This window comes from Metabacillus rhizosphaerae, assembly GCF_037201795.1.
Lineage (GTDB): Bacteria > Bacillota > Bacilli > Bacillales > Bacillaceae > Metabacillus > Metabacillus rhizosphaerae.
In genome coordinates this window covers 1,512,501-1,973,873 of record NZ_CP147403.1, presented here as the reverse complement: position 1 = coordinate 1,973,873, position 461,373 = coordinate 1,512,501, and the positions used below count along the sequence as shown (strand labels likewise).

Genomic DNA, 461,373 nt, shown 5'->3' with positions numbered 1-461,373 from the left:
GCGTTTATGCTCTCGAGCGAATACCCCATATCAAAAGCCATTTGCTTTTTAGTAATTTGATAAATTCCTATTTGCGTAGTATTTGAATTTGTTAACAGGTAAAGAAAGAAGTATTTATCCTCTGGTGTCATTTCTTCGACCACTTTCGGATCATCCCAAAACTCTGTATGAACCATCCTGAATTTAGCCATTGCTTTACCTCCTTTCACATATTGCCTTCATGCCCTCAATCTTTACAAACTCTAGATGAGGGAAGTAATTCTTTATATAGCCTTCAACGTACTCTTTGAATAGCTTCCCTCGATCATGGTACCCATCGGTCATCCAAAGAAATTCAAAAGGAATATCAACTTCATAATTAACTTGGGACATAAACAACCTTCCCTGTGAGTTTCATAATTTCTTTTTTGAATAGATCCGCATTGCTGTTTGAATCACTTAGATGGAGCAACCAGATCTCTTGAACCTTCGATAAGTCATTTTCCTTAAGAAAATCTTTAACGTTTTCTAAGCTAAAATGAGACTTTATCAGACGCTTTTTCATCACTGGTGGAACTTTGCCATTCATAATGTTTTCATTAAGGATTTCTAAGGAGTAGTTACACTCCACTAAAAGGTGTGTAAGACCTTTGAATTTGTACCGAATGTAATAAGTATCTGTAGCGAATAAAAGCTTCTCTCCGGCTTGATTTGCTAGTAAAAACCCTAATGGTTCAGATACATCGTGTTGAACATCAAACGGTAATATGGTCCATGTACCGACCTGAAACTGTTGTTTAGCTTTAACCTTTTTAATACGATGATGTTGTACATTTATTGCTCCAGCTGTACCTGCTGACATGTAGCAATCAATTCCGGCCTTCATAACATCCTTAATGGCTTTGCAGTGATCACCATGCTCATGTGTAACTAAACATGCTGAAACCTCTGATATTTGAAAATCTAGACCTTTTTGAATCTCTCTATAGTTGATACCGCATTCCAGAAGAAGGGGCGTATGGCCGTCTGTAACGCGGTAACAATTCCCCTTCGAACTAGAAGCTAATGCTGTGACCTCAATCAAAACCCTGGTCCATTCTCAAAGTCCATTGCACTCTGTTTTTCGGTTATTGGAGGCTGTTCAGAGCGTTTCTCTTCAACCTTTTCTTCAACCTCACTGTATTCAATATCAATGATTTCAGAGTTAGCATTCTCTTCAATTTGTTGCTGTGCCTCGGCTTCAGGAGTGACATCAACTCGCTCATTGTCGTACTCATTTTCAGTTGATTTATTGATTGCTTCTACAAGTAGATCACTGTCATCACTTGTATTAATAAAAGCTTTAGCAGCACGATTGATAACTGTACGCTTAGCCATTTCTTGGGGGAACTTATTTTGTACATTCTTTGTTTTCGCTTGACTCCATGATGTATCAATTTCTTTTCTAGTCATGACTGTCAGTATTTCTTCATCATCATTGGTTCTGACTACTGCATAAGCTCCTAAAATGTCGTTATCACGATTCAAGAAGTTTGTTTCGTGTTTAATCAACTTTTCACGGCCACCATCAATTTCATAATCAAATACATCACCATCAAAAATAACGTTTGCCCAAATGTCCTTTACATTGGTTAATCGCTTAAGGACTGCCTGTGTACCAAAATAAGAACGATTCAGCTGTAACTGATTCCCATAAACAATGAAGTAACATTGTGTCTTAGCTGGACTTAAACCCTGAACAACCATATCAAGTAATGTGTTAGCAATAGACTCTCTTGTACAAACTTCAAGTGCGGGTTTTCCGTTACGATCTTTAACCTCTTGAAGCTTAAAAAATGCACTTTTTAGTGAATTGCTTGCATTGTAGTTAGAAGGAAGTTGCAAGCCTTCATCTTGCAACCTTCCTAAATTTCTATTTACGTCATCTGTTATATCTTTTTGGATAATTGCGACTTGTTTATTACTCATTGGATTTCCCCCTATTCAATATTGAATTTCTTTACTGCTTTTCTAAATGAATATTTTTCGCCGGTTAAACGTTCGTACCAAACCCTATTACTCCAATAAACTTCTGGAAGTAAACCCTCTCGATTGTCTTTTGATGTATCCCACGCTGTTAAATTCCTTGCGATTACTTCAGCTAATTCAGTTAGGTTTTGTTTCATTATTGGTGCTTGTGCAATAAGTTCTCTGTCATCATCACTTGAAATACTTTCAGCTATGACACTGCCGCCGTAATATTCGATAACACCTTGTGGCGTATTCTTAGTAGGGTCGGTAATAACTGCATCGGTAATATTACTTAATCTCCATTTACCAGGTGAATGTGCCATCAGATAGCCTCCTTATTCAATTGTCCTGGGTATTCCACTCTTAGCTTCTTATCAGCCTCAGAAACAATTAAACTAATAACCTGTGAATCAATATCTATTAAAGATGTAACAGCTTCACTGTTATCTACAAAGATTGGAGCTGACACCTTGTAATGCTCTGAAAGGGTGTTAATAATATCTAGACCAACATTGATACGTGCTGCATTGTTTAACCCACCAGAGTAAGGAACACCATTGAATGTTGTTTCGCATATCTCTTCAAGCCCACCATTGATATTCGTTTTAAATAGATTGAATCGAGCATATTTGAATTTAGAATTAATTTTTTCCTCGAGCAGATTCACCTTAGTGCGTATAAATTCTTCTGTAAGGAAAAGCTGTTGTTCGATCTCTTCAAATTCCTTAGCAAGTTCTTTCTCTTGCTCTTCCAGTTCCTTTACTCGATTTACGACCATTTGAACTTGTGCAAATTTCGCTTTATCTTGCTCTAGCTTTGCAATTTCTGATTTAATTCCGTTGATCGATTGCTTTACTGTTTCAGCTGCAGAGAATGATGATTGCTTTAATTCATCAATAGCTTGCTTAATAGTTTCAATTTGCTTCTGTTTAGTCTGGTAATCCACTGATTGACTAATATCTGTTGTAGATGCTTTCATAGCTTCAAGTTCAGAAGAAATTGAATGTAACTCAGCTTCTTTATCAGTGATTTCTTTATCACGTATTTCTAGAGCAACCTCATTGGTTTTAATTTCAGCATTTATTTTTTCTAACTCATCCTTCAACTGCTTTCCTTGAAGGTTGATATTTTCAAGTTTTTGACTCTTTTCTAAGTTAAAACGATTGATAGATTCTTGAATCTGTTCTTCAGGTAAGTCTTGTCCACATGTAGGGCATGAAGTTTGATGTTGCTCAAATGTTTCGGCATTAACTACGCTCCATTTTTGTCTAAGCTCTATAATTTGAGATCCTTTTGTATTGGACATACTATGGAGCGATTCAATTTCACGAAGATTAAGTTGTCTATTATGTCTCATGGACTCTAACTGATTCTTTACTTCATAAAAATGCTTTTGCTTTTCAGCTGTCTTGCTGTAATTCGCTTGTTGGTGCTCATTCTTCAAATCAAGCAATTCCATTTCAGATTCACGTAATTGCTTTTGTTTCTCAGTAACTTCTGAACCGTTTTGAATACGAAGCAATTCTTGCTCTTTGTCATTCGCTTGATTTTTAAGGAATGTAATCTCATCATGAATTTCCTGTTCATTTAGTTCTGAAATGTCTGGTATTGTTCGTTGAACCTCATCGATTCTGATAGGGATACGATCAAGCTCTTTATTGATCTCTGCACGTTTAGCAGCAATTACTTTTCGATGATCTTCAATACTTCGATTACCTAAGATATTAGGAAGCTTAGACAACTTTTGATTACTAGCAATTACCTCTGCATCCGTAATGTCACCACAGATTTCTAAAAGGATTTCACGACGTTTTTGCCAATGTAATTGTTCATTGAAAAAGGATGGTGAGGTTAACAGTTTGAAAATATCTTCGTTTACTAGATCAGCTACACGTTCAACAAATTCCTTTTTCTTTGCTGGTACACCATCAATTGCATAATCTGTTGTATGACCACTAAACTCTGCTTGTGCAGCTCCACGTTTCTTTGTCCATTTCTCAGTAAACACTTTGCGTAATGACAGTTGCTTGCCATCGATAAGGAAAACTCCCTCAACCTCATGTTCTAAACCTTTTAAGTTTTTACCGTTACTAAGCGTTTTGATCTGAAAGTCTTTTCTATTTTGGCTGTCCTTATCAAATAAGAGCCAAATGAAAGCATCGAATAATGTAGTTTTACCAGTAGCGTTATCACCGTACACTTTTACGTTTTCAGCTTGTAAATCTAGCGAAAATTCACGAACACCTTTGAAGTTTTTAAGATTAAGACTCAATAATTTAATTTGTTGCATGCACTTTACCCCCGTTTTGAACATTTTTTAATGAAACGAACAGATTGAATTGCTCTTTAGATTTGAATTGAAACACTGGCATCCCACTAGGTTTGATAGTGATTTGTCCCCCGACTAGCGATAAACGACGTTGATCAGCTTCATTGAAAGGTACTTCAATCATTTTTCCTTCAACCTCCATTTGATTTTTTGAAGGGAATCCACTAAAATAAATGTAAGTTTTCTATTTATGGATCCCTTTAAAGCCCACTCTACCCAGTGGGCTTTTTTGATGCTTATTCGCATCATTCAGCCTTAGCAGGGAAACGAAAAGGGGGTTAAACGCCTCCGTTGCTAAGACTCAATGACGAGAACAAGAGTTCTTGCCATCACTCGAAATGAGTGGTAAAATATGATTATTCAAACATTAATTTTGGCAGTGGGCTTCGGAAGAGCTTGCTGCTATTTTTTTTGTTCATTTCTTTCTCTTGCCCCTAACATGAATCCAAACATCAAAGCTACTAAAACAAGTACTGACATTGCATAAAACAAAGTCGTATCATTAATCATTGCTTCAAAAACCTCCTTTGAATTAGCTTCACCTTATGTTGGGACCACATTTTCATCCATGAAATTCCGTACTCTTTGCAAAGAACAGCAACATAATGTGTTAAAGCTGTGATTGCATCAATACATTCTTGAATGGACTTTTCAATTACCTTAATTTCCATTTGTTCAATAGCCTTAGGGTTAACAGTTAATTTTTTACTTGCCTCCGTAATTGCTTCTAATGCCTCTGTCAATTCTTCTTTTGTTTTTAATGAGACACTCGTTCTATGTAGATCGACAGCCTCACCGTTCAACTTTGCAATCCCCCAATTTGTATATTCATGTGCTGCTTCAATTGCTGGGAAAGGGTTATTATGTTTTTCTGCATAGTATTTAGTTAACTCAGGTTGCACCTGGTACCGACCGTTTTCTTGTTGGGATATTGATTCCCTTGATCCGTAATATCCATCAAACGTTAACTCTAATTGAGTACTACCAACTTCTTCTCTTGCTAATTTAACCTCTTGTGCAGCTCTACCAATTTTCATATTTCCGCACCTCCCTTCTACCATTGAGATAGGAATAATTTGCTAATCTAGTAATAGGAGTTAAGAAACCTTTCTTGGTATCCAGTTTTCTATGTAGCGAAGGGCTGATTGTAATTCCTTTCGCTTAACATCTTTGTAACTTGCAACACCAAATCGATCTTTGATTTCACGATATAGTTCTTTAAATAGCTTTGGTCTTACATCTGGATCGATACAGACTTCATATACTTTGGCTGCCACACCCTTTTGAAGTCTTCGTTGTTCGCCATGATCAAGGGTAATTTGTTCTTCAACTTTGTTATCAATTTGTGTTACAAGCTTTCTAATTTCGTGTTGTTCTTCCTTAATTGCTTGTGTATCTTCTACTAGATCAGCTGTTGTGCGAAGAACAGTTACCAACGCCTGGTCTTTAGATAAAGGAACAACATTTTCTTTAACTGTGTAATAATCATCAACTAGTTTTTCATAAGCGTCCCATGCTTGATCTGTGTTAAGTGATTTTGCGTGTAACCAAGCACCTTTTTCAGTCCATAAGTACATTTTGCTTACTCTTTCGACTGATACGGAATTTCCGTAATGGTCACCGAATGCTTTAACTTCATCACCTTGTAATAAGAAGAAATGTTTCCCGACACTATAACGCTCTTTGTTAGCATTAAAATTTTCAGAAATACGACGATTTGTTGTTCCGTATGCATCAGCTAATTGATTAGAAGTCAAAACTCTCTGACCATTTGATTGAATTGGTTGTAAATGATTCATTAGATAGCCTCCTGAATGATTTTTGATTCTTGATCTTTGATCCATGCATCGATCGTTTCTACACTGAACAAAATGCGACGACGGACTCTGAAGTGAGGAATTTGTTTTTCTCTTACCATGTTGTAGATCGTATCTGGATGCACCCCAAGATAATCGGCAACACCTTGAACGGTAAGTTTTTTGTTAGGCATATTGCACCTCCTTATGCTGTATTTTTCTCACCGCACAATTCGTGCGGATTAGGATTAAAAAAAATATCCTGAACTGTTTTTTTATAGAATTCTGCGATACGAACTTTGATTTCGTCACGAGGAATTCTTTGACCATTTTCATACATTTGTAAAGCACTTACACTAATTCCAATTGCTTTAGCAACCTTTTCACGAGGGCTATCTCCTCTTAATTTTACAAGTGCTTTACCTATTAGCTGTCTATCCAAATTTGACACCACCTTCCGCACATTTCGTGTTGCTTAATCATATAATAAACCACACATTTCGTGTTGTCAACACATTTCGTGCGAAAATATTCCTTTTAACACATTTCGTGTTATTATCTAATTAGGTGATAATAATGACCACTTACGGTGATCGATTAAGAAGACTTAGAAAAAATAAAGGGATCCATTCACAAAAAGAATTCGGTAAATTGTTTGGTCTCAGTGAAAGTACAATTAGTATGTATGAACGATCTGAGCGTAGACCTGACTATGAGACTTTGCAAAAGTTCTCTGAATTCTTTGAGGTATCGATTGATTACATAATTACAGGAAATGAATTAGATAATTCCAGTAATGAAATGTGGAAAGAAATTCTCGATCCTAAAACACAGATATTCTTCAAAGATTTGAAGGATGCTCCAGAAGAAAAAATCGAAGAGTTAATTCGATTTTGGGAGTTTATTAAAAATAGAGATAAATAAAATAAACATTAGGGCCAAGTGGCCTTTTCTTTATAAGTCTAAATCGAACATACATTCTTATTTAGGGGGCAATTATGAAATACAATAGCAATTTATTAGAAGATTGGATTAAAGATTTCTATTGCAAGATTGATATTTACCATCCTCATCAATTAGATCTATCTGAGATTGGAGCTCGCTTAGGGTTATATATTCACTTCGAAAGGTTTTCGAGTCGAATTTATAATGGGGAAATCATTATTGATTCTAGGCTGTCACCACAAGAACAATGGGAAGACTTTGGACATGAGCTTTGCCATTTATTACGGCATTACGGGAATCAAACATATATGACTATGCCTTTTTTAGACTACCAAGAAACACAAGCAGAAAACTTTGCCTTACATTTCTGTGTACCAACATTTATGTTATTTAAAAACCAGGTTGCTAATTATGTAAATGTACAAGATGGCATACCATTTGTAACTGAAAAATTTAATGTTACTGAGAAGTTCGCAAAGAAACGTCTTATCCATTTCAGAAATCAGATTCAGCAATCTAAAACAGACCAAGAGTTTAGAAAGCATATGAATTTACTATATCCAAAGTCTAGTCCTGATAATTGGTCTAACGAAACTAAATTATTATTGGACAAGCTTAATAAACAAATAAAAGTAAAAGAATTGCAAGGAGTATGAGAATTATGCCAAAACAACGTGTTTATTACGACTATGTAGATGGAAACCTAGTGCCTTTTTGGTACGTACTAACTTTTAGACCAAATGAGATACCTTGGGAAGATGAGACATATTATTTTGAAGTTATTTCCCCATTCGAATACTTTGATCGTGATGATTTTGACGATTCCGTTCTTAGTACATCTATCTATATAGAAGACTTATTAACTAATAATCTACAAGAAAGTAATTTAGGTTTGAATCTCGATCAAATTAAAGAAAGAATTTTAAGACATGGCGTTGAACCTTGGGAAGTTAGACAACTTATTATTCAGTTGCCTGATATTGAAGAAGTACTAAAGTTATTACCTAATGAAAGAAAAGCGTCTTTTATCCTAACATAAGGAGTGTTAATCATGGCGTACTATCAAAAACGTGGTAAAAATTCTTTTCTATTAACTGTTAATACTGGGTACGACTCACAGAATAAAAGGATACGTAAAACAAGAACCATTAAAATAGAAGATGAGTCGCTATTAAAAACAACCAAAAAATTACGTGATTATTTGAATCAAGAATTACACAAATTCAAAATGGAAGTCGAAGCTGGTGAATACATCTCTCCAGAAAAGATGCTATTGAAAAACTTCATCATAGATTGGGAAAATAAATATGCAAAAAAAGAACTATCAGAAACTACATTAGCTAACTACCTTTCCCACATAAAAAATCACATTTTACCTTCACTTGGTCATTTGCAGATCGATAAAATTAAACCAGTTCACATAATTGATTTCCTAGATCAGATGAAAAGAGTGGATGATCCTGACACTCCACTCTCCATGAGAACTAAACAAGATTCATATTTAACTATAAGGAATATTTTCGAACGTGCAGTTGAATGGCAGATCATTAAAAATAATCCAGTTAAAAATGTTAAAAAGCCGAAAGTTTCAACAGAACGAGATGTACATGTAAATGTGTATGATGAATTAGAAGTTGAATCATTATTTTTAGCAGCTCGAGATGAGCAAATTCATTGGCGTATTTTTTTAACATTAGCGCTAGCTGCTGGTTTAAGAAGAAGTGAAAACTTGGGCTTAGAGTGGCCGAAGGTAGATTTAGATAAAGGTACAATTGAAATTACCCAAGTTATTGTTAAAGGTACACATGGTTCTCTTATTAAAGGTCCAAAATCGAAGAATTCTAAAAGGCTAGTATCTTTACCCGCATCTGTCGTTGAGGAACTAAGATTATTTAAGTTGCATTGGAATAAAGAGAAAATACAAATGGGTGACGATTGGATTGAGCATGAACATAAATGGCTGTTTTGCAATGAAGATGGTACCCACTTTTATCCAACAACTCCTACTACATGGTGGAGACGATTTACAAAACGTGCAGGAGTTCGGTTTATTCGCCTTCATGATCTCCGCCATACTTCCGCAACACTATTAATTAATCAGGGTGTTCATGCAAAAATTATATCTGATAGACTAGGGCATTCTGATATTCGAATCACGATGAACACATACGGCCACGCTCTTCAAAAGGCTGATCAAGAAGCTGCTAATAAATTAAATGATATATTCACTAAAAAAGCTTAATTAAACTTAAATTGAACGGTTGTTGGCGATTTGTTGGCTCAATTGACCAACAACTTTCCGAATTCATCATACCTTAACCATAGACCATCAGATCGAAGCCTTGATACAACTGCATTTAATCAAGAACGTCAGTTCCCTTCCTACCTAGTCATTTGCACTGGCAGCGTAGAGGTCAGGAGTTCGATCCCCCTATGCTCCATCCTATATAAAATCCGGAAAAAACCTTGATATATCAAGGTTTTTTTCTCTTCTCCTGCGTCCTCAACGGGCATCGAAATTTATGCTTAACTTCCGTTTGGTCACAGTATTCATTTTATAATTACATCTAACGCGGGCTTCTTCTTCTTGCATTGTTGGAAGAACATGCGAATAAGTGTCGAGTGTTACTTTTAGGTTACTGTGACCTAATCGTTCTGATATGATCTTGACATTTATTCCTATCGACAATAACAAAGTTGTATGAGTATGCCATAAATCGTGGAAGCGGATTTGTAATAAGCCATAAAAAATAAAGGGTGATACATATTAGTCATGTATAATATGTATCACCCTTTTCTTTCCTGTTCCACAATAACGCCCAGATTGTGGAAGATCATTATTTAAGATAACCACCTTTTACTTTAATAAGAAATCTTCTTTTTATAGGAAGGTAGTTAGTGAACTGAAATTCTATCTTTTTAAACAAGAATAGGCTACCTCACCTTTAGTGAAATAACCTACTTTACTCTATTTTCCACCTGTAAATGAAATTCCTTTAATAAAATACTTATTGAAGAAGGCATAGATTAATAGTACAGGTAATGTAAAGATCATAGAAGCTGCCATGATATAGTTCCAATAACTAATATATTGACCTTTGAAAGTATTTAATCCAAGTGGCAATGTAAATAGATTTGGATCCGATAGAACAATTAATGGACGCATAAAATCATTCCATATTCCCATAAAAACAAAGATCGTTTGTGCCGCTAAGGCCGGACGAGCTAATGGTAAAACAACCTTGAAGAAGATACCAAATCGATTTAGACCGTCAATCAAAGCTGCCTCCTCCAATTCTTTAGGGAAGTTAATAAAGAATTGGCGCATCATAAAAATAAACGTTGCATTAATCATAGACGGAGCAATCATTCCTTGGTAGGAATTTAACCAGCCAAGCTCTTTTAAAATCAAATAGTTTGGTATCATCGTTACCTGTGCTGGAATCATCAACACAGCTAAAATGATGACAAACAATGCATTTTTACCAGGAAAACTTAATCTAGCAAGAGCATATCCCGCCATTGAATTAAAAATTAAATTTAAAGCTGTCGCAACTGATGCGATAAACACACTGTTAAATAACCATCTAGGAAACAGTTCTTGTTCTATAAATATCGTTTTATAGTTGTCGAAGGTAAAATCCTTTGGGATAAAATTCATCGAACCACTTACTATCTCTTCAAGTGTTTTAAAAGAAGAAGAAAGTGCCCATAAAAATGGGATGAGCGTGATAATCGCATAGCCTACTAGAATCACATATAATATGTTTCTTCCAACACTTCTTTTTTTCATGCTGCTCACTCCTTAGTAGAGGGATTCCTCTTTTGAAAATTTTCGTTGTAATAAGGTTGCAACTAGGATCACCAATGCAAGTGCAAATGCTAATGCTGCAGCATATCCCATTGTGCCAAAGTTTTTAAATGCGTATTGATAAATCAGTAAAACAACCGTTAATGTTGAGTTGTTTGGTCCACCAGATCCACCTGAGAAAATATAGGATTGATCGAATAATTGGAATGTCCCGATAATCCCCATGATCACAACAAATGAAGTAACTGGGCGTAAATTTGGAACGGTAATATACCAAAATTTCTTAATTGGGCCTGCTCCATCTAGTTCTGCAGCTTCATAAAGTGAATCAGGAACATCCTGAAGAGCCGCTAAGTAAATAACCATAAAGAATGGTGCTGTTGACCAAATGTTCATAATCATGATGGCATTTAACGCAACTGCTGGATCTCCCATCCAGTTATAGGTTGGTAGTCCTATCATACTAAGAAGATTGTTAATTAAACCATTTTGGTTATACATCCACATAAAGATTAATGTTAATACAGCTGAGGATGTAAGCGTCGGAAGGAAGTAAACAATTCTAAAAAGCTTCTCTCCCTTTAATCCTGCATTTAATGTTGCAGCAAGAATAAGTGCTAGGATCGTTTGACATGGAACAACAATCACAACATATTTAAATGTATTCCATAAAGCAATTTTCGCCCTCGTGTCATCTAGTATTTTTGCAAAGTTTTCAAAGGCAACAAATTTATAGCTCGTTCCTCCTAATAATTGAACATCATTAAATGATAAGAAGATCGCATATAAAATAGGGCCAATAACAAATAGTAACAGGACGAATAGAGCAGGTGACATGAATAAATAGCCTTGTCCTGCATCTCTTAATCTTGCTGGTGAATACTTTCTTTTCATGTGTTTCATCTCCCTTATAAGAGCCCTCTCTTTTAGTTTATATAACTCTTTCTATCGATGTTAGATTCAAACATCGATAGAAAGAGTTGTATACCTTAAAAGGAAAGAGGAAGGAAGCTGCCCCTTCCTTTTGGTTACTTATTATTGTGCTTCAATTTCTTTATTCGCTTGATCTTGCGCTTCCTTCAAAGCTTCATCTAGTGGACGATCGCCAAGGTAGGCACTAACAAACTGGTTATTAAAGTTTGTAAAAATAACAGGTAGGTTTTTACCATCAGACCAAACGGTTGCATATCGAGCACCATTTACAAGTGACGCACGAAGCTCATCTTTATCATAACCAAGCTCAACTGCTACTGATTGTCTAGAAGGTAACTCAAATCCTTTTGAAGTCCAAGTCTTCATACCTTCTTTTCCAGTTAGATAAGAGATAAGCTCCCAAGCTGCTTCTTTCTTTTCAGATGCTGAATTCATGACGTAGCCTACAGTAAATGCCATCGTGCCTTGTTTACCATCAATCGTTGGTACTTCTGCTGTTCCGAACTCAATATCAGGGAATGTACTTTGTAAGTATGGAATAGCCCAGTTTCCTTCAATGACCATTGCAGCTTTTCCTTGTCCGAACATTTCACCAGTCCAACCTGCACCTACTTCATTAGGTTGTGCTGCAGTTTTGTCTACTAAGTGTTGATCCACATATGGTTGTAAACCTGCTACAACATCTTCACTTGCAAAGTTTGCATTACCATCTTTTACAATGTCTCCGCCTTTAGATTCTGCAATAAACTGTAGGCGTGCTAGTTCTGGATTTTGACCAAATCCAAAGACTTGATTACCTTGTGTTAATTTTTTCGATACGTCTAAAAGCTCATCCCAAGTTTTTGGAACCTCTACATTAGCATCTGCAAGCATTTTTTTGTTATAGAAAAGTGCTAGAGTTGAATAGCCCTTAGGAAAACCATAAGTCTTTCCATCTATTTGGAAGGCTTCAATTAATGGCTTTTCAAAATCCTCTATGTCGAATCCCTCTGTCACATAGCTATCTAAAGGTTCAACAACTCCTGTTTCAATTAAACCTGGTGCTTCAAAGGCATCAAGATAGAATACATCTGGACCTTCGCCACCAATTAATCTTGTTTTAATTACATCCATATATTGATCTGCGATTACTTCATGCTTTACCTTAATATTAGGATGACTTGTTTCAAAATCTTGAAGGACTTGTTTGAGAAGTTCACTTTCTTCTGGTGAGGACCCCCAACCTGCAAGAGTAATTTCAACTGGTTGATCTGAGTTTGTTGCATCTCCACTTGCACTGTTATCACCATTGCTACAGCCAGCTAAAACGTTTCCAATCAAGAAAGATACAGTACCTAATGTTGCTAACCATTTTTTCATTTTCATGTTTGTTCCCCCTATAAAGGACAATCAATTTTATTTTCATTTCCAAAGGGGATTCACCCCTTTGGTTTAATTAATAGATAAGTTCAAAGCCTGTTGTATTCTCTAATACCTTTACTTCAATGCTTTCTTGATTTCGTTGAAGTGATATCGATAGTTGACCATTTCCAATCGTCATTCCTTCAACAGCCAAAGAGTTCATATCATCTAATAGGGTCGGATTTAGTTTAATTTCCTTTTTAAGACTATCAGGGAATAACCCTAATAATGTTTGAATAAAGACAATTGGTGTTCCAGCCGCCCAAGCTTGTGGGGAGCAAGCAACTGGATATTTCACAGCCTTTCCAAGCTCTTTACTATAACCACAGAATAGTTCAGGCAATCGATTGTATTCGAAGTGAGCTGCGGCATTTATTAAACCAGTCATAACTTTTTTTGCTTCTTCCTGCTGACCAAGTTTACCCATTCCTAGTAAAATCATGCTATTGTCATGAGGCCAGATACTTCCGTCATGATAGCTCATTGGATTATAGCCAGCTTCACCTTCACCCATTGTTCTGATTCCATAGCCTGAAAACATTTTCTCGGAAAGAAGCATGTTTGCTACTGCCTTATTTCTTTCCTCAGAAAGCATTCCCGAGAATAAAACATGACCAGGATTTGAGGTGATTGTTCCAACTTGTTGCTTGTTTTCATCAAGAGCAATGGCATAGAAGTTAACGTCATCCATCCAAAATTCAGCATCAAACTTTTCTTTAAGCTTGCTTGCTTGTTGACGTAGCTGAACAGCTAACTTTTGTTTTCCAATTTGGTCATAAATCTCAGCTATTCCTATTTTTGCTTGATACACGTAGCCTTGTACCTCAGCTAATGCAATCGGTGTTTTCGCGTAGTCTCCGTTGCGGTGAACAATTGAGTCACCTGAATCTTTCCAGCCTTGATTAGCAATTCCCTTACTTGATTCTTGATGATATTCAACAAACAAATCGCCATCACGGTCACCGTATTGATCGATCCATGCCAAGGCATCAGCAATATTTGATTCAACTTCCTTCACAATTTCTAAATCACCAGTCCACTTCACATACTCACAAACTAAAATAAGGAATAATGGTGTAGCGTCTATCGTTCCATAGTAAGGTGTGAAAGGAATTTGATTTGTATTGGCTAGCTCACCAAAACGAATTTCATGCATGATTTTTCCTGGTTGTTCATCACGCCAAGAATCTTGGTTTTTTCCTTGCTTGCTTGCCATCGTTAAAATTGTCCCTTTAGCAACCTCTGGATTCAGCGATAGCATTTGTAAAGCAGCTATTAAACTATCACGACCAAATGGAACGCCAAACCAAGGTAAGCCCGCTACAGGAAACTTGCCATAACCAAGATCAGTTAAAAGAACTCGTAAGTCACCAATCCCTCGGTCCACAAGACGTTTAAGAGCTTCATGATCAGTTTTCACCTTAGGAATGTTCGCTTCCCATTCTTGATATGATTTTTTTAACTGGTATAGAGCCTGTTCCGGTTCAATGATCTGGTTATGGTTTGTGTCACCTACTTGTGGTTGAACCATAAAAGTGACGGATTCTCCACACCCATGATCGAGGTTAAAATCAAAGGTTATGTCACCTGTTTCGGTTACCTGATTCGCTTCCTTATTCCAATCAATTCTTGTGCGTCTATTAATTTGATCAGCACCTTCATAATGATAAGTTAATGAGTTCCCATCAACAGTCTGCCCTGTACGCTTTCCAACCTCTCCATTTTGAAAGCCACGAACAATAAACATATCTTTAAAATCAACATCCACATGAATGCTTAGTTTAAACTCGACAGGCTTAGGGTAGTAATTTTTCACCTTAACCGTTTCGTATAGCACGTCTCCGTAAATAAAACGTGTACGTTCAATCTCTACTGATTCACGCCATAAAATGAGTTGGCAATCTTTCTCCATATGTGGGTTTGTTAATAAAATCTTAGCCATATAGTTTTCATCAGCATCTGATGACAATAGAATAGGTTCCTCCCCATTAATACGAAGGTCCAATTTGCTTAGAAAGCGCGTATCCTTCGTATAGAGCCCTAAACCATACGAATGATTTTCAGGGATATTTCCTTTGTCATCTGTTAGTAAAAATAAATCATTTTCTTTTATTACTCGGTAATCCATTCTGTTTCCACATCCAATCTAATCACATGTATTGACGTTATTATGTCGTCCTAATTCCTACGTCACCCGTTTGCCAAAACGTTTCGGTTTTTATCCGCAAAAAAAAGTCATTATTTTGTTTTATTCCTTTACTTTAACGTTTTATTTTTTTGTCAAAATTAAAAAATAAATCAACTTTCTATTAATCTAACTTAAACGTTTTGGATTTTACCTAAAAACCACCCATCACTTGTGGTTTTTAGCAGTAGATTCCCTTACAACTAGCTTCGTACCCAATGTAATCACATGCGGCTCAAGTGTTCCTTCTAACATCTTTATTAAAAGATTTGCCGCTTGGTAGCCTAGTTGGAAAATATTTTGAGAAATCGTTGTCAAAGGTGGGTTTGAGTATCCTGCAAGTAAGATGTCATCATATCCTACTACAGACAAATCCTCTGGAACCTTTCTGCCTAATTCTTTTGCACCTTCAAGAATTCCCAATGCCATTAAATCACTTGCTGAAAAGATAGCCGTTATTTCCGGATACTTTTCCAATAACTTAATAGCCTGTAACTTCCCTTCCTCTTCTTCAAACCTTCCATTAACAACCCATTCTTTTTTATATGAGATGCCGGCCTCCTGCAAAGCTTCCCTGTATCCTTCGAATCTCATATTACTGACAAAAGCCTTACTATGACCATTGACCATCGCAATATTTCTATGACCCAATTCTATTAGATGGTTAACAGCTTTCTTAGCACCTAATTTGTTGTCTGTTGTTACGTGTCCAACATTCTCACTTTGAATCGGATAATCGATTAAAACACATGGAATATCACTATTTACAACCTCTTGTAAATAAGGATCATCGGTTTTAATTCCTTGGATAATGGCTCCATCTACTCTACGCTCTCGACAAAGCTGCGTATAAGTTTTCTCTCGCTGCTTTGTTGAATTTGTATTAAATAAAACGAGATCATAATCCAATTCTGAAGCACATTCATTAATGCCTGAAAGGACAGAAAAGGTAATTTGGTCTTTTGCACTTTCCCTGTTTAACCCTGATACGAGCAATCCAATTGTTTTGGATTTATTCATCACAAGACCTCTTGCTAGCGTATTAGGGCTGTAGTTTAGCTCTTTAGCTAAATTCATAATTTTTAGTCTTGTTTTTTCGCTAACATCTGAGTATCCATTTAACGCCCTAGATACTGTCGTAACGGATACACCAGCTGCTTTAGCAATATCTTTTATTGTGGTCATGTCACCCAGCTCCCAAAACGTTTCGGATCACTTATGTTTCAATCATAATGTATCTCGAAATCGTTTGCAAGTATTTTCTTTTTCAAATTTTATTGTTATAAAATTGGCAATGACTACTTTCTTTCTAGAAAAATTGAAAGGGTAAGCTATCTTCTACAATGGCCCTTTTAATGAACAAGCAGGGAAGGAGAGCATCGTGTTCTCGACATTAATTAAAATTTTTTATATACCTCTGCATAAGCCACTTTTAATCGGTCCCTAAGTTGTTTGTTATCATCTTCTAATTTCTTAATCTTCCGTTTCAGTGATTCAATAAGAGTCGAGCCCCCTATGCTCCATTTCAGTAAAGCAAGGTGGATGATATTGATACTTCCATTTCTTCTAGGTTTTCTCCATTTACTCCACCCTGTGCAGTTAGAAATATATATACTACCTAGTTACAATCCAGATTAATTTTTTCAATAAATAGTTCATTACACCTACATTTTTTTACATTATATCTAGCATTCAACTACCTACTAAATAAAAAACCCCCACTCCTCAAGAGTCAGCAGACCCGAAGAGTGGAGACTTCTATTTAAGAATTTTCTAATGCATCAGAGATTTTCCCTAAAAAAAACCCATCGAGTTCGTTTAGTTTTCCTCTCCAGAGTATATCTCCTTTAGAAGGTGTTGGATTGCTGTCACCACAATATACTTTAGCGTTTTTTAAGTGAATAAAATGGACTTCAGAATCGTCGATTGCTTCTGTTGCCTGTGCAAGTTTCTCACTTATTTTTTGAGCCACTTCGCTTCCTTCTGCAAATGTTTCACTTAAAGTTTCAAAGTATTCTTTGGCAGAGACTAGAGTTCCTGTCACGATTGCTCCATTTACATTTAGTGAAATATCCAGTGAGAAATCGTGCTGATTTGCAGCTTGTACGAAAAACTCGATAATTCTGTCTTTTGTTTTGCTGTGTTCATTTGTCATATTCACTTCTCCTTTCTTTAAGAAGATGTGTCATCATTACTTGAAAGGGTTGTGTCGTTCTTCTCCTCTTCATTTTTAGGTGTTTGTTTCGATTGGTTCTTTTCTTGACTTTGATTTTTTGTATCATCTTCGTTACTGCTATTCTCATTTCCTTCTACTTGATCTTCTGTTGATTCATTTTCCTTATTCTTGGAGTTACCTTGATTCTTTTCTTCCTCTTCATCATGCTCAGATCTCTCCTTTTTATCGTTTTGCTGTTCACCATCTTTTGGATTTGTAAGTAATTCCTCTAAATTTTCTAGCCGCTCATTCAATCTATCATTTTCCTTCTTCAATTCTTCATATTTACTCTTCGTTAACTCTTCATCCTGTGAACTTGTTTTATTCTCTGAGGTTTCCTTTTGATCGGAAGTCTTTTCATTTGACTCATTGTCCTTTTTAAATAAACCTTTGGCAGAATTTTTGAGTGAACCTGCTGCTTGCATTGATTTTTCTTTTGCAGATTGACCTAAGTCCGTTCCTTTGCTCTTTAATTTATCATAGTCAATTTTATCCATCAGCTTTTTCCCATTTTCCGGTGTTGCTAAATAGCCAACTGTTGCACCAATTAGGCCTCCTGCGATTGATCGCTTCATTGAATTGCCATTGGAATTGGTTTGATTATCAGCTTCATGATTGCTTTGGTTTTTGCTTTGATTCGGTTGATTCATTTTCTTTTGTTTGATTCGTTTTATTTTCTACCATTTTTGTTTCAGCCATTTTAAATACCCTCCATTTAAATTAAGAATTGGATTCTAGTTTTTTTTCAAGAGATTCCAATCTCTCGTATAATCGTTTGTTTTCTTCTTTTAGTGCATTTGCTTGATGGTTGACAGCTTTTGAGCTTAGGTATGGATCTGTTTCCCACCAATCCATGCCGATCTCTTTTGCTTTATCAACCGAAGCGACAATAAGCCGTATTTTAATGGTTAATAATTCGATATCCGCTATTCCTACGGTAATATCGCCTGCAATCACGACACCTTTATCAAGAATTTTCTCTAATACATCCACAATTGTATTGGATTGCATAGAAGGTTGAACTGTCATTTTGCCTAGTCCTCCTTAAGCGTTCTATTACAATAAGCTTCCTAAAGGACCGAGATCAATATTTAAATCCTGAGTATCAAGGTTAAAAATTTCTTTTAGTTCTTCCATTTTTTCTTCCAGATTCATTAAAGCTTCACCTAGGTTTTCAATTTGTTCATCAGTCAAAGTACCTCCTTCAACACGTCTTATGGCATGTTTTTCGACAATTTGCCTTAGCAATTCAATGACAGTTAATACGAGCTGTGCTAACCCATGCTCCACATTGTCAGGATCCCAGTGAATTCTCCCATTTGTTGGGCTGCCCGGTTGCATTGATTAATTCCTCCCTTTGCTGATCAAAGTGACTAGATGATATGGTGTCTCGGTTTTCATGTTGAGCTTGAACAAGGCTTTCCACTGATGAGATTAACACCCGTAAATCTAAATAAACGAGATCTACTCCTGCTATGGAAATGACTAAATCAGCCTTTATGGCAACACCTTTATCAAGAATCACATCCAAAATATCAATTAACGCAATTTCTTTGTCTTCAATTGATTCTCTTATCGACATGATTTCCCTCACCTATGAAACTTGAAAAATGGTAGGCCGGCCATGGACCTGATGCCTCAAATCGCCATCCCAATCCAAGCATTTTATCTTCATATTGTTTAATCTGTTTTAAAAACGGCTCTACACTCTTTTCAGAAACAAGGTATACGCCATTCCATGTCATATTCTCCCTTCTTCCTGTCACATCTTTGTTCCAATTGCGTTTTACATTCCCTTGAATAACAAAGTGTTTTAGTTGGTGATGAATGGATTCACTGACACGATGCTTTTCTTTTTCAAGCTCAGAATCGATTAACTTATCAATCTTTTTTAATTCGAAAAACTGCCTTCCTTTAGGTAATCCGCTAACCTCTGCTTTTTTTGCTTCAATGACCGGATTTTTCTCACTAACATGTTTCTTTAATTGCGAATCCTCGCAAAAAATTTTGAGATTCCATTCCTCATTACCTGAAAGAGCCTTGAATGTTACAGCTATTCTTTCTCTGGTCGATTGAATAGCCTCTATTAACCGCTCTTGGTTTTGATAGATGGTACAAAATTTCATCGGAACAATCGTATAAAGTTTTGCTAGATTGATCACTGTTTCATGATGATGAAAGGCTTTTTCTTGCAGCCACTCCATATCCTGGTTTATTTTGTCCTGTATAATCTCTTCTGAATACTGCTTTGAATTTAGGAGACTAACGATTGCCGTGATATCCTGGATAACAATGGTGAAAAGCTCTGTCTGACCATCAAATCCTTTCATAGAAGGAAAAGATTGATTTTCTGCTTCTTTTGTTGGCACCAGACCATATAAATAGATAAAATCTGCCACTTTTTCAACCTCCTTTTCGCTTCGTCATCTCCTGCCATTGCTCCATTTCCAAACGTTTTGCCATTTCATAGCGAAGAAGAAGGTCTTCCTCTTGCTTTTTATAGGCTGCTTCAGGAATTTCACCAAGCTCATACATCATTTGTAATTGAATCAGCTTTTGTTGAATGGTTGGGAGATCATAGAGTTGCTTGTCGGCCTCTTCTTTCACCTTTTCTCCGATTTTTATCACTAGGTTAATCGGAGCTGAGACGATTTTGTGAAGCATCAGGCTTCTTCCACTTTTAATTTGATATTGACAAAATTGTAAGCTGGCCATGGTCCGCTGTAAGCAAAGTCTACCTTGTCTTCCCATTTGTCATGTAATTTATTGACATGACAATCAAACTCTTCTTCCTTGTTCCGATCAATTAAAAATGCGGCATTTAGCAGCATCTTCTCTCCGATCGGATCATTTGCTTTAGCAGCTACAGAGGAATCCTTTAGAGAATGAAACACTTCCTGTTTTAGTTTATTTTGCAATGATTGAATCATTTTCTGGGCGGCTCCACCCAACTGAATCCTTTCATAATAACTAGCTGCTTCAGATTTATCACGTACTGTTTCAGCAAGCTTTCCAATCTGTTCATCATCATGAAATTGGGATTCAAGCCACTCCTTTTTTCCCGTTACCTTTAAACCAACTTCCATTTTTCCCTTAATTTCAGGAAAGAGCTTTTTAAATTGCGGATATAAGTTTTCCAGCAGGACTTCCACATCCTCTTTAGACTGAAAGACATTTCCAAAACTAACAGGTATTACTGTGTCATTTTGCTTCATAATCCGAGATAGAACTTTTTGATGCATCATGACATTTTCTTTATTTGGGTGAAAGATTTTCATTGGAACTTCAGCTGCAACAATTGCCGCGTCTTGGAACGTAATGAGAAATAATTCACGCTTTTCCCCTTCAAGTTCGATCTCGCCAAACTCGTCATTTTTTCCTTTTTGGATTCCACAAAAAATATAAATCCCCTTATATTCTTGTTCCATTCTTTATCCCCCTTTACTCCTCTTTAACCTGCATATTTCGACATGCTTTTAAGATGGTTTCTTCTGCTGTTTGAACTGATTTTATTGAGTCTACATATTGACTGATTTGATGTCCTAAGATATCCATACATAATCGTTGAAATTCTGGGTTTTCTCCATTGATCGGAATCTCTGACTCTGCAGCTATTTTTGCAATCATAAGAGATGCTCTCAAGCTAGGTCCAGAATTCTCGTTACACTGTGAACGCAGATCAGATACAAGCGTTGTGATCGCTTTTGCTTCACTCTTTTTCACATTTCCATTGTTTGCTATAACCTCTGCCTCTCGTTCGATATCCTTGTAATCTACAAATATCGTAATCAAGCGGTCTAACAATGCATCCTGAGTTTTGTAAACACCTGCATATTCTTCTGGATTGCTTGTAAAGATGACGGCAAAATCAGGATGAACGCGTACAAATGGTTCTGTTAATTTTGTGCCGTACAATGGTAGAATTCTCTCTTCTAAAATTGATAAAAAGATGTTATTTGTTGTTGGCTGTGACCGTGTAAACTCATCATAAATGAGTGTATAGCCATTTTTGACTGCTTCTAATAAGCGGCCGTCTTGCCACGTTTCTGTTACACGTTCATCCTTTTTATAGACAGATCGAACATAATGATCGACTACTTTTTTACTTGAATAACCGGTAAAGTCACCAATGAGATCTTTATTGTTTAATTCATGATTTCCGTGAATAAGCATGATCGGCTTCTTTCTTTTTTTGGCTAAGGCAAGTGCTAAAGAGGTTTTTCCCGCCCCGGATGGCCCTGTAAAATGAATCGGATATCCAGCTTTTACATACCGTAATGAGCGTGAAAGTAAATCTTTTGTTGTTTCGTCTTGAACGTATGATCGGTAATCCTTTTTGAGATTCTCAATTAATACCGTCATTTCTTTCCCTCCTGCCCCTTTTAGCCTATGCCTCTTGATTCATTGCACTTCGATAACGAATGCTTCGCCTTTTAAATGTTGTTACTTCTTTTTCTTGGTTGAGGTATACGTCATATACACCAACCATTTCATCCTTTGCATATTTTTTCATATATTCCTTTTCCTCTATGACTTCAACTGTTAGCTTCCATCCATCTTGTTCACTTACTTCCACGGAGGTAATTTTATGAACTGGAGCCACATGTTCATTAAAGAAGTCGGAAACATTCTTCATAATTGTTTTTATTTCCATTATGACCTCCTGTACGGACATTCAGATCATCTAAATACTGAATCGCGATTGTTGCTCATTTTGTCGATCTGGAAGTCCGTTTTCTTCTACTTGATCTGTTAGTAAACCAACAGCCTCTGCATATCGAAGCCATGTATCCACGCTCGCGATAACCACTCTTGCCTCAACGGTTAAAATCTCAATCCCTACGACAGAAACGCGGGCAAATGCGTCAATGACGATCCCTTTATCCAATATGCGGTCAATTACCTCTGCAAGACTCGAACTATCAGCTGTTTTTTGAACGGCCATTTGTCATTCTCCTTTCAAGATTTGCTTAAGAGCTTCGCGTTTTTATATCCTTCATCGATTTCATATGTTTAGCTCTTTTGAGTTCAGTTACATGCTTGATTTGTCTGACTCCTTTTATATCTGTAGCACCCTTGACGTTTTTACTGTCTTCATTTTCAGAAACGTTCTTTTGAAGTTCCTCTCCTGCATTGACAACGTTTCTGATTTTATCTTTAGCGGTGAATAACGTATCCTGAACTTTTTCTTTCGCCTGTTCTGCCTTATCATGAACCTTTTTAGCATTTTTATTTTTGGTTTCACTCAATTTATCCGCAGCATGATCAACCTTGTCATGAAAAGCCCCAACAACCTTTTCTTTTACAGTTTCCTTTACCTTGTCTTTAATTGGTTCAGGTGTATGCTCCCACACTTTTTCCGTGGCTTTGCTGACGGCTTTTTTTACTGGCTTATCCATTGTAAGAACCTTCACTTCCTTCTAGCAGCTAGGGACTCACTGTTTTTTTGTTTCGACCAGATTACTTAACAGATGTTCAATCCTATCCAGTCGATCATTTAACTGTTTATTTTCTTCTTTGATTTCTTCATACTTTGAATGAGATTCTTCCTCAACTTTTTCAGTTTCAGTGAATTTCTTTTTGGTTGAGGGCCGTAATGTGCCTTCATATTTGTTTATATATCCTGAGGCAACTTTTCTCATACTTGTTAATGCCTGCTCTGTCAGGATCTCTTGAACAGTCTTTCGAAATTCTTGTCCAACCTCTCTCATGACTTCTGATTGCTGAACAGTTTTTATGACTTTCTTACTCATTTCCGGATTTGAAAGGTAACCAACTCCTGCTCCGACAACACTACCTAGAATGACCAGATTCATTGACTGGTTTTTATCATTATTTTCTTTCGTGTAATTCCTTTCTTCAGTTTGTTTTTCTTGCTCATTTACTTCCATATAATCAATCCTTTTTTCTTTTCGATTTTTGGCTCTTACCCGTTCATTTCAGTTCCAGGCGCTTTTTTGGCGGGCATGAGAGCCTCCTTGCACTGTAACTTACGGGCTCTCATTGACTCGCTTTTCTAAGGGGCAGTCTCACGCCTTCTCCTCCAAAATAACAACTAGCCTAACCCTCAATGAACTTGAACTGAGCCAATTTTTATTTGGTTTAGTAGGACTATACCTTCCATTCACGAAGTTAAACCAAGGCATTCGATGCAACACTCAAAAATTACCATCATTATCCTGTATTATTTCTTAATCTTACAGATTTGAAATATTATAACGAGGCAGGATCCCATACTTCATGATCGTTTGATGGTTTCTTTTCTTCTAAATGGATATTAATTTACAAAATGATTACAAAATGAAAAAAGCATCTTTGATCAGTATCAAAGACGCTTAAATAGGTTCTTGAATTTTTTTCATTTTTTCTATAAGATCCAATACAGCAATATGATAGAACCTGCTAAATCCTCTCTCTCCAAAATATTCCAAGATAAAATCGTAAATATCACCGTTTATACGTATAGCCCCATTTTTCTGTTCTACATCATTCATGAATTTATCTATTTTTTCTTCTAATTCATTTATTAGTCATAAACCTAAGTACCCAATGATTTAAATATTCCCTACAAAAGATCATCTATTGTCTTTTTCAAATTCTCATATGTACATAGTTGAGTTATTCTTTTTAGCGAAGATAAAGATATTGTTTTTTGATAAGGAAAATGTTGATCTAGTTCTTTAGTAAGTACAACATAAAATTCCCATTGCTTCATATCTAGTGGATCAATTAGGTCTACATCTTTCTCTTTTAATAAGCAAAAGACGTATATTTCGGCATGTCTTTTCGCACCAGGACTGTATTTATTCGTTTCATAATCGTATTCTTTTTTTTGACCTATACCGAAGCTAATATTAGAAAATGTACCACTATGCCAAGACTGAATATACGCAGCTGATTTCACTTCAATTTTTATGTCATTATAAATTAAATCAAATGCGTCCCATTCAACACGAGATTGACTTAAACTACCAAGAGCAGTTCCAACTAAAAATTCAGCAAAGATCCCTCTTAAATTATTGGTCAGTATGTTTAAAAATCCCCATTGCCAAAAATTCTGCATGATCATGTCTGTACCTATTATTTGAGTTTCTGGGTTAAGTGGATTATTACTATTCAATTTATAACCACCTCCTAAACTATATTTTAGTGAAACTACACAGTACCCCTCATACATTTTTAGCTTCCCACTTTATTTTTCACTTAAACCAAAAGCCCTTTCTCATTAAATATAGAAAGGGCTTTTTTTCGTGTATAAATTCATTTTCTTATTCAACAAAAGCCACCGGTTACTTTAAGTATATTCTTCACAAATCTAAATTTATTTGATATGTTCGCTTTTACCGATTAGCAATTGTGGCTTGCTGGGTGAGCATAATAATAAACACGACTAGAAATATCCTTGTCTAAAAATTAACAATCACCATGTTTTTTTAGATGCAGTGGAGGTGAGACGAGCCATCCTTTTTCTTTATTTAAACGAAGCACTTTTGCTCCAAGGGCTGCCTTTTGATTATGAAATTGACCATACATCATGGCAACGTCTTCCCTGATGGATTTACCGATTACTTGGCTGCAAGTTACTAATCCAGCAGCTATATCAGCAGAAAGTGTAGCTGCAATTGCTGGATCTGGAATTCTTGCACCTACTGGAATATCCTCCAAACATGCATCTGGAGGCTCTGGAGCAGCAGGTGGTAAACCGACACCGTTTTCTTTTAATAGCTCTTCAACCTGTTTTTTTTCTTGCTGGCAAGTTTCAATTGCTTCTACTAATAACTTCTTTAAATCTTCATCACCTGCCTTATATAATTTGAAACTAGTCACCGTTCACTCTTCTTAATTTTTCATTGCCCTTTTTTAAAGCAAACCGAAATTTCTCGCCTTTCTCTATTTGTGTAACCTGAGAATCGTGAACAGTAATTTGTACTGTACCGAACTCTATATTTTCTAATAAATTGATAATTTTATCGATTACCTCTTGATCTATTTTATTTTTTGAAGACAACTTGATCCTCTCCCTTCATTAAACTAACCCGATTTAACAAAAATTTGCCTATTCCATTGGTGATTAAGGTCCTTCAAGTTTTCGAATTTTAGGTGTAATTAATTGTGAGTTCACAAAACCAAGTATTACTATAGGATTTCACCGTTTTTTTATTTATCATATTATGTATCTCTTGTTTATTCAATCACTTTTTTGGAAATATTTTTTAAAAATTTTTATAAATATTCTCACCCCTTAGCTATTGAACTTTATTAGAGTGACGACACTTCAAATATTTTAGAGTGTCGTCACGTCATTTAAATTGTTTATTCTTCTTTTATTTCTCTAAGTGCCTGATCTACAAATTTATTTTCAATTATTTTAGAAGTCTTAAGCTGCTTTTCAATGCCCCCAACGGAATATAAGAAGTCGGCTTGTTCTTGATGTGCTTTAGCAAATTCTTCTGTTGTTGAGGATAAAATAGCTTCAGAATTGTCTAAAACGGATTGAATAATTTTGACTTCTACCTTTTGAGTTTCCGAAATCTCTTTTGATACTTCTTCGATATTTTCATCAAAGTGCTGACGTACCTGTTCATATATTTTTAAAAATTGGACAGTTAAATCTGGATGTTCTTCCGTAAACTTCGTTCTAGCAATAAGAAAGCTTGGGGCATTAATATTCAGGTCTTCTCCTGTTACTAATACTTTTGCCCCCGTCTGAAACACCGCTGTAGTTGCATAAGGCTCCCATATTGACCAGGCGTCAATTGAACCATTATCTAATGCTGGTCGTGCTTCGTCAGGCTGGAGTTGAATGATCTCAATATCATGATCTGATAAGCTAGCTCTATCTAGTGCCATGTATAAGAAATTGTAAGCACTACTGCCTTTGGCTACACCAATTTTCTTATCTTTTAAGTCTGCTAATTTCTTAATGGCGCTTCCTTTTGGTACGATTATGGAATTGCCCTTTTTCCCATCACTTGTAACTGCAATTGCCTTAAAGTCAACATTTCCTGATTGCCCCGCAATAACCGGTGTACCTCCGACTACTCCAAAATCAATTCTACCCGAAGCTAATGCTTCGAAATGAGGCGGCCCACTTGTAAACTCATTCCACTTTATCTTCACTCCTACTTTTTCAAACGCTTTTTCAAAGTATTTCTTTTCTCTTGCATATGGTAAAATACCTGTTTTCCCTTGAACCCCAATATTCATCACAATCTCTTTTGTGGATGCTTCTGATAAAGACTCTTTATTTGAAGGACTTGAACAAGCACTTAGTAATAGTAAAAATATAAATAATGTAAAAACATAAATAAGCTTTATTTTTTTAGGCATATGTTAAACTCTCCCTTACATATTAGATTTTTCATATAAGATTAGTCGGATTTAAGATCAAAGAACTCGTTAATCAATCAATTGGAGACTACCCTTGAAAATTGTCCTGCCATTTTAATAGTCTTCTTTCAAAAACTCTTACTAATGAATCAGATAATTTCCCAAATACTGCAAAAATGATAATCCCTACAAAAACAACAGATGTATTAGAAAATTGTCTCGCATCCATGATGAGATACCCCACCCCTTGACTTGATCCCATTAATTCTGCCGCGACCAACGCTAACCAAGCAACACCTAACGATAATCTTAGCCCTAAAAGGATGTTTGGTAGTGCAGCTGGTAAAATCAATAAAGTAATTTGCTTCCACCTATTAAACTCTAATACTTTTGCTACTGCAAACAATTTAGAGTCGACACCGCGAATTCCGAGAAACGTATTTACATATAAGGGGAAAAATGCACCCTTTGCAATTAATAATATTTTGGATACCTCTCCAAATCCAAACCATAAAATAAACAATGGTATAACCGCCAAAGTAGGAATGGTTCTGAACATTTGTAAGGTCGGATCTACGGTTTGTTCAATATTCTGACTAAAACCTACAGCCAATCCAACTAATAGCCCCAGAGTTCCTCCTAATAAAAAGCCACCTATAGCCCTTAATAAGCTTATTTGAAAATGTCCGATTAATTCACCAGTTAATGCTAAATCAATAAATGTAGTGAAAATCACACTTGGTCTTGGTAGTAGTGTATCGGAAATAAGCCCCAATATCCCTGTAAGCTCCCAAAGGACTACGATGAATATTGGCAAAATAAATCCCTTTAATATAATACTTGTATGCTTTAACTCCCTTTTGCTTTTAACAATTTTTTTCTTTGAAGGCTTTAATTTATCTAAAGAAATAGTTGATTGATTATTCACCTTTGTCCCTCCTTTAAATTCCTGCACCATTAATTAATTCTAACTCTTCGACTTTTTCAAATTCTCCTAACACAAGATGACGGAACTCTTGAAACGCTTTTGTTGCTTTATTTCGTGGAAATGGTAAATCAATAGAGACAACTTTTTGTATAGTTCCAGGCCTCGCACTCATAATAATGATTTTATTCCCTAAATAAACCGCTTCATCAATGTCATGTGTGACAAATATCATTGACGTCTTCTCCTCCTGCCAAATATCTAGCAAGGCTTCCTGCATATGAGAACGAGTAAATGCATCTAAAGCGCCAAAGGGTTCATCTAAAAGGAGGATCTTTGGTCTTCTAAGTAATGCTCTAGCTATCGCTACTCGTTGAGCCATTCCTCCAGAAAGTTCTTTTGGATATGCTTTTTCAAACCCTTCTAACCTTACAAGCTTAATTAATTTATCTACTTTCTCTCTAACTTCAATATTATTTAGTGATAAATTTCCTGCTATATTCCTTTCAACTGAAAGCCAAGGAAACAATCGAGGCTCTTGAAAAATAAATCCCTGATTGATACTGGATCCAATCACCTTTACTCCATCCAACTTGATATCACCTGAATATTCTATATCTAATCCAGCTATCGCTTTTAATAATGTACTTTTCCCACAGCCACTAGGACCTATAATGGTTATAAATTCAGCTTTATCAACATTTAAGTTAATATCATTAAGTACATGCGTTTTTTCCTTACCTTTTTCAAACGATTTATTTAGATCATTAATTTCTAGTAATGTCATTTTAGAACTCCTTTCTATCTATTAGTTTTTTATACATTCAACTTTTGAAATTGATTAACTGGTCGTGATAGATCAAGGTGATCTCTTAAAGTATGACCTGTGTATTCTTCTCGAAATAGTCCACGGTTCTGTAATTCAGGGATGACCAAGTCCACGAAATCATCCAATCCACCAGGCATATATGGGGGCATAATATTGAATCCATCTGCAGCACCATTTTCAAACCACTCCTGCATTTGGTCTGCAATTTGTAGTGGCGTTCCTTTTATTTCTCTATGTCCTCTCGCACCTGCAACACGTTGATATAGCTGACGTATTGTCAAGTTTTCTCGATCTCCTAAATCCTTGATTAACTGGAACCTCGTTTTAGCTCCGTTTATGTCCTTGATATCTGGTAACTCTGGAAGAGGCTCATCTACTGGATACTCTGATAGATCATAGCTTATAAGGGAAGACAGCAGTCCAACTCCTACTTGTTCGGGAATTAATTCTACTAATTGTTGTTTCTTTTCATTTGCTTCTTTTTCTGTTCTTCCTATCACAGGGAATACACCTGGCATGATTTTCAATGATTCTTCTGTTCGTCCAAATTTCTTTAATCGCCCCTTTACATCTCGATAAAACGACTGTGCCTCACTGATTGTTTGCCATGCTGTAAAGATAACTTCAGCTGTCTTTGCTGCAAGTTCTTTCCCTGATTCTGAAGAGCCAGCCTGAATGATGACAGGGTGACCTTGGATCGGTCTTGCCATATTCAATGGTCCCTTAACTGAAAACCAATTACCTTTATGATTTAAGTGATGCACTTGATTTGGATCTGCAAATCTCCCTGATTTTTTATTTACCAGCAAAGCATGATCTTCCCAGCTATCCCAAAGCTTTTTGACAACTTCAACAAACTCCTCCGCTCGCTCATATCTAGCACTATGTTCTAGGTGATGGTCCTTACTAAAATTTAACGCCTCTGCTTCACTTGAAGATGTCACAACATTCCAAGCTGAACGTCCCCGACTTAGATGATCAATTGTCGCAAACTTTCTTGCAAGATGAAAAGGTTCATTATAAGTAGTTGAAGCAGTAGATGCTAATCCAATATGTGTTGTTACTACTGATAGTGCAGAGAGCAGGGTTAGAGGATCAGGTCTTACATTTACAGTTTGTTCAATTCCGATACCATCATGATCATGAACTGCATATCCATCTGCAAAAAAGATCATATCAAATTTGCCACGCTCCGCTGTTTGTGCCAATTTTCTATATAAATCAAACGTTAGTATCTCATCTATATGACTTTCAGGATGTCTCCAAGAAGCTACATGATGACCTGGAATCATAAAGAACGCTCCTAATTTCATTTGACGGTTTTTGTTATTCATTTCATCGTCTCCCTTGCTATATTTTTTTATAGATTGATCAAACAACAAAAAAAGCAACCTCTTCAATAGTGAAATAGTTGCTCCAGTTATCTGGTCACAATATTAAATAGAATGTGAATTATTAACTTTTATAAATTCCTTTAGTTTCATCGTCAGTCCACCATGGCCGAATTTCATAAATTTTTGAGAATCTGGGACAAAATTGTCTTCTTTCACAAATTCCAGAAAAGCTAATATATAGATTCTTCGATATGCAACATTTATCACTCCGTACTCATAAAACCAGTTGTCAATCGTATTAAATACCCCTCTATTGATGTGAAATTTTTGATGACATTTACTATAAAAACCTAGATCAGGAAGATTTAAATACTCATTTTCTAGTAAAGTGTATTTGTTTTTATGCTGTGATAAGTCCAATAAGTTCAAAACTTTTCTTTGCATATTTGATATCCTCCTGAAAAAATGTGCCTCGAAAATAGTTAGATCTTAGGATTTTCAATCAACATTACCCTTTTTCTTTCATTTTGATATTCAGTTTCAATTTCTGATAATGTTAATTCATAGAGGTGATGTTCTTCTTTTTTGTATACACCTAAATCTAAGAGCTTTTGAATTAGTTTTTCTTTCCTTTTAGATACCGCTTCACGCAACTGGGTCATTCATTTACCCTCCCTTAATTTGATAATGGAAGAGACACTCAAAAAATGATTGCTGAAAGTTTTAATAAACTAGTACAAATCACAAGGTAACCAGTTGGATTTATTACAAGTAATCATTTGGCTAAGAAAAAAGATATCAATTTCTTAAGATTTCTTTATGCTCCTAATAAACAAATCAAGAGCATTCTTTAATCTTTGTTGCGCTTCTTCATGTATTCTGAATTGGTTATTTTCAATACGGTCGATATGCTTATCAATTGTATACACTCCATTGACAATATGATTTGCTCCTAATGCGGATAAAACTGGATTAAGAGCATACTCAATTGTTAACAAATGCCCAAATGAACCTCCTATAACAAGCGGTAAAATTACCTTATCTTCCAAGCCCTTCTGAGGTAATAAATCAAGATACGTTTTCAATATCCCTGAGAAGGATGCTTTATACACAGGTGTTAAAACAAGAAGTCCGGATGAATTCTTTACAATCTCATTAGCATCAGCGATTGCCTCACTATCAAACTTAGCTGTGATTAAATCTTCTGATGGTAAGGAGTGAATTTTGATGATTTCAAAGGATACACTTTCTTCATTAAGTACTTTACTTGCATAATTTAAAATGCCAGTAAGACGAGAATGATCATTAGGAACCCCCATAATAATTGCCACTTTAGCCATAGCCTTTATCTCCCTATTATGAATATTTTTATTTATAATTAATATTGATGCTTTCGGATTCCCGATCAGCAATACATTTATAAAAATGGCTCCCAGATTAAGTTATCAAAATAACTTAATTCAGGAGCCTCTAGTTTTCTAGTCAGCTTATGAATTTAATTCTGCTTGGTTAATATTCTTATGGTTTCTGATTTTAGCTATCGTATAAAAAATCGCAACAATCCAGATGATTGCAATTGCTATATAGACATATGGATAAACAGTTGTATTCTCTATCCATGTATTTACTAATGTTCTCGCATTTATGAGTATAATAAATCCACCAACAAGTACACCCATTAACTGCGCATGGATTTTTTGAACTAACCATGCTGCGATTGGGGCTGCAATTATTCCTCCAACCATTAATGCACCAACCCAGAACCAATTTACTTCTTCCCACCCTAGAGAAATAAGGAATCCCAGTGTAGCTGAAACTGCGATAGCAAATTCACTGGTGTCAACAGTACCAACAACTTTACGAGGACTCATGCCTTTTCGGGATAATAATACTGGTGTAGCGATTGGGCCCCAACCTCCACCACCAGTTGCATCTGCAAAACCTGCTATTAACCCTAAAGGAATCGATTGTTTTCGACTTAGTGCAATTCCTTTCTTCTCCTCAGTTGGACGAAATATAAATAAAAACCTTATTAAAACATACGCTCCTAAAATAAGTAGAAATAAAGATATATAGGGTTTAGCTAAATCTCCTGGTAAATGACTAAGAAATGTCGCTCCTAAAAATGCACCAATTGAACCAGGAATGATCAGACGATAAACGGTTTGTTTATCAACATTTCCAAATTTAATGTGTGAGGCACCAGAAGCAGCAGTGGTAACAACTTCCGCTAAGTGTACAGAAGCAGAAGCAACTGCAGGGGCAATACCGAAAGCTAATAAAAGGGAAGTAGATGTTACCCCGTAAGCCATTCCTAAAGCGCCGTCAATCAGTTGTGCAAGTAATCCAATAAAAGCAAAAATAATTAATTTCTTCATAATAACACCTCTTTTTAGTTGAAAATGTAATAAAAAAAAGGCATAACCCTCTTAAGTAAAGGGTTATGCCTTCGGTGTACCGATCGGCTTTATTTATTTCATTTTCTAATTAATCAGATTATAATTCACATTATTCCTACCTGTCAACTAGTAATTAAAAATAATTTTGTGTACAAAAATCTTCTCGAAAATACAAATAAATGGCTACCCACTCTACTGAAGTACAAATTTTTCCTCTCATAGTCCATATTTTGAGATATTTCTCTTTTTATGACAAAAACATAGAATAAATCTAATTTTATATCTCATCATACTTTTCGGTGAATGAACACACTTCAAATCACCCATTTAATTTCCCTCGAATTTACAAATAAATAGACTCATTCTCCTGTTTTTTTAAATCTTCTAACATCTTTACAATCTATTAACTCTCCCTTTACATTCATTGTTTATATTTGAATTTGTATTTTAAAAAAGGAGGAATTATAGTGAAAATCAATCTTAAAAGCAAGAAAATACCACTTATTGCAACCACTTTGTTGGCGGCTGTAGCTATTACATCACATAGCCTACCAATGAATGTGTTTAAGGACGAGGTTGTTGCAGCCAATGAAGTTGAGAAAAAGGTCATTCCAAATGATCGTAGTTGGATTGCTGGGGATCATCATGTACATAGTGAATGGAGCGTAGGCTGGGACAATTCGACGAATCCACCGACTCCTATTCGTGGTGGGGATGCTATTTATCCAATTGTGAAAAATGCACAAATGGCTGATAAGTTTGGTTTGGATTGGATGGTTTCTACTGATCATGGTGGACCTAACCATTCTAAGGTGAATTTAGAACAGGCGTATCCAGAGGTGTTAAAAGCACGTGAAGAAGTGCCGGGGATTAATCTTTTCTATGGAATGGAGTTTGATACACCTGCCGCTGACCATAGTTCACTTATTATTCCAAAAACAGATGACGAGTCACAGAACCTTTACAATATTGAAAGTCAGTTTGCTAAGCGTGAGGCTTCGGGGCGTGATAATGAAGAAACGATGATTGAAGCCTTGAAATATATGAGAAGTTTTACGGTACCACCAGTATTGTTTGCTAACCATCCTTCTCGTTCAGCTTCAGGAGAAAGTGTATGGGGACAGGATACTCCAGAGGAATTTCGTAATTGGAATGATACAGCACCAACAGTATCAGTTGGGATGGAAGGCTCTCCGGGTCATCAGGCTGGAACTTTAAATTCAGATGGAACACTTGATCCTAATGGAGATCGTGGTGGATACGGAAATTATCCTACTATGGGTGGGTATGACCAGATGACTGCTGAAGTAGGCGGCCTATGGGATTCGATGTTAGGTGAAGGAAGACATTGGTGGGTTACTTCATCCTCTGATTCACATGTTCATTACACAGAAGGAGGCAGTGACTTCTGGCCTGGCGAATATTCAAAAACATATGTTCATGCTGCAAATGAGCATGGTGACATTTTAGATGGATTACGTAATGGCCGAATCTTTGTAACGACCGGGGATTTAATTAATCAACTAGATGTGACAGCACAGGCAGTTGGTAAGTCACCAGCACATGCACAATCGAATGGAAATCGAGCAACTATTGGGGAAACCTTAGAGGTACCAGGCAATAAAACACGTGATGTTAATGTTACTGTCCGCTTCAAGGATCCTAATACAGATAATAACAATGGTGATAATCCGAAAGTTAATCGTGTTGATTTTATTATGGGAGAAGTAAATGGACAAGTTGAAGATCGTTCAACTGATACAAATCCTACTACTAAAGTCATTGCTCGTTTTGATGAAAAAAGCTGGGAAAAAGATGGTGAATTTATAACAATAACTTATACCATTAAAAATGTTGAAAAAGATAGTTATATCCGTGTTCGTGGTACTAATACAGATGAGCTTGAGCCTGAAAAGGATTCAAAAGGTGAAGATCCTTGGGCTGACCTCTGGTTCTACTCTAACCCAATCTTTATCAATGTAAAGTAACTATTTTGTACGAGGAGTGTGATTTAACTCCTCGTATTTTCCTATTACTTTCGAAAAGGAGCTTATAAGTGAAACATAAACTACTTGTACTTATTCTAATAATTATTGCAGTAACTACTTCAGTAACAAACAACGTTGAAGCCCATAGTATGAATAGTGAAGGATTTTCAACGATTCGTGTTCAAGAAGATCATATTACATATGAGCTTCTGCTTGACCAGGAGGAATTTATCCATGCAACTGGCGTTCAGATTGATGCAGAACCGAATGAAATAACAGAAGAAAACAACAAAATTCTGCAATCATATTTTGATGAAAATTTGGAGCTGTATTCAAATGGGGTCCTGGCCAAAGGAAAAATTGACACAATTAAACCGATTCAATTAGAAGAGCGGCCATTTGTATCCATTACCATATCATTCCCTGTCGAGCATACGCCAGAGAGCTTGAATGTGGATTACAATGTTTTTTTTGAAACAGATCCAAGTCATGCAAATGTTGCAAAGATCGAAATAGATGGAAACGAGGAAGAGTTTGTTTTTACATATGAAGTCAGAGAGCTGAATACAGGGGAAATGAATTTTCTCACTAGTGCCAAGCAGTTTCTCGTTCTCGGAATCGAACATATTTTTACAGGCTATGACCATATTTTATTTGCGATCAGTTTATTAATTGGAGCAAAAACATTCCGCCAAATCATTACGTTAATTACTACTTTTACAATCGCTCACAGTATAACTTTGGTTTTAGCAACGATTGGGCTTGTCCAATTACCTGGTAGACTCGTGGAATCCGTGATCGCGTTAAGCATCATTTATGTGGCCCTACATAATATTACCCAGCCAAATTCTAAGCAGAGCCCGTGGCTTGTCCTTATTTTTGGTTTGGTCCATGGCTTTGGTTTTGCAGGTATTTTATCAGAAATGAATTTATCACAAGGTAACTTTGCTACCTCGATCCTGTTTTTTAACTTAGGGATTGAATTGGGGCAAGTTATTATTTTATCCTTGATTTACCCTGTTATCCTGTTTATTCAAAAAAAGCAGTATTATAAATGGTTTGCCCCTAGTGTTTCGACAGCAATCCTCTTGTTTGGATTAGTTTGGTTTTTCCAACGAGCATTTTAACTATCACAATGAATATTCCGAATAGAAAAATAGCGGGCAAATAAAATAACCGCAGTGCATCAACTACGGTTATCTATCCAATGTCGATTGAATTGTACGTAATTAGAAGGAACCATGTTTTTCACTCGAAAGTAATCCACCCATCTCACCAAATGCTGGGTAGATTACTTTTTAACTTTCTCGATTAAAAGGACCATTAACGTTACTAATGCTATCATAAACATTGCTGTATTCATGTCCATCAGTTGCACCTACCTTATAAGAGGCTAAGACCACCTGTCATGTTATGCAATTGCCTTGATTTCATAGCAGTAAAGTGACCCTACCTTATTCGAAACCACTTCCGTTGGTAGTTAGTTATGATATAGGATATTGAAAGAGGTGCATGTCTTATGACCTTTTTTTAAACATTTTTAATAAAAGTTGAAAATTTTTAACTTCGTTGCAAAAAAAAGGGATGCCTTAAGCATCATGAGTTTTTTCTCTGAAAAGTATCTCGTTGAGAGGTGGATAATCTAGGGCATGCCAAATTCTAAGGAAGAATTCGATAGATGGTTGTGATTTGTTATTCATATAAATCGATAAATTACTTTTATCAATGCCTGTTATTTCTGCAAGTTCCTTTTGAGTCATCTTCTGTTCCTTCATAATTTTCTTAATGTTATTTTTAATTAATCCTTCATGATCATCAATAAGTGGTTCAACATTTTGCTTTGGGGTATTTCCTAGTTGTTTGGCTGCTTCATTTAAAATGGGAAGGAATTCAGGAAGGGATTCATATAATTTTCTTGTTATTTCTTTAGGTTTATGTGCATCAATGTTGTCTAGCATTGAATCGATAAAATACATCGTTGCTCCCTTAATAAAGTCTTCCGGGGTGTATTCTACATCGATTTTATCCATTTTCGCTTCCACATTAGCATATGTAGTATAGGACTTTATCTTTTCAAAATTATCCTTTTTAAAGCCTACTTTAACAAAAACATACTCATCATTTTCTGATGTATCTTCTGGTTCAGATGTGTCATTGCCGCCAAATCCCACATACACAACTTTAGAATGATCAGAATTATTTTTTTTACTCATGTATATCGCCTCCTATACGTGGACAAGTTATGATTAATAAGTTAAGTGAGGTGCTAAAATTGACAAAAGATGAAAGAAAAGATGTAACAAGAGATGTTGGCGGCACTGGAAAGCGTTCGTAAGCTTAGTTTTCCCCTTCCAAACATGCGACGAATGTCAATAAATTTCATAATGGGTGAAAAATACTTATAGGTAAAAACATAATTTCACATTATAAAAGCGGCTCAATTTTTAGTCGCTTTTATTATATGTAAGTTTCTTGGTTCTTATTATCCACAATTGAAAAATTTCAACTTCAGGTTTAAAAAATACATTTTTTCAATTAGAGTATACTGACTCCACCTGACTTAGTTACAACTACAAATAATAATTATAGAATTATTCCTCAATTTCACCTGCTAATCTTGTTCTTCTATCTAAATTACCTAATTCTAAAAAAGAAAAAGAAAAGGATATAACTTAAATTTGTCGAACTTGACTACTATCATTTATTTATTGTTAGTGAAAGGATGGTCAATTTGTCAGCGAATTACTGTTTGAAATGTGGTGCTCCTTTAGAAACACGTAATATAGATGGAACAGACAGAAGAGCTTGCCCAAGCTGTGATTATGTATTTTGGGGTGATTATAGCATTGGTGTTGGAGCAATCGTAGTTAAAGATGGCAAAATTCTATTAGTAAAACGAGCTCATAATCCAGGAAAAGGCTATTGGACAAATCCAGGCGGCTATATTGAACAATGGGAATCAATTGAAGAAACGATTATCCGTGAAGTGGAGGAAGAGTCAGGAATTAAAGCAAAGGTACAAAGTATCGTCGCGATTCGAGATCTCCCAAATCGGGTTCATAATTTATATGTTGCTTTTGCGATGGATTACATAAGTGGTACCCCAAGACCAGATGGTTTAGAATCCGATGATGCAGGTTTTTATAGTTTGGAAGAAATTGAATCAATGAATGTAGCAGGCTTTACAAAATGGCTTATTCAAATAGCATTTCACGGGAAGACAGAGGGATTATTAAAGGATAATGATCCCTTAGTTACCCTGAAGGACCATGTGCTCTTTCGAATTAACTAATATATTACCCTTTTCTGAAAGAAAGAGTTGACTTAGACTTTTGAGCCAACTCTTTTTGTTATACAGCTTTCGTATTTTTTCCTTTATCTTGTCTAACAATACTATTAAATAAAACTTAATTATTAATTATACTAAGTTCCACTAAATATAGCCTTCCTCAAAGAACTTATAGATAAAAATAATATATCTCTTGTTAATTCAATTGTATCTTTAGCCCACAACCTTAATTTATTAGTAGTTGCAGAAGGGATTGAAACCGAAAATCAACATCAAGTGTTAGATCAAACTGGCTGTGATATTGGACAAGGCTACTTTTTTAGCAAACCATTAATGGGTACTCAGTTACAACGAGCTTTTTTAGATATAAATGAAAGAAATGAAAATTGAGACCTACCCTTCTTTACTGGAACCGTTCATACCACATGTTTATTTTTACATTGGTATATTGCTGCTGGAAAATATGTTCAATATCCCTTTGGTTACCTAAACCAAAGGGATATTCTAGTTTAACTTCTTATTCCTTTCATCCTATTAGCTCTCCCAAAAACTCATCTTCTACGTTTCATCTAATTTTCACTTTTCTTCATTTCTGATTTTTATGATTCATGGAAAAAATATGTAATTTACAAGAATCTAGCACAATGAAATCGGATGAACAGATAATTCAAAATATAAAAGATCAATTTGATAAAGTTATATTCCACTGAATAATAACAAACCAAAGCCATCTTACTAAAGACGGCTTTGGTTTGTTCAAATTATTCATTTAAAAATACTGTCGATATCATGTATTTCTTGATCAGTTAAATGAACATTAAGTGTTTTCAAATTATCTAGAACTTGCTCCGCTCGCTTTGCACCTGGAATCACCACATCAATTGAATCGCGTGTTAAATACCATGCGAGAACAACATGAGCAACTTCAGCCTCTTTTGAATTTGCAATTTTGCGGATAAGCTCCACCTTTTCTAGGTTTTTAGCAAATTCCTCACCTTTTAAGTGAGGCATATCAGCACGCAAATCGTTAAACGTCATGGCTTTATTATATTTACCAGCTAGCAGCCCAGAAGCTAATGGAAAGAATGGAATAAATGAGATATTATTTGCGCTTGTATATGGTAGGAAGTCTTGCTCTGCTTCTCGTTGGATTAGGTTATAATTTCCTTGTAAAACATCAACATAGCCATCTTTATTCGCTTCTTTTAGCTGGTCAATTGAAAAATTGGATACACCGATTGCTCTAATTTTCCCTTCATCCTTCAGTTGCTTTAACGCCCCAACAGCTTCATCCTTTGGTGTAGATTCGTCTGGGAAATGAATATAAAATAAATCTATGTAATCTGTTTGCAGTCTTTTTAAACTATCTTCTACCGATTGTTTTAAAAAAGCAGGAGAGTTATCAAGTAAGACATCATCTCCTACAAGTTTGTGTGCTCCTTTTGTTGCAATAATCAGTTCACTACGTTTTCCTGATTCTTTTATTACTTCACCTACTAGCTCCTCTGAGCGTCCAGGCCCATAAATGAAGGCAGTATCTAAAAAATTCACCCCATTGTTAAGCGCTGATCGAACCAAATCTTTTCCAACTTCTTCGTTTAAGTTCGGATATAGATTATGTCCACCAACAGCATTTGTTCCAAGGCCAATCGGATTGACATATAGATCTGTTTTTCCAATTTGTATTTGCTTAGTCATGTTTTCTTTTCATCCCCTCTCAATTTTTACCGCCTACATAATTATACTTGGGTAGAACTAGAATTTCTAATCCTGCGTTTCTTTCTAGTTACCAATCGAAACGATTAATAACAAAGGCTGTTTTCGCAAACTTTGTTGCTTTTAAAATAGTATTGGGGTTGGTTGATTGGCGCTCCAGGATGCTCGCTTTCCGTGGGGCGGGCGATGAGCCTCCTCAGCGCGAAGCGCCTGCGGGGTCTCATCTGTCCCGTTACTCCCACAGGAGTCTCGCATATCCGTTCCAATCACCCTAATCAGTTTTGTTCAAAAACAACAATCTTTTAGAAAAGAGCCATAACAAAAAAACAAACTCAAGTGTGTTACTACTTAAGTTTGGGCTTGTTGTATATATACAATAAAGTAAAGATGTAAGAGAGTAATTTCAAGGACTAAGCGAATTTCCATAGCAAAAAAAAGACCCTACCGAAATCTCTCGATAAGATCTAATAACCTATTAATTCCCATTAAAATATGGTTCTTCACGTTCCAATACGACCTCAGCAGTGATTGGAAGATGATCGGAAGCAAAGGTTTCAATCACTTCTGTATGTACTGTTTCAATGTCGTCTGATGTAAAAATATAATCAATTCTCTTTGAAGGATTTTCTACAGGATACGTGTTGGCATCAGTTTGTTCAAAAAAAACATCATGATAAATAGAATACATTGGTTTCATTTCGCTACTTTCCGGAGTAGCGTTTAAATCACCTACAATTACTTTTGGTCCATTTGAATGGTTAGCTATTTCGATAATTTCCTTGATTTGAATCTCTCGTTCTGCAGATGTTAATGCTAGGTGCGTGTTATAGAAATGCACGTGATTTCCTTTTACATTAACGGTTACATCTAACAGACCACGCTGTTCAGTATTACCAATTTTCGATAGGTAATGATTTTCCGACTTTATGATCGGATATTTGCTTAAAATCGCTGTTCCATATTGACGACGGTGATCTCCATCTGATAAAGGTTCATGGTCAAGGTTTGCTGCATATGTGTAAAACATACCAAGACGTTTTGCAAGCCATTTTGCCTGATCTTGAAAATCGCTACGGTCAGACCAATGATTATCCACCTCTTGTAAGCCAATAATATGTGCATTTGAATCCTCAATAATTGCCGCTATTCGTTCTAAGTCTAAAACACCGTCTACTCCTTCGGCATGATGAATGTTATAAGACATCACCTTTAAGTTATCAGATTGACCACGTTCTAAATTGATTTCCTGAGCAAACGTTTTATTTCCCAAATCTGTAAGATACATAATCAAACATGCAATTGAAAAGATGAATAATCCTCTTCGGATACTTCCTTTTTTATTAATTTTCTTCCTATTAACCATTACAATAACCTCCTCCAATTATAGTAGTTCTATATAGGAGGATAGCAAATGAATGAGTAGTCTCTATTACTTTAATGTAAAAAGAGAGTTTAAGTTATGTTACATAATTGTTAACTCAACCCCTTTATCCTATGTATTTATTCCCACACTAAATGAACATTCACATCATAATTCAATCAAGCACAATCTGATGGGTCTGATCAATTTTTCTCTTTACATATTTGAACGTCAGTTTACAGGATCAAAACTTCACCTTTAGACTAATTAGATAATTAGACTAATAAGAGTTATAATAAAGGAATCAGTTAAACTTGTTCTAAGGATGGTGACTTATTTGAAAAATCGTGACAAGAGGCAAAAACGTAAACGAGACATGATTAAGGACTATTTGAAAAATAAATTAAAGAATTTATTACCTAAGCCTAATAAAAACCCTGCATCAAACCATAAACAAAACTAATGTGTTCTATTCCTTCACTTTAAATTGTATGTTACGTTTTTCACTTGATAAATCGTGCAAATAATTTCTTCTTTAATTTTAGTTGAATTTTACCAAATTAAAATATTCGTTTATATTCCATCAATCTGCTTACTCTTCAAATTGTTTACAAGATAAATATTAATATTTAAAAATACATGTTTCAGTTCCACTTTTTCCTTAATGCCATATGCTTATAAATAAGGAGTGGAATCGTATGACAAATGAACCGTTTGATATCGAAACGCTTAAACTTATTAGTAATAAACTTGATTATATTTACTCAATTGCCAAATCTAATTACAAAGATAACCCAGAATTAATGGACACGATTGAAAATCTAGCAAAAGCAGCAAACATGTTCGCAAATATTAAAATTCAAGAATTAAAAGGTCATGTAGTAACATCCCACCCTCAAGGATTTATCCTGTTAAAGCTAGCAAATTCATACTCTAGGATGAAGGATTATGAGAAAAAGAAGGAGACTGACTTTCCTGCTTGGGAGCTTTGATGCTCGTTTTTCATAACGCAATACTTACAACAGTGGGATTTTTCTACCCGTTAAGAATGGATAAAAGATTGTTTACGAAGAGATCAAGGGTACATAAACCCTTGATCTTTTTTTGTCACTCATCTGGACACCCCCCTTTTAAATGACCGGAACGAACAACTTTTGTTTCTAAATATTTTTCATTAAACTCAGATTTATCTCCCCATAACTGAACCCTGCCTGCGACATTGGCACCTGACTTCTGAAGGGCTTCTAATTTTCTTGGGTTGTTTGTGATTAGCGTTACTGGATTTGATCGCAATGTTTTTAACACTTGAATGGCATCATCATAGTTCCGTGCATCATCGACAAATCCAAGCTCCAAATTTGCTTCTACTGTATCCAAACCTTGTTCTTGCAGCACATATGCCATGGCTTTACTAAATAATCCGATACCTCTGCCTTCGTGATTTGCTAAATAAAATAATGCGCCTGAACCGTGATCAGCAATCATTTTCATTGCTTGTTTTAATTGAAACCCACAATCACAGCGTTTACTGCCAAATATATCGCCAGTATGGCAAATGCTGTGCATTCGGATAAGGGCGTCGTTGGAAGCTTTAAAATCGCCATACACCAACACACTTGATTGCTGCATTTCCGCTAAATTAGAAGAGGCTAATGTTTCAATGATACTTTCTGTATTATAAGTGCCATCATTACAAAAATGCCCCGCCATATTCTCACAACGCAACCAGCAATACCATTGGAATATCGTTGTTTCTCCATTCAAGTTAACGGGTAACTTAATAGGCCCGACTAAATAAATGGATTTCTCACCACTTTTTATGACATTAATTTTATCCTCTAATAGTGATGCCACTTTTTCATTACCCATGTATTTTTCCTCCTGATATTTTTCGTTTTGACTTTTTAATATATAACCTAATTATTTTTTTTGAACACATTTTACTGTTTTATGGTTATTGTATCCAATTTATAATGTTGTGAATCTAAGCAATACAACGGAGTTATTTAAGCACTAGGGAAAACCAGTTTAAACACTATTAATAAGGAAGAATAAAGCAAAAATAATATTTAGTACTATTTTCTATTTGCTTTTCCAAAATTTATCTGTTAATCTAAAGAAGAATTATTTTTGTTCGGTCTGTAAGGATAGAATAAGTGTTTAAACTTTTCGCCTTTGATATCTAATTGAGCAACTATAGTAATAAAACGTGGATTAAATCCACACAGGAGGAAACAAACATGCAACAAGGTACAGTAAAATGGTTTAACGCAGAAAAAGGTTTCGGTTTCATCGAAGTTGAAGGTGGAGACGATGTATTCGTACATTTCTCAGCTATCCAAGGCGAAGGATTTAAATCATTAGATGAAGGCCAAAAAGTTACATTTGACACAGAACAAGGTCAACGTGGACTTCAAGCTACTAACGTAAACAAAGCGTAATTTCGGGAAGGACTCTATTATAGGGTCCTTTTTTATTTTACGTAAAAAAATAAAAAAGCATAAAAAACCCCCACTTATCAATAAGTGAGGGTAGACAACATGCTACAAGTGTTAAATGGTTAGGTACAGCATAACACACTAATCCAATAATACCTAAATAAATTTATAAATATTTCAAATTCTCCCACTTTTGCATCATAGCACGGTTACTTTTTATTCATCTAGTTCCAGGGAGATGTGAAAGGATACATTCCCTCTCTGCGCATGATATAAGTAAGTGCAACCTGCACCTGGACCCTTAAAGTCTCCTCAGTCACTTTTAGTACTTCGGTCAAACTGACCCACTAACTCGAACAAAACAAATATTGAACATTTTCATCCCACTTATATCAGATTCTTGAATTGTACCTCTTAAAGTAAACTCTAATTAAAAAACATTTACAATATGCTATATTATTAAGATGGTTTGAGTTTTTCTTTATTGAACCAAAGGATAGTTAAAGAAAAGTATTTTAAGAGAAAAATTTTCAAGGTCTATAATCCATGGAGGAAATGTATGAACTTAAGAGAAAAAGCAATTAAACTTTCAACCCTCTATCAACAAAACCAAAAAGTAAAAGGTATTTTATTGGCTGGCTCTGTTTCAAGAGAGTGGCAGGACAATCATTCTGACATTGAACTTCATATTCTTTGGTCAGAACCACCTAGTGATTCAGAAAGATTATTCCCAATAAAATTAGTAAATGGACGAGTTATTGATTTTTTTCCATACGAAGATGAAGAATGGTCTGAAACTTATCTTACAGAGGATAATATTAAATTAGAAATTAGCAACTTTTTAGTTGAAACAATAGAAACATACATACAAGACGTAGTGAATAAGTAGGATTTGGACTACGATAAACAATGTATTTTATCCTCGATTACTTATGGAAGAAGTTTATATGGACATGATCTTTTAAACAAGTTAAAAAAGGATATAGAAATATATCCTTCAAAGCTCGCAGAAAAAATGATACTTAGTAATTTAGATTTAGGTAATAGATGGAACAATCGAAACGCACTTTTAGATCGGAATGATTGGTTAATGTTATACGAAGTTATTTGTTCTATACAAAAAAAACTTTTGGCTACATTACTTGGATTAAACAAAATGTATATCCATCACCCTGCATTTAAATGGATGCATCATATTATTGACTTTATGGATATTAAGCCTGATAACTTAGATAATCGACTATCTCAGATTTTGCTAGGTGAGGTAAATGATGGTATTTCAGAACTTGAATTACTTATTGAAGAAGTACAATGTCTAGTTACTCAGCATTATCCTCACATCAATATTGAACAATATAAACAAAAAGCAAATTTTGTACGACCTAAGAATTAATTTTCAACATTCTGATTTATCCTAAGTTATTTAGTAACTTATTATTTAAAACAAAACGATTAATAGAATGCCCACCAAAAGCTAAAATTGAATGTACTTTGTCCGATGGGCAAGAGCTTCCATATTGCGAGTGAATTAACGTTCTCTTTACACCTGGCCATACGCCAGGTCATATAAGTCTTTATTTAAGGCTCTTTTCTAAAAGATTGTTGTTTTTGAACAAAACTGATTAGGTTGATTGGAACGGATATGCGAGACTCCTGTGGGAGTAGCGGGACAGGTTAGACCAAGCAGGCCCTTTTCGCGCTGAGGAGGCTCATCGCCCGCCCCACGGAAAGCGAGCATCCTGGAGCACCAATCAACCAACCCAATACTATTTTAAAAGCAACAAAGTTTGCGAAAACAGTATTAATCTTTCGGTTTTTTCTATTCTAAAATGGTCGTTTAAAATAGTACCCTTCCTTCTATATATCTAAGATATTTTTATTCTTAATTCTTAATATCAGCAAGTTTTATCACTCTCTTTTTCAAAAATAGCCCCCGTAATGTTTGAAAATTAACGAGAATTGTTCCTACAATGATCGTTAAGGCTCCTATTCCTGTTAGCCATGAAAAATATTCATGATATAAGACAACTCCCAGTACAACAGCAATTAATGGTGAGATATACAGCCAGGTTGATGGAAAAACTGGGTTTGTCTGTGAAACAAGCCAATAATAAAGACTGTGGCCTACCATTGAACCGACAATAATTAAATAAAACAGTGAGCCGATAGAGGCTGGACTGAAAACTGTAGCTAGTTGAATGTTCTCTGTACAAAAGGATAATAAAATTAATAGAATCCCACCATGCATCATTTGCGCTGCATTCAGGGCAATTGGTGATGTAGTTTCAAATTTTTTGATGACATGTTTTGTATAAATTGATCCTGATGCGTAAAAGATTTCACCAATAATAATTGCGAAGCAACCAATCAGCCAGAATGGGCTAATCTCAATTGAGAAACTTGGAAAGATTAATAACATGACACCTATGACACCGATCACACAACCGATGAATGATGTCCTATTTGCTCTTTGCTTTAATACGATTGTCTGAATGATGATAATTATCATTGGACCTGTTGCCGATAAGACAGCTGCAATTCCTGATGTTACATATTGTTCTGCCCAGTATAATGTGGCAAACGTCCCAAAGGTTAAGCCAATTCCTGTCAAAAACATTTCTTTTCGAAATAATAATCTTATTGTCGTTTTTTTTCGCCAAATCATAAAGCTAAATAACAACAACCCAGCAATTAAAAAACGTAATCCAGCTGATAAAAATGGGGGCACGCCTGCATCTACACCAATTTTTATTGCTAAAAATGTTGTACCAAAAATCAGACACATGAGAATGTAATGAATGATGACCATCTAAACTCCTCCTTTTTCCCATCATAATCGATAGTTACTAGAACAGATTGGAATAAGTAGAACAGATTAGTCAGGATCGTGGTACAATTGTTTTGAATAGGGGGAGTCGATATGAGTAAAGCGATTCAAAATGAAGGTTATCTTTTTAAACAAGTATATGATTATGTCATGCACCGAATTGAACGTAAAGAATGGAATGAGCATGACAAGCTTCCCTCTGTCCGTCAATTAGCAGCTGATATGAATGTCCATCGATTAACCGTATTAAAGGCTTATAAATTGCTGAAGCAAGATGGAAAGGTTTATGTAAAGGATAAATCAGGCTATTACGTACAAACAAGTATGAAGGAAAACAATGATTTTGAAAACATTCAATATGTTTCCGCTAATGTACAAAAAAAGCATTTATCTGACATCCATCAAGTACCAGTCTCCTATCATTTTTCACAAGCGTTAATTGATCCAAATCTATTGCCTAATCACTATTTTTCAGATTACGTAAAAAAAGTGTTTGATCTTTATCCAAAGGTACTTGCCACATACTCAACTGTGCAGGGTGATGAAGAGCTACGAGAATCTCTTACTCATTATTTTATCAACCAATATAAAACACACCTTCATGCAGATGATCTGTTAATCACTTCTGGTTCACAACAAGCGATTCATTTACTCTCTCAAGCTTTCATTAAGCCAAGAGACACCGTTTTATTTGAACGACCTAGCTATAGTGCTGCCATTGATATTTTCAGAGCACAAGGTGCTAATATAATAACTGTAGATATTCACCCAGATGGGTATGACTTAGAGCAGGTTGAATCCTATATGAAACGATATAAACCACGCCTCTTTTATCTCAATCCTACATTTCATAACCCAACCGGGTATACAGTGCCAGCCGATCAACGCAAAAAATTAGTAGAATTGGCAGAACAGTATCGCTGTCTATTAATTGAGGATGATGCTTATCATGATATCTATTTTAAAGAGACCCCTCCCCCTCCGATTTATACATATGATACGGTTGGAACAGTTATTTATATCCGCAGCTTTTGCAAATATATCTCACCTGGCTTGAGAATTGCGACTGTAATTTGTCATTCGTCCGTAATGAAATCACTACTATCGATGAAATCGTTAGCTGATAATGGTTCACCACTTCTTAATCAAAAGATTTTTCTTCATTACTTTTCATCACTAAGAATGCAGCAACACTTGGAGAAACTTCGGATCGCTCTACAGATTCGAAAGGAAATCATGGAAGAGGAACTAGCAGCAACGAATTGGCAATGGACCAGTCCCCATGGTGGGCTGAATTTATGGATAAAGCTACCTGATCACTTCTCATCTGAATTATTATTAACGAAAAGTATTCAGCAATCCATTTCCTTTGTCCCAGGCCAGCTTTGTGATCCATTAAACCAATTATCATCTTGGATTCGTTTAAGTTATTCCTATGTGAATGAAAAGCAATTAAGAGAAGGGGTAAGACGGTTTGTGGATATTGCTGGGTGCCTGTCACCACCCGAATCGTGCTGATATTTGTCGAAAATAAAAAACAACCCTATACTCAATGAACGAGTACCGGGCTGTAGGTATCTGTTTAAGACCATTACTTTATAATGTAGAAATGTACTATTGCAACTAAAATAAGTCAGCGGCCTATCTAGCCTATCTAAAGAAAGTTTTTTACACTAGTTTCTTTTCCTTTATTATAGGTATATTGGTAAATAGGCCTCCCAATTGTTCCATAATGAACTTGTACAAAAATGGCGTCTATATCGCTCAAAAATTTTAGATACTTTCTTACCGATACCCTTGAGATCCCAACACGACCAGCAATATCTTCCGTTGAAAAAGGAGACTGTCCTAAACTTTGAACTGTGTCCCATATCACTTGTAATGTACTTTTTGTTAATCCTTTTGGCAGCTCTTCTGCTATTACCTTTGATTCCTTGTAGAGGATTTGCCGATCTAACTCCTTCTGGCTTAATACCTGCTGTTTTTTCATAAACATGAATTTCTCTCGATAGGCTGATAATGCTTCTTTAAATCGGTCATATTCAAAGGGTTTAATTAAGTAGTCAACCGCCCCATACCGCAGAGCTGTTTGAATCCTATCCCTATCTGAAGCTGCAGTAATAAAAATAATATCAACCTTCATCCCTGTTTCTCGAATATGGAGTAACAACTCTATCCCTGATTTCCCAGGCATAAAGATATCTAGTAAAAGTAAATCGACCGTTTGTTTCTCTAATATTTGTAATGCAGTATTTGTAGAAGAAACAACAGAAACTAATTGAAAGCCTCCTACTTGTTCTAGGTAGCGTTTGTTAAACTCTGCAACCATCGGATCGTCCTCAACAATGAGTACACTAATCATTCTAAAATCACCTGCAATCGTATGGTATATAAACAACAAATCTCGTTCCTTGAGATAGCTTTGAGGAAATTTCAATTTCTCCACCAAGTTTTTCTAAGCTTTGGTTAACTAAAAATAGACCTAGTCCCCTGTCTTCCCCCTTAGTAGAAAATCCTCTTTCAAACATATGATTTAATGTTTCCTTCTCGATCCCGACTCCGGTATCTTTAACATCTATTGTTAAAATATCATCACCATAGTCGAAATGCACTTCTATTTGCCTTCGTGAACAGGTAGATACTGATTCGAGAGCATTGTCAATTAAATTCCCTAATATTGTAATCAACTCGTGAGATATGTGAGAATGAAGTGGCTCTGGCACCTGACGATCACTTGATATATGTAATTTTGCACCAGCTTCACGTGCATAGCTTAATTTTCCAATTAGAAATCCAGCTAATACAGGATCTTTGATATCTCTGGTTATTGCACCGATTTCATTGTTTCGATGACTGACTAACTCTTTTATATAATTTGTCATTTGGTCATAATACCCCATATGTGACATTCCCAGAATTACATGCAGTTTATTCATAAATTCATGGGATTGTGCCCTGAGCGCCTCTGCATACAAACGTACACCAGTTAATTGTTCAGCTAGTTGTTGAATTTCTGTTTTATCTCGAAATGTCGAAACAGCTCCTACTATTTTATCATTCAAAAAGACTGGTACACGGTTTACAACCAAAGTAATACCATTTAAAACCAACTCTTCGTTTGGCTCTGTTTTCCCAGTTACCATTATCTGACCTAGTTTTGAGTTGGATAGATATTCTTCCATTTTCATTCCTCGTGGTTCTTGTGTTAATCCAGCCTTTTGAAATAAACGTAAAGCCGCTTTGTTTACCAGCGTAATCCTGGAATCTTGGTCAACAGCAATAATTCCTTCCCTTACTGATTGCAAGATCGCATCTCTCTCTTGAAGCAACTTAGCTATAGTAGAAGGCTCTAGTCCAAAGAGAATTTTCTTAATATACCTTGCCATGAATACAGCCCCAAAAATACCTGCTACTATTCCTAATAATGTTCCTACATAGATATTTTTACGGCCTTGACTTACTGCTTTTTCTACGTCATTTAAAGAAATTCCTACAGCTACTACACCTATCTGCTTACCAGTACGATCAAAAATCGGTGTTAGGGAACGAAGCGATGTTCCTAATGTGCCTTTTGATACAGCCACATGTTCACTACCGTTTAAAGCAATCTCTTTCCCCTCCCCGATAAACTGTTTACCAATCTTTTTGGGATTGGGATGCGATTTCCGAGTACCGTTCATATCCATCACGACAACAAATTGAACATCTGTAAGACTGCGGGTTTCTTCCGCAAACTCTTGAATAGAGACCTCCTGCTTTTGTTTACCTAAAGCTTCTGTTACAAGTTGTGAATGTGCTACAATACGTGCCACATTTGTTGCTTTTTCTTCCTGATCCTTTTCTATGCTCGTAGCTATCGTTCTAGTTATTAGTAAATCCGTTACGAGCAAAGAAAGAACTACGACACCACAAACCAAAACTGTAATGGTCGCTTGCAGGCTCCATTTCTTTCTTTTCATTATTTCTGCCTCCAATTTCACTGGAAACCCGTGATTTTATCATTATAGTATTCCATTATTAGATCTTCCACATGCTAGTACTACTTTTTACGATGCAATCATTTTATATTTTCCACTCATATATATTATCACCTTTGCTTTTTAGCCCCACCTTATACTCTCCAGCAAAAAATAAGCTTGATAAGGTTTAGGGGTATTAACAGACAAGAGAAAACCCCTTGTTGGTCTAGACAAGGGGTTTGAGTTGATTAATTGTAAGAATTATAAGCAATCTCATCCAAAAACAGGTTGTTTTTCTCCTGCTGATGCTAATAAGTGTTCTTTCATTTCATCTACGTTGACTATCTTTTGAGAAACACCAGTTTCCATTGCAGCAGATGCTACAGCAGATGCTACATAAGCAGCTACTCTGCGGTCAAATGGATCTGGAATCACATAATCCGCATGAAGATCTTCTGTTGAAATTAATCCTGCAATTGCATAAACTGCAGCAAGTTTCATTTCTTCATTTATTTCTTTCGCATGAACGTTTAAAGCACCACGGAAAATACCAGGGAAAGCGAGCACATTATTGACCTGGTTTGGGAAATCTGAGCGACCTGTCCCTACTACGAGTGCTCCAGCTTCTTTTGCCTCATTCGGCATGATCTCTGGTACCGGATTAGCCATGGCAAAGATAATCGGATTCTGTTTCATTGAACGAACCATTTCTTTATTAACGGCACCTGCAGCTGATACCCCAACAAAAACATCAGCTCCAACAAGTGCATCTGCTAATGTCCCTTGCTTTTGTTCGTTGTTTGTAATATTCGCCATTTCTTCTTTAAATTTATTCATTCCTACTGGACGACCTTTATAAATGATACCCTTTGTATCACATAAAATAACATCTTTTACACCCATACGAAGCAACAGTTTGACAATTGCCACCCCTGCTGCACCAGCACCGTTAGCCACTACACGAATATCCTCTATTTTTTTGTTCGCAAGTTTTAGAGCATTGATTAGCCCTGCTGCAGTCACAATGGCTGTTCCGTGTTGGTCATCATGAAAAATCGGAATCTCGCATTCTTTTCGCAAACGATCTTCAATTTCAAAGCATTGTGGTGCAGCGATATCTTCTAAGTTTACCCCACCAAAAGTAGGTTCTAATAATTTGACAACCTCCACAATCTTATCAGAATCAGTCGTATTTAAGCAGATAGGGAATGCATCCACACCAGCAAATGATTTAAATAATAGTGCCTTCCCTTCCATAACAGGCATGGCTGCTTTAGGACCAATATTTCCAAGACCAAGTACAGCTGTTCCGTTTGAAACAACGGCAACGAGATTTCCCTTCATTGTGTAATCATATACTTTGCTTTCATCCTCGTGAATGTCCAGGCAAGGCTCTGCTACACCTGGGGAATAAGCAAGACTCAAATCATTCGCGTCGCGTACTGGAACCTTAGAATAGACACCTAATTTCCCTTGGTTTTCCTTATGCATCTTTAATGCTTCATAACGTAAAGTTGACATATTTCGTATCTCTCCATTAGTTGAATTTTTCTAATATCTTGTTGAAAGTAAGAAAACCTTTGACTGTATTAGTAGCTCTTGTTTCTTTCTGCTTCTCTCAATTATGTTTGAAGAACTTCTCTTACTCTTTTCGCATGTTTATACTAGTCTTTAACTTAATAATTTCAATAACAGTGTTGCTAATATAACTGTTGAAGCACCGCCAAGTCTTGTTGCGACTTGTGCAAACGGCATTAATGACATACGGTTGGAAGCTGATAAAATGGCTACATCACCTGTTCCGCCTAGTCCGCTGTGACAGCCTGTTACAATTGCCGAATCGACAGGAAACATATTCATCATTTTCCCAACTATATAGCCCGTCCCCACCATGGCAATAACAACGACAGAACAAATGACAACATAGGCCGGCGTTACAATTTTCACCACATCTTCTAACGGGATATAGAGGATCCCTAAACCAACCATAAGTGGCCATGTTAAGCTTGTTGAAACAAATTTATATAAATGATAGGCTCCTTGCTCCATTTTTGCAGGCATTACTTTCAGACATTTGACTAATGTGGCAGCAACAATCATAAGTACTGGACCAGGTATACCTAAGAATTTATGTGCGAGACTACCAAAGATGAAGAAACTACAGGCAATTAATAATCCGGCACCCATTAGCGAGAAATCGACCGGTTTATTAATATTGGTTTCCTGTGAAATCCCATCGCCACCTTTTGATTTCACTAGAACACCATTTCCAGTTAGTTCAGGTCTTTTCTCCCCTAAACGTTTCATTAATCCTGCACAAATAATCGCAACAGTATTTCCAATGACAGCAGCAGGGATCATTTGGGATACAAAACTTTCAGCAGATTCACCTAAAATTTGTGAGTATGCTAGTGAAAGCGGTAAGATTCCCTCTCCGATACCACCGCCAATAATCGGTACAACAATATAGAAAAATGTATGTTTCATGTCATACCCAAATAATAATCCAACTAAAACTCCTGCTACTACTGCAGCAAGCGTTCCTAATACGAGTGGAATAAACATACGCGTAAACCCTTGTACTAATACTTTTCGGCTCATTCCGAGTATACTTCCTGCAACTAAACAAGATATATACAGATAAAGAAAATTAGATGTTTTCATCAATGTTGTGACCGCTTCCATTGAAGCTGGATTAATCAAATTATAAAATACCATAATAGACGGAATTAAGAGTGCTAGTATCGCAGGACCGCCAATATCCTTCAATATAGGAATTTTTAACCCGATATCCCCAAGTAAAATTCCCATAACCATGATGACAGCAAAACCGCCAATCATATCAGGTGGAAGCTGATTATATACAGATGCACCATAAATAATAAGTGCCAATGCTACATATAGAGGTAAAGGAATAACTCCTACCTTCAATTCTTTAAGTTTAGATAAAAAGCTTTGTTTTTCATCTTTATCGTCCATATAATAAAGCGTTTGCAGTTTCTTTGCTGGTTCCATGTATTGCCCCTCCTTTTCTTATAATCTTAATATTATTAATTTTCAGTATAACTTGATAGATTTTGTAACTTTTAATACTATTTTTGTAATTAAAAAAAGTGAATTTTGGTGCCTGTCACCACCCGAAATTTGTCGAATACAAACAAAAAAACAGACATGCACTCAATAGATGAGTACCTGACTGTTTGATTTTATCTTATACCATTACTTTACATATATCATTAGTAAACTCAACTGGATCAATGATTGGTAAACCTTCGATTAGAAGTGCTTGGTTGTACAATAGGTTTGTATATAAGTTTAGCTTGTCTTTATCTTTTTCATAGGCATCTTGTAATGATTGGAATACCTCATGATTTACATTGATTTCAAGTATTTTATCTGCCTTTACATTTTGATTATCAGGCATTGCACTTAGAATTTTTTCCATTTCAATGGTTACTTCACCATCTGTTGATAAACATACAGGGTGCGTTTTTAATCGTTTTGATACTCTAACATCCTTCACTTTGTCAGATAGGATGTTTTTCATGTAGTCAAAGAGTTCTTTGTTTTCGCTTTGTTCAGCTTCTGTATCATTTTGATTTTCATCCACGTCAATCCCTAGATCACCACTTGATACAGATTTGAATTCTTTCTCTTTATAAGTCATGATCATTTTAATCGCAAACTCGTCGATGTCCTCAGTGAAGTATAACATTTCATAGCCTTTTTCAGTTACGATCTCTGTTTGTGGAAGCTTTTCGATTCTTTCAATCGATTCTCCAGAAGCATAGTAAATATATTTTTGATCTTCAGGCATTCTTGATACATATTCATCTAAAGTGACAAGCTTCTTTTCTTTAGATGAGGAGAACATTAATAAGTCCTGTAAAACATCTTTATTGCTTCCGAAGTCACTATAAACGCCATATTTTAGCTGTCTGTCAAAGGATTTATAAAATTCTTCATATTTTTCTCGTTCATTCTTTAATAGGCTTTGCAATTCATTTTTGATTTTTTTGTTAATGTTTTTGGCGATTAATTTTAATTGGCGATCATGTTGAAGCATTTCTCTGGAAATATTAAGAGATAAATCTTCAGAATCAACCATTCCCTTAACAAAACTGAAGTAGTCAGGAAGGAGGTCTGCGCATTTGTTCATGATCAATACACCATTGGAATATAGCTCTAATCCCTTTTCATATTCTTTTGAATAATAGTCATATGGCATTTTCTCTGGAATATATAAAATTGCATTATATCTTATAGTACCATCGACACTGATGTGAATATGTTTGATCGGCTTGTCGAAGCCATAATGTTTTTCTGTATAAAACTTCTCGTAATCTTCTGCTGTAAGCTCATTTTTATTTTTTCTCCAAATTGGAACCATGCTATTTATTGTTTGTTCTTCTTTATAATCTTCTAACTCATTTTCGCTATCTTCCTTTGGTCTTTGTCCAGTAACATCCATTTTAATTGGGTAGCGAATGAAGTCAGAGTATTTTTTGATGATTGCTTTTAAGCGATACTCTTCTAAGAATTCATCATAGCTTTCATCTTCTGTATTTTCTTTGATTTTCAGCATGATCTCTGTACCAACGGAAGCTTTTTCTTGTGGCACTATCGTGTATCCATCTGCACCTTGAGATTCCCACTTATAAGCTTCATCACTGCCTAATGCCTTACTAGTAACAGTTACAACGTCAGCTACCATAAAAGCTGCATAAAATCCTACCCCGAATTGACCAATAATATCATGACCATCTTTTAATTCATTTTCATTTTTGAATGCTAAAGAACCACTTTTTGCAATAATTCCAAGGTTATTTTCAAGATCTTCTTTCGTCATTCCAATCCCAGTATCTGTGATTGTCAAGGTTCTATTTTCTTTGTCAGCAGACACTTTTATGTAATAACTATCTTGGTCAAAACTTAAAGCGTCATCAGTCAATGCTTTGTAATAGATTTTGTCAATTGCATCACTTGCATTCGAAATTAACTCTCTTAAAAAAACCTCACGCTGAGAATAAATTGAGTTAATCATCATTTCTAATAATCTTTTGGATTCGGCTTTGAATTGTTTTTTAGCCATTATTACCTCTCCTTTCGAATAAACACTACGTGAATATTATAACGTAGTAATAGATTCTATAAGCTAGATTTCTCAAATAATTAGCACTCTATTTAACTGAGTGCTAGTATATATTTTTTAATATCATATCCGCAATTTCGTGTCAACATATCATAAGGATTTTCCCAATAAAATAAACGCTAACCTTATATAAGGTTAGCGTTGGAATACACTTTTTCTTCATATCAATTATCTCCCATAGATGTGCTTCTATATTCAACAATCCTAAACATAAATTATATGGAGGCTTTTACTTTAGTTCATCATCTGTTTTACGATCTCTTTATTGCGCTTTTTAAAGATTTCATTATGAGAAGAAACCATCCCGTTTTTAGTAGCGTCCGGTTGGATATATTGCTTAGCTTTATTTACAGCGTTGGCTGCATCTTGAAAAGCACCAGCGATTAAATGTAATTTTCCATCGTGCTTAAGAATATCACCCGCAGCGTAAATTCCATCAATAGAAGATTCGCTCGTAGCATTACCTGAAATATAATAATTTTCCGATAATTCAACATTCACTTCACTATTTTCTAGTAATGTCGAATCACGTTCATAGCCATGATTTATTATTACTTCATCAATTGGCAAATATGATACCTCTTTTGTTTCATGATTTGTCAGTTCAACACGTTCAATGTCATTATGGTTTGCACAAGCAATTAGTTTTGTTATCGAGGTGTTAAAAAAACAAGTAGCTGAACTGTTCATTAGTTGTGTTACTTGAGCTTCATGGCCTGCAAAGGTATCTTTCCGATATGTAACATAAACTTTTTTTGCAATAGTCTCTAATTCATTAGCCCAATCAATTGCAGAATTCCCTCCACCAGAAATGATGACTGTTTTATCTTTGAAACGTTTTAAAGACTTCACAGTGTAATTTAAATTAGATACTTCAAATCTTTCTGCACCTTCTATTGCTAGCTTCTGAGGATTTAATATCCCACCGCCAACTGCAACTATAACTGTTTTCGAATAATGCTTTTGACCGGAGCTGCCTTGTAAGACAAAAATACCTGCTTCATTTCGTGAGATTGATTCTATTTTTTCATTTAACACCACTGTTGGATTAAATGTTAATCCCTGCTCAACAAGCTGTTCAATTAATTTAGCTCCTAAAATTGGTGTTTGCCCTCCAACATCCCAAATCATTTTTTCCGGATACACATGAATTTTCCCACCTAATTGAGGTTGATATTCAATTAGCTTTGTTTTCATTTCTCTAAGTCCACTATAAAAAGTTGAATATAGCCCGGCCGGACCGCCTCCAATTACTGTCACATCAAATAATTCTTGCATCATTTCCGTTCACTCCTTCATAACCAAACATTATTGATTATCATTCTCATTTAACTATACGATGATTCTCTGCAATTTACAATCAAAATAATCATTGACATCAGAAAAAGATAGAATTATAGTTAGGAAAGAGTTGAAGTTGATAATCATTATCATTTATTTCCTTATTCTAAATATTTAACCAAATGGAGGTAGAAAATGGTTCGCCTATATACAGATAAAGTAACGATCGGCTATGGTGAACGCTTAATTGTCAAGGATCTCAGTGTTCAAATCCCAGATAAACAGATTACCACTATAATTGGACCTAATGGCTGTGGGAAATCCACCCTGTTAAAAGCAATTACTCGCATTATCTCACAGCAATCTGGTGCAGTCGTATTAGATGGAATGAATATATCTAAAGAAAATACGAAAGTTCTCGCTAAAAAAATGGCAATTCTTCCACAAACACCTGAGAGTGCAAGTGGTTTAACAGTTGGTGAGCTCGTTTCTTATGGTCGCTTCCCCTATCAAAAGGGCTTCGGACGCTTAACGAAAAAAGATTATGAAGTGATTGACTGGGCTCTAGACGTTACAGGTACAACAGACTTTAAATTCCGACCAGTAGATTCATTGTCAGGAGGCCAACGACAACGAGTTTGGATAGCAATGGCGCTAGCACAAGAGACAGACATCATCTTTCTAGATGAACCTACAACGTATTTAGATATGGCACATCAACTAGAGGTTTTAGAACTATTGCAAAAGCTTAATGCTGAACAGGAACGGACGATTGTTATGGTTCTTCATGATTTAAACCAAGCTGCTCGTTTTGCTGACTACATCATTGCTTTAAAAGACGGACATATTGTAAAGGCTGGAAATTGCGAAGAAGTTATTACCCATGATGTACTAAAAGAAGTTTTTCATATTGATGCTGAAATTGGAAGAGATCCTCGAACAAACAAACCAATGTGCATCACTTACAATTTATTAAAAGGAGAATGTCAACATGAAGAAACGATTGATTCCATTTATTCTGCTGTTAGTGTTAATTATTAGTGCTTGTGGGAACAAGACAACAGAAGAAGAAAATAATAGTTCAGCGCCGAAAGAGAAAGAGAAAGAAACAATTACATACCAATCTGAAACTGGTCCAGTTGAAGTACCAGCTGACCCTAAGCGGGTAGTTTTATTATCAGGTTTCACTGGTAATGTGATTGATTTAGGAGTAAATGTTGTTGGTGTTGATGTTTGGTCTAAGACGAACCCAACTTTTGAAGAAGAATTAAAAGATGTAGAAGAAGTATCAGATGAAAGCTTAGAAAAAATTATAGAATTAGAGCCAGATTTAATCATTGGATTATCAAATATTAAAAATATTGATAAATTAAGTGAAATTGCTCCTACTGTAACCTATACATGGGGCAAATTAGATTATTTAACACAGCACGAAGAAATCGGTAAGCTCTTGAACAAAGAAAAGGAAGCAAAAGAATGGGTTGAGGACTTCAAAAGCCGTGCCCAAGCAGCAGGTGAAGAGATTCGAGCAAAAATAGGCGAAGATGCAACCGTATCTGTTATCGAAAGTTTTGATAAGCAGCTTTACGTATTCGGTGATAACTGGGCACGTGGAACAGAAATATTGTATCAAGCAATGAACTTGAAAATGCCGGAAAAAGTAAAGGAAATGGCCTTGGAATCTGGTTACTATGCATTATCGGCAGAAGTACTTCCTGAGTATGCTGGAGACTATGTAATTTTCAGTAAATACTCGGACGCTGATAATTCATTCCAAGAAACCGAAACGTACAAGAATATTCCAGCCGTTAAAAACAATCGAGTATTTGAAATGAGCGGGAATGGAGCCTCCTTTAGTGATCCAGTCACACTGGAAAAGCAACTCGAATTTTTCAAAAAATCATTTCTAGCTAACTAATACAACCTGGAGGGATTCTTTTTTTAAGAATTCCTCTTCACCTATTCTATGAAAGAAAAGATGAGATACTAATGCAAAAAAAAAATCAACGATCGATCCTTTTTGTATATAAACTGATTATTGGCCTACTTCTATTTATTGGTATGTTTTTTGTTGCCTGTGTTTTCGGAGCTGCAGATATTACTGTCAGGGATGTATGGTTAGCGCTTACTTCTAATGCTACTGGAGAAAAAATTTCGATTATCCGAGAAATTCGTTTACCACGTGAGATTGCTGCAATTTTTGTTGGTGCTGCCCTTGCTGTTTCCGGAGCTATTATGCAAGGAATGACGAGAAACCCACTTGCTGATCCAGGTTTACTTGGACTAACCGCTGGTGCAAATGCGGCATTGGCAATTGCTATAGCTTTTATCCCATCAGCGAATTACTTCGGTATTATGGTTGCTTGTTTTATTGGTGCTGCTGTAGGAGCCACTATGGTTTTCGGGATTGGTGCAATGAAAAAGGGCGGATTTTCACCACTCCGGATTGTATTAGCTGGCTCTGCTGTTTCTGCATTCCTTTTTGCAATCTCAGAAGGCATTGGTATTTACTTTAAACTCTCAAAAGATGTATCTATGTGGACAGCAGGAGGTATGATCGGAACCTCATGGAGTCAGCTTCAATTAATTGTTCCATTTATTTTGATTGGTATACTTATTTCTCTTTTCCTCTCAAGACAGCTTACAATACTTAGTTTAAATGAAGAAGTTGCGATTGGATTAGGCCAAAAGACAACAACAATAAAAATAATTCTATTTATTGTTAATATTATACTTGCTGGTGCTGCTGTAGCACTTGTAGGGAATATGGCATTTATCGGTTTAATGGTTCCTCATATGGTTAGGGCAATTGTTGGAACAGATTACCGGTTTATTATACCTATGTCAGTCATTTTTGGAGCTACTTTTATGCTTTTGGCCGATACACTTGGTCGTACAATCAATTCTCCTTATGAGACACCAGTAGCTGCCATTGTTTCGGTGATGGGTTTACCTTTCTTCCTGATTATTGTCCGTAAAGGAGGTAAACTATTCTCATGATTCAACCAGCACTAATAAAAAAACAACGTATCATTCTATGTGTTCTCCTAGTTCTTATTATGTTGACAATTGTCATTGGGACAGGAATTGGCTACTCCTCTTTAACATATGACAGACTAATTCCAACCCTTCTTGGTCAAGGTACTTTTAAAGAAGAATTTGTTTTATTCTCGATTCGATTACCTCGAATTTTTATTACGTTATTAGCTGGAATGGCATTAGCCTTATCTGGCGCTATTTTACAAGGAATAACACGAAATGATTTAGCTGACCCTGGAATTATTGGTATTAACTCAGGAGCAGGTGTTGCAATTGCCATTTACTTTTTGTTCTTCCCAATAGATGTGGGTTCATTTGTTTACTTGCTACCACTTGTTGCCTTTGTCGGGGCAATACTTACGGCATGCTTGATCTATTTATTTTCATATACCCGAAATGAAGGTCTTCAACCAGTAAAATTAGTATTAATTGGGGTTGGGTTTTCACTGGCGCTCTCGGGAATGATGATTGTCCTAATATCATCTGCTGAGCGTACAAAAGTAGATTTTATCGCAAAATGGTTAGCAGGGAATATCTGGGGTACTGATTGGCCATTTATTTGGGCAATTCTACCATGGCTAGTTATTCTAATTCCATTTACCTTATACAAAGCAAATCGTTTAAACCTCCTGGGTCTAAGTGAGCCTGTATCAATTGGTGTTGGTGTTTCAATTGAAAAAGAACGCATTATATTACTTTTTACTGCTGTTGCTCTCGCAGCTTCTGCCGTGTCTGTCACTGGAGGAATAGCCTTTATCGGACTTATTGCTCCACATATTGCAAAAGCATTAGTCGGACCAAGAAATCAACTATTTATCCCTATTGCCATTTTAATTGGCGGCTTACTCTTATTATTTGCGGACACTGTTGGACGAAATTTAGTTGACCCGGATGGTATTCCTGCAGGTATTATGGTCGCATTAATTGGTGCACCGTATTTTATTTATTTGTTATTGAAAAATAGCAAATAACGGTGATAAGACCTACTACGTATAACCCCATGAGATGGAAGTTATTTCATCTCATGGGGTTTATTTATTTCCTCGTTTTTATGAAGAGAGAGCATGGAACAAACTTGTCATGGTCATTCTGTCTTCCTACCTATTCAGCTCTAGTCAAACACAATCTCAATTCCTTTTTCACTAGATTCATAAATTCCACATAAGATCTTCATCATCTCTACCCCGTCTTCCACTGGACTCAAAGTCTCCGTTTCATCGAGACAGGTTAATACAAAGTGATCTATTTCATTTTGAAATCCTTGAACGAAGTCAAATGTCAATGAATCTACTTGCGGAGTAGCATTTAAGATAGTATTGTGCTTTTCAGTAATGATTGATAATTCAGGTTCAACCTCTACTCCCCCTTTTTCTCCAAATAGTTTGACTGTAATTTCATCCTTCTTAGCATGAAGGGTGAAGCTGACATCGACCATTAAGGAAGCACCATTTTCAAACCGAATCAAGGCATTCGCTAAATCCTCAACGGTGTTTTTTTCTGGATCATAATCTGCAGCTTTATAGAATGATAGATTTTTAATATTAGATCGATTCCCTAGCTTAAAATATGTATTACCGGTAATCGACTTCACTTTTGGTTTGCCCATTAAATACCAGCATATATCAATGACATGTACACCAATATCAATTAATGGCCCCCCACCGGATCTTTCCTTATCTGAAAACCAGCCTCCTGGATTACCTAATCTTCTTAAACATGAAGCTTTCGCATAATAAATATCACCTAGTTCATCTGCATCAATAAACTCTTTTAATAGCTTTGTATTTGAAGCATATCTTCTAACAAAGCCAACTTGTAGAACTTTTCCAGTTTGTTTTACCGTTTCTTCGATATTTTTTGCCTCTTCAACAGAGGTACATAATGGCTTTTCTACGAGAACATGTTTACCTGCCTTTAAGGCTGCAATGGTAATTTCTGCGTGAGAGTTGTTCCATGTACATATACTCACTGCATCAATTGTTTCATCTGCTAATAATGAATGGTAATCATCATAATATTTAGCAGCACCATATTTAGTAGCCTTCTCCTCTGCTCTCTTTATATTCATGTCACAAACTGCATATAACTCAACTCTTTCATTCTTTTCATATGATTGTAAATGCATATCCGAGATCGAACCAGCACCTATTACCCCTATTTTTAGTTTGCTCATTTCCATACTCCCCCTTCTATTAAACTTGTTCCCAAATACGACGAACATTGTCTAAGCTGATTTTTGAAGCCTGCTTACAATTTTCCATACCTTCAAATTCAATTGAGATATAGCCATCATAATTTGATTGCTTAATCACTTTAATTACTTCATACATATCAATATCCCCATGGCCAACAATTGAGCCTCTTAAGTAATTTCCTGTAGCTGTTTGAAACCAACCTTCCCCTGGATTATACTTAGTAGGTCGGTAATAGAAATCTTTTATATGAACCATTGAAGCATCAGAAATATTTTTCTTAACTGCCTTAATCGGATTTTCATCAACACATAGAAAATTACCGGTATCTAATGTTGTTTTAAAATTTGCCTTATTTACATGATGAAGCAGGGCTTGAACACGGTCACTTGCTTGAATAAAATACCCATGGTTTTCAACACTTGTTGTTATTCCATATGTTGCTGCATAATCTGCTATTCTTTTACAGGCATCTGTAAGTATAGGTAAATCTTTTTCAAATTGTTGAATAGAAGTTTCTCCGATTGGTCTCCAAGCCACATCATGACGCATAAGCTTTACCCCTAAACGATTGGCGATATCTACTTGTTTAAAAACTCTTTCTACTTCTTGTTCAAATTGCTCTTCATCAGACGTGATGAAGTCTGCACCTATTGCATAATTAGAAATCTCTATCCCAACATTTTCTGCCTTTTGCCGAATAGCATCTGTTAAATCTGGATTATCGTCTAATGAGAAACCCATTGGGACAATTTCGATATGTTCCCCGCCTTGTTCTGCTACCCATTCAATTGCTTCAAGAATATCTATTTCACCAGACTTTAGAGCTGAATACAAACTGTATGAACTTAGTCCTAGTTTCATATTTTTTCCTCCAAATAAGTTTTTGGGTTTTCTCACTGCTTTTCCTAAACTATTTTTCAACAATTAGGAAGGAGCATTGGATAATTAACAATGAAGAAGTAACTTAATCAACAGAGGAGATTCATTCACTCCTCTGTTGGAAACAGAATCTTAACTTATTGATTTGCGGACCACTTTTCAGCACGTGATTGTAAATCATCCAAATATGATTGAATATCAGGAGCATCTCCATTATGTGCCTTACTAATAAAACCATTAATAGCAGGAACTATTTCACTTCCGAAAAACGGATTTGCTTCATCAAGTAACGTTGATTTCGAAATTTGAGCGATTTCCATTGCCGTTTTCATATATTTATCCTCTTCTTCTACAAAACTAGCATCCACAAGGGTTGGAGTATTTTTAAAATTAACATAGTTCCATTCTTGTGTGATAGGTCCAGTTAGAAATTTCAAAACCTCCCATGATGCTTCTTCATTTTTAGCATCTTTTGCCATCACAAAAGGATCTACCGCAACCCAGCCCTCGCCATTTGGGCCAAGATTTAGTGTTGATTCATATCGTTCAAGCAATTCCTTATTTCCAGATGCCTTAACTTCTCCCATCGTACTTGCACCTGAAGCATCAAGATGAATGGCAATATTGTTTTTCTCTAATCCAAAGTTTTCATTTCCTTGTGTATTTAAAATACCCGGTGGAGCATATTTCACTGCCTCTTCTAACCATCCAAATATTTTGCCCATTTCTGGTGAATTTAGCTTCCATTTAATATTTTTTAAATCATTTAGGGTACCTTCTCCTCCTGAAGCTCCAAAAGCATGGCTTAAAGCTACAAAGGATGAGGCATTTAATGCTTTTCCATCCCACCAAATACCGTAGTTTTGTTCACCAGTTTTTGGATTTTTCCCAGTCATCGCCTTTGCCTTTTCTAAGACTTCTTCAGGTGATGGATTTTCTGATAAGTAGTCAACTCCCCATTCATCGAAAAGCTGTTTATCATACATAATAATTCGTCTTCCTAAGATTGCTGGAATCCCAAAATGAACACTCTTATCATAGGATTTTGTACTATAGGAATTTTCCCATACACCTTCTAAATAGATGCTAGGGTCAAAGGTAGAATCATTTTCCATCAAATCATCTAAACCTCTCAATAATCCTTGTTGTTGCCATTGGGAAGCAAATGCCCCACCAGTATAAAGAACATCAACATCGCCTGATTTTAACATTGCCGTTTGTTTTGCTTGTGCATTTTCCCACGGAACTTGATATACTTCTAATTTAATATTTGGATATCTCGGTTCAAATTCTTTTTTAATAAATTCATTTAATCCCATATTTTCAACACCGGTAATAGGATCAATTCCACTCTCTAACTGCCAACCTGCGAGAGAAACACGAACTGTACCTTCAACTTCGGAAACAACTTCCACATCACTTATTTCATCCTCATTACTAGCTGTAGAAGAACAAGCAGCTGTGATTAACATAATTAAGGCTATAAAAACAAGATAAATTTTTTTGATCATCGTACATTCCCCCAAGAATGGATTGATAAAATAATAGTCTTGTTTATTCTAAGATGATCATGTCAATTGCAATTCAATCTTCACCTCCTTAAATTAATAGCAGATTATTGTTTTATTCCCGACAAAGCTATGCTTTCAACTATAAAACGTTGCAGGAATAGGTATAGAACAATAACTGGGATAAGACTTACTGTAGTTGCAGCCATTATTACTGAAGGTAAAGGTAAATCTTTGTTGTAAGAAAACATCGCTAATCCCAATTGAATTGTGTATTTATCAGGTGTTTTCAAGGCTAATAACGGCCAAAGCAAATCATTCCAAACAGCTAAAAACTGTAAGATAATCATTGTGGCTAGTATTGGTATGCATAGAGGTAAATATATCTTTATAAATACGGTGAATTCGCTTGCCCCATCAATGATTGCCGCTTCTCGTAAACTTCCTGGTAGTTGATCAATAAATGATTTTGCTAAAAAAGTTCCAAATGCATAATTCAAAGCTGGTAAAAAGAAAGCCCAATACGTGTCTAAAAGCTTAAATTCGGCAAACATGAGATATTGTGGAATCATTGTCATTTCAAAGGGGATCATCATTGTACTTAGTGCTAATAAAAGGACAATATTAGCTCCTTTAAATTTCAACTTTGAAATCGCGTAACCTGATAATAAAGCTGACGTAAGACTGAACAGTATTACTCCTACTGAGACGATTAGAGAGTTTATCATATATTTAAGCATCGGTATATTTGTAAAAGCCATTTGATACGTTCTAATAGAAAACTCTTCCGGCCAAAATCTTGGTGGAAATGGGATTTTAAGCCTAGCTGCCCAATCAAAGCTTGTGAAAACCATCCAAATGAAAGGAATAATCATAACCAACGAACCTATAAGTAAAACAGAAGTTAATATCCAATCTGATATCACTTTTGAACGATTTAAAGACCGTTTATTCATAGGCACATTACCTTTCGTAGACATCGCCTTCATCATATCCCCCCTTAATCAAAATTACTTTTTCTATTCGTAAACTGTAAAACAATCGTTAGAACAAGAATAAAGAAAAATAATATATAGGAAGCGGCAGTGGCTATTCCCATCTGTGATGATAGAAATCCATTTCGATAGATATATAGAACAGCTGTCATTAATGAGCCTGCAGGGTTTCCTGCGGTTCCTCCTATTAACCAAACATCTGTAAAGCGTTTCATGGCATTGATTGTCCCGATTATCACCATAAAAATAATAATTGGCTTTAAATAAGGAACGGTTATATAAAACCATTTTTTCAACCAGTTAGCGCCATCGACTTCAGCAGCTTCATATAAATCCTTTGGGACACTTGTTAAAGCAGCGATAAATATAATAGTGTTATAACCGAGCATTCCCCAAAGTGTCATAATAACGATACTGAACCTTGCGTATTTTGGATCGGTAAACCAACCAATTGGCTCAATTCCGACTATACCAAAAACATAGTTTAATAATCCTTCACTTCCTGGATTAAATAGAAAAGAGAAAAGAATGCTTGTAGCTACCAAAGAAACGACATTCGGTAAAAAGTAAACTCCTTTAAAGAAATTCCTCCACTTTAACCAACTGATATTGTGGATTAAACTTGCTAAAATAAATGATAAGGAAACACCTAAGATTACAGATAAAATCCCCATATAAAAAGTGTTATAGATGGATTGCCAAAACAAGGAGTCTGTTAAAACATATTGATAATTGCTTAACCCTGCCCATTCTCCAATAAAGGATTGTGAGGATTTTTTAAAACTTAGGATTAAAGCACCAATCATTGGATAAATTGAAAATACAACAATTCCTATTAGTAAGGGAGCTGAAAATAAATATCCTGTTAGATCACGGCGAGTAAAAAGTTTCTTTCGCCTAACAACTGTATGCGTAGGAGTCCCTACCGAAGTATTTAGTTCAGTCGACATAACCTCACTCCTTTAAAAAAATAAAAAACATATTTATGATGTGAATAATACTTAGCTGTAGTTTTGCCTTAACCACAGCTAAGTATTGTAATTCAAATTAAAAGGAGCAATTTATATTCTATTTAATGAAATCACTTTTTTTAGTTCGTCAGATTCATAGGCTGCCTTCACAACTTCTAATGTTCTTAATCCGTCCTCTCCAGTAATAGATGGGCTCCCTTTTTTCCTTATACATTGAAGAAAGTCATCTATGAGCCCCTTATCCATGTCATCAGCCCATGATAAGTGCTGGACTTTTCCTTCTGAATCATTGTAGTAGGTCGAATGCTGTTTAAATGCATCTACTGATAAAGTACCTTTCGTACCTACAAACTCTAAGAGGACGTCACCCCAAGTTGGAAATGTTTTAGGCCGTGACCAGCTTGGATCTATTGATACAATGACACCTGATTCAAGTTCTAATGTGACAATTCCACAATCCTCTACATCAATCGAATAGAATCTCGTATCAAGCTCTGCATAAACATTTTTTACTTCATCATTAAGTATCCAACGAATGAGATCCATGACATGAACAATATGATCTGTTGCGGCACCACCGCCTGATAACTCTTTTTCGATGAACCAGCCACCAGGCATTTGTCCATGATTCGTACCATTAATGGCAACAACTTCCCCAATTGCCCCAGAGCAGATTAACTCTCGTACTCTTTGAATCGTTGGCGCAAATCTTACTGGATATGCAACCTGTAAAATAACACCAAACTCTTCGCAAACATTAATCATTTCCTTCGCATCTTCTACTTCTGTTGCGATCGGTTTTTCACATAGAATATGTTTTCCTGCACGGGCTGCAGCAATCACATGTTCTTTATGCTTTTTATTTTCTGAACACACAACAACTGCCTGAAGATCTAATTCTAGTAATCTATCCAAATTCTCTACATATTGACAGTTGAATGTTTTCGCCATTTTTAATCCTCGCTCTTCATCCTCATCCCATATGGCAGTTATTTCAACTTCAGGGTCAGCTAGTAGATGCTTTGCATAGCTAAATGCATGCATATGGGCAAAGCTAATCATTCCGATCTTCATTTAAAACACCTCCTTCTTTGTTAGCAAAGAAACGGGCTGCCCACTGTTAACTGATTCAATCGCTGCTACCGCAATCTCTACTGCTTTCATCGCATCTTCAGCAGAAATGATCGGTTTTTCATCATTTTCTAGACATTTCGTAAAGTGTTCCAGTTGTAATTGTAGCGGTGAATTCGTTCCTATATTTTTTGGTAAAGCAACTCCACCGCTATTCTGTTCTTCTTCGTTCTTTATTTTCAGTTTTATAGGATAACTTTCCCGATCGCTATGTGTAAGCATCCCTTTATTTCCTGCAATTTCAAAAGCAGACTCAAATGTTTCCTTTGCCCAAGACAATTCAATATGGACAATTGTTCCGCTTAGCATCCGTAATGTTACTAACGCATACTCAATTGAATTTCCATTTTCGCCCTTCCTTTTTACCTGTTTAGCCATTACCCTTTCTACTTCACCAAATGTCCAGCGTACCCAATCAAATTCGTGGATCCCAAGGTCTAAAATAACCCCTCCACTTTTCACTTCATCCTGATACCAAGAATCTCTTCCTAGTGGATATGGACCACCTCTTGATAATCGAACAACACCAGGTTCACCGATTACACCACTCTTCACCTGATCATGTGCATGTTTATATTCTGGTAAAAAACGAAGTGTGTGGCCTACAAATAGTTGAACACCATACGTATGACAGATTTCAAGAATTGCTCTACATTCATCTAGGTTTAATGCCAAAGGCTTCTCACAAATAATATGCTTGCCATGTTGAGCAGCCTTTGTTACAAACTCCTTATGCAAATAGGTTGGTAAACAAATATCGATGACATCAATATCTGTATTCAGTAGTTCTTCATATTCCGTATATGTGTTACTTCTATACTTTTCTGCTAATTGATCAACTAAACTCTTATCTCGCCCCAAGATACCGGAAATAGTAACCGCTTTCATATTAAACCATGCGTCTAGATGGAGTTTTCCCATTGTACCTGTACCAACTACACCGATTTTCATTTTTCTTTACACCTCTCTCTTCATTCAGCTAGCACTCTATGATTATTTTACAAAGTGATTTTATCTTCAGTTAATGAGGACAGCTTAATAGGCAATCCCATTTCACTCGATTTGTTTGATGCCAACGTGACAGCAAGAGTTTTTACCCCATCTTCATAATTAGATAAGAGAAGGCCAGGATCTCCTTTCATTACTGCCTCAATAAACACACGATCTTGTTCTTGATAAAAATCCACTTTTGATTTATAGGTAATCGTAGAATCCTTTTCAACAATTGATAAGTCTGCTCCATCAATAAGTATGCGAAAATCCTTACCTAAAATCTCAACACCTGATCGATGGTCAAACTGTATCATTGAAGAATCAAGATGGCCCACTGCACCAGATTCAAATGTAACATTTACGGAAGTGACATCAGGAATATCCATATTTGGTATGTCCGATAGAACTTGCAAGCTCATATTCGCATATACATTGTCAATTTCTCCAGCTAAATAGCGCATTAAATCTAATGTATGTGTTGATTGTTCAACAAGTTGTCCGCCTGACTTATTCATCTCGCGGTACCAAGGAGTTGGAACAAATGATGTTATATAATGTCCTCTTACCATCGCGATTGACTTATCCTTTAAATACTCTTTCGCCTTAGCAACTGTATCTAAATAGCGCAAGCAGTAGCCTACTCCACAAATAACACCAGAGTCTTTAATAATTTTTGCTTTCTTTTGTACAGTTTCTATATCGAGGCCTAAGGGTTTTTCAACTAGGAGATGAATTCCTCGCTTAACGATTTTTTCTTCGATATCGCCGTGTGCAAATGGTGGAACACAGACAAATACAGCATCTAATGTTTCCTTTTCTAGCATTTCATCCATATCTGTATAAGCAGAAGCATTGTATTGCAATCCCTTTTTCTTTGCGCTTTCCTCAGCTATGTCACATACAGCAACAATTTCGGCATGACTATTTTTTGAAACATTTTCCAAATGAACTCCAGCAATACCTCCTACACCTACGAACCCTACTTTTACTTTACTCATCATTTCATCTCCCTTTAGTTTTTCACTTTAGATTGACTTGCTAGTATGACTTCCATATGCCGAGCTGTATCAATTGGTAGTTGTTTTGGTCCGATTGCATATGGACTGAGCTCAGCAGTAATGACATCGTCATAACCGATCTCTTCCAACGCTTCCACTACTGCAGACCAATTAACATCACCAGCTAATAGGGGGACAAAACCAGTAATATTCCCTACCTTTGTGCTAAAATCTTTCACATGAACTTTGCTTATTCGTTTCCCAAGGATTCGAATCCATTGTTCTGGATATCCAAACTGTAGGACATTTCCAACATCAAAATAAGCTTTTGCATATTCTGAATTTAGTTCATCTATATATCGCGCCATTTCGAGGGGTGACAATAAAAATTTATTCCAGACATTTTCGATTCCAATTGCCACTTGACGCTTTTCTGCTTCATCGAGAACTTTTTTTAGTTCTTCTTGGCTTCTTTTATAACAATCATCATAGGATACATCTTGTGTGACAGAACCAGGAACAACCAGTACCGTATCGATCCCCATTACACTTGCCAATTCAATTTGCTTCAGGATGATTTTTCTGCCCTGTTCTCTTACATTCTCGTTAGCGGAAGATAATTGGTTTTGCCATAATAATCCCGTAGATAAGCTTCTTAGTTGTAACCCATAAGACAGGGCAAGCTTTACAATTGCATCTGCTTCACCAGGTGTTGTGTCCATCGTTAAACCAATTCCGCCAGAATCATATAGATTCAATTCGATTGCATCAAAACCTGCTTCTTTACTATACTCAAACACTTCCTCCAAAGATGTCCCTTCAGGGTAGCACCATTGATTTATTCCTTTTAACATCGTAACCATCCTCTCATTCTTTAAAAGAGCTAAGTCTGTTAACCTAATATACTTGATTAAGAGAAAAGTGAAATTTATCCTGCAATAATACAGAGGCGGCTCCTATCATTTCTAGTTCATCTCCTAATGAAGGAGCATGAATCTCCAAATCCTCTGACAAAGCCTCCATTACATTTTCTAATACAGATGTTCTTAATTTTGCTAAATAAATTGGATTATTTGCTACGACCTCACCTCCTATAATGATTACTTCTGGATTAAATAAATGCACCAAGTTAACAATACTTGCAGATAAATAAGATACTGTCTCTTCAGCTAGTTTCATGGCTAACTCATCATGTTCTTGAAGTGCTTCACTGAAGATAGCAGGTGTAATCTCAGTCATTTTTCCATTTACTTTCTCTAACATCCCTGAAGACTTACCGGTAGAAAGTGAAGAAAGAATCCTTGAAAAGATTGCTGGCCAACTAACATAGGTTTCAAGGCAGCCAATATTTCCACATTCACAGCGGAATCCTCCACGGTCAATACTTGTATGGCCAAATTCCCCTGCACCTCCGCTATGTCCCCTATAAATCGATCCATTTACTAATAAACCTGCGCCAACTCCATCACCTTGGGTGATATATATCATGTTTTGATTCAAGTTATATAAACCAAAGTTTTTTTCTGCGAGAAGATAAGCGTTTGTATCATTATCAAGATACGACTTCTTATTAAACCTTTGCTCTAATAAATCTTTTAATGGAACATTTTTCAGCTTAAGTTCTGCGTTATATCGGATAACACCCTTAGAAGAATTTACGATCCCCTGGGTAATCACAGAAATACCAATGCAAAGATCCTTATTTATTGAGCTATTAAGGAACGTTTCAATCAAATCTAGTAAATAATTAATTACATCATCACCTGAATAAACATTTGTTGAGTGAATTTCCTTTCGTTTCACTTTGGCCTCTAGGTTCATTTCGGCAATTGTGATGAAGGAATTACGGATAGAAATAGCTATTAAAAATTTAGAATCGGGTGAAAACCTGACAAGGATTGGTTTTCTTCCCCCACTAGAATGACCAATTCCATCTTCATAAACCAAGCCTTCTTGAATTAATTCAGATACAGCTGATGTTACTGTTGTTGGGCTCAATTTATTTAACTTCGCAATATCGGATCTTGAAATTGGTCCTTGCAGCCTAATCGTATCTAATATGATTGAGCGGTTTAATTCTTGGATTAACTTTAAGTCCCCAGTTCTTTTCATTAACTTAGTTGCACCCCTTAGTGTAATATTCTTAGTTTTTCCAATGGTTTTATTAAGTATTTAGCTACTCTTATTAAGGGGAATTCTATTCACGATAATAACTCGTTTCTAAATGCATTTTCAAACAAGGAAAACCCTTTTATAATGTTTTAATTAAAAATCATAGTTTGGATTGTAGGATTCGTTGTTGGTTAGATGATAAATCAAGGAAGTAAAAGATAAGAGATTCGATATTAATTATTATTAGACCTATTAAAAATGAAAGCTATACTGTTATGAGAGGTTTTCTAATTCGCTACCTTATGATAGCGGTTACAATTTACTTTTATAAATTTATTTCTGCTATAAGATCTTCTTGACTGGATTTAAACTTCGTTTTTTGGTTAGGATTTGAGAGACATATATAATTTCAGGGAAATAGAGAAAGAATAATTGAGCGAGAGATCATGAGGTGATGTTACTTACTTTTTCCAATGACTTTATTAAGTCTATAAATTTATATTAACAGATACTTACATAATTTCAATATCAAAACCAACGTTTTCCATCGTGAAATTCCGACAAAAAACCTACTTTACATCTATCTTCTATGCTTCTCAAGAATCCTTTGCTAGGGTTTTATCGCACTTAAAAAGTGCAGACCCTTCGGCTGCACTCATCCATCCTTATCTTATTTAAAATATAATTCTATAGCCTACTAACCTCTTTTTTATTAATGATACAATTAGCAAAATCTATCCCTAATTCCTTGATTCCCTCAACAACCAACTCAGCAATTTTCTTCGCTCCATACTGACTAAAATGAGTATCATCAGGAGGTGTATCCTGGTTTTCTTGTTCATACCAAGCAAATAGTGCCTTCGTTTCTTCTATCCCTAATCCTTCATAAAAGTCCTTTGACTTTTTCCATAAATCTATTAATGGTACCTTTAAGTCAGCAGCTACCTGTCTCATCGCATCTGGATAGTCACCTAGAGTATCGATTAGATTTCCTTGTTCATCAAAGCTTCTCCGATTTACTGGAGTTATTAAAATTGGGATAGCACCTTTTTCACGAGCTCCATTAATATAGTGTGCCAAATATTCTTGATAGCTAGTGTAAGGTTCTGTTCCTCTTGTTTTATCTTCTACTTTTTGATCATTATGACCAAATTGAATGAATAAGAATTCGTCTTCATTGATTTTGTCTAGTATTTTTTGTAATCGTCCTTCATCTATAAAGCTTTTTGTACTGCGTCCACCCATTGCTTCATTTATGATAAAGACTTCATCTGTAAAAAATTGAGGTATTTGCTGACCCCAGCCTTGCTTTATTCCTTGCTCTGGTGAAACGTCTTCCACTGTTGAATCTCCAGCTAAATAAATACGAAATTGTTTTTCTTCTTCTACTAAAGAAGGCCAATCCTTTTCTTTACCTAAAACATTTTCAATTGCATATTGTTTTACTTCTTCCTCAGTTAGCACCTTTGCCCATTTTACTCGTTTTTCCATGCTTCCACCTGGACCCCGGCTGTTATATTCTGCATAGCAGGTTGTATTCTCAGCATGCTGTTTCTCCCAATTATGCCAGCCTTCTTCTTTGATGTGCTCACCCATCCAGCAATTTATGAATGCTGTTTTTGCATAATCTCTCCACGGTCTTCCTAAATAGACAGTATTAGCTGCAGCATTGCTAGTTAACCGGCAATCAATAAAGACATAGCCGAATTTTTCATCAATTGGAGTAGAGGCTGCAGTAATATAGCCATTAATGTCACTGGATTTATCTAAGCTGAAAATCTCACAGTGATCGAAAACAGCAGTTGCAGAACCGAAGATAAAATCAACATCACCTTCTATGTAGCAGTTCCTAAAATAACTTCTCCCCACTCTTCTTTCTAGACCATCTCTAGGTCCACCAAAACGATTACCTTCAATTGGCTTTGGTGGAAGTGGGCCTGTAAATAATGTATCCTGGCTACCTAAGAACGAACAATGATCAAATTCCATCTTATCCCCATCGACATAGACAGCAACGGCTTGACCTACTACTGTTCCACAGCCCGCGTGATTTTCAAAGGTGATGTTTTTTGCAAGAAACTGATCTCCTGTTAATAGAATGCTATAAGAAGAAAAAGTACCCATTTCCCCCCCATTTGAAAACGGTTTTTTCGCATAATCACCAAATGTAATTTTGACTTTTGCTTTATCTGTTCCTACTAAAGAAATGAGAGGTTTATTGATTTCTAATTTTTCTTTATAAATGCCTTCTTTTATCTGGATGATTACTTTTTCGTTATTATTATCAGGTATTGTGTTAATTGCCTCTTGAATAGTTGTGAACTGTCCACTTCCATCTTGCGCAACGATCATTTCTACATCACCCTAAACATTTTTTTGAAGAAACGAACAAATTTCTGCTCGCATTCCTGCCGTTTCGATATGACCACATTGATAACGGACCATTTTCCAATTCTCTGACTTTCCTTCTTGTTTATACTTTTGACTCAACGCTTCATCAATAATGGCTAATCCTGCAAATGGTGTAAGTCTATCATCATTCCCAACAACACTTAAATGTGGTCGTGGGGCAATTAACTCTTGAATTTCTGATGTACGAAAATATTTTAATAGACTTGGAACATATGAGTAAAACCCATGGTGATCAAGCCCTCGATTTTTCACCAATGTTTCTGCATCAACTTGAGCAGCAATATCAACGCATACCTTTATACGCACATCTAGTGCAGATAGCCACCATGCCATTAATCCTCCCATTGACATTCCTAATGTTGCTATTCTGGAAGAATCAACATCGTCTCTTGTCATTAAGTAATCAACTGCACGCATGTTGTCGTAGATCATCATTCCCCACATGACTTGACCTTTCCAAAGCATTTCTTTGAAAATTTCACTTTCTGCCTTTCCTCTACGCTCACCAAATCCCCACATATCAATACATAGGACACCATACCCCATACCTGTTAGTTCTTCTGCAAAAGATGGTTCTTGAAGATAATCACTACTTTGGATAAGTTCTGTTTTACCTAATTGATAATTTCCACCGTGTGAATGATTAAACAACACAACTGGCATCTTCTCATTACTCTTTTTAGGACGAGCAAAATATGCTGGTACTAAATCAATTCCATTTAGATCCAATAGTAATACTTCAAGTAAAAATGTTCCTTTATCTAAGTCTCTTATTTTTTTTACAGATACAGTGTCGGTTTTTTCGGGTAAGTCACCCAGTAACGAGAAAAGTTTTTTACGTTGTGATCCTTTTGATATCATCTTGTATTCTCCATTTCAAAGCACATTTTGATCAGTGATTTGTAAGTCACTCTGATATTGTTACATTATTTAATACAACCATTGCATCCTCTGATCTAGGATTTTTTGATTTACAATCACTTATCTCAATATCCTTTCCATTCTCTATGTAAAATGCAGGACCTTCATGGTTACTTACCGTGACTCGGTTAAAACTAACGCCTGTAACGTTGCCGCAATAGAAACCTCGTTGTTTCATTGGTTCTAGCTCAGACATCATTGCTGGCATACCTGGTTCTGCATCATCAGCCATAGCTACTGTCACATTATCAAACGTAACATCCTCCACATACATCTCTGCTAGACCATATAAGAATCCAGCTGCTGCACTTACTTCCCTTGCAGTAATATTTGCAAAATGAATTCTTCTGAAGATAGGTGTTTCCTCTGTTATTGGATAAGGAGCTTTATCCCATACATATTTATCTTTTCCGCGTGGACCACAAAAGTAATATAAGTTAGCAATAAATGGACAAATAACTCCCTTCATAACGATATTGCTTACGCGAATATCTTCGACTACTCCACCTCGTCCACGTCGCGATTTTAAGCGGATCCCACGATCTGTCCCTTCAAACACACAGTTACTTACCGTTACATTGCGAATATCTCCGCTCATTTCACTGCCTAAAACGACACCGCCGTGTCCATGGATCATTGTACAATTTGTAATTGTAATATTTTCACAAGGAATACGTTTTGACGTGTCCTCTGTTCCTGCTTTAATGGCGATACAATCATCACCAACATCTATATGACAATCTGAAATACGAACATTTCGACATGATTCTGGGTCAATCCCATCTGTATTTGGAGAATGACTTGGATTTAAAATTGAGATATTATGAATGCTTACATCCTCACAACAGATTGGGTTTACCGTCCAGCTTGGTGAATTAACCATTTTTACTCCAGCTATTCCTACATGTTTACAAGTGTCAAAGCTTACTAGCTTAGGTCTTGGATATTTGTTTTCCTGCTTTCGGAAAAGATCCCACCAAAATTGACCATTTCCATCTAATGTACCATAGCCTGTTACGGAGATATTTTCACTATTTTCTGCATAAATACAGGAAGCATATACGTCTCTTGTAACACCTTCCCAGCGAGAATGAACGACAGGGTATTCACTAATATTGTTACTGAATAATAGAGTTGCCCCTGCTTCTAAATATAAATTCACATTACTTTTTAATATAATTGCACCAGTAAGGAAGCGACCTGCTGGAACATAAACTGTACCTCCACCCGCTTGGACACATGCTTCAATTGCCTGGGCAATAGCTTTTGTATTTACTGTTTCTCCATTACCGATTGCTCCGAATTGCTTAATATCATACATACTAGAAGTGATTGTAGATACCATATGATTCACCCTTTCTAATTTTAGTCGTTTTCCATTTCAGCTGTTGCTAGAATAAAGGCTCCAATCCCTTTTAAATCATTTGTGATGATCGGCTCACTAATATAATATTCAAACGTGCCATCCCTCTTATCGGGACCGCCTAGCCCGGCAACTTGACATGTTTTATTCAGGTTTACTAATCCTTCATTTGTAACGCTTACAAATTCAGTGATGATTCCCTTGTATACTCTCTCTGCCTCTTTGCCCCACTCTTTGCTTAAGAAACCTTGTTTTACTCCTTTGGCAATTGCGTATAAAATCATACAAGAGGCAGAGGCTTCAAGGTAATTCCCTTTTCTGTCACCTTTGTCTAAGACCTGATTCCAAACCCCAGTTTCCTCATCTTGAACATCTTTTAATGCTTGTAAAACTTCTACAAGTAAAGTTACTAATGTATCGCGGTCTTTATGCGATTCTGGAAGGAATCCAAGAGTATCCACTAATCCCATAACAAACCATCCCATCGATCTTCCCCAGAAATTCTTGGAATGTCCTGTTTCTGGATTACACCATGGTTGTACTTTCTTCTCATCAAAAGCATGATAAAGAAGCCCAGTTTCGTGATCTTTTGTGTTTTTTGCACATAATATAAATTGTTTGGTAATGTCATCAAATTCTTCTTCTTTTCCAAACTCTTTCACATATTCAGCATAGAAAGGTGCACCCATAAATAATCCATCAAGCCAGATTTGAGAAGGATATACTTTTTTATGCCAGAATACACCTTCAGATGTGCGTGGATGTGAACGTAATTGATTTCTTAAAAGATCGATTGCCTTTTTATATTTCATTTCTCCTGTTTCTTTATATAAAGTAAGCAGGACTTTCCCATTGTTTATATGGTCAATATTAAATAGATTAATGTCGTATTCACGAATGTTCCCTTCGTCATCAACGAAAGCATCCATATTTTTCTTCATGTAATTAAAATACCTGTGATCACCTGTTGCTCTCCAAACAAGCTCAGTTCCTTTTAACACAACACCATAATCATAAGACCACTTATCATTTTGAATTCCTTCCGATAATAGTGGTTTTCTAACCATGACTGAATCAATCATTCTTTGCGACCAATTAAGCGTTTTTGTTTCCATATTCTATCACCCTTTCTCGCGTTTATTTTGCAGTGTAAGTAAAACAATCAAAGTCAGCGTGTTTTTTCGTACCTTGCAGATCTTGAACACATATCCCAACAAAGTTTCCTGTGAACCCGTTTCCTTCATCGGAAAGGTGGGCTATACTAATTGGCGTTTCGATTTCTGCCCAATCATCATTATCACAGGCGTATGAGAACTGTACTGTTTCATCCTTAATTTTTGCCTTTAACTTACATACTTCTGTTCCACTAATTGAAATACACATATTCACATGCTCATACTCACCCCATACACTTCTCATGATATTGAGACATTTTCCCTTTTCTTCATCGTGTGAAATATAGAAGTATACGTAATTATCTGTGTTGTAATAAAGAACTAGACCTGCCATTTGTAAAAAGGTTTCGGGCTCAAATTCAATTGTTGTCTCTACATCACATTCAAAGTGCTGTTGTCTTCTTGCTATTAAGTGTTGATCGTGCAAAGAATGCAAAGATTCTCCACCCTTGATACGTAAGTGCCCCTTACGTTCTGATAATGAACACCACGATTCGTTTGGTGCAATGCGAAGTGTATTCCATGTTTTATGTAGCGTTTCACAGTTAAAATCATCATGTTCATTTTCATCTGACTGGAACGGATGTAGAGGCAGCTTTGGAGCTTTCACTTCCACTTGTGCTTCGTGACCTCCACATTCTAGTCGAAGCCAGCCATCCGCTGTCCATTCAACACGCTGAAGAGCGGTTTCACGGCCAAGGATCGAATACTTTCCATTCACAGGACGACTGCATAGGTGAGCCATAAACCACTCATCTGATTGGGTACAAACAAGACTGCCATGACCGGCCTTTTGTAAGGTCAAGTTTTCGTCATGTGCTGAAGTTAACATCGGATTTTGTGGATCTACTTCATATGGTCCTGTTATGTCTTTTGCTCTTGCGACAGTGACTGCATGGGTTTTACCTGTTCCCCCCTCTGCTGTTATCAAGTAATAGTAGCCATTTTGTTTATAAATATGAGGGGCTTCTGTTTTTCTTAGCTCTGTTCCATCAAAAATTTTATAGATTGGTCCAATTAGCCGTTTCTTATCTGTGGAGTATTCCTGCATAACAATACCTGAAGATTTATTTCTCCCTTCTATTCGATAATCCCAATGAACATTTAAAAACCATTTTCGTCCATCTTCATCATGAAATAGTGATGGATCAAAATTCCCACTGTTTAAGAAGGTTGGTTCCGACCATGGCCCCATAATATCAGTTGCTGTTATGAGGTAATTATGTGCGTCTTTAAATGGATATTTACTTCTTTTCACATCTGTATATACGAGATAAAAAATTCCTTCATAGTAACTGATAGCAGGCGCCCAAACACTACAAGAATCTGGGTTTCCTGCAAAGTTAGTATGATCTGTTAAGATATTCGTTATATATTGCCAATTTTGTAAATCCTTTGAATGATAGACCGGGACTCCTGGATACCATTCAAAGGTTGAGGTAACGATATAGTAATCATCGTTCGCACGTACTATACAAGGGTCTGGGTTAAATCCGGTTAGGATTGGGTTTTTAATGTAAGAACTAATTTCCATGAATAAGCTCCTTTTGGTTTAATAAATCTTTACTTTAAGAAAAAGCCCTTCCTTCTTAATTCTTAGGAGATAAGATGTAAAAAGAAAGGACTTCCTATTAATCTATTACTTACTTATTTCTGAGACTTCTTGTAAGCTTCTTCATATTCTTTTGCCATATCATCTCCACCAGATTTTCTCCACTTTTCAACTTCTGCATCGAAGGCTTTTTCATCAATTTCTCCCATAATATATTTGAATGTCGCATCAATAATAATCTTTTCTAACTCTGTTCCCCTTTCGTTTGCGGTTGCAGAGTCAAGCGGGACAGTTGGATTGAGTACAGCAAATTCTGCATTCTCTTTTATTAATTCATTTGCTAATTGTTTGGAAGGATCTGCATCAATTAAATTATGTGTAATTTCACTTGGTCTTGAACTTGAAAATGGTTGTGTATCCTTCTGCCATAATGCATTGTCTAATACAGTAAATGCTCCATTTTCATCTAATTCATAATGTGTACCTTCAATTCCACCTGTCATAAGCATGAACACTTCTTTATCAATTAGGTCATTAATAAATTGAAGGAGACGTTTTAATTCTTCCTCATTTTTCACTTCAGATTTAGGGAATGCCATTAATCCACCTACACCACTATTTTCTGACCAAATATGGTGTTCACCATCAGGACCAGCGATTTTGTTAACTGGAATGAGTTCCATTTCATCCTGGATGCCCTCAGCCATAACTTTTAAGTTTTTAATATCGACCATCCCTGTATAGATACCAGTTTTCCCTTGAGCAAACTTTTGTTGTTGGTCTGTTTTAGCAGTAACAGCAAAATCTTTCGCTATATAGCCATTTTCGAATAATTTTCTAGAATAATTCATTGTATCCTTGTATGCTTGTGTTTCAAATTCAGGAATAAACTTTCCTAAATTATCTACAGCCCATCCGTTTGGAGTGCCAAAATATGAACTTAATGTTTTAAAGCTGCCGTATCGTAATTCACTTCTGTCGCCAAATCCTGTTGTATCATCTTTTCCATTGCCATCTGGATCATCTTGCGTAAATGCTTTGGCAACCTCATACAATTCAAGATGTTGTTGATCTAGTCTTTAATCCTAAAATCTCCTTGCGAAGGATAAGACCTGATCTAGCCAAGTCCTTTTGAAATGGAACTCCGTATAATTTGCCATCAATTGACGCAGCTGTACGGATATCTTCAGAGATTAACTTTAAATTATCGTAATCATCTAAGTACTCACTTACATCCCAAAACATCCCCGATTTTAAAGATTGTCTAACAGAGGAATTCGTAAGCATCGTCAGTGAAACAATGTCTGACAATTCGCCTGAAGCAAGTGCTGCTGTGATTCTTTCATCCTTCGAAGCATCTGGAACCCAATTAAAATTGATGGTAGAGTTTGTTGCTTCCTCAATCTTTTTAAGGACAACATCTGTAGGTGGTGACGCAGTATGTAAGATTGCTGTCCAATTCACATCCACATGTGATTCCGGATCGAATTTTGTAGTTTCTCCACTTGCTTTTTCGCTATCACTAGAACATGCTGCAAGTAGAAGTTGTGAGGCAACTAACACATTAACTGCTAATACTTTTGCAAATTTCTTTTTCATACCTATTCCATCCCCTTTTATTAGTTTATATTAGTAATCTACTTTAATATGAAATTGAAGCAATTGTTAATTTATCACCTCCTTATTTGGACTCTAACCTACTCTTCCCTTCTTGAACTCCTGCCTGCAATTCAATTCTCGTAAACACTTGATTGGTTAGCCACATAATAATGTAGCACCCAATACTTATACCAAAGAACGTTAACACTCCTGGGTACATGAAGAGAATAAAATAAACTAAAGCTAATACAATCAATAACAGCAATGTGTATTGTAAATAGGAAATTCCAAATACAACAGAGCACTTCACTTTGAGCACAATGCTCTTCCAATCATAATGAGCAATGATCGGGAAAATATAACAAAGTGAAACAATATAAGCAAAACTTACGACAAAAAGTAAAGCCCGTAAGAAGAAAGACTGAACGTATAAAAGATCAATATATAGAATCCAGCCAACTATTATATAAAAAACACCGATAACTGCTCCTTCTTTAAAACCTTTACGATACGTATCCCAGAATGTTGGAAAGATCGGAATATCTGTATTACCTCTAATCCATTGCCTCAGCACAGTAAACATGGCTAACGTAGCAGGACCTATTCCTACTAAAACCAAGCCTAACAGAGTGAAAACAACCCATAACAGATTGATATAAACAAGCTGTAAAATTCGTATACACATATCATTCAAACGTTCAGCCATTTTCCCCATTTCAGTCAGCCTCCTCTCACCACTTTTGATAACGCTAACAATTTAGCCATTAATACAAGCCATCCTCACCAAACTTCTTCGCTAACTTATTCGCACCTATAACTAGGACTAATCCAACCAAACCTTTAAATAATCCTACTGCAGTACTATAACTCAATTGTCCATTTTTAAGCCCTGCTGTATACACATACGTATCAAAAATTTCTACTGCTTCACGATTCAAAGAATTTAATAGAAGATAAACATGTTCAAAACCTAAGTCTAAGGTTTGACCAATTTTTAAGATTAACAGGATAATGATTACTGGACGGATTGCTGGTAATGTCACATGCCAGATTTGACGTAGGCGATTAGCACCATCCATTTTTGCAGCTTCATATAATTGTGGATCTACTGCTGTGACTGCTGCTAAATATATGATTGTTGACCAACCCATTTCCTTCCATATAATTTGAAGAATATAAATTCCACGAGTCCAGGCACCATCTGTTAGAAAATTGATCTTTTCTCCCCCAGCTTTTGCAATCAACTCATTAATTACACCGCCATCTACTGTTAAGAAAACATAAGAAATCGATACAATGATTACCCATGACATGAAATGTGGAATGTAGATGACTGTTTGTACAGTACTTTTAAACATTTTCACCCTTACTTCATTTAACATCAAAGCAAGAATAATTGGAATTGGGAAAAAGATAAAAAGATTTAACGCAAATAAAAATAGTGTGTTTGTTAATAACATAAAAAAGGTTGGTTCTGTAAACAATCTGATAAAATGTTTAAACCCTGCCCATGGACTCCCTAGTATTCCTAAAAAAGGTTGATAATCTTGAAACGCAATGATTAGACCTCCCATTGGAATATACTTAAAAATAATAAAATACAAGAGACCTGGTAATATCATTAAATATAAATATTTGTTCCTGCCAATACTTGCGATGTTTTTCCTTCTAGTCTGTTGTTTAATTGTTTTCTTATCGAGAACTGGCGGAACTCCATGCTGATCTTTAATTGGAATAATGGAATCTCTCACAACGAATGCCTCCTTCAATTTTTCTTTCACGAATGTTTTGTACTTCTTAAAGGTAAGATATGTGCTAGCATTACGTCTACAATCATTCTGTAAGAATCCCCTTTAACTACTGATGGAAAACGCTTACTTTGCGTAGCCTGATGTAATGATTACTTTTATCTATTCATGATTATTGCATTAGCAACCTGTTGTATTGATAACGCTTTCTCCTTAATTTGATCTACATTGCTGAGATCATAGTTCATGTAGAAATGATTATAGACGTACCTTGTTTTTCATTGATATATTGATGTCATAAGGCTGTACCAATATAAAACATTAATATTACATGGAGGGATCATTCAGATGTATGAAAAATCATTAGGTAATCGCATTTTTAACTTCTTCAACTATACGATCTTACTACTCATTGCTTTAGCTTGTTTCATCCCATTTGTAAACGTCATTGCCAGTTCATTCGCAACAACACAAGAGGTAGTCGAAAAAACATTTATTCTGTTTCCAACGACCTTTACATTAGAGGCATATGAATATATTTTTTCTACACCAACTATCTTTAAAAGCTTTGCTGTTTCAATTGGGATTACAGGTGTTGGGACACTAGTAAGTATGATTTTAACTGCGTTCATGGCTTATTCCTTATCTAGAAGGTATTTATATGGTAGAAAAGCAATCAACTTTGTTATTGTATTTACAATGCTCTTTAGCGGCGGGATGATTCCGACATACTTAGTGGTAAGAAATATGGGTTTAATTGATTCTTACTGGGCGTTAATTCTTCCTGTTGCGATTAATGCATTTAACTTAATTATTATGAGAAACTTTTTCCAAGCCATTCCTGATAGCTTAGAAGAATCAGCAAAGGTAGATGGATACAATGATATCTTGATATTTTTTAAGATTATTCTTCCGTTATCACTTCCTTCTATTGCAACAATTTCATTATTTTACGCAGTTTCGTACTGGAATGAGTATATGAATGCTATTCTTTATCTTAATGATTCAGGTAAATGGCCAATCCAAGTATTACTACGCCAGATCGTTATCGTATCAAGTGGTATGCAGGCAGATGCTACTTCAGTTGATGTCGTCCCTCCTGCACAGACAATTAAAATGGCCGTTATCGCTGTTGCAACAGTACCGATGCTAATTGTATATCCATTCCTGCAGAAATACTTTGTAAAGGGTGCTTTTGTCGGCTCTGTGAAAGCGTAGTCATAAACTAATACGAATTACTTATGAGTTTTAAAGATAAAAAAGGTTGAGTAGGAAACCAAATCAGGTATCCTACTCAACCTTTTTCTATTAGACAGAGAATGACTCATCACGATGTAGATCCCGGTATTTCCCAGGAGTCGTACCTTCAATTTTACGGAAGTAGCGTATAAAGTTCTGTGAATTTTTATATTGTAGCTTTTCGGATATTTCTCTCACTGACATATTTGTTTCCTTTAGCCATATTTTTGCCATATCATAGCGATAAAGGGCGAGATATTCACTAAATGATTGTTTAAATTCCTTTTTAAAAATACTACTTAAATAATTTTTATTGTAATGAAGGCGAGATGCAATGATTTCAAGAGATATTTCGGTATCATATTCATTTTGTATAATGTGTATGATTTTTTCAGATATTGATTTATTTTGTGAGTCTGTTCGTTCAGAAATGGCATCAATCATTGGATATACGATTTTGTTTTTTACAAACATCTCGATTTCTTCAGACGTCTTCATCTCCGAAATAGCATTGTACAATGTTTTATGATCTTCGATAATTAATGTATCCATCCCCATTACCTGCATTAAACTAATTAAGTCATTTAAAAACCGCATAATATTAACTTCTAGCTCATGTGGATTTGTATTATTTTTAAACAAATCAGCAAGTAATTGATGCAATGACTCCTTAGCTTTCTTGCTTTCCCCCAACTTTATGGCATCAAACAATTGATTCTCCAATATTTTAGGAAAGTACGTTTTTATTTGATTATTATTAAAAATAGTTGAAACACTTTCATAAAAAATGATCGATTCTTTTCCGACCTTTAGACGGAATTTTAACGATTCAATACCTTGTGCAAGAGCTTGTTTACTCTCAGTCAGTTTTTCAAAAGGGCTACTTACCCCAATGCTAATCGATAAATTAAAAATTTCCTTAACCGTCCTCTGAATTTTTTCTGCGTATTGATTTATGATTAAAACATGATGATCGCAATCTTTATTCTCGCATATAAAAATCGTTGCTTGCGTTTTTGAATCAATAACTGTTGGAGTAAGTTGCTCATCTTCACGAATAATTTCTGATACAATCTGGTTAATGGAAAACAAAAGCACATCCTTATCTTTCCTAGTGTAGTCACTATTTTCTAAACTATCGAATTGAATTGCTAATACATATAAGTAACTCCATTTATCAGGATAGTCAAAATCCCTTAATTCTTCTTGAATTTCTGTTTCGCTCATACGTCCGTGAAAAAGATTTAACATAAATAATGTCTTTAATTGTTCATGTTGATTTGTGACAACGTGTTCAAGTGATTGATTTTTATCGAGCACTTCTCGAATTGACTTGCCAATTAATTCAAATTCATCCTTATAACCGTTCTTTTGGATTTTCGGAATGAATTTTTGTAGATCTCTAATTGGTTTAGAAAAATATTCCGAACTTACATAGGCAATAATGACAGTTACCGTTAACATAAAGATACTCATTAAAATCGTACCAATTATAGTAGGCTTCATTGCCTGGGAAAACTCTGAATCTTTTATTTTTGAGAGATAAATCCAGCCATTATATCCTGACTTTGAGTAAGCTACTTTATATTTATTTTCTCCGTTAGTATCTACATTCAGTACACCTGTCTGGTTGTGATTACCGTTAATTAAGCTCGCTATTGTTTTTTCATTAATCGCCTTTTCCTCACTCGAATTACTTTGATAAAGCAATGTTCCATCTTGACTATAAATAAAGATTGGACTTGATTCAGATTGTTTATAAATAAGATTTGTTAATGATTTCAGTGGAATGTTAATTATGAGAACACCATTTTTATTTGTTTGATAAAAAGGAGTTTGTTTAACTAGCTGAATCTCACTATTCGAATCATCCGCTTTTAACCATGTAGATGAATGAGGTAAGGACAAGTATTTAGAAGTGATTTGTTCTTTTTGTGTTTCAGTTAATTGTTGTAACCCATGTTTACTAATCTTCCAGTTTCCCTTTAAACTTACTAAATCAACTGTCGTTTGGCTCGGACCAAAGGAAGAGATATAGTTTAATTGTTTATCAATTGTTTGGTATGTATCAAAATTCTTCGCTGTTAATGGCTGGCTAATATAGCTTTTAAAAGGAGTATCATGAACATAGGAATTAAACGTATAATCTAACGCCTGTAATTTTTGTTCGAGTGTATTCATCGTTTGCACAACATTTTCTTGTTTTTCTAAAGTGATCTTCTCTTCAAATGAATCCTTTGTGAAGAAATAGGCAAAGCCATTAAATAGTATCATTACAAGGGTTCCTACTAAGACAAAAGGTAAAAAGATACGATAAAAATATTTTGGCTTTTGTTTCATTGATATACAACACCTCCCACCCGCTCGTAAAAACGCTTACATATTTTACTATTATAAGACTCTAGTAAATTTCATGTCAACAAGTGCTTTTCTAAAACGTTAACAATTTACTCCCATGTTTCCTTTCCTTATTTTTTTCTCTTAGAATAAAATATCCACCGGATAGAAAAAATACCACTAATGTAATAAGTATCTTAATTGAATAACAACATAACTCCTACAATCCTTAGAATCTAAATAGCTGAAACTTACTCATTCCATTAAAAAACCGTAGAAATGAGTATAATGTTACGAAATGATTATTCTCTTTTTTCGATTGTGACAAGGTTGCAGTAATATTATTCTTAATAACGTGCAAGTTTAAGAAAAAGGAAAAGAGCCCATAAGGACTCTTTTCAAGTAAAATACAATTATAAAAACAAGAGGTGTCTAATGATCGAAGTGGAGCAAAGTATCAATAATCTTATACCAAAACTTCAAGTCTTTCCTTTACTTGTTCTTCTGTCAAACCATGTTCTACAATATATCTGTTTCTTGGATGAACTCTACATTCATCACTACACGCACGTAAATATTTATGTTCATTTTCTTCTGAACACAGAATTTGTTTATTGCATTCGGGATTAGCACAATTAACATAGCGTTCACAAGGTTCGTTTGTGAAATGATCTTTCCCTACAACTACAGGTGCTACTCGATTAACCGGGACCTTGATTCTTTCGTCAAACACATAGCATTGACCATCCCAAAGCTCACCTTGAACCTCTGGATCTTTCCCGTAAGTTACAATGCCACCATGTAATTGTGCTACATCTTCAAATCCTTCCTTACGTAACCACCCGGAGAATTTTTCACAGCGAACTCCACCAGTACAATACGTAAGAATTTTTTTACCTTCTAATTGTTCACGATTCTCACGTATCCAATCAGGTAGTTCTTTAAATGTATTAATATCAGGCATAATCGCATTGCGGAAATGTCCTAACTCATATTCATAATCATTTCTTGCATCAATGACAACAGTGTCTTCCTGCTGCATCGCTTCATAGAATTCTTTTGGACTATAATATTTACCAGTTAACTCTAGGGGATTTACATCATCCTCTAATCGTAATGTAACGAGTTCTGGTCTATGACGTACATGCATTTTTTTGAATGCATGATCATCTTCTTCATCTATTTTATATACCATATCTTTAAAGCGCGGATCCTCTTTCATATGGGCCATATATTGATCTGTTTGCTCAACTGTTCCAGATACAGTACCATTAATTCCTTCATGTGCAATTAAAACTCTACCTTTTAATCCAATGCTTTTACAAAATTCTAAATGTTGTGCAGTGTATTCTTCAGGGTTATCAATTGTTACATAATGGTAATACAGTAAAACTCGATATTGTTTCGTTTCCATTTATCATTCACCTACTATATTTATATTTGCAAGATATAAACGTATTGAGATGTTTACTTGCTTTATATTATCTTTTCATACAAAAGTATAAAAAGGAACAATTAATTAAAACAAACTTTGAATAGAATTGCAACTTTTTTACACTGGTTTTTTCATCCATCACGTATAGAAAACTGTGTTGCAATACAGGTTACATTTCATATTAAATCCTATTTCACGGAATTAATCTATTAAAAAAAGAAAAAAACACGGTGAAATTAACCTCTCACCGTGTTTTAGGTTATATAGAATATAGTATAAATTGAATTACGAAAAACCTTCATCACGGTCAAACCACGTAGTTACCTCGGAAAAGTGCTTCCTTTTCCCCTGGATTTCCTTCATATTTGGATAGCCAATATAAATGAAACCTACCATCTCTGATTCAGTAGAAAGTCCGAATAACTGTTTTATTTCATTTGAATAACAGACATTTCCAGTACGCCAGATTGCACCTAAACCAAGAGCATGTGTGGCAAGTAGCATATTTTGAATGGCGGCATTCACAGCAGCATATTCTTCTTTAACTAATACTTTTTTATTAATTGTTGGTTCAACAGCTACTGCAATGATTACAGGGGCTCTAAGTGGCTTTTGTTCCTCTCGTTCTAATCTTTTTCTACTCTCTTCGCTTTTTGGATCTTCCAATGTTTTTTTAGCAATTGACGAAAGAGTTTTTCCTAGTCTATTCCTTGCATCACCTGTTAAAACAAAATATCTCCACGGCTCTGTACGATAATGAGCAGGCGCCCATGTACCAGCATCAAGTATTTTATTGATAAGTTCGGTTGGAACAGGATCAGGTTTCACAACACCTATACTTCTTCTAGATTTTATCGCTGTAAGTACATCCATGCTTATCACACTCCTAATTTACTTACTCAAGTTAATCATATGATTCAACCTCCATGGTATTCTATAAGACAGCAAAAGGATAGGAAAGCGATAAATCGCCCCTATCCTCTCTTTTTTATAAAGGCTGTTTTCGCAAACTTTGTTGCTTTTAAAATAGTATTGGGTTGGTTGATTGCAGCGAGAGGATGCTCGCTTTCCGTGGGGCGGGCGATGAGCCTCCCTCTAGAAATGTTGGTATATCAACGCTTAAAACTGTTTTAATAGATAGAAAAAAAATTTTCACTTACTGATTTTCACTACAGATTATCATCAATTTCCAAAAGTTCAAAATATTGTTATTCTGAGGTTACGCTTCGCTAGAGTTAATTGGAAATGATTAACTCTAAGTGCTTATATGATGCACTTCGGATCTCTGCGAATCTTATGATGACGTACCCTCCCATGTCTCTTGGCGTCTAACGCGTACATTCCTTCGTTCGGTCTATTCATAAGGCAGAGGCTGGCTATGCTCCTCAAGGGACTCTTAGTCTAATGGCTCATTTCGTGCCAACTTCTCCGTGTCATCCTATTGTCTAGATTACAAACTAGGAAGTTGCTTAGGCTGCCTCTTTGAGGCAATGGAGATCTGTTAACATATGATTTACATTAAAGTGCACTCGTTTTGTACACAAAGCGTGTAGAATTTTTAGTAATTTCCCGCATAAAACAACCATGGCTTCTTTCTTCTTTAATGGATTGACAGTACGAGTCGTGTAGTAATGGTACAAAGATTTAAACGCTATGTTGTGTTGAATTATAGGGAGGATGACTCTAAATAATATAGCCCGTAACTTCCTCCTACCTCTTTTGGAAATTTTCTTTTGACCTTTGTGTTGGCCAGAAGAGTTTTCTCTAAGCGTGAGCCCCGCTAATTTAATTAATTGGCGTGGGTGCTGATATTGCCTAAGAGAACCTATCTCAGAGAGTAGTTCAACAACAGTATTTTCGCCTAAACCAGGAATAGATAAAATATACTCATAGTCTGTCAATTGTTGAGCGAGGTCATTTAACCTTGATGATAAGACCTCCAGTTGGTTTGAAAGAGCTTTGTACTGAGAAAGTAATGTATCCATTTCAAATCGGGCCATTTCTAGCCCCTCAGTTAAACCAATGGACTGACCGGCTATTGATTTTAGCTTTTGTATTTTAGAAACGGAAAGACACTTTATTCCTTCAACCCTTTTGTAAAGTGCGATAAGTTCTTCATCATTTTTCCCATCAAAATCGATTGGCAAAGGTGTCACCTCGAGAACAGCGCATGCGTTTTTACCGAAGCTTTTGAATACATGATGGAACTCAGGGAAATAAAGATCTGTCCACCGAATCATTCGATTCTTAAGTGATGCGAGGTCTTCCTGCATTTTAGTCCGAAAACTCGCCCCATTACGAAGTTCGGCTTCTGTCCCTTCTAAAATTCGTGTATAGTTGAACCGGCCATCGCGGATTAAAGAAGCGATAACGCGAGCGTCCTTTTGATCATTCTTAGTTTGAAGGTTATCATCTAATTCCTTCGTTCTATTCACATGCATAGGGTTAACCATGACAAATTGAATATTATTTTCGACTAAATAAGCAGCTAAGTTCATCCAATAATGCCCTGTGGGCTCAAAGCCGACTAAGACATCTGTCTTTTCATGTGATTCTAGTAGAGAATGAATCATATTGTGTAGTTGCTCAAACCCATCAAGGGATTGCATGAACGGAAACGGTTTTTGCAAAATTCGTCCACGATCATCGATAGCGCATGCGTAATGTTTTTTCTTCGCAATGTCTATTCCAATAACAAGTGTTTTTTCAGATACTTGATTAATTTTGGTATTCATATTACTATTCATCATATGGTCCTCCTGTATGGTGATGAGTCAATTTAGTCGTTGATACTCAAGCATCATACAAGAGGACTTTTTGTTTTGCAAGAAGCCTTAAGGATATTAAACAGGAATGCTCCTCAGCGCGAAGCGCCTGCGGGGTCTCATCTGTCCCGCTACTCCCACAGGAGTCTCGCACCTTCCGCACCAATCAACCTAATCAGTTTTGTTCAAAAACAACAATCTTTTAGAAAAGAGCCTTTATAAATGTAGTTAAACTAGTTATAAATGTTCTATTTAGTGCCTTCCGTGTAGGGAAAGTGTGATTAATCCTTAGGGTGATGAGGATCGTTCCACTTTTCTTAAAGTTATTTTGTGGATGTCAAAGGATGATTCTCAGATGGGGTGACTGAACCCGATGCTAAATTTAGTATTCCATTTCCTTGAAAGCGTCTACTATATTCCAGGGAATCGGTTTTTTTAATAAGCTGGGCATAAATCTCAGCCTCTGTTAGTGGACGCTCAAATTCTTTTTCAGCTTGTTCAATAATGAGAACTGCTGCTGCAGAAACATGTGGTGTTGCCATCGATGTTCCTGATAATACAGCAAATTCGTTGTTTAAATAGGTTGAAAGGATTTCTTCTCCTGGGGCAACGAGATCGATTACTTTATTTGTATTACTAAACTCTGATATTTCCTTCTGTAGATTGACTGATCCAACTTGTACAACTTCTGGATATGCACCAGGATATGCAAATTCATCTGTCTCGTTTTTCCCATCGCCTTCATTACCTGCAGCACAAACGACAAGAATATTTTCATCGATCGCTTCTTGAATTGCCTTATGAAGCTCAGAGCTATCTTCACTACCTCCTAATGACATAGAGATAACTCGTACTCGTTCACCATCTGGTCCAATCCACTTTGTTGCATAGCGGACACCTTCTGTGACCCATTTTGTCTCTCCATATCCTTGACCTGCTAACACTTTCAAGACGAGAACCTTTGCTTTTGGTGCAACGCCGATTACACCTTCTTCATTCTCTTCTGCACAAATTGTTCCACATACATGTGTGCCATGACCGTTATAATCCTCAAAATTCTTAGGATCTCCGTTATCATCTGTTGTAAAATTGTAACCATCAATAATTTGATTTCTAAGTTCAGAATGGGTGGAATCACAGCCTGTATCAAGTACAGCAATGACCATTCCTTCACCAGAATACCCTTGCTTCCATGCGGAAGGTGCATTAATGAGTTCAACACCTGGTGGAATAACCTTTGTGTCTTTTAATACTGTTTGAATGGTATAAGGGATCAGACCTACTTTACTCATTGTGATTCCTCCTCCAAAAAAGTATAAGGCGACATAATTCCACTTATCCCTTAGTACCAATAATAAAATTTTGCATTTTTTTAATTTTTTACTCATTTTTTGTTAAGTTTTGTATTATAATTTATTCGTAAGCACTTTGTATTGACGTTTCCTCTATGGGAAGCGTCTTTTCTTTTTTGTTTTTCTTTTTAAGTCATCGATATTTTTTAACCCAAGTGTGATGGAAGAGAAAAGCGTGGCAGCAGCAACTAACAATTTGATGAGAAGCTCTAACCACTCCAACACAATTACCACCTCCTTTTTACAAAAATAGCCCTACACAGTAATCAGATGACTGGTAAGGCTAGTTTAATTTATGAAGCACAAAAATCCTTTGGGTACTATAAGGATAATTATGGAATATATGTCATTACCATTGTAACATGTCCTATTCACTCCGGCATTAATATTATGAATTTTCCTACAATACTACTGTAAAATATGTTCTCATTGATTCGTGAAGCCATACTTAATCCCTAGGCAAGCTTTCCTTAGTCGGTAAATGGGGGGAGAAATGTAATAGGTATTGAATAATCTGAAGAAAACGCGAACAGTATTTAGTCTCGTAAAAAACTGTTTTAATTTTGGAAATTATGATCCTATATCGAGTTAACCTTTACCTGATTGAAAGCTTGGATATTGTGTCATACCGCCATCCGCAAATAGCGTCATTCCTGTTACATAACTAGCTTCTGATGAGGCAAGCCATGCAACACATGCGGCAATCTCTTCAGGTTTGCCTATGTATCCCATTGGTATTAAATCAAGTACAGCCTTTTTAGCCTCAGGGTCAGTAAACTTTTCAGCATTTATTGGTGTATCAATTGCACCAGGCGCAATATTATTTACTCGTATTCCATTTGGGGCATATTCAAGAGCAAGTGTTTCAGTTAATAGTTTAATGCCACCCTTACTTGCTGCATAGTGAGCAAAGTGAGGCCATGGAATTTCCTGATGCACTGAAGACATATTGATTACGGTTCCTTTAATTTTATGATCCAACATATATTTAATTGCTTCGCGGCTCCCTAAAAAACAACCTGTCAAGTTAGTAGAAATAACTTTATTCCAGCTTTCAAGGGAAAGCTCTTCTGTGGGGATTTCCGCTTGTATTCCTGCGTTATTAACCATAATATCTAAAGTTCCATATGTATCTATTGCAAAATCAATAATTTTTTTCACATCGTGTTCTTGAGAAACATCACCTTGAATTTTAGAAGCTTCTCCACCTTTGGCTTTAATCTCTTCAATCATTATTTCCGGTTTATCTTCTTCCGTTAAATAATTAACAACCACTTTTATACCTTCTTTTGCAAACCGCTGTGCGATTGCCTTTCCCAACCCTGATGATGCCCCTGTCACAACTGCTACTTTATTTTTCAAATCTGGATACATTGAGATCTCCTCCTATTGTTTTGAACTAAATTAGCCATCGTGAATAATCCTTTTCTTATAAAAAATTTGTGGAGAGATTACTCCGTCCTACCTCTAATTGAATATCTACTTCTCATTTTAAGTAGAGATAAAATCATATGCTTTTTGTATAACCTAAAATAACTCCACCTGCGATAATCAGAACACAGCCTATAACAACAAAAATGATTTGCTTTTTAGTTTTCTTTTCCCCTAACAGAAAAATTCCACCTAAAGTAGAGATGATGATCCCTGTTTGGGAGAGTGAAAAACTTGTGGCTACACCAGCTCTAGGAATGGATAATAATAATCCTAGATTTCCAGCTGCCCACAAACACCCTGTCACAATGTTTTTCAGTGCATATTTATTAAAAGGCTTATGTCTTGTGGTTAATACAGACGCACCAATCACCATCCCTAGCGCTTGAGGTAAAATTGCTGACCATCCGTCAATTTCAAAATAACGAATAATAATGACGTATCCTATATAACCTAGTGATGAAATAAATAAGATAAACAATCCTTTTTTTAAGCTTTTTCCCGCATTCTTATCCTCTTTTTGTCCAGTTGATGTAAAAACAACACCTATTATTATCAGGATAATTGAAATAGAACCAAGAATAACGGTCAGTTTCGTTTCCCATTCCCGAAACAGGAGAACTCCAAAAAGCGTAGTGCCCACTAATTGCATACCTGTTGAAATCGGCACCGTCTTTGAAACTCCAATAAATTTAACACTTGCCAATTGATTTAATTGTCCAATTGTCCAGAATATACCTGAAACAAGTCCAATCGACCAAACAATCGGTGATAATTCTGGGTCCGCATAGAAAAACATAGCGATTGCAAATAACAAAGAACCAATTGTAATTCCTAATGTCTGACTATATGCATTTCCCCCTAATTTCACACTAACAAGGACTAAACTTCCCCATGTTAAAGCTGGTATTAAAGCCAGTAGTATACCAATCATGATGAATTCCTTTCTATATGCAATGGTTGTTTTCAATTTATACTTTTAATGTGTACAGAATGATGCCAAATAACACAATTTATCAATTATTTTACTAACATTGCCCTATATTAAATAAAGTTAAACTTTTCAACTAATAAAATTAACCATTGATAAATAACCTTTTTCTGAAAACAAAGTGTTTTCTAAAGGGGAGTTACCCCCATAAAAAAGAAGACTTTTATCAATAGTTTATTAGATACATAAAACGAATCTCTATACATAAGAATTATTTAATTTAATCGCTACTTAGGAGGGGTAAAGTTGGAGTCTGTAGTTAAGGATGCTTTACTGGAATGGAAAGAAGAGATGCTAGCACAAAAAATAGAAATCGATGAAGAATACGAAAGGATCAAATGTGATCTTCAACTTTATTCATATAAATCTGGCATAACCAAGCAAGTCATTCAATCTACAATCAATGACGAAATAATTAATAGTATTAAAACAACTTATCAAATTCCTTTTGTAGAAAAATATGAAGAGCTTAAACAGTACATAAAGGAATTAGATGAAAAAAGAAAAGTATATCAAATGTTTGTTGATAAAATCGAGAAAGTTAGTGAGACTGGCGAAAATGATTCTTAAGTATGAGATAGTCGGTGTACGTATTCGTGCACTCGGCTATCTCATTTTTTGATTCTTCTCGGGAAAATTGTTACTATTATTACAAATAATTTCCAAAGATTAGAGGCGACATACTATGTATAAAGGAATAAAAACGCTTATGCTTTTGTTGTTCGTTACAGGATGTTCTTTTGGGGATAAAACACAAAATAGTAATGACTCTGAAAAACAAGTGAAACTAGAGGCTGAAGAAACCATTGCTTCTTCAGTAGAAGTTTTAGCAACCAACTTACACATACCTTGGACAATTACAAAAAAAGATGGAACATTTTTCATAAGTCAGCGCGAGGGGAAAATAATTGAAACTAACCTTGAAACAGGACTAATAAAAAAGGAAGAATTATCGGTTACAAAAGATATTCTCCATGAGGGTGAAGGAGGCTTGCTTGGTTTAGTGCTTGCTCCTGATTTTGAATCCTCTGGACAGGCCATTGCCTATTATACATATAAAGAGGATCTGGTAACTAAAAATCGAGTGATTGCTCTTCAACAAGATGGAGAAAAGTGGACGGAAACAAAGGTCTTATTAGAAGGGATTCCGGGTGGTAGAATTCATAATGGGGGCAGAATGAGAATTGGACCAGATGGAATGCTTTATGTTACAACTGGAGATTCTGGGAATCCAGATTTGTCACAAGACAAAAAAAGTCTAGCAGGAAAAATCCTACGTATGAATCTAGATGGGACCATACCTAATGACAACCCTTTTGAAAATTCCTATGTTTATTCATACGGTCACCGAAATCCCCAAGGGTTAGCATGGGATGATGAAGGAATTCTATATAGTACTGAGCATGGACAGAGCGCACATGATGAAATCAATCTTATAAAGCCAGGACAAAACTATGGCTGGCCTGTTATACAAGGAGACGAAGAAGAACCTGGTATGGAAAAACCTATTTATCACACTGGCGAAAACACGTGGGCACCTTCAGGAATTGGCTATCATAATGGGAAGCTCTACATTGCTACACTGCGGGATTCAAAAATTCGAAGCTTTGATATATTAACAAAATCTGTGAATATCTTGCATGAAAATAGTGGTCGAATGCGTGATGTTTATATTGAACAATCACAATTATATACGATAACAAATAATCGAGATGGAAGAGGTACTCCGAAGAAAGATGATGATAAATTATTAAAGATCGGCCTTTAATAGTAAGTAACTGTTCTAATTTTGATTACTTTCTTGAAAGGTAAATCTTCTTATCTTATCTCATACAAGCGATATAAAAGGATGAACTGTAATTTTAGTTCATCCTTTTATGATTAAGAAAGTATAGGTATTTTATACTTAGATCGTAATTGGACTTAATAAGACATCTACTAAACGGTCCATTCCTAATTTAATTTTTTCAGGTGTGGAATGACTAAAGTTTAAGCGGAATGTATTGTACTTTGGTTTATCAACATAGAAAGGTGCTCCAGGAACAAAGGCAACACCTTTTTCTACCGCACTCTTAAGCAAAGTTGGTGTATTAAGATGCTCCTGTCCTTCAACCCACAAGAACATTCCACCCTTTGGCTCTTTCCAAGTAAACACCCCTGGCTCTAACTTATTTAAATAGTCTCTCATGATTGTCATTCGATGATAATATTCACTTCTCAAATGTTGAATATGTCCTTCAAGATTAAAGTCACGCAACAAAAAATAAAGTGCCTGTTGATCAATCGAACTTGAATGCAGATCAGCCATCTGCTTTGCCTGTGTCATCATTTTTATGATTGGTGAAGGCCCTGTTACCCAGCCTGTTCGTAATGCTGGAACAACTGACTTTGAGAAAGTGCTCGTATACACTACATGGCTTTGTCCGTGATCAAATGATGCGACAGTTGGATATTCTTCCTCGTCATGAAATTTAATATCACCATAAGGATCGTCTTCTAAGACCAGTACATCATATTTATAGCAAAGCTCTAAAAGTTGTTGGCGACGTTCAATACTCCAAGCCTTACCTTCTGGATTTGAGAAAGTAGGGATAATATAAATGAATTTTGGCTGATAAGTCTTAACTTTTGCTTCTAAATCCGCAAACTCCATTCCGTGTTCGTCACTGTTGACCGCAACTACATTCGCCCCGTAGGATCTAAAAACCTGTATAGCTGATAAATAAGTAGGATCTTCCGTTAATACAACATCACCAGTCGAGAGAATGACTCTTGAAAATAAATCAATTGCTTGTTGTGAACCTGTTGTAATTAGCATGTTTTCAAGAGGTGTTACCACCCCTTTTCCTTCCATTTTAGTTTTTATCGCTTCTCTTAATGGCTTATATCCTTCGGTTAGACCATATTGTAAAGACGATTTTCCTGATGAAAAGACTTTTTCATAGGCTATTTGAACTTCCCTCAAAGGAAATGATTCTTCAGAAGGTAATCCTCCTGCAAATGAAATAACATTACCTTGTTGAATAACAGCAAGAATATCTCTAACAGCAGATGATTTAAAGTTTTTTGTTTGTTCTGCAAATGAGTAATTCATAAAAAGTCCCTTCCTTTTTGTGAGTTGTAAAATTAAAAATATTCAAATAATTACTCTCGTACTGATGGGAGCTATCTTGTAAAAACAGTACCCATTTCGTATGTTATAATAATATTTCTATATCATATAACACACAATACCTACCTTTCAAGCCTTTAAACAAAATATTCAGAAAATGACTCTCGATAAAATATGTTATAATATATTTAACACATCAATATAACATACATTTTTAGGAGTCTTCTATGGATAAAAACTTTCTATCTAATCAAATTGGTCAGCGATTACGTTTTTACCGTCAGCAACGCCAATTATCTTTGGATGATCTTGCAGAACTAACTGGTGTAAGTAAACCAATGCTCGGACAAATTGAACGTGGAAGTTCTAATCCAACCGTTGCAATCCTATGGAAAATAGCTGCTGGGTTACAGATACCGTTTGCTTCCTTTCTTATAAGAGATCCCTCTATAAAGATTATTAAGAAAGATGAACAACCATTCTTTAAAGAAGATAACGATTTATTTGAAACATATAATACGTTTGCTTCTCCTGGAATTCCATTAGAAATTTTTCGAATTCGATTATTGCCGGGATGTATGCATCACTCCGCCCCTTCAGGGATAGGAGTACTAAAATCGTTAACCGTCCATTCCGGCATTTTGTCCATCAAAATTGGGGAAGATAGTGCTATTACTTTAAATAAAGGTGACACGATGTCCTTCTCTTCTGATGTTTATCAGGTATATCAAAATCATACTGAAGATGTAAGTGAAATAAACATGGCTATTTATTATTCCAGCCCACATATCCAGTCTGGACCAGATATAAAATAAAGTGAGACTTCATTCCATATGGTCTTACTACCCGTTTAAGTATGAATTAAAATACTTTGTTTGAAAGGATGTTACTATTGGAACTCAATGTAGAAACGATCTACTATCTAGAAAATCCTGAGGCAGGCATCATTAAATTCGCGACTGGTTCACAACTGAAATACGGAGATATCGTAAAAGAGGTTTTTGGGGTTGCAGATATAAATGATTTATTAATGATGATTGAATATAATAAATCATTTCAAGATAGTGTTTGTAAGGCTAAGGGTATTAGAGAAGATGAGATAACGTTGGAAATGATTTTTCGTGTTGCTTCTAATCAAGATCTAGTGCAGCTGAAAGATTAAGTCATAGTGAGAAAAATGTTACGGAAAATAACTGCCATCACCCAACTATTTATTTTTTAAACATAAAGATCTTGTAGTTTGGAATCCAATATAAGGGGGTGGCTTTTTGTGTCATTTATTAAAATTTGCAGATCTTGTAAAGGAAAAGGACATATTCGTGATCATTTCTTCTCTATTATTAAAAAGAAGTGTCCTAATTGTAATGGTATAGGAAAAGTTCATGTAGGCTGGGATAAAGATCACGAGGAATTAAAAAATTCAAATGAATTGAATAAGAATAATTAAAATATGACCAAAAATATTTTAAAATTATGGTAGGGATCTATAACTCCTTAAATAAAGTATTTCTAATTCTTTCACCTTCTAAATTGCCATCAAAAAGAAATCATTTGATTGTACCTCATATTAAGCATTGACATATACCATTCATTATATGATCTTTTACATCAAACAAATATTCTTAAAACTGATAGAACAAAAAAGCAGCATCTGCTGCTTTTTTGTTCGTTGAAATATATTAATTTCTAGGATCAACATAATCAGGATAATCTGTAATAATCGCATCAACATCCATTTCTAAAAGGAAATCTGCCGCTTCTTGGCTTCGGACTGTCCAAGATGAAATTTTCATTCCAATTGAGTGGACTTGATCTACTAAATCTTTTGTTACAATACCATAGCTAGGGTTAAAGTAATCTGCATACGTTGAGAACTCTTGTAATGCTTCTGGTGTTGTGTGTAATTTTGATGATGTAAGAACTCCGATTGGAACTTTTGGAAGTAATTCATTCATGATTTTCATAGATTCAAAGTTAAATGATTGGATAATAATTTTTTCATTTTGCGGCACATCTAGGTTTCTAGCTGTTAATTCCTGGGCAATACTTTCTTCAATGCCTGGATAAAGCTCTGGTGCTTTTAGTTCGATTAAAATCCCAACCTTACCATGATAACGATCAAGGATTTCAGCAAAGGTTGGTATTTTTTCTCCCTTAAATTGTTCACCTTTCCAGCTTCCTGCATCAAGGCTCCTAAGTTCAGTAAACGTTAAATCTCCAACTTTCCCAGTTCCGTCTGTTGTTCTGTTAACGCTTGTATCATGAATAATTACTAATTCTCCATCCTTGCTTCTTTGAACATCGATTTCGATGTAATCCGCTTTCATCTCGACTGCTTTATCAAACGCAGCTATTGTGTTTTCTGGTGCATATCCTGCTGCACCACGATGAGCTACAATATCAACCTTCCTTAGATCACCTATTGATTCTGCTGCAAATGTTTGATGCAGTGGACTAAATAGCAAGGTGAATGCAACACCTGCTCCTATTAATAATTTTTTGTTCATTTTAAGTCATCTCCTAACTAAAATATGAGTACTGAATTTATTTTAGATAAGAAATGTTTACCTAATATGTATTTATGATTACAACTAAATATTGATTGTGTGAAGAAAAATAGGCTAAATTTCTTAAATCTATTTACAACCCTACTACTTAAAATTACTTGAATACAATAATCTTCTCTATTTCTAGTGTGAATAATGATTTCTAAGCCCGAAGCAGACTCAGTGTTAGAAATCGCAATTAGTACGAAAGTCGGGTTATGTTTTTAAATTTAAGTCTTATCATCCTAATAATAAAGGCTTCATTTCTACTTTCTACTATAACTATTTAATCAGTTCTCCCTTAGTCCATTCCATACATATGACTAAATACCGTTTCACCAAATCTATCACATGTTTAAAAGTAGTATATTAAGAAAGGATAAAATTTCATTTAATGGATACCATAGTTAAAAATTAACAAAAATTGGCACTACTGGTCGTTTATGGTCAAGTTTGTAACCTTTCTATTACATAACTGTAACAACGTAAAGGAACTGTTAACTGCTTGACCTTTAATAGACTGTTTTTCATGTTAAGATAGGACTCATTGATTAGCACAAAGCAAGCTAACAAGGAGGAAATAACATGAAAAAAGGCATTTTATCAATCATAACAGCTACAGCTTTATCAGTAGGCTTCGCAGCGAACGCGTCTGCAGCAGTAGTTACGGTAGAAGAAGGCGACACTCTTTGGGATCTAGCCGATCAAAAAGATTTGTCAGTTGAAGATATAAAAGAATGGAATGACTTATCAGGTGATATCATTCATCCTGAAGATAAATTAAAGCTTCAAGAGCACTATGAAATTGTAGAAGGCGATTCTCTTTGGGATATTGCTAAAGAAAATAACGTTTCTATTAATGAGTTAAAAGAGTTGAATGATATTGACTCTCATATTATCCACCCCGGTGACGAGCTGATCATTGAAGATGTGAACTCCGAGGAAGTAGAACAAACAAAAGCTACACCAAAACAAAAAGTAGCGTCAAAAGTTGAAATTGATTCAAAAGAATCAACCGAACCTTCTGTTGAAGAAACGTTAACAGTAACGGCAACAGCTTATACAGCAAACTGTGAAGGTTGTTCTGGTACAACGAAAACAGGTATTGACTTAATAGCAAATCCAGATAAAAAGGTAATTGCTGTTGATCCAGATGTAATCCCATTAGGTTCTAAAGTGCATGTAGAAGGCTATGGTGAAGCCATTGCTGGGGATATTGGTGGGGCAATAACTGGTAACAGAATTGATGTATTTATTCCATCAGAATCAAAAGCAAAAAAATGGGGAAGACAAGAAGTTGAAGTTAAAATTTTAGATTAAATTTGACAAAACCCTTAGTTGCTTTTTTAGGAACTAAGGGTTCACTATTTAAATCCAAGCCTCAAAATTCTTTCGAAGAAAAAGGCAAGAAAAATTTCACGCCGCGCTTATTAAAAGGTAAAACCTTCATATCGGCAACTAAATGACTACAATATCCGATCAAACATGCAAGAAAGATCCCCTCGATTGAAAAAGCTTGTTCTAAATAATGTGCAATGAAGGCAAAATAACCAATTCCTAATAGTGAGTGAGTATAGCTTCGGTGTGGAACAAAAGAAGCGATAATGATATAGACCCCAAGTAAGATTAACCAGAGTTCTTGTAATGAAACCCCTCCTGCGAGCACTCCAAGACCGGTAATTGTCAGCATATGCCGTTGCTTTATAAAGGATGAAATAACAATAATGGCGACTCCTGCACCAATCCCCATCCATTGCTCTGTACCAGTTCCTTCAAGTAAAATGTAGATGATCATCAAAATACCAATTAATTGTGCAACCGATCGAATTAATGTGTGTGATAACGTAATTTTGTTGCTTAATTTCCCATCAATATCAATGTCTGGAATCAATCCTGATACTCCACCCATTCCTACTAGTAATAATGTTGTAGTTGGATCAGCATGAACTGTCTGGGAAACGATAAAACCGACTCCAGCCCCAATTGTTGCATGTGCAGTTCCGTTCAATTTCTCCACCTATTTCTATGTAATTTAGACTCAAAAGTCTAGTATACATGAAAATTAGTGGGAAATCGGACGTGTTTTTTTAATTTTTTTAACTTTTTGCTCTTTAAACTTGGTTGGTGATTTCCGCTGCAGGCGTTAAGCTCCAATAAACAAAGTGCCAAAACAAAGTAATTCTCCTACTATATATGATTTTCCCAATTACTCTGTCCTTAAAACCGTATTAATAGTATTATAAATTATTATCTTAATGAAAGAGGTAGATATCATGCTTTCTTTTACTGAAAGAGCAATCACCATCATCAAAAACATTCCAACAGGAAAAGTCATGACATATGGACAAATTGCAAGATTGGCAGGAAGTCCAAGAGGGGCACGGCAAGTTGTACGAATCCTTCATTCAATGAGCGCTAAACATCAACTTCCATGGCATCGAGTTATTAATGCAAAAGGAGAAATTGGTTTTAGAGATAATGATTCTTTTATTACTCAAAAACAATTTCTAGAGGATGAAGGAATTATTTTAAAGAATGATAATACGATTGATTTAAAAATATATCAATTTTATCCTGTTGATGTAGATGATACTTTGTTATAGTCTATAAAAAAAAAGAAAAAGCCCTCAGGTGAGGACTCGTTCATATACCTATTCATCTTTATTATTATTGTCACCCATATCTTCCACATCTTCAATTGGATCTTCAGGGTCAGGATCCGCATCATTTTCGTCATCTTTGTTCATCGTATCATTTTCATCTACACCAGGTACGTTTTCTTCACCTTCGATTATATCGTTAGCGTCATTGTTTGCACCATTTTCCTCAACACCGGTGTCATCTTCTGGAGGTGCTGGATCCGGATCCGCATTGTTACAGCCTACTGACACCATCGCAGCTAATAAAATACTTGTCATCATGAGATACCATTTTTTATTCATGGTCATTCCCCTTTCCTAATTAATATAAATCTTTGCTTATCATCCCCTGTATGGAAACTTTTATGCAGGACAAAATAAAAAACTTCTAACTGTAGTCAGAAGTTCTCAAAAGGTTCAGTTGTTTATTTATTTTTCTCCCATTCGGCATACAAGCCAGTTCCATTACACAAATGGCAGTCAATTGTATTTCCTGTATAAGGACTTGTTATTGTAGAAAAACCATGCCCACGGCATACAGGACACTTTCCCTGTTCTTTCATTTTAGCAATGTGTTTCTCCTTATAAGCATGATACCAGTCAGTAAAAAACTTAACAATTTTCACCTGCATCACCCTGTTGTATTTTTCCTACAGTATATTCAAATGCAGAGGACAAGGTGATAACTTGATTGTCTAAATTTATTTATAACATTATGGTTATTAGCAAAGATAAAGGGAAACGTTAAGTAAGAGGTTTTAATTTTTAAATCAACCAGAATCACGTCGCAATAAATCTGATTATGCAAAACTCTTTTGATAAACTACTTATTTTTTAATTATTGGAATCCAAACTTCCGCGCGATAATCCTCTGAATTTGGATCACCTTCAGAATAACTTTCAAATTCAGGTCCATTGGCATGCTCATATCCAGTAGAAGGAAACCATTCAGAATATATATTTTTCCAGACCTGTTGTATAGTATCTGGCATTGGCCCTATGGATTCAAAAACTGCCCATGTCGCTGCAGGAATTTTTCTTAGTTCCCAATCAGGTGAAAAGTGTTCTGTTGTTTTCTCAGCGCCAATAAAATAAGTAAATTCATTTTCTTGATGATTAAAGTCTAAACAAACCCCCAATAAACCTAAATCACCAGCTTGCTTTGCAAGAGCTTCTGAAAATCCATTTTGATTAGATTCTTTCCAAAGTAATGGGATTTTCTTGTTATTTTCACCATTTTCCATTGAAACTCTAAAACCCTTTCCAATAATAACAAATGCTTCCTCTTGAATTATTTTATAATTCATTTCCTCATCTCCTTTTATTTGAATTTGAAAGAATAAGATTTTAATATCTTCCCATTTATCATCTTAACACTAGTGAAAGAAACGAATGATAACCCAAACTATCTATATCTATTAAAAAAGTTTCGACAAATTTATTAAGAATCATGTTAATTTCTACAAGATTATCTAAAATAAAAACGTCGAAACGTAGTTATTCCCTCCCATTTGTCGAGACTGATCTAAATTAGGCGTAATATTTTGATTATTATAATACTTGAATTTTGTTATGATAAAACCTGTTGATTAGGACAACTTAGAGGAGGATTTCAATGGAAGAGTTCGTTTATTCAGTAAACCATGATGAGGAACATAAACAAGTTCCTATCGATGAGGAAGAGTTAGAATACTTTTATAAGTTGTGGGAAGAAGATCGCTTATAAAAGCTTAATATAAAATCAAGAAACTTTTTTCAGGAGGGACAATCTTTGAAGAAACAATGTATTGCAATGCTATTAGCTGGTGGAAGAGGAACAAGATTAAAAGACTTAACAGAAAACTTAGCAAAACCTGCCGTTCCCTTTGGCGGGAAATACCGAATCATTGATTTTACATTAAGCAATTGCAGAAATTCTGGCATCGATACAGTTGGAGTATTAACCCAGTATCACCCACATGTTCTTCAAAGTTATATTGGAGATGGAAAGGAATGGGACTTAAGCAAAAGAGAAGGTGGTTTAAGTGTACTCCCTCCGTACCAATGTGAAAATGGGGAGCGCTGGTATGAAGGCACTGCACATGCTATTTATCAAAATAAACATATCATCGAACAATATGACCCTGAACATGTACTCGTTATTTCTGGTGATCATATTTATAAAATGGATTACACCAAAATGCTTCAACAGCATGTGAAGTCTAAAGCAGATGCCACCATTTCGGTCATCGAAGTTCCGTGGAATGAAGCAAGTAGATTTGGAATCATGAAAACGGACGAAAATACAGGTCAAATCATAGATTTTGCTGAAAAACCAAAAAATCCTACCTCAAATTTAGCTTCCATGGGAATCTACATTTTTAATTGGAAGACATTAAAATATTATTTAGAACAAGAAGAACACAATCAATTCTCCACGAAAGATTTCGGGAAAGACATAATCCCTGCTATGCTTCAAAATAATCTTAAACTATTTGCCTATGAATTTAATGGCTACTGGAAAGATGTTGGAACAATCGATAGTTTTTGGGAAGCAAATATGGATTTACTTAAAAAGGAAACTAATATTCTTCTTAATGAAAAAGATTGGAAGGTATACACGGTTGAACAAACCCATCCTCCACAGTATCTTGATGTAGATGCAAGAGTGACACAGTCGCTTATCAGTGAGGGCTGCGAAATTTATGGATCTGTTGAAAATTCCGTACTTTTTAGTGGCGTAAAAGTAGGAAAAGGAGCAATTATTAAGGATTCTGTCATTTTACCGAATGCAGTAATAGGAGATAATGTACATATCGAAAAAGCCGTGGTTGGATCAGGAGTCTTGGTAGAAGACGATGTTGACCTTACCTCCAATGGCATTACTCTAGTTGGTGAAAATATTCATAAACAACAAAATAAGCGTGTTTTATCAAGTGTTATTTAATACATATTATATAAAAAATACCTATTCCCCACTCCGTCAAACTGGGTAATAGGTATTTTTTATTATTGATTCTCCGTGCTGTAAAAAGCACTTTACAGGTGGCAAGTACAACAGATGAACAACATAAACTGACAGAAGAGACATTTAAAGTAGTCAATTATTTAAGTAATCTAACGAGCGAATTAGATAAAGTGATAAATAGATTAAAAGAATAGATGCAACAAAAGCGCAAGAGCCCCATAATTTTCCGTCGTTATTTGTTAAAAAAACAATATTCTTCACCTTTCTTCATACAATCTGATGATAGATGTAGATAAATTTTGTCTGCTACATGCAGGAAAAAGCGATCCTCACCGTAAAATATTAAAGAGGACAAAATATTAGTCTATCAAATTAAGGAAAGGTGGTAGTTGTTGTTGAGAGACGATATAACCTTACAACAAATCGCTGAAGGTCTTCCGAAGTCCGTTTTAAATGCATCCGATAAAGACTTGGAAGGATTTCAAAAAATTATAGAAGAAACAATTAAATTACGCGAAGGACATAGAAATTTACAAAAGATGATTAAAAGTTATTCTACTTCTGGAATCCAGCGTTCTTAATTTGTGGAAATGATTAACAGTAGTGTGTTCTTTTATTGGGAATCTTAATTATTTATCAATGTTTCAGGTAGGTCTTTGCTAATACTTCTTAGACAAGAGGAATTAAAAAAAGACCTACCCAAAGGCAAGTCGTAATAATTCACAATATAAATAAAAATATCAGCCTACATATTCAATGTATTACCACCAATTCCATTTATCCCAGCTATCACCTTTATTATTAGCCATGCGTAATCATGTTTATGATCTTTATCTTCCTTGCCACAGTACCAATCTCTCCAAATATCGATAGACTCAATACAACGATTCTCATGTTTTAGACAGCCATCCCAATTCCCCAAGTCTTGATCATCCCGATCTTCTTTCCAATCGTCCCACTGGTTTTGGCCATAACTCTTAACCCATTCATAATCAAACCAATCATTTCCATTCGAACTCTTATTTCCCCAATACTCCGCTCCATTGTCTTCGGAAAAAATAAAATCAAAAACAGTTTGAAAGAAATTTTGGTTTGAATATGTACTACCAGATGTTGCAAATGTAGAAGCTGGAATGGACAATGCACAAATAAGTAAACAACTAAACAAAAAACGTTTAACTATTCTCAAAGTTTCACCTCCTTCCATGCAATCATTTGGTTTTAGTGTTTTAGAACTATTCAAAATCCGTTCTTATTATAGTATAATACGCACCGTTATTAAGAAAATATGGTAATTCAATCATATTTTATGACTTTTTTCATGTTAATTTTTAGTAGAATTTTACCTATTTAGAATAATTCCGATATTGTCTTTTGTTTCAAGGTCTAAAGACATACAATACTACTGTTCAAGTCACAAAACGTAAAAAAACCAGCACGATAATACTTCGGACTGGTAGTCATTTTTAAAGAAAAAGGAAAGTTAATTTCCTTATTTCATTAGCTATTCACTTCTGTATTTAAGCTTGGCTTTCCTAATCCTAAGCTTTCAAACACTATTCCAAGCTTATCTTCACCTTGAGTGAAGGTTGTTTTTTTGATCCTTTTATTAATTTTATAGAGGCAAACCCAAAGTCTTTATATAAAGAATTTTGAGTTATCCTCCTCTACATTAATAGTTTTTTACTCTCTTTAATATTTATATTTTTGGATCACACTTTGCAATTCATCTGCCATAGTTGAGAGTGATTTGGCAGAGTACGTTATTTCTTCCATTGAAGCTAATTGTTCCTCAGTCGATGCTGCTACTTCCTCAGATGTTGCGGCATTGCTTTTTGCAACATCCGCTATTTCATTTGCTGTTGCTGCTACTTCTTGTACTCCTGCAGACATTTGTTGAGCGGTTGCTGATACAGATTCCATCTGAGGGGTTATTTCTTTCATACTTAATAATATTTCTTGGAACTTTTTTATGGCTTCATCTGAAACCGTTAAACCATCCTTAACATCATCTGTTACTTTAGACATTTTGTTTACAGCATTTTTAGTGTCTTGCTGAATCGCATGGATGAGTTGAACGATTTGTTGGGCGGAAACATGTGATTGCTCTGCTAGCTTTCTGACTTCATCCGCCACTACCGCAAAGCCTTTACCTGCTTCACCAGCTCTTGCCGCTTCAATCGCAGCATTTAATGCTAATAAGTTTGTTTGATCTGATATACCAGTAATCACTTCTACTATTGAACTGATTTCTTTAGACCGATCTGAAAGGGATTGAATCATTTCATTAGATTCTTTGACTGAATGAAAAATAGAGTTCATTTGGTCAACCGTTTTCTTAACAGATTTTCCTCCTTCTTCGGCTTTAAAGATCGTTTCTTTTGAAAGATCTGTTACATTCAAAGAGTTCTGAGCAATTATGTTTGCGCCCTGTGAGATTTCTTCAAGTGAATCAACATTTTTATCTATACCATAGGTTTGTTTTTCAGCACTACCAGCTACTTCTTGAATGGCAGTTGCAACTTGCTGTGTAGCAATACCTGTCTGTTCTGCACTAGCCGTAAGTTGCTCTGCAGCTGATGCAACCTGTACCGAATTATCTTCTACCGTTTTTAATAATGTACGAAGGCTAGACTGCATATCACTAAATGACTGTCCTAAATCACCAATCTCGTCTTTTGAGGTAATTTTGATATTTTCAGTTAGATCACCTTCACTTATTTTTTTTGCTTTTTTCTGCAAATCTTTTAATCTGTTTGTTATGGATAACACAATAACTACTACTATTGCAGCACCAACAATGACCGATATCGCGATAATAAGCATTGTTGTATTTAATATTGGCTTTGCTGTATCATTTACCTCATTGGAAAACATTGTTCCTGCTACTTTCCAGCCTGTGAGTTCATTTGTGAGGAAGTACATTTCTTTTGCCAATCCGTTTAATTTATATTGAAATTGTCCTGACGGTTCTGTGTAGAGATTATTATAAAATGTTTCTTTTGCCTGTGAACCGGTTTCCGCTATTGGACTTACAATAAAGTTTTTTTGTGCATCTAAAAGGATCGCATATCCTTCATTCCCAATTCTAACTTCTTCAGTTGTTGCTTTTAAATTTTTTATATTTAAGTCAATACCTATTACACCAGAACCATCATTTAATGTTCTAGTTATTGTTACTACCATATCACCCGAATCTACATCAATGTATGGACTAGTAACGATACTTTCTCCCTTTTTCTGTTCTGCTTCTTGATACCATGGTCGTTCTCTAGGATCAAAATCACTCGGTAACTCTATTTTAGGATACGTGATCATAAGTCCATCAGTTGTCCCGACGTAAATTGTCTGAACCTCTGGATGTAAATCGATGTATTGTTTTAATTTTGATATTACCTCTGAGTTTTCACTACCTTTGTCATAGAGTTGGGCACTAATTTCTTCTGAGAAAAAATCTGTATCGTGTATTTTAGGTGCAATCGTGTTATTAATATTCGAGTTTAGTAGCTTAACATTATCTTCAGCACCATCTAATAGTTCTTCTTTTAGCTGTTCTTTCGCACTATTATATGCTAAGAGACCCACTACTAAGGTTGGAACAATTAGCATAACTGCAAATGTTATATATAATTTTGCTTTCAAATTAAATTTTGTCCCTGATAACCGATATTGTTGTTTATTCACTTTTTTTACCTCTCTTTTTTGTATTTAGCATTAGATGTCCTATATGAATATATATCGGCATTTTTCTATATATTTTAACTATTTATTATTTCTCCATAATTTTCACTAAAAAAACGCCCATTTTTTTTATCTCCATGCATGTACCATTCAAAACAAGCTCCTTGTTCATAAGATGTATTATCACTTAATAAAGGTGGTGAACTATATGGGCTACAATGGAGGTAACAGTTTCGCTTTAATTGTTGTTTTGTTTATCCTATTAATTATTGTTGGTGCATCATTTTACAACTAATTAATCCTTGTAATATCCTCTTTTAACCCCCTTCTATTATTTACACTATCCACTCACTACTAGGAAGCGAGAATCTTCTCTCGCTTCTTTTTCAAGAACAAAAGCGCAAGCGCCTTGACCAGCCCCTCTAGGGGCTAGGCGCTTCAAGAATTTTATAATTTCCAAAACAATAAAAAATAGGAACCTATTTAAAGATTCCTAAAATTAATCATCAGTGATTTTTTTTAAGGACGAACATCATAATCGTAATCATACTAAATGCAATGAAAGCTAAAAATGGGATCGTGATAAATCCTAATGCATTTATATGCTCGCCTGAGCAAGGGATACCACTTGTACACATCTCAAACTTTTGCAGTACTGGGATTTTTTGCAAAGAATAATGGTAGGCTGAAATGAGCATTCCTACAATTGATATCGGCAATACATATTTATACACTTTACGATCCCCATAATAAAAAGCAATTCCTAGTAAAAGTGTTAGTGGATACATAAGAATCCGCTGATACCAGCAGAGAGTACATGGCGTATAATGTAAAAATTCACTAAAATACAGACTTCCTAATGTCGCAATGAGAGAAGTAATCCATGTGACTAGCAATGCTTTATTCATCGAGTAATTACTCCCCTTTTGCTGCGTTTTCAACCATTTCTTTGAAATCTTCATAGCTATTACCTTCAAATTTTTTACCGTTCACAAAAAGAGTTGGCGTTCCAGTTATTTCTAATTTGCTAGCTTCTTTCATATCATGATCCCAAGCTGACTCGGACTCTTTATTATGAAATGTTTTCACTACTTTTTGCGCTTCCTCTTCAGAAACAATTTCCTTTAGCGCATCTTCAAGAAATTCTTCTGTAAAAATATCCATTCTTTCATATTTTAAATCGTTAGGCTGTTTGTTAAATAGAAGTTCATGAAACTCCCAAAAGGTTTCATTCCCTAGCTCCTTATAAACAGCCTCTCCGAATTTCGCCGAACGAATTGAATCAACGTTAATAAACGAGTAATTCATAAAATAAAATCTAACCTTCCCAGTATTAATAAAATCCTTTTGAATTTGAGGAAGAAATGACTCATTAAAATTCTTACAAATTGGGCATTTGTAATCACCGAACTCAACAATTTGAACGGGTGCTGATTCCTCACCAAGAAACGGTTGTTTATTGTAATCAATTGCCTCAACTTTTGATGTTGTATTTGATAAAAAAAGTAAACCTCCCATACAGATCGCAAGTAAACCTACGATCCAGAAAATGATCTTTGGAGATTGTCTTTTTGTTTGTTTTTTACTATTCTTTCCTTTCGACATGTGGACACCTTCTTTTATATTGTTCGTTCTAATTAGCTTAGGCCGCTTCTTTATTTGCTAGCTTTGCATCAAGAGATAGAGGTGACTTCCAATTTAGAAAGAGGAAGAGAGCAATCACTGCAAATGCTAAATCTAATTCATAGCCTGCACCTTGACCATTCCCCATAAATCCAGCAGATAATTTCACTTTTACTGTTGCTGCAATCATGATGACAAAAAGCAGCGCAGATATATAGCGAGTGCCTAAACCTATAATTAACATTAGCCCTCCAAGTAACTCAATCCCAGCAACTATGTACGCCATAAATCCCGGTATACCAATGCTATCAAACCAACCTGCTGTATTCCCAATCCCACCTTGAAACTTTGCTAAACCATGAATGACAAATGATAGACCTAAAAAAACACGTAGAATAAATGTACCAACCTCAAAAGACTTCATTTTATTTTTCTCCCTTCATATTTTAATAGAAACAACATCTAAAACACTACACCACGTAGTGTAAGTGTGTAAAAAAATATGCTGTTGCTTATTTCATATATATACACTACACATTGTAGTGTATATATACATATTGGTCAAGACATAACACTTTATTATCAAGTAAACCACTAAGCTAAACACTCAAACAATAACCATTAAAACCATTAAGAGCAAGATCATGTTAATCGAGATAAAAACCGATTTTGTCTGTAACTTTACAGGGATTGACGACTCTGGCTCAATTAATTGTTTTATTCGAAAGTCTACAGTTCCATCTGCAAATGGGACAAGTACAGATGTTACGTTCCCTTTTAGTCGTGTTTTTACAAGTTTAAGAAGTGCACTACCAAGTCCCAGTTCTGAACCCATTAGATTAACCGCATATTCATCAGCAGCAAGTTCTATCATAATTTTATAATTTTGATACGCCCATTTCGTCAGTGGAATATACCACATAACCTCAGAAATCATTTGGAGAACAAATACTTTGAGTGGATCAAAGTACCTTTGATGAGCGGATTCATGATAAATAACTGCTTCTAGCTCTGCATGATCTAACATCTCAATAAGTTCTGTAGAAAGAACAATGGTTGGTTTAAAAAACCCAAAGGTAAACGCAATATGCTCATGACAATTTATTACATGAATATCCATATGCTTACGATAGTATTTTTTATTTATTTGTTCAGTCAACTGACTATTTTTTAGTAATGCAATTTTTCTCTTAACTCTATTTATATCAATTACTTGAAGGACTACTTTTTTACAAAGAATGAAACAGGTATAGGCAATAAAAGTATTTACACCTAATAAAACAGAATGATAGACAACTGTATTTCCCCTAAATAAGCTTATACAAAGTTGAAAGATATTTAGATTGATCATTGTTCCTAACAAATGATTAAGTACATACATCCCCATTTGAACAAACAGCAAAATCGCAAAGAAAAGACCTAGACCTAAAACGACTAGTGATTTGTATCTCCACATTATTTACTTTTTCCTTTTTTTAATTGATCAATTTTTTGTTCTAGTCGATCGAGTAAACTTTGATCAACTTCTTTCAAAGAATCGAGCATATGATTGACAACTAGTCCGCCAAATTCATCTAGCAGATTTTCTGTTAGCTTTTTTGATTGCTCTTCAATGAATTCATCCTTCGTTTTTACAGGTTTAAAAAGCGATGATCTACCTTCTGCTCTTTTTTCTAGTATTTTCTTTTCAACTAGCCGATTCATCACGGTCATAACTGTATTAAAATTCGTCGCTTTTTCTTTTTCAAGCTGCTGTTGAACCTCTTTTATACTCTTTTCAGAGCCTTCCCAAAGAATGTCCATGATTTTTGCTTCTAAAGGACCAAAGAACCGATTTAATCCAACTTCATCATAGCGAAAATTGTTTATGTTCATTTTCATCACCTTCCATTACATATTGTAGTGTAAGGAGTTTTTTTTATCAATAAAACTACCAATAAAAAAACCTAAATTATAAATCCCTTCGTTATCCTACTTCATATAATTGAGAATTTTCATGAAATCAAACTTTTTGAGAATATAGCTAAGAAAAAAACAAAAATGCACCTGATAAATTGTTATCTGATGCATTGTGATAGTAAATAAATTTTATATGTATATATGTTTTTTAGCTTTGTATATGTCGTCTTAACGAATAAATAGTTGATTTTATTTTACACAATGAATGACTTATTATTTGATGCTATTTCTAAAATTATCGTAGTCAGTTTTAATATACTGAAATAATTTTGTGTTGCCGCCATGATCTGGATGAGTAAGTTTCAGTAATTCTTTATATGCTGATAACACTTCATTACTGCTCGCCTTTTTTGATAGACCGAATTTTTGCAAAAGATCATATTGGACAGTATTGTAAAGTTTGTTATTTTCGCTATTTTCACCTGTAAGCCTTTCTTCTTTTAATTTTATTAGTTCTTCTCGTAATTGAATATTTTCTTTTAATAAATCCATTGTTTCATTATGTAATTTTCTTTTTTCATTCTTTAATTGGATTATTTCGTTAGTTAACATATCTCTTTGGTGGGATAATACTTTTGTTGCTGTTTTATGTAGTTCTTCTACCCCTTCTATATATACATCTTTTTCTTTTATTTTTAATTTTAAATAGCGGATGATCTCATCTTTGTCTTTATCTTGATTAGTTCTTTCCTTAACTAGCGCTGAAGCTGCATTGTCAAAAACCGAAAAGGCTTCCGTATTCCTACTCCCTGTTCCATCATATTTAACCTTGCCTTCATTTAACCAACGTCTTACTGTTTGAATGCTTCTACTATCCGATAATCCTGCTTCCTTTAACATGTAAAATGCTTGATCTGTGTTCACAATGTTCCCTCCCTTCTGTTCTTTTCTATTACATTACTTTGTTTTATATAGACACTTATTATATATATAAGCTACCTTGATTCTTTTTCTGTTCCGATTCTCAAAAATGAGTATTTATTCATAAGGAAATCATGTTGATTTCCTTATGAATAAAAGTTGCCACTTGTATATTTTTATCGATATTTTGTCATTCAAGAGTAATACTTAGTAGATTTCGAATGATAGAGTCTAAGAGAATGATAAACAGTGAAAAAGTAAGCTAAATCAATAATTCAAGTTGGATTATTAGTTCTTTTTCCCTCGATTAAGCGACTTTATAAGGCTAATTAATCAAAAATGAGAAATTTATTGCTTTTCATTTAAAAACCATCCACAATTTGGTATACATAAAGAGTAGGTCAGTTAAAATTTCAAATTCGGGAGGTAAACATGACTAAAACACCGTTACAAGTCAAATTGGTTCCTTATACGATTAATTCAATTGTCGAAAACACAAATGAAACTCCAGAGGGTGTTCGTTTAATACAAGCACCTATGATTTGGGAGAAAAGCAGCCATGGTGAAAACATTGTTATTGCAGTTATTGATACTGGTGTTGACAAGAATCATCCAGATCTAAAGGATCAAATTATCGGCGGAAGAAATTTTACAACTGATCATCATTCAAATCCAACTATTTTTAAAGATAATAATGGTCATGGTACACACGTAACAGGTACCATTGCTGCTAGTTTAAATAATAAAGGTGTTGTAGGGGTTGCACCAAAAGCAAAAATTTTAAGTTTAAAAGTTTTGACAGGAGAAGGCTCTGGAGATTATGAATGGATCATAAATGCTATTAACTATGCTGTTGACTGGCGTGGTCCACAAAACCAAAGAGTTCGTGTCATTTCAATGTCACTTGGTGGTCCACATGATGTTCCAGAGCTTCATAAAGCCATACAAAATGCGGTTAATCATAATATATCAGTCGTTGTTGCAGCAGGAAATGAAGGTGATGATAGAGAAGATACGTTTGAGTATTCTTATCCAGGTAGTTATAACGAAGTCATTCAAGTAGGTGCTGTGAGCAATGATTTAAACCTTGCACCGTTTACAAATACAAATGCAGAAGTAGATCTTGTCGCTCCTGGTGTTGAAATCGTATCAACATATCTAGATAATCAATATGCGTCACTATCTGGAACCTCAATGGCAACTCCACACGTAGCAGGTGCATTAGCTTTACTTATTAACTTAAGTGAAAAAGAGTTTGGTAGACCTCTTATTGAAACTGAAATCTATGCACAGCTAGTCAGAAGAACTTTACCTCTAGGAAATCGTAAAAGCTCTGAAGGTAACGGTTTTCTCTTACTCGACTTAGTAGACAAAGTACGTGAGATTATCAATGTTGCAAGAATTAATCTTATTGAAACAAAAAATTAATAGTTTGGTAGTAAAATTGAGTAAGACTAGAAACTCAACTTTTATTATCCACTGAGAATAATCTAGTACCTGTGGATGCCATTAAACTTAACGGATAGTGATTAGAATATCATTGTCCGTTTTGTTTACTGAAAGCCTGACTGTCAAACACCTGTTTAATCAAATCACTAAGTGCAAGAAAGTTTCCATACCAGAAGGAGGAAGCATTTTGAATAATCGAGAGAGATTGGACGCTAGTGAAAACGTAGAATTAAAAAGAGCTTTAATTGAATTGGAGCAGAATAAAAAAAGAATTGTAAATGAAAACGAATATTACGAAGAAGAAAAGGATCAAACTTTAATCAATAGCTATTACCAAGAGATAAATTTTGTTGGAGCGGACAAGCAGGAACTGTTCAAGCAACTAAATCTATTAGTAACTAATACACATCTTAATCAGCTATCTTACAATGTAACAACAAGAAATTATCTTTATACTTGGGTAGACCTCCAATTAAATGGAAAATTAAAAAGCATCTATTCAGGAGGGGATAAGGAACCTGAACAAGTCATGAAAGAGGATTTCGAAGCAGACTTGAAAAGAAAAGAAGCATATCAAATTTTATTATCAAATGATTTAAAGGATCTGATGAAAGTCAAAGAGACGATTGCGTCAATTGAAAGTGATAATATGTATAATTGTGAACATGTTGTGCCTCAATCATGGTTTGAAAAGGAAAATCCGATGAGAGGAGATTTGCATCATCTTTTTACTTGTGAAATAAAATGTAATTCATCAAGATCCAATTTTCCTTACCATGATTTCAAAGACTATTCCCCGAAAATGAAAATAGAAGAAATCAGAGCAAATTGCGGTAAATACGAAGATAATAAGTTCGAACCTGAAAGAGGCAAAGGTGAGGTCGCTCGAGCAACATTGTATTTTTTATTAAGATATCCGGGTGAAGTCAGCCAATATAGTAATGAAGACATTAATTTGCTTATAAAGTGGCATAATGAATTTCACGTCTCAATTTATGAAAAACATCGCAATATGGCTATTTACTCTATTCAAAAAAATAGAAATCCCCTGATTGATTTTCCTCAGTATGTTGAAAGTATTGATTTTTCATTAGGATTAGGAAAAAATTATTCAACTAACCAGAAATAATATGATTATGTACATGTCCTATTATAAATAAAGGTTATTTTCGCAAACTTTGTTGCTTTTAAAATAGTATTGGGTTGGTTGATTGGCGCTCCAGGATGCTCGCTTTCCGTGGGGCGGGCGATGAGCCTCCTCAGCGCGAAGCGCCTGCGGGGTCTCATCTGTCCCGCTATTCCCACAGGAGTCTCGCACCTTCCGCACCAATCACCCTAATCAGTTTTGTTGAAAAACAACAATCTTTTAGAAAAGAGCCTAAATAAAAGACGGTCAAACCTCACGAAACACATGAGGTTGACCGTCTTTTTCTAGTTTAGTTTGATCCAGCTTTTAATAATACTGCTTCCTCTTGCTTATTTGCAGCTGCTTTCTTTTGAGCATATTTAGCAGTTAAAATAACACCTGCAACTACTAAAATTTCAAAACCATATTTCACAAAGCCATTTTCAAAAAATCCGCTTAAGAAATGTTCTCCTACGATCATTTTTGATGCTGTCCAAGCTAATACGGCTGCACCCAATGTAACAATAATTGGGTATCTATCAATCCATTTTAGGATAAGTGTACTACCCCACATTACAACTGGAACAGAAATTAATAATCCAAGTACAACTAGAAGCATATTCCCATGAGAAGCACCTGCAACAGCTAAAACATTATCAAGACCCATTAATGCGTCAGCGATAATAACTGTACGAATTGCTGCCCAAAAGTTATCTCCAGCTTTCACATCACCGTGATCATTGTCATCTACTAACAATTTGTAAGCAATAATGACTAATAGAAGTCCACCAACTAAATGAAGACCAGGGATTTCTAATAACCAAACAACCGCTAAAGTTGCTACGATTCGAATTGCAATTGCTCCTACAGAGCCCCATAAAATAACCTTCTTTTGTTGGTGTTTTGGCAGATTTCTTGCCGCAAGACCAATCAAAATGGCATTATCTCCAGCTAAAACTAAATCAATCACTATAATAGACAAAAGTGCAGTGAGAAATTCCATTTCCATTTGTGTACCTCCTATAAAAATTATATTTTACTACTTTCAAATTCTAATAAATTCAAAAATAGTTATTCACCACAAAAATAAAGAGACCTTTGCCAAAGTGGCAAAGGTCTCGCTAAGCACAATAATATGCCAACAAAGCCGATGAACAAGGTTCATGTAATGACGACTTTGTTTCAGGATAATCCTGACGCTACTCCCCTTTACGGTGGAAGTTTCTTATGGTTCGTTCTTTTATTTAATTTCATTATACTGTAATAAATGGGCTTCTGTCTATATTTTTTCTTATTCTATACTTTAACATCCATAAAATTATCTTTCTTTTGCTTAATACCAGCGATGATACTAAGAGTTATTACAATAAAAGAAAGAACAATTAAAGTACCTGAGATCGGCCTTGATAAGATCGCTAAAAGATTGCCATCAATCAGCGAACTAAGCATGGACGTTTATTATCAAACTTCCAGCCCGGAATTAAATACTGCATCACAAGTGAGTCATCACGTACACCTAACTTTTTATCTTTATAAAGTTTATTTGCCTTCTCAATTTGATTCATGTCAATTTCGATTCCTAAACCCGGCTTTTCAGGGACAGCTACCTTGCCGTTAACAATTTTTAACGGATCTCTCGTTAATCGTTGCCCATCTTGCCAGATCCAATGTGTATCAATCGCTGTTATTTTACCAGGTGCTGCTGCTGCAACATGGGTAAACATTGCTAATGATATATCAAAGTGATTATTCGAATGAGATCCCCATGTTAATCCCCAATCATTGCACATTTGTGCCACTCGTACTGATCCCTGCATTGTCCAAAAGTGTGGATCTGCTAGTGGAATATCAACCGAATTTAGTTGGATCGAATGGCCCATCTCACGCCAGTCTGTGGCAATCATATTAGTAGCGGTCGGTAGTCCTGTTGCTCTTCTGAATTCAGCCATCACTTCACGAGCTGAATAGCCATTTTCTGCTCCACATGGATCTTCAGCGTAAGCTAATATATGCTGTTTATTCGAACAAAGTCTAATTGCTTCCTCCAAAGACCATGCTCCATTTGGGTCTAACGTAATCCTAGCATTCGGAAATCTTTCAGCTAACGCAGTGACTGCTTCTATCTCTTCTTCTCCACGAAGAACGCCACCCTTTAATTTATAATCGTTAAATCCATAACGTTCATATGCTGCTTCAGCAAGTCGGACAATTGCTTCTGGGGTAAGTGCTGCTTCGTGACGTAGGCGAAGCCAATCATCTACAGCATCATAATCACTTAAATATGGTTGATCTGTTAAATTCCTATCTCCAATATAAAATAGATACCCTAGCATTTCGACTGTTTCTCTTTGTTGTCCTTCTCCAAGCAATGCAGCAACAGGTACACCTAGGAATTTACCAACTAAATCTAATAATGCAGCTTCTATCGCGGTTACTGCATGAATTGTGATGCGAAGATCAAATGTTTGCAGCCCCCGTCCAGCAGTGTCACGGTTAGCAAATTTCCTTCTTATATTGTTTAAAATATTGTTGTATTTACCGATAGACTCCCCGATAACCAATGACTTTGCATCTTCTAATGTTTGGCGAATTTTCTCTCCACCCGGTACCTCACCAACTCCTGTATTTCCTGCATTGTCTTTTAAAATAACCACATTACGAGTAAAAAAGGGGCTGTGAGCACCACTTAGATTAAGTAACATACTGTCATGACCAGCAACAGGAATAACAAGCATTTCAGTAATGACAGGAGTGCTAGAAGAGATGTAATCATTTATCTTTTGATTTTTCAGTTGTTGATTCATCGTAACACCGCCTTGTTTTAGTAAAAAATATAATTACAATTTTAATAGATCGAGGAGAGAAACTTCTACCCTCCTCATAAACCATTACTTTACAAAAACAGTTTTAATAGCTGTGAAAAATTCCTTCGCGGCTTCTCCCCACCAATATTACCACTTGATGAAGCAACCCACTGACAATTAATATAATTTAAATATGTGTTTACCTTTGTTTCTACTGCCATTATAATCCTCCTACTCTATCAAAAATCCAATATATAAAACGCTTACAATTACTAGGCTTAATGACTTACTTCCTTATTATCCACAGGATATTTATCAAAGGCTGATCTAATTATTTGCTCTAATGCCTTGTAATGCTCTTTCTCAACTTGACTGATTGGTGGTCTAACTGTATTTCCTACAGGGAGCCCTACAATTTCCATACCTGCTTTGATAAGAGATACAGCATAACCTTTTCTTGATTTACGAATACGATTAATTGGTAATAGGACATCAACATACAAATCTCTTACCAATTGATAATTACCTTCTAGTAATGATTTAAAATACAACCGAGAAATATGTGGGATATAGTTTGAAATCGCTGATGAATACGTGTTATAGCCTAAAGGAACATAGCTTGGCATTGTAATTTCCGCAAATGGCATTCCATTGATCCATTCTAAGCGATCTCCAATTGTTTGCGTTTGTTCTACAGTTAATTCCATATTTCCATGTCCTTCTTTAAACCCGACAACTTGAGGAAATTCTATTAATCTTTGAAGTGTTTCTACTTGTAAAATAGCTGTATCTCGTTGATAAACAATAGCATTTAAATCACTACTCTCAAGGATGGCCTTATAATAATTAAAAATGCCCTCTTGTTCACCTTCTATTAAGTATGGGGGAAGAATTAAGTATCCATCAGCACCTAAATCTTCAGATAGTTTTACTTGCTCTATAGCTTGAGAAATATTCCCACCAACTCCTGTATAGACTGGGACCTTGCCAGATACCACAGAGAGAGCTACTTCTATCATTGTCTGATATTCACCTTTATCTAATGCGTGAAATTCTCCAGATCCGCAAGCAATAAAAATAGATGATAGTTCTTCGTCTATCAGGAATTGCACATTTCTTTCAAGCGCCTTTTCATCTAGCTTCCCGCTATTATTAAAGGGTGCAACTGGAAATCCTAAAATACCTGTTGGAGCTTTTCTCTCAATCGTCATCATTGAAACCTACCTTTCACCTAATAAATATATTTTAAGATGATGAATCATCTTGAAATCTACATGTCGTTTAAATTCATAAGAACTTTCTTTCTAACATAATCTAGGTGGCGATACATGGCTGTTGATGATTGAATAGGATCACGTTTTTTTAATGCCTCATAAATATCAATGTGCTGCTGGATTGTTGCTTTTGAATCCCTATGGCGATTGGGTATTTGCTCTAGGGTACGATCATACAGATTTAACAATGGAGTAATAACACCTTCTAACAAAGGATTACTTGCACTGTGTGCAATAATCTTATGGAACTCTTTATCAATTTCTGTATAATCACTTGTTGCAGAAGACATTGCATCAATTGTTTGCTTTAATTGATCAAGTTCCTTATCTGTTATTTTTTCTGCTGCTAATGTAACAAATCCCAACTCAAGTGATAGTCTAGTTTCAATTATTGAAGGTAAATTACCAGCAGAAAGCGCTAACATCATTGAGAATGGTTTACTGCCGATCTTTTCTGAGAAGAATGTACCATGACGAGTTTTACGGTTAACGATCCCCATTGATTCTAATGAAGTTAATGCTTCACGAATAACCGATCTACTTACGTCAAACATTTCCATAAGCTCTAATTCAGAGGGCAAACGATCACCGGATTTTAATTGACCGCTTAATAATAAATCGATAATTTCATCTAAGACTTGTTTAGAAAGTGTTTTGCGATTGACTGATTTAATTTCCACGTTATCACTTCTTTCATCCTATATACTCAGTACAGGCAGATAATCCTTTTGTTCATTTGTCATACAATTCATTTAACTTGTTTTAATTGTATGACAAATGAAATTAACTGTCAATTCTAAAAAGTGAAAAAATAGTTACTAACCCACAACTTTCATTTTTTGCTAACTATTAAAATATAAGTGTACTTTTAGCCAAGAAAAAACCCCCTTTCTTTGAAAAAGGGTCATAAAACTTTTTAACGTCTTCTATTCCTTGGCGTCTTAATTCCTGTCGATTCTGATCAAGACAGCCTTAGCTTTTCTTAATTACTTGCAACTGGCAATTGCAGTGAAAAAATTGTCTGCTCCCCATTACTTTTCTTCAAATACATATCTCCGCCTTGAGCCTTTGCTAGAAGTAAACTAAACGGCAATCCCAAACCTAGTCCTCTTTCAACATGTTTTTTATTCTCACCACGATAAAACCGTTCAAAAATAAATGGTTGTTCTTGTTCTATGATTCCATAGCCATTGTCCTTTACGTCCATAGTAATAAATTGCCCATCCCGGAAAAGTTCTACAGAAATTTCCCCATGCTCTCTTCCTTTAACTGCGTGAAGACTATTGTTTAATAAGTTCACTAGTATTTGTTGGAGCCTAACATGGTCAGCTATTGCGAAAAGTTGATCCTCATGAGTAGTAAATTTAAGGTTTATATGTTCAACTTGCGGCTGGTAAACGATTTCCCATTGATAGATTATTTCTTTTACTACTCGGCATATATCCATTTTTTCTGGATTGACTTTAATCGATCCTGCACTAAAACTATTAAAGTCCAATAAGTCTTCAACCATTTTCTGTAATTTATTTGATTCATTTAATGACATCTGTAAAAATTGTTGTTTCTTATCATCTGATACAACATTATCTTTTACTGCTTGAATCAATGCACTTACAGATGTAATGGGTGTTTTTAATTCATGTGTTACACCAGCTAATAATTCAGACCTTAACGCTTCAAGCTGCTTCAGTCGATTTGTCATTTCCTTAAAAGAGATTACAAGCTGATGCAGTTCCTTTTCTTGTACATCCTCATTTAGTTCAATCTCATAATTCCCTCTCATTAGCTCCCCAGCAGCATTTGCCACTTCTTCAACTGGCCTAGCTAATTTTCTTGATAAAGAATAGATGACAAACCAGCCTAATACAGCTAACCCGATAAGGAGTAAAGCTAATAACTGATATTCCTCTGTATTTATATTTGTTAAATCTGCAATGGGTTGAATGATAATAACTGCCCCAATGATCTCTTCATCATAAACAATTGGTGAAAGAACAGCATAAGCCGTGCTGTATTGGTTTGAAGAGATTTTTTCAACGGTTAATTCCTCAGGTATTTCCATTAACTCAACTAGATCCTTATGTTGGTCTTCTTTTGCTTTTTCAGGTCCTAGACCTCTTGAACCGGGTGACAGGAGATTGCCATCTATTGTTTTAATATAGAAATGTAATGGCTCGCGATTATTAAGAAATTTCTCTCGATCCTCTAAAATAAATGGAAGTTTCGGACTTACCATAATATTTCCTGTATCATCTACTGCTCGATCTGAAAGCTCTTGAGCAACTAATTTAGTTAATTCTAGTTTACTCTCGATCGTGTTATGTCTAATCCAAAGAATCGATACAACCGCGATAATGATGAGTCCAATCACAAGTGTAACTAAATAACGTCTTGTCCAATAATATAATAATGGAGTTTTCGACTTATTTCTATTTAACATAGAATTGGTAACCCAAGCCTCGAAGCGTTTTAATCTCTCCATCTGATGTATCCCACCCACTTAATAATTTGCGTATCCGTTTAATTGCAAGATCTACCGCCCGATCACTTCCTTCATAATCATAGCCCCATACACTTTCGATTAGATGCTCTCTTGTGAATGTTTGGTTTGGATGCTCTGCTAAAAAAAGAAATAAAGATAGATCTCTTGGAGTAAATTGGATTTCAACTCCATTTAGGAAAACCTGATGTGCAAGAAAATTAATTTTTAGTGGCCCATATAATTTTACTTTATCTGCTTCTTCAAGCTGTGGTGATCTTCTTAAAACGGCACTTACTCTGGCAAGTACCTCTTCAGCGATAAATGGTTTTGTGATGTAATCATCTGCACCACCGTCAAAACCTTGTAATTTTTGATTCATATCTGACAATGCCGTAATCATGATCACTGGACAAGAGCTTTTCTCGCGAATTTTTTCTAATACCCCCCAGCCATCGAGTTGTGGCATCATAACATCTAATAAGATAAGCGCGGGCTTTACTTCCTCAGCCTTTTGTAATGCTTCAATACCATTGTAGGCATAATGCACAACATATCTGTCTTTCTCTAGATATGCACCAAGCACCATTGAAATCGCAATTTCATCTTCTACAACTAAAATTGTTTTCATAGTCATTTATCCTTTTTCCTTTAGATTATACTGAACTTTTCACAAAACTCCTATCGGTTATCACCACAAGGTGTGATCGAGCATTCATTTAGAAATTATTAAACAGTAAGAGAATTTACATCCCTTTACCTATTATAGAAAAAAGGAGTTTGACAACCTAGCATGTCAAACTCCAATCAAAGGAAGCTATTAATGTCTTAATGCCGCTAATGGACTTAAGCTTGCTGCTTTGTTTGCTGGGAAAATTCCAAAGGCAACTCCAATGATAATTGAGAAACTCACGGCAACTCCAACAGCTAGCCAAGAGATTGATACGGCCATGTCTAAAGCTTGAGCAAGCACTTCTGCACTACCAATGCCGATTAGGACACCTAATAATCCACCGAGACTACTTAAAACTGTTGCCTCAATTAAAAATTGTGTTAATATATCCTTCTTTTTCGCACCAATAGCTTTACGAATTCCGATTTCTCTCGTTCTTTCAGTTACAGATACTAGCATAATATTCATAATTCCAATTCCACCGACAATAAGTGAAATACTAGCAATCCCCGCGAGTAATAATGTCATTGTATCTGTAACAGATGTTAAAGCATCTGCGACATCTGATTGATTGCGAACATTGTAGCTTGTTTCATCCCCACTAAATTGGTTGTAAAGGAAACGTTCAATTTTTGCCATTCCAAGTTCTACAGTATCTTCAGAAGTCATCTTTACAGCAACTGAGTTAATAACTGTTTGGCCTAAAAAACGTTGTGCTGTTGTAAAAGGGATAAGCACCATGTCATCGACAGAGCCTTGTAATTCTTCACCTTGTTCCGCAAGGACTCCAACTACTTTATACGTTGTCCCATCTATTTTGACATTATTTCCAACGGGACTCGTAAAACCAAATAACTCTGTTGCCACATTGGAACCTAACAAGGCTATTTTGTTACGATTTTCTTGATCGATCTCTAAAATAAATCGCCCTGAACTAACCGTCGTATCTTGGACATTTTCATAGGTTGGTGTTACCCCGCTAATTGAAACACTATCCATACTTGTTGTACCGTTTTTAACTGTACCGGTTCCAGAAACAGTTGGTGATACTGCTTCTACCTCAGAATATTCCTCAAATGCCATTACTTCGTCATAATCTACGACTTCTTCACTTGTTGAGTTTCCTTGAATATTGACAGATACCATTGTCGTACCTAATGATGAAACATCTTCCGATACAGATTGCGAGGCCCCCTGTCCTAGTGATACCAGAGCGATTACAGCTGAAACTCCTATGATAATTCCGAGCATTGTTAAAAAAGCTCTAAGTTTATTCGTAACGATATTCTTATATGCGATTTTTATAGCTTGACCTAATTTCAATGGACCAACGCCTCCCTTCGCTCAGAAATTTTCCCATCTTGAATCCGAATGACACGTTTTGCTTGTTTGGCAATTTCTAAATCATGTGTAATTAAAATGATCGTGTGCCCTTGGTTGTTTAAATCTTTTATTAGATTCATAACTTCTATTCCTGTTTTACTATCTAATGCTCCTGTGGGTTCATCAGCAAGCAAGATCGGGGGATTTCCAGCAAGTGCGCGGGCAATCGCCACACGCTGCTGCTGTCCTCCAGATAATTCAGTTGGCCGGTGTCCAGCACGATCAGCCAAACCAACCTTTTCTAATGCACTCATAGCAACTTCTTTTCGACTATTACCATTTAAACCTCGGTAAATAAGCGGAAGTTCAACATTTTCATAGGCGGATTGCTTCGGTAATAGATTAAACGATTGAAAGATAAACCCGATTTTCTGATTCCGTACATCTGCTAATTGCCTTTGCTTAAGTGAAAAAACATTTTTCCCGTCTAGGTGGTATTCGCCTGAGTCAGGAACATCGAGGCAGCCTATCATGTTCATGAGTGTCGATTTACCAGAACCTGATGGACCGATAATCGCGATGAAATCCCCTTTATTGACAGAAAAAGTAACATCATCTAACGCTTTTACCGTTTCACCGCCAAGTGTATAATACTTGCTTACATTTCGGATTTCGACTATTCGTTGTTCTTCAATCATTGATTGTTGCCTCCTCTATTACCGCCGCCTTGTCCCATGCCGCCTTGAGGCATATCACCACCAGGAAAGCCTTTCATCATATTCATATCTTGCATACCACTTTCAGAATCATCACTTGATTGAAGTGTTGGCAGAACAACTTCTTCCCCTTCACTTAATCCACTAATAATTTCAGCCACTTCTTCATTTTTCAGACCAACCTCAACTGTTTTTTGAGTTGCTTGTGTTTGAGTACTTGCTTCTTCACTCGTACTAGAATCAGAACTTGATTGTACTTGTTCCTTTGTTTGTTCTGTTGTACTTACTACTTCAGATGACTGTACACGCACATAATATTGATCATCTTGTGTTTGAACAGCTTCAATTGGAACAGTTAAGACATTTGTTTTACGTTCTGTTGTAATCACTGCCTCTGCTGTCATTCCAACTTTAATACCAGTTGGTTTATTGATTTTTACATTTACTGCATATTGTGCAACACTGCTGCTTTCTGATTCATTAGCTTCTTTCGACACGCTTGTAACTGTCCCAGTGAACTCTGAGTCCGTAAGTGCACTAACATCGATTTGTGCGGTTTGTCCCACTTTCACCTTAGCGATATCTAGTTCATCCACGTTTACAACCATTTGTAGATTGCTATAATCAGTTACTTCTATCATTTCCGTACCCATCGAAAGTGTATCTTCTGCTTCCACATTTAACGTCGTGATTTCTCCAGAGAATGGAGCTTCAATTGGATCTAGATCATCATCTTCAAACGTGATTAAGTCATCACCCTCTTCAACTGTATCACCAACTGTAACTAATACCTCTTCAACAACAGCGTTATTTTCTTCTGCCGTGATGATCTCTTCATTTATTGTTGAAATACTTCCAGTACCACTAACTTTCACCTCAACATTTCCTAATTCAGCCACTGCAGTTTGTGTTTCCGTCACAGGTACACTTGCTGCTTCTTTTTTACTATTGAAAATTCCATATGCTGTTGCCCCGCCACCAATTACTAATACAACCACTACGATGCTTATTATCCATTTTTTCATTATTTTCTTCCTTCCTTTTTTTAAAATATGTTAGTAGATTATTGATCTTATTAAACCTTCTATTAACGTGCCTCCTTCTATTATTAGTAGTATTTATTTGTTTGTTAGTAACTTATGTTGTTTACAGTTACTAGAATAAGCTTGGAATGTGTCAGGCAAATGTCAGGATAATATTTATTTGTTATTGATTTTATGAGGCATATAAATAGCTTTTTTTCGAAGTTATGAAACGTATATAATATAGAAGAAACTGATATTTGAAATAAAAAAAGACCCCGAATCGTCGGAGTCATACCTTTATATATATGGTAATTATTTCAGCAGATCTTCACGAATAGGTGTAAAGGTATCGAGGAGGGTTGATTCTTCTAGTGCAGTGACACCATGTTTTGCATTACTTGGGATATAAATGGTTTCTCCTTCGGAAATAATTGTTTCTTTCCCGGCAATCCGAAAGGCGATTTTCCCTTTTATACAATAACTCATTTGTTCATGAAGATGGCTATGCTCATAGCCTTCTGCACCTTTCTCAAATTGTACCTCCATCATCATTAAGCCAGTCCCTGGTTGGAAAACCTTACGCCTCACACCAGGCTCGGCATATTCCCATTGTCCAATTTTACTCATATGTAGAACCACTCCAATTTGTTCTATTTTCTGTATGATCGTGTCACTTTTCTCTTAAAAATGATTTAACTTTTCCATCTCCATGCATGCAAGAATAAACGCTCCAGCACCATGTAAATCATTTTCACTGCGTTCACGATTCACATAATAATCATAAACTCCAATTGATGTTCCAATACAAATATCTTTAATCACGACTGAATCACTTGTTTCTTCAATTTTATTCTCTACTAGACCTTTGAATCCCAGGCTTGCGACCTCTGCATAATCTGGACCTACATACTTGTTTGTAACAGCTTTCGCAATAGTATAAATAAATAAACTCGAAGCTGATGATTCAAGCCAATTACCCTCCATACCCCCTTTATCAACAACTTGATACCATAGTCCTGTTTGTTCATCCTGATATTTTGTTAGACCTGCAACTAAATCTTGAATGACCCCAATCCATTCTAATCGTTTCGGATGACCCTCTGGTAATAGATCAATCATGTCGATAACAGCTAAACCATACCATCCTAATGCTCTTCCCCATATTTCCGGAGCAGCATATGTCGCATGATTTACCCATTGCATTTCACCTTTTTCATCCCAGCCATGAAAATACAATCCTGTCTTCGTATCCCTCGTATGCTTTCTCATTAGCTCTTCCTGGTGAATCACCATGTTAATTAACTCAGGTTCAGCAAATTCCTTTGCATATTGCAATGCAAATGGTCCGCCCATATATAAACCATCCAACCACATTTGATATGGATATTTATCTTTATGCCAGAAGCCTCCTTCACTTGTTTTATTTAATGTATGGTATAAGCTTCTAAGCTTTTTAGCAGCTATTTTATATTTTTCATTGCCTGTTTCTTTATAAAGTGAGAACAAAAGTAAACCAGCTTGAATGGAATCTAATTCATCTCTTCTAAAATAGAAATTCCCATTTTCATCAACTAAATGATCCACATATTGTTTATAGTACTGGTAATATTTTTCATTTTTTGTTTTTGTCCAGATATTCATCATTCCGCATAAAAAAACCCCCTGATGATAGTGCCATCTACTTGCTGGTGGTAGTTGTTCTGGAGTGTATGTTTTCATTATCGTATCAGTTAATTTTTCTGCCCAGTAAAGAGGTGTTTTCACTTTAATATTTTCTTTCATTTTTATGTCTCCCTTCTCTTCACCAATGTGATGGGTTTAACATATCTAAAAATTGGTGTGACATCTATAATCATCAGGAAGATATAAGAACTTTAACTCAAATAAGTGATGTAATGAATATGATATAACATAATGATTATACCTAGTATCCTAATCTTCATATATAATCAGATTTATATTATGAAAGATTAATAAAAACAATCTGAGTATATAGGAGGTTATAGCATGACATATTTATTATGGCCAGAAGGTGCACCATTTTTAAAGGCAGAGGAACAGGAATACTCCCCGACAATTACTCCCTACTTAGTTAATCGCGAAAACAAGCATGGTGCAATTATTATTTGTCCAGGTGGTGGCTATCAACATCGTGCCAATCATGAAGGAGAACCTGTTGCAAAATGGCTAAATGATCTTGGCATATCTGCTTTTGTGTTAAACTATCGCGTCTCACCCTTTAGACATCCTGTTCCATTGCTAGATGCCAAGCGTGCAATTCGCTATGTGCGTCACTATGCAGAAGAATGGAATCTTGATAAACAAAAAATTGGAATACTAGGTTTTTCAGCAGGTGGACACCTAGCAGCAACTGTTTCTACCAATAATAGTGAAGAGAACACTGAAACAAGTGATACAATAGACCAAGAAAGCTGCCGACCTGATTTAGCGATCCTTTGTTATCCAGTTATCTCATTTACTCAGCATTTTCATGAAGGCTCAATGACTAACTTATTAGGAGAAAATTCGACTGAACAGCTACGTGCTTTCTTGTCTAATGAACAAAATGTTTCGACTTCTACACCGCCTACATTTTTATGGCATACAGCTGATGATGCAGCGGTTCCTGTTGAAAACAGTCTTCTTTATGCACAAGCTTTAAGTAAATCTAAGATTCCTTATGAGCTGCATATCTTCCCTAATGGACGTCACGGCTTAGGACTTGCTGAGGATGATTTAATTGTTGGGAAATGGACTGACTTATGTCAAAGCTGGCTCTCTAAGCAAGGCTTATAGAAAACTGACCATAACCTTAGCTTTTGGCTAAGGTTATGGCTTCTTACGAGCTATATAAAGGTTAGAGCAGAATATATGGGTAATATCCTATTCATTAAAGTACAGCTTAAAAAAGTCTAACGATTCTTTTAATGGAACAATGGGGATTCCTACCATTTTGTAAAGCTGCTGACGAATCAATGTTGTTTGTGTGCTAGCATTCATATCACCCTCATATAACCCCTTGCTTAAAACAACAGGCTCAGGCATATCTGGATATACCTCTCCTGCTTTTATTTGAGCTACATTTGGAGCTGGTGGTGATGTTTCAATTTCCCGAGAAAACCCACCGTCTGGCCGTTTTAATTTCCTCATATTTTTAATCGTAATATCAATAATTTCCTTTAATTCACCATGTGGAATTTGTAGATTTGCATAAGAAAGAAGATCAATAGGATTACGAATATAACACATATCCCCAGCCTCTTCAGTACGCAAACAGTGCAAAATACTTTGATAGATTCGATCAGTTTTTGGCATTGGAATTTGAAAACTGCTATAAAAGGTATGGAGCTTAAATGTACCTGATATTCTTACATATAAGCTGCCTTCTCCCCATAAGCCCGTTTTTGGATCTTGAATACTTTCTAGGAAACTTACTGCTTCCTTTAAAAATGGCATTCTTTCATTTTCTTCCATTTGCCCAATGTATACACATGAGGTTGCTAGCAAATCACAACCTCTCCAACTATTTCGTAAATCAATGCTTTTCCATTTTCCCAAGTAGGTTTCGGGTGATTTTATATAATCAGGTGCTGCCATTGCCTCCACAGGAAGTGCATAAAGTGGCTCACTTCCTAAATATTGAAGTGCACTCGTACAATAATTAAGTGCTCTGTGCACCATCACTTCATCTTTTTTCATCGCCGGATGATCATCGAAAAAATAACCTGTAGCCGGATCCTGTTTCCGCTTGAAAAAACTGATCATTGCTAGTTTCATTTTTTCTGGCATGTCCTTAAGCAAATTATTTCGAATGATTATATTCAAGGCTTGTGCAGTCGATTCAATATCTGGAGCAAATTGTCTATTGGTAGATGAACTCCTAGCATAGTAAAATCCTCCTGACGTTGGATCATACTGACCTGCTAACCAGTGAAAAAAGTCTCTGTATACATCTTCCAATTTATCCACGTGGTCTACCAATTCTTTTTTCTTTCTGTCCATCCCTGTACTCCTTACATTGCTTATCATTTTTTAGGATTCCAGCCTTTTAGCACATTTTCAATTGTATACAATTTTGCCTCTTCATCCGTCAGCTGCGGACGAGATGGATTAGCTCCTGGTCCTTCATTTTGATATTCATAAAATCGTGCATCCTTAGCACTGAAGCCAGACATATCTGTCCATCCTGCCTCATGGATATGAGCCCCTAATTCAGAATTTTTAAATACAACACTAGCAATTGCACTTGGATCACCACCAGGATGCCATGGCCTTCCTAAGTACACAGTTCCATCTGCTGCTTCACTTTTCAATCGACTATTTAAAAAGAGGTAGCCATATGGTTCATTAATATTAGTGCTTGCAGCTGTAATATATCCATTATTTGTCGTGGACCCTCTATCGACAGAAATGATATCACAGTCATCAAATACCGCTCTTCCACCTCCGAAAATAAAGTCAACATCTCCTTCAATATAACACTGACTAAAATATTGAGTTCCTGCGTTTACATAAAGGGTATCCTGATTCCCGATAAAGCGAACATTATGAAATGACATTCTATCACCTCGAGTATATACGGCAACAGCTTGGGATCCCCCTTCTACTAAGCTTTCGTCAAAGGAATTTTCCATTGTTAAATTTTTTGCGACAAAATCACTAGCATAAAGGTACACACTTGCACTTCCACTTGTTCCATAAGTACCACCTTCTGGTTTCGGTTTTTTCGCATAGTTATCATACGTTAAAATTGTTTTTTCAGCACTTTCTCCGATTAATGTGATAAATGGTTTATTTGCAGGTATTTTCACCACTTCTTTATACACACCATTGTGAATGAAAATCTCAACAGGCTCTGTATTATTTGCTGGGACTGCATCAATTGCTTCTTGAACTGTTTGATAGTCTCCACTACCATCCATTGCAACAACTAGCTTGCTAGAAATAGCGCGTAATTCTTCTGTAGCATCTTCCACTCTCTTTAATTCTCCTTTAACCAGTTTTCTACCAAACTGATCCACTTCATCATTTTGTAAAACTTCAACAAATACATGATTCTCAAAATATCCGGTTGTTTTCGCAATTTCTAACAGCTGTTTTGCATAGCTGCCTCCCCATGAATAGCCATCACGGCGTTCCTGCTCAATTTCCTGGATTGTATGTTTGATCACACCATCTCTACCAGAGAAAATTGGTTTATTTGTTCCTATCTCATAAAATCTATACCAAGTAACAGCTTGCTGATCCTCAACAAAATACACACCATTCGGATCTCCGCTTACGTAGCGAATTCCTTCTAACTTCACATCATCAAACCATTGAAGCGCACCATTGACAGCTCTTTGAATAGCTGGCGTTTGATTAGGACGTGACATTAGAAATTTAACAATCCCAACAGATTCACTTCCTGAAATGGATGGATGCTCATATGCACGAGCGTGCTGTGGTTCATATGTAACAGGATCATGTTGAGCACACCATGCTGTTAGCTTTCCATCAACCTCAATTTGTGATTTTAGGATATAATCAATCCCTTTATCAACTGCCATTTCTAACTTCTCATCATATTGATCATTTATCAGACTTTTATCGAACGGATATGCCTCATTTCTCAAATCATCAAAAAGCTCTAAGACATTAATCATCGCATTATCATTAAATGTAACAAAATTCGAATAATACACTGAATCTTCTGGCGACTCACCACGCATTGGGTATACCTGTGGCCACCCACCACTGTCATACTGCATGGTTAACAGAAAATCAATTCCCTTTAGTACACTTTCCTTCAGTTTTTCGTCCTTTGTTTCACGATAAACTTCAGAAATAAACCGAATTTGGTTAATTGTTGCATTATTATCAATGGTACCTAATTCTTCTCCATTTGGTCCAAATTGTTTAGACCGTTTCTCCTGACCATCCCAAGGACGGCTGTACTCATTTTCCATACTTTTCGTCCAACCACCATGATCCATTTGCCATGAAACTAAATTGTCTGCTTGTTTTTTCAGCTCTTCTATATCTCCAGAGAATTTATTTTCTTCTTTCCTAACTAGTTTCCCTTCTTGTAATGATTCTTGTAATTCATAAATTATAACTGTATCACCAAATTTATTTTCTCCTACCGCAGCTCGAGTTGGATACATATTTTGTAAAGACGGATTCAATCCTTTAAAGCTACCGGTTGCAGCCTTTACTGCAAATGATTTCACATCAAAATCATCAAATCGGCCGTTTACCATCACAGCCACTAAATTAGATGCAACAGCTTGGGCACTTACGACATGAACTTGCTTTGATTGATGATCTACAGAAGTTGCTATTTTTCCAAAAATGATCTCTGCTTCTTCGAATGTTAAGCGGTCATTCTTGCCAAATCCCGGTTTACTAGTCATATAACCATTTGAAACAACCGCACCCACTGCAGCTTCTCCATTCCCTTGGGAATCCTGTTTACCTTTTCCTGGTTGTAAGTCTAATACTTCAACAATGATTTTTGCTGCATCTCTACGGGTAATGCCTTCATTTGGATGGATATTACCATCTTGATCTGCAGATACATATCCCTCTTGTTTAGCAGTTTTTACAACATAACTCCACCACTTGTCTTTAGGCACTTCCCAAACATTTTGCTCAGGATCAATATTTTTATAGATATCCTGAGGATAGTAGCCCAAGATTTTATTGATATTAGCAAAAAACTCAACTCTGGTTATCTCTTTATCTTTATTTACGTTGTTGGATGAGACGATTCCTTCTGTTTTTAGTTTCTTTATGGTGACTCCCTCAACCAATTCTTCCATAGATACTTCTTCTACTTCTACAGGTTGTGGTCCATCAGTGTTTGAATCAGATTCTGAATTATGAATGCGTAAATGGTCAATATTTGCTCCTCCGCTTGCTCCTTTACCTGTCGCAACGATCACATTTTCTCCTGCTTGAAGGGTAGCCTTTGTAATAACCGTTTTCCAAGTTGTCCATTCACCCGTCGAATCAAATGCAAGCTCAGCTTCAACAACTTGGTCATTTACCTTTATCTCCGCTGGTCGATTTTCTGCTGCACCATTTGCATAACGAAATTCAAGTGTGTATTCCCCAGTTACCGGAACATCTGAAGCAGTCCAAGTAATCGTTCCACCAGGAGCATTTGGTTTATAATCAACAAAACCTGTTCCGGTGTATCCTGGATGCTGAGAATCAATGATTGCATCAGTGATAACTGCATCTTCTGCTTCATAAATAGAAGCATATTCTTGAACAACCTCTTCCGCGTAAGCCCTTTCATTTTGAAAAACACTAAATCCTGGTGTCATAGCTAGCAAAAACATGATCGTAACGAGTAGACCTTTTCGGAAACCTCTCCATCTCTTTCTCAATAGCCTTCATCCCTTCCATTGATATTTTCTTGCAAGTATGATTATATACTCGGAATAATAATAATAAATATAATCAATTTCTTCAGGATAAGGATAAGGTCCTATAAAATACTAATAAAGGATGCTAGTGAGTATATAAGTTAAAAATGATTATGAACTTTTAACTAGTTCTAAAAGCACTAAATCAAGGTATCTATTATTAATCTGTCTATTTCTATACAAGCATATATTGTTATATTTTCTTTTTAAAAGCGTATGATTATAGTTAATAAGTAAACTATCTGTTAGGGGTGAATTCCTTTTGTGTGTAAAGATGTGCAATCTAACAGCAAATCTAAATAAATTAACCTATTCCCTTTTGTTAGCTGGCTATAAAACTTGTCCTCCAGAATGGCGTAGACAAGGGACACAGCCTAAGCATCATTCTCTGTGGTTTGTCACAAAAGGAAAAGGAGAAGTAATTTTAAACGGTAAAAAACATAAGTTATGTCCTGGTAAACTTGTAGTTTTCACACCTGAGATGGTTTGTGATAAAAAGACTTCTAGAAATCATCCTCTAGAATTTTATTTTGTTCGTTTTTCATATGCAATGGCATTTGAGGAAAAAGAAACGTGGCATTTTAAACAATCTAGGGATGTTTCATTTCCTCTTCATGGTGTCTATACAATTAATAATAACTCAGCAATCGTTGTACTATTAGAACAGCTCAATGCTTTATCAAAAAGACGAGGAGAAACGGTTTCTTTTCAGCAGAAGGTTCTATTTCAAGAACTTTTACTAACCATCATCCAAGACTTCCGCTCCCAAATGATTACCGGTGATAGTAAAAAAGCAATTGAAGGAACGATCGAATATATGGTTGATCACTACAATCATCCAATAACCTTGTCTGACTTAGCAAATATAGCAGGGTTAAGTGTAAGTCACTACTCAAGACTATTCAAAAAATATATTGGATTAAGTCCGATTGATTACTTAACACATCTACGAATTGATCGCGCTAAAGAACTGCTCGTCCTTTCTGATGTACGTATCAAAGAGGTTAGCCAAAATGTTGGGTATATCGATGAACTTTATTTCAGTAGAATATTTAAGAGAATTGTCGGTGTATCCCCTTCACAATTCTGTGATGATCAAAAATTAGTACCGGATTCAAACTAAGTTTGAAAGCGTTTTATATACATAAATTAAATTATATACGGCATTAATTTTTCTATCTAAAAGCGAATTAAAAATGAGCCAAAAGAACGGAACAATATTTTTGCTTACTATTATAAGCGTAAAATATTGTTCCGTTCCCGTTTTAAAACATCTATACTTTCAGTTTTGTTCGTTGTGATTTGCTCTTATTTTGACTTCTGCATAATTGATAGTAAGCCTGCTTCTTCCTCAATAACTCCTGATGATTTCCCATTTCTATCACTTTACCTTTCTTTAAGACAATTATCTTATCTGCATGCTGGATTGTTGAAAGACGATGAGCAATGATAATCGTGGTTCGATTTTTAGAAATGGCTTTCAATGTTTGTTGAACAACTGCTTCAGTTTCTGTATCAATATTAGCTGTTGCTTCATCAAGAATTAATACGTCAGGGTCTGCGATGATTGCTCTTAGAAATGAGAGCAATTGATTTTGCCCAGTTGACAATACAGTACCTTGCTCACCAAGCATTGTTTCATATTGTTGCGGTAATGAACGAAAAAAGGTATCAATATTAACTGATTTCGCAACTTTAATAATTTCCTCGTTACTTATATTCAGATTGTTAAGGCGAATATTATCAAAAACGTTTCCAGAAAACACAAAGCCGTCCTGCTGAATAATGCCGATATGCCTTCTGAGCTCTGATATTTGTACCTCTTTAATATTTACATTATCAAGAGTAATCCGTCCCTTTTGGATATCGTAGAATCTGTTAATAAGCTGAATAATCGAGCTTTTTCCAGCACCTGTTTCTCCAACAATACCAATCGTTTCACCTGGTTTTATAGTAAAATCGATGTCATTCAGTACCCATTCCTCATCTTTATAAGCAAACGAGACATGCTGAAACTCAATTTTACCGCGGACTTTATTTTCAAACTTTTTAGGATTACTTGGATTTACGATTGTTGGTTTCGTATCCAAGGTTTCAAATATTCTTTCAGCTGAGGCAAGAGCAGCTTGAATCTGGTTAAACTGATCAGCCAATCCTCTTAATGGCTCAAAAAATTGCCTTACGTAATGGGTAAAAGCATAGACAACTCCAAACGTAATCGCACCTTCCAATACATTACTTCCACCATACCAAACGAGCAAGGCCAGTGAAATATTCCCGAAAAGACCAATAGAAGGGTTGAAAATAGAGTTGAGTATAGTTTGACGCATTCCTGCACGGTAATGCTGTTTATTAAGTTCATTAAATCTCTCCAATTGTTTTTCTTCACGTGCAAAAAGTTGAATGACAGTCATTCCTGAGAGATTTTCGGCAAGAAAGGAATTAAGTCTAGAAAGAATAAGCCGAAAATACCTTTGAGCTTTTCTCATAACCGTCTTAAAATAAAATGTCGTAAGTGTTACAGCTGGAATCATAATCAAACTTATAAGTGTTAATTTTAAACTCATGTGTAGCATAATGATAACAATCCCAATCAGGATAAGCACTTCTTTTACTAGATTTACAATAACTTGAGAGTATAATTGATTAAGTGCCTCTACATCATGAGTGATCCTTGTTACTAATCTCCCAATCGGATTTTTATCATAAAACGCAATCGGCATTTTTGAAAGGTGGTTAAATATTGTTTGTCTTATATCATAAATAATCGATTGCCCAGTAAATTGGAGTATATTATGTTGATGGTACATGAATATGGATGATCCGATAATTAATAAGAAATATAAGATCCCTAATAAAATCAGCCCTTCGTAATCATTGTTTCTAAAACGATCAACATCTTTTGAACTTAATTGTGTAACAGGATACATCTTTCCATCAATTCTAATTTCATTTGCCGACTTTTCTAGCTGATAGTTTTCTGAGCCCGAGAGACCTACATTCCACCCGTGAACAAGGTAATGGACGTTCTTAATAGAAACAATTGCAGCTTTTTGAGTATCACTTACTAGCTCATCTGTAGGTAGGGGATCCTTGATTCGAAAATAGACCTCTTTTTGAAACGATGCAGATCTCTCATAGGTAAGCTTTTGTTGTTCCAATTCCTTTTCTAGTTCATTCCCTCTAGATTCTTCAACTGAGATCATTGGTGAGTAGATTCCGTTTATATACGAATCGATTGCTACCTTAATTATGTACGGTTGTGCTAACGTTGCGATGACAATTAAACCTGTTAGTAAAATGGATAATAGTATCCGCCTCCAATATGGTTTGGCGAAGGAAAGCATTTTGTGCAATAACTGGCTATCACTTAGATTCACACTTTTTTTATCTACTTGGTTACGTATATTAACCCCTCCTCTTTTTAATCCGAACCGTTCTTTCACTATAGGACGAGGGAATTGAATCCTCTAATGTAAACTCATTGGATTGTTGCACGAACATTTTTTTATATGTTCCATTTCTTTCAAGAAGAGATTCGTGTGTACCTTGTTCCACGATCTTTCCCTCGTCTAACACAATAATTTGATCTGCCTTACGTATTGTCGAGATACGATGACTAATAATGACTGATGTTCTCCCTTTCATTTCTGTTTGTAATGTTTTTAGAATCAGCTCTTCTGTTTTTGCATCAACAGCGCTAAGACTATCGTCAAAAATCATAATTGGCGATTTTTTTATCATTGCACGGGCAATACTTACACGCTGTCGTTGTCCCCCTGATAATGAAAGCCCTCTCTCACCTAAAGGTGTATCAAACCCTTCAGGAAAATCGATGATATCTTCATAAACATGTGCTTGTTTTGCTGCTTTATAAATATCCTTGTCTTGATAAATAGATGGATCAAATGCAATATTTTCTTTGATGGTTGAAGAAAATAAAAAGTTCGTTTGTGGTACATATCCTATTGAGGTTCGAAGTGTTTTTAATGGGAGATCATGAATATCATAATTGTCTATAAAGATCGATTTTTTAGGGGGATTGTATACACGCAAAAGTAAATTTACAAGTGTAGATTTCCCACTACCAATCTTCCCTACAATTCCTATGCTAGTTCCCTTTTTGATGGTTAGATTAATATTTCGTAAAGCATATCCCTTACTATTTTTATATTGAAAAGATAAATTCTGGATCCTAATATCCCCTTCAAATTTGTTCAAGCGAAAAATTCCTTCTTCATCTTTGATATCTGGAGTGGTTGCAAGAACATCGCTAAGTCTCATATCTGCTGCTTTTCCCTGCTGAAATAGGTTAATAACTTTACCTAAGTTTTCAATTGGTGCGACTAAAAAAGATAAATACGTATTAAATGCAACAAACTCACCGAGCGTTATTGTCCCTTTCATAACTAAAATAGAACCAAACACGACAGAGAGTAAATAACTAAGACCAACTATTCCTTGACTAAGTGAGGTAAATAGTGAGTTGGAACGAATTAATCGTTTATTTGCTTTAACATTTTCAACGTTTTCTTTTGTAAACTTTTTCATTTCTTCCTGTTCTTGTACATAGGTCTTAATAATTCTAATTCCTGTGCAAAATTCTTGTACTCTACTTGTCAGTGTTCCAATTGCTTCTTGAACCTTGCTGGAATGCATCCGGATATTGGTTCGGAATCGATACGCTAAGTAGGTTAAACCAGGTAGAGGGATCAAAACAAGTAAGGTTAAATACAAGTCAATGGTTCCCGCCATCATGGAAATAGTGATCGAGATTAAGACCATTGCCTCAACTGTTTGGAATACACCTTGCATGCCAATTTGCCGAAGAATGTTCACATCATTGACAGCATGTGCCATTAAATTTCCAATTCGCTCTTGTTGATAGTAATCAGCCGGCAATGTCTCCCAATGTGAGAACAATTTTGTACGTAAATCTCTTTCAAGCATTCGTGATAAACGAAAAATATAGATGCGACCTGATGAACGAAATAAGAAAATTCCAATACCCAAGACAATAAACCAAACTGCCAAGTTCCAGAGATCTGAGACTTGAATGGATAAATGCTGAATGCCATCAGTAAAATCTTCTAATAATAGCGGGACTCCTAATTGGAGGACAAGTGAGATCGTTAATAACCCTGATCCTAGTAAATAACCCCATTTATGCTGAAAAAGATGCTGATGAAATATTGGCCGTGTTTTCAAAAAACCCCTCCTTCTTCCTTAATGAGTAGTGTTAGATTACAGCACCCACCCTCAATAAACAATGGATTTCCCTATCATGTTATATGGATTATTTTGCTTAGTACAAAAGCGCAAGCGTTCGATGTTGACTTAGCGTATAAGGAGTGTGAAATTCATTAGGCGCTGGATGTCAAAGCACTTATCCACAGTACACAGGTTTCTTAGACAATAAAAAAAGCAACCCTCTATGTGTTAAAGGGCGCCATTTGTAAGGAGTATCCTATTCTATTCTCAATCAGGCTATAATAAATCCATGGCATTTTTCTTCGATACAAAACCTAATTCTTGCCTAGCATTTTCTGTTGACCAAGGTTTTCCTGGATTGTCAGAAACACCGTAGTATGAACCATACTCAACCATCGATTGTAGCGCTAAATCAAAGAGCTGTACTGTATCTTGATGAGTTAATAAAGTATGTTGTAATCGTTTCTTTTCTCTCACTGCCATATGCTCGTCTTCCTGAACACTCCCAATTCGTAAATTTATGACCGAAAGATTATGACCTTTTTCTCTTGCTAAAATATGTCCAATATTTTCCGATGCTAGCTTTAACACGCCGTAAAGCCCTCGTTGAAACGGATAATCACTCGTTGTGATTTCTCTACCTAAGGAAGAGATACCATCTTTTTCATAATAATCTGTTGTATGATTGCTGCTCGCATATACAACCTTTGGGATTCCTAGTGTAATCGCTGCATGTAGTATATAGAAGGAGGAAGTAAAGTGGATATCCGTCATTTTTTGAAACTGATCGATATTTTTCAAGTCATTCTCTGTTTTGATCGTAAGTAAATTTATTAAAGCATGTGAATCTTTAGGAATGTTTTTTAATAACTGTTCAAAATTTGTTGCATCTATCTGTTTGTAGTTCTCAGTTTGAGCGGGGATGTTTTTATCAAGAACGAAAAATTCGTATTTTTCACTTAGTCCCTTCATTAATATACTGCCAATTGTTCCGGCTCCACCTATGATAGTTACTTTCTTCTTCATTATGCTCCTCCATTATGTAAGGATAATGTATAGACTACTTCTTTTTGCTTTACTTCATACATGAATTCTAGACAAAATATGCAAAGTAAAAACCCCTCTGATTGAAAAATCTCGTAATCAGAAGGGTTTTTTACTAGCTATATTTGTCTAAAAAATATCAACTATTACTTTTTATGCACTGTATCGTTCTTGTTCAATTTGTTTTAATGATTTTCCTCGTGTTTCAGGTGCCATGACATAGCCAATGACTGCTGCGATTAAAAGGAACCCAATCATGATTAGCCCTGAAAGTTTAAATCCTAGAAGTGTAATCATAGTTGGTACGATCAATGAAATCAGACCAACAGCTACACGAGCAATACAGAATAAGAAGCCTTGTGCTTTAGCACGATATTTTGTATGAAATAACTCACTAGCCCAAAGACCATAAAATGCTTGTGCACCAAAACCAGCTGCAATTCCCCAAAAGATAACAAAGATAAATAATTCTGTTAATCCCATATTACCTAATGATAGGACAGCCCAAGCAATGATTCCCATTACAGCACCGACAGTATATAATACTTTTCTACTTACCTTATCTCCTAGTTTAATAAAGACAAAGTATGTTGAAGCAACTGTTAACACCCATAAAAATGCTTGTAACAAATTTGCTTGTGCAGAAGAAAGTCCACCGACTGTTTCATAAATATATGGCATGAAATAGCCCATTACCCCAGCTACTAGATTCCAGAACACATAAATTCCTAACAATAAAGTGATTGCACGGCGATTTGCTTTTATTGTAAAAAGTTCCTTTATAGGATTCTCCGTTTTTTGCCCTGATGCCTTTAACTTTGCTTCTTTTTGTTTTTCTTCTTCCCAAATTGTCGATTCACTAATTTGTTGTTGTAAAATCCATGTTACTAAAGCGATTACAAACAATTGTGCAAAGATAATTCTACTGCCTAGTAGACCTAATGGAGCTAATGCTACAGATAGTAATAATGAAACAGCTGGACCTATTGACCAAGCTAATTGTCCATATCCTACGCGCGCAGCCCGCTCGTTATCTGGTGCCTCTTCTGCGATATACGTCCATGCTGCAGGAATGGCAGCACCTACTGCGATACCTGTAATAATATATCCGATTAATAACATTGGAAAATTAAATGAAAACACGATCAATAGTACACCAAGCATATAAACTAATAGATCATATTTATAAATTAATTTACGTCCATACTTATCAACTAAGATTCCACCGATTAATGCTCCTACTGCTGCACCAAATCCATTTGCACTTAATGCACCTAACAAGCCTAGTTTAAAATCATCTAAATTTAAATATTCCATCCATAGTGTTAATCCACCAGCACCTGCAACGATCGAACCGGCTTCTAAATAGTTCGACATCGCAACAGTGATAGTAGACTTCATTCCTTTTTTTCCAGCCATTTGCTAAAACTCCCTTCCAAGCAAAATCAATGTCTATGCTAAGTAAAATACGTTCGTTAATTCTTTCGTTACCGGACTATTATCTGGGTTTGTTTCCATCAATGGTTCCATATAAGCCCACCACTTTTTGCAAATATCAGTTTCAGCCATTTTTCCCCATCTTTCTTCGTCCTCTATCTCTAAATACGCAAATAACTGTCCTGTTTCCTTATCTAAGAAGATTGAATAATTGTGCACCCCATGTGCTTTTAATTCCTTTTCCATCTCTGGCCAAAGTTCATCATGGCGACGCTTGTATTCGTCAAACTGATCTTTATAAACAAACATAATGCTAGATTTTCTAATCAACTTTGTTCCCCCCTATCAAATTTTCATTTTATAGCGCAAATTAGTATTAAACGATTAGGAATACCCTTACATTTATTGTAAGCGATTGCTGATTGCGCTTTCTAATTGGGTTACTCTTACTATATAAAACTTCTATTATCGATGGTAGGAGACAAAACTAAGGTATGGGGGAGGATATTAAGAAGTTTGAAAAGGGTTACATAGTAATACTTAAATGTTCAAACTATGTTTATCTTCGATTTTGGATATTTATCAACGATTTTCGGAATTTATCTTCGATTTTCAGAATTTATCTTCGATTTTACAAATTTATCTTCGATTTTACAAAATTATCGAAGATTCGACAATTTCTCACACAAAAAAAAGCTTGCGGCACTCCACAAGCTTTTTTACGATGACTTAAAATGAAGTTCACGATACTGGGATGGTGATTGTCCATACCACTGCTTAAAAAGACGGCTAAAATATTTTGTATCTTGATAACCAAGCTGTGTTGAAATATCATATATCTTCAAATCAGTTGTTCCTAATAGGTCCTTTGCTTTTTCGAGACGACATTTGGTCACATAATCTAAAATCGTCTCACCCGTTTGCGCTTTAAAAAAGTTACTAAAATACGTTGGACTCATAAAAACATGTTCGGCGATTTTTTTTATCGTTATGTTTTCCCCAAGATTTTGATGAATCCATTCTTTTGCACGTTGAATGGGGTCTGACGAGGTCTGCTTCTTTCTACTCTCTAGCTTCTCCTTCTGCTGCAATACCCAATGTTTAATACTATCTTTAAGCTGATGAAAATTTGCTGCACGTTTTGTTAACTGAAGAACCTCTGGTAATAGATCTGGTGTTTCTTTAAATATATCGAACTCCATCCATCTATTTACAATCTGAAGGCATAAATAATGGACTGCTTCCTCTATTAATGTTGGTGATTTTAATGTCTCTAGTTCTTGAAAAAATACTTGTAATGCTTTGACAGTCTCAGCTTCACTTTTTCCTTCTGATGCAGAAATAATTTGTTGCACATGTTTATAAATAGAAGTCGTAACATTTTTTGATTGTTGATCAGTAAGATTTTTAAGTAGATCAATCCGAAAAACTTTATTTCCACCATGGATGATTCGGTACTGTTTTAGTGACAGAAGCTGATCCTTTATACTCGTTAATAAAGTTAAGTCTTCAAACATATCTCCTAATGAAATCGAAACAGTATAAGGAGTCGACCGTTGGATCAAATCTTTACAGTCGTAAATGCATTGAATCGTTTTTTTATCAAAATTAGAATCATAGCTTTCCTTATTAAAAAGCAATAACCAATAATGAAGCTTTCCACTTCTCCACCACCAATACATGATATCTGAATCTCCACATTCATTTTCAACGTGCTGTTGAAAAAGAGCTTCAATTTCACGTTCCCAGTTTTCAGTAGCATCTAGTTCTTTGGCTGAAATGACAAGTTGATCAACGCTTATATAGACTAATTTATATGTTCCTTTAGGAAACTGCTGGGTCCAATCGATAAGTGATAAATCCAATTCATCATTCCAGGTTACTTCACTTAATAATTGAATTTGTTTGGCATATTCTAATTTGGAAGCCTTTTCTTTTACTTCAGTCCAATCGTGTTCTTCTGCCCACTTTTGATAAATTTTGTTTTTGACTTCTTCCATTTGTTCAATAAATTGCTTTTTGTCGACAGGCTTGAGAAGATAATTTACAGCTCCTTCACGCATCGCAGTCTGTAAATAGGAAAAGTCATCATACCCGCTAACAATGATGGACGTAAATGAATTCGTTTTTTTTAATTGGTTAACTAGCTTTAATCCATCCATTTCAGGCATTTGCACATCTGTAATAAGAAGATCAAATGTGATCGACTCATTTGTAATGGCGTCAAAGGCCTCTTGTCCATCTGAATACATACCAATGATCTGCCACTCGTCACCACAGGATTGAACTAGCCGTTCCATTCTACGACGAATTCTGTTTTCATCGTCTACAATAATTGTTTTAATCGAAGACATTATTCATCACCATTTCCTACTTGTTTTTTTGAAAGCTGTGGAATTCTGATCATCACCTCTGTACCTTTATCTACCGCACTGTTAATGGTCAATCCATATTGATCACCAAACATCATCACGATTCGTGCATGAACATTTATGATCCCAAATCCTGAATCTCGATTAATCATTGGGTCCTTTTGTAAAAGCTCATTCAAATTCTTCAGCTCTTCTTCATTAATACCGGGACCATTATCTCTAACAATCATAATAATATGAGGATCTTTTATTTCGCCTTTTTTATGGATAAAACCGATTTCTATCTTTAGTGCTTTTCTTTTCTGCATACCATATTTAACCGAGTTTTCAACAATTGGCTGCAAAATAAATTTTGGAGTAAAATATACATCATGCTCATAATCCTTTTGAATGTTGAATGAAATCCTCTCTTCAAATCGAAACTTTTGCAAGGTTAAATAATCTTCAATATGAAGAACCTCTAGTGAGATCGGAACAATTTTATCTTTATTGCTCAATGAAAAGCGCAGCATTCTGCCTAAAATCGCCACCATATCAACGACTAGCTCTGATTCCCCATCCTCTATTGATGCACCGATTGTTTCTAATGTGTTGTACATAAAATGAGGATTGATTTGTGATTGTAATGCATATAATTCTGCTTCCTTTTGTCGTATTTCAATATGATCATTCTTTTTAATTAAGTCTCTAATTTTACTTATCATTGACTGAAAGCTTGAAGCTAGTACGCCAACCTCATCTTTTGAATCAATCGGGATCTTCACATAAAGATTGCCATTTTCAACATCCTTCATAATCCTACCTAGTAAATTAATTGGTTTTGTTACACTCCAGGCAACAATAATAGAAATCAAGGTTGTAATAACAACGAGGATAAGGAAAATTATGATTGCCACCGTTTTTACGACATCTGTTCCCTCTGTTAAGTAGGTAATTGGAATACTATGAACAAGAACCCATTGTTGTTTTGCAGATTGATTAATGCTAATTAATGTTCGATCTTTCTCAATTGTTGTACGAAAGCTTCCATTTAATATTGGATAGTCATCTATTTCTTCAAAATATGTACCAATTTTCTTCTGAAGTGGATGATAGATGATTTGTCCTTGGTCATCCATTACCCACATCGTTGCTCTTTCTTCTTCATCTAGATCTTGAAGAATCTCTTCAATAAACGTTAACTTAACCGCTAAAAACAACGTACCGAGATTTTCCCGGTTATCAAGGTCAACTATCTCTTTTACTACTAGCATATAAGATGGATCTCCCTCAAACGTCAAGTTGACTTCATTTGGAAGTAAGATCTTAGTGTCTCCCCCTAAATCGTGGGCCTCTCCATACGGTAAAAGGGTATTGTTAAAATCAAATCCTTCATAGGCTACTCTAGTACTTATAAATGAACCATTAGTAGATAATAAAAATGCACCTAAAATGTTCGTGTTATTACTCCCAAGGTATGTCCGAGAAAGAAAGCTTTCTACAGTGAATTGATCTTGAAGCATTGACGATTGATCCTTATATGGATTTGCTCGTAAAACAGCCATCACATCACTAGAGTTGTAAATTAAATTTGGTAAATTCCCTATTTCATTGATTTCATTTTCAATGTTTTTATTTGCCTGATTTAACAGCCTAGGAACATATTCTCCTACCTGTTCTTCGATTGCCTTTGTATTTTGATAGTAGGTGATATAGCCCAATACAGCCATTGGAATGACAGTGAGAAGAATGTAGGTAATGATTAATTTTGTTTTTAGCTGGAAGTTCTTTAATCTTAACGCTTCCATTAATTTAGAAATCATACTGATCAATATTCTCCTTCGTAAAATCAATGGGTTGTCCCATTATGACTGTGTCTTCTTTTACTCTAACATTCCCTATATTTGAAATATATTGGTTATCACTAATCTCTTGCCCATCTAGCAGTTCCTTTGCAATACTAACTGTTAAATAACCAAGTTTTTTAGGGCTCCATAGTGTGACAACCTGTGCAGAGCCATCTTTTATATATTCCCTCATTAGATTAGGCGTTGATAACCCTACCACTGTAATCTCACCCGATTTGTTAATATCTTTCACAGCTTGAGCAGCTGCTGGTGGACCAACAGATGAACTTCCAATAATCCCATTAATTTCCGGATGCTTATTTAATAGCTTCTTTGAAGCGCTATAAGCCTTTTTAGGATCATCATCTGTTTCTACAATATCAACAAGCTTCATATTTGGATAATATTCCTTTTGCTGAACTTTCATCCAATTAATCCACTCATTCAAATTCGCTGCATCGCTAGAGCCAGTTATGATTGCAAAACTTCCCTTTTCATTCACTCTTGATGATAATGTATCCATGATATGACGCCCGACTATTTCTGGATCTACCATATTTATGAACAGCTCTCGAAAGTGAGAATTTGTATCTGAGTCCCAAGTAATCACTCTTATTCCCTGTTTTCTAGCTTCTTTTAAAACAGATCCTAGCTTCTTAGGATCATTGGCAGAAATAGCTATTAAATCTACCTTTTGCTCAATATACCCTTTAATGATCGCTTCTTGTTGCTCCCAATCGGCAATTAATGAGCCCGAGTAAAGAACGTTTATTCCTAAATCCCTTCCAGCTTCTTTGACCCCTGTTTCAACTGCATTGAAGTAAGGAATCCCACTTACCTTTGGAATTACAGCAATCGTGTAGTTTTTATGATTTTGAGATGGTTGCGCTTGCTTTTGTTCGTTATGTCCTTTATAGATGACTTCATACTCCTCTGTTTGCGGTCCAATATTGCACCCGCTTACAATTAAAAGTAAGAAAATACAAAATACAATTCGAAAAAACATGGAATTCTCTCCTAGTTATCAAAAAATTAATGTTAATTTATATTATATCAGTTAAAAATAAATTGTAGGAAAAGTGATTGAAACTTGTTAAACTCCAATATTTTTCCTTTTTTCATGACATAAAAAGCTATACTTATCCTTAGCAAAGGACACTTTACTAATCCTTCCATTTTAGATATGACATTTGTCATACCTTGTACATGACACCTATGTCTGCAAAAGTAATAATAATAAGATTATAATTTGAGTAACAACTGAGGAAGGGAATTAAAAAAATGACTAAACAACTACAAAGAAATTTAAGGAAGCAAGTTGCTCCCTATGAAAAAGCAAATATAAAAGATAGTATCCGACAACTTATTAATACGATTGGACCATTTCTTATTTTATGGATCCTAGCATATCAAAGCTTGTCAATTTCTTATTTCCTATCATTTGGATTTATCATCGTTGCTGCAGGATTTCTCGTTCGAATTTTCATCATATTTCATGATTGTTGTCATTTTGCCTTCTTTAAGAATCGGACTGCAAATAAAGTTCTCGGAACGATAACAGGGATTCTAACTTTATTTCCATATAGTCAGTGGCAGCATGATCATTCAATTCATCACGCAACAAGCAGTAACTTAGACAAACGTGGAACAGGGGATATTTGGGTGCTAACGGTAGATGAATATTTAGCAGAGCCACTTGTTCGTAGAATTGCTTATCGCATTTATCGAAATCCATTTGTTATGTTTGGCATAGGACCAATTTACGAATTTCTAATTAAAAATCGTTTTAACAAAAAAGGTGCAAGAAGAAATGAACGCATTAACACCTATATTACAAATCTTTCAATTGTTGTTTTAATTACTTTTCTTTGTTGGACACTTGGAACACAGTCATTCCTATTAATACAAGGACCAATCTTTCTTATTTCAGGTTCTCTTGGTATCTGGCTCTTTTATGTACAACACACATTTGAGGATTCTTATTTTGAGGAAAATAAAGATTGGGACTATGTGAAAGCTGCTGTTGAAGGAAGTTCTTTCTATAAGCTTCCGAAGCTTCTACAATGGCTTACAGGAAATATCGGCTACCATCATGTTCATCATTTAAGTCCAAGGGTACCAAACTATAAACTTGAAGAAGTTCACAATAATACGGAACCATTACAAAATGTTCCTACAATTACTTTAGCAACAAGCTTGAAATCACTCACATTCCGTTTATGGGACACACAAAACAAAAGATTTGTCGGATTTAATTATTTATCTAAAGTGACTAAGTAAATACGCATATTAGTATGACACTAAATACACCCATGATGGGGTTTTAATCATTATTTAGATAAGATATGATAAAATGACACTTAAGTTTAAGTATCCTAAATAAAGTGGGTCGGGTCATGAAAAAAAGGTATGCTATTCTTCAAAAAAGCAATGGAATTTCTCCTTATATTTGGGCGTTTCTTAGCATTTTACCGTTTTATTTTATTTTTCAGTCTTCATCTACAATTGAAATAATTGTCGGGATCATCCTGACAATTTTATTTTTCATCACATTTCGATATGCCTTTATTGCAAAAGGATGGCATGTTTACTTTTTAACATGCGTCCTTATTGGTATTTCGTTTACATCGACATATCTTTTCAACTATTTTTATTTTTCTTTTTATATCGCCTATTTTATCGGCAATATGAAGGATCGATTTCCTTTTATTACTTTGTATATCGTTCACTTAGTCAGCACTGCTGTTTCGATAAACTTCAGCATCGTGCTGCACGAAGAATTACTCTTAAAACAATTGCCATTTGTAATCATTAGTTGTCTTAGTGTGATCTTTCTACCATTCAGTATTTATAATCGCAAAGAACGTGGCCAACTCCAAGAAAAACTTGAAGATGCAAACAAACGAATTTCTGAGCTCGTAAAAATCGAGGAACGCCAGCGTATCGCCCGTGACCTTCATGATACATTGGGTCAAAAGCTTTCTATGATTGGGTTAAAGAGTGATTTGGCAAGAAAATTAATATACAAGGACCCTGAACAAGCACGAAATGAAATGAAAGACGTTCAACAGACTGCTAGAACTGCATTGAATGAAGTAAGAAAGATGGTTTCACAAATGAGGGGCATCAGATTAGTAGAGGAAATGATCCATATAAAACAGATACTCAAAGCCGCTCAAATTAACTTAGTGACTGATGATCATTTCACCTTAACGAATGTTCCATTGTTAACTGAGAATATTCTTAGTATGTGCTTAAAGGAAGCTGTTAACAATGTAGTGCGTCATAGTAGGGCCTCTACTTGTTATGTCTCCATCGAACAATCGCAAAATGAGACAGTAATTACCGTACGTGATGACGGAATTGGCATTGGAACAAACGAAAATTTCACTAAAGGCAATGGACTTGCTGGAATGAAGGAACGACTAGAATTTGTCAATGGAACCTTGAACATTCTTTCTCATGAAGGCACTACTCTATTAATAAAAGTACCAAATGTCGTTAAGCAAACTGATTAGGAGGAGCATTTATGATTCGAATTGTCATTGCTGAAGATCAGCAAATGCTTTTGGGTGCTTTAGGTTCACTACTTAATTTAGAAGATGATATGGAAGTCGTAGGAAAAGCAAGTAATGGCGAAGAAGCCCTCACACTTGTTCAGCAGCATCAACCAAATATATGCATCATGGATATTGAAATGCCTGGAATGACTGGACTTGAAGCAGCTGAAAAGCTAAAAGGTGAAGGTTGTAAAGTTATTATCCTAACAACGTTCTCCCGCTCAGGCTATTTTCAACGGGCTTTAAAGGCCGGTGTCAGCGGCTATTTATTGAAGGACAGTCCTAGTGAAGAGCTAGCTAGCTCGATCCGCAGCATTATGTCAGGAAGAAGAATATATGCTCCAGAACTAATGGATGATGTCTATAGTGAAGAAAATCCCCTTACTGAACGTGAAAGGGAAGTTTTAGAGCTTGTGGCAGATGGCATGAATACAAAAGAAATCGCTGATCAGCTTAGTATTAAAACTGGAACTGTGCGAAATTATATTTCTACGATATTAGAAAAGCTTGATGTAAAGAATAGGATTGAGGCGATTACTCAATCAAAGGAAAAGGGTTGGTTTAAGTAAGGATCGTAAATCCCTAACAATTTAATTAGTTCCCAAAAAAGTTGCTCTCCTCTATTACTAAATGTGGAGAGCAACTTTTTATTTACTTCCATCTATTTTTTCATAAAGAAATCTATTAAATTTGATAATCTACTACAATGACATTGTCTATAATTCCAGACAATGAAGAAACAAAGTCTTGATGAACTGGATGTGGCTGGTAATCATCAAGCGCTTGCTTATTTTCAAAGGTTACTCGTAACCCCAAAGAATATCCTTGTTTTTGTTCAATTTCTTCTGTTACATTAAATCCTGCCGAGAGCTCTACGATCCCAGGAATTTTCCCTTTAAATGCTAGAAGTTGATTAAGTAGATCTTGTTCTTTTTCAGGCGTGATGTTTTCATTAAATTTAAAAATTACGAGGTGTTCGTACATTTTATCTCTCTCCTTTTCTTTAGTACTTCTCCTTCTACAATACCATAATTATTTGCCCGATAATTGTTAAGGCTATTAAAAAAAAGCTATCAACCTTTAACATGCTAAAGTTCAACTAATTCATGTGCAGTATGTCTTGCTGCTGCAATCCCAATTGTTGTTGGAGCGATGATCGCTTTTAGATGTGTTTTAATTAAAAAACACCACATGTTTATACCATTTTGAAAATTCTAAATTGTTCTTATAGTTTATTACCTTTTATTGAAAATTCAAATTTATCAAAATTCGGTAAATATACAATTACTTTGTCGCTTTCAATTTCCACACTAGGTGGATTGCTCCATTTATCTTCACTTATCCCTGGTTCGCCAAAAACAGCACTAACTAACCAACTAGTTCCAGGGTCTATTCTTGTTTTTATTGTTGGGATAACCGTACGAGAATTTAGTAGATTGGTATTTGCATTTGGAAAGATTAGCTCAGCTTTTCCCTCAGTGCGAAGACTTTTAATTCCACTTGCACCCCATGAATATCTAACTAAGCATTCATTCTCGTTCTGGACTTTATCAAAATCTGCGCGTTCTGCATTCTTATTTTCAATCCCTAAGGCAAAGCCACCGTCAGCAGCATCCAATAGCCTACTTGTTTTTATACAGTGTATTCGTAAATGCCAAGGAGTACCAGGTATGATCCAAGTTTTTACTTCTACATCATTCCAAGGCTTCCAATTCGTGTAGATATAGTTATCTTCTATCAAGTATTCCTCGCAATGTCTTTTGACTCGATAGATATTATCACCTTCACTAAGGGCCAACATTGAATCATAAGCACCTTGCGAAAGCCCCCACTCTGCCCTCGGTACACTAAATCCAAAGAAATTAGAGTAAACAAATTTTTCATATTTAGCAGAAGTGTGTGTATGCTCGTTTGAAGACAGATGCCCTGAGTTAAAAGCCAGAATATGATTTCTCTCATCATCTCTACAAATTACCATATGTGGCTGCTTTTGAATAACAGTGCTACTTAACTCTGGTAGTGGTTCTTCCTCAGCCTGCCAAAATGGATGTTCAGCATGTAATGCAAGTGGTAAAAACGTTTTTAATGACCAATAAGGCGAACCAGGAGAATTATAGTTTTCAGCCATCACTAGATTCGGATATGTGTAACCTATTGTTAAGATACCAGCATCATTAAAAATAGGTTGGTTAAACCACCAGCGCAAATTTCTAAGGAGTAGACCTTTCATGACACCTAATGAAAAAGGCTCAATTTCTGCAAAAACAGCAGCACTCCAAAATGCTGACTGGGCAAATCTATATGCTAGACTTCTGCCATACGGTAATGATGAGCCATCTTTGGAAAACCAATAGATAAAATCTTTGGCAAAAGCTTCTGCTCTCATTTTATATCTCTGTGAACGAACCGGATCTTCCACTTCCATCACCTTTGCATAAATGAGACCATAATAATGGATGGCAAACGGGACGTAGTAATCACTGTGCCCGTTTATTCCGTCTGAATACCAGCCATTAGATAAATAGAATTGATCGATTCTATCTAAATTTTTCTCAATTCCTTCTTGATCATATGGAAGCCCGACATTTCTGAGACCCAAATTAACAAGAACCGGAAAGAAGAGCCAATTGCAATCCCAGACTTTACATTGATTTATTTGCTTCAGCCAATTACTTAGATTTCGTTTCTCTTGTTCATTAAGAGGCTCCCAAATCTTCTCAGGTATTAATAGTAGTGCTAAACCAAACACCGCCATTTCTACGATTTTCTGATCATAATCATGGATATCGCCCCAATATTCCTCATGATGAGGATCTGTGCCATTTTTTATTCCTTGGAGGTGACTTTCCCATAATTCATATTCCTTACTTTCTCCGGCTAGAAGAGGAACAAGGCCCCATAACACGCGTGAAAAACCTTCCATTTGAGCAGTCGAATCCGTATAAGCTGCACCAGAACTTCCTAAACTCAAACCTGCATACCCTTTACTATAATAAGGTTTTAAGGGATCACATATTTGTTTTAATACTTCACTAAGGTCTTCTCTAGTTTTTATTTCATACTTTGAAAAGGTAGTATGTAAGGTAGGCATTTACTAAATTCACTCCTAATCATTTGTGGATTTTTTCTATTCTTCCATCTAACAAGATTACCAAAATAGCTTTCTATCACCTTTTAAGATAGCAAGTCCTTCTACAAAATAGTAATCACCATATATAAGTGGGACATCAATATTTTTTCCTTCTGGATAATGGCTTGTGCCATGGAGGATTAGCCCATCCTGCTCTGGATTTTCCCAATCACCATAGTTTTTATATAATGATTTAAGGATTTTCACTCCAGCATCTTTATAGATTTTCTCTTCGGTTGCTGGGACATGCTCAGCAAGTAGTAACAGTCCACATGATGCGATTGCTCCAGCTGAAGAATCACGGTATTTCGTTACCTCCTCTGGAAGCCTAAAATCCCAATGTGGAACATAATCTTCTGGTAAATTGGCGATGAAAAAGTGGGAAACATTTTTTGCCGCTTGTAGATACTTATCCTCTTTTGTATGGTGGAACAATAATGTTAATCCATAGACTGCCCAAGATGCTCCTCTGGACCATGCAGAATCAGGGGCGAATCCTTGGCCACCTATCGCCTCCACTCTTTCACCTGATACTGGATCAAATCGAATGATATGATGAACAGAGCCATCTTCACGGATAAAGTTTTTGAGTACTGTCTCTCCATGTTTTTTAGCTACTGCACTAAATCTTGGATCACCGGTTTCCTCTGTGGCCCAGAATAATAGCGGCAAATTCATTAAGCAATCTATAATTGCCCATCCTGAATTATCTTCCCCTTCCTGCCAGGGATTCCATGCGCGAATATAATTTCCTGATGTATTGAATCTTCCTGCAAGTAAATTAGCGACCAATAGTGCACGTCTTTTTGAATCTTCTTCTCCTAAAAGCTTAAATCTCGCAACACTTGTTAACGTCCACATAAACCCCATGTCATGGTCAAGCCTATAATAATCTGTAATCACACTGTCAAGTCTGTCCTCACATTGTTCAGCTAATTGCTTTAACGACTCATTCTTACTTTCACGATATACTAACCATAGTAAGCCTGGCCAAAATCCTGCAGTCCACCAATGAGGTTCCTCTAATTGGTACGTTCCATTGACACTTGCATGAGGGAAATTGGCTCCAATTTTTTTACTCGTTCTGTCAATCTTTGCTTGAACTTTTTGCCACGCCTCATCTACCCATTCCAAATTGTTTGTCATACTTATCACCTTTCTTCTTTTGATTTTTTAAGCCCTTACAATTTTGAACAGAAAGCAATATGCTCCATATTATCTTTCTCCTCTAAATTCCAATGGAGTAACCCCCACATAATTTTTAAAAACTTTTATAAAATAGCTCTGATTGTCATATCCTAATCGTTCACAAATTTTCCCTACTGGTTCAATCGTCTGTTCCAATAACTCTTGTGCTCTTGACATTTTTAATTTTGTCACGTATTCAACAAACGTTTCTCCAACTTCTTTTTTAAACAAGCGACTAAAATAACTTGAGTTTAAATATAGATGGTTTGCTACTTCATCAAGGCTGATTTTCTTTTCTAAGTTAACCGATACATATTTACATGCTTCAATCACTTCTTTGCGACGGGACTGAGTCGTAATATCTCCTACAATAGTAAGAACCTCTTGAAAATACTTAACTAACCATTTTTCCAACTCGATTAACGAATCAACGCCTAGGATTTCTTCATGGATAACATCAACCGTATAATTTGTTCCAAAAAATTGAAGAGCTTTTAATTTTAAATTAACATCTAATAAAAGCTTGAGCACCCAATCCTTAACTAATTCTGATGAAAACTGTTTTTCCTGAAATATTTTTATCCAACTAGTTACAGTAGGAACAACCCTGTTTACATCTTTTTCAATAATAAGCTTCCTAATTTCTACCGATGCATGATCGTACCATGAAAAAATATTTTCGTTGGAATTGGTTATGGGGCGTTTTTTATCTATTGAACATGATTCCATATAAAAACGCTGATTAGTGGTTTTTAATAAGCTTGTTAATTCTGATTTAAGAACTTCTTGATTTTCACAAATTTCACCAATAACAAATGAGACTGATAGATTTAATGTATTTAATAAAGTTTTTTGAATTTTTTTCATACAATCAGTAGCTATACCGTAACAATCAGATTTTACTGTTGGGCTATACGGAAAAAAAATAAATGATTCTCTATTTCCTAGCGTAAAATGGACTGAGTCATTATACTCTTGAAGTATCTCTCCAATTACATTTTGAATTGAAAATAGCAATGTATCCTCAGAAACAAAAGAATCCTTTGCAACACGATACCCCTGAATAAAACATAATGTTGGAATAAATTTCAAACTCTTTAAATTTAACCCTAAAGAATAGGCTTGTTCATACCATTCACTATGATTATAAGTTGCTTGGTAAATTGTTTTTCGAAGGAATTCTCGTTTCATCGATTCTTTATTTCGCTCTACAATATGTTGCAGCTGAAATTCTTTTAATTTTTTTTGGTTTTCTTTTTCTAGATTTTCTTTTATTTTGATCAATACAGAACAGAGATCTTCTGGATCTAGTGTATCTTTCAATAGATAATCCTGTACATTCAGCTTTAATGCCTGTTGAGCATATTGGAATTCACTGTGGCAGGTTAACACACAGACTTGTAAATTATGCTTTTTTTCTTTTAATTGTCTTGTTAACTCAATTCCATTCATTTTCGGCATGCCAATATCAGTTATTAAAATATCAGGCATATCATTCAAGGCATATTGAAGTGCACTAGCTCCATTTTCATGAATACTTTGAAGTGTTAATCCAAGTTGTTCCCATTCAATTGTTTCAGACAACAATTCTAGTACAGGATAATCGTCGTCTACTAGCATCACTTTATACATTAGGTCTGTTACCTCCTCTAGAAACACACATAATGACCCTTGTTCCGTTTCCTTCTGAACTATTTACTTCCATTTGGAAACCTTCACCAAATGTCATTCTCATTCGTTCATAAACATTGGATAAACCGATTCCTGAAAATCCCTTTCTATTATGTTCGAGGGATGTTTCTAGGTTAATTGTAAGTTTTTCCCTCATCTCATTTAAATTCTCTTGGTTCATTCCTTGTCCATTATCATCTATGATGATAATAAAATCATTTCTTTTTACATGTGCTTCCAGGAATATTGTACCTGCACTTTGGTTTAATCCGTGGATCATAGAATTTTCGATAATTGGCTGTAAAATAAATCGTGGAATTTGCTCATAATAAGCAGCATCAGAAACATTAATCTTTAAATCAACTTTTTCTTTCTGTCGCATATTCATTAACTTAACGTAATCTTGCACAATTTCAACTTCTTCTTTAAAGGAAATCGTTCCCTTATCTTTATCAATTGTCATACGTAACAATTTTGATAAAGAACTAATCATATCCGCACTTTCTTTATCCCCTTTTCTCATCACTTTCATTCGAATTGAGTTTAAAACATTAAAAAGGAAATGGGGATTTATCTGAGCTTGTAACATTGCAAATTCTGCTTTTCGTTTTCTTACTTGTGTTTCAGTAATCTCTTTTATCATTTCATTAATCCTATCAAGCATTTGATCGAGTGAGTTTGATAGTCTACCAATTTCATCCTTACTACGTATATTTGAGCGAATTTTCAAGTTACCACCTTGAACAGTTGTTGCAACATTTCCTAAATGAACAAGCGGCTTTGTAATCGTTTGCAATACATATGTTAATACAAGAAAGAAAAAGATGAATGAGATCAATTGAACTAGAAAAATATTGTTAAAAATGGAATTGATTTTAAAAATGGCTTGTTTATATGGGTTTAAAGAAATAAGTCTCCATCCAGTATAAGAAAGACTGTAGTCAGTAATAAGATAATCTTCATTTTCAATACTAATAATATTCGAAAAATTCTCCTCCTGCATTTGGTTCACATAGGGAAATTCCTGACCTATTCTCGCTTTATCACGATGTGATAATATTCTGTTAGAAGAATCGATAATCATCATATCTTCATTACCGGGCATATTATCAAACACTTGATTAATTTTATTCTCCATTATAGTAACAATCACATATCCATATATTTTTAAGTTCGCATCTCTTAACGTTCTAGCCACTGAAATTTGGTAAGGGTTTTTCTCTTGCTCGGATCTAAACACAGTAGACTGGCTACCTATCCAAATTGTTTCATAACCGTATACGTTCTGTAGTTTATTAAACCAAGGCTCCTCAAAGAACTTTTGTGGATCATAATCATAATAAGGATAGTTTGAATAATGCTTACCATTTTTCAGAAGAATAGTTACATACGATTTTTCACCTAATAATGTAATGTTTTCAATCGTTTTTACGACCCGATTATATTCCACATACTCCCTATAGCCATTCTTGGGAAGGATATTTGGATTTTCATCTTCCGTATCTTTTGCATTTTTTTTTAATATTGTATTGATTTCTGAATCTAGTTGTACATAGTTTGCAACATATAACATATCTTCAAGTGATTTTGTCACATATTCACTAGCTAATTTTAACTCTCTATTCGCATTTGAGATTGCCTGTTCTTTCATCGCATCTTTTGTCAGATAACTATTCATAAATAATGTAATAATAGCAGGAATAACAATACAAATGACCGATGTCATAATGACCTTAAAGCGAAAAGAACGGGGCGCAAGCATTTGCTGTATCCGATTCCACATAACCAACCTCCTTATAAGAAAAGCGCAAGCGCCTTGTTCAGACCCGACAGGCATAAGACGCTCAGGAATAGAAGACGTTCTTTGTCTTCAATTCCTGAGTGGCTTATGACCCCGAAGGTCTAGGCGCTGGAGCTAGACACCAAAACTAAGTACAAAATTTTATACTTTCTTACCTTTGTACAAAAGCGCAAGCGCCTTGGTCAGCCCCGAAAAGCATAAGACGAAAATGAATAGAAGACGTTCTTTGTCTTCAATTCATTTGTGACTTATGACCTCGAGGGGCTAGGCGCTAGAGCTGGATGTCGTGCGCTTATCCACAGTTTAAGAATTTTATAATTTCCTAAACGATGAGAAAAACTTAGCTTATTGCCAAGTACTATGGCGAAATTCCATTGTTTTTCTTATACTATCACATTATTAATCTAGATAGTATAAAGAAAAGATGGGGCAGAATCGGTTTACGCCCCTTAAATCCTGTGTTACTTTTTCTTTACTTATTATTATCTATAATCTCTTGTACACGTTCCTGTGTTACTTTTTCCGTTGTATCTATATCTTGCTCGCCTAAGATCATTTTTTCATACTCTTCATTAATTACTTTGTAAAGCTCAGATTGATATGCCACAGGCGGAATAATCTTTGAAGATTTTGCATTTTTCAACACATTCACTAATGTCTCCTTATCAACCTTTTCTGGTGTTGCAGTACCTGCTAGAATTCCATCAATAATAGTCCCAAAATCTTCGTCACTAATACCATTCCAAGATGGGATGTTTTTACCTTGGACAATTTGTCCTTCTGTCGTATACCAACGAATAAATTTATATGCTTCTTCCTTATGCTCAGAATTAGCGGCTACTGACATAAAGTCCGTTGTTACTGGTGTAAAGCCACCTTCATCACTAGCATCATTTTTCGGATACGGTGCTATTGCTACATTAAAGTCTAGTGGAAATTGTTTAGTTCCTCCTAGTTCAGTATTCATCCAGCTTCCAATTAATACTGTACTTGCATCTTGTCCAAAGAATTGATTACGATAATGAAGCTTTTGAGAAATGATATCTGAATATGGTGTAGCTGATTTATCTTCTTTTTCCATTTTATAACGCATTTCCAAAGTTTTGCGGAACAATGGATGATCAAGATTTGATGTTCCATCTGCTTTTACAAATTCTGTGTTATCCTCTTCACTTGCAAGTGCTAGTTTCATAAATTCCAACCAGCTACCACCTTGTGGCCCATGGAAATACGTTCCATAATGGTCTTTAGTCGTTAACTTTTTAGCATATTCCATAAACTCATCCCAAGTCCAGTCTGTCGGAACTTCTAGGCCTGCTTCATCTAAATGGTCTTTATTTAGTAGAACATACCAAGGATTAAATTTTCCTGGAAGAGCATAGTAATTTTCATCTATTTTTGTATCTACTTTATAATCTTCATTTACTGTATATCCTTCTTTTTCAATAAACTCATCTATTGGAGCAACCATTCCTAATGCTACACGTTGTGCATAGCTTGCTGGATCACTAAACATTAATATATCTAATTGTTCACCAGATGCTGCAGCTAAGTCTAACTTTTGAGTTGCTTCTTGAGTGTCTCCTTTTTCACTTAAAATGACTAAGTCAACATCAATTTTTGGATACTCTTTTTCAAAAGCTGCTATTGTTTCTTTCCAATTATAACTAGATTCATTTCCATGTGTATGAAATTTAATCGTCACTGCCTCTTCTGTGGAGCCACTATCCTTCCCTTCATTCGAACCCGAGGTGCTTTCTCCACCACCTGAACATCCTGCTAAAGCACCAATTAGCATTGAAGATGCAAAAACAGTTGACCAAAACTTTTTCTTCATAATTATATCCCCTTTATTATCATAATTATTTATAAGAAAGCCCTTACAACTTGAATTATAGCAAAGGGCTTTCTTAACCGAATGTAAATTATTTTACCTATATTCAAAATAATTTGACATTAATCGAGTGGAATTATTATCCTTTTACGCCTCCAAGCGCAATACCATCGATAACTTGCTTTTGACCTATAATAAAAACAATTAATAATGGAAGTATAGCAGACACTGCAGCAGCCATGATTAGTGAATAGAATTCACCATTAATCGTCGTAAATTTTTGCATTGCTAATTGAATCGTATAAAGTGCATCTGTACGTAAGAAAATAAGTGGATTTTGATAATCATTCCATGTCCAAATAAATCTTAAAATCGCATACGTTGCAACTGCTGGTCGAACAATTGGTAATGCAATTGACCAAAAGATTCTCCAGTGTCCAGCACCATCAATTTTCGCTGCATCAATATACTCATTATGAATACCCATAAAAAATTGACGTAACATAAATGTACCAAGAACACTAAAGCTACCTAATAGAATTAATCCCAAATGACTATCAAACAACCCAATATTACGATATAAAATAAACTGAGGTACTAAACTAGCTTGAGGAGGGACCATATAAGTTGCTAAAACAATGATAAACAACCATTTCCCTGCTGGAAAATTCACTTTTGAAAATCCGTAAGCTGCCAATGCAGAGACAACACAAGAAACAAGTGTCGTTAATACTGCTACTTTTATCGAATTCCAATAGTAGATATAGAATGGGAAGTCACCAAACCAGACTTCATTATAATTATTAAATCCATTCCATCTCTCTGGTATCCATTGAATAGGAAAGGTAAAAACGTCAGCTTCGATTTTGAATGACGTAGAAAGCATCCAAGCAAAAGGCAACAGAAACATAATACTAACTATAAAAACGATAAACGTTGTAATAATTTTTGGTAGATTAATCGACCTTTTCACAATATTCCCCCCTTAATAATTAACCCATTTCTTCTGACCTATCCATTGGAATATGGTTATAATGAATACGATCAAGAACAATATAACCGCCATTGCCGATGAATAACCGATATCTAAGTTAACAAAAGCTGTATCATATAAATGCCATACAATCATACTTGTTGAATGAATTGGACCACCTTTTGTTAGAACTGCAATTAAATCAAAAACTTTAAATGTAGAAATAATTCCCGTAATTAATAGGAAGAATGATGTTGGCGACACCATCGGAAACGTAATCCGACGGAACTTTACCCAAGAATTCGCCCCATCCATATCAGCTGCTTCATAAAGTTCTTTCGGAATTGATTGAAGGCCAGCTATATAGATGATTAAATTAAACCCTACAGAAATCCAAACTTGGATCAACATAACAGAAATTAACGCAAAACTCGGATCTGCAATCCATTTTGGAGGATTATCAATTCCTAATGACATAAGCGTTTGATTAATTGGCCCTGAAGAAGGATGAAATAACACTTGCCATACAACTGCGATTGCTACAACGCTGGAAATATAAGGCATAAAAAATGCTACTTTAAAGAAACTCTTCATGTAAACGCTTTTATCAATAACTACAGCAAGTACCAATGAAATAATCATACAGATAGGTACAGTAAATAGAAAGAGTGCATTATTTATAAGAGATTTTCTAAAGACTTTATCTTGCATTAATTCTATAAAATTATTAAAACCTACCCATTTTAATTGATCGATATTCTGAATGAATTTCCAATCAGCAAAACTTAATATAAATGTTGCGAAAATCGGAAGTAAAACTAAGATCGTAACACCAATTAGCATTGGTGAAACAAATAGGAAACCAACTAAGTTTTCATTTCTTTCAACTGATGATTTTCTCTTTTTCACGTGCAGTACCTTTGAGGTAGTAGATATATCTGCTTTTGAACTCATTGGTTATCACCTCTCTTTTTAATATAATTTAATTATAAGAAATAAAACGCCTAAAACCTTAACGCTATTTTGATGAAGTTTGCAATAATTTTTACCTTTTTCACCTTTTTGATACTAATGAATGAAGACAATAATGAGTTTCTATTAAAATCAAAACCCCCTTTTGACTGGTTTTCAAAAGGGGGTGACACATTAATTTGCACGTGCACCAATCGTAGAAAAGATCGTATAGGAAATATACATAATGACGAAACCTAAACCACTTGCGAGAAAGAGAATACCTACACCTGGAAAGATTAAACTAAGTAAAATGCCGGCACCACTTGTTATTGTAATAATGATAGTTCGAATTGGATAAGTAGCACCTAAAAGAAAGGCTGATTTATAATAATGAAGAATCGATCCTTCAAACTGAACATAAACAGGGAAAATGTAAATTAAGACTACGACTAAGAGAACAGAAATTATAATAAAGCAACCTAAGAAAAGGTAATGAAGTATTCCATTCATAGAATTTATTAATACCCAATCGACATACAGCATAATGAAAATTGCAACTAGCGACATCCATAATATATTTGCCTTCATAAATTCCTTTTTATAAACCAACCAAAATGAAGAGAAAATGGATAGATTTCTTTCTCCCATAAGCCATTTACGAATAATAGAGAACATTGCTACAGTTGCTGGACCAAAACCTAGGATAATGAATCCTATAAATGTGAACAGCATCCATAGTAGGTTGAGATATGCTAGCCTGGTAACCCATTCACAGATCTTGTATAATCCTCCCATCAAACCATTCGACTCCATTTTGGTTCACTCCCTAAAAAGATATTATTAAATTTATATATTAGCTGGAATTCAACCTTTTATATATTAATATTTTTACTATCTTTTTTTAAAAATTTACTTTGTTATATTAGCTATGAAAAAATATCATTATAAACTTTTCGTATATACGTGATAACTAAAAGGCGAGAAGTATCTTTAAAGCATTGAACTTCTCGCCATTACCAATTTATATAGATTTAGTAGCTGAAGAAATCGTTCACCATTTTTCTAACAAATAATTTACATCGGCATTAAAAACGTTATATGCCTTGTCAGAAATAGATTTATTTTCTTTATGATGGTCGAGTAACTGTTTGAAATTCTTTAAATGATGGATAGCTTTTTCTTTTTGATTCTTTTCTACAAAATTGTCTACAGAATTCAAATGAGCTCGTAAGGATTGGGCAGCACCATGGTTGGTGAACTCTCCCTCTTCTTCAAAACCGTCTATAAGTATTTGCATATCAGCAGTACTAGTTATCACAGTTATCACATATGACGATTCATTCACGTTTCCTGCTTTATCCACGGATTTCACTACAAGATGATGTTCGCCAAGCTTACCTGCTAAAGCAATAGCTGTTCCTTCGTTGTACACTTTACCTTCAAAAGTCGCGGAAGTTTCAGCAATACCACTTTCATCATCAGTTGCTTCCCAAGTAAATGTAACACTTTCAGTTTCCTTTACTGATAATGCTTCATGGAGCACTTCTCCATTGGCCATTGTATTTATTGTTGGTGCTGTATTATCCTTCTTCACCATCAACGCATTCAGTATCCAATGTTTTCCAGATTCTCCAGTAAACTCTAAGTCTACCTTTCTACCAGTTTCACCACCGTCTATTCCAAAAGAAAGCACTTTAAACTCACCTTGAGCTGTACCTCCTGTTTCAGCAACCTTAGTTCCATCAACCTTGATCATTGTATTTCCTTGACCATATTGGCGATCCCCTGAAATTACATAAACAGTATGGTATCCCTCAGGTATTGATAAACCAAGTGTAGCAGGGTTAAATGATGCGATCAGATCTTTTCGTAATGAATCTACTTCCCCTCTATCACGGCTATCAGGTACTGTACCTATCCAGCCAAATCCTTTAGCTGAATTCCATATTTCATTTGGTGATAATCGATCATATCCCTCAAAAACTGTACTAGTAGAAGTACCGGCATCTAATGAAAATGCTAAGTCCTCCGCTTTTGGTAGTGTTACAATTCCAACTCCTTTTTCCACTTCTTTACTATCATATTTGGCAGTAACTGTTAAAGTAGAAATCGCAGGAGCACCATCAGCAGGCGGGATTACAGGTATAAATACTTCTTTTGAGTCAAGGCTGTCTACCTGTAATGTCATTTGCTCTGTTTTCCAACCAAATGGAACATTTGCATTTACTGTTATTTCCTTGTCGTTTTCAGTATTGTTCGTAACTGTTGTTGTTAGCGTATACTGATTTCCGTAAAGTAACACATCTGAATCAAGTTCTAATTCTCCTACATTTACTGGAGGAACAACTGAGATCTTTACATTAAGGACTTTGTTCAATAATTCAGGGAAAGTCGCTTTTACAACTACATTACCTGGCTTTGAGAACTCATCCGCATCATACGACCATGTTACTGGTGTATTAAATGTTCCCCCCTTAGGAGTTGTAACGTTAACAACACTCGGTAATATTGGTGTTTCACCAACCAATACCTTCTCAGGTATCTCAGTATTAATTGTGACTTTTCCCATTCTATCTAAAATATCCAACTTCCACTCATCATACCAATTTAAGACAACTTCATCTTCTTGACCAAATTCAATTGGTAGCCAAATATATCTTGAATTCTTTAAATCCTTACTATTCCATCTATCACCCATAAAAATAAATTTTCCATTTTCAGGATCAACCGGTATTACAAATGTACTTTGACTACCATGGGTTGTACTTGCACCATCACCGAGTACAGGATTACCCATATCAGTCCATTCTCCTAAAACGGAATCTGCCACATGGTATCTAGCAGGATTTGGATCCCATCCGGTTGCACCAGAGGTAATCAAATAGTATTTTCCATCATATTTGAACATCGCAGGTGCTTCGCGATGCCCGTTATAAATCGCACGAATAAAGTCTTTACCATATTCTTCACCAGCGATCGCTGTATAGTCTTCATTTAGTTTTGAAATATACAAGGAATAGTTTTCTTCACTAGAATAAATGATATAAGCCGTGCCATCATCGTCTACAAATAGATTCATATCTCTAGACATCCCAGTATTACGAACCTTGTATTCATAACCTTCTGGCATTTTGTTTAAGCGATTACTTTCTAAATATTCAAAAGGACCTGTCGGTGAATCACTAATCGCAACGCCAGCCTTTGCTTTAGCATAGTTTGAATCTGACCCTTCATATGGACCATCAACATGTAACCATAAAACATACTTATCTGTTTTCTCGTTATATATTACCTTTGGACGCTCTAAAACGCCGCGTGCTGTATTGATATCACTGAAAATAACATCTTTTTCTGCAGCTGAACGATTTTTATATAAGTCTATAAAATACGGGTCTGTATCCATGTCTTCACGATTTTCGATCGCTTTCATGACAACGCCTTCATCTTTCCAGTTAGTTAAATCTTTCGATGAATAGGCATGTACTCCTGTAGCTGGGAGATAGCCTTTTGTCTTATCCTCCCCATACCAGTAGTATGTTTCCGTCTTTTCATCATACATGATACCTCCACCATGCGCTTGGATGATTTCTCCGTTCGTGTCTCTCCATTCTTCCCCTGGTTTAATAGATTCATTTGTAATTCCTTCTGCAGAAACTTGAGTATAAAAAGCAAAAATCGTAAATATAAAGCTCATCATTAGTAGTAAGAATAAATTTTTGTCCTTTACCACGGACACCCCTCCTTGTCATAAAAAGCTTACTAGTCCTTAATAACCCATCACAACTAAACTCAAATTAGCAATTTAACCTTAAAAACCACCTCCTTAAATAGAAAACCAATTAATATATAGCTGAAAAATCATTCATTAATAGACCACGATAGATATAAAAATTTGATATCAATAATTAAAATTAAAACACTAAATGACACCGGTTTCATTTTGTAGAATGCAAGGGATGATTAAATTGTTAATTTGATTGTTTATTCACTGAATGGTATTACGACTTGAAAGAAAATTCACATATGGATAAAGAAGTAGAAGAAAGTGCAGGTATATTTATGTAGCGCTTTCATAACAATATTCGCCTAATAAGGTTGATTTTTAAAGACCTATCCTTGATAAATGGACATGAAAATGATAGATATGTTTAACCAGATTCATTATACACAATTACGTTTACACCTCTATAACATTATTTTGATAAGATATACTACTTTTTTTACTTGTTCATTCGTAGTACAACCTATTTTCACAAAAAACTTTATAATATATAGTACAAACAAAACTGATATTTAGTATGCATAAAGACAGTTAATAATTCTCCTAAAAACCGGCTTCAAGCCTTAACTTAGGAGCAGATTCTTAATGGTTTTCAACTTTTGAGGAGGTCTTTTCGAAATGAAAATAAGTAATGAGCTACTAATAAGCGTTTATAGTAAAGCGATGAAAGTAAATGTCGATCCATACTTTATTAAGCTACTAAAATTAGAAATTCAAAAGAGAAATCTGGTATCAAATCCGTAATAAGTTAGTATCTCATATACAAATAGACCAATGAATGTATTCTATAAGAGTACATTCATTGGTCTATTTTTTATTTAACAATATGCTAGCTGTAAGGCTGAGGATTCTTTTACTTAAAATGAAAGAAGCCCTTCCTAAACGCAAAAAGAGCTTCAAGTAATTTAAGTTATTGCATTAGTTTGTGTGCAGCGTTTTCAAGCTTCTCTTACTTATCTGCTGAAATTTGCTCACTGTTTGCTTTATAATAAAATCTTCTTCCCCGATTTTGCACTTTCCACTGCACCAAAAACCATCTCCATGCTTTTTATGTTATCACTACAATCGGTTTCGGCTAGACGATTTTCTTCAAGAGAGGCAAACATTTCATCTAGACAGCCCCAATGTCCTTCTTGTCCCTCCCAATTGCTCTGTACTTCTACGTTTTTAATCGGGTCTATGAAATCAGTTGGTTGAGAATGATCAATCACTTCATAGACTGGTAAACGATTACCATCCCAGCGTGCACTACCCTTGCTCCCTGTAACACGCCAATCAGCTTCCCATGAAGTTTGCATTCCTATTGCACACCAAGAGCCACGATAGGTAAATACAGAGCCATCATTCATTTCAAAAATACAGATAGCTGATGCGTTACCGTTGTACCAAGATCCAGGTGGATTATATTCATGACAGTAAACCGATATTGCATCAGCACCAGTAATAAATCTGGCCTGATCAAATGTATGAATAGCCATATCGACGATAAGGGGATTGTCCATCACATCTCGAAATCCTCCAAAGTGTGGGCCGAGGAAAAAGTCTGCGTGGATCGAGCCCACTTTACCTATTACTTCACTTGACAATAAGTGTTGAAATGCACGAATTTGTTTTAAATATCTACGGTTTTGCATGACAGAATACTTTTTTCCTGTTTTTTGAGACATATGTAATACTGCTTTAGCATCTTCTAGAGATTCTGCCATCGGTTTTTCACCAAACACATTGCACCCTGCTTCAAATGCTGTCGTTACTATGTGTTTATGGGCAGCAGGAATCGTTACATCAAATACAAGATTGGCATTTGTTTCCTTAATCGCTTGCGATAAATCAGAGAAAGCAGGGACATTTAAGCTTCGACGCTCTGCCATACCTCTCGCAGCATCAATATTCACATCAACTAATCCTACAATTTCAGCATTTTTACGGCTTTCAGCGTAATCCAACCATGTGTTTGACATACCACCACAACCTGCCACCACTATTTTATGTTCTATCATGTGACTACCACCTTAATGATTTAATTTTTAACCGCTTAGTACGATTCCATTTCATCCTAAAGCAACTGAAATACAAACTCTACACAACATGTATTATCCGGATTTTTCACAGAAAAATCCAAAACAAGAAGATCTTCTCTTTCACCAAAATGATTTAAAAATTCATTCTCACTAATCACTAAATTTAATTGCTTGCGGTTAAATTTTAATTTCACTTTTTGATTTCCTTCCAGAATGACTCCTTCCTGGTCTTCAGTAATTTGAAGTACAGGTGTGATAAATCTTTCAACTATTGATCCTGGATTTTCAGTGAACTGAAAAGTGTCTGTCAAAATTAACTCTGGTTTCTTATTTTTTATCAACGTAAATCTTCGCGTTAACGTTTCTAATGATGCAATGTTATATGCGTTTGCCATATTCATTTCCACTATATCTATATCCTGCTCTATTGCTACATCTGTAATTGTTGCGTTGTGAGAAATTCCCTCAGCCTGAAATTGATTATTTATGATTGGAACAGAATGCCCCTGTGAGCCATTACAAAAAATTGTATAGCGGTCTTCACCAAAGTATGCATCACTGTATAACCCACTACCTAAATCTTTAAAGAATGTTTCACCATTTTTTTGTAAGATAAAATGACCAATATCATTATGATTATGCGGCTCATCATTGTGACCACCTTTACAAGCAAAAACATAGGGATCATTTCTAGAAATAAACCATTGTGAGTCACTAAGAAAATATGTTTTATCGTGCCAAGGCTTCCCCTCAATTTGTTCATTAAACCAGAGTAAATTTCTGAACACTGGCGCCCATCGACTACAATGATCTTCAGTATATGGAGCACGGAGTCCTTTCTCAGGGACTTCAATGTCATGAAAAATCTTTTTTAAATAATGACTAATACCTAAAAATACTGTTGCCTGTTGATTAGAATCAGAAAAATTAACAACTTGATTTTTATGGATAAAGCATTTTTGTTGGAAAAGGGCAATTTGATGTACTTTTTCTGAATCAAACAAATCAATTTCCCCTGCTGTTTTTTTCTTCAATAAATCAGCAAAATAAACATAAAAACCAAAACCATATTGCCAATATCCATACCCTTCCATGCATGCACCATCATCGTTAAACCCTTTTAAATAATATCCCATGCTACTAAGAACACGTTCTAAAATGACTGAAAGAATTTCTTCATCTTCAATTAAATGTATTGCAGCTGAACCAATCGATCCTGCACAAACAGATGCCCAGTTATGTGTTGAAGTTTCCCAACCAAATTGTGGTTGATTAATAAATGGAAATAATACTCTTCGATAGACTTCCTCTTGGATTCGTTTTTGTATTAAAGGATCAAGAATGTTCTTTGTTAAAGTTAACATTTCACTTAGTGTAAATGCTGTTTCAGCAGCAAATAAATCGATAGAATAACTAGACTGTTGTATCGATTGAATCGAAACATCCATATCAGTTGCCATTTCAGGACTATTCTTTAAATGAGCAGGTAAACACCATGTATATTCATTACATATTGACCAAATCGTATTTTCTAACTGTTCTAAGTAATTTGGATGATTTGGTTCAAGCAAAGCCATAAGGGCAAATGTATTTAACCGTCTTCTTTTTGCAAAATAAACCTTTTCGTACTCAAGACGGGAACCTGTTTCTCTAAAAATAGTAAAGTTTGAAAATGTTAATTCTTTATCAGGTTCATAGAGTAGTCTTTCCGCTTCAGCCCTAATCTCTTCAAGTAAGGGCTGATATGAAGTTTTATCCTTAATTGAATGAAACCAAATGTCCTGCTCCTTTTGGTTTGAAAATAAAAGGGAAACATTCTTTCCATAAATTAATTTTTTTATTTGGTCAGACTTTATATACAAGTTCAAATCCACCTCATTCGTATTCAAAAGTATAGTTAATTTCACTAGAAAAAAAGTCGAAGAAATGAAGGACGTTTCAAAGGTGAAACTACTCCTTACATTCTTTCGACGATTCTCGTATGATGAAATGTGTATCTATTAACTTGCCTTTTTTATTCGTTTTTCCCCATTATATTATCAATGGTCTTAATTCTAGATTCAATTTCACGGTCCCCTCTTTTGAAACCGGTTGCAATTAAACTATAAACCTTCTAGAAATTCTTGTCAAATGATCTTCTCAGCATTGAGATTTTTAAAGCCTCTTACTTAATAATGCAGTTTCATTTTACATATTGACAAAACGACTAAAAAAAAGTATATTGAAACCGGTTGCAGTTATTTGAAAATTCTAAAATAACTAACCTCTCCCCCTCTTTTGAAAAATAGTATCACTAAAGTAATAACTTCTCACCTCAAGAATGACACACCAAACATCTGCTTCTTGTTGAATCTATTTACATAAATCTTCCTTCTCACTACAAGAAGCATAGTAAATTTCAAATCTATCAATATCAAAAACATTAAGGAGGTATGCACTTGTCTAAGGTAGTAAAAGTTATTTCACTATTACTGACAGTATTAATTCTCGTATCGTCTACTTATTCAATCACACCAGCATTTGCAGCAAGCACAAAAGGGAATACAACAGGATTTTCTGATCAAGAACTTAAGGATAATAATTATATCCTCTACTTTGTGAATGCAGGTGATCCAACTCCTGCTACTGCTGAAGGAACCGATAAAATAGGTCTCTATGCCAGCAAAACGGAGCAGATGTATGACGCTGACCCTGTTACAGGAAAAAAATGGGGACTGGTTACCACGACAAGCAATACAACTGTCAATAATCCAGACGACAAAAATGGATCTTTGAGATATTATAACGGCCCTCAAATACGTGAAAAGGCATTAAAATACAAGTTTGAATTACCTGATGGTGAGTATGACCTTACTTTAGGTTTCAAGAATCCGTGGAGTGGTCGAAGTGTTAATATTATTGGTGAGGGACAAAATCTATCAAATGGAGATTATGATATTGGAAGCTATTCCGCTGAAAAAGAGGTTACCTATCAACAGGTTTCAGTAACGGACGGAGAATTGGATGTTAACATTCAAGGACCAGCAACAGCTAGTTTAACAAACTATAATGACCCTTTAGTTAATTACATCATTGTCCGAAAGTATATAGTCATACCACTCTCTGATTTACAGGGTGAAATTAATACCGCAAAAATTGAAGCTGAGAAGACAGATACTTATACTAAGGTTAGCTTAGATGCACTTAATACCACAATCGAACAAGCTGAGGCATTGGTTAAAGAAATCAATGACAATAACTTGGATATAAACAAAAAAGAAATACAGACAGAAATTCGTGCAGCAATAAAGAAATTGGAAACAGCAATAACAGAACTCGCACTAAACATTCCAAATGAATCCTTTAAACCAGGGCAAGTATGGAGAGATACGAACGGTGCCGACATCCAAGCCCATGGCGGTGGGATCATGTACGATGAAGAAACTCAAAAATACTACTGGTATGGTGAAGATAAAACAAATGGTTATCTTCCAGCAAGAGGTGTTAGAGTTTATTCCTCTACAGATCTTTATAATTGGCAGGATGAGGGTCTTGCATTAACCGCAATTGAATCAATGGCACAATTTGAAACAGATCCATTGATTTCGAAACTTTATGAAGGAAGAACAGATAAAGCAGATATCTTAAATGATATTGGCACAGACCGAGTCATTGAAAGGCCTAAAGTCATTTATAACGAAAAAACGAAGAAATATGTCATGTGGATGCACACAGATGGTCCTTCAGAAACATCAACTGCAATGTATGCAAAAGCTGAAGCTGGTTATGCATTAAGTGACTCACCAACAGGTCCTTTCATCTACCAAGAAAGCAACCGAATGGATCGTGCCCCTGAAGATGCAGAATATAATGGCCAGCCTAATCAACCCGGAATGGCGCGTGATATGAACCTATTCAAGGATGATGATGGTACAGCTTACCTAATCTATTCTAGTGAAGAAAACATGACGATCTATATTTCAAAACTAAATGAAAGTTATACAGATGTAGTTGGTTGGCATAGAGATGGAAATGTTGAACGTGATTTGACTTATAAAGCAGTATATGGTGAGGATTACGTAAGGGTATTTCCTGGCGCACAACGTGAGGCACCTGCAATGTTCAAATATAATGGTAAGTATTATATGATCACATCAGGCGCAACAGGATGGTCACCTAACCCAGCAAGATATACAGTTGCCGATGAAATCTTTGGAGAATGGAAGCCATTACGTGATCCAGCTGTTGGGGAGAAATCATCCACAACATTTGATTCACAAAGCACGAATGTCATCCCTGTCGACCCAGAAAAGGGGAAATTTATTTTTATGGGTGACAGATGGAATTCAAGCAATTTAAAGGATTCTCGTTATGTATGGCTTCCTATTGAGTTTGGTCAAGATGATGAAATTATTTTACAATGGTATGACGAGTGGAAGTTGGATATTTTAGACAGAATGGGAAAAGTAACAATCAACACTGAATTACCCGAAAAGGTAGCTGTAGACCAAGTGCCTAAACTACCGAATGTTATTCAAGTTACAAATTCAGAAGGAAATCAATTGGAAACGCCGGTATCATGGGGAATCAATGCTGAAGATTTTTCAAAACCTGGCACTGTTGTAGTTGAAGGTACACTTTCTGAATTAGCCAATAAGGTTATTAGGACAAAAATACTTGTCATTCCTGATCATGTAAGATATTTTGTCCATGCTGGTGGTGCTGAAACCAGTGATTACAAGATATGGTCTTCTTATATGCAAGAAACACTTCTCAACAAAGAGATCATCGATCAAAAGTATAACCCAGAGAATGGGCAATCATGGGGATTTGTAGGAGATCGTACGAAACCAGCCGGCAGTGAAGGTGGAGATCTATTTTCTGCACTAAGATACCTACTAAGCGGCTCTGGAGATGACCTTTCTTATAAATTTGATTTAGAAAATGGAAAATACACAGTTTATACAGGGCTTTATGACCCTTGGTATACTTCCACAAGAGGAAGTAGAAAAGCGGATATTTTACTGAATGGTGAAACCAAAACAAAAGGATACGTCTTTACAGATTCATATGACGTCCTTGGCTACAAAAATGTAAACATTACGGATGGAAAGCTTGACCTTACTGTTCGTAGAGTACAAGGTTCTCCTGATCCTCAAATCAGTTGGATCATGATTGTTGAGGAGGATACAACAGCACCTACTGGAGATTTTACAATTAACTCTGGAGCAGAATTCACAAATGACCAAAATGTTACTATATCCTTTAATGCTGAAGATGATTTAAGCGGAGTGAATCAATCTCGCTTTTCCACTGACTCAGAGAATTGGACTGAATGGGATCAATTTGCTTCATCGAAAGATATTGTTTTACCTTCTGGTGATGGTGAGAAAACTGTATTTGTTCAATTTAAAGACAAAGCTGGAAACATAAGCACTGCCTATCAAAAACAAATTATATTAGATACAATAGCCCCCGTGATTGAGTTCTCAGGGAATAAGGAAACTTATGAAGTAGATTCAAAGGTCGCCATCTCCTGTCTTGCTGTTGATAAATTATCAGGAATCGCTACTGCGAAATGCCCAAGCATTGAAGGTTCGGCATATAATTTCACCATTGGTGAAAATAAAATTTCAGCTACAGCAACTGACAAAGCTGGAAACACGGTAGAAGTTGAAACGACTTTTACTGTTACTGTTGACTTTGACAGTTTAAGCAATTTAACAGAAAGTTTTGTAAATCAAAAGGACATCGCTCATTCTCTTAAAACAAAACTTTTATCTGCTAAAGATGCAGCTGAGCGAGGCAATACAGAAGCAATGGAAGGCAAAATCAAAGCTTACATTAACCAGGTATCTGCTCAAAGTGGAAAATCAATTTCAAATGAAAATGCTGATTTATTGATTTCTTTAGTAGATAAACTTAAATAATTCTATTTAGAGTAATTGAGAGGGGCTTTAGAGCCGAAACCCCTCTCGCATTTTCTAAAAAAATATGAACCATAAAAAAAGCCATCAAGGTGCTGTAATTCTACTTTTAATCTATGTTTTCGATTAAAAGAGAAGTTATGGCACTGATGGCTTTTTCTGTATTAGCTTTAAAATATGAATTCCCCTTAATTTAGGAGAACGATTCCACACTACAGGTTTCTCTTATCCCTTAACAGCTCCACTCGTCATCCCCTTCATAACAAGTTTATTTAAGAATAGATACAATAACATGGTAGGAACAACTGCTAATGAAATTGACGCAAAGATTGGTCCCCATTGCTTTTGTCCATATTCTCCTGTAAAGGAATTTAAACCTGTTTGAATGGTTCTGAGTTCTGTGTCACTTATAAACGTCATGGCAAAGATTAAATCGTTCCAAACAAAGAAAAACTGAACTAATGCAACAGTTACAATTGCATTTGAGACGATAGGTATTGCTATCTTAAAAAAGATTTGATAAATGCTAGCACCATCCATAACTGCCGACTCAATGACCTCATTTGGAAGTGCTTTAAAGTAACTAGAGAACATTAAAATTGTTAATGGCAGACCAAATGTTGTATACACAAGAATAAGTGACCATAAACTATTTAGTAATCCTGTCTTAAAAAAGATTGTAAACAATGGAAGGAGCACAATTTGTACTGGAACCATTATCCCTGCTGTAAACAGTAGCATCACACCTTTACTCCATTTCCAGCGCATTTTTTCGATGGCAAATGCAGCACCTGCTCCCAAGAAAATTATTAAAAACAAAGCTGGGAAAGTGGCGATAATACTATTTTTAAAATACGTACCCATATTCCCTATGTTCCATGCATCCAGATAGTTTTGTAAATGAAAGCCTTCTGGTAATGCATACATTGGATTTGCACTGAATTCATCTGGTCCTTTTATCGAAGATAACAGCAACCATATAATAGGATAAACTTCCACTAATAGTAAGACGAATATGGCAAGTTTACCTAGTAACATACCGATACTATTTGTTTTTCCAGATAACTGATTCACTTTATTCCCCTCCTCGTGTTAAGCCGCATCATTTTTTGCAAATTTGAAAACTATTAAAGTTATAAGAAGAGATAATAGCAATAGAAATACCGCTATAGTACTTCCATATCCATATTGGTTATACGTAAATGCATTGTTATACATATAAATAGATAATGTAGTGGTACTATTTCCTGGTCCACCATTTGTTAACGCAACTGCTGATTCAAAGACTTTAATTGTTCCATTTAGACTAAATACAATTGCCGAAATTAAGACTGGCTTTAATAAAGGTAAGACAATAAATTGTGTCAATTTCCAGCCCTTTGCACCATCTAATTTTGCAGCTTCAAGAACGTCTTCTGGAATATCAACTAACCCAGTAAAAAGAATAACAGCGTAAAAACCTAATGACTTCCAAATATCCATTGTAACAAGTACCCAAAATGCCGTATCTCCTTGACCAAGCCAAGGCTGAACTAACGTTTCCAAGTTTAAAAAAGTAAGTAAACTGTTTACTAATCCCATCTGAGGAGCAATTTCGAAGAGTTTTGCGAACAATTGAGATACCGCTACAGCAGGAAGAACTACCGGAAAGAAAATGAGTGTTCGAATTAAAGTAGAGTAACGCTTAATATAAAATACAAATAATAGTGCAAGACATAAACCTAAAATAACCTGCCCAGCAGAAACAAAGACCATATATTTAAGTGAAAGCCACAAACTTGAAAGGAAATCACTGTCTTTAAATAAATTTAAGTAATTGTCTAACCCAACAAATTCGAAACCACTAATTGGTGATCCTTCATAGAATGTATATATTGTAGACCACACTGTAGGGATTAGGAGAATAACAGTGTATATTAATAATGCTGGTCCAACTAATAAGAGAATTGCCTTACGATCTCTTAAAATTTTATCCATACTCTTTCACTCCTAACTAGCTTTAAGGTAACAGGAAGGCTCGAAATCGAACCTTCCTAGTTCTTATTTTGACGCATTTTTTAATGATTCTTCTAATTTAGACATGTATTCTTCTGGAGTAGTTCCCTCATTAAGTAGGTTTTGAGCTCCATCTTCAGATACTGTTTTTGTTTTTGGATCAAAATATCCTTCGAACCAAAGTGCACCATTTTCAATTTCATTTACTTTTTCTAATGTCGTTTTTGTTAATTCACTAACATTTTCAGGCATATTCTCAACTTTGAAGCCGGAGATTAATCCACGTTCTGCTATTGCTTTATCACCGTAGTTTGAGAATACATGCTTCATCCATTCTCCAACTTCCTCGTTATATTTATCTTTCGAGAATGAAAGTGTTAGTCCCGCATTCATGGAATATTCATCTAATGTACCTTTACCACCTTCAACAAGTGGAATATTGAAAAACCCTACATTATCAACACCAATTTTATTTAAATTCTCATCATTAAATTCATTAAGTGCCCAGCTTCCCATATAGTACATTGCTGCATTTCCTTGAAGGAATGTATTACTTGCTGTGTCATAATCAATCGTATTAACACCTTCACCGAAATATCCTTTAGCATTCATATCTTGTACAAGTGTAGCAGCTTCGATAAATCCTTCATCCGTAATACTTAGTTCACCTTTGCTAACTCGTTCCATAACATCCGCACCGTATAGACGCATAACATAACCATTAATCAAACGAGTAATTGGCCATTTTTCTTTACCAGCAACTGCAAATGGTTGAATTCCTTTTTCCATAAATACTTCACTAGCAGCGAGCATTTCATCCCATGTAGTCGGAACTTCTAAGTTGTTTTCTTCGAACAGTTTTTTGTTATACCAAAAGCCTTCTATATTTAATTCAACAGGTAACGTATAGAGACCACGGTCACCACTTAATGTTTTTAATAAATTAACTGCACCTGGATTTAATTTGTCATAAATGCCTAGATCGGTAAATGTTTTTTCTAGGTCAAGTAATTGATCATTATCAATTAGGTCTCCTAACTGATTAGATTCAAACTTGAATAATTCTGGTAAATCATTACTAGCAGTTAACAACTGAATCTTTTGCATTAAATTCGCTTGCAAGACAGTCTCAATTTCGATATTTGTTTTTCCATATTCTTCAGTAAGGTCCATGACAACGCTCGCATCCGACTCGTCAGCGGTGTCTTCTGAGATAAATTTGAGTGTCTGAGTTCCCTCTTCACCATCACCAGAAGAACTAGAATCATTATTTTGACTACTACAACCAACTATTGAAAAAAGTAATACAATAGATAGTAAGATTGATAAAGCACTTTTCTTCATAATATTCGCCCCTTTAATTATGTTATTTTTCTTTTAGAACTTCTCTTAGCCCTTACCTAAATTCTATCTATTCTAAAGCTCAAATGTAAGCGCTTGATTTTTCAGGTAATGTCCGTATTTCTCAGATAATTCTTGAAAACTAGCTAATTAATACTGACATTTAGATCAGAGTATTTTACAACTCTTTTGCGATATATGAAAAAAATGAAATTCCCGTAACGGAATTTCATCAATAAATTAATAGTTAAAACTTTATTTATTTTCTTTAAATTGTCCTGGAGTCATGCCAGTATATTTTTTAAACACCTCAGAAAAGTGCCTATAAGTAAGATATCCTACCTTCTCACTAACCTCTGATATTTTTTGACCTTCTTTAAGCATTACCTTAGCTTTTTCCATTCTGCATTTTGTTAAATATTTAATGTAGGTAAGCCCCATCTCTTCCTTGAATAATAAACTGAAATAGTTTGGATTCATGCCGACAAGATCTGCTACTTCTTGTAGTGTTATATCTTGATGATAATTCTTTTCCATGTATTCCTTGGCTTTTTCAACAGCTTTATGTTTATTTGATTTTTTAGAGGAATTTATTAATTCCATCATCATTTCCATTTGGCTGTATAACCAAGTTGTCATTTCTTCTCTTGTATTTAACTCACGAATATCCTTTTGAGGATAGTAACCTGTTTGCTGTGTTTCCTCACCTGTTTCTTTAACAACTTCCATACCAAGGTATACTAGCTTTAAAAACTCACTTTCCATCATATCAGGGTTTAACTTTTGTGAATCGAGCCATTGAATATATTTGTCCAGCTGCCCAAGTAGCCCTTCTTTATTACCAGTCCGCATATAATACAAGATAGCTTCCTCTTGTGCTGATAGATCCTCTGGAATCTTATTGTTTTTCCCAACCTCTTCAAATTTTGTCCAACCCTTACTATCTAAAAATCGTCCGTACCTTAAAGCATGTAGAGCCTCCCGATAGCTTTTAGATATATCAGTAATATTCAAATATGTCTGTCCCGATCCAATTGTAACTTCTTCCTGTTCACTCCATTCTATTAAAAGTTCTGATAACTGCTCAGGGTTATTTTCAAAATGGAATAACACTAGTATTTGTGTTGTTCCATTCCAAACTAGAACAGCTTTGAAAGAAGCATTAAGTTGTAAGGAGGGCCTTTCACCCGAGATAGCGATGACAGTAATTCCGATTACTTGCTTTGCCTCATCTCCAAAAGATTCTCTCCATCTCGTTATAGCTTCTTTACCTTCAAGCAATAAATCTAACGTGGCTTTTTGAAGCAATTCCTGGCGATTTCTATCCCATCTTGATCGAAGCTCAGACATTTCTTTTTCCTGATTGATTCGTAGAGTGATTTTTTGCAAGGCTTCTTCAATCATCGGAATCGTAATTGGTTTCTCTAAATAATCAATTACCCCTAATCTTATCGCTCTCCTTACATACTCAAATTCATTAAAGCCGCTAAAAACAATGCATTTTGTCTCAGGAGCCTCTGCCAAAACCTTTTCGATTAACTGTAGACCATCTATACCTGGCATTCTAATATCGGTAAAAATAATATCTGGATGCTCGGAATGAAAAAGAGATAAAGCTGAATTTCCATCCTTAGCTGTTCCAACAAGCTCCATTCCGTACTTCGACCAATCAATCATTTTTTTTAATCCTTCAATTACAATAAATTCATCATCAAATATTGCGACTTTCAGCATCTCTCATCCATCTCCCTTCTTTAGGATTGAAGCGAATTTCAATTTTAGTCCCTCTATTTACCTCGCTTTTAATTGTTAGTGAACTAGTTGGTCCGTAGTAAATCGTTAAACGTTCGCGAACATTTCCTAGACCATAGCCTTGCTCAATCATAGCCCTGTCTTTTATCCCAACTCCATCATCTTCTACTGTAAAAAGAATGAAATCCGACTCTTTACTGCCTGTAACTCGTATCATACCCTCTCCAACTTTTGGTTCTAACCCATGATAGATGGCATTCTCTACAAGCGGTTGAAGTAAAAGCTTTAATATTTCTTCATCCATTAATAAAGGGTCAACTTCTTGAATATAAGTGAATCGATCACCATACCGAATATTTTGTATCGTCATGTAATGCTCAATATGCTTAAGCTCCCTATAAAGTGGTATGATCTCTTTACCTTTATTTAAAATAATTTTAAAGCTTTCAGATAAAGAGACAGCCATTTTTCCAATATCTTCGTGATTATGAATCATCGCCATCCAATAGATTGAATCTAGTGTGTTATAAAGAAAATGTGGATTGATTTGAGCTTGTAAAACTCTTAGCTCAGTTTCTCTCTCTTTTAATTGAGAACGAATAAGACGTTCACTTAAGTCTTTATTTTCGGCTGTCATTCGTTTAAAGGTTTCACCAATAGCACCAACTTCATCGTCATGAAACGTTTCATTAAATTCACTAGAGCCCTTTGCCCATGCTACCATCATTTTCTTGATTCGGAGCAAGGGACGAGTTATCGTATCTGACAAAATTACTGAAAGTATGACAGCACTAATTGAAATTAATAATGCAATTAATATCGTAACTGCTCTAATTTGGTGTGGCTGTTTTAATAATTCCTGCTCTTTAATGAAATAAGCAAATGTCCAGCCAGTTGTTTCATTTGTATAGTGGCTAACAACATAATCTTCTTCCTGCTTCTTCTCAAAAATAAAAGGTAAATCTTTTCCAACTACCTCTTCATAGTAGGAGGGGGTAGATGCATAGACTGTTTTCATTTCATTTGTTGTTGTGGCATCTAAAATTAAATATTCATTGTTATTTGTTTCGTTCATCATTTCTGAAAATAATGATTTATTGATATTAACTATTAATAATCCAATTGTTTCTTGTTGACTCGAAGTTGGATTTCGTAATAATTTAACGGAAGAAAATGTATTGTTCCAATTTAACTCCTCTAAAACATTATCAGAAAAGAAAAGTTCCTTCCCCTGTGCTTCTACTGCTTTATTGTACCAATCACTTTCTATTATTTCTGAACGCTTATTCTCTCTTTCATAACGTCCAGCATCATCAGAACGACCGTAACACACTGCTCGAAAGTAATTATCAAACAAACAAACGGAATCAATGTATTTTTGCTCGACTACATAATCGGACATGATTTGTTGCAAGCGGCTTGACATATTTAATTTTAGCGCTTCCTGTTCCATGTCTGATATGGATCCGCTTTCAATTAGTTGTTGACGCAAATCTTTATTCGATAAAAAGTATCGTTCCATATTAATCACATTACGCAACAAAAAATCTGCCTTTTCACTTGTCGTTTTTAAATGAGTTTCATTCGCTTGTAAATGATTTTCTATTAACGTATCTTTAGACGTATTATAAGAAACAACACCTACTATGAAAATAGGTGGTACTGACAGAGTGATCATAACTGCAAGAAAACGATTTCTGATTTTTTTAATTCGAAAGAATAGAAAAAACTTGTGGAATTTATTTCTCATATACTGAACCTACCTTTTGCGAGTACTGCTGAATAGAATTACACTTCATATAAAGTTAAATCAAAATACCTATTTTGTATAATGGAGATCATTTCATAAAGTTCCAAAATTTCACAAAACAAAAATATACAATCAAAAAACCAACTATCTAAAAACATTTATATATTATATGATATAAAACAAAAACAAAAAAAGAAACAACAAATCTTTCAGATGATTTTTAATGACATAAAGGAGGGATGGTAGATTGGAGAAACGGAAAAGAAAATTTATTGGTAGTACTTATTTCTCAGAAGATCTATTAATTTATATAAATAGATGGCAAGAAGGCTTTGAAAACCCACACCATTATCATGACTTTATTGAAATTACGATTGTTGAAGAAGGCATGGGCTATCATTATAATGATGATCAGGTTCTCTCTGTTACAAAAGGTGACCTATTTATCATCCCAATAGATGTTTCTCATGTTTATCGACCTTCATCTACAAGATCGAAAGAAAAGCTTACTGTTTATAATGTCCTTTTTGATCCAAAAGTGATTCACCATTTGCTTTCCGAAAACAATCTTGTAGATTCTACATTTTTAGATTGGTGCCAACAACTTCTATCTACAAAATCAATTAACCATATGTACCTTGCCGATAAACATGAAAGCTGTCTAAGCCTAATTCGCTTAATGTATTATGAGTTTCAGCAAAAGCAAACTGGTTACTCTGTTGTGATACAAGCTAAACTTAGAGAGCTCCTTGTGAATTTGTATCGTATCGAGCAACGGATCGATTCTACTAATTCAAAAATAGCAGCCTATCCAATTGATGAAATCATTCCATACATTGATGAACATTTGCATGAAGCGCTAACATTAACAGATATGGCTAAATTAATGATCGTAAGTGAACGCCATTTCTTACGCTTATTTAAAAAATACACAAACCAAACGTTCACAGAGTATTTACAACATAAAAGGATTGAAAGAAGTTGTGATTTACTTCGTTCAACAGATTACACAATTAAAGAAATTAGTCATCTAGTAGGGTATTCTAATACGGATTACTTCCGATCACTTTTTGTAAAAAAGATAGGGATTCCACCTCAGAAATATCGAAAAAGCAGTTTTTAACCTATGATCGTTGGTAAAAACTGCTTTTTCTATTATTTTATTTTCAACCTATTTTAGATACAAATTCATATTCGCCTGAGCCCACTTGATAGATTGTTACACTATTTGCATTCTCTACTAATTGAACATCTGTACGATCTTCATTTTGTCCCACACCAGGCATATATACTGTTGCCTCTGTATTAACCGGAATACTTACTTTTAATGTAAACTCATTTTTTTCAATTTTCCACTCTGACTTAATTTTCCCATGTACAGATTGGTATTCTCCTTTTGCATAAGTAAGGCCACCACCAGGTTTTGGTTGGATTTTTATTTTCTTATAACCAGGAATATCAGAATCCACATCAATGCCAGCTACATATCTAAACATCCATTCTCCAACTGAGCCTAACGAATAATGGTTAAACGAATTCATTTGTGCGCTTTGGAAGCCTTTATGATCTGTCCAGCCATCCCAACGTTCCCAGATCGTGGTAGCACCATGTTTTACTGAATATAGCCATGATGGGAAGGTATCTTTGTTTAATAGATCATATGCAACATCTGTATATCCGTTCTCGGTTAAAACAGGTAGGAGGTAACCTACACCTAAAAAGCCTGTTGATAAATGGCCATCATTTTTCTTAATATTGTCAACTAAATGGCTAGCAACAAGTTGTTTCTGCTCTTTGAATACTAATCCCATATTGAGAGCTAATACATAAACTGTTTGTGTGTCTCCCTTAATTTTTCCATCAGATGTAATGTAAGCTTTATTAAAGGAGATCTTAATATTCTCAAACAGATTGCTGTACTTCTTCTCGTCCTCTTTCTTATCTAGGGCATGTGCAATCTTAGCCATTAGCTTTACACTGTAGGCAAAATACGCTGTGGATAACACTTCTTTTGGTGTATCAGCACCGATTGATAACCAGTCACCATATACTGTGTCATTTGGTCGTAGAAAGTCTGTACTGTTAGCTTCTAGATAGGCAATCCATTTAGACATTGCCTCATAGTGTTTCACAAGTACGGTTTTATCCCCATACACTTGATACATCGTCCAAGGAATAACAACACCTGCATCACCCCAGCCAGGATTTCCATCTGTTAACCAATTTTCAATTGGATGAAGCACATCCCTTAAGATTGTTTCCCCTTTATCATACTTTCTTCTTTTAAAATCAATCCAGCCACCATCTGGGACAACATCAGTAAAAGCACCACTATCAAGCTGTGCATCTACCATATCGTCAACATATTTTGTAAAAAACCTAGCAACGTCCATATTAAAGCTTGCTGTTCTAATGAAAATTTGTGCGTCACCAGTCCAGCCTAATCTCTCATCCCGTTGTGGACAATCTGTAGGAATACTCAAGAAATTCCCACGTTGCCCCCATGTTATATTGCTATATAGTTGATTAACCATTTCATTTGAAGTTTCAAAATATCCCGTTTCTGGTGTATCTGAATGGACAACTTTCCCTTCAATACTTAATGAAAGAATTGCCTCTGGCTTCTCACAAATGACCTCAACATAGCGAAATCCGTGATACGTGAAATGTGGCTCATATTGTTCAACACCATGACCACTCAATATATAGTAGTCTACCGGGTCCGCTCTTCTTAGGTTTTCAGTATATAAGCTTCCATCTCGTTCTAGCATTTCAGCGTATCTTAACGTAACTTTTGTTCCTTCTTCACCACTTACCGTTAATTTTGCCCAGCCAATCATGTTTTGGCCCATATCAAAAATAGTCGAACTAGAAGGTGATTTTGACACTTCAATTGGTGTCATATTTTTCGTCACTCGAACTGGTGGATCAAGTTGTGAAACAATTTCTCCATCATAGCTGTCTTTTATTAATGGTTGTTGCCAGTTTGAATCATTAAACCCTGGAGTAGACCAACCATCCATTTCTAAACGCGCATCATAGTACTCACCTTTAATAATATCTGAATATAAAATTGGACCAACCGACGTTTTCCAGGTCTGATCAGTCACGACCTGTTCAACAGAACCATCCTTATACATAATGTTCATCTGAACTAATACATATGGCTGCTCCCCATAAACACATGTCCCTAGCATTCCTACATGTCCTGCATACCAACCTGTCCCAACGATTGTTCCTATCGTATTTTCCCCATCTTTTAATAGATTGGTTACATCATAAGTTTGATATTGAACTCTTTTGTTATAATCAGTCCAGCCGGGAGCAAAGTAGGCGTCTCCAACTTTTTGATTGTTAAGATGTAGTTCATAAAGTCCTAGTGCAGTAATATACATTGTTGCTGATTCAATTGATTTAGAAACAGAAAATTCCTTACGTAAAAAAGCGCTTGGTATTAATTCAGGATTCTCCCATTCCTTCTGATCAAGTGTTTCTTTTTTTGCGCCTATCCATTGCCCCTTCCATTCACGCTTATCTAACAAGCCCATAGACCAATAAGCCGCTTGACTCCAAGGAGTGGCCACTTTATGTTTATCCCACACTCTTACTTTCCAAAAATATCTTTTACTAGATTGCAATTCTTTCCCTTGATATACGATTTGAATCGATTGATCTGATTCAACTACACCACTATCCCACATATCAGCCTCATCATTAGCTAAATTTTCCTCATTTGAAGAAACGAGGATCTGATAGGAGGTCTGAACCTGTGAGCGTTCAGTAGAATCTAGTATCCAATCAAACTTTGGTGCTAATGTATCAATCCCTAACGGATTTTGAGTGTATTCAACTCTTAAGTCATAAATGTTTAGTCTCATCGTAATCCTCCTCACCAAGTCTAATATCTCTTTACTTGTAGTGATTATAAACTGATTTTCAGAAATAAATGCATGCTATTATTGACAAAAGACCATGGTAATTATGACATATTGTTCATTTAGAATACAAAACATCCTCCCAACCTGTAAAATGAGCAATTCTACCTGTAAAACCATCATTGTTTACGCATTCAGAAAACGTTTTAATATAAAGAAAGAATTTAATAATAATTTTAAATAAATTTAGTGAAAGTAATGGAGGAATTTATATGAATACTATAACTGGCGTATGGCGTCAAAGGTTGGGATATGGAGTCTCAGACTTCTCATGTAATTTAATTTGGCAAATGATAACGCTCTATTTAATGTTTTTCTATACTGATGTTATGGGATTAGCACTAGTTCAGGTAAGCGTACTCTTCCTAGTAACACGTATCGTCGATGGTATAACTGACATAATTATGGGTGTGATTATTGATAAAACGAATACTCGCTGGGGTAAATCTAGACCCTACTTCCTTTTGGGAGCGATACCATTCGGATTACTAGCGATCCTTGCATTTTACGTTCCAGATATTGGTCCAGTTGGAAAAATCGTTTACGCTTATCTTACCTATATTGGATTGTCAACTGCATACACCATGGTTAATGTCCCAATGGCATCGATCTTGCCAAGTTTAACAAGTGACGAACATGAGCGAACGAATCTTGCTACCGTTCGAATTATCTTCTCATTTATTGGTGCTACTGCAGTCAGTGCGATTACACTTCCATTGGTAAACGCATTAGGCAATGGGTCGCAAGCTCAAGGTTTTTTCTGGACTATGGTCATTTTCGCTATCATCGCAACATTATTTTTCTTTGTTACATTTAAGAACGTTGAAGAGAAAGTAAAACTTCGCCAAGAAAAGGTAACTGTAAAACAAGCATTTTCATCTTTAAAAGGTAATACACCTTGGTTGATTTTTGCGGTAAACATCGTCTTTATGTGGGGCTCCCATTTCTTTATGCAAGGTGCATTAATTTATTATTTCACCTACAATGTTGAGCGTCCAGAGTTAGCTTCTGTGGTAGCTAGTATCGGGGCTTTTGTACCAATTATAGGTACATTTGCCACACCTTTCATTTCAAAGAAGATGTATAAACGTACATGGTTTATGATTGCTAGTACAATTAATCTTATAGGTATCATTATCATGCTGATTGCAAATGTAAATATTGCAGGCCTGATTATGGGGGCAGTTATTGCCGCATTAGGCTTTGGTGCAAGGCAAAGTATTTATTTTTCAATGCAAGCAGACCCTGTGGATTATGGTGAATGGAAAACTGGAATTAGTGCAGCGGGCCTCATGATGGCATTAAATGGATTTATTGGGAAAGTTGCGTTAGCAGTTGCTGGAGCACTTTCTGGATTATTTTTAAGCTGGGGCAATTATGTTCCGAACCAAACTCAAACTTCTTCAGCTTTATTCGCAATAAAGATGAACTATTTGATTATTCCTGCTTGCATGGTAGTTATTTCAATGATAATCATGTGTTTTTATAACTTAGATAAAATTTACTCAAAAATCCGTGCTGAGATTAATGCACGTAACATTGAAAAAGAAGAAACAATTGAAAATTCGAAAATGGTAAAAAATGCGTAAATATAAACTAGCTTTTATCAGGGGGAATCTATAATGACAGGTATTCAAAAAACAGAAAATCAAGTGATCATTAAAAACGAAGAATTCATCACAAAAGCTGAACAATTAATGCCACAGTTTTTAAAAGAGAAAGTAAGACCACAGAGTATCGTGAAAATCGAAAAAGACTCAACGAAAATCCATGGCTGGGGAACAGGGGTCATTGAGTCTGCAGATAAACTCTCTACCTATGATTATGGCAAAGGTGATCAATTCACTCTTGATTTTGGTACACATCTTGTTGGTTACTTATCAATGAAGGTCCGTCCTGTTGGGAGCCCACCTGATGCACCACTTCACCTTAAATTAACATTCGGTGAAATGCCTGTTGAAATGGCTGAGCCATTCTCTGAATATAATGGTTGGATTAGTTCTTCATGGCTACAAGAGGAAATGTTACATGTTGATGTCATGCCCGGTGTTATCGAGTTACCACGTCGTCACAGTTTTCGTTATTTAAAGATTGAGGTTTTGGATACATCGCGTAAGTATCGAGTAGCATTTGATGATGTCCAATGTCTTACAGTGACTTCGGGGGATTCAAATCATGTGGTAGAATTGAATCATAAAGATTCAATGTTAAATGAAATTGACAAAGTGAGTATTAAAACGTTACAGGATTGTATGCAGGAAGTGTTTGAAGATGGTCCAAAGCGTGATCGTCGTTTATGGCTTGGGGATTTACGCTTACAGGCTCTAGCTAATTATGAGACATTCCAAACGAATGATTTAGTAAAACGATGCTTGTATTTATTTGCAGGTGTTCCAGATGATAAGGGGAGAATTGCCGCTAATTTGTTTATCGCTCCTTCACTTATTGCAGATGATACGTATTTATTTGATTATTCATTGTTGTTCACAACAACCTTATTCGATTATTTTGAGGCAACTAAAGACCTTGAGACGCTAACAGAGCTATGGCCTCTTGCCTACCGTCAAGTTGAACTTGCATTAGAGCGTTTGGATGAGCAAGGAATTGTTACGGACGATGAGACTTGGTGGTCATTTATTGATTGGCAAGAAAAGCTGAATAAGCAAGCTCCTTCACAAGCAATTTTGATTCACACATTGCGTAGAGCCATTAAGTTGGCAGAAGTTCTCAAGAGTGATAAATTGACAATATTAGAACAAAAATTACAAGTGACTGTAGACGCAACAATCACACACCTTTGGGATCAAGATAGCGAATTTTTTGTGAGTGGATCAGAGCGTCAGATTTCTTGGGCTAGCCAAATTTGGATGGTCCATGCTCAAGTTTTAGCCCCAGAAGATAACCGTAAGCTAATTAAACGCTTGTTATCAACCAAGCCAGATATTGGTCTTACCACACCTTATATGTATCATTATCTCGTGGAAGCCCTCATATTAGTTGGTGAAAAAGAACAAGCTATCGCTCAACTTAAAGCATATTGGGGAGAAATGATTAATGACGGTGCTGACACGTTTTGGGAGTTATACGATCCAGAGAACAAAAGCTTTTCACCATATGGTAGCTATTTAATTAATAGTTATTGTCATGCCTGGAGTTGTACTCCTACTTATTTAATTCGAAAATATGATCTATAAGCAAAATAACCTCGTGCACTTCGTCTGCACGGGGTTATTTACTATTTTTCCGAAATCGACTTGGAGTTTCACCATAATGCTCCTTAAACTTACGATAAAAAAAACTTAGACTATCATAACCAACCTGATAGGCAATTTCATCGATACTTTTATCTGTATCATTCAATAATGATTCAGCTTCTATCATTCGCTGTGTTTGCACGAGTTCGAGAAACGTTTTCCCAGTTCTTTCTTTTAGCATATTCCCCAGGTAATTCGCGTTAAAACTAAACATTTCTGCCAAAGAGGTTAATGTACACTCTTTATAGTGCTGCTCAATATACTGTAAAATTTCAATAAGATTTGTTTTCCTTGATGCTTTCGAAAGCTCGAAGTTCTTGTCTAACTGGAAAACGCGCATGAGTTCAGTAAACAGGATTGGCATGTAATAGTTCACCATTTCCAGTGAGTAATCTTGCGGATCAAAATATTCACAAAGCATATTTCGAATAATAAATTGTAAATTTTCATTATCTTGAGAGTGAAATAAAAGGTAACGGTCATGACGTTGATTTTCAGACACTGCATCTACAAGAAAGCTCGAAACGATTCCCTTGTTGCTAAGTTGTCCCAAAAAGGCTGTCGAAAACGTTTCTTTTTTCATGATAATGTTAACTAAAATATCATTTTCATCAAGTGCAGGAAGACTGTGTGGTACATCCTTATCTAACAAACAAATCTGCCCCTGAGTCAGTTTAACTTCCCTTCCATTTAGGAATTGCTGACATTCTCCTGAATACACATAGTTCATTTCGATAAACGTGTGCATATGTAGGGGCATTTCAGCAAAACGGTGGTGTTTACTGATGTAGATTGGTCCTTTATCAAAGAAATATTTCTCTTGTAAACGGGGGATTGAACTATCACTTTCAACGATTAGTTCATTTCCATCATAATCATTTACATTTTCATGTGTGATGATTTGTATTTTTTCAATATCGTCGAGTTTACGCAGGTATTGATCTAATTGTTGATGATTCATTTGGACACTCCTGATTTGTTGAAAACTTATCTCGACTTTATTTTATTCTAATTTCAACTCTCTTTCAAAAAAAGTTAGCAATCTTGCAACTCTAGTACCTTGCATTCCATTTCAAAAAGCGTAACATAGGGGATTTTACTCCATTAAGTTACGCTCTTTTCTCCTAAAAAAATGCAATTATTTAAAATTAAAGGAATTGGCTAATCAATAAATTAATTATCCCCATTTAATTTCCCCTCTGTCGAAATAGGCATAGTAATAACCTTTCCACCTATTTGGACATGAATTGTATCTTTAAAAATTGCTTTTACTATGCCTTTCAAAGAAATTGTTGAATCAACAGTGATTGGATGATTAGTTTCTGCTGCCATCTAATTTCACACCCTTTAACTAAAATATTAGTTTTTAATAAGTTGATAGTTTTTGTGAGAAACGACTGTTAGTGGTGTTTCAACATTAATTCCTTCTGCATCAGATTTGCTAATTGTTACGATGACACTTGCCTCTCTAACTTTAAAAACTTCACCGATTATAACCAATCCGTTTCGTTCAAAGAGGACTTTATCTCCTTCTTTAGCTAGTTGATTAGTTGTCATTTTTACTTTACACTCCATTTTTATATTAATTAAAAACAGTTTAATAACGAATGGAATTTCAGCGAAGGAATTAGAGAAAATACTAGTCTAGTAATATTAAACACGCAACTCCATTTTTCCTCCATTTTAAAATATTTCATATCATTTTTTTCGCCATTATTGAATTATAGTTCAAGTATTACATCTCGATATTGCTGCGTCAATAAATATGAACCCGAGTTCACGTTTTGTTTTTTTATGTTATGATAATGTTGAGGTGATACTATGTCTGAGCATAAAGATGAACAACTAGTTGGGGAATATCCTTCTTTACCAAAACAAAAACGATCCCAGCAAAAAAGAGATGCGTTGCTTGAAAGTGGCCGTGCTTTGTTTATTGAGAAAGGATACGAGCAAACCAATGCAAAGGAGATCGCATCACATGCCGGGGTGGCAACAGGAACATTTTACAGATATTTCACAGATAAACGGCAGCTTATGATGTCACTTTTGGAGGATCAATTGGAAAAGCTTCTTCCCCCTGAACCAAACTGGACTAATGTTGATCCAGAATCATTTTTTGCTACACTTTTAGAACAACATTACAAACGACTTAATCGACTAGGATTGCATCGAGTATTACCTGAATTGTTGCTAAAGGATCCTCAATTAGCCGAAGTTGTAGCTGAGGCTAGAAAGAAAATACATGCTAGGATTCTTGTGAGTTTAAAGAATGCTAGAGAACAAGGAATTGTATGGGCTGATTTAGATTTGGATACAGTATCCTGGTCTATTATGGTGTTATCAGATAAAATCCCAGAAAAGCTTACAGAATGTGGTAGCCAAGCGGACTACTCCAAACTAGCTAAAGTGATATGCCGTTTGGTGTTTCCTCCAGATGTCTTAAAACAGTTAAAATTGAACAAAAAATAGACAAGCATATTTTGAAAGGACTACGAGCTATTGAATACAGAGCATATCGATCTTAATGAGATAAAGAAAATGAAAGTTGAAATGACTAGGTTCATGATGGCCTATAAGTTTGCTTTAGATGAGATGAATACGAAAATTAATATTTTGAAGGATGAGTTTAATTATATTCACGATTATAATCCAATAGAACATGTAAAATCCCGATTAAAATCACCGGAAAGTATTTTCAAAAAGGTTGTTAAAAAGGAATGTTCTTTATCCTTTAACTCAATTAAAGAAACAATAAGAGATATTGCAGGAATTAGAATTTCTGTATCATTTATTTCGGATATATATGAGTTGAGTAAAATGCTTGAAAGCCAAAAGGATATTAGGGTAATTGAACGGAAGGACTATATTAAGAATCCTAAACCTAATGGATATCAAAGCCTTCACCTCATCTTAGAAATTCCAATCTTTATGTCTGACCGTGAGGAATTGGTTTACGTTGAAGTTCAAATTCGGACAATTGCAATGGACTTTTGGGCAAGCTTAGAACATAAAATCTACTACAAATACAATAAGGAAGTACCAAATAGACTTGTACAAGAACTAAAAGAAGCTGCTATAACTGCCACTGCATTAGATAAGAAGATGGAACGACTAAATAAAGAAATCACAGCTTATAAAGAAACAACAGCAGTTATCGAAAATGAGGAGATGCTGTTAAAAATAAATAAAGATCAGTTTCATCTTCCTATGAACTTAATTAAAACGTTTATTGAAAATAATAAATAATGTTGAATGCAAAAAAGCGTAAAGCCAGGCGGTCCCTCGCTTTACGCTTTTTACTTTTAAAATTGGCTGGTACTATTTAAACGCGTCATCGTTTATTTGTAGATGGTCAAAATATTTCGAACGATAATTTTTACCCCATTCATACATAGCTTCAAGAATTGGCATTAACGTTTGCCCTTGTTCTGTTAAAGAATACTCTACCTTTGGTGGAACAACAGGATAAACTTCACGATGTACGATAAAATCTTCCTCAAGCTCTCGTAATTGATTGACTAGCATTCTTTGGGTTATACCAGGGATTAACGCTTTTAATTCACTAAAACGAAGTGTACCATCTTTCCCCAAATGCCACATAATTAACATTTTCCATTTACCGCCAATGACATTTAAAGTTAATTCTTTTTCACAATTAAATATTTTTTCATCGAAACGACTCATAACCATCACCTCATCCCTTATTATATCTCATAGTATACTTTTAGACACTATATGTATTTAAAGTGCGTACTATTATTTCTAATCATTTTAAATGATAATTGTAGCTAAGCACGAACTAAAACACTTTAGGAGGAATTATTATTATGGAACTACAATTAGCATTGGATCTAGTAAATATTGAAGAAGCAAAACAAGTGGTAAGCGAGGTTCAGGAACATATAGATATCGTGGAAATCGGTACTCCTGTTGTGATTAATGAAGGTCTGAGGGCGGTAAAAGAAATCAAAGAAGCTTTTCCTTCGTTAACAGTTTTAGCAGATTTAAAAGTGATGGATGCTGGTGGATATGAAGTGATGAAAGCCTCTGAAGCAGGTGCAGGGATCGTTACTATTCTTGGTGCAACAGATGATGCAACGATTAAAGGTGCTGTTGAAGAAGGTAAGAAACAAGGAACAAAAATACTTGTCGATATGATCAATGTAAAAGATATTGAACAACGTGCCAAAGAAGTTGATGAACTAGGTGTAGACTATATTTGCGTTCATACTGGCTATGACCTTCAAGCAGCAGGTGAAAATTCATTTGAACAGCTAAGAAAGATTAAACGTGTTGTAAAACATGCAAAAACAGCTGTTGCTGGTGGAATCAAATTAGAAACTCTTCCAGAAGTGATTTCTGCTCAGCCAGATTTAGTTATCGTAGGCGGTGGAATTACTGGTCAGGAAGATAAAAAGAGCGTTGCTGCACAGATGCAGAAATTAGTGAAGCAAAAAGCACTTGTTTAAGGTTAGGTTGTAAGTTCATGGAAACATCTTACTATTTATCAAAAGTGATAGACGAGTTATCTTATTCAATCAATCAAATTTCAGATGCTGAGGCTGAAAGCTTAGTCAATATGATGACAACTTCATCAAAAGTCTTTGTTGCAGGTGCTGGAAGGTCAGGCCTTATAGCAAAATCCTTTGCTATGCGAATGATGCACATGGGGATCAACTCATATGTCATAGGAGAAACGGTAACCCCAAATGTTGAACAAAATGATTTGCTTATCATTAGTTCAGGGTCTGGAGAAACGAAAAGTTTAGTTTCAATGGCTGAAAAAGCAAAGAGTCTTGAAGCCAAATTAGCGATCGTTACAATTTTACCTGAATCAACAATTGGCAAACTAGCAGATATAACTGTGAAACTACCAGGTTCACCTAAAGATAAAGAAACAAGTCAATATATGACAATTCAGCCGATGGCATCTTTATTCGAACAAACATTGTTAGTATTCTATGATGCCCTAATCTTAAGATATATGGAGAAAAATTCATTATACTCTGACTCAATGTTTAGTAGGCATGCGAATTTAGAATAATTTTATTGATATCTCCAAAATCTCGAGTAAAAGAGATTTTTGGAGATTTTTTCTTTTTAAGAGTAGCGTTCAAAACTAATAACAAGCGTAATATGTTTCTTTTAAAGTTAGGCTTTACCATATGAAACTCTTGAATATGATCTTACGTCTAATATAGTAATACGGAAAACAACTCATAATCCTGCTATCTAAGGTAACACTTACTCCTTCCGTGTAAATTCACAAAAATATTGGAGGATTATTATGAAGAACAATAAGTTTAAGCTGTTGAAAATTGCAGTTTTAACATTAGGTTTAGCTACTACAGCTACTTTTGGACATACTCAAGCTGATGCCTCAACTATCCATGAAATTAAAAAGGGTGATACGATATATAGTCTTGCTAAAGCAAGTCATCTCTCAGTTTCACAATTCATGCAAGTAAATAATCTTACTTCTACAACCATTACGATTGGCGAAAAGCTTATCATTCCAACTACGATTACAATTAAAAAAGGCGACACGTTATACAGCATTGCAAAGAAATACGATACAACTGTCTCACAACTAAAACATATAAATCAGCTTACTTCTAATACGATCTACACTAGTGAAAAACTAATCATTCCTACAAATGTTATTGTTAAAAAAGGGGATACACTTTATCGCATTGCAAAGAATTACGGACTAACTGTTAGTGAGTTAAAGGCAATAAACAGTTTAACCTCAAACACTATTTTGATCGGCCAAAAACTGATCGTAGCTAAGAATGGAAAAATGGAGTCTGTTGACGAAAATTATGATGCTTCAAAAGTAAGTGTAGAAGTAACAGTTAATAATGACTTTACTTTTGACGCTGAAGAACCAAGAAGATTCATTGTCCAATACACAAAAAATGATTCCTATTTTTCAAGAATTGAAGTATTAGATTCAAAAGCGAACATGGTTGATGTTAAGGAAAATTCAATTGCCTATTTAAAAGGAAACAAGATAACTGAATACTCAACTAAACGGATTAGTCACCCATTTTATCAAAATGCCGAATTTTTTCTCCATGGAACTAATAGCAAAACACAAACAAATATTGTCGTAAAAGAGATCGATGGAAAATTAATCAGGTTTACGATCCATTATCTAAATGAGGAAGCTTCTGAAGGAATTACTCCGCATATGATTGATATTTTGAATACAACAAAGGTAAAGTAAGTTCATTTGCTGACAACTAAAATTGGTAACTTACTCCTATCTTCCCCTTAGAGAAATCACAGAATATGGATATTATCCAAATTATAGAGCCTAAGCCTTTTCAAATCAGGCTTAGGCTCATTATTATGATTCGTCTAATTTAAAACCTTATTATTCTAGATTCGTATGATAAACTTCCATTGCTTCTTCTGAGACTGAAAGTTTCTCTTTTAATTTTACGACAATTAACTCAAATAGCAGTAGCTGCGCCTGCTCAAATAAAGCCCCCATCGGTTGAGGTGATGTCCGTTTATGAATATCATCTTTCATAGTTTGTGCTTCAATGTGAACAAGCTGATCTACATATTGCAATAAAGGTGATTCGTTAGAAGCTGTCATAAAAACGACTCTTGCATTCTCTGCCTTTACGATTTTCAAAAGGGCTTCAACAGTTGATAAATAACCCGTTCCAGAACTTGATATAAACAAATCTCCAGTTTGGATTCTTTGTGTTGTGACATCCCCAACAACGTGTACATCTAATCCTAAATGCATCAACCGCATCGCAAATGCTTGTAGCATCAATCTTTCTCTTCCAAGTCCATATAAAAATATTTTACGAGCCTGAGAAATTTCGGCAATAAACCCTTGAATATCTTCATCTTTAATCGATGAAAATGCAGTCTTTAATTCTTCTAGCATCAAAGATTTAAGTTGTTCCATTATAAGTCCCTCCTTATATATAGCCTTTATTGCTCAAAGCTGTTTTCCAATAATCTACGCTATCTTTCATTTCTTTTAAAACAAGCTTATCATCTTGTTCGAAAGGATGACCAATTTCAAGCAGGAGAATAACTTCATCTTTTTTAGTCTTTTCAAGGGAATCAAATAATTTAGTTGGATTAATAGTACCAATCTTATTATTTTGTTCTGTAAATGCCCAATGGCGGTCTAAGCGACCATCGGTTTGTTGCAGGTGAATAATTGGAATATGATCATATAGTGATTCGATCCATTGATATGGATTTCTATCATCTTTGCTAAGAATAGGGTTTGTCGTATGCCCAACGTCAAAACAAAGGGAAAATGTTGCTGCCTCCTCTCCTGCTAGATCATTTATTTTTTCAATAAAATCTTTAGTATCTTTGATTGTGATCGATCCTTCACGTTCTACTGGTGTTGCTTCCCAGTAAAAATCCATCACACCATATTTTTTTGCCTTTTTTAGTAGATTGATTAATGATTCTTCCGCATTAGCTTGTATGATGCTATTCTCATTGTTTTTATTTAAGAAAGTAGCAATATCCATTCCACCAAATGGCCCTCCAGTTGCGTTACATCCTAATCTTTGTGTAACAGCAAATGCCTTTTCAAACCAATCGATGCCGTCTAACCTTCCTTCCAGTAATGGATGGTATAGAAGATTGTGTGAATAAATTGATAGTCCTGTAAATGTTGAATGAAGAGTTACATTATTTTTATCACATTCATAGCGTACAAGATCACAATATTTAGTAATAAATTCGTTTGTTGATCTCGGATCTATTTGATCAAAAGAAAATTGAATAATATCTAAACCTAGTTCCTCTTTTACTAATCGAACCCAGTCTGCTGGATGAGCCCAACGTTTAATTGTAAATCCTGTTGAAATCCCCAATTTTACGTTCATTTTTCACCGCCTATTTATTATTAGTAAACTTTTCTGCTGCTTTTAATTTTTCAACAACTTGATCATACTCTTGAAAGTTAGTAAAAGATTGAAGAGAGTAGTAGATTTTACCTGGAGCAGCTTCTTGCACTTTTTTCAAAAATGCTTGATGACAAATAATTAAATCAACGTTAGAGTCAATATCCTGAAGCGATGTATTATTTACATCAATTTCTAAACTAGCGAGTTTTAGCTTTTTTCTTAGCATTGCAGCCCCCATTGAACTTGATCCCATACCTGCTTCACAAACAAATAAAACCCTTTTTATTTGTTTGTGAGAATCAATTGCTTCAATCTCATTTATTTTCAATTCCGATTTTTTAATCTCGATTGTATGTTTGACTTTCGAAAAATGGTCGATATTTTGTAATGTATTTATCGTGGCCATTTGTGTTTCAAACTCTTGATCTATTGAACTAAGCGAAGAACGACCTAAAATAGCATATGATAACAGAAATGATACAATAGCCGAAATGAATATTCCAATGATTATACCTGGTATATCAGCTCTCGGGCTCATCCCAATAAGTGTAACAATACTGCCTGGAGAAGGAATGGATACTAATCCAACATTAAACTTTTGGAATACCAAATTTCCTGATATTCCACCTCCAATTACAGCAAAAAGCAATTTCCAATTTTGTAATACATATGGAAAATAGATTTCATGAATTCCACCTATTGATTGTATTGCAATCGAAAGCTTAATTGACTTTCTTTTCCCACGAACTGCCCTAAAAAAATACGCTAATAAAACGCCAAAACCAGGGCCTGGATTTGACTCCAATAGGAAAAAAATAGACTTTCCTAGCTCCTTTGCTTGCTGGATTCCTAATGGAGTTAAAACCCCATAATTAATGACATTGTTAAAGAAAAACACTTTTGCTGGCTCTATAATCACTGCAGTTAACGGTAACCATCCCGAATAAATAACCGATTGTACCATGCTATTTATAAATTTTATTCCTGCTGATAATGTTTGCCCTACATATAAAAAGCAGATGATTGTTAAAAAAACACCGACAATCCCAGTTATCACATTTGAAATTAATAACTCGAAACCAATTGGTATTCTATCTTTTAATTGTCGTTCAATTCTATTTACGACAAAACCAGTAAATGGACCAATTATCATGGCACCGATAATAATTGGTACTGAACTCGCTAATGTTAATCCATAAACAACTAAAGCAGCAACCACTGCACCACGCCCACCTCCTATTAACCTTCCTCCTGAATAGGCTAATAGAATAGGTAATAGTGTCTCATAAATTGGGTTAACAAGAAGTAGGATTCTGTCATTATAAAAATACCCATAAATTCCGAATAACTCGTGAATAACCCCAACTGCAATAATGACTGCAATGTTTTGATAAATGATTGCACTGAGTAATTGTCCAAATTTCCTCATTTAGTGCTAGACTCCTTTATTAAGGCCTTTACTTTTGTGAAAAAAGCATTTGATAAAAGAGATTCCACTTCAATTTTTATTTCTTTTTCTGATCCTTTCAAAAGTACATGAAGGAATGACTCTTCTATTAAATTAGCACTTATTACACTAATCATTTCTATATGTTCTTTCGTAGCATCAACAGGTGCAGCTAACAATAACAAAGTTTGAATTTCAAATCCATCCCAAATGGTTGAACCATTAAAATGGAAAACCCCAAGAAGTAGTTCACTCACACCTGATGTTTTTGAGTGGACCATCGCTAAATTATCTAAGACAAATGTCCCCTGCTTTTCTCTCCTTTCTAAATCCAGCAAGACTTGTTTTGGATTTACTACGATTGAAGTATTACTTAATAGTTCTGTTACGTTTTTTAAGTTTCCTGAACTCGCTGGTAATTCGAAAACAGAGAGATTCCTCAAGATTTGGACCATTCCTTCTCCATACCTTGCCGATCCTACCATCGATAACGTATTCGGTGGTTCTATATTATCCTTCGATACTCCTTCATTTTTCATTGTAAGCGATCCTAATTTGTTATAAATTAGTTTGATCTCATCGTCACTCAAGAATGGAGAGACTAGTATATAATGATCAGGATGTAAAAATGGTAATGAAACAGTCGAAATAATGATCTGATCAATTATGAGATTGTTGAGCTTATCCTTAAGTTCAGTTAATGATAAAATAGAGTCAATTTGGAGATTAGCTATCTCCTTTTCCACTTTAGATGCTAAATAAGTAGATGTTCCCATTCCACTTGCGCAAACAATTACTGCTTTATAAATATGTTTTGTATGTTCTTTCATCCTAATGGCTGATGCACCAATGTGAACAGCTAAATAACCAATTTCATCTTCTGGTATATCTTTTCCTATCTTGGTAGATATCGTAACCCCTGCTTTTTGGCACGCTGAAAAAATATCAGGATAGCGTTCTTTAATATCTTTCAACATTGGATTATGAATTTGCAAGCCTAATCTTAATCGATTTACAGAGGGAACTAGGTGTGCCAGCAATCCTTCAAAAAGAGATAAATCTTCTTTAAGTGAAATTGAAAGCTCTTTTTCAGCAGCATGAATAAAACTTTGCGTTAAATCATACCATTCGATATCGTTATCACTGTTAAAGGTTGAAGAATTATATTGTTGAGAAAAATTAGCCCCAAACAAATGGAGTGTAATATAACTAATTTCACTTTTAGGAATCGAAATATTTAAGATACTCTCTAATTTTTGGACAATTTGTATTGCGACAATATACTCTTCCATTGTTTCAATCTCAGGCAATATACTTTCGTCTTCACAAGCATAATTGGCCTGATGATCAATTCTTTCTATCGCTAATATAAGATGTACAATTAAATTGACATAACTTCGATCAGACAACTCAATAACAGTTTGAGAGTCAAGAACTTCTTTTACAGCATGTTCTACCTTTAAAATATTAGAAGTTTCTACAAATTTTCGTAATCGCTTACAAACTGATTGATTAAGTTGACTGCTTTCAATTGTTTTTCCCTCCTGTTCTGAAAGTTGAAATAACTCAAACCACTCTTCAAAGGTTATATCTTTATGAAGAAGTTTAGATAACGCAGATCTTTTGTCATTTTCTAGCCCAGCAATCAAAACACCAAATCCTGCTTTTCGAATTATCGTTAAATTATTTCTCTTACATGTAGATTCTAGCTTATCTAAATCGTTACTAATTGTGGCTTCAGTAACTCCATATTTATTACTCAACAAAAAATACTTAATGGGTTCAGTGGCAATAAGTAAGTCAAATAACATACCTTCTTGTCTTTCCTCAGGGGAATAAATTTGAAATGTATTTGCCTTTAACATTGTTTTATCAAGCAAAGCTTTGTCTTCAAGATTACCATCAATCATAATACCAGAGCCCATCTTACTTACAACTTTCAAATTAAACTCTTCTAAGATTGATTTTAAAGCGGAAACTTCCCTCTGGATCGTTCTTGTACTTAATTTTAACTGGGAAGATATTTGTTTATAGGAAACAGGTTTAGTTGTAAATAATAGTGTCCGTAGTAATGATTCCTGTCTTGAGCTAAGTAATTGAATTTTACTCATTCTATCTCCCCTTTTCATAGAATTTTAAGTTTTTAGAATATTATTTATGCCCTATTATATATTAAACTTAAAATCTATGAAAACAGGAATATTAATAGATTAATTAAATAGATAGACTAACACTTTACACTCACTAGTACTTTTTGGTTGTGATAACCCCACCTATTAATCCTTTATATCTAGAACTCTACGATTCTTTCCATGCATTTGACTTTACTCTTCAATAATCCCATTTGGATAAACGATTACTTTTAGACTTGCTTTTTTATTTAATCGTGCTCTTTCCATGGCCGCCTTTGTTTCTTCTAAGGAATAACGATCTGTAATCAAGCTTTTTAAATCAGTCGATTTTAATTGTAAGAACTCAATTCCTTGAGGATATGTGTTTGAATAACGGAAAACACCAAAAATATCAAGCTCATTGTCTGCTATTAATGGAACATTAAGACCGATTTCATCTTGTGGCGGGAGTCCGATAATAGCCATTTTCCCACCACGTTTGACAGCTTGAAGAGCAGATTTTAACGCCTTAGGATTTCCAGCGGTTTCAAAAGCAACGTCAACACCTTTACCGTTTGTAATGTTAAAAATCTCTTCATTTGGATCGTTTTCTAATACATTGATTACATGAGTTGCACCTAACTTTTTTGCAGCTTCTAGACGATTAGCTTCTAAATCTGTGACAATGATTTTTGCAGCTCCAAAGGCTTTAACTGCAGCAATTGCAGTCAAACCAACAGGTCCCATCCCCATAATTGCTACAGTTGAACCAGGTTGAAGCTTAGAACGTTTGGCCGCATGTATACCTACTGAAAATGGTTCAACCAATGAAGCCTCTTCAAACGAAAGATCATCTGGAATAGGAAATAAAAAATCTTCACGATGTTTAATATACTGCACAAATGCTCCATCTACTGGGGGAGTTGCTAAAAATTGAACATCTGGACAAAGATTATATCTTCCCTCTTTACAATAATCGCATCTGCCACAAGTAATTCCTGGTTCAATAGCCACACGATCTCCGACTTTAACTTTTGTAACATTCTCACCGACCTCTGCTACAATTCCTGCGCATTCATGACCGAGAATAATTGGCTTTTCTACAACGTAACGACCAATTTTCCCATGTTCATAATAATGAATGTCCGAACCGCAAACACCAACAGCCATTACCTTAACTAATACTTCCTCACCCAGAACCTTTGGAACTGCGACCTCTTTTATTTCAATATCAAATGGCTTATTCATTACTGCTGCTTTCATTACATTTGGTACTTCGATTTTTTCTATCGGTCTTTCTTTATTTTGAATACTCATATCCATTCTCCTTTTGATTATTCTATTTGACAGCTCCCATAGACAGTCCTTGAACAAGGTATTTTCTGACTGCTAAACCTGCAATAACCATTGGTGTAATAATAACTGTTCCTGTTGCCATTGCTTGCCCCCACGCAATACCATTTTGTGTGATTAATAGAGAAGCTGCTACAGGCACTGTTTGTGTGTCATGTCCTGAAAACACAGAAGCAAACATAAAGTCATTCCATGAAAACATTAAGCATAAAATACCTGTTGCAACCAAACCTGGTGCTACTGGTGGAAGGGCAATTCTCCAAAATGCTTGGAAACGGCTGCACCCGTCAATCATTGCAGCCTCTTCTAATGCTTGAGGAACTTCTTTAAAGAAGACCATCATCATCCATAAAGCAAATGGTAGATTAAAAGTAGTATAGGCAAAAAGAAGACCTGGCATTGTACCAATTAAACCTAGATTTGAAAACATTAAGTAGAGCGGTAAAATAACAGCTGGAATTGGTGCCATACGGGTACTAATGATCCAGAAAGACAAGGCCTTTTCATTTTTAAAATTCCCTCTTGCTAAGGCAAACCCACCTAAAGTACCTAATACTAAAGAAATAATGGTTGAGAGTACTGATGCAATGACACTATTACTTAAAAAGCTAAAAAAGTTCCCTTCTTCTGAAAACATGAATTTAAATGTTTCAAAATTTGGCTTAAAGAAAAACTTAGGAGGCATCGAAAACATTCCCGCTTCGGTTTTTACTGATGACATGACCATCCAGACAATTGGGAGGAGCGCCCAAACTAATGCTAGTGTTACAATTGTATAAAGAAATGTATTCTTAACAGTTTTTTTCACATGATTTGGTACAGCCATGTTACTCGTCTCCTTTCGTCATGAAATTTACGAATTGTTTTCCTAAGAATATGGTCGCAAACAACATCGTTAATCCTAATGCAGCTGCTGCACCAAAATCCTGGAATTTAAAAGCCACTTCCATTAAATAGAAACCTATTACTTTGGTAGAATCAGCAGGACCACCTTCTGTTGTGATTTTAATTGTATCGACAAAGCGGAGAATATCCATTGAACGGATTAGTAATGCAACTAAAATTGTTCTTGAAACAAGCGGGAACACGACTTTAATTAAACGTTGCATATAATTTGCACCATCAACTTGAGCAGCTTCTAGTGGTTCTTTTGGTAAGGATTGAAGCCCTGCTAATACAATCATGGTAATCAACGGAGTCCATTCCCAAACATCCATTAATATTACAGCCGCTAACGCTGTTTTTACGTCTCCCAATATTTGGACATCAATACCTACAAGACTCAATAACCAAGCATAAAGTCCATATGTTGAATTCAAAAGGAAACGTCCTAGTAAACCTGCTACAATCGGGGCAACAAAGATTGGAATCATCCACAATGTAACAACTAGATTCCTTCCTTTTGGTAACTCATAGATTGCTAAAGCAATTCCTACGCCAATCATAACTTCTAGTAATAATCCGACAACAGCGAAAATAAGTGTACGTCCCCATGATGCCCAGAACGTGTCATTTATTAGTACCTTCTTCCAGTTGGTAATCCCATTAAATGTAGGCTGATCTGATGAGATCATAAAGTCCATGTAACTGGCATAAATCAAATAAAGGAAAGGAAAAATACTGATAATTGCTAAAATAATTATCGATGGGAGAATCATCCAATGCTCTGTTTTGTATTTTTTTATGTTTAATAGATTAAGAAAAGAAGTTGACTTTTCCTTTTTATAGTTAGTTTGGTTGCTATCTTTTAATTTTGAATATTCCGCATTTGTTCTCAAAGCATTTTCACTTCCTTTCTTTTAAGGAAAGATAGGAGAAATCCTCCTATCTTTCAGACATACATTAATTTCCTGTTGCTTGATCACTTTGTTTAGCAATTTCTTCAACTGTTTCCTCTGGAGTTTGTTGATCTGCTAACATTTTCGATAATTCAGTGAAAATAAATGTATCTATTTGTGGCCATTGAGGAACTTTAGGTCTCATGTACACATTTTCTTCTTTCCAAGCCTCTAACGTAACTTTCATTGGTAATAAGTTTGGCATTTGTTTTGATTCTTCAGTACCTGCTTGCATACCTTTTTGTACCTCTTCAATATCATAAACAGAATGACGTGTTGGCGTTGAACCACCCACCTCTGATTTTAAGATCATATATTGTGCTTGAGGCGAGGTTGCCCATACAAGGAATAACCATGCTGCTTTCTTTTCTTCATCAGTTCCATATTTGTTAATACCTATACCTGTTCCACCGTATGAATGTGCTTGACGAACATCACCTTTTGGTAATGATGCCCACGATACTTTTCCCACAACTTTGGATGAATCTGGGTTTTCGAACATAGATGAGAACTCATGCCATTCTGGAGCCATCGCAATATCACCAGCTGCAAAACCTTCTCCTAATCCAGACCAATCCCAAGAAGTACTTCCTGGTGCTGAAACATCAATGATTTTTTTATAAAGTTCAGCAGACTTTTTTGCAGCATCTGAAGTCATTGCAGATTTTCCTGGATTTGATTTACCTACTGCCCCTAATTCTGTATCTTCGAAATAATCTCCACCATATCCAGCGAGGATATTACTATAGTCATTCATTAAGGAGTCATGTTGCTTTGCTTGGTGTCCCGCACCATATTTTACTTCAGTGATTTCACCAGCAGCTGCTTTTTCTGTTATCCACTTAGCAGCTTCATAATATTGTTCCCAAGTTAAATTAGGTCCTGGTGTCCAATCAAATCCTTTATCAGCCATAAATTCGTCTTTATATTTTTCAAATACGTCTTTACGATATGCTAAAACCATTGTTGGGTTATCATATGGTAATGCGTAAAGTGCTTCCGTATCCCCCATGTATCCATTAACTTCTAATTGACTCGGGATGAAATCTTCTAAGCCGCCAGGGATAGCAGGCATTGTTTTCTCATCAATAAATGCATTTAAGTCTACAAAATGTTGTGAATGCTTTGCTAAGATTTGATATGGATCCGCATAGATTACATGATATTTCGCTGATTTTGCATTAAAATCAAGGCTTGTTTTTTCAACTACTGTTCCTAAATCACTTTGTTCAATATTCACTTTAATTCCTGTTACATCTTCAAATAAATTGATGTTTGCAGCAAGTGCGGATGAGGGTGGAGTGTTTTCAGTGATAACATTTAACTCCACTCCTTCAAACTGCTTCCAATCAAAACCTTCTGGAGCTGTAATTTTAGGTAAACCTTCAACCCATCCATCAAACGGTGCATCAACTTGTACTTCAGTGTTAATGTTTTCTGCATTTTTCGCCTTTGTATCAGATGGCTTTTGAGAATTAGTTGAAGATGTTGATGAACAAGCTGTCAAAACCATTGAAATGATTGCCAAAAATACAATCATTTTAAATAAAATATCCCTTTTCATTCCATATCCCCCTTAGAAATTTTTATGTATTTTGAATACGTTTTCATTATATGGTGATGAAAACAAACATTAAAGACTAAGATGTCATAGTTTTGTCACAATCAGAAAATGCCATTATTTTGTCATAACAACTTTTTAGTTAAACATTATTAAAACACATTATTTTCACGATATAAATCATCATTTTAAGTATATTTATATATTTAAAATTCATGTAATAATTGCAGGGTGTTTCATTTGTTTTCTATGAAAAGTTAATAAAAAGCTTTTCTTGTCATCAAAAAAAGGCTTAAACCGTATAAGTGGTCTAAGCCCTTTTGCAATTTATCTATTAGATAAAACTTCCTTTTCATACTTCTTCACATCTTCTAACCAAGTTTCTTTTACTGGAACACCCATTTGCTCACAGTAGTAATCCCAAATTGCTCCGAAAGGATATGTTTTGAACTCCTCAATTAGTGCTAATCTTTCAGTGAAGTTTCCTTCTTCTTGTAATTGTTTTAAATGATCATTCGGTACAAGCATTGCATTCAGTAAGGATTTAATCATGTTACGTGTTCCAATTGTCCATGCTGCAACACGGTTAATACTTGCGTCAAAGAAGTCTAGACCAATCATGACTTTTTCTAATGCATCATTACGAACGATTTCTAGAGCAATTTCCTTTAACTCATCATCTAGTGTAACAACATGATCACTGTCCCAACGAACTGGTCTTGATACATGTAGTGCTAGTTTGTCACTGTATAGAAGCATCGCAGAAATTTTATTTGATACCATTTCTGTTGGATGATAATGTCCAGTATCTAGTAGACATAGTTTGTTATTTTTTAAGGCATAGCCTAAATAAAATTCGTGTGAGCCGACAACATATGATTCAGAACCGATACCGAATAACTTACTTTCTACTGCATCGATATTATATTGTTCATCAATTTCTTCTTCAAAGATTTTATCTAAAGATTCTTTTAAACGTACTCTTGGTGTAAGACGATCACTAGGTACATCTTTATAGCCATCTGGAATCCAAATGTTTGTTAAAGTCGGTGTTCCTAATTCTTTCCCGAAGTATTCAGCAATTTTACGGCTTGCAATACAATGGTTAATCCAGAATTCTCTAATCTCTTGATCTGGATGTGATAAAGTTAGGCCATCAGCAGACTTTTCATGTGAAAATAACGTTGGGTTAAAATCAAGACCTAATCCGTTTTCCTTAGCCCAGTTTACCCAGTTTTCAAAGTGCTTAGGTTCGAGCTTGTCTCTTTCTACTACTTCACCGTTTGTTTCAGCATAGATCGCATGCAAGTTCACACGGTGCTTCCCCGGAATAAGCGTAAGAGCTTTTTCTAAATCACTTCTCAACTCTTCTGGTGTTCTTGCTTTACCAGGATAGTTTCCTGTTACATCAATTCCACCAGATAATTCACCTTTGTTTACTTCAAAACCGCCAACATCATCACCTTGCCAGCAATGAATTGAAATTGGTACTTGTTTTAACTTTTCTAAAGCTTCATCAACGTTGATGCCCCATTTTTCGTATTCTTTCTTTGCTAATTCATAACTTTGTTTAATTGACATATCTCTCATCCTCTCACAAATGATTGTTTGTAGGTTTTAACCTCAAATGAATTTTTAATAATCGTTCTAGCTTGTGAAATATCCTTAATTTCTCCAAGAGCCATAAGCTGGGCCACAATATTGCCAATTGCAGTTGCTTCTATCGGCCCTGCAACAACCTCTTTATTGGTCACATCAGCGATGATTTGATTTAACATTTCATTCTGACAGCCTCCGCCAATGACATTTACCTTAGGGAATTTCTTTTCGAAAATTTCTTCTATTTCATTGATAGCATGTTTATAGCTCTCTACCAAACTTTCATACACACATTTTGCAATTTGCCCAGGAGTTTGGGGCACTTGTTGATTTGTTTCTTTACAGTAGTTTTGAATTTCTTCAATCATATTTTCTGGTTTCAAGAAACGATCATCATCAACATTCACAATTGAGTTGAATTCTTTCTCTGAGCGAGCTAGGTCAACTAATTCAGCAAATGTGTATTTGTCGTTGTAATTCCTTTTTACTTCCTGGATCATCCAAAGTCCCATGATATTCTTTAGAAAACGGAAACGATAGTCGATTCCACCTTCATTCGTAAAGTTGTATTCGAGAGCTTTAGGGACACAAATTGGGAAGCGATTTTCAACGCCAATTAATGACCATGTACCAGAGCTTATATAAATCGTATCCTCTAATTCAGGGACAGATATTACAGCTGATCCTGTATCATGTGTAGCAGGAAGAACAACCTTCATATCAAAGCCAAATTCGGATACAAGTTCTTCAGAAAGGGTTCCTAACACCGTTTTTGGTGTTTTAATATCCTGGAACATCTCTTTATTTATCCCCAATTTGTCCAATAATTCATGATCCCACTTTTTCGTAAATGCATTCACTAGTTGTGTCGATGTTGCATTCGTGTATTCGTTTGCTTTTTTACCAGTTAGTAAAAAGTTAAAATACTCTGGAATCATAAGAAACGCTTTCGCTTTTTTTAGAACCTCTGGAGACTTCTGTTTTAGCGCATATAATTGATAAATCGTGTTAAATTTTTGGAATTGAATACCTGTTTCAAGGTAAAGCTTTTCCTTTGGAATCACCTTGAAAACCTCTTCCATTATTCCATCTGTTCTAGGATCGCGATATGCTACCGCATCTGTTAATGGCTTATTATTTTCATCTAATAAGACAAAGTCAACAGCCCAAGTATCGATGCCAATACTTTCTGGCTTAACATCTAAATCCTTGCATTTATTTATTCCAGCTTTTATTTCATTGAATAATTTGTCTACATCCCAACAATAATGCTCACCCTTCTGAACAATATTGTTTTCAAATCGATGAATTTCGTTTAATTGCAGCTTTCCATTTTCAAGATGCCCAAGAATTAATCTCCCACTTGATGCACCAATATCAACTGCTAAGCTATATTTGCTCATTATCTTCACCCTCTTTATTGAAAACGTTTGCCTATTTACATAATAGAACAAATAAATAGAAGATCCAATAACGTAATTCAACTATTTCATTGTCCTTATTTGCACTTCTCTCCTCTAAGGATATAAAAGCTATATTTCCTCTATAAACTTGAAAGATAGGAACTTTCCATCAAAATTATTTAAGCATTTTCTCTCTAAACTGCTTAGGTGTATAACCGTATTTGCCTTTAAACACACGATAAAAATAGCTAATATTTTCATACCCTACCTGCTCGATAATTGTAGTAATAGAGAGCGAGGTATTTTCTAATAATTCCTTTGCGACACTTAGTTTTTTCTCTTGAAGTAGTTCTTTAAATGTAAAATTAGTCGCCTTTTTAATTTGCTTACTTAACGTATAGTGTGGCTGATTTAGTTTATCTGCCAATTGATATAATGTAGCATGTTTAAATTGCTCTTCTATATATTTTAAGGACTCTACAATTGTTCGATGTTTATGTGAATCCTCCTTATATTTCACCTTGTCAGAATGCTTAATGAGTTCTACCATTAAAAGGCCCATGTATAGTTTGATCGTCGATTCAGACATAATAGAGGGATTCATAATTTCCAGAATTATTTTCCCAATCAACTCTTGAATACTTACTACTTCTGATACAGCAAAATAAAGATATTGACCATTTTGCGTTCGGTTAAATAAACTATTAATTAGGAAATTACTTATTAAGTTTTCTGTTGTTAAATAGGAAAAGATAAAAGAAAAGAATTCGGGCCTGATAATAAAATTAATGATGATATCCTCTTCACCACATGCCTCTAGCTCGTGCTCAATATGTTGATTTAAAAAGAGTAGATCCCCTTTTTTTAAGGTAAACCGTTCATTTCCAACTGTTTGCTTAAGCATTCCATTAAAAACATAATTTACTTCAATATAATTGTGTTTATGTTTTGGAAAATCAACAAATCTCGTATGCTTACGTACCATAATCATTGTATTTTGCTTTAGGAATTTCTCACTTTCAACGACAAAATGATCCTGACTTGTGTATAGTTCCTTTTTTACTTCATTTTGTTGTTGAAGCATCAGTTTTTCCTCACTATTTAATTGAAGTAATTCTTGTAAAAGGTCAGAATTCATGATCATGCCTCACGATTTTCTTTGTTGATTTTTTAGAAAAAGAGGCTGACTAATTTAGGTCCGCCCTCTCTTTTAACACTATTTTAATCAGGTTGGGGAAGCTTCCTCTTCACCTGAGTCCTCCGCTTTTACGGACTAACCCCAACAGTTTGGATCTTTACACCTTTTTCTTCTAATGCCCTACTATAGGCTTCATCAAGATTTGAATCTGTAAGTACATAACTAACTTGCCCAATCTCAGTAATATGAGCAAAGGTTCGCACGCCAAACTTAGTAGAATCAGCCATTAGAATGGTTTGATCAGATATTAACATCATTTGTCTTTTCAGTAACGCCTGCCATTCATTTGAATCACTTAATCCACCTTCAATGTGTACTCCTTTACAGGAAATAAACGCCTTGTTCACATGATACATGTTAAGTGACCTTTCAGCTAAAGGGCCAACATATGATAATGATTTTGGTAGAAGCATACCTCCAGTTGAGATTACTTTTACCTGCTCTTTTTTACTGAGTTCCACTGCCACTTTTATTGAGTTAGTGATAACAGTTAATGGAACATCTGGCATTTCCTTTGCCATATACCATGCAGTTGTACTTGCATCTAAAGCAATTTGCTCACCAGGTTTAATGAGTTTTACCGCTTCTATTGCAATAGATTTCTTTTCCAGTGAGTTTGTTATTTCTCTTTCTGTATAAGAAACCTCTGATTGCTCATCTTGAATACTAACTGCACCACCATGGCTTCGGCGCAGTAAATTTTCTTTTTCTAATTTCTCGAGATCACGTCTAATTGTTTCTTCGGTTACTTTAAATGCCTTACTTAACTCAGTTACTCTTACACTTAGTTTTTCATTTACAACTTCAACAATTTTACGATGTCTTTCTGCTACAAGCATCTGTATTCATACCCTCCCAGTTACTCACAATGAGGAAATAATATTATGAGATTTGAGCTTACGTGCTAAAAGTTATTCTTCCGCTTGTAGGCTCTAAATAAATATTATCACATAGTAAACAATTAACGCATAGTCCCTTGTCAACGTCGTAAGTAAAGCGTTTTCATATTATTGGTTATATTTATTTTCATCTCTTAATTATAGATCAAGGTGTAATAGCATTTTAACCTATTACACCTTGATGTTAATTAATTATCTAGTAAACGCTGCTGGTACTCCGCCGTCAACTGTTAGCATACATCCTGTAGTTCGATCTGATTTTGAAGAAGCAAAGAATAAAATCGATTGTGCGATATCTTTTGGATAGATGTTCACTAATAAAGTCGTACGTTTACGATAATGCTCTTCTAATTGATCTGGGTGAATTCCGTATGCTGCTGCACGTTCTTCTCTCCAGTTTGATCCCCAAATTGCTGATCCTTGAAGGACTGCGTCTGGAAGTACAGAGTTTACGCGAATGCCGAATTCTCCGCCTTCTGCTGCGATACATCTTGCAAGGTGAGTTTCCATCGCTTTAACAGAGCTGTAAGCTGCTGCATTTTTACCAGCATATACAGAGTTTTTAGAGCCAATGAATACCATGTTTCCGCCAACGCCTTGTGATTTCATTTGTTTAAACGCTTCACGAGCAACTAAGAAATATCCTGTTCCAAGTACGTTCATGTTAAGGTTCCACTCTTTTAAAGACGTTTCATCAAATGGACTTGATGTTGCTAGACCTGCGTTGTTTACGATAACGTCAACACCGCCATAAGTTAATGCAGTCTGTTCAAATGCTGCTTGAACCGCTTCCTCGCTTGTTACATCCATTTTCACAGCAAATGCACGGCCCTCGCCATATTGCTCATTAATTTCAGCTGCTACCTTTTCAGCTCCTTCAAGGTTAAGATCAGCGATCACTACATGTGCACCTTCGGCAACAAATTGACGGCAAGTTTCGCTTCCGATTCCACCTGCACCACCAGTTACAAATGCTACTTGTCTTGAAAATTCAGCTTCAGCAGGAGCTAATGATAGTTTGTAAAGCTCAAGTGGCCAATATTCAACATTAAAAGATTCATTTTCGTTCAGAGAAACGAAGCTGCCTAGAGTAGTAGACCCTTTCATAACTGCAATTGCACGGTGGTATAATGCTCCGCTCACGTTTGCATTCGCAACATTCTTCCCAGTGTTAACCATCCCTATTCCTGGGATTAAAATAACTCGAGGAGCTGCTTCAGAAATTTGGTCACCTTCATTTTTATTTCTTTCAAAATATGCTTTGTACTCTTCTTTAAAGCTTTCAATTCCAGCTTTTACTTTTTCTACTAAGCTAGCAACATCTTCTGTTTGAGGATTCCACTCAATGTATAATGGTGTCATTTTTGTATGAACTAAATGGTCAGGGCATGCAGCTCCAACTTGTGATAGTTCTGGTGCATTGTTACTGTTTACAAATTGCAGGACATCATCAGCATCGTCATATGTTAATAGCATTTTCTTTTCATCACTAACAGCACCACGGATAACTGGCATTACTTGCGCTAAAACATTTTTGCGGTCTTCTTCTGAAAGTGCTTCGTATTTTTGTCCGCCAAATACGTTTTCCTCTACAACTCTAGCTTGAATATATTGTTCTGCTTCATTGATAATTGAAATTGTTTTTTCATAGCTTTCTTCTGCTGTTTCTCCCCAAACAACTAGACCATGTTTTTCCATTAGAACTAGCTCTGCATTTGGATTATTTTTCACACCTTCAGCGATCATTTTTGATAATGTAAATCCTGGGCGTACATATGGTACCCATACGAAGCGGTCTCCGTAAATTTCTTCTGCAATTTGTCGACCGTTATCTGCACAGCAAACACTGATGATTGCATCTGGATGTGTGTGGTCAACATGTTTGAATGGTAAAAATGCATGTAAAAGTGTTTCGATTGATGCACGCGGGTGCTTGCTATCGATCATGCAATGTGCAAGATAAGCAACCATTTCTTCATCAGGCATTTCGTCTTTTTCAATTAAAGGACGGATGTCTTCCATTTTTAAGCCTGTAAAGTTATGAGTTTTCATCGTTGCTAAATCTGATCCGCTTCCTTTTACCCACATAACTTCAACCTCACGGCCACGGAAATCCTTTTCAATTGTTTTCATTGACGTATTTCCGCCACCCCAGTTACAAACTGAGCGATCTGATCCGATTAGATTGGAACGGTATACTAATTCCTCTACCCCTTGAGGTAATACTGAAGCTTGCTCTTTATTCCATAAACTTTGTACCATTTTGTTTCCTCCTCTATATTGTTTGTTTCTGTTTTTTTATTTGATTATCTGTTTTTTATTATACAATATGTTTGTTTATTTTTGAATATGTTTTTTGTTTATTTTTGAAATTCTTTTTATTTATCGTTCACCAGGATATAAGTTGCTTTAATCGGACCATGCACCCCAACAATTAAGTTCAGTTCAATGTCCGCACTATTACTCGGCCCTGTAATGAAGTCAATACAAGATGAGATTTTTTCTCCAGCTTGTACTTGTTTACTAATAATTGATGTAGCTTGTGTCATTCTCGGGACTAACGTACTTTTTGGCACAATTGCAATATAGGTTTTCGGTAATAAACTTACAGACCTACCCTTATTTTCGTTACTGAACAACACAACCGTTCCTGATTCAGCTAGGGTAATATCACTGAAGGTGATCCCAACATCTGCTTTTTCAGCAGCTTGTATATTCTTTTCCTTTAATGCAGGATCCCAAATATGAACGCTGGTACCTTCGTTTGGTAACTGTGTGAGTAAGCCTTCATCTAATCCAAATTCTCTATGGCGCTCGTCTTTCCAAGTCACGACACTACCAACCTCGTACTGTTCAAATACATTACGTATTGTTTGTGTAAGCTTTTCTAGATTTGTCTCAATAAACTGTGTATGAATGACTTCACAGTGTTTTTTCAGTACATCCACTAATTCATCTTGTGATGCATCTTTTAGTACCTCGAATTGTGGGGTAGTTGTCCAAACAGGCTTAGAGACATTTGTTTTTCGCTCACGACCAAGCTTAGCAACAACCGTATTTAGGAATGATTCTCGATTGTAAACTTGTCCTTTTCCCATTCCTATTCCTCACCTTTCTCTCTCTTTTTATACCAATCTCTAAATCTTTCTTTATTAGGTGCAGGAAAATCTCGAACATCTGTCCATGGTTTCATTGGACCAGGACCTTTTTGAATGCTGTTTGATTGTGTAAAAGGTGCCATAACGGTAGAAGCTGATTTTGTCCCCGCCTTATATAGACTTGGTGAACTGGCTGCTAACTGATACCCCTTCATTGCAAGTTTTTCTGCAAAAGGAGATTTTTTCTCATCCTCTACAATTTTTCTACGATGTTTAATCAGCAATTCGTGAAGTGGTATTTTCACAGGACATGCATCTGTACATGCAGCACATAGAGATGATGCATAGGGAAGCTCTTTATAATCCTCATAACCACCTAATAGCGGTGTTAAGACAGCACCGATTGGGCCTGCATAAATTGAACCATATGAATGACCACCAATATGGCGATAAACAGGACATACATTGACACATGCTGCACAACGAATGCAATTAAGAGCACTTTGGAACTCAGTACCTAATATATTTGATCGTCCATTATCAACAATGACAAGATGGAATTCCTCTGGACCGTCAACATCACCTTCATCCTTAGGGCCAGTTAAACCGGTAATATAACTTGTTAATTTTTGTCCTACAGAGCTTCGACAAAGTAAACTAACAAGTATATCTAGCTCTTCCCACGTAGGAACAATTCGCTCCATTCCCATTACTGTAATTTGCGTCTTCGGTAAAGCGGTTACAAGACCTGCATTTCCTTCATTTGTCACAAGACTAATTGAACCTGATTCTGCGACAGCGAAATTACAGCCTGTTATTCCTAAATCTGCGCTTAGAAATTCTTGACGGAGCTGTTCCCTTGCAAAAAGTGCAAGTTCTTCAGGAATTTCTGATTTATCATAGCCTCGTTTTTCTTTAAACGTGTCACGAATTTGTTCTTTATTTTTATGCAGTGCAGGAACAACAATATGTGACGGTGGATCGTGATCATCTAGCTGGAGAATATATTCTCCTAAATCTGTTTCAATCACCTCACAGCCTGCTTTTTCTAAAGCTGCATTTAAATTAATTTCCTCTGTTACCATTGATTTTGACTTTACAACTTTCTTTGCTTGCTTTTCTTTAGCTACCTTTGAAATATACTCATTTGCTTCTTCCTTTGTTGAAGCAAAGAATACGTGACCACCACGCTTCGTCACATTTTCACTAAGTTGTTCTAGATAATAATCTATATTTTCAAGCGTGTGAGTTCTAATTTCTTCACCAAGCTTACGCCATTCTTCCCAATTACCTAGCTCTTCCACAGCTGCTAAGCGTTTGCCTTGCATCCGCTCCTGAGCAGAGACGACAGCATTACGCATAAATGTATTTTGAACCCCTTTATCAACTCGTTCAAAAAACTTATCTTCACCAATTTTCATTGCCATGGTTATTTCACCTCACTATTCAGTACTTCAGCAATATGCATAACCTTGATTGGTTTTCCTTTTCGGTTAATTCTTCCACCGATATTCATTAAACAACCACAATCAGCACCAATTAAAATATCTGCTCCAGTTTCCTCAACATGCTGTACTTTTTCATCTACCATCTGTTCAGATATTGGCACCATTTTCACAGAAAACGTTCCACCAAATCCACAACAATCTTGGCTATTCGGAAGTGGTTTAACCTCCAAGCCTTCAACATGATCTAGAAGCTTTCCAGGAGCATCCTTCACCCCGAGCAGCCGTGTCATGTGACAAGATTTATGATAGGTAGCACATGCTGGTAAACTCGCATTCACGTTTTCTACCTTTAATACTTCAACAATAAACTGTGTTAATTCAAATGATTTACTTGCTAATTTTTCTGCTTTTTCTTTCCAAGCAGGTTCATTTTCAAATAAATGACCATACTCACGTAGCATTGCTACACATGAACCAGATGGTCCAACCACATAATCTGAATCCTCAAACGTTCGAATCATATGTTTTGCAACTTCCTTTGTTTCCTTATGATAACCACTATTATAAGCAGGCTGACCACAGCATGTTTGTTGTTCAGGAAAATCTACTTCACAGCCAAGTTTCTCTAAAAGCTCTACTGTATGCTTCCCAACGTTCGAATAAAAAACATCTGCTAAGCAAGTAATAAAAAGAGAGACCTTCATCTATTAACCTCCATTCAAAATGAACCAATTTCTTCTAAGCTATCTTTTTAATGATTATACTACTTTTTCTTTTGTTTTGATACCCGTTTTTGTTTGTTTTTATTGGAAATATATTTGTTTACTTTGACTTTTGTTTATCCTTATACTTCTCTAAGAGGAAGATGGTAATTAGATAACGCTTTCAATTAACCATATTAGGGAAGTTCCCTAATGATTGTGGCTGACTTTTGTCAGCCCTTCGATTGATAGGTATTTATTCTTGTCACTCTATAACCTTCTCCCAATTTATCATTTTTTCTAAACAGACGGACAGTAGTACACCCATAATAAATCCGTTCCCGATTAATGGTTGGAGGTAAATCGGCAAGCTAGTAAATATCTTGCTGTCTAATGTCATAATACAAACTCCTACTAATACCGGTATAGCAAGCCTATATATTGTTTTAGATGTAAAGGTATAGCCATTTAAGCTTTTTATAGAAGTTCCGAATAATTGAATATAAGCAACAAACAAAACCGCATTCCCAACAGTAATTGGAAGTGTAGCCAGTAGAGAACCTAGAGCAGGAATAATTCCTAGAAGAACCATTAGTGCCCCCCCGATTAGAAAGGGTTTCTTTTTAAGCATTTTTGTACTCTCCAAAAAGCCAATTGATGAAGCATATGGTGAATAGGAAATAAGCCCGAATAGCGGAGCAAGGACTGCGTATAATCCTGTTAATAAATAAGAGCTTCTGTACCTCTGTTCAGTTGGTAGTTCATGATCTTGATAGAGTTTCGCTGTTGCTTCAACAGAGGTTGTTGTATTACTTAAGTTAACCAAGCAGCCCAAAAAGGTAATCGCGATAATACCTATTTCTAGGTTCGGCTGACCAAGTGGAAATAATGTAAGTGAAACACCCCTACTTATATTCTGTACTTCTGTAGAAAATAATAATGAATATCCTAACCAGCCTACTATCATTCCTATTAAAATAGAAAAATTCCCGATCCCTTTATTTCCTACTATATTTAGCATACTCACAAAGATGACGATTCCTATTGAAAATAGTGTAATAGGTAAATCGAGTTTTCCATCTTCATTTATTTTTAACATCCCCATAAAAAATATCATGATAAGTTGAAAGGTAAGTAAAAATAAATAAACACTCATAACCATATGTGTAATGAGCTTATGTAAAATCCAATATAAACGAAAGACAGAAATGATGATAGTAAAAATACCTGCTACAATCATCCCTGTTGCAATTCCTCCACCAATTGTTTGCAAGCTCATTCCAAGTGATGATGCGGAAAAACTCAAATTAAGAACTAGTGCCCAAATGACTCCTGAAGGTCCCTCCATAATTGGAAAACGATGCCCGATTAATCCTTGGAGCATACAAGCAACACCAGTAAAAATAAAAGAGCTTCGTTGGATTGTCGCCACTTCATATGAAGGTAATTCAAATGCAACACCAATTGAGATTGGGACTACAACAACATTTGCAAAAATAAAAAACAACCACTGCAATGACCCAAACGTAGTTGTTAAGGACGTTTTAAGCATTTTTCTTCTTTTCCTCCTGAATCTTTTATCTCTTATAATATGAAAATGTCATTTCCCTTTAGATAGGAAATATTATGTTACACTCTGAAAACAACTAGAAAAAGCTATATTCATTCCTATATAAATAATAATGTCTTCTTTTCTAATATTATCTTAAAAAAATCTTTTTCACAAAGCTATGAATAGATTATTAACTTTAACATTTGTTTAGGCTATCATACAGATCAGAAGATCAATTAACAAAATTGTCACATTTTTCCTGGATAATCCGCTAATTATCTGTTGACGCTTTATTAAAAATACCTTATGATTAACTCAAATAATTAAATCGTATCTCCTAAAGGGGAGTAGCTTTAACAACAAAGTCGTCATTACGGAGTTTTCCCACTCTCGGCTTTGTTGGCAACGTAATGTTGTTAGCAAGACCTTTACTTATCGGTAAAGGTCTTTATTTGTTTCTAAAACCTTTACCAATGATGGTAAAGGTTTTTTTATATCCCTTTTCCTACTCGGGGAACGACAAAAGGAGCTTTCAAAATGAAAAAAGTGTCATTCATGGAGTTAATGAAAAGAAACAAAGAAGAACTTCTCAAAGATAAAAATCAACTTGAAAAAATTGAAAAACGAATAGACCAAAAATATATTAAACAAAGTAAATAAAATGAGGAGGAATTTGAATGTTACTGAGAAAATATATGTCTCTATTAGGAGTAGGTTCAGCGATCATTGATCTTATTTTACCAAGGGAATCATATCGTAGAGGTGAACTAATTAACGGACATTTTTATATAAAGGGTGGAACAATTGAACAACAACTAAAAAGAATTGAATGTGATTTAGTCATGCTTGATCAATCAACTGAGCAGGAAAAGGTCATTGATACAGCAACCGTTTTGTCTTCTAAACTGATTAACTCTGAAGAAGACAATCAAGTTTCATTTACTTTTAAGTTACCTGAAACGATTCCAATTTCATCAGAAAGCATATCTTATCGCTTTAAAACGAGATTAACTTTTAATCAAGGTATCGAAAGTAAAGACCAGGATATCATTCAAGTAATCTAAGAAAATAGTAATTGAAAGGAAGATACACAATGTAAAAATCGACTTCTTATGAATGAATTTATCTTATCGGAGATTTCTGCAGAGACTAAAACTCAGCCAGTTTTTCCGGTATTAATAAGCATTTTATTTTAAGGAGAAACGATTTTAATTGTCATTTACGTTAATACGTAATCTATTTTTGGGTATTGTATTTGTAACTATTATTCAAACAAGTTTCATTGCATCTGTAACATTAGAAACGAAAAACCCTCCTAGATTTCATAATAGTATAGTGTCAACCATTCAAAGCTATTCGATCCGACCATAAAAGAGGTGATTCGTTTGTTTAAATATTTTAAGAGAATTAAATTTATCATTAAGTTTTGGAAGTTTATCCCCTTCTTAAAAGATTTTTTTCTATCAAAAGAGGTTGAGGTACACAAAAAAGCAATTGGCGTGTTATTAATACTAACATATGCGTTTTTTCCATTTGATTTAATACCAGACTTTTTATCACTTATCGGGGTTGTCGATGATATCGTGATTGCTACATTTGTTTTAGAAAGAATGATTAAGATGGCTCCGGAGTCTCTTAAGGATAAATATGAGATACGGTAATTAAAATAAATGACATTGAACAAGGTGGCTATCCTCCCTAAGGGGGAACCACCTTGTTTTAGTTTACTTAAGTCTTATGTATATAGTCTACAGAGGTAACCACTTCAACACATCTTGTATTTTATCATCCCAATACTGCCAATCATGAGCACCTGGTCCAAAATCTGTTGTTAAACAATAGCTCGTTTGTTCACATTTTTCTTTAAACGTTACATTGCTTTCAAATAAAAAATCCTCTGTCCCACAGCATTGATAGATCGCTGGTTTTTGCAATTCTGGAGATTTGTCTCCTTTTTCTAAAAGCCATAAAAGGTCATTCTCTGTATTTTTTATATCCTCATCACCATAAATGAGTTCGAACACATTGTCTAAATGTCCATCTTGTTTGATCCAATTCGCCATATCAACGGCACCAGAAAGACTTGCTGCTGCGGCAAAGTTTTCAGGATGGCGAAGCGCCCATTTTAATGCGCCATAACCTCCCATTGATAAACCAGCAACAAAATTGTCTTCTCTTTTTGCAGATAATGGGAAGAAAGAACGTGCGATATGTGGTAATTCCTCGGTTAGAAATGTCCAATAGCGATTACCATATTTCATATCCGTATAAAAGCTTTGATGAACCTGTGGCATTACAACTGCCAATCCAAGTGGGGCGACGTATCGTTCGATTGAGGTACGACGAGTCCAGATTGTATCATCATCACTAAAACCATGGAGAAGAAAGAGTGTTTTATGCTTATCACCAATTTGCTTATTTTGCATCCCGATTTGTGATGTAGTTTGTTGAGGTAAGATCACTGTCATCGATGTGCTTAATGATAAAACGTCAGAATAAAATTGACATTGAATTAACGCCATTCCCATTTCCCCTTTATGTTCGAAATTATTGAATCTATGATTCTATTTTAATATGTATTGTTTATTTTTGTAAGTGTTTTCATTTAATATACTTCGTTTTGATAGGACTTATTCTGCTATGAATATGTCACTTATGATCTTGTTGCGATTTTTACTGAAGGTGTCGCGTTTAATGGTAGTTCTTGTTGAAATAAAGCCCCGTTAATTAAATATAATTATTGAAACTTTCTTCACCTTATAATTAAATCAAAAAAGCCACATCCAATTTAAAGATGGACTGTGGCTTTTTAATCTTATTTCGTAAATGCTTCTGTTAACACAGGAACAATTTGTTTTTTACGGGAAACAACACCTTTAAGTGTAGCTTGGTTGTTGTCTAGTTTCACATTGAATGCTTGCTCTACTTTATTCGTTTCGTTACCAATTGCTAAGGCAACTGAATCATTTGTTAAGATATCAGTAACAACGAATAAGAATAAGTCTAATCCTTTGTCAGCAATAACGCTTGATAGTGCTGCTTCTATTTCCGCTTTATGAACAAGTACATCGTTTGTATCAACTGCGTTCACTTGAGCAATTTCTACTTTGCTTGAGCCCATTTGGAATTCTTTTGCATCAAGTGAGATTAATTGCGCAACAGATTTATCGCTTAAATCTGCACCAGCTTTAAGCATATCTAAGCCGTATGTATTCGCATCAACACCAGCAATTTCAGCTAATTCTTTTGCTGCATCTACATCTTCTTGTGTGCAAGTTGGAGATTTGAATAAAAGAGAGTCAGAAATGATCGCAGATAACATTAATCCAGCTGTTTCCTTCTCAATTTGAACACCTTTTTCTTTATACAATTTGTTAAGAATTGTAGCTGTACAACCAACAGGCTCAGCACGGTAGTAAACTGGATCACTTGTTTCAAAGTTAGCGATCCGGTGATGATCGATTACTTCAAGTACACGAACTTCCGTAATATCATCTGCACTTTGTTGACGCTCATTATGATCAACCAAAATAACTTCTTTTGCTTCACCAGCAACCTTTTCAACAAGACGAGGTGCATCTTTTTTGAAGAAATCAAGTGCATATTGTGTTTCACCGTTTACTTCACCTAAGCGAACAGGCTCAGCATTTTGTCCGGTTTTATTTTTCAACTCAGCATACGCAATGGCAGAACAGATTGTATCTGTATCCGGATTTTTATGACCAAAAACAAGTACTTTTTCCATAATTAGCTCCTTTACACAATCAAAATATACTCTATCATAACATAGATTCTACTATTAAATTAACCATCAATTATGAAAAATATCAAATATTATCGAAAATTTGATAGGAATACTTGGCTTAACGATCCTTTAAGCCAGTAAAAGAGTCTGTTATTGTTTATTTAAGGTCTTCAATACTTCTTCCATTTCGTATAGCACTTCACGTATGATCACTTCAGCTGGTTTATCTTCCTTTAATAACCTAGTTGCCTGCCCTGACCATAAAGACATAAAGTTTATCTCATTTTGTACAGCAGCAGCTTTTCGGATATCTGCTGTTAATGTGTTTTGACTAGGAAATGGTAAAGGAGGAATACCTGACTGTTCAAAATGAGTAATAAATTCATTTTTAATACCCCGAGCTGGACGTCCTGAAAAGCTTTTCGTAATGACTGTACTTTCTTCTGTACTTTGATATAAGGCCGCTTTATATAAGTGGTGAATACCAGACTCCTTGCACGTAAGGAATTGTGTTCCCATTTGTATCCCTTGTGCACCTAGAGCCATAGCCGCAAGCATTCCTCTTCCATCCATGATACCTCCTGCTGCAACTACTGGGACATTCACATTGTCGACAACTTGAGGGATTAATGAAAATGTTCCGATATTTGCACCATTTGGGTGTTCTTTAATATCAAATGTACTTCTATGACCACCTGCATCGCTCCCTTGAGCAACAATAATATCCGCTCCTGCCTGTTCAGCGATCTTTGCTTCCCGAACAGTTGTAACCATTGTGATTACCCTTACACCTCTACTTTTAGCTATTTGGACTTTTTCAGGAGAAAGGATGCCAAATGCTGTACTAATAACAGGTACATTTTCTTCCATTAATACTTGAAATTGTTCCTCAAAATCATCTATTGTTTTTACATTGTCCTCATCTACTCGCACTCCTAGCTTTTCTCGAAACGTATTTAGCACAGACTGCACCTCTGTCATTCCTGAAAAGTCATCCTTCATAGATGTACAAAATAAATTAACAGCAAAGGGACGATTTGTCTGTTCTTTTATCATTTTTATTGTTGTTCTTATGCCCACAGGCCTCATATATGCTGCTCCTAATGTACCTAAGGCACCTGTCTCAGATACTTTTGCAACTAACTCAGCCGTTGTTGCCCCACCCGCCATTCCAGCTTGGATAATTGGGTAATCGATTCCAAGGATTTTACATAGGCTTGATTGCTTATCATTTTGCAAATTTTCTCCCTCCTTATATTCATTAATCAAGAATTCTGCATCAGTAAGTTGTTACCTTCTTTTAATAGTATAAATATAGGCTGACTCAGGTAGAGTCAGCCTATTTAGTCTATCTATTTGCTACCACACCTACAGATGTTTCAATACTAGAAGAGCTTGTTTCAGGTTCTGCTTCTACCTCAACATAGCCTTCTGGATCAAATTCATCTTCCATTTTAGAAATAACCACTGTAGCTACACCATTGCCAATTAGGTTTGTGATTGCACGTGCTTCTGACATAAAACGATCAACACCTAGAATAAGTGCCATTCCTTCTACTGGTATCATTGGGAATGCTGCTAATGTAGCAGCCAACGTAATAAATCCAGAACCTGTAACACCTGCAGCCCCTTTAGATGTCAGCATTAATACACCTAATAATGTTGCCATCTGCCAGATTGATAGATCGACACCATATGCTTGAGCAATAAACATTGCTGCCATTGATAGATAGATAGAGGTTCCATCTAAGTTAAATGAGTAGCCTGTTGGTACAACAAGACCTACTACTGACTTTGAACAACCATATCTCTCAAGCTTTTGCATCAGTTTAGGTAGGGCAGATTCAGAGGAAGATGTACCTAACACAAGTAATATTTCTTCTTTAATATATTTAATAAAGCTAAAAACACTAAATTTATAGTATTTCGCAATGCCACCAAGAATAAGGACGATAAACAAAAACATTGTGATATACACTGAGCCCATTAATTTACCTAATGAAACGAGAGAGCCTATTCCGAAGTTACCTATTGTGTATGCCATTGCCCCAAATGCAGCAATTGGTGATATTTTCATAATCATGTTTACAATTGAGAAGAAAATCTCAGTTAATTTTTCAAATAAAGAGATGACAGGTGCAGCTTTCTCACCAACTGAAGCTGTTGCTAGTCCGAATAATACGGCAAAGAATAAGATTGGCAGCAATTCTCCACCTGCTAAAGCTGCAACCGCATTTTCAGGAACGATTCCCATCAAAAAGTCCATAAACCCATGACTTGATTCTTCAGCTTGTTTCGTAAATTCAGAAACATCTGCCCCTTCTGCCCCACTTGTATTAAATCCATTACCTGGTTGAAGAATCGAAACGATTAATATTCCAATCGCTAATGCAAAGGTAGTCACGACTTCAAAATAAAGTAATGCCTTACCTCCAATTCTACCAACCTTTTTTAAATCTCCCATACTACCAATTCCAATGACAATAGTGAAGAAGATAATTGGTGCAATAACCATCTTAATTAACTTAATAAAGATGTCAGCCAACACCTTTAGCTGTGCTCCAAACTCTGGAAAAATAAATCCGATCGTAATACCGAGAAGAATACCGATGACCACTTGGACAGTTAAATTTTTGAAATTTATTTTCATTAACCATTCACCCCTTTTGTTAACGCTTTCAAACTCTAACTTTATGTTAACTGATAATTTAGAAAGTTTATATTTATGGTGATAATGGTCTTTTTGTTCTTTTTGGTCTTTTTATAAGGTTATTTTCGAAAACTATGTTTCTATTTAGCAAGTAATTCGGTGTGGTTGATTTCCTCTCCAGTTGCTCGCTTTCCCTATATATATAATCACTCAATGATTTTTTCCGAAACCTTAATAAAGTTTTTACAAAAACTTTACTTGACATCTCGCTGACACATTCAGCATATAAACTAGCAATTGTTGAGGCAATCAATTAGCCAACGTACATCCTAACAAAAAGAAGGTTATAGAGAAGGAGGAGAGATAATGCCAATTCAGACCTCATTTAATCCGAAAGGTCGTAATGAGCTTAAGCACGCTATTTCAGTAGCGGAATATCGCGTGTTACGTAGTAAACTTCTGCACTTTATGAGAAGAGATTCAAACGCAGGAGCAAATGGCAAATATTTAATTCGTTCAACTTACTTTGATAATTTTGATAATAAAATTTTGAACGAAAAAAAAGAAGGTTATTTAAATCGCGATAAATACCGTGTTCGTATATATGGGAAGAACGATGCGGTGGTTAATCTTGAACGCAAAAGTAAGCGGAATAATTTAACATTCAAATCAAAATGTGAAATGACGCGTGAGGAATTTGAAAAAATGCGCATTGGTGACATTCATTGGATGGAAAAAGACCAGAGAGCCCTTATGCGTGATTTATTATTTGAAATTCAAAATCACCAAATCAAACCGAAAACAGTGGTTGATTATGAACGTGAAGCCTTTATGTACCCCTATGGTAATGTTCGTGTCACTTTCGATATAAAGGTGCAATCCAGCTTACAAAACACAGATATGTTCAATAAACATTTACCGATGGTAGATGTGTTAGAACCAAATTTAGTCATCTTAGAAGTTAAATATGATGAATACCTGCCAGATGTTATTAAATATTTACTTCAGCTAACAGACACAAGGCAAGAAGCGTATTCAAAATATCAGTTAAGTCGCATGTATGGATAATGGATAAAAACATAATAGGAGATTAAAAAATGAATACTACTAATTTTTCAGATATTTTCAAATCAAGCTTTTTAGAAACAACTTCTTCATTTTCATTAATTGATTCACTACTTGGACTAGGTGTAGCGTTTTTAGTCGGGCTGTGTATTTATGCAGTATATAAGAAAACATTTAACGGTGTAATTTACTCACATTCGTTCAATATTTCATTAATTATTATGACAATGGCAACAGCTCTAGTCATTATGGGAATTAGTCAAAACGTATTATTATCACTTGGTATGGTTGGAGCATTATCTATCGTTCGTTTCCGTACGCCAATAAAAGATCCAATGGATTTAGTTTACTTATTCTGGTCAGTCATTGCTGGTATTTTAAGTGGTGCAGGATTTATTTTATTAGCTATCATCGGTTCGGTCCTAATTGGTCTTGTTATTATTTTATTTGCAAACAAAATTAAAGTGGACAACCCGTATCTATTAGTTGTGAAATTTGATAAAAACTCTGTCGGAGAACAAATTGAACAGATTATGAGTGAAAAAACGAAAAAATTCTCATTAAAATCTAAATCAATTATTCAAGATTATGAGATTGAAGTGACATATGAAATTCGTGTAAAAGAAAACGATGCGGAAATTGCATCAGAAATATCTACTATTCAAGGCGTGCGTTCCGCAGTCATGCTAAGCTATGATGGCAACTTTACAGCCTAAGTAAATGATCCTAAGTAGATCTTTAGCATTTTAGATCTACTTTATTTCATAATAAAACGTATCGAGTAAACAAACAGCTTACGATACTTAAATAAGGATGATTAAGAGGATGATTAAAAAAGTTAATAGGTTCATTCCATTATTGTTTGGTATTGCTTTAATCATCAGTGGTTGTAGTAGCGATACGAAGACAAGTAGTACACAGGCCTCTGAACTAGTAAATAATCTAGTTACTTATGCCAGTGATGATTTATATACTGATTGGCAAGAAGATAATGTGACATTTATTAAGTTGAGTGAAACAACAGCAACTGTGGCTGAGAATGATGGTGTCATTGTTGAAGATAATCAAATATTGATTCGAACAACCGGAACTTATGTTGTAGAAGGAACTTTAAAGGATGGACAAATTGTTGTAGATGCAGAAGATGCAGGTACCGTTCGCATTATATTAAATGGAGCAACGATTAACTCTTCAACAAGTGCACCCATTTATGTAAAGCAAGCAGATAAAACGGTGATATCTCTTGAGAAAAACACAAAAAATATCCTATCTGATGCAACAGAATATGTTTATGAAGATGAAGAAGCAGATGAACCAGAAGCAGCAATTTTTAGTAAAGATGATTTGACGATCAACGGTTCTGGATCGTTAAACGTATCAGGAAATTTTAAAGATGGTATTACAAGTCGCGATAACTTAAAAATTACAGGTGGTAACCTAGAAGTTACGTCTGTAGATGATGGGATTGTTGGTCGAGATTTATTAGCCATGAAAAATGCCACTATTTCAGTAGTAGCAACTGGTGATGGTGTGAAAGCTTCAAACGATGAAGACGAGAAAAAAGGTAACATTATTTTGGAAAGTGGTTCTTTAACTGTTCAAGCAAAAGGTGATGGCGTTCAAGCTGAGAAGGCAGTAACTGTAATTGACGGTGAATATTCCATTGTAGCAGGTGGCGGTAGCCCAGAAACAATCGAGAGCGCTTCTGAAATTGGTGGTGCTTTCGGTAATCGAGAATTTAATAACGATGGTACAAATGAGGTAAGAACAAACTCAGCAGAAATGCCAAGCGGTGGCACACCTCCTGAGGAAATGACAGGTGAACCACCACAAAGACCAACTGATGAAGCTACGGAAGAAGCAGATCCAGAGGATACAATCAGTACAAAAGGTATAAAAGCAGGTACTGAAATTATTATTGCTGGTGGAACATTTACAATTGACTCCCTCGAGGATGCACTTCATAGTGATCAAGATGTATCTATCTCTGATGGCAAGGTCCTTATTTCTACCGGGGATGACGGTATTCATGGCGATACAAATGTAGCGATTAACGGTGGAGAAATTAATATTGATAAAAGCAAAGAAGGTATCGAAGGAATGAATATTACGATTGCTGATGGTACCATTCACGTTAATGCAGCAGATGATGGAGTCAATAATAATGGAGGTAGTAGTGAATTCGGTATGCCTGGTATGGCGATGAATGAATCTGGAGCTTCCGAAGAAACAGAAACAGCTGAAGAAGAGACAGCCACAGAAGAAACGTCTGAAGAAGGTAAATTATTAATTGAGGGTGGCTACTTATATGTAAATGCGAATGGTGACGGACTTGATTCAAATACAGCAATAAAAATGACCGGTGGAACGGTTCTTGTATATGGACCTTCTTCATCTGGGAATGGGTCTCTAGATTACGATCAGTCCTTCATTATTGAGGGTGGTACTTTAGTTGCTGCTGGTAGTAGTGGTATGGCACAAGGTATTTCAGAAGACTCCAATCAAAATGCCATCATGATGACATTCACTGAATTCCAAGAAGCAGGAACAACAATGTATGTCGAGGATAGCAATGGTGAACAAGTATTTGCAATTGCTCCTGAAAAACAATATCAAACCATTTTAATTAGCACACCAGAGCTACAAAATGAACAAACGTATACACTCAGCTCAGGTGGTGTTTTAACAGGTGAAAATAGAGACGGAGTGTATAATACTGCAGAATATAAAGCAGGTTCACAATCTGTAGAATATACATTATCTGGTGTGATGACGTACTTAGACGAATCCGGTGTAACAGAATCACCGGCAAATGGAAGATTTGGCGGTAACGGCGGTGGTCGTAGCGGTATGGAAGAAAGAAATCCATTTAACGCAGATCAAAACACACAGACAGAAGCAGGACAAGATCAATAAAGTGAGATCAAGAATAGTAGCACAAACTGATACAAAGTTTGTGTTACTATTTTTTGAATTATCGAATTACCAATCAAAATGTTTTGAATAGTATGAAAATGGATAGTATAATAGAAAAAAGGTCAAGGAGTGATTCTTCATGGAAAAGAATTTGCTTAATTCACCACAACCCGAGGTAAATGTCATAGACTCTTTATTTGCTGAAATGGTGTTAGACAATGCTTTGCTTAATTTCCGAAAAGAGAAAATCCACGAGAAAATTGACCAGTCCTTACGAAACCGAAACAAAAGCGAATTCCTACGATATACAGAAGAATTAAAGAACATTTCTTAATTATTCTATAGGGTAGGAATAAGTTTGAGAGTAAAAGAAATATGCTTTGCTTAATAATAATCAAGAAGCCCAACCTAAAACATTTAGATTGGGCTTCTTTTGTTTATATGTGTTGGTTACTACCAGGTATTAGAATCATTCCCCATTTCACTTATCCTCTTCATTTTGACCGTCACTATTATGATTTTCTCCCTCAATAAATTTTTTAATAGCTTCCTTATTTTGTTGAAAATCCACCTCTAATACTTCTCCAATATCCTCATAACGTATATTTTGAAAACTGCCATCTTCAGGGATACGGAGAGTCTCTAAATCTCCTTTATTATTTGTCACAAAGTCTTTTCCGATCGTAAATAGTGTAGTAGTTTCAATATTTGTATCCACATATGAATTCAAGACACCCAATAGCTTAGGGAGTTTCGCTACATTACGAAGACTTACAGAATCCTCAACAATTTTTGAAACAACTTCTTGCTGTCTTTGTACTCTTCCAAAATCACTCAAACGATCTTGGCGATAACGGACATAGCCCAACAGCTCTTTCCCATGAAGGGTTTGCTTACCTTTTTCTATCTCCATTCCGATTCCAGAAGTCATTAAATGTGGTACATCCACTTGAATGCCATTTGGAACGAGAATATCTACAGCCTCTTCGAATCCTTTAAAATCTACAATCGCGTAATAATTAATATCTAGACTAAAATTTTCTTTAATGGTTTTCCTCAGTAATTCTGGACCTCCATATGCATAAGCAGCATTTAATTTTTGCTTCCCATGTCCCGGTATTGATACATACATATCACGCATAAACGAAATAAGTTTAACCGAATGAGTACGTTGATCATAGTGTGCTACCATAATCGTATCCGTTCTAGCTTGTTTTTCCCCTCTAGAATCACTACCTAATAAAAGAACGTTTACATCACCTATTTCATTTTTCTTCCCTTGAAAAGCATGGTTTCCCTGATCATTTTTAAAAGTTTTGTTGTTACCTTCTAATGTCCCTTGTATGTATTGATAAACACTATATACTCCAATAATGAAGACAAAAAGAATAAGAAGCGCTCCAAATACTCTTCCCCATCTTAGTCTTACTCTCTTTCTTTTCTTTTTCAGCTCTCCCATAACTTACACCACCTAAACGTAATAACACATTACGAGCCCTCGTTTCTTTTATCGTAAAAGGACTACTGCTAATTATTTAAGGTTAACGACAAAATACTAAAATACCTATCTTGTTAATAACTTATATATAGTAAAATCAACTCATGAAGTAATCATTCTCCCATAACAAGTTTTCATTTGTTCGTAATTATGATTACATTTGTTTAAAATTTAGGTTACATTTTTCTCGTCTTTGACATCGCTACAGATTTTAGAGTATCTAAAAAAGGCTAGGACGTGATTTCATCCTGGCCTTTTAGCAGCAATAGCACTATTTCTTTATATTAAATCTTTTCTTTTTGCTTTCGTTTAGCCTTATGCTTTTCAAAATCCCACTTCGATAAAAATTCCTTAGCGGAAGTATAACCCGAATGATAGAGAAATTCGATTTCATCCTTATTTAGTTCAAAATCAGTTGTGGTGATACCGCCAGTCGGAATTTTAATCGTACGTTCATTCGTTTCTTCGTTGAGATGTCGCAAATCATGTGCTTGAAGCATCGTTTTAAAAATATTTTTAAAAAGGTGTAACGGGGTTGGTATAACAGCCCCAATATCAACTTCATCTTTTACAAAACGGAAGCCGAACGTTGGGAAACGGGGGTTATCAGTATCATATAACCATATTGGAAAATTACTAAGTAATCCCCCATCTAAAATATAGGATTTGTTGTTGTCTTTAGATTTCCAAATAACCGGACGGAAGAAAAATGGTATTGAAGCACTCATCATAATCGCGGTTGAAACTTTTAAATCAGCAGGAGTCATCCCATAGCGATCCAAATCATCTGGCAAAATAAGCATTTGTCCATTTGAAACATCTGAAGCGATAATCTTTAATTTCCCATCTGGTAGATCTGCAAATGTCCTAATGCCTTTTTCTGAAAGAATAGCATCCATCCATGTTTCAAGATAATCATTTTTATAAATTCCAAGATGGACCATTAGCTCCAAAAAGCTGCCGATAAGGGGAATTCGATTCAGGATTGTCAACCCTCGAAATTTAGAATAATCCATTTCTTTAAACCTATCTCTAATTTCATAGCTTTTAAAACCGCTTGCTAACAGAGCAGCTATTACGGCACCTGCTGATGTTCCTGCTAGTCTTTCCCATTCTACGTTTTCCTCTTCCATGGCTTGAATCGCTCCAATAAAAGCAATTCCCCTCACCCCACCACCTTCAAAAACCGCATCTATCTTCAATTTTTGCCTCCTTTCTATTAGAGTTAATATATTATATAGATTTACGATATTATTTGTGTATATAGAGGCGTACAAACCTTTTACAACATGAAGAAAGGTACAATACTACCGCTTCTCCATATCCTTAACTCTTTCCTCTACAAATTCTTTTACAAAATCCTCAGTCACATGCTGAAGAAACGATTGATATACCGGCTGAAGATTATCAAGCCATTTCCCCTGTTCTTCTTCGGTTAAATAATGAATGTCAATTGAGGATTCTCTCTCTATCACACCTAATTGAGCTTTGTTCATTTTCATCGACTCTTCTAACATCCAGGTAGTTGTCTCATCCATTGCATCTGTCAAACTAGATTGAACATCTTCAGGGAGATGATCCCAAAACTCTTTATTCATTAACACAGCATAGCCTAAAAACCCATGGTTACTTATTGTCATATAATTTTGAAGCTCATATAGACGTCTAGAATATATATTAGAAATTGTATTTTCCTGTCCTTCAAACTTTTCCTCTTCTAATGACATATAGACTTGATCAAAAGGCATAACGATCGGCTCAGCTCCTAGGAGTTCAAACTGTTCTTCAATCATAGCGCTTGGCATAATCCGAAAACGTTGACCCTTAAAATCTTCAGGCTTTTTCAATGAACTTTCACTGCTTGTCATTTGTTTAAAGCCATTGCTCCATAATGCCATCCCTGTTATGTTTTCATCTTCATGGAGCCGTAAAAAGCTGTTTCCAATTTCACTAGAAAAGACAGACGTGATATCCTCGTTTTTTTGAAACAAAAAGGGTAGATCAAATAGTCCCCATTCAGGTGCTAGTTTTGTCATTTTTGATAAGGACGGTGCAATCATTTGAACATCGTTATTCATTAACGCATCTAACTCTTGTTCATCAGTATATAGAGTACCATTTGGGATCACCTCTACTTTAACTAAACCATCTGTTTTTTCATCAGCTAATTCAGCAAATTTCTGCGCAGCTAAACCTTTGGGCGTATTTTCAGCAACAACGTGGCTAAATCGAATAATGATTTGATCTGACAATCCCTCTTGTTCATCGTCAAAACTAATTTCTTCCTGTTTAAATCGATCAAAAGGATAAAAAAAGATAGCTAAGATCATGATCATCACAAAGAAACTCGAGCCTATTAAATACTTCATCTCTCTAACTACCCCCATATTTATGTAATAGTAATTGTAACACGCGTCATTTTCCATGGTAAAATAAAGTTCAACTTCCTTCAGGGAGAAGTCTTTTCATTCTCACTGAAGGTTAGTTGAACTTATCGGACATTTACTGGCAGTTTCACCCGTATCGAGCTTCTATCTATTCTTTCATGTAATGAATAGGTCAGTATACTGCCAGTTAATGTGGGATAAAGTTCAACTTCCTTCAGGGAGAAGTCTTTTCATTCTCACTGAAGGTTAGTTGACCTTATCGGACATTTACTGCCAGTTAATGTGGGGTAAAGTTCAACTTCCTTTAGGAAGAAGTCTTAGAAAGAGCCTAAAAAAAGAAAGGAACTCTTTATGCAGCGTTTATCCATACAAACAAAAATAATGGGTTTAATCTTTTTTATTGTGGGATTTTCCCTTTTTCTCGCTGGCATCGTTATTATAAGCAATTTTATTGATTCTGGAGAAGATGACTTAAAGCAACGAGCACTTCTAACTGCTAGAACTGTTGCAGAGGTTCCAGATATCAGTGCGATGATTACCGGTAGTACAAAAGAACGAAGCAAGATTAATGATCGTGTTGAAACAATGAGAATGATTCATCATGCTGATTATATTGTGGTGATGGACATGAATCATATTCGCTTATCACATCCTGTCCCTCATCTAATTGGTCAAAAGTCACAAGGCACTGATGAGGATCCTGCCTTTGCAGAACTTACATATACGACAAAGGCTAAAGGTGAAGCAGGAACTGTCATTCGTGGATTCGTTCCGATTATTAATAAAGAGCATCACCAGGTTGGCGTCGTATTAGTTGGGTATATGTTACCTACGTTTTTTGAAATCATCTGGAATTTACGAATTGAAATCCTGTTAACTGGTGCGATTTCATTATTATTTGGTGGTTGGGGTGCATGGTTACTGGCTTCGCGTATAAAAAAAGAGATGTTTAATCTAGAGCCACATGAAATAGCGAGATTGGTGGTAGAACGAACAGAGACCTTTAATGCAATGCATGAAGGAATCATTGCAATTGATACAGATGAAAAAATAACTGTTTTTAACGATAAAGCGAAAGCAATGATGGGAATAGCAGGTGAGGTAATCGGTAAAAAAATCCATGAGATTATTCCTGATACAAGACTTCCAGAGATCCTACAGTTGCAAAAGCCGTTTTACAATAGAGAGTTAACTGTTCGTAATTTAAATATTGTTAGTAATCGAATTCCTATTAAAGTAAACGAAAAGACAGTCGGAGCAGTTGCGATATTCCAAGACCGTACAGAAGTTAAAAAACTAGCAGAAGAACTTACTGGAGTAAAAGCTTTTGTAAGCGCTCTGAGAGTTCAAAATCACGAGCATATGAACAAGCTGCATACGATAGCAGGATTACTACAACTCGATCATAAAAATAGAGCGCTAGAGTATGTCTTTCAAATTACTGAGGAGCATGAAGAGTTAACTCGGTTTCTATCAAAAAATATCAAGAGTGAAAGTTTGTCTGGTCTTCTGCTAAGTAAGGTTAGTCGTGGGAAGGAGCTAGGAATCACCGTTCATATTGATCGCCATAGCCGATTAGAGTCATTTCCACCTTCACTAGACGTTCATGATTTTGTAATCATTTTTGGAAACTTAATCGAAAACGCGTTTGACGCCTTTAAAGATAGTAATGAAATAGAAAAAGAGATCTATGTGAGCATTGAACAGCAAAAAGAGCTTTTATCCATCCTGATTGAGGATAATGGATCTGGTATTTCAAAGGAAGTAGAAACCCAAGTTTTTCAAGAAGGATTCACTACAAAGGAAGGCTCTAACCGAGGAATTGGCTTATTTCTAATAAAAGAAATTGTCGCAAAAGCAAATGGTACCATTCATATAGAGTCATATCCTGAACGAGGTACCTCCTTTATGATTACCTTTTATATGTAAGACGATTGTATGGAGGAATGTTAGATGAAAGCTTCAAATATTCGCGTTTTACTTATTGAAGATGACCCAATGGTTCAAGAAATTAATAAACAATTTGTTGAGGAAGTTGATGGATTTACTGTTATTGGCACTTCATCTAATGGCAAAGAAGGCATCGATTTTATTAAAACAGAAAAACCTGATTTAGCTCTAATCGATATTTTCATGCCTAATCAGGATGGTATCACAACGATAAAACAAATTCGTTTAGAGGGTTTAGAAACTGATGTAATTGCCATTACGGCTGCTAGTGATATTGAAACAGTTCGGCAGGTATTGCAATTAGGAGCTATTGATTACATCATGAAGCCTTTTAAATTCGATCGAATCAAACAGGCACTTACAAACTATCTTAACTATTATTGTAAGCTACAAGAAAAGGAATCGATCACCCAACAAGAATTGGATCGTCTCCTCTTTCAACCAAAAAAGTTAGAAAATAAACAATTACCTAAAGGACTCAATGCTCTGACCCTTGAGAAAATAATCAATCATTTACAAGAACAAAATCAAGCTATTTCTGCTGAAGAAGTTGCGGAAGGCATTGGAATAGCCCGTGTGACCGCTAGACGCTACCTTGAATATATGGAACAATCTGGCACTGTAAAGATTCATATTGAGTATGGTGGAATTGGACGTCCTATTAATAGGTATTTGATTATTACCTAAGAAAAGCGTAAGCGCCTTGATCAGACCCGAGGTTCTAGGCGCTTACGCTAGCCACCAAAACTCAGTAATAAAATTTATAAATTCTGATACTATAAATAGAATAGGATTGTTAAAGGAACAGATCCTTTAACAATCCTCACTTTTATTGCTTAGAAAAATGAATCGTTACCCACTCATTCGTCTGTGCTTTTTCATGAATTGAAAAACCACCTGCTTGGAAATCCGCTATCAGCTGGTCAATATGCCATTCCACTAAACCAGAGATGATAAAATTATTGCTGTTTTTTAATAGATCATGTTTTTTCAAGATACTCATTGTCTCATTTGCACCAATATTGATTAAAATTAGATCATATACATCCTCAATAGTGTAGTCCCCTGTAATTAAATCAGCTTGTACTACCTTAAGGTCATTGTTTAGATTATTCAGTTCGGCATTATGATAAAGCTCTCTTGCAACTTCTTCATAATCAACAGCAATAACCTTTTTTGCACCTTTCAGAGATGCTGCTATTGTAAGCATACCAGAACCAGTTCCTAAGTCCAGAACGCTTTTCCCTGTAAGGTCTTTATCTAAGATCATTCGTAAACAACCTTGGGTTGTTTCATGGAGTCCAGTTCCAAATGCAGCTAATGGGTCAAATTTAAGAACGTTTCTATCATGATATTGTTCTTTGGAATTGGGATACGAAATAACCCACCCATTTCCTAAATCTACGTCTTCAAATTCATATGATTGCTCCCAATTGGCTTCTTCATGTGAGGAATAACTTATATCTTTCCTTGATATAGAAAGAGTCGTTTCTAGTAAGGAATAATACGCTTCTGGTAGATTCTTCACTTCCATATCACTTGCGTAAATTTTCAAATCAACTTGCTGGTCTTCCCTTTCTTCATATCCGTATCCATTTTGGACTTTGATGATTTCAATCGGGGATTCATAGTACAAGTTATAAATTCCTGTTGCATTTAACGTGTCTGTGTATTGGTCAATTTCTTTATAAGGTATATTTATTGTAAATTCGTGTAACATGGATCGATTCCTCTCTTTTTGTGTGAACTACATAATTGGCTACATTTTGTCCTATCACAGTTTAATATAGATTGAATTAGGATAGCAAATTGTTTTTCATATTTAAGGACGATAATTGGATTTACTGGCTTCTCTAGATAGGTTTTTTTCTACAATTAGATAGGGGAATTCCCCTATTAAATTGCCACAATTTATATCCTAGGAGCAACTATCCCCCATATTTCACTCTTTTCCTCCTACTTTTCAATAAAAAAGAGGGTAATTCAATTGATCAACATCAATTGAATTACCCTCAAAATAAACTTAATTCTTAACCTTCACATATTCTCTCCAACTATGCATAGGTTGCCAATTTAATAGCTTCTTTGCCTTTTCATTAGAAAATAATGTTTCGTATGCTTCCAATTTCTTACGAATTTCAGTAGTTGGATAGATTGTCTCTACTAGGTGCTTACTTTCAATATCCATGCTTGTGTCATCTGCTGCGATATTTAGTGCAACAGAGCCAAGACCATCCGTTTCAACTGCTAGTCGATAGGCCACTGCTGCATCTCTTGTATCAATATAGCTCCACATGATCACTTTCCGCTGTTCAGGGTCATTTATAAATCCTGGAAAATTTTCATACATATTTGGGGCAATCACATTTCCTAATCTCATGGATACAACCTGCATTCCAGTTCGTCGATGAATCATATCTGCTGTTTGTTCATTGACGATTTTAGATAACCCATAGCTATCCTCTGGTAATTGTGGGTGCTCTTCGTCGAGTGGAGCATATTGCGGAGACAGCTCATTAACCGCAAATACTATTCCATATGAAGACTCACTTGACGATATGACTGCTTTTTTAATACCAAGTGTTCCCGCAGCTTCTAATATATTGTATGTAGACATGACATTATTTTTAAAGGTAACTTCATTTGGATGTGAATACGCAACTGGAATGGCAGCAAGATGTACGACCGCATCTGCTCCAGCAAGCACCCCGTAAACTTCACCCAAGTTTTGTAAATCGGTTATAATAGTTTTACAAAGTGGAGCAATTGGATGCTTCACATCTGCATTAACTACTTCATATCCACTATCAAGAAATTCCTTAATTACCCAGTGACCAAGAAGGCCACTTCCGCCAGTAACGACTATTTTTTTCAAATAATTCTCTCCCTTACTGTAAAATTTCTTCTACTTGTGAAATGACATCGCTCGTTAATGTCACACCCACACCTTTAACATTTTCAATTATTTGTTCAGGTTTTGTCGCACCAACTAATGTACTTGCCACACCAGGTTGACGCAAAATCCAAGCAATGGCTAATTGAGATAAACTAATATCAAGTTCATTCGCAATTCCACTTAATTTTTCAACCTTTAACAGGATTTCATCATTTAAGAATTGACCCATATGCATGTTCGCTTTCGGATCTGTTGCACGACTTCCTTCTGGCGCACGATTGCTTACGCTATATTTCCCAGTTAACACTCCTTGTGCTAATGGTGAAAAGACAATTTGACTTATTCCATGCTGCTCACTTACTGGTAGTACTTCTTTTTCAATATAACGATGAAACATATTATAGTTTGATTGATTAACAATTATCCTATCTAATAGATACTTATCTGATGTACCGATTGCTTCTTGAATTTGTTGTGCCGACCATTCACTTACCCCAGCATATAAAATCTTACCTTGACGGATCAGATCATCAATTGTTCTTAAGGTTTCATCAACTGGTGTTTCTGGATCATAGCGATGACAGTAATAAATATCTACATAATCAGTTTTCAACCGTTTTAAACTAGCATGAAGCTGTTCAAAAACATGTTTTCTCGAAAGTCCTCGATCATTTGGTCCATCTCCCATTTGTCCAAACACTTTTGTTGCTAGCACATAAGAATCGCGATTATATTTGCTAAGAGCTTCACCGACTACTTTTTCTGATTCACCTCTTGCATATACATTTGCTGTATCAAATGAATTCACCCCAAGGTCGTAAGCGGTTTCAATTGTTTGAACCGCTTTATCCTTTTCAGTAGAAGCTCCAAATGTTAACCAACTCCCTAAGCTTACCTCACTGACCTTTAACCCTGATCCTCCTACACGCCTGTATTTCATGTTCCCATCTCCCCTTTCTAAAGAAAAAGCTATAACAATTGATGTTTCCTTATCGATAACGGTTACACTTTTTTTGTTTCTACCTACGGATAAATCTTTCTTCACTAGAATTATAAATTTTTCGAATAGTGTATACAAGTACTGAAATATTATTGATATAATAAAAATTATGTAATCTACTATAAAATTTATAGTTACTACAAGGAGGATACTATGGAGAAATTGGATGGCATACTAATTGAATGCTCGATCGAAAAAGCACTTGATATTATTGGTGGGAAATGGTCTTTTCTTGTGATTAAAGAACTCTTTGATGGGACAAGACGTTTCGGAGAATTACAGCGTTCAATTCCCAAAATAAGTCCAAAAGCGCTAACCGATACTCTCCGTCATTTAGAAAGTCATGGAGTATTAACTCGCGAAACCTTTGCAACAGTCCCAGTTACAGTTGAATATACATTAACTGAAAAGGGGCACTCACTTAATAAGTTGTTGAAGGAAATGAAAAAATGGGGTGCTCAGTGGGGATGAGTTAGCATTCTCTTCTTGCATTGTATCATTTGAAACTATCTTGAGTGAACTTCAATTTCTTTTTGAAGTTCACTCAATTCTAAGCCTTTATTTACCACCTTGATTAAGTATCGGTACTCTTTCAATTTCTTCTCTATCTTTCACATCATTTCGATCCTCAGTTCTAAAATTTGGGTTCATTCCCTCTGGTTATGCCCCGACAACTTTAAAATCACTTGATGAAGAAATTCGTTTATCCCCTGTTCCTGCAGGTAAAATCCCCACATCTCCTTATTGAGTTTCCTTCCCTTTCTCTAGTTATTTTCTCACACTCGACAAATCCAACAAAATCCGGATTGTTCACTCCTAAAATGTGTGACTTATATCACATCTAAAATAATACAAAACCATTAATCTAACATTAAACCTAAACTAAGGGGGATTTTCATGAGCAAAAAAATCAAACATGAAGACAATAACGAATTAAAAGGAACGTTGATAAGTGTTTTTTCCATTGGACTAATCATAATGGTGATGTGGTTTAGTGTTTATTTCTTTTACCTTTCACGTTAATTTAGGGGGTTGGACTTATGCATATTCATAAATATGAGAAGATTTGGCTTGGATTTGGAATTTTTTCATTGGTTTTGTTTTTAAGCATTATTGGTGTAACAGCCTTTGCATTTAATCACCATCCAGCAGGTGGCATGGAGACAATTGATCCAGAAAAGCTAGAGCAAACTGCACCATTTGATCATCCTGGTGTCCATCAAATCGATCAGGACACGTATGAAGTGGTGATTGTTGCCAAAACATTCGGCTATGATCCTCCAGAAATAAAGGTTCCAACTGGAAAAAAGATTATTTTTAAGGTTGCTAGTGCTGATGTAAGTCATAGCTTTTCGATTGTCAATACAAATGTAAACATGATGGTGATTCCTGGTCAGATTAATACAAAAGAATATACTTTTGATAAGCCCGGGCAATATTTAGTGATTTGTAATGAGTATTGTGGAACAGGGCATCACTTTATGAAAACGTCAATCGAGGTGATTGAGTAATGAAACAAATTAGTATTGATGATCGAAAATTAGCTTTGACCAACATTGTTTTTGCATATATTGCATTTTTAATAGGAACGTTTTGTGGATTGCTTCAAGTATTTATTCGAAATGATGCTCTTACTCTACCATCTTGGCTAGATTATTATCAAGTTTTAACAGCACACGGGGTCTTACTAGCACTTATCTTTACAACATATTTTATTTTTGGATTTTTGATTTCTGGTATGAGTCATTCATTAGGAGCTTTCGGACCAAAAGTTCGACTATTTTCTTGGATTGGTTTTATCATTACAACTGCTGGTACATTGCTTGCAATAGTTGAAATTTTAGCAGGAAGAGCTTCTGTTCTCTACACGTTTTATGCACCATTGCAAGCAAGTGGCTGGTACTACGTAGGTTTAGCTCTATTTGTAGTCGGAACATGGATTTATAGCTTCGCACTAATTGGGCACTATGTTAAGTGGAAAAAACAACATAAAAAGCAGTTAAGTCCCTTGTTTGCGTTTATGACAATTTCCACACTTATTCTTTGGTTAATTGCCTGTTTAGGAGTAGTAGCTACCGTCTTATTTCAATTTATTCCTTGGGCATTTGGCTGGGTAGATACAATAAATGTTGAATTAAGCCGTTCACTATTCTGGTACTTCGGTCACCCACTTGTTTATTTTTGGCTGCTTCCAGCCTACATGGCTTGGTACGTTATTGTTCCGAAAATTATTGGTGGTAGAGTGTTTAGTGATTCCTTAGCACGTTTATCTTTTGTCTTGTTTATTCTTTTTTCAATTCCAGTCGGCTTTCACCATCAGCTTACAGAGCCTGGTATATCAAGTTTTTGGAAGTTCCTTCAAACGGTCTTAACGTTTATGGTTATTATCCCATCATTGATGACTGCCTTCTCGATGTTCGGAACGTTTGAGAAAACAGGCAGACAAAAAGGAGCAACAGGATTATTTGGCTGGTTCTTTAAATTACCATGGAAGGATGTTCGCTTTACTTCACTTTTTATTGCGATGTTCTTTTTCATACCTGGTGGTGCAGGAGGGATTATTAACGCAAGCTTCCAGCTAAATGAGGTTATTCATAATACATTGTGGGTAGTTGGACATTTTCATATTACGGTCGGAACTCCGGTTGCCATGACCTTTATGGGTCTTACATTTTGGTTAATTCCTTATTTAACTGGAAGAAGATTAACAAAATCAATTCAAAAACTCGCCTTTATCCAGGTTATTTCCTGGTCAATCGGAATGCTACTTATGAGTACATCTCAGCATATTTTGGGTTTACTAGGAGCACCTAGACGAACAGCTTATGCTGGTTATATGAAGGATCCAACTGCTTTAGAATGGTTCAATGGTATCCTTTCAAACCATGTGACAATGGCTATTGGTGGTACGATTCTCTTTTTATCTGCTATGCTCTTAATCTATATAGTCTTTAATACGTTGTTCTTCGCACCCAAGGCTACAACAGAAAAGGAGCAGGTTGAATTCCCGATGGCAGAAAGCGATCTGGAACAAACACCTAAATATCTAGAAAATTGGTGGATATGGATTTGCATTGCCTTTGCCTTAATCGCGTTTGCTTACACGATTCCTTTAAGCGAGATGATTCATCATGCTCCACCTGGATCATCTGGATATAAAACATGGTAGGAGATGATAAACATGTTTTCAATAACCTTTGCTTTACTTGTTGTTACAACGATTCTTACAGCTATCATTGTAGATCTTACGACAAAAGAAGAGGACTTTTAATATAAATACAAATAGAGCAAAGCATAATCAGCTTTGCTCTTTCTATACTTTTGGCTCCGTTAAACTTGGTTGTTGATTTCAGCCGCAGCAGACGTTCTCTTCCGTTCCAATCAACAAAGTGCGAAAATCAACAGCGAAACTTAACAGGGCATTATTTTTTATAAGCTTTATAGTCTGCAAACTTGCAAAGGACAATCATCACAGCGACATATTTGACGAAGGCTATTAAGATTATAGACTGTTAAATAGCCTTTTTCATATTGTATAATCCCATCTTTTTTTAATTGATTAAGCATTCTCGTTACCGTTTCTCTTGGTGTACCAATAAATGAGGATATTTCGTCATGTGTGAATTTTTTTGTAATTCTCCACATGTCACCCTCTTGTATTCCATATGTGTTTGTCATACGGATAAGGACAGATGCTAACGCGCCATTCTTTCCAAAAAACATTAGGTCACGGAGCTTTGTTTGTGTAAGCTGTTGAGAAAAGCTAACCCATTTTGTGAATTCCATGGAAAAATTACGATTTTCCCAAAGAAGTATTTCAATATCATGTTTATCAATCACACCAACAACCGAATCCTCGATGGCCTTTGCATTCTCCATTGAACCTCGCTTGCTATTAGACGTACAATCGCCAAACATATCATCCGCTTCAAAATAATTTAACGTTAGGATTTTTCCATCCTCTGTACTTTTATATAGATTGATTGAACCAACTAAAATGTAATAAATCTTATCTATTGAATCACCTTCATAATACAAATAATCTCCACTTCTAACGTGTATTGTACTCATTTTTTGCTTTAAAATATTAATACTATCTTTCGAAAATATATGTGTATTAACAACTTTTTCATTTGTCATTTTTAAAACTGTAGCTGTCATTTTCCTCGCCGCCCCATCACTTCGTTTTTCTTATCTTCATTGTAAAGAAATATTGGAGTGAATGTTATCAGGGAATTCCCTTATTTACATTCTATAATTCCCCTATTCATAAAGCAAAGCGCTATCCTATAACAAAAAAAGAGCACCAAGCTATAACTAGCTGATGCCCTGATCGTTTTTAAGAAAAGGAACCTTCACGGTAATCGTTGTTCCTTTGTTTCTAATTGAATTGATTTTAAACTGAGCATTAATGGATCGAGCCCTTTCTTCCATACTAAATAAACCAACTCCATTTTGCTTTGTTTGTGTATCAAAACCAACCCCGTGATCAGTAATGACCACCTCTAAATAATCCTCTTTTTCAATGATTGATAAAAATATCTCCTGTGTATTCGCATATTTCCGGGCATTAGTGATTGCTTCTTGGACAATTCGATAAATACTTGTTTCAACTTCTGAATGAAGCCTTCTTTGTAATTCATATGTAAAACAGGTTTTTAAACCGTAATGTTCTGAAAATTTATTAATAAATGAACGGATTGCAGGAACTAGTCCAAGGTCATCTAATATAGAAGGTCGTAATTGCCAGGAAATTTGTCTTATTTCTTCAATAATGTTCGAAATTTCAGTTTCCATTTGATCAACTAAAAGAGGATCCGTCTTTGTTCGTAAACGATTAATCATGATGAGTAAACTATAAAGATTCTGACCAATTCCATCATGTAGTTCTCTAGAAATATTTTTTCTCTCTTCTTCCTGTAAACCAATCAGCTTTCTCATCATTCGTTGAAGCTCTTCTTCAGCTCGTTTCCTTGCTGTAACTTCATTTCTGATCGCTAAATATTGATAAGGCTTCCCCTGTATATTTAAAAATGGAACGATTGTTGTATCTACCCAATAATAGGTTCCATCCTTTGCTTGGTTTTTAATTTCACCCTTCCAGACCTTTCCAGCACCAATTGTTCTCCAAAGCTCACCGAAAAATGACTTTGGATGATATCCTGAGTTAATAATCTTATGACTGTTCCCAATTAACTCTTCCCTATTATACTTTGATACCTTACAAAATGTATCGTTTACATACGTAATAATTCCCTTTTGATCTGTAATGGCTACGATTGAAGATTCATCTAATGCCAACTTTAAATCATATAACTCTGATAACGTCTCTTTTAACTCTTCTTCAGCACGTTTTCTTGAAGTTACCTCATTTCTGATCGCAAGATATTGATATGGTTTTCCTTGTCTCGTTAAAAATGGAACAATCGTCGTATCTACCCAATAATAGGCTCCATCCTTTGCTTGGTTTTTAATTTCACCCTTCCAGACCTTACCAGATCCAATTGTCCGCCAAAGCTCACTGAAAAATGACTTTGGATGATATCCTGAATTAATAACTTTATGGCTCTTACCAATTAATTCTTCTCGATTATATTTGGAAACCTTGCAAAATGTATCATTAACATATGTGATAATCCCCTTTTGATCTGTTATCGCAACAATCGAGGATTCATCTAAAGCAAACTTAAAATCAACCAATTCTGATAATGAAGCATCTAATTCATCTTCCATCGCTTGCATATGCACATTGTTTTTAATCGTTAAGACACAAAACGGGTGATTTAGAAGCTCAACAACTTCGCAAGAAATCTTCATTGAATAGTATGTTTGATCTTGGAGACGTGCCACTGATTCACAAAATAACGAGGTTTTTTGAAATAAAATATGACTATTTATATCTGGAAATAGCAAAGAAATACGCTTATCCTTCACTTCATTCATATGATAGCCAAATAACTGCTCAGCAGCCTGATTAAAGGATTCTATCATTCCTTCTTTGCTTACTATAATCATTGCTTCCTTTTGTTCTTGGGCCATTTGTAAATGATATTCCTTTCTAAGAGGATTTCTAGGCTACCTTTATATACCATATCCTAATAATCCCTTTTTTAAAGCATATTCTACAAGTTCAGGTCTCGTTTTCAGTTTTAACTTTTCCATAATATTTGACTTGTGATTCTCTACAGTTTTTACACTAATGACTAGCTTTTCCGCAATTTCCTTATTAGAAAAGCCTTTAGCGATTAACGTAAGAACCTCTTTTTCACGGGCGGACAAAAGAGAATATGTATCACCATCTCCACCATTTCGTAGACGATCAAGATAATCCTCCATTAGTTTTTTAGTAGCAGTAGGATACAAATACGCTGAACCATCTGCAACAATGGATATCGCTTGAACAAGTTCGTTATGAAGGGCACTTTTTAAGATGCATCCTGAAGCACCTGCTTGTATGACACGAAATAAATATTCCTCATCATCATGCATCGTTAAGATTAGAATTTGTACGTTAGGCCATCTTTTTTTAATCTCTACTGTTGCTGATAAACCGTCTCTGCCGTGTGGCATACTAAGATCCATTAAGACAACGTTAGGTTGCAGCTCCTCAACCTTTTTAATTGCTTCATCCCCTTCAGATGCTTCCCCTACCACTTCCATATTATCAATTTCATTTAATAACATTTTGAGACCTGTTCGTACTACTGCGTGATCATCAACTAATAATATTGACGTTGTCACTCCATTCACCTCACATTCATTTTTATAAGTAAATTCACTACTTTAGTTGGATCAAAGGGACTCGTTACATTAAATGCTCCTCCTACTAACTTAAGTTTTTTTTCAAATCCAAGAATATCGAGTAAGAACTTTTCATGTTGAAAAGTCGTTTGGTTGTCCCAAGTTAATTCCACATCTATCTCTACTGCCTCTCCCCAAAATGATGTCACTTTAATACGTAGTGGAGGTGAATGTAAAGCAACCATAGTGAGGAGGTCCTTAAACGTTCGGTACACGATTAACTCTGATAATAGTGGTAAACGTTGTTTTTCACCGATTCCTTGATAATGTATAGAGATATTATGTTTTTTACTAAAGCTATTTAATAGCGTCGTTAAGGCACCATCAATTCCTTTATGAGAAAAGGGATGGATATCATTTGAAAGAACTCGAACATCTTCTATCGTTCTTTTCATTAATATTACCATGTCATCGATTGTTGATCTATCATCCTTATCGACAATATGCTGTTGCAAATATTGCAAATGATTAAACACAGCATACAGGTTCTGTGCGATTCCTTCATGTAAAAAGATAGAGATCCCCTTTAATTCATTCTCATAATTTTCTATAATATGAGCGTCTATCACTTCTTGTTTGATGTTGATGTTCATGTTATCCACCTTTGTTCATTTTCATTACAATTTGGAAATTATCTTGAGTAAAGTGAAGGATATTTTGAAGTAAGCTTTTGTGTTAACAAATAAGGTATAAATAAGGCAATTCCTTACTGTAATCTTAATTGGTTTATGCAGGGAATGATGTGACAAACATCACAAGAATTCCTATGCACTAAAGGGATTGCAGGAGCATTAAAACGAAGATTGGCCTGTTTGACGCAAAAGAACAAAAGCGCAGGCGCTCGGAAGGAGTGGATGTCAAAGCGCTTATCCAGAGTACTTGAATTTTATAATTTTCTGGACGCAAAAAAGGATAACATATGTTACCCCCTTGTCATACAATTCTATGCTTGAAGCATTTTATAAACCTGCTCTACGTCTTTATCTCCTCTTCCAGAAAGATTGACAATAATTGAATCTTCACGATCAAGCTCTTTTGCTAGTTTCATAGCATGTGCAATTGCGTGTGAACTCTCTAGTGCTGGGATAATCCCTTCAACTTTAGAAAGAACCTGGAAGGCATCTAACGCTTCTTGCCCACTTACTGTTACATACTCTGCTCGATTGGTTGTTTTTAGATAGCTATGCTCTGGACCAATCCCAGGATAATCTAACCCTGCTGCAATCGAAAATGTCGGCTCTGGTTCACCATTTTCATCTAATAGCGTTAAGCATTTAAAGCCATGAATTATTGCAGGGGTACCTTTCGTTAATGTTGGTGCCTCAGTAGGTTCAACACCGATTAAACGGACAGATTCTTCGTTAATATAATGTGCAAAAGCACCGATTGCATTACTTCCACCACCGGCACAAGCAACAACTGCTTTCGGGAGCTTGCCTTCTTTTTCTAGGATTTGCTTTTTCGATTCTTCACTAATAATCGATTGAAAATGCTTTACCATCGTTGGGAATGGATGAGGTCCTACGGCTGAACCTAAAAGATAGAATGTATTTTCATAGTTTGCTACTAAATCATTTAACGCTTCATCAACAGCATCCTTTAGTCTTCCTTGTCCCTTCGCAACAGAAACAATCTTTGCACCTAATAATTCCATACGGAACACATTTAGTGCTTGTCTTTCTGTATCCAATTTCCCCATGTAAATCGTACAGTCCATTCCACCTACAATCGCACATGCTGTAGCCGTGGCAACTCCATGCTGTCCCGCCCCAGTCTCTGCAATGATCCGTGTTGCTCCCATACGTTTTGCTAATAAAATCTGTCCAATCGCATTATTAATTTTATGTGCTCCTGTATGGTTTAAATCCTCACGTTTTAAATAGATTTTCGCTCCACCAACTTGCTTTGTTAAGTTCTCTGCAAGAGTAAGTGGATTCTCTCGACCGATATATTCTTTCATATAATAATTAAATTCTTCAATAAATTCTGGATCACTTTTGTACTTTTCAAAGTTCTCATCTAAAACATCTAATACATTCTTTAAGGCCTCAGGCACAAAACTACCACCAAATTCCCCAAAATAACCTTTATCCATCGTACTTTTTGTCATATCTATTCTCCTCCCTATCAACTATAATAGTGAAAATTCAGAATTAATAATCTTTAATTATTATACCATTCTAGCCTAGGACAAGTGGGAAATCAGAAAAAAATTTTTACGTTCTAATTTCATATAAGCACCATAGTAGTAAGTCTAGGAGAAAGACATTTGTCCATAGCAGTAAATGAATATATGAATTGTTTTTTTTCATAGAAACTTCCACCTCTAAAGAATGACTTCTATAGTAAAGATGCAGTTAAGAAGAGAATGTTTCAAAATTGTTTTATCTTACTGTGATTTGAATACGATAAAAAACGGACCCCATTAGGAGCCCGCTTTTATGTCTATTATTCTTCCTCATCTTCACTTAAATAATTTTTCACTTTATAATCTTCTTTTTTCTCTTCTAACCAGGTTGTATATTCTGTAGCCATTTTTTCATCGAATAAAATGTCTTTGATTTCTTCTTTACTATCATCAAAATTCGCTTCAGCTGCGTCCTGTTTGTCAGTTACTTTAATGATATGATAACCATGTTCTGTTTTAACTGGTTCACTTATTTCGTCAACTTCCAATGAAAATGCTGCTTCTTCAAATTCCGCTACCATACTACCTTCACCAAAGAATCCTAAGTCTCCACCAGATTCAGCTGATCCATCTGTTGAATATTCTTTTGCTAATTCCGCAAAGTCTTCGCCAGCATCCAGCTTTTCTTTTACTTCTTTAGCAGTTGCCTCGTCAGCTACTAATATATGACTTGCTTTTACCTGTTTTGTTTTGGCAAAAGAATCTTTATTTTCATCAAAGTATGTTTTCATTTCTTCATCTGTGATTTTAATACGTGATTCTAGTAATTTCTCAATTTGAAGGTTCGTTTTTACATCTTCCTCTACGTCCTCCATTGTTAAACCACTTGTTGCTAGTTGTTGGTTAAACGTTTCTTCGCCACCATAGGATTCAATTAGCCCTTGAAGCTCTGCATCTATGTCTTTTTCAGATACTGAAACCTTTTCTTTTTCTACCTCTTGCTCAATTACGTTTTTGGTAATAAGAGTTTCTAAGGCTGCTTCACCATTTTGCTCGACGAAAAATGTATATAAGTTATCCTTTGTAATTGATTGTTTACCAACCTTTGCAACAACTTCACTTCGAGTTGAAAGAAAAATAAATACTGCAACTGCCACTACTACAAGAGCAGCGAGAATTGCTATTGTTTTTTTACTTGAAAATAATCTCTCTATCATTTTTTATGTCTCCTCAATCATATATAGTCTGTCTGATATCATTCTTCTATCTTAACGAATAAATATGAATAAACTATGAACAAAGCATTAAAAATTAGAAAAGTTTAATCATTCTTAATCGGAATCGTAATCGTAAACTTTGTTCCTTGATTTCGCTCACTAGTGAGTTCAATTTTTCCTTCATGCAGCTCTACTAAACGCTTAACAATTGAAAGACCTAAACCAAATTCACCAAATTGATTACTTGTTCTCGATAGATCTGCCTTATAAAATCTCCGCCAAATTGATTCCACCTCTAATTTGTCCATACCTATTCCAGTATCCTCAATTTCAATGATCGTCTCTTCATTAGTTTGGTAACCACGCAACCAAACTGAACCTTGATTTGTAAATTGAATACTATTTTTTGTGATATTTATTAAGATTTGGATAAGTCGATCATAGTCAGCGAAAACCATACTTTGTTCATCTGCTTGAATAATTAAGTTAATATTTTTTTCTTCTGCTTGAAAAAGTAAGTGATCCTTTATCACTTCTAATACTTCTTTAAGCTGAATTCTTTCTTTAATAAGCTTAACTTGATTCGATCGAATTCGTTCATAATCTAGATTCTCGTTAACAAGTCGAATTAATCTTTTAGTTTCATGACTAACTAACTGAATCCCTTTTTCTTTTTCATCCTCTTCAATCATATTATTTTTGAGTCCTTCAATCACACCGCTTATTGTTGTTAGTGGTGTCCGAAGCTCGTGTGAAACATCGGCTATAAATTGTCTTCGCCGTTTTTCGAGACTATCAATTTCTTCGTTTGATGATTTTAATTGATCAATCATTTCGTTAAAATCATTTGCCATTTCAGCGATCTCATCAAAGTTAGATGCAGGAATATAGGCATCATAATCACCTTGTGCAATTTTCGAAGTAGCTTTTCTTATTTTTTGAATACGATTCACATGTATCTTTGAGAGAATCCAGCTAAGCAAAAATGACACCGATAACGCGATGATTACAGTGTAGAGCAAATATTGATTCATTTCACTGATCATTTCCCGCGAACCACTAATAGGAGAAATGAGTAAAATCCCTCCAATTAGACCTCCTCTACCAATATAGGGTAATGCAACTAGTGAAACTTCCTGGTCAGCCCATTTGATGTTGTGCTTTGTAACCACTTTCTCCCCATTGGTAAGCTTGTTCCAATCTTCTTCCGTTATTCTTGTTCTGGGTGAGGTCGTTGAAATCGGGTAAACAATTCGGCCTTGTTGATCAAAGATACTAAAAAATATATTTTGCGAGCTCAATACCTGGTTGTATTGTGCCAAAACGAACTCTTGTCCTGTCTGTTCAAATTCAGTTAAAATATTCTCACCATACACGGTTAATTCATTTACTTTGTTCTCGTACACCAAATTTTCGACATAGTGGGCGAACAAGAGGCTTAAAATAATAAACGCGATGATAAGAATACTAATATGACTAATAAATAGCTGATAAATGTATTTAATTCTCATTTACTTCAACTGCTTCATCAAATTTATAACCTACGCCCCAAACTGTATGAAAAAATGGGTGTGTCGGTGTTTCGATTTTTTTTCTTAATCGTTTAATATGAACATCTACTGTACGTTCATCACCATAAAATTGATAGCCCCAAACTCGTTCTAACAGCTGTTCTCGCGTAAACACTTGACGAGGATTTTTTACAAAGTAATAAAGGAGATCAAACTCTTTTGGTGTAAGGTTTGTTATCTTTCTATCTTGTAAATATACCTCTCTAGTTGATTTACTAATTTTAAAATTGTCAGTTTGCAATAGATCAGAAATATTTGACTGTTGATCAATTTCTGCTATCTGATAGCGACGAGTCACTGCTTTAATCCTTGCCATTAAGGCTAATGGACTAAATGGCTTTGTTACATAATCATCTGCTCCCATTTCTAGACCTAATACTTGATCAGACTCACTATCCTTTGCTGTCAGCATAATAATTGGAATTGAGCTTTTTTCTTCTCTAATCTTTCGACAAAGTGACACACCATCCATCCCAGGAAGCATCCAGTCGAGGATCATTAAATCCCACTCATCCCCTTTAAAACGCTCATACCCTTCCAAACCATTATGTACAAATTCACCCGTAATTCCTTCCTTCGAAAAAAACATCTCGAGCATAGAGCAAACACTTGGATTATCTTCAATAACAAGAACTTTCATTTTCCACCCACCAGTTGTGTAAAAGCTTTTTCTTTTTATCAATTTTAACGTTTTCTTATACAACACACAAATTAAACTGATCTAATCAACTGTTTGGTCTAGAAATAACTTTCTTTCCAAATACTCCATTCAATTTGTAAACTATTTAAATACTAATTAACAAATAAAGAATAACATAAAAAAAGACCCCCAAAAGGGAGTCTTTTATAAGAGCTGCTTATGCAGCGTTATACTTATTTTTGTACGTTAGCAGCTTGTGGTCCACGAGCTCCTTGCTCAACTTCAAAAGTAACTGTTTGGCCTTCTTCTAAAGTTTTGAAACCTTCACCTTGGATTGCAGAGAAGTGTACGAATACATCGTCTTGTCCTTCTACTTCAATAAATCCGAAACCTTTTTCTGAATTAAACCATTTAACTTTACCTTCTAACATTGTTTTTCCTCCTGTGTGGAAAATCTAGTCCACTTTGTATTACTATTCTTGCTAGACAACGACCTTTCAAGAGGAATCTTTTAAAGCAATTTCCATCTTTCATCCTTATCCGAACAAAAATAATTAAAACCATTTTAGCACCTTTTTTCTTTAAAATCAAGTTAATTCTATTTTCTGACAATAATAGATTAATAGAATCATACCTATTTTATTGCTTTGTGTATATGAACAAAAGCTCAAAAAAAAGCAGCCAATTTCAACTAGAAATCAACTGCTTTGTTCATTATCAGTTTATACTCGCTTAAACGGCCACCAGTTTGCAGCACCAAAATTTTTCACCATGACTGGGACAAATAGTGGTAATACAATAAATGCGTATAACAACAATCCAGTCAGGATAATCGATGCTATTTGAATAAGTGATAGCATGCCTGAAGGAATCATTGCAGCAAATGTACCACCTAGTATAACAACCGCTGAAATAATGACTGTTCCCATTTTTTTCATTGCTAAAAGCATCGCTTCTTCTACTGATATGTCTTTATATTCATTAAAACGGTCCATTAAGAAAATACTATAATCTACACCTAGAGCAACAAGAATAACAAAACCAAAGAATGGAACTGCCCAGCTAATCCCGGTATACCCTAAAATATTCACAAATATGACTTCATTGATTCCAAGTGCTGTATAATACGTTAAAATCAATGATCCTATCAAATAAAGCGGCATAATAATTGATCTAAACAAAAATACAAGAATAATAGAAATACCGACAAGCATTAAAATAACTGTACGTGTATAGTCATTATTAGACATTGTATTTAAGTCAGCATTAATACTAGTAATTCCTCCAATGGCAACTTTGGCATTTTCAAGCTTTGTATCCTTTGTTGCACGTTCAATTGCAGCATTAATTTCATCAATTTGGTTAATTGCTTCGTTGGAATAAGGGTTAGCTCCAAAGATAACATCTAACGTCATTACTTTTCGGTCATTTGATAAATATGTGTCAAGTGCTTGCTCGAAGTCTTCACTTTCTAATACATCTTCTGGTAAGTAAAAACCTGATGACTCTGACGTTTTTGATAAATCAGCTAAGTAGTCTTGAGCAGAACCGAGTCCGTCTGATACTTGGTTTAACCCATCAACACTTTGACCTAAGCCATCTGTTAATTGATTCATTTGACCATCAAGGTCACCAAAACCATCTAATAGCTGTTTTTGACCATTGGTTACACCTGACAGACCATCAGATATTTTTGGTATATTACTTACAATTTGACCTTGACCGTTTGCTAATTGATCTAAGCCTGCTTGTTGTTGCTCAATTCCCTCTATAAGTAATGATAATCCTTCAGAGAACTGTCTTTGACCTTCAACAAGTTCAGTAAAATTACTATTCGCCAGGTTTACACCTTCGCTAACCTTGTTTAATTCAGTATTTAATCTGCTAATCCCGTTTGCTAATGTAGGTAACTGAGTTTTAGCTACTTCCTGTACAGTTCCTTTAATTTTCCCATAATTAGGATCTGCCTCAAGACCTGGATATGCGTTATTATTTTCAAGAGCTGTAAAGTCAGAGTCTAATTGAGTAAGAGCTCCTGAAAGTCCTATAATGCCTTGACTTACCTCCTGGTATTTATCATGCAGAGTCCCGATTCCACCCTCTGCTTCTTGATATCCAGCAAGCAATTGACTGCTACCGGCTTGAAGTTCTTCAGCTCCTGCCTTCGCTTCAGCTAAGCCCTTTTTAATTTCATCTGAACCTTGAGATCCTTGACGAATTCCATCCTCAATTTTTGCTAGATTTTCCTGAATTTCAGATATCCCTGAATGTAATTCAGTTGTTCCAGAAATCAAATCATTAATACCGTCTGTCGCATCTTTAAGCTGTGGGGAGGATTTAGAAAGCTCACTTTCTGCTTCTGCTAACCCTTCACTAATTTGAGAGATCCCATCATTTCCTTCTCCAAGTCCCTCTTCAAGAGTTTTTGCTTGCTTTGCTACATAAAAGTCTTCGATCATTTCTCCTGTTGGTCGTGTGACAGAGCGAACTGAGTCTACCAACTCTACTGTTTCAAGCTCTTTACTAATTTTTTCAGCAAGACCGATATATTCTGTTGAATCCATTTTTTCATCATTTTTCAAGACAATTTGCGTGGACATCGATTCCCCTGGACCAAAGCTATCTGCAATGGCATTGAAAGCTTTAATTGAGTTTACATCATCGCTAATTTCCTCTAATGAATTATAGGATAATTCACCATCATAAAGTAACAAAAACGGGACAGATACCACTGCAACGATAACTAGTGCAATAAGTGGTCGTGCTAATGAAAAGCGACCAACTACACCCCATAGTTTACTATCCTTATGTTCAAGTGTCCCTTTTGAAGGCCAGAAAATTTTATTACCTAGTATTGCCATAAAAAATGGTACAACCGTAAATAATGCGATAAGTAATACAGCAACACCTACTGCTACTGCAGATGCAGATTGATAGAGCTTAAATTGGGAAAATCCGATTGCAGCAAAGCCGATCATGACAGCTAATCCACTAAAGAAAACCGTACGCCCTGCATTGCGATATGTTTCAACAATCGCATCTGTCACACTTTCACGATGTGCCAATTCCTCTTTAAACCGACTTAAAAGCAGGATACAGTAGTCTGTTCCTATTCCAAATAAAACAGCGACTAAGAAAATTTGTGTGAAATTTGAGATTGGAAAGTTCACTTTATCAACTAATATCGCAACAATTGATTGTGATGCTAAATAAGTAATTCCAACAGTAATGAGCGGAATAAGTGGAGCAATCGCTGATCTAAACACGAGTAAAAGAACAGCCAAAATGAAAACAACTGTAATTCCTTCTGTTTTCTTTAAGCCTTCCTCAGAGCTTGCCATGACATCTTCATCAATCATCCATCCACTTGTATAATAATGATCAACTTTTACATCTTTAATTTTTTCGTAAAGCAAGTCAGATACTTCCTTCGCTTCACGATCATTCCAGCTTACCGAAACAGACGCCAAAATTGTCTTACCATCCTCTGAAACCAATTGTTCCTTTAAGCTTTCCTCATTAAAATGAGTTAATATATCTGTAACACCAAGCTCTTTGCTGTCTTCGAGTAAGCGAATCGCTTTTTCAGCCTCTTTCACCTCTTCGTCTGTTAGCTTATTTTCATTATGAAAAACAAGAGCAACCTGTGTTTCATCTTCAACATTTTCTTGTTTTTGGACATCATCAAGAATTTCACTAGCTAAAGATGAAGAATATCCGTCTGGTACACTGACCTGTCCTTTATCTCGTACAAGTTCTGCCATATTAGGTGCAGCTAAAAATAACCCTATGACTACAGCAACCCATGCAAGAATAACAAACCACTTTCCATTAATGATTTTGTTCACAACTTATTCCTCCATTTTACAATCTTTACGTTGATCTAATAAGGTATTTAGCTTTTCATATGTCTCAATAAATGACACAATTTCACTTTCTTCAAAGCTAGTAATGATCGATTCTACTAATTTTTTAATTTTATCTTCTGTTTTTAAGTATAAATCATTTCCTTTTTCAGTTAACGTTAAGTAAATGACACGGCGATCATTTTCATCACGAGTTCGTTTGATTAACTCCTTTTCAGTTAATCGATTTATGATCGCAGTAATCGCACTTTTCTTCACCTCAAAGGCTTCTGAAAGCTCAGTAGAAGTGCATGTACCTACAAGATGAATATATCGTAATGTATAATGCTGATCATTTGTAATATAGTCACCAATACTGTCTTTTATCATATTTTCACCTTTTTTTGTAACAGAAAAGGAAACTGAAATGTAACGATTAATCAATTCTTCTATTTGTTTTTCCTCCATGAAAGGAGCCACCTCTCTATTAGTTAAATGATTTAACTATTCACGTGTTTAACTATAAAACGATCATCTTTTCCTGTCAAGAAGTAAAGTTCAGTGTGACCGTTTAGTGACGTAGAAAAAAGAGCACACCGTAAAGATTACTTTTGCCTACTTTAAGAAATACTATCAGGGAATAAATTTACTTGGAGGTATATACGTGGAAAAAATGCCATTGACCTCAGTTACGAGCGGGATGGGAATTGAGCTTCTACCAGATCTCTTTTGTTTGTCTGTTCAAATTGTAAATGTTTGCTTTATTGGAAATCCACGAGAAACGAATGAATTTATTTTAATAGATGCTGGAATGCCAGGGTCATATGAGTTCATTATGGAGGAAGCTGAAAAAAGATTTGGCGCAGATTGCAAGTTAAATAGCATTATCCTAACTCACGGTCACTTTGATCATGTGGGTGCTTTACATGAATTGATCAGTAAATGGGATGTACCTGTTTATGCCCATCCTTTAGAAGAACCCTATTTAACAGGAAAAAGTGATTATCCACCACCAAACCCTAAAGTTGATGGACTTGTTGCTAAAATGTCACCGATGTTCCCTAGGCACAGCATCGATATTAAACCTAACCTTAAACTATTAAGTGACGATGGATTAATTCCAAATTTACCCGAATGGCACTATATCCATACGCCCGGACATACACCTGGACATATTTCACTTTTTAGAGACCGAGACAGTGCTTTAATTGTTGGAGATGCTTTTACAACTGTTGAACAGGAATCTTTGTATGATGTGATCACACAGAAACAAGAGATGCATGGTCCACCAGCATACTTTACAACAGATTGGCAGGCTGCCAAGGATTCCGTCAAAAAACTAGATGCCTTAAAGCCCACGATAGCTATATCGGGTCACGGACTCCCGATGACTGATGATGAGTTAAGAATAGAACTTGAAAGACTTTCAGCTAATTTTGAAAATGAAATACCTGAAAATAGAAAAAAATGAGGAACAATAGCGCAAGCGCACGTTTAGCGACGTGTAGCTGGATGTGATGTGGTATTCAAGAGGATAAGAGTTTTTCAAATCGCATCTAAGATACCTTCAAATGTTTATTGATCTTTAGAATTTTCCTTAATGAAACTTTCATAAATATCTCTATCCTCCACCAAATGGCCATACACTTTATTATGACTAACACCAAAGGTGGGGGAATATGATCTTTATCGGTAACAACTTGGCTAGTGGCAATCAATTGAAATCAACCACATTAACTGCTGAGGAAAATGAAATCATTGATCGTATGAATCAATATCAGGAAAAATATTTTTTCTTAAATGAAGATCACTTTCAGTTTGTTCTTCATCTTCGTTCAGCCATTATTCATGCATCAAGAAGTTTATTTAACAGCAAGGCAAAATTTACTACCTTTGAAACTTCACATTGTAATGAGCGATATTGGCGATTAACAAATCAAGGTGGTTTTAAACTTAGAGAAGGCATTCGTCCGTCTGATGCCATAAATGATATATTTCAAAATGGGGTTTTGTATGGGTTTGAATGCGCGACAGCAATGGTAATTATTTATTATAAAGCTGTATTAGACTCAATCAATTTTGAGCAATTCAATCGTATTTATCTAGGCATGTATTTACGTGATTGGCAATCAGATGACGATCTTCCAATCTACACGAGAAGAGGAAATGATTATTTACCTGGTGATTGTCTGTATTTTAATAATCCACAGTTCAATCCCAAAACTCCTCAATGGCGGGGAGAAAATGCAATTGATTTAGGGAATAAGCTTTTCTTCGCACATGGAATAGGCATTAAACCAGCGGAAGGCATCCTTGAGGCTTTGAATAAGCGAAGAAATCCACACGCGACAGAGTCTGCCTATCTCTTATCACAAGTCACTCGATTAGATGACTACTATCTGTATCAGTTCGCTAGTGGAGCTCATAAACGGTACAAATGAGTTTTGTTTCGAAGTATATAATATTTTACAGCACAATAGAATTATCACCCCGATTAACCCAAGTATTCCAAACTATCCCAACCTTTACTTGAAGAAAGTCCAATTCGTATGAGAATTGGACTCCTAATTAAGTGTGTTACTTAATGTTTAGTACTCGAAGACAGAACCCGTTATTTTTCAACTACGACTGTGTTTTATTTTCCTTCTTTTCTATTTGTAAAAAAGGCCATCATTAGAGTCAAAATTCCCGATAATAATGTATATACAATTACCCAAATAAAAAATGATTCATTAAAAAACAGAAGCATTAAGAATGAGGATAAAACAAAAATTAAAGCCGGCGTAACATAGCTTTTTTTAGTTAATACGTAACCAACCACTGACATTATTAACACAATTGCTGGAAAGATGAAAAGAATAAGCATAAATTCCATATGTCACCTCATACTACACTTCTAATTTACCTTATTTTACCACAAAAGTGACTTATCACGCTTAAATCGCCATATACAGTGGCTTCGCCAGACCCAAACATGTCCTTTGTCGGATCGATTCGGGTAGTTATCCTTCACTTATTCTCAAGACCTCATCCGAATCCTGAGATTAGGAGTTTCATGGATCGTTCTGAATGGGTTAAGGTCTAAGAATATTTCATGTAAAAGGTTCTTTGTCGTGGACCATCAAATTCACAAAAGTAAATACCTTGCCAAGTTCCTAAAAGCAATCGTCCGTTTGAAATGATAACTGTTTGTGATGCACCGACCGTGCTCGCTTTCATATGTGCTGCCGTGTTTCCTTCAGCATGCATGTCCTTTACTACATACCATGGATAAATTTCATCAAAACGTCTCATCATATCACTTTTTACATCAGGATCAGCATTTTCATTGATTGTGATACCAGCTGTTGTGTGGGGACAATAAATTAATACTGTTCCTTCTTGTATTCTGCTCTCATTTACAAATGCTTGGACAATCTTTGTTACATCAATCATTTCGTCACGCATACTAGTTTGGATTGTTTGTTGTTTAAGCATTTCTAGCAACACCCTTCTTTAAGAACATAATTATATTAAGTATATATTGATGGATGTTAGATGTTAAATGAAATTCGACCAGTAGGCTGTCCGTTGGACCTGACTTTTAACCACACTTCAAGCTGCACCATTACATTTTTAACTAATTATAGTAAATATTTTTTATGAATATCTCCTAGTATTTGCTGATTTTATCTATATATTACTACTTTGTTTTCTTTGTGTAGTGATACTGAAGCACTAAAAATTGTCCTCTTTGGACTTCCTTTATAATAGTTTGATCGATTTCATTAATTCTTACATCGTATTATTTCCCATTAAGTTTAGAGTTTTTTCGCAAGGTATTAAAGGAAGTGTACATACTAAATAGTGTATATTTCTTTCATATAAAATTATATTTTATAGATCCAAGATGATCGTGTTAGTAGAAAGTGGTGATCAATTGAAGGTAAATGAAGAAGAAAAGAAGCTGCTTAGTGAAGCAATTGATAAAATGAATGAGGGGTTAGATGCTTTTATAGGATTTTACAATGATTCTGAAGAGGATAAGGCCTTAATTGAGTTCTCTGAAGAAACAATTGAAATAATTGAACATGCAATTGATACTTATGGAAAAGAAGAGGTCACAACGAAAATAAACACGATTATTAGAGAAGTTTTATCATTTCTACCTAATAAGAAGGGGTGATTGTGTATGGCTAAGTCAAATAAATCGATGATCCATTGGTTAAGATGGCCGATTCATTATCGAATTACAATATTCGTTCTTCTTATTATTCTTGTTTTTGGTGAACTAATTTCCTTAGTTGAGCCAAAGGAATTCCCGACAATCTTTGACGGGATATGGTGGGCTGTTGTTACAGTTTCAACTGTTGGATTTGGCGATTATGTTCCCAAAACCTATCTAGGTAAAGGAATTGCTATGATAATGATACTAGCAGGTGCGAGCTTTGTTACAGCTTATTTTGCTACTATTTCTGCTGCAGCGATTAAAAGTCAAAATTCATATGCAGAAGGAGCTGTGCCGTTTAAAGGCAATAATCATGTTGTCTTAATTGGATGGAATGAAAAAGCCAATGAAATGATTGAATCCCTCCATTCGGTTAAGCCATATAAACAAATAGTCTTAATTGATGAAACTTTAAAGGAATCCCCTCTAATTGAAAATGTTCACTTTATAAAAGGTAATCCGTCTAATGATCAAACATTACTGAAGGCAAATATTTTAGAAGCTGATGCTGCGATCATAACAGCAGATCAACACAAAAATGAGCAGGAAGCTGACATGAATTCCATCATTGTTTTATTAACTTTAAAAGGAATGAATCCTAATCTATATTGTGTCATAGAGATTTTAACTGAGCTACAAACAAAAAATGCAGATAGAGCTGGAGCAGATGAAATTATTAAATCTTATAAGCTCACAAGTCATTTTATTATGAGCAGTTACTTAGCTAAAAATGGACTGTCAAAATTTTACTCAGAGCTTAATCCTGCTAGCGGAAATCTTTTTAAAGTTCTGCCTGTAACCGAAAACCTTATTGGAAAAACGTTCAAAGAAGCTAGTCATGAGCTCCTAGAAAAGGAATCAATATTAATTGGAATTAAAAGAGGAGAGGAAACGAAAGTGAATCCGCCCCTCTCCTATGAAATACGTCCGTTAGATACATTAATTATTTTTACTCACTAAGCAGGCTACCTTCTAATTCTTGTACAAGCTCCTTCCCGATCTCAATATATTTTTCTGGGAAGGTAGCATCCTTATCTTGTGGCTCCTGAAACTGATTAATTGAGGCACTAAAATTTCCAATCGTAGCATGATCATCTAATCCAATTTGATATTTATGAGATAAAAGAAACGGTGTACCAATTTGAACCATCGTATTCGGTGAATCAAGCTGCCCATCTGTTGCTTCAAAGGGAACTCTTAAATATTGATAGCCTACTTCTGAAGCAATTTTATAATCAAAATACCCATGGTCATACTCCCAATTTCCACCTATCGAGTATCCTAACGGTTTCAACTTTTGCTCAAGATCATATAATTCAACTGTTTGACCATCGATCTTTGACGGAATTTCAATCACTTGGAAAACCCCCTTTTTCTATAGATTTTCCTAATGAAGAAAAAACATTCTTACTATGTACTTGGTTAAATTAAGTCCGATTTAAGAAATAATCAACTGAAAACACAAATATATCCACATTCGGCTCACTTCATCTCTTATTTTCACTCTTACTACTAAGTCAATTTCCCATCAAAAAAGGACTGGCAAAATGCCAGTCCTTCTTTATAGTACGTCTTTTATTTATCTAATCGCTTTTCAAGCTCTGCTTTTTTCTCTTCAAATCCTGGTTTACCAAGTAAAGCAAACATGTTTACTTTGTAAGCTTCAACACCTGGTTGGTCAAATGGGTTCACACCAAGTAAATAGCCACTCATTGCACATGCTTTTTCGAAGAAATACACTAAGTATCCGAACGTATACTCGTCCATTTCTGGAATTGTCACAACTAAGTTTGGAACTCCGCCATCTGTGTGAGCTAGCATTGTACCTTGAAATGCCTTTTTATTGACAAAATCAACTGATTTACCTGCTAAGTAATTTAATCCATCTAAATCACTTTCTTCTTCCTCAACAAGTAATTCATGACGTGAATTTTCTACGTTAATGACTGTTTCGAAAATGTCACGACGTCCTTCTTGAACATATTGTCCTAATGAATGCAAGTCAGTTGAGAAGTTTGCAGATGAAGGATAGATTCCTTTTTGATCTTTCCCTTCACTTTCGCCAAACAATTGCTTCCACCATTCAGAGAAGTATTGAAGGCCTGGCTCATAGTTAATAAGCATTTCAATTGTTTTCCCTTTGTTGTAAAGAACATTACGTACAACTGCATATTGGTAAGCTGCGTTTTCTTCTAACTCAGACTTGCTGAAGTCTTCACTTGCAGATTGAGCACCCTTCATCATTGCCTCAATATCTACACCTGTTACCGCGATTGGCAATAAACCTACAGCAGTTAGAACAGAGAAACGACCTCCAACATCATCAGGAATAACAAAGGATTCATAACCTTCTTCTGTAGCTAGAGTTTTCAGAGCACCACGAGCTTTATCAGTTGTCGCATAAATACGTTGTTTCGCTTCAGCTTTGCCATATTTTTCTTCAAGAATTTTTCTGAAGATACGGAATGCTAAAGCAGGCTCAGTTGTCGTACCTGATTTAGAAATCACATTAATTGAGAAATCTTTTCCTTCAAGTAAATCTTGTAAATCTTTCATATATGTAGAGCTAATATTGTTTCCTACAAAAATCACTTGTGGAGTTTTTCTTTGTTCTTTTGAAAGAGCATTGTAGAAAGAGTGATTAAGCATTTCAATTGCTGCACGAGCTCCTAAGTATGAACCACCGATTCCAATAACAAGAAGGACTTCAGAATCAGATTTAATCTTTTCAGCACTTTTTTGAATACGAGAGAACTCTTCTTTATCATAGTTTGTTGGAAGATCGACCCAACCTAAAAAGTCACTTCCAGCCCCTGTTTGCTCATGAATAGAATGATGTGCAACTTTCACAAAGTCACGTAAGTATGTAATTTCATGTTCGTTAAAAAAAGTGAGTGCATTTGAATAATCAAAACGTACATGTGTCATAACATTTTCCTCCATTAATTCATCATTATTATTATAGCTACTATCACTTTATCTAAAGTATTGAAGTAAATCAAGCAAAGTTCAGAATGTAAGCGTATCCAACTTAACTTATTATGTCTTAACCTTTTATTCACGTAAAAAGCACGGAGTAACTAGTTCTGTAGCTCCGTGCTTTTTAAAAATTCCCATTATAAGGATGCAGTTAAAATTGCAGTTACATCCTCTTTATTAAGCTTTTTAAAGTTTCCAAATTCACCATTTATCATCGCTTTATCTGCCATTAGCTCGATATTTTCACCATCAATATTATAGTCTTGTAAACGACTTGGCGCACCGATACTACTCCAGAATTCTCGAAGTTTGCTAATTCCTTCTAACGCGATAGATCGATCATCTTTTCCACTAGGATCAACATCAAAAACATTGGTAGCTAACTGTACAAATCTAGCTATATTTTCATCGAGGTTGTGTTTCATCCAATTTGGAAATAGTATCGCTAATCCACCAGCATGTGGAATGTCATAAACAGCTGACACAGCATGCTCTATGTTATGACTAGCCCAATCACCGCGGTAGCCCATTTGCAGTTGACCATTCAAAGCAATCGTCCCCGAATAAAGGATTGTTTCACGAAGCTCGTAATTATCAAGGTCTTCAATTAACTTAGGAGCAGTCTCAATTACCGTTTTTAGAAGTGATTCACAAAAGCGGTCCTGTAGTGGTGTATTTTTCGTATGATGGAAATATTGTTCAAAAACATGTGTCATCATATCGACCATACCATAAACTGTTTGATCTTTAGGGACAGTAAATGTGTTTACTGGGTCTAATATAGAAAATTTCGGGAAGGTTAAAGGGCTTCCCCATCCATACTTTTCTTTTGTTTCCCAATTTGTTATTACAGAACCTGAATTCATCTCAGAGCCTGTAGCAGCCAAGGTTAGCACAGTACCAAATGGTAATGCCTCTGTAGGGAAGTGTTTTTTTGTGACAATATCCCATACATCTCCATCATATTTTGCTCCTACTGCAATAGCTTTAGTACAGTCGATTACACTACCGCCACCTACAGCTAAAATAAATTCAATGTTTTCTGCCTTACAAATCTCAATACCACGATGCACAGTTGACAATCTAGGGTTGGGTTCGACTCCAGATAATTCATATATTTGGCTATCATTTTCCGCTAATACTTTTACAACTTCATCATAGAGACCATTACGTTTAATACTTCCTCCACCATAAACAAGAAGAACTTTTTTGCCGTAATTCGGGACTTCCTTTTCTAGTTGAGCTACCTGTCCTTTACCGAAAATAAGCTTTGTTGGGTTGTAGTATGTAAAGTTTTCCATTTTATTATCGCCTCCGTAATTAGATTATGTACATTTCAAAATTTATTGTAAAGAAAACTGCCTTTACCATAATTTTTCACTGAATAGTTTTTCACTTTTTTCGCAATCTAATAATGTAGTCATTATATAAGGAGGTAACTAAGATGAGCGCAATTCAACGTATAGCATTGTTACTTACAATAATCGGGGCAATAAACTGGGGACTTATTGGATTTTTCGGATTCAATTTAGTAGCAGCAATTTTCGGCGATGATTCAGCATTAACAAGAATCATCTACGGTCTTGTTGGTATAGCAGGATTACTAAACCTTGGTTTACTCTTCAAGCCTTCAGCAGAAGTTGCAAGGGAACCACGTACTGAAATTCGATAAATGGTAGGATAAGAACTGGGCTGATTACATGGCCCTTTTTTATTTATCAATGATTGCTAATAAAACCAATATAGAAAAAAGGATGAAACGTATCAACGTTTCATCCTTTTTTTAATCAGTGCTTATTTTTTTACTTCTTCACGTTTTGATTGCTCGATCCACTCTTCAAGCTTATCTTTTAATGTATTAAAACCTTGTGGAGTTTCTGTTTCAGTTTTAACAGTAGCTTGGCGTTTTTTTGGTTTTTTAGGTGCTGCTTCTCTCTTTTCTTCAACAGGTGCTTCTTGAGTAGCACGAATTGATAAGCTAATTTTCCCTGAATTTTCGTCAACTGAAAGTACTTTCACTTGTACTTCATCATTTAATTTCAAATGTTCGTTAACATCTTTAACAAAACCATGAGTGATTTCTGAAATGTGAACTAAACCTTGAGTCTCTTCATCAAGTGCTACGAACGCACCGTATGGTTGAATTCCTGTAACTTTACCTGTATGCACACTACCTAATTCGTACTTTGTTGTCATGTATAACACTCCCAATTTCTTATATTTATATGTCCTTTTATACGCAATATAAAATTATATCACATCTTTTAATTTTTTTCAAAAACAATTATATTTGTTCTCATTTTTATTATACCCAAAAAGGGCTGACTCAAAGCAAAGTGTCAGCCCTTAAGATACATAGCTATTGTATGTTAGGACTGACACTTTTGAGCAAACCTTATTATGAAAGAGGATTATATTCAACTTTTGGAAAACCATTTTCTTGTTTCATTCGAAAACTAACAGTATCTTCATTCTCTTTAATTAATATATGCTCAATATCTTCTCCGTTTTGTTCATAAATTGATCTGACCTTAATTACTTCATTTGAAAGAGCTTGATAATTAACTGGAGATTTTTGCATTTCCTTAATAAAAGCCTCTTTTTCTGGAAGCTTCGAATTCGCTCCATTATATGAGAGACGATAGGCTGTTTCAAAATCTCCTTTTTCAATGGCATACATATAGATTCTTGCAACTGTCAAATCAATCGAATTCAAACCTGCAAAACCATCATTAAAAATAGTTATATCGCCTTTATTTTTGAAATCCTCATATTTGGCTGCCATTTCTTTTGTTATTGGCAATAAGTTTTTTTCAATTGCATATTCTTCCGGATTTGGCTTTAACATTTTAGAAACTTCAATTTCTTGCTCTCTTAATTCATTTGTTAATGTAAATTGATTTTCCTTAAGCTTATTATAAAATCCCTCTACAATTTTAGCTGTTTCCGAATATTCATTTTCAGTAATTAAGGTTTCGAAATTTATTTTCACTTCGTCTTTTATTTTGCCATTATCAGATACAAGCAACGTGTTATTCGTTCCTTTTAAATAGAAATCAATATAAAGTCGGTACTGTACTTTAAATTCATCTACTTTAGGAGAAGATGGATTATTTAAAACAAAATCTTCAATTTCAAGTAATCGTTCACCTAACTCATCATGATTAATTGCTAACGCCCCATCTGATAAGGCTTTCTTCTCAGACTTGATTTTCAAATATACCTTAGCATCTTCTTTTAAAGATTTTTCTAATTGATTATGGATTTTTAAATAATTTGGAGCAAAATTAATAGTTCCCTCACCATCATTAAAGAAATAATACCCATAAGCTGTTAATGTTTTCGTAAGCTCTATATAATCTTGATTACCATTTTTTATATTCCCTGTGTTTAATTCTTCTAAATAGGATTCAATATCTGTCATTGTATACTGATTAGATTGATACATCTTTATCCATTGCTCATAAAATTGCTCATGAAGCATGTCTAATTTATCTATATACCCATATAATTGACTATCACTAATTGCTTCGCCATTATCTACTGCCTTCTTCATTAATTTATATTCTTCATGAGGCATTGAGACTCTAGAGGTTATAATCTCCTTAACCCTTTCCATATAGTTTGTAAGCTCGGCTTGTGATTCATAACTTTTTCGTTCTTCAAATTTTTCGACGACTATTTTTGCTTCCTGTACAAATCCATATTGTTCAACATCCTCGAAGCCTAATTTATCTATAAGCTCATCTACCCTACGTTCGTAATAACCTCGAGTTTCATTAATAGCCGTTTCGATATCTGCTTCAGTTATTGGTTGATTCTCTCTATTTTCAGTCGGCGTTTGTTCCCCACTATTTAAATTGATTTGTGAAAGTAATTGAATGGCCAAAAAACCACCGATAAGAAGAACACCAATAAAAGAGGCAACATATGGAAATTGTAATAACACCCGTTTTTTCACTGGCTTTTCTTGTTCCTTAAGTTGTTGCAATATCCTTTCAGAGGAAGATATTGTGGGAATATGCTCATATGATTTTTTCAACTTCTGCATTCGTTGCTCAAATAGTTTGTCATCCATTTATGTCACCTTCTTTTTTAGTAAGTTCTTCCATCACTTTTTTCAGCATTGTCTTTCCTCGTAATATTCTAGTTTTTACAGTTGATAAGGTAATTGACATAATTTCAGCAATTTCTTCATATTTTTTTTCGTGAAAGTAATATAATACAATCGGCACTCGATATTTTTCATCAAGTTTTTGAATAGCTAAGTGTAGAATACGATCTTCTTCGTTCCTGATTACTGTTGATTCTATTTCAGGATAATCATCTTGTCGAAAGTCTTGTTGTATCTTAAAAACCTTTCGCAGGTTTGATTGGCGTTTTCTCGCAAAATCTCTCGTCACGTTTAACGTAATCTTATATAACCAGGTTGAAAATTTCGCCTTAGTAAATTGGTCAATAAACCGATAAACACGGATGAATACCTCCTGCGTGATATCTTCGATTTCATCTTGGCGATTTCCTAATTGGTAGGCGAACTTTTCAACGACAGGATAATGAAGTTCTACAAGTTGTCCGAATGCGTTCATGTTTCCTTGCTTTGCTTTTTTTATCAGTTCTTCTTCAGTCATTTCTACTACCCTCCTCTTACATTTATAAAACGAGACATTGCATACTTTTGTTTCATCAAGGCTAAATTTTGGTTTTATTTGTAGGACTTACTAGAGGAAAAAACTATAAGTAAAAACTATAGAAATAGGTTTAAAGCGCACAAAAAGGGGGGAATAATACAAGCATAAGGCTTTCTAGTATCCCCCCCTTTCGTTTCTCTATGTAGCTGACCAGCAATAATTGGTCAGCTTTTTTTGTGCTCAGGAAATTATAAAATTCTTGTACTGTGGATAAGCGCTTCGACATCCAGCTCCAGCGCCTAGCCCCTCGAGGTCATAAGCCAATTTAGAATTGAAGGCAAAGAGCGCCTTCTATTCTAAATTGGCTTATACTTGTCGGGGCTGAACGAGGCGCTTGCGCTTTTGTTCTTTAAACTCGCTTCTGAACAAAGCGTTTCATTCTTTTTAAAGCCTCTTGAAGCTGATCTAATGAAGATGCATAGGAACAACGGATATAACCTTCTCCAGACTCACCAAATACATTCCCAGGAACAACTGCTACTTTTTCTTCTAGTAACAATTGTTCAGCAAATTCCTCTGAAGAAAGATTTGTTATTTGAATCGATGGAAACGCATAGAATGCTCCACCAGGTACATGACAAGTTAATCCGATATCATTTAACGCTCCAACAAACAAATTCCTACGCTGTCTATAACTCTTTTTCATATGAAGAACATCTTCTTTGCCGTTTTTCATCGCTTCTATTGCAGCGTATTGAGCCATTGTAGGAGCACACATCATTGAATATTGGTGAATTTTTAACATTGCACTTAAAAATTCGGAATTTGCTGCTACATATCCTAAACGCCAGCCTGTCATTGCAAAGCCCTTTGAAAATCCATTAACAAGAATCGTACGTTCTGCCATCCCATCAATTGAAACAAAGCTTGTATACACATCATCATATGTAAGCTCTGCATAGATTTCATCAGAAATGACAAGTAAATCATGTTTTTCAATGATTTCAGCAATTCGCTCTAGCTCTTCTTTAACAAGAGCTGTACCTGTTGGGTTATTTGGCGAACATAAGATAATCGCTTTTGTTTTTTCAGTGATTGCCTTTTCCAGCTCAGCAGGCTGCAGTTTAAATTCCATTTCCCCACTAGTTTGGATCGACACAGGAACACCGCCTGCTAATGAAACAAGTGATGCATAAGAAACAAAGCTAGGTTCAATGATGATTACCTCATCACCAGGGTTTACAATCGCTCTTAAAGCAACGTCAAGTGCTTGGCTTGCCCCAACAGTTACTAATATTTCATGTTTTGGGCTATAATCAATATTTGTTTTTTCTTTTAAATAATAGCTAATTTCATTTCTCAATTCGATTAAGCCAGCATTTGCTGTATAGGATGTATAACCTTGCTCAAGTGAAAGGATACATGCTTCTCTAACATTCCAAGGAGTTACAAAGTCTGGTTCACCAACACCTAAAGAAATAACACCTTCCATACCAGCAGCTAAATCAAAAAACTTTCGTATTCCAGATGGTTTTAAATCTTTTACCGTATTAGAAAGGTAATGCGAGGGTTCTATCATGGTGACACCACAATTCTCTTGTCCTCATCATCTTGTTCAAATATTGTTCCATCATGCTTATATTTTTTCAAGATAAAATGAGTTGTTGTTGATAGGACTGAATCTAATGTTGAAAGTTTTTCGGATACGAATTGAGCAATAGCTGACATTGATTTACCTTCGATAATGACAGATAAGTCATATGCACCAGACATTAAATAGACAGATTTCACTTCGTTAAAACGATAAATACGGCTCGCTATATCATCAAAGCCTACTCCACGCTTTGGCTGAACTTTTACATCGATCATAGCTTTAACACCTTCATGACCATCAACCTTACGCCAATTTACTTGGGCTGTATAGTCAACAATAATGCGTTGATCTTCTAAATTTTGAATCATTTCTTTCGTTTCAGCTTCGGTTAAATCAATCATTTTGGCGATTTGTTCTGCAGACAGGCGACAGTCATCCTCTAAGATCTCTAAAATCTCGACTTCCTTCTCTGTAAACTTCATTTTCACCACTCCCACTTTTTTCAAATCTTCAGACAATTATACCACTCTATTGCTTGTTTTTCATATGTTTCACCGAAAGATATACGGGTAGATTTTACATGTGTGTTTTAATTAAATTCGGTAAAAATATAAAAAATGTTTATAGCTGTTAATCGACATTTCATTTTATCATATCTTCAATAATTATTAATAGGAAAAACGGAGTGAATGCTTATGGAAAAGAGTCATTATTATTGTAGTACCATGAACATTCTTGGTGTAAACGTTCATTATGAGGTTTATGAGAAAAATCCTTCGAAGCCAACATTGGTGTTAATACATGGATTTCTATCATCTTCCTTTTGCTATCGTAAGATTATTCCACTTCTAGAGAACGAATTTAATCTTCTTGCCATTGATCTGCCTCCATTTGGGAAAACAGAAAAATCAACAAGATTTGTTCATTCCTATAAAAATATGGCAAAATTAGTGATTGAATTAGTTCAAGGGTTACAAATAAAAAAAGCATATATTGTTGGTCATTCAATGGGTGGACAAGTTTCGCTTATTGCAGCAAAGGAAAGACCAGATTTATTTGAAAAAATTGTGCTTCTCTGCAGTTCTGGTTATATGAAACGAGTTCATCCAACTTTAATATTCGGTTCTTACATGCCTTACTTTTATTTATGTATAAAGCATTGGCTAGCTAGTCAGGGGATATTGAAAAACTTATATAATGTCGTATACGATAGGTCTCTTATCGACCAAGAAATGATGGATGGATACATGGAGCCATTTTATGATGATCGAATTTTCATGGCGTTAACCAGAATGATTCGAGACCATGAAGGAGATCTTTCACCAGAGGAATTAAAACTAATTGAACAACCTAGTCTTCTGATTTGGGGAAATGAGGATAAAGTCGTTCCTATGCAAGTTGGGGAGAGGCTTAAAAACGACTTACCAAACTCAAGCTTTTTTTCATTCCAGAATACTGGTCATTTAGTACCCGAAGAAAGACCAGAGCACGTAACTGAAAAAATATTTGAATTCTGTCAGGCTAATTAGGTTTATTTAGAGGCTTAAGAGAGTACTTCTATAGCCCTTAGGCCTCTAAAATTTTATATTTCACAGCTAGAGTTATTTTTAATAAGGAGAAGTTGCTGAGAGAGGTTTTTACATTTTTGGAGAGGAATGATTTCCTCAAATGAAAACTCATAAATAGCTTGGATTTTTCTAGCTAGTAAAACTTCATTGTCATATAAATGAACGGCTTGAAGGACATCAACCACTTCTGTTTCATAACTTCCATCGCCATAACCTAAGGGATCCCATTGTAATAATAGTTCCATCAATTTAATATTTGTTTGCTGCGCTTCCATGTTTTCACCTTTTATGATCTTATTTTTTGCACTGTCATTGTATCACATTTATGATTATAGTTGAAAAGCTAAAGCTCCTTACTTAAGTCCGACAAGCATAGGCGATATATAGACGATCCTTTCAACTTAAATTCATGATAACTTATGACTCAAAGGAAAAAGCTCTGGAGCAACACCGACTGTCTAAAACATGGCTCTTTTCTAAAAGATTGTTGTTTTTGAACAAAACTGATTAGGTTGATTGGTGCGGATATGCGAGACTCCTGTGGGAGTAGCGGGACAGATGAGACCCCGCAGGCGCTTCGCGCTAAGGAGGCTCATCGCCCGCCCCAAGGAAAGCGAGCATCCTCTCGCTGCAATCAACCAACCCAATACTATTTTAAAAGCAACAAAGTTTGCGAAAACAGCTAAAACATTAAAATGAGGTGAAGTAAGTGAGTCGATTTGATCAAGTCATTAATCGTAAGAATACGAATTCTGTAAAATGGGATACAAAGAAAATTTTCGGAATGGAAGATGTTTTGCCTATGTGGGTGGCTGACATGGACTTTCCTGCACCTGATGAAGTCATCGATGCATTACACTCACGTGCTGATCATGGCATATTTGGATATACAATGCCTGGTACCAACACGGAGATTGCGATACAAGGTTGGTTAAAAACTCGCCATAATTGGGAAATAGATAAGGATATCATTACATATAGTCCCGGTATTGTAACAGCCATTAGTATCGCGATCCAAGCTTATACTGGTTCTGAAGACAAGATTGTCGTTCAACCTCCTGTTTATTATCCATTTTTTGAAATGGCAAAAAAACATAAACGCGAGGTGCTTTACAATCAACTTATATTAAACAGTGATAATCGTTATGAAATTGATTTTGCAGATCTTGAAGAAAAGCTTTCAGACAATATGACGAAAATGTTTATTCTTTGTAATCCCCATAATCCTGGTGGCCGAGTATGGAGTAAAGAGGAACTAACAAAAATTGGTGAGCTTTGTATCAAACATGATGTACTAATTATTTCTGATGATATTCACTCTGATTTATTGTTATTTGACAGCCATTATACACCAATCGCATCAATTAATAAGGCGTTTGCCGAGCAAACGATAACTTGTATTGCTCCTAGTAAAACCTTTAACCTAGCTGGACTTCAAGCTTCTGCTGTGCTAATTACAAACGATACTCTTAAGCGAAAATATAACGCAGTTCTTCAGCTTTACGGTCTTATGACAGTAAATACATTTGGTTCAGATGCTATGGAGGCAGCATATAAACATGGAGAAAAATGGCTAAATGAACTTATTCATTATTTAGAGGGAAACGTTCGCTTCATCGAAAATTTCTTAAACGAGCACCTTCCAGAAATAAAAGTAATGAGGCCAGAAGCAACCTATCTCGTTTGGCTGGATGCTCGTAATCTTAAGAAAACTGACGATGAATTAAAAAACCTTCTGTTAACTAAGGGAAAAATCGCATTAGAACCAGGTTCAAAGTTCGGTAAAAATGGAGCTGGATATTTACGAATGAATATAGCTTGTCCACGAGAAACGGTGAAAGATGGATTAGACCGACTAAAGAATGCATTAACATAAAATTAATCAAGTGCGGGTTTTACTTCTATCTTATATTGCCAACAATAAAAATGGGGATGACTTATAAATGTCACCCCCATTTTTTCATTCTTCTTCTTCTGGTTTTACCTCTTTTTTATCTTGTCTATCGGCTTCTTTTTCTGTAATTTCTCCACAAGCAATTCGTTGACCTGATTCACCGGCAGGCTGTGTCATTCCGTCATCTTTACCTTCAGTAATCACAATAGCTGTTCCCTCTTTACCAAGTAAAGAATTTTTTTGCTCACTTTTAAGTGTGAGTTGAGGCGCCATTAGTTCTGCATCAACTCTTCCGTCCTCTGAAATAATATTCGGTAAATCACCGGCATGTGCACCTTCAGGGTGTAATAAACCATGTTGTTTATCGTCTGGATTAAAGTGATTCCCGGCACTTTTAAAGTCTGGAGCATCACATTTCCCTGTTTCATGAATATGCAAACCATGATCACCAGGTGGTAACCCTTCTAATAGTACTTCTAGCTTTACTCCTTCAGATTGTTCAGAAACCTTAATTGTTCCAAGAGAATCACCACTTTGATTAAACATTTCAACATCCATCTTTGTAATGGTTTTCTCCATACAACCAGATAAAATAAAAGGCAAAACAAATAACAAGGCCATTTTTCGTTTCATAATACCCTCCATTAAAATAAGTTGGCTAAAGGGTATTATTTGCCTTAGCTCTTGTATTTATACGAATATGCTATTCTTTCCCCTTATTCTCAGGTGATTGTTTTAAGAGCTCGTCCACTTTTCCCTGTTCCTTTTTCGAGTGTTTTACTATAAAACGGAATGCAAAAAAAGCAGCGATCGTAAATACCACCATTGTAATAGCAGCTGGAATATATTCAGTTTTATCCTCTGGAAAATATAAAAACAAGCCTAAAACTACGCTTAATTGATTCATTTTTTCACGACCTTTCTTATCTATTTACTATAACAAGTTTTCACTTAATTCACTAGGCAACATTTTAAAGCCTCTTCACCGTAATGATTTAAAAGAAGAATAGACTGATCGTTTTATGAAACAAGCAAGAAGCGTTAAAGATTATTATTTTTCATTTTTCCGTGTTAAGATAAAGAAAGCCTTTTTACAGTTAATAATTGGGTAATGATGTATAAAAAATAATGGATTTTTAAAAAGGAATGAAGTAAATGGAAGATAAAAAAATAGGAGAAATTGTAACAGGTCTATACAAAACAGGTAAATATATTGGCGAAATAACAGACATACGTGAAATGCATTATTTAGTCAAAGTAAAGGCTGTGCTTAAGCATCCACAGCAGGGAGATTTACATAATCCAAAACAAGCAGACGTTCAGTTTTTTCATGAAAGACGAGCATTGGCGTTCAATGAACAAACAAATATTCCCAAACAAATGGTAAAGCCTTTTGCAGATCCTATTCCCGATTATAAGGAATCACTTAAACAAGCTTTGGACACATTAAAGGATGAATTATTGCAATTAGATACTTCATGGGCGCAAAAATCGCTTAAACTATTATCTACATTAGAAGCAGATTATTTTCTTAGTAGCAAATAAAAAGGATAAACATCACTCAATAACAATATCTACTTTTTCAAAAATCACAATGACAAATATTGTTATTGAGTAAGTCATATATGTTTTTCTCATAGCTTTGCTTTCGGTTAGGTTGCATATTTATTTAGTACCTTTGACAAATCAATTCTGTCACCAATTGTAGGAGGTGTTGGTTTTTGTAAGTATCGTTTGTCCTCTTCAACTAGCTTGAATAAATTATAGGTAGTTAAGGCATCATCTAAAGCACAATGATGCTTCCCAGTAGCTTTTTTCCCATATTCCTCAACAGCCTTCCAAAGTCCAGTTTGGTTTCGATCACCAAAAAACTTTTTATACTCCATTGAAAGGTCTCTTGACTTTCCTGAAAATGGAAACAATTCATTGTTCATTTGACAATTTTGACGTAAAACCTTCATATCCATGTTCCCCCAAGTTATGACTGTTGCAGGAGAATGTTCATTGTATTTATTCAAGGTAGTTAGTAATTCTGAAAAGGAAATTCCTTCATCAATTTTAGCTTGTGAAATCTGAAGAAAAGTTTTACAACGCTCACTTAATAAGGGGAATCGTACTGGTCTAACATATGAGGAAAATTGTTCTTCTACTTTATGGTTTCGAACAGAAACAATTCCAACTTCAATTATTTCTGGATAGAATCCTTTAGGATTTGCTTTTCCCTCGGGCATCGTAAATTCAAAATCAATAAATAATAATCGCTCTTGTCCCTCCAAACTATTTCACGCCTCCTTCCTTTAAAATCAACGTTCATTTCTATTATTATATCATCGCAGCTACTGATTTAACTTCAATTTTTCAAAAAATAATGAATTATCCCTTGTCTATTTTTTATGTATGAAGGATGAAATGGGGTGATTTCATAAGGATAAGCATTTAAGCATAAATTTGAAAGTTAAATCGCCCAAAACTAGGCTAATTTCTGACTCCTAAAAACCAATTTTTAGTGAAAGGTAAAAATTAGTCCGCCATTAAGAAATAATCGGTTACAATAAAGTGAGACTTCATTCAGGGGGGGGCATCCCCTCTGAATGGTAGCGAAACTTATCGGATCTTTACAGGCAGTTTTACCTTTATCTTTCTTCATTGCTTATATAGCTAGATACTTGAGGTGGAGGTCCTTACTGCCTGTTATGATTGGGATAAAGTGAGACTTCATTCAGGGGGGGCATCCCCTCTGAATGGTAGCGAAACTTATCGGATCTTTACAGGCAGTTTTACCTTTATCTTTCTTCATTGCTTATATAGCTAGATACTTGAGGTGGAGGTCCTTACTGCCTGTTATGATTGGGATAAAGTGAGACTTCATTCAGGGGGGCATCCCCTCTGAATGGTAGCGAAACTTATCGGATATTTACAGGCAGTTTTTCTACAGCTTCCTTCATTGCTTATATAAAAGCTTGATACTTAAGGAAGGGTCCTTACTGCCTGTTATGAATGGGATAAAGTGAAACTTCATTCATATGAATGGGATAAGATTAGAATGAATAATTAGAAAGAGTGTGACTTGACTTGAGAAGTTTATTTGGATGGATTTGTGTAATAATAATGGTTCCAATCTTTCTTTTCAGTGGTTTCATAGCTGGTAAGGAATCAAAAGCTGTTAAAGGGTTAGGGACTGTTTTAGATGAGAAGATTCCAATCGAATCTGTTGAACTACCACAAAACAGCTTTATCTTTGATCATGATGGACAGCTTATTTCGGAAATATCCTCACAGCAGCAAAACCGGATGTATATAAAATACAGTGATATTCCCGAGGTTGTTAAAACCATATATATTGAGTCTGAGGATAAACGTTTTTTTGAACATATAGGATTTGATGCTGCTGGAATGCTGAGAGCAGTTTTTATCAATGCGAAATCTCAATCTATTGAGCAGGGTGGAAGTACGATTACGCAGCAGCTTGCTCGAAATATTTATTTATCTTTTGAACAAACTTATAATCGAAAGCTAAGTGAACTTCTCTATTCATATCAACTTGAAAAAAACTTTACGAAAGAACAAATTTTTGAAGGCTACTTAAATGCGATTTACTTTGGTAATGGTACTTATGGGATTGGTACTGCGGCAACACACTACTTTAATAGGCAAATTCAAGAGCTTCATTTAGCTGAACTTGTGTTTATCAGTGCTATTCCAAATAATCCAACCTTGTATGATCCAATAAAAAACTTTGACAATACAAAGGATCGTCAGGAACGATTACTAAACTTGCTATATCAAAACGATACAATTACAAAACAGGAATTGGAGGATGCGCTCAAGTATCCCATTACTCTTTCTATAAAAGATCGAGTCGATACCCAAGCTGATTATGTTACGTACGTTCATCAAGAATTAAAACAATTAATTTCAGAAAGCGAAGGCTATACTCAAAAACTAGCTGATGCACAAAACAAAGAAGTAATTGAGAAACAACTCACAGAACGTGTAAACAAAGTTCTTAGTCAAGGGATCATCATCCATACAGCATTAGAATCTACCATACAAAAGAAACTTGTGAACGCTATTGATCAGCATCTTCCTTCTAATCAAGTGCAGGGAGCTGCTGCTGTCATCGACCATCATTCCCATAAAATCGTTGCATTATCTGGAGGGAAGGATTATGAAAAATACTCATTCAATCGAGCTTTTCAAGCATTTAGACAACCAGGTTCAGCGATTAAACCTCTTCTCGACTATGCTCCATATATTGATATAACTGGAGCAACAGCAAAATCGAAAATTGATGCAGGAGCTTTTTGTAAAAATGAATATTGTCCAGAAAATTATAGTGAGAAAAACTATGGGATGCTATCACTTGAAACAGCATTGAAATATTCGTATAACACTGCAGCAGTTCGAATGCTTGACGAGATTGGGTTAAATAAAGGGTTTTCTTATTTACAACCATTTGGTTTTTCGTCTATAACTAAAGATGATTATAATAACCTTGCCGTGGCAATCGGAGGATTTCAATATGGAGTTTCACCACTGGAATTGACTAGTGCGTATACCTCTTTCGGAAATAACGGGCTCTATTATGAAAACCATACAATTGTTAAAGTTACAGATTTAACTGGAAAAACACTTTATGAATGGAACGATACACCTGTACGGGTTTGGAAGGAATCTACTAACGAGGAAATGCGAGAGTTATTAGCTGCTGTCGTGAAGAGTGGAACTGGACAAAAAGCATCTGTTTCAAGCACATATGTTGGGGGCAAAACCGGGACTTCTAACGATTATAAGGATTTATGGTTTGTAGGATTAACAGATACGTACACAGCTGGTATTTGGGTAGGTAAGGATAAGGGTGGAAATGTAAGTAATATCTATAATCAAGGTCCACAAATGCTTATATGGAGAGATGTCATGAAGTGATTCAATCATCTTCAATGAAAGAGGGATGCTCATGAAAACATTAGCTGACCCAATCTTGCTGTTCGATGGGGTATGTAGTTTTTGTAATCAATCTGTACAATTTGTCATTCGTCATGATAAACATGGAAAATTTAAATTTACAGCTTTACAATCGTCAGTAGGACAAGAACTTTTAAAGAAGTATAACCTCCCAACAAATGACTATAGTAGCTTGGTCCTGGTAAAGGGGAATTCATGCTACACAAAATCAGCTGCAGTATTACAGGTTTGCTTAGGATTAGGTGGACTATGGCGAATTCTTTACTTATTTATTGTGACACCTAAGCCGCTTCGCGATGGAATTTACAATTTTGTTGCAAAAAATAGATACAAATGGTTCGGCAAGAATAAGCAATGTATGATTCCTATCCCCGAAGTTCGCAAACGATTTTTATCATAGTTTCTAACCAAAAGATGGAGTCGATATTTAATCGACTCCATCTTTCTTATACGGGCAAGCTAGCCATTATACTATTATAAAGTCTAAAACATAAATATAAAGTCCCTAAAATAAAAGTAAACCAAACTAACACATGAAATAATACTAAACCAATCAATGAAGCTGACGTAAGCGAACTGCTAATTTTATAAACAATATACACAAAGTAAAAGATTGTTGCTACGAGGAATATCCCGATTATTGCTAATGGATATTGAATTGCAATTAAAGAAATAGCCCCACCGATTAAGTAAAATGCTGATCCGCCTCTTATTTGTGTAAGATTCTCACCAGCAACATCTTTTGAAAAAAATAAAAGTGAAAGCTCAGTAATTGTATTTGCAATTAATTTCAGTGCTGAAAAAACCATGAAGTACAGTAAGGCAAATACCGTAAATAATGCTAACCTGATCCCATTATTCGAAAAGAATTCCAACATTCCATCATAAATTCCTAACACTTGCAAATAATCAATGACGATCATGACAGTAGCTATCGATAATGATGTACTAAACAATAAGATTGTTATTAGTGGAAAGTAACTAGTAAAATATGTATTTCTCATTTTCAATCCCCAATTTCGTTAAATAACCTTCAACATTTTCAATAAATTTCTACATTATTATGTATCAGTCATCTCAATTTGACAAGCAAAATTGACAGATTATTGAAGATTCCCCCATGAATTATATAAGTGGATACATTCTCTCTGTAAATTTAGGTTTTTCACACCTGAAAATTAATTCCTAGATTCAATTCAATAAAAAAACAGAATGTCTAATTCTTTACATCCTGCTAACGAGCAACAACGCGAACATATTCACGTGATTTAAATTTTTCGAATACATCTGCTTCTTTTGTTAAAAAACCTATTGGTGTTTCTGTATTTGTTAGTTGAAATATTGACTCTTCAAATGTAGATGAATCAACATAATCTCTTTTTATTTTTTCATTCATATACCAAGCACTACCAAACATGGATGAAAATATGCACCCTGCAACAAATATATTCATTTTTTTCATGGAATCACCTCAATTTTTAGGATGCTCCATAATCTTAGGAATATACAAGTCAGCAGAAATTTGTTATCATTTTTATGTTCATATGAACTTGAAATGATGCATATTTCTCGATTATTTCATAGTAACCTAGTAACTGGAACATAATAAATCAGAAAAAGTAACACCAATTTTGTGTAAGCTCACTTGGGCCAATCTAATTTAAACTGATGCTGTTGCATAACCCAAATTTCCCGTCATTTTGCCGGGATGCAGTATTACGTCCCAATCGTTTTGTATGACAACTATTATTATTATTGCCCATTTTGTAAGGAGGTTAAAAGATGACATTACTACATGTGGCAATTTTATCACCTTTTATTTTTGCCATACTTGTTCCCTTTCTGTATAAACGTTTTCGTAACATTCATACAGGTTGGTTTGTTTTAGTTTTACCAATTCTGCTTTTTGTTTACTTTGTTCAATTCATTGATACGACAATGAACGGTGATACAATAAGCAATACGGCCAATTGGATTCCGTCTCTTGGCATTAACTTTACTGCATACATAGATGGTTTAGGATTACTATTTGCCTTACTCATCACTGGAATTGGTGCACTTGTAATTCTTTATTCGATTTATTATTTATCAAAAGAAAAAGAACAACTAAATACTTTTTATGTTTATTTGTTATTGTTTATGGGTGCTATGCTAGGTGTCGTATTATCGGATAACTTAATTGTCCTTTATACGTTTTGGGAATTTACATCACTTTCATCATTTCTTTTAATTGGTTATTGGTATAAACGTGAGAAATCGCGCTATGGAGCACAAAAATCAATGTTGATTACGATCTTTGGCGGACTGCTTATGCTCGGAGGATTTATCATGTTGTACATCATGACAAACTCCTTTAGCATAAGGGAAATTATTGAACAAGTTCCTGAGATTGCTCAGCATGACTTATTCGTTCCCGCATTAGTTCTTATCCTCTTTGGTGCATTTACGAAATCTGCTCAATTTCCATTTTATATTTGGTTACCAGATGCCATGGAGGCACCTACACCTGTAAGTGCTTATTTACACTCAGCAACAATGGTTAAGGCAGGGATTTATTTAGTTGCCAGATTTAGCCCAGTATTTTCAGGTGAGCCTGAATGGTTTTGGATTGTATCATCCTTTGGTATCTTTACAATGTTCTGGGGTTCCTTTAATGCTGTAAAACAAACAGATTTAAAAGGGATTTTGGCATTCTCAACAGTCAGTCAATTAGGAATGATTATGTCAATGTTGGGTGTTGGGTCAGCTGCCCTTGCACTTGATGCAATCGATGATAGCTATTATACAGTTGCAACACTTGCAGCAGTCTTCCATTTAATCAACCATGCTACTTTTAAAGGAAGCTTATTTATGGTCGTGGGAATCATTGATCACGAAACAGGTACTCGTGATATCCGAAAACTTGGTGGACTTATGAGCTTCATGCCGATTACCTTTACGATTTCAATCATTGGGGCCTTCTCAATGGCAGGGTTACCACCTTTTAACGGCTTTCTAAGTAAAGAAATGTTCTTTACAAGTATGATACGCGTACTTGAAATGGATGTTTTCAACTTAGAAACACTTGGAATTTTGTTCCCTATTATTGCTTGGATCGGAAGTATCTTCACGTTTATTTACAGCATGGTTCTAGTATTTAAAACATTTACAGGAAAATATCAGCCTGAAAAACTTGAGAAAAAGCCACATGAGGCACCAATCGGTATGCTTATTTCACCGATTATCCTAGCGTCACTTGTGATTATTTTCTTTTTCTTCCCTAACTTGCTAGCTTACACAATTATTGAACCAGCAATGGCTTCAATATTGCCGAGTCTACTAGGAGATGAGAATCATTTCCATGTTCACATCAGTCAATGGCATGGTCCTAATTTAGAGCTTTACATGACAATTGGTGTAATTCTGTTAGGAACACTTGGCTACTACTTACTAAGAAAATGGCGAGGTATTTATCGTATCGTACCTGAAAAACTAACGTTAAATAAAGGCTATGATGCAGCCTTGTATCAACTTGATAAATCGTCATTTAAACTAACAAGGTTCTACATGACAGGTTTTATCCGTGATTATTTAGCATATATCTTCACATTCTTTATCGTTATCTTAGGGACTGCACTAGTTGTTAAGGATGGATTTTCATTTTCATTAGCTGGAACAGCACCAATTGGAATTTATGAAGCAGTTCTTGCAGTTGTTATGGTGATAGGGACCATTACGGTCTTGTTTTCTAAATCACGTTTAACAGCAATCATCGCGCTTGGTTCAGTAGGTTATTCCTTATCGCTCTTTTTCGTACTATTTCGAGCACCTGATCTAGCACTTACACAATTATGTGTCGAAACCGTCTCTGTTGCTCTGTTTTTACTTTGTTTTTACCATTTACCTGAGTTTAAAAGGAAGGAAAAAAAGCTTCACTTTAAATTAACTAATTTGCTTATTTCGTTAGGTGTCGGAACAATCGTTACACTAATTGCATTATCAGCTAACAGCCAACGGGTTTCAGATACAATCTCTAAGTATTTCATTGAGAACAGCTACACGTTAGCAGGTGGTAAAAATATGGTCAATGTAATCCTTGTAGATTTTAGAGGATTTGATACCTTGTTTGAAATAACAGTGCTCGGAATTGCCTCATTAGGAATTTACGGCATGATTCGTCTGCATGTCAAAAAGGAGGAAGAAGGGTGAAAAAAACGAACATTAAAACAAACGATCTCATTTTTCAAACCGTAACAAAGGTTGTCGTGTTCATCATTATTATTTATTCGTTACACCTCTTCTTTTCGGGACACTATACCCCTGGTGGAGGCTTCATTGGCGGATTAATGTCCGCTTCAGCTATTGTACTTTTACTATTAGCATTTGATATAAAAACCGTTGTGAATACTTTGCCAATTGACTATATTAAAATGACGGCAACTGGCTTACTTATTGCTTTATTAACTGGGATTGGCTCATTTTTCTTTGATGTTCCATTTTTAACACATACATTTAGCTATGTAGATCTCCCAGTCCTTGGAAAAACATCATTAGCAACAGCCGTCCTATTTGACCTCGGTGTTTATCTCGTTGTTATTGGTGTCACAATGACCATTATCCAAACGATTGGAGAGACGGAATAATGGAAGTATTAATGTCTATTGTTGTTGGAATTTTGTTTAGTGCTGCCGTATATTTAATGTTGTCTAAAAGCTTATTACGCATCATTATTGGCACTGGTTTGCTGAGCCATGGTGCACATCTATTAATATTAACAATGGGTGGACTAAAACAAGGGGCTGCTCCACTGCTTGGTGAGCATGCTCAAAGTTATGTTGATCCACTTCCACAGGCTCTTATTTTAACGGCAATTGTTATTAGTTTCGGGGTTACATCGTTTTTCCTCGTTCTAGCGTATCGCTCCTATCAGGAGCTTGGAACAGATGATATGGATCAACTAAGGGGAAATGATCAATATGAGTAACTTAATAATCTTACCAATCGTCATACCGTTATTAACTGGGATTATCTTAATCTTTTTCAACAAAAACATTAAGATCCAGAAGTGGCTTAGTCTTATTGCCTCACTAGCTGGAGTCGTTGTTGCTGGTTCCATTGTTCAAACTGTTCACATAAACGGAATCCAGACGTTAGAGATAGGGAACTGGAAGCCACCCTACGGCATTGTATTTGTGGCAGATATGTATTCTAGCTTATTAGTGCTAACAACAAGTATTATTGCTTTTACATCATTGTTGTTTGCTTTTTCATCAATAAGTGCCGAAAGAGAAAAGTATTACTTTTATTCAGGTGTACAATTTCTTATTTTAGGTGTATCTGGCGCTTTTCTTACTGGTGACATTTTTAACCTGTTTGTTTTCTTCGAGGTTATGCTTATGTCATCCTATCTGTTAATTGTTCTAGGAAGTACGAAAATACAACTACGTGAATCAATCAAATACATCCTTGTCAATGTTATTTCTTCCGCGCTTTTCGTTATTGCTGTTGCATACCTTTATGCAGTAACTGGTACGTTAAACATGGCTGATTTAAGTGTGAGAATAGCTGAAATGGGACAATCGGGATTACTAACCGTTATCTCGATCTTATTTTTAATTGTATTTGGTCTTAAGGGAGCGCTTTTCCCACTTTATTTTTGGTTACCTGGTTCATACCAAGCACCACCGTCAGTCGTTACTGCTCTATTTGGGGCATTGTTAACTAAAGTAGGAATTTACTCGATTACACGCGTTTACACACTTATTTTTTATCACGATCCTTCTTTTACACATCAAATTTTAGCTTGGTTATCAGCTTTGACGATCATCTTTGGTGTCATCGGAGCTATTGCCTACTGGGATATTAAGAAAATTGTTATCTACAATATTATCACTGCAGTCGGAGTAATTCTGTTTGGAATAGCGGCTAACACACCAGAAGCTGTTGAAGGTTCTGTCTACTATTTAGTCCATGATATGATCATTAAAGGGGCATTGTTTTTCTTAGTTGGAGCAATTATCGCTGTAACTGGTACAAGTAATTTACGAAAGTTTAGTGGGCTGATCGCAAGTCACCCATTTCTAGGTTGGATGTTCTTTATTGCAGCATTGTCTTTAGCAGGAATTCCTCCGTTTAGCGGTTTCGTAGGAAAACTAAAAATCGTCCAAGGTGGATTTGAAGCAGGCGAATACACAATTGCATTTATCGTGCTGCTATCGAGCTTACTTGTACTATATTCGGTTATGAAAATCTTTATAAATGGCTTTTGGGGTGAACCGAAAGAAGAGATAATTACTCGGAAAGGATCGACAAAAGGTCTCCTATTACCAATTGTTATCCTAATTACTTTAACTGTTGCATATGGCTTTGGGGTAGAATGGCTTTCACCTTATATTTCTCAAGCTGCCGATACTTTGCTTGATCCAACACTCTATATACAAGCCGTATTGAAGGAGTAGTGAATATGGCATTTCAAATCTTACTTAACTTTTTTCTAGCGTTTATATGGATGTTTCTATCTAATGATTATTCATCGTTGGCATTTTTTAAAGGTTATTTTTTTGGCGGGCTCATAATGTTTGCACTTAGAAGGTTCTTTGATCATCGCTTCTATTTAATTAACGTGATTGCTGTCATCAAGCTTTTCTTCATTTTTTGTAGTGAGCTTATAAAAGCAAATATTGCGGTACTAAAAGTAATATTATCTCCAAGACTTTCGATGCGACCAGGCATTTTTGCATTAGAAACTGAACTTGAAAAGGATTGGGAAATCACAATTCTCTCTAATTTAATTACCTTAACGCCAGGTACTCTCGTATTAGAAGTATCTGAAGACAATAAAACACTTTATATCCATGCAATGGATATTGATGATGTTGAGCAAGCACGACTAGATATTAAGAATACATTTGAAAAAGCTATCAAGGAGGTAAGCCGTTAATGTTTAAAATTGTCATAGGCCTCTCATTGCTCATTGTTGCGATTTCAACCTTGCTATTTGTATATCGCCTTGTAAAGGGGCCTTCTACACCTGACAGAGTTATTGCACTTGATGCAATCGGAATAAACTTAATTGCAATAACGGCGATCATCTCTATTGCTATTAATTCCAATGCTTTTGTTGAGATTATTCTATTACTAGGAATTCTAGCCTTCATTGGAACGGTTGCCTTTTCTAAATGGCTGGAGAAAGGAGAAATCATCGAAAATGATAGAGATCAGTAAATTCATTGTAGGTTTTCTCATTCTCCTTGGTGCATTATTTAGTTTAATTGCAGCAATTGGTGTTGTAAGGTTACCTGATACATATACTCGTAACCATGCTGCATCTAAGAGTGCGACCTTAGGGGTTATAAGTATTCTTTTAGGATTATTTATGTATTATTTACTTATTGATCATCATGCTAATGCACGAATCCTTTTAGGTATCATATTCGTGTTTTTAACCTCTCCTGTTGCTGGTCATCTCATTATGAGAGCAGCATATAATAGTGGAGTTCCTTTATGGGAAAAAAGTGTTCAAGATGATTTAAAAAAGGCCAGAAAAGTTGAAAAAAGTAGGTGAGCGCTTTGCTCATCTACTTTTTTCTTACTAGTATTTAGTAAAAGGAAATCAGACTTTGAGTTAATTCTTCTTTTTTAACACCGCCATTGTACAACGTGATATACAAATTAGTTCATTCTCTTCATCAACAATTTTAATCTCCCATACCATGGTTGTTTTTCCGCGATGCACAGGTTTAGCATGGGCAGTTACAGTTCCCGATTTTTTCCCGCGGATATGATTGGCGTTTATCTCCAAACCAACACATGTTTCTATCTCATGATCAACCAAATAGTATGCACCTATACTTGCAGCAGTTTCTGCTAATGCAACAGATGCCCCTCCATGCAATAACCCAAATGGCTGATGTGTCCGATGGTCCACAGGCATTGTCGCGACTACACCATCATTTGAAACTGATGTAACAGTAATACCTAAAGCCTCCATTAATGTATTTTTCACATTATAATCCATTTTATATCCCCTCATATCTTTCAAAATGAAATGATTTTTTATGTAGAACACATGGCGAGTATAGCATAAATAGACATATTAACGTTTAAACAATATCTTATCTTCTTAAGACCGCTACGGCGAAAACAAAATATACACATAAGAATAATAAAGTAGGTAAAACAGCCATAATGTCCATTATAACCTCCCATCAACTGTAAACGCTTTCTATATCGACAAGGATATAAATAACATCTTAAAGGATGAACATCATGGCTATGTTGAGACTATGTTTAGTTTTTGTAAATTAGTATAGTAAAATTAGATACTATTGAGAGATCATTTGTAACAAATCCTTACTTTCTTATCCTCTATTAAAACAGACGCTATCATGTTATTAGATAGCGCATCTTGATTTCAAAAGAAATGAAATGATATTTAATCATAATATCTAAGTTTCAGGGGATTCATTTTGTATCCCCTTTATGAATATTTGCTTTTCGAAAGCCCTGGTATGAGTCTATTGCTGCAAATAAAACGAATGTAAAAACAGCTACCCAAAAAATCCATTCTTTCACTTCATTTGTAGTAGTAAATAGGTCGTTCATATAAACAATGAATGATACTTTAAATAAATCGGGATTGCTAAAGATGGTAATAAATACAACTGAAGATACGAAATGGAAGACGGTGTTAAGAAATGCTACTTTTTTTGTCCATTGTCCTGTTATCCATTTATAAATGCTTGAACCAAGTTCCAATCCAATAACAAGTACCACTAGTGGCCAATAAGAATGCAATATCGCTTGATTAAATGTTGGAGTTATAAACTCTAGACCTTCTTGACCTTTTTCATACACACCAATGAGATTAGCTGCGTTAAAATAAATAGTTGCCCAGGTTGCTGTCCAAAGTAAGCCGCCAAAAACTTCAAACTTCGAAATAGCCTTTTCCATAGGGACATATGAAATATTCTTCAAGTCTTCTGGTGACCATTCTTTAAAACTAGATGTTAATGGAATTTGTTTTTTTGCATGATCTGTTCTTTCTAAAATTGAAAATAGCAATGTGAGCCAGAAAAAGACCTGAATAGCTGTACTCAAAATTCTCCAAATTCCTTCTCCGATTATGGAGAGAATAACATTTAATACCGCATTATCACTAGAATATGAGACTATATTATCAGCTATTAACGATATAAACGAAATTGCTAAAGCAATTGGCAAAATCATTTTCAATAAACTTATATATATATCATAATAACGCGGTCCAATTAGATGCATCGGTCGATCCCGGTAACCACTTGCAAGTATGGCAGGATTTCCAAGTTTTGAAAGGGCAGACTTAACATCTTGTTCCGTAAAATTATCTGGCAGCATATCCTCAATTGTTGAATGAAGCTCAAGTGCAATGTCCTCACGACCTTTTTCTGGGAGCCTCCGAGTTACTTCATGAATATAAAGCTCAATCAGATTCATTATTTTCCTCTCCTTTTAATAAAATGGAAAGCTCTTTGGACGTTTTTTCCCATTCTTTCTTCAATTGCTGAAAAATTTCAATACCATATTCGCTTAACACATAATATCGACGCGGCCTGCTTTCAGTTGTATCCCAACTACTTGTTACTAACTCCTGTTTTTCCAAGCGGCGTAGCAAAGGATACAACGTGCTCTGTTCAATCGAAATTCCACATTTCTCTAATAATTGGACAAGCGAATATCCATATTGTGGTGTACGCAACTGACTTAAGACAGCTAATGTCAATGTCCCTCTTCGCAACTCCGTCGTTAGTGTATTTAGTAAATTACTCATTCATCCACCTCTTCTGTTTCATACTATGCGTCATACACTATATTTTATACTATGCATCATACACTATTATAGTTCCAATAACAATTATCAATTTGTATTATTATTTAATTTTCACTGTTAATTTACTAACTAATCTAAGAAAAGAACGTAAAATTAGGCATTAATATACGTTTTAAATACTAATCGTAATTTCTATTTTATTTTCGCAAAAGAAAAAACCACCTGAGAATTCAAGTGGTTTCCTTCCAACATATTATAAGAAGTCGTCATAGTATCAACTTCTAAGCTTGTTATTCAATAATTCCTTCTGCCTTTGCAATTAAAACTGCCTCAGTACGTGTACTTACATTTAATTTATTAAAAATTGACGTCAGGCTATATTCAATTGATCTTTTACTTAAGTGAAGATTGTCAGCAATTTCCTGATTGGTTAAACCTTTTTCAACTTCTTGTAAAATCGCCTTTTCACGGTCATTAAAAACATTATTAATTGAATGTGTCTCCACAACCTTTGATTGTTTATGAAAAAGCATCTTCTTGAAATATTGGTATGGTACAATAATATCACCGTTTATTGAATGGCGTATAAATGATAACAGTCTTTCCTTAGACTCAGTCTTACTAATCGCACCATGGATGCCAATAGCAATGGCCTCCTCGAAATAATCCGCCACATCATATCCAGTGTAAAGAATAACTTTACATGAATGTTCCATATTTAAGATTGTTTTTGAAAGCTGTATCCCATTTATTTCCCCCAGGTTTAAATCCATAAGAATAGCATCAAATGGGGTAAAATCAATTTTTTCAAAAGCTTCCTCCGTATAAGGAGGATTTAAACAAGTTACTTGAACCCCTGGTTCTGCTTCAAGAATAGCTTTTGTACCTTCTCTTACTGCCGGATGATCATCGATGACTAAAATATTAACCTTTTCCTTCATTTTCTTCACCCTTTAAAAAGTCCTTAAAGATCTTCAATAGATTAATGGTCAATAGTTGGGTTTAAATGCCCATTAATAATGGGCTAAAAAGACTTGGCAATTGCCAAGTCCCATTCACTATATCTCAACATCTATTTTCAATCCATTGCCTTTTGAAGTTTCGATATTGATTGAGCCCTTTAAAGCTTTCACACGCTCACTTATTCCGGATAACCCCATACTTTCAGTTTTATCATACATATGATTATACTCAAAGCCTAATCCATTGTCTTCATAATGAAGTACAATTTTTTCCTTTATACATACAAGAATAATCAATACATGTGATGCTTTTGAGTGTTTATTTGCATTAGTTAATAATTCTTGAACAATGCGATAAAGATTTAGCTGAGTATCAATATCAAGGTTCAATGTAAAGTTGCCTGTATTTAACCGTATATCAAAATCAACAATCTCCTCGTATTGCATAACAAGCTTGTTTAGAGCCTTAACTAACCCTAAATCATATAACAATTGCGGGCGCAACTCTTGACAAGTTTCCCGTGTTGTTTTGATAATTTTTGTCATGTTGGTATTCATATCATGAAGTTTATTTATTAAATCAGTTGATTCAACATCTACTTCAGATAATGCAAGTTCACACTGTCTTTTTAAAGAAACTAAGTCCTGCAGAACTGAATCATGCAAATCCTTCGCAAGGTTTGAACGTTGCTTTTCTTCTATCGAAAACAACAGTTTTGTAAGCCATGCTGGGTTTTGCCCCTCTGTTTCAACCTTTTGAAGATGCTGCATTAACTCATCTATTTTCAAGAAGTTTTCTAAGGAAACATTTGTGTAGAACGATAGAGTTTTTAGCCAAGAGATTTCATCTCGAGTTAAAATTGGTGTATTTAAGATAGATGTACATAACAAAACATAACTTCTGTCATCTGTTTCACCAATATTTATCACAAAACCTTTATTTACTTCAATTATTTTCCCAATTTCATTCGATACGGCTTTGATTTCAGAAACATATGGACCATAGTCAGATTCTTTTGCATGTGGATCAACTGAGGTAATATTCTTTTGTTTATCGATTTCAATAAAAAATGCCTTACTAACTAGTAAAACATCAACAATCACCTGTTTTAGTTCAGAAACAACCTGATCTAAATTACTAGCCTTCCGAATACTTTGTGTGTATTTAAAGATACTATCTTGATAATTATATTTTTCAGAGAATCTTTTAAGGCGAAAACGGAAGTCAAAGATTTCTTTTACGTAAAATACAAGTATAAAAGATAAGTAAACAACTATCGAGAGTTTAATCTGATAAAAGTCAGGGTTACTTTCTTTTAAATTCAGCATAAGTCCGACAATTACTAAGGAAGGAATTATTGCTAATAATGAGTAATACCGGAGTCTTCCTAATAAAAATTCAATATCGTATATTTTAGTAGCTAAAAATTGGTAAACTAAGGAAAATGGTATCAATAATAAAAATGCAGCTAAAAATGTCGGTGAAAATACATATTTTTGAAATATTACATAAGGTAAAACATAAAATAGTAAAAAAGGTGTAAATGCTAGAACATTCGTCACTATTAGAATCTTAACTATATATGCTTGTTCTGAATATCTAATATTTTTTAGTCCTGTAAATTTCAAGACAAAAGTTAATACCAGCATTATAAAGAATGAACTCAAGTTTATTATTTTATTAATTTGAAAGTTAAACAACAATATTTTTTGAGTTATTTCTACAAATAAATTAACAATTACAAGTAAATAACCAAATTTAATAAAGCTAAAGTTAAATAACTTTTTACCAAGTTCATCAAAGTATTGATATAAGAAATGAAGATAACTTACTGGAACTAAGATAAACAAACATAAATTAATATACCTACTTATATCGTCTCCTCTTGAAGAACCAGTAGCACTAATATAAGCCATAGCTATTATTAAAAGAAATAAATTTAACAAATTAGCAGATTTAAGATTAACCCTTTTATTTGATTTATAGATAAAAAAACTACAAAACAAACACAAAGTAAGTACAGTAAAAGGGATTATTATAATAAATAAGCTTTGTGTACTTAATAATGAAGTATAAACTTTATATTCTTTAATAATGCCATCTCTACTTATTTTAAATGATTCAACTTGTTCTAGAACACCACGATCTTTTATAGGCTTATGTTCAAGCGGAACGTCACCGTTAACCTCAATAAGAACATCACCAATTTTTAGACCTACCTCATCAGACCAAGATTTTGGTTCTATGTTTGTTACTTTTATCTGAGAATTTTGACTTACTTCTAATAGAGCTCCTACATATGGGTACTTTATATTTAAAAATGTAATATATAATGATATGACAATGCTTAATATGACAATTACTTGGTAAGTCCTATTGAAGTTAATACGCATTAATAACACCTTTCAAAAATTATTAAATCCAATAAGCATTCAATAACTTCCCAGTTTCAAGAATACCCTCAATAACTCCTAAAACATCATCCAAATCCACACCTAATAAACTAGCTTGTCCATTTACAACCTTCTCTAATACGTCTGGATTTTCAATTAAAAAGTTTACGATTTCTTGCATGATTAGCTCTCCTTATTAGTTGGTTTTCTTATTTATGATCAAATGAGATTTTATATTCTCAATATGATATGAATCTATTTTTAATTCTTCTATTATTCTTGTTGCACGATTTATGGCAATTTGCTTAATAACATTTAAGTATTGAGCAACTCCAGAATCTATAAGTTTTTGCTTATAGTTTACAATATTGCCAAATTCCTCATTAAAATCCTTACCACTTGCAAAAAAACGCAACACATCAAGGGCATGTTCATTATAGCCTTTTTGTAAATAGATCATTGCTAGTGATCTTTTTTGTGTTGATATATCATTTTTCAGGGGATTGAATAAATCTCTGAAATCGTTATCAGACTGTGCGGCAATGCCAATTTGATACGAATATTCTTCAACTTCGGGAAAATCCGCATTGGCTAGCAGCATACCACTTACTGATGCTAATGCAATAAGAGAGCCAGATTTACGCTTCATCACATTTAAACATTCATCTTCTGTGCTTATCAAGTTTTGCAAATCATCGTGTTGACCCTCCATTGCTTGAATGGAGTATTTAAAAAAAGCATGTAGAATTTGATGTTTAAACGGAGAGGATAGTGTTAAAACAGCTTGTTGACTTATTGTGTAAAGCGTTGTTGCAGCGTTTAAAGCAATAGAAGGATCTATTTGCATCCAAGGCTCCTTCACATTATCTAAGTCTTCAAGATCATCAAATATGTCAAATGATAAAATTAGAAGTTCGATTGCTGCTGCAAGTTGAAGAATTTCTAGGTCTTTTCCACTAAATGCTTCATGATGAACAATGGCTAATTGACCAAAATTCAAAATTTTTTTCCCATTTACTAAGGACAGTAATAATTTTTGTAGCTCTGTATTCTTGGTTTGTATGGCAATTGTCTGCATCATTTGCTTTTTCAAAGATTGAATGACTACTTCTTCTATCACAATCCCCCCTCTGGCTTTATCTTACTATACATCTGGGATTTTGAGTAGTAAAAATAGTATAAAATACCTCCTACCTCATTCCATTTTTACCTATTTATTTAATAAATGTCAATATATAACACAAAAAAAACTTGGCACACTGCCAAGTTTTTAATGGATTACTTAATTAAGAGACGTTTAAAAATGCATATTTATCATACTTATCTATACTTTTATTTATACTGTGTAGTGATTCCTTTGTTTCCTTTATCTCTTGTTCCAATTTTAGTAACAATTTCGTCATTTCTTCAATTTTTTGCTGATCCATCGTTTCACGCTCCTTATATGTTGGTAAGCGAATGCGCATGGCCAACGTACATACACAAAATCATTTGCTTTCTCTACTTAAAATTCTAATCTAAATGAGTATTATTTTCACCGAAAATAATACGTAATACTCAAATGCGCGATACCGCAACATAAACGCAATAGTCCAAAATATATATTTTAAATACATCTTTATACCTGATTTACTTTGTATTTATATGTCTTACTGTTTTCTACTTTAATTTCCCTTTAGATTATACGATTACTTTTAGGAATAAAGTGGGGTATATACGCAAATTTATGTAAAAAAAACAAATGGTTGACTACATTAGCTTTCAATTGGAAAGCAAGTAAGTCAACCATTTACCTTATTATACAGTTAAAATATTATGTTCAAATATATTCTGCGCTCTTAGAATTGCTAATTCAATTAATTCCGCTTTTCTTTCATTTGGTCCCTGATACTCTAAGGTGTAGTCTTCAATTCCAGTTTTTGAAAACAAGCATTCCATCTTTACTTTGCAATTGTCTTTTATAACCGAAAAAACCGCAACCATCTTATCATCCAACACAAAAAACGTTGGTTGCCCTCCCATAGAGATAAAGACCTCCTTTTATTGCTCTTTTACATAAAAAAGAACAATTGAGTAGTATGTTGAGTACATTACTACTTTCGACAGAAGGGGTTTATTTCCTTTTTTATCTTTAGAATTTTTAAAATTTCTCAAAATAATAAACCTGTACTTTTATTTCCTTTTATTGTGCACAAAAACCATATTCATAAACCATAACTTTGTGTTAAATCTTTACTTGGATATTTTTCATCATTCGATTAAAAATAGTACAAGTGGGGTGAAAAACATGGATCTATTTTCGATGGATTTTTTTACTGCACTTCTGTCAATCGTTGTCATTGACTTAGTTCTAGCTGGTGACAATGCAATTGTCATTGGGATGGCCGCCAGAAATCTTCCTAAAGATCAGCAAAAGAAAGTCATTCTTTTAGGGACGGTAGGGGCTATTGTCATTAGAGCACTCGCAACTATGATAGTAGTTTATTTATTAAAAATCCCTGGACTGCTTCTTATTGGAGGGATTATATTATTATGGATTGCGTATAAATTAATGACCGAAGAAGAAACACATGAGGTTAAATCTGGATATAGTTTCTGGGCAGCTATACGAACAATCATCATAGCTGATGCTGCGATGGGCCTTGACAATGTTTTAGCAGTAGCTGGTGCTGCACACGGTAGCTTTTTATTGGTTATTTTAGGCTTACTTATTTCCATTCCAATCGTTGTTTGGGGAAGTACAGTCATTCTGAAATTTATGGAGAAATACCCAATCATTATCTTAATTGGTGCAGCAGTAGTGGCTTGGACAGCAACGAAAATGATTGCGAAAGAACCCTTAGTGAAAAATATTTTTGCTGATGTGTGGGTACAGTATGCATTTGAGTTTATTGTCGTTGCTGTATTAATCAGTATTGGATATCTAAAAATAAAGCGTGGAAAAGAAACAAACCATGAAAAAGAAAAAAGTGCTAGTTAACCTTAAGGTTTAACTAGCCCCCCACTTTAAATAGAATTACTTGCATGCTATTGATTGGGCAAAGATGTTAATGCAAGAAACTGATGTAAGTGCTTAAATATAATGTGAAAAGTAAAATAAGTGAAGGTAAAAGTGTATCCCTTATCCAATTTCTGTTTTCTTTATTTTAACAGAAATCGCATGAGTAATTAACTATTTTTTTCCAATATATGAGGAAAAAGTGATTTATACAAGACGGAAGTTGTGTGTATACTATAGGTATTTAGATCTATAAACGAAGATGTGATACATTCTAATATCTTTACAAATGTTTTATTAAATTAATTGTTAGTTTCATCCAACCAAAAAAAGATAACCATAATGGTACACTTAATAATGTTGCCCAAATCATTCCTTTAAAAAAGTTTTCTTCGTGCATACAACTCACACCTCTCAAAATTAGATCTTAACCTTTATTTTTTCCTAGGTGCAGGTATTTAAACGTTTAGAAAGCGTTTACAATTATTTATTTCTTTTCCCTATTATCTTTATTCATTATTAAGAAGCTTAATTCCTTTGAAAAACGTTCATCAATTTCTTACATAGTTTTCATGAATGCACTTTCCTTCTTCATATGAAATTTCACCTTATCTGCTTAAAGCGCATATAGTGTTACAAATTAGTTGGTTAGGAGTGAAGAGAGTGCCTGCCATTAGTGGAAAAGAATACCTAGATCGTATGGATCAATTAAAGCCAAATGTGTGGATGAAAGGTAAACAAATACAAGGGAAATTATCAGAGCATCCAGCGTATAAAGGGGCTATGTTAACAAAGGCATCACTTTACGATACACAAGTTCATCCAGATTTTATCGAGAAAATGACGTATAGTTCCCCTAGAACTAATGAACGGGTAGGTATTTCCTTCCTACAACCTAAATCAAAGGAAGACCTAGAAGCTCGTAGACATATGATAAATATCTGGGCGACAAAAACTGCAGGAATGATGGGGCGAACCCCCGACTATTTGAATACTGTTTTAATGACTTTGGCTGCTTCAGCGAGTATTCTAGATGACCAAGATGAAGAATTTAGTAAAAATCTTACAAACCTTTATGAAACAGCACGAGATCATGATCTATCTTTTACCCATAGCTTTATTAATCCTCAAGTCGATCGTTCTTCAGACTATACCGAGTTGTCTACTCAACCAATTGCAACCAAAATTGTTGAGAAAAATTCAAATGGAATTGTTATAAAAGGAGCAAGACTTTTGGCAACTCAAGGTGGAATAACTGATGAAGTACTAGTCTTGCCATCTAGTTCAAAGGTTACAGATAATGAATATGCCTTTTCCTTTTCAATTCCTACGGATACTGATGGCCTTAAGTTTATTTGTCGTGAATCCTATTATCAAGGGTCTTCTTTTTTTAATTATCCACTCTCATCTCGTTTTCATGAGATGGATACAATGATTATTTTTGATAATGTTTTGGTTCCTTGGGACCGTGTGTTCTTTTATCATCGTCAAGATATTGCACATCAGCTTTTTTTAAGAAGTAGTTTTACACCACTTACACTACATCAAGTTATTATCAGACAAATAACAAAAACAGAGTTCATTCTTGGTCTGGCGCAGAGGATGGTGACAACTTTAAATCTATCAGAATACCAACATATTCAAGGAAAAATAAGTGAAATCATCATTGGATTAGAAACGATGAAAGCGTTGTTAGATCGAGCTGAACTGCATGCTAATGAAGATGAATGGGGGACAATGGTGCCGAATACCAATTCCTTATATATAGCAGTAACAATGTTTTCAAAGCTCTATCCGCGCATGATTGAAATTTTACAACTAATTGGTGCAGGTGGATTAGTCGCCATACCGACAGAGGAAGATTTTCATTCTCCCTTAGTCAAAGATATAGAGAAATATTGTCAAGGAGCTGCCTGTAATGCAGACACAAAGACGAAAATTTTTAGGCTTGCTTGGGATTTAACAATGAGTGCATTTGGAACCCGCCAAACTCAGTACGAACGTTACTTCTTTGGTGACCCTGTTAAACTAACGTCAAATTTATACAATGGCTATCCAAGACATGAGTATATGAATCTGGTTGAAGATTTTTTAGAGATAAATAAAGAGGCTCACTAATTTAGAGCCTCTTTATGAGGATTAAATTGAATTAAACTACTTTTACATTTCTCCAACCCAATGAATCATTTTGTCTGCCAATTCTTCCGCAGTTTCATGCGCCACTCTTTTTGACAACGAATCTAAAAGTCGGGCTTTAAGAACATCTCGTTCTTCCACATATTGAACTGTAGTAGACCACTCTACTTCAGGTATTGCGATCATACTAAATTCCAGCTTTTTATTTTCATATATATATACATTTGTTATAAGATTTTTACCATTATGTACATTTGCTTTTCTTATTTTCATTTAATCTCTTCCTCTCTGTTCTAACTGCTTTTAAGTAGAAGTGTTGTTTTTTTTCAGTGATTCGTTTCTTAATAAGCGAAAAAACTGATTTTAGGGACAACTAGGAATCTTTATTAGAATCCTACTTTTACCTATTATCAGTCTTAAACTATTAGTTAGTTATTTATTTATAGTCATTGATTGATCAAATAGATCTAGATCACTAAAATTCGTAATATTAAATAAGTTATGTGATTCGATAAAATCACCTGTGTTGGCTGCACCTGAACCAACCGATGTTTTATTTGCACTTTTTGGTGATAAACTAAATGTATCCCCCACTTTAAAGATTGCACTATCTCCAATCGAATTTAATTTAACTGGTCCGACAAACGCAGGCATATTCCTCCTCCTTTTTCATTAGTTACCAAAGTAATGTCCAAACTAACTATCATCATTGAATGTTAAAAGGAACATATTGCTATTATATGGTTAAAAGGAGGAAGAGTTCTGCCTAGATATTAACTTTTTCTATCTTAAGCTCGGCTTTATATTTCTTCCTTAATTTAATAAGCCTTACAATATTTAAAGTCACCGCTTTTAAAACTGCATATGTTGGTACAGCCAAGATCATGCCCAGGACCCCACCAAAACTACCTGCCCCAATTAATAGTAAAATGATCGTTAAAGGGTGTGTATTTAATCGTTTTCCGATGATTAGTGGGGACAAGAAATTCCCATCAATTTGTTGAACTACTGTAACAACAATTGCAGCTAGTAACGCCTTTGTGGGTGAATCAAGTAAAGCAATAATCACTGCAGGTGCAGCACCGATAAACGGTCCTAAATAAGGAATGATATTCGCAACCGCTACGACTAGTCCAAGAACTAATGCATAATCCAGTCCGATTATTGTATAACCTATGAAACAGCCTACCCCTACTGCTAGTGACACAATTAACTGGCCTTGTATATATGCAGCAAGTGTTTCATACAAATCTTGAAATATCTTTAACGCTTCATTACGATATGAAGTAGGTACAAAATTCACTGCTGTTGAAGGTAGCTTGTGTCCGTCCTTTAACATATAGAATAAAATAAACGGCACTGTAATAATCGTTAATGTAATATTTGTCACTACGCCTAAAACTGTTGAAAAGCTTGAGGTAATGTTTTCAGGCAAGCTAGTTGCATAACCAGTTAATGTTTCTTCTATTTGTTCAAATGATACATATTGCTGTTCCATTACCCATTTAAACCACGATGTTTGCGACATATTTAAGATGAATTCACTAAATTCATCAACATATCTTGGAAAATTTGTAATTAAGTCTGTTAGCTGTTCAGATAAAATCGGCCCGATAAAGGCAATAAGTGCCCAAATAACACCGATAAACACAAGATATGGTATTAAAATAGCTAATGTTCTTGGTACCTTGCCTTTTTCAAGTAGCTTTACTAAAGGAGCGAAAATAAAAAATAAAATTCCCGCAATAAGAATCGGAAAAAATAAAGTTGAAGCAAATACAATGATTGGCTCAAATAAAAAGGAAACCTTTGTACCGACATAAACAATTAATAACAACAATAAAATCTGTAATGTCCAAAAATGGGTCTTCGTTTTAAACACAGTTCTTCCTCCTGTTTCGTAACAACCTCTTTTTCTATATCTCTTTTATCTAGTATAGACAGAATTACTCATATATAGGCTTTAAAGAGCTAATAATGGTTTTCCTCACCTTTGCTATGTATACGGATGGTTAGTAGAAATGGTTTCAAATAGTAGAAAAATACTTATTATCTATTACAAATGTACAATATTTAACTACAGTTTTCCAATATGTTCTATCTTCTAAAGATAATTACTTTATCTATAATGAAAAAAACGCAAGGAATTGATTCCTTGCGTTTTTTTGTGTTCTATAAACATAAAGTTATTCAACTAATTTAATTAATCCTCATCACTTTGCATTCCAAAAAACATTAACACAAAACGTAGTAGCTCTGCTACTGCTACAACAGTCGCTGCGACATAGGTTAATGCTGCTGCATTTAAAACTTTTCTAGCTCCACCTTCTTCATCATTTCTGATTAAGCCAGAACCAACCATTGCATTTAATGCTCTTGAGCTAGCATTGAATTCAACTGGAAGTGTAACAACCTGAAACAGGACTGCAGCAGCCATTGCTATGATTCCAAGTAGCAATAAGTTTGCTGATGAAAGAATGATACCGATAAAAATTAAAATGAACGAAAAGTTAGAGCCAATATTGGCTACTGGTACTAAAGCATGTCTAATATTTAATGGTGCATAATTTTGAGAATGTTGTAAAGAGTGACCAACCTCATGAATCGCTACAGAAATCGAGGCAATTGAAGTACCATGATAGTTATCACTTGATAGCCTAACGACTTTCGATCTTGGATCATAGTGATCCGATAATCTTCCTCGCACTTCCTCGACCTTAACATTGTAAAGACCATTTTCATCTAAAATCTTGCGGGCTGCCTGAGCACCTGTTAAACCAGATGAAGCTCCTCTTTTCAGATATTTAGAATATGTCTTTTTTAAGTATACTTGAATTAATATCGGACCCACCATTATTAGGATGAAATAAAAAATAATCCCCATAAAACCAAACTCCTTTCGCTTATTCATTTATTTATATACTTTTAATTAGGCTGACTCGCCATACTTTGTTGCTATTTACCAAGTAGTGCAGCGTGGTTGATTTTCGCTCCAATCAAACATAAACAGTTTTCGTTTTAAAAGCAACAATCTCTTAGAAAAGAGACTTAAATAACAAATACTTTTTCCTTTTAATAAAAAATACAGCTGTTTCGTTATAATCTTAGCTTTTAAAAGCTGTACAGTCAAACGTTACAGTTTGAAATTCCTCGTCCATTATTAGTTTAGACATAAAATGTTCCAATATTGTTTTATTGTAAATCTATATTACGAAATAGGAAAAACAGGCTACTTCAATGTAAAATAGCCTGTTTCTTCTTAGATGTATAAGGTTATATATAAATACGATTTATGTATAAAGGGAAGGGACATAAACCCGCTTAAACCAATTCTTATGTCTAGCTAAACACGTTCATAGACGGGCTTATTTATATTGTTAGTTTCTCCTACATTATCGTGTTGAGCTTGAAGTAAACTCAGGTGTCCTATAAATTAATACTAATAGTGGTGATTTGGCTTAGGGGGGTTCATTTCCTTTATTGCTTAGACTGTTTTACGATATTCAGTTATAAGGCGTTCAATTTCTTGATCCAGCCTCTCAATTTTCTTGATCGCATCTTCTCGGCTAATTTTGCGATAATGGTGTTTACCTAGAGGCTCTTCATCCATTTCGTCAGCCATACGGACGATTTGTTGAAGCGAGGTTTTCTTCATCGAGTTTTCTGGTAAATATGAATCTGTATGAAGCAATATAGCTAACGCAATTTCCTTTGCATATTGGCGATCCTCACCAAGGCGAATTAGCAGTTTATGCGCACGCTCAGCGCCCTTAATCGCATGAATATCATTTTTCACATATTCCTCATAATCCCATTCCCCATTTGTATACCATTCGTAATGGCCTATATCATGAAGCAAACCTGCCTTAGCTGCTATGTCCGGATTTACATCATGCTTAATGGCGAGCTGCACAGCATATCCGGCAACTCTAATCGCATGTAAAACACCTGAACGATTTAAATACTTTTGTGCAATTGGATGGTTAAATACATCCATGATCATCACTCGTCGCATGGTAATCCTCCTTTGTTTTAAATATTCAGAATAATGTAACATATTTTGATAACCTCTTCAACCAAAAGGTTAGTTTTTCTTACAAATTTATTTATTTAATAAAAGTATCTTATTATATATATATGTGAAAAAGGAAAGATTGGAACAATTTTATTAAATAGAAAGGATTATTATGCTATTAGACTAACTTAGGTTACGAAAAAGGAAGCTACCATATGGTAGCTTCCATCAAGATTTAACCGGTATTTTCACACTAAAGGTTGTGGTATTTTTATTGGAATGAACATTAATTGCTCCTCCATATCTGTCTACTACTTGTTTGACAATACTCAGTCCGTCACCTCTTGGAACCCCACGTCTTTCTTCCTTTGTTGAGAAACCGGCTTTGAAAATTTTGTCTACTATTTCTTTCGGAATCTTTGGTCCTATGTTTTCAACTTTAAACAAGTACATAGTAGAAACGGATTTTGCTTCAATGCTAATAAACCGCTCTGATTCTGGTAGCAGTAATGTTGCATCAAAAGCATTATCGATAAGATTCGATAAAATTTTAATTAAATCGATTGATTTTATTTTTTGAAAAGTATGGTCATCTATTAGTAAATGCATATCCACCTTATCATTTTGAGCTCGTACCCACTTAGATTGTAACAAAATATAAAGAACTGGATTAGTTATTTTCAGTGGTAGTTCCATTGATTCTACTTCACTAGTTAAAGATTTCACATACTCATATGCACGGTCTTCTCGTTTAAGCTTTAATAATCCTTGAATGACTTGAATATGATTGATAAAATCATGGCGAATCGATCTCATTGTCTGTAGCATTGATTGAAATTCACCTTGATAGGTTTCTTCTGTATCTCCAACTTGTGTTGTAACTTCCCTACGTAACCATACTTGAAAAATCACAAAAATACTAAATGAAAAAAGAACAAACAACCCGCTGAAGATAAAAAACGGAAAGCTGTTTTTTAATACTTCATCTGTTATTTTATCCACGGTTGCAACACTTTCATTTATTACAAGTGATCCGATGCTTTCCCCTTTATTACCTACAATAGGCACACCAGATGACACGTATGTTCCAACTGAATCATCCTCAATCCTTGTAAAGAATGGTTGATTTTCTTTATATTCACTCTTAATTTCATTAGTAAGAATGCAGCAATCTCCACTAATGGTTACCGAATCATCTGTTGGAAATCCATCTACAATTATCCTTGGTTGATTTTTTTCATCAGCCTTAAGAATATAAGCAAATGTTGCACCTGTATCCCTTATTGCTTTACCAAGCTCATCTTCAAGCTTACGAAGCTTAGCAGTTGAATCTTGGTCTTGTAAATATGCTTCATATGTATTTATATCGAAATGATTCAATACAGCTTGAGCTGTTGATATTCCTTGATTTGCGATCGTTAATTCAATCGTCTTACGTGTATTAAAATAAGTAGCATACAAGTTTAATGAAGATAGTAAAGTGATGATCAAAATTGTCACGGAGATGATGACTGCAAACTTTTTTTGTTTTATTCTGTTAATATTCAGCCACCTCTAAACTATTTACTATATACAAGGGAAAATGGCATGTTCCGTCAACTAAATTGTTTAAATTAAAATACAATGGTAATAATAATAATTTAGTGTTCCTTGCCCATTTCCTTCATATATATTATTGCATCAGTTGACAATTTTTGCGAATCTTTTTTACAATTTTTTATAAATTTTATTAAATTTTGTATTTAAAAGACAACTTTATTTCCTTTACAAAAAGACTAAACAAACTCCTTTATATCATATACTCGACCATTTTCTAAAGAACTTGATAAAAGCTTTACGAGAATATTAGCAACAAAACTTGGTGCTCGTAACATTCCTTTTTGATGATACTCTCTAAACTGATCAATGGAGGAAAAATCTTTCTTTTCAGCAGCGCGTATCACCCCTTGCATTTCTGTATCCATAATGCCAGGGGAAAATGCTATCGCCATCACTTTATTCTCACGCTCACCTTGTTCTAAACCTATTGTATTTGTAAACATGTTTAAGCCTGCTTTCGTACTACAATATGCACTCCACCCGGCAATAGGTCGATTTGCAGCACCAGATGTTATATTTACAATGACAGCTTCACCGGCAAATTCCTTCGTTTCATTAATAAAATATTCGCTCATGATCATTGGAGCAAGCAAATTAAGCTTTACATTTAGGCTAAGTTCCTCTTCAATCGCATCACCTACATTTTTTATTGGATCTACGATTCCTGCGTTATTGATCAAAGTAATTTTCTTAGCCTTTAAAAGATCTATTTTTGAAAAAATACTTTTTATTTTTGCTTTTAATTGACTTACTTCAGAAAGATCACATTCTTCATAATAAATCGAAGCATGTTTGCCTCTAGCAAACCCTTCAAGAGTTAAATTATTTGTTCTTGATAAATAAAAGATCGTTTTATCCTTATCAAGCAATTCTGTTATAATCGCCTCTCCTAAACCTCGAGATCCACCAGTTATAATATAATAGTCCATTATTATTCCTCTCCTTTTTCACTTGTTCCGTTCAAGCTATATTCAATTGTCATTTTTATCATAGCCTATATTGAAAAGCAAGAATTAGAAACGATAAAATATAATGATAAGAGAACATTAATTACACCTAGTGTTCTCGGACATAATCCACTTCTCACGTATTATTAAAAAAGTAGGGATATAATGAGTGAATTTTCAAATGATCCATTTAAATATTATCATTTTGAAAGATTAGAAGATGTTGCTGATCGAATAAGTGAAGTATTGCAATGTCCAATTACAATTGAAGATATTAATCATAGGTTACTAGCTTATAGTACGCATGATGAAAGTACAGATCCAGCTAGAATTTCGACGATTATCAGAAGACGCGTTCCTGAAAAAGTCATTAATAGCTTATGGAAGGATGGTACGATCCCAAAATTATTAAGCACAGATGAGCCAATAAGGGTAAGTCAGATTGATGAAGTTGGTTTAGGAAATCGGATTGCCATTTCAATTTGGAAAAATGATGAAGTACTAGGATTTATTTGGGCATTAGAAATAAATAAACACCTTAAAGAGGAAGAACTCATGCTCTTAAAAAAAGCTGCCCAAGCAGTGAAAAATAAACTGTTGAATTTGCAAATACGTAAGACAAAAAAGGCGGAACGAAATCAGGAGTTTTTTTGGAAGCTATTGACAGGCCATATTTCCACTGAAGTTGAAATTAATGAAGGTTTTCAAGAATTGAACTTACATCTGCCTATTCCTTTTTCTATCGTAGTGTTTAAATTCCCTCATAAGTTAAATGAAGCAGCAGAAAGAAAGCTTTCCTATTTATTACAAACAACACAGCAAGTAAATATCGTTCTATATACTGTTGATTTTGATGAACTAATTATCCTGTTATCAGCAAAAAGTGATGCACCTCTCACAGATATAAGACTGTTCACTCTGTTTACGATTCGTCAGCTAAACGAACGTTTTACCTTTACAAATGTAACTGCAAGTATCGGCGGGATATCTACACAACCTCTTTTTATTGAAAAAAGCTATAAGGAAGCATTAGCTGTACTAACAATTAAAAATCGGTTTCCGAGCGAAACACATGAATTACATAGTTTTTCAGAGATGGGTATTTATCAATATTTAGACATTTTATATGAACAACGAAAACAACAAGGATTAATGAACTATTCCTTACAAAAATTAATCGAATATGATAAGCATCACAAGACAAATTTAGTCCAAACACTTGAAATATTTTTAGACAATGACAGCCATGTTCATGATGCATCAAAAGCTTTAAATATTCATGTGAACACACTAAATTACCGCTTAAAAAGAATAACTGAAATATCTGAGCTGAACCTCAAAAGCTTAAATCAAAAAATGACAATCTACTTAGATATAAAGCTTGATCGCATGTCTTTGTGAAATTTCACAAAAGGAAGAAAAATCTTTCTCTTTTTTAAACAAAGATGTTTAGAAGCATTTTCAATATACTTGTTTTATATAAGAAAAGCGCAAGCGCCTTGATCAGCCCCGACAAGCATAAGACGCAAATGAATAGAAGACGTTCTTTGTCTTCGATTCATTTGTGGCTTATGATCTCGAGGGGCTAGGCGCTGGAGCTAGACACCAAAACTAAGTACAAAAACTTTTACTTTCTAAACAAGAACAAAAGCGCTAAAGCTGGATGTCTAAGCGCTTATCAAAGTACTATTCATGCAACAAAATGCTTCTAGGGGGATGAGTTTTTATGATTATTGGGGTTCCTACAGAAATTAAAAACAATGAAAATCGTGTAGCATTAACACCTGGTGGCGTGACCCAGCTTGTTGCTTGTGGTCATCGTGTATTAATTGAAAGAAATGCTGGTATAGGAAGCGGCTTTGAAAATGAGGATTACGTCAAAGCAGGTGCAGAATTGGTTGAGGATCCAGCAAAGGTTTGGGCAAATGCTGAAATGGTCATGAAAGTAAAAGAGCCACTGCCATCAGAATACGGCTACTTTCGAAAAGGTCTCATTTTATTTACTTACTTGCATTTAGCTGCTGAACCAGAACTAGCTAAATGCTTAAAGGATAAAGCTGTGACGGCTATTGCTTATGAAACAGTAACAGTGAATCATACACTTCCATTGTTAACACCAATGAGTGAAGTTGCAGGTCGTATGGCTGCTCAAATCGGTGCTCAGTTCCTTGAAAAGCCAAAGGGTGGAAAAGGAATTTTACTTGCTGGTGTACCTGGTGTCAGCCGAGGAAAAGTGACAATTATTGGTGGTGGTGTCGTTGGGACAAATGCTGCAAAAATGGCAATTGGCCTAGGTGCAGATGTAACAATTATTGACTTAAGTGCAGAACGTCTTCGTCAATTAGATGATATTTTTGGAACGCAAATCAAAACATTAATGTCAAACCCAGTAAATATTGCAACAGCTGTGGCAGAAGCAGATTTACTTATTTGCGCAGTACTAATCCCAGGTGCCAAAGCACCAACCTTAGTAACAGAAGAAATGGTGCAGGCAATGAAGCCTGGTTCTGTCATTGTAGACGTTGCCATTGACCAAGGTGGAATTGTTGAAACAGTGGATCATATTACAACACATGACAACCCAACATATGAAAAACACAGAATAATACATTATGCTGTAGCAAATATGCCCGGGGCAGTACCACGGACATCTACAATTGCTCTCACAAACGTAACAGTACCATATGCTCTACAAATTGCCAACAAAGGCGTATATCGTGCAATTAATGACAATGCGGCTTTAAGAGCTGGCGTAAACGTAATCGCTGGACAAGTGACATATGAAGCAGTTGCCAGAGATCTTGGATATTTATACAAAAACTTAGAAGATGTATTAGAAAATGAACAGTTAATGAATTAGAATTGAATGTGACAGATGAGATTTTAGTCTGTCTCCTTTTGTTTGCTGGAGAGGGACGAGATGCCTTAACTTACGAATACATAAAGGAGATTCTAATATGTTTATTAAATTACCCAAAGAAACAAAGGATGGAATAAAAGAAGAAATAATCAGCTTTTTTTACGAAGAAAGAGATGAGGAAATCGGTGAGATTGCAGCAGAAGCATTTCTTGATTTTTGTTTAGAAAAGCTCGGACCTTATTTTTATAATGAGGGAGTACAGGATGCGATTAAAATTATCAATGAACGCAACATGAATGCTGAGGAAGATTTACATTCATTAAAACGAAACGTTTCTCGTTAATTGCTTTACTTTTAACTAACATAATCCGATAGAAGAATTAGGATGGTGAACACTTTGGATATCGCAGCATTATCAATTAATCTAAACCAGGCTTCTCTCGGACAAAGCGTTGGCATCGCTTTAGCTAAGAAAACAATGGAGGCCGCACAGCAAAATAGTCAAGAAATGCTAAAGATGTTAGAAGCCCCACACCCATCTATAGGTAAATCAATTGATTTAAAAGGCTGATAAGAAGTGACTGTATTGAAAGCTATGTTACATATCCTATTTTCTAACATAGGAGGTGCTTATGCTTTTGATTCAGACTCTTTTTTTAGCATAACCATGTAAACCAACGCACATAATAACTCTCAAAAGGAAGGGTGATTTGTGTGCAACATATTAAGGCGCTTGCTATTAAGACAGTCGCTTCTTTAGTTCTAATATATGTCATTCTAGGAATAGGCTTTAACTACTCCTTTGGGAATATATTAGCTTTAACGTTTCTATTAGGAGTTATTTCTTATATCCTAGGTGATTTGCTATTACTTCCAAGAACGAGCAATCTAACCGCAACAATATCAGATTTTGCACTAGCTATGCTTTTAACATGGTTTTTTCTCTCAAATATAACCGCCAATACTAATAATGTGTTTATGGCTTCATTGTTAACTGCAATTGGTGTTGCCCTATTTGAAAGCTTCTTCCATAGATATATGAGAGCAAATATTTTACGAACTGAGGAATCTACTCTTAAAGTAAACACTTTGCGGTATCAAACAGAAGCTTCAGAGGAACTAGCTCCTGATAAAAGGAAACTTGAAAGGGATAATGATTAAAGTTATTAATTGCTTCCCACTTCAATAAACTTTTAGTATAACTTAGTAAGAAGGATTAACAGGTGCTCTTAAATATAGGATCACCTGTTATATTTAGTTAATCAAAACTATACCTCTGTTCCAACCACGGATCACCCTTCATATGATATCCATTCCGTTCCCAAAACCCAGGATGATCGTGTTCTGTAAACTGAATACCTCGAAGCCATTTTGCACTTTTCCAAAAATAAAGATGCGGAAATACCCCTCGAAGCGGGTAACCATGCTCTGGTGTTAACGGTTCATTGTTAAAGGAGTGTGCAAGGAGACTTGTTTCTTTTAAAAAATCTTCTACCGGGAGATTGGTTGTCCATCCTTCCTCAGCATGTAAAATGACATAATGGGCATTCTCTTGTATCTTCACGTCCTTTACAATGTCCCTCACTCTTATTCCCTGCCAGCTTGCATCTAGCTTTGACCAACCTGTTACACAGTGAATATCATTGGAAAGGTCCACCTGTGGAAACAGTGTCAGAATATCTTCTAGTGAGTAAAGCTTCGGATGTTGGACTAAACCATATATTTGTAAATTCCATTTCGAAATATCATCATAATAAGGTACATTACCATTATGTAGAACAGGAAATGTTGTTGTAACATTTTGATTAGGTGGTACCCGATCTGATGTAGAGGTGTTTCTTTTTTTGCCAAAATACATAGTAATCATACCTTTCACCTTTTGTTAACTTATATAAAAATAAAGTTGACATATACTGAGTCCTCGATTATTCTTTCAGTATGGAAATTGTCTTGATAAGGGGGATAATAATGAAAAGAAAGTTAAGTACATATGATCTAACCTTAGTTGGAATGTTTGCTGCTTTAATGGCAGTTGGTGCTAATATTACATCTTGGGCGCCATTTCTTCAAATCGCAAATGTTCCTTTGTCCATGCAGCCCTTTTTCTGTATATTAGCAGGGCTCCTTTTAGGCAGCAGACTTGGCGCATTATCAATGATCATCTATGCATTAATCGGGATTGCTGGAGCACCTGTATTCGCACAATTTAATGGTGGGATAGGTGTTATTTTCAGCAGTACTGGTGGCTTTATTATTTCTTATATTTTTACTGCTTATGCTGTAGGAAAAATCCTAGAATTAAGTAAAGAGAAAAATAAATTCACATTCTTCACTGCTTCATTTGTTGGAATTATTCTTATCTACTTTATCGGTACAACTTATATGTGGTTAGCATTAAACGTTTGGATAAATGCCCCAATGTCATACGGAACCGCCTGGGCTGTAATGGCATGGTTTATCGTAAAAGATGCTGCATTCACCATTTTAGGTGCGCTAATTGCCCCACGAATTTATTTCGCTGTCACAAGAGCAACAAACAAAAGAATTGCTGCCTAATGAGAATTGCGGAAGTTAGACAACTAAATTAAGTCTTATCTCTTAAAAAAGACAGCTATCAGCTGTCTTCTTTACTGGATACTCCCCTTATGATCTTCTAAATACTGCTTCTCTTCTTCAGTAGACAATACTCCTGTTGCCTTTCCTATTGTGCCACCTTGTAAATTCCAAATCGCATTATGATCTTTGTCAGCTTTTGAGAAATCTCCCTCAGCCCAGCGATTAAGTATATCTAAATAGAGATCGCTTTTTTCGTAACGATCACTTTCAACAACTCCAATTAAAAATTGAATTCGTTCATTTGTCATTTCGTAATGAAGCCATTTCTCTTCGGCTTCAACCTTTTGGTGTGACATTCCATGCATATAATTTAGCACATCATCCTCTGCCAAAGACGAGCTATTACTACCAAAAGGGTTATCTGTAATTGTTTCTGATGCTGTTGATTCGCTTTTTTGATTGTTTTTAGATTTAGAGGTGCTATCTTCTTTTGAAGCAACAGGTGAGGAAGATACCGCTTTCTGATCAATCATATCAACTACAATAACACCTAAAAACCCTAAACAAATTACACAAACAAGTATACTAGTAAAAATTAGCTTATGTTCTTTTATCCAAGTCACTACATACTCCTCCTAAAAATAGGATAATTCAATGATACATCGAGCTAAACAATGAACACAAGAGTAAGGATTGTCGAAATTCCTCGCAATCGTACTATTTTACTATTTTTTCATATTAAATGTATAATTAATACTAGTTTTGTCAATAAAATTAGTAGAGTCCATGAAGAGGGTGTGAAAGCGATGAAAACATTAGTGTTCAAAAAATATTTTTTAGACATAAACAAAAGAGAACAACTTGAGAAAGAAATCATAGAGAAGAATCCTGAATTAGTAGAAATCGTACTAGAATGGGATGATGAGGAGTTACTGGAGAGAATTAATCATAATCGGTAAGAACAAAAGCTCAGGGCGCCTCGTTCAGCCCCGACAAGCATAAGCCGATTTAGAATAGAAGGCGTTCCTTGCCTTCAATTTTAAATCGGCTTATGTCCCGGAGGGTCTAGGCGCTGGAGCTAGACACCAAAACTAAGTACAAAACCGTTAGAACTGGATGTCGTGTGCTTATCGACAGTTGAAGAATTTTATAATTTACAAATGATTAGGCAACCTTTTTTAAGAGTATAAGCACCAACTAAAGAGTCTTATAAAATAATTGCTGCAATCCATCCAAAGATAATTAATGGAATATTATAGTGGATAAAGGTTGGAACACAGGTATCCCAAATATGATTGTGATTCCCATCTGCTGATAAACCTGATGTAGGACCAAGTGTACTGTCAGACGCTGGTGAACCAGCATCACCCAGAGCAGATGCGGTCCCAACAATCGCAATTGTCGCCATAGGACTAAATCCTAATTCAAGGCATAATGGTACAAAGATTGTTGTGATGATTGGTATCGTTGAAAATGAAGAACCAATCCCCATTGTTACAAGTAAGCCGACGATCAGCATCAGCAATGCACCGATCGCTTGATTACCATTAATTAAGTTTGCTCCATCCTCTACTAATCGTTCAACATGACCTGTTTCCTGTAAGACACTTGCAAATCCAGATGCTGTAATCATAACAAATCCGATAAACGCCATCATTTTCATACCATTTGTAATAACGAAATCTGCTTCTTTCCGCTTTAAGACACCACTAATGTATAAAACGATTAAACCAGCTAGAGCGCCAAATATCATGCCTTCAACTCCAAGCTTTTGTGAAAGATAAAGCTGAACTGAAAGTGACAAAATGATTGAAATGATTGCAATACTTAGCGTTTTCTTAGTGTACGGATTATTCATTTCTTGTCCGACTACTTCACGTGTTTCATATTGTCTGTTTTTACGATAAGTGAAAAACACAGCAACTAAAAGTCCAACTATCATTCCAAGCGCAGGAATGGCCATGGCTGTTGGAATATCCGCTAAAGATACAATTAAACCACTTTCCTCCATGTTTTTTTGCATAATCTCATGGAATATCGCTCCAAATCCAACTGGTAAAAACATGTAAGGTGTAATAAGCCCAAAAGTTAAAACAGTCGCAATTAAACGGCGGTCCACTTGAAGCTCATTCAACACTTTCAATAATGGTGGGATCAGGACTGGAATAAACGCTATATGAACAGGTATTACATTTTGAGAAAAAATCGCCATAATAAGGATCATAAAGATAATGAGTACTTTTGAAAGAGTTTTGCGTTTCGTCTCACCTTCACGACCTACTAGTTTGATCGCACCAGAAACCATTGCATCTGGTAGGCCTGTTTTTGATAAAGCAACAGCAAAAGCTCCCAACAGAGCATAGCTAAGCGCAACATTTGCATTTGCACCTAAACCATCTGTAAATGTTTGGATTGTCGTTGCTACATCCAAACCACCGGATAATCCACCAATAAAAGCTCCAATAACGAGAGCAAAGACTACATTTATTCTTAATAAGCTCAAAATAAGCATCACAATAACAGCTATTACAACAGCATTCAAAATTAAAACCCCCAAAAATCCTTTAGTTTGCTAATGTGGTAGAGAAATAAAATAACAGAATTAAATTTACCATATCCTTTTTTCTTGTGTCAATGGTGAATTTATCTAATTAGCAGACTAAATTATAGGGACGTGACACTATATTAATAGATTCAGGATATAAAATAAGTTGGGAGAAATATTTTTATCTTTATTTAAGTCCCTTTTTTGCAACTTTGGTCTTTAATTTTGCAAATTCTTAATTTTTTTTGCAACTTTACTACTTTATCTTGCAAATTCTGAAGTTTTTCTTGCAACTTCACTACTTTATCTTGCAACTAACATTTTACTGGAGAAAAAACCAAAGAACCGACCATTCCAGCCGATTCCTTGTCTGTTACTTATCTACCTGTTTCAAACCGCTCTACAAATGCTGCTAGTGTTCTTGCCATTACCCCTGTTGCACCTTCTGGACCAAGATCACTATCTTTAGAGGTGGTAGCTGTACCAGCAATATCTAAATGTACCCATGGCGTACTCTCAGCAAACTCTCCTATAAAGGTTCCTGCCATGATGGCATGACCTTCTCGTCCAGGTGAATTATTTAAGTCTGCCATCTTGCTATTTCGAACGCGCTTTTTGTCTTTTTCAGTAATTGGCAGGCGCCAGATTGGCTCAGTACATTCATGTGATGCTTGTAGCACTTGTTCAAACAATTCTTCATTATTTGTCATTGCACCTGTTGTCTCAGTCCCTAATGCTATGATCACTCCACCTGTGAGAGTTGCAATGTCAACTAAATAATCAGCACCATGATGCTTGGCATATGTAATACCATCTGCAAGAGCTAAACGACCTTCTGCATCTGTGTTTAATACTTCAATTGTTTTTCCACTTAATGAAACGATGACATCATCAGGTTTAAAAGCTCCACCACTAATCATATTGTCTGTTGAAGGAATAACAGCTACAACATTTTGCTCTGGCTTAATTTCCCCAATGATCTCCATTGCCCCTAGTACTGCTGCAGCTCCACCCATATCGGTTTTCATGCCGACAATGCCATCCTTCGGTTTAATTGAATAACCGCCTGTATCATAAGTAATTCCTTTTCCGACTAAGCCGATGACGTCGGTCCACTCTTCTTTTCCTTGATATTTTAAAACAATCATCTTTGGGGGTTCTTCAGAACCTTTATTCACGGCGAGTAATGCTCCCATTCCAAGCCGCTCCATTTCTTCCTTCTCTAGAATTTCAACTTCAAACTGATACTTTTCCGCTAACTCAATTGAGTATGCGGCTAGTTCTGTTGCTGTTAATAGATTCGGAGGCATATTTGTTAAGGTTCTTGCACTATTTGTCCCCATACCAAACGCATAGCCAACCTCTAATCCTGATTTAATCTCATCCATCTCTTCTGTATTTGCTACAACATGAATCTTTTCAATGTTCTTTTCAGGCTCATTTGCTTTCTGTTTGTAATCAATTATTTTATAGGTAGATAATGCAAATGCCTCTGCTAGTGCATGGGCAGCTTCACTTTGATCCACATTATCTGTAACGAACGTGTCTAACGCAATTGTGACATCCTGTATTTTTGCGTCCTGAACCGCTTTAAATAAGGTTCCGAATACTTCTCTTATTGAATCGAATTTTATTTCCTTTTCTTTTCCTAATCCAACAAAATATATACGTTTTATCGTTAGCCTTCCAAGGGTATGTACTTTAGTAATCAACTTTCGCTTTGTAGATAGGTCCCCAGCCTTCATTAATTCAGTAATTTGCCCATCCAATTGGTTATCTAATTCAGCAGCTAGTCCTGATAGTTTACTGTTTTGTTGATATAATCCAATCACAAGTGTTTCATGCTTTTCATTCAGTTCTAATTGATTATGTACATTAAACATTTACAACACCTCCATTTTTAGTGAAAAGACAAATAATGATGTCTGAGAACATTACCAAGATGTGCTATAATGAAGAAAATCTTTTTCACACTTTCATTTTAGCAGCTTATATACCACTGTATACAAAGAGCTCAAACCTTACCTAATGAATACATACTGTATTGTATCAGAACAAAACAGCTTTTGAAATGGAAGCGCAATCCTGAGCATTCACATCAATGAGAGGGGTAGACACTTTGGAATTATTTTATAATTTCCCTTTACTTTCATCTTTAGCAGCAATCTTCTTTGCACAATTCGTAAAAGTACCTATTCAATTTATCGCTACAAAAAAATGGGATTGGTCCCTTGTGACAAGCACAGGTGGAATGCCTAGCTCTCATTCAGCAGCAGTTACTGCCCTTTCAACAGGGGTTGCACTTGATCATGGGCTTGACTCTTCAATCTTTGCTATCTCAGCTGTTTTTGCTATTATTACGATGTTTGATGCAACAGGGGTAAGAAGACACGCTGGAGAACAAGCAACTGTTTTAAATCAGCTTGTCCTTGATTTTAATAGATTTGTTGAAGAAGCAAAGGTTTGGCCGCAACAAGCTGAAAAAGAGAAGCAAAAAAAGCTAAAGGAACTCCTTGGGCACCAGCCAATTGAAGTTTTCTTCGGTGGATTAACAGGTATTGTTTTGTCACTTTGTTTATACTTCATTTTTGTGATGGCTTGATTACATAATTTTAGTTTTGCCAGTAGGAGGATCTAAATGAAACTAATTTCAATTTGTCCTAGCAACACAGAGCTAGCTGTATATCTCGGTTTAAAAGATAACCTCATAGCATTAGATGACTTTTCTGATTGGCCAGAAGAGCTTTGTCAGCTTCCAAGATTAGGACCTGACCTTTCAATTAATATGGATCTTCTCGAAACTTATAAACCAGACTTAGTGCTGGCGTCCCTTAGTGTTCCTGGTATGGAGAAAAACGTAGAAGCTTTAAAGAATCGAAATATTCCTCATATTGTATTTGATCCACAAACTTTCCAAGATATCGCAGAAAATCTTCAAACATTAGGAGATATCATTGGAAACAGGAAAGAAACGACACTTGCAATTGAAACATTTAACAACACTCTTGATACATATCGAAACATAGCTGCTACGATCCACCAACCTAAGACAGTCTACTTTGAATGGTGGCCAAATCCGATTTTCACTCCAGGAAAAGTCAACTGGCTAACTGAATTAAGTCAATTAGCAGGGGCTCGAAATATTTTTGATGATGTTGAACTTGCTAGTGTGCAAACAACATGGGAGGATGTTGTCGCTAGAAATCCAGAGCATATCTGCTTATCATGGGTTGGTGTAAAGCAATCTAGAATGAAGCGTGAGCACGTTATGAAGAGAAAAGACGCAGCTGACTTACAAGCTGTACAAAATGGTCAAATTCATTTACTTGAAGAATCATTATTCTGTAGACCCTCTCCTCGTTTGCTTGTTGGTTTACAAAAGCTCTCATACTTATTACATCCAGACTATTTTCCAGCATCTCACCCAATAGAAACGTAATAAAACAAAAAGCTAGTAGGCAATACTAGCTTTTTGTTTTACTTTTTATATACTTTTGCCTAAAAACTTGCATTGATTCCTCTTCATTCAAACGCTCTAATTGTTCTTCCGTTAATTTACCTTCGCCCATTTTCACAACATATACATCTAATTGCTTCTTCCCCCAATTATTGTATACGTCTGTTACCGTCTCATAATAGAGATCTAATCTATTACCTTTTATTGCACCGCCTATATCTGCCACGACTCCATAACCATATCCAGGAATAAAAAGAATAGTCCCAATCGGAAATACACTTGTATCTGCAGCAACAGTCGAGTATAAATCACGTTTTACTTTTACACCTGAATATGTAATTCCATAACTTGGATGGTTGGGATATTTACCAGTAGATTCTACACCTGCTGTATAACCTGTTGCGATAACTTTTTTCGTAGGATACTGAGACCAATCAAAAGCATCTTCAAGTGATACATCGTGATTAATTGTTTCAACACTTGAGGAAACCTGTGTTTCAATAGTTGGTTCATTATTCATTGATTTAAACGTTAACCCTAAAACTCTGAAGGAATCATCATCCTCATTTACATTTACATGATCGAGGGTTTCACTTGAACTTGAAACTTTAAGATCGTACCAGTTCTTAACGTCCTCTGCTTCTACACCTGATATCGCTTCAAACGTTGTTGTTAATGCCCCTAAAAATAATAAGGCCATAAACACCCTTTTACTAACTCTCTTTATACTTATCATTTATTTCCTATTCACTCCTCTCACAAATCTATTCGTTCCCACATTGGAGAGAGAATATTCACAAACAGGAAAAATACATATATTAACAGTTTAAAAGCGTCCACTAATTACCTTGATAAATCTTTAATAATAAAGGAGGAATTTCTAAGTAAATACTCAAAATAGAAAACACAAAAAAGCCTGTCACCCTAAAGTGTCAGACTTCTCATTTAAGTATAAAAAGATTCACCTAAAACATTTGGTACCCTCTTTTACGGAGCATTTTAATAACAACTCCAGAAATGATCGCTCCAAACAGGCCACAAGCTAAAATAAGTATATCTGCAAGCGCTAATGAAACAATTTTATTGCCCAAAGCAGCAAAGGATTCACTAGGACTTTGAAAATATTCGATAAACCTAACATTATCTATAATAAAAATACAAACAATAGGATACACAATCGCCATGATCCAAGACATTCGTAAAAGCATATTTAATAAAAATCCAATTCCAAAAAATAAAACTAAAAATAAAAGCATTGAAATTAATAAAACCGGTAAGCTTAACATGCCTATCACCTCCATTACACCTATTTTAGTGTACTGAACTAACGATAGACAGTCAATGCCAACTCAGTGAACGTTTTATGACTTCTTCCCAGTTCCCTCACAGCTATTACAAGTTTCAGATCCACCTAATAGTAACTGAAAATAGCCTTTTCCAGTGCAATAAGGACATTCTTTTGTTTCAACTTCAGTTGTTGTATTCATAAATGTCTCTCCTTTAGTTAATGGTCCTATTAATATATCAATTATTCTGACAATTTAAAAGGGAGATAATCTTACGTTGTTATTCATGTAAGCGAATACATTTAGGTTTTTCTTTAATTAGCTAGTTTTTTCATATAATTAAGAAAATTATAGAAATAGGGTATAAGCACGGTAACCAAAATGATCGCCAGGATTATAGTGATCATATTTTTTCAGCTCTGTTTCAAAGGATGCTTTAGCAAAACTCTTAAGCAACAAAGAGGAAGCTGGATCATGAAGGAGTATTTGAGGATCGATAAATGCTACATCCTCGAGCTCATCTGTTTGAACAGTAATAGCATTTGTTGTGGCTCTAAGGGTAAAAATGATCATGTTATCACTAATCACATCTTTAATTACTCCAGAACGAATGCCAATAACTCCTTCAACTTTACTCATTATTCCTGTTTCTTCTTGAATTTCTCTAAGAACCGCCTCATCTATTGTTTCTCCTTGTTCAACAAAGCCTGCTGGTAAGGACCAATTTCCTTTTAGCCCACCGTATTTTTTCTTAACAACAAGCCATTCATTTTGTTCATTCCGAACAATACCGGATACAGCTAACCACACGTTTCCCCGCTTTGACTGTGTCATGTCATTGTTTTCCCCCTTTGGTTACCATGTGAAAAAAGACAAAAGCACTTAGCTCTTGTCCCTTTTCCATCATAAAACCGTTTTATAATCGTTTAAGAAATTATAAAATTCTTGAACTGTGAATAAGCGCACGACATCCAGCTCCAGCGCCTAGCCCCTCTAGGGTCTAGCTAATTTAGAATTGAAGGCAAAGAACGCCTTCTATTCTAAATCATCTTATTGCCCGAGGCTGATCAAGGCGCTTGCGCTTTTGTTCTTATAATAAGTTAAATTTACCTTTTTTCAATACTAATGTAGGTCCACCAACCATTAATAATGCACGGTTATCAATTACTTTTTTCATGAATGATGCTTTCGTTCCTACTAATTTTTTACCGAATACTACTCCAACTGCATCATTTTCGCCTAAAGATGCAACAGAACCTTTAATATCTGGTGTGAATGTACCCATTTCCCCACGCTCGCGAATTGCAACTGCTAAGTTTTTAGCACAAACTTCTCCTTGTTGCATCGCAATTTGTGCTGTTGGTGGGTAAGGGCGATTAATTTCTTCGTTTATAATTAAAGCGCAATCTCCAATGATGAATACATCATCATGTCCTGGAGCACGTAAGTAACCATCAACTTTTACACGTCCACGCATGTTTTCGAATCCAGCTTCTTCAACAACACTGTTTCCGCGAACACCAGCAGCCCATACGACAGTTTCAGCTTTAATTGTTTCCATTTGATCATCTTTCGCAACAATGATCCCGCCTTCGATACACTCTTTAATCGCTGTACCGATTCTAAATTCTACACCTTTTTTCTGTAAATGGTTTACTGCATAATCAACTAACTCAGGATCAAAGCCTGGTAATGCTGTTGGTGCAGCTTCAACACAGATAATACGTACCTTTTTGAAATCAATATCATACTCTTTACAAAGCTCAGGTACTCTATTACCTAATTCACCTAAGAATTCGATACCTGTGAATCCAGCTCCACCTACTACAATTGTTAAGCGTTCGTCTTTTTTCTCTGCTTCCATATTATAAGTAGCAAATTGATATTCAATATGCTCACGTAATTGACGTGCAGAATCAATGCTTGTGATTCCAAATGCAAATTCCTTCAAGCCTTGGATACCAAATGTTTCAGGGTGTGCACCTAAGGAAATAACTAAATAGTCATATTCAACTTCGCCATTTTCTAAAACGACTTTCTTAGCTTCTTTATCAATTGAAACAACTGTGTCTTTCACGAATTTCACACGGTTGTTGTCAATGATATCTTTGATTTGATAACGAGCACGATCATGATGTAAAGTACCTGCTGATGCTTCATGTAACCATGTTGTTTCATAGTGATAATCATTTTTATTCACTAATGTAATTTCTGCTTCGTCTACACCTATTTGCTTTTGTAAACGAGTTACTGTAATTAATCCACCATACCCTGCACCTAATACGACAACTCTTGGCTTTCTCACCGAAAACATCCACCTTTTCTTTAAAATTGTTGTAAAAATCGAATTATGTCTATTACTATAATCCACTGAAATACAACATTTTATTTTGATATGAAAGATAAAACTTTGTGAAATCATTCACTTACCTTCGCATAAAGAAGGTATATTTCCTTGATAATACATAAAAAAATATATAATTACACCTATATTCCATATTATCTATTTAAAATTATTTTTTCAAGTAATTTTTTCTTACAAAAGAGTATTAATTTATCTGAAAATATTTTATAATCTTATATTTTTATGGAAAATACTATTTAATGCCCTTAAATATAACAACATTCACCACAACTAAAACCAAACTTTGTCATATGATATTTAGAACAAGCAAGTAAAAGTAAATGAAATAGTCAATTCACTTATGGTAAGATTTCTACATAGGTTTTGTATACTCTAAACAGAGGAGGATGACATGTGAAAGAAGATACTAAGGTTTATGATATTACCATCATCGGTGGAGGACCTGTAGGTTTATTTACTGCTTTTTACGGCGGAATGAGACAAGCAAGCGTCAAGATCATTGAAAGTCTTCCCCAACTGGGTGGTCAGCTTTCCGCATTATATCCTGAAAAATACATATATGATGTCGCAGGCTTTCCTAAAGTGAGAGCCCAGGAGCTCGTTGATAATCTCAAAGAACAAATGGGACTATTTTCACCAACTGTTGCTCTAGAGCAAGCTGTTGAACATGTAGAGAAACAGGCTGACGGTGTATTTAAGCTAACAACAAACAACGAAATCCATTATACGAAGACAATTATCATAACTGCAGGTAATGGAGCATTCCAACCTCGAAAACTAGAGCTCGATACAGCTGTAAACTATGAAAACAAAAATTTACATTACTTTGTAGATGATTTAAATAAATTTGCCGGTAAACGTGTTGCACTTTGTGGTGGAGGCGACTCCGCAGTTGATTGGGCCCTTATGCTTGAACCTATCGCAGAAAGTGTTAGCCTTATTCACAGACGAGATAAATTCAGAGCACATGAACATAGTGTAGAGTTATTAAAGAATTCAAAGGTAAATATTCTAACTCCATATGTTCCGACTGAGATTATTGGTGAGGACAACATAGAACAGATCGTGTTAGAGGAAGTAAAGGGAGATCGTAAAGTAGTGGTTGATATTGATGATTTAATTATTAACTATGGCTTTGTTTCTTCACTTGGACCTATAAAAAATTGGGGCTTAGAAATAGAGAAAAACTCTATTATAGTTAATTCTAAAATGGAAACAAATATTGAAGGGATTTATGCAGCTGGTGACATCTGTACATATGATGGGAAGGTTAAGCTTATTGCAAGCGGATTTGGTGAAGCTCCAACTGCTGTTAATAATGCAAAAGCATTTATGGATCCAAAAGCACGTGTCCAGCCTTTACATAGTACAAGTTTGTTTAACTAATTGTATTCTTTTTATAAAACAAAACGACTGAAATGGATCAGTCGTTTTGTTTATTATCGGACTTGTTTATTCTTGTAATACTTCAATTGAGGAGATATGAGTAGGGTTAATCGTAATTTTCTTTTCATGATCAAGATAGATGAAACCGTTATGCAGTACCCTTCCATTTGGTTGTTCATTGTAAAGAGTGTTTTTAAAGTCATTTACTGAATAACTATCTTCTACTACCACGTACTCTTTGCCACTATTCATGATAACTTTAATTTTCATTTCTTCTCACTCTCCTAATCATTATCTTAATCTTTATTCGATAGGAGAAATGAAAACTCCTACCTTCATAAAAAAAAACAGACCATCTATAACTATGAATAGAAAAATTCATAGCTTAAGAAAGTCTGGTTCCATTACTTATCTAGGGATTAATGGCATCCATTTTCAGTAAGTCTTTTAACACTCTTCAGGAGTACCTGTATTTGCCGCAGTTCTAAACGATGACCCACAACCACAATTAGCAATTGCATTAGGATTATCGATTGTGAAGCCCCCGCCCATCATTGATTGCTTGTAATCAATTTTAGTTCCATTTAATATAGGTGCATCTTCTTTTTTTACCAGAACCGTTAATCCATGTTGCTCTAAAACCTGATCCTCTTCAGTGATTTCGTGTTCAAATCCCATTCCATAGGATAGACCACTACAGCCTCCACCTTTTACTCCTACACGAAGATAAGCATTTTCTTCTTCATGGTCTTTCATCATATCTTTTATTTGATAAGCAGCAGCTTCTGTAATTATAACTACATCATTCATCCGTATACCTCCTTATTCAGTATGAAATGATTATATATTTAGTATACAACTTAGTCTTCACTCACTCAAATAATAGGTTCCTTCACATATAACCTCTGCTGGCCCAGTCATTAAAACAGTTCCTGCCTTCGTCCATTTTATTTGTAAATCTCCTCCAGCTAGATGGACCGTAGTTTCTTCCCCATGATTTGTATAGTTGTTTAGAACAGATGAAACAACTGCAGCACAAGCACCTGTACCACAAGCTTGTGTTACGCCTGAACCTCTTTCCCATACTCTAAAATGAAGTTCTTTTTCTGATACCACTTGTACAAACTCGACATTTACACCTTCTTGAAAGCGTTCGTCCTTCTCAACAATTGGTCCTAATGTTGTTACAGGTGCCTGATTTATGTCATCTACATAAAAAATCACATGTGGATTTCCCATTGATACAGTTGTTACTTCATATATTTGTCCGTCAAATTCCATTTTTTCATTAATCGTTTTTTCATTACCATCACCAGCCATTGGAATTTGAGACTTTAATAATCGCGGTTCACCCATATCAACAGTTACTAATTTTACTTGATCGTTCTCGAGCTGTACTTTTGCTTCTACAAGACCTGATAACGTCTCAATCTTAAATTCTGTATCTAATACTAATTTATGCTCAACAGCATATTTCGCAACACATCGTAAACCATTGCCACAATTTTTACCTTCAGAGCCATCATTATTAAAAATTCTCATTTTCACTTCAGCCTTATCAGAAGGACAGATTAAAATTAATCCATCAGAGCCGATTCCAGTATAAACATTTGCTACTTGTTTAGCGATTTCAGGTAATTTCGCTTCTTCAAGCTGCTCCTCAAAAAGATTAACATATATATAATTATTACCTAGTCCGTGCATTTTTGTAAATTTAAATGAAGTCATTTTATCCTCCAAAAGATTTTGTTTTTATTAGTATAAAATGTTGGAAATATGAACACAATACAATTATCCCCCGTTTTATAGAAGTAAAAGCTTCCTGCCGTTGTAGGAGGCTTTTATTTTATTGTTTTCCCTCTTTTAATTTACACTTCAGCTAGTTCTTTTTGCTTATTTTTTGGTCTACTTTACTTATCAAACGAAAATATCACATCTTTCCAGGTATAAAGGGGTGATCACCCATGATAAAAGAACTAGATTATTTATATAATAAAACTGTTACATGCATGATCTGTCAAGAAAAGTATACAACAAAAAAGGTTTTATCTAAATATGTCAGAGCCACTCGGAATGAGAGAACAGGCAACAAAATACTTCTCACGTGTCATAGAAAATCAAAAAGAAACAATTGAAAAAGGTATTGTTGAAATGACGAAGGATCGATGGGCAGAAATGCGAGAAAAGAAATTAGGATAAAGACGAAAAGGAGCTTGTATTAAAAAGCTCCTTTTTATGATTATGAAGGAAATGGACTTTTAGCTAATCATTACCTTACATTTATATCGTTGCGAAAATACGCCAATCGGTATTGATTATTAAAACATTGGGTTTTCTTCTAAAAAAATATAAATATTTTCAACAAGCTCATTAGCATTTGTACCCGTAACAATTTCTCCGTTAACCAATACATAAAGGGAATGACTACATTTACCGCAATATCCTAAACATCCATATTCGATAATATCTAAATTGGGATCTTTTTCAAGCTGTTCTAATGCAGCTTGAGCTCCATTTGCTAAATTACTTATACAAAACTCAATAATCGGCTTCATTTTTTACACCTCTCTACTGCTCCCTATTTCCATAGGAATCGACACTTACGTCCAAACTTTATTATACTATTATATTGAGGTCAAGGCACATATCTTGGATGGGAAATTTTTTCTTGAAAAAAGATTATTTTCTTGTAAACACTAACTAAATAATCCATCTTTGTGTTTAACAGTTATGTTCTACGAGTAATTCTCACTATTTAATTAAAGCTTTTTCTGATAATGTGTTGTGATTTCAGCTTAAATTCGTTATACTTTTTATGAAATTTTGAATTATTTAACGTATTATTTCTTGATTTTTATTATATCATCAACATCAAAAACGTGGGGAAAAAGGGGTATCGTAGATGAAGAATCTAGTGATTCTTGGCGGTGGCTACGGTGGAATGCGAATTCTACTTAGATTGTTACCAAACCATTTGCCAGAAGATGTTCAAATTACACTTATAGATAAAAATCCATATCATTGTCTTAAAACCGAGTATTATGCACTTGCAGCCGGTACAATTTCTGATCATCACATTCGTGTTTCTTTTCCTGAACATCCACGTCTCCATTCAAAGTTTGGGGAAGTGACTTCTGTAAATCTTGACAAAAAAGAAGTTGTCATAAATGAAGAAGAAATTGTTCCTTATGATGACTTAATCATTGGATTAGGCTGTGAGGACAAGTATCATAATGTTCCTGGCGCAAATGAATATACTTATAGCATCCAATCGATTGATCAATCACGTGATGCGTATCAAAAATTAAACAATTTAAATGCTGATGCCACTGTAGCAATTGTTGGAGCAGGGCTTAGCGGTGTTGAGCTTGCTAGTGAATTAAGGGAAAGTCGTAAGGATTTAAATATTAAGTTATTTGACCGCGGAAAGCATATCTTAGCTAGCTTCCCTGAGCGACTAAGCAGTTACGTGGAAAGATGGTTTACTGAGCACGGAGTGGAAATCATTAATGGTGCTAATATCACAAAGGTTGAACCTAATGTTGTTTATAACCATGATCAACCCTTTGATTGTGATGTGATTGTTTGGACAGCAGGTATTCAACCTAATAAAATCGTTCGTGACCTTCCAGTTGAAAAGGATGCTCAAGGTCGTGTCGTCCTAACGACTCAGCACTATATTCCAAATTATGAGGATACATTTGTCGTAGGTGATTGTGCTAGTCTTCCACATGCCCCAAGTGCTCAACTAGCAGAAGCGCAAGCAGAACAAATTGTCCAAGTCTTACAAAAAAAATGGAATGAGGAGCCTCTTCCAGAATCATTCCCTCCATTTAAACTTAAAGGTGTTCTTGGATCTCTTGGTAAAAAACAAGGCTTTGGTTTAGTAAACGATCGACCACTAATGGGAAGAGTACCACGTTTATTAAAATCCGGGGTATTATGGATGTATAAATATCATAATGGTTAAATAGGTACAAAAGCGCAAGCGCCTTGATCAGCCCCGACAAGCATAAGATGATTTAGAATAGAAGGCGTTCTTTGCCTTCAATTCTAAATCATCTTATGACCTCGAGGGGCTAGGCGTTGGAGCTGGATGTCGAGCGCTTATCCACAGTTTAAGAATTTTATAATTTCCTTAAACGATGAACAAGCGGAAGACTCGAGGTTTGAGACTTCCGCTTATTTTATTATTGACTATTTACTCTCATACCCGTGTTGTTCCATCGTTTCATAAATCTTTTTTAACCGCGGATTTCCTTCACCAACAACCGTTCCATCAATGACAACAAGCGGATAGAAATATTCATCATTTAATACCTTCTCAGCCATTTCCTGCTTTTTAGGGTCGTTTGGAGGCTGGTGAATATCAATATAGGTAATTGTAAAGTGCTGATTCTGATACTTTCTTTTTAAAGCTGCATCAAGCCATTCATATGTTTCTTTAGCTGATGGTAAATTCACACAGCTGGGACAAAGAATCTCCGCCCCATATACACAAATCTCAACTGATTTCATTCTATCCCCACCACTATTCTTTTTCTCCATTGTATTCGACTAGATGAAAGATTTCCATCTTATCGTTAGTTAGATGTACCATTTTTAAAATTGAAATAATATGATAAAATAAGCTGTATTAAGTTTTATTATATCCAATCTTTCGATTAGATTTTTCACGACATTTCAAATATAATATAAAATAAGGAAAGGAGTCGATTTGTATGACTGAAACAGTAATGATTGAACAAGTTCAAGAAGTATTAGATAAATTGCGTCCATTCTTACTTCGTGATGGAGGAGATTGTGAATTAGTAGATGTAGAAGACGGCATTGTAAAGCTTCGCCTATTAGGTGCTTGTGGAAGCTGCCCTAGTTCAACTATCACATTAAAGGCTGGTATTGAACGTGCTTTATTAGAGGAAGTACCAGGTGTTATAGAAGTAGAACAGGTATTTTAATAAAGGAAAGGACTAGCCAAGTGGTTAGTCCTTTTCTTTTATTAGAAAAACTGGCTGATGTTTCAACCAGTTTTTTCACAATCTTTATTATACACTTTTCACCTCTTTAACCTGCTCTACTCTACAGCCTTCAAAGTCAATGTCAAGACGCTCAACATCACAGTTTGAAAACTCACTTGCCAATTTTTCAGCTAAATAGTCACCTTTTCCTTTTTCAACGAAACAAATAACCGTAGGACCTGCACCGCTAAGGGCTGAACCGTAAGCACCTAGATCACGTATCTTTTCTTGAACCGCAGCAATTTCTGGGATTAAACTACTTCTATACGGCTGATGAAAAAGATCTTTGTTCATCATTTGACCTACTAGCTTCCAATTGTTCGTAAGGATTCCAGCGACTAACATATTACTAATTGCACTTGCTTCTACTGCTGCTTTGTAGTCAAGTGCTTCTGGTAAGACGTTTCTAGCATCACTTGTAAATACTTCATATTTAGGTACAACAACAACTGTGTCTACATTTATATTCTTTACACAAACTAATTCTGTTTGATCCTCTTGATGAAGACCGACAACTAACCCACCAAAAAGGGAAGCACCAACATTATCTGGATGACCCTCTTCAAGGCTTGCTATTCTTAATTTCTCATCATTTGTTAATTGAAGGTTACAAAGCTGATTTGCAAGCTCAATTCCAGCAATAATAGCTGAGGCACTGCTGCCAATCCCCCTTGCCATCGGGATATCGCTCCATACCTTTACTTCACAAGCTGGCAATTTTTTATTATGTTTAGAAGCTGTCTTATTAGCTACCTTAGCAATTAAGTTATCCTCATTTGTAGGTAGTTCCTTAACATGCTCAGTCATTGGGATAAAAAGAAGTTGATCTGCTTTTGTCACTTCAAGTGTTAAATATTTACCGAGCGCAAGCCCAATAGAATCAAATCCCGGTCCTAAATTGGCCGTGCTACCCGGTACCGTAATTTTTAACATGTCGCCTTCTTTCATTGAACAGTAACTCCATTTAATTGCTGTAAGAAGACTTCCTCGTCATTAGGAAGAACAATTGGTTTGATTTCTGAAATATCGATCGCAGTATTTGGATCTTTTAAACCATTACCAGTTAAAACAGCAACAACCTTGCTACCTTCTTTAATAAGACCCAATTTACGATGCTTGATCAAGCCAGCTATTGATGCGCAAGAGCCAGGTTCAGCAAATACACCTTCCTCACGTGCGATTAATTGATAAGCTTCTAGGATTTCTTCATCAGTAACAGAATCAATTTTACCATTTGACTCTTCCTTCGCTTTTACAGCTGTTTCCCAGCTTGCTGGGTTTCCGATACGAATAGCTGTAGCAACTGTCTCAGGATTTTCAATTGGTTCACCACGAACGATAGCAGCTGCACCTTCAGCTTGGAAGCCATGAATTTTCGGTAAACCTGTTTGTTTCTTTTCATTATACTCTTTAAAGCCTTTCCAGTAAGCTGTGATGTTACCTGCATTTCCTACAGGAATTGCAAGATAATCTGGTGCGCTGCCGAGTTGTTCACACACCTCAAATGCAGCAGTTTTTTGGCCTTCAATTCGATATGGATTTACCGAGTTAACTAAAGTAATCGGTAATTTCTCACTTATGTTTCGAACCATTGTTAGTGCATGATCGAAATTTCCTTGGATCGCATAAATTTCTGCTCCATACATAACCGCTTGTGCAAGCTTTCCAAATGCGATTTTCCCGTCTGGAATTAAAACGATACATTTCATGTTTGCTCTTGCAGCATAAGCAGCAGCCGCTGCAGAGGTGTTACCAGTTGACGCACAAATAACTGTGTCACTACCTTCTTCTTTAGCTTTTGCCACTGCCATTACCATTCCACGATCTTTAAATGAACCAGTTGGATTTGTACCTTCTGTTTTCACATATAATTCAACTCCAAGCTTTTCAGAAAGCTTTGGTAAATGGATAAGAGGTGTATTCCCCTCTTGAAGAGTTAATTTAGGTGTTTTATCTGTTACTGGTAAAAACTCTGCAAATTCTTGGATAAGACCTTTCCACATCATATTGAACCGTTCCCTTCTACTCGATACGTACTTTTTACTTCTTCTACTACTTCTAAGTCATTTAAATGTTGTAAAATTTCTTCAAAATCGCTTTGAGCTGCTTTATGTGTAACAATCACAATTTCTGCTAGATTGCTATTTTTAATTGGGAGCTGAAGGATTTTCTCAAAACTAACTCCTCTTTCAGAGAAAAGGGATGTGATATTTGAGAATGCACCTACTTGATCCTTCGCTGTAATTCTTAAGAAATGCTGTGCGTAAATATGCTCTGGGCTTTTTAACTGCTTTTCAAATTGAGGAGCAACTGCACTTCTTCCATTAACATCAAGTCTCATGTTTTTCATAACGCCTACTAAATCAGATACAACTGATGTTGCAGTAGGAAGACTTCCCGCTCCAGGACCGTAGAACATCGTTTCACCAACTGCTTCACCATAAACATACACTGCGTTATATTCGTCATTTACAGCAGCTAATGGATGAGATTCAGGTAGTAAGGTTGGTTCAACAGCAACTTCTATTTTCCCATTTTCTCTTTGTGCTATTCCAATTAACTTCATTGTGTAGCCCAGACGCTTGCTATAACCAATATCATCATCAGTAACACTTGAGATTCCTTTTACTTTTACATCTTCTAAGTCAACATGCATTGAAAAGCCTAAGCGAGCAAGAATGGCCATTTTTCTAGCTGCATCCAAGCCTTCTACATCTGATGTCGGATCAGCTTCCGCATACCCAAGATCTTGAGCTTCCTTTAAAACTTCGTCATATGCACTTCCGAGCTTCGTCATTTTTGTTAAAATAAAGTTCGTTGTTCCATTAACAATTCCCATCATTTTTGTAATTCGATCTGAAGCTAAGCCATCTACTAGGCTACGTAAAATTGGGATTCCGCCTGCTACACTAGCCTCATAGAAAAGGTCACAGCCATTCTCTGTAGCAATCGAAAGTAGTTCTGTTCCGTACACTGCCATTAAATCTTTATTCGCTGTAACAACATGTTTTTTTGCTTTTAGCGCTTCAATTAAATGTTGACGAGTTTCTTCTACTCCGCCCATTACTTCAATAACAACATCTATATCAGGGTTTTTTATTACATCATCTACATTTGTGGTAAAGACCTCTTTTTCAATGTGGACTTGTCGTTCTTTATCCATATTTTTTACTAATACCTTTTTAACTTTAACTGGACAACCAACTTGGTGCATTAATTTATCTTGGTGATCTTCGATAATCTTAACAACACCACTTCCAACCGTTCCAAGACCTAAAAGTCCAACATGTATTGCTTCCACAAGTTCCACTCCTTTTCATGTTCATCCAGAGAGTACAACTGTACCCTCATAAAAGACACCATTAATATACTTGTCATTATAAAATGCATAGAACTGTTTTACAAGGGCGAATTTTCAGTTTTTATAATGAAAACGCTACCTTTGTTGCTGTATAAGGGTTTTATTTTTTTTGCATTTTTTAAAATTCAAACTCAATTTTGTTATGTATAAAGTTTTTCAATATATTATTTATACTTATTTTACGATGACCTCTGTTTTTGGCGAATTTCCTTTTAGGACAGATGCAATATTATCTGCACATAAATTCATCATCGTATATCTTGTTTCAAGGCTTGCGCTTCCGATATGTGGTAATGCAACAACATTATGTAATCCTACTAATGGATGGCTCGATTCGATCGGCTCTTGCAAAAATACATCAAGACCAGCACCAGCAATTTGATTATTGATTAGTGCTTCATAAAGGTCAACTTCATTCACAACGGCACCTCGGCTTGCATTGACAAAAATACTAGAGTTTTTCATTTTTATAAATGCATCCTTGTTAAAAAGCTCACGTGTTTCATCGGTTAAAGGTGCTAAACAAACGACAAAGTCAGCATTTGATATCAATTCATCAAACGTAGAATAGATGGCACCAAGCTTAGTCTCTGCCTCCTCATTTCTTGTTCGGTTATGATAGAGAATCTTCATGTCAAAGCCTGTTGCTCGTTTTGCAACTGCTTGTCCAATTTTCCCCATGCCAACAATACCAATTGTCTTATGGTGGACATCAACCCCGGCTAAAAGTAATGGTCCCCAGCTTTTCCATTGATTCTCTTTCACATAATCTGCTGCTTCTAGTAATCGGCGTGCTGTTGCAAGAATTAAACCAAATGTTAGATCCGCAGTAGTATCTGTTAATACATCTGGAGTATTACAGACAACAATTCCTGAATCATTCGCATAATGAACATCAATGTTATCATATCCAACTGCTAGATTTGCTACGACTTTTAACTGCCCAGCTACATCTAATAATTGTTTATCAATTGAATCTGAGAGCATTGTTAATAGTGCATCAGCTTTTTTTGCTTTCTCAAGTAATAAATCTCTTGGACAAGGTGTTTCCTCTTCTGGCCACATTTCTACATCTGCTATTTCATAAAGTGGTTGAAGCTGTTGTTCTGAACATTTTCTTGTCACAAAAATATAAGGTCTTGTAGTCAATATGATCACCTCAGAAAGTTATAGTTGGTACCCTTATTTTACCACAAGCCCTACTAAATGTACTTTTTATTAATATAAATAGAATGACTGACCCGAATTTCAAAGAAATTGAATCAGCCACCTTAATTTCCATATATGCTTTTGCTCCTTACGATGACATCCATTCAACAGTTGGTACAACAATTCTTTTTGTTTTAATAGACAACATACTCGAATACCCTCGCAAGAATGATTCATACTGACTTGAATTTTTCAATATTTCATTCATTTCCCCTTCAAAAAATGGTTTATCTTCTTCTTGTGACAAATAATAATTTTCTACACACTCAAAATAATGAATAGGGAATAATAATCTACTATAAATAAGTCTCCATGAGAATGCTGAAAGTGGTGTTGTACGATCATAATCTTCTAAAAAACTGAAACCATTTATTTTTAATTCCTCATGATTTTCAAAGAAAAGATGTCTCATATATTCTGCAATGTCCCTACTACCATGATCAAAAACCCATTCAGTTGGTAATTTAACACACATTGTTGGATTCCATGTTGTAGAGTTGAAACGATGGTGACAAATAGTTCCTGAGTCAATCGGTTGTGGCTCTTCATCTAGTTCTGTATCTACTAAATATTGAATTGCGTTTTCTGCTAATCCTAAATAATAGGGAAAAGACTCTACAAACATTTTTTCAAACTGATTTAGCGGTTGATTATGCACCCTCCCCATCCAAAATGACTCTAATTGATCTAAGCGCTTTTCCCAAAGAAATTTCCATTGACCAATTCGCTGTGTTTTTGACACTTGATAGGGATAAGATCTCGCCTTTTGATGAAAACGAGCTAATTCTCTACCAATTTGATTAAACCTCCCTTGTGTATAGGATGAACATTTGATTATTGCATATTTTGCTTCATCCTTCTCAAAAAACATATGGTTTTTTTTCGTTAAAACAAAGCTTGAAATATAAGGCTCCCTTTTTTCTAACATAAATTGACTTAATTGATATAACTCGTATAGTTCTTCTTCATCTATATGTGAGACAGGTATTAGTAGGAAATGGGTTTGGTGCAGATAAAAAGAGTCATAGTTGCCCAGCTTTGTCATCTCTTGAACTTTTATTCCATACTCTTCGAAAATTGTTTTCTTCATCTTAATCCCTCCTGCACAAATATCCTTATTCTATCGTAATCCATTTTTCTTAAGTTTATGATCAATTAAAGCAGGGAGTACAGATGTTTTGTAGAAGAATATAAGGATAGTCGTTTATTCTTATTAAATTTGTTTAGACTGTTAACAGAGTATTGATTTTTCCCCCTCTAGTTAAAGAATTGTATGAGTGTCAGACTTATTACTGGAATATTTGGTATATATGCGTCATAAACTAAATAAATGCTCAAAACATAAAGAATTGGGTGATGGTTAAATGAAAAGTGAAGAAAAGATGGATCTCGTTGAAAAAACAGCAAGGGAATGGATGGTTAAACGCGGAGTAAAACTTGAAGATATTGCTGATTTAGTATACTTTTTACAGGAAAAGTATCACCCTGATTTAACAATGAAAGAATGCTTAGAAAATGTTGACCGCGTTCTTACGAAAAGAGAGGTCCAAAATGCTGTTCTTACAGGTATCCAATTTGATGTGTTAGCTGAAAAAGGCCAATTGGAGGAGCCATTACAGAATATCATTGAGACTGATGAAAGCTTATATGGAGTAGATGAAATTCTAGCATTTTCAATTGTCAACATCTATGGTTCAATCGGCTTCACAAATTATGGATACATTGACAAGCTTAAACCTGGTATTCTGCAATACTTAAATGATAAATCATCAGGAAAATGCCATACATTTTTAGACGATATCGTAGGAGCGATTGCAGCAGCTGCCTCAAGCAGACTAGCACACCGAGCTCGTGATGTTGAATAAGAACAAAAGCTCAGGGCGCCTTGAACAGCCCCGACAAGCATAAGACGCTAATGAATAGAAGGTGTTTTTTACCTTCTTCAATTCATTAGTGGCTGTAGACCCAAGAGGGGCTAGGCGCTGGAGCTGGATGTCAAAGTGTTATCCTCAGTACAAGAATTTTATAGTTTTTCAAACGAGAACAAAAGCAATTGGTGCACTTACCACCAATTGCTTTATTTTTAATTTTGAATTCCCCGCACATAATCTGTTAATGAATCCACTGTATATGTCGGCTGGATTGAATAGTCCTTTAACTGGATTTTAGATGTCACACCTGTATGCACAAGCAACGTATCTAAACCACAATTGATACCAGCCTTTATATCAGTATCATAATTATCTCCGACCATTAATGTGTCACTTTTATCTATTCCTAACACTTGTAATGCCTGTTCAACGATGATTGCTTCTGGTTTCCCAATAAAAATTGGCTGAGTATTTGTTGAGACTGAAACAACAGACGTAAGCGCACCATTCCCAGGTAAGAGACCTCGCTCAGTAGGAAGTGCAATATCTGCATTTGTAGAAACAAATGTAGCACCGTTTCTTACTGCAATACAGGCCATTGCCAGCTTTTCATACGTGATTTCTCGGTCAATCCCGGTTACAACAAAATCAGGGTCTTGATCTACAAGCATTAAGCCTCTATTCTCCAATGCTTGTTTTAGCCCTACTTCACCAATAGCATATATGCTAGCTCCCCGCTTTTTCTCCCATATAAAGTTAGCAGTAGCTTGGCTAGTAGTAAAAACATGTTCTTTTGTTGCATGAATATTAAATTGTGTTAGCTTCTTCGCTACTTGTTCCGGTGTTTGTGAGGAATTATTTGTAACGAATAAGTAAGGGATTTGATTTTTTACTAAATAAGCAACAAACTCGCTTGCTGCCTCAATTTGTTCTGTTCCTCTATACATCGTACCGTCTAAATCAATTAAATACCCTTTATACTGCTTCACTTGAATCACTTCTTTCCTGTTATTTCCAATCTGAAAGAGGATGACTATTTTAGAGTCACCCTTTTGTGCATGTTCTTTTTCATGCAATATTTCAATTATTTAGACTGGTTTAAAAGCTGTGACTGGTCCGAGTTCGTTTTTTATGTAATTCCGTACATTGGTTGGAAACCCATTTAGATTATTCTCATTAGTTACAAACGTAAGTACTAACTTTTCATGGTCAACATCTAAATAATCTTGTACTAACACTTTTCTAAGGTGAATTACTTCTTTAAGACCAACTGCTTCATCATTGTTTATTACCTTTTCATCCAGTAGGATATCAATAATATCTTCATAACTTCCTGGATCTCTCATAATAAAGCCATCGATTATAGCATTCCCAACATCAAGAATAGTTTCAATGCTCATATGACAGATTCTTTCAAGAGCCGCTTTCTCAATAGCGCTAGTCCATTCATCTGCTTGACTTATAAAAAGATCTAATTGATTTTCTAGAAAATTTAATTTGGCTTCAATTTGTTCTCGATCAACAAAATACATTTGTTTTCACCATCCATTATCCTATTCTTAACTGGCATATCGGATTCGACTGACCGTTAAGATTCAATAAGTTATAAGAACGCAACTCGTTCTTTCTCTAACGTCCCAGGTTTTGCATAAAAGTATCCTTGCGCTAGGTCGACTCGATTTCTTACTAGAACGTCTGCTTCTTCTTTTTTTTCTATTCCCTCTGCAACTACGAGTGAACCTGTTTCTTTCGCAATCAAAATTAATCCTTTTAGCATGGATTCCTTTACTTTGTTTGTATCAATGTCTTGTATGACAGACCGATCAATTTTGATAATATCTGGTAGTAGTTCACTTATAGTATGAAGACTTGAATAACCAGCACCTGTATCATCTAGAGCAATCCGAAATCCTTTTTGTCGCAATTGTTTAATGTTATCATGAAAAAACGTTAACCCCTCTATCGAATCCCGCTCTGTTACTTCAAAAATAATTTTATTAGGTTTAATCTCTGGATAGTTCGTTAAAAGCTTATTAAGTGCAGGGATAAAACGTTTGTTCCCTAATGTAAGTGGCGTGAAATTAATAAAAACATCATCTAAACAGCGAACTCGGTTAATCAACTTGAATGCTTTTTCTAACACTAATAACTCTAAATCGTAGTTTAAGTTTGATTGTCTTGCCAGGGAAAATAATTGCAGGGGGTTCTCAAGTACAGTTCCTTTTGGTCCCCTTGTTAAAACTTCCCACGCTTTAATTTTATTTGTAGACAAATCTATAATTGGTTGTGCTAATAATGTAATTTCACGCTTTTGAATGATATCCCGCATCTCGATTAATGTTTCGATATACCGAGATTGGATCCGCTTTTCTGCCATTGCCACTGCTTGTTGTTGTGCTGTATAAAGAGCATCCTGTGTCGTGTAATGCAGCCTCTCTATAAACATATATCCAATATCAAATGTATGATTAAAATACGGGTATTTTGTATAAATCCATTTTTCTAACTTTGGGGTTAATGTCCTTAACATATTCTCAATCTGCATGACATTTTGTTTTTCGTCATTTATTTTAAGAAAAATTGTCAATCCATCGCTATAATAATCATGAACAACAAGTAAATCATTACTATAAATTGAGTCCTCAAAAATATGTTTAAACCCTATTCTAAGTTCCTCTTTATACTCGTTTAGTTGATTAAGTTCAAGTTGTTGGGATAACTCTCGAAGATTTGAGGTAGAGATAACGACTACCGCGACCTGCTGACCATTTGACAGTGCACGATAGACTCCTTCTAATACAGGGTCTCTGAGTACAAATTTTGGTGGGTAATAACGTAATTTGTGATGTGGTAAAAAAAGTTTATTCCACTTTTTAATTCTTCTGAATTGCATATTCCAAAAGCCACTGTTCATGAATACTCAACCCTTCTGGTAGACACCGTTTACGTAATCATATTTTAACACAATTATGGAAATTTCGACTAATTTCATGGAAAATTTATTTTGAACTCTGGTTTCCTTTTATTTTTATTTTTATTTAAAAAAATACATTCAATTTGTTATGATGTACTTATCTTTTAATTGAAAGTTGTACATGATTCTTGGAAGTAAGTCTGAAGAATCTCTCAATGTATGTTTTATGTGCCAAAACGAAATGATCAACTTAAAAGGAGAGATACTCATGTCTGAACGCTTTTTTTTATACGATGATACAGTAGATACGAAAACGAGATTTGTGAGTTTTATGGGAGAAAATCAACGATTTGACCTAGCAATTATTCAAAGTGATCGATACTATGGCAAACAGATTGTTCTCGATATCCAAAGTAATCGATTCGCAATAATTGGCGAGGATGATCTAAAAGAACCAGGATATTTAGAATTTGCCTATAAGCTAGGTGAAGAGGATGCTGAGGAATTACGTGACTTTTTATATCAACTTGTTTAATTTGTCATTTCCCCTCAAGGAAAACGTGGCTTAGCCACGTTTTATTTTTTTAACTTTTTCAATACAAAATAAGCACAACCAAAATTGCAATACTCAAAAATATATTCATCCAGTGTGCTTATCTTGGTGTCATAGGATGCCTTTTGGTTTTGATCATCAAAGAAGCCACGCAACCTTAGCTGATTATATCCCCAATCCCCAACAATAAAGTCATATTTATTTAAGATATCACTGTATCTTTCTTTAAATGCATCTTCATTAAAACCACTTTTTTCTTCTTTTACTAATTCAAAACATTGGTTCTGAACACAAATCATTATAATTCACCTCATCATATTCCTTATTCTTATCATAATCTAATCATACCCAACCATCAATTACTAAGAAAGTTTCTATTATCTTTGGTCATCCTAATGTTGAGGAGGTGCTAATAGTGATAAAAACGAAATTAGCGATTAGTGTTGTTGGTTTATCTCTATTAACTGCTTGTCAGTATGGCGCTGAAGAGGATGCTCAATTTTTACATGAAAGTGGTAATACAATAAATGTACAGGATCGAACCGACCTTTACAATGAGGAAGGTCATACAAATTTAAATAATAGCAAATCAGCCAACTTTGGATATGTACGTCATCAAAAAAGTGGCATTGCACAGGATGTAAAGTTTAACCGAACTCCAGGCTTAGATAGAGAGCAAGCTGCAAACACGATTAGCAGCTTAATTGTCCAGTTACCAAATGTAGAAGATGTTGCGACACTAGTCACCGATGAAGAAGTATTGGTTGCCTATGAGACAGATTCTGATAATCGCTTTGAAACAGCGGACCAAGTTAAGAAAACCGCTTCATCTGCAGTCCCAAGGTATTACCACGTCTATGTATCAGATGAAGTGAATATGATTCAACAAATTGAAGCATTTAGTCCTTTGGATTCCAATAGTCGCGATATTGACCAAATTATAAACAAGACAATAAAAGAAATGTTAAAATCACCGCAAGGGCGTGCCTTAAATAAGGGTGAAAATGAAAATGGAGAAGGCTACGGTGAAATGAATGAAGAACTAGATGATGATATGAAGGATAACTATGAAAAGACAAGATTTAATAAGAAGACAAAAGAATAACTACAAAAAAGGAAGAGTGAATACCTCTTCCTTTTTTTGTAAAATGTAGTCTGAATACTGTTTATGCTTGTGCTTGTTTTTGCTTTGCAGCAGCATTAACTTGCTCGTCTGCATGGTAAGATGAACGTACAAGAGGACCTGCTTCGCAATGGCTGAAGCCCTTACTTATAGCAATTTCACGTAGTTCTGCAAATTCGTCTGGATGATAATATTTTTGTACCTTTAAGTGTTTTTTGGTTGGCTGTAGATATTGACCAATTGTCATAATGTCAACATTATTTGCTCTTAAATCATCCATTGTCTCAATGATCTGTTCCTTCGTCTCGCCTAATCCAATCATTAAGCTAGATTTGGTAGGAATGTCTGGTTGCATTTCTTTTGCACGTTTTAGGAACTCTAATGATCTGTCATATTTAGCACGTGCACGTACTCTTGGAGTAAGCTCACGAACAGTTTCTATATTATGATTTAAAATATCAGGCTTTGCGTCCATTAAGGTTTTAAGGTTTTCATAAACCCCACCCATATCTGAAGGTAGAACCTCAATGGAAGTAAATGGGCTTTTACGGCGAATGGCACGGACAGTTTCAGCAAATACTTTTGCACCACCATCCTTTAAATCATCACGAGCAACTGCGGTAACAACTGCGTGCTTTAGATTCATTAACGCAACAGAGTCTGCAACACGTTCTGGTTCTGCTAAATCAAGTTCTGTTGGAAGCCCTGTTTTAACAGCACAGAAACGGCATGCACGGGTGCAAGTATCACCTAGGATCATAAATGTTGCTGTTCTACGAACTGCCCAACATTCATGTATGTTTGGACATTTTGCTTCCTCACAAACGGTATGAAGATTTTTTTCTCTCATAAGTTTCTTTAAATCAGTATAATTTTCATTTGTATTTAATTTTATTTTTAACCATTCTGGCTTACGTAAATATTCTTCCTTTTTCGCCATCAGATTCATCTCCAGTTATGTAATCTAAATATAATTTTTACGTTTTCTCATTAAGTTTTTTATATCCGTATCCACTTTAACATATGACACCCGAGCGGACAAGGGAAAGGGCCTTTTGCAATTTCTAACATTTTCTATTAATGAAAAACCAATTGAAAACCAAACTATTAAGAGAAACTTCCCTTTTGGCAGGTCTATCCCTTTTAAGACAGTAAGCGGAATAGAACAGGTAAAACTGCCAGATAATGCGGAATACATGAAATGGCTGAAAGGAGCTCATTACTGTGCGCAAAGTTCTATGTTCCATTATTATCTTTATGGTGATTAGTTTTTCAGCTCAATCTTTAGCTTTTGGTGCTGAAACTGATCAAAATCAAGAATACCAAAAGCTAATGAGCTTATATAAAAAGACAGAAACTGTAACAAATATACCTTGGTATGTATTAGCGTCCATTGATCAATATGAGAGAAATGTTCGCCATTCCCGCAATGATATCCCCAAAGCCGAGGGATTAATTGAGATATATTTCAAGCCAGAGGTTTGGAGTGGTCCTCTTAATCCTAACAAAGAAGATCAAAACCCTATAACTATCGGGTTGTTTGAAGGAATTGGTGAAGACGGTAATGGCGATAAACGTGCTGATCCTAAAAATGACGAAGATATCCTTTATTCATTTGCACATTTTCTACAATCATATGGGACGGATATTGAAAACCTAAAAATTGGCTTATGGGATTATTATCAACGTGATAAGGCAGTAGGACTTATTTTAGGTCATATGAAATTGTATAAAAAGTATGGCCGATTAGATTTAGATAAACACGCATTTCCTGTCCCTCTTAACCATAATTATAGCTACAATAACACTTGGGGTGATGCTCGAGGTTGGGGGGGGCGACGTATTCATGAAGGAACAGACATATTTGCTAATTACGGGGTTCCTGTGCGGGCTACATGTTTTGGCGTTATTGAAATGAAGGGCTGGAACCGATATGGCGGCTGGAGAGTTGGGATTAGAGATATTGATAATACGTATCACTATTTCGCTCATTTAAATGGTTTCGCTGACGGTCTTCAAACTGGACAGATTGTTGAACCAGGACAACTAATCGGTTCAGTCGGAAGCTCAGGCTACGGACCTCCAGGTACTGCAGGGAAATTCCCTCCACACCTACATTACGGTCTTTATAAGGATAATGGGAGAACCGAGTGGTCATTTGACCCTTATCCACATTTAAAAGCATGGGAGCGTGCTGAGAGAAATAAGAGATAATTTTCACCAAAAAAATAATGAGGCTGGGACAAAACCCACCTCTTAGATGAAAAAGCCGGTGAAATTTTACGACGAGTAAAATTTCACCGGCTTTGATTATTTTTTGAATAAAAAATAAGGACCACTTCTGATAAAATAAAGTTACCACACAAAATTTCATCCGAAAGAAGGGTCCTTATGTTTAAAAATTATACCATGAATCAATTAGTTTTGCCTTTAGATTTAGAAGTAAAATTACAAAATAATGATATCGCCTTCCATGTCCATCATTTAGTTGAAAGTATCCCTCATGAAGCGTTCGAACCATTTCTTCGAAATGAGGGTTGTCCTGCCTATCATCCACGCATGATGCTTAAAATTATCTTATGTGCCTACACACAATCTGTCTTTTCAGGGCGCAAAATTGAAGCTTTATTAAATGATAGTATCCGTATGATGTGGTTAGCTCAAGGGTATGAACCAAGCTACCGTACAATCAACCGATTCCGTGTGCAACCTGAAGTGAAAGAAATAATTCGCCAATGTTTCGTCCAATTCCGTTGCCGATTAATCGAAGAAAAACTTATCGATCAAGAAGCGATTTTTATTGATGGTACAAAGATTGAAGCGAATGCGAATAAATTTACGTTTGTCTGGAAGAAATCAATTGAGAAATATCATCAAAGTTTAATTGAAAAGTCAAACCAGCTATACAATGAGCTACTTGAGAACGAAATCATACCTGAAATTGAGCGTGAAAGCGATGAGCAGTTATCATTAGAAGAGCTCACTCAATTGGTTCAAAAAGTGGACAATGTCGTAACCGCGTATGATAAACAAATTGAAGTATCATCAGACGTGACAGAACGAAAAGCCTTAAGAAATGAACGCAAATACCCGAAACAAGTCCGTAAACAGTTGATTGATTTTGTCTTACGAAAACAGAAATACCAACAAGACTTTGAAATCTTTGGCACGCGGAATAGCTATTCTAAAACAGATCCGGATGCAACATTTATGCGAATGAAAGATGATCATATGCAAAATGGACAATTGAAAGCTGGTTACAATGTACAAATCGCAACGGAAGGTCAATACTCGCTTGCCTATAGTTTATTTTCTAACCCAACAGATACGCGTACGTTAATTCCATTTCTAGATGAGATCGAGCAGCATTATTTCGAGTTACCGAAACATCTTGTCGCAGATGCAGGTTATGGTAGTGAACAAAACTTTAATGATATCCTTTCGAACAGAAAACGAGAAGCACTTATTACCTATAACATGTATTTGAAGGAACAAAAGAAAAAGTACAAACAAAACAAATTTAATCCCGACAACTGGCAGTATGATGAAGAAACAGATACATATACATGCCCTAATCAGAAACGTCTTGAATTTCAATATCATTCTGTCCGTAATGACCGTACAGGTTTCCAACGGAATTTCAAAATCTACGAGTGCGAAGACTGTTCGGGATGCCCCTTCCGTTCATCATGTACAAAAGCAAAAGAAGGCAATAATCGAAAACTAATGGTGAATGAAAAATGGGAACAGCAAAAAGAATATGTAAGAGTGAAGCTTTCAGAAGAGGAAACGAGTGCCATCTATCGAAAACGCAAAATCGATGTGGAACCAGTTTTTGGATTCTTGAAGGCTAATTTGCGTTTCACTCGATTTTCTGTCCGAGGAAAATCGAGGGTAGAAAACGAAATGGGCCTTGCGTTAATGGCAGTGAATTTAAGAAAATTCACTGCCAGAAACTAAGGTAATAGAGGAATTTATACACAAAAATAGAGAAAGGTGAATTTGAGTACCCTCAAATTCACCTTTCTCATATCTGAAGCTAGTTATGTCCCAGCCTCATTATTTGCAATTATTTACTTTGCTTTGCCTTTACGACTGCATTTGTAATACTTGCAGCTAAGCCTCCCCAAACAACCACAATACCGATTACCATCATTGTAATAGCAGATGCACTCATTATCGAGAAACCTCCTTATTTGACGAAGCTAATGATTCTTCCTTCTTTTTACGCCCGATTGAGAATAGTACACCTACAAAGATTGCACCTAATGCAACTGTCCATCCCCAATTGAATAAGAATTCACGTGGATACTCACCGTATTCACTTGTTAAATTTGTTCTTAAATTATCGAACATCATATAACCTAAAACGATTGGTGTAATAACACTTAAACAAATTCTCCACCAAGTTCCAATTTGAATATCAGATAAATCATTTGCATGTTTTTGAATGTTTTTCAATTCCTTAGCAAACCAAGCAATAGCTAACACTTCAATTAAGCCAGCTAATGTTACACCGAATGTGTTGATAAAGTAATCAACTGAATCAAGGAAGTATAGTCCGCCTCTAGTTGCAAATAATAATGAAGCAATAGCTGCTAAACCGCCACCGATTGCAACAGCTTTTGTACGAGAAATGTTAAATTTCTCCTGAATACCAGCAACATATGTTTCAATAATTGATATTAATGATGTTAAACCAGCTAATATTAATGAACCGAAGAATAAAAATCCAAATAAACCGTTAAAAGCTGGAAATTCATTAATAATCTGCGGGAATACAACAAATGCTAAGCCAACGCCAGAAGAAACTACTTCTGCTACAGGCACACCTTGTTGTGCTGCCATGAATCCTAAGGCACTAAATACTCCGATCCCTGCAAGAACTTCAAATGCTGAGTTACCGAAACCTGTGATAAATGCATTATTTGTAATATCAGATTTTTTCGGTAGATAACTTGAATAAGTAATCATAATCGCAAATGCAATTGATAAACTGAAGAAAATTTGACCGTAAGCTGCAACCCAAACTTTACCGTCTAGGATTTTACTCCAATCAGGTTTAAAGAATGCCTCTAAGCCTTGTGCTGCACCATCAAGTGTAAGTGCACGAATAACAATGATTGTAAACATAATCACTAATACTGGAATGAAAACTTTATTTACAGCTTCAATTCCTCTTTTAACTCCCGCAAATAGTACACCCAAAGTAACTACCCAAACAAGAATTAATGGAATTAATACGCCTGGTACTAATCCACCGAAATCACCAGGAGTTTCAGCTAATTTTAAATATTCACCAAAAAGGAATCCTTCTGTATCACTACCCCAGTTTTGATTGAATGAAAAAATAGAATAGGATGATGCCCAAGCTATGATAACAGGGTAATAACAAGAAATAACAAATGATATAGCTAATTGCCACCAACCAAGCCATTCTTTCCCTTTGCTTATTTTTGCAAATGTCAACGGAGCAGAACTGCGATATTTATGTCCTAATGTAAACTCCATAACTAGTAATGGGATACCAGCAGTTAATAAAGCAAATAAATATGGTAGGAAGAACGCTCCTCCTCCATTTTCATAGGCTGTTGCTGGGAAACGCCAAATATTACCTAAACCAACTGCAGAACCAACGGCTGCTAGAATAAAGCCTGCCCTTGTCCCCCACTGTGGACGATTTTCCATCTATATTTCCCCCTTTTCAAATAGCACCTTTAATGTGGAAACAATTTGAAATTATATAATTTTCTGATTATTTACTATAATCTATACATAGTATAAATGGACTTTATTCCTATGTCTATAAAAAATTTTCAAAAAAATCATTTTAATATAATATTTTCAGAACCTTCCAATTCTTATAAACAAAATATGGATATATCATATTTAAATAATATTTTTAGTATCAATTTTAACTTTTTCTTTTGTTTATTACCTTATTAAAGCAACTACTTATTAGGACTAACTGAATAATATTTTTCACTTTTTGAAATTCCATATTAAATAGTAATATTAATATATCTTCCCTCAGCATACAAAACTATTATTTAATAGTATATATATTGGAATTTTTTAGAAAAAAAGAGATATAGGCTTGAGCCTATACCCTTTTCATTTGTTTATGCAGTTTTCGTTCTTTTGGAAAAAAAGAAAATAAAACCGATTAACAACAGAATCACAACAGCCAAACCTGCTATACCATTCCCTGTTACACCTAAAACAAGGTAGCCAATTGTGGCAAAACCACCACCAATTAAAGCATATGGCAGCTGTGTCATGACATGGTCAATATGATGACTTCCTGCTCCTGTTGATGAAAGAATTGTGGTATCAGAAATTGGTGAGCAATGATCCCCTAACACTGATCCTGCAAGTACAGCAGCCATTGCTGGTAATAACATATTAATATCTGTTGCAGCTGTGATTTCGGCTGCAATTGGTAGCATGATGCCAAATGTACCCCAAGATGTACCAGTAGCAAATGCCATAAATCCACCTAAAAGGAAAAGAATAACCGGCAGGTAAGCGACATTCATATTCGATTTCTCGACTAAACTAGCTAAGTATTCCCCTGTTTCTAATTGACCAATTAAATCTACAATTACCCAAGCAAACATAAGAATATAAATAGCAGGTAGCATTGATTTTATGCCTTCTTTTACAGCTATCGGAAAATAGCTGGCCTTAATGCCCCTAATAAAAAATAATAAAATTGTTACAGCTAGACCAAATAGTCCCCCATATAAAAGCGAAGCAGATACATCTGTGTTTTCAAAAATAGTAAAGATCGTTGCGCCTGTTTTGTCTTCAATCGTTGTGTAGCCGGTAATAAGCATAGATGCAACTGTACCCACAATTAAAGCAAGAATTGGCCATACAAGATTCCCGATCGTACCTTTGTCACTTGTTGGTAGATCCTCTTTTACATCACCTAGAGATTCTTTAGCTGGATCAACAACTTGTCCAGTTTGAATCGCACGCTCTTCATGTACCTTCATGCTTCCTAAATTTATATTAAAATAGGCAACAGCAAAGACGAGAACCAATGCAGCAAAAACGTAATAATTCATTGGAATCATTGTCATGAACGCACCTAAAGGAGTAAATTCAGTGACACCATGTGTCGCAAAAATTGTAGCAAGCATGGCAATAATATAAGCTCCCCAACTTGAGATTGGTGAAATAACGCATACTGGTGCAGAGGTGGAATCAATGATATATGCTAGCTTTGCACGAGAAACCTTTTGGCGATCAGTAATCGGACGACTCACTTGACCAACCGCAAGAGCATTAAAATAATCATCGATAAAGATTAACATCCCTAATAATGCTGCGGTAAATTGAGCACCAGCACGTGTTTTCACACGCTTTTCTGCCCATTCACCAAAGGCTCTGCTTCCACCTGAAATAGAAATTAGAGCTGTGACGACACCTAAAATAAGTAAGAAAAATAAGATGTACACATTCCAAGTATTAAGCTCACCATCTGAAATGAAAATAGCCTTAACCGCTTCAAAAATAGTAACTCCAGTCTTAACGATTGAGAAATTTGTGATTAATAATGCTGCTGAAAGAATTCCTACTCCGAGGGAAAGTAATACTCTTCTCGTTAATATAACCATTAAGATGGCTAAAAGAGGAGGAATAATTGAATAAATAGTGCCTGACATGTTGTGTTAAGCCTCCCTAGATTATTAATAGTTTGGAAGGTTCTATTGACGATGCAAGGATAAAATTAACTATTAGTAAATAACTAATTTTCAACGTCCTTTCTGTGTATTTTGTAAAAAAAATGCACACAAAAAGAGCAATGATAGAAAATAACTATCATTACTCTTTCTAGGAATAATGTTATGTTATCCTCCATCCCGATCAGTAGCCCTCCATTATAGAAAACTCTATAATGACAGTATTACCCTTGTTCAAAGTAATACCAACAAATGAATCATGACTTATTCATTTACTTCGGCGAAAAGCCCTTTCCAATATGGTCATTGGTGTCATTCTCACATATTGTACTAATGTTTTTCGCTCCTCTACCTCATCTTGAGATAAGGTGGTTAGGTCAATATTTGATTTTCAACATTTTATAGTTTAACAAAGTATAGACTAAGTAGCAACTATGGTTTTTTTGGTAATTCTATTGAGTGATCAGCATCTTCACTGCCACTTCCATTATAATATTGTGGAACGTCTCCTTGTTCAGTCTGGATAATAACTGGAATTGTATTTTCTGCTTTTACCACCTCTGTAGCAAATGGAATAACAACCTGTACACTCACTTCAACATAAATTACGATTTCATGTTTTGCATTATTAATCCCATATTCCTCTGTCGTACTTTTAATATCTGTAAAAACATCACCTATTAAATAATATTCTATTGGAATACCGGGACCAAGTGTACTTAAAATTGCATTATCTGTTATTTTACCTAATGGTATCTCATAAATAATCCCAGTATCTCTTGCTTGTTCAGGGGTTATATCATGGAAATTATTTCTTTCAATCTCACCAAGCTTCTTAGTTACATTGTCAGTTACCCTTTTTTTGGCTGCAGTTACTGCTCTTTGATTAAAGCTAAAGGAATTGATGTTCCCCTCATTATCCTTATCAATAATCACTAAATCCTGTTGTTCCTCTTTAGTAAGGATCTCCTCTTCAACTGCGTCATGAATAATTGTTGTTGCTACTTTATTTGCCTCTAACCTTGCGATTTTCATCATTGTTGACTCAATCTGAACATTAACTATCCAAAAACTTGTTGCTGTTAAAATTATAAAAATAACCAAAGTTAGTAATAACACATAGCGAAAAGGCAAAGGCCCTCTACGCGGACGACGACCGCGGAACTTAGCCAAAAAAATCCCTCCTTTACAAGCTATGTTTATGCATGTAAAGAGGGATGTAAGCATCATTTTTTATCATTTTTACATTCTAAGATTCATGCCATCTTCAGTAAGGCATCTTTTCCTTTTGTGCCAACAACAATCCCAAGCTTCTCAGCCTCATATGTGACAGATTCTAATGGCGCCTCAAGTAATTGGTCAATTGTTCTAACACCGACTGCTCTACCTGCAATAATACCTCTATCTTTTAACTTTTCGTTTAATAAAGCGACATCTAAAGCACCACACATAATATACCCTTTGTCGTTGGTGACTGCCATAAAGTTCGTTTTAGGTAAAGCAACTGTGATTGCTGTAAATTGTATTCCTTCAATGACAATTGGAGTCATGGTAACCATCACTATCTACACTCCCTTCTTACTATATCTTTATGAGCAAGTAAAGGATACGTGTAGATTGTTCGCCTATTTAAGATGGTGTATTTTCACCTAACTTCCAAGCTAAAAGGTCCCTTAATAGTTCTGGCATATAAAAGATTTTTTTCTCCGCGTGACTTATTTCAGGATACAATGGTCCAAGGGAAAACATATCAACTGTAGCAACAGAATAAACCCTGTGAGGATCAATAGGCTTACCATGGACTAACACATCTGTAACATGATGTTTACCATCTGAAAGTACCTCAGATATTACCTCAATCCCGTCGAATACCATTCTCCCCATTACTTTCCCTCTAAAACCTAAACCTTTTAATTTTAGGTGTTCCATTCTTTCTTCTCTTGCTTGGACAATCACCTCTTTTAAAACATCACCTTTTAAATCGACCTTACATGGATTAATAGGATGTGGACATATTCGATGGAGATCCTTTTTCGTGACAGGTCCTTTGCTTAAAGGCTCTAATAACATTCCTGAGTTAACCATCCCAACCTCTCCGTCACACCACTCGCGTATTGCACGGACTAAGAATAATGGAAAGGACGATTCATTAAACCAATCTAGTGTTAACTCATCCTGAAGGAGTCCAACTACTTCAGATAGCTTAGATTCACTGTCTGCTAATTTAAGTTGTAGCCATTCCTCTGTTTCTTGACAGACTTCCTTTTGTTCATCCATAGGATAAATAGAAGCTTTACGATCTACCAACATTTTCTGTTTGTTATTGATCGTAAGTGAGATATGACCGACATATTGTCCATACTTTCCAGCACCAGCAACTAACGTATGATTAATCTTTTCACCATTTGGTAATACATGATGTGTATGACCGCCAATAATAATATCAATATCAGGAAATTCCCTTGCAATGATTTCATCATCACTAATACCAAGATGGGAGAGAAGAATAATGATATCTGCTTGTTCCTTTACCTGATTTATTGTTTCTAATAAGCTCTGGAAGGGGTCTTTTATTTTCCAACCAAGTAACTCATAAAATTTTTCATAAAATACCGTAACTCCTAAAATTGCCAACTTTACCCCATTATTTAATGTCACCATTTTATAAGGGACAACCCAAGGAGGTCGTTCCCCGAGCTCTGTATATAAATTTGATATGATGATTGAAAAGTTCGCTTCATCATATAACGAATTTAAGTCGTCATGAGAAAAAGTAATCCCTTCATTATTACCTATTGTCACTGCATCATATTGAAGCATATTTAATAAAGTCACGTTTGCCTTGCCTTGTGTTGCTTCTGTTATTGGATGAAAACGGTCTGCATGATCACCTATATCTAGAAGAAGCATTTGCTCTTTATTTTGTTCATGTAATTTCTTTTTATTTTTTAAAAATTGGACGATAGCTGGCCAATTTTCAAAATGACTATGTAAATCATTTGTATGGTAAAGGTGAATTTTCTCTAGCATGTTCCTCTCCCCTTATTCGTAAGGTGTAACTGATGCTACCCGTGTACTCTTTTATCACTTACTGCTTAAATTTTATTTTCCAGTGAAACCCTCAAATATTAATTTTAAGCCAGCAATGATTAACACGATTCTTAATAAATTAACAATTGTCTTGTCTTTTAATTTCGTATTAAGAACAGCTCCAAATCTGCCTCCAAACCATGCACCTGGAATTAGTGCTGCTGTGTATAGCCAGTTTATGTTTCCTAATGCAATATGAGTAACTGAGCTAGTAGAAGCTGAAAGAAATATTATAAACATTGATGTTGCAACTGCAATGTGCGGTGGGAACATGAACAACAAGATCATCGCCGGCACCATTAGAGCACCACCGCCAATCCCAAATAATCCTGAAATGAATCCAACAACAAATGCTATTAAAACGCCTAGTACTGGCTGAAAGGAATAAGAGATTTCATTACCATCCTCACCAATATACGAACGATTCACCTTTATACCAGGTTGTTGTTTCCATTGAGGAAGTTTATCCTTAACAATTAAAATAATTGAAACGAAGATCATAAATAAACCAAACCATATTGAGAAAGAAGTCGTATTAAAAAACTTATTTGCGTATGCACCTACAATTCCACCTGGTCCACTTCCGATAAAAAAGATAAGTCCACTCTTATAATCAACTTTTTTATATTTCATATACGTTAGTGTGGATGAAAGTCCAGTAAAGATCACAACTAATAATGATGTACCAACTGCTACCTGTGGTGACACACTTTCAAATGCAGGTAAATAGGATCCTAAAGTTAGTAGCATCGGAACAACGATAATTCCTCCACCTAAACCAACTAGACTTCCGATTGTTCCTGCAACAAAACCTACAACCACTAAGATTATCCACTCCATATTTCTTACTGCTCCTCTTCAAGATTGAATAAGCTTAATTGTTTTTCTGCCAATCCAGTATAGGTGATGTCTAATAGATTTATCATCATTTTTGCATTTTCTGCCGCATCTCCGCCTGAATTATTATTAAAGAGCATATAAATCGTCTTTGATTGGTTTTGAAGTGAACTTAAATGATCTTTCCAATCTAGTAACTCATCCTGATTATACCGATACAAATATCGGACATCTCTCCAATCGTCACCAGAAGCTGGCTTATTCCAACCATGTACATTTCTTCCATGTAAACGAATAAGCGTTTTACTAGAATCAGTAGGATGAAGAACAGTTGGGATTGACCTCTCCCCTGCTTGTGGTTCATCGACAATACTATGTATCCATTTTTCAGATTTCATAAACTGTAGCGTTTTTTCATAATAGACGTGCGAGAACCATGATCGATTGCGAAATTCAAGTGCTACGTCATAATCACTCATTTGTTCTCTACACCATTTTAAATACAAAACATTTTCTGTATTGCATTGAAACCATGGAGGAAATTGAAATAAAACCATTGCAAGCTTATTAGCCCTTTTTAGTGGTTCTATTGATTTTATGTATGCTTTAAACATAGCTTGTTTCGTTTCAAAGAGGTTTTCTCCACGAAGATGTCCAGTCATTCCCTGGTAAGCCTTTGGTATAAATTGAAAAGTATCGGGAGTATCGCTTAACCATTTCGCAATATTTCGTTCTGGTTGAATGGCGTAAAAACTAGCATCAATTTCAACTGTAGGAAAATGTGCAGCATATTCTTGTAATTTATTTGTAGGATTCGTTTTTGAAGGATAGAGTGAATCGTGATCTCCCCACCCCGTTAGACCAATTTGAACTGTCGTCAATCAAATCATCCTTTGGAACATGTTAAAATTTTAAGTTTTTCTAAATCTACTATACCATGACATGCGGTGATTAACATCGAACTGGGTTTGAAAAAGATGCGTATATTTTATGAGGAATTACTTAATGAGGTGTTTAAGTTAGCTTAATTAATTGAAGATAAAAGAGACTGACAATTCTGTCAGTCCCCATTTTATTAACCGATAGAACCTTCCATTTCGAACTTGATTAGACGGTTCATCTCAACTGCATATTCCATTGGAAGCTCTTTTGTGAATGGCTCAATAAAGCCCATTACAATCATTTCTGTTGCTTCTTCTTCTGAGATACCACGACTCATAAGATAGAATAATTGTTCTTCAGAAACTTTAGAAACCTTCGCTTCATGCTCAAGAGAAATATTGTCGTTCATGATCTCATTATAAGGAATCGTATCTGATGTAGATTGATTATCCATAATGAGTGTATCACATTCAATATTTGATCTTGCCCCATCTGCTTTGCGACCGAATTGTACGATTCCACGATATGTTACTTTACCACCTTGTTTAGAGATGGATTTAGAAACAATCGTTGATGAAGTATTTGGTGCTAAGTGAATCATTTTCGCACCAGCATCTTGATGCTGACCTTTACCTGCAATCGCGATAGATAAAGTCATTCCACGAGCTCCCTCACCTTTAAGGATAACCGCAGGATATTTCATTGTAAGTTTAGATCCGATATTGCCATCGATCCATTCCATTGTTGCGTTCGCTTCACAAACAGCACGCTTTGTTACAAGGTTAAATACATTGTTTGCCCAGTTTTGAATCGTCGTATAACGGCAATATCCGCCATCTTTAACAATAATTTCTACAACAGCACTATGAAGTGAATTTGTTGTGTAAACTGGAGCCGTACAACCTTCAACATAATGAACATGTGCGCCTTCGTCTACGATGATAAGTGTACGCTCAAATTGACCCATATTTTCAGAGTTGATACGGAAGTAGGCTTGTAATGGTGTATCAACTTTAATACCTTTTGGTACGTAGATGAATGATCCACCAGACCATACTGCAGAATTTAGAGCAGAGAATTTATTATCAGTAGGTGGAATTACCTTACCGAAATGCTCACGGAAAATATCTTCATTTTCTTTTAAAGCAGTATCTGTATCCTTAAAGACGATTCCAAGATCTTCAAGGTCTTCTTTCATATTGTGGTAAACAACCTCTGATTCATATTGCGCAGATACACCAGCTAAATATTTTTGTTCAGCCTCTGGAATACCTAGCTTATCAAATGTACTTTTAATCTCTTCAGGAACTTCATCCCATGAACGCTCTGATTTTTCTGATGGTTTAACATAGTACGTAATTTCATCAAAATTCAGTGAAGCCATATCGCCACCCCATTGTGGCATTGGCATACTATAAAAATGTTCTAACGATTTCAAACGAAAATCTAACATCCACTGTGGTTCATTTTTCATACGAGAGATTTCTTCCACGATCTCTTTCGTTAACCCTCGTTCTGAACGGAAGATGGAAACATCTTTATCAGCAAACCCGTATTTGTAATCGCCTATTTCAGGTGCCTTTTTTGCCATCTACATTCACTCCAATCCATTTAGAATATTAGGGATACCCCTAATGACTTATTCATTGTTGCTGTTAATGCCCTTTTCCATTGCTTTCCAAGCTAATGTGGCACATTTAATACGTGCAGGAAATTTAGTTACACCTTGTAATGCTTCGATATCACCTAAATCAATATCGTCATCATACTCTTTTCCTAGCATCATATTCGAAAATATATCAGAAAGCTTTAAAGCTTTATCAAGTGTTTTTCCTTTAATTGCTTGAGTCATCATCGATGCAGATGACATTGAGATGGAGCAGCCTTCCCCCTCAAACTTAGCATCTTTTACCACACCATCTTCAAGATCCAGTGTTAAGCGGATACGATCCCCACAAGTAGGATTATTCATATCGACAGTTAGACTGTTATCAAGAATCCCTTTGTTTCTAGGGTTCTTGTAATGATCCATAATGACCTGACGGTATAAAGTGTCAAGATTAATATGATTAGACATTACTGAAGTACTCCTTTGTTTTAATGATACCAGAAACTAATTTTTCAATTTCCTCTTCTGTGTTATACAGGTAAAAACTAGCCCTTGCTGTTGCAGAAACTTTTAACCACTTCATAAGAGGCTGTGCACAATGGTGGCCTGCACGTACAGCAATTCCCTCAGCATCTAAAACTGTTGCAACATCATGTGGATGAACATCCTCTATATTAAAAGTAACTAATCCAGCACGATGCTTTGGTCCATAAATTGTTAAACCATCTACTTGGCTTAGTTGGTCTAACGCATATTGAGCTAATTTATGTTCATATGCTTCGATCTGATCTAAGCCAATTTGTTCAAGAAAGTCAATTGCCGCACCGAGACCAATTGCTCCAGCGATGATTGGGGTTCCAGCTTCAAATTTCCAAGGAAGCTCTTTCCATGTTGATTCCTGTAAACCGACAAAATCAATCATTTCTCCACCAAATTCAACTGGTTCCATTTTTTCAAGAAGCTCTTTCTTGCCATATAAAGCCCCAATTCCTGTTGGGCCACACATTTTATGACCCGAAAAAGCAAAGAAATCACAATCTAAATCTTGCACATCGATCTTCATATGTGGCGAACTTTGAGCACCATCAACGACCATAACCGCGCCATGCTTATGAGCAATTTTAGCGATTTCTTTGATTGGGTTGATTGTACCAAGTACATTTGATACCTGCATGACTGAAACAATTTTCGTATTAGAAGTAACTGTTTCTTCAACATCCTGTAAATCAAGTGTACCATCTTCTTGTAAAGGAATATATTTTAACGTCGCACCAGTAACTTTTGCTACTTGCTGCCAAGGAATAACATTAGCATGATGCTCCATGTATGTGATGACAATTTCGTCACCTTCTTTAACATGCGTTAAACCATAGCTTTGAGCAACCATATTTAACGCGGTTGTCGCACCTCGGGTAAAGATAATCTCTTGTGTAGATTTTGCCCCAATAAATCTTCTAACCTTTTCACGGGCTCCTTCATATCCATCTGTTGCTTTTGTACCTAGTGTATGCACCCCACGGTGAACGTTAGAATTATATTCACGATAATATGTGGATAGTGCTTCTATAACAGCTAATGGTTTTTGGGAAGTAGCTGCGCTATCTAAATAAACTAGGTCCCGACCATTTACTTGCTGATCCAAAATCGGAAAGTGCTGACGAATATCAGTGATATTCATTACTTAACTTTCCTTTCAATAACCTCAACTAACTGCTTTTTCACGCCTTCGATTGGAAGAACGTTTACTACTGGTGCTAAGAAGCCATGAATCACTAGACGTTCAGCTTCTACCTTAGGAATGCCACGACTCATTAAATAATAAAGTTGAATTGGATCAACACGACCAACAGATGCTGCATGACCTGCTGTTACATCGTCCTCGTCAATTAATAAAATTGGGTTTGCATCACCACGTGCTTTTTCACTTAGCATAAGTACGCGAGATTCCTGCTCTGCATTTGATTTAGAAGCACCATGTTCAATTTTCCCAATACCATTGAAAATAGAAGAAGCACTGTCCTTCATAACACCATGTTTAAGGATATAACCTTCAGAGTGCTTACCAAAGTGTACAACTTTTGTTGTAAAGTTTTGCTTTTGTTCTCCACGACCAACAACAACTGATTTTGTATCACCGAAAGAACCGTCACCGATTAGATTCGTTACATTTTCAGAAATTGTATCTCCATCATTCATTAACCCTAATGCCCACTCAATTCGAGCGTCACGGCCAGCTATTCCACGACGGTTTACATATGTTGTTATACCTTTTGCAAGTGTATCAACTGCTCCGTAGGTTACACGTGCATTTGTATTAGCAAATACCTCTGTAATAATATTAAAGACACCTTCAACATCTTTTATAGTTGAAATGTAATTCTCTACATACGTAACAGAACTGTTATCTTCTGCAACCACAATTACATGGTTAAATAGCGTAGTATTAGGATTATCATGCACAAACACTGCTTGAATTGGTTCAGCAACTTCTACATTCTTAGGAACATAAACGAAGACCCCACCATTTAAAAGAGCTGCATGTAAAGCTGTTAAGCGATGCTCGTCAACCTTTACGCCATCTTTCATAAAGTATTTTTGAACTAATTCAGAATGTTCACTTGCAGCAGTATGAATATCAGCTAGGATAACACCTTTCTCTTTATACTCATTCGAAAGAGTTGTATACGCAGCTGTATTATTTAATTGAACATATAAGTTGTTGTTAGCTGACTCAATATCAATTAAGGCTTTTACATCTTCATGTAAATCATTTAAAGAATTTAGTTTTTCACTAGTAACTATATGTTCCTTAAAACTAGTGAAATTCCATTTGTCTATTTTCGTTTTATCCGGTCTAGGCATTGGAAGATCCTCTGATTTTGCAAGTGCTTGTAAGCGAAGATCTGTAAGCCAGTCCGGTTCACCAAGCTGCTTTGAAAAGCTTGTGACATAGTCCTGATTGTAAGTTTTCGTTTCCATACGTCCTATACTCCCCCTTGCGCTTATGCTTCTTGCCCAACAGTTTCGTCTTCAATACCTAATTCTTGTTTAATCCAGTCATAACCCTCTGCTTCTAAGCGTTGTGCTAACTCAGGTCCACCTGATTTCACAACACGGCCTTGCATCATTACATGCACTTTATCTGGTGTAATGTAATTTAATAAACGTTGATAATGAGTAATCATTAAGCAACCAAAATCTTCGTTACGCATTTTATTAATACCTTTTGCTACAACTTTTAAAGCATCGATATCAAGACCAGAATCGATCTCATCAAGAATCGCAATTTTTGGCTCGATCATCATTAATTGAAGAATTTCATTACGTTTTTTCTCTCCACCAGAGAAACCTTCATTTAGGTAACGTTGTGCCATATCTGGATCCATTTCTAATTCTTCCATATTAGCATCCATTTTACGGATAAACTTCATTAAAGAAATTTCTTCGCCCTCTTCCCGGCGTGCATTGATTGATGAACGTAAGAAGTCTGCGTTCGTAACACCACTAATTTCACTTGGATATTGCATTGCTAAAAATAGACCAGCACGTGCACGCTCATCTACTTCCATTTCTAATACATCTTCACCATCTAAAGTAATGCTTCCACTAGTAACTTCATATTTCGGGTGACCCATAATTGCAGATGATAATGTTGATTTACCTGTTCCGTTAGGCCCCATGATCGCATGGAACTCTCCGCCTTTTATTTCGAGATTTACACCTTTTAGAATTTCTTTCCCATCAATTTCTACGTGTAAATCCTTAATGATTAATGTAGAACCTGCCATAACTATACCTCCATAATATATAAAGTTTACTTATTCTCAATTTATTCTCATTCTAATCTTATAACAAATCAAAAGTGAATACAACCTTTAAGGAATAGACTCGAATTTTGTCTAGGATTGAAATAACTAGCTGTATTAAATCAATATGTATATAGAGTGAGAAAAGAGCCTTTTTCTACTATATAACACATTGATCTGTGAATCTACCTCCATACCTAGATTAGTTTTTACTTCCTTTTAAAAAACATTCTGTAAAAGGATAACCCCACCTGAGTTAATATATGTAAAAGGACCAGTCTGCGACTGGTCCTTTCAATTTCTCTATTTAGCATAATAATGCTTACTTTTTCATTCTTCTTTCGATTTCCGCATGAATCAACTGACTCTTGCGATAATCCTCTTCACGACTTAATTCTACATCCATTCTTTTTTCAAGCTTTTGTGAGTACTCAGCATACCCAATGCCATGGGAATTATGCATTGCCTTTTCCATTTCAGTTGTGTAGTTGAGTTCTAGCATTTCTTGACTCGAGTGGATAATGAATCAATCCTTTCAACTTTTAATTTACATAAAAAGTTTATCAAGAATATTCAAATAACTCAAAGTGCGTCAGATTATGTGACAATCTTGTGAGATCGATTATTATTCATTTAGTAAAATTAAACCGTGTTTTTATACATTTCCTCAAACATCCTCTGGATTACTCGCACTTAAGATTATTTTGCTTCAATTAATATTGAAAAAATCTCCACTAAAGATTCCTGGGTTCTATAACAGATTTTATTGTTTTAATTGATTTAGTTCCGTTATACACTCTTGTACAAGTGTTACAGCTTGACTCATAGCTGCACCACCGCCAAATGCAGCAGTTACACCAATTGCCTCTAAGATTTCTTCTTCACTCGCTCCTTGATCTAGGCAGCCCTTAGTATGATAGACCATGCAATATTCATCTTGAGATTGAATACTAATTCCTAAAGCAATTAAATGCTTTTGCTTTTGTGATAATTTCCCTTCCTTAAAACAAGCCTCAGTAAATGCATTGTAATGATGTGCAATCTCTGGCATTTTTTGTGTAAAGGTTCCTATACCACTTTTGAATTCGAGTAAAGCAGCTTCAGTTGAATTTCTCGGTTCATGAATATGTTCCATTTCTCACAACTCCAATCAGCATTTTTTCACGGTTAGTATGCTTTAAATAAAAAAATGTATGCTACTAAGAAAGCGCAAGCGCCTTGGTCATCGCCGTACAAACTGGAGGAGCATCGACTGAGATAAAGGAAACACGGTAAGCGAAGCGAACCGATGTTGACTTATCGTAGGGAGATGATCTGAAGTTTGATAGGCGATAGGCGCTGGAGCTAGACACCAAAACTAAGTACAAAATTTTAAACTTTCTTACCTACTAAGAAAAGCGCAAGCGCCTTGATCAGCCTCGGGCAAATAAGATGATTTAGAATAGAAGGCGTTCTTTGCCTTCAATTCTAAATCATCTTATGACCTCGAGGGGCTAGGCGCTGGAGCTGGATGTCAAAGTGTTATCCGCAGTACAAGCATTTTTTAATTTCGAGATAAGAACAAAAAAAGGCCAACAAATATGTCGGCCTCTTTTTCTATTTATTCACTTTTTGCTGCGGAAATAACAGATCCTTTGTATTTTGTTTCGATAAATTCTTGTATCTCTTCTGATTGTAATACTTCTACTAATGCTTTAATTTCTTCTCTGTCTTCGTCACCTTCACGAACAACAATTAGGTTAACATAAGGGTTGTTCTCTGGTGATTCTAGTGCAATTGCATCTTCAGCTGGGTTTAATTCAGCATCTAGTGCATAGTTACCGTTAATTAAAATAGCATCAGCTTCATCATTTTCATAAGCCTTTGTCAGCATTGGCGCCTCAATATTAGCTTCAAACACTAAATTTTTAGGATTTTCTGCAATATCTTCTATTGTTGCTGCAGTTTTTTCAACGCCCTCTTTAATCGTAATTAATCCCTTTTCTTCTAATAAAGAAAGCATACGACCGTGATCAGCAACAGAGTTACTCATAATAATTTTTGCTCCATTTGGTAGATCTTCTAATGACTTATGGCGTTTTGAATAAACACCAATTGGTTCGATATGGACTCCACCAGCATTCACAAATTTATAATTATTATCAGCAATTTGAGACTCTAAATAAGGTTCATGTTGGAAGTAATTAGCATCTAACTCTTCTTCTGCTAATGTCTTATTTGGTAAAACATAATCTGTAAATTCTACGATTTCTAATTCAATCCCTTTTTCTTCTAATAAAGGTTTTGCTTCTTCTAATATTTCAACATGTGGTACAGGTGATGCACCTACTTTTAATGTTTTTGCCTCTCCTTCGGAACCTTCAGTTCCTTCCTGTGACGCCCCACCACAAGCAACAAGTGCTGTTGTAAAAATCGTAAATATAATTGCTAATAAAGCTTTTTTCATCGTTCTTCCTCCTATCGTTTGTCAATTGATTTAGTTATGATATCTCCAATAATTTGGATGATAAACACGAAAATTAATATGATAACCGTTGCTATTAATGTTACTTGATTATTCCCACGGTTAAAACCTTCCATAAATGCTAGATTCCCTAATCCACCAGCACCAATAGCACCTGCCATTGCTGTATACCCTATTAACGCAATAGCGGTAACTGTAATACCAGAAACTAACGCTGGCATCGCTTCGGGTAAAAGGACCTTCCAAATAATTGTGCTTGTTTTAGCACCCATAGATTTAGCAGCTTCAATGACACCTTTATCAATTTCCCTTAAAGCAATCTCGACCATGCGCCCATAAAAAGGAGCTGCCCCGATTATTAACGCTGGTAATGCGGCATTTGCACCGAGTATTGTTCCAACAAGTACTTTTGTAAAAGGTAATAATAAAATAATTAAAATAATAAATGGTATTGATCTAAATATGTTAACAATTCCTGCAACTAGATTATTAACATACTTACTTTCCCATATGTTTCCCTTTGCTGTTAAAAATAACAGTAAACCTAGAATAATTCCTAAAATAAATGTCGCCACAACCGATAAGCTTGTCATATAGATTGTTTCCTTTGTTGCAAGCCAAACCTTTTCCCAATCTACTTCAGGTAGAAGCTGTTCAAGCATTGGCAATCACCTCCACCTCAATGTGTTGATTATAAATAAACTCTAATGCTCGATTTAATTCTTGTTCATCTCCATCTAAATGAATAAACAGACTTCCATATGATCCACTTTGTGTTTGTGAAATCTTCCCTTGTAAAATATTCACATCGATTGCAAACTTTCTAATTAGATTTGTTATCAATGGTTGTTCTGCTGATTCACCAACAAAGGTTAATTGAATAACCTTACCCTTTGGATAATTCTCTAAAAGATTTGCCACTACTTCATTCGTTTCCTCTGGTTCTGTAACTTGTTTCACAAAGCGCTTAGTAATTGGTTGTTTAGGATGCTTAAAAACGTCGAGTACATCCCCTTCTTCAACTACCTCCCCATTTTCCATCACAGCTACACGATGACATATTTTTCGTATAACATGCATCTCATGAGTAATCAGCACAATTGTAAGTCCAAGTCGTTTATTAATATCTACAAGCAAATCTAATATAGAATCCGTTGTTTGGGGATCTAAAGCTGATGTAGCTTCATCACATAATAATACTTTAGGGTTATTAGCCAATGCTCGCGCAATTCCTACACGTTGCTTTTGCCCACCACTTAATTGTGAGGGATATGCATTCTCACGACCTTCAAGTCCTACAAGCTTGATCAGCTCATCCACTCGTTTCAAACGTTCAGCTCTTTTTACACCTGCAATTTCTAATGGAAAAGCAATATTTTCTCTCACTGTTCGAGACCATAAAAGATTGAAATGCTGAAAAATCATACTTATTTCTAAACGTGCTTTTCGTAATTTCACTCCACCAATTGAATCTATTTGACTACCAGCAACGCTAATATCACCACTGGTTGGTTTTTCTAGTCCATTCAACAACCGGATTAGTGAACTTTTACCCGCTCCACTATATCCAATAATCCCGAAAATTTCACCCTTATCAATTTTTAGATTCACATTATTAACAGCAGTTACATTACCTGATTTTGTTTGATAAACTTTATTAACATTCTTTAATGTAATCAAGTTGTCACCTTCTTTCAGTTCGAATACCTCACTTCAATCTATCACTTTTATGGAAAATTCATGTTGCAATATAGTATTTTGATAAAGAAAAAACCCTTCTGCAATGAGCAGAAAGGCACAAAAATGTCCTTTCTCTCATCTCTCAAAGCTAAACAGCTTTGTGTGAATTGGCACCACTTCAACAATTGTTGATGGTTGCCGGGCTTCATAGGGCACTTCCCTCCACCTCTCTTGATAAGAGAACTACGTATATAATTAAAGTTAAATTAAATTTTAGTGAGCTTAAGTACGTTTGTGATTGTATCATGCAATTAAAAATCATGTCAAACAAATTCTCTTTTTTCTAAAAATTGCATTTTATTTTAGTGATAAACTATTATAGGATAACTCCAAGAACAAAAGCCCAAGCGCCTTGATCAGCCCCGACAAGCATAAGATGATTTAGAATAGAAGGCGTTTTTTGCCTTCAATTCTAAATTAGCTTATGACCTCGAGGGGCTAGGCGCTGGAGCTGGATGTCGTGCGCTTATCCACAGTTCAACGAATTTTATAATTTCCAACTAAAAAAGGGATGACTTTGCATGAAAGTCATCCCTTTATATTCAATATTTAAATATGGACACTTTCGGTTCCCTTAACGCCAGTTGCTTTGTAAATAGCTTGATCAAGATCATCGATGATATCTTGAATATGCTCTATTCCAACCGATAAGCGAATTAAGTCCTCCGTTACACCCGATCTTTTTAAGTCCTCTGTACTTAACTGTTGATGGGTTGTACTAGCAGGATGGATGATCAAACTTTTTGCATCCCCTACGTTCGCAACGTGTGACCACAGTTCTACATTATTAATAACAGCAGCTCCTGCCTCTCGTCCACCCTTTATTCCGAAAACGATAACGGATCCAGCACCATTAGGTAAATATTTTGCTGCTAAATCTTTTGCAGGATGATCCGAAAGTTCAGGATATAGAACCCATTCAACAGAAGGGTGCTGCTCTAAATACTTAACCATCTTTCTAGCATTAGCAACATGCTCTTTCATTCGAACATGAAGAGTTTCTAAACCTAGTGTGAATTGGAATGCATTATATGGGCTAATTGCGGGACCTAAGTCTCTTAGCAATTGAACTCTAGCTTTAATAATGAATGCCTGCTCGCCTAATGCTTCTGCATATACTAGATCATGATAACTCGGATCAGGGGTCGTAAAACCAGGGAATTTAGGGTTATTCCAATCAAACTTCCCACCATCAATGATTACTCCTCCTAGAGTTGTCCCATTTCCTAATAACCACTTTGTTGCTGAGTGGATAACGATATCTGCACCATGTTCAATCGGCCGGCAAAGATAAGGTGTAGCAAATGTATTATCTACAATTAACGGAATCCCAGCTTCATGCGCTATATTCGCGACAGCTTCAATATCAAGTACATCTAAACTTGGATTTCCAATGGTTTCAGCGAATATAGCTTTTGTTTTAGGTGAAATAGCAGAACGGAAGTTTTCAGGATTTTTGGGATCAACAAACACTGTATCTATTCCATATTTCGGTAAAGTATTTGCAAAAAGATTGTAAGTTCCCCCGTATAATGTTGAAGCAGATACAATTTCATCACCTGCTCCAGCAATATTTAAAACCGAAAGTGTAATCGCCGCCATTCCACTAGATACCGCTAAGCTACCTATGCCACCTTCAAGCTGTGCAATTCTTTCTTCAAAAACAGTTGAAGTTGGATTGTGAATTCGGGTATAAATATATCCTGGTTCTTTTAAACCAAAGAGGTTAGCTGCGTGCTCAGTATTCTCAAATAAGTAAGCATTTGATTGATAAATAGGCACAGACCTGGCACCTGTCATTGAATCTTTCTTTAGCCCTCCGTGAATTGTGACCGTTTCTGGCCGGTAATTTTTCTCTTGCATCTTAACTCCTCCTATTACAAGATGTATTTTTCAAAAAATACTTCACTGTTGGTTTTGAATTCTAAGATGCAAATTTCTATACCTATTAGTCTACCTATATAGTAAACGATTTCAAACTTCAGATTCAAGGATTTCCCCTTATCAACTTAACTTTATGATTGCCTCGAATTTTAAAAAATTACGATAAGACCCTTTGATCGTAATTTTCCCAAAAGCAATTAATTGCTTTAAGCTTACAGTGTTTAATAATACTTGTTCGAGGTCATAGCCTTCTCCTTCCATGACAAAGTCAATTTTCGAAGGTTGAGTATGTAACGTTTTAGCCCCTTTTGATGATAGTTCAATAAAATGACTAATCTCTTGCTGAGGTTTTATTTCTACTATTAGAGTTTGATTCAAAAGTATTGGAGTTAAAAACCGAGCTTTATTAAAATTAGAAATAAACGTTGTCATATACATAAAAAAAACCTCCGATATCAATCAAGCTATTTAATAACTTCATTGAATCCCGGAAGAATCCTTTATTAATAAGTCGACAGTTTCTGCTTATTTATTCATTATTTGTGGGATTATTAATATTTCCCAAGAAATATGTCATATTAGCAAGACTTACCTGAATTTTTATACTACCTATCTTATTTGTTTTATGAATCATAGGTCATGCTTCCTATCCATTAATAGTGGAATATTGCTTTATTTTTTCAAGTAAGTATCCAACTGAATGAAACGCATAAATCTTTTCCTTTTCTTGGCCATTTTCATAAATGAGTAAGCAAGGTACACTTTCGATTCCAAGCTCTTTAGCCTCGTTAGGAAAGTAATTTAAGTTAACAGAATAGATGTGAATAGCGGGAACTAATTCATCTACGACAGATAACATTCGTTTAGCTACTTGACATGTTCCACACATCGGAGTGTATAAATAGAAAACCATTAGACCATCTCTTTGTATTGTAAGCTGTTTCTCTTCCCATTCAATCATATTTAAATAATGTTACACCTTTCTAAAGAAATTTCGCATCCACATCAATATTTGCACTTAGTAAAACAGAAGCAACATGGTGATCTGGTGCAGTCGCTACTTCACGATAGGCTCTGTCGATATAAATATGCGATGCCTCTGGAAATTCCCTCTTGAATTGTTTACGAAGTCGATCCCCTGCATCATCAGAGTCCACCAAAATATAGACATCTTTTAAAAATAATTCATCAATTAATTCATCAAGCTTTGTTACACTTATCGTTCCATTTGTGCAGATAATTTCGATTGATTCGTTTAACACATTTAGAACTTTCTTTTTATCTGATTTTCCTTCGACAATTAACACTTTTTCAACCTCAACTAACGACATAAACATCACCTGTTTTTATAGTAAAAGTCTTTTCTATAAACTATTCGATTTGTCGAGGTTGTTTCCTTTTTATTAAAAGTTTTTTCTTAAGTTTTATTTAAGGTATTAAAAAACACTTTAAATAAACACGAATTACCGAAAAAACGATTTGAAAGAAACGACCACATAACTAAAGCGCAAGTGCCTGTGAAGTGTTTAAAACATCAACCATTTGGAAAACAATGTGCGAAAAAGAGCAGTGGAGCAATCCACTGCTTCTAGCACCAGCCATTTTCGTCATCACAGTCAACGTATTTTTGATCTGATCCTGTTATAACATCTGCAAATTGATAAAACCGACTATTATTGAATTCATAGCCAGTTTTTAAATCATAGTTATTTTCTGATACCATCTGGCCAATCATTTCTTTTTCAAGATAGAGATTTAATTGCCCATCAGTAAATTTACCTACAACTCGATCTGTTATATCTAAACGTTGCTTTTCAAAAGACATATGGACACCCTCCTTTACCTATTTGTAGGATGTCCTTAATATATGACTTCATTCAGTGGGATTTTTTTCATTCCACTGATATGGTAGTGCATAAAACGCCACGTACTGTCCTTCGTCGGATGTTAATTAATCTTCATTTGTCATTTCTTCATATTGTTCAGCTGTCATTAAATTCTCTACGTCAGCCACATTAGCAGGTTCTACAACAATCATCCAAGCCTTTTCATATGGAGATTCATTTACATATTCAGGGCTTTCATCAAGATCTTCATTAATTTCAACTACTTTACCGCTGATTGGGGCATATAGCTCAGATACAGTTTTCACTGACTCAACGCTACCGAATGGCTCGTCCGCTTTAACCTCGTCGCCTACCTCTGGTAATTCTACAAAAACGATATCGCCAAGCTCAGATTGTGCGAAATCTGTAATACCAATACGAACCTTTTCTCCTTCTACTTTTACCCATTCATGTTCTTCAGAATAACGAAGTTCTTTTGGTGTGTTCATTTTCATTACCTCCAGCATTCATTTCAATTTTTAGTTGTCATATACAAGGGATGACCTAGATTCTAATTACTTGATTACAATTATTGAGTTAGTCAATATTGTTTTACCAGTTTATAGCAGAGTATGCAAGAAGTATCTTTTAATTTTTCCAATTTTCTGCATACTGTTCTTCCTTAAACCCAACTGTGACACCCTTTTCTCCAACTGCAATTGGTCGTTTAATTAACATACCATCTGAAGATAATAATTCAATCATCTCTTCCTCAGACATTGTAGCTAATTTATCCTTAAGCCCAAGCTCGCGATATTTTTGTCCGCTCGTGTTAAAGAACTTTTTAAGCTCCAAACCACTTTTCTTATAAAAAGATGAAAGTTCCTCCTTAGATGGTGGATTCTCAACTATATGTATTTCATTAAAGTCAACATTGTGTTCTTCTAACCATTTTTTCGCCTTACGACATGTACCACATTTAGGATACCAATAAAAATCTAAAGACATACCATATCACCACCCAAACTACATTTTCATTTAACTTTATCTTATCATATCCACTCATACAAACCTAATTAGAAATATTCTAATTTCATACATTTTATAAATAACTCAGACACTCTGTCATTTCGTAAAAATTGAAAGAAGACAATCCAAAGTAACGATTGTCTTCTTTACCTCTTCGTTTTATGCTAAATACGCATTTTTATCGATTATTGCAGCTGCAATTTCTCTTTTCTTTCCAATCACATTAATTGGGGTATGACGGGTAAACTTACGTAATGCCGAAATCATCATTCTTAATGAATCCCCTGATTCAACTGCGATCAATGATTCTTTAGCATGTGCTTCGATTTCATTGAAAGCTTCCTGGCAGTAAACTTGAGTATAGAGAAGCTTTTGTTTATTTTTCTCTTCTCCTGTTTTCGCAATTGCTTTTTCTGTGCGTAAAATTGCCGATTCCATCGCATACACATTGCTTACAATATCAGCAATATTGACAAGGATCTCTTGCTCTTTTTGAAGTTCCTTTCCATACTTTTGTGCCGCTAATCCAGCAATAAGCACACCGATTTTCTTAGCATTTTTCAGCAGATATTTTTCTTGCTCAAGAGTGCCCTCACCAACCTCCTCAGGCATCAGCATCATTAGCTCTTCTTGTAAGCTTTGAGCTTTCTGGAATAGAGGGAGCTCACCTTTCATTGCTTTTCGTAGATAAGTTCCAGGGACTAATAGACGATTAATCTCGTTCGTACCTTCAAAGATTCGATTTATACGCGAATCTCGGTACACACGCTCAACCTCGTATTCTGCCATAAATCCATATCCACCATGAATTTGAACTCCTTCATCCACTACATAATCGAGTGTCTCGGAGCCAAATACTTTATTTAATGAGCATTCAATTGCATATTCTGCAATTGATGCAGCTACCTCTTTACCATCTTTTATCTGTTCATCGGTTAAACGGCTCATCCGATCCTCGAATAATCCAACAGTTCGATATACTGAGCTTTCCATTGCATAGGTTTTAGCTGCCATATTAGCAAGCTTTTCCCCGATAAGTGAGAACCGAGAGATTGTTGTTTTAAACTGTTGTCTCTGGTTTGCATATTGAACAGAAACGTCTATTACCCGCTTTGCACCACCAATTGTTCCTACAGCTAATTTATAGCGACCAATGTTTAATATATTAAAAGCAATCACATGCCCTTTACCAAGTTCACCTAATAAGTTTTCTTTAGGTACCATCGCATCTTCTAAAATTAATGTTCTTGTCGAAGATCCCTTTATCCCCATTTTCTTTTCTTCAGGACCAGTTGAAACACCTGGATATTCCTTTTCAACAATAAATGCAGAGAAGTGCTCTCCATCGATTTTTGCATAGACAATAAAGACGTCAGCAAATCCTGAGTTGGTGATCCATTGCTTTTCCCCATTTAACACATAATGTGTACCTTCAGCATTTAACTTTGCGGTTGTTCTTGCACCAAGTGCATCTGAACCTGAGTTTGGTTCAGTAAGTGCATATGCAGCTAGCTTTTCCCCAGTAGCTAGATCCGGTAAATATTTTTGCTTCTGTTCTTCATTGCCGAACAGAACGATTGGCAGTGAGCCAATTCCTACATGGGCACCAAAGGATAATGAAAAGCTTCCTCCTCTTGAGATCTTTTCGGTTATTAACGCAGAACTAATCTTATCAAGTCCTAATCCACCATATTCTTCAGGAACATCTGCACCTAATAGCCCAAGTTCACCAGCTTGTTTTAGGAGCTTCACTGACTTTTCGAACTGATGATTTTCGATATCTTCAAGATGAGGCAATACTTCATTTACAACAAAATCCTCTGTCGTCTTTGCAATCATTTTATGCTCATCTGTGAAATCCTCAGGTGTGAATATTCGATCATATGAAACATCTTCAATTAAAAAGCTACCACCTTTAAGACTAGAGTTAGTTGTATTTGACATAAAAAATTCCCCCATTGTCTAAGTATTGTTAAAGTGCACTAAATTTAGTTCCCTATAAATCTATTATATTAACTCAAATACACCTGCTGCTCCCATACCTCCACCTATACACATTGTGACAACACCGAATTGTTCATTGCGACGTTTCATTTCATGAATGAGTGATAGCGTTAGTTTAGTACCTGTACAACCAAGTGGATGTCCTAGCGCAATTGCCCCCCCATTGACGTTAACTTTATCTTCATCCAGACCAAGCTTCCGAATTACTTGTATGGATTGAGAAGCAAACGCTTCATTTAATTCAAATAATCCGATATCTGAAAGCTCTAATCCTGCATATTTTAATGCTAATGGTACAGCAGCAACTGGACCAATTCCCATCACTTCAGGTGGCACTCCTGCGACAGCAAATGAACGAAACTTTGCCATTGGTGTATACCCTAGTGAGCCCGCTTTTTCTCGATCCATTAACATGACCGCCGCTGCACCATCACTAGTTTGTGAAGAGTTACCAGCTGTAACAGAACCCTTTGTAGAGAAAGCTGGTCGTAGCGTTGCTAAAACCTCAGCTGTCGTATTAGAGCGTACTCCCTCATCTTGTCTGAACTGTACAACCCGCTCTCTAAGTTTATGATTAGAATCAACTGTTCTAATGGGAACATCAACCGTCACAATTTCTTCAGCAAATTTCCCTTCACTAATTGCGGTTGCTGCTCTTTGATGGCTTCTTACTGCAAAGGCATCTTGATCTTCTCTGGAAATACTAAATTTTTGAGCGACTTGCTCAGCTGTATGCCCCATTCCCATATAATATTCTGGTGCATCCTCAGCTAGTCTAGCATTAGGTCTAACAACATGCCCCATCATCGGAACAAGACTCATTGATTCCGCACCACCTGCTATAGCAGTTTCAGAATGACCCAGCATTATTTTTTCTGCGCCATATGCGATACTTTGTAAGCCAGATGAACAATAACGGTTAATCGTCACTGCTGGTACTGTATATGAAAGACCAGCCAATGCCCCAATATTCCTTGCCATATTAAGCCCCTGCTCTGCTTCAGGCATAGCACAGCCAATAATTAAATCATCGATATTCCCCTGGTAATCCCCTGCCCGTTTTAATGTTTCCTTTACAACTAACGCACCAAGATCATCAGGGCGCATATTCGCTAATGTTCCTTTTTTTGCTCTCCCTACTGGTGTTCTAGCACCTGCCACAATGACTGCTTCACGCATACCTTTAAACCTCCCTTTGTCACACTATTCGTTATATTTCTCTTAATTTCTAAGCGGCTTCCCTTTTACGAGCATATGTTGCATACGTTGTTGAGATTTGCCCTCGGCAACTAAACTTAAAAATGCTTCCTTTTCCAAATCGAGCAGATACTGTTCATCTACTTCAGTACCGAATGGAACTCTTCCACCAGCAATAACAAAAGCAAGTTTTTTGGCAATTTTTAAATCATGATCAGAAATGAAGCCTGAAAGGTACATAGATTGTGCACCAAGTAGTAATGTTGCATAGCCAGTTTCACCAACAACAGGTATTTTCTTTCTAGTAGGAGGTTGGTAGCCATTATCATGCAGTTCAATGACGCGCTGTTTTGCATCGTATAATAGGTGATCACCATTAATACTAATCTTGTCACCGTCATTTAAAAATTGATTTTCCCTCGCTTCTGCAGCTGATGTTGAAACCTTTGCCATTGCAACTGTCTCAAAGACTCTATTTGCAACTGCTTGTAAATCAAAATCTACACCTTTAGGCATATTGTTTAATTGCTTAATATAGAGCTCTTTATTTCCTCCCCCACCTGGGATTAATCCTACCCCAACTTCAACTAATCCCATATATGTTTCAGAGGATGCTTGAATACGGCTAGCAGGTAAACAAATTTCGGCACCTCCACCTAGTGCCATTCCAAATGGTGCAGCTACAACAGGCTTATTACTATATTTAATCCTCATCATCGCTTGTTGGAACTTGCGGATAACCATATCGATTTCAAAAAGGTTATCGTCTTGAGCTTCCATTAATATCATGCCAAGATTTGCTCCCACGCAGAAGTTTTTGCCTTGGTTTCCAATAACAAGTCCTTTATAATTTTTTTCTACTTCATCGATAGCAAAATTAATCATTTGGATGATATCTAGACCGATTGCATTACTTTTTGAGTGAAATTCAAGCAATGCCACATTATCCCCTAGATCAATCAAACTTGCACCACTGTTTTTCTTTATGACGCCATTGACTTCTTTGTGTGTTTTTAAATCAATTACTTTTGCATTTATTCTAACTTGGCGATATTCTCCATTAAAATAGAAGAGTAGTACACCATTTTCTTTTCGATAGAATGTCTCAAAGCCCTTCTCAACCATCTCTTTTACCCAAGCAGGAACGGTAAATCCTTTTGTTTCCATTACTTCTATGGCTTGCTTAACACCAATTGCGTCCCAAAGCTCAAACGGACCAACTTCCCAACCAAATCCCCATTTCATAGCGCGGTCGATCGCGACAATATTATCGGCAATATCTCCAAGCAGCTCTGCAGAATAGATGAGCGTCGGAATGGTGATATTTTGTAAAAGAAGCCCTGCCCGATCCTTAGAATATATAAGCGCTTTCAATTTATCATTTAATCCCTTAGCCTGTTTAGCAAGCTCAATTGATGGACACGTTATTTTCTTTTTCTCTTCATACTCAAACGTTTCAGGATTTAATTCAAGAATTGTTTTGCCTTCTTTTTTATAAAACCCCTGACCACTTTTACTTCCTAACCAACCATTATCCAGCATTGTTTGCATGAATGCCGGAACCCCAAATACCTCTTTTTCCTTGCCATCTACTTGGTCATAGACGTTTCTAGCCACATGTGCAAACGTGTCTAAACCAACGACATCAAGTGTTCGAAAGGTTGCACTTTTCGGTCTGCCAATAAGAGGTCCTGTTACAGAATCAACTTCACCTACACTGTATCCCCCTTTAAGCATTTGTTGGACAGTTACCAGTAATCCATACGTACCAATGCGATTAGCTATAAAGTTAGGTGTATCCTTTGCTTCAACAACACCTTTACCTAAAACATCCTCTCCAAATGTTTTCATAAACGTTAATACCTTTTCATCGGTATCCTTTGTTGGTATCACTTCTAATAGCTTTAAATAACGAGGTGGATTGAAAAAATGTGTTCCAAGGAAATGCCTTCTAAAATCCTCTGAACGACCTTTTGCCATTGCTTCAACAGATATTCCTGATGTATTTGAACTAATAATACTACCTTGTTTTCTATGTTTATCAACTTCAGCAAAAACCTTTTGTTTTACTGCTAAATTCTCAACAACTACCTCAATTACCCAATCTACTTCAGAAAGGCGAGGTAGGTCATCTGCAAGGTTGCCTGCTTCTATAAGATCAATATTTCCCTTTACTGTTAATGGAGCTGGCTTTTGTTTTAGCAGCTTTTTTATAGATGTTGCTGCATTACGGTTTCGAACTGACTTATCTTCTAAGGTTAACCCCTTCTTAACTTCATCCTCATTCAATTCACGTGGCACAATATCCAATAGTAAGACAGGGATGCCGATATTAGCTAAATGTGCTGCAATTCCTGAGCCCATTACCCCTGAACCTAATACTGCAGCTTTCTTAATACGTTGGCTCATGCTTTTTCCCCCTTTTTGAATGAATACTCATTCATTTTTCTCCCAAAAAAAATGACCCTTGCGAATTAGTTCCTTTATTTTAATATAAAAGATTTTGAAAATTTCTTCAATACATTTATGATATTTTTTCCTAAATAATCAAATTCCACTTTGGGAAAGCTAATTTCTTAGGAGGTGATAGTTCATGGCACGTTTAAAAAAGGATCCTTCAAAAGCTGGTGTTAGTGCTGCAAGTGTTAAGGGCAACGCTGGTCCTACAAATGAAAAAGCAGGTGGCGGAAAACGCACAAGCCAAAACCAGCAATATAAGCAACATAATATGGGAAATGATAACTTGTAATTTTTCAATGGTCTAACCCCTCCGCTTTTTTAGTTTCGGATACACTATTGGAGGGGTCTGGCCCTGCTTAGCATTTTACTTTTTAATTATTCCCTTCAACACAAAAGCTACGTTTGCAGGCCTTTCAGCAAGCCTCCTCATAAAATACCCATACCAATCAGTCCCATACGGAACATATACACGCATTCGGTACCCTTCTTTTACGAGTTCTAGCTGCTTTTCAGGACGAATGCCATAGAGCATCTGAAATTCAAATTGTGATTTAGGTATTTTGTGCACTTTCACAAGTTTTTTTGTATAATCTATTATCGCATTATCGTGCGTTGCTACGGCAGTAAAATTCCCATTCAATAAATGCATCTTAATGATTTGTTTAAAATTTTCATCTACTGCTTTTTTTTCCGGAAATGCAACCCTTGAAGATTCTTTATACGCCCCCTTTACAAGTCTCAAATTTGCACGATACTCGGCTAACTCCTCAATATCCATAACTGTACGGTATAGATATGCTTGAAGAACCGTACCAACATTGTTAAATTCTTTTCTTAGCTCTTTATAAATTTCAAGAGTTCTTTCACACCTTGAATAATCCTCCATATCAATTGTGACAAATACTTTATTTTGCTTAGCAACAGACAGTATTCGTCTCATATTTTGTAAAACAACTTCATCCGATATGTCTAATCCCATAGATGTTAATTTTAATGATAGCTGTGATTGTAGATTTTCTTTACCTATTGCTTCAATTGCTTTCATTGTGTTGTTAGCCATTTCATTTGCTTCTTGTTCATCTTGAATAAACTCACCTAGATAGTCCAGTGTTACATCAAGACCTTTTTTATTTAATTCTTCAATTACCTTAGTTGCCATTTCAATTGTATTTCCCGCAACAAATCTTGCTGCACCAAACCTTAAACCATACCTTTTCGCTAATTTTGTCATCATCTTGTTTCTGGATAAAAACATGAAAGAGTTTCGAAGTAGTTTTTCCATATAAACCCCTCCTATAGCGTTTTCATGCCCAGCTGATATATAGAAGGCCTTTGGTTGTTAAGCCAAAGACCTTGTATAAAGCGCAATCATAAAATCTCTCTTACTAAAGACTGTATTCTTCCTATATTATCTATATGTCCTCTAAAAAAATCTGTTAAAACAGAAGGTGTATAGATCCGTTATTTCGTGGAACGATAATGATGATAATATGTGAGGAGGGTTACAAAACTATGCAACAACAACAGAACATGCAACAGCAACAGCAACAAACAATGATGCAGCAGCCACCAAGCATTGTAACAACAAAAGATCAGCTTTACTTAACAGATATGCTCTCTTGGAACCTTTTAGCAATGAAAAAGGCTCATTTTTTTGCGTCCCAATGTCAAAATCAAGAAATAAAAAATCAACTAGATCAAGTCGGTCAAATGCATCATCAGCATTATCAAAAAATATTAACTCACTTACAAAATCAACAACAACCTTCAGCTGGATCACAACTTCAATAGGAGTGATGGAAATGAATATCAATCAACAACAAAAAATAACCAACCCTGAAACACAAATACAAAAAGGACCACAAATGAATGATCGTGATTTTGTTAATGATCTTTTATCTACAGAAAAATACATGACTGCTTCCTACTCATCTGCTTTGAACGAAGCAAGTCACCAAGCACTTTACCAAGATATACTAACCATCTTCAACGAAACACAGCAATCACAACGAGACCTATACAATCTTATGTTTAGAAATGGATGGTACGCACTTGAAGCCGCTGACACACAAAAGCTTCAGCAATCACATCAACAATTTTCAAACTATATCGTGCAACAATCACCTTATAGTAGTGGAATGTCTCAGTAATTACAAAAGCGTAAGCGCCTTGATCAGCGACGTATGAACTGGAGCACTCCGTATGAGATAAAGCGAGACTTATCGGACCTTTACGGGCAGTTATATTATTTACTGCCCGTTAATGTGCGGCAAAGGAAACACGAAGAGCACGAGCGTTCGATGTTGACTTAGCGTATAAGGAGTGTGAAGTTTACTAGGCGCTGGAGCTGGATGTTAAAGCGCAAAAACAACTCAGCTTCAATAACAGGAAGCTGAGTTGTTTATTTTTGGTTTGCTTTTTCACGATGTTTTTCATTAAGAGCTTTAATTTCGTTGATGATTGTTCTCATTTCATTTTTGGCATCAGGATATGTCACATTCCAATGCTTCGCTAATGGTGGCATTGACTTTGCTATATGTGTGTATAATGCCCACATTTTTACCTTCTCTGTCAATTCATCAGATACTTCCCCAATTAATAGTTCTGTATACTTTTCCAATAAACCATCAAACTGTTTAGTAAGTTCTTTATCCATTTAATGTCCTCCTTACTGATTCATAGTCTTTTACATTTAATAGGACATGTAGTACAACGATCATCATTCTTTGACGTTAAATAAAATAAACAGCAAGTTTTTCGCATACGGACGTCATTTTGTTTTGGAAGATCATATTGGGAAAATGGGTTTAGTGCTTTTGTTCCAAACAGCTGTGGTGGTGCATCATGTATAACATAATAAAAATCCTCTTGAATCTTTACTAATTGTTCTTGTGAAAAACTGTCATCTTGTAGTAACGTTTCATACATCCAAAAAATATATACCGCAATATTTTCCCATAGAATTGTTTTAGCAACTTTTGCTTGCTTTGAAATAGAGGTAATAACTTTTACGATATTTTCTAAAAAGAGGGATTGTACGACACTTGTTCTCCACTCAGTTCTATCTATTTCTGGAGTCGTTACCTCTAAGTGATCAAAATAAAAGCTTGGCAACCATAATGGATCAGATTCATCTGTTTGGAGGGAAACATTTTGAATTGAGCCATTAATTCCTTTATCAAATGCACTCATTGAATACAACACTAATGCAGCTATAAAAGCATATCTTTTTACAAGCATCGAGCCAATTACATTAGATTTGTCCGTATTAAGTTTCCCCTGAAGTTCTTCCTTAAAAATCTTATTAAGTCGTTCCTCACTAAGCAAATCAACACCCTTAATTGTTAGGCTTGGTACAACTGTTTCTGTATTTAAGCGATACTTCTTTAGAGCATTGATTTCGATTTCAGTAAGTCTAGCCATTAACAATGCCAACTTCTTTAACGATGCATCTACCTCTTCCATGTGGGATGCATAATGGTGTTCCAAATAACGGATCAACTGTCACTTCACAATTCATTTGAAAAACATTTTGAACTAAACTACAATTTATTACTTCCTCAGGTTTGCCTTGAGCAAATATTTTTTGATCTTTAAGGGCAACAAGATTATGAGCATAGCGACAGGCTAAGTTCAAATCATGTAGTACCATAACAATGGTTCGATTTTCTCGTTCATTTAATTCAAATAAAAGATCCAATATTTCAATTTGATGTGTCATATCAAGATATGTTGTTGGTTCATCCAGCAAGATAATATCTGTTTTTTGTGCTAAAGTCATGGCGATCCATGCACGTTGCCTTTGACCACCAGAAAGTGAGTCAACAGGTCTTTCAGCAAAATCCTGCATACCTGTCGCTTCTAGGGCACTAGTAACAGCAGCCTCATCTTCTTTTGTCCATTGTTTTAACCAACTTTGATATGGATATCTCCCCTGCTTAACAAGCTGAAGAACCGTCAAACCTTCAGGAGCAACAGGACCTTGTGGTAAAATCGCAAGCTGTTTTGCCACTTCTTTTGTAGGTAATTTAGCAATTGCGTTCCCTTCGAGTAAAACAGAGCCTTCTTTTGGCTTTAGCAGTCTTGCAATTGAGCGAAGCAATGTTGATTTCCCACAGCCATTACTTCCTATAAAAACGGTAATTTCACCTTTTGGAATTTTCACATCTAACTCATTTATAATAATTGTGTCACCATAAGAAAGTGTGAGCGCATTTGTTTCAATAGAATGCATACTAAATCGCTCCTTTTCAATAGTAAAAAATATAAGTTTTTAATTAGGAATTCCTCGTTTTAAATAATAGATATATAAAATATGGTGCCCCGATAGCTGCGGTAAAAACACCGGCAGGAACTTCTAACGGAGAAAACAATGTTCTGCCAATTAAATCTGCTACCATAACTAGAAGAGCTCCTATTAAAGCTGAAACAGGTAGTAATGAGCCGAAAGAAGATCCAACTAACCTTCTGGCAATATGTGGTGCCATTAGTCCAACAAAACCAATTGCACCTGCAAACGCTACAGCACATCCTGTTAGTGCTGTACTTAAAATTAACAAGAAAAGCTTATTTTTTTGAACTGCACTTCCAACACCAGTTGCAAGTTCATCTCCGAGCTCTTGTATATTAACATTTCTTACTGAGATCATACTGATGATCAATAATATAAGCACAACTGGTAGCATAATTCGTACCTGTTCCCAGTTAGCTGCATATACTGTTCCAGTAATCCAAACATTTGCTTGTGCTGCTTGGTAAATCGGTCCTTTAATCATAAATAAGGTTGTTAATGATTGAGTAAGCATTGATAAACCAATACCTATTAAAACTAGCCTTATAGAAGATGAGCCATTTTTCCACGAAAGAAGATACACTAGCAACCCTAAAATTGTAGCACCTAAAAATGCTGCCACAGGGATCCATTCAATACTCACTGTTAAGGCATTGTTCTTATTACTAAACAGCATAAAGAATACAACAACAGCTACCGAACCCCCACCTGTAATACCAATAATATCAGGCGATGCTAACGGGTTCCGAATCAGCCCTTGAAGGATTGCTCCTGCCACCGCTAAACAGATCCCAACTAACAAAGCAATAATAATCCTTGGTAATCGAAATGAGAAAATAAATAAATTATCCATTTCAGTGCCGAAGCCAAATAATGTTTTAACTACATTCAATGGACTGATAATGACTTCACCGACTCCAGTACTAATGATAAAAATTGCAAGAACAACTGCACTTAATACTGCTGATGTCACGACTGTTTTTTTATCTATTAAAAACGAAAATTTATCTGAGGCAATACGTAGTTTGAAGTACTTTTTCATTTTTGACCGAACCCCCTACGTGCAATATAGACAAAAAAGGGAGTTCCAATTAAGGCTGTCATTACTCCTACTGGCACCTCTTCAGGCATGACGATAAATCTTGCTAATATATCAGCAAATACTAAAAGAGCCCCGCCAAGCACAGCACAATAAGGAATAATCCAACGATAATCATTCCCTACTAAAAACCTTGCAAAATGCGGTATAACAATCCCAATAAATGCAATGGGACCAGCTATTGCAACAGAGCCTCCACCAAGCACAATAACGATTAGAGCAGCTGTAAGTTTAACAAACCCAGTTCGTTGACCTAATCCTTTTGCCACATCTTCTCCCATTGTTAACACATTTATTTTCTGCGACAAGATCATACTTAAGATAATTGCAGGTGCTACATAAGGTAAAACTGAAAGCAAGCTTTCCATTTTCCGTCCTTGAACAGAGCCAGCTAACCAAAAAAGGACTTGATCTAAAGCTGATTCATTCACAACAAGCAACCCTTGTGTTAAAGAGGAAAATAAAGCTGCCATTGCAGCTCCTGCTAATGTCAACTTCATTGGAGTTAATCCTTCTCTTCCAAATGAGCCGATGAAATAGACGACAAACGCAGTTGTAGCTGCGCCAGCAAATGCAATCCATGTATAAGCCTGTAAAGAATCCACATAAAATAAGGAAACAGCCACTACTATAAAGAAACCTGCTCCTGCATTAATTCCAAATACACTTGGTGAGGCTAACGGATTTTTTGTTAATGCTTGCATGATTGCACCAGCAATAGCTAAACTTGCACCAACGACTGCTCCTATTAGAGCCCTCGGCAACCTAACATTATGAATAATAATATGTTCATTAGAACCGTCAAAGCTAGTAAATGCATCATACGCTATTTTCAAGTTTGTATTTGCATAACCAAAGATAAGACTTCCACACATTAATAATAGAAGTATTGCAAACCCTAGTAATAGGACGGTTATTTTTAATTTAGTTGATTTTGATAACATAATGTACTCCCTATAACTTCTTATATCTACTTTCATTTTATCAAAATTAAATGAATTTGAAAATCATTTTCAATTAATCGTTGACATTTTAGTTGATAACTCTTATCATTTCCTTAGTAAATGAAAATGATTATCAAAACAATTAGGAGGTTAACAATGCAATCTACATACAAAAAATCATCGCTATCATTATTCTTACTTGGCTTAACTATGTTACTACTAGCAGCTTGTGGGAATAACACAGAAGAAAATACTGAAACAGAAGGTACTACAGGCAGTAACGATGCTCCAGCAGAAGAAACATATACAATTGAACACGCAATGGGAAATACTGAAATTACTGGGACACCACAAAAGGTTGTTATCTTAACAAATGAAGGTACAGAAGCACTTCTTTCAATGGGGGTAACACCAGTTGGTGCTGTACAATCGTGGTTAGGTGAACCATGGTATGACCACATTTCAAGCGATATGAAAGACGTAGAAGTTGTTGGAACAGAAAGTGAAGTAAACATAGAAGCGATCGCTGCTCTTAAACCAGATCTTATTATCGGTAACAAAATGCGTCAGGAAAAAATTTATGACAAATTAAGCGCCATTGCCCCTACTGTTTTTTCAGAAACATTAAGAGGCGACTGGCAAGAAAACTTCAAATTATATGCAAAAGCACTAAATCATGAAGAAGAAGGTCAAAAGGTTATTGATGATTTCGAAGCACGTATTACCGAGCTTAAAGAAACAGCTGGTGATAAATTAAACCAGGAAGTATCTGTTGTTCGCTTTATGGCAGGTTTAACAAGAGTCTATTATACCGATACATTTTCTGGCGTCATATTTGACAAGCTTGGATTAAAACATTCTAGTTCTGTTCAAGAGTTATTTGCTGATAATCCTGATGACTTGTTTGTTCGTGAAGTGGGGAAAGAAGTTATTCCACAAATGGATGCTGATATTCTGTTCTACTTTACTTATGCACCACCTGGAGATACTGAAGCTACTAAAACAGAAGAAGAATGGACGAATGATCCACTTTGGAAAAACTTAGATGTAGTAAAAGCTGAAAAAGCCTATAAGGTAGATGACGCGATTTGGAACACTGCAGGTGGCGTAATTGCAGCAAATAAGCTGCTTGATGATCTTGAAAAAATTATAAATGAATAAGATGTAAAATGCGGCTGACATTTGTCAGTCGTTTTTTTTGCATTTTCCGCTGATTAAATTTACCGCAGAATCGTTTTTTCTAAATTAAATGGGGAAAATAATCTAAAAAAGGACAGGAGATGAGAATGTTGCTTCAAGCTGCACTTTGGGGAGCGTTTGCTGGGTCTTCCATTTTAATAGGAGCTCTACTGGGAATTTTTAAAGATCTCTCCAAGAGGATAACTGGACTTATTATGTCTTTTGGAACTGGTGTCTTAATCGGTGCAGCTTCCTTTGAGCTACTTACTGAATCAGTAAATGAAGGTGGCTTACTAGTTACATCAATTGGTTTTCTTTCTGGGGCATGTATTTTCACATTCTCAGAACTATTGATTACAAAAAGAGGCGGACATGAAAGAAAACGCACAAACAAGAAAACCAGTAATCACTCTGGTCTCTCTATTTTTATCGGTACAATTATAGATGCGATTCCAGAGTCAGTGATTATTGGAGTTAGTTTGCTCGAACAAGGGACTGTGAGTTATTTAATGGTGATTGCTGTTTTCATAAGTAACTTTCCAGAGGGATTATCTAGCACAGTTGGACTAAAAAGGGACGGATATAGTAAGAAAACACTTGTTTTGATGTGGATGGTTGTCGTAATACTAGCCTCATTAAGCTCTTTACTTGGTTATTCACTTCTTCGGGACGCTTCAACGACTATTCTCTCATTTATATCTGCATTTGCAGCTGGAGGAATTATGTCAATGGTAGCTTCAACAATGATGCCAGAAGCATTTGAAGAGGGCGGAGCTATTGTTGGGTTGATTGCTTCACTTGGTTTGTTATGTTCATTATTTTTATCACATATATAAGGGCATCAAATCTGATGATGCCCCATTTCTATTTTGACCGCTATCACCCAGTCAAAATATCTTCTTGTGGATAACGAATTTTCTCTTTCGAAGGTTTTGCTAAAGAGAACATTAACGTTAAAGGCCCGAGCTTTCCTACAAACATAATGAAAATAATAATTTGTTTTCCTATAGTTGTTAATTCTGCTGTAATTCCAGTTGAAAGACCAACAGTTCCAAATGCTGAGACAACTTCAAACATTAAATCAATAAACGGTGCCTTTTCAGTTAAATTCATCATCACAGTTGCAATAATAACAAAGACGATACTAACCATTGTAATGGCTAGAGCTTTTAAAATATAACCTGAATTAATCGTCCTCCTTGAAATGACAATCTCACTTTTCCCTCTTAAAAATGAAATGGTCGCTAAACCAATTACTAGAGCAGTTGTAAGTTTTATTCCTCCACCTGTTGATCCACTACCTGCACCAATAAACATTAAAATAATCATAATAAATATCGTTGTTTCATCTAAACTTCCGATATCAATTGTATTAAAACCCGCAGTTCGTGGTGATACAGCTTGAAAATAGGAAGCCCAAAGTTTCTTACCTATTGAAAGTTCTCCTAGTGTATTGGGATTACTATACTCTACACAGAATATAAATAGCATCGCAATTACATTGATAACCAATGTTCCTACTACCATCAATTTTGTGTGAAGTGAAAACTTTCTAAAAGAACGTTTATGCCAAATATCTACTAATACAGTAAAGCCAATTCCGCCAATAATAAAAAGCGTTGAAATGACAATATTGATTAACGGATCTCCTACAAACTGGGAGAGATTATCTGGCCATAAAGCCAATCCTGCGTTGTTAAAAGCAGATATTGAGTGAAAGAAGCTATAAAATAAGCCTTTCGAAAAACCAAATTGTGGGATCCACCGAAATGCGAGGAAAACCATCGCAATCATTTCAATTGTAAAAGAAAAGATAAATAAATATTTAACGAGCTTTATTACCCCGCCTACAGATGTTTGATTTAAAGCATGCTGCATTAACAATCTTTCTTTTATTCCAATTTTTTTCCCTAGCATAATAAAAATCAAAACTGCAAAAGACATAATCCCTAATCCACCAATTTGAATAAGCAACGCTATGATAAATTGACCGAGAGTAGTAAAGGTTGAACTTGGATCCACAGTAGCAAGGCCAGTAACCGTCATTGCCGAAGTCGCTATAAACAAAGCATCTACCCACTTAATTGATTGATGTGTAGAGAAAGGCAATTTCAGCAAAATTGTTCCAACCATGATCGAGACAATAAACACCAGCACTAAAAGTTGCGATGGATTAAGCTTAATGACCTTTTTCATATTCATCTTTTACATTCCATCTTCTTCAAAATGAATGATTTCTTTGTTTTTCCCAATAATCAACAAGACATCTCCTAAGCCAATTTTTTCATCTGCACTAGGAGATACACAGATTTCTTCGCCACGCTGAATGCCTACAATATTACAGCCAAACTTTGAGCGTATATCTAAATCTGACAGTGTTTTGTTATATAATTTCTTTGTTGCGACAACCTCAACCATGCTATATTCTCTTGAAAGCTCAATATAATCAATCATTTTTTCTGAAATAATGTGATGCGCAATTCTCTTTGCCATATCTCGTTCAGGGTGAATGACACGGTTAACTCCAATCTTATCTAACACCTTTTGGTGATAATCATTTTGAGCCTTTGCCCATACTTGAGGGATTCCTAATTCTTTGAGTAATAAAGATGTTAAGATACTTGCTTCAATATCATCACCAAATGATACAAATGCATGGTCAACATTTCTAACTCCTAGCTGCTTTAAGGCATTTTCATCAATAGCATTAGCTTTAACAGCATGTGTCGCATATGGTGCATACTGCTGAATCTTTTCTTCACTTTTATCGATGGCAAGTACTTCAATCCCAAGCTCATGGAACTCTTTCACTAAGCTACCTCCAAAACGACCTAAACCAAATACAGCGAACTGCTTTTTCACACAAAATTCCTTCTTTCACTTTCAAATTAATAAGAAAAGCGTAAGCGCCTTTATCAGACTAAGGCAGGCATAAGACGCTCAGGAATAGAAGACGTTCTTTGTCTTCAATTCCTGGTTGGCTTATGACCCCGAGGTCTAGGCGCTGGAGCTAGACATCAAAACTAAGTACACCATAGAATTCAAGACCAAAAAAAGACACAGAGGCATAATGAACCCCTGTGACCTATATCACACGTTCACTCCCTCTCTAACGCTTACGAAGTTAGCTGTCGGATTCGGGCAAAAGAGTAGCCCTACAAACGAAACATTACGTTTGATTCACCCCTAGTCGAAGAAAGATCGACTCAAACATTGGTTCCTCCGCTCCTATAATTAGGATTAAGCGATTTTGAATGGTATATTCCTGTTTTTAAAATTAAATAAAGATCAATCCTTAATAGTATGATCTTAAATATTTCATGAATGTATATTACTCCTCTAGTGTTTTACAGTAAAGGATCGAAATTAACTTAAAAATCTCAAATAAACCTAAAAACACACGATTAAGCGCTTACATAATTAGTTTGCTTATCCGCTCTTTATTTTTCAAAATTGATATTTGATCTTAAATAAAGGCTGACTCGCCAAACTTTGTTGCTTTTAAAATAGTATTGGGTTGGTTGATTGGCACTCCAGGACGCTCGCTTTCCGTGGGGCGGGCGATGAGCCTCCTCAGCGCGAAGCGCCTGCGGGGTCTCATCTGTCCCGCTACTCCCACAGGAGTCTCGCATATCCGTTCCAATCAACCTAATCAGTTTTGTCAAAAACAACAATCTTTTAGAAAAGAGCCTAAATAAATTTGAATTCCCCTTTTAATGCTACATAAAGAAAAAATGTTAACCAGAACTCTGGCTAACATTTTTTGGTCAAGATTATAGATTTGCTTCTTTCGTATTCATGTGCTTTTTCTCTGTTTCAGATACATATAATGCACATGCTGCATCACCTGTAATATTAATTGCTGTACGAGCCATATCTAATAAGCGGTCAATTCCCAAAATTAAGCCAATACCTGCAACCGGTAAGTTAACAGAATTTAAAACCATTGCAAGTAAGATTAAGCCAACTCCTGGTACTCCAGCAGTTCCGATACTTGCCAATACCGCTGTTAACACAACAGTAACAAGTTCTATCGGAGTTAAAGACACGCCATAAACTTGAGCAATAAAAATCGTTGCAACACCTTGCATAATCGCTGTTCCGTCCATATTAATCGTTGCACCTAAAGGTTGAACAAAGCTACTAATTGACTCTGGTACTTTTAACTCCTTTTGAGCTGTTTCCATTGAAACAGGTAATGTTGCATTACTACTTGACGTACTAAAAGCAACACTCATTGCTGGTGAAAACTTTTTAAAAAACGTTAATGGATTATATTTAGCTAGGAAGAAAACGGCTGAACCGTAAGTTACGACCGCGTGAATAACAAGAGCCAAAACAACAACGATCATGTATAACCCCATTGCTTTAATAGCTGAGTATCCTTGACTACCTACTGCTGTAGCGATTAATCCAAATGTACCGTAAGGAGCAAACTTCATCACCAAATTAACTAAGTACATCATTAAGTCATTTCCTTGCTCAACTACAGTAAGTAATGTGCTTGCCTTTTTTCCAAGCATCGTAATCCCAAATCCAATAAAGATAGAAAACGCAATAATTTGGAGCATATTCCCTTCAGCAAAGGCTTTAATCGGATTTGTTGGGATAATATTAAGCAAGGTTTCAGCAGTAGATGGTGCCTCTCCCGCTTCGAATTCTGCCCCCGATGTATCAAAGGTTCCAATATTACCTGGTTGAATAACACTTGCAAGTGTTAGACCAATAACGATCGCTATTGCAGTAGTCACTAAAAAGAAAGTGATTGTTTTAAATCCAATCCTGCCCAGCTTTTTAGGATCACCTAAGCCCGCAACCCCAAGTGTAATTGAAAAAAAGACAATAGGAACAACAAGCATATTAATTAAATTCAAAAATATTTTTCCTAATGGTGTAAATAAAAATGTATTAAGCGTCTTAAATAAATCAGGTGAAACAAGGTTTAAAATTAATCCAACAATTGCCCCTAATATTAAACCAATAATAATTTTTGTTGCTAGCTTCAAGCTAACCACCCCTGTTCTATAATTTATAATCTTTTCCCTTTTTCCCTTAAGGTGAAAACCTATTTTGAAAAGATTATTTATTTGTTAACTGAATAAATTCTTCTACATCACTTACAGCCATTTTCACTGCTTGATCCCAGAAATCTCTTTTTGTTAAATCTACTGACAAATGCTTTGCTGCTAATTCTTCAACAGACATAGACCCTGTGTCCTTCAGTAATGCAATATATTTCTTTTCAAACGCTTCACCTTCTTCGAGCGCTTTTGCATAAATTCCAAGTGAAAATAAATAACCAAAAGTATATGGAAAGTTATAAAATGGCACATCTGTAATAAAGAAATGAAGCTTAGACGCCCAAAAATGTGGGTGGTATTCTTCAAGTGAATCACAATATGCTTCCTTCTGAGCTTCAACCATCAACTCCGATAATCTTTCACTTGATACGTAGCCATGCTTCCGTTCTTCATAAAATCTAGTTTCAAATAGAAAGCGAGAATGGATATTCATTAAGAGGGCTACACTTCGTTGTAATTTATCTTCAAGCAAGGTAAGGCGTTCTGTTTTATCATTTGCTTGATTTACAGCTGCATCTGCGACAATCATTTCAGCAAATGTAGAGGCGGTCTCTGCTACATTCATCGCATAATCACAATTTAAAGGATGGACATCACTCATTGCATATGAGTGAAAAGCATGACCTAGTTCATGAGCAAGTGTTGATACATTTGATGGTGTACCTGAAAATGTCATAAAGATTCTTGATTCATTGCTCTCAGGAAAACCTGTACAAAATCCACCTGGTGCTTTACCAGGCCGATCCTCTGCTTCTATCCATTGTTTTTCAAAAGCATTTTTTGTAAATTCAGTTAACATAGGTCCAAATTGGCGAAATTGATTTAAAATGAACTGAGATCCTTCTTGATATGTTACTGTCGAATTTGTTGTTGTCTCAACAACAGGGGCTTCTATATCATACCAATTTAGTTTGTCTACCCCTATGATCTCGGCTTTTCTCTTCATATATTCTACAAGCGGCTGTTTGTTTTCAGAAATTACTTTCCACATCGTTTCAAGGGTTTCTTGTTTCATGCGATTTATGGCAAGCGGTTCTTTTAATGGATCATCCCAGCCACGCTCTTTATAAACAGTTAATCGAAACCCGGCTATTCTATTTAGTGTCTCAGCAAACACATCTGCATGTGTTCCCCAGGCTGTTTCCCATCCTTCAAATAGTTCTCTGCGTTTTATAGGGCTTTGATCTGAAAATTTATTTGAAGCTTGGCCAACAGACAAAGTCTTCGTTTCACCATTCTCGTTAAAAGGAATTTGGATTTTTGCAACGAAAAGATCATATAGCTGCTCCCAAGCATAATAACCGTCGACAGATAACCCTTGAATTAACTGCTCCTTATCAACCGAAAGTCTCTCTTTTGATTGATTTCGCATTTCATTTAAAACATATGTAAGCTCGACTAACCGCGAGTCTTTGATCAACACATCCCAAGTATCTTGTTCTATATCACCAAGTAATTGTTCAAACGTCAGCAAACTTTTTGAAAACGCTGTACTTATTGTAGTTAGCTTTGAACGCAAAAGATTAGCATGTACATCTGCCGTGTTTTGAGCCTGCAGGCAGCCTACAAATGAACTAGCTTGTTCTAATTTCATTTTTATGTAAGAAATCTTTTCTAATGTCACTAAGAGTATGTTTATGGATGTTGATGAAAAGCTCTTTGGCCAGCTTGTCACTGATTGCTCTAATTCATAAATTAGGTTTTCAATTTCCTGTATGTACTGTTTAAACTCATTAGATTGACTACCATCTTTAAACAGAGATTCTAAATCCCAAGTATTCATGTAAATAGGTGTCTTCAAAAATAACGCCCCCCTTTAAAGTATTATACTCACATAATATGTTTTTTGTCGCTAACATAGAAATGGTAACGCAAAAAAAAATCTAATACCATTATTACGCATTTTTCTCCATAAAAAAAGAGACATTGACAAATTGCCCTGCCCCTCATCCTTATATCCTAAAACCTTTATAGTTATTTTTTAACAGAAGAGTCCTCATCATCGTCCATAAGTCCCTTTGTTGCTCTTTTGAATTCTCTTAATGTTTTTCCTGCAGCCTTACCTAACTCAGGTAATTTCTTTGGACCAAATAATAATAGAGCGACAAATACAATAAGCATAATTTCTCCGAAACCTAAGTTCATCTAATTAACACTTCTTTCTTAAGAGAATGGTAGAAATCTTACTAAATTATATATGAATGAACAAAAATTTGCAAAATGATTCGTAATTATCTTGTGCTTAAAAACCATATTTATAATCTTCTTACATTGATGAAAAATATCCCTGAAATAAAGAAAGTGATCACAAGTGCAAGTGGCACGATGAATCGCAAATGGGTTTCAGCTTTTATTTCATCTCCAGCTATCGGGGAAGCCACTACTTTACTTTTCATTTGTTCATCATTTTCTTTACTTTTTAATTTTACAAGGTTTTGTCTTTGCAACTCTCTGCCATCGTCACCTTCTATAACTAGCTCTCCTGAAGGACTAATTTCCGTTTCAACAGACTCACCTATTTTTTTTGTATAGGAAATATCTTGATTTGTTACAAATATATTTCCCTGATTATCTTCAAACTGTTCATTCGTTATAATTTTATCAGTTTCGAAATGTTGAAACCCATAATCAAGTAGTGCTGATGTGTCAGCATAAGTTTGGTCATCAGATTTAGACTTTAACGTAACAGCAATTAGGCTCAAATTTTCTCGTTCTGCTGTCGTTACAAGCGTAAAACCAGACTCAGTAACAAAGCCATTCTTGCCACCTGTTATTCCTTCATAAGATTCGTCGCGTACCATAACATGGTGATTAATAAGGGTTGTATCCCAGGTTTCTCCATCCCATGGAAGCTCTTTAGTTTTAAAAATGTCACGAAATACTTCATTATTTAATGCGTATTGTGTAATCTTAGCCATATCTTCGGCAGTTGTTAAATGCTCTGGGTCATAGAGTCCATGTGGATTTGTAAAATACGTATTTTCTACACCAATTTGTTCTTGTAAATATTGATTGAAGTCGATAATATATTCATCTACTGACCCACTTAAATGTTCTGCGATTGCCACCCCTGCATCATTACCTGAATTGATAAGAAGACCCTGGACTAGCTTCAGTAAAGGTACCTGCTCTCCTACCTCTAAATAAACCACTGTACCATCTACATTTCTTGCATTTTCACTTACAGTAACAAGTTCATCTAAGTTTCCATATTCAATTGCATATATAGCTGTTGCAATCTTCGTAATACTCGCTGGTGATAGCCTTTCTTTGCTGTTTTTTTCGTAAATCACTTGACCTGATTGGGCATCTATTAAAATAGCGGCTTCACTATTTAGCTGTAACTCATCGTTTTCTATGCTTGCACTTATCATAGTTGGAAATAAGAAGAAGCAAAAAGTAATTAAAAGAATCGAACTATATATGGTTTTTTTCATGATGCTTACTCCTCTTTAAATACATTTACTGACTGATGTGAAATGGTAATTAGTCTACCATCTAATAGAATAACAAGGTAAACACAAAAAAATCAATGTCAGTAAATTGAAGCGATAGGTATTAATATCTAATTTCTGGTGATCTATTGATTAGCCATTGACTCTTTTTTCACGGACATTTATACTAGGAAACTAACGAACGTCAGGAAGGGATGATTATGATGTCTTCTAACGAAATTAAAAAATATGCGTTGCATCATTTTGCGAGTAGTGGATATGATGGCACGTCTTTATCTGCTATAGCAAGTGATGTTGGAATTAAAAAGCAATCGATATACGCACATTTCGCGAATAAGGATGATTTATTTCTAAAGATAATGGAGGAGGTACTAGTTCAAGAGACTAGTTATATCAAGAGCTTTTTCTCAAAGAATAACACTCTCGCTTTAGAAAAGAAGCTTTTTCAATTTTTACAAGAATATAGCAAGCGTTATGAATCACAAGCGGAAACTAGATTTTTGCTAAGAATAGGCTTTCTTCCACCAACCCATCTCCATCAGCAAGTAATCGCTAGTCTTTATAAATATTATGATGAATTGGAAGGAATTCTAATCGAGATATTTACCAATCATAAGGACTCCATACTCACACCGGTAAATGAAGCAGTTATCGCATTTATCGGACTAACTGATTCTGTATTGGTCGAGCTGCTATATAGTGGAAACGATCGTTTTCAACGCAGGCTAAATGCATGTTGGAAAGTTTATTGGCAAGGTATTCGTTCTAAGGAGGAATAACAACATGAATAAAAAGTGGTTGCTAATTTTTGTAGCGGCATTTTTCGAAGTATGCTGGGTTACTGGTTTAAAGCATGCTGAAGATCCACTAGCGTGGATTGGAACTATTTTTTCTATTATTATTAGTTTTTATATATTAATTAGCGTGACAGATTCATTACCTATTAGTACTGTTTATGCGGTATTTACAGGATTAGGCGCAGTTGGAACTGTTCTCGTGGAAATTCTTTTTTACAGTACATCTTTTAGTTGGGTGAAAATTGGTTTATGTACTGTTCTCATTTCAGGAGTAATTGGTCTTAAAGTAGTAACACCTGAACGTGACGCAACGAAAGGGGAGGTGTGAGAAGATGGATTGGATCGTTCTCATTTTAGCTGGGTTTTGTGAAGTTGCTGGTGTTGCAGCTATCTCCAAATTTAATAAGAAAAAATCGGTCATTCATGTTCTTTATATGATAGCTGGATTTGCCATGAGCTTTTTCTTTCTCTCATTTGCAATGAAAACTATTTCTATGGGTACCGCCTATGCTGTTTGGACAGGAATTGGTACGGTAGGTAGTGCATTAATTGGAATCATATTTTTAGGAGAATCAGCAGGTTGGAAACGATTATTGTTTATTTCCATGATTATTTCCGCTACAATTGGTCTTAAATTTATCCCGTATTAACTATGGTTTGTAAGTCGGTTCATTTTATTGCCTGCTTAGTAAGGAAAAGCTTTGTGCAAGATCATTATATTTACCGGTACAATTCTTGCAGGTGGCGGCTTGACTAATAGCTTACTAGATTTATCTATCTTTATTAATTATTCTTTCACCTAATTTCATTATAAATGGTTCTTTAGGTGATGGCTTATGGAAATATGGTAGTCTTTTGGGTTTCTTTGGGGTCCTTTTACCTGTTTTACTTTTTTCAATTGGTACACCCAAAATTGGTACAGGTCTTGCGACAATTATCGGCGCAGCTTTCAGAGGTGAGAAAAGAAGAGTCCCCTATAATAAAATAAGGGAACTCTTCTATTATGCTTCTAACCTAGGTTTTGTCGGATCACAATCAGGCTTATTTGTATTAGTTGATTGGGCTACCTTCATTAAGTAATAGCATTCCTCACGCATCATATGATCAGCCATTAAAGCTGAAAATGTACTTAACATTTGATTGGTTAATTCCATTTCTTCCACTTCAGCTAAAAAGCCTCTAAACAATTCGATTTCAAGCTTAACATCCTTGTTCATTTTCGTTAATGCTGGAAATGAATCTATATTTGCTCTTAAGTAACCTGACAACTCAACCGCTTTAAGATAAAAATCCTCAAACTGTTTTGCAAACAGTTCACTTTTTAGCTTAAGATCCTTCTCTGCACGATCAAGAGTGTCTGATATCGCACCAGCATGACCCGCGGCGTCTAACAACCACACCAAATGATGATGTAGCTCATGGAAAATCGGTGGCTTTTCTTTCTTTTTTAAATACGTTAAAACAAGTAAGTATTCCTCCAGTTCATTGACCATGTGGTTAATAAATGAAGGTGGTAAATGAATGGTGATCTTACCAGCAATATGTCTTCTTATTATGGAGAGCTTAAAATCACAAAGCTCTCGAGCATATTCGTCTGCCTCTAATGTCAAAGCAGAAAAATCAGTTTGTTCCCTTGCCTTTTTTAATAATGTGTCAAAAATCTGTTGGAATTTCTTTGCCTTTTCAATATCTTCTCGCTGACTAACTGCTAAAGAATCTAAAATAAATCTTGCGTGATCACCTAATATTTGAAGCCAAAATTGATGTTCAAAGGCAGCTATCTCTTCATATGTTCTCATTGGTTTATCCTCCCTATTGTTATTCTTTAATTTTTATGATGTGAAAGCTTATCCTATTAAAGGATGTTTTTGACTCTGATTTTTAGTTTGGATCCTAACCTTGTATGAAGAAAAAAGCACAATATTCTTCATGAAAGCTGAAGATTATTGTGCTTTTTAGACTAATGCTGAAGATTTCTTTCCCAGTAAATCATCTGATCTTCTTCATCTGTTCGCATCATTGCTAGTTTTTCAAGAACTCTGATCGATTGATTGTTATTACGTAAGCATTCCGCTGTAATCTTTAATACTTTATTTGTATTGAAAGCCCAATTAACCAATGCTTCTACTGCTTCTGTTGCATATCCGTTATTTTGTGCTTCTTTTTGGATTCCATAGCCAATTTCCACCACACCATTTTGTGGTTTACCTTTAAAGCCAATATCACCAATAAATTGATCATTTTCTTTTAAAAATACAAACCATACACCCCAACCAATAAGGCTTGGATTTATTTCAATTTCATGTAAGTAATAGTGTACATGGTCACCAACATCAATATCTTCACTAAGTAAATCTTCTTTACAAGGTACTATTTTTAATCGTTCCGTCGTAATCTCCATGTTTCATTCCTCTTTCTATCTTCGAATAACGGTAGGAAACAAGCACAATTTCACCAAATTGTTTCAATATATGAGAGGGAGTTATCAGGTATTGGTTTATGAAAGATGCTATTTCGAGATTGGAAGAATGACAGAGATCGTTGTGCCATTTGAATTACTATCGATCTTTACCTCACCACTATGGTGCTTAATAATTTCATAGCTAACCATGATTCCTAACCCGGTTCCATTTTCTTTTGTTGTAAAAAAGGGTTTTCCAATTTCCCTTAACATCTCTGTCGGAATACCTGTTCCTTGATCAATAATTTTTATGATTACTGATCCGTTCCCACTTTGCTCGGCACTTGCTGTTATATTTCCCCCATTAGGCATAGCTTCAATTGCGTTTTTTATAAAATTAATAAAAACCTGCTTTAATTTATTTTCATCACATAAAACATTTAAATCCTTGTCTCTTATGTATGTAGTAATATGAATATTATGTAAAGTTGCTTGTGAACGCGTAAGAGCGACAACATGCTGTAAAATACTACCTATATTTTTATGGCGATAATTATCTAGAGGAGGTTTCGCTAGGGATAATAATTCACTCAAGATTAATTCAATTCGATTAATTTCAGAGGATATAACAGAAAAGAATTCTTTTTTATATTGTAATCCTCCCTCCATTAACTGTAAAAATCCTTTAATTGCTGTTATAGGATTACGGATTTCATGCGCAATTCCAGCAGCAAGTTGTCCAGCTACAGATAGCTTTTCAGAATTCATCATTAATTCATGTGCTATCTTTTTCTCAGTAATATCCCTAATAATTAAATAAACTGCTGGACATCCTTCAAAAATGGTTGGAATTGCTTTCACTTCAACATCAAGTTCATTCCCAGAATCCTGGATGATTTTCTCTTCATTAAGTGCTGAAGGAAAACCTTTTGCTGCCTCTTCAAGGTAATTTAAAATAGCGCTATTATGATTTATTGGAATATATTTCGATATACTTTCCCCAATAAAATCCAATTTATTACTAGCTCCTAGTAACCTTGCCGCTTCTTGATTTGTATAGACTAATCGATTATCTCGAATGACGACAATCCCATCTGGTGAATGTTCTACTAGGTTACGATGCAACTGTTCACTTTCTTTTACCTTCCTTTTTTGTTCATAATATATCGTAATATCTTTTGCAATCCCATAGACACCAAGTATCTCATCATCAACAATAATTGGTGCATTTGTAACATCCAAAACTAGTTTCATATGATTCTTTGTCATAATCGTACATTGATAATTTTGTATTTTCCCCACAAGAGACTTATCATAAGAAGCGTTTACAATTTCAACACAATCACTTGTAAGAAGATCTTTGTAAAATAAGTCGTACAGTTCTTCTTTCACATAACCAGTTACGATTTCACATTGCTTGTTCACCTGGACAAATCTTCCGTCTAAATCTAAGACATAATAACCTTCAGGATGTTCCTCGAATATTTGTTGATTAAAAAAACCGCTATTCATTAAGAAAACTTTAAGCTTTTCTCTCTTTATACTAGCCATCACGCTATTCATGTTGTTCTCCTTCCATAGCTTTTTCATAATCACTAAATAGACTACTATGTGTTTTTTAGTATGTAAAAGTTGCTTAGTTACTTTATATTCTAAGTTCACATGATTTATTTTTCAAACACTTTAAATTATTTTCTGTGGTTACCCGGTGGATGTCTAAAATATAATTGTTACTTCCTTCTATTAGACTCTGTTATACTTGGTTGTTGATTTACGCTTTGGCGTTAGCTTTTGGCGGGCGGCCTGGGAGCCTCATATTAAAAAAGAACCTACATAAAAGTAGGCTCTCCCTGTATTCTACATCTTAAAATTGTAAAAATTAGTATCCGCCACCAACGTAAGCAGCACCTACGATGATTAACAAGATGAACAAGACAACGATTAATGCAAAACCTCCTGCATATCCTCCACCTTCATAACCCATTATGTTCACCTCTTTCTTTATAAGTGTAAAAATACAATACATAAACAATATATGCTGAACTACTTTTATCGTTAAAGACAATTGCTTAGAGAATAACCCATTTTGTTAAGAAAAGCGCAAGCGCCTAGAACAACCTCAGGCAAATAAGATGATTTAGAATTGAAGGCGTTCTTTGCCTACAATTCTAAATTATCTAGACCCTAGAGGGGCTAGGCGCTTGCGCTGGATGTCGTGCGCTTATCCATAGTTCAAGAATTCTATTATTTCTTAATCAACAAAAAAGGTTGAACTCCTTCTACAAGGACGGTTCAACCTAATTAACAATACTATGTAAAATGCTTACTACTTTTCTTTTTTAGATATACTTTCCGGATTATCAACATTCTTTTCAAACATTGCATCGATTGTACCTTCCATATAATCATCAGATGCTTGTTCATGGGTAGTAGCTAGTCCAGATGATAACTCGTCCTGGCGCTTGTAATCTTCTACCTCGTATTGTCTTCCTGCGATTTGACTACTTTCTAATTTCGTTTTTTTCTCCACTTTCGATCACTCCTTTTATCAATTTCTTATGTATACTATTTGCTAAAAGACCATTTGTTACTCAATCCATCTGAAGAAAAAACTACATTTGCAAAGTGAGAGATTTTTATCCACCTAGCACTAAGATGGGTCTACCTCATCATAAGATAAGGTTACAACCTTCGTTGACTCACCTTTTCCAATTTCCTCTTGCGTTGCTTTTTCATTCAATTCAAAGTCCTCATCCATACCAGGTGCAATTTTGTCTTCATCAACTTGTTGTCTATCCTTTTTCATTGTCATCACTCCTCGAATATAAACTATTCCCTGAAGTTATTATGAATATACAAGAGCTTTATTATTACAATGAATAATGCAATTTGTTTTCAAAAAAAAAATCTGACCTAAGGTGAATGTCCATCCAAGGTGGACGATACTCACGCCTAGGTCAGCAAAAAGATATCTATAGTAAAGAGTAACGAGTTATTCCCAATAACTAATTAAGCATTCGTTGCATCACGATTTGTCAGCTTAATGGTGACTGTCTTTTTTTCCCCTGCACGATAAAGGGTTATTTGTACTTCTTCACCTATTTCTGTTTCCGAATAAAGAAATTTTCGTAATTCACTTGCATTTGTTATCGCGGTCTCATTCATTTTGACAATAACATCTTGTTGTTGTAAGCCTGCTTCATCAGCCGGTGAACCTTGTGAAACATTTCCTACAATTACCCCTTCCTTTACATCTTCAGGGAGCTTCATGTTTTCTTGCAAATAATACTGAGGAATTTCACTCATTTCAACAAGGCCAACACCAATAAATGGTCTTTGTATTTTTCCATTTTTCATTAGCTCTTCGGCAATTGGAATAACATCGTTACTCGGAATGGCAAAGCCTAATCCTTCAACACCACTGTCACTAATTTTCAAGCTATTAATACCGATTACTTCGCCACTCATATTGATAAGTGGGCCACCACTATTCCCAGGATTTATGGCTGCATCGGTTTGAAGTACATCTAACGACCAATCACCTTCTGATGTCGTCACATCGATTGTACGATCAACACCACTAACGATTCCTTGTGTTACTGTTCTTGAGAACTCTTCACCAAGTGGGTTCCCGATCGCGATCACATTTTCACCTGTACGAAGTGACGATGAATCACCTAACTCTGCAACAGCTGTTACATCCTCTGCATTGATTTTTAAGACCGCAATATCTGTTAACGCATCAGTTCCAACTAATTCTGCGGTTACTTTTTCTCCACTAAAAAGGGTTACTTGAATCGATTCTGCTCCTTCAATAACATGGTTGTTTGTAATCACATAGCCTGATTCGCCTTCCTTTTTAAATATGACTCCTGATCCTGTCCCACTTTCTACACTTCCACTCTCAGAATTTCTAAATATGTCTCCACTCATTTGTGATTGCATATTTGTAATACCAACAATTGCTGGTGAAAGACTGTCAACAATATCTGCAATGGAATTGGCATTGCTAGATAGTTCCTGTGTTGAAACTGGTGTCGTCGTTTCGGTATCATTATTCTTTACCGCTGTTTCAATAGTAGCTTTATTTTCTGTTGCATTTGGTGCTTGTTGATCGGTATATGTGGTTACTCCTAATACAAGAGCACCACCGACGACGCCACTGAGAAGTGATGTAAAAAATGGTTTTATACTTTTACGTGGCTTTACCTTTTCACGTGTAATTTCTGTTTCATCATAATATCCCATAATGTTTCCTCCTAAATTTTTATTTATGTGAATGGATTCTATACTCCTTGTGAACTTACATATCCACCGATTACAATTAAAATTAATAATAGTGAAACTCCTGTAAAAATAAGTGCTCTCATTCTTGTAAACCCTTCTTTCTTCATAATAAGTAATGAAAGTTTCAATTTAGTTTGCTTGTATAGTTCCTCAGAAAAACTGCAGTTATATAATGAATGAAGCGTTTTTGAATGCCTATGTTTCATCTGCTTAAACATGACTAAGGTCATCCGTTTTTCTTATAATGTAACTATACAAAATGAGTTTGGGAGAATAATGAAAGAATTGTGGGAAATTGTGAAAAGAGCGAACGAACTTGAAGGTACGTTGTATAATAGTGCCTAAAGAGGATGTGAAAGCATGAATTACACCATTTATTTAGTGGAAGATGAGAAAAACTTAAATGAATTACTTACTATGTACTTAAAAAATGAAGGCTGGTCTGTAACTTCTTGCTTAACAGGTACTGAAGCAAGAAGTTTAATCAATCAGCCTCCACATTTATGGATTTTAGATATTATGCTTCCTGATATTGATGGCTACCAATTAATAAGAGAAATAAAAGCTGCTACACCGGATGTGCCAGTTATTTTCATCTCAGCTAGAGATGCCGATATTGATCGTGTATTAGGGCTAGAACTAGGAAGTGATGATTATATCTCTAAACCCTTTTTACCACGAGAGCTAGTGATTAGGGTACAAAAGCTATTGTCACGGACATATTCTGAAGAAGTAAGTACACTCATTAACCTCTCCCCTTATCAAATAGATGAACAGGTGAGAATTGCTTACCTAAATGGTCAGGAAGTAAACTTAACTTCGAAGGAGTTTGATTTGTTACAGCTTTTTCTACACAATCAAGGTCAAGCCTTTTCTAGAGAACAAATCTTAACAAATCTATGGGGATCAGATTATTTTGGCACAGATCGGGTAGTAGATGATCTTGTGAGACGATTACGGAAAAAAATGCCAGATCTTAAGCTTGAAACGATTTATGGCTATGGCTATAGGATGTTAAAAGGATGAAAAATAAGTCATTAGCATTTCAAATATGGTTTGTTTTCTCAGGTATTCTCTTAGCTATATCCATATTATTAGTAATCCTATTTCCAACAACGTTAAGAGGTTTCTTCACACAGGAAATCTATAAAACAATTGAGAATGAACAGCTTATTCTAACCGAATATGGAAATCCAGGAAATAATCATGACTTGGGTGATACCAAACAAAAAGATCGTTCTGTCTCACATTTGGTACTACCTATTCAAAGTCCATACTTCTTATATTCTGAGGAATTACCAATTGATTTTATTAAGCAAACACAAGAACTTGCAACAAACCAATCAAGATCAGTGGAGCGCTATGAAAAGAATTTAAAAAACCAAACACTCTTTTATGTGATTCGAAAGTTAACAGTTAATGGGGAACAAAGCTATCTATTATCGTATTCTTGGGATTCTTATCGAAATGATCTAGTCTTTACGCTATTTCGTCAATTAATGTTAGTTATGTTTATTGTGTTTTTATTTAGTTGGATACCTTCTATTTGGCTAGCTAAATACTTATCAAGGCCACTGGTTACACTTGAGAAACATGTAAAAATGTTTTCAGAGCAAGAATGGCATGAGCCAGTAGAGGTAGACCGAAATGATGAAATTGGGAAACTTGGTCATACGATTGAAAAAATGAGGCAGCATCTTGTTCGAAAAGATGAAGCACAGCAAACATTACTGCAAAATATCTCTCATGATTTAAAAACACCTGTCATGGTGATACGCGGTTATGCCAAATCAGTCAATGATGGTATTTTCCCAAAGGGTGACTTAACAAGTACAATGGATGTCATTGAAGAGGAATCTGAAAAGTTAGAGAAAAAAATAAAGGACTTACTTTATTTAACAAAGCTTGATTTCTTGTCCACACGTAAGCCAACAAAAACGGCATTTCGTCTCGATGAGCTGATCCATGATGAGGTAGATCGAATCAAATGGGCTAAGTCTAAACTCGATTGGCAGCTTCACCTAGATGAAGCAACGATACTAGGTGATGAAGAACAATGGGAAAAGCTTGTAGAGAATCTTCTTGAAAATTCATTGCGATATGCGAATCAAACCATTTCAATCTCGATTACAAAAGCAAGTCAACATATTGTGTTACGTTTATGGAATGATGGACCATCAATTGATGAAGCTATAATGGATCAGATTTTTGAACCGTTTCAAAAGGGGCATAAAGGTGAATTCGGTATAGGATTAAGCATCGTGAAACGAATTGCCGATTTACATGCTTCAAAGGTCTGGGCTACAAATGAGGAAAATGGTGTGGCTTTTTACACAGAAATTCCGTTGGTTGAAGTTAATGCAAAGTAAGTAAATAAATACTATTTCAATACAAACTAAAGAGATAAAATTACAACTCCGTCCCTTTAGTTTGTATTGTTTACTCCTCTAATAAAACCATTTACTAAATATTTAGACCTTTTTTCTAACTCTTAGGATAAGTCATTTCCTCTGGTTTCACATATTGATCAAATTGTTCACCTGTTAGCAAATTCAATTTACTTGCAGCTTCCTTTAGTGTTACCCCTTCTTTATGAGCAAGCTTCGCAATTTTAGCAGCATTTTCATATCCTATATGAGGATTTAAAGCTGTTACAAGCATTAATGAATCATTTACATAGCGTTCTAAGACTGGAAGGTTCGCCTTAATTCCTACAGCACAGTGATCATGAAAAGAGATAATTGCATCTGAAATAAGCTGTACTGATTGAAGGAAATTATAAATAATAACTGGTTTAAATACATTTAATTCAAAATTACCTTGACTTGCAGCAAAACCGATCGCTGCATCATTTCCCATTACTTGTACTGTAACCATAGTTAATGCTTCACTTTGAGTTGGATTCACTTTTCCTGGCATAATTGAACTTCCAGGCTCATTTTCTGGAATCGTAATTTCCCCAATTCCACACCTAGGTCCACTAGCCAACCAGCGAACATCATTTGCAATTTTCATCAGATTTGCAGCTAATGCCTTTATCGCTCCATGGGTATGGACTGTTTCATCATGACTTGTTAAGGCATGAAATTTATTAACCGAAGATTTAAAATCATGCTTTGTATATTCACTTATTTCCTTTGCAACACGACTGCCAAATTCCGGGTGAGCATTAATCCCTGTTCCAACTGCTGTTCCACCAATTGCTAGATTCTTCATATATCCGGTGGCCTGTTGAATCATTTCTTTTGTTTGATGAAGCATTTGTGCCCAACCACTAATTTCCTGTCCTAAAGTTAATGGCGTTGCATCCTGTAAGTGTGTACGGCCTATCTTGACGACATCTTTAAATTGCTGCACTTTTTTATCTAATGTGACTGAAAGCCTATCAATAGCTGGCAACAACTTAGTTTCAACAGCTAACACACCTGCTATATGCATGGCAGTGGGAAAAGTATCATTTGAGCTTTGACTCATATTGACATCATCATTCGGATGTATCGTAGCATCAATTCCCTTTTCTGTAAGTAATTCGTTCCCTCTTCTAGCGATCACTTCATTTACATTCATATTACTTTGTGTTCCACTTCCTGTTTGCCATACAACAAGTGGAAAATGATCATTTAATTTACCTTCGATTATTTCATCACATGTAATGATAATTGCCTGTGCTTTTTCTTTATGTAGCTTACCAAGTGAATCATTTACAATAGCTGCACATCTTTTTAAAATCGCAAAACCAACGATTACCTCATTTGGCATTCTCTCTCCACCGATTTTAAAATTTTGCTTACTACGCTGTGTTTGAGCACCCCAATACTTTTCAGCAGGCACTTGAATCTCACCCATTGTGTCCTTTTCAATACGAAAATCCAATCTCATACACCTCCAAAATTGACCTCATGTTCTTAGTGTATGGTTTTTTTTGCCTTTTTAAAAGGAAAACACAAAATAGATTTCCTTTAATTAACATAGTTACTTGTTACAAAACTAGATAATTAAGCTTTAAAAGATATAATAATCGAATAAATTTTTATTTAAAAATTTTAATAAAAACTTAGTTTATTGGATAGACAAACTAAGTTTGCCCTGTTATAATGAAAAAAGTTACAAGAACACTTTATTAAGTTAGCTATTAGTGTAAGCGATAACAGCAAAGTAAATAATAATTCTAGAACTTAAAAATTGGAGGCTACTATTATGAAATATTTCCAAGACATTAATAAGATTCAATATGAGGGTGCAAGCTCAAAAAATCCCCTATCTTTTAAATACTACAATCCTGAAGAAATGATTAATGGAAAAACAATGGAAGAAATTCTACGCTTTTCTGTAGCATACTGGCATACATTTACTGCAGATGGATCAGATCCATTCGGAGTAGGAACAGCTATCCGTCCTTGGAATCATTTACAAGGCTTGGACTTAGCGAAAGCTCGTGTAGAGGCTGCATTTGAATTATTTGAAAAATTAAATGTTCCATTCTTCTGTTTCCATGATGTTGACATCGCACCAGAAGGAGCAACATTAAAAGAAACATATCAAAACTTAGATACTATCGTTGCGATGATTAAAGAATATATGAGCACTAGCAAAACTAAGCTTTTATGGAATACAGCAAATATGTTCACACATCCTAGATATGTACACGGTGCAGCTACGTCAAATAATGCTGATGTATTTGCTTATTCCGCTGCAAAAGTTAAAAAAGGTTTAGAGGTTGGTAAAGAGCTTGGTGCAGAGAACTATGTATTCTGGGGCGGCCGTGAAGGATATGAAACGCTTTTAAATACAAATATGAAACTTGAGCAAGATAATTTAGCACGCTTCTTCCATATGGCAGTTGATTATGCGAAGGAAATTGGCTTTGATGCACCATTCTTAATCGAACCAAAACCAAAAGAGCCAACGAAGCATCAGTATGATTTCGATGTGGCAACAGGATTAGCATTCCTACAAAAATATGATTTAACAGATTACTTTAAGTTTAATATCGAAGCAAACCATGCAACTCTTGCAGGACATACGTTTGAGCATGAATTACGCACTGCGCGTATTAACAATATGTTAGGTTCAGTTGATGCGAACCAAGGAGATACGTTACTTGGCTGGGATACGGATGAATTCCCAACAGACTTGTATTCTACAACTCTTGCAATGTATGAAATTTTGAAAAATGGTGGTTTAGGCAAAGGTGGACTTAACTTTGATGCGAAAGTAAGAAGAGGTTCATTTGATGCTGAGGATCTTTTCCACGCACATATTGCAGGTATGGACAGCTTTGCAATTGGCTTAAAGGTTGCGAATAAGTTGATCGAAGACAAAGTTTTAGACGATTTTGTAGACCAACGTTATAGCAGCTATTCAGAGGGCATTGGTCTTGATATTGTTGAAGGAACAACTGATTTTCATAAGTTAGAGGCTTATGCGCTTCAATTAAATGAGATTAAGAATGAATCTGGTAGACAAGAACGATTGAAAGGGATTGTAAACCAATATTTACTTGAAACGCTTTCTCGTGTAACGGTTTAATAAATTTTTAAGAATTAAGGATGTGCTGGTAGCTATACTGCTCCAGCACATAATACTTCTAGTTGACTATCTTATTAATAGAATGCTATACAATTACTACTCGATTGGATAATAATTATTTTTCCAATCCTAAGAGAAAGGAGAATAGAGACAACTTTTTAAAATGTTTAACAATAAAAAGGGAAATGTAAGCGTAACAACAATTGATATCTAGTCTAAAAATAATAGAAATATACCTAGATAGGAAATGATCATAAGGTATCCATATTATTAAAGCGTTATCAAATTTATATTTAACTCCTCCCTTTCTGTTGTTAAAAAAATTTGTCTCTTAAAAAACAACTATGCAAAAATCAAATTCTCTTTATATTATTGTCATTACTCTAGTCGCAACTCTTGGAGGCTTGCTTTTTGGTTATGACACCGCAGTAATTTCCGGAGCTGAAAAATCTTTAGAAGTGTACTTTATTGACAGTTTAGGATTAGATTCTTTCATACACGGTGCTACAACATCAAGTGCATTAATTGGATGTATCGTTGGTGGATTAATATCAGGCTACTTTGCTTCTAATTTTGGTCGAAAAAATTCTCTATTAATAGCGGCTGTACTATTCTTACTTTCAGCATTAGGTTCAGCTTATCCTGAATTTTTATTTTTTACAAAAGGTGAGCCAACCCTTTCATTGTTACTAACATTTAATCTATACCGAATCTTGGGTGGAATTGGTGTAGGTTTAGCATCTGCGATTTGCCCAATGTATATAAGTGAAATTGCTCCCGCTAACATTCGTGGTCGTTTAGTATCATTTAATCAATTTGCCATTATTTTTGGAATGTTAGTCGTTTACTTTGTCAATTTTGGCATTGCCCAAGGACAATCATTGGAATGGATCAATGATGTTGGCTGGAGATATATGTTTGCTTCAGAAGCAATCCCAGCATTGCTGTTTGCCGTACTTTTGCTTTTTGTACCAGAAACACCACGTTATTTAGCTATGAAAAAGCAAGATGAAAAAGCTTTAGACATTTTAACTAAGATCAACGGTTCATCAGAGGCTAAAGCGATCCTCTCGGAAATTAAGCAAACTGTTACGATCCCTAAAGATAAACTATTCTCTTATGGAAAATTTGTCATCATTGTCGGAATTTTACTTTCCGTTTTCCAACAGTTTGTTGGGATTAATGTTGCGTTATATTATGCTCCACGTATATTTGAAAGCATGGGAGCTGCGAAAGATGCTTCTATGCTCCAAACAATTGTCATGGGATTTGTAAATGCATTATTCACTATTGTTGCAATATTAACTGTTGATAAATGGGGTCGTAAACCTTTATTAATAGTAGGTTCCATCGGTATGGCACTTGGTATGTTTGGTGTTGCAGGGATGGCGTTTGCGAACGTGATCGGGATTAGCACTTTACTATTCATTATTGTTTACACAGCATCATTTATGATGTCATGGGGGCCAATTTGTTGGGTATTAATCTCTGAAATCTTCCCAAATAAAATTCGTGGACAGGCCGTTGCCGTTGCTGTAGCTGCACAATGGGCCGCAAATTATTTCATTTCATCAACTTACCCTATGATGATGGAGTACAGCGGTGGAATGACTTATGGTTTTTATGGGCTAATGAGTGTTTTATCAGCGATATTTGTTTGGAAGTTTGTTCCTGAAACAAAAGGAAAAACACTAGAACAAATGGAGATAGTATGGCAAAAAGATAAGAAATCAGCATAAATGATAAAGGCAGTGAAGCTCCTATAAACCCTTTGGAGTTCCACTGCCTATTTTTAGTAAACTATAGGATTCCCTATTTAACAAGACATTATAGTGCTTGTAATCCAGCCTGATTTAAAAAATTCCACGGCTTATTATAATGCGGTTGGAAGAAGAAATCGACAAAGCCAAGTTCATCTGTTGTCATCTTGTTTTGAATACAAACAGATAATGTATTAATAGACTGTGTGACATCTACTTTAGACATAACCTGTGCACCAATGATCCGTTTTGTGTTTTCCTCATAGACCACCTTTAACCTGATATCTTCATATGTTGGCATAAACTCTGGACGATCATGCTCTAAGATTGTGATACTTTTCACATTCATCCCCATACGAAGTGCCATCATTTCCGTTAAACCAGTTGTCGCTATATTTTGGTCAAAAATCCTAATTCCAGATGTACCTTGTGTGCCCATATATCGGATTGTCGGTTTCATCAAATTTTTCGCAACTAATGTCCCCATTCGAACAGCATTTGTTGCAAGTGGAATATATGCATGTTGACCAGTTGGATTGTAACGGATTGCACAGCTATCACCTGCTGCGAAAACATCCTGATTACTTGTGCGCATATACTCATCTACTTTAATTGCTCCATTTTCAAGCATTTCGATTTGCCCTTTAACTAAATGTGTATTAGGTTGAAAACCAATACATAAGATGACGAGATCTGCTTCATACGTTCCGTTTGTTGTTTCAACTGCTGTAACCTTTTCTTCACTTCCTACAAAACGGGTAACTGTTTCACCTAAGGCTAAGCGTATATCACGGTTTTGAAAATCCTCTTCAATGATTTCTGTAAATGACTCATCCAAGTATTTGCTCAATATTCTACTTTCCCCATCAATAAGTGTAACGTTTTTCCCGCTCATTTCAAATGCTTCTACTAACTCGATTCCAATGTAGCCTGCACCTACAACAACAATATTTTTAGCGTCTTTTGCTTTCTCAATAATTGTGTTTGCATGATGGAAGTTTTTGCAAAGAAGAATATTCTCCATATTAATTCCTTCAATTTTTGGAATAACAGGCCAAGACCCTGTTGCGATCACTAATTTGTCAAATGTCTCATTTATCACTTCATTTGTTACAAGATTTCTTGCAACAAGTGTCTTCTCTTCAACATTTACGTCCAGTACTTCATGTTTCATAAACATATTTACACCTAATTCAGTTAGTTCCTCAGGAGTGCAATAAAATAAACCATTCGCATCCTTTACTACTCCACTAACATGTAAAGCAATTCCGCAAGATAAAAAAGAAATATTATCGTTCTTTTCGTAAACATTTATCGTTGCATTTGGGTAAAGTTTAATTATATTTGAAATAGCTGCTGTCCCAGCATGAGTACATCCAATAACCGCAATTTTCATTTTAAATTCCTCCTACAAAAGATTGTGAATATATTCACATAAGTTTGTGAAATGATTCACATGTTTGATGACTTTATTATAATCCACCTTTTTTAAAACTGCAATACCCTTTGTGAAGTTTTTCACAAAATGTGTATTTACCGAAGTAAAACTCAAGTGTAGCAAGGCTTTACATCTTAATTAAGGGATGTGTTTATCATTCAGGTTTTATATCGAGTTTATGAAAAGAAAGGGGTTACCCCCTCTCTATTCCTCGATATGATCGATTGTTAAACCTTCAACATGCTTCCGATCCATCATTTTTTTCTTCTTACGCACATCTTTAGAATCAAAGACCTGATTTAAATCATATTCCTCTGGATACAATTCTTCAGCGTCAATAAATGGTTTTACCCGTTTATGATTTAATGTCATTTTTTGTCCCTTTACTAATAACTCCATTTCTCCCATCGAATTAGGAGTTGAGACAACAATTCCTTTTGTTTGAAGTTGTGAAATCCAAACAGCATCACCGATTTGATACGTAATCATTGATAGATTGTCTTTTTGTATTGCCTTTTTCTTTTGTCTTTTTTGATTATCCCTTTTAAAGGCAGCTGGTGTAATGTTGCGTTCCTCTTTAGGCTGATCATAGGAAATTTCCTTCGCTCTGTTAATGATTGATGCGGGCATTCCTAGCTTTTGTGCAATTGAAAATGCCTGACTTTCTCCACCTTTTCCAACTATAAGTTTATAAAGTGGTTGAAGTGTTTCAATATCAAAGTCCATTGATCCATTTTGAAAACCGTTCGCTTTTTCTGCAAATTCCTTAATCTCACTGTAATGGGTAGTAGCAATTATCATCGCCCCTGATTTATATAATGCTTCTAAAATAGCAATAGCTAACCCCATTCCTTCCCTTGGATCTGTACCTGAACCAATTTCGTCAAGAATAATTAATGTATCTTCTCGAGACTTTTGAAGAATATCAATTACATTTCGAATATGTGAAGAAAACGTACTTAGTGAGTGCTCAATACTTTGATGATCACCAATATCTACAAAAATATCTTTTACAATACAAAAGCTACTAGTACGATCTGCAGGAATATGAAGTCCTGCTTGAACCATCATCGACAATAAACCAACAGTTTTAATTGTAACCGTTTTACCTCCTGTATTCGGTCCAGTAATGACCAATGCCATATACTCCTTCCCTAATGACATTGTTAATGGGATAGCATCTCTTCCTAATAAAGGATGTCTGGCATTTAAGATCTGAAAGCCTTCATCCTGTTGTAGTTGAACTTCATTTCCACGCATGCATTTACTTAATTTTGCTTTAGCAAAGATAAAATCATAGGATATCATTCCTTCAATATTAATAAGCAGTTCTTGTTTATACGTTGCCGTTAGATCAGTTAATTGTCCAAGAATTTTCTGAACCTCGAGTTCTTCCTCAACCTTCAAAAATAAAAGTTCATCCTGCAGCTTATTAAGATCCTTCGGCTCCATATATACGGTTTGCCCGCTCGAAGATTGATCGACGATTGTCCCTGAAAATTTTCGCTTATATTCATTTTTCACAGGGACAACATATCTTCCATTTCTCACACTTACTACTTGTTCTTGTAGATAACTAGAAGAGGTTTTCATAATTTGAGCTAGCTTGGCTTTGATCTTTTCTTCTATTGAAACAATCTTGTTTCTTGTTTTCGCTAATGACCTGCTTGCATAATCATCCACTTGATTATTGCGAATGCAACGTGAGATTTCATCTGCTATTTCTGTTAATTCATAAAGTGAATAGGCATACGAACTAATCGTTGGCGCATGATAATCTTGCTTCATCATAAACCGTTTGATTTTTTTAACACTATCTAAAAACGTAGCTAGAAAACCGAATTGCTCTGGTGTGAGTAAATACCCTTTATCCACTAAAGCAATGATTTGTTCTACGCCATGAAGCGAGTTGACAGGAATACTTGAAGACTTTTCAATGATTGTACATGCCTCTGTCGTTTCATTAAGCCATCTTCTTATTTTTTTCTCATCATGAATCGGTAATAGCTCTATCGCTCTTTTCTTTGCTGCATCACTCATTGCGAAATCACATAGTAAAGCTAATACTTTATCAAATTCTAAACTTTCGATTGTGGTCTTGTTCAATGTTTGAACCTCCATTTGTATTTATTGACATAAAAAAAAGGCGATGAACATGGTTGTTCATCACCTTTTAAAACCTCTATCTATTAAGCAGACCATGCCTAATAAACATATTTGCCCATTAGAAAAACTCGCCTCTAAAAATCGCAAAAGCCTAAGTTTTCCTTCTGCTATCATCTTTAAAGAATAATTTGATAGCATAAAAAAACGTGCTTAAACAAAGCACGGATTTGTACGGGCACTATGCAAAGAGATCGCAAATTGTGTACGATAACCGTTTTGTTCTTAACCTTCTACAGAAACATACTCAAATAAACCTTTAAAATCATAAAAGTTTTTCAAAGCTTATTCATGTAGATGAAGTATTTACTTCGATTAGTTAAGAACAGAAACCCTCACAAAAAACATCTCCTAAAATATTGTTACCTATAAAATAACAGAACTCATGATTAACTGTCAATATAAGGATAATCATTTAAAGCCCATTTTTAGCTATTTCGGATCTCTTCAATGCTTTTTCCACCTAAAAAGGCATGACCAGTTTTCAAATTTGCGATTGTTTCAAAACCTGATTTCTTATAAACCTTCCCAACTCTTTCACTTATCGGCATCACCCAAAAACGTTCTACATGTTTCTTTACTACTTCCTCTTGAATATGATGAATGAGCTGCCCAATCAATCCCTTACCTCGGTACTCTTCCAGTGTAGCTACACTTTCTAGTCTAGTATCCTGTTCATACTGGAATGTACATGCGGTTGAACAAGGGACACCATCATATTTTAATAAATAGTGAGTATAGGCCTCTTGTGAAAATTCCTCTTCAAAAGCTTTTTCCCTAATTGACCCGCCTAGTTCTTGAATTTGGCATTCGATATTTATAGCATCTAGCTTATTTTCACTTGTTACTTTTTCAATTGTTACATTTGGGTCCTTCACGAAATCGACCTTTGTTTTCCAAAGTTGAACCGGACAATCAAACTCTTCAAACCCGAATCCTTTTTGTTTCAGAGCACTAATAAAACCTGTATGCCCTTCGTAGTTGGAAAGATAAAATCTTGGAATTAATTGTTGAGCCTGATAAAAAGAAATAACCTCATCAATGATCTTTTCATAATCACCAACGTAGGAAGAAATATGTGCATGGTTTGCATCATAATAGTTTGGTTGATTTTTATTATAAAAAAGATAGCCCCAGCTTGTTTCGATTTTTGTTGAAAACGAAGAAACATACGCAATATCTAACGCTTCAATATATTTTTCGATCATCGTGTCTTCTCCCCAAGGTTTATATTATTGATTTGTTATTCTTATCATAGCAGTTATGCATATCAAGCTACCACCTAATTTTTTGATCATGTCATGAGTGGACAATGATTCAGAAATAGCAAATGGAAAGGATTAATTTTTTTAGGTTTTCCACCCATTTCATAATGCATGTGATCTTCACGCAACTTTTTTCTCTAATTTTTCATTTTTTAATGATAGGATAGGTTAAACTGTTTTTATTGAAAGGAGTTAGAAGAGATGAATGTTTTGTTAGCTGAAGACGACGTTAAGCTTGGCGAGCTTATTACATATATGCTAGAGAAAAAGGCAAATTATCAGGTTGAATGGGTTCAAACTGGTGAGGATGCTTATGATTATGCTAGTGCTTCTCATTATGATGTCATTATTATGGATTGGATGATGCCTAATGGTGATGGAGTTGAAATTTGTAAGCGGCTAAGAAACGATAGCTATGGTGGAGCAATTTTAATGTTAACAGCTAAGGATGCTCTTCAGGATCGTGTTGTTGGCCTAGATGCTGGTGCAGATGATTATCTTGTGAAACCTTTCGAGATTGATGAGTTATTAGCAAGACTTCGAGCACTAGCACGACGTAATTTTTCACCAATTCGTGAAGAAATACTTACGATTAAAGGCCTTTCGATCAATCGAACAAGCCAATCCCTACAAATGGAGCAACAGGTGATACAATTAACCCCACGAGAATACCAGCTACTAGATTTATTGGTACAAAATAAAGGACAAGTGTTAACAAGAGACATTATTTTTGATCGAATATGGGGAAATGAAACCGATGTTTCGTATAAAACAATTGATGCTACGGTGAAATTACTTCGTAAAAAGCTAACCAAGTTTCAAAAAGGCGATTGGTTACAAAGTATCAGAGGGGTTGGATATAAGCTTGATACGTAAACGACATGACCTATTCTCGAAAACACAGCAAATGTTAACAGTAAAGTACAGCTTACTCATCATTTTGTTTCTATTATTATTTATCATTATTCTTTATTCAATTGTTTATATTTGGTTTACAACTGCTGAGAAAAATGAATTACGAGATACAGTACAGCATGAGGCAAATTTAGTTGAAACATTTTTGTCTATGGACTACGACAATGGACCTAACGATCGGAGGGCTAATCCTCAATTCGTGACCACTGATAGTGATCAATTATTTTATTATGTAATGAACACTCGAGGTGAATTAGTTTTACAAAATGAGCAGCTTCCCCTTCTCGAGACTGAATTTATTACGATCATTTCAGAGTGGAAGCCACAACGGGAAGAATTACAGAATGAGGAGATCTTCATTAATCGTAAAGAACTTATGCAAAATGAGGAGAAAAACCGATTTTCAACCTATGGACCTAAAAATCAACAGCTGGAGCTGCTTATGATCGCAAAGCCAATCTATGACCGAAACCAACTTGTTGGCTATCTCTATATCGGTCAAAATATCACTGATTTAACTAACCTTTTAAATGGACTTTTTAGGATCTTGTTGATTTCAACTCTTATTTTTTCAGGTGTTGCTTTTTATTTAAGTAGAGTAATGTCCAAACGGGCAATGATTCCAATCGAGCAAGCTTTTAAGCGACAACAGGTGTTTGTAGCTGATGCGTCCCATGAATTAAGGACACCATTAAGTGTCATGTTGTCTTCTTTAGATATACTTGAAATGGAGGACCAGCACCAAAATGAGGTTTCGACAAAGATGGTCGGTAATTTGAAGGAAGAAGTGAAACGAATGACAGGTCTTGTTGGGGATTTACTGACTTTAGCAAGATCTGATTCAGATGATCAAAAGATTTCATTTGAAGTATTTGACTTGGTTCCAATTTCGCAAAGAGCAATCGATTCTTTTGAAGCTCATGCACATACAAAAAATATCCAGCTTGAACTAAAGAGTCCCTCATCTATTCAGATCAATGGAAATATAGAACGTTTGACCCAGCTACTTTATATTCTACTTGATAATGCAATAAAATACTCTCACGATTCTAGTTCAATATCATTGTCATTATGGAAAGAATCAAATTTGATCTTTATCTCTGTGAAGGATACAGGGATTGGGATCGATGCTAAAGATCTAGCCCATATATTTGATCGATTTTACCGTGTAGATAAAGCTAGAACAAGACACCTTGGTGGGCATGGACTAGGTTTATCCATTGCAAAATGGATTGTAGACATACACGGTGGTCGAATAAATGTAGAAAGTAGCGTTGGTGAAGGTAGTACGTTTCTAGTGAAAATTCCATATAAGGATAGCTTGTAGAGAAAATTCTACAGGCTTTTTTATTTACACATAACAAATTATGTCCATAAAAGGGCCACGATTTTCTATTTATTTACGAAAATGATCATTTTATCTTCGATTTTTTCTATTTATCTTCGATTATTTTAATTTATCTTCGATTTTTCCAATTTCGACAAAGTTCTACTTTTTCCTATTTTTTTTACTCGCTCTTCTATTTTTCACCGTCTTTTCACCAAACTCTATTAAATTATACCTATAGCAAGTTAAGTACAATTTGAAAGGAGGTGGAGAAATGAAGAGAACGAGAAAAAGAAAAAGTCCTTTACTTTGGATTGGGATTGCCATACTTGGACTAGTTGTCCTAACGATCATATTAAATGTTATCGGTCATTTAGCTACTGTCCATCAATATATGGGCTATGGACGAGGTGGTGGCTTTCATCATGGAAGTGCAGGATTTGGAAACAACATAAACATGTTTGACTTTTCACTTTTACCGTTCCTTGTTTCTATAGGATTAATTGCTTTAGGCTGGTGGATTTGGAAAAAAGCTGATGGTGAATCAGTGAAGAAATGGGTAGGTATTTTCTTGCTAATAGTTGGGTTGTTTTCAATCTTACCACTGATAATTGCCATTCCAGTGTTATTACTAGCATTATATCTCGCTTTTAAACAAAAAAAGGCGGGTACAGATTTTATAGATGAACCAATCATGGTTACATCCCCAACATATCATACAACTACTCACGATATTCTAGATGATTGGGAACGTAAAACAAAAAAGGAGAATGATAAATAATGGGAATTTTTAAACGTGTAAAAACAATAGCAGTTGCTGATATGAACCACAAATTGGACAAGTTTGAGGATCCAATAAGTATGGTAAAGCAGTATATTAGAGAGCTTGAAACAGAACTTGAAAAGGCACAATCTGCATTAGCAAATCAAATTTATTTTGAACAAAAACATGAAAGGTTAATTGAACAAGTTAAAACAGCAATTGAAAATCGTAAAAGACAACAACAATTAGCACTAGAAAAAAATAATGACGATATGGCTAAGCTAGCAATCCATGATCGAATTGAGCATGAGAAAAAGCTACAAGCCCTTGAGCAACAACTAGCGTCTATTAAAAATCAAACAAAACAATTAAAAGCACAAGTTTTAAAATTAAAGGATACTTACGCTGAATTACAAAATCGTAAAGCATTACTCATATCAAGAGCAAATACCGCACAAACAACTTATAAGATTAAAAGCACACTATACTCTTCTCAATCTGAAAATATCTTGAATGGCTTTGCTAGAATGGAAGATAAAGTACTACGCTTAGAGGCTCAAGCAAGTGCTCAGGATTACTTGTATGAAAAAGATCATTTAAAAGAAAAGACGTATTCTGTAGAGGTAGAAGAGGAATTTATTAAAGCAAAAGAGGCGCTCAACGAAAAACAAGCGTAAAAAAGCGAAGAACCTGCTCAAAAATAGGACAGGTTCTTTTCTCTTTTAATTGGGCAGAATCTCCATATGTGGTTGCCTCCTTATTTACCAAGTAATGCGGTAATGAAGAAACTTCTCAAAACATATTAGACAAGGTTGAAGTGCATTCATAACGATTAAAAAAGGCTGACATCTATAATTGTCAGCCCTTCTCAATTCCCACTTTACGTCAGCTCATTGGTTAAACCTATTATTCCTTTGTTTTCAATTGTTTATCTAAATAAAATGTTCCAAACGGTATAAATGCTAAGAAACCAGCCCAAATCCCCCATAAATAAGACCACCGCTTTTTAAACTTAACAAAAACTATCATGATGACATATAAAACAAATAAGAAGCCATGCAAACCCCCAACAATTGTAACTGCAATTGGAAGATCAAGAAAATACTTTAATGGCATTGCAATTAACAGAAGGACTAAATAAGAAATACCCTCTAATATACCAAAAAAACGCAATATCCCAACAGATGTGTTAAACATCCTATCAACTCCAATATTATCCGATTTATACTATTTATTATACATGCATCTCCACTTCCGAAAACGATAATCTTTGACAATTTCCCAACAGAAAAAGAGAATAGACACAGTACAACCTTATGTATCGTTGCAGTGTGTCTATCCCATTTCATTTCTACATATATCCCGTATCATACAATCTAGACAAAAACGACTAATTTCCCTTCACTTTAAACTTATGAATGATTTCTTCTAGTTCATAAATCGTGCTTGATAGTGAAGCAGCTAAATCCCCTAATTCTTCAGCAGCTGCTGCCTGTTCTTCTGTTGTGGCAGTTACCTCTTCTGTTGTTGATGAGGATACTTCTGCAACCTCAACCATTTCATTGATTGCTATTTCAACCTTTTCTTTATTTGTGTTAATCTTTCCAATCGACGCCTCTACATAATTAATTTCGCTTATAATTGAATCTGTTCCCTCTAGGATATTTTCGAATGACTTTTGGGTATGATGAATCGAATTTGTTTGTTCGTTAAATAACGTTATCGTTGTTTTAACTAATTCAACTGATCGTTTTGTTTGATTTAAAATACTTGCAATGACTTGTTCAATTCTCATTGAAGAGCTCTTTGTTTGATCAGCGAGCTTACGAATTTCCTTAGCAACAACAGCAAATCCAAGACCAGCCTCACCAGCTCTAGCAGCCTCAATACTTGCATTAAGAGATAATAAATTCGTTTCCTCACTAACACTCTTAATCATTTCCACGATGTCTTTTATTTGAGTAATTTCCTTATTTAAGGCATTCATCGTCATATCCACTTGTCCGATATTTGCACCCATCTCATTATTTTTATCCGTTAAGTCTTTTATCGTTTCAATCGATTGGCTACTAAGCTTTTTCGTCGTTTCTGTGATCGTTGATACTTTTTCCATATTGTTGGCTACTTCAACGATTTCACTAGAAAGCTCCTTCATTTCTCGATTCGTTCTTTCAGAATAGTCAACCTGACTAACTGCGCCCTTTGCAACTTCTTCAATTGCGCTAGCAATTTGTTCAGATGAGGAAGCGGATTCTTCTGCAATCCTCTTGAGATCATTTGCACGATTAACAGCATATGTCGAAACCTTTTTATTTTCTTCGATCATCAACGTGATATTGTCAATCATGTTATTAAAACTTTGTCCCAGCTGGCCTGCTTCATTTTTATATAAGTAATCAGCTCTATTTGTTAAATCACCTTTTTCAGCCTCTTTCATGATCGTGACAACTTTATTAATTGGTCTGATCATACTTTTCGCAATAAAGATACTAACAAAAACGGATAAAAGAACAAATGCCAAGATTATGATATAAACAAGATAAATAACATCATGTATGTCTTTTAATAAATATGATTTTGAGGTTGAAACAGAAACCTGCCAGCCATTTTCACTTTCAATTGTGGATACTAAATATTCTTCACTATTTTTATGATTTTCATATTTACTACCTACTAATTCCTTTTTATTACTAGAAATGATAATGCCGTTTTCATTAATAATGGAGATATCTCTCCCAGAATTCTTCTCATCATTTTCAAAGACCTCTTGAAATAACTGTACATCAGCCATAAGGATAAGGGTCCCAATGTTATCATACTCTCTAATCAAGTAAATATTTTTATAATTATTTTCTAGACCAGAAGCCCAAAATACTGAACCAGATAATTCCTCTACTTTTTCAGGGATGTCGGAATTAAGATAGTTTTCGATGTCAAATTCTTCTGCTGCATTTGTTTTACCATAAACTGTTTTTTCGTCATTAACAAAGAGTATGGCCTTTGCATTTTTGTTAGTAAAGGTAATACTTGAAAAATACTCCGTTATTTCTCTTTGCTTATTAAAAAGTTCATACTCCGTCGATCCTTCATCATTATCCAATTGTTCCATTAAGTCCATATTTGAGAAGGGAACTAACGTAATATTTTCAAATTCTTTTAGTGCATGATTTACATTTTTCGTGACTTGAACACCTATATCTTCATTCATATCAGATACTTTGTTTTCAATTGTATTCGAAGAAACAATATAAACAACATTTCCGATGATAACACTTGGAATGATCGTAAATAAAAGTAAGAAAAAGATTATTTTAGATTTAAGTGTCATCCCCTTTAGATTAGGAAAAAATTTTGTTCTCGTTCTTTTCTCTTTTTGTATATTATGTTTGTGAGTGGAATCCTTGTTATTATTAGCTTTTTTCTTCAATATCGCTAACCCCTTTGAATATATTTTCCTAATATTCCGTCAAGTTAAAATAAAAATAAATATGAATATGAATCTACTTCCTCACTATATTAGGCTAGTAAGAAACGTTATTTACTTCTAGTATTCTCCCACATATGTATCCGTTTTCAATTATACTATAATTCGACCGTTTTTCAGCATAAAAATATTTGTTTTTCGACTAAACCTAGTAATATTATCCTGTTTTTTATTCAGGACTTTAATAACGAATAACTTTTAATAATTCTATTAGTCTGCTTAAGCGCTGGACTCGATGTTAAAGTGTTAGCCACAGTACATGCACTTTATATTTTCCGAACCAAAAAGAAATAGACTCAGCCCATAAAAAAGAGGTCCAACTCATTTTTTGAGTTGAACCTCTTTTTGCTTTATACTCTTAAATTGCTAACGTTTCATCAGAGTTTTCTGCTTTTTTTCTTTGGCGTTTTGCTTTTTTAAAGTGTAGTAGCTCATAAATAACTGGGATGACCACTAACGTTAATATAGTCGCGACACTTAGTCCTCCAATTACAACAACAGCTAGACTTGCAGAAACCAAGTTCCCCGCTTCAGCTTCTTTAAACAATAATGGAAGCATTGCTGAGATTGTTGCTACAGCTGTCATAATGATCGGACGCATTCTAATTGTAGCAGCCTCGACAATTGCATCTCTAATAATCATTGATTGTTCATTTTGTTTTACTCGGTCAAGTAGGACAATTGCATTCGTCACAACAATACCAATTAACATCAGAGCCCCTAGTAGTGCTGTAATATCTACAGAAATCCCGCTTATTATAATTCCTAAAATTGCCCCGATCGCTGCAAGTGGTAAAGAGCATAGGATCGCGATAGGTGCACGGATTGTTTTAAAGGTAATCACCATAATTAGGAATACAATTCCAATCGATGCAAGCATTGTCATAAATAAATCATTAAATTCGTTGGCTTGATCAACACTAGCCCCACCAACAAGTACTTCCATATTATCAGGAATGTTTAATCCTTCTTCTGTCTTATCTCCTAAGATCCGTTTATTTATTTCAGTTGAAATCGTCGATAGTTTTTCAGGATCTACCGTTGCTGTAACCCTTACATATTGCTCACCATCTTTGTGGAATGTACTAGTAGGTTCTTCTGTCTGCTTTAACTCCGCTACCTTCGAAATGGAAGTCATACCACTAGCTGTCATAATCGGAACATTTGATAATTCTTTTTCAGTGTCAGGATTGAAGACTGGTTCAAGCATAACCATCGTTTGCAGTCCATTCATTTCAATTGTACCCAACGGTGTTTGATTTAGCATGACCGCAGCTTGTTGCGCAACTTGATCTGCTTTTGCCAATCCTGGATCGACGACAAATGAATAGACTGCTTTGGTTTCATCTTGGTTGGAGCTTACCTTCTCAATCCCTTCAATATCATTAATCTCGGCTTGAACTTTTTCTGATACAGAAATAAGTTCATCTTCATTATCACCAATGACATCAATCGTGATTGATGTAGAACCACCGCCCATTAGTGTAGCCTCAGTAACCTCTAATGTAGCACTATCATACTCATCTTTTTGAGTATTTACTTTATCTATAAAGGCTCCCATATCAGCATCTTCTTCTAAAATCGTCATAATTTGCGTTTGAGTTGGATTACCTACGGCACCGTATTTAGCAGCATCTTCTGAATTTCCAAGCTGCAAATATAATTTATCAACGCCATCTTGTTTTAACACATATTCCTCAAGTTTCAAAGACTCTTCTTTTACTTTTTCAATTGGGGTTTCATTAGGGTATTTTAACGAAACAAATACATAATCAGCTTTAGTTTTGTTTACAGAACCTTTTGGAAGTACCAAATACCCTCCGACTGATCCGGCGAACAAAATGATAGCTGTTACTAAAACAACCCATTTATGATTTAATGACCATGTTAAAAACTTTGCAAATCCTGGAGATGGTTTGTGCTCTTTAATTTTTGCGTGTTTAAGTAAGGCAGCACTCATAACAGGTACGACTGTAATCGCTACGATTAAAGAAGCTAAAAGTGAATACGTAATCGTCAAGGCGAAAGGAAGTAGGAAATCCTGTAAGCTTCCACTTAATAATCCCATTGGTAAAAATACAGCAACAGTTGTCAGAGTGGACGATGTAATTGCTGAGCCAACTTCTTTAGTTGCTTCAATGACCATTTTGATCGTGAATTTTTCATTCTGTGCTCTTCTAAAAATGTTCTCAATGACTACGATACTATCATCTACAAGACGACCTACAGCAACAGCTACCCCACCTAGTGTTAAGATATTTAACGTCACACCAGACTGTGCAAGAAGGAATAAAGTAAATCCTAATGAAAGCGGGATCGACACAATTGTAATAAGTGTTGAACGTAGATTTCGTAAGAAAAGCATAATCACGATTGTCGCAAAAAGTGCACCTAATAAGACTTCTTTAATCATACTGTGAACAGATGACTCTACCGAATCAGCTGAAGCTAATACAACGGTTGTTTCAAGATTATCGTACTTATCATTCACTTCTTCTGATACTTTTTCCGCTTCTTTACTAATTGTTACCGCATTTGAATTACTATCTTTTGTGATGACGAATAGTAATCCATCCTTACCATTGACACGTGTAAGATTATTTTCTTGTTTATCAACTGTAATGCTTGCTACATCCTTTAGTGGTACTTTCGGAATAATTTCTGTATCCTCAAGTTTTTCAATCGTATTTATATCACCAACAACTTTTATATTTGCTGCCTTATTATCAATATTTTTTTCACCAACTGCAGTTGCAATATTTTGACCCTGGAGCAGTGGCATGATATTTTCAAGCGTGACTTGCTTTTCTGCCATCTTCTTTTCGTCTAATTCAACAGATACATATGAAGGAATCGTTCCATTCGTTTGAATATCTGAAACACCATCGATTTCTTTAAAATATGGGACAATTTCATCTTCTGCATATTGAATGGTTTCAGGATTAATTCCTTCATCAAACGTTAACGCAATGTAGGAAACAGGGATCATAGACGTGTTCAATTGAACAATATTTGGTTTCATCACATTTGCTGGTAATTGTACATTTGCTAATGCATCCTCAATTTCACGCTTTGCTTCTTTTTTGTCAACATTTGACTCAAAGTGAATATCAACGGATGAATAGCCATCCCCAGTGGTAGAAAACACATTGGTCTTTCCATTAACACTATCTACAGCATTTTCAATCGGATTCGTTACTTGATCCTCCATCAAGCTTGCATCTAATCCTTCTCCCATTGCAACAACTGAAATAAATGGTTGATCAGCAGATGGTAAAAACTCCATCGGTAATCGAAAATAACTTAAAACCCCCATTACTAAGATAAGCAGAGACATTATGGCAATAGCAGCTTTGTTCCTAAATGACCATTTCGTAAACCAAGACATTTAATATTAACTCCTTCCAAATTTCTTTTCCTTTAAAATTGTTTTCTTTGACTCCTCCCTAATCATAGGGAAATTTTGTCATATTCAGTTAGTTACTACAGTCACTATTTTAATAACAAAATGTGGAAGAGTTAAATGACTTAAGGTGTAAAACCTTCTAAGGCTTAAGACGTATATTGGAAAAGAGTAAGCGCCAATTGTTATATCAGATATTACGAATATCCAGAAACTCAGATACCTGTTGCATAATGCATTGTAATACTGGGATATAATAACAGAATCAAAGTTAATGTTTAGATTTAGAATAATTCGAAAACCTTTATGGTGATAAAAATGAAGCAGGAAAAAATAAGTGCACTCCAACTTTTTTATGTGATCATTGGTTTTGAAATAGGAAATACAATGATATTTGGGATTGGATCAGGAGCAAAGCAGGATGCTTGGATAGCTATTGGAGCAGGCATGTTATGCGGTCTGATATTAATGTTCGTCTATACTAAATTATCTGATTATTATCCTGATGATACTATAATCCAGATGATCCCTAAAATTATTGGTAAGTATCTTGCATACCCTGTAATTTTAATTTATATCCTTTATTTTACTTTTCTCGCCTCAACTGCTTGCCGAGATTTTGGGGAGCTGATTGTCTCATCGATCTTAGTTGAAACCCCAATTGTTATCATTATAGGGAGTTTTATGGTGTTGATGATTTATTGCCTAAGAGGTGGTGTTGAGACGTTTGGACGTATGGGGGAAGTAGTCTTTCCAGTTTATATGATTGCAACCATAGTCGTTTGGTTGCTTTTATTAAGTGTGGAAGAATTCAGCCTTAATAACCTTACTCCTGTATTAGGTAATGGTGTAAAACCAGTATTAAAAGAAGTTTTTCCTTATACGATCACTTTCCCATTTGGTGAAACCATCATTATTACAATGTTTTTTCCTATTTTGAATAAAAAAAAGAACACCAAGTGGGTAGGAATAGCGGTAATTTTGATTGGGGGTATTTTGTTAACCATAAATTCAATTTTGAACATCTCAGTTTTAGGTCCAGAAGTTTATGCCAACCAGCTATTCCCACTTCTTGCATCTACAAAACAAGTTTCTATTGCCGATTTTCTTGAACGATTTGATGCATTAATCATTTTACTGATTGTATCAGGTGTATTTTTTAAGGTAGGTGGGTGGACGTACGGTGCTTCTGTAGGTATTTCTCAATTATTTAACATAAAGGATACCCGCTCAATATTACTATCAATGGGTACAATTATTATTCCTTTATCACTCTTATATGGTAATGATTTTGTTAAAGCTATAGAGGTTGGTAAAGAATTCATTACCATCTATTTACATATCCCATTACAAATTATTGTACCAATACTATTGTTATGTATCGCCTTTATCCGTAAAAAGTTCAATGCAAAAGTTTAATGCCATTCTCACACTTTTAGAGAATGGCTTTTTAATGGGACTCAATTTATATATTAAGACCTGAGTACTCAATATATAAAAGTTGAACATATCTTTACTTTTGCATCTATCTTATTCCATGCTTTATCTTTTTCTTGCAATTTTAAAGCCATTGTCGATTTCATTAAAGCCGATTCGCGGATAATATCCCATTGCTTCTTGTGAAGCTAATAATAATAATGCTACTTCTTCTCCTAATTCATCCTTTAACAAGGAGATAAGTTCTTTACCAATCCCATTTTTCTGATAGTTTTTATTAACGGCTAAGTCAGATAAATAGCAGCAATAGCTAAAATCCGTAATCGCCCTGGCAATCCCAACTAACTGATTACCATCCCATGCTGAAATAAGGATGTCTGCGTGCTCGATCATTCGTCCGAGTCTTGGTAGATCATCTACTGGCCGTTTTATTCCAGATGCTTTGAAAACCGATGATAATTCCAGAGCGTTTATTTCCGCATTAACTTTATAGGTTATTTGTACAGTCATAATCATTCTCCTTCTTAAAAGTATTTATTACCGAAATAATAATTAGCTGTTCAGTATTTTCTTAGGAAGATAACGAAAAAAATAGACCTCTAAATTTACAGAAGAGTATTCCTTTGAATGAATACATACCATGCATTAGAGGTCAATATTATAGAATTATGTTAACTACCTTTATTACTTTCCTTCACAAACTTCAATAAAGGCTTTCATATAATCGGGAAGATCTGGTGGACGTCTACTTGAAATCAGATGGCCGTCGACAACAACCGCTTCGTCTAGCCACTTAGCCCCTGCATTTTCCATATCATCACGAATTCCAGGTGTGCTTGTTACGGTTTTACCATTCAATATTTTAGCAGAGATTAAAACCCATCCTGCATGACAAATCTGTCCAATTGGTTTCTTTTTCTCTTCCATATGTTGCACAATGTCAATTACCTCTTTAAACCTGCGAAGCTTATCTGGAGCCCATCCTCCTGGAACTAGCAAGGCATCATATACGCTCGGGTCAATATCTTGAAATGCATAATCAGATTTAGCTGGTACACCATATTTCCCTTTATATGTATATCCTGCATCTTCTCCTGCTAAATCAACGATTGCCCCTTCTTCACGTAAGCGATGGATCGGATACCATAGCTCTAAATCTTCAAAATCCTCATGAACGAAGCTTAATACCTTTTTACCTACTAATTTCATTTAATTCGCTCCCCCTTGAATTTTCTTTAATCTTAACTTAACCCATGTAGCAGGGAAATACAAATTGTTTGAATATAATCTCTTTGCAATTCTTAACATAATTTATAAGCCGGTGCTGTTCCTTTTTCTACTAAAAAGCCATAAAGGTCATTTTCAACCTCTATGGCTAATATTCCATATCAACTAATAAACTTGCAGTATGCTCGTCAGTTATTAATACATTTGCATACTTGCCTTTTAATGCACCATATATGGCTTCAAGTTTTTTCGGTCCACCCGCTACAAGAATTGATTTCTCCTTTTTAGCTAGTTCATGAAGCTCAATTCCAATCGTGCGATTATTTAAATTCTCTACACAAATTTCCCCATTTTTATCAAAAAATCTTGAGCATATTTCACCAGCAGCTTTTGATTGAATTAAGTGTTTATCTTCCTCTGAGAAATATTCTGCTTGTAATAAAACCGAATCAACTACAGGAGTTCCAACACTAAAAATAGCAATGTTTGCTTGTTTACCTAAGTCAAGAATTTTTCGGATATGTCGATCAGCTTCTATCGCTTGCTTTACTACAATATGGTCAACAATTGCTGGTAACGGTAACAAAAAGGTTTGTGTATGAAATGCTTCACCGAATAAATGAATAATTTCAGAAGCATAGGTCTTTGTTTCTGAATGACTCACCCCACCATTTAACTGGACAACTGTTGTATGACTAATTGGCTTTGGCTTTAGCTTTGTAGCTAGCTCATAAACAGTCGTTCCCCAGGATGTAGCAATGACATCATGATCTTTAACAATTTTATTTAAATAGTTTGCTGCTGTCTCTCCTAAATGCCGTTTAATTAACGTATTGTCATACTCTGAAACTGAGGCAACTACAACTTCCTTCAAGGAAAACTTATCCTTTAACCGTTCAGATAATAGCTCGCCAGCTTCAACAGGATTATGAATTTTTATCTCGACAATTCCAGAATCCTTTGCTTGCTTTAATAATCTTGAAACAGTTGGTCTTGACACATCTAATTTTTTTGCAATCTCTTGCTGGCTATAATCTAATTGGTAGTAGAGCCTTGCGACTTCAATTATTTTATTGAGCTTGTCCTTTTCCATTTACACAGCACCTAAATCATGATAATTTGATTGATCCTTTTAAAATAAAAGAGAGAGGCTGACAAAATTACGTATACGTCAGCCTCTTAATATTCCTATTATGCTTCAATAAGTTTCTTCACACGAGCAACAACGTTATCAACAGTAAAGCCGTATTCAGCTAAAATTTTACTTTCTGGAGCAGACGCACCAAAGGTATTAATCGCTAAAATATCGCCTTCGTCACCTGTGTAACGGTCCCAACCAAGTGGTGAAGCCATTTCGATTGCTAAACGTTTCTTCACTTCTTTAGGAAGAACAGAACGTTTGTATTCATCAGACTGAGCTTCAAAACGATTCCATGCTGGCATACTTACAACAGCCGCTTCAATTCCCTCTGTAGCTAATACTGCTTGAGCTTCAACAGCAAGACCAACCTCTGATCCTGATGCTAATAGAAGAACATCTGCTGTTTCTTTACCTGCAGGAGAGATTACATACGCACCTTTTTGAACACCTTCATAGGCAGTTTCTTTTGTATTTTTTATTGTTTTTAAGTTTTGACGAGTTAATACTAGTGCAGTTGGAGTTGAAGTTGATTCAATTGCACTTTTCCAAGCTGCAGCCGTTTCGTTACCATCTGCTGGACGAACTACAGATAGGTTAGGCATTGCACGCAATGATGCAAGCTGTTCGATTGGCTCATGTGTTGGTCCATCTTCACCAACAGCAATACTATCATGTGTAAAGACATATGTTACAGGTAGATTCATTAAAGCTGCTAAACGTATTGCAGGGCGTAAGTAATCAGAGAATACAAAGAATGTACCACCAAATGCGTGTAGTCCGCCATGTAATGCCATACCATTTAAAGCAGCACCCATCGCAAATTCACGCACACCGAACCAAATGTTGCGTCCACCGTAATTCGCACTTGAGAAATCTCCTGCACCACTAATTGTTGTTTTATTAGAACCAGCTAAGTCTGCTGAACCACCAAAGAATGATGGAAGGTTTTTCGCAATTCCATTTAATACTTCACCAGAAGATGCACGTGAAGCTAGACTTGACCCTTCTTCATATACTGGAATATCCTTATCCCAACCTTCAGGAAGCTCACCGCTTATTGCAGTTTTGAATTGTGTCGCAAGCTCTGGAAAATCTTTTTCATAAGCTGCTACTAATTCATTCCACTCGTTTTCTTTCGCTGCTCCTGCTTCTTTAACTGTTTTATTAAAGTGATCATATACTTCACTTGGAACATGGAAATCTTCTTCAAATGTCCAGTTATATGCTTCTTTCGTTAATTTGATTTCATCTGCACCAAGTGGAGAACCGTGTGAAGCAGATTTACCAGATTTATTAGGAGAACCGTATCCAATTGTTGTTCTAACTTCGATCAATGTTGGACGATCTAAATCTTGCTTCGACTGTTCAATCGCATTTGAAATTTCGTTCAGATCATTTCCGTCTTCAACACGGATGACTTGCCATCCTTGTGCAGTAAAACGTTGCTCTACATTTTCAGAGAATGATTTGTGTAAATCACCATCTAATGAAATGTCATTTGAATCATAAAGAACAACAAGACGGCCTAATTTTAAATGAGCTGCTAATGAAGCTGCTTCTGAAGAAATACCTTCCATTAAGTCCCCATCACCACAGATTGCATATGTGAAATGATCAACAACATTGTAAGATGGCTTGTTGTAAGTCTCTGCCAAGTGACGCTCAGCCATTGCCATACCTACTGCCATCGCAATTCCTTGTCCTAATGGACCAGTTGTTGCATCAACACCTGCAGTGTGACCGTACTCTGGGTGACCTGGAGTTTTACTACCCCATTGTCTAAATGATTTTAAATCGTCAATCGTTAAGTCATGACCAGTTAAATGGAGTAAGCTGTATAAAAGCATTGATCCATGACCTGCAGAAAGAACAAAACGATCACGATTAAACCAGCTTGGATTTGATGGGCTGATATTCATAAATTTTGTCCAAAGAGTGTAAGCCATTGGTGCTGCACCCATCGGCATTCCAGGATGTCCTGAATTTGCTTTTTCAATTGCATCAATAGATAATGTACGAATTGTTTCAATTGATAACTTTTCTGTTTGTGTTAATTCACTCATTATTTTGTAACCTCCGAGATTTTATTTGTTTGTGTATACATTACTTGATTGCCTTGAATAACTAATTGACCTGAAGGCTGATCAGATAAACTCCAATCAACTACTGCCTTTTTCAATTGATTAGCAATAAGTCTGTCTAATGCGGTAGGATATGGTCCTCCGCATTGGGATTCATCGATCTCAACTATTTTCCAATCAAGATCAAATTCTTCAAAGTGTACTTCTAATTTAACCGGATCCACTGTGTGGTCCATCAATAAGAAAGTATACCCTTCTTTATTCGCTTCTTTCTTCCTAATATGCTGTTTTATGTAAGCAATTTCTTCCTCGTTAGCATTTGTCACAACTTTTGCTTCAACTGCTAATGCTGAATTCAGCAATAAGTTGGATGAGCCAAATCCAGGAATTTGCACATTAAATACTCTCACTTTTCCATATGATAATGAACTAGCAGTATCTCTAACACTTTCAATATTTTTAACAATAGAGTTTAATGCAGTATCATACCCTAAGGTTGATTGCGATCCATCTACATTATTAAAAATACTTACTGGCACGTGTAATTGCTTCGGTGAAGATTGATTAATTTCAACTTCACTTCCACCTAAAAAAATAATTTTATTCAATTTTGATAGCTTATTTGCTATTTCTTGGGATCGTTCATTCCAAATATCAATAGGAAAACTACGTAATACACAGCTATCTGATCCTAAATTTGCTGTTATGCCCTCAGTTTTTAATTCTCTGAGCTCTATATCTTTTGACATTCGATTGCATTCGATTGCATATATCGTTTTCTCTTGTCTGGATAGTCCTTCTATAAGGGTACGAACGATCTGAGCTGTACCTGCTGAAGCCCAACCAAAATGAACTACACCTATCATCTACGTTACCCCCTTTAGAAAGAAATTTCGTTCACTACTAACTGAACATTTGTTACATTGATTAGTATACATGATATGAAGAAAAAGATAAATACATAAAAACACTAATTTTCAAAAAACTTATTAGGATTAGGAAATTCACTCACTGAACACAAAGAACGACCACACATTTGTAGTGGTCGTTCTTATTATAAGCATGTTCGTCATATCCTATTAATATTAAATCACACCATTGGTAACCTAATAATAAATGACGTAGACTCTTGATTTGATTCACAGTTTATCAAGCCTTTATGCTTTTCAATTAGTGTTTTACATACGTATAGTCCTATACCAGTTCCTAAACTTTTCGTCGTATAAAAGGGTTCAAATATAGCCTCCTTCATTTCAACAGGAATTTCAGGACCATTATTAGTGATCGTAAATACAATTGATTCTTGTTTATTTTCACAAGAAATTGCCAATTGACGGTTGGATGATCTATGCTTTAATGCATCTATTGAATTTAAAATTATATTAACTAGAACTTGTTTCACTTCATCTTTTACTGCGATAATTTTACAGGTTGAATCTATGTTTGTTTTAACGTCCACATCACCATCAACGATACTCGGGTATAAAAATGAAAGAATTTCATTAAATAAGTCTTCCATCTTGATTTCTTCTTGATGTTTATCAACAATCTCAAGTCTAGACGCATGTAGGAATTGTGTAATCCTAAATTTTAACTGATCGAGTTCATGCTCTATTGTTTCCATGTATTTAAGAGAGGGGTTTTCCATCTTTAAAAGCTTAATAAAGCCTATTACTGCTGTTAGAGGATTTCTAAACTCATGAACAAAGCTCGAGGACATTTGACCAAGGAGGGATAATCGATCTTTGTGAGATTGGTTGATAAATACCACCTTTTCCTTTAAATCTAAATCTTTTAATTCTGTGTATCTTGTTACAGCATGGTAGCAAAAGCGATCAAACTGTTCATTAATATTATCAATGATAGGTTGTAAATCCTTAATAGTTATACCTGATTTAGTAACGTATTTTATGACTGCACTTCTTCCTAAATTAACATTATAGACAAATTCCCCAATATTGCTGTTACTTAAAGCACGCTCCTTTGCCACCTTATAAGCAAGCTCTTTTACTTCTTCGTCCAATACAGATTGTGTAATGGAACGTTTAATTAACATATACATTTGGTAACCATTTTGCGTGACATTTTCCTTATAAATATCTTCTTCATGTATGATGATACTTTCTTCCCATAATGTCAGAAAAGCTTCTTCAGACTCTTCAAGGAATTGAATCAATTTTTCTTTTGTTAAAACCTCTGATTCAGATGCTAAACTCAAATAATACCACCACTTTCATTGTTTCAGATATTTAGTAATAAATTTAGACAAAACTTGATAAAAACCTTCTTTATTTTTTTTGAATTTCAAATTTATTTTTCGAAAAATATATTTTATATTACAAATGACTAAAACGAAACGGTAATTAGTTCCATCAAAAAAGTGTTAGCTCTACCTAGTGAGCTAACACTTTATCCATCCAATAACCCATATTTTTTTCTAAAACGCTGTAAAATTTTAATCCAGCTGTTTGCAAAAACGATTAAGAAAAATACATTAGATAACGCGTGTGCTAAGTCAAAATACATGCTCGCCCCATAATAAGCGATAATCTCCGCAAATTTAACTTGATCACCTAAACTTACAAAGTACCATAAATTCATTACCCAGCCGAATAATATCCCGCTGAAAAACCCAAATATAATCCTACCAAATGACTTCTTTATCAACCAAGTATTTCGTAAAAAACCGGCAACCAGCCCAATCATTCCCCATGCATACATTTGCCAAGGAGTCCATGGTCCCTGACCTAAAAATAGATTTGAAACTAGTGCAGCAAGCGCTCCTACAACAAAGCCACTTTCCGCTCCAAAAGCGATACCTGTAACAATAATGACAAAGGTTGTCGGCTGGACACTTGGAATCGATGCAAAAGGGACACGGCTAACTGCTGCAATCGCTGCTAAAACTGCAAGAATAACTAGCTCCCGACCAGCAACCTTTCTCCTCTCAAAGCGAATGATAAAAGGGACAAAGGTCAATGTCATAAACAACAAACTTACTAGTAAAAAATGTTGGTTAGCAATTAGTGGTGTGGCTACTAAAATAACACTAACTATGACAACTATTGATAAAAGGATTACTCGTGAACGCGCCAAGATCTCCGAGCCTCCTCTACTGTTAAAACATCTGGAACATCGCTTCCTCTTGTAATACGATTAATAACTGTAGTATAAAATGCATTCCCTTGAAAAAAACTCTTCGAAGGGGCTTCAATCGTGATCGAACCTTGAAACATCATCGCACATCGTGTTGCATACTTTGCAGCAAATTCAATGTCATGGGTAACCATAACAATTGTAAGCCCCTGCTTTTGTAACGATTGTAATAGATCTCCAAATCGTTGTTTTGCTTCGGGATCAAGCCCCTTTGTTGGTTCATCAACTAAAAGTAGCTTAGGCTGCGGAAGCAAAACACCAGCAAGTGCCGCTTTTTGTAATTCCCCGCCACTCAAATCATATGGGTGTCGATTTCTTAAGTCCCTCATTTGAAAAATAGATAAAAGTTCTTTGATTCTCTCATCACCGGAATCAATTTGACGAAAGTTTATGATTTCTTTTATTTCAGCTTCAATTGTATCTTGGATAAAAAACAACTTTGGATTTTGTGGGAGATAACCAATTTCTTCAGGAAGCTGTTTCTTTACCTTTTTTCCCTTATATATAACTGAACCACGTTGCGCCTTTTCAAGTCCTGCCATGATCTTTAATAACGTTGATTTTCCAGTTCCATTCGCACCCACTATTGAAAGCCATTCCCCTTCATTAATAGTTAATGACAAATTATTCAATATCTTGTCAGTCTCTTTCGAGTATTGGAAATCAATCTGTCTTAACTTTAAAAGCTCCTTATTATCATGATCATTTCGTTCATCTGTATTGATTCCTTCAATCCGATGCTGCTTCAACCAATGCTTGCCTTCTTTAACCGATAATGGGATTGCCTCACTAATGATGTTTGAAGTGTGTTCAATATATAATCGTGCAGCACTAGGTAAATAATTGTACATAGCATGATTTAGATCTTGACTAAGACTATGAATAACCAGTTTAGGAATATCAAAAGCAATAATCTCACCCTTATCCAAGACAATTGTTCGATCTGCTATCGCAAATAGCTCCTCTAATCGATGCTCTGCAATAATGACAGTAATGCCAAATTCTTCATTCATCGTCTTCAGCATACTAATAAATTCTCTAGCTGCCACCGGGTCCAATTGTGCCGTCGGTTCGTCGAGCAACAACAATTTAGGCTCTAGTAATAGCACAGAAGCTAAATTCACTAACTGCTTTTGTCCTCCAGAAAGCTCATGTGTCTTCCGATTAAGTAATCCTTCTAAACCAAAAAAGTGAACGATTTCTGCAACACGTTTTCTCATTTCTTCAGTCGTCGCACCCATATTTTCCATACCAAATATAAGCTCTTCTAACACTTTATCCATAACAATTTGATTTTCAGGATCCTGAAAAACCATTCCCACTTCTTTTGCCATTTGCTCAAGTGGTGCAGTGGATAGCGACTCCTTGTTGAGGAAGAATTCACCTACTCTTTTCCCATGTGGAGCAATTTCACGTTTCATTAACCTTAAAAGCGTTGATTTCCCACTTCCAGAAGGGCCACAAAGCACAATAAACTCACCTTGTTCGATTGTAAAAGAAACATCCTTAAGCACACATTGCTTTTCTTCAGGATAGGTAAAGCTTATATGCTTCGCTTCCAAGAATGCCATAGTACAACCTCCTTTGCCTCTATAATAAGTGGTGAACCAATAAACACCATAAATATGCTCAAGTAAAACCACTCTCTACCTTGGATATACATTGTTTCTAATACTGGATAAACACTTAAAACTCCATCACCTAACCACCAACCTACAACAGCAATTGCAGCAACAATTAGCAGATAAATAATGGCTAGCCAATCCCTTAAAACCATTTTATATGGTGTGTATTTGCTTCTTTTCTTAACCCCATATCCCCGTGCTGCCATTGAGTCAGCTGTTTGAATAGCCTCCTCAAGAGACCAGGTTAATAAAATTTGTACAAGTAAAATTCCATTTTTAGCTCTAGTTCTTAGTTTTCCCTCAGTTACAGAGAGTCCCTTTCCTTTTTGGACTGTTTCAATTTCCCTTAACCTTCTTCTTAATAGAGGGACAAATCTCATCGAAAGCATTGCTAATAACGCCCATTGAGGCAGCCATCTCGAAAATAAGAATAAAAATTTATCAGCTGTAATAACAAGATTATAAGAAGTGAATAAGATCATAATCGTAAAAATTGATAATGCCGAGATCACACCTTGAATGATCGCTTCCAGCATAATAGGGTTACTGTACAAGTAAAATAAAATATGTGTACCGCGGTGGTTGACTAGGGGATTAATGATCAAGAAAAACAAAGCAAGGAAAGTTAGCATAATCATCCAACTTTTTAAGGTCTTCCCTTTATCTAACCGAAAATTAAATAAAATGAGCAAAATTGCTCCAACAAGCAAAAACACCGGATGCTTATAAAGCATGACCAGTGCAGTCGCTCCAACATAATAAATTAAACTAACGAATGGATGAAAAGAATGGATTCCTCTCGTCATTATTTACCATCCTCTTCATAATCTGAAGTGTAGATCCACTGAATAGAGTCACCACTTTTCACTTGAACAGCACCAGAGCTTCTGTCTAATTTGGCGCCATTACGTTTGACTGTCCAACCACTTAAAGGCCCGTGATCAAATTCAAATAGGTTGGCGATTCCCTCTACATACGCCCCTGATCCGCCACCAGTAACACTGATAGGAATACCTTTTTGTTTAAGAATTTTTGTTGTAATATCTAAAACCGTATTCCCTTCTTCCATTTCTACCTTTGTTGATGAAAGAATTGTCCCTTTTTGTTGATCTCCCACAATTGAAATGGTAACAGTTTGTTTTGGTGCTTCCTTTTTTGGTGGTGTAGCTGTTTGTTCTTTTTCTTTTTCTGTCTCTGTTTGATTAGAACTTTGTTCATTTGTTATGGTTTTTTTCTCAGCTATTGTTTGCGTTTTTTGTGTAGTAATTGACGTCTTATTTGTTACTGTTTCTTCTTTTTCCGTTGTAATTGTTTGATTGGTTGAAGATTCTGTTGTTGACTTTTGAGCTGTTGATTCCTTGGTCGGTTCCTTTGGTTCCTCTTTCGTTGTTACTACTGTATCTGAATCATCACTCGAATCATTTGTGGTTGATGTGCTCTCAGTAGATTCCTGTTGTTCTTGTTTTGATTGTTCCGCTTGTACCTCTATAGTTGTGGTTTCTTCCTTTTGCTCAACCTGAGCTTCTGAAGTAGTTTGCTCTACATTTGTTGTTTTTTCTTCAGCAATTGGTACCACTTCATCTTTTTCACAACCTGATAAAATTAAAATAACTGATAAAATAGCAATAATTATCACTTTATACATCCGCATTATAAGTACCTCCAATCATTTATTAATTTAATTCTAAGAATGCAACACCAAAAGCGCAAGCGCCCGTTTAGCGACGTATGGACTGGACTGAGCCGTAGTAGATAAAGGTAACACGAAGAGCGATAGCGATTCGATGTTGACTTATCGTACAGAGATGAGGGAAGTCCACTAGTCGCTGGGCGCTGGAGCTGGATGCCAAGCGCTTATCCACAGTACAAGAATTTTATAGTTTCCTAAACAACAGGAAAACGCCCCTCCAATTTGGAGAGGGCATTTTTTTGCGCTTTAGACTTTATTTGTTTGACGTCTATTTGAATAAACAAGAACTGTCGAACCAATCACTAGTAAAGTACCACCCGCTGCTAATAAATTAAATAGTGGGGTAGCTGTGTTTGGAAGAGGTTGCCCTTTTACTATTTCTTGAGCACTTTCCTTTTTATTTACTACTGTAGTAGCTTCTGATTTTGTTTCTGGTTGTTTTACTTCGTTCAACGATTCCTCAATTTCAGCTGTTTTTTCTGGTGTTGGCGTTACTTCATTATCAACGATTTCATCAGAATCTACGACTACTTCTGGTTTACTAAATCGATAAATCGAACCTTTATCTGTTAAGAGATAATCATATGCAGTTAACGCTAACAGAGCTTGAGTACTCGCCATCGTGTTAGTATCACCACCGCTTAGATGAGCAAAACCACCGTCTGACTGCTTAAATGTAAGAAGATGCTGAATAAGATTAACGCCTGTTGAAGCTCCTGAATCAAGGCTCGCAACAACCAGGTCTCCTGCTTGCTTGGTGAATCTCTCATCGGTTGGATCCACACCAACAGATGCTAAACCAATGATGACCTGTGCAGTTGTTTCACTAGCGTCACCACCATTTGTATCATCACTAAACCCACCATTGCTATCTTGGACACTAGAGAACCATTCGACTGCTTTATTGATAGCAGCTTGTACATTCTCCTGTTCTTTGTATGGTGCTAATGCTGCAAGCGCCATTCCAGTAATGTCCACACTAGGAGATGTACCAAATAGGGACCAGCCGCCCTTATTAAGCTGTTGATCAAGTAAATAGTTTACAAGTTTTTCTCTTGTCCATTTTGCATCACTTGGTATTTCATAGTTTCCACTATCATATGCTAGCAGTGCATAGATTACACCATTATTACCTTGTTTTATCATCCGCTCATTCGAGTGAATTTTTTCAACTAGATTGTATCCTGCGAAGTTCGTAGGATCAATTCCAGCTGCCGTTAATCCAATTACAAACCGCTCATAATCTGTTACATTTCGATAAATGCCTTCTTTTTCTATGATATCCTCTTTTAATCTATCAATATATTCTTGAGGTACATCTCCTCCAGCAACTTCAAGAGCTATTGCAGTAAAATCGTCATTTATAGCTTTCTTTGATAAATATTGTTTCGTTGATTGAACAGCAGTTCTTACTTGTTCTAGCGTGACTGGAGTTTGATCTGGTTTTGGTTCTTCTGTCCCAGTATCATCTTCTGGTGTTTCACCATCTGTTACAGGTTGCTCATCTTCACCATCATCACCAGTTTCATCCGGTGGAGGTCCCCATGATTCTACAACAAGCTTTAAATGGTCCCCATTTTTAACAATAGTAGAAGTAATCCCTTCTTGCATGTATTCGTCATTTAAGTATGTGCTCCAGTAATCATAGTCACCTAATTCAACCTTGCCGATGTTATTTACATAGGCAAAAAATTCAGAATCAACGGATGTATCTACACTAACTTCTGCCGTTTTACCAGCTAGTTTTATAGCATCGTATGCACTTGATCCATTCACAACTGATACCGTTTCTCTGAATACTACATTTTTATTTTTTTCGACCGCAGAAACTGTTATATCAACTGTTTCGGCTGGATAACTAATCACTTTAAAAAGTAGGCTATCTCCCTTTTCTACAACATAACTTGATGCTCCAACCTGTGCTCCTTCACCATTAATCATAAAGCCCCAATATTGATCACCTTCAAGAGGAATAGACCCAATATTATTGATAAATACTCCAAAATTAGGATCTTCACCATAGTCTAGAGCAACATCCTGTTTCTCTGTTTGTTCTTTTAATATATCAAAAGCTGTTTCACCTTCTTCAATCTCTACTGCAGTCATAGGCAATATCTTATTCCCAGCCTGATCTACTGCTGAAATTGTTGCACCATTTGTTAATACTGCTGCATCAACATGCTGTGGGAAAAATGATAAAACTTGAAAAAGAACTAATAAGGTAATAGAAAATAAAGCTATACCTCGGTTTGACAAATTTCGTTTGTTCAAAGTAAAAAGCCCCCTAATTATGTTTTCTTTCTATAAGAATAAAAGCACGAGAGTTACGATACCTTGCGCGCTTATCCAAAGTAGGATTCTGTGTACCTGAAAAATAAAAAAACACATCACTATACAGAGATGTGTGCTTGTCACAGGGTAAAAAATAGTAAAGTACATATGTATACCTGTGCTCAAACACCATCCCTATCCTCGTAAGTTTTGGTGATTTAAAAAAACAGGCAGGTCTCCTGGCTCATGATCAACACTCTTTTACAACCTTCCCAATATGAATAGTGGCATAATGCAAAGATCTCCCATTTACAGTGGCGGGACCGCGCCGGATTGTTCACCGGTCTTCCCTTTTCATGATAGACTTACTAGATCTATCAACCTATTTTTATCGTATTTAGTTACATTTAAGATTACTTAATAATAGTCTAGTATAAAAAGGGTGTCAATATTCGTCTCTTTCTCAATTTAAAAAAGGCACTCCCAGGACCAAACCCCTGGAGTACCTTTCCTGACTAATTATTTTGTTTCTCGATGCAATGTATGTTTTTTTAATCGTGGGCAGTACTTCTTTCTTTCAATTCGATCTGGATTATTTCGTTTATTTTTTGTTGTTATATAATTTCGATCCCCGGTTTCAGTACACGCTAATATTATATTTATTCTCATTTTATTTCCTCCTAATAAAAATTTAGTTTGATTTTCTTACGAATCTAAATAGCAACGGTAAATGAAGGTATTGGGTCAATAAACGTTGACCAATCTTGATTCATTTCTTCATCCGTTAATAAGCAATGATCTAGTGATTCCTCAACTTCAACACGATTCATATCAATACCAATCATAACGAGCTCTGTCATACGATCACCATATTTATCATCCCACTTTTCTAATAGTTCAGGTTCCTCTATGAGAACTTGTTGTTGTTCCTGCTGAGAATAAGTTGCGATCCACGCTCCTGCTCCTTGTATAATAATAGAGGGTCCTGCCTGAGAAAGTAATCCAGTCATATCATTTCGAGAGGCTAACCAAAAGAATCCTTTGGCACGGACAACATCAACTGGCCAATCCTCAAGCCAAGCCATCAATCTTTCAGGGTGGAATGGTCGTTTACGCTTGTATACGAATGAAGAAATGCCGAACTCTTCTGTTTCTGGCGTATGTTCTGTCATAAGCTCTTGTATCCATCCGGCAGCTTGACTTGCTTTCTCAAAATTAAACAGGTGTGTATTTAATATTTCGTTAAGGTCGACCTTAGAAAACACACTTTCTACCACTTTCGCCTCAGGATTTAATTTTTTAATAACTCTCTTTAATTCTTCAACATCTTCCCTATGGACTAAATCTGTTTTATTCAAAACAATGATATTTGCAAATTCTATTTGATCGATTAACAGATCCACGACTTCTCTCGTATCTGTTTCATCAGTTGCTAGCTTTCGATCCAAAAGTGTCTCTCCAGAAGCAAAATCGTACCAAAAGCGGTTTGCATCTACTACCGTAATCATTGCATCTAATTTACATAGCTCTGATAGATTGATCCCGAGCTCTTCATCCACATATGTAAATGTTTGTGCTACTGGAACAGGCTCTGAAATACCTGTTGATTCAATGACAAGATAGTCAATATCTCCTTGCTTTACAAGCTTCTCAACTTCAAAAATTAAATCTTCGCGCAATGTACAACAAATACAACCATTTTGTAGCTCGACTAGCTTTTCCTCTGTCTGAGAAAAACCACCCTGTTTAATTAATGAGGCATCAATATTTACCTCGCTCATATCATTTACAATTACTGCAACTCGCTTATTTTCTCTGTTAGCTAAAATATGATTTAATAAAGTTGTTTTTCCAGATCCTAAATAACCACTTAAGACTGTTACTGGTATTTTCTTTTTTCTCATTTGAACCCTTCTTTCTAGATCGTTATTATTACGATTTAAAGTCTATATTTTTCCTACCTATTTATTACGCACAACTGCTATCTTTAATTATGTGTAATTGGTCGTAATTAAATATCTTGTGGTAACATCACAAACAGTAATCATTACGATTTAAATTTTATAATAATATTTGCTCTTTTGCAAGCACCACTTTAGATTAAAGACATAGTAACCTTGCTATCATTCTCTTTAGGAGTAGACAATAATGCCTAATCTTACCTCCTTCCTGATCTAATTAAAATTACATGCGCGAAATATTTATATTCTATGTTTAGCAAGCTATTTAAATGGGAATTAAAAAATTAAGACAAAAAAGAGCTGACTCATTTATGCCAGCTCTAATCAAAACTTATAAATTCACGCGCACAACACGTCCATTAAATTTCTCTGCCCAATAACCACTACTCATATTAGCGATTGCTACACCAGTTGAACTTTGAGAACCGATGAATTTACCACCGCCAACATAAATACCAACATGGCCATCTGTTTTATAAGTATTAAAGAAAACAAGATCTCCAGGTTGCATATTACTTCTTGAAACTTGAGTTCCTGCGTGCTTTAATGAATCCGTATTACCACCTAAGCTAACTCCAACTGTTGAAAAGGCCCAATTTACAAAACCTGAACAGTCAAATCTTCCATTTGCTATATCGGAAGAAGATCTACCGCCACCAAATACATAGACAGAGTTACCAATATATTTATAACCTGCGCGAATCAAGTCGTTAACAGTACCATTTGGATTTACAGGTGTTGAAGCAACAGTTTTATTGCTGCTTGTAGATTTTTTTGAGCTTGATGTTGAATTAGAGTTTGAGTTTGCTTTTGAATTAGAGCTTTCTCCATTAGTTCCACTTGTTAACTCTACAGATGTTGATGCTGAGGTTTCTGCTTGAGCTAAGCTTTGTTGGACACTAGACTCTTGTAATGCAAGATTACTATCTTGCTGTTGCATGCTAGCTTTAGCAGCTAATGTTGCTGATTCTTCACTCTTAAGCTGTTCTTTTAATTGATCATTTTGTTCCTTTTGCTCAAGAACAAGAGCTTGCATACCTTCTAATTCTGTTTTCATCTCTGTTAGTTCTGCAAGTCTTTTTACCTTTGCAGCTTGTGTTTCCTTTAAGGTAGCTTGGTCTTCCTCATGCTGCTTTATAAGATCTCTGTCTGCTTCTGCAATTTTCCCGACTGCAATCGCACGGTTAACAAAATCACTGAAACTAGAAGAACCAACTAATACGTCAAAATAGTCAACATTTCCACCACTATGTTGATATGCAATAGCACGTTGTTTTAATATTTCTGTTCTATTTTTAATTGTCTCTTCTAAAACTGCGATTTCATTTTGCATTTTGCTAATTTCTTCATTAGCAACAGTTATGTCTTTTTTCGTTTGTTCCATTTTAGTGTTGTTATCTGCAATCGCCTGATCAACACGTTCAATTTGCTCATTTAACTTAGCAAGTTCTTTCTGAACATCATTTAGCTCTTGCTCAGCGTTTTCAATTTTCTCTTGAACTTGTGTGCGCTGTTGCTGAATTTCAGATAAGCTCTCCGCTGTTTCAGCTTTAGCTGAAGGAATAGCAAATGAACTGCCTAATCCAATCATGACTGCTAAACTCATGACTAGTAGTTTCTTTTTCGACATTTCTCTTCCCCTACTTTCAAATCTTATATGTATGAATACTAATTCTATATATCTATTTATCTTCAATACATTTAAAAATTATCATACTTTTTACTTATTTAGCCACAATAAGTAGTATATCATCAAAAAGTGACAAAATCATGTTGTTAATATTACAATTATATTTCAAATATAACAAAAGACCCTTTTTTTCTACTATAAAACCCGCAAACTATACTCTAACATATATCAAAATCTATTTCTAGGACCTATTAGTCATGTAAATAAAAGGGGCAAACACCCTAGTTTTTACTAGTTCTAGCTTCGTAAAACCAGTGCTCACGGGCCAAAGTGCAAAACTGGGAAGACAGGGTGTTTGTTTTTAGTATCCCTATATCTAAGAGGCTGGAGTTGTAATAATAAAAAAAAGACGATTCCAAATAAGATGGAATCGCCTCTATTACCTTTATTTAGTTGGATTGAGAACCTCATCAATTATTCCATACTCCACTGCTTCTTTTGCACTCATAAAATAATCCCGTTCTGTATCAATTCTTATCTTTTCAATTGGCTGGCCGGTGATATCTGCATACAAATTGTTCACATGTTCTTTCAGCTTTAGTATACGCCTTGCTGTAATTTCGATATCTGTCGCTTGCCCCTTTGCTCCACCTAAAGGCTGGTGTATCATGATTTCACTATTTGGCAAAGCATAGCGTTTACCTTTTGTACCTGCTAAAAGCAAGGTAGCACCGAATGAAGCTGCCATTCCTGTACAAATTGTTCTTATATCAGGTTTTATATATTGCATCGTATCGAAAATTGCAAACCCTGCAGATGTAGAGCCACCTGGACTATTGATATATAATGAAATATCCTTTTCTGGGTCGTCGGCAGCTAAAAATAACATTTGTGCAACAATACTATTGGCTACCTGATCATTAATCTCATCTCCAAGCATGATAATCCGGTCCTTTAAAAGTCTCGAATAAATATCATATGAACGTTCCCCTCGATTTGATTGGTCAATAACATATGGAATTGTTGTCATTGTAAAACCCTCCTTATCATTGTTTCAAATTAAGCAGCCATGCAAAGTCCACTTGAAGGAGAGAGTGTTTTTGAAGGTACAGGAGCAACAGCTTCCTTCATTAAAGAGTGAAATGTCGGGATGTTACGAATTAGTGCTGTTGGGTCCTGCAGTGTTAGAGCTTCGTAGAAAAGTTCTGAAAGCAATTGTTCTTCTTCTTTTTCCCAGATTAGCGTCAAGCCGTTCCCCCCATTATTTTCAATCCGCTTTCTCAAGCGATGAAGAATCGACTTGACCGCCATTTCAGTTGTTCCAAGAATATTAGCAATTTCAGAGGACCGATAGCAAAAAGCCTCTTTCAGAAAGAGAATCACTGCTTGCTTTGGAGTGAAATGTTTGACTAAATACTGCACGATGTCAAAGGCATCTTCAACTGTACGTTCATGCTTTGCCTCGTTATATGTTATATCGGATTCAAGCGTCTCCTTTTTTCTCTTACGAACAGTATCAATCCAATGATTATAAGCAATTCTTTTAAGCAAAGCAGGTGAGATCAATTCAGCCTTTTGACCGTACGCTTCAATTGCCTTTATCACTGTTTCTTGGGCGATGTCCTCACCATCCCAGCTACTATTTGTCAGAAATTGGCAATATGCAACCAACGCTGGAATATAGTCTTCGATCTTTACACGTGCCCTGAGTTTTAATTCTTTCATTTCATTACTTTGCATTCCATTCACTCCTTTAAACACTCTCAGTTATATAACGAATAAGGTGGCAAAAAAAGATATGGGGTCATTTATTTTTATAGCTCCGTTAAACTTGGCTGTGGATTTACGCTTTGGTGTTCGCTTTCCGCGGGCGGTACGGGAGCCTTACCGTATCCGTTCCAATCAACAAAGTGCCAAAATCAACAATGAGATTTAACAGAGCCATTTTTATAAATTAATTATTACTTGTATATAACCACATGATTAATTCCATCATATGTAACTTGTTTGATACATTTTAATCAAGGGTATTGTTTTTAAAAACTCCCATTTTCATTTAACCTTAGGAGGCCAAAATGCTGGAACATTTCGAAACAGATTATCTAATTTTACTCCTGTCACTGCTTTTATTATTAGGAGTTATTACAACAAAATTCTCTACTAAAATCGGCGTTCCTGCTCTTGTGTTGTTTATCGGGTTAGGAATGGTTATGGGTAGTGATGGATTAAACATTATCTATTTTAGCGATGTGAAAATTGCCCAAATTATTGGGATTATAGCGTTAGTCATAATCCTATTTGAAGGAGGACTAAAAACGAGATGGAGTTCTGTTAAGAAGGTCGCTGCCCCATCTCTATCATTAGCAACAATTGGTGTCCTAATAACGACTTTAATTACTGCTATAGGAGCAAAAGTGATTTTTGACATGGACTGGCTCAAGTCTTTTTTGATTGGAGCAATTGTGGGTTCAACAGATGCAGCAGCAGTATTTGCGATCTTAGCAGGACAAAATGTGAAAGAAAAACTTACTTCTGTATTAGAAGCTGAATCAGGAACAAACGATCCTATGGCCATGTTTTTAACCATATCCACAATCCAGTTACTGACTTCTGATGACGCTAATATCGTCATGCTGATTTTATCATTTTTCTGGCAAATGAGCATCGGGCTTCTTCTTGGTTACGGACTTGGTTGGCTAGCCTCAAAATCAATTAATAAAATCAATTTAGACTTTAACGGGTTATACCCTGTTTTTACTTTAGTATTCGCGATCCTTTCATATAGTGTCACTTCTATGCTTAACGCGAGCGGGCTTTTTGCTGTTTATGTAACTGCACTTGTAATCGGCAATAAAGATCTTACATATCGAAACTCAATTTTGCGATTTCATTCAGGATTGGCTTGGATGATGCAAATTTTAATGTTTATTATTCTCGGTTTATTAGTTTCCCCTTCTCAGTTATTTGATTTGGATTTAATTTGGAGAGCTTTGCTTTTATCAGTGATTCTTATTGTGATCGCACGCCCTGCAGCTGTATATGCTGCACTATCATACTTTCCATTTTCTTCAAAGGAATTTCTTTTTATATCATGGGCAGGATTACGTGGAGCTGTCCCAATTGTACTTGCAACCTTTCCATTCATTGATGGCGTGGAAAATAGTCATATTATCTTTCATATTGTTTTCTTCGTTGTCTTAACTTCAGCCCTTGTGCAAGGATCTACTATTCCATTAGTTGCAAAAAAGCTTAGACTTACTGAACCAGAAAAGGATATTTCACCTGATTTACTTGAAGTCATTTCACTGAGCAAGGTAAATGCAGAATTAATTGAATACATTGTTAGTCAAAAATGCAGTTTGTTAAATAAGGAAGTGAAGGATATTACGTTTCCTGAAAAGGTATGGGTGAATGCCCTTATTAGGAACAAGGACCTTTTGCCACCCAGTGAGGATTTAACGATTAAAAAGGATGATATATTGTATATTCTTGCTGATAAGAAGAGTATTCCTGATTTGAAGGAGTTGCTGAATGTTGAATGAAGTTTTTAAGGTATAAAATACACTCTATCCTTTGTTCTTCCTTCATGAACATAATTTAATGTACTGAAAAACTTTGTTGCACTAGTACGTGATGAGATGTGAAGAAATGACCGGAGCTGTTGATTTGATATTTTATTTTCAAAAAGATATTTGTATTCTTCTAGAGTTCTGAGGTGAGCATCCTTCGCTTTATGTTTACAAAATGAACATCGCCAAAAACCTTGGGTTCTTTTAGCAGGAAATTGGCCGCAGCCTGGACATTGCACTCCAGTTAGAATGTCATTCTTTGAAATATTATATTTGGTAAATAAGTCAACATCCTCTTCTGTATGCTTTTCCATAAGTGTTTTAGATAACTTTTTAAGAGTAGGTTTCGTTAATAACTGTTCTTTAAACTTCTTTTCTAGAACTCCTATTTTGTAAGGAATGTTTGCGCTATGAAGGATTTGAGATTTGAGTGACTTTGGGGCTTTTATAATTGTAGAAGGACTACTAATAACAACAAAACTTTGACAAGGGATTCGTGGAAATTTATGATTTTCCAGCCAATTCTCTAAATGGGACTGCTGCCTCCGTATTTGAATCAGGGGGCTTGGGAAGCCTTCCTCTTTCCCATCTAACGTTCGTATCATCTGATCATATTCTTCATCAAAATATAAAGTTCCCGCTATATTTTTCACTTCGAGGTTGCAAATAAAGAATGGTGAAGCAATAAGTGTATCGATTTGAAAAAAATGATTCTTATCTCTTAGCCTAATATTACTGAAAATAAGATAATTATCATTGATGTAACTTAAATAGTAGTCAATTGACTTTTCTCCTTTATATCCTGCAAGTTTTTTTGCATAATCTTTTTCTAAAATGGGATAGCTACTGTGCGATTTCCGGAGTCTATTTACTATCGCCTCTAACTTTAATAGCTCAGAAGACTTTTTTTGTTCTTTAATAATCAGGGGATATTCACTCCTTTATGTTTTGGATTACGTATCAAAAATGATATTCGCTATAATTGATAGTTATCCTGCAACTATTTTAATCATTTTAAATGTATTTTATTAAAAAAGTAGACCATTTCAGTTTGATTTACTGATGAAACCTGACTGAAATTCCTACCTTTTCATACGTTTTTAGTGAATTGAATCAGGTTAATGAATTAACTTCATTTTCCCACCACGCTTTCCTAGTGGATTGAACCAGGTTTTCTTTTTTTCGAACCACGCTCATCTACTATTCAACCAATTTGTTTATCTATTGAACCTCTTTTCTCATTTATTGAACCAACTCCATTTTCACACCACGCTTTCCTAGTGGATTGAACCAGGTTTTCTTTTTTTCGAACCACGCTCATTTACTATTCAACCAATTTGTTTATCTATTGAACCTCTTTTCTCATTTATTGAACCAACTCCATTTTCCCACCACGCTTTCCAAGTGGATTGAACCAGGTTTTCTTTTTTTCGAACCACGCTCATCTACTATTTAACCACTTTGTTTATCTATTGAACCTCTTTTCTCATTTATTGAACCAACTCCATTTTCACACCACGCTTTCCTAGTGGATTGAACCAGGTTTTCTTTTTTTCCAACCACGCTCATTTACTATTTAACCACTTTCTCTCTCTATTGAACCTCTTTGCTCATTTATTGAACCAACTCCATTTTCACACCACGCTTTCCTAGTGGAATGAACCAGGTTTTCTTTTTTTCGAACCACGCTCATTTACTATTTAACCAATTTGTTTATCTATTGAACCTCTTTTCTCATTTATTGAACCAACTCCATTTTCACACCACGCTTTCCTAGTGGATTGAACCAGGTTTTCTTTTTTTCGAACCACGCTCATTTACTATTTAACCACTTTCTCTCTCTATTGAACCTCTTTTCTCATTTATTGAACCAACTCCATTTTCCCACCACGCTTTCCAAGCTGATTGAACCAATTTTTAAACCCCACCATAAAAAAACCTCCCTAATTATAGTGTCAGGAGGTCCTAAATTTTCTAATATCCAGCTACAGGTTCATCATTGTACCAGATAAAACCTTCATTTCAACTGATCTTCAACCGCTTTTATCCAAGTTCTCGCCATTAGCATATTTCCTGCTGGATTCATATGAACACCATCTGTTGTTAATTTGTAGTCGTTACCAGATTGTAAATAGTTAATAAATGCTTTATGTGTTGGAACAACTGTTGCCTGAAAATCTTTTGCTACTTTATGAACAATCTCAACGTAGTCAAATAATAGTTGGTTTCCTTTAGCTTTTACATCTTCTTCAATAATCGTCGGCTCCATCAGGATGATCTTTGCATTTGTTTTTTCTCTTATTTGCGTTAATAAATCGGTATATAGCTGTTGAAATTGTTCCGTTGGTATTTGCTCCATGTCCGGATGATCTAATTGTCTCCATACATCATTTATTCCGATAGAAATTGAAATATAATCTGGTTTTAAGTCAATGGCGTCCTTTTGCCATCTTTCAGCTAAATCGGTAATGCGATCGCCACCAACACCTCTGTTTAGAAATTGATAGGCTTGGTTTGGATAAGTTGTAACAAAATAATCATGAATAAGTCTTACATAACCTGAGCCTAAGTTTTCATGGTCCTCATGTCTTCCCCACTCAGTTATACTATCACCGATCAGTAAAACCTTTTTCTCTACCACTTCATAACCTCCCACATACTATTTCTTTGCTTGAACATCTTTTCGATACCATTCCTTTAAAACGTTTTCAGCCTTTTTACCATAAATGTCAAAGTAAGTATTTGACTTAGCTTCTGCTAATGGATAAAGTTTTGTACTCCAGTCCCACCAGAAAAAGCCACCAAACCAAGGCTCGTCCCAAAATACTTTCATAACCGAACTATAAAAGTTTGCTTGTTCATCTTCACTATACGGAAGCTCTGTATGTTCAAAATCCCAAGGCATCGTCGCACAACCTTCAGCACTTCGACAACCAATTTCCATGAAGACAATTGGCTTGTTAAACCTTTCGTGAAGCTTCACTAATTTCACTTTCACTTTTTCCCAGTTTTTCATCATATTTTCTTCACTATCTCCAGGTCCTTCAGCTACTGGATAGTAAGCACTTGTCCCGATGATATCGACCTTGTCAAACCATCCTACTCCTTCTTCTTTCCCGTGGTTCGCATTATAAATAATCGGTCCGTTATAAACCCCTCTTACCTTTGCAATCACTTGCTCCCATTGTTCTGTTCTTGACTCAGTTCCAATCATTTCACAACCAACACAGAACATCTCACAGCCAAGCTCTTCTGCAAGCTCAGCATAGTGAAGGAGGAAATTCTCATAAGATCTGAACCATTTATCCCAATACTCTGTTGCATCCTCTGGAAATCCAATTCGCGCTCGCCATAATCCATCTCTTGAATTCACAACAGGCTTTAAGCAAACCTTTATACCAAGTTCCTTCGCTTTATTTACCGCAAATTCAATATCGCGATCTGTCATTGTAAATCCATAATCAAATGCGATCTCGGTAGATGAATATGTATCTTGATACGTAAAAAAGGACAATGCAATCCACTCACTGCCTGTTTCCCTTAATTTTTCTAGTGATTCAACTGCTTTAGGGGTACGATAAGCTCCACGAGATGTGTTCCAGCCATATGTCATCCCTTTCACGAAAATCTCTTTCATTGTTTTTTCTCCTCTATTCTCGTTCATGATGTGGATCAAAATTACGGAAATACTCGGCGATTTCTGCGTATGCTGAATTATTCATATCCATATCCCAAACCCGATAGCCAAAATTATTAATTTTTCGGCATTTACACTTTATTTAGTCTAGCTGTTGATTCACGAAGCAAAATTGTTCCAGCCAGTAGCACCTTCTCAAAAGGTAAATGTTTTTCTCTCATTCTTCTCATTAGCATTTCAACTGCTCGTTTTCCCAAATCTTTTTTTGCAACATCAACAGTTGTAATTGTTGGTGTCATCGAATAAGAAAATTCCATGTTATCAAAACCTACAACTGAGACTTTATTTGGTACGTGATAACCTAATTCTTCTAGTTCTGTAATCATTCTTTTCGCCACATTATCATTACAGCAAACAAATGCAGTAGGCATAGTTTGCTTTGTTTGTTTTTTTAACCATTGTTTTATTTCATCGCGCACTCGATCAGCACCCTCGGAATAGACAATGGTATCCCCTTTAATAGTCAGCTTATTCCTCTCCATCGCACTTCTGTATCCAAGCCAGCGATCATAGAAACTACGGGAGTATTCAATGTTTCCAACAAATTGAATGTGTTGATGACCAAGTCCTACTAAATGATTTGTTAAATTCAAGCTACAATCAAAGCTGTTATTAAAAATCGAATCACACGGAATTAATGCATCCTCATAGTCCACCATAATTAATGGTATATGTAAGCGATGGACCTCGAGTAATAACGCAGTAGAGACAACCCCTATACTAATCACACCTAAAAAGCCCCTTGGATTCAAAACATTCCCAAGGCTTTCTACGTTATTTTCTGTAAGAACAACCATGCCAGCTCCGATTGTTTCTACCATTTCTCCAATGCCATCTAATATCCGCCCCCAATAACGTGATTCTTTGTTTTGGAAGCGGATATTTGGCATAAGCACTAACACACTTTTGTTATTTGTCACAGTAGTATCGATCGTTTGCTGCTCATTTTGTTGTTGATCATGTATATCTTCAATTTTCATATTCCTTTGAGCGAAGTATCCAAGCTTTGAGGCAGCTTGGAACACTTTTTCTCTTGTCGAAGGGTTGACCCCTTCTTTTCCAGACAGTGCTCTAGAAACAACAAACTTTGATACACCTAAGTAATCGGCAATTTGCTGCATCGTAACTTTTTTTGCCATGCTTTTATCTCACTCCACCAACGTATTTGATCATGTTTCATGTATTTATTTTTAAGACTCTGTTAAACTCGGTTGTTGATTTCCGCTACAGACAGTGTCTTCTATCACTAATGTTAAAGAGTAGAATTACCCGGCCTATTATTACAAAATGACGAAGGGATATGAGAGTCATTCAGTTATTTCTATGCAATATCAAAAACACTGCGAAGTGATAACTGTTGCTTAAATGCACCTAGACTTAGATCTTCACTCAAACTTTCTTTTTGAACGACAATCGTTCTTTTAACTCCTGCCGAAAGATCAAAGTAATTGTCACTAAACTTGCAATCTGCTGCAACTAATTCAAGTTCAATGTATTTTGCAAAAGCTATCGAGGATACAGCAATCTCAAATGTTACATCTGTTTCTGTCACGTCAACTGATAGTTCTGGATTTAGGAAAGTAAAATGCTTCGGCTTCGTAAACAACAGGGTTGTTACAGTTGTTTGTTCACCATTTACATACAATATGCACTCAAGGTACGTATTTCTCATTGCATCAAAAGTCAAAAATTCACCAAATGATAATTTCTCACATTGATTAGCCGTAAGACTTTCAATAGTTGCAGTCACAGTTCCTTCTTGAAGAACTTCTGACGTATTTTTACGTAATTTCCATTCAATTCGCGCATTTACATTTGCTAAAGAATCGTTTGTCACATGGATTTCTACATCTGTTCCATCTTCTCTAAGTGATAACAAAACTGGCGAATAAAACTTCTTCGTGAAATAATGCAACGCTTTCCAGCGACCGTAATAATCAATACTAGACCAAGAAGCAACCGGCCAACAGTCATTTAACTGCCAGTAAAGTGACCCCATACAACGACCGCGATTTCTTCTCCAATGTTCTACCCCATATTTAATTGCTTCTGCCTGCAATAGCTGGGAGGCATATAGTAAAGAATCAAAGTCTTTTGGATAAAGGAAGTTTTCAGAAAGGTAAAAGAGAATTTTCCCATTCGCAGCTCCATTCTTCTGGTGCTTTTCCATGACATATGAAAAAATATTGCGGTCTTCAGGCTCTGTAAAGGTTTCAATCGTTTTCATTGATGGGAATGATTGAAAACCAAATTCCGAACAGAAGCGGAAATGGAACTTCTCATATTCTGAGAATGGTTTTAATCCATGCCATACTTCCCAATAATGCATATCACCTTCATTTGGATTACGCGGTTCATTAAATCCTCCACCAGATGATGGGGATGATGACCAGTAGAAGGTCTGAGGGTCAAGTTCCTTTGCAAGCTCAGGAATAATAAATTCGAAAAGCTTGATATAGTCTGCTTTATGTTTGTAATCATCATTAGGCATATCTCCCCAATATACCCAGGCTTCTTCAACTTCATTATTTCCACACCAAATTCCAAGACTTGCATGGTGACGAATCCGCTTCATATTGTCTATTACTTCTTGTTCAACGGTTTCTCTAAACTCATCATTTAATTCGTACATACTACAAGCAAACATAAAGTCCTGCCAAACGATTAGCCCTTTTTCGTCACATAAATCAAAGAAATAATCCTCAGGATAAATTCCACCACCCCAGACACGAATCATATTAAAGTTAGCTTCCACACAATCATTGATTAATCGTTCGGTTCTTTCTGATGAATTTCTCGCTAACAAATTATCTTCTGGAATGTAGTTCGCACCCATCGCAAAAATTGAGAGACCATTTACTTCAAATTCGAATGATTTTCCCCATTGATCAGGTTCATGTTTTACTTTTATCGTACGCAGTCCAATGGTTAATGCTTTTTCATCTAACAAGCCCTCCTCATTTGAAACAAGGACTTCTACCTTATATAATGGCTGTTCTCCATATCCATTTGGCCACCATAATTGTGGATTTGCTACATCAATCGTAATTGTTTCTTCCGATTTCATAGCCGTGATTTTTGTTGAATTTATTTCACCCGTCGGACTTGTAAGCTTCACCTCAAGGTTTACGATTTCTTTCTGTACATCCTTTACTTTCACACGTACATTTACACCGACCTCATTTTCATGGTGATCCTGACTAACATACACATCTTCAATGCGACTATGATTCCAAGCTAGCAGAGAAACAGTACGCCAAATTCCTAAATCAGGAATTCGAGGACCCCAGTCCCAACCGAACATACTATGGCCTTTTCGTATATGTGGATACCCTTCAATGGCATCGGTTACTCCCCATAATTTCGTTTCTTTCTGCTTTTCAGTTATATACTGAATTGGTGAGAGGAGAGTTACTTGTAAATGATTTGTTCCTTTCACTAAATAAGCCTTAATATCAAATTCATAGGTACGATGCATATTGTTTGTTTTTGCAACTAATTGTCCATTAACCATTATTTCTGAAAGTGTATCAAGACCATCAAATCGAATCGCAACCTGGCTATGACTAAGTAGTTCTTCATCAACTGAAAATTCACGAGTAAATTCATAATCCTTTGCAGCTATTTCATAAGCATGGTCTTCATTATCACGATAAAAAGGATCATCAATTTTCCCCTGCCTTAACAAGTCATTCATAACAGAACCTGGAACGATTGCATCTAACCATTCAGTTTCATTCGTACACTTCATTTTCCAAGATCCATTTAAATCTATTTTCTTCATTCTTCTCACCCTTCTAATCTGTTATTTTTGTTAGTTTTTTTGATTAGTTTTTAGATAAGTATAGATATCTATAGAATCATTTAAACTTCCACTAGTTAAGCAATATATTAATTCAACCTATATTATTACAAATCAAGTACATTTACCCCTCTTGTTATTTTAGTTATTTTATTTGTTATTATAAAACTAACTTTATACTAATATTCAATTATAGTAAAGACATAACAAACATATTTTCATCCTAAAATATTCGACAAAAAAGGTAGCCCCCTAAACAAGAGTTTGCTACCTTAAGGATCGTTCACCTTCATCATTATTTAGTTGCATAAAAAGCCTTAATTACCTTTTCTGCTGGTTTTCCATAAACAGCATAATCATCATTATTTGCCGCGTTTTCTTCCATATGAAGCAGAGCTTTCCAGTCCCACAGACCAAAACCCTGTACCCAGTCTCTATCCTTTGTTTTTTCGAACATTACTTTATAATAATCCTCTTGCGCTTTCAGGTCCGTCTCACCTTCGAGACCCCAATCATTCGGAACATACGGCGAATTCGAACGACTTGGACAACCAGCCTCCGCAAAGAAAAACGGTTTATTAAATGGTTTAATAATCTTTTCGATACGATCTAACTGTTTATCCCAATCATTTATTGGATAATAACCACTGGACGAGATCACATCTAATGCATCCCACCATTTCACATTTCCTTCTTGGTATTTATCAGTATTGTACGTAATAGCCCCATTATAAACCGTACGCACTTCATCTACTAAAGCACGCCACTCTTTGTCTTTACGTTCTGTTTGTACCATTTCACAACCAACAATGATCATGTCACAATTTGTTTTCTGAGCAATTGCAGCATAATGCATTTGATATTCCGTATAGCTCTTAAACCAATCTTTCCACTTAGGTTCACAAGGAACATCTAGGTCAAAGAAATTAATATGCGCTCTCCATGTACCATCCTTACAATTCACTGTAGGTTTTAAGATCACCTTCAGGCCAAGCGACTGAGCATATTCAATCATGTCTACTAATTCTTCATCTGAAACCATGTGTTCCCCAGTATAATCAACTACTGTTGTATGGGCACCATCCTGTAAAGCTGCTAATGAAATAATTGCATAATCTGTATTTGTTCGTTCTTTTAAGAGCCTCATAGACTCCTTCGCTTCAGGCTTCTTAAAATCTCCTTTTCTACTCATCCAACCATACGTAAAACCCTTGATGAATTCCAAAAAACGGCTCCTCCTTACAAAATAAGGGCTGACATCAAAACTAAAATTCAGTCCCTTACGTTTTTCCATTACAAAAATAACGTCTCAAAAATATGACTTTCCAAGACTATCCCAGACAGGACCATTCGATGAATAATTACTTAACTGAACCTGCCATTCCGTTGTATATATGTTTCTGAAGTGAGATGAAAGCAATCAACGTCGGGATAATCGCAATCATAATCCCAGCACAGATAACCTCCCACTGTGATCCATAAGGTCCTTTAAACGTAAACAGCGCGGTTGAAATAACATGAAGCTCCTTTTTCGGCATATAGAGGAACGGTGTATAAAAATCGTTATATACATTTACACCTTTAACGATGATAACCGTTACAATAGCCGGCTTAAGTAAAGGTAAAATAATTTTTCTGAAAATCGTTACATATGACGCACCATCAAGCATTGCTGATTCATCTAATGAAACTGAAATCGAATCCATAAACTGCAAGAAAATATAAACTGCAATAATATCTGTACTCATGTACAAAATAATTGCCGCTCCTCTTGTATTAAACAACCCAAGCCCCTCAATTATTTGGAAGGTTGCAACTTGCGTTGTAACAGCTGGAATAAGTGTAGCAAGTAAAAAGGCACCCATTAATAGATTGCTACCTCTGAATTTAAAACGATTTAATACAAATGCGATCATTGAACCTGTTAACGTTGCACCTACAATCGAAACAAGTAAAATTATCGTTGTATTTACAAACCCCACCATCATATTTCCTTCAACAAATGCCCTTGTGTAATTTTCGAAGTTTGTCCAATTCTCAGGCGGTGTTAAAGGTCCTGAACTCTTATATTCACTACTTGTTTTAAAAGAGGCAAAGAATACGACCGCAATTGGAATTAAAGCTGCGAATAATCCTAGAAGCAGTGATACATATTTAACTACGCTACCTAACGTATACTTTAATTTATACACTTCTAGTCCTCCTTAAAGAATTTTTTCTGTATAAGCGTTACAACGATAACAATAATCATAAGCACAACAGCCATCGCAGAACCTAGACCGACCTTACCATACTTAAACGCAATATCTACTGTCTGGATAACAAACGTTTTACTACCGTTAGCACCAGCTGTCATAATGTAAGGAATTTCAAACGAAGAAAGTGCTCCACTTATCGCTAGAATTAAATTAAGCTGAATGATTCTGCGAATACTCGGTAAAATAATATATCTAAACTGGTGCCATTTATTCGCACCATCAATTTCCGCTGCTTCATATACATCTTTAGGAATCGATGAAATCGCTCCTAAAAAGATGATAAAGTTAAAACCCATATATCTCCATATAGAAGTTCCTGCTAAAGAAATATTAATAATATCTGGATTTCCCAACCAAAGTTGAATAAACTCTCCTAATCCTAAAGCATTTAAAACCGTATCCAATGTTCCCTCAGGTCTAAAGAAAAACAAAAACATAAAACCAATCGCAACACCATTTAATAAGTAAGGAAAAAACAAAACACCTTTAAAGAAATTCTTAAAACGCACGTTAAAACTTAAAATTGTCGCAAAATATAACGCTAATCCCATTTGCACAAACGTTGCAAAGAAATAATACAAACTTACTTTAAAAACAACAAAGTATTCTGGATCAGTAAAAATTGTCAGGTAATTTTCAAATCCGACAAACTCCTTATCACTAAATCCATTCCAATCTGTGAAACTGTAATAGAACATATTCGCTACCGGTATATAAGCAAAAGTAATTAACAATGCTACCGGAACAATTGAGAAAAGAATAATAATGACTCTTCTTTGCGCGTCATAAGATAGGTTTGAGAATTTGAACACAGACTACACCTCCCGGCAGTAATAAAAGCGAAATTCACATAAGCTTAGCCTCAGGCAAATAAGTCGCTCAGGAATGGAAGGTGTTAAAGTACCTTCAATTCCTGAGTGGTTTATATCCTTATAGGACTAGGCGCTAAGAGTAAACTTTAGTATTTAAGTTAAGAAAAGTGCATTACATGCACTTTTCTCTAACACATTTTGTTATCGGGTATCCTTAATTACTCACCCTTGATTTTTTCTGCTGCTTCATTCCAATCAGCATTTAATTCTTTATTTATATCTTCATAAGTCTCATCTCTATTTCCGATAGCCGCTTCAATAATACGCTTCTTATTATCTTCTAACCAGAAACCAACTTCAGATTCTTTATCAATTTGGTCAAGCAAACCTTCTTGTCCTTCTTTAGCCGGTTCAAGTAATGAGAATACAACTCCCTGTTCTTCATATGCTTTTAACTCTTCTGGAAGTGGAACGCTCTTAGCTGCACTAATACCACCAGCTTGCTCAACAGCATATCCAGAGTCATGAATGAACCAGTCAACCCATGCTAATGCAGCATCTTTATGCTCAGTATGCTTATTAACACCGATTTGCAAGTCTGCTCCTAATGGGAAAATTACTTCTTCCGCATTCGTTGGGAATGGCATATAACCAATATCATCTGGGTTTTCAGAAACACCTTTAATTTGGTCAATTGCCCAAGAACCTAATACCATCGTAGCGATTTCACCTTTACCCATCATCTCTTTTGATAATTCCCAATCAGTTGTTAATGGATCTTTTTCAATCAAACCTTGTTTAGCGATATCATACATAATTTTATAAAGCTCATATTGAGGTTTTCCAGGTACTAATGGATCCTTTTCGTTTACTAGTGTTTGGTTATAGTATGCAGCATCACCAGCAACAGTTGTTATAGCACCTTGCCACTGTGTTAACGGCCATCCAGCTGCATAGTTCGTGTACATTGGAATTGCATCAGTATTATCTTTAACTTTGTTTAAAGCCTCCATAAACTCATCTATTGTTTTAGGCGTTTTTTCAATTCCAGCTTCTGCAAATACCTTTTTGTTATAAACGACACCAGTGTAAGTTACTGCAATCGGAATACCATACACTGTACCATCTACTGCTCTTTCTTCAACACCCATATAATCCTTTTCCATTTCAGCAAGTTTTCCAAGTGGCTCAAAGAAATTTGGAATATCTTCAATTGGAACTTGTGGAGCCATTAAAAGCACATCACCATAATCTTCAGTGTTCATACGCGGTGTTATTTGTCCGCCGTAATCTGTTAATGCCTCGAAATTCACTTCAACATTTGGATAGATCTTTTGGAATTCTTTCTCATACTCAGGGAATACCGTATCAACAATATCCGTTCTTTGAGTAATGAATGTAATTTCCCCTTCAATTTCCTTAGGATCTTTATCTTTCCAACTTACATCCGCTTCAGTTGAACCACCATTTGCGCTCCCATCATCTTCCTTTGAAGTAGATGAACAACCAGTAAGAGCTGCAAGTACAACAAGTACCATAGCCATAAGTAAGCTTAGTAATCTAGTTTTTTTCATTCTATTAACTCCTCTCTTTAATTCACTTTTAAGTTACCGTATAGGTTACAAATTAATTGTATGATGGTAACGCTTTCTTGTCAATGACTTTTCTTTTAATATTTTCAACATTCTACAAATTTTTTAAACTTTTACTCTAATTAATAGTAATTTCTTTAATAACCACTGTTTATTTCGACATTTACTAGTTATTTTATGACTGTAATATACAATAAAAATCCACCTTTTCTGCATAAAATAAACCCTCGTCCCTTTCACATACTTCTATGTTTCTTTATTACGCTCTGTCTATAATCCTATAAGTAAGGTTAACGTTAAGTTAATTATTTCTCGTTTAATTATTCTCAAGTAAACCTTCTCAGTTTATTCTTTTAATTTATTACAAACAAAATAGGGTTACTCTCATAGAGAGACATGTATGCCCTCGTGAGTAACCCTACTAGCAATTTCATTAACTACTCTATTTTTCTACTTCCAAAACCTTAACTAATGAAAAAATAACACCTAGCCCATATAAAAAGGGACCGAATACAACAAAAAATACAAGATTATAACCAACAGCAATAAATAGTAAAATAATTATCACTAAAATTGAGACCGAATTTATTGGATTTTTGATAATGGCTAAGAAGGCATGGATATTGCCATCCTTTACATTCATGTTTTTAAAAGCAAGAAATGCCGTACTATAAGTTAACATCAATAATACCATTGCCAAGAAATAGATTAATAAAATAGATAGGACAAGTGAAAATGCATTTGTTTGCTTATTTACAAAGAAAAGACATGTATAAACAATGATCATACTAAAAGTATAGATAAAAGATGTCACCTTATACATTTTAAATGATTCATAATAATGATTAAAAAGAAGCTTTACATTTTTATTTTTCTCCTCATCCTCACCCTTATTTATGTCACGCAACACTATAAACAGTGTACAAAAGCTCGGGACGATACTATATACAACTAAACCCTTTAATAGCGATAACCAAAAGCATAAACTTACTTGAAAATATTTATACATATATTGAAAAAACAAAACGATTTTGCTATTCATTTTTTTCACTACCTTTATAAATAACTCTATTAAACTTGGTTGTTGATTTCCGCTGCGGGCGTTCGCTCCAATCAACAAAGTGCCAAAATCAACAGTGAGCTTAACAGAGCCAAAAAATAATTAACCTTGGAAAAGGCTTCTTAAAATAACATTCATCTACACATTTAGTATACTAAAAAAATAACAACAAGGTATAATGTTACCTTGTTGTTATTTTTTTAACTGACTTTCGATAGACTATTTTTCCTTTTACTAATACACGTCCAAAGTTTTTCTTTGGATCCTTTATTTTTTCTAAAGTGAAGCTCACTGCGTTATTCGCCATTTCTTCTATGTCAACTTCAACTGTAGTTAGTCCAGGTTCTGTTATCGTTGCATATACATCGTTATCAAAGCTTACGACCGAACAATCTTCCGGAACTTTATATCCTAATTTTGTTAGCTTGTGAACTAAATTATGTGCAACCTGATCACAGTTACACACAAATGCAGTTGGAAGCTTTTCAGGAATTGTAATATCGATATAAGTACCATGTTCGTCGCGATCATTTAGGATATAGTCTTGCTTTAACTCAACTTTATGCTCAAGTAATGATTTAAAATAGCCTAAGAAACGGTCCTGAATACTACTAGTTGAATATAAATTCCCAACATAAGCAATCTCACGATGACCATTGTGAAGAAGATAGTTCGTAATTTCATAGGCTCCATAGAAGTTATCTGTAATAACTGAATCAATATCTGCATGCTCATCATAGAAATCAAGAAAAACTTTTGGAAGCTCGATACCTTGGATTTTTTCAATATATTTTTTACTTATTTGCCCAAGAATAATGAAACCATCTACTTTTTTCTCATAATAAATTCTTGGAAGGTTTTGCTTTTTTTCATCTTCACTATTTAAAATATGGAGTATTCCATAGTAACCATGGTTCTCCAAAACCCTTGATATACTTTGGTATACATTTAAATAAAAAGATGATTGTTCCATACCTGCAAAACGCTCAGGAACGATAACGCCAATATTATAAGATAATCCTTCTTTCATAGACTTAGCCATTGCGTTATAGCGATAGCCCATTTCTTCAGCAAGGTGTTTAATTTTAAGTTTAAGCTCCTCACTCACTCCATCTTTATCGTTAAGTGCCTTTGAAACAGTAACACTACTTACGCCTAATTGATCGGCTATATCCCTCATCGTCACATTGTTTTTCATTTTTCATTTCCTCCGAGCAAATTGCTTATCTCATTTTGCTAGTAATGTATATAAGGCTGTTTTCGCAAACATTGTTGCTATTTACCAAGTAATGCAGCGTGGTTGATTGCAGCGAGAGATGCTCGCTTTCCGCGGGGCGGGCGGTGAGCCTCCTCGGCGTGAACGCCTGCATGAGTCTCACCTGTCCCGCTACTCCCGCAGGAGTCTCGCAATCCGCTCCAATCAACCTGAAATAGTTTTTGTTTTAAAAGCAACTATCTATTAAAAAATAGCCTATATAAACAATCACTTAATCTCTTTAAGTAATTCTAAATTCCGCTCAATCAATTCCTTACGCTGTGCAGCACATTCTAAAGAGCGAAAAGGATCTTCAGGAGTATTAAAGGTGTAATCAACAAGCTTTTCTATTGTTGTCGTTGCCACGTGAATACGAGTGTCACTTGATGCATAATAGATAAACACTTCATTATTTTCATTTACTACAGCTCCGTTACAGAAGACAACATTTGATACATCACCTATCCGCTCTTCATCATAGGGTGCAATAAAATGCCCACCAGGTGTTGCAATTACTTGCGATGGATCCTCTAAACTAGTTGCAAGTGTGTAAAGGACATAACGTAAACCCGCTGCAGTGTTTCTCACTCCATGTGCAATATGAATCCAGCCTTTATCCGTTTTAATTGGTGCTGGTCCTTGCCCATTTTTAACCTCGTAAATCGTATGGTAGCGCTTCTCATGCATAACCTGTTCTTCTTTTATAATCGGATTTAAAATATCATCACATAAGGCAAATGCTATTCCACCACCAGAGCCTGTTGAAATAAATCCATCCTGTGGACGAGTGTAAAATGCATATTTACCATCAACAAATTCAGGGTGTAGAACAACATTACGTTGTTGTGGTGATGGGGTTTCAATATTAGGGAGACGATCCCATTTTTTAAGATCCTTTGTCCGCACTAACCCCGCTTGGGCAATAGCACTAGATGTATCAAACTCAGATGCATTTAGGTCCTTGCTTTCAGAGCAATAGATCCCGTAAATCCAACCATCTTCATGCTGAACTAAACGCATATCATAAATATTCGTTTCTTTTTCATCAATATCTTCCCATGTCAATGGTGTATCAATGAATCGAAAGTTATCTATGCCATTGTCACTCTCAGCTAGCGCAAAAATCGATTTACGATCTAAGCCTTCAGTACGAACAACAAGATAGAACTTATTATTTAAATAAATTGCACCTGGGTTAAAAGCTGCATTTATTCCTAATCTCTCCATAAAGTGAGGATTTGTTTCTATATTTAAATCAAAGCGCCAATGTAATGGAACATGGTGACGAGTTACAACCGGGTTATCATAACGATCATATATTCCATTATAAAAATCTGCCTTTTTCTCATTTTTTTTGTTTAATAGTTCATTTTGTTTTTCAACTAATTCAAAATACTTTTCATGTATCATTTGTTTTCAATCCTCTCCATCATTTCTAAACAAAATCTTGAATTATGATATGGTGTTTTCCATGGTTCTCCAACTGCTCTTTCCGTTGGCTTGCCATCTGGTTCAACAGACCAATACCATTCTCCACCGTCACGATAATCGACAATATTATTTTTCGTGTACTCCCATAAGCCATTTACTAATGTTAAAAATTTCTCATCATTCGTTCTTTCATACGCATTGTGGAAGCCAACCATTGCTTCTGCTTGGACCCACCAAATGCGTGTAAGGTCAACATCATCATTATGCTGTTCATTTGCAAGAGAACCATCTTCAAGAATTGCTGCATCTGCAATGTTATCGGCAATATCAATAACCATTTGAACAAAACGTTCATCTTCAAGACCTAACACATTAAGTGCATCATCAATTAACCAGCTTGCTTCGATGTCATGTCCAAATGATTTTAAATGGAGCAAAGAGTTCCAGTGTTTATCAAAAAATACGTTTAAGAATTTTGTATCCTTGTCATAAATCTTTTCATAGAAAATCTCGATTAAATTTGTTAATCGTTCCTTAACCACTTCTTCTGCAGATGCTTTATAAAGATTTGTATAGGCTTCTAAAACATGAAGATGTGTGTTAGTCGTAATTTCTGCTACAACACCATTTTCACTCAGCTTTTCATTTGGAAGCTCGTTCCATTCCCGATCAAATTCTTCTTTATATGCATTGTTTTCCTTATCAAAGCCTATTGTTTCGATTAAATTAAAAATTTTATTTGCGTATTGTAGTGCCTCTTCACTTTTTGTGACAAGGTAATATTCACTTAATGCATAAACACCAAATGATTGAGTATAAACATGTTTTTGGTCTTCAACAGGATTCCCTTTATAATCGACTTGCCAAAATAAACCTTGGTGTTCATGATCATATATTTTCTCAACTAAGAATGAGTAAGCATGATGTGCGCATTCTAAATATTCAGGTCTTTTTGTCACTCGGTAAGCTGCTGAGAACGACCATAAAAACCGCGAAGCAGCAATACCACCTTTATCGGCTTCTTTATTAACAGTTAGATCATAATTAACTTTGCCAAAGAAACCACCATTTTGTTCATCCTTAAGATTTATCCAAAACGGTAAAATATGATTAAGTAAATGATTTTCTATTTCACTTTTTAGTTTACTCAAAATATAAAAAACCTCCAAACTTTAGTTTACCGATAACTTAATTATCATGTTACTTTGTAACTTGATATTTGTCAATCTATTATAAAGCGGTTTCAATACTTCAGATCGTATTTGCTAATAGGTAGTCTTTTAAACTATATTTTTATAAAGGCTGTTTTCGCAAACTTAGTTGCTCTTTACCAAGTAATGAGGTGCGGTTGAATTCCGCTGCAGGCGTTGCGAAATAACAAAAAGAGAATTAACCCATTAAAACAATTTGAAGGTTAATTCTCTCTTTATTAAACTTATTAATTTATGTTCTTATTTGTCTTTTACTTAATTTTGTATTCTTTATAACATGAACTTAATTCAAACCACTAAGAAATATTCGCTTGCCTTTGTTTCCCCGTTCACCACAATGGAAATCTTGTGTTTTCCTGGATAATGTTTTCTTGTTGTTAAATCTTTAAATGAATGTTTCTTCGTATAAACCTTTTTTTCACCAGAGTTTATCACATTTTCAGCGATTTTAAATAACTTCGTTGAATGCTTTCCATTAGCCTTTACGAAATCAAGTGCGTATTCAACCCGGATCTTTGTAGGCTTTTCATCTGATGATATAAGCTGAAAAGAAAAAGATAACGCATCACCAATCGTTAGTTTATCTGTCACAGTTAACTCTTCTACCATTAGATTAGGATTCGTACCAAAACCAAACAATTCTAGCGCTTGTTGATCTCCCTTTTTCATTAAGGTTCTTATTCCTCTTTTGATTATCCAATTCGTATCAATGTTGTCGCCATACCATTTTTGAGCGATTTCAAGGACAAGCTCTGGGTGGTCCTTTGAAATGTCATTTAAATTGTTTGCTACACTTTTTCGAACATATAAAGATGGATCCGCTTTTAAATTCTCTAAGATTGGAAAAATTGGGGTTGGATCTTTTTTGAGGCTTGTTAATGCAATTCCCCATGGTAGTCGAGGTCTAGAGCCTTCACTTGCTAATCTTCTTACATGCTCATTCGGATGTTTGCTCCATTTTAAAAATTGATCCATCATAAGTGATTGGTTTTTCATAACAAAAGGTCTTACTGCAAATTCAGAGGTTGATAATTGCGTAAAGTATTCAAGAGCTTTAATCGATTCATTCCAAAACTCAAGTCCATATACCTCTACATAATCTGGAAAGACAATGCCAGTTAATCCCCCCCTACAATGTGGAGCGACCTTTTTTAATAGCTCTAGTACTTCTATAAATTCCATAGCTAATGTTTTATGAAGACAATTCGTGATATGTCTTACTCGTTGCTTTAATGCTAATTCATTCTACATATCATCATAAATTAGCGATTGAAATAAGCGAGAATCAAAATTTTGATATTCTGATTTAATTGAGGTTGAAAGCTCAATAATATAGTCTTTATCAAATAAATTTCTTAATTCTTCTGCCATTTACCTTCTCCTCTGTCTATAATTGGCTTATTAACGATTAAATCAGTTTAGCCCACTATCAAAGTAGGCTACTTATCATTATTATCAAAACGATCTATCTTTTCAACTGCCTTCAACTCGCCTGTTTCATCATTTTCTACTAGATGTCTTAGCATTGAAATTTTGTTATCCCAAAATTGTTCATAGAAGGAAAGCCAGTCCTTTAATTCAAGTAAAGTATCTGGTTGCAGCTTGTACCTTATTTCTCTTCCTACTTTTTCTACACTTAAAAGATTAGCTTCAGATAGTATCCGTAAATGCTTGGACACAGCCGTACGACTCATCGGGAAGTGCTTGCTTATTACGGTCACAGGTAATTCCTGATTCGCGAGTAGCTTTAGCATTTTGCGGCGAGAAGGATCAGCAATCGCTTGGAAAACATCATATTTTTGAACGGCTGTCATTATCCCTCAACTACTTTGCGAAGACGATCATTAACAATTCCTTCCCAACCATTGTTCATTCGATTTCTTATGACAGTATGTGTCTCACCTGCTGGCCCGACCACTTCGTTTGGTGCCCCCCAGCCAGAATGGATAAGTGTAAATTCTGTTTTTCCTTCTAATTCCTTTAACTCGAACGAAACTTTCCAGCCAAATACGCCCCAAGTGAATGTAAGTCCAGTTGGCTGATTCACTTCTAACACTTTACACGGTGATTTCTCATATGGTGAATGGAGCGTGAACTCATGACCTTCCTTTGGCTCAAAATCATTTGGCATAAACCATTCAGCAATTCCCTCTGAAGATGAAACTGCTTGCCATACCTTTTCAATTGATGCATTAAATACTGTTGTTTTACGAATTTCTGGTACTTTTTCTTGATTATTTGTCATGTGTATTGCCTCCATGTATATTATGTAACCAAATGGTTTCCTAACAACAATAATACGAAACCTTTTGGTTACGTGTCAATAAGAATTTTAAATCATTACATTAGGGAATAATTACAATTGTTCCTCTAACCACTGAATGATATGAGTTATTACTTCTTTTCGATTTGTTTCATTCAGCATTTCATGACGTCCTTCTTTATAAAACATATAATCTATATTTTTAATTCCATGTTTTTTATATTGTTTGATAACACCGATAACACCTTTTGTTTGATTACCGACCGGGTCATGATCCCCACTGAAAAAGAAGAAGGGTAGATCCGTTTCAATTTTTTTGACTTCATCGTTTCGATGGATTATTTCTAATCCAGAAAGTAAATCATAATAAAAGCTAGTTGTAGCAATAAATCCGCAATGAGGATCTTCTATATATTTTTGTACCTCGTTTCGATCCCTTGTCAGCCAATCATAATCAGTTTCAATCGTGGAGAACTTCTTATTATACCCACCAAAGGTTAGCTTGTTCATGAATGGACTCTCAGTTCGCTTACCCAATTTATTAACCTGAGATTTTGCTAGTCTTTTACCGATTTTCCCCATCAATCCTGGATCTCCACCTGTTCCAGAGATGATCACTCCATCAACCTGTTTTTGAAAGCGTTGTACAAAACGTCGAACTAAAAATGATCCCATACTATGTCCCATTATGAAAATAGGTGTATCTGGATACTCAGTGTGAATGAAATCGTTTATTTCCCCTAGGTCATCAACAGCTCGTTCAAATCCATCACCATCAGCAAAAAAACCTAAAGTCCCGGCTTTTTCACCTGTTTTTCCATGTCCACGATGGTCATTTCCATAAACAAAAAAACCTGCTGAAACAAGTGCAATGGCAAATTCGTGATATCGATTTATATGCTCTGCCATCCCATGTGATACTTGTAAGATCGCTCTTGGCTTAACATTTTCTTTATACCATTTAAGCAAATAAACCTCATGGCCATCAGACATTGTTAACCACTTTTTCTGATTCATACTAAGCATCCCCTTTTCACTAGGTTCTTATCAACTAAAGCGCAAGCGCCTTGATCAGCCTCAGGCAAATAAGATACTTTAGAATAGAAGGCATTCTTTGACTTCAATTCTAAAGTATCTAGACCCTAGAGGGGCTAGGCGCTGGAGCTGGATGTCGTGTGCTTATCCACAGTTCAAGAATTTTATAATTTCCTTAACGACTAAAAAAGAGACCGGAACTATCATTATAACAATCGCTATAATGTAGCATGGTCTCTTCAAGTCTCCTACGGTCTTATTTACTTAACTAAATTATAACATCCCTTAACATTGCATAACAGAAAAAAGCGCAATACAAATTACGTGATACGCCAATATTTGATTTTGAAAGTTATCTAAAGTACTCCCAAAGCTCTCTTTTTGAAGTTGTAATTGCCTCAGCACCCGCTGATAGTGCGTCCTCAACCTCCCGAGTACTACGGATAAGACCTCCGGCAAAAATCTTAATGTTTGTTCTTTCCTTTACCTCTTTAATCATCCATGGCATAGCACCTGGTAATACTTCAATATAATCAGGCTTTGTTTTTTCAACTAAGCGATAACTTCTCTCCAGAGCATGTGAATCAATTAAAAACATCCGTTGAATCGCAATAACTCCCTTTTGCTTCGCTTTAATAATAACAGAGGATTTAGTTGAAATCAGTCCATATGGTTCAAACTCCTGGCAGATATATTCTGTTGCATAATCATCATTTTTCAGCCCATGAATGAGATCAACATGGTAAATAATTTTTTTATTATATTGCTTTGCAAGCTTATGGATATTAATTAATTGTGAAATGTGAGTTTCTAAGAATACACCGATCTCATAATTACTTTGTAAAAACTTTTCAAATTGCTTAATAGTAGAAAAAGCCGGTAATATTTTTTGCATTTGCATAGTCTTCACCTTTTCATTTAGCTATATTAATAATCGCACATTGTTGAATAGGGGTATTTTTAATAAGTATGGATTCCTTTGTTATCACAAATTCCTCTCGAGGTACAATCATCAATACTAATTGCTACTCGTCATTTTTAAGGGTATTGCCTACTAATTATCTATCATTAAACAAAATTATTAGCAATATTGTACCATTAATCTTGTTGTTTTCCACAGCAGTCCTCATAAAAAACTATTATTTTAATATTTGAATTAGTCATAACTTACACCATTTCGTTAATGAGTGATTACTCACTTTACAAGAGAAGTAACAAGGTTTATTATTTAAGTGAGTAATCACTCATTTTATAGGAAGAGGTGAAGAATTTTGAAACAGACAAAAGAGATTGTTTCAATTCAACATATCTCAAGAGCATTTGGTAAACAGCAGGTCTTAAACGATATTAGTCTAGATATCTATGAAGGCGAGATCTTTGGACTGCTTGGACCCTCAGGTGCAGGTAAAACTACACTAGTCAAACAGTTGGTTGGTTTGGATCTACCCACATCAGGAGAAAACTTTCTATTTCAAGAGAAAATGCCATCATTAAAATTAATCGAAAGAGTCGGATATATGGCCCAAGCTGATGCACTTTATGGAGAATTATCAGCAAAGGAAAATCTTCAATTTTTTGCATCACTTTATGGGTTAAAAGGCATGAAGCAGCAACAAAGAATGACTGATGTGATGGAAGTTGTTCAACTTACAGATCACATGACTAAACTCGTCTCTAATTACTCTGGTGGCATGAAAAGAAGGCTATCATTAGCTATTTCACTTCTCCACGAGCCTGATATTCTAATACTCGATGAGCCTACCGTGGGGATTGACCCCGTTTTAAGAAGAAGCATTTGGGAAGCATTTTATGACCTAAAGAAAAAGGGTACAACGATAATTGTGACGACACACGTCATGGATGAAGCGGAAAAATGTGACAGATTAGGATTAATGCGAAACGGTGGCCTGATTGCAGTTGGTACACCAAAGGAACTGAAAGAAAAAACAAAGACCACGACAATTGAAGAAGCATTTCTCGTCTATGGAGGTGCCTACTTATGAGAATAAAAGCATTAGTCATTCGAATTTTACGACAAATCGTTCGTGATAAAAGAACGATGGGGTTGTTAATATTCGCACCGATTCTTGTTTTAACGATGCTTCACTTCGTTTTTAATACTGATGATTATAACCCTAAGGTAGGTCTAGTAAATGTTCCAGAAACAGTCGTAGATAAACTTGAGCTAGATGACGCAACAGTCACTCAATATAATGATGAAAAGGATGCTAAAAGGGATCTTTCTGATCGAGAAATCGATTGCTATATCCGATTTGACAACCAAATTCCTTCAATTTTTCTTGAAGGGAGTGATCCAAGTGTTAATGGAGCAACAGTTAAATGGATCCAAACCGCTTTAGGATCTCTGCAAGGAAATAGTGCAGCTTTTGACCTTGAAGTTGATTATTTACACGGTTCCAGTGAAATGGGACAGTTTGATTATTTTGGACCAGTTCTACTTGGATTTTTTGTTTTCTTCTTTGTTTTCCTTATTGCAGGTGTTTCATTTTTAAGAGAACGCACAACAGGAACACTTGAACGACTTCTATCAAGTCCATTGAGAAAGTGGGAAATCGTAATTGGCTATGTACTTGGCTTTGGTATATTTACCATGGTTCAGGCGTCAATCATTGCCGCTTATGCTATTTATGTATTAGGGATGCTGATGGAAGGAGCATTCGTCTATGTCATGTTAATAACCTTACTCCTTTCGTTAACAGCTCTTACTTTAGGAATTTTACTTTCATCTTTTGCTAATAATGAACTGCAAATGATTCAGTTTATACCAATTATCGTTGTCCCGCAAATATTCTTTTCAGGATTGTTTAACTTAGAAACAATTTCAGACTGGCTCAGTTGGATTGGACCATTCACACCATTATACTATGCTGCAGATGCACTAAGAGAAGTAATGGTTAGGGGCTATGGCTGGGATAAAATCCAACTGGACCTCCTTGCATTAGCAGGCTTCTCCATCTTATTTATACTGTTAAACATCTCAGCGCTTAAAAAGTACCGGAAAATATAGATTCGCGGATAAACGAAATGTTGAATTTCACCTACTAGTAAAAATCATTTATTATAGACTTATATTCAAGGTACAAAGGAGCACAAAATGTCTGAACAAGATAAAATGATCGATGAATTGTTTAATCATGATGAGGAGTTAACAGAAAAACAGAAAAAAATCTTAGCTGCTGCAATTGAGTCCTTTGCAGAGAAGGGCTATGCGGCTACCTCTACAAGTGAGATTGCGAAAAAAGCTGGTGTAGCAGAAGGAACAATCTTTAGGCATTATAAAACGAAGAAGGAATTACTGCTAACCATTGTAGCCCCAATGATGGCAAAACTAATAGCACCTTTTGTTATAAAAGATTTTAATAAAGTACTAAACCAGGATTATGAACACTTTGAAGACTTCGTGAGAGCGATGATTGAGAACCGCACAAAATTTCTTATGAGTAACATGCAACTTTTTAGAATACTCATTCAAGAAATTCCTTTTCAACCAGAATTAAAAGAACAATTTAAAGAACATATTGCGAAAAAAATATTTGAACGGTTCGAAAAGGTGATTGCACATTACCAGGCTAAAGGACAGATCATTGACATGCCACCTTTTAGCGTTATCCGGATGACAGCTTCAACGATCTTTGGCTATGTTATTGCCCGCTATTTGTTAGTGCCTGAAGCAGAATGGGACGATGAGGCCGAAATCGAAAGAACGGTACAGTTTTTAATGCACGGGTTATCTCCTATAAAGTAAGGTTTTTCTATGTAATTAAAGTCCCTGCAAAAAGTAACGAGGTAGGCTAGTCCATAAGATTTTGACCAGCCTTCCTTGTTATCAACTATTTCATAAATCGCTTAATGATTTTTAAACTATTTTTTGCATTTGGATAACGAAAACGCAAGTCAAAACGATTCGTTTGTTTGAGAACACTTTTGTAATGTGAGAAGGCAACAAAACTAGATTCACCATGGTATGAACCTATCCCACTTTCTCCTACTCCACCGAATGGAAGATAAGGTGTCGCTATGTGCATTAACGTATCATTGACACATCCTCCTCCGAATGAAATAGAATTTGTAACCACACTTTCAATCTTTTCATTTGTGGTAAAAATGTAAAGCGCCAATGGCTTTGGACGACTTGTAACAAAATCAATTACGTCTTGAATATGTTCATATTCAATTATCGGCAAAATTGGACCGAAAATTTCATCCGTCATTACAGGGACTGACATATCTCTAGGCTTTATCAATGTGGGGTTAATCTTATGTTTTTCTTCGCTAATTTGTCCACCGAACAAAATTTCTCCATCATTTAAATACCCTCTTACACGATTGAAATGTCGTTGATTCACAATTTTGGGATACTCTTCGTTTTCAATTGGATTTTGTCCATAAAAATCAACAACAACTTTTTTTAATTCTTCGATAAACTTATTTTGAATGTTTTTATGAATGTACAAATAGTCAGGAGCTATGCAAGTTTGTCCTGAATTTGTCCACTTTCCAAATGCAATTCGTTTAGCAGCCAATCCGATATCTGCAGTTTCGTCTACAATACAAGGGCTTTTCCCCCCAAGCTCTAACGTAACAGGAATCAATCGATTAGCTGCTTTTTGCATCACGATTTTCCCAACCGGTACACTCCCTGTAAAAAAAATATAATCAAACGGCTGTTCAAGTAAGTGGCTAGTCGTTTCTACTCCGCCTTCCATTACCGCAATAAATGCTGGATCAAACACCTCACTAATTACCTTAGCAAGCAAGCTGGAAGTATGTGGGGTTAATTCTGAAGGTTTTAAAATAGCTGTATTACCCGCAGCAATTGCACCTATTAATGGAGCTAGCTGTAATTGGAAAGGATAATTCCATGGCGCAATAATTAGTGTGACACCATAAGGCTCAGCAATTTTGTATCCTTTTGATCCAATATGGGTCTTTGCAGTTTTTACCTTTTCTGGTTTCATCCATTTGTTGATATTTTTTAAAGTAAAGCGGATCTCTTCAAGCAAAAATCCAATTTCTGTAACATATGCTTCGGTTTTTGATTTATTTAAGTCGAGTTTTAGCGCTTCACATATTTGCTCCTCATTGGAACGGATTAGATTAGCAAGATTTTCAAGCATTTTCACTCTAAATTCGATTGGTTTTGTTTGACCACTATGGAAGAATTTTTTCTGCAATAGAACATTTGAATGGACTGAATCTAATGTATGATCTTTAGTAATTGTTTTAGGCAACGAAATCCCTCCTACCTATTTAGCTTTCATTAACACAAATTGAATTTAAATGATATACAAACTGTTAACGAAGTAGATTTTCCGATTCAAGGTAACCTAGTAATTTTTTGAGTCTGTTCCATCTTGATAGGCATCAAAGTAAAGAGCTTATCCTAATTGAATAAGCTCTTACTACTTTATTAATAATTTTCGCTATTCAGTCTGTGGTTCCTGCTTTGTTGCAGGAGTGGACATTGCAAGTTTGTCATTCGTCAACATAAAAACAAAAACAATAACAAGAGCAGCAGGGATCAACGCCCAAATAAATGTTTGGGCAATTGAACTAGATAATGCATCTGTGATTTTTTCAAGTATTGGTTCAGGAATTGCTTTTCTTGCTTCAGGTGATAAAAGAGACCGTGGATCACTTCCCTGAAACGCTTGCCCGCTGCCTTCGAAAGAGTCATGCATATGTTCTGAAAAGATGTTCCGCTGGATAATTCCATAAACTGTTATTCCAATTGTCATTCCAAGTTGTCGTACAAAAGAGATTGTTGAATTGGCTGAACCCCTTTGTCTTGCATCCATATGATGAATCGCAGCCATGCTTAATACAGAAAAGGAAGCTCCTGTTCCAAGACCAACAATAATCATGTACAACGTTAAGATCAATTTAGGTGTATCCACTGTCAGTGTACCTAGAAGGTAGATTCCAATAATGAAGATAACTGCGAAAGCCATCATCACATTCCGATATCCGATCCTTGACGCTAAGATTGCCCCTAGCTGACTAGAAACGACAACACCTAGCATCATAGGCAGAAGAATAAGTCCAGAATTTGTAGCAGTTCCCCCTGTGACACCTTGTACGTAAAGAGGGATATAGATTGAAGCGACTATGAAGGCTATTCCATAAAACAAGCCTACAAGAGTACTAGAAGCAAATAATCTGTCCTTAAACATGTTAAACGAAATAACCGGGTCTGATGCTTTCGTTTCGACAACTAAAAATGTTATAAATAAAATGACAAAGCCTACAAATAAACTAATAATATTAATTGAGTCCCAATCATATTCGTTTCCACCAAGCTCTAATGCAAACATAAGACAAATAACCGCACCCACAAGGGTAAAAGCACCAATCCAATCAATCTTTTGCTTAGAATGCTCTAGAGATTCTTGATAATATTTAAAAATTAAAAAGAATGAAATTAGCCCGAGCGGAAGATTAATGTAGAAAATCCAATGCCAGCTTATGTAATCCGTAATATAAGCACCTAGCAACGGACCAAAAATACTTGAAAGACCAAAAACTGCTCCAAACAAGCCTGTCATTTTCCCTCGTTTTTCTGGTGGGAAAATATCAAAAAGAATGGTAAAGGTGATTGGGATTAGCGCACCTCCGCCAATTCCTTGTATAGCTCGATAAACGCTAAGCTGCTCAATACTTTGTGCTGTACCGCAAAGAATGGAACCGAATAAAAAAAGAACAATCCCTAAGATGAAAAATCGTTTGCGTCCAAACATGTCAGACAACTTCCCAAAGATTGGCATACCGGCCATCTCAGCTACCATATAGGCAGAAGTTACCCATATGAATTTATCAAGGCCACCCAAATCTGAAACAATTGTCCCCATCGCTGTTGCTACAATCGTATTGTCCATCGATGACATCAATATAGCTAATAGCAAACCAGCAACAACAAAGCCTATTTTGTTATTCTCAGTATTCAAATGTGTGTCTCCTTTAATCTATTTATGTTGTTTCCTTAATACTATAGATTCACTAAATGAAGACATTAGCCTACACTCTTAAAATCTACAACATTATAATTCCACTTTAACCTTCATATTATCATTCAATTTGACATCCACTAACAGTAATCCTTTGTGAGCCTTCAAGGAGGACACTAATACTTTAAATGTCATTTTATCCAATGAATCAGGCAGCCATACACTTACTTTAGAATCTTGTTTTGTCCATTTTTTTACTTGTTTCCAAAAAGCATTTGACGATAAAAGAGAGCCACAGCAATTCAAAACAAAATAAGGAACTGGGACAACAAAGTGATAATTTTTCTTTGTTACAATCGTTACTTTAATCATTTATCTCACTCAATAATAACGGATACCTTATCGCCGTTTGCAGAGGTAATATCAACGATTTGTCCGTCTATTTCGTTTTCTATCGCTTGCAGAAGAAGATCAATATCAATGTCTTTTACATACATTTCTGCTTGCGGAACCTTGCTCGCAATTCCATGGCCAGCTTTTAAAACAGCTTTAACTAGATTGATTGGCACATTCACATTAATATTATCTCCCTCAGTAGATACAACTTGTACTCTGAGCATCTTTTTATTGTAATCTACTTCTTTTTCCGGTAGATTTCTTGTTTCTGTTCCTCTCATCACCTGTAGAAGTTCAGCTGCTTTTTCTACATCAAGCTTCCCTTCTTGTACCATGGCCATCACTTTAGCTATTTCCTCTTTCATATGCATCCGCCTCACCTTCCTTAATCATGTTAATTGCCTCTTCAGGAGTTATTTCACCCGATTCTAGCATTGAAATTACCTTTTTCTTATCGATCTTACTTTTTGATTGTGCAGCATATCCAAGCGCTTCAATAATTTCATTTAGTTTTCCACGGACTGTAGGGTAAGATATGGATAGCTCCTTTTCTACTTCTTTAATATTTCCCCTACATTTTAAAAAAACTTCGATAAATTGAAGCTGCTCCTGTTCCAGAGAAAAAAATTTAGACATCTCAAATTCATTTTCAATAGTTGTTTGGCAATTTGAACAATGTAATTTTGTAACTTTCAACTTCTTAGTGCATACTGGACAATCTGTTATCAATGGATAAGCCATGATTCTCCCCTTTCACGTTTATATCTATATTTTAATACAGAAATTAAATAATTCAAGTTTATTATTAAATACTTTAATTAATTTATATAAATAAATTAATTTTTGAAATAATATTATAAACATTATGGATCCAATCACTTTTTGGAGGTTAACATATAGAAAAGCCTTTAATCTAACATATAGTATCTTTTTCCAATAAAAAAAGCCAACCTGTATGGTTGACTAGTTTTTGCTTTTTGTGATTACGCGCCTTAGAGGATTCGAACCTCTGACCGACAGCTTAGAAGGCTGTTGCTCTATCCTGCTGAGCTAAAGGCGCACTATATTTACAGTAGAAGAAAACTTCAAAACTCTCACTCTAAGAGAGGTGTTCTTCAGCCATTTTGAGGATTACTCCAAGTAAAATGGCTCCGCAGGTAGGACTCGAACCTACGACCGATCGGTTAACAGCCGATAGCTCTACCACTGAGCTACTGCGGAATAAAAATATGAAATGGTGGGCCTAAATGGACTCGAACCATCGACCTCACGCTTATCAGGCGTGCGCTCTAACCAGCTGAGCTATAGGCCCCCTTTTAAAAATTGGAGCGGGTGAAGGGAATCGAACCCTCATCATCAGCTTGGAAGGCTGAGGTTTTACCACTAAACTACACCCGCAAGTAAATGGGGCGACTGATGGGAATCGAACCCACGAATGCCTGAACCACAATCAGGTGCGTTAACCACTTCGCCACAATCGCCAAAAGAGTTAAATTTAATCTAAAAAATGGTGGCTCGGGACGGAATCGAACCGCCGACACATGGATTTTCAGTCCATTGCTCTACCAACTGAGCTACCGAGCCATAAATTGTTTACGGCTTCCGTTAAGCTTCAAATCTCTTCGTCAACTCCTGCACTCACATCCTCACGTATTGACATACGCTCCGGTGTTCGTTTAGTCGTTTCCTCGACCTTTTCGCTTACCGAAACCCTTTTACTTAAGATTAGTAAAAAAGTAAATATTATCATAATAAAAATGGCGGTCCGGACGGGACTCGAACCCGCGACCTCCTGCGTGACAGGCAGGCATTCTAACCAACTGAACTACCGGACCATTTGGTTGCGGGGACAGGATTTGAACCTGCGACCTTCGGGTTATGAGCCCGACGAGCTACCAGACTGCTCCACCCCGCGATAATAAAAATAATAAAGATATCCTATGAATATTGTTTCTGCTTATACGGACCGTCCCGATTTCAGGAAGTAAATTCAAGATGCAGTTCAATCGGTACGCTGATGTTAATCAATGAAGCATATTCGTTCGTGCTCCACCCCGCGATAATAAAATATAAAATTTTAAAAATATGGAGGAGGAAGGGGGATTCGAACCCCCGCGGGTTTTGACACCCCTGTCGGTTTTCAAGACCGATCCCTTCAGCCGGACTTGGGTATTCCTCCGTAATATGATGGAAACTGGTGGACCTTGTAGGACTCGAACCTACGACCGGACGGTTATGAGCCGTCTGCTCTAACCAGCTGAGCTAAAGGTCCCTGTGTTAATTTCAGTATATATTATTCAATACTACTTAGTAGCCTGTTGTGCTCTAAAGGAAAACCTTATGACTCATTAGATAATATATCATATTAAGTATTATTTCACTTGTACTTGCCGCCCAAATTTCAGAAAGCATATTCAAGTAGCAGCTCAATTTGTGCGCTGAAGTATCGCTTCGATGATTATTCTTTCGTGCTCTAACTAGCTGAGCTAAAGGTCCAAATTGGTAGCGGCGGAGGGAGTCGAACCCACGACCTCACGGGTATGAACCGTACGCTCTAGCCAGCTGAGCTACACCGCCAAAATGGAAATTTATTATTTAACTATATGGTGGAGCCTAGCGGGATCGAACCGCTGACCTCCTGCGTGCAAAGCAGGCGCTCTCCCAGCTGAGCTAAGGCCCCAAAATAAATCTTCAGACTACTTTTAAACTTAATGGCGCGCCCGAGAGGAGTCGAACCCCTAACCTTTTGATCCGTAGTCAAACGCTCTATCCAATTGAGCTACGGGCGCATTTTGTAAGTGGTGCCGAGGACCGGAATCGAACCGGTACGGTAGTCACCTACCGCAGGATTTTAAGTCCTGTGCGTCTGCCAGTTCCGCCACCCCGGCTAACTAAAAATAGGATAAAATTCGACAAAATAATAGCCCCAAATTAGGGGCTTTTACCTGGCAACGTCCTACTCTCACAGGGGGAAACCCCCAACTACCATCGGCGCTGAAGAGCTTAACTTCCGTGTTCGGCATGGGAACGGGTGTGGCCTCTTCGCCATCATTACCAGATAAAATATTAAATTGAAGGGATATTCCTTCAAAACTAGATAACGATTCACAATTCAATTCACTAAGTTTCTCTTATTTTTACAGGAACCGTTAGGCTGCTGTATATTTTGTGGTTAAGTCCTCGATCGATTAGTATCTGTCAGCTCCACACGTCACCGCGCTTCCACCTCAGACCTATCAACCTGATCATCTTTCAGGGATCTTACTAGCTTACGCTATGGGAAATCTCATCTTGAGGGGGGCTTCATGCTTAGATGCTTTCAGCACTTATCCCTTCCGCACATAGCTACCCAGCTATGCCTTTGGCAAGACAACTGGTACACCAGCGGTGCGTCCATCCCGGTCCTCTCGTACTAAGGACAGCTCCTCTCAAATTTCCTACGCCCACGACGGATAGGGACCGAACTGTCTCACGACGTTCTGAACCCAGCTCGCGTACCGCTTTAATGGGCGAACAGCCCAACCCTTGGGACCGACTACAGCCCCAGGATGCGATGAGCCGACATCGAGGTGCCAAACCTCCCCGTCGATGTGGACTCTTGGGGAGATAAGCCTGTTATCCCCGGGGTAGCTTTTATCCGTTGAGCGATGGCCCTTCCATGCGGAACCACCGGATCACTAAGCCCGACTTTCGTCCCTGCTCGACTTGTAGGTCTCACAGTCAAGCTCCCTTGTGCCTTTACACTCTACGAATGATTTCCAACCATTCTGAGGGAACCTTTGGGCGCCTCCGTTACATTTTAGGAGGCGACCGCCCCAGTCAAACTGCCCACCTGACACTGTCTCCCAGCCCGATAAGGGCTGTGGGTTAGAATTTCAATACAGCCAGGGTAGTATCCCACCGACGCCTCCACCGAAGCTAGCGCTCCGGCTTCTCAGGCTCCTACCTATCCTGTACAAGCTGTACCAAAATTCAATATCAGGCTACAGTAAAGCTCCACGGGGTCTTTCCGTCCTGTCGCGGGTAACCTGCATCTTCACAGGTACTATAATTTCACCGAGTCTCTCGTTGAGACAGTGCCCAGATCGTTACGCCTTTCGTGCGGGTCGGAACTTACCCGACAAGGAATTTCGCTACCTTAGGACCGTTATAG

General features: G+C 35.5%; 436 protein-coding genes, 14 tRNA genes, 2 rRNA genes, 8 pseudogenes and 4 riboswitches (2 of these 464 running past the window's edge). Of the genes and pseudogenes, 118 read left to right on the top strand and 342 right to left on the bottom strand.

The window, feature by feature from the left end:
• From WCV66_RS09455 to WCV66_RS09405, 11 genes are all read right to left on the bottom strand, one after another.
• On the bottom strand, positions 1-191 hold the start of the coding sequence (locus tag WCV66_RS09455) for a DnaD domain protein (protein WP_338788780.1). It extends 820 nt beyond the left edge of the window; the window shows 191 of its 1,011 coding nt (coding positions 1-191); it begins with the start codon at positions 189-191; the stop codon falls past the left edge of the window.
• A 4-nt stretch (positions 192-195) separates the two neighbouring features.
• A complete protein-coding gene (locus tag WCV66_RS09450; RefSeq protein ID WP_338788779.1) occupies positions 196-372 on the bottom strand; it encodes a hypothetical protein in 177 nt (58 codons plus the stop codon).
• Positions 359-1,063 carry an MBL fold metallo-hydrolase gene (locus WCV66_RS09445; RefSeq protein WP_338788778.1) on the bottom strand — a complete coding sequence of 235 codons (705 nt, stop codon included), beginning with the start codon at positions 1,061-1,063 and terminating at the stop codon, positions 359-361. Before WCV66_RS09445 ends, WCV66_RS09450 begins: the two co-directional genes overlap by 14 nt.
• On the bottom strand, positions 1,060-1,947 hold the full coding sequence (locus WCV66_RS09440) for a RecT family recombinase (protein WP_338788777.1): 888 nt from the start codon (positions 1,945-1,947) through the stop codon (positions 1,060-1,062). The genes WCV66_RS09445 and WCV66_RS09440 overlap by 4 nt, the downstream gene beginning before the upstream one ends.
• Before the next feature lie 11 nt (positions 1,948-1,958).
• Positions 1,959-2,312: a hypothetical protein gene (locus WCV66_RS09435; RefSeq protein ID WP_338788776.1), complete on the bottom strand. Its 354-nt coding sequence runs from the start codon at positions 2,310-2,312 to the stop codon at positions 1,959-1,961.
• Complete coding sequence (locus tag WCV66_RS09430) at positions 2,312-4,279, bottom strand: AAA family ATPase (RefSeq protein WP_338788774.1); 1,968 nt, start codon at positions 4,277-4,279, stop codon at positions 2,312-2,314. Before WCV66_RS09430 ends, WCV66_RS09435 begins: the two co-directional genes overlap by 1 nt.
• A complete protein-coding gene (locus tag WCV66_RS09425) occupies positions 4,266-4,442 on the bottom strand; it encodes a hypothetical protein (RefSeq protein ID WP_338788773.1) in 177 nt (58 codons plus the stop codon). Before WCV66_RS09425 ends, WCV66_RS09430 begins: the two co-directional genes overlap by 14 nt.
• A 382-nt stretch (positions 4,443-4,824) precedes the next feature.
• Positions 4,825-5,355: an XRE family transcriptional regulator gene (locus WCV66_RS09420; RefSeq protein WP_338788772.1), complete on the bottom strand. Its 531-nt coding sequence runs from the start codon at positions 5,353-5,355 to the stop codon at positions 4,825-4,827.
• A 60-nt stretch (positions 5,356-5,415) separates the two neighbouring features.
• On the bottom strand, positions 5,416-6,117 hold the full coding sequence (locus tag WCV66_RS09415) for an ORF6N domain-containing protein (protein ID WP_338788771.1): 702 nt from the start codon (positions 6,115-6,117) through the stop codon (positions 5,416-5,418).
• Entirely contained in the window at positions 6,117-6,308 is a 192-nt protein-coding gene (locus WCV66_RS09410; RefSeq protein ID WP_338788770.1) for a helix-turn-helix domain-containing protein, read from the bottom strand. Before WCV66_RS09410 ends, WCV66_RS09415 begins: the two co-directional genes overlap by 1 nt.
• 11 nt (positions 6,309-6,319) lie before the next feature.
• On the bottom strand, positions 6,320-6,565 hold the full coding sequence (locus WCV66_RS09405; protein ID WP_413789637.1) for a helix-turn-helix transcriptional regulator: 246 nt from the start codon (positions 6,563-6,565) through the stop codon (positions 6,320-6,322).
• 125 nt (positions 6,566-6,690) lie between these two features.
• Between WCV66_RS09405 and WCV66_RS09400 the strand changes: the two genes are divergently transcribed.
• From WCV66_RS09400 to WCV66_RS09385, 4 genes are all read left to right on the top strand, one after another.
• A complete protein-coding gene (locus WCV66_RS09400; protein WP_338788768.1) occupies positions 6,691-7,038 on the top strand; it encodes a helix-turn-helix transcriptional regulator in 348 nt (115 codons plus the stop codon).
• A gap of 74 nt (positions 7,039-7,112) precedes the next feature.
• The gene (locus tag WCV66_RS09395) at positions 7,113-7,715 is read left to right on the top strand and encodes an ImmA/IrrE family metallo-endopeptidase (RefSeq protein WP_338788767.1); all 603 of its coding nucleotides are present in this window, start codon (positions 7,113-7,115) and stop codon (positions 7,713-7,715) included.
• Positions 7,716-7,720: 5 nt separating this feature from the next.
• Positions 7,721-8,098 carry a hypothetical protein gene (locus tag WCV66_RS09390; RefSeq protein ID WP_338788766.1) on the top strand — a complete coding sequence of 126 codons (378 nt, stop codon included), beginning with the start codon at positions 7,721-7,723 and terminating at the stop codon, positions 8,096-8,098.
• A gap of 12 nt (positions 8,099-8,110) precedes the next feature.
• Positions 8,111-9,301, top strand: a complete 1,191-nt coding sequence (locus WCV66_RS09385) for a site-specific integrase (RefSeq protein ID WP_338788765.1) — start codon at positions 8,111-8,113, stop codon at positions 9,299-9,301.
• Between the two features lie 261 nt (positions 9,302-9,562).
• Here the strand turns inward: WCV66_RS09385 and WCV66_RS09380 are convergent.
• The 31 genes and pseudogenes from WCV66_RS09380 to WCV66_RS09230 all read right to left on the bottom strand — a co-directional run.
• Positions 9,563-9,793: pseudogene (locus WCV66_RS09380) on the bottom strand (tyrosine-type recombinase/integrase); the annotation flags it as partial.
• 234 nt (positions 9,794-10,027) lie between these two features.
• Positions 10,028-10,852 (bottom strand): carbohydrate ABC transporter permease, encoded by an 825-nt coding sequence (locus tag WCV66_RS09375; protein ID WP_338788764.1) that lies wholly within the window; start codon positions 10,850-10,852, stop codon positions 10,028-10,030.
• 12 nt (positions 10,853-10,864) lie between these two features.
• The gene (locus WCV66_RS09370) at positions 10,865-11,764 is read right to left on the bottom strand and encodes a sugar ABC transporter permease (protein WP_338788763.1); all 900 of its coding nucleotides are present in this window, start codon (positions 11,762-11,764) and stop codon (positions 10,865-10,867) included.
• A 141-nt stretch (positions 11,765-11,905) separates the two neighbouring features.
• The gene (locus WCV66_RS09365) at positions 11,906-13,168 is read right to left on the bottom strand and encodes an ABC transporter substrate-binding protein (RefSeq protein ID WP_338788762.1); all 1,263 of its coding nucleotides are present in this window, start codon (positions 13,166-13,168) and stop codon (positions 11,906-11,908) included.
• Between the two features lie 70 nt (positions 13,169-13,238).
• The gene (locus WCV66_RS09360; protein ID WP_338788761.1) at positions 13,239-15,332 is read right to left on the bottom strand and encodes an amylo-alpha-1,6-glucosidase; all 2,094 of its coding nucleotides are present in this window, start codon (positions 15,330-15,332) and stop codon (positions 13,239-13,241) included.
• 225 nt (positions 15,333-15,557) lie between these two features.
• Positions 15,558-16,574, bottom strand: coding sequence for a LacI family DNA-binding transcriptional regulator (locus WCV66_RS09355; protein WP_338788760.1), 1,017 nt, complete (start codon positions 16,572-16,574; stop codon positions 15,558-15,560).
• A 212-nt stretch (positions 16,575-16,786) separates the two neighbouring features.
• Positions 16,787-16,891, bottom strand: a pseudogene (locus WCV66_RS09350) (DUF6262 family protein); the annotation flags it as partial.
• Between the two features lie 260 nt (positions 16,892-17,151).
• On the bottom strand, positions 17,152-17,544 hold the full coding sequence (gene gvpU, locus WCV66_RS09345; protein ID WP_066339758.1) for a gas vesicle accessory protein GvpU: 393 nt from the start codon (positions 17,542-17,544) through the stop codon (positions 17,152-17,154).
• A 17-nt stretch (positions 17,545-17,561) separates the two neighbouring features.
• A complete protein-coding gene (locus WCV66_RS09340) occupies positions 17,562-18,179 on the bottom strand; it encodes a YtxH domain-containing protein (RefSeq protein WP_338788759.1) in 618 nt (205 codons plus the stop codon).
• A gap of 145 nt (positions 18,180-18,324) precedes the next feature.
• A complete protein-coding gene (gvpJ, locus tag WCV66_RS09335; RefSeq protein ID WP_338788758.1) occupies positions 18,325-18,633 on the bottom strand; it encodes a gas vesicle protein in 309 nt (102 codons plus the stop codon).
• 27 nt (positions 18,634-18,660) lie between these two features.
• Positions 18,661-18,945 (bottom strand): gas vesicle protein K, encoded by a 285-nt coding sequence (locus tag WCV66_RS09330; protein ID WP_338788757.1) that lies wholly within the window; start codon positions 18,943-18,945, stop codon positions 18,661-18,663.
• Positions 18,899-19,186, bottom strand: a complete 288-nt coding sequence (locus WCV66_RS09325) for a gas vesicle protein (RefSeq protein ID WP_046585188.1) — start codon at positions 19,184-19,186, stop codon at positions 18,899-18,901. Before WCV66_RS09325 ends, WCV66_RS09330 begins: the two co-directional genes overlap by 47 nt.
• Positions 19,164-20,003, bottom strand: a complete 840-nt coding sequence (locus tag WCV66_RS09320; protein WP_338788756.1) for a GvpL/GvpF family gas vesicle protein — start codon at positions 20,001-20,003, stop codon at positions 19,164-19,166. The genes WCV66_RS09325 and WCV66_RS09320 overlap by 23 nt, the downstream gene beginning before the upstream one ends.
• Before the next feature lie 4 nt (positions 20,004-20,007).
• Positions 20,008-20,268 carry a gas vesicle protein GvpG gene (locus WCV66_RS09315; RefSeq protein ID WP_338788755.1) on the bottom strand — a complete coding sequence of 87 codons (261 nt, stop codon included), beginning with the start codon at positions 20,266-20,268 and terminating at the stop codon, positions 20,008-20,010.
• A complete protein-coding gene (locus WCV66_RS09310) occupies positions 20,268-21,032 on the bottom strand; it encodes a GvpL/GvpF family gas vesicle protein (protein ID WP_338788754.1) in 765 nt (254 codons plus the stop codon). The genes WCV66_RS09315 and WCV66_RS09310 overlap by 1 nt, the downstream gene beginning before the upstream one ends.
• A 13-nt stretch (positions 21,033-21,045) precedes the next feature.
• Positions 21,046-21,966, bottom strand: coding sequence for a gas vesicle protein GvpN (gene gvpN, locus WCV66_RS09305; RefSeq protein WP_338788753.1), 921 nt, complete (start codon positions 21,964-21,966; stop codon positions 21,046-21,048).
• Positions 21,967-21,991: 25 nt separating this feature from the next.
• Complete coding sequence (gvpO, locus tag WCV66_RS09300; protein WP_066339794.1) at positions 21,992-22,258, bottom strand: gas vesicle protein GvpO; 267 nt, start codon at positions 22,256-22,258, stop codon at positions 21,992-21,994.
• Between the two features lie 30 nt (positions 22,259-22,288).
• Positions 22,289-22,549 (bottom strand): gas vesicle protein GvpJ, encoded by a 261-nt coding sequence (gene gvpJ, locus WCV66_RS09295; protein ID WP_066339796.1) that lies wholly within the window; start codon positions 22,547-22,549, stop codon positions 22,289-22,291.
• Positions 22,550-22,574: 25 nt separating this feature from the next.
• Complete coding sequence (gene gvpQ, locus WCV66_RS09290) at positions 22,575-23,003, bottom strand: gas vesicle protein GvpQ (protein ID WP_338788752.1); 429 nt, start codon at positions 23,001-23,003, stop codon at positions 22,575-22,577.
• 36 nt (positions 23,004-23,039) lie between these two features.
• On the bottom strand, positions 23,040-23,495 hold the full coding sequence (gvpT, locus tag WCV66_RS09285; RefSeq protein ID WP_338788751.1) for a GvpT/GvpP family gas vesicle accessory protein: 456 nt from the start codon (positions 23,493-23,495) through the stop codon (positions 23,040-23,042).
• 674 nt (positions 23,496-24,169) lie between these two features.
• Positions 24,170-24,724: a hypothetical protein gene (locus WCV66_RS09280; RefSeq protein WP_338788750.1), complete on the bottom strand. Its 555-nt coding sequence runs from the start codon at positions 24,722-24,724 to the stop codon at positions 24,170-24,172.
• A 293-nt stretch (positions 24,725-25,017) separates the two neighbouring features.
• Positions 25,018-25,431, bottom strand: a complete 414-nt coding sequence (locus tag WCV66_RS09275; protein ID WP_338788749.1) for a DUF3231 family protein — start codon at positions 25,429-25,431, stop codon at positions 25,018-25,020.
• Complete coding sequence (locus WCV66_RS09270; RefSeq protein ID WP_338788748.1) at positions 25,424-25,612, bottom strand: YezD family protein; 189 nt, start codon at positions 25,610-25,612, stop codon at positions 25,424-25,426. Before WCV66_RS09270 ends, WCV66_RS09275 begins: the two co-directional genes overlap by 8 nt.
• A 305-nt stretch (positions 25,613-25,917) precedes the next feature.
• Entirely contained in the window at positions 25,918-26,934 is a 1,017-nt protein-coding gene (locus WCV66_RS09265; protein WP_338788747.1) for an aliphatic sulfonate ABC transporter substrate-binding protein, read from the bottom strand.
• An 88-nt stretch (positions 26,935-27,022) separates the two neighbouring features.
• Positions 27,023-27,862: an ABC transporter permease gene (locus tag WCV66_RS09260; RefSeq protein WP_338788746.1), complete on the bottom strand. Its 840-nt coding sequence runs from the start codon at positions 27,860-27,862 to the stop codon at positions 27,023-27,025.
• A gap of 13 nt (positions 27,863-27,875) precedes the next feature.
• Positions 27,876-28,646, bottom strand: coding sequence for an ABC transporter ATP-binding protein (locus WCV66_RS09255; RefSeq protein ID WP_338788745.1), 771 nt, complete (start codon positions 28,644-28,646; stop codon positions 27,876-27,878).
• Between the two features lie 29 nt (positions 28,647-28,675).
• On the bottom strand, positions 28,676-30,022 hold the full coding sequence (locus WCV66_RS09250) for an LLM class flavin-dependent oxidoreductase (protein WP_338788744.1): 1,347 nt from the start codon (positions 30,020-30,022) through the stop codon (positions 28,676-28,678).
• 102 nt (positions 30,023-30,124) lie between these two features.
• Entirely contained in the window at positions 30,125-30,466 is a 342-nt protein-coding gene (locus WCV66_RS09245; protein ID WP_338788743.1) for a hypothetical protein, read from the bottom strand.
• A 38-nt stretch (positions 30,467-30,504) separates the two neighbouring features.
• On the bottom strand, positions 30,505-30,684 hold the full coding sequence (locus WCV66_RS09240; RefSeq protein ID WP_338788742.1) for a Fur-regulated basic protein FbpA: 180 nt from the start codon (positions 30,682-30,684) through the stop codon (positions 30,505-30,507).
• A 144-nt stretch (positions 30,685-30,828) separates the two neighbouring features.
• A complete protein-coding gene (ssuE, locus tag WCV66_RS09235; RefSeq protein ID WP_338788741.1) occupies positions 30,829-31,362 on the bottom strand; it encodes an NADPH-dependent FMN reductase in 534 nt (177 codons plus the stop codon).
• A gap of 147 nt (positions 31,363-31,509) precedes the next feature.
• Positions 31,510-32,400 (bottom strand): sulfite exporter TauE/SafE family protein, encoded by an 891-nt coding sequence (locus WCV66_RS09230; RefSeq protein ID WP_338788739.1) that lies wholly within the window; start codon positions 32,398-32,400, stop codon positions 31,510-31,512.
• Between the two features lie 488 nt (positions 32,401-32,888).
• Here WCV66_RS09230 and WCV66_RS09225 point away from each other — a divergent pair, with 488 nt between their 5' ends.
• Both WCV66_RS09225 and WCV66_RS09220 read left to right on the top strand, forming a co-directional pair.
• Positions 32,889-34,409, top strand: coding sequence for a phosphoesterase (locus tag WCV66_RS09225; protein WP_338788738.1), 1,521 nt, complete (start codon positions 32,889-32,891; stop codon positions 34,407-34,409).
• A 68-nt stretch (positions 34,410-34,477) separates the two neighbouring features.
• Positions 34,478-35,536, top strand: coding sequence for a HupE/UreJ family protein (locus WCV66_RS09220; RefSeq protein WP_338788737.1), 1,059 nt, complete (start codon positions 34,478-34,480; stop codon positions 35,534-35,536).
• Positions 35,537-35,998: 462 nt separating this feature from the next.
• Here WCV66_RS09220 and WCV66_RS09215 read toward each other — a convergent pair whose 3' ends face one another.
• A complete protein-coding gene (locus WCV66_RS09215; RefSeq protein ID WP_066339868.1) occupies positions 35,999-36,622 on the bottom strand; it encodes a helix-turn-helix domain-containing protein in 624 nt (207 codons plus the stop codon).
• Between the two features lie 509 nt (positions 36,623-37,131).
• Here WCV66_RS09215 and WCV66_RS09210 point away from each other — a divergent pair.
• Positions 37,132-37,701 (top strand): NUDIX hydrolase, encoded by a 570-nt coding sequence (locus WCV66_RS09210; protein WP_338788736.1) that lies wholly within the window; start codon positions 37,132-37,134, stop codon positions 37,699-37,701.
• Positions 37,702-37,848: 147 nt separating this feature from the next.
• The gene (locus tag WCV66_RS26810; RefSeq protein WP_413789663.1) at positions 37,849-38,088 is read left to right on the top strand and encodes an EAL domain-containing protein; all 240 of its coding nucleotides are present in this window, start codon (positions 37,849-37,851) and stop codon (positions 38,086-38,088) included.
• A gap of 375 nt (positions 38,089-38,463) precedes the next feature.
• Here WCV66_RS26810 and WCV66_RS09205 read toward each other — a convergent pair whose 3' ends face one another.
• On the bottom strand, positions 38,464-39,396 hold the full coding sequence (locus tag WCV66_RS09205) for an aldo/keto reductase (RefSeq protein ID WP_338788735.1): 933 nt from the start codon (positions 39,394-39,396) through the stop codon (positions 38,464-38,466).
• Between the two features lie 493 nt (positions 39,397-39,889).
• Positions 39,890-40,777: an endonuclease/exonuclease/phosphatase family protein gene (locus WCV66_RS09200; RefSeq protein WP_338788734.1), complete on the bottom strand. Its 888-nt coding sequence runs from the start codon at positions 40,775-40,777 to the stop codon at positions 39,890-39,892.
• A gap of 695 nt (positions 40,778-41,472) precedes the next feature.
• Between WCV66_RS09200 and WCV66_RS09195 the strand changes: the two genes are divergently transcribed.
• A complete protein-coding gene (locus tag WCV66_RS09195) occupies positions 41,473-41,766 on the top strand; it encodes a hypothetical protein (protein WP_066339879.1) in 294 nt (97 codons plus the stop codon).
• A 115-nt stretch (positions 41,767-41,881) separates the two neighbouring features.
• Here the strand turns inward: WCV66_RS09195 and WCV66_RS09190 are convergent, their stop codons facing one another.
• Positions 41,882-42,643: a GTP cyclohydrolase II gene (locus WCV66_RS09190; protein ID WP_338788733.1), complete on the bottom strand. Its 762-nt coding sequence runs from the start codon at positions 42,641-42,643 to the stop codon at positions 41,882-41,884.
• Positions 42,644-43,014: 371 nt separating this feature from the next.
• Between WCV66_RS09190 and WCV66_RS09185 the strand changes: the two genes are divergently transcribed.
• The 3 genes and pseudogenes from WCV66_RS09185 to WCV66_RS26805 all read left to right on the top strand — a co-directional run.
• Entirely contained in the window at positions 43,015-43,215 is a 201-nt protein-coding gene (locus tag WCV66_RS09185; protein WP_026560151.1) for a cold-shock protein, read from the top strand.
• 556 nt (positions 43,216-43,771) lie between these two features.
• Positions 43,772-44,605 (top strand): annotated as a pseudogene (locus tag WCV66_RS09180) (DUF4037 domain-containing protein).
• 62 nt (positions 44,606-44,667) lie between these two features.
• Positions 44,668-44,736, top strand: a pseudogene (locus tag WCV66_RS26805) (MBL fold metallo-hydrolase); the annotation flags it as partial.
• A gap of 358 nt (positions 44,737-45,094) precedes the next feature.
• Here the strand turns inward: WCV66_RS26805 and WCV66_RS09175 are convergent.
• Positions 45,095-46,021, bottom strand: a complete 927-nt coding sequence (locus WCV66_RS09175) for a DMT family transporter (protein WP_338788732.1) — start codon at positions 46,019-46,021, stop codon at positions 45,095-45,097.
• Between the two features lie 111 nt (positions 46,022-46,132).
• Between WCV66_RS09175 and WCV66_RS09170 the strand changes: the two genes are divergently transcribed.
• The gene (locus WCV66_RS09170; RefSeq protein WP_338788731.1) at positions 46,133-47,557 is read left to right on the top strand and encodes a PLP-dependent aminotransferase family protein; all 1,425 of its coding nucleotides are present in this window, start codon (positions 46,133-46,135) and stop codon (positions 47,555-47,557) included.
• Positions 47,558-47,693: 136 nt separating this feature from the next.
• On the opposite strand, the gene WCV66_RS09165 is transcribed toward WCV66_RS09170, so the two are convergent.
• The 6 genes from WCV66_RS09165 to WCV66_RS09140 form a co-directional block, all read right to left on the bottom strand.
• A complete protein-coding gene (locus tag WCV66_RS09165; RefSeq protein WP_338788730.1) occupies positions 47,694-48,401 on the bottom strand; it encodes a response regulator in 708 nt (235 codons plus the stop codon).
• Between the two features lie 7 nt (positions 48,402-48,408).
• Positions 48,409-49,998: a DcuS/MalK family sensor histidine kinase gene (dcuS, locus tag WCV66_RS09160; protein WP_338788729.1), complete on the bottom strand. Its 1,590-nt coding sequence runs from the start codon at positions 49,996-49,998 to the stop codon at positions 48,409-48,411.
• A 273-nt stretch (positions 49,999-50,271) separates the two neighbouring features.
• Positions 50,272-51,519, bottom strand: coding sequence for an NADP-dependent malic enzyme (locus tag WCV66_RS09155; RefSeq protein ID WP_338788728.1), 1,248 nt, complete (start codon positions 51,517-51,519; stop codon positions 50,272-50,274).
• A 150-nt stretch (positions 51,520-51,669) separates the two neighbouring features.
• A complete protein-coding gene (locus WCV66_RS09150; RefSeq protein ID WP_338788727.1) occupies positions 51,670-53,013 on the bottom strand; it encodes a 2-hydroxycarboxylate transporter family protein in 1,344 nt (447 codons plus the stop codon).
• A 196-nt stretch (positions 53,014-53,209) separates the two neighbouring features.
• On the bottom strand, positions 53,210-55,090 hold the full coding sequence (htpG, locus tag WCV66_RS09145) for a molecular chaperone HtpG (protein WP_338788726.1): 1,881 nt from the start codon (positions 55,088-55,090) through the stop codon (positions 53,210-53,212).
• Positions 55,091-55,384: 294 nt separating this feature from the next.
• Positions 55,385-56,431 (bottom strand): NAD(P)/FAD-dependent oxidoreductase, encoded by a 1,047-nt coding sequence (locus tag WCV66_RS09140; protein ID WP_338788725.1) that lies wholly within the window; start codon positions 56,429-56,431, stop codon positions 55,385-55,387.
• 195 nt (positions 56,432-56,626) lie between these two features.
• Between WCV66_RS09140 and WCV66_RS09135 the strand changes: the two genes are divergently transcribed.
• From WCV66_RS09135 to WCV66_RS09120, 4 genes are all read left to right on the top strand, one after another.
• The gene (locus WCV66_RS09135; protein WP_066339906.1) at positions 56,627-57,472 is read left to right on the top strand and encodes an ABC transporter ATP-binding protein; all 846 of its coding nucleotides are present in this window, start codon (positions 56,627-56,629) and stop codon (positions 57,470-57,472) included.
• Positions 57,423-58,349 carry an iron-hydroxamate ABC transporter substrate-binding protein gene (locus tag WCV66_RS09130; protein ID WP_066339908.1) on the top strand — a complete coding sequence of 309 codons (927 nt, stop codon included), beginning with the start codon at positions 57,423-57,425 and terminating at the stop codon, positions 58,347-58,349. Before WCV66_RS09135 ends, WCV66_RS09130 begins: the two co-directional genes overlap by 50 nt.
• Positions 58,350-58,420: 71 nt before the next feature.
• Positions 58,421-59,431 (top strand): iron ABC transporter permease, encoded by a 1,011-nt coding sequence (locus WCV66_RS09125; protein WP_338788724.1) that lies wholly within the window; start codon positions 58,421-58,423, stop codon positions 59,429-59,431.
• On the top strand, positions 59,428-60,441 hold the full coding sequence (locus WCV66_RS09120; protein WP_338788723.1) for an iron ABC transporter permease: 1,014 nt from the start codon (positions 59,428-59,430) through the stop codon (positions 60,439-60,441). Before WCV66_RS09125 ends, WCV66_RS09120 begins: the two co-directional genes overlap by 4 nt.
• 140 nt (positions 60,442-60,581) lie before the next feature.
• Here the strand turns inward: WCV66_RS09120 and WCV66_RS09115 are convergent, their stop codons facing one another.
• The 18 genes and pseudogenes from WCV66_RS09115 to WCV66_RS09030 form a co-directional block, all read right to left on the bottom strand.
• The gene (locus tag WCV66_RS09115) at positions 60,582-61,643 is read right to left on the bottom strand and encodes a Gfo/Idh/MocA family oxidoreductase (protein WP_338788722.1); all 1,062 of its coding nucleotides are present in this window, start codon (positions 61,641-61,643) and stop codon (positions 60,582-60,584) included.
• Between the two features lie 19 nt (positions 61,644-61,662).
• Positions 61,663-62,526, bottom strand: coding sequence for a sugar phosphate isomerase/epimerase (locus WCV66_RS09110; RefSeq protein ID WP_338788721.1), 864 nt, complete (start codon positions 62,524-62,526; stop codon positions 61,663-61,665).
• Between the two features lie 155 nt (positions 62,527-62,681).
• Positions 62,682-64,052, bottom strand: coding sequence for an ABC transporter substrate-binding protein (locus WCV66_RS09105; protein WP_413789662.1), 1,371 nt, complete (start codon positions 64,050-64,052; stop codon positions 62,682-62,684).
• 107 nt (positions 64,053-64,159) lie between these two features.
• On the bottom strand, positions 64,160-65,008 hold the full coding sequence (locus tag WCV66_RS09100) for a carbohydrate ABC transporter permease (RefSeq protein WP_338789426.1): 849 nt from the start codon (positions 65,006-65,008) through the stop codon (positions 64,160-64,162).
• Between the two features lie 44 nt (positions 65,009-65,052).
• A complete protein-coding gene (locus tag WCV66_RS09095) occupies positions 65,053-65,997 on the bottom strand; it encodes a carbohydrate ABC transporter permease (protein WP_185653695.1) in 945 nt (314 codons plus the stop codon).
• Positions 65,998-66,108: 111 nt separating this feature from the next.
• Positions 66,109-67,092 carry a Gfo/Idh/MocA family oxidoreductase gene (locus WCV66_RS09090; protein WP_338788719.1) on the bottom strand — a complete coding sequence of 328 codons (984 nt, stop codon included), beginning with the start codon at positions 67,090-67,092 and terminating at the stop codon, positions 66,109-66,111.
• On the bottom strand, positions 67,093-68,100 hold the full coding sequence (locus WCV66_RS09085) for a Gfo/Idh/MocA family oxidoreductase (RefSeq protein ID WP_338788718.1): 1,008 nt from the start codon (positions 68,098-68,100) through the stop codon (positions 67,093-67,095).
• Positions 68,101-68,147: 47 nt separating this feature from the next.
• Positions 68,148-69,140 carry a Gfo/Idh/MocA family oxidoreductase gene (locus WCV66_RS09080; protein ID WP_338788716.1) on the bottom strand — a complete coding sequence of 331 codons (993 nt, stop codon included), beginning with the start codon at positions 69,138-69,140 and terminating at the stop codon, positions 68,148-68,150.
• 14 nt (positions 69,141-69,154) lie between these two features.
• On the bottom strand, positions 69,155-69,994 hold the full coding sequence (locus tag WCV66_RS09075) for a sugar phosphate isomerase/epimerase family protein (protein ID WP_338788715.1): 840 nt from the start codon (positions 69,992-69,994) through the stop codon (positions 69,155-69,157).
• A gap of 43 nt (positions 69,995-70,037) precedes the next feature.
• Positions 70,038-71,252, bottom strand: coding sequence for an ROK family transcriptional regulator (locus tag WCV66_RS09070; RefSeq protein WP_338788714.1), 1,215 nt, complete (start codon positions 71,250-71,252; stop codon positions 70,038-70,040).
• A gap of 687 nt (positions 71,253-71,939) precedes the next feature.
• Positions 71,940-73,604 (bottom strand): pectinesterase family protein, encoded by a 1,665-nt coding sequence (locus tag WCV66_RS09065; protein ID WP_338788713.1) that lies wholly within the window; start codon positions 73,602-73,604, stop codon positions 71,940-71,942.
• Between the two features lie 12 nt (positions 73,605-73,616).
• Entirely contained in the window at positions 73,617-74,525 is a 909-nt protein-coding gene (locus WCV66_RS09060; protein WP_338788712.1) for a dienelactone hydrolase family protein, read from the bottom strand.
• 46 nt (positions 74,526-74,571) lie between these two features.
• Positions 74,572-75,930 carry a glycoside hydrolase family 28 protein gene (locus tag WCV66_RS09055; protein WP_066339961.1) on the bottom strand — a complete coding sequence of 453 codons (1,359 nt, stop codon included), beginning with the start codon at positions 75,928-75,930 and terminating at the stop codon, positions 74,572-74,574.
• Between the two features lie 20 nt (positions 75,931-75,950).
• Positions 75,951-77,063, bottom strand: a complete 1,113-nt coding sequence (locus WCV66_RS09050) for a glycoside hydrolase family 105 protein (protein ID WP_338788711.1) — start codon at positions 77,061-77,063, stop codon at positions 75,951-75,953.
• A gap of 22 nt (positions 77,064-77,085) precedes the next feature.
• Positions 77,086-78,657 carry a glycoside hydrolase family 43 protein gene (locus WCV66_RS09045; protein WP_338788710.1) on the bottom strand — a complete coding sequence of 524 codons (1,572 nt, stop codon included), beginning with the start codon at positions 78,655-78,657 and terminating at the stop codon, positions 77,086-77,088.
• A gap of 113 nt (positions 78,658-78,770) precedes the next feature.
• Positions 78,771-80,274: pseudogene (locus WCV66_RS09040) on the bottom strand (extracellular solute-binding protein).
• A gap of 82 nt (positions 80,275-80,356) precedes the next feature.
• On the bottom strand, positions 80,357-80,989 hold the full coding sequence (locus WCV66_RS09035; protein WP_066339972.1) for a YesL family protein: 633 nt from the start codon (positions 80,987-80,989) through the stop codon (positions 80,357-80,359).
• 49 nt (positions 80,990-81,038) lie between these two features.
• A complete protein-coding gene (locus WCV66_RS09030; protein ID WP_232329105.1) occupies positions 81,039-81,959 on the bottom strand; it encodes an ABC transporter permease in 921 nt (306 codons plus the stop codon).
• A 411-nt stretch (positions 81,960-82,370) separates the two neighbouring features.
• Between WCV66_RS09030 and WCV66_RS09025 the strand changes: the two genes are divergently transcribed.
• Entirely contained in the window at positions 82,371-83,240 is an 870-nt protein-coding gene (locus tag WCV66_RS09025; RefSeq protein WP_066339980.1) for a carbohydrate ABC transporter permease, read from the top strand.
• Between the two features lie 90 nt (positions 83,241-83,330).
• Here WCV66_RS09025 and WCV66_RS09020 read toward each other — a convergent pair whose 3' ends face one another.
• From WCV66_RS09020 to WCV66_RS08985, 8 genes are all read right to left on the bottom strand, one after another.
• On the bottom strand, positions 83,331-85,601 hold the full coding sequence (locus tag WCV66_RS09020; RefSeq protein ID WP_338788709.1) for an AraC family transcriptional regulator: 2,271 nt from the start codon (positions 85,599-85,601) through the stop codon (positions 83,331-83,333).
• A 463-nt stretch (positions 85,602-86,064) separates the two neighbouring features.
• Positions 86,065-87,012, bottom strand: coding sequence for a rhodanese-related sulfurtransferase (locus WCV66_RS09015; RefSeq protein WP_066339985.1), 948 nt, complete (start codon positions 87,010-87,012; stop codon positions 86,065-86,067).
• Between the two features lie 306 nt (positions 87,013-87,318).
• Positions 87,319-87,906 (bottom strand): nitroreductase, encoded by a 588-nt coding sequence (locus WCV66_RS09010; protein ID WP_066339988.1) that lies wholly within the window; start codon positions 87,904-87,906, stop codon positions 87,319-87,321.
• A 596-nt stretch (positions 87,907-88,502) separates the two neighbouring features.
• Complete coding sequence (locus WCV66_RS09005; protein WP_338788708.1) at positions 88,503-89,780, bottom strand: IS110 family transposase; 1,278 nt, start codon at positions 89,778-89,780, stop codon at positions 88,503-88,505.
• 341 nt (positions 89,781-90,121) lie between these two features.
• Positions 90,122-91,090 carry a S8 family peptidase gene (locus WCV66_RS09000; protein WP_066339991.1) on the bottom strand — a complete coding sequence of 323 codons (969 nt, stop codon included), beginning with the start codon at positions 91,088-91,090 and terminating at the stop codon, positions 90,122-90,124.
• Between the two features lie 153 nt (positions 91,091-91,243).
• Positions 91,244-91,375 (bottom strand): hypothetical protein, encoded by a 132-nt coding sequence (locus WCV66_RS08995; RefSeq protein ID WP_260445654.1) that lies wholly within the window; start codon positions 91,373-91,375, stop codon positions 91,244-91,246.
• Positions 91,376-91,738: 363 nt separating this feature from the next.
• Positions 91,739-92,524 (bottom strand): glucose-1-dehydrogenase, encoded by a 786-nt coding sequence (locus WCV66_RS08990; protein ID WP_066339994.1) that lies wholly within the window; start codon positions 92,522-92,524, stop codon positions 91,739-91,741.
• 133 nt (positions 92,525-92,657) lie between these two features.
• Entirely contained in the window at positions 92,658-93,512 is an 855-nt protein-coding gene (locus WCV66_RS08985; RefSeq protein WP_338789425.1) for a GRP family sugar transporter, read from the bottom strand.
• A gap of 306 nt (positions 93,513-93,818) precedes the next feature.
• Here WCV66_RS08985 and WCV66_RS08980 point away from each other — a divergent pair, with 306 nt between their 5' ends.
• On the top strand, positions 93,819-94,142 hold the full coding sequence (locus WCV66_RS08980; protein WP_066339997.1) for a hypothetical protein: 324 nt from the start codon (positions 93,819-93,821) through the stop codon (positions 94,140-94,142).
• A gap of 115 nt (positions 94,143-94,257) precedes the next feature.
• A complete protein-coding gene (locus WCV66_RS08975; protein ID WP_338788707.1) occupies positions 94,258-95,340 on the top strand; it encodes a PQQ-dependent sugar dehydrogenase in 1,083 nt (360 codons plus the stop codon).
• A 138-nt stretch (positions 95,341-95,478) separates the two neighbouring features.
• Here WCV66_RS08975 and WCV66_RS08970 read toward each other — a convergent pair whose 3' ends face one another.
• Positions 95,479-96,666, bottom strand: a complete 1,188-nt coding sequence (locus WCV66_RS08970) for a PLP-dependent aminotransferase family protein (protein WP_338788706.1) — start codon at positions 96,664-96,666, stop codon at positions 95,479-95,481.
• Between the two features lie 245 nt (positions 96,667-96,911).
• Between WCV66_RS08970 and WCV66_RS08965 the strand changes: the two genes are divergently transcribed.
• The 3 genes from WCV66_RS08965 to WCV66_RS08955 all read left to right on the top strand — a co-directional run bounded on the left by WCV66_RS08965 (position 96,912) and on the right by WCV66_RS08955 (position 98,131).
• Entirely contained in the window at positions 96,912-97,499 is a 588-nt protein-coding gene (locus tag WCV66_RS08965) for an XRE family transcriptional regulator (protein WP_338788705.1), read from the top strand.
• A gap of 77 nt (positions 97,500-97,576) precedes the next feature.
• Complete coding sequence (locus tag WCV66_RS08960) at positions 97,577-97,846, top strand: hypothetical protein (protein ID WP_066340010.1); 270 nt, start codon at positions 97,577-97,579, stop codon at positions 97,844-97,846.
• Between the two features lie 108 nt (positions 97,847-97,954).
• Positions 97,955-98,131 (top strand): hypothetical protein, encoded by a 177-nt coding sequence (locus tag WCV66_RS08955; protein ID WP_338788704.1) that lies wholly within the window; start codon positions 97,955-97,957, stop codon positions 98,129-98,131.
• Between the two features lie 232 nt (positions 98,132-98,363).
• On the opposite strand, the gene WCV66_RS08950 is transcribed toward WCV66_RS08955, so the two are convergent.
• Positions 98,364-99,191, bottom strand: coding sequence for a glycerophosphodiester phosphodiesterase (locus tag WCV66_RS08950; protein WP_338788703.1), 828 nt, complete (start codon positions 99,189-99,191; stop codon positions 98,364-98,366).
• 624 nt (positions 99,192-99,815) lie between these two features.
• On the opposite strand from WCV66_RS08950, the gene WCV66_RS08945 reads away from it, so the two are divergent.
• Positions 99,816-100,550 carry a LysM peptidoglycan-binding and 3D domain-containing protein gene (locus WCV66_RS08945; RefSeq protein ID WP_066340024.1) on the top strand — a complete coding sequence of 245 codons (735 nt, stop codon included), beginning with the start codon at positions 99,816-99,818 and terminating at the stop codon, positions 100,548-100,550.
• Between the two features lie 61 nt (positions 100,551-100,611).
• On the opposite strand, the gene WCV66_RS08940 is transcribed toward WCV66_RS08945, so the two are convergent.
• Positions 100,612-101,238: a metal-dependent hydrolase gene (locus WCV66_RS08940; protein WP_338788701.1), complete on the bottom strand. Its 627-nt coding sequence runs from the start codon at positions 101,236-101,238 to the stop codon at positions 100,612-100,614.
• A 265-nt stretch (positions 101,239-101,503) separates the two neighbouring features.
• Between WCV66_RS08940 and WCV66_RS08935 the strand changes: the two genes are divergently transcribed.
• Positions 101,504-101,833 carry an MGMT family protein gene (locus tag WCV66_RS08935; protein ID WP_066340033.1) on the top strand — a complete coding sequence of 110 codons (330 nt, stop codon included), beginning with the start codon at positions 101,504-101,506 and terminating at the stop codon, positions 101,831-101,833.
• A gap of 48 nt (positions 101,834-101,881) precedes the next feature.
• On the opposite strand, the gene WCV66_RS08930 is transcribed toward WCV66_RS08935, so the two are convergent.
• The 3 genes from WCV66_RS08930 to WCV66_RS08920 form a co-directional block, all read right to left on the bottom strand.
• On the bottom strand, positions 101,882-102,172 hold the full coding sequence (locus WCV66_RS08930) for a hypothetical protein (protein WP_338788700.1): 291 nt from the start codon (positions 102,170-102,172) through the stop codon (positions 101,882-101,884).
• A 122-nt stretch (positions 102,173-102,294) separates the two neighbouring features.
• Entirely contained in the window at positions 102,295-102,495 is a 201-nt protein-coding gene (locus WCV66_RS08925) for a hypothetical protein (protein ID WP_066340040.1), read from the bottom strand.
• A gap of 201 nt (positions 102,496-102,696) precedes the next feature.
• Positions 102,697-103,176 carry a GyrI-like domain-containing protein gene (locus WCV66_RS08920; RefSeq protein WP_338788698.1) on the bottom strand — a complete coding sequence of 160 codons (480 nt, stop codon included), beginning with the start codon at positions 103,174-103,176 and terminating at the stop codon, positions 102,697-102,699.
• Between the two features lie 485 nt (positions 103,177-103,661).
• On the opposite strand from WCV66_RS08920, the gene WCV66_RS08915 reads away from it, so the two are divergent.
• Together WCV66_RS08915 and WCV66_RS08910 are read left to right on the top strand one after the other, a co-directional pair.
• Positions 103,662-104,795 (top strand): glucose-1-phosphate adenylyltransferase, encoded by a 1,134-nt coding sequence (locus tag WCV66_RS08915; RefSeq protein WP_066340397.1) that lies wholly within the window; start codon positions 103,662-103,664, stop codon positions 104,793-104,795.
• Between the two features lie 416 nt (positions 104,796-105,211).
• Positions 105,212-105,397 (top strand): hypothetical protein, encoded by a 186-nt coding sequence (locus tag WCV66_RS08910; protein WP_066340045.1) that lies wholly within the window; start codon positions 105,212-105,214, stop codon positions 105,395-105,397.
• Between the two features lie 164 nt (positions 105,398-105,561).
• Here WCV66_RS08910 and WCV66_RS08905 read toward each other — a convergent pair whose 3' ends face one another.
• Complete coding sequence (locus WCV66_RS08905) at positions 105,562-106,005, bottom strand: hypothetical protein (protein ID WP_338788697.1); 444 nt, start codon at positions 106,003-106,005, stop codon at positions 105,562-105,564.
• A 503-nt stretch (positions 106,006-106,508) separates the two neighbouring features.
• The gene (locus WCV66_RS08900) at positions 106,509-108,425 is read right to left on the bottom strand and encodes a methyl-accepting chemotaxis protein (protein ID WP_338789424.1); all 1,917 of its coding nucleotides are present in this window, start codon (positions 108,423-108,425) and stop codon (positions 106,509-106,511) included.
• A gap of 280 nt (positions 108,426-108,705) precedes the next feature.
• Here WCV66_RS08900 and WCV66_RS08895 point away from each other — a divergent pair, with 280 nt between their 5' ends.
• Positions 108,706-108,792, top strand: coding sequence for a YjcZ family sporulation protein (locus WCV66_RS08895; RefSeq protein WP_157094534.1), 87 nt, complete (start codon positions 108,706-108,708; stop codon positions 108,790-108,792).
• A gap of 211 nt (positions 108,793-109,003) precedes the next feature.
• On the opposite strand, the gene WCV66_RS08890 is transcribed toward WCV66_RS08895, so the two are convergent.
• The 6 genes from WCV66_RS08890 to WCV66_RS08865 form a co-directional block, all read right to left on the bottom strand.
• Entirely contained in the window at positions 109,004-109,405 is a 402-nt protein-coding gene (locus tag WCV66_RS08890; RefSeq protein ID WP_338788696.1) for a disulfide oxidoreductase, read from the bottom strand.
• A gap of 7 nt (positions 109,406-109,412) precedes the next feature.
• Positions 109,413-110,102, bottom strand: a complete 690-nt coding sequence (locus tag WCV66_RS08885; protein WP_338788695.1) for a DsbA family protein — start codon at positions 110,100-110,102, stop codon at positions 109,413-109,415.
• Positions 110,103-110,139: 37 nt separating this feature from the next.
• Positions 110,140-110,544, bottom strand: a complete 405-nt coding sequence (locus WCV66_RS08880; protein ID WP_338788694.1) for a DoxX family protein — start codon at positions 110,542-110,544, stop codon at positions 110,140-110,142.
• Between the two features lie 183 nt (positions 110,545-110,727).
• On the bottom strand, positions 110,728-111,576 hold the full coding sequence (locus tag WCV66_RS08875; RefSeq protein WP_338788693.1) for a M56 family metallopeptidase: 849 nt from the start codon (positions 111,574-111,576) through the stop codon (positions 110,728-110,730).
• Positions 111,576-111,995, bottom strand: coding sequence for a BlaI/MecI/CopY family transcriptional regulator (locus WCV66_RS08870; protein ID WP_066340064.1), 420 nt, complete (start codon positions 111,993-111,995; stop codon positions 111,576-111,578). Before WCV66_RS08870 ends, WCV66_RS08875 begins: the two co-directional genes overlap by 1 nt.
• Before the next feature lie 297 nt (positions 111,996-112,292).
• Entirely contained in the window at positions 112,293-112,943 is a 651-nt protein-coding gene (locus WCV66_RS08865; RefSeq protein ID WP_338788692.1) for a hypothetical protein, read from the bottom strand.
• Positions 112,944-113,372: 429 nt separating this feature from the next.
• Here WCV66_RS08865 and WCV66_RS08860 point away from each other — a divergent pair, with 429 nt between their 5' ends.
• Positions 113,373-114,368 (top strand): S8 family peptidase, encoded by a 996-nt coding sequence (locus tag WCV66_RS08860; RefSeq protein ID WP_066340084.1) that lies wholly within the window; start codon positions 113,373-113,375, stop codon positions 114,366-114,368.
• Between the two features lie 208 nt (positions 114,369-114,576).
• Positions 114,577-115,518 carry an endonuclease I family protein gene (locus WCV66_RS08855; protein ID WP_338788690.1) on the top strand — a complete coding sequence of 314 codons (942 nt, stop codon included), beginning with the start codon at positions 114,577-114,579 and terminating at the stop codon, positions 115,516-115,518.
• A gap of 307 nt (positions 115,519-115,825) precedes the next feature.
• Here the strand turns inward: WCV66_RS08855 and WCV66_RS08850 are convergent, their stop codons facing one another.
• The 12 genes from WCV66_RS08850 to WCV66_RS08795 form a co-directional block, all read right to left on the bottom strand.
• A complete protein-coding gene (locus WCV66_RS08850) occupies positions 115,826-116,524 on the bottom strand; it encodes a TerC family protein (RefSeq protein ID WP_066340087.1) in 699 nt (232 codons plus the stop codon).
• 424 nt (positions 116,525-116,948) lie between these two features.
• Complete coding sequence (gene gudD, locus WCV66_RS08845; RefSeq protein ID WP_338788688.1) at positions 116,949-118,319, bottom strand: glucarate dehydratase; 1,371 nt, start codon at positions 118,317-118,319, stop codon at positions 116,949-116,951.
• An 89-nt stretch (positions 118,320-118,408) separates the two neighbouring features.
• The gene (locus tag WCV66_RS08840) at positions 118,409-118,540 is read right to left on the bottom strand and encodes a hypothetical protein (RefSeq protein WP_338788687.1); all 132 of its coding nucleotides are present in this window, start codon (positions 118,538-118,540) and stop codon (positions 118,409-118,411) included.
• Positions 118,541-118,597: 57 nt separating this feature from the next.
• On the bottom strand, positions 118,598-119,530 hold the full coding sequence (gene kdgD / locus WCV66_RS08835; protein ID WP_338789422.1) for a 5-dehydro-4-deoxyglucarate dehydratase: 933 nt from the start codon (positions 119,528-119,530) through the stop codon (positions 118,598-118,600).
• A gap of 59 nt (positions 119,531-119,589) precedes the next feature.
• On the bottom strand, positions 119,590-120,273 hold the full coding sequence (locus tag WCV66_RS08830) for a FadR/GntR family transcriptional regulator (protein WP_338788686.1): 684 nt from the start codon (positions 120,271-120,273) through the stop codon (positions 119,590-119,592).
• Between the two features lie 302 nt (positions 120,274-120,575).
• Positions 120,576-122,075 (bottom strand): HAMP domain-containing sensor histidine kinase, encoded by a 1,500-nt coding sequence (locus WCV66_RS08825; protein WP_338788685.1) that lies wholly within the window; start codon positions 122,073-122,075, stop codon positions 120,576-120,578.
• Entirely contained in the window at positions 122,023-122,703 is a 681-nt protein-coding gene (locus tag WCV66_RS08820; RefSeq protein ID WP_338788683.1) for a response regulator transcription factor, read from the bottom strand. Before WCV66_RS08820 ends, WCV66_RS08825 begins: the two co-directional genes overlap by 53 nt.
• A gap of 189 nt (positions 122,704-122,892) precedes the next feature.
• The gene (locus WCV66_RS08815; RefSeq protein ID WP_338788682.1) at positions 122,893-124,068 is read right to left on the bottom strand and encodes an ABC transporter permease; all 1,176 of its coding nucleotides are present in this window, start codon (positions 124,066-124,068) and stop codon (positions 122,893-122,895) included.
• The gene (locus WCV66_RS08810) at positions 124,065-124,766 is read right to left on the bottom strand and encodes an ABC transporter ATP-binding protein (protein ID WP_338788681.1); all 702 of its coding nucleotides are present in this window, start codon (positions 124,764-124,766) and stop codon (positions 124,065-124,067) included. Before WCV66_RS08810 ends, WCV66_RS08815 begins: the two co-directional genes overlap by 4 nt.
• Positions 124,763-125,809, bottom strand: a complete 1,047-nt coding sequence (locus WCV66_RS08805) for an efflux RND transporter periplasmic adaptor subunit (protein WP_338788680.1) — start codon at positions 125,807-125,809, stop codon at positions 124,763-124,765. Before WCV66_RS08805 ends, WCV66_RS08810 begins: the two co-directional genes overlap by 4 nt.
• 312 nt (positions 125,810-126,121) lie before the next feature.
• Positions 126,122-126,436: a cupin domain-containing protein gene (locus WCV66_RS08800; protein ID WP_338788679.1), complete on the bottom strand. Its 315-nt coding sequence runs from the start codon at positions 126,434-126,436 to the stop codon at positions 126,122-126,124.
• Between the two features lie 54 nt (positions 126,437-126,490).
• Positions 126,491-127,591, bottom strand: a complete 1,101-nt coding sequence (locus tag WCV66_RS08795; RefSeq protein ID WP_066340129.1) for a glycoside hydrolase family 105 protein — start codon at positions 127,589-127,591, stop codon at positions 126,491-126,493.
• A gap of 225 nt (positions 127,592-127,816) precedes the next feature.
• Between WCV66_RS08795 and WCV66_RS08790 the strand changes: the two genes are divergently transcribed.
• The gene (locus tag WCV66_RS08790; RefSeq protein WP_066340133.1) at positions 127,817-128,605 is read left to right on the top strand and encodes an alpha/beta hydrolase; all 789 of its coding nucleotides are present in this window, start codon (positions 127,817-127,819) and stop codon (positions 128,603-128,605) included.
• A gap of 87 nt (positions 128,606-128,692) precedes the next feature.
• On the opposite strand, the gene WCV66_RS08785 is transcribed toward WCV66_RS08790, so the two are convergent.
• Together WCV66_RS08785 and pelA are read right to left on the bottom strand one after the other, a co-directional pair.
• Positions 128,693-129,811: a hypothetical protein gene (locus WCV66_RS08785; RefSeq protein WP_338788678.1), complete on the bottom strand. Its 1,119-nt coding sequence runs from the start codon at positions 129,809-129,811 to the stop codon at positions 128,693-128,695.
• Between the two features lie 23 nt (positions 129,812-129,834).
• Positions 129,835-133,185 carry a pectate lyase gene (gene pelA, locus WCV66_RS08780; protein WP_338788677.1) on the bottom strand — a complete coding sequence of 1,117 codons (3,351 nt, stop codon included), beginning with the start codon at positions 133,183-133,185 and terminating at the stop codon, positions 129,835-129,837.
• A 301-nt stretch (positions 133,186-133,486) separates the two neighbouring features.
• On the opposite strand from pelA, the gene WCV66_RS08775 reads away from it, so the two are divergent.
• Positions 133,487-134,347 carry an AraC family transcriptional regulator gene (locus WCV66_RS08775; protein WP_232329101.1) on the top strand — a complete coding sequence of 287 codons (861 nt, stop codon included), beginning with the start codon at positions 133,487-133,489 and terminating at the stop codon, positions 134,345-134,347.
• Positions 134,348-134,498: 151 nt separating this feature from the next.
• Here the strand turns inward: WCV66_RS08775 and WCV66_RS08770 are convergent, their stop codons facing one another.
• The 8 genes from WCV66_RS08770 to WCV66_RS08735 all read right to left on the bottom strand — a co-directional run bounded on the left by WCV66_RS08770 (position 134,499) and on the right by WCV66_RS08735 (position 146,120).
• Positions 134,499-136,604 (bottom strand): ABC transporter ATP-binding protein, encoded by a 2,106-nt coding sequence (locus WCV66_RS08770; protein WP_338788675.1) that lies wholly within the window; start codon positions 136,602-136,604, stop codon positions 134,499-134,501.
• A 28-nt stretch (positions 136,605-136,632) separates the two neighbouring features.
• Positions 136,633-138,432 carry an ABC transporter ATP-binding protein gene (locus tag WCV66_RS08765; protein ID WP_338788674.1) on the bottom strand — a complete coding sequence of 600 codons (1,800 nt, stop codon included), beginning with the start codon at positions 138,430-138,432 and terminating at the stop codon, positions 136,633-136,635.
• A 279-nt stretch (positions 138,433-138,711) separates the two neighbouring features.
• Positions 138,712-139,461 carry an NAD(P)-dependent oxidoreductase gene (locus WCV66_RS08760; RefSeq protein ID WP_338788672.1) on the bottom strand — a complete coding sequence of 250 codons (750 nt, stop codon included), beginning with the start codon at positions 139,459-139,461 and terminating at the stop codon, positions 138,712-138,714.
• Between the two features lie 171 nt (positions 139,462-139,632).
• Complete coding sequence (locus tag WCV66_RS08755; protein WP_066340147.1) at positions 139,633-140,898, bottom strand: MFS transporter; 1,266 nt, start codon at positions 140,896-140,898, stop codon at positions 139,633-139,635.
• 33 nt (positions 140,899-140,931) lie between these two features.
• On the bottom strand, positions 140,932-141,246 hold the full coding sequence (gene rhaM / locus WCV66_RS08750; protein ID WP_066340150.1) for an L-rhamnose mutarotase: 315 nt from the start codon (positions 141,244-141,246) through the stop codon (positions 140,932-140,934).
• Between the two features lie 389 nt (positions 141,247-141,635).
• On the bottom strand, positions 141,636-143,270 hold the full coding sequence (locus tag WCV66_RS08745; protein WP_338788671.1) for a helix-turn-helix domain-containing protein: 1,635 nt from the start codon (positions 143,268-143,270) through the stop codon (positions 141,636-141,638).
• Positions 143,270-145,090, bottom strand: coding sequence for a sensor histidine kinase (locus WCV66_RS08740; RefSeq protein WP_338788670.1), 1,821 nt, complete (start codon positions 145,088-145,090; stop codon positions 143,270-143,272). Before WCV66_RS08740 ends, WCV66_RS08745 begins: the two co-directional genes overlap by 1 nt.
• A complete protein-coding gene (locus tag WCV66_RS08735) occupies positions 145,080-146,120 on the bottom strand; it encodes an autoinducer 2 ABC transporter substrate-binding protein (protein ID WP_338788669.1) in 1,041 nt (346 codons plus the stop codon). The genes WCV66_RS08740 and WCV66_RS08735 overlap by 11 nt, the downstream gene beginning before the upstream one ends.
• A 275-nt stretch (positions 146,121-146,395) precedes the next feature.
• On the opposite strand from WCV66_RS08735, the gene WCV66_RS08730 reads away from it, so the two are divergent.
• The 3 genes from WCV66_RS08730 (at position 146,396) to WCV66_RS08720 (ending at position 149,243) form a co-directional block, all read left to right on the top strand.
• Positions 146,396-147,394: a fatty acid desaturase gene (locus WCV66_RS08730; protein ID WP_338788668.1), complete on the top strand. Its 999-nt coding sequence runs from the start codon at positions 146,396-146,398 to the stop codon at positions 147,392-147,394.
• Positions 147,395-147,510: 116 nt separating this feature from the next.
• A complete protein-coding gene (locus WCV66_RS08725) occupies positions 147,511-148,632 on the top strand; it encodes a sensor histidine kinase (RefSeq protein ID WP_338788667.1) in 1,122 nt (373 codons plus the stop codon).
• A gap of 11 nt (positions 148,633-148,643) precedes the next feature.
• Positions 148,644-149,243 carry a response regulator transcription factor gene (locus tag WCV66_RS08720; protein ID WP_207975318.1) on the top strand — a complete coding sequence of 200 codons (600 nt, stop codon included), beginning with the start codon at positions 148,644-148,646 and terminating at the stop codon, positions 149,241-149,243.
• A gap of 115 nt (positions 149,244-149,358) precedes the next feature.
• On the opposite strand, the gene WCV66_RS08715 is transcribed toward WCV66_RS08720, so the two are convergent.
• From WCV66_RS08715 to WCV66_RS08670, 10 genes are all read right to left on the bottom strand, one after another.
• Positions 149,359-149,658, bottom strand: coding sequence for a Dabb family protein (locus tag WCV66_RS08715; protein WP_338788666.1), 300 nt, complete (start codon positions 149,656-149,658; stop codon positions 149,359-149,361).
• 241 nt (positions 149,659-149,899) lie between these two features.
• Entirely contained in the window at positions 149,900-151,765 is a 1,866-nt protein-coding gene (locus WCV66_RS08710; protein WP_338788665.1) for a DUF2264 domain-containing protein, read from the bottom strand.
• Between the two features lie 57 nt (positions 151,766-151,822).
• Positions 151,823-152,950 (bottom strand): glycoside hydrolase family 88 protein, encoded by a 1,128-nt coding sequence (locus tag WCV66_RS08705; protein WP_338788664.1) that lies wholly within the window; start codon positions 152,948-152,950, stop codon positions 151,823-151,825.
• A gap of 69 nt (positions 152,951-153,019) precedes the next feature.
• Positions 153,020-154,624 (bottom strand): response regulator transcription factor, encoded by a 1,605-nt coding sequence (locus WCV66_RS08700; RefSeq protein ID WP_338788663.1) that lies wholly within the window; start codon positions 154,622-154,624, stop codon positions 153,020-153,022.
• Positions 154,617-156,446 carry a sensor histidine kinase gene (locus tag WCV66_RS08695; RefSeq protein ID WP_338788661.1) on the bottom strand — a complete coding sequence of 610 codons (1,830 nt, stop codon included), beginning with the start codon at positions 156,444-156,446 and terminating at the stop codon, positions 154,617-154,619. Before WCV66_RS08695 ends, WCV66_RS08700 begins: the two co-directional genes overlap by 8 nt.
• 490 nt (positions 156,447-156,936) lie before the next feature.
• A complete protein-coding gene (locus WCV66_RS08690; protein WP_338788660.1) occupies positions 156,937-158,301 on the bottom strand; it encodes a sugar ABC transporter substrate-binding protein in 1,365 nt (454 codons plus the stop codon).
• A 136-nt stretch (positions 158,302-158,437) separates the two neighbouring features.
• On the bottom strand, positions 158,438-159,271 hold the full coding sequence (locus WCV66_RS08685; protein ID WP_338788659.1) for a carbohydrate ABC transporter permease: 834 nt from the start codon (positions 159,269-159,271) through the stop codon (positions 158,438-158,440).
• A gap of 12 nt (positions 159,272-159,283) precedes the next feature.
• Complete coding sequence (locus tag WCV66_RS08680; protein ID WP_338788658.1) at positions 159,284-160,225, bottom strand: sugar ABC transporter permease; 942 nt, start codon at positions 160,223-160,225, stop codon at positions 159,284-159,286.
• 192 nt (positions 160,226-160,417) lie between these two features.
• The gene (locus WCV66_RS08675; protein ID WP_338788657.1) at positions 160,418-161,038 is read right to left on the bottom strand and encodes a YesL family protein; all 621 of its coding nucleotides are present in this window, start codon (positions 161,036-161,038) and stop codon (positions 160,418-160,420) included.
• Between the two features lie 238 nt (positions 161,039-161,276).
• Complete coding sequence (locus tag WCV66_RS08670; RefSeq protein WP_338788656.1) at positions 161,277-163,955, bottom strand: FIMAH domain-containing protein; 2,679 nt, start codon at positions 163,953-163,955, stop codon at positions 161,277-161,279.
• A gap of 669 nt (positions 163,956-164,624) precedes the next feature.
• Between WCV66_RS08670 and sda the strand changes: the two genes are divergently transcribed.
• The gene (gene sda, locus WCV66_RS08665) at positions 164,625-164,750 is read left to right on the top strand and encodes a sporulation histidine kinase inhibitor Sda (RefSeq protein WP_338788655.1); all 126 of its coding nucleotides are present in this window, start codon (positions 164,625-164,627) and stop codon (positions 164,748-164,750) included.
• A gap of 239 nt (positions 164,751-164,989) precedes the next feature.
• On the opposite strand, the gene WCV66_RS08660 is transcribed toward sda, so the two are convergent.
• Both WCV66_RS08660 and WCV66_RS08655 read right to left on the bottom strand, forming a co-directional pair.
• The gene (locus tag WCV66_RS08660; RefSeq protein ID WP_338788654.1) at positions 164,990-166,006 is read right to left on the bottom strand and encodes a Gfo/Idh/MocA family oxidoreductase; all 1,017 of its coding nucleotides are present in this window, start codon (positions 166,004-166,006) and stop codon (positions 164,990-164,992) included.
• Between the two features lie 56 nt (positions 166,007-166,062).
• Positions 166,063-167,889, bottom strand: a complete 1,827-nt coding sequence (locus tag WCV66_RS08655; protein WP_338788653.1) for a heparinase II/III family protein — start codon at positions 167,887-167,889, stop codon at positions 166,063-166,065.
• 576 nt (positions 167,890-168,465) lie between these two features.
• Here WCV66_RS08655 and WCV66_RS08650 point away from each other — a divergent pair.
• Positions 168,466-171,936, top strand: a complete 3,471-nt coding sequence (locus WCV66_RS08650; RefSeq protein WP_338788652.1) for a family 43 glycosylhydrolase — start codon at positions 168,466-168,468, stop codon at positions 171,934-171,936.
• A gap of 222 nt (positions 171,937-172,158) precedes the next feature.
• Here the strand turns inward: WCV66_RS08650 and WCV66_RS08645 are convergent, their stop codons facing one another.
• From WCV66_RS08645 to WCV66_RS08625, 5 genes are all read right to left on the bottom strand, one after another.
• The gene (locus WCV66_RS08645) at positions 172,159-173,007 is read right to left on the bottom strand and encodes a carbohydrate ABC transporter permease (protein WP_338788651.1); all 849 of its coding nucleotides are present in this window, start codon (positions 173,005-173,007) and stop codon (positions 172,159-172,161) included.
• Between the two features lie 18 nt (positions 173,008-173,025).
• Positions 173,026-173,910: a carbohydrate ABC transporter permease gene (locus WCV66_RS08640; protein WP_066340204.1), complete on the bottom strand. Its 885-nt coding sequence runs from the start codon at positions 173,908-173,910 to the stop codon at positions 173,026-173,028.
• A 63-nt stretch (positions 173,911-173,973) separates the two neighbouring features.
• On the bottom strand, positions 173,974-175,272 hold the full coding sequence (locus tag WCV66_RS08635; RefSeq protein WP_338788650.1) for an ABC transporter substrate-binding protein: 1,299 nt from the start codon (positions 175,270-175,272) through the stop codon (positions 173,974-173,976).
• A 252-nt stretch (positions 175,273-175,524) separates the two neighbouring features.
• Complete coding sequence (locus WCV66_RS08630; RefSeq protein ID WP_338788649.1) at positions 175,525-177,003, bottom strand: response regulator; 1,479 nt, start codon at positions 177,001-177,003, stop codon at positions 175,525-175,527.
• Positions 176,981-178,771 (bottom strand): sensor histidine kinase, encoded by a 1,791-nt coding sequence (locus WCV66_RS08625; protein WP_338788648.1) that lies wholly within the window; start codon positions 178,769-178,771, stop codon positions 176,981-176,983. Before WCV66_RS08625 ends, WCV66_RS08630 begins: the two co-directional genes overlap by 23 nt.
• Before the next feature lie 247 nt (positions 178,772-179,018).
• Here WCV66_RS08625 and WCV66_RS08620 point away from each other — a divergent pair, with 247 nt between their 5' ends.
• Complete coding sequence (locus WCV66_RS08620) at positions 179,019-179,894, top strand: helix-turn-helix domain-containing protein (protein WP_066340215.1); 876 nt, start codon at positions 179,019-179,021, stop codon at positions 179,892-179,894.
• Between the two features lie 43 nt (positions 179,895-179,937).
• Here WCV66_RS08620 and WCV66_RS08615 read toward each other — a convergent pair whose 3' ends face one another.
• Positions 179,938-182,649, bottom strand: a complete 2,712-nt coding sequence (locus WCV66_RS08615; RefSeq protein ID WP_338788646.1) for a glycoside hydrolase family 78 protein — start codon at positions 182,647-182,649, stop codon at positions 179,938-179,940.
• Between the two features lie 269 nt (positions 182,650-182,918).
• On the opposite strand from WCV66_RS08615, the gene WCV66_RS08610 reads away from it, so the two are divergent.
• Both WCV66_RS08610 and WCV66_RS08605 read left to right on the top strand, forming a co-directional pair.
• Positions 182,919-184,295 carry an MFS transporter gene (locus WCV66_RS08610; RefSeq protein ID WP_066340220.1) on the top strand — a complete coding sequence of 459 codons (1,377 nt, stop codon included), beginning with the start codon at positions 182,919-182,921 and terminating at the stop codon, positions 184,293-184,295.
• Positions 184,296-184,328: 33 nt separating this feature from the next.
• The gene (locus WCV66_RS08605; RefSeq protein WP_338788645.1) at positions 184,329-185,900 is read left to right on the top strand and encodes a sugar hydrolase; all 1,572 of its coding nucleotides are present in this window, start codon (positions 184,329-184,331) and stop codon (positions 185,898-185,900) included.
• 34 nt (positions 185,901-185,934) lie between these two features.
• On the opposite strand, the gene WCV66_RS08600 is transcribed toward WCV66_RS08605, so the two are convergent.
• The 3 genes from WCV66_RS08600 to WCV66_RS08590 form a co-directional block, all read right to left on the bottom strand.
• The gene (locus WCV66_RS08600; RefSeq protein ID WP_338788644.1) at positions 185,935-186,921 is read right to left on the bottom strand and encodes an AraC family transcriptional regulator; all 987 of its coding nucleotides are present in this window, start codon (positions 186,919-186,921) and stop codon (positions 185,935-185,937) included.
• 212 nt (positions 186,922-187,133) lie between these two features.
• A complete protein-coding gene (locus WCV66_RS08595; RefSeq protein ID WP_185653714.1) occupies positions 187,134-187,292 on the bottom strand; it encodes a hypothetical protein in 159 nt (52 codons plus the stop codon).
• Between the two features lie 27 nt (positions 187,293-187,319).
• Positions 187,320-187,517, bottom strand: coding sequence for a DUF2187 family protein (locus tag WCV66_RS08590; RefSeq protein ID WP_185653715.1), 198 nt, complete (start codon positions 187,515-187,517; stop codon positions 187,320-187,322).
• Positions 187,518-187,781: 264 nt separating this feature from the next.
• Between WCV66_RS08590 and WCV66_RS08585 the strand changes: the two genes are divergently transcribed.
• Both WCV66_RS08585 and WCV66_RS08580 read left to right on the top strand, forming a co-directional pair.
• Entirely contained in the window at positions 187,782-188,429 is a 648-nt protein-coding gene (locus WCV66_RS08585; protein ID WP_338788643.1) for a TetR/AcrR family transcriptional regulator, read from the top strand.
• 69 nt (positions 188,430-188,498) lie between these two features.
• Positions 188,499-189,206: a GTP pyrophosphokinase family protein gene (locus tag WCV66_RS08580; RefSeq protein ID WP_338789421.1), complete on the top strand. Its 708-nt coding sequence runs from the start codon at positions 188,499-188,501 to the stop codon at positions 189,204-189,206.
• 72 nt (positions 189,207-189,278) lie between these two features.
• On the opposite strand, the gene WCV66_RS08575 is transcribed toward WCV66_RS08580, so the two are convergent.
• Positions 189,279-189,644, bottom strand: a complete 366-nt coding sequence (locus tag WCV66_RS08575) for a helix-turn-helix domain-containing protein (RefSeq protein ID WP_338788642.1) — start codon at positions 189,642-189,644, stop codon at positions 189,279-189,281.
• A gap of 143 nt (positions 189,645-189,787) precedes the next feature.
• Between WCV66_RS08575 and hxlA the strand changes: the two genes are divergently transcribed.
• The 3 genes from hxlA (at position 189,788) to WCV66_RS08560 (ending at position 192,189) form a co-directional block, all read left to right on the top strand.
• Positions 189,788-190,429 (top strand): 3-hexulose-6-phosphate synthase, encoded by a 642-nt coding sequence (gene hxlA / locus WCV66_RS08570; RefSeq protein ID WP_066340250.1) that lies wholly within the window; start codon positions 189,788-189,790, stop codon positions 190,427-190,429.
• Between the two features lie 17 nt (positions 190,430-190,446).
• Entirely contained in the window at positions 190,447-191,004 is a 558-nt protein-coding gene (gene hxlB / locus WCV66_RS08565) for a 6-phospho-3-hexuloisomerase (protein ID WP_338788641.1), read from the top strand.
• 243 nt (positions 191,005-191,247) lie between these two features.
• Positions 191,248-192,189 (top strand): LysM peptidoglycan-binding domain-containing protein, encoded by a 942-nt coding sequence (locus tag WCV66_RS08560; protein ID WP_338788640.1) that lies wholly within the window; start codon positions 191,248-191,250, stop codon positions 192,187-192,189.
• Between the two features lie 150 nt (positions 192,190-192,339).
• On the opposite strand, the gene hxlB (WCV66_RS08555) is transcribed toward WCV66_RS08560, so the two are convergent.
• The 17 genes from hxlB (WCV66_RS08555) to WCV66_RS08475 all read right to left on the bottom strand — a co-directional run bounded on the left by hxlB (WCV66_RS08555) (position 192,340) and on the right by WCV66_RS08475 (position 214,066).
• A complete protein-coding gene (gene hxlB / locus WCV66_RS08555) occupies positions 192,340-192,891 on the bottom strand; it encodes a 6-phospho-3-hexuloisomerase (RefSeq protein WP_066340262.1) in 552 nt (183 codons plus the stop codon).
• 13 nt (positions 192,892-192,904) lie between these two features.
• Positions 192,905-193,837: a sugar phosphate isomerase/epimerase gene (locus WCV66_RS08550; RefSeq protein ID WP_338788639.1), complete on the bottom strand. Its 933-nt coding sequence runs from the start codon at positions 193,835-193,837 to the stop codon at positions 192,905-192,907.
• A gap of 10 nt (positions 193,838-193,847) precedes the next feature.
• Positions 193,848-195,287, bottom strand: a complete 1,440-nt coding sequence (locus tag WCV66_RS08545) for a PTS transporter subunit EIIC (protein ID WP_338788638.1) — start codon at positions 195,285-195,287, stop codon at positions 193,848-193,850.
• Positions 195,284-197,416, bottom strand: coding sequence for a BglG family transcription antiterminator (locus WCV66_RS08540; protein WP_338788636.1), 2,133 nt, complete (start codon positions 197,414-197,416; stop codon positions 195,284-195,286). The genes WCV66_RS08545 and WCV66_RS08540 overlap by 4 nt, the downstream gene beginning before the upstream one ends.
• 213 nt (positions 197,417-197,629) lie before the next feature.
• Entirely contained in the window at positions 197,630-198,733 is a 1,104-nt protein-coding gene (locus WCV66_RS08535; RefSeq protein ID WP_338788635.1) for an NAD(P)-dependent alcohol dehydrogenase, read from the bottom strand.
• A gap of 22 nt (positions 198,734-198,755) precedes the next feature.
• Positions 198,756-199,595: a carbohydrate ABC transporter permease gene (locus tag WCV66_RS08530; RefSeq protein ID WP_066340282.1), complete on the bottom strand. Its 840-nt coding sequence runs from the start codon at positions 199,593-199,595 to the stop codon at positions 198,756-198,758.
• A 1-nt stretch (position 199,596) separates the two neighbouring features.
• Positions 199,597-200,547, bottom strand: coding sequence for a sugar ABC transporter permease (locus WCV66_RS08525; protein WP_338788634.1), 951 nt, complete (start codon positions 200,545-200,547; stop codon positions 199,597-199,599).
• A gap of 64 nt (positions 200,548-200,611) precedes the next feature.
• Positions 200,612-202,171 carry an extracellular solute-binding protein gene (locus WCV66_RS08520; protein WP_338788633.1) on the bottom strand — a complete coding sequence of 520 codons (1,560 nt, stop codon included), beginning with the start codon at positions 202,169-202,171 and terminating at the stop codon, positions 200,612-200,614.
• Between the two features lie 324 nt (positions 202,172-202,495).
• Complete coding sequence (gene rhaA, locus WCV66_RS08515) at positions 202,496-203,749, bottom strand: L-rhamnose isomerase (protein WP_338788632.1); 1,254 nt, start codon at positions 203,747-203,749, stop codon at positions 202,496-202,498.
• 5 nt (positions 203,750-203,754) lie between these two features.
• A complete protein-coding gene (gene rhaB, locus WCV66_RS08510; RefSeq protein ID WP_338788630.1) occupies positions 203,755-205,170 on the bottom strand; it encodes a rhamnulokinase in 1,416 nt (471 codons plus the stop codon).
• A 175-nt stretch (positions 205,171-205,345) separates the two neighbouring features.
• The gene (locus WCV66_RS08505; protein WP_338788629.1) at positions 205,346-206,308 is read right to left on the bottom strand and encodes an AraC family transcriptional regulator; all 963 of its coding nucleotides are present in this window, start codon (positions 206,306-206,308) and stop codon (positions 205,346-205,348) included.
• 128 nt (positions 206,309-206,436) lie between these two features.
• Positions 206,437-207,207: a DeoR/GlpR family DNA-binding transcription regulator gene (locus WCV66_RS08500; protein WP_338788628.1), complete on the bottom strand. Its 771-nt coding sequence runs from the start codon at positions 207,205-207,207 to the stop codon at positions 206,437-206,439.
• Between the two features lie 252 nt (positions 207,208-207,459).
• The gene (locus WCV66_RS08495) at positions 207,460-209,529 is read right to left on the bottom strand and encodes a bifunctional aldolase/short-chain dehydrogenase (protein ID WP_338788627.1); all 2,070 of its coding nucleotides are present in this window, start codon (positions 209,527-209,529) and stop codon (positions 207,460-207,462) included.
• Between the two features lie 116 nt (positions 209,530-209,645).
• Complete coding sequence (locus tag WCV66_RS08490; RefSeq protein WP_338788625.1) at positions 209,646-210,365, bottom strand: lactate utilization protein C; 720 nt, start codon at positions 210,363-210,365, stop codon at positions 209,646-209,648.
• Between the two features lie 2 nt (positions 210,366-210,367).
• Positions 210,368-211,792 carry a LutB/LldF family L-lactate oxidation iron-sulfur protein gene (locus tag WCV66_RS08485; protein WP_338788624.1) on the bottom strand — a complete coding sequence of 475 codons (1,425 nt, stop codon included), beginning with the start codon at positions 211,790-211,792 and terminating at the stop codon, positions 210,368-210,370.
• A gap of 2 nt (positions 211,793-211,794) precedes the next feature.
• Entirely contained in the window at positions 211,795-212,517 is a 723-nt protein-coding gene (locus tag WCV66_RS08480) for a (Fe-S)-binding protein (protein WP_066340303.1), read from the bottom strand.
• Between the two features lie 262 nt (positions 212,518-212,779).
• The gene (locus WCV66_RS08475) at positions 212,780-214,066 is read right to left on the bottom strand and encodes a uracil/xanthine transporter (protein ID WP_338788623.1); all 1,287 of its coding nucleotides are present in this window, start codon (positions 214,064-214,066) and stop codon (positions 212,780-212,782) included.
• A 537-nt stretch (positions 214,067-214,603) separates the two neighbouring features.
• Here WCV66_RS08475 and WCV66_RS08470 point away from each other — a divergent pair.
• The 3 genes from WCV66_RS08470 (at position 214,604) to WCV66_RS08460 (ending at position 215,727) form a co-directional block, all read left to right on the top strand.
• The gene (locus WCV66_RS08470; RefSeq protein WP_083964817.1) at positions 214,604-214,726 is read left to right on the top strand and encodes an FbpB family small basic protein; all 123 of its coding nucleotides are present in this window, start codon (positions 214,604-214,606) and stop codon (positions 214,724-214,726) included.
• Positions 214,727-214,743: 17 nt separating this feature from the next.
• Entirely contained in the window at positions 214,744-215,130 is a 387-nt protein-coding gene (locus WCV66_RS08465; protein ID WP_338788622.1) for a sporulation protein, read from the top strand.
• 321 nt (positions 215,131-215,451) lie between these two features.
• Positions 215,452-215,727 carry a YkvA family protein gene (locus WCV66_RS08460; protein ID WP_338788620.1) on the top strand — a complete coding sequence of 92 codons (276 nt, stop codon included), beginning with the start codon at positions 215,452-215,454 and terminating at the stop codon, positions 215,725-215,727.
• Positions 215,728-215,814: 87 nt separating this feature from the next.
• Here the strand turns inward: WCV66_RS08460 and WCV66_RS08455 are convergent, their stop codons facing one another.
• The 4 genes from WCV66_RS08455 to WCV66_RS08440 form a co-directional block, all read right to left on the bottom strand.
• Positions 215,815-216,588, bottom strand: coding sequence for an alpha/beta hydrolase (locus tag WCV66_RS08455; protein WP_066340314.1), 774 nt, complete (start codon positions 216,586-216,588; stop codon positions 215,815-215,817).
• Between the two features lie 293 nt (positions 216,589-216,881).
• Complete coding sequence (locus WCV66_RS08450; protein ID WP_066340317.1) at positions 216,882-217,811, bottom strand: manganese-dependent inorganic pyrophosphatase; 930 nt, start codon at positions 217,809-217,811, stop codon at positions 216,882-216,884.
• Between the two features lie 150 nt (positions 217,812-217,961).
• A complete protein-coding gene (locus WCV66_RS08445) occupies positions 217,962-219,050 on the bottom strand; it encodes an NAD(P)H-dependent flavin oxidoreductase (protein WP_413789636.1) in 1,089 nt (362 codons plus the stop codon).
• 109 nt (positions 219,051-219,159) lie between these two features.
• Positions 219,160-220,461 (bottom strand): dicarboxylate/amino acid:cation symporter, encoded by a 1,302-nt coding sequence (locus WCV66_RS08440; RefSeq protein ID WP_066340321.1) that lies wholly within the window; start codon positions 220,459-220,461, stop codon positions 219,160-219,162.
• A gap of 366 nt (positions 220,462-220,827) precedes the next feature.
• Here WCV66_RS08440 and WCV66_RS08435 point away from each other — a divergent pair, with 366 nt between their 5' ends.
• The 4 genes from WCV66_RS08435 (at position 220,828) to WCV66_RS08420 (ending at position 224,776) form a co-directional block, all read left to right on the top strand.
• The gene (locus tag WCV66_RS08435) at positions 220,828-221,529 is read left to right on the top strand and encodes a polyphosphate polymerase domain-containing protein (RefSeq protein ID WP_338788619.1); all 702 of its coding nucleotides are present in this window, start codon (positions 220,828-220,830) and stop codon (positions 221,527-221,529) included.
• A 29-nt stretch (positions 221,530-221,558) separates the two neighbouring features.
• Positions 221,559-222,242 (top strand): DUF4956 domain-containing protein, encoded by a 684-nt coding sequence (locus WCV66_RS08430; protein ID WP_066340326.1) that lies wholly within the window; start codon positions 221,559-221,561, stop codon positions 222,240-222,242.
• 109 nt (positions 222,243-222,351) lie between these two features.
• On the top strand, positions 222,352-224,442 hold the full coding sequence (locus WCV66_RS08425; RefSeq protein ID WP_338788617.1) for a carbohydrate-binding domain-containing protein: 2,091 nt from the start codon (positions 222,352-222,354) through the stop codon (positions 224,440-224,442).
• Between the two features lie 139 nt (positions 224,443-224,581).
• On the top strand, positions 224,582-224,776 hold the full coding sequence (locus tag WCV66_RS08420) for an IDEAL domain-containing protein (RefSeq protein WP_338788616.1): 195 nt from the start codon (positions 224,582-224,584) through the stop codon (positions 224,774-224,776).
• Positions 224,777-224,923: 147 nt separating this feature from the next.
• On the opposite strand, the gene WCV66_RS08415 is transcribed toward WCV66_RS08420, so the two are convergent.
• From WCV66_RS08415 to WCV66_RS08405, 3 genes are all read right to left on the bottom strand, one after another.
• Positions 224,924-225,901: an LCP family protein gene (locus tag WCV66_RS08415; RefSeq protein WP_338788615.1), complete on the bottom strand. Its 978-nt coding sequence runs from the start codon at positions 225,899-225,901 to the stop codon at positions 224,924-224,926.
• A gap of 323 nt (positions 225,902-226,224) precedes the next feature.
• Entirely contained in the window at positions 226,225-227,142 is a 918-nt protein-coding gene (locus tag WCV66_RS08410) for a patatin-like phospholipase family protein (RefSeq protein ID WP_066340349.1), read from the bottom strand.
• A gap of 105 nt (positions 227,143-227,247) precedes the next feature.
• Complete coding sequence (locus tag WCV66_RS08405) at positions 227,248-228,309, bottom strand: DctP family TRAP transporter solute-binding subunit (RefSeq protein ID WP_338788614.1); 1,062 nt, start codon at positions 228,307-228,309, stop codon at positions 227,248-227,250.
• A 369-nt stretch (positions 228,310-228,678) separates the two neighbouring features.
• Between WCV66_RS08405 and WCV66_RS08400 the strand changes: the two genes are divergently transcribed.
• Together WCV66_RS08400 and WCV66_RS08395 are read left to right on the top strand one after the other, a co-directional pair.
• Complete coding sequence (locus tag WCV66_RS08400) at positions 228,679-230,256, top strand: sensor histidine kinase (protein WP_338788613.1); 1,578 nt, start codon at positions 228,679-228,681, stop codon at positions 230,254-230,256.
• Positions 230,257-230,280: 24 nt separating this feature from the next.
• A complete protein-coding gene (locus tag WCV66_RS08395) occupies positions 230,281-230,964 on the top strand; it encodes a response regulator (RefSeq protein WP_066330267.1) in 684 nt (227 codons plus the stop codon).
• A gap of 142 nt (positions 230,965-231,106) precedes the next feature.
• Here the strand turns inward: WCV66_RS08395 and WCV66_RS08390 are convergent, their stop codons facing one another.
• From WCV66_RS08390 to WCV66_RS08380, 3 genes are all read right to left on the bottom strand, one after another.
• Entirely contained in the window at positions 231,107-231,997 is an 891-nt protein-coding gene (locus tag WCV66_RS08390; RefSeq protein ID WP_066330268.1) for a 50S ribosomal protein L11 methyltransferase, read from the bottom strand.
• Between the two features lie 303 nt (positions 231,998-232,300).
• A complete protein-coding gene (locus WCV66_RS08385) occupies positions 232,301-233,152 on the bottom strand; it encodes an NAD-dependent epimerase/dehydratase family protein (RefSeq protein ID WP_066330269.1) in 852 nt (283 codons plus the stop codon).
• Positions 233,153-233,165: 13 nt separating this feature from the next.
• A complete protein-coding gene (locus WCV66_RS08380; RefSeq protein ID WP_338788610.1) occupies positions 233,166-234,113 on the bottom strand; it encodes an aldo/keto reductase family protein in 948 nt (315 codons plus the stop codon).
• 213 nt (positions 234,114-234,326) lie between these two features.
• Here WCV66_RS08380 and WCV66_RS08375 point away from each other — a divergent pair, with 213 nt between their 5' ends.
• From WCV66_RS08375 to WCV66_RS08360, 4 genes are all read left to right on the top strand, one after another.
• Positions 234,327-234,644, top strand: coding sequence for a winged helix-turn-helix transcriptional regulator (locus WCV66_RS08375; protein ID WP_066330271.1), 318 nt, complete (start codon positions 234,327-234,329; stop codon positions 234,642-234,644).
• Between the two features lie 426 nt (positions 234,645-235,070).
• On the top strand, positions 235,071-235,196 hold the full coding sequence (locus WCV66_RS08370; protein WP_066330272.1) for a cytochrome C oxidase subunit II: 126 nt from the start codon (positions 235,071-235,073) through the stop codon (positions 235,194-235,196).
• Between the two features lie 17 nt (positions 235,197-235,213).
• Entirely contained in the window at positions 235,214-235,684 is a 471-nt protein-coding gene (locus WCV66_RS08365; RefSeq protein ID WP_338788609.1) for a cytochrome c oxidase subunit II, read from the top strand.
• Positions 235,684-237,342, top strand: a complete 1,659-nt coding sequence (locus tag WCV66_RS08360) for a b(o/a)3-type cytochrome-c oxidase subunit 1 (protein WP_338788608.1) — start codon at positions 235,684-235,686, stop codon at positions 237,340-237,342. The genes WCV66_RS08365 and WCV66_RS08360 overlap by 1 nt, the downstream gene beginning before the upstream one ends.
• Positions 237,343-237,611: 269 nt before the next feature.
• Here WCV66_RS08360 and WCV66_RS08355 read toward each other — a convergent pair whose 3' ends face one another.
• The 11 genes from WCV66_RS08355 to WCV66_RS08300 all read right to left on the bottom strand — a co-directional run bounded on the left by WCV66_RS08355 (position 237,612) and on the right by WCV66_RS08300 (position 250,843).
• Entirely contained in the window at positions 237,612-238,334 is a 723-nt protein-coding gene (locus WCV66_RS08355; RefSeq protein ID WP_338788607.1) for a Crp/Fnr family transcriptional regulator, read from the bottom strand.
• 156 nt (positions 238,335-238,490) lie between these two features.
• Positions 238,491-240,212, bottom strand: coding sequence for a PAS domain-containing protein (locus tag WCV66_RS08350; protein ID WP_413789635.1), 1,722 nt, complete (start codon positions 240,210-240,212; stop codon positions 238,491-238,493).
• Positions 240,213-240,254: 42 nt separating this feature from the next.
• On the bottom strand, positions 240,255-240,857 hold the full coding sequence (locus WCV66_RS08340; protein ID WP_066330366.1) for a response regulator: 603 nt from the start codon (positions 240,855-240,857) through the stop codon (positions 240,255-240,257).
• 62 nt (positions 240,858-240,919) lie between these two features.
• The gene (locus tag WCV66_RS08335) at positions 240,920-241,567 is read right to left on the bottom strand and encodes a sensor histidine kinase (RefSeq protein WP_185653723.1); all 648 of its coding nucleotides are present in this window, start codon (positions 241,565-241,567) and stop codon (positions 240,920-240,922) included.
• 350 nt (positions 241,568-241,917) lie between these two features.
• Positions 241,918-243,084, bottom strand: coding sequence for a tryptophan synthase subunit beta (trpB, locus tag WCV66_RS08330; RefSeq protein WP_338788605.1), 1,167 nt, complete (start codon positions 243,082-243,084; stop codon positions 241,918-241,920).
• A gap of 338 nt (positions 243,085-243,422) precedes the next feature.
• Complete coding sequence (locus WCV66_RS08325; RefSeq protein ID WP_066330277.1) at positions 243,423-244,319, bottom strand: peptidylprolyl isomerase; 897 nt, start codon at positions 244,317-244,319, stop codon at positions 243,423-243,425.
• Between the two features lie 104 nt (positions 244,320-244,423).
• Positions 244,424-245,830 (bottom strand): sensor histidine kinase, encoded by a 1,407-nt coding sequence (locus tag WCV66_RS08320; RefSeq protein WP_066330278.1) that lies wholly within the window; start codon positions 245,828-245,830, stop codon positions 244,424-244,426.
• Entirely contained in the window at positions 245,820-246,530 is a 711-nt protein-coding gene (locus WCV66_RS08315) for a response regulator transcription factor (protein WP_338788604.1), read from the bottom strand. Before WCV66_RS08315 ends, WCV66_RS08320 begins: the two co-directional genes overlap by 11 nt.
• Before the next feature lie 233 nt (positions 246,531-246,763).
• Positions 246,764-246,961: a cold-shock protein gene (locus WCV66_RS08310; RefSeq protein WP_066330280.1), complete on the bottom strand. Its 198-nt coding sequence runs from the start codon at positions 246,959-246,961 to the stop codon at positions 246,764-246,766.
• 291 nt (positions 246,962-247,252) lie between these two features.
• Positions 247,253-250,378, bottom strand: a complete 3,126-nt coding sequence (locus WCV66_RS08305; RefSeq protein WP_338788602.1) for an MMPL family transporter — start codon at positions 250,376-250,378, stop codon at positions 247,253-247,255.
• A 3-nt stretch (positions 250,379-250,381) separates the two neighbouring features.
• Complete coding sequence (locus WCV66_RS08300; protein WP_066330282.1) at positions 250,382-250,843, bottom strand: MarR family winged helix-turn-helix transcriptional regulator; 462 nt, start codon at positions 250,841-250,843, stop codon at positions 250,382-250,384.
• A gap of 205 nt (positions 250,844-251,048) precedes the next feature.
• On the opposite strand from WCV66_RS08300, the gene WCV66_RS08295 reads away from it, so the two are divergent.
• Positions 251,049-251,846, top strand: a complete 798-nt coding sequence (locus WCV66_RS08295) for an MBL fold metallo-hydrolase (protein WP_185654038.1) — start codon at positions 251,049-251,051, stop codon at positions 251,844-251,846.
• Positions 251,847-252,054: 208 nt separating this feature from the next.
• Positions 252,055-252,816, top strand: coding sequence for a protein-glutamine gamma-glutamyltransferase (locus WCV66_RS08290; protein ID WP_066330283.1), 762 nt, complete (start codon positions 252,055-252,057; stop codon positions 252,814-252,816).
• 194 nt (positions 252,817-253,010) lie between these two features.
• Here the strand turns inward: WCV66_RS08290 and WCV66_RS08285 are convergent, their stop codons facing one another.
• Together WCV66_RS08285 and WCV66_RS08280 are read right to left on the bottom strand one after the other, a co-directional pair.
• Complete coding sequence (locus WCV66_RS08285; protein ID WP_185653726.1) at positions 253,011-253,250, bottom strand: DUF2651 family protein; 240 nt, start codon at positions 253,248-253,250, stop codon at positions 253,011-253,013.
• Between the two features lie 206 nt (positions 253,251-253,456).
• Complete coding sequence (locus WCV66_RS08280; RefSeq protein WP_338788601.1) at positions 253,457-253,852, bottom strand: secondary thiamine-phosphate synthase enzyme YjbQ; 396 nt, start codon at positions 253,850-253,852, stop codon at positions 253,457-253,459.
• A gap of 442 nt (positions 253,853-254,294) precedes the next feature.
• Here WCV66_RS08280 and WCV66_RS08275 point away from each other — a divergent pair, with 442 nt between their 5' ends.
• Positions 254,295-254,540: a hypothetical protein gene (locus tag WCV66_RS08275; RefSeq protein ID WP_066330286.1), complete on the top strand. Its 246-nt coding sequence runs from the start codon at positions 254,295-254,297 to the stop codon at positions 254,538-254,540.
• 6 nt (positions 254,541-254,546) lie between these two features.
• The gene (locus WCV66_RS08270) at positions 254,547-255,542 is read left to right on the top strand and encodes a potassium channel protein (RefSeq protein WP_338788600.1); all 996 of its coding nucleotides are present in this window, start codon (positions 254,547-254,549) and stop codon (positions 255,540-255,542) included.
• On the opposite strand, the gene WCV66_RS08265 is transcribed toward WCV66_RS08270, so the two are convergent.
• The 3 genes from WCV66_RS08265 to WCV66_RS08255 all read right to left on the bottom strand — a co-directional run bounded on the left by WCV66_RS08265 (position 255,532) and on the right by WCV66_RS08255 (position 258,862).
• On the bottom strand, positions 255,532-255,939 hold the full coding sequence (locus WCV66_RS08265) for a YugN-like family protein (protein ID WP_338788599.1): 408 nt from the start codon (positions 255,937-255,939) through the stop codon (positions 255,532-255,534). The two genes, WCV66_RS08270 and WCV66_RS08265, sit on opposite strands and share 11 nt — an antisense overlap.
• A 218-nt stretch (positions 255,940-256,157) precedes the next feature.
• Positions 256,158-257,510, bottom strand: coding sequence for a glucose-6-phosphate isomerase (locus tag WCV66_RS08260; protein ID WP_338788598.1), 1,353 nt, complete (start codon positions 257,508-257,510; stop codon positions 256,158-256,160).
• Between the two features lie 188 nt (positions 257,511-257,698).
• The gene (locus WCV66_RS08255; RefSeq protein ID WP_338788596.1) at positions 257,699-258,862 is read right to left on the bottom strand and encodes an iron-containing alcohol dehydrogenase; all 1,164 of its coding nucleotides are present in this window, start codon (positions 258,860-258,862) and stop codon (positions 257,699-257,701) included.
• A 143-nt stretch (positions 258,863-259,005) separates the two neighbouring features.
• Here WCV66_RS08255 and WCV66_RS08250 point away from each other — a divergent pair, with 143 nt between their 5' ends.
• Positions 259,006-259,233 (top strand): DUF378 domain-containing protein, encoded by a 228-nt coding sequence (locus tag WCV66_RS08250; RefSeq protein ID WP_066330291.1) that lies wholly within the window; start codon positions 259,006-259,008, stop codon positions 259,231-259,233.
• A gap of 122 nt (positions 259,234-259,355) precedes the next feature.
• On the opposite strand, the gene yugI is transcribed toward WCV66_RS08250, so the two are convergent.
• From yugI to WCV66_RS08225, 5 genes are all read right to left on the bottom strand, one after another.
• Positions 259,356-259,757 carry a S1 domain-containing post-transcriptional regulator GSP13 gene (gene yugI, locus WCV66_RS08245; RefSeq protein ID WP_066330292.1) on the bottom strand — a complete coding sequence of 134 codons (402 nt, stop codon included), beginning with the start codon at positions 259,755-259,757 and terminating at the stop codon, positions 259,356-259,358.
• A gap of 202 nt (positions 259,758-259,959) precedes the next feature.
• Positions 259,960-261,639: a hypothetical protein gene (locus WCV66_RS08240; RefSeq protein WP_338788595.1), complete on the bottom strand. Its 1,680-nt coding sequence runs from the start codon at positions 261,637-261,639 to the stop codon at positions 259,960-259,962.
• The gene (locus tag WCV66_RS08235; protein WP_338788594.1) at positions 261,632-262,192 is read right to left on the bottom strand and encodes an RNA polymerase sigma factor; all 561 of its coding nucleotides are present in this window, start codon (positions 262,190-262,192) and stop codon (positions 261,632-261,634) included. Before WCV66_RS08235 ends, WCV66_RS08240 begins: the two co-directional genes overlap by 8 nt.
• 409 nt (positions 262,193-262,601) lie before the next feature.
• Positions 262,602-263,771: an aminotransferase gene (locus WCV66_RS08230; protein ID WP_066330295.1), complete on the bottom strand. Its 1,170-nt coding sequence runs from the start codon at positions 263,769-263,771 to the stop codon at positions 262,602-262,604.
• Positions 263,768-264,268, bottom strand: a complete 501-nt coding sequence (locus WCV66_RS08225) for an Lrp/AsnC family transcriptional regulator (protein ID WP_066330296.1) — start codon at positions 264,266-264,268, stop codon at positions 263,768-263,770. The genes WCV66_RS08230 and WCV66_RS08225 overlap by 4 nt, the downstream gene beginning before the upstream one ends.
• A 213-nt stretch (positions 264,269-264,481) precedes the next feature.
• Here WCV66_RS08225 and WCV66_RS08220 point away from each other — a divergent pair, with 213 nt between their 5' ends.
• Positions 264,482-265,315: an alpha/beta fold hydrolase gene (locus WCV66_RS08220; protein ID WP_157094353.1), complete on the top strand. Its 834-nt coding sequence runs from the start codon at positions 264,482-264,484 to the stop codon at positions 265,313-265,315.
• Positions 265,316-265,368: 53 nt separating this feature from the next.
• Here the strand turns inward: WCV66_RS08220 and WCV66_RS08215 are convergent, their stop codons facing one another.
• Complete coding sequence (locus tag WCV66_RS08215; protein WP_338788592.1) at positions 265,369-265,629, bottom strand: DUF1871 family protein; 261 nt, start codon at positions 265,627-265,629, stop codon at positions 265,369-265,371.
• 434 nt (positions 265,630-266,063) lie between these two features.
• Between WCV66_RS08215 and WCV66_RS08210 the strand changes: the two genes are divergently transcribed.
• Complete coding sequence (locus WCV66_RS08210; RefSeq protein ID WP_338788591.1) at positions 266,064-267,230, top strand: MalY/PatB family protein; 1,167 nt, start codon at positions 266,064-266,066, stop codon at positions 267,228-267,230.
• 84 nt (positions 267,231-267,314) lie between these two features.
• On the opposite strand, the gene WCV66_RS08205 is transcribed toward WCV66_RS08210, so the two are convergent.
• Complete coding sequence (locus tag WCV66_RS08205; RefSeq protein WP_338788590.1) at positions 267,315-267,881, bottom strand: superoxide dismutase family protein; 567 nt, start codon at positions 267,879-267,881, stop codon at positions 267,315-267,317.
• Positions 267,882-267,951: 70 nt separating this feature from the next.
• Positions 267,952-268,155 (bottom strand): hypothetical protein, encoded by a 204-nt coding sequence (locus WCV66_RS08200; RefSeq protein WP_066330301.1) that lies wholly within the window; start codon positions 268,153-268,155, stop codon positions 267,952-267,954.
• 248 nt (positions 268,156-268,403) lie between these two features.
• Here WCV66_RS08200 and WCV66_RS08195 point away from each other — a divergent pair, with 248 nt between their 5' ends.
• Positions 268,404-268,793 (top strand): kinase-associated lipoprotein B, encoded by a 390-nt coding sequence (locus WCV66_RS08195; protein WP_338788589.1) that lies wholly within the window; start codon positions 268,404-268,406, stop codon positions 268,791-268,793.
• A gap of 107 nt (positions 268,794-268,900) precedes the next feature.
• Here the strand turns inward: WCV66_RS08195 and kapD are convergent, their stop codons facing one another.
• Positions 268,901-269,479, bottom strand: coding sequence for a 3'-5' exonuclease KapD (gene kapD / locus WCV66_RS08190; RefSeq protein ID WP_066330368.1), 579 nt, complete (start codon positions 269,477-269,479; stop codon positions 268,901-268,903).
• 877 nt (positions 269,480-270,356) lie between these two features.
• On the opposite strand from kapD, the gene WCV66_RS08185 reads away from it, so the two are divergent.
• Together WCV66_RS08185 and WCV66_RS08180 are read left to right on the top strand one after the other, a co-directional pair.
• Complete coding sequence (locus WCV66_RS08185; RefSeq protein WP_338789418.1) at positions 270,357-272,174, top strand: transglycosylase domain-containing protein; 1,818 nt, start codon at positions 270,357-270,359, stop codon at positions 272,172-272,174.
• A 25-nt stretch (positions 272,175-272,199) separates the two neighbouring features.
• On the top strand, positions 272,200-272,613 hold the full coding sequence (locus WCV66_RS08180; protein ID WP_338788588.1) for a thiol-disulfide oxidoreductase DCC family protein: 414 nt from the start codon (positions 272,200-272,202) through the stop codon (positions 272,611-272,613).
• A 46-nt stretch (positions 272,614-272,659) separates the two neighbouring features.
• Here the strand turns inward: WCV66_RS08180 and WCV66_RS08175 are convergent, their stop codons facing one another.
• Entirely contained in the window at positions 272,660-273,217 is a 558-nt protein-coding gene (locus WCV66_RS08175) for a YufK family protein (RefSeq protein ID WP_066330305.1), read from the bottom strand.
• 230 nt (positions 273,218-273,447) lie between these two features.
• A complete protein-coding gene (locus tag WCV66_RS08170) occupies positions 273,448-273,675 on the bottom strand; it encodes a hypothetical protein (RefSeq protein ID WP_066330306.1) in 228 nt (75 codons plus the stop codon).
• A 320-nt stretch (positions 273,676-273,995) separates the two neighbouring features.
• On the opposite strand from WCV66_RS08170, the gene WCV66_RS08165 reads away from it, so the two are divergent.
• Genes WCV66_RS08165 through mnhG form a run of 7 tightly spaced genes read left to right on the top strand, consistent with a single transcriptional unit; the run spans position 273,996 to position 279,756 of the window.
• Positions 273,996-276,401, top strand: a complete 2,406-nt coding sequence (locus WCV66_RS08165) for a Na+/H+ antiporter subunit A (RefSeq protein ID WP_338788587.1) — start codon at positions 273,996-273,998, stop codon at positions 276,399-276,401.
• Positions 276,402-276,412: 11 nt separating this feature from the next.
• A complete protein-coding gene (locus WCV66_RS08160) occupies positions 276,413-276,835 on the top strand; it encodes a Na(+)/H(+) antiporter subunit B (RefSeq protein ID WP_338789417.1) in 423 nt (140 codons plus the stop codon).
• A complete protein-coding gene (locus tag WCV66_RS08155; protein WP_066330308.1) occupies positions 276,835-277,176 on the top strand; it encodes a Na(+)/H(+) antiporter subunit C in 342 nt (113 codons plus the stop codon). Before WCV66_RS08160 ends, WCV66_RS08155 begins: the two co-directional genes overlap by 1 nt.
• A complete protein-coding gene (locus WCV66_RS08150) occupies positions 277,169-278,650 on the top strand; it encodes a Na+/H+ antiporter subunit D (RefSeq protein ID WP_066330309.1) in 1,482 nt (493 codons plus the stop codon). Before WCV66_RS08155 ends, WCV66_RS08150 begins: the two co-directional genes overlap by 8 nt.
• 5 nt (positions 278,651-278,655) lie before the next feature.
• Positions 278,656-279,132 (top strand): Na+/H+ antiporter subunit E, encoded by a 477-nt coding sequence (locus tag WCV66_RS08145; RefSeq protein WP_066330310.1) that lies wholly within the window; start codon positions 278,656-278,658, stop codon positions 279,130-279,132.
• Positions 279,132-279,416, top strand: a complete 285-nt coding sequence (locus WCV66_RS08140; protein ID WP_066330311.1) for a Na(+)/H(+) antiporter subunit F1 — start codon at positions 279,132-279,134, stop codon at positions 279,414-279,416. Before WCV66_RS08145 ends, WCV66_RS08140 begins: the two co-directional genes overlap by 1 nt.
• The gene (mnhG, locus tag WCV66_RS08135; RefSeq protein WP_066330312.1) at positions 279,400-279,756 is read left to right on the top strand and encodes a monovalent cation/H(+) antiporter subunit G; all 357 of its coding nucleotides are present in this window, start codon (positions 279,400-279,402) and stop codon (positions 279,754-279,756) included. Before WCV66_RS08140 ends, mnhG begins: the two co-directional genes overlap by 17 nt.
• A 60-nt stretch (positions 279,757-279,816) precedes the next feature.
• Here the strand turns inward: mnhG and WCV66_RS08130 are convergent, their stop codons facing one another.
• From WCV66_RS08130 to WCV66_RS08090, 9 genes are all read right to left on the bottom strand, one after another.
• Positions 279,817-280,209: a hotdog fold thioesterase gene (locus WCV66_RS08130; protein ID WP_413789634.1), complete on the bottom strand. Its 393-nt coding sequence runs from the start codon at positions 280,207-280,209 to the stop codon at positions 279,817-279,819.
• A 446-nt stretch (positions 280,210-280,655) separates the two neighbouring features.
• Positions 280,656-281,666: an HAAS signaling domain-containing protein gene (locus tag WCV66_RS08125; RefSeq protein ID WP_338788585.1), complete on the bottom strand. Its 1,011-nt coding sequence runs from the start codon at positions 281,664-281,666 to the stop codon at positions 280,656-280,658.
• A complete protein-coding gene (locus WCV66_RS08120) occupies positions 281,653-282,000 on the bottom strand; it encodes a PadR family transcriptional regulator (protein ID WP_338788584.1) in 348 nt (115 codons plus the stop codon). The genes WCV66_RS08125 and WCV66_RS08120 overlap by 14 nt, the downstream gene beginning before the upstream one ends.
• 290 nt (positions 282,001-282,290) lie before the next feature.
• Positions 282,291-282,941 carry a response regulator transcription factor gene (locus WCV66_RS08115; RefSeq protein ID WP_066330316.1) on the bottom strand — a complete coding sequence of 217 codons (651 nt, stop codon included), beginning with the start codon at positions 282,939-282,941 and terminating at the stop codon, positions 282,291-282,293.
• A gap of 117 nt (positions 282,942-283,058) precedes the next feature.
• On the bottom strand, positions 283,059-285,356 hold the full coding sequence (locus tag WCV66_RS08110) for a histidine kinase (RefSeq protein WP_338788583.1): 2,298 nt from the start codon (positions 285,354-285,356) through the stop codon (positions 283,059-283,061).
• Between the two features lie 22 nt (positions 285,357-285,378).
• The gene (comX, locus tag WCV66_RS08105; protein ID WP_338788582.1) at positions 285,379-285,537 is read right to left on the bottom strand and encodes a competence pheromone ComX; all 159 of its coding nucleotides are present in this window, start codon (positions 285,535-285,537) and stop codon (positions 285,379-285,381) included.
• 15 nt (positions 285,538-285,552) lie between these two features.
• On the bottom strand, positions 285,553-286,476 hold the full coding sequence (locus WCV66_RS08100) for a polyprenyl synthetase family protein (protein ID WP_338788581.1): 924 nt from the start codon (positions 286,474-286,476) through the stop codon (positions 285,553-285,555).
• Positions 286,477-286,642: 166 nt separating this feature from the next.
• On the bottom strand, positions 286,643-286,783 hold the full coding sequence (gene degQ / locus WCV66_RS08095; protein WP_066330318.1) for a degradation enzyme regulation protein DegQ: 141 nt from the start codon (positions 286,781-286,783) through the stop codon (positions 286,643-286,645).
• Positions 286,784-287,153: 370 nt separating this feature from the next.
• Positions 287,154-287,378, bottom strand: a complete 225-nt coding sequence (locus WCV66_RS08090; protein ID WP_066330319.1) for a hypothetical protein — start codon at positions 287,376-287,378, stop codon at positions 287,154-287,156.
• A 265-nt stretch (positions 287,379-287,643) separates the two neighbouring features.
• On the opposite strand from WCV66_RS08090, the gene WCV66_RS08085 reads away from it, so the two are divergent.
• Complete coding sequence (locus WCV66_RS08085) at positions 287,644-288,336, top strand: TerC family protein (RefSeq protein WP_066330320.1); 693 nt, start codon at positions 287,644-287,646, stop codon at positions 288,334-288,336.
• Positions 288,337-289,017: 681 nt separating this feature from the next.
• Positions 289,018-290,472 carry a 4-hydroxyphenylacetate 3-monooxygenase, oxygenase component gene (hpaB, locus tag WCV66_RS08080; RefSeq protein ID WP_338788580.1) on the top strand — a complete coding sequence of 485 codons (1,455 nt, stop codon included), beginning with the start codon at positions 289,018-289,020 and terminating at the stop codon, positions 290,470-290,472.
• A 42-nt stretch (positions 290,473-290,514) separates the two neighbouring features.
• Here hpaB and WCV66_RS08075 read toward each other — a convergent pair whose 3' ends face one another.
• The 7 genes from WCV66_RS08075 to WCV66_RS08045 form a co-directional block, all read right to left on the bottom strand.
• Positions 290,515-290,763 (bottom strand): YueH family protein, encoded by a 249-nt coding sequence (locus tag WCV66_RS08075; RefSeq protein WP_338788579.1) that lies wholly within the window; start codon positions 290,761-290,763, stop codon positions 290,515-290,517.
• A 159-nt stretch (positions 290,764-290,922) separates the two neighbouring features.
• Complete coding sequence (locus WCV66_RS08070; protein ID WP_338788578.1) at positions 290,923-291,144, bottom strand: spore germination protein; 222 nt, start codon at positions 291,142-291,144, stop codon at positions 290,923-290,925.
• A 112-nt stretch (positions 291,145-291,256) separates the two neighbouring features.
• A complete protein-coding gene (locus WCV66_RS08065) occupies positions 291,257-292,372 on the bottom strand; it encodes an AI-2E family transporter (protein WP_338788577.1) in 1,116 nt (371 codons plus the stop codon).
• A gap of 321 nt (positions 292,373-292,693) precedes the next feature.
• Positions 292,694-293,374 carry a zinc metallopeptidase gene (locus tag WCV66_RS08060; RefSeq protein ID WP_066330324.1) on the bottom strand — a complete coding sequence of 227 codons (681 nt, stop codon included), beginning with the start codon at positions 293,372-293,374 and terminating at the stop codon, positions 292,694-292,696.
• 600 nt (positions 293,375-293,974) lie between these two features.
• Positions 293,975-294,505 carry an HD domain-containing protein gene (locus tag WCV66_RS08055; RefSeq protein ID WP_066330325.1) on the bottom strand — a complete coding sequence of 177 codons (531 nt, stop codon included), beginning with the start codon at positions 294,503-294,505 and terminating at the stop codon, positions 293,975-293,977.
• A 228-nt stretch (positions 294,506-294,733) separates the two neighbouring features.
• Positions 294,734-296,005 carry a sensor histidine kinase gene (locus tag WCV66_RS08050; RefSeq protein WP_338788576.1) on the bottom strand — a complete coding sequence of 424 codons (1,272 nt, stop codon included), beginning with the start codon at positions 296,003-296,005 and terminating at the stop codon, positions 294,734-294,736.
• A 275-nt stretch (positions 296,006-296,280) separates the two neighbouring features.
• On the bottom strand, positions 296,281-297,033 hold the full coding sequence (locus WCV66_RS08045) for a (S)-benzoin forming benzil reductase (RefSeq protein ID WP_338788575.1): 753 nt from the start codon (positions 297,031-297,033) through the stop codon (positions 296,281-296,283).
• 183 nt (positions 297,034-297,216) lie between these two features.
• Here WCV66_RS08045 and WCV66_RS08040 point away from each other — a divergent pair, with 183 nt between their 5' ends.
• The 5 genes from WCV66_RS08040 to WCV66_RS08020 all read left to right on the top strand — a co-directional run bounded on the left by WCV66_RS08040 (position 297,217) and on the right by WCV66_RS08020 (position 301,072).
• On the top strand, positions 297,217-298,452 hold the full coding sequence (locus WCV66_RS08040) for a PucR family transcriptional regulator (protein WP_338788574.1): 1,236 nt from the start codon (positions 297,217-297,219) through the stop codon (positions 298,450-298,452).
• Positions 298,453-298,777: 325 nt separating this feature from the next.
• The gene (gene ald, locus WCV66_RS08035; RefSeq protein ID WP_338788573.1) at positions 298,778-299,911 is read left to right on the top strand and encodes an alanine dehydrogenase; all 1,134 of its coding nucleotides are present in this window, start codon (positions 298,778-298,780) and stop codon (positions 299,909-299,911) included.
• Positions 299,912-300,008: 97 nt separating this feature from the next.
• Positions 300,009-300,254, top strand: a complete 246-nt coding sequence (locus WCV66_RS08030) for a DUF2164 domain-containing protein (RefSeq protein WP_338788572.1) — start codon at positions 300,009-300,011, stop codon at positions 300,252-300,254.
• Between the two features lie 42 nt (positions 300,255-300,296).
• Positions 300,297-300,482, top strand: coding sequence for a YjfB family protein (locus tag WCV66_RS08025; protein WP_338788571.1), 186 nt, complete (start codon positions 300,297-300,299; stop codon positions 300,480-300,482).
• Between the two features lie 143 nt (positions 300,483-300,625).
• Complete coding sequence (locus WCV66_RS08020) at positions 300,626-301,072, top strand: YndM family protein (protein ID WP_338788569.1); 447 nt, start codon at positions 300,626-300,628, stop codon at positions 301,070-301,072.
• 97 nt (positions 301,073-301,169) lie between these two features.
• On the opposite strand, the gene WCV66_RS08015 is transcribed toward WCV66_RS08020, so the two are convergent.
• Positions 301,170-301,769 carry a sulfite oxidase-like oxidoreductase gene (locus WCV66_RS08015; protein ID WP_066330372.1) on the bottom strand — a complete coding sequence of 200 codons (600 nt, stop codon included), beginning with the start codon at positions 301,767-301,769 and terminating at the stop codon, positions 301,170-301,172.
• Between the two features lie 110 nt (positions 301,770-301,879).
• On the opposite strand from WCV66_RS08015, the gene WCV66_RS08010 reads away from it, so the two are divergent.
• On the top strand, positions 301,880-302,467 hold the full coding sequence (locus WCV66_RS08010; RefSeq protein WP_338788567.1) for a biotin transporter BioY: 588 nt from the start codon (positions 301,880-301,882) through the stop codon (positions 302,465-302,467).
• A gap of 71 nt (positions 302,468-302,538) precedes the next feature.
• Here WCV66_RS08010 and WCV66_RS08005 read toward each other — a convergent pair whose 3' ends face one another.
• Entirely contained in the window at positions 302,539-303,090 is a 552-nt protein-coding gene (locus tag WCV66_RS08005; RefSeq protein WP_338788566.1) for a DUF6241 domain-containing protein, read from the bottom strand.
• Positions 303,091-303,273: 183 nt separating this feature from the next.
• Here WCV66_RS08005 and WCV66_RS08000 point away from each other — a divergent pair, with 183 nt between their 5' ends.
• Complete coding sequence (locus WCV66_RS08000; protein ID WP_157094355.1) at positions 303,274-303,426, top strand: hypothetical protein; 153 nt, start codon at positions 303,274-303,276, stop codon at positions 303,424-303,426.
• 248 nt (positions 303,427-303,674) lie between these two features.
• Here the strand turns inward: WCV66_RS08000 and WCV66_RS07995 are convergent, their stop codons facing one another.
• Both WCV66_RS07995 and WCV66_RS07990 read right to left on the bottom strand, forming a co-directional pair.
• Positions 303,675-305,009, bottom strand: a complete 1,335-nt coding sequence (locus tag WCV66_RS07995) for a Na+/H+ antiporter family protein (RefSeq protein WP_066330336.1) — start codon at positions 305,007-305,009, stop codon at positions 303,675-303,677.
• Between the two features lie 380 nt (positions 305,010-305,389).
• A complete protein-coding gene (locus tag WCV66_RS07990) occupies positions 305,390-306,895 on the bottom strand; it encodes a leucyl aminopeptidase (protein WP_338788565.1) in 1,506 nt (501 codons plus the stop codon).
• Between the two features lie 236 nt (positions 306,896-307,131).
• Between WCV66_RS07990 and WCV66_RS07985 the strand changes: the two genes are divergently transcribed.
• Together WCV66_RS07985 and WCV66_RS07980 are read left to right on the top strand one after the other, a co-directional pair.
• Positions 307,132-307,614 carry a divergent PAP2 family protein gene (locus WCV66_RS07985; protein ID WP_066330338.1) on the top strand — a complete coding sequence of 161 codons (483 nt, stop codon included), beginning with the start codon at positions 307,132-307,134 and terminating at the stop codon, positions 307,612-307,614.
• Between the two features lie 36 nt (positions 307,615-307,650).
• On the top strand, positions 307,651-308,451 hold the full coding sequence (locus WCV66_RS07980; protein WP_338788564.1) for a cobalamin-binding protein: 801 nt from the start codon (positions 307,651-307,653) through the stop codon (positions 308,449-308,451).
• A gap of 25 nt (positions 308,452-308,476) precedes the next feature.
• On the opposite strand, the gene WCV66_RS07975 is transcribed toward WCV66_RS07980, so the two are convergent.
• The 5 genes from WCV66_RS07975 to WCV66_RS07955 form a co-directional block, all read right to left on the bottom strand.
• The gene (locus tag WCV66_RS07975) at positions 308,477-309,205 is read right to left on the bottom strand and encodes a 3D domain-containing protein (protein WP_338788563.1); all 729 of its coding nucleotides are present in this window, start codon (positions 309,203-309,205) and stop codon (positions 308,477-308,479) included.
• Between the two features lie 229 nt (positions 309,206-309,434).
• A complete protein-coding gene (locus WCV66_RS07970; RefSeq protein WP_066330341.1) occupies positions 309,435-309,755 on the bottom strand; it encodes a YuiB family protein in 321 nt (106 codons plus the stop codon).
• Positions 309,756-309,830: 75 nt separating this feature from the next.
• Positions 309,831-309,956, bottom strand: a complete 126-nt coding sequence (locus WCV66_RS07965; protein WP_185653733.1) for a YuiA family protein — start codon at positions 309,954-309,956, stop codon at positions 309,831-309,833.
• A gap of 147 nt (positions 309,957-310,103) precedes the next feature.
• Positions 310,104-310,589 carry an NUDIX domain-containing protein gene (locus tag WCV66_RS07960; RefSeq protein ID WP_066330342.1) on the bottom strand — a complete coding sequence of 162 codons (486 nt, stop codon included), beginning with the start codon at positions 310,587-310,589 and terminating at the stop codon, positions 310,104-310,106.
• 256 nt (positions 310,590-310,845) lie between these two features.
• Positions 310,846-312,069 carry an NAD(P)/FAD-dependent oxidoreductase gene (locus tag WCV66_RS07955; protein ID WP_338789415.1) on the bottom strand — a complete coding sequence of 408 codons (1,224 nt, stop codon included), beginning with the start codon at positions 312,067-312,069 and terminating at the stop codon, positions 310,846-310,848.
• Between the two features lie 444 nt (positions 312,070-312,513).
• Here WCV66_RS07955 and yumC point away from each other — a divergent pair, with 444 nt between their 5' ends.
• Positions 312,514-313,506: a ferredoxin--NADP reductase 2 gene (gene yumC, locus WCV66_RS07950; protein ID WP_066330344.1), complete on the top strand. Its 993-nt coding sequence runs from the start codon at positions 312,514-312,516 to the stop codon at positions 313,504-313,506.
• 66 nt (positions 313,507-313,572) lie between these two features.
• Here the strand turns inward: yumC and WCV66_RS07945 are convergent, their stop codons facing one another.
• The 3 genes from WCV66_RS07945 to dapF form a co-directional block, all read right to left on the bottom strand.
• Positions 313,573-313,776 (bottom strand): hypothetical protein, encoded by a 204-nt coding sequence (locus WCV66_RS07945; protein WP_066330345.1) that lies wholly within the window; start codon positions 313,774-313,776, stop codon positions 313,573-313,575.
• 177 nt (positions 313,777-313,953) lie between these two features.
• Positions 313,954-314,316, bottom strand: coding sequence for a HesB/IscA family protein (locus WCV66_RS07940; RefSeq protein WP_066330346.1), 363 nt, complete (start codon positions 314,314-314,316; stop codon positions 313,954-313,956).
• 57 nt (positions 314,317-314,373) lie between these two features.
• Positions 314,374-315,234 (bottom strand): diaminopimelate epimerase, encoded by an 861-nt coding sequence (gene dapF / locus WCV66_RS07935; RefSeq protein WP_338788561.1) that lies wholly within the window; start codon positions 315,232-315,234, stop codon positions 314,374-314,376.
• Positions 315,235-315,470: 236 nt separating this feature from the next.
• On the opposite strand from dapF, the pseudogene WCV66_RS26800 reads away from it, so the two are divergent.
• Both WCV66_RS26800 and WCV66_RS07930 read left to right on the top strand, forming a co-directional pair.
• Positions 315,471-315,542, top strand: a pseudogene (locus WCV66_RS26800) (hypothetical protein); the annotation flags it as partial.
• Positions 315,543-315,561: 19 nt separating this feature from the next.
• A complete protein-coding gene (locus tag WCV66_RS07930) occupies positions 315,562-315,705 on the top strand; it encodes a hypothetical protein (RefSeq protein ID WP_338788560.1) in 144 nt (47 codons plus the stop codon).
• A gap of 119 nt (positions 315,706-315,824) precedes the next feature.
• Here the strand turns inward: WCV66_RS07930 and WCV66_RS07925 are convergent, their stop codons facing one another.
• On the bottom strand, positions 315,825-316,061 hold the full coding sequence (locus WCV66_RS07925) for a YuzB family protein (RefSeq protein ID WP_338788559.1): 237 nt from the start codon (positions 316,059-316,061) through the stop codon (positions 315,825-315,827).
• Positions 316,062-316,408: 347 nt separating this feature from the next.
• Between WCV66_RS07925 and WCV66_RS07920 the strand changes: the two genes are divergently transcribed.
• Complete coding sequence (locus WCV66_RS07920; RefSeq protein WP_338788558.1) at positions 316,409-317,476, top strand: NAD(P)/FAD-dependent oxidoreductase; 1,068 nt, start codon at positions 316,409-316,411, stop codon at positions 317,474-317,476.
• Between the two features lie 227 nt (positions 317,477-317,703).
• Here the strand turns inward: WCV66_RS07920 and WCV66_RS07915 are convergent, their stop codons facing one another.
• Positions 317,704-318,024, bottom strand: coding sequence for a YuzD family protein (locus WCV66_RS07915; RefSeq protein ID WP_338788557.1), 321 nt, complete (start codon positions 318,022-318,024; stop codon positions 317,704-317,706).
• Between the two features lie 203 nt (positions 318,025-318,227).
• On the opposite strand from WCV66_RS07915, the gene WCV66_RS07910 reads away from it, so the two are divergent.
• On the top strand, positions 318,228-318,464 hold the full coding sequence (locus WCV66_RS07910) for a NifU family protein (protein ID WP_066330351.1): 237 nt from the start codon (positions 318,228-318,230) through the stop codon (positions 318,462-318,464).
• Between the two features lie 87 nt (positions 318,465-318,551).
• Here the strand turns inward: WCV66_RS07910 and thrB are convergent, their stop codons facing one another.
• From thrB to yutH, 5 genes are all read right to left on the bottom strand, one after another.
• The gene (gene thrB, locus WCV66_RS07905; protein WP_338788556.1) at positions 318,552-319,472 is read right to left on the bottom strand and encodes a homoserine kinase; all 921 of its coding nucleotides are present in this window, start codon (positions 319,470-319,472) and stop codon (positions 318,552-318,554) included.
• Positions 319,469-320,527: a threonine synthase gene (gene thrC / locus WCV66_RS07900; protein WP_066330373.1), complete on the bottom strand. Its 1,059-nt coding sequence runs from the start codon at positions 320,525-320,527 to the stop codon at positions 319,469-319,471. Before thrC ends, thrB begins: the two co-directional genes overlap by 4 nt.
• The gene (locus tag WCV66_RS07895) at positions 320,527-321,825 is read right to left on the bottom strand and encodes a homoserine dehydrogenase (RefSeq protein ID WP_066330353.1); all 1,299 of its coding nucleotides are present in this window, start codon (positions 321,823-321,825) and stop codon (positions 320,527-320,529) included. The genes thrC and WCV66_RS07895 overlap by 1 nt, the downstream gene beginning before the upstream one ends.
• Before the next feature lie 234 nt (positions 321,826-322,059).
• Positions 322,060-323,034: a D-glycerate dehydrogenase gene (locus WCV66_RS07890; RefSeq protein WP_338788555.1), complete on the bottom strand. Its 975-nt coding sequence runs from the start codon at positions 323,032-323,034 to the stop codon at positions 322,060-322,062.
• 148 nt (positions 323,035-323,182) lie between these two features.
• Positions 323,183-324,184: a spore coat putative kinase YutH gene (gene yutH / locus WCV66_RS07885; protein WP_338788553.1), complete on the bottom strand. Its 1,002-nt coding sequence runs from the start codon at positions 324,182-324,184 to the stop codon at positions 323,183-323,185.
• Between the two features lie 274 nt (positions 324,185-324,458).
• Here yutH and WCV66_RS07880 point away from each other — a divergent pair, with 274 nt between their 5' ends.
• Positions 324,459-324,959, top strand: coding sequence for a phosphatidylglycerophosphatase A (locus tag WCV66_RS07880; protein WP_066330356.1), 501 nt, complete (start codon positions 324,459-324,461; stop codon positions 324,957-324,959).
• A 218-nt stretch (positions 324,960-325,177) separates the two neighbouring features.
• On the opposite strand, the gene WCV66_RS07875 is transcribed toward WCV66_RS07880, so the two are convergent.
• The 3 genes from WCV66_RS07875 to WCV66_RS07865 all read right to left on the bottom strand — a co-directional run bounded on the left by WCV66_RS07875 (position 325,178) and on the right by WCV66_RS07865 (position 327,879).
• Positions 325,178-325,954, bottom strand: a complete 777-nt coding sequence (locus WCV66_RS07875) for a TIGR01457 family HAD-type hydrolase (protein WP_338788552.1) — start codon at positions 325,952-325,954, stop codon at positions 325,178-325,180.
• 99 nt (positions 325,955-326,053) lie between these two features.
• On the bottom strand, positions 326,054-326,497 hold the full coding sequence (locus WCV66_RS07870; RefSeq protein WP_066330358.1) for a DUF86 domain-containing protein: 444 nt from the start codon (positions 326,495-326,497) through the stop codon (positions 326,054-326,056).
• A gap of 71 nt (positions 326,498-326,568) precedes the next feature.
• On the bottom strand, positions 326,569-327,879 hold the full coding sequence (locus WCV66_RS07865; protein ID WP_338788551.1) for an EAL domain-containing protein: 1,311 nt from the start codon (positions 327,877-327,879) through the stop codon (positions 326,569-326,571).
• Positions 327,880-328,147: 268 nt separating this feature from the next.
• Between WCV66_RS07865 and WCV66_RS07860 the strand changes: the two genes are divergently transcribed.
• Entirely contained in the window at positions 328,148-328,414 is a 267-nt protein-coding gene (locus WCV66_RS07860; protein WP_066330360.1) for a DUF3055 domain-containing protein, read from the top strand.
• A 41-nt stretch (positions 328,415-328,455) separates the two neighbouring features.
• On the opposite strand, the gene WCV66_RS07855 is transcribed toward WCV66_RS07860, so the two are convergent.
• Positions 328,456-328,731 carry a YutD family protein gene (locus WCV66_RS07855; RefSeq protein ID WP_066330361.1) on the bottom strand — a complete coding sequence of 92 codons (276 nt, stop codon included), beginning with the start codon at positions 328,729-328,731 and terminating at the stop codon, positions 328,456-328,458.
• A gap of 116 nt (positions 328,732-328,847) precedes the next feature.
• Here WCV66_RS07855 and WCV66_RS07850 point away from each other — a divergent pair, with 116 nt between their 5' ends.
• Positions 328,848-329,537 carry a YhcN/YlaJ family sporulation lipoprotein gene (locus tag WCV66_RS07850; protein WP_338788550.1) on the top strand — a complete coding sequence of 230 codons (690 nt, stop codon included), beginning with the start codon at positions 328,848-328,850 and terminating at the stop codon, positions 329,535-329,537.
• Between the two features lie 61 nt (positions 329,538-329,598).
• On the opposite strand, the gene lipA is transcribed toward WCV66_RS07850, so the two are convergent.
• Complete coding sequence (gene lipA, locus WCV66_RS07845; RefSeq protein ID WP_066330363.1) at positions 329,599-330,495, bottom strand: lipoyl synthase; 897 nt, start codon at positions 330,493-330,495, stop codon at positions 329,599-329,601.
• Positions 330,496-330,812: 317 nt separating this feature from the next.
• Here lipA and WCV66_RS07840 point away from each other — a divergent pair, with 317 nt between their 5' ends.
• Together WCV66_RS07840 and WCV66_RS07835 are read left to right on the top strand one after the other, a co-directional pair.
• Positions 330,813-331,769, top strand: a complete 957-nt coding sequence (locus WCV66_RS07840; protein WP_066330374.1) for a M23 family metallopeptidase — start codon at positions 330,813-330,815, stop codon at positions 331,767-331,769.
• A 177-nt stretch (positions 331,770-331,946) separates the two neighbouring features.
• Complete coding sequence (locus tag WCV66_RS07835; RefSeq protein WP_338787830.1) at positions 331,947-333,515, top strand: IS1182 family transposase; 1,569 nt, start codon at positions 331,947-331,949, stop codon at positions 333,513-333,515.
• 109 nt (positions 333,516-333,624) lie between these two features.
• Here WCV66_RS07835 and WCV66_RS07830 read toward each other — a convergent pair whose 3' ends face one another.
• The 28 genes from WCV66_RS07830 to WCV66_RS07695 all read right to left on the bottom strand — a co-directional run bounded on the left by WCV66_RS07830 (position 333,625) and on the right by WCV66_RS07695 (position 362,023).
• Positions 333,625-333,732, bottom strand: coding sequence for a methionine/alanine import family NSS transporter small subunit (locus WCV66_RS07830; RefSeq protein ID WP_083964563.1), 108 nt, complete (start codon positions 333,730-333,732; stop codon positions 333,625-333,627).
• Entirely contained in the window at positions 333,732-335,243 is a 1,512-nt protein-coding gene (locus WCV66_RS07825) for a sodium-dependent transporter (protein WP_338788548.1), read from the bottom strand. Before WCV66_RS07825 ends, WCV66_RS07830 begins: the two co-directional genes overlap by 1 nt.
• A 434-nt stretch (positions 335,244-335,677) precedes the next feature.
• Positions 335,678-337,228 (bottom strand): Na+/H+ antiporter NhaC family protein, encoded by a 1,551-nt coding sequence (locus WCV66_RS07820; RefSeq protein ID WP_338788547.1) that lies wholly within the window; start codon positions 337,226-337,228, stop codon positions 335,678-335,680.
• A 198-nt stretch (positions 337,229-337,426) separates the two neighbouring features.
• A riboswitch (Lysine riboswitch) is annotated at positions 337,427-337,605 on the bottom strand.
• Between the two features lie 73 nt (positions 337,606-337,678).
• Positions 337,679-338,419 carry a sporulation protein YunB gene (gene yunB / locus WCV66_RS07815; protein ID WP_066329958.1) on the bottom strand — a complete coding sequence of 247 codons (741 nt, stop codon included), beginning with the start codon at positions 338,417-338,419 and terminating at the stop codon, positions 337,679-337,681.
• 83 nt (positions 338,420-338,502) lie between these two features.
• Positions 338,503-338,805 carry a YunC family protein gene (locus WCV66_RS07810; RefSeq protein WP_066329985.1) on the bottom strand — a complete coding sequence of 101 codons (303 nt, stop codon included), beginning with the start codon at positions 338,803-338,805 and terminating at the stop codon, positions 338,503-338,505.
• A gap of 70 nt (positions 338,806-338,875) precedes the next feature.
• Positions 338,876-340,276, bottom strand: a complete 1,401-nt coding sequence (locus WCV66_RS07805) for a bifunctional UDP-sugar hydrolase/5'-nucleotidase (protein WP_338788546.1) — start codon at positions 340,274-340,276, stop codon at positions 338,876-338,878.
• A 72-nt stretch (positions 340,277-340,348) separates the two neighbouring features.
• Entirely contained in the window at positions 340,349-341,176 is an 828-nt protein-coding gene (locus WCV66_RS07800; RefSeq protein ID WP_338788545.1) for a sulfite exporter TauE/SafE family protein, read from the bottom strand.
• Positions 341,177-341,181: 5 nt separating this feature from the next.
• Positions 341,182-342,054, bottom strand: a complete 873-nt coding sequence (locus tag WCV66_RS07795; protein WP_338788543.1) for a DUF72 domain-containing protein — start codon at positions 342,052-342,054, stop codon at positions 341,182-341,184.
• Positions 342,055-342,248: 194 nt separating this feature from the next.
• Positions 342,249-343,646 carry a Fe-S cluster assembly protein SufB gene (gene sufB, locus WCV66_RS07790; RefSeq protein ID WP_066329949.1) on the bottom strand — a complete coding sequence of 466 codons (1,398 nt, stop codon included), beginning with the start codon at positions 343,644-343,646 and terminating at the stop codon, positions 342,249-342,251.
• Between the two features lie 48 nt (positions 343,647-343,694).
• On the bottom strand, positions 343,695-344,132 hold the full coding sequence (sufU, locus tag WCV66_RS07785) for a Fe-S cluster assembly sulfur transfer protein SufU (protein ID WP_066329948.1): 438 nt from the start codon (positions 344,130-344,132) through the stop codon (positions 343,695-343,697).
• Positions 344,125-345,342 carry a cysteine desulfurase gene (locus WCV66_RS07780; RefSeq protein ID WP_338788542.1) on the bottom strand — a complete coding sequence of 406 codons (1,218 nt, stop codon included), beginning with the start codon at positions 345,340-345,342 and terminating at the stop codon, positions 344,125-344,127. The genes sufU and WCV66_RS07780 overlap by 8 nt, the downstream gene beginning before the upstream one ends.
• Entirely contained in the window at positions 345,342-346,643 is a 1,302-nt protein-coding gene (gene sufD / locus WCV66_RS07775) for a Fe-S cluster assembly protein SufD (protein ID WP_066329946.1), read from the bottom strand. The genes WCV66_RS07780 and sufD overlap by 1 nt, the downstream gene beginning before the upstream one ends.
• 23 nt (positions 346,644-346,666) lie before the next feature.
• Positions 346,667-347,452: a Fe-S cluster assembly ATPase SufC gene (gene sufC / locus WCV66_RS07770; RefSeq protein ID WP_066329944.1), complete on the bottom strand. Its 786-nt coding sequence runs from the start codon at positions 347,450-347,452 to the stop codon at positions 346,667-346,669.
• 340 nt (positions 347,453-347,792) lie between these two features.
• Positions 347,793-347,972 carry a hypothetical protein gene (locus tag WCV66_RS07765; protein ID WP_066329942.1) on the bottom strand — a complete coding sequence of 60 codons (180 nt, stop codon included), beginning with the start codon at positions 347,970-347,972 and terminating at the stop codon, positions 347,793-347,795.
• 261 nt (positions 347,973-348,233) lie between these two features.
• Positions 348,234-348,605 (bottom strand): carboxymuconolactone decarboxylase family protein, encoded by a 372-nt coding sequence (locus tag WCV66_RS07760; protein WP_066329940.1) that lies wholly within the window; start codon positions 348,603-348,605, stop codon positions 348,234-348,236.
• 465 nt (positions 348,606-349,070) lie between these two features.
• Positions 349,071-349,916, bottom strand: a complete 846-nt coding sequence (locus tag WCV66_RS07755; protein WP_338788540.1) for a MetQ/NlpA family ABC transporter substrate-binding protein — start codon at positions 349,914-349,916, stop codon at positions 349,071-349,073.
• Positions 349,917-349,927: 11 nt separating this feature from the next.
• Positions 349,928-350,596, bottom strand: coding sequence for a methionine ABC transporter permease (locus WCV66_RS07750; RefSeq protein ID WP_066329927.1), 669 nt, complete (start codon positions 350,594-350,596; stop codon positions 349,928-349,930).
• The gene (locus WCV66_RS07745; RefSeq protein WP_066329925.1) at positions 350,589-351,614 is read right to left on the bottom strand and encodes a methionine ABC transporter ATP-binding protein; all 1,026 of its coding nucleotides are present in this window, start codon (positions 351,612-351,614) and stop codon (positions 350,589-350,591) included. The genes WCV66_RS07750 and WCV66_RS07745 overlap by 8 nt, the downstream gene beginning before the upstream one ends.
• A 132-nt stretch (positions 351,615-351,746) precedes the next feature.
• A riboswitch (SAM riboswitch) is annotated at positions 351,747-351,855 on the bottom strand.
• A gap of 368 nt (positions 351,856-352,223) precedes the next feature.
• Entirely contained in the window at positions 352,224-353,537 is a 1,314-nt protein-coding gene (locus tag WCV66_RS07740) for an O-acetylhomoserine aminocarboxypropyltransferase/cysteine synthase family protein (RefSeq protein ID WP_338788537.1), read from the bottom strand.
• 141 nt (positions 353,538-353,678) lie between these two features.
• Entirely contained in the window at positions 353,679-353,996 is a 318-nt protein-coding gene (locus tag WCV66_RS07735) for an SCP2 sterol-binding domain-containing protein (protein WP_066329921.1), read from the bottom strand.
• Between the two features lie 208 nt (positions 353,997-354,204).
• Positions 354,205-354,519 (bottom strand): thioredoxin family protein, encoded by a 315-nt coding sequence (locus tag WCV66_RS07730; RefSeq protein WP_066329920.1) that lies wholly within the window; start codon positions 354,517-354,519, stop codon positions 354,205-354,207.
• 22 nt (positions 354,520-354,541) lie between these two features.
• Positions 354,542-354,889: a toprim domain-containing protein gene (locus tag WCV66_RS07725; RefSeq protein ID WP_066329919.1), complete on the bottom strand. Its 348-nt coding sequence runs from the start codon at positions 354,887-354,889 to the stop codon at positions 354,542-354,544.
• 257 nt (positions 354,890-355,146) lie between these two features.
• On the bottom strand, positions 355,147-355,383 hold the full coding sequence (locus WCV66_RS07720) for a YusG family protein (RefSeq protein WP_066329914.1): 237 nt from the start codon (positions 355,381-355,383) through the stop codon (positions 355,147-355,149).
• A gap of 126 nt (positions 355,384-355,509) precedes the next feature.
• On the bottom strand, positions 355,510-355,893 hold the full coding sequence (gene gcvH, locus WCV66_RS07715; protein WP_338788535.1) for a glycine cleavage system protein GcvH: 384 nt from the start codon (positions 355,891-355,893) through the stop codon (positions 355,510-355,512).
• A 139-nt stretch (positions 355,894-356,032) separates the two neighbouring features.
• The gene (locus tag WCV66_RS07710) at positions 356,033-356,392 is read right to left on the bottom strand and encodes an arsenate reductase family protein (protein ID WP_338788534.1); all 360 of its coding nucleotides are present in this window, start codon (positions 356,390-356,392) and stop codon (positions 356,033-356,035) included.
• Positions 356,393-356,572: 180 nt separating this feature from the next.
• Positions 356,573-358,357, bottom strand: coding sequence for an acyl-CoA dehydrogenase family protein (locus tag WCV66_RS07705; protein ID WP_338788533.1), 1,785 nt, complete (start codon positions 358,355-358,357; stop codon positions 356,573-356,575).
• A 63-nt stretch (positions 358,358-358,420) separates the two neighbouring features.
• Entirely contained in the window at positions 358,421-359,596 is a 1,176-nt protein-coding gene (locus WCV66_RS07700) for an acetyl-CoA C-acetyltransferase (RefSeq protein WP_338788532.1), read from the bottom strand.
• 42 nt (positions 359,597-359,638) lie between these two features.
• Positions 359,639-362,023, bottom strand: a complete 2,385-nt coding sequence (locus WCV66_RS07695) for a 3-hydroxyacyl-CoA dehydrogenase/enoyl-CoA hydratase family protein (protein WP_338788531.1) — start codon at positions 362,021-362,023, stop codon at positions 359,639-359,641.
• 184 nt (positions 362,024-362,207) lie between these two features.
• On the opposite strand from WCV66_RS07695, the gene WCV66_RS07690 reads away from it, so the two are divergent.
• A complete protein-coding gene (locus WCV66_RS07690) occupies positions 362,208-362,363 on the top strand; it encodes a YuzL family protein (protein ID WP_207975513.1) in 156 nt (51 codons plus the stop codon).
• Between the two features lie 75 nt (positions 362,364-362,438).
• Here WCV66_RS07690 and WCV66_RS07685 read toward each other — a convergent pair whose 3' ends face one another.
• Entirely contained in the window at positions 362,439-363,356 is a 918-nt protein-coding gene (locus tag WCV66_RS07685; protein WP_338788529.1) for a proline dehydrogenase, read from the bottom strand.
• Positions 363,357-363,586: 230 nt separating this feature from the next.
• On the opposite strand from WCV66_RS07685, the gene WCV66_RS07680 reads away from it, so the two are divergent.
• Both WCV66_RS07680 and WCV66_RS07675 read left to right on the top strand, forming a co-directional pair.
• Positions 363,587-363,865 carry a hypothetical protein gene (locus tag WCV66_RS07680; RefSeq protein ID WP_066329893.1) on the top strand — a complete coding sequence of 93 codons (279 nt, stop codon included), beginning with the start codon at positions 363,587-363,589 and terminating at the stop codon, positions 363,863-363,865.
• An 11-nt stretch (positions 363,866-363,876) separates the two neighbouring features.
• Complete coding sequence (locus WCV66_RS07675) at positions 363,877-364,224, top strand: spore coat protein (protein ID WP_066329888.1); 348 nt, start codon at positions 363,877-363,879, stop codon at positions 364,222-364,224.
• Between the two features lie 251 nt (positions 364,225-364,475).
• Here WCV66_RS07675 and WCV66_RS07670 read toward each other — a convergent pair whose 3' ends face one another.
• From WCV66_RS07670 to WCV66_RS07650, 5 genes are read right to left on the bottom strand one after another with little or no spacing between them, the layout of a single operon-like run.
• Positions 364,476-364,730, bottom strand: coding sequence for a YusU family protein (locus tag WCV66_RS07670; protein ID WP_338788528.1), 255 nt, complete (start codon positions 364,728-364,730; stop codon positions 364,476-364,478).
• A 20-nt stretch (positions 364,731-364,750) separates the two neighbouring features.
• Positions 364,751-365,497, bottom strand: a complete 747-nt coding sequence (locus tag WCV66_RS07665; protein ID WP_066329884.1) for an IucA/IucC family C-terminal-domain containing protein — start codon at positions 365,495-365,497, stop codon at positions 364,751-364,753.
• Positions 365,490-366,308 carry an ABC transporter ATP-binding protein gene (locus WCV66_RS07660; protein ID WP_066329882.1) on the bottom strand — a complete coding sequence of 273 codons (819 nt, stop codon included), beginning with the start codon at positions 366,306-366,308 and terminating at the stop codon, positions 365,490-365,492. The genes WCV66_RS07665 and WCV66_RS07660 overlap by 8 nt, the downstream gene beginning before the upstream one ends.
• Positions 366,309-366,351: 43 nt before the next feature.
• The gene (locus WCV66_RS07655; RefSeq protein WP_066329879.1) at positions 366,352-367,407 is read right to left on the bottom strand and encodes a FecCD family ABC transporter permease; all 1,056 of its coding nucleotides are present in this window, start codon (positions 367,405-367,407) and stop codon (positions 366,352-366,354) included.
• Positions 367,404-368,408 (bottom strand): iron ABC transporter permease, encoded by a 1,005-nt coding sequence (locus WCV66_RS07650; RefSeq protein ID WP_338788525.1) that lies wholly within the window; start codon positions 368,406-368,408, stop codon positions 367,404-367,406. The genes WCV66_RS07655 and WCV66_RS07650 overlap by 4 nt, the downstream gene beginning before the upstream one ends.
• A 156-nt stretch (positions 368,409-368,564) precedes the next feature.
• Between WCV66_RS07650 and WCV66_RS07645 the strand changes: the two genes are divergently transcribed.
• Positions 368,565-369,569 (top strand): iron-siderophore ABC transporter substrate-binding protein, encoded by a 1,005-nt coding sequence (locus tag WCV66_RS07645; RefSeq protein ID WP_338788524.1) that lies wholly within the window; start codon positions 368,565-368,567, stop codon positions 369,567-369,569.
• A 128-nt stretch (positions 369,570-369,697) separates the two neighbouring features.
• On the top strand, positions 369,698-370,423 hold the full coding sequence (locus tag WCV66_RS07640; RefSeq protein WP_066329984.1) for a ZIP family metal transporter: 726 nt from the start codon (positions 369,698-369,700) through the stop codon (positions 370,421-370,423).
• A 43-nt stretch (positions 370,424-370,466) separates the two neighbouring features.
• Here the strand turns inward: WCV66_RS07640 and WCV66_RS07635 are convergent, their stop codons facing one another.
• The 6 genes from WCV66_RS07635 to WCV66_RS07610 form a co-directional block, all read right to left on the bottom strand.
• Positions 370,467-371,789 (bottom strand): TrkH family potassium uptake protein, encoded by a 1,323-nt coding sequence (locus WCV66_RS07635; RefSeq protein WP_185653740.1) that lies wholly within the window; start codon positions 371,787-371,789, stop codon positions 370,467-370,469.
• A gap of 3 nt (positions 371,790-371,792) precedes the next feature.
• On the bottom strand, positions 371,793-372,449 hold the full coding sequence (locus WCV66_RS07630) for a TrkA family potassium uptake protein (protein ID WP_338788523.1): 657 nt from the start codon (positions 372,447-372,449) through the stop codon (positions 371,793-371,795).
• Positions 372,450-372,685: 236 nt separating this feature from the next.
• A riboswitch (cyclic di-AMP (ydaO/yuaA leader) is annotated at positions 372,686-372,844 on the bottom strand.
• Positions 372,845-373,360: 516 nt separating this feature from the next.
• Complete coding sequence (locus WCV66_RS07625; protein ID WP_338788522.1) at positions 373,361-374,593, bottom strand: dicarboxylate/amino acid:cation symporter; 1,233 nt, start codon at positions 374,591-374,593, stop codon at positions 373,361-373,363.
• Positions 374,594-374,666: 73 nt separating this feature from the next.
• Positions 374,667-376,451: a M3 family oligoendopeptidase gene (locus tag WCV66_RS07620; RefSeq protein WP_338789413.1), complete on the bottom strand. Its 1,785-nt coding sequence runs from the start codon at positions 376,449-376,451 to the stop codon at positions 374,667-374,669.
• Between the two features lie 191 nt (positions 376,452-376,642).
• Positions 376,643-376,813, bottom strand: a complete 171-nt coding sequence (locus WCV66_RS07615) for a twin-arginine translocase TatA/TatE family subunit (protein WP_066329867.1) — start codon at positions 376,811-376,813, stop codon at positions 376,643-376,645.
• Positions 376,814-376,923: 110 nt separating this feature from the next.
• The gene (locus tag WCV66_RS07610; RefSeq protein WP_338788521.1) at positions 376,924-378,105 is read right to left on the bottom strand and encodes a D-alanyl-D-alanine carboxypeptidase family protein; all 1,182 of its coding nucleotides are present in this window, start codon (positions 378,103-378,105) and stop codon (positions 376,924-376,926) included.
• Between the two features lie 218 nt (positions 378,106-378,323).
• Here WCV66_RS07610 and WCV66_RS07605 point away from each other — a divergent pair, with 218 nt between their 5' ends.
• The 4 genes and pseudogenes from WCV66_RS07605 to WCV66_RS07590 form a co-directional block, all read left to right on the top strand.
• Positions 378,324-378,902 (top strand): TetR/AcrR family transcriptional regulator, encoded by a 579-nt coding sequence (locus tag WCV66_RS07605; protein ID WP_338788520.1) that lies wholly within the window; start codon positions 378,324-378,326, stop codon positions 378,900-378,902.
• 4 nt (positions 378,903-378,906) lie between these two features.
• On the top strand, positions 378,907-379,248 hold the full coding sequence (locus WCV66_RS07600; RefSeq protein ID WP_066329864.1) for a DMT family transporter: 342 nt from the start codon (positions 378,907-378,909) through the stop codon (positions 379,246-379,248).
• Between the two features lie 4 nt (positions 379,249-379,252).
• Positions 379,253-379,570 carry a DMT family transporter gene (locus WCV66_RS07595; RefSeq protein WP_066329863.1) on the top strand — a complete coding sequence of 106 codons (318 nt, stop codon included), beginning with the start codon at positions 379,253-379,255 and terminating at the stop codon, positions 379,568-379,570.
• A gap of 172 nt (positions 379,571-379,742) precedes the next feature.
• A pseudogene (locus WCV66_RS07590) lies at positions 379,743-379,872 on the top strand (EamA family transporter); the annotation flags it as partial.
• Between the two features lie 49 nt (positions 379,873-379,921).
• On the opposite strand, the gene WCV66_RS07585 reads toward WCV66_RS07590, so the two are convergent.
• The 8 genes from WCV66_RS07585 to WCV66_RS07550 form a co-directional block, all read right to left on the bottom strand.
• The gene (locus WCV66_RS07585; protein WP_338788519.1) at positions 379,922-380,719 is read right to left on the bottom strand and encodes a DUF2935 domain-containing protein; all 798 of its coding nucleotides are present in this window, start codon (positions 380,717-380,719) and stop codon (positions 379,922-379,924) included.
• A gap of 161 nt (positions 380,720-380,880) precedes the next feature.
• Entirely contained in the window at positions 380,881-381,321 is a 441-nt protein-coding gene (locus WCV66_RS07580; protein WP_066329859.1) for a GNAT family N-acetyltransferase, read from the bottom strand.
• 108 nt (positions 381,322-381,429) lie between these two features.
• On the bottom strand, positions 381,430-382,884 hold the full coding sequence (locus tag WCV66_RS07575; RefSeq protein WP_338788517.1) for a PAS domain S-box protein: 1,455 nt from the start codon (positions 382,882-382,884) through the stop codon (positions 381,430-381,432).
• A gap of 316 nt (positions 382,885-383,200) precedes the next feature.
• Entirely contained in the window at positions 383,201-383,305 is a 105-nt protein-coding gene (locus WCV66_RS07570) for a YjcZ family sporulation protein (protein WP_083964539.1), read from the bottom strand.
• Positions 383,306-383,647: 342 nt separating this feature from the next.
• Positions 383,648-383,851, bottom strand: coding sequence for a YozQ family protein (locus tag WCV66_RS07565; protein ID WP_066329853.1), 204 nt, complete (start codon positions 383,849-383,851; stop codon positions 383,648-383,650).
• Positions 383,852-383,971: 120 nt separating this feature from the next.
• Entirely contained in the window at positions 383,972-384,127 is a 156-nt protein-coding gene (locus WCV66_RS07560) for a hypothetical protein (protein ID WP_338788516.1), read from the bottom strand.
• Between the two features lie 203 nt (positions 384,128-384,330).
• On the bottom strand, positions 384,331-385,569 hold the full coding sequence (locus WCV66_RS07555; RefSeq protein ID WP_338788515.1) for a S1C family serine protease: 1,239 nt from the start codon (positions 385,567-385,569) through the stop codon (positions 384,331-384,333).
• Positions 385,570-385,607: 38 nt separating this feature from the next.
• Positions 385,608-385,826 (bottom strand): hypothetical protein, encoded by a 219-nt coding sequence (locus WCV66_RS07550; protein ID WP_338788514.1) that lies wholly within the window; start codon positions 385,824-385,826, stop codon positions 385,608-385,610.
• A gap of 142 nt (positions 385,827-385,968) precedes the next feature.
• Between WCV66_RS07550 and WCV66_RS07545 the strand changes: the two genes are divergently transcribed.
• On the top strand, positions 385,969-386,634 hold the full coding sequence (locus WCV66_RS07545; RefSeq protein ID WP_338788513.1) for a response regulator transcription factor: 666 nt from the start codon (positions 385,969-385,971) through the stop codon (positions 386,632-386,634).
• Positions 386,631-387,977 carry a HAMP domain-containing sensor histidine kinase gene (locus WCV66_RS07540; RefSeq protein WP_338788511.1) on the top strand — a complete coding sequence of 449 codons (1,347 nt, stop codon included), beginning with the start codon at positions 386,631-386,633 and terminating at the stop codon, positions 387,975-387,977. The genes WCV66_RS07545 and WCV66_RS07540 overlap by 4 nt, the downstream gene beginning before the upstream one ends.
• A gap of 115 nt (positions 387,978-388,092) precedes the next feature.
• On the opposite strand, the gene fumC is transcribed toward WCV66_RS07540, so the two are convergent.
• Complete coding sequence (gene fumC, locus WCV66_RS07535; RefSeq protein WP_066329838.1) at positions 388,093-389,481, bottom strand: class II fumarate hydratase; 1,389 nt, start codon at positions 389,479-389,481, stop codon at positions 388,093-388,095.
• Between the two features lie 324 nt (positions 389,482-389,805).
• Here fumC and xylA point away from each other — a divergent pair, with 324 nt between their 5' ends.
• Together xylA and xylE are read left to right on the top strand one after the other, a co-directional pair.
• The gene (xylA, locus tag WCV66_RS07530; protein ID WP_066329836.1) at positions 389,806-391,137 is read left to right on the top strand and encodes a xylose isomerase; all 1,332 of its coding nucleotides are present in this window, start codon (positions 389,806-389,808) and stop codon (positions 391,135-391,137) included.
• Positions 391,138-391,481: 344 nt separating this feature from the next.
• The gene (xylE, locus tag WCV66_RS07525) at positions 391,482-392,876 is read left to right on the top strand and encodes a D-xylose transporter XylE (protein WP_066329834.1); all 1,395 of its coding nucleotides are present in this window, start codon (positions 391,482-391,484) and stop codon (positions 392,874-392,876) included.
• Between the two features lie 88 nt (positions 392,877-392,964).
• On the opposite strand, the gene WCV66_RS07520 is transcribed toward xylE, so the two are convergent.
• From WCV66_RS07520 to WCV66_RS07510, 3 genes are all read right to left on the bottom strand, one after another.
• Positions 392,965-394,293 carry an FAD-dependent oxidoreductase gene (locus WCV66_RS07520; RefSeq protein ID WP_338788510.1) on the bottom strand — a complete coding sequence of 443 codons (1,329 nt, stop codon included), beginning with the start codon at positions 394,291-394,293 and terminating at the stop codon, positions 392,965-392,967.
• Between the two features lie 246 nt (positions 394,294-394,539).
• Positions 394,540-396,441, bottom strand: coding sequence for an endonuclease MutS2 (locus WCV66_RS07515; RefSeq protein WP_338788508.1), 1,902 nt, complete (start codon positions 396,439-396,441; stop codon positions 394,540-394,542).
• Positions 396,442-396,926: 485 nt separating this feature from the next.
• A complete protein-coding gene (locus WCV66_RS07510; RefSeq protein WP_338788507.1) occupies positions 396,927-397,706 on the bottom strand; it encodes a GNAT family N-acetyltransferase in 780 nt (259 codons plus the stop codon).
• 258 nt (positions 397,707-397,964) lie between these two features.
• On the opposite strand from WCV66_RS07510, the gene WCV66_RS07505 reads away from it, so the two are divergent.
• The 4 genes from WCV66_RS07505 to WCV66_RS07490 all read left to right on the top strand — a co-directional run bounded on the left by WCV66_RS07505 (position 397,965) and on the right by WCV66_RS07490 (position 401,445).
• Positions 397,965-398,639 (top strand): response regulator transcription factor, encoded by a 675-nt coding sequence (locus WCV66_RS07505; protein ID WP_338788506.1) that lies wholly within the window; start codon positions 397,965-397,967, stop codon positions 398,637-398,639.
• Positions 398,629-400,005, top strand: coding sequence for a sensor histidine kinase (locus WCV66_RS07500; protein WP_338788505.1), 1,377 nt, complete (start codon positions 398,629-398,631; stop codon positions 400,003-400,005). Before WCV66_RS07505 ends, WCV66_RS07500 begins: the two co-directional genes overlap by 11 nt.
• A gap of 274 nt (positions 400,006-400,279) precedes the next feature.
• The gene (locus WCV66_RS07495) at positions 400,280-400,786 is read left to right on the top strand and encodes a hypothetical protein (protein ID WP_338788504.1); all 507 of its coding nucleotides are present in this window, start codon (positions 400,280-400,282) and stop codon (positions 400,784-400,786) included.
• Positions 400,786-401,445 carry a PspA/IM30 family protein gene (locus WCV66_RS07490; protein ID WP_338788503.1) on the top strand — a complete coding sequence of 220 codons (660 nt, stop codon included), beginning with the start codon at positions 400,786-400,788 and terminating at the stop codon, positions 401,443-401,445. Before WCV66_RS07495 ends, WCV66_RS07490 begins: the two co-directional genes overlap by 1 nt.
• Before the next feature lie 229 nt (positions 401,446-401,674).
• On the opposite strand, the gene WCV66_RS07485 is transcribed toward WCV66_RS07490, so the two are convergent.
• The 3 genes from WCV66_RS07485 to WCV66_RS07475 form a co-directional block, all read right to left on the bottom strand.
• Entirely contained in the window at positions 401,675-401,965 is a 291-nt protein-coding gene (locus tag WCV66_RS07485) for a DUF3817 domain-containing protein (protein ID WP_338788502.1), read from the bottom strand.
• 193 nt (positions 401,966-402,158) lie between these two features.
• A complete protein-coding gene (locus WCV66_RS07480) occupies positions 402,159-404,195 on the bottom strand; it encodes a methyl-accepting chemotaxis protein (RefSeq protein ID WP_338788501.1) in 2,037 nt (678 codons plus the stop codon).
• Positions 404,196-404,610: 415 nt separating this feature from the next.
• Positions 404,611-407,640: an efflux RND transporter permease subunit gene (locus WCV66_RS07475; protein ID WP_338788500.1), complete on the bottom strand. Its 3,030-nt coding sequence runs from the start codon at positions 407,638-407,640 to the stop codon at positions 404,611-404,613.
• Between the two features lie 333 nt (positions 407,641-407,973).
• Here WCV66_RS07475 and WCV66_RS07470 point away from each other — a divergent pair, with 333 nt between their 5' ends.
• Positions 407,974-409,074 carry an endospore germination permease gene (locus tag WCV66_RS07470; RefSeq protein ID WP_338788497.1) on the top strand — a complete coding sequence of 367 codons (1,101 nt, stop codon included), beginning with the start codon at positions 407,974-407,976 and terminating at the stop codon, positions 409,072-409,074.
• 123 nt (positions 409,075-409,197) lie between these two features.
• Here the strand turns inward: WCV66_RS07470 and WCV66_RS07465 are convergent, their stop codons facing one another.
• The 16 genes from WCV66_RS07465 to WCV66_RS07390 all read right to left on the bottom strand — a co-directional run bounded on the left by WCV66_RS07465 (position 409,198) and on the right by WCV66_RS07390 (position 427,614).
• Positions 409,198-409,602: a GNAT family N-acetyltransferase gene (locus tag WCV66_RS07465; protein ID WP_338788496.1), complete on the bottom strand. Its 405-nt coding sequence runs from the start codon at positions 409,600-409,602 to the stop codon at positions 409,198-409,200.
• 174 nt (positions 409,603-409,776) lie between these two features.
• Positions 409,777-410,301: a type 1 glutamine amidotransferase domain-containing protein gene (locus WCV66_RS07460; RefSeq protein ID WP_066329798.1), complete on the bottom strand. Its 525-nt coding sequence runs from the start codon at positions 410,299-410,301 to the stop codon at positions 409,777-409,779.
• A 166-nt stretch (positions 410,302-410,467) separates the two neighbouring features.
• Complete coding sequence (locus tag WCV66_RS07455) at positions 410,468-411,412, bottom strand: sugar-binding transcriptional regulator (RefSeq protein ID WP_338788495.1); 945 nt, start codon at positions 411,410-411,412, stop codon at positions 410,468-410,470.
• Between the two features lie 98 nt (positions 411,413-411,510).
• The gene (gene tkt / locus WCV66_RS07450) at positions 411,511-413,523 is read right to left on the bottom strand and encodes a transketolase (RefSeq protein WP_066329791.1); all 2,013 of its coding nucleotides are present in this window, start codon (positions 413,521-413,523) and stop codon (positions 411,511-411,513) included.
• Entirely contained in the window at positions 413,523-414,407 is an 885-nt protein-coding gene (locus WCV66_RS07445) for a 6-phosphofructokinase (protein ID WP_338788494.1), read from the bottom strand. The genes tkt and WCV66_RS07445 overlap by 1 nt, the downstream gene beginning before the upstream one ends.
• A 224-nt stretch (positions 414,408-414,631) precedes the next feature.
• Positions 414,632-415,759 carry a histidine kinase N-terminal domain-containing protein gene (locus tag WCV66_RS07440; RefSeq protein WP_338788493.1) on the bottom strand — a complete coding sequence of 376 codons (1,128 nt, stop codon included), beginning with the start codon at positions 415,757-415,759 and terminating at the stop codon, positions 414,632-414,634.
• 191 nt (positions 415,760-415,950) lie between these two features.
• Positions 415,951-416,640: an ECF transporter S component gene (locus WCV66_RS07435; RefSeq protein WP_396652619.1), complete on the bottom strand. Its 690-nt coding sequence runs from the start codon at positions 416,638-416,640 to the stop codon at positions 415,951-415,953.
• Positions 416,619-418,268, bottom strand: a complete 1,650-nt coding sequence (locus WCV66_RS07430) for an energy-coupling factor transporter ATPase (protein ID WP_338788492.1) — start codon at positions 418,266-418,268, stop codon at positions 416,619-416,621. Before WCV66_RS07430 ends, WCV66_RS07435 begins: the two co-directional genes overlap by 22 nt.
• The gene (locus WCV66_RS07425; protein WP_066329775.1) at positions 418,241-419,128 is read right to left on the bottom strand and encodes an energy-coupling factor transporter transmembrane component T; all 888 of its coding nucleotides are present in this window, start codon (positions 419,126-419,128) and stop codon (positions 418,241-418,243) included. The genes WCV66_RS07430 and WCV66_RS07425 overlap by 28 nt, the downstream gene beginning before the upstream one ends.
• The gene (locus WCV66_RS07420) at positions 419,128-419,973 is read right to left on the bottom strand and encodes a DUF4430 domain-containing protein (RefSeq protein ID WP_338788490.1); all 846 of its coding nucleotides are present in this window, start codon (positions 419,971-419,973) and stop codon (positions 419,128-419,130) included. Before WCV66_RS07420 ends, WCV66_RS07425 begins: the two co-directional genes overlap by 1 nt.
• Before the next feature lie 285 nt (positions 419,974-420,258).
• Positions 420,259-422,283 carry a DUF4430 domain-containing protein gene (locus WCV66_RS07415; RefSeq protein ID WP_338788489.1) on the bottom strand — a complete coding sequence of 675 codons (2,025 nt, stop codon included), beginning with the start codon at positions 422,281-422,283 and terminating at the stop codon, positions 420,259-420,261.
• A gap of 211 nt (positions 422,284-422,494) precedes the next feature.
• A riboswitch (cobalamin riboswitch) is annotated at positions 422,495-422,684 on the bottom strand.
• Between the two features lie 118 nt (positions 422,685-422,802).
• Positions 422,803-422,952, bottom strand: a complete 150-nt coding sequence (rpmG, locus tag WCV66_RS07410) for a 50S ribosomal protein L33 (protein WP_338788488.1) — start codon at positions 422,950-422,952, stop codon at positions 422,803-422,805.
• Positions 422,953-422,996: 44 nt separating this feature from the next.
• Complete coding sequence (locus WCV66_RS07405) at positions 422,997-424,187, bottom strand: GTP-binding protein (RefSeq protein ID WP_338788486.1); 1,191 nt, start codon at positions 424,185-424,187, stop codon at positions 422,997-422,999.
• A gap of 388 nt (positions 424,188-424,575) precedes the next feature.
• Positions 424,576-425,874, bottom strand: a complete 1,299-nt coding sequence (locus tag WCV66_RS07400; RefSeq protein WP_338788484.1) for an NlpC/P60 family protein — start codon at positions 425,872-425,874, stop codon at positions 424,576-424,578.
• Between the two features lie 445 nt (positions 425,875-426,319).
• The gene (clpP, locus tag WCV66_RS07395; RefSeq protein ID WP_338788483.1) at positions 426,320-426,904 is read right to left on the bottom strand and encodes an ATP-dependent Clp endopeptidase proteolytic subunit ClpP; all 585 of its coding nucleotides are present in this window, start codon (positions 426,902-426,904) and stop codon (positions 426,320-426,322) included.
• A 29-nt stretch (positions 426,905-426,933) separates the two neighbouring features.
• Positions 426,934-427,614, bottom strand: a complete 681-nt coding sequence (locus WCV66_RS07390; RefSeq protein WP_338788482.1) for a sigma-70 family RNA polymerase sigma factor — start codon at positions 427,612-427,614, stop codon at positions 426,934-426,936.
• Between the two features lie 335 nt (positions 427,615-427,949).
• On the opposite strand from WCV66_RS07390, the gene WCV66_RS07385 reads away from it, so the two are divergent.
• Positions 427,950-429,416, top strand: coding sequence for a potassium/proton antiporter (locus tag WCV66_RS07385; RefSeq protein WP_338788481.1), 1,467 nt, complete (start codon positions 427,950-427,952; stop codon positions 429,414-429,416).
• 5 nt (positions 429,417-429,421) lie between these two features.
• Here the strand turns inward: WCV66_RS07385 and WCV66_RS07380 are convergent, their stop codons facing one another.
• From WCV66_RS07380 to WCV66_RS07295, 19 genes and pseudogenes are all read right to left on the bottom strand, one after another.
• Positions 429,422-430,204, bottom strand: coding sequence for a nuclease-related domain-containing protein (locus WCV66_RS07380; RefSeq protein ID WP_413789661.1), 783 nt, complete (start codon positions 430,202-430,204; stop codon positions 429,422-429,424).
• Positions 430,205-431,460: 1,256 nt separating this feature from the next.
• A complete protein-coding gene (locus WCV66_RS07375) occupies positions 431,461-432,084 on the bottom strand; it encodes an SGNH/GDSL hydrolase family protein (protein ID WP_338788480.1) in 624 nt (207 codons plus the stop codon).
• An 18-nt stretch (positions 432,085-432,102) separates the two neighbouring features.
• The gene (locus WCV66_RS07370) at positions 432,103-433,080 is read right to left on the bottom strand and encodes a glycoside hydrolase family 113 (protein WP_338788478.1); all 978 of its coding nucleotides are present in this window, start codon (positions 433,078-433,080) and stop codon (positions 432,103-432,105) included.
• 13 nt (positions 433,081-433,093) lie between these two features.
• Positions 433,094-433,165, bottom strand: coding sequence for a hypothetical protein (locus WCV66_RS26795; protein ID WP_413789660.1), 72 nt, complete (start codon positions 433,163-433,165; stop codon positions 433,094-433,096).
• 46 nt (positions 433,166-433,211) lie between these two features.
• Positions 433,212-434,279, bottom strand: a complete 1,068-nt coding sequence (locus WCV66_RS07365) for a LacI family DNA-binding transcriptional regulator (protein ID WP_338788477.1) — start codon at positions 434,277-434,279, stop codon at positions 433,212-433,214.
• Positions 434,280-434,461: 182 nt separating this feature from the next.
• Entirely contained in the window at positions 434,462-436,924 is a 2,463-nt protein-coding gene (locus WCV66_RS07360; RefSeq protein ID WP_338788475.1) for a beta-mannosidase, read from the bottom strand.
• Between the two features lie 313 nt (positions 436,925-437,237).
• A complete protein-coding gene (locus WCV66_RS07355) occupies positions 437,238-438,167 on the bottom strand; it encodes a glycoside hydrolase family 113 (RefSeq protein WP_338788474.1) in 930 nt (309 codons plus the stop codon).
• A 136-nt stretch (positions 438,168-438,303) separates the two neighbouring features.
• The gene (locus tag WCV66_RS07350; RefSeq protein ID WP_066329741.1) at positions 438,304-439,134 is read right to left on the bottom strand and encodes a carbohydrate ABC transporter permease; all 831 of its coding nucleotides are present in this window, start codon (positions 439,132-439,134) and stop codon (positions 438,304-438,306) included.
• Between the two features lie 2 nt (positions 439,135-439,136).
• The gene (locus tag WCV66_RS07345; protein ID WP_338788472.1) at positions 439,137-440,012 is read right to left on the bottom strand and encodes a sugar ABC transporter permease; all 876 of its coding nucleotides are present in this window, start codon (positions 440,010-440,012) and stop codon (positions 439,137-439,139) included.
• 218 nt (positions 440,013-440,230) lie between these two features.
• Positions 440,231-441,586, bottom strand: a complete 1,356-nt coding sequence (locus tag WCV66_RS07340) for an ABC transporter substrate-binding protein (protein ID WP_066329734.1) — start codon at positions 441,584-441,586, stop codon at positions 440,231-440,233.
• A 460-nt stretch (positions 441,587-442,046) separates the two neighbouring features.
• A complete protein-coding gene (locus WCV66_RS07335) occupies positions 442,047-442,646 on the bottom strand; it encodes a DUF624 domain-containing protein (protein WP_338788471.1) in 600 nt (199 codons plus the stop codon).
• Between the two features lie 199 nt (positions 442,647-442,845).
• Complete coding sequence (locus tag WCV66_RS07330) at positions 442,846-443,862, bottom strand: substrate-binding domain-containing protein (RefSeq protein ID WP_066329730.1); 1,017 nt, start codon at positions 443,860-443,862, stop codon at positions 442,846-442,848.
• A 285-nt stretch (positions 443,863-444,147) separates the two neighbouring features.
• A complete protein-coding gene (locus WCV66_RS07325) occupies positions 444,148-445,329 on the bottom strand; it encodes a glycosidase (RefSeq protein ID WP_338788470.1) in 1,182 nt (393 codons plus the stop codon).
• On the bottom strand, positions 445,326-446,501 hold the full coding sequence (locus WCV66_RS07320; protein ID WP_338788469.1) for an AGE family epimerase/isomerase: 1,176 nt from the start codon (positions 446,499-446,501) through the stop codon (positions 445,326-445,328). The genes WCV66_RS07325 and WCV66_RS07320 overlap by 4 nt, the downstream gene beginning before the upstream one ends.
• 348 nt (positions 446,502-446,849) lie before the next feature.
• Positions 446,850-447,932: pseudogene (locus WCV66_RS07315) on the bottom strand (DNA alkylation repair protein).
• Positions 447,933-448,000: 68 nt separating this feature from the next.
• On the bottom strand, positions 448,001-448,375 hold the full coding sequence (locus WCV66_RS07310; protein ID WP_338788468.1) for a metalloregulator ArsR/SmtB family transcription factor: 375 nt from the start codon (positions 448,373-448,375) through the stop codon (positions 448,001-448,003).
• Positions 448,375-448,806, bottom strand: a complete 432-nt coding sequence (locus tag WCV66_RS07305; protein WP_338788467.1) for an SRPBCC domain-containing protein — start codon at positions 448,804-448,806, stop codon at positions 448,375-448,377. The genes WCV66_RS07310 and WCV66_RS07305 overlap by 1 nt, the downstream gene beginning before the upstream one ends.
• Positions 448,807-448,917: 111 nt before the next feature.
• The gene (locus WCV66_RS07300; protein WP_338788466.1) at positions 448,918-449,841 is read right to left on the bottom strand and encodes a lysophospholipase; all 924 of its coding nucleotides are present in this window, start codon (positions 449,839-449,841) and stop codon (positions 448,918-448,920) included.
• A gap of 370 nt (positions 449,842-450,211) precedes the next feature.
• Entirely contained in the window at positions 450,212-450,760 is a 549-nt protein-coding gene (locus WCV66_RS07295) for a glycerol-3-phosphate responsive antiterminator (protein ID WP_066329717.1), read from the bottom strand.
• 370 nt (positions 450,761-451,130) lie between these two features.
• Between WCV66_RS07295 and WCV66_RS07290 the strand changes: the two genes are divergently transcribed.
• The 3 genes from WCV66_RS07290 to WCV66_RS07280 all read left to right on the top strand — a co-directional run bounded on the left by WCV66_RS07290 (position 451,131) and on the right by WCV66_RS07280 (position 453,625).
• On the top strand, positions 451,131-451,862 hold the full coding sequence (locus WCV66_RS07290) for an ABC transporter ATP-binding protein (RefSeq protein ID WP_066329715.1): 732 nt from the start codon (positions 451,131-451,133) through the stop codon (positions 451,860-451,862).
• Complete coding sequence (locus WCV66_RS07285; RefSeq protein WP_338788464.1) at positions 451,859-452,887, top strand: ABC transporter permease; 1,029 nt, start codon at positions 451,859-451,861, stop codon at positions 452,885-452,887. The genes WCV66_RS07290 and WCV66_RS07285 overlap by 4 nt, the downstream gene beginning before the upstream one ends.
• A gap of 87 nt (positions 452,888-452,974) precedes the next feature.
• Entirely contained in the window at positions 452,975-453,625 is a 651-nt protein-coding gene (locus WCV66_RS07280) for a TetR/AcrR family transcriptional regulator (protein ID WP_338788463.1), read from the top strand.
• Positions 453,626-453,710: 85 nt separating this feature from the next.
• Here WCV66_RS07280 and WCV66_RS07275 read toward each other — a convergent pair whose 3' ends face one another.
• The 21 genes from WCV66_RS07275 to WCV66_RS07175 form a co-directional block, all read right to left on the bottom strand.
• Positions 453,711-455,111 carry an aldehyde dehydrogenase gene (locus WCV66_RS07275; RefSeq protein WP_338788462.1) on the bottom strand — a complete coding sequence of 467 codons (1,401 nt, stop codon included), beginning with the start codon at positions 455,109-455,111 and terminating at the stop codon, positions 453,711-453,713.
• A gap of 192 nt (positions 455,112-455,303) precedes the next feature.
• The gene (locus WCV66_RS07270) at positions 455,304-456,824 is read right to left on the bottom strand and encodes an MDR family MFS transporter (RefSeq protein WP_338788460.1); all 1,521 of its coding nucleotides are present in this window, start codon (positions 456,822-456,824) and stop codon (positions 455,304-455,306) included.
• Positions 456,825-456,917: 93 nt separating this feature from the next.
• On the bottom strand, positions 456,918-457,196 hold the full coding sequence (locus WCV66_RS07265) for a hypothetical protein (protein WP_338788459.1): 279 nt from the start codon (positions 457,194-457,196) through the stop codon (positions 456,918-456,920).
• 5 nt (positions 457,197-457,201) lie between these two features.
• The gene (locus tag WCV66_RS07260) at positions 457,202-457,585 is read right to left on the bottom strand and encodes an SHOCT-like domain-containing protein (RefSeq protein WP_338788458.1); all 384 of its coding nucleotides are present in this window, start codon (positions 457,583-457,585) and stop codon (positions 457,202-457,204) included.
• On the bottom strand, positions 457,566-457,961 hold the full coding sequence (locus WCV66_RS07255) for a DUF2089 domain-containing protein (protein ID WP_066329703.1): 396 nt from the start codon (positions 457,959-457,961) through the stop codon (positions 457,566-457,568). Before WCV66_RS07255 ends, WCV66_RS07260 begins: the two co-directional genes overlap by 20 nt.
• A gap of 245 nt (positions 457,962-458,206) precedes the next feature.
• A tRNA-Arg gene (locus tag WCV66_RS07250) sits at positions 458,207-458,280 on the bottom strand.
• Between the two features lie 86 nt (positions 458,281-458,366).
• Positions 458,367-458,441 (bottom strand) — tRNA-Asn (locus WCV66_RS07245).
• Positions 458,442-458,455: 14 nt separating this feature from the next.
• Positions 458,456-458,532: transfer RNA gene (locus WCV66_RS07240), tRNA-Ile, on the bottom strand.
• A 12-nt stretch (positions 458,533-458,544) separates the two neighbouring features.
• Positions 458,545-458,618 (bottom strand) — tRNA-Gly (locus WCV66_RS07235).
• A gap of 7 nt (positions 458,619-458,625) precedes the next feature.
• Positions 458,626-458,701, bottom strand: a tRNA-His gene (locus tag WCV66_RS07230).
• Positions 458,702-458,728: 27 nt separating this feature from the next.
• Positions 458,729-458,804 (bottom strand) — tRNA-Phe (locus tag WCV66_RS07225).
• Positions 458,805-458,978: 174 nt separating this feature from the next.
• A tRNA-Asp gene (locus tag WCV66_RS07220) sits at positions 458,979-459,055 on the bottom strand.
• 3 nt (positions 459,056-459,058) lie between these two features.
• A tRNA-Met gene (locus tag WCV66_RS07215) sits at positions 459,059-459,135 on the bottom strand.
• A 171-nt stretch (positions 459,136-459,306) separates the two neighbouring features.
• Positions 459,307-459,399, bottom strand: a tRNA-Ser gene (locus tag WCV66_RS07210).
• Between the two features lie 16 nt (positions 459,400-459,415).
• A tRNA-Ile gene (locus WCV66_RS07205) sits at positions 459,416-459,492 on the bottom strand.
• A 228-nt stretch (positions 459,493-459,720) separates the two neighbouring features.
• Positions 459,721-459,797 (bottom strand) — tRNA-Met (locus tag WCV66_RS07200).
• Between the two features lie 27 nt (positions 459,798-459,824).
• A tRNA-Ala gene (locus WCV66_RS07195) sits at positions 459,825-459,900 on the bottom strand.
• 32 nt (positions 459,901-459,932) lie between these two features.
• Positions 459,933-460,009: transfer RNA gene (locus WCV66_RS07190), tRNA-Arg, on the bottom strand.
• Positions 460,010-460,019: 10 nt separating this feature from the next.
• A tRNA-Leu gene (locus WCV66_RS07185) sits at positions 460,020-460,108 on the bottom strand.
• Positions 460,109-460,163: 55 nt separating this feature from the next.
• Positions 460,164-460,279, bottom strand: a 5S ribosomal RNA gene (gene rrf, locus WCV66_RS07180).
• 109 nt (positions 460,280-460,388) lie between these two features.
• A 23S ribosomal RNA gene (locus WCV66_RS07175) occupies positions 460,389-461,373 on the bottom strand (it continues 1,945 nt past the right edge of the window).

What these genes read in the sequence shown, in the direction of transcription:
- gvpU (WP_066339758.1), bottom strand. Translation starts at nt 17,544, where the DNA reads ATGACAAATGAACACAGCAAAACAAAAGACAGAATTATCGAGTTTTTC.
- WCV66_RS08820 (WP_338788683.1), bottom strand. Translation starts at nt 122,703, where the DNA reads ATGAAAACAATTTTAGTTGTAGAAGATGAAATTGCGATTTCAATGGTG.
- WCV66_RS08520 (WP_338788633.1), bottom strand. Translation starts at nt 202,171, where the DNA reads ATGAAAAGGGATATTTTATTTAAAATGATTGTATTTTTGGCAATCATT.
- WCV66_RS08195 (WP_338788589.1), top strand. Translation starts at nt 268,404, where the DNA reads ATGGAAGATAAAAAAATAGGAGAAATTGTAACAGGTCTATACAAAACA.
- WCV66_RS08805 (WP_338788680.1), bottom strand. Translation starts at nt 125,809, where the DNA reads ATGAAAAAATGGATAATAAGCATCGTAGTGGTTGTATTAGTAATTGGT.
- WCV66_RS08490 (WP_338788625.1), bottom strand. Translation starts at nt 210,365, where the DNA reads ATGGGAAAAGGACAAGTTTACAATCGAGAATCATTCCTAAATACGGTT.
- WCV66_RS09035 (WP_066339972.1), bottom strand. Translation starts at nt 80,989, where the DNA reads ATGGGGAAAATGGCTGAACGTTTGAATGATATGTGTATACGAATTTTA.
- WCV66_RS08600 (WP_338788644.1), bottom strand. Translation starts at nt 186,921, where the DNA reads ATGAATCATCAACAATTAGATCAATACCTGCGTAAACTCGACGATATT.
- WCV66_RS08790 (WP_066340133.1), top strand. Translation starts at nt 127,817, where the DNA reads ATGACATATTTATTATGGCCAGAAGGTGCACCATTTTTAAAGGCAGAG.
- xylE (WP_066329834.1), top strand. Translation starts at nt 391,482, where the DNA reads ATGCAAAAATCAAATTCTCTTTATATTATTGTCATTACTCTAGTCGCA.
- WCV66_RS08425 (WP_338788617.1), top strand. Translation starts at nt 222,352, where the DNA reads ATGATTAAAAAAGTTAATAGGTTCATTCCATTATTGTTTGGTATTGCT.
- WCV66_RS09115 (WP_338788722.1), bottom strand. Translation starts at nt 61,643, where the DNA reads ATGAGCAAACTAAAAATAGGGGTAATAGGTGCTGGTTCGATCTCGGAT.
- WCV66_RS07420 (WP_338788490.1), bottom strand. Translation starts at nt 419,973, where the DNA reads ATGCGGATGTATAAAGTGATAATTATTGCTATTTTATCAGTTATTTTA.
- WCV66_RS08680 (WP_338788658.1), bottom strand. Translation starts at nt 160,225, where the DNA reads ATGAGTTCAAAAGCAGATATATCTACTACCTCAAAGGTACTGCACGTG.
- WCV66_RS09065 (WP_338788713.1), bottom strand. Translation starts at nt 73,604, where the DNA reads ATGATCGTTGCGCAAGATGGAAGTGGACAGTTCACAACTATTCAAGAG.
- WCV66_RS08440 (WP_066340321.1), bottom strand. Translation starts at nt 220,461, where the DNA reads ATGAAAATAAATTTCAAAAATTTAACTGTCCAAGTGGTCATCGGTATT.
- WCV66_RS07810 (WP_066329985.1), bottom strand. Translation starts at nt 338,805, where the DNA reads ATGGTTACCATGACTCCAATTGTCATTGAAGGAATACAATTTACAGCA.
- WCV66_RS09240 (WP_338788742.1), bottom strand. Translation starts at nt 30,684, where the DNA reads ATGACCCAGTTGCGTGAAGCGGTATCTAAAAGGAAAGAAAAACTAATT.
- WCV66_RS09085 (WP_338788718.1), bottom strand. Translation starts at nt 68,100, where the DNA reads ATGAAAATCGGTGTAGTTGGTACAGGTACAATGGGAAAACTCCATCTA.
- WCV66_RS09440 (WP_338788777.1), bottom strand. Translation starts at nt 1,947, where the DNA reads ATGAGTAATAAACAAGTCGCAATTATCCAAAAAGATATAACAGATGAC.
- WCV66_RS09000 (WP_066339991.1), bottom strand. Translation starts at nt 91,090, where the DNA reads ATGAGTAAAGTAGGTCTGATCCCTTATACCATTCAAACAGTATTAAAA.
- WCV66_RS09165 (WP_338788730.1), bottom strand. Translation starts at nt 48,401, where the DNA reads ATGATTAGTGTACTCATTGTTGAGGACGATCCGATGGTTGCAGAGTTT.
- WCV66_RS08030 (WP_338788572.1), top strand. Translation starts at nt 300,009, where the DNA reads ATGTTTATTAAATTACCCAAAGAAACAAAGGATGGAATAAAAGAAGAA.
- WCV66_RS08550 (WP_338788639.1), bottom strand. Translation starts at nt 193,837, where the DNA reads ATGAACGTAAAATTGGGGATTTCAACAGGATTTACAATTAAACGTTGG.
- WCV66_RS07605 (WP_338788520.1), top strand. Translation starts at nt 378,324, where the DNA reads ATGATGTCTTCTAACGAAATTAAAAAATATGCGTTGCATCATTTTGCG.
- WCV66_RS08470 (WP_083964817.1), top strand. Translation starts at nt 214,604, where the DNA reads ATGAAAAAAGTGTCATTCATGGAGTTAATGAAAAGAAACAAAGAAGAA.
- WCV66_RS08870 (WP_066340064.1), bottom strand. Translation starts at nt 111,995, where the DNA reads ATGAACATAAACAATTTTCGCTATGATGAAGTTGGATTAAATCGGTTC.
- WCV66_RS08540 (WP_338788636.1), bottom strand. Translation starts at nt 197,416, where the DNA reads ATGAGTAAAATTCAATTACTTAGCTCAAGACAGGAATCATTACTACGG.
- WCV66_RS08120 (WP_338788584.1), bottom strand. Translation starts at nt 282,000, where the DNA reads ATGAGTAATTTACTAAATACACTAACGACGGAGTTGCGAAGAGGGACA.
- WCV66_RS08745 (WP_338788671.1), bottom strand. Translation starts at nt 143,270, where the DNA reads ATGTCTTCGATTAAAACAATTATTGTAGACGATGAAAACAGAATTCGT.
- lipA (WP_066330363.1), bottom strand. Translation starts at nt 330,495, where the DNA reads ATGGCGAAAAAGGAAGAATATTTACGTAAGCCAGAATGGTTAAAAATA.
- WCV66_RS08145 (WP_066330310.1), top strand. Translation starts at nt 278,656, where the DNA reads ATGGCATTTCAAATCTTACTTAACTTTTTTCTAGCGTTTATATGGATG.
- WCV66_RS08455 (WP_066340314.1), bottom strand. Translation starts at nt 216,588, where the DNA reads ATGGCGTTAATTCAATGTCAATTTTATTCTGACGTTTTATCATTAAGC.
- trpB (WP_338788605.1), bottom strand. Translation starts at nt 243,084, where the DNA reads ATGACAAAAAGTACGATGGATAAAGGTTATTTTGGGGAATTTGGTGGT.
- WCV66_RS08045 (WP_338788575.1), bottom strand. Translation starts at nt 297,033, where the DNA reads ATGGACTATTATATTATAACTGGTGGATCTCGAGGTTTAGGAGAGGCG.
- WCV66_RS08300 (WP_066330282.1), bottom strand. Translation starts at nt 250,843, where the DNA reads ATGGAGGAAAAACAAATAGAAGAATTGATTAATCGTTACATTTCAGTT.
- WCV66_RS07835 (WP_338787830.1), top strand. Translation starts at nt 331,947, where the DNA reads ATGTTTAAAAATTATACCATGAATCAATTAGTTTTGCCTTTAGATTTA.
- WCV66_RS08320 (WP_066330278.1), bottom strand. Translation starts at nt 245,830, where the DNA reads ATGAGAATTAAATACATTTATCAGCTATTTATTAGTCATATTAGTATT.
- WCV66_RS08850 (WP_066340087.1), bottom strand. Translation starts at nt 116,524, where the DNA reads ATGGAAATGGAATTTCTCACTGCACTTTTGTCTATTATAGTGATTGAT.
- WCV66_RS07520 (WP_338788510.1), bottom strand. Translation starts at nt 394,293, where the DNA reads ATGAAAATTGCGGTTATTGGATGTACTCATGCTGGGACAGCAGCTATT.
- WCV66_RS08920 (WP_338788698.1), bottom strand. Translation starts at nt 103,176, where the DNA reads ATGAATTATAAAATAATTCAAGAGGAAGCATTTGTTATTATTGGAAAG.
- WCV66_RS08675 (WP_338788657.1), bottom strand. Translation starts at nt 161,038, where the DNA reads ATGGAGTCGAATGGTTTGATGGGAGGATTATACAAGATCTGTGAATGG.
- gudD (WP_338788688.1), bottom strand. Translation starts at nt 118,319, where the DNA reads ATGAATCAACAACTGAAAAATCAAAAGATAAATGATTACATCTCTTCT.
- clpP (WP_338788483.1), bottom strand. Translation starts at nt 426,904, where the DNA reads ATGACAACAATTCCATATGTTATTGACCAATCAAATCGAGGGGAACGT.
- WCV66_RS09020 (WP_338788709.1), bottom strand. Translation starts at nt 85,601, where the DNA reads ATGAAACAAAAGCCAAAATATTTTTATCGTATCTTTTTACCTTTTGTC.
- WCV66_RS08755 (WP_066340147.1), bottom strand. Translation starts at nt 140,898, where the DNA reads ATGGCTGGAAAAAAAGGAATGAAGTCTACTATCACTGTTGCGATGTCG.
- WCV66_RS08280 (WP_338788601.1), bottom strand. Translation starts at nt 253,852, where the DNA reads ATGCTTAAACAACAAACAATCCAAACTAGTATGCGTGACGAAATGATT.
- WCV66_RS07615 (WP_066329867.1), bottom strand. Translation starts at nt 376,813, where the DNA reads ATGAACTTAGGTTTCGGAGAAATTATGCTTATTGTATTTGTCGCTCTA.
- WCV66_RS08785 (WP_338788678.1), bottom strand. Translation starts at nt 129,811, where the DNA reads ATGGACAGAAAGAAAAAAGAATTGGTAGACCACGTGGATAAATTGGAA.
- WCV66_RS08180 (WP_338788588.1), top strand. Translation starts at nt 272,200, where the DNA reads ATGCTCATGAAAACATTAGCTGACCCAATCTTGCTGTTCGATGGGGTA.
- WCV66_RS08990 (WP_066339994.1), bottom strand. Translation starts at nt 92,524, where the DNA reads ATGTATCCAGATTTGAAAAATAAAGTAGCAGTTGTGACAGGGGCATCA.
- WCV66_RS08110 (WP_338788583.1), bottom strand. Translation starts at nt 285,356, where the DNA reads ATGCGTATTAACTTCAATAGGACTTACCAAGTAATTGTCATATTAAGC.
- WCV66_RS07910 (WP_066330351.1), top strand. Translation starts at nt 318,228, where the DNA reads ATGACTGAAACAGTAATGATTGAACAAGTTCAAGAAGTATTAGATAAA.
- WCV66_RS07475 (WP_338788500.1), bottom strand. Translation starts at nt 407,640, where the DNA reads ATGTCTTGGTTTACGAAATGGTCATTTAGGAACAAAGCTGCTATTGCC.
- sda (WP_338788655.1), top strand. Translation starts at nt 164,625, where the DNA reads ATGAAAATAAGTAATGAGCTACTAATAAGCGTTTATAGTAAAGCGATG.
- WCV66_RS07390 (WP_338788482.1), bottom strand. Translation starts at nt 427,614, where the DNA reads ATGCAAAGTAATGAAATGAAAGAATTAAAACTCAGGGCACGTGTAAAG.
- WCV66_RS07585 (WP_338788519.1), bottom strand. Translation starts at nt 380,719, where the DNA reads ATGAGAACATATGAAGAGATAGCTGCCTTTGAACATCAATTTTGGCTT.
- WCV66_RS07675 (WP_066329888.1), top strand. Translation starts at nt 363,877, where the DNA reads ATGAATATCAATCAACAACAAAAAATAACCAACCCTGAAACACAAATA.
- WCV66_RS09190 (WP_338788733.1), bottom strand. Translation starts at nt 42,643, where the DNA reads ATGGGTAATGAAAAAGTGGCATCACTATTAGAGGATAAAATTAATGTC.
- WCV66_RS07695 (WP_338788531.1), bottom strand. Translation starts at nt 362,023, where the DNA reads ATGAGCCAACGTATTAAGAAAGCTGCAGTATTAGGTTCAGGGGTAATG.
- WCV66_RS08485 (WP_338788624.1), bottom strand. Translation starts at nt 211,792, where the DNA reads ATGGCAATGAAAATTGGTGAAGATAAGTTTTTTGAACGAGTTGATAAA.
- WCV66_RS08140 (WP_066330311.1), top strand. Translation starts at nt 279,132, where the DNA reads ATGTTTAAAATTGTCATAGGCCTCTCATTGCTCATTGTTGCGATTTCA.
- WCV66_RS08950 (WP_338788703.1), bottom strand. Translation starts at nt 99,191, where the DNA reads ATGAACAAAAAATTATTAATAGGAGCAGGTGTTGCATTCACCTTGCTA.
- WCV66_RS07610 (WP_338788521.1), bottom strand. Translation starts at nt 378,105, where the DNA reads ATGAAAAAAACCATATATAGTTCGATTCTTTTAATTACTTTTTGCTTC.
- WCV66_RS09230 (WP_338788739.1), bottom strand. Translation starts at nt 32,400, where the DNA reads ATGAAGAAATTAATTATTTTTGCTTTTATTGGATTACTTGCACAACTG.
- WCV66_RS09310 (WP_338788754.1), bottom strand. Translation starts at nt 21,032, where the DNA reads ATGGAACAAGAATATAAGGGGATTTATATTTTTTGTGGAATCCAAAAA.
- WCV66_RS09005 (WP_338788708.1), bottom strand. Translation starts at nt 89,780, where the DNA reads ATGAATAGTAATATGAATACCAAAATTAATCAAGTATCTGAAAAAACA.
- WCV66_RS08375 (WP_066330271.1), top strand. Translation starts at nt 234,327, where the DNA reads ATGGAGAAATTGGATGGCATACTAATTGAATGCTCGATCGAAAAAGCA.
- WCV66_RS08360 (WP_338788608.1), top strand. Translation starts at nt 235,684, where the DNA reads ATGAAACAAATTAGTATTGATGATCGAAAATTAGCTTTGACCAACATT.
- WCV66_RS07485 (WP_338788502.1), bottom strand. Translation starts at nt 401,965, where the DNA reads ATGTTTAACACATCTGTTGGGATATTGCGTTTTTTTGGTATATTAGAG.
- WCV66_RS09195 (WP_066339879.1), top strand. Translation starts at nt 41,473, where the DNA reads ATGACAAATGAACCGTTTGATATCGAAACGCTTAAACTTATTAGTAAT.
- WCV66_RS08420 (WP_338788616.1), top strand. Translation starts at nt 224,582, where the DNA reads ATGGAAAAGAATTTGCTTAATTCACCACAACCCGAGGTAAATGTCATA.
- gvpJ (WP_066339796.1), bottom strand. Translation starts at nt 22,549, where the DNA reads ATGGCCGTTCAAAAAACAGCTGATAGTTCGAGTCTTGCAGAGGTAATT.
- WCV66_RS07595 (WP_066329863.1), top strand. Translation starts at nt 379,253, where the DNA reads ATGGATTGGATCGTTCTCATTTTAGCTGGGTTTTGTGAAGTTGCTGGT.
- WCV66_RS08585 (WP_338788643.1), top strand. Translation starts at nt 187,782, where the DNA reads ATGTCTGAGCATAAAGATGAACAACTAGTTGGGGAATATCCTTCTTTA.
- WCV66_RS09355 (WP_338788760.1), bottom strand. Translation starts at nt 16,574, where the DNA reads ATGACCACAATAAAAGATATTGCTAAAGCAGCTGGTGTATCCGTTACG.
- gvpO (WP_066339794.1), bottom strand. Translation starts at nt 22,258, where the DNA reads ATGGAAATAAAAACAATTATGAAGAATGTTTCCGACTTCTTTAATGAA.
- hxlB (WP_338788641.1), top strand. Translation starts at nt 190,447, where the DNA reads ATGGAAACATCTTACTATTTATCAAAAGTGATAGACGAGTTATCTTAT.
- WCV66_RS09395 (WP_338788767.1), top strand. Translation starts at nt 7,113, where the DNA reads ATGAAATACAATAGCAATTTATTAGAAGATTGGATTAAAGATTTCTAT.
- WCV66_RS07725 (WP_066329919.1), bottom strand. Translation starts at nt 354,889, where the DNA reads ATGTCGTTAGTTGAGGTTGAAAAAGTGTTAATTGTCGAAGGAAAATCA.
- WCV66_RS08040 (WP_338788574.1), top strand. Translation starts at nt 297,217, where the DNA reads ATGAGTGAATTTTCAAATGATCCATTTAAATATTATCATTTTGAAAGA.
- WCV66_RS08545 (WP_338788638.1), bottom strand. Translation starts at nt 195,287, where the DNA reads ATGAGGAAATTTGGACAATTACTCAGTGCAATCATTTATCAAAACATT.
- WCV66_RS08150 (WP_066330309.1), top strand. Translation starts at nt 277,169, where the DNA reads ATGAGTAACTTAATAATCTTACCAATCGTCATACCGTTATTAACTGGG.
- WCV66_RS08615 (WP_338788646.1), bottom strand. Translation starts at nt 182,649, where the DNA reads ATGAGACTAAACATTTATGACTTAAGAGTTGAATACACTCAAAATCCG.
- WCV66_RS09130 (WP_066339908.1), top strand. Translation starts at nt 57,423, where the DNA reads ATGAAGAAACGATTGATTCCATTTATTCTGCTGTTAGTGTTAATTATT.
- WCV66_RS08405 (WP_338788614.1), bottom strand. Translation starts at nt 228,309, where the DNA reads ATGAAGTATTTAATAGGCTCGAGTTTCTTTGTGATGATCATGATCTTA.
- WCV66_RS09400 (WP_338788768.1), top strand. Translation starts at nt 6,691, where the DNA reads ATGACCACTTACGGTGATCGATTAAGAAGACTTAGAAAAAATAAAGGG.
- WCV66_RS07930 (WP_338788560.1), top strand. Translation starts at nt 315,562, where the DNA reads ATGTCAGAGCCACTCGGAATGAGAGAACAGGCAACAAAATACTTCTCA.
- WCV66_RS08535 (WP_338788635.1), bottom strand. Translation starts at nt 198,733, where the DNA reads ATGAGTATTCAAAATAAAGAAAGACCGATAGAAAAAATCGAAGTACCA.
- WCV66_RS08175 (WP_066330305.1), bottom strand. Translation starts at nt 273,217, where the DNA reads ATGAGAAATACATATTTTACTAGTTACTTTCCACTAATAACAATCTTA.
- WCV66_RS08965 (WP_338788705.1), top strand. Translation starts at nt 96,912, where the DNA reads ATGGATAAAAACTTTCTATCTAATCAAATTGGTCAGCGATTACGTTTT.
- WCV66_RS07730 (WP_066329920.1), bottom strand. Translation starts at nt 354,519, where the DNA reads ATGATTGAATGGGAAGAGAAACAGCTTACAATACAAAGAGATGGTCTA.
- kdgD (WP_338789422.1), bottom strand. Translation starts at nt 119,530, where the DNA reads ATGACGATTGAGAGAAAAGCTCCAACAGGTATTTTAGGATTTCCAGTT.
- WCV66_RS08885 (WP_338788695.1), bottom strand. Translation starts at nt 110,102, where the DNA reads ATGTCGAAAGGAAAGAATAGTAAAAAACAAACAAAAAGACAATCTCCA.
- WCV66_RS07820 (WP_338788547.1), bottom strand. Translation starts at nt 337,228, where the DNA reads ATGTCAGGCACTATTTATTCAATTATTCCTCCTCTTTTAGCCATCTTA.
- WCV66_RS08810 (WP_338788681.1), bottom strand. Translation starts at nt 124,766, where the DNA reads ATGATTGAAGAACAACGAATAGTCGAAATCCGAAATGTAAGCAAGTAT.
- WCV66_RS07680 (WP_066329893.1), top strand. Translation starts at nt 363,587, where the DNA reads ATGCAACAACAACAGAACATGCAACAGCAACAGCAACAAACAATGATG.
- WCV66_RS08315 (WP_338788604.1), bottom strand. Translation starts at nt 246,530, where the DNA reads ATGAAAGTTCTTGTTATTGAAGATAATCCAAGTGTTTGCTCTATGCTC.
- WCV66_RS07470 (WP_338788497.1), top strand. Translation starts at nt 407,974, where the DNA reads ATGAAGCAGGAAAAAATAAGTGCACTCCAACTTTTTTATGTGATCATT.
- WCV66_RS07940 (WP_066330346.1), bottom strand. Translation starts at nt 314,316, where the DNA reads ATGAATGATGTAGTTATAATTACAGAAGCTGCTGCTTATCAAATAAAA.
- WCV66_RS08700 (WP_338788663.1), bottom strand. Translation starts at nt 154,624, where the DNA reads ATGTATAAAGTGATGCTAGTAGACGACGATTATCCTGTACTAGAATTG.
- WCV66_RS07455 (WP_338788495.1), bottom strand. Translation starts at nt 411,412, where the DNA reads ATGGAAAAGGACAAGCTCAATAAAATAATTGAAGTCGCAAGGCTCTAC.
- WCV66_RS07690 (WP_207975513.1), top strand. Translation starts at nt 362,208, where the DNA reads ATGGCACGTTTAAAAAAGGATCCTTCAAAAGCTGGTGTTAGTGCTGCA.
- WCV66_RS07750 (WP_066329927.1), bottom strand. Translation starts at nt 350,596, where the DNA reads ATGCTTGAACAGCTTCTACCTGAAGTAGATTGGGAAAAGGTTTGGCTT.
- WCV66_RS07960 (WP_066330342.1), bottom strand. Translation starts at nt 310,589, where the DNA reads ATGACACAGTCAAAGCGGGGAAACGTGTGGTTAGCTGTATCCGGTATT.
- WCV66_RS08400 (WP_338788613.1), top strand. Translation starts at nt 228,679, where the DNA reads ATGCAGCGTTTATCCATACAAACAAAAATAATGGGTTTAATCTTTTTT.
- WCV66_RS09265 (WP_338788747.1), bottom strand. Translation starts at nt 26,934, where the DNA reads ATGCCTAAAAAAATAAAGCTTATTTATGTTTTTACATTATTTATATTT.
- WCV66_RS08310 (WP_066330280.1), bottom strand. Translation starts at nt 246,961, where the DNA reads ATGTTAGAAGGTAAAGTTAAATGGTTTAATTCAGAAAAAGGTTTCGGA.
- WCV66_RS07540 (WP_338788511.1), top strand. Translation starts at nt 386,631, where the DNA reads ATGAAAAATAAGTCATTAGCATTTCAAATATGGTTTGTTTTCTCAGGT.
- WCV66_RS07915 (WP_338788557.1), bottom strand. Translation starts at nt 318,024, where the DNA reads ATGAAATCAGTTGAGATTTGTGTATATGGGGCGGAGATTCTTTGTCCC.
- WCV66_RS08115 (WP_066330316.1), bottom strand. Translation starts at nt 282,941, where the DNA reads ATGAAGGAAAAGGTTAATATTTTAGTCATCGATGATCATCCGGCAGTA.
- WCV66_RS08635 (WP_338788650.1), bottom strand. Translation starts at nt 175,272, where the DNA reads ATGAAGAAAAGTGCTTTATCAATCTTACTATCTATTGTATTACTTTTT.
- gvpJ (WP_338788758.1), bottom strand. Translation starts at nt 18,633, where the DNA reads ATGACAGTTCAACCTTCTATGCAATCCAATACAATTGTGGATGTATTA.
- WCV66_RS08880 (WP_338788694.1), bottom strand. Translation starts at nt 110,544, where the DNA reads ATGAAGTCTTTTGAGGTTGGTACATTTATTCTACGTGTTTTTTTAGGT.
- WCV66_RS09150 (WP_338788727.1), bottom strand. Translation starts at nt 53,013, where the DNA reads ATGGAACCAGCAAAGAAACTGCAAACGCTTTATTATATGGACGATAAA.
- WCV66_RS08605 (WP_338788645.1), top strand. Translation starts at nt 184,329, where the DNA reads ATGACAGGTATTCAAAAAACAGAAAATCAAGTGATCATTAAAAACGAA.
- thrC (WP_066330373.1), bottom strand. Translation starts at nt 320,527, where the DNA reads ATGTGGAAAGGTCTTATCCAAGAATTTGCAGAGTTTTTACCAGTAACA.
- WCV66_RS07705 (WP_338788533.1), bottom strand. Translation starts at nt 358,357, where the DNA reads ATGTCAAATACAACTAACTCTAGTCTTAAAGGTGGTAGCTTTTTAATT.
- WCV66_RS07780 (WP_338788542.1), bottom strand. Translation starts at nt 345,342, where the DNA reads ATGAATATCACTGATATTCGTCAGCACTTTCCGATTTTGGATCAGCAA.
- WCV66_RS07360 (WP_338788475.1), bottom strand. Translation starts at nt 436,924, where the DNA reads ATGAAGAAAATAGATTTAAATGGATCTTGGAAAATGAAGTGTACGAAT.
- WCV66_RS07635 (WP_185653740.1), bottom strand. Translation starts at nt 371,789, where the DNA reads ATGAATATGAAAAAGGTCATTAAGCTTAATCCATCGCAACTTTTAGTG.
- WCV66_RS07430 (WP_338788492.1), bottom strand. Translation starts at nt 418,268, where the DNA reads ATGGCATTCTTGGAAGCGAAGCATATAAGCTTTACCTATCCTGAAGAA.
- WCV66_RS09325 (WP_046585188.1), bottom strand. Translation starts at nt 19,186, where the DNA reads ATGTCGATAAGAGAATCAATTGAAGACAAAGAAATTGCGTTAATTGAT.
- WCV66_RS09435 (WP_338788776.1), bottom strand. Translation starts at nt 2,312, where the DNA reads ATGGCACATTCACCTGGTAAATGGAGATTAAGTAATATTACCGATGCA.
- WCV66_RS08560 (WP_338788640.1), top strand. Translation starts at nt 191,248, where the DNA reads ATGAAGAACAATAAGTTTAAGCTGTTGAAAATTGCAGTTTTAACATTA.
- WCV66_RS09055 (WP_066339961.1), bottom strand. Translation starts at nt 75,930, where the DNA reads ATGGTATCTACAATCACTTCTAGTATGTATGATATTAAGCAATTCGGA.
- WCV66_RS07495 (WP_338788504.1), top strand. Translation starts at nt 400,280, where the DNA reads ATGAAGAGAACGAGAAAAAGAAAAAGTCCTTTACTTTGGATTGGGATT.
- WCV66_RS09415 (WP_338788771.1), bottom strand. Translation starts at nt 6,117, where the DNA reads ATGAATCATTTACAACCAATTCAATCAAATGGTCAGAGAGTTTTGACT.
- WCV66_RS08435 (WP_338788619.1), top strand. Translation starts at nt 220,828, where the DNA reads ATGCCAATTCAGACCTCATTTAATCCGAAAGGTCGTAATGAGCTTAAG.
- WCV66_RS07370 (WP_338788478.1), bottom strand. Translation starts at nt 433,080, where the DNA reads ATGAAAGAGATTTTCGTGAAAGGGATGACATATGGCTGGAACACATCT.
- WCV66_RS08710 (WP_338788665.1), bottom strand. Translation starts at nt 151,765, where the DNA reads ATGCCTACCTTACATACTACCTTTTCAAAGTATGAAATAAAAACTAGA.
- WCV66_RS08390 (WP_066330268.1), bottom strand. Translation starts at nt 231,997, where the DNA reads ATGTTACACGAATTTACAATAAATATACCTTATAAAGAAATTGACCAA.
- WCV66_RS07400 (WP_338788484.1), bottom strand. Translation starts at nt 425,874, where the DNA reads ATGTCGAAAAAGAAACTACTAGTCATGAGTTTAGCAGTCATGATTGGA.
- WCV66_RS08250 (WP_066330291.1), top strand. Translation starts at nt 259,006, where the DNA reads ATGAGCGCAATTCAACGTATAGCATTGTTACTTACAATAATCGGGGCA.
- WCV66_RS07665 (WP_066329884.1), bottom strand. Translation starts at nt 365,497, where the DNA reads ATGGCTAGACTTACTGAAATCGAAATCAATGCTCTAAAGAAGTATCGC.
- WCV66_RS08255 (WP_338788596.1), bottom strand. Translation starts at nt 258,862, where the DNA reads ATGGAAAACTTTACATACTACAACCCAACAAAGCTTATTTTCGGTAAA.
- WCV66_RS09010 (WP_066339988.1), bottom strand. Translation starts at nt 87,906, where the DNA reads ATGGATGTACTTACAGCGATAAAATCTAGAAGAAGTATAGGTGTTGTG.
- WCV66_RS09430 (WP_338788774.1), bottom strand. Translation starts at nt 4,279, where the DNA reads ATGCAACAAATTAAATTATTGAGTCTTAATCTTAAAAACTTCAAAGGT.
- WCV66_RS08900 (WP_338789424.1), bottom strand. Translation starts at nt 108,425, where the DNA reads ATGCTAATTGTTCCAACCTTAGTAGTGGGTCTCTTAGCATATAATAGT.
- WCV66_RS08970 (WP_338788706.1), bottom strand. Translation starts at nt 96,666, where the DNA reads ATGAATTACTCATTTGCAGAACAAACAAAAAACTTTAAATCATCTGCT.
- WCV66_RS08290 (WP_066330283.1), top strand. Translation starts at nt 252,055, where the DNA reads ATGATCTTTATCGGTAACAACTTGGCTAGTGGCAATCAATTGAAATCA.
- WCV66_RS09100 (WP_338789426.1), bottom strand. Translation starts at nt 65,008, where the DNA reads ATGAATAAACGGTCTTTAAATCGTTCAAAAGTGATATCAGATTGGATA.
- WCV66_RS09015 (WP_066339985.1), bottom strand. Translation starts at nt 87,012, where the DNA reads ATGGAAACGAAACAATATCGAGTTTTACTGTATTACCATTATGTAACA.
- WCV66_RS08800 (WP_338788679.1), bottom strand. Translation starts at nt 126,436, where the DNA reads ATGAGTAAAATTGGACAATGGGAATATGCCGAGCCTGGTGTGAGGCGT.
- WCV66_RS07575 (WP_338788517.1), bottom strand. Translation starts at nt 382,884, where the DNA reads ATGAATAGCGTGATGGCTAGTATAAAGAGAGAAAAGCTTAAAGTTTTC.
- WCV66_RS09080 (WP_338788716.1), bottom strand. Translation starts at nt 69,140, where the DNA reads ATGAGTAAAGTAAAAGTAGGGTTCGTAGGTGTAGGAGGTATTGCTGGA.
- WCV66_RS08975 (WP_338788707.1), top strand. Translation starts at nt 94,258, where the DNA reads ATGTATAAAGGAATAAAAACGCTTATGCTTTTGTTGTTCGTTACAGGA.
- WCV66_RS07865 (WP_338788551.1), bottom strand. Translation starts at nt 327,879, where the DNA reads ATGAACAGTGGCTTTTGGAATATGCAATTCAGAAGAATTAAAAAGTGG.
- rhaA (WP_338788632.1), bottom strand. Translation starts at nt 203,749, where the DNA reads ATGTCAATTAAACAAAGTTATGAATTAGCAAAGAAAGAATACGAAAAA.
- WCV66_RS07840 (WP_066330374.1), top strand. Translation starts at nt 330,813, where the DNA reads ATGGTGATTAGTTTTTCAGCTCAATCTTTAGCTTTTGGTGCTGAAACT.
- WCV66_RS08500 (WP_338788628.1), bottom strand. Translation starts at nt 207,207, where the DNA reads ATGCTTGTAGCAGAAAGACATCGTAAAATTGTTGAAGTTGTAAATGAA.
- WCV66_RS08730 (WP_338788668.1), top strand. Translation starts at nt 146,396, where the DNA reads ATGACTAAACAACTACAAAGAAATTTAAGGAAGCAAGTTGCTCCCTAT.
- WCV66_RS07645 (WP_338788524.1), top strand. Translation starts at nt 368,565, where the DNA reads ATGCAATCTACATACAAAAAATCATCGCTATCATTATTCTTACTTGGC.
- yugI (WP_066330292.1), bottom strand. Translation starts at nt 259,757, where the DNA reads ATGACAACAAAGTACGAATTAGGTAGTGTGCATACAGGTAAAGTTACA.
- WCV66_RS07970 (WP_066330341.1), bottom strand. Translation starts at nt 309,755, where the DNA reads ATGTTAAGCTTACCGGTTTTATTAATTTCAATGCTTTTATTTTTAGTT.
- WCV66_RS07975 (WP_338788563.1), bottom strand. Translation starts at nt 309,205, where the DNA reads ATGATAAGTATAAAGAGAGTTAGTAAAAGGGTGTTTATGGCCTTATTA.
- WCV66_RS07825 (WP_338788548.1), bottom strand. Translation starts at nt 335,243, where the DNA reads ATGGAAAATCGTCCACAGTGGGGGACAAGGGCAGGCTTTATTCTAGCA.
- WCV66_RS08895 (WP_157094534.1), top strand. Translation starts at nt 108,706, where the DNA reads ATGGGCTACAATGGAGGTAACAGTTTCGCTTTAATTGTTGTTTTGTTT.
- WCV66_RS07655 (WP_066329879.1), bottom strand. Translation starts at nt 367,407, where the DNA reads ATGAAAAAGTACTTCAAACTACGTATTGCCTCAGATAAATTTTCGTTT.
- WCV66_RS07505 (WP_338788506.1), top strand. Translation starts at nt 397,965, where the DNA reads ATGAATGTTTTGTTAGCTGAAGACGACGTTAAGCTTGGCGAGCTTATT.
- WCV66_RS08450 (WP_066340317.1), bottom strand. Translation starts at nt 217,811, where the DNA reads ATGGAAAAAGTACTTGTTTTTGGTCATAAAAATCCGGATACAGATACA.
- WCV66_RS09125 (WP_338788724.1), top strand. Translation starts at nt 58,421, where the DNA reads ATGCAAAAAAAAAATCAACGATCGATCCTTTTTGTATATAAACTGATT.
- WCV66_RS07660 (WP_066329882.1), bottom strand. Translation starts at nt 366,308, where the DNA reads ATGCATTCTATTGAAACAAATGCGCTCACACTTTCTTATGGTGACACA.
- WCV66_RS08335 (WP_185653723.1), bottom strand. Translation starts at nt 241,567, where the DNA reads ATGAACATCAACATCAAACAAGAAGTGATAGACGCTCATATTATAGAA.
- WCV66_RS09375 (WP_338788764.1), bottom strand. Translation starts at nt 10,852, where the DNA reads ATGAAAAAAAGAAGTGTTGGAAGAAACATATTATATGTGATTCTAGTA.
- tkt (WP_066329791.1), bottom strand. Translation starts at nt 413,523, where the DNA reads ATGAGTGAATTAACACAAACAGAAAAGTTATCAATTGAAACAATTCGT.
- WCV66_RS09255 (WP_338788745.1), bottom strand. Translation starts at nt 28,646, where the DNA reads ATGACATTACTAGAAATTAATGATCTAAATAAATCGTTTGAAAAAGGT.
- WCV66_RS09060 (WP_338788712.1), bottom strand. Translation starts at nt 74,525, where the DNA reads ATGATATCAAAAGGATCACAACGTAAAAAACTTTTCTCGTTACTGGGT.
- WCV66_RS08200 (WP_066330301.1), bottom strand. Translation starts at nt 268,155, where the DNA reads ATGAATCAATTAAGCGTAGTTTTAGGCTTGTTTTTATATTTTCCAGAG.
- WCV66_RS08760 (WP_338788672.1), bottom strand. Translation starts at nt 139,461, where the DNA reads ATGAAGAAGAAAGTAACTATCATAGGTGGAGCCGGAACAATTGGCAGT.
- kapD (WP_066330368.1), bottom strand. Translation starts at nt 269,479, where the DNA reads ATGCCCGAGGGAAAAGCAAATCCTAAAGGATTCTATCCAGAAATAATT.
- rhaB (WP_338788630.1), bottom strand. Translation starts at nt 205,170, where the DNA reads ATGAGCAAATATAGCTTAGCAGTTGATATTGGTGCATCAAGTGGGAGA.
- WCV66_RS07325 (WP_338788470.1), bottom strand. Translation starts at nt 445,329, where the DNA reads ATGATACATGAAAAGTATTTTGAATTAGTTGAAAAACAAAATGAACTA.
- WCV66_RS08025 (WP_338788571.1), top strand. Translation starts at nt 300,297, where the DNA reads ATGGTGAACACTTTGGATATCGCAGCATTATCAATTAATCTAAACCAG.
- WCV66_RS09025 (WP_066339980.1), top strand. Translation starts at nt 82,371, where the DNA reads ATGTATGAAAAATCATTAGGTAATCGCATTTTTAACTTCTTCAACTAT.
- WCV66_RS08085 (WP_066330320.1), top strand. Translation starts at nt 287,644, where the DNA reads ATGGATCTATTTTCGATGGATTTTTTTACTGCACTTCTGTCAATCGTT.
- WCV66_RS09075 (WP_338788715.1), bottom strand. Translation starts at nt 69,994, where the DNA reads ATGTTAAAAGGAATAAATCAATGGTGCTACCCTGAAGGGACATCTTTG.
- WCV66_RS07570 (WP_083964539.1), bottom strand. Translation starts at nt 383,305, where the DNA reads ATGGGTTATGAAGGTGGAGGATATGCAGGAGGTTTTGCATTAATCGTT.
- WCV66_RS08695 (WP_338788661.1), bottom strand. Translation starts at nt 156,446, where the DNA reads ATGTGGAATCGGATACAGCAAATGCTTGCGCCCCGTTCTTTTCGCTTT.
- WCV66_RS08185 (WP_338789418.1), top strand. Translation starts at nt 270,357, where the DNA reads ATGGTTCCAATCTTTCTTTTCAGTGGTTTCATAGCTGGTAAGGAATCA.
- htpG (WP_338788726.1), bottom strand. Translation starts at nt 55,090, where the DNA reads ATGGCTAAAAAACAATTCAAAGCCGAATCCAAAAGATTATTAGAAATG.
- WCV66_RS08130 (WP_413789634.1), bottom strand. Translation starts at nt 280,209, where the DNA reads ATGGATTATAATGTGAAAAATACATTAATGGAGGCTTTAGGTATTACT.
- WCV66_RS07800 (WP_338788545.1), bottom strand. Translation starts at nt 341,176, where the DNA reads ATGGAGTGGATAATCTTAGTGGTTGTAGGTTTTGTTGCAGGAACAATC.
- WCV66_RS07720 (WP_066329914.1), bottom strand. Translation starts at nt 355,383, where the DNA reads ATGTCTTTTGAAAAGCAACGTTTAGATATAACAGATCGAGTTGTAGGT.
- WCV66_RS07445 (WP_338788494.1), bottom strand. Translation starts at nt 414,407, where the DNA reads ATGATAGGTGTAGTTCATTTTGGTTGGGCTTCAGCAGGTACAGCTCAG.
- WCV66_RS08235 (WP_338788594.1), bottom strand. Translation starts at nt 262,192, where the DNA reads ATGACTGAAGAAGAACTGATAAAAAAAGCAAAGCAAGGAAACATGAAC.
- WCV66_RS08480 (WP_066340303.1), bottom strand. Translation starts at nt 212,517, where the DNA reads ATGAAGGTCTCTCTTTTTATTACTTGCTTAGCAGATGTTTTTTATTCG.
- WCV66_RS08660 (WP_338788654.1), bottom strand. Translation starts at nt 166,006, where the DNA reads ATGATAGAACATAAAATAGTGGTGGCAGGTTGTGGTGGTATGTCAAAC.
- WCV66_RS08465 (WP_338788622.1), top strand. Translation starts at nt 214,744, where the DNA reads ATGTTACTGAGAAAATATATGTCTCTATTAGGAGTAGGTTCAGCGATC.
- WCV66_RS08735 (WP_338788669.1), bottom strand. Translation starts at nt 146,120, where the DNA reads ATGTTTTTTCGAATTGTATTTTGTATTTTCTTACTTTTAATTGTAAGC.
- WCV66_RS07945 (WP_066330345.1), bottom strand. Translation starts at nt 313,776, where the DNA reads ATGAAAATTAAAGTTATCATGAATAGTGGCAAAGAGTACGTGGTAGTA.
- WCV66_RS07760 (WP_066329940.1), bottom strand. Translation starts at nt 348,605, where the DNA reads ATGGAACATATTCATGAACCGAGAAATTCAACTGAAGCTGCTTTACTC.
- WCV66_RS09365 (WP_338788762.1), bottom strand. Translation starts at nt 13,168, where the DNA reads ATGAAAATGAAAAAATGGTTAGCAACATTAGGTACTGTATCTTTCTTG.
- rpmG (WP_338788488.1), bottom strand. Translation starts at nt 422,952, where the DNA reads ATGAGAATAAATATAATATTAGCGTGTACTGAAACCGGGGATCGAAAT.
- WCV66_RS07265 (WP_338788459.1), bottom strand. Translation starts at nt 457,196, where the DNA reads ATGATTAAAGTAACGATTGTAACAAAGAAAAATTATCACTTTGTTGTC.
- yutH (WP_338788553.1), bottom strand. Translation starts at nt 324,184, where the DNA reads ATGAAGAAAACAATTTTCGAAGAGTATGGAATAAAAGTTCAAGAGATG.
- WCV66_RS09360 (WP_338788761.1), bottom strand. Translation starts at nt 15,332, where the DNA reads ATGGATTACCGAGTAATAAAAGAAAATGATTTATTTTTACTAACAGAT.
- WCV66_RS07335 (WP_338788471.1), bottom strand. Translation starts at nt 442,646, where the DNA reads ATGAATAGCAAAATCGTTTTGTTTTTTCAATATATGTATAAATATTTT.
- dcuS (WP_338788729.1), bottom strand. Translation starts at nt 49,998, where the DNA reads ATGAAAAGAAAGAAATGGAGCCTGCAAGCGACCATTACAGTTTTGGTT.
- WCV66_RS07385 (WP_338788481.1), top strand. Translation starts at nt 427,950, where the DNA reads ATGCTGGAACATTTCGAAACAGATTATCTAATTTTACTCCTGTCACTG.
- WCV66_RS09205 (WP_338788735.1), bottom strand. Translation starts at nt 39,396, where the DNA reads ATGACTAAGCAAATACAAATTGGAAAAACAGATCTATATGTCAATCCG.
- gvpN (WP_338788753.1), bottom strand. Translation starts at nt 21,966, where the DNA reads ATGACGGTATTAATTGAGAATCTCAAAAAGGATTACCGATCATACGTT.
- WCV66_RS09425 (WP_338788773.1), bottom strand. Translation starts at nt 4,442, where the DNA reads ATGATTGAAGTACCTTTCAATGAAGCTGATCAACGTCGTTTATCGCTA.
- WCV66_RS08055 (WP_066330325.1), bottom strand. Translation starts at nt 294,505, where the DNA reads ATGCGACGAGTGATGATCATGGATGTATTTAACCATCCAATTGCACAA.
- WCV66_RS07830 (WP_083964563.1), bottom strand. Translation starts at nt 333,732, where the DNA reads ATGAGTGCATCTGCTATTACAATGATGGTAATCGGTATTGTGGTTGTT.
- gvpQ (WP_338788752.1), bottom strand. Translation starts at nt 23,003, where the DNA reads ATGGATAAGCCAGTAAAAAAAGCCGTCAGCAAAGCCACGGAAAAAGTG.
- ald (WP_338788573.1), top strand. Translation starts at nt 298,778, where the DNA reads ATGATTATTGGGGTTCCTACAGAAATTAAAAACAATGAAAATCGTGTA.
- WCV66_RS08205 (WP_338788590.1), bottom strand. Translation starts at nt 267,881, where the DNA reads ATGAAACGAAAAATGGCCTTGTTATTTGTTTTGCCTTTTATTTTATCT.
- WCV66_RS07545 (WP_338788513.1), top strand. Translation starts at nt 385,969, where the DNA reads ATGAATTACACCATTTATTTAGTGGAAGATGAGAAAAACTTAAATGAA.
- WCV66_RS07310 (WP_338788468.1), bottom strand. Translation starts at nt 448,375, where the DNA reads ATGACAGCCGTTCAAAAATATGATGTTTTCCAAGCGATTGCTGATCCT.
- WCV66_RS08285 (WP_185653726.1), bottom strand. Translation starts at nt 253,250, where the DNA reads ATGGAATTTATGCTTATTCTTTTCATCTTTCCAGCAATTGTGTTAATA.
- WCV66_RS08240 (WP_338788595.1), bottom strand. Translation starts at nt 261,639, where the DNA reads ATGGATGACAAACTATTTGAGCAACGAATGCAGAAGTTGAAAAAATCA.
- WCV66_RS08170 (WP_066330306.1), bottom strand. Translation starts at nt 273,675, where the DNA reads ATGAAAAAAATGAATATATTTGTTGCAGGGTGCATATTTTCATCCATG.
- WCV66_RS07670 (WP_338788528.1), bottom strand. Translation starts at nt 364,730, where the DNA reads ATGGATAAAGAACTTACTAAACAGTTTGATGGTTTATTGGAAAAGTAT.
- WCV66_RS08380 (WP_338788610.1), bottom strand. Translation starts at nt 234,113, where the DNA reads ATGAAATACAGGCGTGTAGGAGGATCAGGGTTAAAGGTCAGTGAGGTA.
- WCV66_RS08475 (WP_338788623.1), bottom strand. Translation starts at nt 214,066, where the DNA reads ATGCTTAAAACGTCCTTAACAACTACGTTTGGGTCATTGCAGTGGTTG.
- sufB (WP_066329949.1), bottom strand. Translation starts at nt 343,646, where the DNA reads ATGGCAAAAAAGGCACCTGAAATAGGCGATTACAAATACGGGTTTGCT.
- WCV66_RS08720 (WP_207975318.1), top strand. Translation starts at nt 148,644, where the DNA reads ATGATTCGAATTGTCATTGCTGAAGATCAGCAAATGCTTTTGGGTGCT.
- WCV66_RS08590 (WP_185653715.1), bottom strand. Translation starts at nt 187,517, where the DNA reads ATGACAACTAATCAACTAGCTAAAGAAGGAGATAAAGTCCTCTTTGAA.
- WCV66_RS08630 (WP_338788649.1), bottom strand. Translation starts at nt 177,003, where the DNA reads ATGCTGAAAGTCGCAATATTTGATGATGAATTTATTGTAATTGAAGGA.
- WCV66_RS08610 (WP_066340220.1), top strand. Translation starts at nt 182,919, where the DNA reads ATGAATACTATAACTGGCGTATGGCGTCAAAGGTTGGGATATGGAGTC.
- WCV66_RS08935 (WP_066340033.1), top strand. Translation starts at nt 101,504, where the DNA reads ATGCTTTCTTTTACTGAAAGAGCAATCACCATCATCAAAAACATTCCA.
- sufD (WP_066329946.1), bottom strand. Translation starts at nt 346,643, where the DNA reads ATGGAAACGAAAACTTACAATCAGGACTATGTCACAAGCTTTTCAAAG.
- WCV66_RS08340 (WP_066330366.1), bottom strand. Translation starts at nt 240,857, where the DNA reads ATGTTATTAAATGAAATTGATAATATGGAAGTGGTAGGGGAAGCATCT.
- WCV66_RS08430 (WP_066340326.1), top strand. Translation starts at nt 221,559, where the DNA reads ATGAATACTACTAATTTTTCAGATATTTTCAAATCAAGCTTTTTAGAA.
- sufC (WP_066329944.1), bottom strand. Translation starts at nt 347,452, where the DNA reads ATGGCAGGTTCTACATTAATCATTAAGGATTTACACGTAGAAATTGAT.
- WCV66_RS08370 (WP_066330272.1), top strand. Translation starts at nt 235,071, where the DNA reads ATGAGCAAAAAAATCAAACATGAAGACAATAACGAATTAAAAGGAACG.
- WCV66_RS08705 (WP_338788664.1), bottom strand. Translation starts at nt 152,950, where the DNA reads ATGACAAACAATTTGGAATGGGTAGATGAGGCGTGGCAAAAAGTTCAA.
- dapF (WP_338788561.1), bottom strand. Translation starts at nt 315,234, where the DNA reads ATGACTTCATTTAAATTTACAAAAATGCACGGACTAGGTAATAATTAT.
- WCV66_RS07920 (WP_338788558.1), top strand. Translation starts at nt 316,409, where the DNA reads ATGAAGAATCTAGTGATTCTTGGCGGTGGCTACGGTGGAATGCGAATT.
- WCV66_RS07880 (WP_066330356.1), top strand. Translation starts at nt 324,459, where the DNA reads ATGAAAAGTGAAGAAAAGATGGATCTCGTTGAAAAAACAGCAAGGGAA.
- WCV66_RS09385 (WP_338788765.1), top strand. Translation starts at nt 8,111, where the DNA reads ATGGCGTACTATCAAAAACGTGGTAAAAATTCTTTTCTATTAACTGTT.
- WCV66_RS07710 (WP_338788534.1), bottom strand. Translation starts at nt 356,392, where the DNA reads ATGTCTTTAGATTTTTATTGGTATCCTAAATGTGGTACATGTCGTAAG.
- WCV66_RS08575 (WP_338788642.1), bottom strand. Translation starts at nt 189,644, where the DNA reads ATGAGTCGTTTCGATGAAAAAATATTTAATTGTGAAAAAGAATTAACT.
- WCV66_RS07860 (WP_066330360.1), top strand. Translation starts at nt 328,148, where the DNA reads ATGTCTGAACGCTTTTTTTTATACGATGATACAGTAGATACGAAAACG.
- WCV66_RS07925 (WP_338788559.1), bottom strand. Translation starts at nt 316,061, where the DNA reads ATGAAGCCGATTATTGAGTTTTGTATAAGTAATTTAGCAAATGGAGCT.
- WCV66_RS09390 (WP_338788766.1), top strand. Translation starts at nt 7,721, where the DNA reads ATGCCAAAACAACGTGTTTATTACGACTATGTAGATGGAAACCTAGTG.
- WCV66_RS08155 (WP_066330308.1), top strand. Translation starts at nt 276,835, where the DNA reads ATGGAAGTATTAATGTCTATTGTTGTTGGAATTTTGTTTAGTGCTGCC.
- WCV66_RS07255 (WP_066329703.1), bottom strand. Translation starts at nt 457,961, where the DNA reads ATGGCTTATCCATTGATAACAGATTGTCCAGTATGCACTAAGAAGTTG.
- ssuE (WP_338788741.1), bottom strand. Translation starts at nt 31,362, where the DNA reads ATGGCTAAAGTGGCAATTATTATGGGGGTTCCTAATGATCATTCTCGT.
- WCV66_RS08220 (WP_157094353.1), top strand. Translation starts at nt 264,482, where the DNA reads ATGGAAAAGAGTCATTATTATTGTAGTACCATGAACATTCTTGGTGTA.
- WCV66_RS09135 (WP_066339906.1), top strand. Translation starts at nt 56,627, where the DNA reads ATGGTTCGCCTATATACAGATAAAGTAACGATCGGCTATGGTGAACGC.
- WCV66_RS07685 (WP_338788529.1), bottom strand. Translation starts at nt 363,356, where the DNA reads ATGGAAAAACTACTTCGAAACTCTTTCATGTTTTTATCCAGAAACAAG.
- gcvH (WP_338788535.1), bottom strand. Translation starts at nt 355,893, where the DNA reads ATGAACACACCAAAAGAACTTCGTTATTCTGAAGAACATGAATGGGTA.
- WCV66_RS08295 (WP_185654038.1), top strand. Translation starts at nt 251,049, where the DNA reads ATGCCATTGACCTCAGTTACGAGCGGGATGGGAATTGAGCTTCTACCA.
- WCV66_RS08595 (WP_185653714.1), bottom strand. Translation starts at nt 187,292, where the DNA reads ATGGCAGCAGAAACTAATCATCCAATCACTGTTGATTCAACAATTTCT.
- WCV66_RS07740 (WP_338788537.1), bottom strand. Translation starts at nt 353,537, where the DNA reads ATGCAAGAGAAAAATTACCGGCCAGAAACGGTCACAATTCACGGAGGG.
- WCV66_RS09095 (WP_185653695.1), bottom strand. Translation starts at nt 65,997, where the DNA reads ATGTCGACTGAACTAAATACTTCGGTAGGGACTCCTACGCATACAGTT.
- WCV66_RS09185 (WP_026560151.1), top strand. Translation starts at nt 43,015, where the DNA reads ATGCAACAAGGTACAGTAAAATGGTTTAACGCAGAAAAAGGTTTCGGT.
- WCV66_RS08690 (WP_338788660.1), bottom strand. Translation starts at nt 158,301, where the DNA reads ATGAAGAAAAAGTTTTGGTCAACTGTTTTTGCATCTTCAATGCTAATT.
- WCV66_RS07340 (WP_066329734.1), bottom strand. Translation starts at nt 441,586, where the DNA reads ATGAAAAAAACTAGATTACTAAGCTTACTTATGGCTATGGTACTTGTT.
- WCV66_RS08915 (WP_066340397.1), top strand. Translation starts at nt 103,662, where the DNA reads ATGCTATTAGCTGGTGGAAGAGGAACAAGATTAAAAGACTTAACAGAA.
- hxlA (WP_066340250.1), top strand. Translation starts at nt 189,788, where the DNA reads ATGGAACTACAATTAGCATTGGATCTAGTAAATATTGAAGAAGCAAAA.
- WCV66_RS07510 (WP_338788507.1), bottom strand. Translation starts at nt 397,706, where the DNA reads ATGATCGAAAAATATATTGAAGCGTTAGATATTGCGTATGTTTCTTCG.
- WCV66_RS07735 (WP_066329921.1), bottom strand. Translation starts at nt 353,996, where the DNA reads ATGTATATGACAACGTTTATTTCTAATTTTAATAAAGCTCGGTTTTTA.
- WCV66_RS07305 (WP_338788467.1), bottom strand. Translation starts at nt 448,806, where the DNA reads ATGACAAATAATCAAGAAAAAGTACCAGAAATTCGTAAAACAACAGTA.
- WCV66_RS07965 (WP_185653733.1), bottom strand. Translation starts at nt 309,956, where the DNA reads ATGAATACAACAACTGAAGTTGAAACAAAAGAATGTCCTTATTGCACT.
- sufU (WP_066329948.1), bottom strand. Translation starts at nt 344,132, where the DNA reads ATGTCTAATCATATTAATCTTGACACTTTATACCGTCAGGTCATTATG.
- WCV66_RS08725 (WP_338788667.1), top strand. Translation starts at nt 147,511, where the DNA reads ATGAAAAAAAGGTATGCTATTCTTCAAAAAAGCAATGGAATTTCTCCT.
- WCV66_RS09315 (WP_338788755.1), bottom strand. Translation starts at nt 20,268, where the DNA reads ATGCTTCACAAAATCGTCTCAGCTCCGATTAACCTAGTGATAAAAATC.
- WCV66_RS07460 (WP_066329798.1), bottom strand. Translation starts at nt 410,301, where the DNA reads ATGAAATTAGTAGGTAAAAAGGTATTAAGCTTCGTTCATGAGGATTTT.
- WCV66_RS08740 (WP_338788670.1), bottom strand. Translation starts at nt 145,090, where the DNA reads ATGATTTCTAAATTAATGGAAGCGTTAAGATTAAAGAACTTCCAGCTA.
- WCV66_RS07650 (WP_338788525.1), bottom strand. Translation starts at nt 368,408, where the DNA reads ATGTTATCAAAATCAACTAAATTAAAAATAACCGTCCTATTACTAGGG.
- WCV66_RS07600 (WP_066329864.1), top strand. Translation starts at nt 378,907, where the DNA reads ATGAATAAAAAGTGGTTGCTAATTTTTGTAGCGGCATTTTTCGAAGTA.
- WCV66_RS08010 (WP_338788567.1), top strand. Translation starts at nt 301,880, where the DNA reads ATGAAAAGAAAGTTAAGTACATATGATCTAACCTTAGTTGGAATGTTT.
- WCV66_RS08580 (WP_338789421.1), top strand. Translation starts at nt 188,499, where the DNA reads ATGAAAGTTGAAATGACTAGGTTCATGATGGCCTATAAGTTTGCTTTA.
- WCV66_RS09120 (WP_338788723.1), top strand. Translation starts at nt 59,428, where the DNA reads ATGATTCAACCAGCACTAATAAAAAAACAACGTATCATTCTATGTGTT.
- WCV66_RS09110 (WP_338788721.1), bottom strand. Translation starts at nt 62,526, where the DNA reads ATGAAACTAGGACTAAGTTCATACAGTTTGTATTCAGCTCTAAAGTCT.
- gvpT (WP_338788751.1), bottom strand. Translation starts at nt 23,495, where the DNA reads ATGGAAGTAAATGAGCAAGAAAAACAAACTGAAGAAAGGAATTACACG.
- WCV66_RS07285 (WP_338788464.1), top strand. Translation starts at nt 451,859, where the DNA reads ATGAGAATAAAAGCATTAGTCATTCGAATTTTACGACAAATCGTTCGT.
- WCV66_RS07490 (WP_338788503.1), top strand. Translation starts at nt 400,786, where the DNA reads ATGGGAATTTTTAAACGTGTAAAAACAATAGCAGTTGCTGATATGAAC.
- WCV66_RS08860 (WP_066340084.1), top strand. Translation starts at nt 113,373, where the DNA reads ATGACTAAAACACCGTTACAAGTCAAATTGGTTCCTTATACGATTAAT.
- WCV66_RS07365 (WP_338788477.1), bottom strand. Translation starts at nt 434,279, where the DNA reads ATGGCAAAAAAAGTTACGATGCAGCAAATTGCCGATTACTTAGGTGTA.
- WCV66_RS08270 (WP_338788600.1), top strand. Translation starts at nt 254,547, where the DNA reads ATGGCTAAGTCAAATAAATCGATGATCCATTGGTTAAGATGGCCGATT.
- WCV66_RS09215 (WP_066339868.1), bottom strand. Translation starts at nt 36,622, where the DNA reads ATGAGTAAAAAAAATAATTCTGATCATTCTAAAGTTGTGTATGTGGGA.
- WCV66_RS09070 (WP_338788714.1), bottom strand. Translation starts at nt 71,252, where the DNA reads ATGAAAAGAACTGGGGACTTAAAGTTAATCCAAGAATTAAACCGCTCA.
- WCV66_RS09155 (WP_338788728.1), bottom strand. Translation starts at nt 51,519, where the DNA reads ATGTCAACTTTACGTTATGAAGCATTAAAGATGCATAAGGAAAACCAA.
- WCV66_RS07805 (WP_338788546.1), bottom strand. Translation starts at nt 340,276, where the DNA reads ATGCTAGAGAAAATTCACCTTTACCATACAAATGATTTACATAGTCAT.
- WCV66_RS07700 (WP_338788532.1), bottom strand. Translation starts at nt 359,596, where the DNA reads ATGCGTGAAGCAGTCATTGTGGCAGGTGCTAGAACACCAGTAGGGAGA.
- WCV66_RS09330 (WP_338788757.1), bottom strand. Translation starts at nt 18,945, where the DNA reads ATGCAACCGGGCAGCCCAACAAATGGGAGAATTCACTGGGATCCTGAC.
- WCV66_RS08225 (WP_066330296.1), bottom strand. Translation starts at nt 264,268, where the DNA reads ATGAAGTTTACAGAGAAGGAAGTCGAGATTTTAGAGATCTTAGAGGAT.
- WCV66_RS08015 (WP_066330372.1), bottom strand. Translation starts at nt 301,769, where the DNA reads ATGTATTTTGGCAAAAAAAGAAACACCTCTACATCAGATCGGGTACCA.
- WCV66_RS07580 (WP_066329859.1), bottom strand. Translation starts at nt 381,321, where the DNA reads ATGGAGATTACGACGGAACGATTAAAAATAGTACCTTGTAAAGAAGAT.
- WCV66_RS07955 (WP_338789415.1), bottom strand. Translation starts at nt 312,069, where the DNA reads ATGTTTTCGGTGAGAAAGCCAAGAGTTGTCGTATTAGGTGCAGGGTAT.
- WCV66_RS07405 (WP_338788486.1), bottom strand. Translation starts at nt 424,187, where the DNA reads ATGAGAAAAAAGAAAATACCAGTAACAGTCTTAAGTGGTTATTTAGGA.
- WCV66_RS08495 (WP_338788627.1), bottom strand. Translation starts at nt 209,529, where the DNA reads ATGGTACAAAGTTTATGGAATAAAGAGCAAGCTTCAGTATTACCTCAA.
- WCV66_RS08325 (WP_066330277.1), bottom strand. Translation starts at nt 244,319, where the DNA reads ATGATAGAGAGATTATTTTCAAGTAAAAAAACAATAGCAATTCTCGCT.
- WCV66_RS08365 (WP_338788609.1), top strand. Translation starts at nt 235,214, where the DNA reads ATGCATATTCATAAATATGAGAAGATTTGGCTTGGATTTGGAATTTTT.
- degQ (WP_066330318.1), bottom strand. Translation starts at nt 286,783, where the DNA reads ATGGATCAGCAAAAAATTGAAGAAATGACGAAATTGTTACTAAAATTG.
- WCV66_RS08350 (WP_413789635.1), bottom strand. Translation starts at nt 240,212, where the DNA reads ATGGCCCAAGAACAAAAGGAAGCAATGATTATAGTAAGCAAAGAAGGA.
- WCV66_RS08000 (WP_157094355.1), top strand. Translation starts at nt 303,274, where the DNA reads ATGAAAACATTAGTGTTCAAAAAATATTTTTTAGACATAAACAAAAGA.
- WCV66_RS08260 (WP_338788598.1), bottom strand. Translation starts at nt 257,510, where the DNA reads ATGACACATGTACGTTTTGATTATTCAAATGCACTCACTTTTTTTAAC.
- WCV66_RS08715 (WP_338788666.1), bottom strand. Translation starts at nt 149,658, where the DNA reads ATGTACGAACACCTCGTAATTTTTAAATTTAATGAAAACATCACGCCT.
- WCV66_RS08165 (WP_338788587.1), top strand. Translation starts at nt 273,996, where the DNA reads ATGACATTACTACATGTGGCAATTTTATCACCTTTTATTTTTGCCATA.
- WCV66_RS08930 (WP_338788700.1), bottom strand. Translation starts at nt 102,172, where the DNA reads ATGAATAAAAAATGGTATCTCATGATGACAAGTATTTTATTAGCTGCG.
- hxlB (WP_066340262.1), bottom strand. Translation starts at nt 192,891, where the DNA reads ATGGAACAACTTAAATCTTTGATGCTAGAAGAATTAAAGACTGCATTT.
- WCV66_RS08840 (WP_338788687.1), bottom strand. Translation starts at nt 118,540, where the DNA reads ATGGCAGTAGAAACAAAGGTAAACACATATTTAAATTATATTAATTGT.
- WCV66_RS09410 (WP_338788770.1), bottom strand. Translation starts at nt 6,308, where the DNA reads ATGCCTAACAAAAAACTTACCGTTCAAGGTGTTGCCGATTATCTTGGG.
- WCV66_RS09140 (WP_338788725.1), bottom strand. Translation starts at nt 56,431, where the DNA reads ATGATGCAAGAATTATTTGATGTGACAGTAATTGGAGGCGGTCCGGCC.
- WCV66_RS08075 (WP_338788579.1), bottom strand. Translation starts at nt 290,763, where the DNA reads ATGAAAATAAGAAAAGCAAATGTACATAATGGTAAAAATCTTATAACA.
- WCV66_RS07300 (WP_338788466.1), bottom strand. Translation starts at nt 449,841, where the DNA reads ATGAATCAGAAAAAGTGGTTAACAATGTCTGATGGCCATGAGGTTTAT.
- WCV66_RS07260 (WP_338788458.1), bottom strand. Translation starts at nt 457,585, where the DNA reads ATGAAAGAGGAAATAGCTAAAGTGATGGCCATGGTACAAGAAGGGAAG.
- WCV66_RS09175 (WP_338788732.1), bottom strand. Translation starts at nt 46,021, where the DNA reads ATGGTCATCATTCATTACATTCTCATGTGTCTGATTTTTGGTACAACA.
- WCV66_RS08060 (WP_066330324.1), bottom strand. Translation starts at nt 293,374, where the DNA reads ATGGGGATTATTTTTTATTTCATCCTAATAATGGTGGGTCCGATATTA.
- comX (WP_338788582.1), bottom strand. Translation starts at nt 285,537, where the DNA reads ATGCAAGAAATCGTAAACTTTTTAATTGAAAATCCAGACGTATTAGAG.
- WCV66_RS09420 (WP_338788772.1), bottom strand. Translation starts at nt 5,355, where the DNA reads ATGAAAATTGGTAGAGCTGCACAAGAGGTTAAATTAGCAAGAGAAGAA.
- WCV66_RS07330 (WP_066329730.1), bottom strand. Translation starts at nt 443,862, where the DNA reads ATGAAAAACAATGTGACGATGAGGGATATAGCCGATCAATTAGGCGTA.
- WCV66_RS07555 (WP_338788515.1), bottom strand. Translation starts at nt 385,569, where the DNA reads ATGGGATATTATGATGAAACAGAAATTACACGTGAAAAGGTAAAGCCA.
- WCV66_RS08090 (WP_066330319.1), bottom strand. Translation starts at nt 287,378, where the DNA reads ATGGGAGGGCAACCAACGTTTTTTGTGTTGGATGATAAGATGGTTGCG.
- WCV66_RS09090 (WP_338788719.1), bottom strand. Translation starts at nt 67,092, where the DNA reads ATGAAGATCGGAATGATTAGCTTTGCCCATATGCATGCATTTAGCTAT.
- WCV66_RS08825 (WP_338788685.1), bottom strand. Translation starts at nt 122,075, where the DNA reads ATGGAGAGATTAAAACGCTTCGAGGCTTGGGTTACCAATTCTATGTTA.
- WCV66_RS09045 (WP_338788710.1), bottom strand. Translation starts at nt 78,657, where the DNA reads ATGGAAATTAGTTCTTACATTAAAAACCCAATCCTAACCGGATTTAAC.
- WCV66_RS09370 (WP_338788763.1), bottom strand. Translation starts at nt 11,764, where the DNA reads ATGAAAAGAAAGTATTCACCAGCAAGATTAAGAGATGCAGGACAAGGC.
- WCV66_RS07755 (WP_338788540.1), bottom strand. Translation starts at nt 349,916, where the DNA reads ATGAAAAAAGCTTTATTAGCAATTATATTTACGATTTTTACAACAGCA.
- WCV66_RS08215 (WP_338788592.1), bottom strand. Translation starts at nt 265,629, where the DNA reads ATGGAAGCGCAGCAAACAAATATTAAATTGATGGAACTATTATTACAA.
- WCV66_RS09170 (WP_338788731.1), top strand. Translation starts at nt 46,133, where the DNA reads ATGAGTAAAGCGATTCAAAATGAAGGTTATCTTTTTAAACAAGTATAT.
- WCV66_RS07620 (WP_338789413.1), bottom strand. Translation starts at nt 376,451, where the DNA reads ATGAATACTTGGGATTTAGAATCTCTGTTTAAAGATGGTAGTCAATCT.
- WCV66_RS09340 (WP_338788759.1), bottom strand. Translation starts at nt 18,179, where the DNA reads ATGAAGCGATCAATCGCAGGAGGCCTAATTGGTGCAACAGTTGGCTAT.
- WCV66_RS09200 (WP_338788734.1), bottom strand. Translation starts at nt 40,777, where the DNA reads ATGGTTAATAGGAAGAAAATTAATAAAAAAGGAAGTATCCGAAGAGGA.
- WCV66_RS08505 (WP_338788629.1), bottom strand. Translation starts at nt 206,308, where the DNA reads ATGAATTCTGACCTTTTACAAGAATTACTTCAATTAAATAGTGAGGAA.
- WCV66_RS07560 (WP_338788516.1), bottom strand. Translation starts at nt 384,127, where the DNA reads ATGAAAAAGGATAGACAACAAGTTGATGAAGACAAAATTGCACCTGGT.
- WCV66_RS08355 (WP_338788607.1), bottom strand. Translation starts at nt 238,334, where the DNA reads ATGACAGCTACAGTTTTAAAAATGACAAATGAAAAAGTTGTTAATACA.
- WCV66_RS09210 (WP_338788736.1), top strand. Translation starts at nt 37,132, where the DNA reads ATGGTCAATTTGTCAGCGAATTACTGTTTGAAATGTGGTGCTCCTTTA.
- WCV66_RS07855 (WP_066330361.1), bottom strand. Translation starts at nt 328,731, where the DNA reads ATGATTTGTGTTCAGAACCAATGTTTTGAATTAGTAAAAGAAGAAAAA.
- WCV66_RS08530 (WP_066340282.1), bottom strand. Translation starts at nt 199,595, where the DNA reads ATGGCTGTACCAAATCATGTGAAAAAAACTGTTAAGAATACATTTCTT.
- WCV66_RS08890 (WP_338788696.1), bottom strand. Translation starts at nt 109,405, where the DNA reads ATGAATAAAGCATTGCTAGTCACATGGATTACTTCTCTCATTGCGACA.
- WCV66_RS08795 (WP_066340129.1), bottom strand. Translation starts at nt 127,591, where the DNA reads ATGAAAGAAAATATTAAAGTGAAAACACCTCTTTACTGGGCAGAAAAA.
- xylA (WP_066329836.1), top strand. Translation starts at nt 389,806, where the DNA reads ATGAAATATTTCCAAGACATTAATAAGATTCAATATGAGGGTGCAAGC.
- WCV66_RS07465 (WP_338788496.1), bottom strand. Translation starts at nt 409,602, where the DNA reads ATGACTGTACAAATAACCTATAAAGTTAATGCGGAAATAAACGCTCTG.
- WCV66_RS07295 (WP_066329717.1), bottom strand. Translation starts at nt 450,760, where the DNA reads ATGCAAATGCAAAAAATATTACCGGCTTTTTCTACTATTAAGCAATTT.
- WCV66_RS08395 (WP_066330267.1), top strand. Translation starts at nt 230,281, where the DNA reads ATGAAAGCTTCAAATATTCGCGTTTTACTTATTGAAGATGACCCAATG.
- WCV66_RS07765 (WP_066329942.1), bottom strand. Translation starts at nt 347,972, where the DNA reads ATGCTAGAACTCAACTACACAACTGAAATGGAAAAGGCAATGCATAAT.
- WCV66_RS08875 (WP_338788693.1), bottom strand. Translation starts at nt 111,576, where the DNA reads ATGTGGAGATACAAATCACTAGTCGTTTTAGGTCTAGGTCTTTTCTTT.
- WCV66_RS08625 (WP_338788648.1), bottom strand. Translation starts at nt 178,771, where the DNA reads ATGAGAAATAAATTCCACAAGTTTTTTCTATTCTTTCGAATTAAAAAA.
- WCV66_RS08415 (WP_338788615.1), bottom strand. Translation starts at nt 225,901, where the DNA reads ATGGGAGAGCTGAAAAAGAAAAGAAAGAGAGTAAGACTAAGATGGGGA.
- WCV66_RS07870 (WP_066330358.1), bottom strand. Translation starts at nt 326,497, where the DNA reads ATGTATTTTGTTGATCGAGAACAAATTGAAGCCAAATTAAATTTTCTA.
- mnhG (WP_066330312.1), top strand. Translation starts at nt 279,400, where the DNA reads ATGATAGAGATCAGTAAATTCATTGTAGGTTTTCTCATTCTCCTTGGT.
- WCV66_RS08945 (WP_066340024.1), top strand. Translation starts at nt 99,816, where the DNA reads ATGAAAAAAGGCATTTTATCAATCATAACAGCTACAGCTTTATCAGTA.
- WCV66_RS07990 (WP_338788565.1), bottom strand. Translation starts at nt 306,895, where the DNA reads ATGTTTAATGTACATAATCAATTAGAACTGAATGAAAAGCATGAAACA.
- WCV66_RS07550 (WP_338788514.1), bottom strand. Translation starts at nt 385,826, where the DNA reads ATGTTTAAGCAGATGAAACATAGGCATTCAAAAACGCTTCATTCATTA.
- WCV66_RS08640 (WP_066340204.1), bottom strand. Translation starts at nt 173,910, where the DNA reads ATGGATAAAATTTTAAGAGATCGTAAGGCAATTCTCTTATTAGTTGGA.
- thrB (WP_338788556.1), bottom strand. Translation starts at nt 319,472, where the DNA reads ATGAAAGAAGGCGACATGTTAAAAATTACGGTACCGGGTAGCACGGCC.
- WCV66_RS08070 (WP_338788578.1), bottom strand. Translation starts at nt 291,144, where the DNA reads ATGCCTGCGTTTGTCGGACCAGTTAAATTAAATTCGATTGGAGATAGT.
- WCV66_RS09450 (WP_338788779.1), bottom strand. Translation starts at nt 372, where the DNA reads ATGTCCCAAGTTAATTATGAAGTTGATATTCCTTTTGAATTTCTTTGG.
- WCV66_RS07280 (WP_338788463.1), top strand. Translation starts at nt 452,975, where the DNA reads ATGTCTGAACAAGATAAAATGATCGATGAATTGTTTAATCATGATGAG.
- WCV66_RS08125 (WP_338788585.1), bottom strand. Translation starts at nt 281,666, where the DNA reads ATGAATCTGATTGAGCTTTATATTCATGAAGTAACTCGGAGGCTCCCA.
- WCV66_RS07425 (WP_066329775.1), bottom strand. Translation starts at nt 419,128, where the DNA reads ATGACGAGAGGAATCCATTCTTTTCATCCATTCGTTAGTTTAATTTAT.
- WCV66_RS09245 (WP_338788743.1), bottom strand. Translation starts at nt 30,466, where the DNA reads ATGCAAAGAAAAGTTTTGAACTTATTGGACTTATCACAGCATAAAAAC.
- WCV66_RS09250 (WP_338788744.1), bottom strand. Translation starts at nt 30,022, where the DNA reads ATGAATAACAAAAACCGTCAAATGAAATTAGGAGCGTTCTTTATGATT.
- WCV66_RS08230 (WP_066330295.1), bottom strand. Translation starts at nt 263,771, where the DNA reads ATGATAGAACCCTCGCATTACCTTTCTAATACGGTAAAAGATTTAAAA.
- WCV66_RS07980 (WP_338788564.1), top strand. Translation starts at nt 307,651, where the DNA reads ATGAAACTAATTTCAATTTGTCCTAGCAACACAGAGCTAGCTGTATAT.
- WCV66_RS09050 (WP_338788711.1), bottom strand. Translation starts at nt 77,063, where the DNA reads ATGGAAACAAAAACGCTTAATTGGTCGCAAAGAATGATTGATTCAGTC.